458 protein-coding genes, 8 tRNA genes and 3 pseudogenes (1 of these 469 cut by a window edge) are annotated in these 419177 nt (G+C 68.8%); 229 read left to right on the top strand and 240 right to left on the bottom strand.

Going from position 1 to position 419177, the window contains the following annotated elements:
• Positions 1-40: the end of a peptide chain release factor 1 gene (prfA, locus tag TCCBUS3UF1_RS01450; RefSeq protein ID WP_014514721.1), read on the top strand. Its footprint begins 1025 nt before the window's first position; 40 of the gene's 1065 nt are visible here — the last part of the coding sequence; its start codon lies off the left edge, out of view; it ends in the stop codon at positions 38-40.
• Positions 40-507: an NUDIX hydrolase gene (locus TCCBUS3UF1_RS01455; protein ID WP_014514722.1), complete on the top strand. Its 468-nt coding sequence runs from the start codon at positions 40-42 to the stop codon at positions 505-507. The genes prfA and TCCBUS3UF1_RS01455 overlap by 1 nt, the downstream gene beginning before the upstream one ends.
• On the opposite strand, the gene TCCBUS3UF1_RS01460 is transcribed toward TCCBUS3UF1_RS01455, so the two are convergent.
• Together TCCBUS3UF1_RS01460 and TCCBUS3UF1_RS12310 are read right to left on the bottom strand one after the other, a co-directional pair.
• Entirely contained in the window at positions 504-1169 is a 666-nt protein-coding gene (locus TCCBUS3UF1_RS01460; RefSeq protein WP_014514723.1) for a hypothetical protein, read from the bottom strand. The genes TCCBUS3UF1_RS01455 and TCCBUS3UF1_RS01460 overlap by 4 nt on opposite strands.
• A 53-nt stretch (positions 1170-1222) precedes the next feature.
• Positions 1223-4159 (bottom strand): glucodextranase DOMON-like domain-containing protein, encoded by a 2937-nt coding sequence (locus TCCBUS3UF1_RS12310; protein ID WP_014514724.1) that lies wholly within the window; start codon positions 4157-4159, stop codon positions 1223-1225.
• Positions 4160-4245: 86 nt separating this feature from the next.
• Here TCCBUS3UF1_RS12310 and TCCBUS3UF1_RS01470 point away from each other — a divergent pair, with 86 nt between their 5' ends.
• From TCCBUS3UF1_RS01470 to TCCBUS3UF1_RS01490, 5 genes are all read left to right on the top strand, one after another.
• Complete coding sequence (locus tag TCCBUS3UF1_RS01470; protein WP_014514725.1) at positions 4246-5295, top strand: NADH:flavin oxidoreductase/NADH oxidase; 1050 nt, start codon at positions 4246-4248, stop codon at positions 5293-5295.
• Positions 5296-5315: 20 nt separating this feature from the next.
• Positions 5316-6725: an SWIM zinc finger domain-containing protein gene (locus TCCBUS3UF1_RS01475; protein ID WP_014514726.1), complete on the top strand. Its 1410-nt coding sequence runs from the start codon at positions 5316-5318 to the stop codon at positions 6723-6725.
• A 67-nt stretch (positions 6726-6792) separates the two neighbouring features.
• Positions 6793-6883 (top strand) — tRNA-Ser (locus TCCBUS3UF1_RS01480).
• Between the two features lie 9 nt (positions 6884-6892).
• Positions 6893-6985, top strand: a tRNA-Ser gene (locus TCCBUS3UF1_RS01485).
• 31 nt (positions 6986-7016) lie between these two features.
• On the top strand, positions 7017-7691 hold the full coding sequence (locus TCCBUS3UF1_RS01490; RefSeq protein ID WP_014514727.1) for a DNA/RNA nuclease SfsA: 675 nt from the start codon (positions 7017-7019) through the stop codon (positions 7689-7691).
• On the opposite strand, the gene TCCBUS3UF1_RS01495 is transcribed toward TCCBUS3UF1_RS01490, so the two are convergent.
• Entirely contained in the window at positions 7680-8426 is a 747-nt protein-coding gene (locus TCCBUS3UF1_RS01495) for a ZIP family metal transporter (protein WP_041433656.1), read from the bottom strand. The genes TCCBUS3UF1_RS01490 and TCCBUS3UF1_RS01495 overlap by 12 nt on opposite strands.
• 10 nt (positions 8427-8436) lie before the next feature.
• On the bottom strand, positions 8437-9129 hold the full coding sequence (locus TCCBUS3UF1_RS01500) for a carboxylesterase (RefSeq protein ID WP_014514729.1): 693 nt from the start codon (positions 9127-9129) through the stop codon (positions 8437-8439).
• 55 nt (positions 9130-9184) lie between these two features.
• On the opposite strand from TCCBUS3UF1_RS01500, the gene TCCBUS3UF1_RS01505 reads away from it, so the two are divergent.
• Together TCCBUS3UF1_RS01505 and TCCBUS3UF1_RS01510 are read left to right on the top strand one after the other, a co-directional pair.
• Positions 9185-9967, top strand: coding sequence for a DUF4388 domain-containing protein (locus TCCBUS3UF1_RS01505; RefSeq protein WP_014514730.1), 783 nt, complete (start codon positions 9185-9187; stop codon positions 9965-9967).
• A 3-nt stretch (positions 9968-9970) separates the two neighbouring features.
• Positions 9971-11326, top strand: a complete 1356-nt coding sequence (locus tag TCCBUS3UF1_RS01510) for a sodium:alanine symporter family protein (protein ID WP_014514731.1) — start codon at positions 9971-9973, stop codon at positions 11324-11326.
• A 6-nt stretch (positions 11327-11332) separates the two neighbouring features.
• On the opposite strand, the gene TCCBUS3UF1_RS01515 is transcribed toward TCCBUS3UF1_RS01510, so the two are convergent.
• Genes TCCBUS3UF1_RS01515 through TCCBUS3UF1_RS01535 form a run of 5 tightly spaced genes read right to left on the bottom strand, consistent with a single transcriptional unit; the run spans position 11333 to position 13893 of the window.
• The gene (locus TCCBUS3UF1_RS01515) at positions 11333-11731 is read right to left on the bottom strand and encodes a hypothetical protein (protein ID WP_014514732.1); all 399 of its coding nucleotides are present in this window, start codon (positions 11729-11731) and stop codon (positions 11333-11335) included.
• A 2-nt stretch (positions 11732-11733) separates the two neighbouring features.
• Positions 11734-12018, bottom strand: coding sequence for a hypothetical protein (locus TCCBUS3UF1_RS01520; RefSeq protein ID WP_014514733.1), 285 nt, complete (start codon positions 12016-12018; stop codon positions 11734-11736).
• A 9-nt stretch (positions 12019-12027) separates the two neighbouring features.
• A complete protein-coding gene (locus TCCBUS3UF1_RS01525) occupies positions 12028-12303 on the bottom strand; it encodes a hypothetical protein (protein ID WP_014514734.1) in 276 nt (91 codons plus the stop codon).
• A gap of 1 nt (position 12304) precedes the next feature.
• Positions 12305-12781, bottom strand: a complete 477-nt coding sequence (locus TCCBUS3UF1_RS01530) for a YbaK/EbsC family protein (RefSeq protein ID WP_014514735.1) — start codon at positions 12779-12781, stop codon at positions 12305-12307.
• Entirely contained in the window at positions 12778-13893 is a 1116-nt protein-coding gene (locus TCCBUS3UF1_RS01535; protein ID WP_014514736.1) for a M20 family metallopeptidase, read from the bottom strand. The genes TCCBUS3UF1_RS01530 and TCCBUS3UF1_RS01535 overlap by 4 nt, the downstream gene beginning before the upstream one ends.
• A 201-nt stretch (positions 13894-14094) precedes the next feature.
• Here TCCBUS3UF1_RS01535 and TCCBUS3UF1_RS01540 point away from each other — a divergent pair, with 201 nt between their 5' ends.
• Positions 14095-15690, top strand: a complete 1596-nt coding sequence (locus tag TCCBUS3UF1_RS01540) for a 30S ribosomal protein S1 (protein ID WP_041433658.1) — start codon at positions 14095-14097, stop codon at positions 15688-15690.
• Between the two features lie 43 nt (positions 15691-15733).
• Here the strand turns inward: TCCBUS3UF1_RS01540 and TCCBUS3UF1_RS01545 are convergent, their stop codons facing one another.
• The 10 genes from TCCBUS3UF1_RS01545 to TCCBUS3UF1_RS01590 all read right to left on the bottom strand — a co-directional run bounded on the left by TCCBUS3UF1_RS01545 (position 15734) and on the right by TCCBUS3UF1_RS01590 (position 26171).
• Positions 15734-16996 carry a cytochrome bc complex cytochrome b subunit gene (locus TCCBUS3UF1_RS01545; protein ID WP_014514738.1) on the bottom strand — a complete coding sequence of 421 codons (1263 nt, stop codon included), beginning with the start codon at positions 16994-16996 and terminating at the stop codon, positions 15734-15736.
• A 9-nt stretch (positions 16997-17005) separates the two neighbouring features.
• On the bottom strand, positions 17006-17635 hold the full coding sequence (locus tag TCCBUS3UF1_RS01550) for a ubiquinol-cytochrome c reductase iron-sulfur subunit (protein WP_014514739.1): 630 nt from the start codon (positions 17633-17635) through the stop codon (positions 17006-17008).
• Between the two features lie 11 nt (positions 17636-17646).
• Positions 17647-18129 carry a hypothetical protein gene (locus TCCBUS3UF1_RS01555; protein WP_014514740.1) on the bottom strand — a complete coding sequence of 161 codons (483 nt, stop codon included), beginning with the start codon at positions 18127-18129 and terminating at the stop codon, positions 17647-17649.
• A gap of 9 nt (positions 18130-18138) precedes the next feature.
• Entirely contained in the window at positions 18139-18867 is a 729-nt protein-coding gene (locus TCCBUS3UF1_RS01560; RefSeq protein WP_014514741.1) for a c-type cytochrome, read from the bottom strand.
• An 83-nt stretch (positions 18868-18950) separates the two neighbouring features.
• Positions 18951-19718, bottom strand: coding sequence for a sugar phosphate isomerase/epimerase (locus TCCBUS3UF1_RS01565; RefSeq protein WP_014514742.1), 768 nt, complete (start codon positions 19716-19718; stop codon positions 18951-18953).
• A gap of 12 nt (positions 19719-19730) precedes the next feature.
• A complete protein-coding gene (locus tag TCCBUS3UF1_RS01570) occupies positions 19731-20927 on the bottom strand; it encodes an ABC transporter substrate-binding protein (RefSeq protein WP_014514743.1) in 1197 nt (398 codons plus the stop codon).
• Between the two features lie 45 nt (positions 20928-20972).
• Positions 20973-22163 carry an ABC transporter substrate-binding protein gene (locus tag TCCBUS3UF1_RS01575; protein WP_014514744.1) on the bottom strand — a complete coding sequence of 397 codons (1191 nt, stop codon included), beginning with the start codon at positions 22161-22163 and terminating at the stop codon, positions 20973-20975.
• 10 nt (positions 22164-22173) lie between these two features.
• Complete coding sequence (locus tag TCCBUS3UF1_RS01580; protein ID WP_014514745.1) at positions 22174-22950, bottom strand: PaaX family transcriptional regulator C-terminal domain-containing protein; 777 nt, start codon at positions 22948-22950, stop codon at positions 22174-22176.
• A complete protein-coding gene (thrS, locus tag TCCBUS3UF1_RS01585) occupies positions 22950-24929 on the bottom strand; it encodes a threonine--tRNA ligase (RefSeq protein WP_041433660.1) in 1980 nt (659 codons plus the stop codon). The genes TCCBUS3UF1_RS01580 and thrS overlap by 1 nt, the downstream gene beginning before the upstream one ends.
• 18 nt (positions 24930-24947) lie before the next feature.
• Complete coding sequence (locus tag TCCBUS3UF1_RS01590; RefSeq protein ID WP_014514747.1) at positions 24948-26171, bottom strand: MFS transporter; 1224 nt, start codon at positions 26169-26171, stop codon at positions 24948-24950.
• On the opposite strand from TCCBUS3UF1_RS01590, the gene TCCBUS3UF1_RS01595 reads away from it, so the two are divergent.
• Together TCCBUS3UF1_RS01595 and TCCBUS3UF1_RS01600 are read left to right on the top strand one after the other, a co-directional pair.
• Complete coding sequence (locus tag TCCBUS3UF1_RS01595) at positions 26128-27099, top strand: hypothetical protein (protein WP_155983244.1); 972 nt, start codon at positions 26128-26130, stop codon at positions 27097-27099. The two genes, TCCBUS3UF1_RS01590 and TCCBUS3UF1_RS01595, sit on opposite strands and share 44 nt — an antisense overlap.
• A 47-nt stretch (positions 27100-27146) precedes the next feature.
• Entirely contained in the window at positions 27147-27620 is a 474-nt protein-coding gene (locus tag TCCBUS3UF1_RS01600; RefSeq protein ID WP_014514749.1) for a hypothetical protein, read from the top strand.
• Here TCCBUS3UF1_RS01600 and TCCBUS3UF1_RS01605 read toward each other — a convergent pair.
• Together TCCBUS3UF1_RS01605 and TCCBUS3UF1_RS01610 are read right to left on the bottom strand one after the other, a co-directional pair.
• A complete protein-coding gene (locus TCCBUS3UF1_RS01605; protein WP_041433662.1) occupies positions 27552-27752 on the bottom strand; it encodes a hypothetical protein in 201 nt (66 codons plus the stop codon). The two genes, TCCBUS3UF1_RS01600 and TCCBUS3UF1_RS01605, sit on opposite strands and share 69 nt — an antisense overlap.
• Positions 27753-27764: 12 nt before the next feature.
• The gene (locus TCCBUS3UF1_RS01610; RefSeq protein ID WP_014514750.1) at positions 27765-28385 is read right to left on the bottom strand and encodes a hypothetical protein; all 621 of its coding nucleotides are present in this window, start codon (positions 28383-28385) and stop codon (positions 27765-27767) included.
• 23 nt (positions 28386-28408) lie between these two features.
• Here TCCBUS3UF1_RS01610 and TCCBUS3UF1_RS01615 point away from each other — a divergent pair, with 23 nt between their 5' ends.
• From TCCBUS3UF1_RS01615 to TCCBUS3UF1_RS01635, 5 genes are read left to right on the top strand one after another with little or no spacing between them, the layout of a single operon-like run.
• Complete coding sequence (locus TCCBUS3UF1_RS01615) at positions 28409-29131, top strand: metallophosphoesterase (protein WP_014514751.1); 723 nt, start codon at positions 28409-28411, stop codon at positions 29129-29131.
• Complete coding sequence (locus TCCBUS3UF1_RS01620) at positions 29098-29907, top strand: DNA polymerase III subunit delta' (protein WP_041433664.1); 810 nt, start codon at positions 29098-29100, stop codon at positions 29905-29907. The genes TCCBUS3UF1_RS01615 and TCCBUS3UF1_RS01620 overlap by 34 nt, the downstream gene beginning before the upstream one ends.
• Entirely contained in the window at positions 29904-30671 is a 768-nt protein-coding gene (locus TCCBUS3UF1_RS01625; protein WP_014514753.1) for a regulatory iron-sulfur-containing complex subunit RicT, read from the top strand. Before TCCBUS3UF1_RS01620 ends, TCCBUS3UF1_RS01625 begins: the two co-directional genes overlap by 4 nt.
• A complete protein-coding gene (locus TCCBUS3UF1_RS01630) occupies positions 30668-31204 on the top strand; it encodes a flavin reductase family protein (protein ID WP_014514754.1) in 537 nt (178 codons plus the stop codon). Before TCCBUS3UF1_RS01625 ends, TCCBUS3UF1_RS01630 begins: the two co-directional genes overlap by 4 nt.
• The gene (locus TCCBUS3UF1_RS01635; RefSeq protein WP_014514755.1) at positions 31201-31467 is read left to right on the top strand and encodes a hypothetical protein; all 267 of its coding nucleotides are present in this window, start codon (positions 31201-31203) and stop codon (positions 31465-31467) included. Before TCCBUS3UF1_RS01630 ends, TCCBUS3UF1_RS01635 begins: the two co-directional genes overlap by 4 nt.
• On the opposite strand, the gene TCCBUS3UF1_RS01640 is transcribed toward TCCBUS3UF1_RS01635, so the two are convergent.
• Together TCCBUS3UF1_RS01640 and TCCBUS3UF1_RS01645 are read right to left on the bottom strand one after the other, a co-directional pair.
• The gene (locus TCCBUS3UF1_RS01640; protein WP_014514756.1) at positions 31455-32378 is read right to left on the bottom strand and encodes an ABC transporter permease; all 924 of its coding nucleotides are present in this window, start codon (positions 32376-32378) and stop codon (positions 31455-31457) included. The genes TCCBUS3UF1_RS01635 and TCCBUS3UF1_RS01640 overlap by 13 nt on opposite strands.
• Complete coding sequence (locus TCCBUS3UF1_RS01645; protein ID WP_155983245.1) at positions 32375-34186, bottom strand: ABC transporter permease; 1812 nt, start codon at positions 34184-34186, stop codon at positions 32375-32377. The genes TCCBUS3UF1_RS01640 and TCCBUS3UF1_RS01645 overlap by 4 nt, the downstream gene beginning before the upstream one ends.
• 101 nt (positions 34187-34287) lie before the next feature.
• On the opposite strand from TCCBUS3UF1_RS01645, the gene ubiE reads away from it, so the two are divergent.
• Positions 34288-34950 (top strand): bifunctional demethylmenaquinone methyltransferase/2-methoxy-6-polyprenyl-1,4-benzoquinol methylase UbiE, encoded by a 663-nt coding sequence (gene ubiE / locus TCCBUS3UF1_RS01650; protein ID WP_041433666.1) that lies wholly within the window; start codon positions 34288-34290, stop codon positions 34948-34950.
• Here the strand turns inward: ubiE and TCCBUS3UF1_RS01655 are convergent.
• Both TCCBUS3UF1_RS01655 and TCCBUS3UF1_RS01660 read right to left on the bottom strand, forming a co-directional pair.
• Entirely contained in the window at positions 34947-35399 is a 453-nt protein-coding gene (locus TCCBUS3UF1_RS01655) for an arsenate reductase ArsC (RefSeq protein ID WP_014514759.1), read from the bottom strand. The genes ubiE and TCCBUS3UF1_RS01655 overlap by 4 nt on opposite strands.
• A 45-nt stretch (positions 35400-35444) precedes the next feature.
• Positions 35445-37130, bottom strand: a complete 1686-nt coding sequence (locus TCCBUS3UF1_RS01660; RefSeq protein WP_014514760.1) for a M3 family oligoendopeptidase — start codon at positions 37128-37130, stop codon at positions 35445-35447.
• Between the two features lie 50 nt (positions 37131-37180).
• Between TCCBUS3UF1_RS01660 and TCCBUS3UF1_RS01665 the strand changes: the two genes are divergently transcribed.
• The gene (locus TCCBUS3UF1_RS01665; RefSeq protein WP_041433941.1) at positions 37181-37588 is read left to right on the top strand and encodes a thioesterase family protein; all 408 of its coding nucleotides are present in this window, start codon (positions 37181-37183) and stop codon (positions 37586-37588) included.
• Here the strand turns inward: TCCBUS3UF1_RS01665 and TCCBUS3UF1_RS01670 are convergent.
• The 10 genes from TCCBUS3UF1_RS01670 to murI all read right to left on the bottom strand — a co-directional run bounded on the left by TCCBUS3UF1_RS01670 (position 37577) and on the right by murI (position 48981).
• Positions 37577-39808, bottom strand: coding sequence for an endonuclease MutS2 (locus TCCBUS3UF1_RS01670; protein WP_014514762.1), 2232 nt, complete (start codon positions 39806-39808; stop codon positions 37577-37579). The genes TCCBUS3UF1_RS01665 and TCCBUS3UF1_RS01670 overlap by 12 nt on opposite strands.
• Before the next feature lie 25 nt (positions 39809-39833).
• Positions 39834-40169, bottom strand: a complete 336-nt coding sequence (locus TCCBUS3UF1_RS01675; RefSeq protein ID WP_014514763.1) for a hypothetical protein — start codon at positions 40167-40169, stop codon at positions 39834-39836.
• A gap of 7 nt (positions 40170-40176) precedes the next feature.
• Positions 40177-41889 (bottom strand): glycoside hydrolase family 13 protein, encoded by a 1713-nt coding sequence (locus TCCBUS3UF1_RS01680; RefSeq protein ID WP_014514764.1) that lies wholly within the window; start codon positions 41887-41889, stop codon positions 40177-40179.
• On the bottom strand, positions 41886-43205 hold the full coding sequence (locus TCCBUS3UF1_RS01685) for a sugar ABC transporter permease (protein WP_014514765.1): 1320 nt from the start codon (positions 43203-43205) through the stop codon (positions 41886-41888). The genes TCCBUS3UF1_RS01680 and TCCBUS3UF1_RS01685 overlap by 4 nt, the downstream gene beginning before the upstream one ends.
• Positions 43206-44534 carry an ABC transporter permease subunit gene (locus TCCBUS3UF1_RS01690; RefSeq protein WP_014514766.1) on the bottom strand — a complete coding sequence of 443 codons (1329 nt, stop codon included), beginning with the start codon at positions 44532-44534 and terminating at the stop codon, positions 43206-43208.
• Between the two features lie 58 nt (positions 44535-44592).
• On the bottom strand, positions 44593-45789 hold the full coding sequence (locus TCCBUS3UF1_RS01695; RefSeq protein WP_014514767.1) for a maltose ABC transporter substrate-binding protein: 1197 nt from the start codon (positions 45787-45789) through the stop codon (positions 44593-44595).
• 92 nt (positions 45790-45881) lie between these two features.
• Entirely contained in the window at positions 45882-46913 is a 1032-nt protein-coding gene (locus TCCBUS3UF1_RS01700) for a hypothetical protein (RefSeq protein WP_014514768.1), read from the bottom strand.
• Entirely contained in the window at positions 46910-47521 is a 612-nt protein-coding gene (rdgB, locus tag TCCBUS3UF1_RS01705; protein ID WP_014514769.1) for an RdgB/HAM1 family non-canonical purine NTP pyrophosphatase, read from the bottom strand. The genes TCCBUS3UF1_RS01700 and rdgB overlap by 4 nt, the downstream gene beginning before the upstream one ends.
• A 5-nt stretch (positions 47522-47526) precedes the next feature.
• Positions 47527-48171 (bottom strand): TIGR00730 family Rossman fold protein, encoded by a 645-nt coding sequence (locus TCCBUS3UF1_RS01710; RefSeq protein ID WP_014514770.1) that lies wholly within the window; start codon positions 48169-48171, stop codon positions 47527-47529.
• Between the two features lie 36 nt (positions 48172-48207).
• Positions 48208-48981, bottom strand: a complete 774-nt coding sequence (gene murI / locus TCCBUS3UF1_RS01715; protein ID WP_014514771.1) for a glutamate racemase — start codon at positions 48979-48981, stop codon at positions 48208-48210.
• 81 nt (positions 48982-49062) lie between these two features.
• On the opposite strand from murI, the gene metK reads away from it, so the two are divergent.
• The gene (metK, locus tag TCCBUS3UF1_RS01720; RefSeq protein ID WP_155983246.1) at positions 49063-50250 is read left to right on the top strand and encodes a methionine adenosyltransferase; all 1188 of its coding nucleotides are present in this window, start codon (positions 49063-49065) and stop codon (positions 50248-50250) included.
• Between the two features lie 47 nt (positions 50251-50297).
• On the opposite strand, the gene TCCBUS3UF1_RS01725 is transcribed toward metK, so the two are convergent.
• The 6 genes from TCCBUS3UF1_RS01725 to TCCBUS3UF1_RS01750 all read right to left on the bottom strand — a co-directional run bounded on the left by TCCBUS3UF1_RS01725 (position 50298) and on the right by TCCBUS3UF1_RS01750 (position 56677).
• Entirely contained in the window at positions 50298-51338 is a 1041-nt protein-coding gene (locus TCCBUS3UF1_RS01725) for a diguanylate cyclase (protein WP_041433942.1), read from the bottom strand.
• Positions 51339-51411: 73 nt separating this feature from the next.
• A complete protein-coding gene (speA, locus tag TCCBUS3UF1_RS01730) occupies positions 51412-53304 on the bottom strand; it encodes a biosynthetic arginine decarboxylase (protein ID WP_014514774.1) in 1893 nt (630 codons plus the stop codon).
• A complete protein-coding gene (locus tag TCCBUS3UF1_RS01735; protein WP_014514775.1) occupies positions 53301-53867 on the bottom strand; it encodes a DUF72 domain-containing protein in 567 nt (188 codons plus the stop codon). The genes speA and TCCBUS3UF1_RS01735 overlap by 4 nt, the downstream gene beginning before the upstream one ends.
• On the bottom strand, positions 53848-54576 hold the full coding sequence (locus tag TCCBUS3UF1_RS01740) for an alpha/beta hydrolase (RefSeq protein ID WP_014514776.1): 729 nt from the start codon (positions 54574-54576) through the stop codon (positions 53848-53850). Before TCCBUS3UF1_RS01740 ends, TCCBUS3UF1_RS01735 begins: the two co-directional genes overlap by 20 nt.
• A 2-nt stretch (positions 54577-54578) precedes the next feature.
• Entirely contained in the window at positions 54579-55511 is a 933-nt protein-coding gene (locus tag TCCBUS3UF1_RS01745; protein ID WP_014514777.1) for a ribose-phosphate pyrophosphokinase, read from the bottom strand.
• 35 nt (positions 55512-55546) lie between these two features.
• Positions 55547-56677 (bottom strand): Xaa-Pro peptidase family protein, encoded by a 1131-nt coding sequence (locus TCCBUS3UF1_RS01750; RefSeq protein ID WP_014514778.1) that lies wholly within the window; start codon positions 56675-56677, stop codon positions 55547-55549.
• Positions 56678-56758: 81 nt separating this feature from the next.
• On the opposite strand from TCCBUS3UF1_RS01750, the gene erpA reads away from it, so the two are divergent.
• The 4 genes from erpA (at position 56759) to TCCBUS3UF1_RS01770 (ending at position 61414) form a co-directional block, all read left to right on the top strand.
• The gene (erpA, locus tag TCCBUS3UF1_RS01755; RefSeq protein ID WP_014514779.1) at positions 56759-57136 is read left to right on the top strand and encodes an iron-sulfur cluster insertion protein ErpA; all 378 of its coding nucleotides are present in this window, start codon (positions 56759-56761) and stop codon (positions 57134-57136) included.
• A gap of 126 nt (positions 57137-57262) precedes the next feature.
• Positions 57263-59131 carry a peptide ABC transporter substrate-binding protein gene (locus tag TCCBUS3UF1_RS01760; RefSeq protein ID WP_014514781.1) on the top strand — a complete coding sequence of 623 codons (1869 nt, stop codon included), beginning with the start codon at positions 57263-57265 and terminating at the stop codon, positions 59129-59131.
• Positions 59132-59206: 75 nt separating this feature from the next.
• Positions 59207-60217, top strand: a complete 1011-nt coding sequence (locus TCCBUS3UF1_RS01765; protein WP_014514782.1) for an ABC transporter permease — start codon at positions 59207-59209, stop codon at positions 60215-60217.
• 9 nt (positions 60218-60226) lie between these two features.
• Positions 60227-61414: an ABC transporter permease gene (locus TCCBUS3UF1_RS01770; protein WP_014514783.1), complete on the top strand. Its 1188-nt coding sequence runs from the start codon at positions 60227-60229 to the stop codon at positions 61412-61414.
• Positions 61415-61458: 44 nt separating this feature from the next.
• Here TCCBUS3UF1_RS01770 and truA read toward each other — a convergent pair whose 3' ends face one another.
• The 5 genes from truA to TCCBUS3UF1_RS01795 all read right to left on the bottom strand — a co-directional run bounded on the left by truA (position 61459) and on the right by TCCBUS3UF1_RS01795 (position 66666).
• Positions 61459-62220, bottom strand: coding sequence for a tRNA pseudouridine(38-40) synthase TruA (truA, locus tag TCCBUS3UF1_RS01775; protein WP_014514784.1), 762 nt, complete (start codon positions 62218-62220; stop codon positions 61459-61461).
• A 9-nt stretch (positions 62221-62229) separates the two neighbouring features.
• Positions 62230-63288: an ABC transporter ATP-binding protein gene (locus TCCBUS3UF1_RS01780; RefSeq protein ID WP_041433668.1), complete on the bottom strand. Its 1059-nt coding sequence runs from the start codon at positions 63286-63288 to the stop codon at positions 62230-62232.
• A complete protein-coding gene (locus TCCBUS3UF1_RS01785; protein ID WP_014514786.1) occupies positions 63267-64817 on the bottom strand; it encodes an iron ABC transporter permease in 1551 nt (516 codons plus the stop codon). The genes TCCBUS3UF1_RS01780 and TCCBUS3UF1_RS01785 overlap by 22 nt, the downstream gene beginning before the upstream one ends.
• A gap of 1 nt (position 64818) precedes the next feature.
• Positions 64819-65814, bottom strand: a complete 996-nt coding sequence (locus tag TCCBUS3UF1_RS01790; RefSeq protein WP_014514787.1) for an iron ABC transporter substrate-binding protein — start codon at positions 65812-65814, stop codon at positions 64819-64821.
• Between the two features lie 75 nt (positions 65815-65889).
• A complete protein-coding gene (locus tag TCCBUS3UF1_RS01795) occupies positions 65890-66666 on the bottom strand; it encodes a metalloenzyme (protein ID WP_014514788.1) in 777 nt (258 codons plus the stop codon).
• 102 nt (positions 66667-66768) lie between these two features.
• Between TCCBUS3UF1_RS01795 and TCCBUS3UF1_RS01800 the strand changes: the two genes are divergently transcribed.
• Complete coding sequence (locus TCCBUS3UF1_RS01800; protein ID WP_014514789.1) at positions 66769-67197, top strand: OsmC family protein; 429 nt, start codon at positions 66769-66771, stop codon at positions 67195-67197.
• A gap of 4 nt (positions 67198-67201) precedes the next feature.
• On the opposite strand, the gene TCCBUS3UF1_RS01805 is transcribed toward TCCBUS3UF1_RS01800, so the two are convergent.
• The 3 genes from TCCBUS3UF1_RS01805 to TCCBUS3UF1_RS01815 are packed head-to-tail and all read right to left on the bottom strand — an operon-like array spanning position 67202 to position 69245.
• Entirely contained in the window at positions 67202-67936 is a 735-nt protein-coding gene (locus tag TCCBUS3UF1_RS01805) for a zinc ribbon domain-containing protein (RefSeq protein ID WP_014514790.1), read from the bottom strand.
• Positions 67924-68556 carry an MBL fold metallo-hydrolase gene (locus TCCBUS3UF1_RS01810; protein ID WP_014514791.1) on the bottom strand — a complete coding sequence of 211 codons (633 nt, stop codon included), beginning with the start codon at positions 68554-68556 and terminating at the stop codon, positions 67924-67926. Before TCCBUS3UF1_RS01810 ends, TCCBUS3UF1_RS01805 begins: the two co-directional genes overlap by 13 nt.
• Positions 68553-69245, bottom strand: coding sequence for a sulfurtransferase (locus TCCBUS3UF1_RS01815; protein ID WP_014514792.1), 693 nt, complete (start codon positions 69243-69245; stop codon positions 68553-68555). Before TCCBUS3UF1_RS01815 ends, TCCBUS3UF1_RS01810 begins: the two co-directional genes overlap by 4 nt.
• Positions 69246-69343: 98 nt before the next feature.
• Between TCCBUS3UF1_RS01815 and TCCBUS3UF1_RS01820 the strand changes: the two genes are divergently transcribed.
• Positions 69344-69808 carry an Hsp20/alpha crystallin family protein gene (locus TCCBUS3UF1_RS01820; RefSeq protein WP_014514793.1) on the top strand — a complete coding sequence of 155 codons (465 nt, stop codon included), beginning with the start codon at positions 69344-69346 and terminating at the stop codon, positions 69806-69808.
• A gap of 26 nt (positions 69809-69834) precedes the next feature.
• Here the strand turns inward: TCCBUS3UF1_RS01820 and TCCBUS3UF1_RS01825 are convergent, their stop codons facing one another.
• Positions 69835-70905: a MalY/PatB family protein gene (locus TCCBUS3UF1_RS01825; protein ID WP_014514794.1), complete on the bottom strand. Its 1071-nt coding sequence runs from the start codon at positions 70903-70905 to the stop codon at positions 69835-69837.
• Between the two features lie 25 nt (positions 70906-70930).
• The gene (gene trmB / locus TCCBUS3UF1_RS01830; RefSeq protein WP_041433943.1) at positions 70931-71866 is read right to left on the bottom strand and encodes a tRNA (guanosine(46)-N7)-methyltransferase TrmB; all 936 of its coding nucleotides are present in this window, start codon (positions 71864-71866) and stop codon (positions 70931-70933) included.
• 73 nt (positions 71867-71939) lie between these two features.
• Between trmB and TCCBUS3UF1_RS01835 the strand changes: the two genes are divergently transcribed.
• Positions 71940-72533, top strand: coding sequence for a DUF4388 domain-containing protein (locus TCCBUS3UF1_RS01835; protein WP_014514796.1), 594 nt, complete (start codon positions 71940-71942; stop codon positions 72531-72533).
• A 71-nt stretch (positions 72534-72604) separates the two neighbouring features.
• Positions 72605-73492 (top strand): HD domain-containing phosphohydrolase, encoded by an 888-nt coding sequence (locus tag TCCBUS3UF1_RS01840; RefSeq protein WP_050802054.1) that lies wholly within the window; start codon positions 72605-72607, stop codon positions 73490-73492.
• On the opposite strand, the gene TCCBUS3UF1_RS01845 is transcribed toward TCCBUS3UF1_RS01840, so the two are convergent.
• Genes TCCBUS3UF1_RS01845 through TCCBUS3UF1_RS01855 form a run of 3 tightly spaced genes read right to left on the bottom strand, consistent with a single transcriptional unit; the run spans position 73489 to position 76970 of the window.
• Positions 73489-75276: a menaquinone biosynthesis decarboxylase gene (locus TCCBUS3UF1_RS01845; RefSeq protein ID WP_014514798.1), complete on the bottom strand. Its 1788-nt coding sequence runs from the start codon at positions 75274-75276 to the stop codon at positions 73489-73491. The two genes, TCCBUS3UF1_RS01840 and TCCBUS3UF1_RS01845, sit on opposite strands and share 4 nt — an antisense overlap.
• Before the next feature lie 42 nt (positions 75277-75318).
• Complete coding sequence (locus TCCBUS3UF1_RS01850) at positions 75319-75648, bottom strand: YraN family protein (protein ID WP_014514799.1); 330 nt, start codon at positions 75646-75648, stop codon at positions 75319-75321.
• Positions 75645-76970, bottom strand: coding sequence for a PASTA domain-containing protein (locus tag TCCBUS3UF1_RS01855; RefSeq protein ID WP_014514800.1), 1326 nt, complete (start codon positions 76968-76970; stop codon positions 75645-75647). Before TCCBUS3UF1_RS01855 ends, TCCBUS3UF1_RS01850 begins: the two co-directional genes overlap by 4 nt.
• 58 nt (positions 76971-77028) lie before the next feature.
• Between TCCBUS3UF1_RS01855 and TCCBUS3UF1_RS01860 the strand changes: the two genes are divergently transcribed.
• The gene (locus TCCBUS3UF1_RS01860; protein WP_041433670.1) at positions 77029-77571 is read left to right on the top strand and encodes an NAD(P)/FAD-dependent oxidoreductase; all 543 of its coding nucleotides are present in this window, start codon (positions 77029-77031) and stop codon (positions 77569-77571) included.
• Here the strand turns inward: TCCBUS3UF1_RS01860 and TCCBUS3UF1_RS01865 are convergent, their stop codons facing one another.
• Together TCCBUS3UF1_RS01865 and TCCBUS3UF1_RS01870 are read right to left on the bottom strand one after the other, a co-directional pair.
• On the bottom strand, positions 77572-78342 hold the full coding sequence (locus TCCBUS3UF1_RS01865; RefSeq protein WP_014514802.1) for an SDR family NAD(P)-dependent oxidoreductase: 771 nt from the start codon (positions 78340-78342) through the stop codon (positions 77572-77574). It lies immediately after the preceding gene.
• Positions 78343-78346: 4 nt separating this feature from the next.
• Complete coding sequence (locus TCCBUS3UF1_RS01870) at positions 78347-79471, bottom strand: alanyl-tRNA editing protein (protein ID WP_014514803.1); 1125 nt, start codon at positions 79469-79471, stop codon at positions 78347-78349.
• Positions 79472-79490: 19 nt separating this feature from the next.
• On the opposite strand from TCCBUS3UF1_RS01870, the gene TCCBUS3UF1_RS01875 reads away from it, so the two are divergent.
• Together TCCBUS3UF1_RS01875 and TCCBUS3UF1_RS01880 are read left to right on the top strand one after the other, a co-directional pair.
• Entirely contained in the window at positions 79491-79712 is a 222-nt protein-coding gene (locus TCCBUS3UF1_RS01875) for a HEPN domain-containing protein (protein WP_050802022.1), read from the top strand.
• A gap of 36 nt (positions 79713-79748) precedes the next feature.
• Positions 79749-80474: a pseudouridine synthase gene (locus TCCBUS3UF1_RS01880; protein WP_041433672.1), complete on the top strand. Its 726-nt coding sequence runs from the start codon at positions 79749-79751 to the stop codon at positions 80472-80474.
• Here the strand turns inward: TCCBUS3UF1_RS01880 and TCCBUS3UF1_RS01885 are convergent.
• The 10 genes from TCCBUS3UF1_RS01885 to TCCBUS3UF1_RS01935 all read right to left on the bottom strand — a co-directional run bounded on the left by TCCBUS3UF1_RS01885 (position 80448) and on the right by TCCBUS3UF1_RS01935 (position 89381).
• On the bottom strand, positions 80448-80921 hold the full coding sequence (locus TCCBUS3UF1_RS01885; protein ID WP_014514806.1) for a hypothetical protein: 474 nt from the start codon (positions 80919-80921) through the stop codon (positions 80448-80450). The genes TCCBUS3UF1_RS01880 and TCCBUS3UF1_RS01885 overlap by 27 nt on opposite strands.
• Positions 80918-82108, bottom strand: a complete 1191-nt coding sequence (locus TCCBUS3UF1_RS01890; RefSeq protein ID WP_014514807.1) for a type II secretion system F family protein — start codon at positions 82106-82108, stop codon at positions 80918-80920. The genes TCCBUS3UF1_RS01885 and TCCBUS3UF1_RS01890 overlap by 4 nt, the downstream gene beginning before the upstream one ends.
• Before the next feature lie 3 nt (positions 82109-82111).
• Positions 82112-83761, bottom strand: coding sequence for a GspE/PulE family protein (locus tag TCCBUS3UF1_RS01895; protein WP_014514808.1), 1650 nt, complete (start codon positions 83759-83761; stop codon positions 82112-82114).
• A complete protein-coding gene (locus TCCBUS3UF1_RS01900; protein WP_014514809.1) occupies positions 83739-84947 on the bottom strand; it encodes a hypothetical protein in 1209 nt (402 codons plus the stop codon). Before TCCBUS3UF1_RS01900 ends, TCCBUS3UF1_RS01895 begins: the two co-directional genes overlap by 23 nt.
• A 3-nt stretch (positions 84948-84950) precedes the next feature.
• The gene (locus tag TCCBUS3UF1_RS01905; RefSeq protein WP_014514810.1) at positions 84951-85496 is read right to left on the bottom strand and encodes a prepilin-type N-terminal cleavage/methylation domain-containing protein; all 546 of its coding nucleotides are present in this window, start codon (positions 85494-85496) and stop codon (positions 84951-84953) included.
• A complete protein-coding gene (locus tag TCCBUS3UF1_RS11990) occupies positions 85497-85802 on the bottom strand; it encodes a hypothetical protein (RefSeq protein WP_231291408.1) in 306 nt (101 codons plus the stop codon). It lies immediately after the preceding gene.
• Between the two features lie 419 nt (positions 85803-86221).
• Positions 86222-86662: a hypothetical protein gene (locus tag TCCBUS3UF1_RS01915; RefSeq protein ID WP_014514812.1), complete on the bottom strand. Its 441-nt coding sequence runs from the start codon at positions 86660-86662 to the stop codon at positions 86222-86224.
• A gap of 2 nt (positions 86663-86664) precedes the next feature.
• A complete protein-coding gene (locus tag TCCBUS3UF1_RS01920; RefSeq protein WP_014514813.1) occupies positions 86665-87114 on the bottom strand; it encodes a prepilin-type N-terminal cleavage/methylation domain-containing protein in 450 nt (149 codons plus the stop codon).
• Between the two features lie 423 nt (positions 87115-87537).
• The gene (locus TCCBUS3UF1_RS01930; protein ID WP_231291409.1) at positions 87538-88845 is read right to left on the bottom strand and encodes an O-antigen ligase; all 1308 of its coding nucleotides are present in this window, start codon (positions 88843-88845) and stop codon (positions 87538-87540) included.
• Positions 88846-88985: 140 nt separating this feature from the next.
• Entirely contained in the window at positions 88986-89381 is a 396-nt protein-coding gene (locus tag TCCBUS3UF1_RS01935) for a type II secretion system protein (RefSeq protein ID WP_014514816.1), read from the bottom strand.
• A gap of 156 nt (positions 89382-89537) precedes the next feature.
• On the opposite strand from TCCBUS3UF1_RS01935, the gene TCCBUS3UF1_RS01940 reads away from it, so the two are divergent.
• Positions 89538-90671, top strand: a complete 1134-nt coding sequence (locus TCCBUS3UF1_RS01940; RefSeq protein ID WP_041433676.1) for a VanW family protein — start codon at positions 89538-89540, stop codon at positions 90669-90671.
• Here the strand turns inward: TCCBUS3UF1_RS01940 and TCCBUS3UF1_RS01945 are convergent.
• Positions 90607-90870, bottom strand: coding sequence for a hypothetical protein (locus tag TCCBUS3UF1_RS01945; RefSeq protein WP_041433678.1), 264 nt, complete (start codon positions 90868-90870; stop codon positions 90607-90609). The genes TCCBUS3UF1_RS01940 and TCCBUS3UF1_RS01945 overlap by 65 nt on opposite strands.
• Positions 90870-93260, bottom strand: coding sequence for a type I DNA topoisomerase (topA, locus tag TCCBUS3UF1_RS01950; protein WP_231291410.1), 2391 nt, complete (start codon positions 93258-93260; stop codon positions 90870-90872). Before topA ends, TCCBUS3UF1_RS01945 begins: the two co-directional genes overlap by 1 nt.
• Positions 93261-93267: 7 nt before the next feature.
• Between topA and TCCBUS3UF1_RS11995 the strand changes: the two genes are divergently transcribed.
• Positions 93268-93417 (top strand): hypothetical protein, encoded by a 150-nt coding sequence (locus tag TCCBUS3UF1_RS11995; RefSeq protein WP_014514819.1) that lies wholly within the window; start codon positions 93268-93270, stop codon positions 93415-93417.
• A gap of 11 nt (positions 93418-93428) precedes the next feature.
• On the opposite strand, the gene TCCBUS3UF1_RS01955 is transcribed toward TCCBUS3UF1_RS11995, so the two are convergent.
• Both TCCBUS3UF1_RS01955 and TCCBUS3UF1_RS01960 read right to left on the bottom strand, forming a co-directional pair.
• Positions 93429-94757, bottom strand: coding sequence for an acetyl-CoA hydrolase/transferase family protein (locus TCCBUS3UF1_RS01955; RefSeq protein ID WP_014514820.1), 1329 nt, complete (start codon positions 94755-94757; stop codon positions 93429-93431).
• Complete coding sequence (locus TCCBUS3UF1_RS01960; protein ID WP_014514821.1) at positions 94754-95815, bottom strand: alanine dehydrogenase; 1062 nt, start codon at positions 95813-95815, stop codon at positions 94754-94756. The genes TCCBUS3UF1_RS01955 and TCCBUS3UF1_RS01960 overlap by 4 nt, the downstream gene beginning before the upstream one ends.
• Before the next feature lie 88 nt (positions 95816-95903).
• Between TCCBUS3UF1_RS01960 and TCCBUS3UF1_RS01965 the strand changes: the two genes are divergently transcribed.
• Genes TCCBUS3UF1_RS01965 through TCCBUS3UF1_RS02015 form a run of 11 tightly spaced genes read left to right on the top strand, consistent with a single transcriptional unit; the run spans position 95904 to position 104295 of the window.
• Positions 95904-96380, top strand: a complete 477-nt coding sequence (locus TCCBUS3UF1_RS01965) for a DUF456 domain-containing protein (protein WP_014514822.1) — start codon at positions 95904-95906, stop codon at positions 96378-96380.
• 11 nt (positions 96381-96391) lie between these two features.
• Positions 96392-96637: a glutaredoxin family protein gene (locus TCCBUS3UF1_RS01970; RefSeq protein ID WP_014514823.1), complete on the top strand. Its 246-nt coding sequence runs from the start codon at positions 96392-96394 to the stop codon at positions 96635-96637.
• A 15-nt stretch (positions 96638-96652) separates the two neighbouring features.
• Complete coding sequence (lgt, locus tag TCCBUS3UF1_RS01975; RefSeq protein ID WP_155983308.1) at positions 96653-97492, top strand: prolipoprotein diacylglyceryl transferase; 840 nt, start codon at positions 96653-96655, stop codon at positions 97490-97492.
• 9 nt (positions 97493-97501) lie between these two features.
• Positions 97502-98863, top strand: coding sequence for a bifunctional UDP-N-acetylglucosamine diphosphorylase/glucosamine-1-phosphate N-acetyltransferase GlmU (gene glmU / locus TCCBUS3UF1_RS01980; RefSeq protein ID WP_014514825.1), 1362 nt, complete (start codon positions 97502-97504; stop codon positions 98861-98863).
• 41 nt (positions 98864-98904) lie between these two features.
• Positions 98905-99138 carry a TatA/E family twin arginine-targeting protein translocase gene (locus TCCBUS3UF1_RS01985; protein WP_014514826.1) on the top strand — a complete coding sequence of 78 codons (234 nt, stop codon included), beginning with the start codon at positions 98905-98907 and terminating at the stop codon, positions 99136-99138.
• The gene (gene tatC / locus TCCBUS3UF1_RS01990) at positions 99135-99878 is read left to right on the top strand and encodes a twin-arginine translocase subunit TatC (RefSeq protein WP_014514827.1); all 744 of its coding nucleotides are present in this window, start codon (positions 99135-99137) and stop codon (positions 99876-99878) included. The genes TCCBUS3UF1_RS01985 and tatC overlap by 4 nt, the downstream gene beginning before the upstream one ends.
• Positions 99879-99883: 5 nt before the next feature.
• Positions 99884-100951 (top strand): bifunctional 3-deoxy-7-phosphoheptulonate synthase/chorismate mutase, encoded by a 1068-nt coding sequence (locus TCCBUS3UF1_RS01995; RefSeq protein WP_014514828.1) that lies wholly within the window; start codon positions 99884-99886, stop codon positions 100949-100951.
• A complete protein-coding gene (locus TCCBUS3UF1_RS02000; RefSeq protein ID WP_014514829.1) occupies positions 100952-101893 on the top strand; it encodes a 4Fe-4S dicluster domain-containing protein in 942 nt (313 codons plus the stop codon). It begins immediately after the preceding gene.
• A 23-nt stretch (positions 101894-101916) separates the two neighbouring features.
• Entirely contained in the window at positions 101917-103557 is a 1641-nt protein-coding gene (locus tag TCCBUS3UF1_RS02005; RefSeq protein ID WP_014514830.1) for an FAD-binding dehydrogenase, read from the top strand.
• 4 nt (positions 103558-103561) lie between these two features.
• Positions 103562-103957, top strand: coding sequence for a methylmalonyl-CoA epimerase (mce, locus tag TCCBUS3UF1_RS02010; RefSeq protein ID WP_014514831.1), 396 nt, complete (start codon positions 103562-103564; stop codon positions 103955-103957).
• Positions 103954-104295, top strand: a complete 342-nt coding sequence (locus TCCBUS3UF1_RS02015) for a VanZ family protein (protein ID WP_014514832.1) — start codon at positions 103954-103956, stop codon at positions 104293-104295. The genes mce and TCCBUS3UF1_RS02015 overlap by 4 nt, the downstream gene beginning before the upstream one ends.
• On the opposite strand, the gene TCCBUS3UF1_RS02020 is transcribed toward TCCBUS3UF1_RS02015, so the two are convergent.
• The 8 genes and pseudogenes from TCCBUS3UF1_RS02020 to TCCBUS3UF1_RS02055 all read right to left on the bottom strand — a co-directional run bounded on the left by TCCBUS3UF1_RS02020 (position 104249) and on the right by TCCBUS3UF1_RS02055 (position 112538).
• Entirely contained in the window at positions 104249-104932 is a 684-nt protein-coding gene (locus TCCBUS3UF1_RS02020) for an SDR family oxidoreductase (RefSeq protein WP_014514833.1), read from the bottom strand. The genes TCCBUS3UF1_RS02015 and TCCBUS3UF1_RS02020 overlap by 47 nt on opposite strands.
• 4 nt (positions 104933-104936) lie before the next feature.
• On the bottom strand, positions 104937-105923 hold the full coding sequence (locus tag TCCBUS3UF1_RS02025) for a hypothetical protein (protein WP_014514834.1): 987 nt from the start codon (positions 105921-105923) through the stop codon (positions 104937-104939).
• Positions 105920-108400: a hypothetical protein gene (locus tag TCCBUS3UF1_RS02030; protein WP_014514835.1), complete on the bottom strand. Its 2481-nt coding sequence runs from the start codon at positions 108398-108400 to the stop codon at positions 105920-105922. Before TCCBUS3UF1_RS02030 ends, TCCBUS3UF1_RS02025 begins: the two co-directional genes overlap by 4 nt.
• Positions 108397-109440, bottom strand: coding sequence for an LptF/LptG family permease (locus tag TCCBUS3UF1_RS02035; RefSeq protein ID WP_014514836.1), 1044 nt, complete (start codon positions 109438-109440; stop codon positions 108397-108399). Before TCCBUS3UF1_RS02035 ends, TCCBUS3UF1_RS02030 begins: the two co-directional genes overlap by 4 nt.
• Positions 109437-110447 (bottom strand): LptF/LptG family permease, encoded by a 1011-nt coding sequence (locus TCCBUS3UF1_RS02040; protein ID WP_014514837.1) that lies wholly within the window; start codon positions 110445-110447, stop codon positions 109437-109439. Before TCCBUS3UF1_RS02040 ends, TCCBUS3UF1_RS02035 begins: the two co-directional genes overlap by 4 nt.
• 39 nt (positions 110448-110486) lie before the next feature.
• A pseudogene (locus TCCBUS3UF1_RS12415) lies at positions 110487-110899 on the bottom strand (hypothetical protein).
• 215 nt (positions 110900-111114) lie between these two features.
• Positions 111115-112149 (bottom strand): alcohol dehydrogenase family protein, encoded by a 1035-nt coding sequence (locus TCCBUS3UF1_RS02050; RefSeq protein ID WP_014514839.1) that lies wholly within the window; start codon positions 112147-112149, stop codon positions 111115-111117.
• Positions 112146-112538 (bottom strand): SCP2 sterol-binding domain-containing protein, encoded by a 393-nt coding sequence (locus tag TCCBUS3UF1_RS02055; RefSeq protein ID WP_014514840.1) that lies wholly within the window; start codon positions 112536-112538, stop codon positions 112146-112148. Before TCCBUS3UF1_RS02055 ends, TCCBUS3UF1_RS02050 begins: the two co-directional genes overlap by 4 nt.
• A gap of 49 nt (positions 112539-112587) precedes the next feature.
• On the opposite strand from TCCBUS3UF1_RS02055, the gene TCCBUS3UF1_RS02060 reads away from it, so the two are divergent.
• Positions 112588-113013: a hypothetical protein gene (locus tag TCCBUS3UF1_RS02060; RefSeq protein ID WP_014514841.1), complete on the top strand. Its 426-nt coding sequence runs from the start codon at positions 112588-112590 to the stop codon at positions 113011-113013.
• On the opposite strand, the gene hrpB is transcribed toward TCCBUS3UF1_RS02060, so the two are convergent.
• Both hrpB and TCCBUS3UF1_RS02070 read right to left on the bottom strand, forming a co-directional pair.
• Positions 113010-115292 (bottom strand): ATP-dependent helicase HrpB, encoded by a 2283-nt coding sequence (gene hrpB / locus TCCBUS3UF1_RS02065; RefSeq protein ID WP_014514842.1) that lies wholly within the window; start codon positions 115290-115292, stop codon positions 113010-113012. The two genes, TCCBUS3UF1_RS02060 and hrpB, sit on opposite strands and share 4 nt — an antisense overlap.
• A complete protein-coding gene (locus TCCBUS3UF1_RS02070) occupies positions 115292-117199 on the bottom strand; it encodes a DNA topoisomerase subunit B (RefSeq protein WP_041433682.1) in 1908 nt (635 codons plus the stop codon). Before TCCBUS3UF1_RS02070 ends, hrpB begins: the two co-directional genes overlap by 1 nt.
• Positions 117200-117342: 143 nt before the next feature.
• Between TCCBUS3UF1_RS02070 and TCCBUS3UF1_RS02075 the strand changes: the two genes are divergently transcribed.
• The gene (locus tag TCCBUS3UF1_RS02075) at positions 117343-117729 is read left to right on the top strand and encodes a hypothetical protein (protein WP_014514845.1); all 387 of its coding nucleotides are present in this window, start codon (positions 117343-117345) and stop codon (positions 117727-117729) included.
• Here the strand turns inward: TCCBUS3UF1_RS02075 and TCCBUS3UF1_RS02080 are convergent.
• Together TCCBUS3UF1_RS02080 and TCCBUS3UF1_RS02085 are read right to left on the bottom strand one after the other, a co-directional pair.
• Positions 117716-118918, bottom strand: coding sequence for a TaqI-like C-terminal specificity domain-containing protein (locus TCCBUS3UF1_RS02080; RefSeq protein ID WP_014514846.1), 1203 nt, complete (start codon positions 118916-118918; stop codon positions 117716-117718). The two genes, TCCBUS3UF1_RS02075 and TCCBUS3UF1_RS02080, sit on opposite strands and share 14 nt — an antisense overlap.
• 1 nt (position 118919) lies before the next feature.
• Positions 118920-120107: a glycine C-acetyltransferase gene (locus TCCBUS3UF1_RS02085; protein WP_014514847.1), complete on the bottom strand. Its 1188-nt coding sequence runs from the start codon at positions 120105-120107 to the stop codon at positions 118920-118922.
• Positions 120108-120259: 152 nt separating this feature from the next.
• Between TCCBUS3UF1_RS02085 and TCCBUS3UF1_RS02090 the strand changes: the two genes are divergently transcribed.
• The 9 genes from TCCBUS3UF1_RS02090 (at position 120260) to trpD (ending at position 130051) form a co-directional block, all read left to right on the top strand.
• Entirely contained in the window at positions 120260-121804 is a 1545-nt protein-coding gene (locus TCCBUS3UF1_RS02090) for a S8 family peptidase (RefSeq protein WP_014514848.1), read from the top strand.
• A gap of 131 nt (positions 121805-121935) precedes the next feature.
• Positions 121936-122847: a DUF4032 domain-containing protein gene (locus tag TCCBUS3UF1_RS02095; RefSeq protein WP_014514849.1), complete on the top strand. Its 912-nt coding sequence runs from the start codon at positions 121936-121938 to the stop codon at positions 122845-122847.
• A 352-nt stretch (positions 122848-123199) separates the two neighbouring features.
• Positions 123200-123718, top strand: coding sequence for a CsgG/HfaB family protein (locus TCCBUS3UF1_RS11590; protein WP_231291427.1), 519 nt, complete (start codon positions 123200-123202; stop codon positions 123716-123718).
• A 104-nt stretch (positions 123719-123822) separates the two neighbouring features.
• Complete coding sequence (locus tag TCCBUS3UF1_RS02100) at positions 123823-124482, top strand: GntR family transcriptional regulator (protein ID WP_014514850.1); 660 nt, start codon at positions 123823-123825, stop codon at positions 124480-124482.
• Positions 124479-125402, top strand: coding sequence for a proline dehydrogenase (locus tag TCCBUS3UF1_RS02105; RefSeq protein WP_014514851.1), 924 nt, complete (start codon positions 124479-124481; stop codon positions 125400-125402). The genes TCCBUS3UF1_RS02100 and TCCBUS3UF1_RS02105 overlap by 4 nt, the downstream gene beginning before the upstream one ends.
• Positions 125403-125412: 10 nt before the next feature.
• Positions 125413-126963, top strand: a complete 1551-nt coding sequence (gene pruA / locus TCCBUS3UF1_RS02110; protein WP_014514852.1) for an L-glutamate gamma-semialdehyde dehydrogenase — start codon at positions 125413-125415, stop codon at positions 126961-126963.
• Positions 126964-127102: 139 nt separating this feature from the next.
• Positions 127103-128491, top strand: coding sequence for an anthranilate synthase component I (gene trpE / locus TCCBUS3UF1_RS02115; RefSeq protein ID WP_014514853.1), 1389 nt, complete (start codon positions 127103-127105; stop codon positions 128489-128491).
• A 1-nt stretch (position 128492) separates the two neighbouring features.
• Entirely contained in the window at positions 128493-129074 is a 582-nt protein-coding gene (locus TCCBUS3UF1_RS02120) for an aminodeoxychorismate/anthranilate synthase component II (RefSeq protein WP_014514854.1), read from the top strand.
• The gene (trpD, locus tag TCCBUS3UF1_RS02125; protein ID WP_014514855.1) at positions 129062-130051 is read left to right on the top strand and encodes an anthranilate phosphoribosyltransferase; all 990 of its coding nucleotides are present in this window, start codon (positions 129062-129064) and stop codon (positions 130049-130051) included. The genes TCCBUS3UF1_RS02120 and trpD overlap by 13 nt, the downstream gene beginning before the upstream one ends.
• 7 nt (positions 130052-130058) lie before the next feature.
• Here trpD and TCCBUS3UF1_RS02130 read toward each other — a convergent pair whose 3' ends face one another.
• The 6 genes from TCCBUS3UF1_RS02130 to TCCBUS3UF1_RS02155 are packed head-to-tail and all read right to left on the bottom strand — an operon-like array spanning position 130059 to position 134874.
• On the bottom strand, positions 130059-131285 hold the full coding sequence (locus TCCBUS3UF1_RS02130; protein WP_014514856.1) for an adenylosuccinate synthase: 1227 nt from the start codon (positions 131283-131285) through the stop codon (positions 130059-130061).
• Between the two features lie 11 nt (positions 131286-131296).
• Positions 131297-132184 (bottom strand): aldo/keto reductase, encoded by an 888-nt coding sequence (locus TCCBUS3UF1_RS02135; RefSeq protein WP_014514857.1) that lies wholly within the window; start codon positions 132182-132184, stop codon positions 131297-131299.
• On the bottom strand, positions 132181-132849 hold the full coding sequence (locus TCCBUS3UF1_RS02140) for a queuosine precursor transporter (RefSeq protein WP_014514858.1): 669 nt from the start codon (positions 132847-132849) through the stop codon (positions 132181-132183). Before TCCBUS3UF1_RS02140 ends, TCCBUS3UF1_RS02135 begins: the two co-directional genes overlap by 4 nt.
• Complete coding sequence (gene hpt, locus TCCBUS3UF1_RS02145) at positions 132846-133391, bottom strand: hypoxanthine phosphoribosyltransferase (protein WP_014514859.1); 546 nt, start codon at positions 133389-133391, stop codon at positions 132846-132848. Before hpt ends, TCCBUS3UF1_RS02140 begins: the two co-directional genes overlap by 4 nt.
• Positions 133388-134086: a pseudouridine synthase gene (locus TCCBUS3UF1_RS02150; RefSeq protein WP_041433947.1), complete on the bottom strand. Its 699-nt coding sequence runs from the start codon at positions 134084-134086 to the stop codon at positions 133388-133390. Before TCCBUS3UF1_RS02150 ends, hpt begins: the two co-directional genes overlap by 4 nt.
• Positions 134086-134874, bottom strand: coding sequence for an enoyl-CoA hydratase/isomerase family protein (locus tag TCCBUS3UF1_RS02155; RefSeq protein ID WP_014514861.1), 789 nt, complete (start codon positions 134872-134874; stop codon positions 134086-134088). Before TCCBUS3UF1_RS02155 ends, TCCBUS3UF1_RS02150 begins: the two co-directional genes overlap by 1 nt.
• A gap of 45 nt (positions 134875-134919) precedes the next feature.
• Between TCCBUS3UF1_RS02155 and truB the strand changes: the two genes are divergently transcribed.
• From truB to rplQ, 43 genes are all read left to right on the top strand, one after another.
• Entirely contained in the window at positions 134920-135858 is a 939-nt protein-coding gene (gene truB, locus TCCBUS3UF1_RS02160) for a tRNA pseudouridine(55) synthase TruB (RefSeq protein ID WP_014514862.1), read from the top strand.
• Between the two features lie 2 nt (positions 135859-135860).
• Positions 135861-136970, top strand: a complete 1110-nt coding sequence (ald, locus tag TCCBUS3UF1_RS02165) for an alanine dehydrogenase (RefSeq protein ID WP_014514863.1) — start codon at positions 135861-135863, stop codon at positions 136968-136970.
• Between the two features lies 1 nt (position 136971).
• Positions 136972-137313, top strand: coding sequence for an Asp23/Gls24 family envelope stress response protein (locus TCCBUS3UF1_RS02170; protein WP_014514864.1), 342 nt, complete (start codon positions 136972-136974; stop codon positions 137311-137313).
• A complete protein-coding gene (locus TCCBUS3UF1_RS02175) occupies positions 137306-138871 on the top strand; it encodes a DAK2 domain-containing protein (protein ID WP_014514865.1) in 1566 nt (521 codons plus the stop codon). Before TCCBUS3UF1_RS02170 ends, TCCBUS3UF1_RS02175 begins: the two co-directional genes overlap by 8 nt.
• Positions 138872-138935: 64 nt before the next feature.
• Positions 138936-139772 (top strand): hypothetical protein, encoded by an 837-nt coding sequence (locus TCCBUS3UF1_RS02180; protein WP_014514866.1) that lies wholly within the window; start codon positions 138936-138938, stop codon positions 139770-139772.
• Positions 139773-139968: 196 nt separating this feature from the next.
• Positions 139969-140391: a 3D domain-containing protein gene (locus TCCBUS3UF1_RS02185; RefSeq protein ID WP_014514867.1), complete on the top strand. Its 423-nt coding sequence runs from the start codon at positions 139969-139971 to the stop codon at positions 140389-140391.
• Between the two features lie 17 nt (positions 140392-140408).
• The gene (locus tag TCCBUS3UF1_RS02190; RefSeq protein ID WP_014514868.1) at positions 140409-141524 is read left to right on the top strand and encodes an FtsX-like permease family protein; all 1116 of its coding nucleotides are present in this window, start codon (positions 140409-140411) and stop codon (positions 141522-141524) included.
• A gap of 40 nt (positions 141525-141564) precedes the next feature.
• Positions 141565-141639, top strand: a tRNA-Thr gene (locus tag TCCBUS3UF1_RS02195).
• A 204-nt stretch (positions 141640-141843) separates the two neighbouring features.
• Entirely contained in the window at positions 141844-142248 is a 405-nt protein-coding gene (gene rpsL, locus TCCBUS3UF1_RS02200) for a 30S ribosomal protein S12 (RefSeq protein ID WP_038049609.1), read from the top strand.
• Between the two features lie 7 nt (positions 142249-142255).
• Complete coding sequence (gene rpsG / locus TCCBUS3UF1_RS02205; protein ID WP_014514870.1) at positions 142256-142726, top strand: 30S ribosomal protein S7; 471 nt, start codon at positions 142256-142258, stop codon at positions 142724-142726.
• Between the two features lie 3 nt (positions 142727-142729).
• On the top strand, positions 142730-144805 hold the full coding sequence (gene fusA, locus TCCBUS3UF1_RS02210; RefSeq protein WP_014514871.1) for an elongation factor G: 2076 nt from the start codon (positions 142730-142732) through the stop codon (positions 144803-144805).
• Between the two features lie 58 nt (positions 144806-144863).
• Entirely contained in the window at positions 144864-146084 is a 1221-nt protein-coding gene (gene tuf / locus TCCBUS3UF1_RS02215; protein WP_014514872.1) for an elongation factor Tu, read from the top strand.
• Positions 146085-146092: 8 nt separating this feature from the next.
• Positions 146093-146410 (top strand): 30S ribosomal protein S10, encoded by a 318-nt coding sequence (gene rpsJ / locus TCCBUS3UF1_RS02220; protein WP_014514873.1) that lies wholly within the window; start codon positions 146093-146095, stop codon positions 146408-146410.
• Positions 146407-147027, top strand: coding sequence for a 50S ribosomal protein L3 (gene rplC, locus TCCBUS3UF1_RS02225; protein ID WP_014514874.1), 621 nt, complete (start codon positions 146407-146409; stop codon positions 147025-147027). Before rpsJ ends, rplC begins: the two co-directional genes overlap by 4 nt.
• A gap of 8 nt (positions 147028-147035) precedes the next feature.
• Positions 147036-147656: a 50S ribosomal protein L4 gene (gene rplD, locus TCCBUS3UF1_RS02230; RefSeq protein ID WP_041433948.1), complete on the top strand. Its 621-nt coding sequence runs from the start codon at positions 147036-147038 to the stop codon at positions 147654-147656.
• Positions 147653-147943, top strand: coding sequence for a 50S ribosomal protein L23 (locus tag TCCBUS3UF1_RS02235; RefSeq protein ID WP_014514876.1), 291 nt, complete (start codon positions 147653-147655; stop codon positions 147941-147943). Before rplD ends, TCCBUS3UF1_RS02235 begins: the two co-directional genes overlap by 4 nt.
• Positions 147944-147994: 51 nt before the next feature.
• Complete coding sequence (rplB, locus tag TCCBUS3UF1_RS02240) at positions 147995-148825, top strand: 50S ribosomal protein L2 (RefSeq protein ID WP_014514877.1); 831 nt, start codon at positions 147995-147997, stop codon at positions 148823-148825.
• An 8-nt stretch (positions 148826-148833) separates the two neighbouring features.
• On the top strand, positions 148834-149115 hold the full coding sequence (gene rpsS, locus TCCBUS3UF1_RS02245; RefSeq protein WP_011173711.1) for a 30S ribosomal protein S19: 282 nt from the start codon (positions 148834-148836) through the stop codon (positions 149113-149115).
• A 2-nt stretch (positions 149116-149117) separates the two neighbouring features.
• Complete coding sequence (gene rplV, locus TCCBUS3UF1_RS02250) at positions 149118-149459, top strand: 50S ribosomal protein L22 (RefSeq protein WP_014514878.1); 342 nt, start codon at positions 149118-149120, stop codon at positions 149457-149459.
• The gene (gene rpsC / locus TCCBUS3UF1_RS02255; protein WP_014514879.1) at positions 149449-150168 is read left to right on the top strand and encodes a 30S ribosomal protein S3; all 720 of its coding nucleotides are present in this window, start codon (positions 149449-149451) and stop codon (positions 150166-150168) included. Before rplV ends, rpsC begins: the two co-directional genes overlap by 11 nt.
• Before the next feature lie 3 nt (positions 150169-150171).
• On the top strand, positions 150172-150597 hold the full coding sequence (rplP, locus tag TCCBUS3UF1_RS02260; RefSeq protein ID WP_014514880.1) for a 50S ribosomal protein L16: 426 nt from the start codon (positions 150172-150174) through the stop codon (positions 150595-150597).
• Positions 150584-150781 (top strand): 50S ribosomal protein L29, encoded by a 198-nt coding sequence (gene rpmC, locus TCCBUS3UF1_RS02265; RefSeq protein ID WP_014514881.1) that lies wholly within the window; start codon positions 150584-150586, stop codon positions 150779-150781. Before rplP ends, rpmC begins: the two co-directional genes overlap by 14 nt.
• Positions 150774-151091 (top strand): 30S ribosomal protein S17, encoded by a 318-nt coding sequence (gene rpsQ, locus TCCBUS3UF1_RS02270; protein ID WP_014514882.1) that lies wholly within the window; start codon positions 150774-150776, stop codon positions 151089-151091. The genes rpmC and rpsQ overlap by 8 nt, the downstream gene beginning before the upstream one ends.
• Entirely contained in the window at positions 151088-151456 is a 369-nt protein-coding gene (rplN, locus tag TCCBUS3UF1_RS02275) for a 50S ribosomal protein L14 (RefSeq protein WP_003043914.1), read from the top strand. The genes rpsQ and rplN overlap by 4 nt, the downstream gene beginning before the upstream one ends.
• Positions 151456-151788: a 50S ribosomal protein L24 gene (gene rplX, locus TCCBUS3UF1_RS02280; protein WP_014514883.1), complete on the top strand. Its 333-nt coding sequence runs from the start codon at positions 151456-151458 to the stop codon at positions 151786-151788. Before rplN ends, rplX begins: the two co-directional genes overlap by 1 nt.
• A gap of 1 nt (position 151789) precedes the next feature.
• Positions 151790-152338: a 50S ribosomal protein L5 gene (rplE, locus tag TCCBUS3UF1_RS02285; RefSeq protein WP_014514884.1), complete on the top strand. Its 549-nt coding sequence runs from the start codon at positions 151790-151792 to the stop codon at positions 152336-152338.
• A gap of 7 nt (positions 152339-152345) precedes the next feature.
• The gene (locus tag TCCBUS3UF1_RS02290) at positions 152346-152531 is read left to right on the top strand and encodes a type Z 30S ribosomal protein S14 (RefSeq protein WP_014514885.1); all 186 of its coding nucleotides are present in this window, start codon (positions 152346-152348) and stop codon (positions 152529-152531) included.
• 68 nt (positions 152532-152599) lie between these two features.
• Positions 152600-153016, top strand: a complete 417-nt coding sequence (rpsH, locus tag TCCBUS3UF1_RS02295; RefSeq protein WP_014514886.1) for a 30S ribosomal protein S8 — start codon at positions 152600-152602, stop codon at positions 153014-153016.
• Positions 153016-153558, top strand: coding sequence for a 50S ribosomal protein L6 (gene rplF / locus TCCBUS3UF1_RS02300; RefSeq protein ID WP_014514887.1), 543 nt, complete (start codon positions 153016-153018; stop codon positions 153556-153558). The genes rpsH and rplF overlap by 1 nt, the downstream gene beginning before the upstream one ends.
• An 8-nt stretch (positions 153559-153566) precedes the next feature.
• Positions 153567-153905, top strand: coding sequence for a 50S ribosomal protein L18 (gene rplR, locus TCCBUS3UF1_RS02305; RefSeq protein WP_014514888.1), 339 nt, complete (start codon positions 153567-153569; stop codon positions 153903-153905).
• Positions 153906-153917: 12 nt separating this feature from the next.
• Positions 153918-154391: a 30S ribosomal protein S5 gene (gene rpsE, locus TCCBUS3UF1_RS02310; RefSeq protein ID WP_014514889.1), complete on the top strand. Its 474-nt coding sequence runs from the start codon at positions 153918-153920 to the stop codon at positions 154389-154391.
• On the top strand, positions 154391-154573 hold the full coding sequence (gene rpmD, locus TCCBUS3UF1_RS02315) for a 50S ribosomal protein L30 (protein ID WP_014514890.1): 183 nt from the start codon (positions 154391-154393) through the stop codon (positions 154571-154573). Before rpsE ends, rpmD begins: the two co-directional genes overlap by 1 nt.
• Entirely contained in the window at positions 154570-155022 is a 453-nt protein-coding gene (rplO, locus tag TCCBUS3UF1_RS02320; protein ID WP_014514891.1) for a 50S ribosomal protein L15, read from the top strand. The genes rpmD and rplO overlap by 4 nt, the downstream gene beginning before the upstream one ends.
• Position 155023: 1 nt before the next feature.
• A complete protein-coding gene (gene secY, locus TCCBUS3UF1_RS02325; RefSeq protein ID WP_014514892.1) occupies positions 155024-156340 on the top strand; it encodes a preprotein translocase subunit SecY in 1317 nt (438 codons plus the stop codon).
• 9 nt (positions 156341-156349) lie between these two features.
• Positions 156350-156904: an adenylate kinase gene (locus tag TCCBUS3UF1_RS02330; protein ID WP_014514893.1), complete on the top strand. Its 555-nt coding sequence runs from the start codon at positions 156350-156352 to the stop codon at positions 156902-156904.
• Positions 156904-157671, top strand: coding sequence for a type I methionyl aminopeptidase (map, locus tag TCCBUS3UF1_RS02335; protein ID WP_014514894.1), 768 nt, complete (start codon positions 156904-156906; stop codon positions 157669-157671). The genes TCCBUS3UF1_RS02330 and map overlap by 1 nt, the downstream gene beginning before the upstream one ends.
• 7 nt (positions 157672-157678) lie before the next feature.
• Positions 157679-157897 carry a translation initiation factor IF-1 gene (gene infA, locus TCCBUS3UF1_RS02340; protein ID WP_003043942.1) on the top strand — a complete coding sequence of 73 codons (219 nt, stop codon included), beginning with the start codon at positions 157679-157681 and terminating at the stop codon, positions 157895-157897.
• 8 nt (positions 157898-157905) lie between these two features.
• Positions 157906-158019 carry a 50S ribosomal protein L36 gene (rpmJ, locus tag TCCBUS3UF1_RS02345; protein ID WP_014514895.1) on the top strand — a complete coding sequence of 38 codons (114 nt, stop codon included), beginning with the start codon at positions 157906-157908 and terminating at the stop codon, positions 158017-158019.
• Positions 158020-158032: 13 nt separating this feature from the next.
• Positions 158033-158413: a 30S ribosomal protein S13 gene (gene rpsM, locus TCCBUS3UF1_RS02350; protein ID WP_014514896.1), complete on the top strand. Its 381-nt coding sequence runs from the start codon at positions 158033-158035 to the stop codon at positions 158411-158413.
• 58 nt (positions 158414-158471) lie between these two features.
• On the top strand, positions 158472-158861 hold the full coding sequence (rpsK, locus tag TCCBUS3UF1_RS02355; protein ID WP_014514897.1) for a 30S ribosomal protein S11: 390 nt from the start codon (positions 158472-158474) through the stop codon (positions 158859-158861).
• Between the two features lie 13 nt (positions 158862-158874).
• Positions 158875-159504 carry a 30S ribosomal protein S4 gene (gene rpsD, locus TCCBUS3UF1_RS02360; protein ID WP_014514898.1) on the top strand — a complete coding sequence of 210 codons (630 nt, stop codon included), beginning with the start codon at positions 158875-158877 and terminating at the stop codon, positions 159502-159504.
• Between the two features lie 48 nt (positions 159505-159552).
• The gene (locus TCCBUS3UF1_RS02365; protein WP_014514899.1) at positions 159553-160506 is read left to right on the top strand and encodes a DNA-directed RNA polymerase subunit alpha; all 954 of its coding nucleotides are present in this window, start codon (positions 159553-159555) and stop codon (positions 160504-160506) included.
• A gap of 4 nt (positions 160507-160510) precedes the next feature.
• Positions 160511-160867, top strand: a complete 357-nt coding sequence (rplQ, locus tag TCCBUS3UF1_RS02370; protein ID WP_014514900.1) for a 50S ribosomal protein L17 — start codon at positions 160511-160513, stop codon at positions 160865-160867.
• Between the two features lie 43 nt (positions 160868-160910).
• On the opposite strand, the gene TCCBUS3UF1_RS02375 is transcribed toward rplQ, so the two are convergent.
• The gene (locus TCCBUS3UF1_RS02375; RefSeq protein ID WP_014514901.1) at positions 160911-161384 is read right to left on the bottom strand and encodes a hypothetical protein; all 474 of its coding nucleotides are present in this window, start codon (positions 161382-161384) and stop codon (positions 160911-160913) included.
• A gap of 45 nt (positions 161385-161429) precedes the next feature.
• Here TCCBUS3UF1_RS02375 and TCCBUS3UF1_RS02380 point away from each other — a divergent pair, with 45 nt between their 5' ends.
• Positions 161430-162263, top strand: a complete 834-nt coding sequence (locus TCCBUS3UF1_RS02380; RefSeq protein ID WP_014514902.1) for a DMT family transporter — start codon at positions 161430-161432, stop codon at positions 162261-162263.
• Positions 162264-162300: 37 nt separating this feature from the next.
• Here the strand turns inward: TCCBUS3UF1_RS02380 and TCCBUS3UF1_RS02385 are convergent, their stop codons facing one another.
• Complete coding sequence (locus TCCBUS3UF1_RS02385; RefSeq protein ID WP_041433693.1) at positions 162301-162837, bottom strand: HNH endonuclease; 537 nt, start codon at positions 162835-162837, stop codon at positions 162301-162303.
• Between the two features lie 79 nt (positions 162838-162916).
• Between TCCBUS3UF1_RS02385 and TCCBUS3UF1_RS02390 the strand changes: the two genes are divergently transcribed.
• The 17 genes and pseudogenes from TCCBUS3UF1_RS02390 to TCCBUS3UF1_RS02470 all read left to right on the top strand — a co-directional run bounded on the left by TCCBUS3UF1_RS02390 (position 162917) and on the right by TCCBUS3UF1_RS02470 (position 179864).
• Positions 162917-164266, top strand: coding sequence for a tetratricopeptide repeat protein (locus TCCBUS3UF1_RS02390; protein WP_014514904.1), 1350 nt, complete (start codon positions 162917-162919; stop codon positions 164264-164266).
• 1 nt (position 164267) lies between these two features.
• Complete coding sequence (locus tag TCCBUS3UF1_RS02395; RefSeq protein ID WP_014514905.1) at positions 164268-165059, top strand: SPOR domain-containing protein; 792 nt, start codon at positions 164268-164270, stop codon at positions 165057-165059.
• The gene (locus TCCBUS3UF1_RS02400; RefSeq protein ID WP_014514906.1) at positions 165056-165691 is read left to right on the top strand and encodes a redox-sensing transcriptional repressor Rex; all 636 of its coding nucleotides are present in this window, start codon (positions 165056-165058) and stop codon (positions 165689-165691) included. The genes TCCBUS3UF1_RS02395 and TCCBUS3UF1_RS02400 overlap by 4 nt, the downstream gene beginning before the upstream one ends.
• A gap of 2 nt (positions 165692-165693) precedes the next feature.
• Positions 165694-166209, top strand: coding sequence for a hypothetical protein (locus tag TCCBUS3UF1_RS02405; protein WP_014514907.1), 516 nt, complete (start codon positions 165694-165696; stop codon positions 166207-166209).
• A 23-nt stretch (positions 166210-166232) separates the two neighbouring features.
• Positions 166233-167180: a polyprenyl synthetase family protein gene (locus TCCBUS3UF1_RS02410; protein ID WP_014514908.1), complete on the top strand. Its 948-nt coding sequence runs from the start codon at positions 166233-166235 to the stop codon at positions 167178-167180.
• A gap of 47 nt (positions 167181-167227) precedes the next feature.
• Entirely contained in the window at positions 167228-168487 is a 1260-nt protein-coding gene (locus TCCBUS3UF1_RS02415; protein WP_014514909.1) for a Glu/Leu/Phe/Val dehydrogenase, read from the top strand.
• A gap of 10 nt (positions 168488-168497) precedes the next feature.
• On the top strand, positions 168498-169772 hold the full coding sequence (locus tag TCCBUS3UF1_RS02420) for a Glu/Leu/Phe/Val dehydrogenase (RefSeq protein WP_014514910.1): 1275 nt from the start codon (positions 168498-168500) through the stop codon (positions 169770-169772).
• A gap of 37 nt (positions 169773-169809) precedes the next feature.
• Positions 169810-170337, top strand: coding sequence for a GNAT family N-acetyltransferase (locus TCCBUS3UF1_RS02425; protein WP_014514911.1), 528 nt, complete (start codon positions 169810-169812; stop codon positions 170335-170337).
• Positions 170312-171202 (top strand): 2-hydroxyacid dehydrogenase, encoded by an 891-nt coding sequence (locus tag TCCBUS3UF1_RS02430; protein WP_014514912.1) that lies wholly within the window; start codon positions 170312-170314, stop codon positions 171200-171202. Before TCCBUS3UF1_RS02425 ends, TCCBUS3UF1_RS02430 begins: the two co-directional genes overlap by 26 nt.
• Positions 171202-171475, top strand: a pseudogene (locus TCCBUS3UF1_RS02435) (hypothetical protein). Before TCCBUS3UF1_RS02430 ends, TCCBUS3UF1_RS02435 begins: the two are co-directional and overlap by 1 nt.
• Positions 171476-171486: 11 nt before the next feature.
• A complete protein-coding gene (locus TCCBUS3UF1_RS02440; protein ID WP_014514914.1) occupies positions 171487-172509 on the top strand; it encodes a deoxyhypusine synthase in 1023 nt (340 codons plus the stop codon).
• 86 nt (positions 172510-172595) lie between these two features.
• Positions 172596-175367: a tetratricopeptide repeat protein gene (locus TCCBUS3UF1_RS02445; protein ID WP_041433695.1), complete on the top strand. Its 2772-nt coding sequence runs from the start codon at positions 172596-172598 to the stop codon at positions 175365-175367.
• A gap of 19 nt (positions 175368-175386) precedes the next feature.
• Positions 175387-176205, top strand: coding sequence for a menaquinone biosynthesis family protein (locus TCCBUS3UF1_RS02450; RefSeq protein ID WP_014514916.1), 819 nt, complete (start codon positions 175387-175389; stop codon positions 176203-176205).
• 9 nt (positions 176206-176214) lie between these two features.
• On the top strand, positions 176215-176841 hold the full coding sequence (locus TCCBUS3UF1_RS02455) for a Crp/Fnr family transcriptional regulator (protein WP_014514917.1): 627 nt from the start codon (positions 176215-176217) through the stop codon (positions 176839-176841).
• A gap of 10 nt (positions 176842-176851) precedes the next feature.
• Complete coding sequence (bshC, locus tag TCCBUS3UF1_RS02460; RefSeq protein WP_014514918.1) at positions 176852-178306, top strand: bacillithiol biosynthesis cysteine-adding enzyme BshC; 1455 nt, start codon at positions 176852-176854, stop codon at positions 178304-178306.
• A 24-nt stretch (positions 178307-178330) separates the two neighbouring features.
• Positions 178331-179413: a SpoIID/LytB domain-containing protein gene (locus TCCBUS3UF1_RS02465; protein WP_014514919.1), complete on the top strand. Its 1083-nt coding sequence runs from the start codon at positions 178331-178333 to the stop codon at positions 179411-179413.
• A gap of 4 nt (positions 179414-179417) precedes the next feature.
• On the top strand, positions 179418-179864 hold the full coding sequence (locus TCCBUS3UF1_RS02470) for a methylated-DNA--[protein]-cysteine S-methyltransferase (RefSeq protein ID WP_014514920.1): 447 nt from the start codon (positions 179418-179420) through the stop codon (positions 179862-179864).
• Here the strand turns inward: TCCBUS3UF1_RS02470 and TCCBUS3UF1_RS02475 are convergent.
• On the bottom strand, positions 179861-181288 hold the full coding sequence (locus tag TCCBUS3UF1_RS02475; protein ID WP_014514921.1) for a glycoside hydrolase family 13 protein: 1428 nt from the start codon (positions 181286-181288) through the stop codon (positions 179861-179863). The genes TCCBUS3UF1_RS02470 and TCCBUS3UF1_RS02475 overlap by 4 nt on opposite strands.
• 92 nt (positions 181289-181380) lie before the next feature.
• On the opposite strand from TCCBUS3UF1_RS02475, the gene gmk reads away from it, so the two are divergent.
• The 5 genes from gmk to TCCBUS3UF1_RS02500 are packed head-to-tail and all read left to right on the top strand — an operon-like array spanning position 181381 to position 184641.
• Positions 181381-182043 carry a guanylate kinase gene (gene gmk / locus TCCBUS3UF1_RS02480; RefSeq protein ID WP_014514922.1) on the top strand — a complete coding sequence of 221 codons (663 nt, stop codon included), beginning with the start codon at positions 181381-181383 and terminating at the stop codon, positions 182041-182043.
• Positions 182024-182326 carry a DNA-directed RNA polymerase subunit omega gene (rpoZ, locus tag TCCBUS3UF1_RS02485; protein ID WP_014514923.1) on the top strand — a complete coding sequence of 101 codons (303 nt, stop codon included), beginning with the start codon at positions 182024-182026 and terminating at the stop codon, positions 182324-182326. The genes gmk and rpoZ overlap by 20 nt, the downstream gene beginning before the upstream one ends.
• Positions 182327-183517, top strand: coding sequence for a bifunctional phosphopantothenoylcysteine decarboxylase/phosphopantothenate--cysteine ligase CoaBC (gene coaBC, locus TCCBUS3UF1_RS02490; protein WP_014514924.1), 1191 nt, complete (start codon positions 182327-182329; stop codon positions 183515-183517).
• A gap of 10 nt (positions 183518-183527) precedes the next feature.
• Positions 183528-184025: an arginine repressor gene (argR, locus tag TCCBUS3UF1_RS02495; RefSeq protein ID WP_014514925.1), complete on the top strand. Its 498-nt coding sequence runs from the start codon at positions 183528-183530 to the stop codon at positions 184023-184025.
• A 4-nt stretch (positions 184026-184029) separates the two neighbouring features.
• Positions 184030-184641, top strand: a complete 612-nt coding sequence (locus TCCBUS3UF1_RS02500; RefSeq protein ID WP_014514926.1) for a MarC family protein — start codon at positions 184030-184032, stop codon at positions 184639-184641.
• Here TCCBUS3UF1_RS02500 and TCCBUS3UF1_RS02505 read toward each other — a convergent pair.
• Genes TCCBUS3UF1_RS02505 through glyA form a run of 3 tightly spaced genes read right to left on the bottom strand, consistent with a single transcriptional unit; the run spans position 184625 to position 188601 of the window.
• On the bottom strand, positions 184625-185791 hold the full coding sequence (locus tag TCCBUS3UF1_RS02505; RefSeq protein ID WP_014514927.1) for a diguanylate cyclase: 1167 nt from the start codon (positions 185789-185791) through the stop codon (positions 184625-184627). The genes TCCBUS3UF1_RS02500 and TCCBUS3UF1_RS02505 overlap by 17 nt on opposite strands.
• Positions 185788-187344, bottom strand: a complete 1557-nt coding sequence (locus tag TCCBUS3UF1_RS02510) for a DNA repair protein RecN (RefSeq protein ID WP_014514928.1) — start codon at positions 187342-187344, stop codon at positions 185788-185790. The genes TCCBUS3UF1_RS02505 and TCCBUS3UF1_RS02510 overlap by 4 nt, the downstream gene beginning before the upstream one ends.
• 33 nt (positions 187345-187377) lie before the next feature.
• Positions 187378-188601, bottom strand: coding sequence for a serine hydroxymethyltransferase (gene glyA / locus TCCBUS3UF1_RS02515; RefSeq protein ID WP_014514929.1), 1224 nt, complete (start codon positions 188599-188601; stop codon positions 187378-187380).
• A 46-nt stretch (positions 188602-188647) separates the two neighbouring features.
• Here glyA and TCCBUS3UF1_RS02520 point away from each other — a divergent pair, with 46 nt between their 5' ends.
• Positions 188648-188914, top strand: coding sequence for a hypothetical protein (locus TCCBUS3UF1_RS02520; protein ID WP_014514930.1), 267 nt, complete (start codon positions 188648-188650; stop codon positions 188912-188914).
• Here the strand turns inward: TCCBUS3UF1_RS02520 and purF are convergent.
• From purF to TCCBUS3UF1_RS02565, 9 genes are read right to left on the bottom strand one after another with little or no spacing between them, the layout of a single operon-like run.
• Positions 188911-190302 (bottom strand): amidophosphoribosyltransferase, encoded by a 1392-nt coding sequence (gene purF, locus TCCBUS3UF1_RS02525; protein WP_014514931.1) that lies wholly within the window; start codon positions 190300-190302, stop codon positions 188911-188913. The genes TCCBUS3UF1_RS02520 and purF overlap by 4 nt on opposite strands.
• The gene (gene purL, locus TCCBUS3UF1_RS02530) at positions 190295-192472 is read right to left on the bottom strand and encodes a phosphoribosylformylglycinamidine synthase subunit PurL (RefSeq protein ID WP_014514932.1); all 2178 of its coding nucleotides are present in this window, start codon (positions 192470-192472) and stop codon (positions 190295-190297) included. Before purL ends, purF begins: the two co-directional genes overlap by 8 nt.
• Positions 192472-193185 carry an HAD family hydrolase gene (locus tag TCCBUS3UF1_RS02535; protein WP_014514933.1) on the bottom strand — a complete coding sequence of 238 codons (714 nt, stop codon included), beginning with the start codon at positions 193183-193185 and terminating at the stop codon, positions 192472-192474. Before TCCBUS3UF1_RS02535 ends, purL begins: the two co-directional genes overlap by 1 nt.
• On the bottom strand, positions 193182-193862 hold the full coding sequence (gene purQ / locus TCCBUS3UF1_RS02540; protein ID WP_014514934.1) for a phosphoribosylformylglycinamidine synthase subunit PurQ: 681 nt from the start codon (positions 193860-193862) through the stop codon (positions 193182-193184). Before purQ ends, TCCBUS3UF1_RS02535 begins: the two co-directional genes overlap by 4 nt.
• The gene (gene purS / locus TCCBUS3UF1_RS02545; RefSeq protein ID WP_014514935.1) at positions 193859-194113 is read right to left on the bottom strand and encodes a phosphoribosylformylglycinamidine synthase subunit PurS; all 255 of its coding nucleotides are present in this window, start codon (positions 194111-194113) and stop codon (positions 193859-193861) included. The genes purQ and purS overlap by 4 nt, the downstream gene beginning before the upstream one ends.
• A gap of 3 nt (positions 194114-194116) precedes the next feature.
• Positions 194117-194818, bottom strand: coding sequence for a phosphoribosylaminoimidazolesuccinocarboxamide synthase (gene purC, locus TCCBUS3UF1_RS02550; RefSeq protein WP_014514936.1), 702 nt, complete (start codon positions 194816-194818; stop codon positions 194117-194119).
• A 49-nt stretch (positions 194819-194867) separates the two neighbouring features.
• Positions 194868-196178 (bottom strand): adenylosuccinate lyase, encoded by a 1311-nt coding sequence (gene purB, locus TCCBUS3UF1_RS02555; protein ID WP_014514937.1) that lies wholly within the window; start codon positions 196176-196178, stop codon positions 194868-194870.
• A 3-nt stretch (positions 196179-196181) separates the two neighbouring features.
• On the bottom strand, positions 196182-196772 hold the full coding sequence (locus tag TCCBUS3UF1_RS02560; RefSeq protein ID WP_014514938.1) for an intradiol ring-cleavage dioxygenase: 591 nt from the start codon (positions 196770-196772) through the stop codon (positions 196182-196184).
• Complete coding sequence (locus TCCBUS3UF1_RS02565) at positions 196772-197332, bottom strand: YceI family protein (RefSeq protein ID WP_014514939.1); 561 nt, start codon at positions 197330-197332, stop codon at positions 196772-196774. The genes TCCBUS3UF1_RS02560 and TCCBUS3UF1_RS02565 overlap by 1 nt, the downstream gene beginning before the upstream one ends.
• An 85-nt stretch (positions 197333-197417) precedes the next feature.
• Between TCCBUS3UF1_RS02565 and TCCBUS3UF1_RS02570 the strand changes: the two genes are divergently transcribed.
• The 9 genes from TCCBUS3UF1_RS02570 (at position 197418) to TCCBUS3UF1_RS02610 (ending at position 202319) form a co-directional block, all read left to right on the top strand.
• Positions 197418-198077 (top strand): HAD family hydrolase, encoded by a 660-nt coding sequence (locus TCCBUS3UF1_RS02570; RefSeq protein ID WP_014514940.1) that lies wholly within the window; start codon positions 197418-197420, stop codon positions 198075-198077.
• The gene (locus TCCBUS3UF1_RS02575; protein ID WP_014514941.1) at positions 198074-198439 is read left to right on the top strand and encodes a carboxymuconolactone decarboxylase family protein; all 366 of its coding nucleotides are present in this window, start codon (positions 198074-198076) and stop codon (positions 198437-198439) included. The genes TCCBUS3UF1_RS02570 and TCCBUS3UF1_RS02575 overlap by 4 nt, the downstream gene beginning before the upstream one ends.
• Entirely contained in the window at positions 198411-199091 is a 681-nt protein-coding gene (locus TCCBUS3UF1_RS02580) for a uroporphyrinogen-III synthase (RefSeq protein ID WP_041433697.1), read from the top strand. The genes TCCBUS3UF1_RS02575 and TCCBUS3UF1_RS02580 overlap by 29 nt, the downstream gene beginning before the upstream one ends.
• Before the next feature lie 36 nt (positions 199092-199127).
• Positions 199128-200306 carry a glutamyl-tRNA reductase gene (hemA, locus tag TCCBUS3UF1_RS02585; RefSeq protein ID WP_014514943.1) on the top strand — a complete coding sequence of 393 codons (1179 nt, stop codon included), beginning with the start codon at positions 199128-199130 and terminating at the stop codon, positions 200304-200306.
• Positions 200303-201055, top strand: a complete 753-nt coding sequence (ccsA, locus tag TCCBUS3UF1_RS02590; protein ID WP_014514944.1) for a cytochrome c biogenesis protein CcsA — start codon at positions 200303-200305, stop codon at positions 201053-201055. Before hemA ends, ccsA (TCCBUS3UF1_RS02590) begins: the two co-directional genes overlap by 4 nt.
• A gap of 64 nt (positions 201056-201119) precedes the next feature.
• A complete protein-coding gene (locus TCCBUS3UF1_RS02595) occupies positions 201120-201317 on the top strand; it encodes a hypothetical protein (protein ID WP_014514945.1) in 198 nt (65 codons plus the stop codon).
• A 2-nt stretch (positions 201318-201319) separates the two neighbouring features.
• On the top strand, positions 201320-201691 hold the full coding sequence (locus TCCBUS3UF1_RS02600; RefSeq protein ID WP_014514946.1) for a hypothetical protein: 372 nt from the start codon (positions 201320-201322) through the stop codon (positions 201689-201691).
• A complete protein-coding gene (locus TCCBUS3UF1_RS02605) occupies positions 201688-201948 on the top strand; it encodes a hypothetical protein (protein WP_014514947.1) in 261 nt (86 codons plus the stop codon). Before TCCBUS3UF1_RS02600 ends, TCCBUS3UF1_RS02605 begins: the two co-directional genes overlap by 4 nt.
• Complete coding sequence (locus tag TCCBUS3UF1_RS02610) at positions 201942-202319, top strand: DUF2089 domain-containing protein (RefSeq protein WP_041433699.1); 378 nt, start codon at positions 201942-201944, stop codon at positions 202317-202319. Before TCCBUS3UF1_RS02605 ends, TCCBUS3UF1_RS02610 begins: the two co-directional genes overlap by 7 nt.
• Here the strand turns inward: TCCBUS3UF1_RS02610 and TCCBUS3UF1_RS02615 are convergent.
• The 6 genes from TCCBUS3UF1_RS02615 to TCCBUS3UF1_RS02640 are packed head-to-tail and all read right to left on the bottom strand — an operon-like array spanning position 202273 to position 210341.
• Entirely contained in the window at positions 202273-203679 is a 1407-nt protein-coding gene (locus TCCBUS3UF1_RS02615; protein ID WP_014514949.1) for a cell wall metabolism sensor histidine kinase WalK, read from the bottom strand. The genes TCCBUS3UF1_RS02610 and TCCBUS3UF1_RS02615 overlap by 47 nt on opposite strands.
• Positions 203680-203688: 9 nt before the next feature.
• Positions 203689-204363, bottom strand: coding sequence for a response regulator transcription factor (locus tag TCCBUS3UF1_RS02620; protein ID WP_014514950.1), 675 nt, complete (start codon positions 204361-204363; stop codon positions 203689-203691).
• A 32-nt stretch (positions 204364-204395) separates the two neighbouring features.
• Positions 204396-205013 (bottom strand): hemolysin III family protein, encoded by a 618-nt coding sequence (locus TCCBUS3UF1_RS02625; protein WP_014514951.1) that lies wholly within the window; start codon positions 205011-205013, stop codon positions 204396-204398.
• 13 nt (positions 205014-205026) lie between these two features.
• Positions 205027-207417 (bottom strand): phosphoenolpyruvate synthase, encoded by a 2391-nt coding sequence (gene ppsA / locus TCCBUS3UF1_RS02630; RefSeq protein WP_014514952.1) that lies wholly within the window; start codon positions 207415-207417, stop codon positions 205027-205029.
• The gene (locus TCCBUS3UF1_RS02635) at positions 207414-208322 is read right to left on the bottom strand and encodes a MoxR family ATPase (protein WP_014514953.1); all 909 of its coding nucleotides are present in this window, start codon (positions 208320-208322) and stop codon (positions 207414-207416) included. Before TCCBUS3UF1_RS02635 ends, ppsA begins: the two co-directional genes overlap by 4 nt.
• 21 nt (positions 208323-208343) lie before the next feature.
• Complete coding sequence (locus tag TCCBUS3UF1_RS02640) at positions 208344-210341, bottom strand: elongation factor G (protein WP_014514954.1); 1998 nt, start codon at positions 210339-210341, stop codon at positions 208344-208346.
• A gap of 47 nt (positions 210342-210388) precedes the next feature.
• On the opposite strand from TCCBUS3UF1_RS02640, the gene TCCBUS3UF1_RS02645 reads away from it, so the two are divergent.
• Positions 210389-210772 carry a Mov34/MPN/PAD-1 family protein gene (locus TCCBUS3UF1_RS02645; protein WP_014514955.1) on the top strand — a complete coding sequence of 128 codons (384 nt, stop codon included), beginning with the start codon at positions 210389-210391 and terminating at the stop codon, positions 210770-210772.
• A gap of 40 nt (positions 210773-210812) precedes the next feature.
• Here the strand turns inward: TCCBUS3UF1_RS02645 and TCCBUS3UF1_RS02650 are convergent, their stop codons facing one another.
• Genes TCCBUS3UF1_RS02650 through TCCBUS3UF1_RS02660 form a run of 3 tightly spaced genes read right to left on the bottom strand, consistent with a single transcriptional unit; the run spans position 210813 to position 215173 of the window.
• Positions 210813-211607 carry an inositol monophosphatase family protein gene (locus TCCBUS3UF1_RS02650; protein WP_014514956.1) on the bottom strand — a complete coding sequence of 265 codons (795 nt, stop codon included), beginning with the start codon at positions 211605-211607 and terminating at the stop codon, positions 210813-210815.
• Between the two features lie 7 nt (positions 211608-211614).
• Positions 211615-212214 carry a phosphoribosylanthranilate isomerase gene (locus TCCBUS3UF1_RS02655; RefSeq protein ID WP_041433950.1) on the bottom strand — a complete coding sequence of 200 codons (600 nt, stop codon included), beginning with the start codon at positions 212212-212214 and terminating at the stop codon, positions 211615-211617.
• Positions 212215-212242: 28 nt separating this feature from the next.
• A complete protein-coding gene (locus TCCBUS3UF1_RS02660) occupies positions 212243-215173 on the bottom strand; it encodes an adenosylcobalamin-dependent ribonucleoside-diphosphate reductase (protein WP_014514958.1) in 2931 nt (976 codons plus the stop codon).
• Positions 215174-215314: 141 nt separating this feature from the next.
• Between TCCBUS3UF1_RS02660 and TCCBUS3UF1_RS02665 the strand changes: the two genes are divergently transcribed.
• Positions 215315-216622 (top strand): MiaB/RimO family radical SAM methylthiotransferase, encoded by a 1308-nt coding sequence (locus TCCBUS3UF1_RS02665; RefSeq protein WP_041433701.1) that lies wholly within the window; start codon positions 215315-215317, stop codon positions 216620-216622.
• Positions 216623-216631: 9 nt separating this feature from the next.
• Positions 216632-216955: a histidine triad nucleotide-binding protein gene (locus TCCBUS3UF1_RS02670; RefSeq protein WP_014514961.1), complete on the top strand. Its 324-nt coding sequence runs from the start codon at positions 216632-216634 to the stop codon at positions 216953-216955.
• Here the strand turns inward: TCCBUS3UF1_RS02670 and TCCBUS3UF1_RS02675 are convergent.
• Positions 216936-217697, bottom strand: a complete 762-nt coding sequence (locus TCCBUS3UF1_RS02675; protein ID WP_014514962.1) for a metallophosphoesterase — start codon at positions 217695-217697, stop codon at positions 216936-216938. The two genes, TCCBUS3UF1_RS02670 and TCCBUS3UF1_RS02675, sit on opposite strands and share 20 nt — an antisense overlap.
• Positions 217697-218125: a bifunctional nuclease family protein gene (locus TCCBUS3UF1_RS02680; protein WP_014514963.1), complete on the bottom strand. Its 429-nt coding sequence runs from the start codon at positions 218123-218125 to the stop codon at positions 217697-217699. The genes TCCBUS3UF1_RS02675 and TCCBUS3UF1_RS02680 overlap by 1 nt, the downstream gene beginning before the upstream one ends.
• A gap of 23 nt (positions 218126-218148) precedes the next feature.
• On the opposite strand from TCCBUS3UF1_RS02680, the gene TCCBUS3UF1_RS02685 reads away from it, so the two are divergent.
• Complete coding sequence (locus tag TCCBUS3UF1_RS02685) at positions 218149-218685, top strand: phosphoribosyltransferase family protein (protein ID WP_155983249.1); 537 nt, start codon at positions 218149-218151, stop codon at positions 218683-218685.
• Positions 218686-218694: 9 nt separating this feature from the next.
• On the top strand, positions 218695-219222 hold the full coding sequence (locus tag TCCBUS3UF1_RS02690; RefSeq protein ID WP_014514965.1) for an adenine phosphoribosyltransferase: 528 nt from the start codon (positions 218695-218697) through the stop codon (positions 219220-219222).
• Here the strand turns inward: TCCBUS3UF1_RS02690 and TCCBUS3UF1_RS02695 are convergent.
• Together TCCBUS3UF1_RS02695 and TCCBUS3UF1_RS02700 are read right to left on the bottom strand one after the other, a co-directional pair.
• Complete coding sequence (locus TCCBUS3UF1_RS02695) at positions 219194-219805, bottom strand: HAD-IA family hydrolase (protein ID WP_014514966.1); 612 nt, start codon at positions 219803-219805, stop codon at positions 219194-219196. The two genes, TCCBUS3UF1_RS02690 and TCCBUS3UF1_RS02695, sit on opposite strands and share 29 nt — an antisense overlap.
• Positions 219806-219842: 37 nt before the next feature.
• Positions 219843-220364 carry a 5-formyltetrahydrofolate cyclo-ligase gene (locus TCCBUS3UF1_RS02700; RefSeq protein ID WP_014514967.1) on the bottom strand — a complete coding sequence of 174 codons (522 nt, stop codon included), beginning with the start codon at positions 220362-220364 and terminating at the stop codon, positions 219843-219845.
• A gap of 76 nt (positions 220365-220440) precedes the next feature.
• On the opposite strand from TCCBUS3UF1_RS02700, the gene TCCBUS3UF1_RS02705 reads away from it, so the two are divergent.
• Positions 220441-220668, top strand: coding sequence for an FmdB family transcriptional regulator (locus TCCBUS3UF1_RS02705; RefSeq protein WP_014514968.1), 228 nt, complete (start codon positions 220441-220443; stop codon positions 220666-220668).
• 53 nt (positions 220669-220721) lie between these two features.
• Entirely contained in the window at positions 220722-221657 is a 936-nt protein-coding gene (locus TCCBUS3UF1_RS02710; protein ID WP_014514969.1) for a prohibitin family protein, read from the top strand.
• Here the strand turns inward: TCCBUS3UF1_RS02710 and TCCBUS3UF1_RS02715 are convergent.
• The 4 genes from TCCBUS3UF1_RS02715 to TCCBUS3UF1_RS02730 are packed head-to-tail and all read right to left on the bottom strand — an operon-like array spanning position 221654 to position 223904.
• Complete coding sequence (locus TCCBUS3UF1_RS02715; RefSeq protein ID WP_014514970.1) at positions 221654-222103, bottom strand: DUF192 domain-containing protein; 450 nt, start codon at positions 222101-222103, stop codon at positions 221654-221656. The two genes, TCCBUS3UF1_RS02710 and TCCBUS3UF1_RS02715, sit on opposite strands and share 4 nt — an antisense overlap.
• Positions 222103-222558, bottom strand: coding sequence for a DUF192 domain-containing protein (locus TCCBUS3UF1_RS02720; protein ID WP_014514971.1), 456 nt, complete (start codon positions 222556-222558; stop codon positions 222103-222105). The genes TCCBUS3UF1_RS02715 and TCCBUS3UF1_RS02720 overlap by 1 nt, the downstream gene beginning before the upstream one ends.
• Before the next feature lie 7 nt (positions 222559-222565).
• Positions 222566-223171, bottom strand: a complete 606-nt coding sequence (tmk, locus tag TCCBUS3UF1_RS02725) for a dTMP kinase (RefSeq protein ID WP_014514972.1) — start codon at positions 223169-223171, stop codon at positions 222566-222568.
• A 4-nt stretch (positions 223172-223175) separates the two neighbouring features.
• Positions 223176-223904, bottom strand: a complete 729-nt coding sequence (locus TCCBUS3UF1_RS02730; RefSeq protein ID WP_014514973.1) for a Nif3-like dinuclear metal center hexameric protein — start codon at positions 223902-223904, stop codon at positions 223176-223178.
• Between the two features lie 62 nt (positions 223905-223966).
• On the opposite strand from TCCBUS3UF1_RS02730, the gene TCCBUS3UF1_RS02735 reads away from it, so the two are divergent.
• Positions 223967-225775, top strand: a complete 1809-nt coding sequence (locus tag TCCBUS3UF1_RS02735) for a S9 family peptidase (protein ID WP_014514974.1) — start codon at positions 223967-223969, stop codon at positions 225773-225775.
• 42 nt (positions 225776-225817) lie between these two features.
• Here TCCBUS3UF1_RS02735 and TCCBUS3UF1_RS02740 read toward each other — a convergent pair whose 3' ends face one another.
• The 6 genes from TCCBUS3UF1_RS02740 to TCCBUS3UF1_RS02765 are packed head-to-tail and all read right to left on the bottom strand — an operon-like array spanning position 225818 to position 228053.
• Entirely contained in the window at positions 225818-226084 is a 267-nt protein-coding gene (locus TCCBUS3UF1_RS02740) for a DUF3467 domain-containing protein (protein ID WP_014514975.1), read from the bottom strand.
• Positions 226081-226428: a roadblock/LC7 domain-containing protein gene (locus TCCBUS3UF1_RS02745; RefSeq protein ID WP_014514976.1), complete on the bottom strand. Its 348-nt coding sequence runs from the start codon at positions 226426-226428 to the stop codon at positions 226081-226083. The genes TCCBUS3UF1_RS02740 and TCCBUS3UF1_RS02745 overlap by 4 nt, the downstream gene beginning before the upstream one ends.
• Positions 226429-226442: 14 nt before the next feature.
• A complete protein-coding gene (locus TCCBUS3UF1_RS02750) occupies positions 226443-226772 on the bottom strand; it encodes a roadblock/LC7 domain-containing protein (RefSeq protein ID WP_014514977.1) in 330 nt (109 codons plus the stop codon).
• Entirely contained in the window at positions 226760-227146 is a 387-nt protein-coding gene (locus TCCBUS3UF1_RS02755) for a hypothetical protein (protein WP_014514978.1), read from the bottom strand. Before TCCBUS3UF1_RS02755 ends, TCCBUS3UF1_RS02750 begins: the two co-directional genes overlap by 13 nt.
• A gap of 3 nt (positions 227147-227149) precedes the next feature.
• Entirely contained in the window at positions 227150-227734 is a 585-nt protein-coding gene (gene recR, locus TCCBUS3UF1_RS02760; protein WP_014514979.1) for a recombination mediator RecR, read from the bottom strand.
• A gap of 1 nt (position 227735) precedes the next feature.
• Entirely contained in the window at positions 227736-228053 is a 318-nt protein-coding gene (locus TCCBUS3UF1_RS02765) for a YbaB/EbfC family nucleoid-associated protein (RefSeq protein WP_041433704.1), read from the bottom strand.
• A gap of 30 nt (positions 228054-228083) precedes the next feature.
• Between TCCBUS3UF1_RS02765 and hemB the strand changes: the two genes are divergently transcribed.
• Positions 228084-229064: a porphobilinogen synthase gene (gene hemB, locus TCCBUS3UF1_RS02770; protein ID WP_041433706.1), complete on the top strand. Its 981-nt coding sequence runs from the start codon at positions 228084-228086 to the stop codon at positions 229062-229064.
• On the opposite strand, the gene TCCBUS3UF1_RS02775 is transcribed toward hemB, so the two are convergent.
• Together TCCBUS3UF1_RS02775 and TCCBUS3UF1_RS02780 are read right to left on the bottom strand one after the other, a co-directional pair.
• A complete protein-coding gene (locus TCCBUS3UF1_RS02775) occupies positions 229061-230263 on the bottom strand; it encodes an MFS transporter (RefSeq protein ID WP_014514981.1) in 1203 nt (400 codons plus the stop codon). The two genes, hemB and TCCBUS3UF1_RS02775, sit on opposite strands and share 4 nt — an antisense overlap.
• 42 nt (positions 230264-230305) lie before the next feature.
• Positions 230306-232021, bottom strand: coding sequence for a hypothetical protein (locus tag TCCBUS3UF1_RS02780; protein WP_014514982.1), 1716 nt, complete (start codon positions 232019-232021; stop codon positions 230306-230308).
• Between the two features lie 25 nt (positions 232022-232046).
• Between TCCBUS3UF1_RS02780 and TCCBUS3UF1_RS02785 the strand changes: the two genes are divergently transcribed.
• The 8 genes and pseudogenes from TCCBUS3UF1_RS02785 to TCCBUS3UF1_RS02820 all read left to right on the top strand — a co-directional run bounded on the left by TCCBUS3UF1_RS02785 (position 232047) and on the right by TCCBUS3UF1_RS02820 (position 242530).
• Positions 232047-232802 carry a PP2C family serine/threonine-protein phosphatase gene (locus tag TCCBUS3UF1_RS02785; RefSeq protein WP_014514983.1) on the top strand — a complete coding sequence of 252 codons (756 nt, stop codon included), beginning with the start codon at positions 232047-232049 and terminating at the stop codon, positions 232800-232802.
• Positions 232802-234751, top strand: coding sequence for a protein kinase (locus tag TCCBUS3UF1_RS02790; protein ID WP_014514984.1), 1950 nt, complete (start codon positions 232802-232804; stop codon positions 234749-234751). Before TCCBUS3UF1_RS02785 ends, TCCBUS3UF1_RS02790 begins: the two co-directional genes overlap by 1 nt.
• A complete protein-coding gene (locus tag TCCBUS3UF1_RS02795; RefSeq protein WP_014514985.1) occupies positions 234748-235392 on the top strand; it encodes a response regulator transcription factor in 645 nt (214 codons plus the stop codon). Before TCCBUS3UF1_RS02790 ends, TCCBUS3UF1_RS02795 begins: the two co-directional genes overlap by 4 nt.
• Positions 235367-236672, top strand: a pseudogene (locus TCCBUS3UF1_RS02800) (sensor histidine kinase). The gene TCCBUS3UF1_RS02795 and the pseudogene TCCBUS3UF1_RS02800 overlap by 26 nt, the downstream one beginning before the upstream one ends.
• Before the next feature lie 24 nt (positions 236673-236696).
• On the top strand, positions 236697-237245 hold the full coding sequence (locus tag TCCBUS3UF1_RS02805) for a hypothetical protein (protein ID WP_014514987.1): 549 nt from the start codon (positions 236697-236699) through the stop codon (positions 237243-237245).
• A gap of 6 nt (positions 237246-237251) precedes the next feature.
• A complete protein-coding gene (locus TCCBUS3UF1_RS02810; RefSeq protein WP_041433708.1) occupies positions 237252-237677 on the top strand; it encodes a hypothetical protein in 426 nt (141 codons plus the stop codon).
• A 51-nt stretch (positions 237678-237728) separates the two neighbouring features.
• Entirely contained in the window at positions 237729-239930 is a 2202-nt protein-coding gene (locus TCCBUS3UF1_RS12270; RefSeq protein WP_014514989.1) for a hypothetical protein, read from the top strand.
• Positions 239927-242530, top strand: a complete 2604-nt coding sequence (locus TCCBUS3UF1_RS02820) for an exodeoxyribonuclease V subunit beta (protein WP_014514990.1) — start codon at positions 239927-239929, stop codon at positions 242528-242530. Before TCCBUS3UF1_RS12270 ends, TCCBUS3UF1_RS02820 begins: the two co-directional genes overlap by 4 nt.
• Positions 242531-242541: 11 nt before the next feature.
• On the opposite strand, the gene rpsI is transcribed toward TCCBUS3UF1_RS02820, so the two are convergent.
• Positions 242542-242928: a 30S ribosomal protein S9 gene (rpsI, locus tag TCCBUS3UF1_RS02825; protein ID WP_014514991.1), complete on the bottom strand. Its 387-nt coding sequence runs from the start codon at positions 242926-242928 to the stop codon at positions 242542-242544.
• Positions 242928-243353 (bottom strand): 50S ribosomal protein L13, encoded by a 426-nt coding sequence (gene rplM / locus TCCBUS3UF1_RS02830; RefSeq protein WP_014514992.1) that lies wholly within the window; start codon positions 243351-243353, stop codon positions 242928-242930. The genes rpsI and rplM overlap by 1 nt, the downstream gene beginning before the upstream one ends.
• A gap of 135 nt (positions 243354-243488) precedes the next feature.
• On the opposite strand from rplM, the gene TCCBUS3UF1_RS02835 reads away from it, so the two are divergent.
• Positions 243489-245138, top strand: a complete 1650-nt coding sequence (locus tag TCCBUS3UF1_RS02835; RefSeq protein WP_014514993.1) for a CTP synthase — start codon at positions 243489-243491, stop codon at positions 245136-245138.
• A gap of 6 nt (positions 245139-245144) precedes the next feature.
• Here the strand turns inward: TCCBUS3UF1_RS02835 and TCCBUS3UF1_RS02840 are convergent, their stop codons facing one another.
• The 5 genes from TCCBUS3UF1_RS02840 to cycA form a co-directional block, all read right to left on the bottom strand.
• Positions 245145-246170, bottom strand: a complete 1026-nt coding sequence (locus TCCBUS3UF1_RS02840) for a DUF815 domain-containing protein (protein WP_196793722.1) — start codon at positions 246168-246170, stop codon at positions 245145-245147.
• A 44-nt stretch (positions 246171-246214) separates the two neighbouring features.
• Positions 246215-246290 (bottom strand) — tRNA-Lys (locus TCCBUS3UF1_RS02845).
• 39 nt (positions 246291-246329) lie between these two features.
• Positions 246330-246944: a thiamine diphosphokinase gene (locus TCCBUS3UF1_RS02850; RefSeq protein ID WP_014514995.1), complete on the bottom strand. Its 615-nt coding sequence runs from the start codon at positions 246942-246944 to the stop codon at positions 246330-246332.
• Positions 246941-247891 carry an ABC transporter ATP-binding protein gene (locus TCCBUS3UF1_RS02855; RefSeq protein WP_014514996.1) on the bottom strand — a complete coding sequence of 317 codons (951 nt, stop codon included), beginning with the start codon at positions 247889-247891 and terminating at the stop codon, positions 246941-246943. Before TCCBUS3UF1_RS02855 ends, TCCBUS3UF1_RS02850 begins: the two co-directional genes overlap by 4 nt.
• Before the next feature lie 54 nt (positions 247892-247945).
• Positions 247946-248392 carry a cytochrome C-552 gene (gene cycA / locus TCCBUS3UF1_RS02860; protein WP_014514997.1) on the bottom strand — a complete coding sequence of 149 codons (447 nt, stop codon included), beginning with the start codon at positions 248390-248392 and terminating at the stop codon, positions 247946-247948.
• 241 nt (positions 248393-248633) lie between these two features.
• On the opposite strand from cycA, the gene TCCBUS3UF1_RS02865 reads away from it, so the two are divergent.
• The 24 genes from TCCBUS3UF1_RS02865 to TCCBUS3UF1_RS02980 all read left to right on the top strand — a co-directional run bounded on the left by TCCBUS3UF1_RS02865 (position 248634) and on the right by TCCBUS3UF1_RS02980 (position 267693).
• Positions 248634-249065: a thioredoxin fold domain-containing protein gene (locus TCCBUS3UF1_RS02865; RefSeq protein WP_014514998.1), complete on the top strand. Its 432-nt coding sequence runs from the start codon at positions 248634-248636 to the stop codon at positions 249063-249065.
• Entirely contained in the window at positions 249058-249510 is a 453-nt protein-coding gene (gene soxY, locus TCCBUS3UF1_RS02870) for a thiosulfate oxidation carrier protein SoxY (RefSeq protein WP_014514999.1), read from the top strand. The genes TCCBUS3UF1_RS02865 and soxY overlap by 8 nt, the downstream gene beginning before the upstream one ends.
• 18 nt (positions 249511-249528) lie before the next feature.
• A complete protein-coding gene (gene soxZ, locus TCCBUS3UF1_RS02875; RefSeq protein ID WP_014515000.1) occupies positions 249529-249855 on the top strand; it encodes a thiosulfate oxidation carrier complex protein SoxZ in 327 nt (108 codons plus the stop codon).
• A gap of 44 nt (positions 249856-249899) precedes the next feature.
• On the top strand, positions 249900-250679 hold the full coding sequence (gene soxA / locus TCCBUS3UF1_RS02880) for a sulfur oxidation c-type cytochrome SoxA (RefSeq protein ID WP_014515001.1): 780 nt from the start codon (positions 249900-249902) through the stop codon (positions 250677-250679).
• Positions 250680-250688: 9 nt separating this feature from the next.
• Positions 250689-251258 carry a sulfur oxidation c-type cytochrome SoxX gene (gene soxX, locus TCCBUS3UF1_RS02885; RefSeq protein ID WP_014515002.1) on the top strand — a complete coding sequence of 190 codons (570 nt, stop codon included), beginning with the start codon at positions 250689-250691 and terminating at the stop codon, positions 251256-251258.
• The gene (gene soxB / locus TCCBUS3UF1_RS02890) at positions 251255-252976 is read left to right on the top strand and encodes a thiosulfohydrolase SoxB (protein WP_014515003.1); all 1722 of its coding nucleotides are present in this window, start codon (positions 251255-251257) and stop codon (positions 252974-252976) included. The genes soxX (TCCBUS3UF1_RS02885) and soxB overlap by 4 nt, the downstream gene beginning before the upstream one ends.
• On the top strand, positions 252973-253533 hold the full coding sequence (gene soxX, locus TCCBUS3UF1_RS02895) for a sulfur oxidation c-type cytochrome SoxX (RefSeq protein WP_014515004.1): 561 nt from the start codon (positions 252973-252975) through the stop codon (positions 253531-253533). Before soxB ends, soxX (TCCBUS3UF1_RS02895) begins: the two co-directional genes overlap by 4 nt.
• A gap of 3 nt (positions 253534-253536) precedes the next feature.
• Positions 253537-254340 carry a sulfur oxidation c-type cytochrome SoxA gene (gene soxA, locus TCCBUS3UF1_RS02900; protein WP_014515005.1) on the top strand — a complete coding sequence of 268 codons (804 nt, stop codon included), beginning with the start codon at positions 253537-253539 and terminating at the stop codon, positions 254338-254340.
• 2 nt (positions 254341-254342) lie between these two features.
• The gene (locus TCCBUS3UF1_RS02905; RefSeq protein ID WP_014515006.1) at positions 254343-254774 is read left to right on the top strand and encodes a rhodanese-like domain-containing protein; all 432 of its coding nucleotides are present in this window, start codon (positions 254343-254345) and stop codon (positions 254772-254774) included.
• Positions 254771-255625 (top strand): hypothetical protein, encoded by an 855-nt coding sequence (locus TCCBUS3UF1_RS02910; protein ID WP_014515007.1) that lies wholly within the window; start codon positions 254771-254773, stop codon positions 255623-255625. The genes TCCBUS3UF1_RS02905 and TCCBUS3UF1_RS02910 overlap by 4 nt, the downstream gene beginning before the upstream one ends.
• 12 nt (positions 255626-255637) lie before the next feature.
• Positions 255638-256927: an FCSD flavin-binding domain-containing protein gene (locus TCCBUS3UF1_RS02915; protein ID WP_014515008.1), complete on the top strand. Its 1290-nt coding sequence runs from the start codon at positions 255638-255640 to the stop codon at positions 256925-256927.
• 68 nt (positions 256928-256995) lie between these two features.
• On the top strand, positions 256996-258279 hold the full coding sequence (gene soxC, locus TCCBUS3UF1_RS02920) for a sulfite dehydrogenase (protein WP_014515009.1): 1284 nt from the start codon (positions 256996-256998) through the stop codon (positions 258277-258279).
• Complete coding sequence (locus tag TCCBUS3UF1_RS02925) at positions 258272-258820, top strand: c-type cytochrome (protein ID WP_014515010.1); 549 nt, start codon at positions 258272-258274, stop codon at positions 258818-258820. Before soxC ends, TCCBUS3UF1_RS02925 begins: the two co-directional genes overlap by 8 nt.
• A gap of 9 nt (positions 258821-258829) precedes the next feature.
• Positions 258830-259498: a cytochrome c biogenesis protein CcdA gene (gene ccdA, locus TCCBUS3UF1_RS02930; protein WP_014515011.1), complete on the top strand. Its 669-nt coding sequence runs from the start codon at positions 258830-258832 to the stop codon at positions 259496-259498.
• A 46-nt stretch (positions 259499-259544) separates the two neighbouring features.
• Complete coding sequence (locus tag TCCBUS3UF1_RS02935; protein WP_014515012.1) at positions 259545-260123, top strand: ABC transporter ATP-binding protein; 579 nt, start codon at positions 259545-259547, stop codon at positions 260121-260123.
• Positions 260120-260842 carry a heme exporter protein CcmB gene (locus TCCBUS3UF1_RS02940; protein WP_014515013.1) on the top strand — a complete coding sequence of 241 codons (723 nt, stop codon included), beginning with the start codon at positions 260120-260122 and terminating at the stop codon, positions 260840-260842. Before TCCBUS3UF1_RS02935 ends, TCCBUS3UF1_RS02940 begins: the two co-directional genes overlap by 4 nt.
• A 56-nt stretch (positions 260843-260898) precedes the next feature.
• Positions 260899-261585: a cytochrome c biogenesis protein CcsA gene (gene ccsA / locus TCCBUS3UF1_RS02945; RefSeq protein ID WP_014515014.1), complete on the top strand. Its 687-nt coding sequence runs from the start codon at positions 260899-260901 to the stop codon at positions 261583-261585.
• A gap of 91 nt (positions 261586-261676) precedes the next feature.
• Positions 261677-262105, top strand: a complete 429-nt coding sequence (gene ccmE, locus TCCBUS3UF1_RS02950; protein WP_014515016.1) for a cytochrome c maturation protein CcmE — start codon at positions 261677-261679, stop codon at positions 262103-262105.
• Complete coding sequence (locus TCCBUS3UF1_RS02955) at positions 262102-264033, top strand: heme lyase CcmF/NrfE family subunit (protein ID WP_014515017.1); 1932 nt, start codon at positions 262102-262104, stop codon at positions 264031-264033. Before ccmE ends, TCCBUS3UF1_RS02955 begins: the two co-directional genes overlap by 4 nt.
• Positions 264030-264566 (top strand): TlpA disulfide reductase family protein, encoded by a 537-nt coding sequence (locus tag TCCBUS3UF1_RS02960; protein ID WP_014515018.1) that lies wholly within the window; start codon positions 264030-264032, stop codon positions 264564-264566. The genes TCCBUS3UF1_RS02955 and TCCBUS3UF1_RS02960 overlap by 4 nt, the downstream gene beginning before the upstream one ends.
• A complete protein-coding gene (locus TCCBUS3UF1_RS02965) occupies positions 264563-264982 on the top strand; it encodes a cytochrome c-type biogenesis protein CcmH (protein WP_041433712.1) in 420 nt (139 codons plus the stop codon). Before TCCBUS3UF1_RS02960 ends, TCCBUS3UF1_RS02965 begins: the two co-directional genes overlap by 4 nt.
• A complete protein-coding gene (locus tag TCCBUS3UF1_RS02970) occupies positions 264979-265959 on the top strand; it encodes a cytochrome c (RefSeq protein ID WP_014515020.1) in 981 nt (326 codons plus the stop codon). Before TCCBUS3UF1_RS02965 ends, TCCBUS3UF1_RS02970 begins: the two co-directional genes overlap by 4 nt.
• Entirely contained in the window at positions 265956-266510 is a 555-nt protein-coding gene (locus TCCBUS3UF1_RS02975) for a Rieske 2Fe-2S domain-containing protein (RefSeq protein ID WP_014515021.1), read from the top strand. Before TCCBUS3UF1_RS02970 ends, TCCBUS3UF1_RS02975 begins: the two co-directional genes overlap by 4 nt.
• A 7-nt stretch (positions 266511-266517) precedes the next feature.
• Positions 266518-267693, top strand: coding sequence for a PLP-dependent aspartate aminotransferase family protein (locus TCCBUS3UF1_RS02980; protein WP_014515022.1), 1176 nt, complete (start codon positions 266518-266520; stop codon positions 267691-267693).
• On the opposite strand, the gene tyrS is transcribed toward TCCBUS3UF1_RS02980, so the two are convergent.
• Positions 267690-268997: a tyrosine--tRNA ligase gene (gene tyrS, locus TCCBUS3UF1_RS02985; RefSeq protein WP_014515023.1), complete on the bottom strand. Its 1308-nt coding sequence runs from the start codon at positions 268995-268997 to the stop codon at positions 267690-267692. The two genes, TCCBUS3UF1_RS02980 and tyrS, sit on opposite strands and share 4 nt — an antisense overlap.
• A 22-nt stretch (positions 268998-269019) precedes the next feature.
• Between tyrS and TCCBUS3UF1_RS02990 the strand changes: the two genes are divergently transcribed.
• Genes TCCBUS3UF1_RS02990 through TCCBUS3UF1_RS03000 form a run of 3 tightly spaced genes read left to right on the top strand, consistent with a single transcriptional unit; the run spans position 269020 to position 269842 of the window.
• Complete coding sequence (locus tag TCCBUS3UF1_RS02990; protein WP_014515024.1) at positions 269020-269397, top strand: hypothetical protein; 378 nt, start codon at positions 269020-269022, stop codon at positions 269395-269397.
• Positions 269398-269454: 57 nt separating this feature from the next.
• Positions 269455-269748: a 30S ribosomal protein S20 gene (rpsT, locus tag TCCBUS3UF1_RS02995; RefSeq protein ID WP_014515025.1), complete on the top strand. Its 294-nt coding sequence runs from the start codon at positions 269455-269457 to the stop codon at positions 269746-269748.
• 10 nt (positions 269749-269758) lie between these two features.
• Positions 269759-269842, top strand: coding sequence for a 30S ribosomal protein THX (locus TCCBUS3UF1_RS03000; protein WP_008632889.1), 84 nt, complete (start codon positions 269759-269761; stop codon positions 269840-269842).
• Positions 269843-269871: 29 nt separating this feature from the next.
• Here the strand turns inward: TCCBUS3UF1_RS03000 and TCCBUS3UF1_RS03005 are convergent, their stop codons facing one another.
• Positions 269872-270612, bottom strand: coding sequence for a DUF4388 domain-containing protein (locus tag TCCBUS3UF1_RS03005; RefSeq protein ID WP_014515026.1), 741 nt, complete (start codon positions 270610-270612; stop codon positions 269872-269874).
• Complete coding sequence (thrB, locus tag TCCBUS3UF1_RS03010; protein WP_014515027.1) at positions 270597-271475, bottom strand: homoserine kinase; 879 nt, start codon at positions 271473-271475, stop codon at positions 270597-270599. Before thrB ends, TCCBUS3UF1_RS03005 begins: the two co-directional genes overlap by 16 nt.
• Before the next feature lie 483 nt (positions 271476-271958).
• Here thrB and TCCBUS3UF1_RS03015 point away from each other — a divergent pair, with 483 nt between their 5' ends.
• Positions 271959-272327, top strand: a complete 369-nt coding sequence (locus TCCBUS3UF1_RS03015; RefSeq protein ID WP_014515028.1) for a hypothetical protein — start codon at positions 271959-271961, stop codon at positions 272325-272327.
• A 20-nt stretch (positions 272328-272347) separates the two neighbouring features.
• Here the strand turns inward: TCCBUS3UF1_RS03015 and TCCBUS3UF1_RS03020 are convergent, their stop codons facing one another.
• A complete protein-coding gene (locus TCCBUS3UF1_RS03020; RefSeq protein ID WP_014515029.1) occupies positions 272348-273796 on the bottom strand; it encodes a bifunctional ADP-dependent NAD(P)H-hydrate dehydratase/NAD(P)H-hydrate epimerase in 1449 nt (482 codons plus the stop codon).
• 32 nt (positions 273797-273828) lie between these two features.
• Here TCCBUS3UF1_RS03020 and TCCBUS3UF1_RS03025 point away from each other — a divergent pair, with 32 nt between their 5' ends.
• A complete protein-coding gene (locus TCCBUS3UF1_RS03025; RefSeq protein ID WP_155983253.1) occupies positions 273829-274566 on the top strand; it encodes an NAD-dependent deacylase in 738 nt (245 codons plus the stop codon).
• Between the two features lie 16 nt (positions 274567-274582).
• Positions 274583-275092: a hypothetical protein gene (locus TCCBUS3UF1_RS03030; RefSeq protein WP_231291412.1), complete on the top strand. Its 510-nt coding sequence runs from the start codon at positions 274583-274585 to the stop codon at positions 275090-275092.
• Here the strand turns inward: TCCBUS3UF1_RS03030 and der are convergent.
• Complete coding sequence (gene der / locus TCCBUS3UF1_RS03035; RefSeq protein ID WP_041433951.1) at positions 275089-276387, bottom strand: ribosome biogenesis GTPase Der; 1299 nt, start codon at positions 276385-276387, stop codon at positions 275089-275091. The two genes, TCCBUS3UF1_RS03030 and der, sit on opposite strands and share 4 nt — an antisense overlap.
• Before the next feature lie 79 nt (positions 276388-276466).
• Between der and TCCBUS3UF1_RS03040 the strand changes: the two genes are divergently transcribed.
• Entirely contained in the window at positions 276467-277036 is a 570-nt protein-coding gene (locus TCCBUS3UF1_RS03040) for a lysophospholipid acyltransferase family protein (protein ID WP_014515033.1), read from the top strand.
• 36 nt (positions 277037-277072) lie between these two features.
• On the top strand, positions 277073-277438 hold the full coding sequence (locus TCCBUS3UF1_RS03045) for a DUF4870 domain-containing protein (RefSeq protein WP_041433715.1): 366 nt from the start codon (positions 277073-277075) through the stop codon (positions 277436-277438).
• Here the strand turns inward: TCCBUS3UF1_RS03045 and TCCBUS3UF1_RS03050 are convergent.
• On the bottom strand, positions 277416-277793 hold the full coding sequence (locus TCCBUS3UF1_RS03050) for a 4'-phosphopantetheinyl transferase superfamily protein (RefSeq protein ID WP_014515035.1): 378 nt from the start codon (positions 277791-277793) through the stop codon (positions 277416-277418). The two genes, TCCBUS3UF1_RS03045 and TCCBUS3UF1_RS03050, sit on opposite strands and share 23 nt — an antisense overlap.
• Positions 277794-277867: 74 nt before the next feature.
• Between TCCBUS3UF1_RS03050 and rsmF the strand changes: the two genes are divergently transcribed.
• Positions 277868-279235 (top strand): 16S rRNA (cytosine(1407)-C(5))-methyltransferase RsmF, encoded by a 1368-nt coding sequence (gene rsmF / locus TCCBUS3UF1_RS03055; RefSeq protein WP_014515036.1) that lies wholly within the window; start codon positions 277868-277870, stop codon positions 279233-279235.
• On the opposite strand, the gene TCCBUS3UF1_RS03060 is transcribed toward rsmF, so the two are convergent.
• From TCCBUS3UF1_RS03060 to TCCBUS3UF1_RS03120, 13 genes are all read right to left on the bottom strand, one after another.
• Entirely contained in the window at positions 279232-280284 is a 1053-nt protein-coding gene (locus TCCBUS3UF1_RS03060) for a 3-dehydroquinate synthase family protein (RefSeq protein WP_014515037.1), read from the bottom strand. The two genes, rsmF and TCCBUS3UF1_RS03060, sit on opposite strands and share 4 nt — an antisense overlap.
• Positions 280262-280816 (bottom strand): shikimate kinase, encoded by a 555-nt coding sequence (locus TCCBUS3UF1_RS03065; protein WP_014515038.1) that lies wholly within the window; start codon positions 280814-280816, stop codon positions 280262-280264. The genes TCCBUS3UF1_RS03060 and TCCBUS3UF1_RS03065 overlap by 23 nt, the downstream gene beginning before the upstream one ends.
• A gap of 15 nt (positions 280817-280831) precedes the next feature.
• Complete coding sequence (gene aroC, locus TCCBUS3UF1_RS03070) at positions 280832-281983, bottom strand: chorismate synthase (RefSeq protein ID WP_014515039.1); 1152 nt, start codon at positions 281981-281983, stop codon at positions 280832-280834.
• 75 nt (positions 281984-282058) lie between these two features.
• Positions 282059-284317, bottom strand: a complete 2259-nt coding sequence (locus TCCBUS3UF1_RS03075) for a secretin N-terminal domain-containing protein (RefSeq protein ID WP_041433717.1) — start codon at positions 284315-284317, stop codon at positions 282059-282061.
• Positions 284318-284328: 11 nt separating this feature from the next.
• Complete coding sequence (locus TCCBUS3UF1_RS12010) at positions 284329-284910, bottom strand: hypothetical protein (RefSeq protein WP_231291413.1); 582 nt, start codon at positions 284908-284910, stop codon at positions 284329-284331.
• A 379-nt stretch (positions 284911-285289) separates the two neighbouring features.
• On the bottom strand, positions 285290-285889 hold the full coding sequence (locus TCCBUS3UF1_RS03085; protein WP_014515042.1) for a type 4a pilus biogenesis protein PilO: 600 nt from the start codon (positions 285887-285889) through the stop codon (positions 285290-285292).
• Positions 285879-286502 (bottom strand): competence protein, encoded by a 624-nt coding sequence (locus tag TCCBUS3UF1_RS03090; RefSeq protein ID WP_014515043.1) that lies wholly within the window; start codon positions 286500-286502, stop codon positions 285879-285881. The genes TCCBUS3UF1_RS03085 and TCCBUS3UF1_RS03090 overlap by 11 nt, the downstream gene beginning before the upstream one ends.
• A complete protein-coding gene (pilM, locus tag TCCBUS3UF1_RS03095) occupies positions 286495-287628 on the bottom strand; it encodes a type IV pilus assembly protein PilM (RefSeq protein ID WP_014515044.1) in 1134 nt (377 codons plus the stop codon). The genes TCCBUS3UF1_RS03090 and pilM overlap by 8 nt, the downstream gene beginning before the upstream one ends.
• 162 nt (positions 287629-287790) lie before the next feature.
• On the bottom strand, positions 287791-288795 hold the full coding sequence (locus TCCBUS3UF1_RS03100) for a homoisocitrate dehydrogenase (RefSeq protein WP_014515045.1): 1005 nt from the start codon (positions 288793-288795) through the stop codon (positions 287791-287793).
• Between the two features lie 68 nt (positions 288796-288863).
• Complete coding sequence (locus TCCBUS3UF1_RS03105) at positions 288864-289358, bottom strand: DUF5317 domain-containing protein (RefSeq protein WP_014515046.1); 495 nt, start codon at positions 289356-289358, stop codon at positions 288864-288866.
• 50 nt (positions 289359-289408) lie between these two features.
• Complete coding sequence (locus TCCBUS3UF1_RS03110) at positions 289409-290839, bottom strand: HD-GYP domain-containing protein (RefSeq protein WP_014515047.1); 1431 nt, start codon at positions 290837-290839, stop codon at positions 289409-289411.
• 690 nt (positions 290840-291529) lie between these two features.
• Positions 291530-291605: transfer RNA gene (locus TCCBUS3UF1_RS03115), tRNA-Phe, on the bottom strand.
• 1 nt (position 291606) lies between these two features.
• Positions 291607-291683, bottom strand: a tRNA-Asp gene (locus tag TCCBUS3UF1_RS03120).
• Between the two features lie 65 nt (positions 291684-291748).
• On the opposite strand from TCCBUS3UF1_RS03120, the gene TCCBUS3UF1_RS03125 reads away from it, so the two are divergent.
• Positions 291749-292114: a hypothetical protein gene (locus tag TCCBUS3UF1_RS03125; protein ID WP_014515048.1), complete on the top strand. Its 366-nt coding sequence runs from the start codon at positions 291749-291751 to the stop codon at positions 292112-292114.
• On the opposite strand, the gene TCCBUS3UF1_RS03130 is transcribed toward TCCBUS3UF1_RS03125, so the two are convergent.
• Both TCCBUS3UF1_RS03130 and TCCBUS3UF1_RS03135 read right to left on the bottom strand, forming a co-directional pair.
• Positions 292077-292835 carry a type III pantothenate kinase gene (locus TCCBUS3UF1_RS03130; RefSeq protein WP_014515049.1) on the bottom strand — a complete coding sequence of 253 codons (759 nt, stop codon included), beginning with the start codon at positions 292833-292835 and terminating at the stop codon, positions 292077-292079. The two genes, TCCBUS3UF1_RS03125 and TCCBUS3UF1_RS03130, sit on opposite strands and share 38 nt — an antisense overlap.
• The gene (locus TCCBUS3UF1_RS03135) at positions 292836-293261 is read right to left on the bottom strand and encodes an OsmC family protein (protein WP_014515050.1); all 426 of its coding nucleotides are present in this window, start codon (positions 293259-293261) and stop codon (positions 292836-292838) included.
• Positions 293262-293299: 38 nt separating this feature from the next.
• Here TCCBUS3UF1_RS03135 and TCCBUS3UF1_RS03140 point away from each other — a divergent pair, with 38 nt between their 5' ends.
• A complete protein-coding gene (locus TCCBUS3UF1_RS03140) occupies positions 293300-294406 on the top strand; it encodes an N-acetylmuramoyl-L-alanine amidase (RefSeq protein WP_041433721.1) in 1107 nt (368 codons plus the stop codon).
• Here TCCBUS3UF1_RS03140 and TCCBUS3UF1_RS03145 read toward each other — a convergent pair.
• Complete coding sequence (locus tag TCCBUS3UF1_RS03145) at positions 294403-295176, bottom strand: serine/threonine-protein kinase (RefSeq protein ID WP_014515052.1); 774 nt, start codon at positions 295174-295176, stop codon at positions 294403-294405. The genes TCCBUS3UF1_RS03140 and TCCBUS3UF1_RS03145 overlap by 4 nt on opposite strands.
• 48 nt (positions 295177-295224) lie before the next feature.
• On the opposite strand from TCCBUS3UF1_RS03145, the gene TCCBUS3UF1_RS03150 reads away from it, so the two are divergent.
• Together TCCBUS3UF1_RS03150 and lepB are read left to right on the top strand one after the other, a co-directional pair.
• Positions 295225-295980, top strand: coding sequence for a patatin-like phospholipase family protein (locus TCCBUS3UF1_RS03150; protein WP_014515053.1), 756 nt, complete (start codon positions 295225-295227; stop codon positions 295978-295980).
• The gene (gene lepB / locus TCCBUS3UF1_RS03155) at positions 295977-296783 is read left to right on the top strand and encodes a signal peptidase I (protein ID WP_014515054.1); all 807 of its coding nucleotides are present in this window, start codon (positions 295977-295979) and stop codon (positions 296781-296783) included. Before TCCBUS3UF1_RS03150 ends, lepB begins: the two co-directional genes overlap by 4 nt.
• Here lepB and TCCBUS3UF1_RS03160 read toward each other — a convergent pair.
• From TCCBUS3UF1_RS03160 to aroQ, 11 genes are all read right to left on the bottom strand, one after another.
• On the bottom strand, positions 296776-297336 hold the full coding sequence (locus TCCBUS3UF1_RS03160) for a lactate utilization protein (protein WP_014515055.1): 561 nt from the start codon (positions 297334-297336) through the stop codon (positions 296776-296778). The two genes, lepB and TCCBUS3UF1_RS03160, sit on opposite strands and share 8 nt — an antisense overlap.
• A complete protein-coding gene (locus tag TCCBUS3UF1_RS03165; RefSeq protein WP_014515056.1) occupies positions 297326-298723 on the bottom strand; it encodes a LutB/LldF family L-lactate oxidation iron-sulfur protein in 1398 nt (465 codons plus the stop codon). The genes TCCBUS3UF1_RS03160 and TCCBUS3UF1_RS03165 overlap by 11 nt, the downstream gene beginning before the upstream one ends.
• Positions 298707-299423 (bottom strand): (Fe-S)-binding protein, encoded by a 717-nt coding sequence (locus tag TCCBUS3UF1_RS03170; RefSeq protein WP_014515057.1) that lies wholly within the window; start codon positions 299421-299423, stop codon positions 298707-298709. The genes TCCBUS3UF1_RS03165 and TCCBUS3UF1_RS03170 overlap by 17 nt, the downstream gene beginning before the upstream one ends.
• A gap of 43 nt (positions 299424-299466) precedes the next feature.
• Positions 299467-300726 (bottom strand): cell wall metabolism sensor histidine kinase WalK, encoded by a 1260-nt coding sequence (locus tag TCCBUS3UF1_RS03175; RefSeq protein ID WP_014515058.1) that lies wholly within the window; start codon positions 300724-300726, stop codon positions 299467-299469.
• Between the two features lie 10 nt (positions 300727-300736).
• Positions 300737-301420, bottom strand: a complete 684-nt coding sequence (locus TCCBUS3UF1_RS03180) for a response regulator transcription factor (RefSeq protein ID WP_014515059.1) — start codon at positions 301418-301420, stop codon at positions 300737-300739.
• On the bottom strand, positions 301417-301779 hold the full coding sequence (locus TCCBUS3UF1_RS03185) for a hypothetical protein (protein ID WP_196793724.1): 363 nt from the start codon (positions 301777-301779) through the stop codon (positions 301417-301419). Before TCCBUS3UF1_RS03185 ends, TCCBUS3UF1_RS03180 begins: the two co-directional genes overlap by 4 nt.
• Before the next feature lie 8 nt (positions 301780-301787).
• Complete coding sequence (locus TCCBUS3UF1_RS03190; protein WP_014515061.1) at positions 301788-302435, bottom strand: DUF502 domain-containing protein; 648 nt, start codon at positions 302433-302435, stop codon at positions 301788-301790.
• Positions 302436-302495: 60 nt separating this feature from the next.
• Positions 302496-303104, bottom strand: a complete 609-nt coding sequence (locus TCCBUS3UF1_RS03195; RefSeq protein WP_014515062.1) for a helix-turn-helix domain-containing protein — start codon at positions 303102-303104, stop codon at positions 302496-302498.
• 90 nt (positions 303105-303194) lie between these two features.
• Positions 303195-303506: a divalent-cation tolerance protein CutA gene (cutA, locus tag TCCBUS3UF1_RS03200; protein WP_014515063.1), complete on the bottom strand. Its 312-nt coding sequence runs from the start codon at positions 303504-303506 to the stop codon at positions 303195-303197.
• Positions 303507-305924 (bottom strand): DNA gyrase subunit A, encoded by a 2418-nt coding sequence (gene gyrA / locus TCCBUS3UF1_RS03205; RefSeq protein ID WP_014515064.1) that lies wholly within the window; start codon positions 305922-305924, stop codon positions 303507-303509.
• Between the two features lie 104 nt (positions 305925-306028).
• The gene (gene aroQ / locus TCCBUS3UF1_RS03210) at positions 306029-306472 is read right to left on the bottom strand and encodes a type II 3-dehydroquinate dehydratase (protein WP_014515065.1); all 444 of its coding nucleotides are present in this window, start codon (positions 306470-306472) and stop codon (positions 306029-306031) included.
• Positions 306473-306496: 24 nt separating this feature from the next.
• Between aroQ and TCCBUS3UF1_RS03215 the strand changes: the two genes are divergently transcribed.
• Positions 306497-307468 (top strand): peptidoglycan DD-metalloendopeptidase family protein, encoded by a 972-nt coding sequence (locus tag TCCBUS3UF1_RS03215; RefSeq protein WP_014515066.1) that lies wholly within the window; start codon positions 306497-306499, stop codon positions 307466-307468.
• Here the strand turns inward: TCCBUS3UF1_RS03215 and TCCBUS3UF1_RS03220 are convergent.
• On the bottom strand, positions 307460-308683 hold the full coding sequence (locus tag TCCBUS3UF1_RS03220) for a class I SAM-dependent RNA methyltransferase (protein ID WP_014515067.1): 1224 nt from the start codon (positions 308681-308683) through the stop codon (positions 307460-307462). The genes TCCBUS3UF1_RS03215 and TCCBUS3UF1_RS03220 overlap by 9 nt on opposite strands.
• Before the next feature lie 42 nt (positions 308684-308725).
• On the opposite strand from TCCBUS3UF1_RS03220, the gene TCCBUS3UF1_RS03225 reads away from it, so the two are divergent.
• Genes TCCBUS3UF1_RS03225 through TCCBUS3UF1_RS03250 form a run of 6 tightly spaced genes read left to right on the top strand, consistent with a single transcriptional unit; the run spans position 308726 to position 316003 of the window.
• Positions 308726-309379, top strand: coding sequence for a response regulator transcription factor (locus tag TCCBUS3UF1_RS03225; protein WP_014515068.1), 654 nt, complete (start codon positions 308726-308728; stop codon positions 309377-309379).
• Positions 309379-310368: a M20/M25/M40 family metallo-hydrolase gene (locus TCCBUS3UF1_RS03230; RefSeq protein ID WP_014515069.1), complete on the top strand. Its 990-nt coding sequence runs from the start codon at positions 309379-309381 to the stop codon at positions 310366-310368. The genes TCCBUS3UF1_RS03225 and TCCBUS3UF1_RS03230 overlap by 1 nt, the downstream gene beginning before the upstream one ends.
• A gap of 5 nt (positions 310369-310373) precedes the next feature.
• Positions 310374-311210 carry a hypothetical protein gene (locus tag TCCBUS3UF1_RS03235; RefSeq protein ID WP_041433723.1) on the top strand — a complete coding sequence of 279 codons (837 nt, stop codon included), beginning with the start codon at positions 310374-310376 and terminating at the stop codon, positions 311208-311210.
• Positions 311211-311262: 52 nt separating this feature from the next.
• The gene (locus tag TCCBUS3UF1_RS03240; RefSeq protein WP_014515071.1) at positions 311263-312999 is read left to right on the top strand and encodes an ABC transporter ATP-binding protein; all 1737 of its coding nucleotides are present in this window, start codon (positions 311263-311265) and stop codon (positions 312997-312999) included.
• Positions 312996-314801: an ABC transporter ATP-binding protein gene (locus TCCBUS3UF1_RS03245; RefSeq protein WP_014515072.1), complete on the top strand. Its 1806-nt coding sequence runs from the start codon at positions 312996-312998 to the stop codon at positions 314799-314801. The genes TCCBUS3UF1_RS03240 and TCCBUS3UF1_RS03245 overlap by 4 nt, the downstream gene beginning before the upstream one ends.
• 8 nt (positions 314802-314809) lie before the next feature.
• Positions 314810-316003 carry a folylpolyglutamate synthase/dihydrofolate synthase family protein gene (locus tag TCCBUS3UF1_RS03250; RefSeq protein WP_041433725.1) on the top strand — a complete coding sequence of 398 codons (1194 nt, stop codon included), beginning with the start codon at positions 314810-314812 and terminating at the stop codon, positions 316001-316003.
• Here the strand turns inward: TCCBUS3UF1_RS03250 and TCCBUS3UF1_RS03255 are convergent.
• From TCCBUS3UF1_RS03255 to glnA, 10 genes are all read right to left on the bottom strand, one after another.
• A complete protein-coding gene (locus TCCBUS3UF1_RS03255; protein WP_014515074.1) occupies positions 315960-317009 on the bottom strand; it encodes a protease complex subunit PrcB family protein in 1050 nt (349 codons plus the stop codon). The two genes, TCCBUS3UF1_RS03250 and TCCBUS3UF1_RS03255, sit on opposite strands and share 44 nt — an antisense overlap.
• A 46-nt stretch (positions 317010-317055) precedes the next feature.
• Positions 317056-318075, bottom strand: a complete 1020-nt coding sequence (locus TCCBUS3UF1_RS03260; protein WP_014515075.1) for an ABC transporter permease — start codon at positions 318073-318075, stop codon at positions 317056-317058.
• Complete coding sequence (nikB, locus tag TCCBUS3UF1_RS03265) at positions 318068-318988, bottom strand: nickel ABC transporter permease (RefSeq protein WP_014515076.1); 921 nt, start codon at positions 318986-318988, stop codon at positions 318068-318070. The genes TCCBUS3UF1_RS03260 and nikB overlap by 8 nt, the downstream gene beginning before the upstream one ends.
• Positions 318989-319046: 58 nt before the next feature.
• Positions 319047-320555, bottom strand: a complete 1509-nt coding sequence (locus TCCBUS3UF1_RS03270; RefSeq protein ID WP_014515077.1) for a glutathione ABC transporter substrate-binding protein — start codon at positions 320553-320555, stop codon at positions 319047-319049.
• 87 nt (positions 320556-320642) lie between these two features.
• Positions 320643-321356, bottom strand: a complete 714-nt coding sequence (locus TCCBUS3UF1_RS03275; RefSeq protein WP_014515078.1) for an ABC transporter ATP-binding protein — start codon at positions 321354-321356, stop codon at positions 320643-320645.
• Entirely contained in the window at positions 321353-322132 is a 780-nt protein-coding gene (locus TCCBUS3UF1_RS03280) for an ABC transporter ATP-binding protein (protein WP_014515079.1), read from the bottom strand. Before TCCBUS3UF1_RS03280 ends, TCCBUS3UF1_RS03275 begins: the two co-directional genes overlap by 4 nt.
• On the bottom strand, positions 322129-323457 hold the full coding sequence (locus TCCBUS3UF1_RS03285) for a branched-chain amino acid ABC transporter permease (protein ID WP_014515080.1): 1329 nt from the start codon (positions 323455-323457) through the stop codon (positions 322129-322131). Before TCCBUS3UF1_RS03285 ends, TCCBUS3UF1_RS03280 begins: the two co-directional genes overlap by 4 nt.
• Positions 323454-324422: a branched-chain amino acid ABC transporter permease gene (locus TCCBUS3UF1_RS03290; protein WP_014515081.1), complete on the bottom strand. Its 969-nt coding sequence runs from the start codon at positions 324420-324422 to the stop codon at positions 323454-323456. The genes TCCBUS3UF1_RS03285 and TCCBUS3UF1_RS03290 overlap by 4 nt, the downstream gene beginning before the upstream one ends.
• 65 nt (positions 324423-324487) lie before the next feature.
• A complete protein-coding gene (locus TCCBUS3UF1_RS03295) occupies positions 324488-325660 on the bottom strand; it encodes a branched-chain amino acid ABC transporter substrate-binding protein (protein WP_014515082.1) in 1173 nt (390 codons plus the stop codon).
• A gap of 147 nt (positions 325661-325807) precedes the next feature.
• Entirely contained in the window at positions 325808-327148 is a 1341-nt protein-coding gene (glnA, locus tag TCCBUS3UF1_RS03300; RefSeq protein WP_014515083.1) for a type I glutamate--ammonia ligase, read from the bottom strand.
• Positions 327149-327335: 187 nt separating this feature from the next.
• On the opposite strand from glnA, the gene TCCBUS3UF1_RS03305 reads away from it, so the two are divergent.
• Positions 327336-329003, top strand: coding sequence for a bifunctional UDP-sugar hydrolase/5'-nucleotidase (locus TCCBUS3UF1_RS03305; RefSeq protein ID WP_014515084.1), 1668 nt, complete (start codon positions 327336-327338; stop codon positions 329001-329003).
• 33 nt (positions 329004-329036) lie between these two features.
• Here the strand turns inward: TCCBUS3UF1_RS03305 and TCCBUS3UF1_RS03310 are convergent, their stop codons facing one another.
• Genes TCCBUS3UF1_RS03310 through TCCBUS3UF1_RS03320 form a run of 3 tightly spaced genes read right to left on the bottom strand, consistent with a single transcriptional unit; the run spans position 329037 to position 331449 of the window.
• Positions 329037-329480, bottom strand: coding sequence for an MOSC domain-containing protein (locus TCCBUS3UF1_RS03310; protein WP_041433727.1), 444 nt, complete (start codon positions 329478-329480; stop codon positions 329037-329039).
• On the bottom strand, positions 329477-330166 hold the full coding sequence (locus TCCBUS3UF1_RS03315) for a c-type cytochrome (protein WP_041433728.1): 690 nt from the start codon (positions 330164-330166) through the stop codon (positions 329477-329479). Before TCCBUS3UF1_RS03315 ends, TCCBUS3UF1_RS03310 begins: the two co-directional genes overlap by 4 nt.
• A 59-nt stretch (positions 330167-330225) precedes the next feature.
• Positions 330226-331449, bottom strand: a complete 1224-nt coding sequence (locus TCCBUS3UF1_RS03320; protein ID WP_014515087.1) for a sulfite oxidase — start codon at positions 331447-331449, stop codon at positions 330226-330228.
• Positions 331450-331629: 180 nt separating this feature from the next.
• On the opposite strand from TCCBUS3UF1_RS03320, the gene mutS reads away from it, so the two are divergent.
• Positions 331630-334056, top strand: coding sequence for a DNA mismatch repair protein MutS (gene mutS / locus TCCBUS3UF1_RS03325; RefSeq protein WP_014515088.1), 2427 nt, complete (start codon positions 331630-331632; stop codon positions 334054-334056).
• Complete coding sequence (gene mutL, locus TCCBUS3UF1_RS03330) at positions 334053-335672, top strand: DNA mismatch repair endonuclease MutL (RefSeq protein ID WP_014515089.1); 1620 nt, start codon at positions 334053-334055, stop codon at positions 335670-335672. The genes mutS and mutL overlap by 4 nt, the downstream gene beginning before the upstream one ends.
• On the opposite strand, the gene rraA is transcribed toward mutL, so the two are convergent.
• Positions 335581-336075, bottom strand: a complete 495-nt coding sequence (gene rraA / locus TCCBUS3UF1_RS03335) for a ribonuclease E activity regulator RraA (protein WP_041433730.1) — start codon at positions 336073-336075, stop codon at positions 335581-335583. The two genes, mutL and rraA, sit on opposite strands and share 92 nt — an antisense overlap.
• An 18-nt stretch (positions 336076-336093) precedes the next feature.
• Between rraA and purU the strand changes: the two genes are divergently transcribed.
• Together purU and TCCBUS3UF1_RS03345 are read left to right on the top strand one after the other, a co-directional pair.
• Positions 336094-336951: a formyltetrahydrofolate deformylase gene (gene purU / locus TCCBUS3UF1_RS03340; protein WP_041433731.1), complete on the top strand. Its 858-nt coding sequence runs from the start codon at positions 336094-336096 to the stop codon at positions 336949-336951.
• 46 nt (positions 336952-336997) lie between these two features.
• Complete coding sequence (locus tag TCCBUS3UF1_RS03345) at positions 336998-338221, top strand: S1C family serine protease (RefSeq protein ID WP_014515091.1); 1224 nt, start codon at positions 336998-337000, stop codon at positions 338219-338221.
• On the opposite strand, the gene TCCBUS3UF1_RS03350 is transcribed toward TCCBUS3UF1_RS03345, so the two are convergent.
• From TCCBUS3UF1_RS03350 to TCCBUS3UF1_RS03370, 5 genes are all read right to left on the bottom strand, one after another.
• Positions 338218-338610 (bottom strand): hypothetical protein, encoded by a 393-nt coding sequence (locus tag TCCBUS3UF1_RS03350; protein WP_041433733.1) that lies wholly within the window; start codon positions 338608-338610, stop codon positions 338218-338220. The genes TCCBUS3UF1_RS03345 and TCCBUS3UF1_RS03350 overlap by 4 nt on opposite strands.
• A 40-nt stretch (positions 338611-338650) precedes the next feature.
• Entirely contained in the window at positions 338651-339628 is a 978-nt protein-coding gene (locus TCCBUS3UF1_RS03355) for a TAXI family TRAP transporter solute-binding subunit (protein ID WP_014515093.1), read from the bottom strand.
• A gap of 24 nt (positions 339629-339652) precedes the next feature.
• Positions 339653-341773 carry a TRAP transporter fused permease subunit gene (locus TCCBUS3UF1_RS03360; RefSeq protein ID WP_014515094.1) on the bottom strand — a complete coding sequence of 707 codons (2121 nt, stop codon included), beginning with the start codon at positions 341771-341773 and terminating at the stop codon, positions 339653-339655.
• Positions 341774-341834: 61 nt separating this feature from the next.
• A complete protein-coding gene (locus TCCBUS3UF1_RS03365; RefSeq protein ID WP_014515095.1) occupies positions 341835-342818 on the bottom strand; it encodes a TAXI family TRAP transporter solute-binding subunit in 984 nt (327 codons plus the stop codon).
• A gap of 32 nt (positions 342819-342850) precedes the next feature.
• A complete protein-coding gene (locus tag TCCBUS3UF1_RS03370) occupies positions 342851-343954 on the bottom strand; it encodes a site-2 protease family protein (RefSeq protein WP_014515096.1) in 1104 nt (367 codons plus the stop codon).
• A 66-nt stretch (positions 343955-344020) separates the two neighbouring features.
• On the opposite strand from TCCBUS3UF1_RS03370, the gene TCCBUS3UF1_RS03375 reads away from it, so the two are divergent.
• Positions 344021-345214 carry an MFS transporter gene (locus tag TCCBUS3UF1_RS03375; RefSeq protein ID WP_014515097.1) on the top strand — a complete coding sequence of 398 codons (1194 nt, stop codon included), beginning with the start codon at positions 344021-344023 and terminating at the stop codon, positions 345212-345214.
• On the opposite strand, the gene wecB is transcribed toward TCCBUS3UF1_RS03375, so the two are convergent.
• Genes wecB through TCCBUS3UF1_RS03395 form a run of 4 tightly spaced genes read right to left on the bottom strand, consistent with a single transcriptional unit; the run spans position 345189 to position 348874 of the window.
• Entirely contained in the window at positions 345189-346307 is a 1119-nt protein-coding gene (wecB, locus tag TCCBUS3UF1_RS03380; protein ID WP_014515098.1) for a non-hydrolyzing UDP-N-acetylglucosamine 2-epimerase, read from the bottom strand. The two genes, TCCBUS3UF1_RS03375 and wecB, sit on opposite strands and share 26 nt — an antisense overlap.
• Complete coding sequence (locus TCCBUS3UF1_RS03385; RefSeq protein WP_014515099.1) at positions 346304-347398, bottom strand: MraY family glycosyltransferase; 1095 nt, start codon at positions 347396-347398, stop codon at positions 346304-346306. Before TCCBUS3UF1_RS03385 ends, wecB begins: the two co-directional genes overlap by 4 nt.
• Positions 347395-348021, bottom strand: coding sequence for a uracil phosphoribosyltransferase (gene upp / locus TCCBUS3UF1_RS03390; protein WP_041433736.1), 627 nt, complete (start codon positions 348019-348021; stop codon positions 347395-347397). The genes TCCBUS3UF1_RS03385 and upp overlap by 4 nt, the downstream gene beginning before the upstream one ends.
• 10 nt (positions 348022-348031) lie before the next feature.
• On the bottom strand, positions 348032-348874 hold the full coding sequence (locus TCCBUS3UF1_RS03395; RefSeq protein WP_014515101.1) for a phosphotransferase: 843 nt from the start codon (positions 348872-348874) through the stop codon (positions 348032-348034).
• An 18-nt stretch (positions 348875-348892) separates the two neighbouring features.
• Here TCCBUS3UF1_RS03395 and TCCBUS3UF1_RS03400 point away from each other — a divergent pair, with 18 nt between their 5' ends.
• Positions 348893-349966 carry a radical SAM protein gene (locus TCCBUS3UF1_RS03400; protein WP_014515102.1) on the top strand — a complete coding sequence of 358 codons (1074 nt, stop codon included), beginning with the start codon at positions 348893-348895 and terminating at the stop codon, positions 349964-349966.
• Here the strand turns inward: TCCBUS3UF1_RS03400 and TCCBUS3UF1_RS03405 are convergent.
• Both TCCBUS3UF1_RS03405 and TCCBUS3UF1_RS03410 read right to left on the bottom strand, forming a co-directional pair.
• Positions 349960-350388, bottom strand: coding sequence for a hypothetical protein (locus TCCBUS3UF1_RS03405; protein ID WP_014515103.1), 429 nt, complete (start codon positions 350386-350388; stop codon positions 349960-349962). The genes TCCBUS3UF1_RS03400 and TCCBUS3UF1_RS03405 overlap by 7 nt on opposite strands.
• On the bottom strand, positions 350385-350594 hold the full coding sequence (locus TCCBUS3UF1_RS03410; RefSeq protein WP_014515104.1) for a CDGSH iron-sulfur domain-containing protein: 210 nt from the start codon (positions 350592-350594) through the stop codon (positions 350385-350387). The genes TCCBUS3UF1_RS03405 and TCCBUS3UF1_RS03410 overlap by 4 nt, the downstream gene beginning before the upstream one ends.
• Between TCCBUS3UF1_RS03410 and tilS the strand changes: the two genes are divergently transcribed.
• Both tilS and TCCBUS3UF1_RS03425 read left to right on the top strand, forming a co-directional pair.
• On the top strand, positions 350593-352155 hold the full coding sequence (gene tilS / locus TCCBUS3UF1_RS11595) for a tRNA lysidine(34) synthetase TilS (protein ID WP_014515105.1): 1563 nt from the start codon (positions 350593-350595) through the stop codon (positions 352153-352155). The two genes, TCCBUS3UF1_RS03410 and tilS, sit on opposite strands and share 2 nt — an antisense overlap.
• Positions 352134-352225 (top strand) — tRNA-Ser (locus tag TCCBUS3UF1_RS03425). The genes tilS and TCCBUS3UF1_RS03425 overlap by 22 nt, the downstream gene beginning before the upstream one ends.
• A gap of 25 nt (positions 352226-352250) precedes the next feature.
• Here the strand turns inward: TCCBUS3UF1_RS03425 and TCCBUS3UF1_RS03430 are convergent.
• Together TCCBUS3UF1_RS03430 and TCCBUS3UF1_RS03435 are read right to left on the bottom strand one after the other, a co-directional pair.
• Complete coding sequence (locus TCCBUS3UF1_RS03430; protein WP_014515106.1) at positions 352251-352856, bottom strand: YkgJ family cysteine cluster protein; 606 nt, start codon at positions 352854-352856, stop codon at positions 352251-352253.
• A complete protein-coding gene (locus TCCBUS3UF1_RS03435; protein WP_014515107.1) occupies positions 352853-353059 on the bottom strand; it encodes a hypothetical protein in 207 nt (68 codons plus the stop codon). The genes TCCBUS3UF1_RS03430 and TCCBUS3UF1_RS03435 overlap by 4 nt, the downstream gene beginning before the upstream one ends.
• Positions 353060-353089: 30 nt before the next feature.
• Here TCCBUS3UF1_RS03435 and TCCBUS3UF1_RS03440 point away from each other — a divergent pair, with 30 nt between their 5' ends.
• Positions 353090-353578 (top strand): DinB family protein, encoded by a 489-nt coding sequence (locus TCCBUS3UF1_RS03440; protein WP_014515108.1) that lies wholly within the window; start codon positions 353090-353092, stop codon positions 353576-353578.
• A gap of 38 nt (positions 353579-353616) precedes the next feature.
• Complete coding sequence (locus TCCBUS3UF1_RS03445; RefSeq protein ID WP_014515109.1) at positions 353617-354027, top strand: DUF3197 domain-containing protein; 411 nt, start codon at positions 353617-353619, stop codon at positions 354025-354027.
• Here TCCBUS3UF1_RS03445 and TCCBUS3UF1_RS03450 read toward each other — a convergent pair.
• The 6 genes from TCCBUS3UF1_RS03450 to guaA all read right to left on the bottom strand — a co-directional run bounded on the left by TCCBUS3UF1_RS03450 (position 354007) and on the right by guaA (position 359328).
• Entirely contained in the window at positions 354007-354864 is an 858-nt protein-coding gene (locus TCCBUS3UF1_RS03450; RefSeq protein WP_041433741.1) for a hydroxymethylglutaryl-CoA lyase, read from the bottom strand. The genes TCCBUS3UF1_RS03445 and TCCBUS3UF1_RS03450 overlap by 21 nt on opposite strands.
• A 4-nt stretch (positions 354865-354868) precedes the next feature.
• A complete protein-coding gene (locus TCCBUS3UF1_RS03455; RefSeq protein ID WP_014515111.1) occupies positions 354869-356530 on the bottom strand; it encodes an acyl-CoA carboxylase subunit beta in 1662 nt (553 codons plus the stop codon).
• 54 nt (positions 356531-356584) lie between these two features.
• The gene (rnhA, locus tag TCCBUS3UF1_RS03460) at positions 356585-357049 is read right to left on the bottom strand and encodes a ribonuclease HI (protein ID WP_014515112.1); all 465 of its coding nucleotides are present in this window, start codon (positions 357047-357049) and stop codon (positions 356585-356587) included.
• Between the two features lie 7 nt (positions 357050-357056).
• Complete coding sequence (locus TCCBUS3UF1_RS03465) at positions 357057-357437, bottom strand: VOC family protein (RefSeq protein ID WP_014515113.1); 381 nt, start codon at positions 357435-357437, stop codon at positions 357057-357059.
• A 1-nt stretch (position 357438) separates the two neighbouring features.
• Positions 357439-357726: a glutamine synthetase/cystathionine beta-lyase binding protein gene (locus tag TCCBUS3UF1_RS03470; protein ID WP_014515114.1), complete on the bottom strand. Its 288-nt coding sequence runs from the start codon at positions 357724-357726 to the stop codon at positions 357439-357441.
• Positions 357727-357816: 90 nt separating this feature from the next.
• Entirely contained in the window at positions 357817-359328 is a 1512-nt protein-coding gene (gene guaA, locus TCCBUS3UF1_RS03475) for a glutamine-hydrolyzing GMP synthase (RefSeq protein ID WP_041433952.1), read from the bottom strand.
• A 31-nt stretch (positions 359329-359359) separates the two neighbouring features.
• On the opposite strand from guaA, the gene TCCBUS3UF1_RS03480 reads away from it, so the two are divergent.
• The 12 genes from TCCBUS3UF1_RS03480 (at position 359360) to TCCBUS3UF1_RS03535 (ending at position 371997) form a co-directional block, all read left to right on the top strand.
• Positions 359360-359827, top strand: a complete 468-nt coding sequence (locus TCCBUS3UF1_RS03480; RefSeq protein ID WP_014515117.1) for an S-ribosylhomocysteine lyase — start codon at positions 359360-359362, stop codon at positions 359825-359827.
• Positions 359824-360486: a 5'-methylthioadenosine/S-adenosylhomocysteine nucleosidase gene (mtnN, locus tag TCCBUS3UF1_RS03485; RefSeq protein WP_014515118.1), complete on the top strand. Its 663-nt coding sequence runs from the start codon at positions 359824-359826 to the stop codon at positions 360484-360486. The genes TCCBUS3UF1_RS03480 and mtnN overlap by 4 nt, the downstream gene beginning before the upstream one ends.
• Positions 360487-360501: 15 nt before the next feature.
• Positions 360502-361425 (top strand): ribose-phosphate pyrophosphokinase, encoded by a 924-nt coding sequence (locus TCCBUS3UF1_RS03490; RefSeq protein WP_014515119.1) that lies wholly within the window; start codon positions 360502-360504, stop codon positions 361423-361425.
• Between the two features lie 74 nt (positions 361426-361499).
• Positions 361500-362120: a 50S ribosomal protein L25 gene (locus TCCBUS3UF1_RS03495; protein ID WP_014515120.1), complete on the top strand. Its 621-nt coding sequence runs from the start codon at positions 361500-361502 to the stop codon at positions 362118-362120.
• A gap of 51 nt (positions 362121-362171) precedes the next feature.
• On the top strand, positions 362172-362744 hold the full coding sequence (gene pth, locus TCCBUS3UF1_RS03500) for an aminoacyl-tRNA hydrolase (RefSeq protein ID WP_014515121.1): 573 nt from the start codon (positions 362172-362174) through the stop codon (positions 362742-362744).
• A gap of 2 nt (positions 362745-362746) precedes the next feature.
• The gene (gene ddl, locus TCCBUS3UF1_RS03505; RefSeq protein WP_014515122.1) at positions 362747-363715 is read left to right on the top strand and encodes a D-alanine--D-alanine ligase; all 969 of its coding nucleotides are present in this window, start codon (positions 362747-362749) and stop codon (positions 363713-363715) included.
• A gap of 50 nt (positions 363716-363765) precedes the next feature.
• Positions 363766-364557, top strand: coding sequence for a ChbG/HpnK family deacetylase (locus TCCBUS3UF1_RS03510; RefSeq protein WP_014515123.1), 792 nt, complete (start codon positions 363766-363768; stop codon positions 364555-364557).
• Positions 364554-365807, top strand: coding sequence for an MFS transporter (locus tag TCCBUS3UF1_RS03515; RefSeq protein WP_014515124.1), 1254 nt, complete (start codon positions 364554-364556; stop codon positions 365805-365807). Before TCCBUS3UF1_RS03510 ends, TCCBUS3UF1_RS03515 begins: the two co-directional genes overlap by 4 nt.
• Before the next feature lie 13 nt (positions 365808-365820).
• Complete coding sequence (locus TCCBUS3UF1_RS03520; RefSeq protein ID WP_014515125.1) at positions 365821-367869, top strand: glycoside hydrolase family 2 TIM barrel-domain containing protein; 2049 nt, start codon at positions 365821-365823, stop codon at positions 367867-367869.
• A 60-nt stretch (positions 367870-367929) separates the two neighbouring features.
• Positions 367930-368976, top strand: a complete 1047-nt coding sequence (gene galT / locus TCCBUS3UF1_RS03525) for a galactose-1-phosphate uridylyltransferase (RefSeq protein ID WP_014515126.1) — start codon at positions 367930-367932, stop codon at positions 368974-368976.
• Positions 368973-370457 (top strand): glycerol kinase GlpK, encoded by a 1485-nt coding sequence (gene glpK, locus TCCBUS3UF1_RS03530; RefSeq protein WP_014515127.1) that lies wholly within the window; start codon positions 368973-368975, stop codon positions 370455-370457. Before galT ends, glpK begins: the two co-directional genes overlap by 4 nt.
• 1 nt (position 370458) lies before the next feature.
• Positions 370459-371997, top strand: a complete 1539-nt coding sequence (locus tag TCCBUS3UF1_RS03535; protein WP_014515128.1) for an FAD-dependent oxidoreductase — start codon at positions 370459-370461, stop codon at positions 371995-371997.
• Between the two features lies 1 nt (position 371998).
• On the opposite strand, the gene ftsH is transcribed toward TCCBUS3UF1_RS03535, so the two are convergent.
• Positions 371999-373846 (bottom strand): ATP-dependent zinc metalloprotease FtsH, encoded by a 1848-nt coding sequence (gene ftsH / locus TCCBUS3UF1_RS03540; RefSeq protein WP_041433953.1) that lies wholly within the window; start codon positions 373844-373846, stop codon positions 371999-372001.
• Positions 373847-373919: 73 nt separating this feature from the next.
• Here ftsH and TCCBUS3UF1_RS03545 point away from each other — a divergent pair, with 73 nt between their 5' ends.
• Positions 373920-375272: a tetratricopeptide repeat protein gene (locus TCCBUS3UF1_RS03545; RefSeq protein WP_014515130.1), complete on the top strand. Its 1353-nt coding sequence runs from the start codon at positions 373920-373922 to the stop codon at positions 375270-375272.
• On the opposite strand, the gene TCCBUS3UF1_RS03550 is transcribed toward TCCBUS3UF1_RS03545, so the two are convergent.
• Both TCCBUS3UF1_RS03550 and ruvB read right to left on the bottom strand, forming a co-directional pair.
• Positions 375269-376303, bottom strand: a complete 1035-nt coding sequence (locus tag TCCBUS3UF1_RS03550; protein WP_014515131.1) for a DUF4388 domain-containing protein — start codon at positions 376301-376303, stop codon at positions 375269-375271. The two genes, TCCBUS3UF1_RS03545 and TCCBUS3UF1_RS03550, sit on opposite strands and share 4 nt — an antisense overlap.
• 9 nt (positions 376304-376312) lie before the next feature.
• Complete coding sequence (gene ruvB, locus TCCBUS3UF1_RS03555; protein ID WP_014515132.1) at positions 376313-377290, bottom strand: Holliday junction branch migration DNA helicase RuvB; 978 nt, start codon at positions 377288-377290, stop codon at positions 376313-376315.
• Between the two features lie 24 nt (positions 377291-377314).
• Here ruvB and panB point away from each other — a divergent pair, with 24 nt between their 5' ends.
• Complete coding sequence (gene panB / locus TCCBUS3UF1_RS03560; RefSeq protein ID WP_041433742.1) at positions 377315-378100, top strand: 3-methyl-2-oxobutanoate hydroxymethyltransferase; 786 nt, start codon at positions 377315-377317, stop codon at positions 378098-378100.
• A gap of 52 nt (positions 378101-378152) precedes the next feature.
• On the opposite strand, the gene TCCBUS3UF1_RS11480 is transcribed toward panB, so the two are convergent.
• Positions 378153-378662 carry a hypothetical protein gene (locus TCCBUS3UF1_RS11480; RefSeq protein ID WP_014515134.1) on the bottom strand — a complete coding sequence of 170 codons (510 nt, stop codon included), beginning with the start codon at positions 378660-378662 and terminating at the stop codon, positions 378153-378155.
• Positions 378663-378777: 115 nt separating this feature from the next.
• Here TCCBUS3UF1_RS11480 and TCCBUS3UF1_RS03570 point away from each other — a divergent pair, with 115 nt between their 5' ends.
• The 4 genes from TCCBUS3UF1_RS03570 to TCCBUS3UF1_RS03585 are packed head-to-tail and all read left to right on the top strand — an operon-like array spanning position 378778 to position 383213.
• Positions 378778-381252, top strand: coding sequence for an ATP-binding protein (locus TCCBUS3UF1_RS03570; RefSeq protein ID WP_050802029.1), 2475 nt, complete (start codon positions 378778-378780; stop codon positions 381250-381252).
• Positions 381227-381613: a response regulator gene (locus TCCBUS3UF1_RS03575; protein ID WP_014515136.1), complete on the top strand. Its 387-nt coding sequence runs from the start codon at positions 381227-381229 to the stop codon at positions 381611-381613. Before TCCBUS3UF1_RS03570 ends, TCCBUS3UF1_RS03575 begins: the two co-directional genes overlap by 26 nt.
• Positions 381585-382265, top strand: a complete 681-nt coding sequence (locus TCCBUS3UF1_RS03580) for a response regulator transcription factor (RefSeq protein WP_014515137.1) — start codon at positions 381585-381587, stop codon at positions 382263-382265. The genes TCCBUS3UF1_RS03575 and TCCBUS3UF1_RS03580 overlap by 29 nt, the downstream gene beginning before the upstream one ends.
• Before the next feature lie 15 nt (positions 382266-382280).
• Positions 382281-383213, top strand: a complete 933-nt coding sequence (locus tag TCCBUS3UF1_RS03585; RefSeq protein ID WP_014515138.1) for an RluA family pseudouridine synthase — start codon at positions 382281-382283, stop codon at positions 383211-383213.
• Here TCCBUS3UF1_RS03585 and lysN read toward each other — a convergent pair.
• The 9 genes from lysN to TCCBUS3UF1_RS03630 form a co-directional block, all read right to left on the bottom strand.
• Complete coding sequence (gene lysN, locus TCCBUS3UF1_RS03590; protein WP_014515139.1) at positions 383210-384403, bottom strand: 2-aminoadipate transaminase; 1194 nt, start codon at positions 384401-384403, stop codon at positions 383210-383212. The two genes, TCCBUS3UF1_RS03585 and lysN, sit on opposite strands and share 4 nt — an antisense overlap.
• 30 nt (positions 384404-384433) lie before the next feature.
• Positions 384434-385564: a deoxyguanosinetriphosphate triphosphohydrolase gene (locus TCCBUS3UF1_RS03595; RefSeq protein WP_014515140.1), complete on the bottom strand. Its 1131-nt coding sequence runs from the start codon at positions 385562-385564 to the stop codon at positions 384434-384436.
• Entirely contained in the window at positions 385565-386791 is a 1227-nt protein-coding gene (gene fabF / locus TCCBUS3UF1_RS03600) for a beta-ketoacyl-ACP synthase II (RefSeq protein WP_041433744.1), read from the bottom strand.
• 76 nt (positions 386792-386867) lie between these two features.
• Positions 386868-387110 carry an acyl carrier protein gene (gene acpP / locus TCCBUS3UF1_RS03605; RefSeq protein WP_014515142.1) on the bottom strand — a complete coding sequence of 81 codons (243 nt, stop codon included), beginning with the start codon at positions 387108-387110 and terminating at the stop codon, positions 386868-386870.
• 30 nt (positions 387111-387140) lie between these two features.
• Positions 387141-387878 (bottom strand): 3-oxoacyl-[acyl-carrier-protein] reductase, encoded by a 738-nt coding sequence (gene fabG, locus TCCBUS3UF1_RS03610; protein ID WP_014515143.1) that lies wholly within the window; start codon positions 387876-387878, stop codon positions 387141-387143.
• Positions 387871-388788 carry an ACP S-malonyltransferase gene (fabD, locus tag TCCBUS3UF1_RS03615; protein WP_014515144.1) on the bottom strand — a complete coding sequence of 306 codons (918 nt, stop codon included), beginning with the start codon at positions 388786-388788 and terminating at the stop codon, positions 387871-387873. The genes fabG and fabD overlap by 8 nt, the downstream gene beginning before the upstream one ends.
• Positions 388788-389756, bottom strand: a complete 969-nt coding sequence (locus tag TCCBUS3UF1_RS03620; protein ID WP_014515145.1) for a beta-ketoacyl-ACP synthase III — start codon at positions 389754-389756, stop codon at positions 388788-388790. Before TCCBUS3UF1_RS03620 ends, fabD begins: the two co-directional genes overlap by 1 nt.
• Before the next feature lie 90 nt (positions 389757-389846).
• On the bottom strand, positions 389847-390029 hold the full coding sequence (gene rpmF, locus TCCBUS3UF1_RS03625; protein WP_014515146.1) for a 50S ribosomal protein L32: 183 nt from the start codon (positions 390027-390029) through the stop codon (positions 389847-389849).
• A gap of 62 nt (positions 390030-390091) precedes the next feature.
• Complete coding sequence (locus TCCBUS3UF1_RS03630) at positions 390092-390628, bottom strand: DUF177 domain-containing protein (RefSeq protein ID WP_014515147.1); 537 nt, start codon at positions 390626-390628, stop codon at positions 390092-390094.
• An 84-nt stretch (positions 390629-390712) separates the two neighbouring features.
• On the opposite strand from TCCBUS3UF1_RS03630, the gene rocF reads away from it, so the two are divergent.
• Positions 390713-391588 (top strand): arginase, encoded by an 876-nt coding sequence (gene rocF / locus TCCBUS3UF1_RS03635; protein ID WP_196793735.1) that lies wholly within the window; start codon positions 390713-390715, stop codon positions 391586-391588.
• Here rocF and TCCBUS3UF1_RS03640 read toward each other — a convergent pair whose 3' ends face one another.
• The 18 genes from TCCBUS3UF1_RS03640 to TCCBUS3UF1_RS03725 all read right to left on the bottom strand — a co-directional run bounded on the left by TCCBUS3UF1_RS03640 (position 391589) and on the right by TCCBUS3UF1_RS03725 (position 408317).
• Positions 391589-391957, bottom strand: a complete 369-nt coding sequence (locus tag TCCBUS3UF1_RS03640) for a hypothetical protein (RefSeq protein ID WP_014515149.1) — start codon at positions 391955-391957, stop codon at positions 391589-391591.
• 79 nt (positions 391958-392036) lie between these two features.
• On the bottom strand, positions 392037-393320 hold the full coding sequence (locus TCCBUS3UF1_RS03645; protein ID WP_014515150.1) for an NADH-quinone oxidoreductase subunit N: 1284 nt from the start codon (positions 393318-393320) through the stop codon (positions 392037-392039).
• Positions 393317-394726: a NuoM family protein gene (locus TCCBUS3UF1_RS03650; RefSeq protein ID WP_014515151.1), complete on the bottom strand. Its 1410-nt coding sequence runs from the start codon at positions 394724-394726 to the stop codon at positions 393317-393319. The genes TCCBUS3UF1_RS03645 and TCCBUS3UF1_RS03650 overlap by 4 nt, the downstream gene beginning before the upstream one ends.
• Entirely contained in the window at positions 394720-396540 is a 1821-nt protein-coding gene (nuoL, locus tag TCCBUS3UF1_RS03655; protein WP_014515152.1) for an NADH-quinone oxidoreductase subunit L, read from the bottom strand. The genes TCCBUS3UF1_RS03650 and nuoL overlap by 7 nt, the downstream gene beginning before the upstream one ends.
• Positions 396541-396542: 2 nt before the next feature.
• Positions 396543-396830: an NADH-quinone oxidoreductase subunit NuoK gene (gene nuoK / locus TCCBUS3UF1_RS03660; RefSeq protein ID WP_014515153.1), complete on the bottom strand. Its 288-nt coding sequence runs from the start codon at positions 396828-396830 to the stop codon at positions 396543-396545.
• On the bottom strand, positions 396827-397366 hold the full coding sequence (locus TCCBUS3UF1_RS03665) for an NADH-quinone oxidoreductase subunit J (RefSeq protein ID WP_014515154.1): 540 nt from the start codon (positions 397364-397366) through the stop codon (positions 396827-396829). The genes nuoK and TCCBUS3UF1_RS03665 overlap by 4 nt, the downstream gene beginning before the upstream one ends.
• Positions 397363-397911 carry an NADH-quinone oxidoreductase subunit NuoI gene (gene nuoI, locus TCCBUS3UF1_RS03670; RefSeq protein WP_014515155.1) on the bottom strand — a complete coding sequence of 183 codons (549 nt, stop codon included), beginning with the start codon at positions 397909-397911 and terminating at the stop codon, positions 397363-397365. Before nuoI ends, TCCBUS3UF1_RS03665 begins: the two co-directional genes overlap by 4 nt.
• On the bottom strand, positions 397908-398999 hold the full coding sequence (gene nuoH, locus TCCBUS3UF1_RS03675) for an NADH-quinone oxidoreductase subunit NuoH (protein WP_014515156.1): 1092 nt from the start codon (positions 398997-398999) through the stop codon (positions 397908-397910). Before nuoH ends, nuoI begins: the two co-directional genes overlap by 4 nt.
• A complete protein-coding gene (nuoG, locus tag TCCBUS3UF1_RS03680; RefSeq protein WP_014515157.1) occupies positions 398996-401347 on the bottom strand; it encodes an NADH-quinone oxidoreductase subunit NuoG in 2352 nt (783 codons plus the stop codon). Before nuoG ends, nuoH begins: the two co-directional genes overlap by 4 nt.
• 2 nt (positions 401348-401349) lie before the next feature.
• Positions 401350-402663: an NADH-quinone oxidoreductase subunit NuoF gene (nuoF, locus tag TCCBUS3UF1_RS03685; protein WP_014515158.1), complete on the bottom strand. Its 1314-nt coding sequence runs from the start codon at positions 402661-402663 to the stop codon at positions 401350-401352.
• Complete coding sequence (nuoE, locus tag TCCBUS3UF1_RS03690; RefSeq protein ID WP_014515159.1) at positions 402660-403205, bottom strand: NADH-quinone oxidoreductase subunit NuoE; 546 nt, start codon at positions 403203-403205, stop codon at positions 402660-402662. Before nuoE ends, nuoF begins: the two co-directional genes overlap by 4 nt.
• A 10-nt stretch (positions 403206-403215) precedes the next feature.
• On the bottom strand, positions 403216-404439 hold the full coding sequence (gene nuoD / locus TCCBUS3UF1_RS03695) for an NADH dehydrogenase (quinone) subunit D (RefSeq protein WP_014515160.1): 1224 nt from the start codon (positions 404437-404439) through the stop codon (positions 403216-403218).
• Entirely contained in the window at positions 404436-405056 is a 621-nt protein-coding gene (locus TCCBUS3UF1_RS03700; protein WP_014515161.1) for an NADH-quinone oxidoreductase subunit C, read from the bottom strand. The genes nuoD and TCCBUS3UF1_RS03700 overlap by 4 nt, the downstream gene beginning before the upstream one ends.
• Positions 405057-405059: 3 nt before the next feature.
• Positions 405060-405605, bottom strand: coding sequence for an NADH-quinone oxidoreductase subunit B family protein (locus tag TCCBUS3UF1_RS03705; protein WP_014515162.1), 546 nt, complete (start codon positions 405603-405605; stop codon positions 405060-405062).
• Positions 405596-405955, bottom strand: a complete 360-nt coding sequence (locus tag TCCBUS3UF1_RS03710) for an NADH-quinone oxidoreductase subunit A (protein ID WP_014515163.1) — start codon at positions 405953-405955, stop codon at positions 405596-405598. Before TCCBUS3UF1_RS03710 ends, TCCBUS3UF1_RS03705 begins: the two co-directional genes overlap by 10 nt.
• 166 nt (positions 405956-406121) lie before the next feature.
• Positions 406122-406940, bottom strand: coding sequence for a 16S rRNA (adenine(1518)-N(6)/adenine(1519)-N(6))-dimethyltransferase RsmA (gene rsmA / locus TCCBUS3UF1_RS03715; RefSeq protein ID WP_014515165.1), 819 nt, complete (start codon positions 406938-406940; stop codon positions 406122-406124).
• Positions 406933-407679, bottom strand: coding sequence for a metallophosphoesterase (locus TCCBUS3UF1_RS03720; protein ID WP_014515166.1), 747 nt, complete (start codon positions 407677-407679; stop codon positions 406933-406935). The genes rsmA and TCCBUS3UF1_RS03720 overlap by 8 nt, the downstream gene beginning before the upstream one ends.
• The gene (locus TCCBUS3UF1_RS03725) at positions 407676-408317 is read right to left on the bottom strand and encodes a Rad52/Rad22 family DNA repair protein (protein ID WP_014515167.1); all 642 of its coding nucleotides are present in this window, start codon (positions 408315-408317) and stop codon (positions 407676-407678) included. The genes TCCBUS3UF1_RS03720 and TCCBUS3UF1_RS03725 overlap by 4 nt, the downstream gene beginning before the upstream one ends.
• A 62-nt stretch (positions 408318-408379) precedes the next feature.
• Between TCCBUS3UF1_RS03725 and TCCBUS3UF1_RS03730 the strand changes: the two genes are divergently transcribed.
• Complete coding sequence (locus tag TCCBUS3UF1_RS03730; RefSeq protein WP_014515168.1) at positions 408380-408718, top strand: hypothetical protein; 339 nt, start codon at positions 408380-408382, stop codon at positions 408716-408718.
• A gap of 37 nt (positions 408719-408755) precedes the next feature.
• Positions 408756-408831, top strand: a tRNA-Ala gene (locus tag TCCBUS3UF1_RS03735).
• Between the two features lie 61 nt (positions 408832-408892).
• Here TCCBUS3UF1_RS03735 and TCCBUS3UF1_RS03740 read toward each other — a convergent pair.
• From TCCBUS3UF1_RS03740 to TCCBUS3UF1_RS03750, 3 genes are read right to left on the bottom strand one after another with little or no spacing between them, the layout of a single operon-like run.
• Positions 408893-410776, bottom strand: coding sequence for a hypothetical protein (locus TCCBUS3UF1_RS03740; RefSeq protein WP_014515169.1), 1884 nt, complete (start codon positions 410774-410776; stop codon positions 408893-408895).
• A gap of 9 nt (positions 410777-410785) precedes the next feature.
• Positions 410786-411490, bottom strand: a complete 705-nt coding sequence (locus TCCBUS3UF1_RS03745) for a WecB/TagA/CpsF family glycosyltransferase (RefSeq protein WP_014515170.1) — start codon at positions 411488-411490, stop codon at positions 410786-410788.
• The gene (locus TCCBUS3UF1_RS03750) at positions 411478-412191 is read right to left on the bottom strand and encodes a 2-phosphosulfolactate phosphatase (protein ID WP_041433745.1); all 714 of its coding nucleotides are present in this window, start codon (positions 412189-412191) and stop codon (positions 411478-411480) included. Before TCCBUS3UF1_RS03750 ends, TCCBUS3UF1_RS03745 begins: the two co-directional genes overlap by 13 nt.
• Before the next feature lie 27 nt (positions 412192-412218).
• On the opposite strand from TCCBUS3UF1_RS03750, the gene TCCBUS3UF1_RS03755 reads away from it, so the two are divergent.
• Genes TCCBUS3UF1_RS03755 through hisH form a run of 4 tightly spaced genes read left to right on the top strand, consistent with a single transcriptional unit; the run spans position 412219 to position 415401 of the window.
• A complete protein-coding gene (locus TCCBUS3UF1_RS03755) occupies positions 412219-413157 on the top strand; it encodes a thiamine-monophosphate kinase (RefSeq protein WP_014515172.1) in 939 nt (312 codons plus the stop codon).
• 13 nt (positions 413158-413170) lie between these two features.
• Positions 413171-414214 carry a histidinol-phosphate transaminase gene (locus tag TCCBUS3UF1_RS03760; protein ID WP_014515173.1) on the top strand — a complete coding sequence of 348 codons (1044 nt, stop codon included), beginning with the start codon at positions 413171-413173 and terminating at the stop codon, positions 414212-414214.
• Complete coding sequence (gene hisB / locus TCCBUS3UF1_RS03765) at positions 414207-414791, top strand: imidazoleglycerol-phosphate dehydratase HisB (RefSeq protein ID WP_014515174.1); 585 nt, start codon at positions 414207-414209, stop codon at positions 414789-414791. Before TCCBUS3UF1_RS03760 ends, hisB begins: the two co-directional genes overlap by 8 nt.
• Before the next feature lie 13 nt (positions 414792-414804).
• A complete protein-coding gene (hisH, locus tag TCCBUS3UF1_RS03770; RefSeq protein WP_014515175.1) occupies positions 414805-415401 on the top strand; it encodes an imidazole glycerol phosphate synthase subunit HisH in 597 nt (198 codons plus the stop codon).
• On the opposite strand, the gene TCCBUS3UF1_RS03775 is transcribed toward hisH, so the two are convergent.
• From TCCBUS3UF1_RS03775 to purE, 4 genes are all read right to left on the bottom strand, one after another.
• Positions 415372-416292, bottom strand: a complete 921-nt coding sequence (locus TCCBUS3UF1_RS03775; protein WP_014515176.1) for a carbohydrate kinase family protein — start codon at positions 416290-416292, stop codon at positions 415372-415374. The genes hisH and TCCBUS3UF1_RS03775 overlap by 30 nt on opposite strands.
• 109 nt (positions 416293-416401) lie before the next feature.
• Complete coding sequence (locus tag TCCBUS3UF1_RS03780; protein WP_014515177.1) at positions 416402-417538, bottom strand: phenylacetate--CoA ligase family protein; 1137 nt, start codon at positions 417536-417538, stop codon at positions 416402-416404.
• Positions 417539-417559: 21 nt separating this feature from the next.
• Positions 417560-418660 (bottom strand): 5-(carboxyamino)imidazole ribonucleotide synthase, encoded by a 1101-nt coding sequence (locus TCCBUS3UF1_RS03785; protein ID WP_014515178.1) that lies wholly within the window; start codon positions 418658-418660, stop codon positions 417560-417562.
• Positions 418657-419151 carry a 5-(carboxyamino)imidazole ribonucleotide mutase gene (gene purE, locus TCCBUS3UF1_RS03790; RefSeq protein WP_041433746.1) on the bottom strand — a complete coding sequence of 165 codons (495 nt, stop codon included), beginning with the start codon at positions 419149-419151 and terminating at the stop codon, positions 418657-418659. Before purE ends, TCCBUS3UF1_RS03785 begins: the two co-directional genes overlap by 4 nt.
• Positions 419152-419177: the final 26 nt, after the last annotated feature.

Consider the following 419177-nt stretch of genomic DNA (forward strand, 5'->3'; position numbering starts at 1 on the left):
CGACCAGGAGCGCCAGCTGGAGGCCATGACGGAAGCGTGATGCGCCGCGAGATCCTGGTGGTGGCGGCCATCCTTCTGGACCGCCAGGGGCGGGTCCTCCTGGTGGGCAACGACTGGGGGCGGCGGGGCCAGGTGCGCTACACCCTGCCCGGGGGGACGGTGGAGCCGGGGGAGACCGTGCTGGACGCCCTGGTGCGGGAGGTGCGGGAGGAGACGGGCTTGCGGGTGAGGGGCATTGAGCACCTGGCCTACGTGATCCAGGTGGAGGACCGCCGCAAGAACGAGCGCACCCTGGCCATGGCCTTCCGGGCCAGCTACGAGGGGCTTCTCAACCCCCGGGATCCCGACGGCCACATCGTGGAGGCCCGCTTCTTCACCCCCGAGGAGGTGGCGGCCAGGCTCTCCGGCCACCGCCCCCTGCAGGAACCCCTGTTGGACTACCTTTCCGGGGAGCGGGGGCGGTTTTACGCCTACCCGGGCTGGGGCCAGCCGGGGGTGCGGGTCTAAGGGCCGAGCTTGCGCTTTAGGTAGGCGGTAAGCTCTTCCAGGGCCTTCCTCAGGGCCCGCTGTTCCTCGGCCAGGGCCTCTAAGGGGTCCTTGTTCCCTTCCCCCCCGGAGAGGGTTTTGAAGAGGAGGGTGGGGTTGCCGCACCGGGGGCAGGCCACACCGGCTGGGCGCACCGCGGGCGCGTAAAAGACCCGGGCCTTGCACCGGGGGCAGAGCAGGTACTTGGCCCCCAGGGCCTCTCCCTTGCGCACCGCCTCCTCCAGCTCCAAGGCCTCCTCCCGCGGGTACCCCAGGAAGTAGTCTTCCCCCAGCTGCGCCATTCCCAGGGCCTCCTCTGTGCTTTTGAGGTCGCCCCGCTTGCCCTCGGGTACCTCCCAGGTGAAGCCATTCCAGCGGAAGTGGCGCAGGTGCTTTCTCCCCTCCAGGTCCTCCACCTCCACGATGAGCTGGAGGCCTGGGTCCTTGGGGTAGTAGAAGAAGCGCACCCCCTGCACCCCGGAAAGGCTTTTGGTCCGGGGCAGGGTGTAGCTGAGGGGGCCATCCCCCTTGGCGGGGTAGCCCACCAGGCGTTCCAGGTCGTAAAGGGTAAGGCCAGGGCGCTCCATATCCCCGAAGAGGAGGCGCTCCACGTAGCGGAAGGCAGCCTCGAGGCCCGGGTCCATGGGATCAGTCTACCCCCGGGGAGGGTTCTTGGGGTAGACCTGGGGAACACGCCCTAGGGTGCGGGCCAGTTCAGGCAGTAGGGCTTCAGGACCGCCAGCTTCCCGCCCCCGTACGGGGAGAGCATGGCCTCCTGGGTCCCCTTTTCCGGCCAAAGGTAGTCCACCACCAGGGGGGCATCCTCGTTTTGCGCCCCGCCCAGGTTCCAGGGGCCGGCCTCCTTGCCCACGGGCCGGAAGTGGTCAGGGCCGTAACCGTCCTGGCTGCCCACCAGGACGTAGAGGCAGACCCGCTGCCCCGGGGTGGGGTTGAAGTATTTTTTGTCCAGCTGCAGGATCACCTGCTTGTCCGCGGGGTTGCTCCCCACCACCACGCCATCCGCGGTGTCGGTGCCGTCAGGGAAGCCCACCCGCTGGCCGTACTGGGGCCAGCCCGCGGCCTTGAGGAAGAGGTCCCAGGGGTGGGCGGGGTCAAAGGCCACCTTGGCCCCCTTGGCGAAGGTGTCCGTCCTCCCCCCCTCCTTGAAGTCCAGGTAGACGTTGAGGAGCTGGTGGCTGAAGCCCGCCGGGGCTCCCCAGGGGTTGGTCATCTCCCCGAAGGTGAAGACCAAGGTCCAGGTGGCCCCGCTGTCCAGGACCCGCATCTCCAGGAGGTCGAAGAGGCCCTTATAGGGGGCGAAGGCACCCTCCTTGGGGTAGGTGTAGGTGCCGGGGCCGTGCTCGTCCCCCTCGGGGTCCCTCAGGCGGAGCACCTCCTTCCCCGCTAGGCGCTGGGGCAGGCTGAGGGCCAGGGGGCTTCCGTTGGGGGCGGTGTCCAGCACCCTGCCCCCCTTCTCCAGGACCAGGGCCAGGCGCAAGGTATCCCCGGCCTCTGCCCTTAGGGTGGTGTAGGGGATGCGCATCTCCACCACCTGGTCCACCCAGGCCCGCCTGCCCGCCAGGTCCGCGGGGGAGCTGGCCAGGACCCAAGCCCCCTCCCGGTAGGCGAAGCGCACCAGGGTGGCCTGCCCCTCCCGCACCCCGTCCAGGTCCAGGGTGACCCGCTGCTGTAAGGGGAAGCCTAGGGGTACCTCCGCCCCTTCGGGGAAGGCGGCCCCGCCCTCCTCCTTGGGGGTGGTGGCGTAAAGGTGCAGGCGGTACCCCTGGCCCAGGAGGTCCTTGGCCCTCACCCCTTCCTTTAGGTCCACCCGCAGGTAGACGTGCTGCTCGTCAAAGCCCAGGTACACCCCCCGGATGAGGTCGTCCTGGGTCTGCATGGTGGTGCCCTCGAGGTCGGGGAGGTAGGCGGCTCCCCGCCATTCCTCGGGGCCCGCTTGGCCGTCCAGGGTGGGCTTGACCCGGCCAGGGGTCCCCTGGGGTTGGACCGGGGGGCGCACGGCGATGAAGAGGGCTTCCGGGGGCTTCTGCCCTATGGTCCCGTAGACCGCTTGCAGGATGGCCCGGAAGGCCTCGTCAAAGGGGGGGTTGTTGGGGAAGCCGGTGTCCTGGCCATACCACCAGAACCAGTCGGAGGCTTGGGCCTGGTAGATGAGGCCCAAGGCCTTCTCCACCGCCTTGGGGTCCCCGCCCTGGGCCTGGAAGTCCAAGACCGCCTGCCGGGCCCGGGCCAGCCGGTCCCAGGCCTCGTTTTCCTCCGGCTCCCCCGCCCACATGGCGAAATCCCCTGCCCAGCCCCCGGTGCCCAGCCTGGCGATGGGGAGGGAGGGCTCGGAGAGGAGTTCGGAAAAGAGCACGGTCTTGAGCGTCCCCTTCCGCTCTTCCTCGGCAAGGCGCCGGTAGAGGAGGCGGCGGAACTCGTTGCCGTTATTGGGGTAGTTCTCCCAGGCGTTTTCCCCATCCAAGGCGATGGTGAGGACGGCGTTGGGGTTTTGGCCGATCACCTGGCGGCGGATTTCCAGCAAGGTGCCGATGAAGTCTTCCACCGCCCGTTCCGCGGGCATGCCGCTATAGCTAAAGCCGATGCGGTCGGAAAGGTCCCGGTGGCGGAAGAAGAGGCGTACCCGCTTGCCGTCCTTCTCCACGTGGTAGATGCGGGTGAGGGTGGCGGGGTTGACGGGGAAGCCGCTTTTGCCCAGGATGGCCTCGTCGGTGACCAGAAAGCCGATGCCCTCCTGGGCGTAGAGCTCAGCGGCCTTTTGGCTCACCGCCCCTTCGGGGGGCCACATGCCCTTGGGTTCCTGGCCGAAGAGGGCCTTGAAGTACTCCCGGCCAGCCCGCACCTGCCAGGCGGCATCCTCAGGCCAGGCGATGGGCTCCTTGGGTAGGCTCAGGGCGGGGTTGGACTCGCGGATGGCCTCCTTGTCCAGCAGGATGGGCAGGATGGGGTGGTAGTAGGGGGTGGTGATGAGGTCAATCTGCCCCTTGCGCCAAAGCTCCCGGTGTAGGGGCAGGATGGTGGCCATCAGCTCCAGGTGTTTTTTCAGCACATAGTTCACGTCCTCCTGGGTGAAGCCCCGGTCCTTGCGGTACAGGGCCCGGAGGCCGGGATCCCGCTCAATGTAGTCAATATTGATCCAGTATAGGTTCCAAAGAACCCTGAGGTCCTGCAGATCCGCATCGGAGAAGGCTTCGCCCCGTGCCTTCTTGGCCTGGAGCTCGCGGTAGCGGGGGCTTTTTTCCACGAAGCGGGGGTTGAGGTCAAAGAACCGGGCCACGATAAAGGCCCGCTCCTCTTGGCTTAGGGCGGAAAGGGGTTTTTCCGAGACCCGCCAATAGGCGTCCTTGGCCTTGCCGGAGAGGTAGTCCCCGATCTGCTTCAAAAGGGTGGAGGTGTAGTCAAAGGTGACCTTGATCTCGGGAAACTCCTTCAGCACCTCCGCCATCCAGGGGTAGTCGTTTACCCCGTGGGCCCGCACCCAGGGCTCCTCGTACTGCCCGGTGACGGGGTTCTCGTAGGGGGGCTGGTGTTGGTGCCACAGGATGGCCACCCGCAGGGGCTGGGCCAGGGCGAGGGGCGCCATCATCAGGCCGATCAGGATCCCGTGTAGCTTCATTGCCGCTCCTCCTCGGTCTCGTGGAAGGGGTTCCACCCGCGAACGGGGCCATTATACGCCCAAGCCCTTTTGGCCATAATGGGCTCATGTCCCTCCTCTTCTCCCCCCTAACCCTCCGTGGGCTTCGCCTCAAGAACCGCCTGGCCATGTCCCCCATGTGCCAGTACTCGGCCACGGCGGAAGGGCAGGTGACCGACTGGCACCTCCTCCACTACCCCACCCGGGCCCTGGGCGGGGTGGGCCTGGTCCTGGTGGAGGCCACGGCGGTCCTCCCCGAGGGCCGGATCAGTCCCCTGGACCTAGGCATCTGGTCCGAGGACCACCTTCCGGGCCTAAAGGAACTGGCCCGGCGCATCCGGGAGGCGGGGGCGGTGCCCGGCATCCAGCTGGCCCACGCCGGGCGTAAGGCGGGCACCACCCCCCCTTGGGAAGGGGGAAAGCCCTTGGGCTGGCGGGTGGTGGGGCCGAGCCCCCTGCCCTTCGCCGAGGGCTACCCGGTGCCGGAGGCCCTGGACGAGGCGGGGATGGAGCGGGTCCTCGAGGCCTTCGTGCAGGGGGCCAGACGGGCCCTCAGGGCCGGTTTCCAAGTGGTGGAGCTCCACATGGCCCACGGCTACCTCCTCTCCTCCTTCCTTTCCCCCCTCAGCAACGGGCGGACGGATGCCTACGGGGGCAGCCTGGAAAACCGCATGCGCTTTCCCCTACGGGTGGCCCAGGCGGTGCGGGAGGCCCTCCCTCCCGAGCTTCCCCTCCTGGTGCGGGTTTCCGCCACCGACTGGGCCGAGGGGGGCTGGGGCCTCCCCGATACCCTGGCCTTCGCCGAGCGGCTCAAGGCCCTGGGGGTGGACCTTCTGGACTGCTCCTCGGGGGGGGTGGTGCCTGGGGTACGGGTGCCGGCGGCCCCCGGGTTCCAGGTGCCCTTCGCCGATGCGGTGCGGAAGCGGGTGGGCCTGGCCACGGGGGCGGTGGGGCTCATCACCGAAGCCTTCCAGGCGGAAACCCTCCTCCAGGCGGGGAGTGCGGATCTGGTCCTCCTGGGCCGGGTCCTCCTCCGCGACCCCTACTTCCCCTTGCGGGCGGCCAAGGCCCTGGGGGTGCCGGCGGAGGTACCTCCCCAGTACCAGCGCGGGTTCTAGGCCGGGCTAGACTAGGGGCGGTGCGGGCTTTTCCCCCAGAGAGGGAGGAGGACTTCGCCCCCCTGTTGCCGGAGGAGGTGGTGCGCCGGGGCCTGGCCTACTTCCAAGAGGGCCGGGTGCGGCGGGTTTTTCGCCTGGGGGAAAGGCTTTGGGGGGAGGTGCAGGGCTCGGGGCCGGAGGCCTACCGGGTGGAGGTGGGCCCGGGGCTGGTGGGGCGGTGCACCTGCCCCCATCCCCGTTTTCCCTGCAAGCACGCGGTGGCCCTCCTCTACGCCCACCTGGAGCGCAAGGCCCAGGACCTCGCCCCCTTGCTGGCGGCCCTGGCCCCGGAGGAGGCCAAGGCCCTTTTGCTCCGGCTCGCCCACCTGCCCCAGGTGGCCTTCCTCCTGGCCGAGGCCCTGGCCCCGGAACGGGCCTTCCGCGAGGGGGTGCGGCGGATGCGCCAGGCCTTCCGCCTGGGGGGTGGGGAGGAGGAAGCCCGGGGGCTTCTCCTGCGCCTCGAGGGGGCCGGGCGAGAGGAGGTGGAGGCCTTCTTGGAGGCCCTCCTGCAGGCCCCCTTTGACCCCGAGCCCTACCTCGAGGCCGCCCTGGAGCGCTACCGGGCCCTAGGGCCTAGGCTTTCCTTCCTCCTTGGCCTTTACTTGCGCCACCCCTCCGAGGCCCTGAAGGAGGCCTGGTTGCGCCTGGGGGAGGGGCGGCCCGAGGAGGCCCTGGCCCTCCTGGGGGGGAGGGACCCCGAAGGGCGCAGGCGGGGGCTTAGGGCGGAGCTCCTCCTCCGCCTGGGCCGGGAAGAGGAGGCCTTGGCCGCCCTAAAGGAGGGGCTAGAGGGGGTGGAGGACTACCTCCACCTGGTGGGGCGGCTCCTGGCCCTGGGCCGGGTGGCGGAGGCCCTTAGGTACGCGGAGGAGGCCCGGGACTGGTTCGGCAAGGACCCCAGGCTCCTGCCCCTTTTGGACCTCCTGGTGGCCCATAGGGGCCTGCCCGAGGACCACCGGGCCCGCTTCGCCCTGCGGCCCAACCTCGAGGACTACCTGGCCCTCAAGGCCAAGCTGGGCCGGGCCTTCGCCCAGGAGCGCCCCGCCCTGTTGCGCCCGGTCGAGGACCCCGTCCTCCTGGCCCGCATCTACCTCCTGGAGGAGGACTGGAAGGCCTTGGACCGCCTGCTACGGAGGCTTCCCCCCAAGGCCTACCCCCGCCTGGCCGAGGCCTTGGAGGAGAGGCTACCCCAGGAGGCCCTGCGCCTTTACCGGGAGGCGGCCCAGGCCCGGGTGGCGGAGGGGGGCCGCCCGGCCTACCGGGAAGCGGCCCAGATCCTGAAGCGGATGGCCCGCCTGGACCCCGAGGCTACCCGCCGGACCATCCGGGAGATCCTCCAGGCCCATCCGCGAAGGCGGGCCCTAAGGGAGGAGCTGGCTTTCCTGCTGGCCTAAGCCCGGTAGGGGGCGCGCTTGACAGGGCCTAGCCCTTGCCGCATAGTAAGGGTTGCGGCCATACCTTGGAGGGTTGGCCGAGCGGTTGAAGGCGGCGGTCTTGAAAACCGCTGTGGGCCCTGGGCCCACCGGGGGTTCGAATCCCTCACCCTCCGCCAACCATGCCTGGAGAGGTGGCCGAGTGGTCGAAGGCGGCACCCTGCTAAGGTGTTGTACCGGGATAACCGGTACCGCGGGTTCGAATCCCGCCCTCTCCGCCAAAGGGCCCGGCTCAGGCCGGGCTCGCTTCTTATGCTGGCCCTTCCCTTGCCCCCCCTCAAGCCCTGCCGCTTCCTTGGGCGCAAAAACCGCTTCCTGGTGGAGGCGGACGTGGGGCCTTTGCACCTGCCCAACTCCGGGCGCATGGCCGAGCTCCTCCTCCCCCACGCCCCCTGCTTCTACTGGCCCAAGCCCACCCCCAAGACCCGGGGGCGGATGGTCCTGGTGGAGCGGGAAGGGGTTCTGGTGGGGGTGGACGCCACCCAGGCCAACCGCCTCCTGGAGCTTCTCCTTGGCCAGGGGGTGCTGGGGCCCCTCGAGGCCCTGGAAAGGGAGGTCCGGCTTGGGGGTGAGCGCCTGGACTTCCGCGCCCGGCTGGGGGGGCGGGAAGCCCTTCTGGAGGCCAAGAACTGCAACCGGGTGGAGGGCCCCCTGGCCCTTTTCCCCGACGCCCCCACCGCCCGGGGGGCCCGGCACCTCCGCCTCCTGGCGGGCTGGGCCCGGGAAGGGGGCTTGGCCTACGCCCTGTGGTTCGTGCAGCACCCCCAGGCCCAGGCCTTTGCCCTGGACCCTGCGGATGGGGCCCTCCTCGAGGCAGCCCGGGAGGCCTGGGAAGCGGGGGTGCGGCTTCGGGCCTACCGGGTGCGGCCTAGCCTAAAGGCCCTCCACCTGGAAGGGGAACTCCCCTGGGTCTGGCTACCCACCTAAGAGGATTTGGAAGGCCACCATGAGGGCCACGGCCAGGGTGAGGACCGTGGCCACCCCCTCGGCCTCCGCTTCCTTTAGGGCCTCGGGCAGGATCTCCGCCACCGCCATCCAGATCATGGCCCCGGCGGCGAAGCCCAGGCCCACGGGCAGGGCGGGCTTGAAGGCTTCCACGAACAAGAAGGCGGGCACGGCCATGAGGGGCTGGGGCAGGCTGGAGAAGATGCTCCACAAAGAGGCCCCCAGGACGCTCACCCCCCGGGGGATGAGCACCAGGCTGATGGCCAGGCCCTCGGGGATGTTGTGCACGGCGATGGCCAGGGTGATGAAGACCCCCAGGGCCTCCCCACCGCCGAAGGCCACCCCCACCCCTACCCCCTCGGCGAAGGAGTGGAGGGTCATGATGCCCACCATCATCAGGGCCTTGCGGGCGTCCAGGGCGCTCATATGGCCAAAGCTCACCTCCCGCCCCTCCAGGTAGCGGTGGGAGAGGAGGATGAAGAAAAGACCCAGGAGCACCCCCAAAAGGGTGCGGCCCAGGCTGGCCTGCACCCCTTCGTAGATGAGGCCAAAGCTGGCGGAGAGCATCAGTCCGGCGGCGGCGGCGTTGGCCAGGCCCAGGTGCCGCGCCACGATGTTGCGGGTGAAGAGGAAAGGAAGGGCGCCCAACCCGGTGGCGATGGCGGTGAAAAGGGCGTAGAGGAAAACGGCGCCCACGGAAATGGACAGCGGCTCCATGGCTGGTATTTTACTGCGAGTGATTACTAGTTGCAATAATCCAGTCCTGCACCGCCCGGGCCACCGCCTCCCGGTCCCGGTCCAGGAGGAGGTCATGGCCGCTTTCCGGGAAGACCAGGTAGTCCTTCCGGGCGCTTCCCAGAAGCCGGTGGTACCGGCGCACGCCCTTGACCACCTTGTCCTTGCCCGCTTCCACCACCAAGGCCGGGGCCTCTACCCGAGGGAGGACCCTGGGGGTCTGGCCCATGAGGGCCAGGAGCTGCAAAACCGCCCGGGTGGGGAAGTAGGGGTAGTTGGGGTTTTGCCTTTGGCACTCCGGATCGCAGATGGAATCGGGACCGGGGAAGCGGGGGATGAGGGGGGCAAGGACGGGGGCCAGCGGGGCCAGGGGGCTTTTCAGGGCCAGGGCGGGGGCCAGGGCCACCAGGAGGGCGGTGGGGGTTTCCGCGGCCAGGTGGGCGGCCAGGAGGGCTCCCATGGAGAGCCCCACCACGCCCCGGGGCTCGGGGAGGTCCCGGTAGGCGGCCCGGGCGGTTTCCAGCCAGTCCCGCCAGCGCACCTGGAGCAGGTCCTCGGGCCTCGTCCCGTGGCCGGGTAGGGTGGGCTGACGCACGGAAAACCCCGCTTCCCGCAAGGCCTGGGGCAGGGGTCCCAGGGTGAGGAGGGGGTGGGAGGTAAAACCGTGCAGGAGGAGCAGGTTCACGCCTTAGCATACCCTGCCTGGACGAGGGGCATCCGGCGTGGTAAAACGGGGGGGAATGCTGGAGGGTAACCTCGCGGAGTTCCCCTTTCCATCCCTGGTGGGTGCGCTGATGAGCGCGGGGCGCACGGGCCGGCTTCATATCCGGCCTCCTTTCCTCGAGGGCCAGGTCTACCTGCGGGCGGGGCAGGTGGTCCACGCCCAGGTGCAGGCGGGGGATAAGGCCCTGGAGGGGGAGGAGGCCTTGGACCTCCTGGTGGGGCTCAAGCGGGCCCCCTTTGCCTTTGAGCCGGAAACCCTTCCCCCCCACACCACCTTGATGGGCGGGCTGGCGGTGCCGGCCCGTCTGGCCGAGGCCCAGGCGGCCTGGAAGTCCCTGGCCCTGCCCGCGGACTGGGGGTATGTCCTGCGCCTGCCCGCAGGGGGCGGGGAGGTGGAGCTTTCCGCGGAAGCCCTCAAGGTGCTGGCCCAGGTGGAGGGCAAGCGCATCGCCGAGGTGTTGGTGGCCCCTGGGGTCTTGCGCCTGGCCCGGATCCTGCACACCCTCCTGCAGATGGGGGCCTTGGAGGCCGTACCCCTGGTGGCGGTGCCCCCGGCCTCCCTCCTGGTCTTGCCCATCTACGGGCCGGGTTCAGGGGTGGCCTACGTGGACGAGGCCCTGTACGCGGAATGGGCCCGGACCATCCGCCACGGCTTCCGCCTGCGGCTCCATCCCCTGGGGGCGGTGATGGAGGTGCGCCCCAGGCCCAACATCCAAGGGCGGCTGGGCCTTCTGGAAGAGGACCTGAAGCGCCTCCGCCTCCGGCGGGGGGATAAGGTGGAGGTGGTGCCGGAGGTGTAGCCTATGGATGTCTTGGCTTGGAACGATTATCTAAACCGCATCGTATACGGCTTTCCCATGAAGCTGGTCTTCCTCCTGGTGGGGGCCTACCTGGTCATCTTCCAGATCCGCTGGTTCAGCGCCCCCTTGCGGATGATGCGGGTCTCCTTCAGCGAGACCTTCGGGGCCATCCGGGAGAGGACCTACGGCTTCGGCGGGCAGATCACCCCCTTCCAGGCCACCATGGTGGCCCTTTCGGCCACCGTGGGCACCGGGCACCTTTTGGGCATGCTGGCGGCGGTCCTGGTGGGGGGGCCGGGGGCGGTCTTTTGGATGTGGCTGGGCTATTTCTTCGGCACAGGCACCAAGTTCGCCGAGGCCACCCTGGCCGTCCATTTCCGCCGCCGCTACGCGGACGGCTCGGTGTCCGGCGGGCCCATGCACTACCTCCTCCGGGGGCTGCCCCGGCTTCGCTTCCTGGGCTACCTTTTCGCCTTCTTCGCCGCGGTGGCCGCCTTCGGCATCGGCAACCTCTCCCAGGCAGGAGCGGTGGGCGGGGCCTTGGCCCCCTTGGGGGCTCCTCCTGCCCTGGTGGGCCTTTTCCTGGCCCTTTTGGTGGGGGTGATCCTGGGTGGGGGGATCGTGCGGGTGGCCCGTTTCGCCCAGGTGGTGGTGCCCCTGAAGCTCCTCCTCTTCCTGGTGGCCATTCTGCCCCTCTTCATCCTCTACGCCGGCCAGATCCCCCAGGCCCTAGCCCTGGTCTTCCAGGCGGCGTTCAGCCCGGAGGCCGCCCTAGGGGGAGCGGCCGGGTATAGCCTCTTCGCCGCCATCAACGCCGGGCTTGGCCGGGGGATCTTCGCCAACGAGGCCGGCCTGGGTTCGGCCCCCATCGCCCATGCCCAGGCCCAGGTGGACCACCCCGTGCGCCAGGGCTTCTGGGGGGTCACGGAGATGTTCGTGAGCTTCCTGGTGACGAGCCTCACCGCCCTCACCTTCATCGCTTCCGGGCTGTGGCGGCAGGGGGGAAGCGCCGCCGAGGCGGCCACGGCCCTCTTCCAGGCCCATCCCCTCGGGGGGGTGGTCCTAGCCCTCACCGTGGCGGTCTTCGCCCTGGGGACCATGGTTTCCTGGGGTTTTTACGGGGAGGAGGCCGCAGCCTTCCTCTTCGGGGAGGGGGTGCGCTGGCCCTACCGGCTTACCTTTGCCGTCTTGGCCTTCGTGGGGCCCTTGGGGGGCCTCGAGGCCTTCCTGGCCATCTCCGATACCCTCAATGGCCTCATGGCCATCCCCAACCTCCTGGGGCTGATCCTCCTGGGCCCGGTGGTGGCCCGCCTCACCTACGGCTTCTTCCGCGGGGAGCCCTGGGTGCCGCCCCGCTAGGCGCCCTCAGCGGAACATCTCCCGGATGGCCTTTTCCAGCTCCTCCCCCGCCTTTTTGTCCAGGGTGAGCTTCACCTTGAGGGCCACCCGGAGGGCTTCCTCCTCGAGGCTCTCCCGGCTTGCGCACCCCTCCAGCCGGGCCACCAAGGGTTCCGCTTTGGGTCCCAGGCGGCGGCGGAGGAGCTCCACCAGGCGGGCGCAGAGCTCCTTGGGCCCCTCCACGGGCAGGATCAGCCCCTGCTTGAGGAGGTCCGCCAGCACCCGGTAGGCCTCCTCGCCCAAGCCGCTTTCCCGCACCACCTCCTCCTCGCTGCGCCGCCCGTCGCAAAGGGTGTAGACCCGCCATTCCTCGGGGGTGGGTTTCCAGTCGGCCACCGGGGGCGTGGGGTTGCGGCGGAAGACCATGGCTACAGGGAGGCCACGATGGCGTCCAGCAGGCGGAGGACCAGGTGGACGAAGACCGAGCCCAGGAGGAGGATGAGGGAGAGCAAGAGGAGGAGCAGGCTGGAAGGCTCCCCCCAGGTGAGGAGGAGGACCCCCAGGTAGCTGGCGGCGAAGAAGAAGATGAGGAAGAGCATCTGCCCTCCCCGTTCCCCCATGACCCCCCCGGGGATGGCCCGTTTGAGCCTTAGGCCGTAGAGGACGTTGTAGACCATCACCAAAAAGCCCAGGAGCAAAAGGACTTTTTCCATAGCCTTAGCCTACCCATTCCACTCGCGGATGGGGATGAGCTCGCCCCCCTCCACCGCCTTGCGCACCGGGCGGTAGCCCCGGTCAAACCAGATCTCCAGCACCGCCCGGTCCAGGCTCCTGGGGGCCACGATCTCCTTGCGCACGTAGTACCCGCCTTCTATGGGGCTGATCTCCATGCTCTTGGAGAGGCGGAGTTCCACCACCTCGCCGCTTCGGGTGCGCACCCGCACCCGGAAGGCCATGGGGCCCTCGGGCTTTACGTGGGGGTCTTTGCGGAACCACATCCTACCCCTCCTTGAGGTCCGCCACCTTGGCCCCGGTGAGGGCCAGGAGTTCCTCCGGCCTGGTCCGGAAAAGGGCCCTGGGGGTGCCCGCCGCCGCCCAGACCACCCCGTAGCCCAAAAGCTCCTGGTCCAAAAAGGTGGGAAGGGGGGTGGGGTGGCCCAAGGGGGGTACCCCGCCGATGGCGAAGCCGGTGAGGGCCCGTACTTCCTCGGGGCTTGCCCGGCGAAGGGGTTCCCCGGCCAAAGCCGCGGCTTTGCCCGGGTCCAGGCGATTTTTCCCACTTACCAGGAAAAGGTAGCCTCCCTTTTCCCCCACGAAGACCAGGCTCTTCACGATCTGGCCCACCTCGGCCCCCACGGCCTGGGCCGCCTCCGCGGCGGTACGGGTGGAAACCGGCAGTTCCTCTACCCGGAGGTGGCCGAAACCCCCTTCCTCCAGGGCCCGCTGCACCCGGGTGGCGGCAGGGGAGAGGCTCATAGGGCGTAGAGGAGCTCGGCCAAGAGGGCTACCCGCCGGGGGATCTCGGAGACCACCACGTATTCCGTCCGCTGGTGGGCGTCCCCACCCAGAAGGCCCAGGCCGTCCAGGGTGGGCACCCCCAAGGCGGCGGTGAAGTTCCCGTCCGACCCCCCGCCCACCCGCCCCGGGCGCAGGGCAAGCCCCAGGGCCTCCCCGATGGCCTGGGCTTTATGGAAGAGGGACAGGCTTTCCGGGGTGGGCTCCATAGGGGGGCGGTTGAGGCCGCCCGTGAGCTCCAGCCGGGCCCCGGGTAGGGCAGGGCTTAGGGCCCGGAGGGCCTCCTCCACCCGCCGGGCCTCCTCCAGGGTCCAGGCCCGGAGGTCGATCTCCACCCAGGCTTCCTCCGCCACCACGTTGCTCACCGTTCCCCCCCGCAGGACGTTGGGGCCCAGGGTGGTGCCCTTGTCCCGGTCCTCCAGGGCCGCCACCTTGGGGATCTGGTGGGCGAGCTCCAGGATGGCGTTGACCCCTTTTTCCGGCTCCACCCCCTGGTGGGCAGCCTTGCCCAGGGCCTTGAGGCGGTAAAGCCCCACCCCTTTGCGGGCCACCTTTAGGTCCCCCTCGAGGGTGGGGGGCTCGAGGACCAAGGCCGCCCGGGCCTTTTTGGCGGCGGCCTCGATCAGGGGACGGCTTTCCCTAGAGCCCGTCTCCTCGTCGGGGGTGAAGAGGATCTCCAAGGGAGGAAGCCTCCGCCCCGTGGCCTCGGCGTGGCGCAGGGCGTAGAGGAGGGCCAGGATCCCCCCCTTCATGTCGTAGACCCCAGGGCCCACCGCCCTATCCCGCTCCAGGCGGAAGGGCTCGGGGAAGCTCCCCTTGGGGTGGACGGTGTCGTAGTGGCAGAGCACCAGGACCGGCTCCCCCTCCCCTTCCCGCTTGAGGAGAAGGATGGGGCCCGCCGGGGTGTCCTTGCGGGAAAGCCGCCCCTTTAGGGGCGCGAAGGCCTTTTCCAGAAAGGCGGCCGCCTCCTCTAGGCCCTTGAGGTCCCCCGAGGGGGATTCGCGGCGCACGAAGGCCTCGAGGTCCCGCAAAAACTCCGGCAGCCTGGCCTTCATCCATTCCAGGGTTTCCATGGGACCATTATGCCCCCTTGCGCCAAGGCCCTGTGCCTCTTGGCAAGGGGCTAGCCCCATGGTATAAAGGAAGGGTATGCCCTTCGGGGCCGGTTCACACGGAAGCGGGGAGTGAGGGTTCTCCCCCTCCTTTTCGTGTGGACGCGCGCGAAAAGCGCCCGCCTTCCCCAAGGGGAGGCGCGTAAGGAGGAAAGAGGCGGCATGGAAGAAAAGGCGACCCAGACCCCAGAAAAGACCTTCAGCATGGAAGAGGCCCTTCAGGAGACCGAGGCCCGCCTGGAGAAGCGCGTGCGCCCGGGGCAGGTCCTGACGGGCAAAGTGGTCTTGGTGGGTTCCGAAGGCGTGGCGGTGGACATCGGCGCCAAGACGGAAGGCATCATCCCCTTCAACCAGCTCACGGAGAAGGTCCTCCCCGAGGAGGAGCTCAAGGGGCTCCTCAAGCCGGGGGACGAGGTGCGGGTCCAGGTGCTCCGGGTAGACCCGGAAACCGGGCAGATCCTCCTCTCCCGCAAAAAGGTGGAGGCCACCGAGCACTGGGACCACATCCAAGCCCTCTACGAGCGGGGCGAGCCGGTCACCGTCACCGTGAAGGAGAAGGTCAAAGGGGGCGTGGTCGCCGAGTTGGATGGCGTCCAGGCCTTCATCCCCGCCTCGCAGCTGGACCTGAGGCGCACCCCTAACCTGGACGAGTACGTGGGCCAGCAGATCCTGGCCAAGATCATTGAGTTCCACCGCAAGAAGGGGCGGGTCCTCCTCTCCCGCCGGGCGGTGCTGGAGGAGGAGCAAAAGCGGGCCAAGGAGGCCTTCTTCCAGAGCCTAAAGCCCGGCCAGGTGGTGGAGGGCGCCGTGGTGGACGTCACCGACTTCGGGGCCTTCGTGAACCTGGGTCCGGTGGACGGCCTGGTGCACCGCTCCGAGATCACCTGGGGCCGTTTCGGCCACCCCAAGGAGGTCATCCACAAGGGGCAGAGGGTGCGGGCCCAGGTGGTGTCCGTGGACCCCGCCAAGGAGCGGGTCAACCTCTCCATCAAGGCCCTGATCCCCGACCCCTGGACCACGGTGGCGGAGAAGTACCCCGTGGGCACCCGGGTCAAGGGCAAGGTGGTGGGCCTCACCCCCTTCGGGGCTTTCGTGGAGGTGGAGCCTGGGCTGGAAGGGCTCATCCACATCTCCGAGCTTTCTTGGACCAAGCGGCCCAAGCACCCCTCCGAGGTGGTGAAGGAGGGGGACGAGGTGGAGGCTGTGGTCCTGCGCCTGGACCCCGGAGAGCGCCGCCTTTCCCTGGGCCTTAAGCAGACCCAGCCCGATCCCTGGCAGCTCCTGGTGGAGAAGTACCCTCCGGGCACCGTGGTCAAGGGCCGCGTGACGGGGGTTACGGACTTCGGGGTCTTCGTGGAGCTGGAGCCCGGCATGGAGGGCCTGGTCCACGTGTCGGAGCTGGACCACCAGCGGGTGGATAACCCCGCCGCCCACTTCAAGAAGGGCGAGGAGATGGAGGTGGTGGTCCTCAACATTGACCCCGTGGAGCAGCGCATCTCCCTCTCCCGCAAGCGCCTCCTGCCCCCGCCCCCGCCCAAGGCGGAGGAGGAGCGGCCCCGCAGGGCCAAGGGCAAGGAAGCCCGCAGCAAGCGCAAGCCCACCCCGCGCCGCGAGGAGCGCCGGGAGTACGAGTACGGGGCCGTGGCCGAGTACAACCTCTACGATGCCTCCGCGGTGCCCACCGCCAGCACCAGCGTGAAGCTGGGTGACCTCTACGGCGACCTCCTGGCCAGCCTGGGCCTGGAAGAGGAAAAGTAAGGCGCAAAGCTTAAGGCCCCCGCCCTTGGGCGGGGGCCTCCATTTACTCCAGGGCCTTTTCCGCCCTCTTCCCGTAGAAGATGCGCATCAGGGTGTAGGACACCAGGAAGGTGAGAAGGGGCCCCCCTAGGACCAGGGTCCAGAGGACGGCGTTATTCCCCAGCAAGGAACCCTGCTGCTGGAAGTCGATCTTGTAGCCCGCCAGGGTGCTCATGAGGAAGAAGACCAGGAGGGCCAGGATGACGCTGGTGCGCACGGGGTGCTCGGAGGGCAGCTCCAGGTAGCGCATCTTGTCCTTCTGGGTGTCCACGAAGGGCAGGAGAAGGGCGATAAGGGCCAGGATGCCCGGCACCACCACCCCGCCGATGAACTCAGGCCCGATGATGGCGCCGAAGAGGTGGAACTCCCAGCTGGAGGGGATGATCTGCAGGATGCCGTAGATCCAGAGGAAGTACCAGTCGGGCTTGACCGCCGGGGTATTGGGGGTGGGGGGGCCAAAGGCCTCAATGGGGTGGGCCAGGAACGCCCCGGCGATGATGGCCATGATGCCCACGTAGAGGGCGAAGAGGATGCCCATCATCACCAGCTGCTGCGGGTACATGGGCACACCCAGGATCTTCCCCGGGGCTACCTTTTCCGCATAGCGGGGCTGGGTGTGCTTCTGCTTCATCATGATGGCCAGGTGCCCCCCGATGAGGGCCAGGAGGAGGAGGGGCAGCCAGAGGACGTGGAGGCTGTAAAGCCGGGGGATGGACTGGGCCGAGCCCGGGAACTCCCCGCCAAACATCACCTGGGCCAGGGTGGTGCCGATCCAGGGTATGGAGGTGGCGATGCCGTAGCCGATGCGGGTGGCGGTGACGGCGTAGTTGTCGTAGGGCAGGGCGTAGCCGGTGAAGGCGGTCACCACCGCCAGGCCCAAGAGGGCCAGGCCCACCAGGTAGTTGAGCTCCCGCGGCTTCTTGTAGGCCCCGGAGAGGAGGATCCGGAGCATGTGCAAGAAGGCCGCGGCGATCATCACGTGGGCCGACCAGTGGTGGAGGCTGCGGATCACCGCGCCAAAGGGCAGGCTATCGATGTAGAGGACGCTGGCGTAGGCCGCGGGCACGGTGCGCCCGTCGGGGAGCTTCACCTCGCGGATGGAGGGCTCGAAGTTCAGGGTGAGGAAGACCCCCGTGAGCACCAAAACGATGAAGGCGAACAGGGTGATCTCGCCCAAGAAGAAGGAGTGGTGCACGGGGAAGGCCTTGCGCAGCACCTTGTGGTAAAGCCCCGTGAGGTCTAGGCGTTCGTCAAGCCACTTGTACATCCTTCCCTCCTATACCTGGCGGCACTGGCCGGCGCTGGCCTTTACCCCGATCTCGCCCAGGAACTCGCCCGCGGCCACCAGCACCCCGTTTTCCACCTTGAGGGGGAGCTGGGGTACCGGGCGGGGCGGGGGGCCGGCCACCACCTTGGCCCCGTGGGCGAAGTCAAAGGTACCCCCGTGGCAGGGACAGAGGCCGGCTTGCTTGTCCGCCACCCACTGGCTCACGATGCACCCCAGGTGGGTGCAGACGGCGGAGAAGGCCACGATGCCCTCTACCGCGTGCTGGGCCACCTCGGGAGAAAGGGCCTCGGGGGCGTAGCGCACCACCAAGACGGTGTTCTTGGCCTCCCCGCTTTTCACCACCTTGGTCTTGGGGTCCATGGGGTAGGCCAGGACGAAAGGGTCCCCGGGCTTCAGGTCCTCGAGGCGGATGGGCTTGGGCTCCCCTCCCCCTTGGGCGTAGACCAGGAGGTCCCCCGGCTTCAGGGGCTCCTTTTCCGGGGTGACCTCGGCCTTGGGGCGGAGGCTGGCCCCCACATAAAAGGCGGAGACCAGGGAAAGCCCGATGCCCGTGCCGATGGCGGTCTTGAGGAAAAGCCGCCTCCGGGATGTGCGCAAACGGATCTCGCGTTCGTCCATCCTTCACCTCTTTACCAAGGGAACTGGCTTTTCTCCTCCTCGGTGATGGCCTCATCCCGGCCAAAGAACTTCTTGTAGACGCCCAAGAGGGCCGCCACCACCAGGCTGATGGCGCCGAAGATGAGGCCCTGGAGCCAGGTGGGGTTGTGGCCGCTCTGGGCGGAGTAGACCAGCAGGCGCACGAAGAAGCCGGAAAGGGCGGTGAGGAGGAGGACCAGGATCACCCCCGCGGCCACGGGGGCGGTGGAGGGGGTGGGGAAGTGGCGGCCAGGGCGGAGCTCAATCCCCTCCAGCCAGTAGGAGACCAGGCCGATGAGGCCGTAGAGGAGGAGGACGGCCCCAAAGGCCATGAGGCCGATCTGGCCCACGGAAAGCTCCTCAGGGGTGTGGCCCAGGAGGCGGGCGATGTGGAGCCCGTCCAGGTAGGCCGTGTAGAAGAGCCCTAGGGCCAGGATGAGGGCAAAGGTGGGGATGATGGGGTCGTTGCGGTACATGCTTCCCCCTTACTCCACCGGGCCAAAGCTGTTGCCGAAGCTGTTGCGGATGTAGGTGGCCACGGCCTTGACCTCTTCCTCGGAGAAGGCCGCCCCCACCGGGGGCATGGCCCCCCGCCCGTTCTTGACGATGTTGAGGATCATCTGGGCGTCCTTGAGGTTGGCGTTCCCGGCCAGGGCGGGCATGGCCGGGGGCATGCCCTGGCCGTTGGCCTGGTGGCAGGCGGCGCAGTGGGCCTCGTAGACCGCCTTGCCCTTTTCCAGGAGGGCGGGGTCCACGTTGGCGGCGGGTTGGGCCCCCGTGGCCCCGTGGGCCTGGCTTTCCTGGGCAGGGGGGGCCACCTCGGCCACGATCTTCTCCGCTGCCGGGCTCAGGGCGAAGTAGCTCCAGATGCCCCCTAAGACCACCACCGAGGCCACCACGTACCAGAGGGGATTAAAGCGGATGGGCTCCACGGGGAGCTCGGGCTCGCCCACCGCCAGGCGGAGTTCCACCTGGCCGGCCACCTCTCCCCCCTCGTCCAGGCCCAGGACCAGGATGTCGGGGTAGTTGTTGACGGTGAAGGGGATCTCGCGGATCTCCTGGCCTCCCCCCCGGAAGTGGGTGACGACCCTTAGGGTGTGTTCCCCGTCGGGGAGCTTCTTGGTGTCCAGGTTCAGCCGGTAGGGGGGTTCCTTGAGGACGGCCAGGGGCTCGGCTGCCCCATCCAGGTACACCTCAATCCGGTCTACGACCATTCTGCCTCCCTTTTGTGAAGGGGGGTGCAAACCCCCACCCCACCACTATAAGGGCAGGGGGGCAAGGACAGATGTCCCCGGGGCTAAGGGGCGAGGAGGCGGAGGAGGCGCTCCCGGCTCCGGCCCACCCCCTCCATCCCCCCGCCCACCTCCAGGGCGGCGGTGCCGGCAAACCCCTGGAGGTGGGGGGCGAGCTTCTCCCAAGGAAGCGCCCCGGCCCCCACGGGCAGGTGGTCGTCCTTGCGCCCGTGGTTGTCGTGGAGGTGGAGGTGGAGGAGGCGGGGGGAGAGGGCCTCGAGGTAGAGGAAAGGCCCCCGGGGGCCGAGCTCCACCAGGGCGTGGCCCACATCCAGGCAGAAGCCGTACTGGGGGAAGCGATCCAAGAGGGCTTGCAGTTCCTCGGGGCCCCGGATGAGGTCCTCCTCGGCGAGGGCCAGGTTTTCCAGGGCTATGGGAAAAGGGAGGGGGAGGAGGGCGGCCAGGGTTTTCTCCAGGGCTTCCCGGGCCAGGTCCAAGGCCATGGGGTGGCGGACGGGCACCTGGCCGGTGTGGAGCACCCCCACCTTGGCCCCCAGGGCCTCGCCGAACTCCAGGGCCCGCTTGAGCCGGTCCTCGGAAAGCTGGCGCACCGCGGGGATGAGGCTGGCCGGGTTCATCTCCACGAAGGGCAGGTGCAGGGTGAACCCCACCCCCAAGGCCTCCCCTGTGGCCCGCAGGGCGCGGGGATCGGGAAGGGGGAGGGCCTCGTGCAGGTCGTAGGCCACCTCGAGGTCCATCCCCAGCTGGGCGGCCAGGCGGAAGGCCTCCTCGTAGCCCAGCTCGGCGTTGAAGGGGCTGAAACCCAGGCGCATGGGCTTTTCCCCCTAGCGGATGGCCTCCGCCTTGCGCTGGGCCTCCTCCAGGGCCCGCTGCGGGGCCATTCCCCCCTTGAGGCTCTTCTCCAAGGCCTCGGCCAGGAGGCTGGCCCAGGCGGAGAACTGGGGCAGGCGGGGCCTTTCCTGGGCCACGGCGATCTGCTCAAAGGCCACCTTGCGGAAGGGGTTCTCCCGGTAGAAGCCTTCCAGAAGAGGGGCGGCGGATTTGCGCACGGGGACGTAGTAGCTGGCCTCTACCCAGCGGGCCACGTTGCTAGGCTCCATCAGGTACCTCCAGAAGTCCAAGGCCCCCCGCACCTGGGCCTCCGAGGCCCCCCGTAGGACCACCAACTGGGCCCCGCCCAGGGGCACCTTGCCCCCGGTTTCCCGGGGGACGGGGGCCACCCCCAGGGTGAAGGCGAAGGAGAAGTTCTCCGCCGCCGGCCAGTTGGCGATGGAGGCCATGACCATCATCCCCTTGGTGCGCACGAAGTCCAGCTGGGCAAAGGTGGACTCGGCCATGCTGCGCACGGAAAGGAGCCCGGCCCGGTTCATGCGCCAGAGCATCTCCAGGGCCTCCACCACCTCCTTGGAGAGGAAGTTGGGCCGGCCTTCCCGCACCAGGCTGCCTCCCCGGCTGGTCGCCATGGCTTCAAAGAGCCAGGCCTGGGGATCGGTGACGAAGATGAAGCCCTTGGCCTGACGGGAGGTAAGGGCCTTGGCTACCTCCTCAAACTCTTTCCAGTTCCTGGGGGCCTTGAGCCCCTTGGCCCTGAGGGCATCCAGGTTGTAGAAGAGGACCGGGGTGGAGGTGTTGAGGGGAAGGCCGTAGCGCCTTCCCTCCATTAGGCCGTAGTTCCAGGCGGGTTCAAAGAGGTCCTCCAGGAAGGCCCGGTCCAGGTTGAGGTAGGGGTCCAGGGCCAGGGCCCGGCCCTCCCCCACCAACCGGGGGAAGAAGGAGATCTCGGCCTGGAAGAGGACGGGCTGGGCCCCGGTGCGCAGGGCGGCCACCAGCTTGGTCTCCGCGTCCCGGTAGTCCCCCACGTACTGGGGCAGGACGCGGTAGAGCCCCTGGCGGGCGTTGAACTCCTGGGCGAAGGCGGAAAGGAGCCTGCCCGCCGGCCCGTCCATGGAGTGCCAGAAGGACACCTCCGTCTGGGCCAAGACGGGGAGAAGGAGAAGGGCTAGGGCGAGGAGCTTTTTCATGGGGCGGATTTTACCATCCCCCCTGTCAGGAGGGCTTCAAGGGGCTTAGCGCCTTTCCACCGCTAAGGCCTTGCGCTGGGCCTCCTCGAGGGCCACCTGGGGCTTCACCCCCTGTTTCAGGCTCCGCTCCAAAGCCTCCTCCAGGAAGCCGTACCAGACCACCATCTCCGGGTCCTGGCTCCAGGGGCGGCCGATCTCCGCCTGGGCGAAGACCCCCTGCCGCTCGGGGTCCTTGAGGAACTCGCCCAGCTCCCGCTCCGCCTCCCGCCTCAGGGGCAGGTACCAGGTGGTGCGCACCCAGGCCGCTTGGCGCTTGGGATCCAGGAAGTGGAGCCAGAAGGCCACCGCCCCCCGGGCCTGCTCGGGGCTAGCCCCCTTGAGGACCGCCAGGGCCGCTCCCGAGAGGGGCACCGCCCCCCCTTCCCGCCGGGGTACCGGGGCCATGCCCACGGCGAAGGGAAGGGAGGTCTGGGAGAGGACCACGGGCAGGGCGGTGGTGGGCCCCAGGCCCATGAAGGCCTTGGTGCGCAGGAAGTCGGCCACGGCGAACTGGGCCTCGGCCAGGTTCCGCGGCTGGGCATGCCCCCGCTGCACCATGCGGTGGAGCATCTCCAGGGCCTCCACCACCTCCTTGGAGGTGAAGGCGGGAAGCCCGTCCTTGACCAGGCTGCCGCCTAGGCTCATGACCAGGGCGTTGAAACTCCAGATGTCCGTGGAGACCACCAGGCCCTTGCTGGTGCGGCTGGTGAGCTTGGCCGCGGCCTCCTCCACCTCGGCCCAGGTGCTGGGGGGTCTTAGGCCCCTGGCCCGGAAGGCGTCCTTGTTGTAGTAGAGGACGGGCACGGAAAGCCCTAGGGGTAGGCCAAAGGTCTTCCCCTTTACCTGCACCGTCCGGAGCATCTCCGGGTACAGGTCCCGGGGGAGGCCGTTCAGGTAAGGGTCCAAGGAAAGGGCCGCCCCCTCCTGGGCCAGGCGGGGCAGGAAGGAAAGCTCCCCGTGGAAGAGCACCGGCGCCCCCCCGGAGCGCAGGGCGGCCAGGAGCTTGACCCCGGCTTCCCGGTAGTCCCCCACGTAACGGGCTTCGATCCGGTAGGCCCTTTGCCCCTCGTTGAAGGTGCGGATGGCCTCCTCCAGGACGGTGTTGCCCGGAGGGCCGGCGGTGTGCCAGAAGGGGAGGGTCACCTGGGCCTGGGCCAGGAGGAAAAAGGGTAGGGCGGCCAGAAAGGGTCGCCTCATGCCCTCAAGCTTACCGGGCCCCGGGTGAGAGGGCGGCCAAGGGAAGGTGAAACCCCTTAAGGAAGGGCTCAGCCCGGGCGTAGAGGGCTTGGCGCAGGGCGAAGAACCGCTCCCGGGCGGCCAGGCCCGGGTAGCCCGGGGGCAGGAGCTCAGGGGGGAGGAGGGGGTCCAGGAAGAGCACCTTGCGCATCCCGTGCACCAGACGGGTGAGGGCCTGGAAGGCCAGGAGGGGGTTTTCCGGTACCTCCTGGGGGAAGAGGGTCCGGTAATGGGCCTCGGCCTGGGCCAGGGGGAAGGCCTTGCGCACCTCCTCCGGGGACCCTAGGTGTTCGGCGCGGAACAGGGTGGCGGTAAGGCCATAAAACCCCAGGAGTTCCTTCGTGGCCTCCAGGTCCACCCCCGCCCCCAGGTAGATCCCGCTTTGCAGGCTTCCGTAGCCCAAAAGGGCCATCTCCCGCCGGAAGCGCTCCCGTTCCCCCCGCTCCTTGGGGCCCTCGGGCAGCACCAGGAGGAAGCGCCCGTCCCAAGGGGCTACGGGCTCGTAAAGCCGCCTCCGCACCTGGCGCACCTGCCAGTAGACCCGGTCGGAGAGGGCGTAGTAGGCGGTGCGCCCCCGTCGTTCCGCCACCACCCAGCCCCGCTTGGCGCTCCGGGACAAGGCGGCCCGCACCGCGGCCTCGGAGAAGCCCAGGGCCTCCATCATGGCCACCAGGTCCCGCACCGGGGCCCGGCGCTCGGGGTAGGCGTACTCCAGAAAGAGGGTGAAGATGGTGGACCGCGCCCGCATCAGAAGACCGGCTCCAGCTTACGCTCCCGATACTCCCTGAGGGCACCTTCCAGGAAGGTGGCCAGGGGCATGGTTCCCAGGTTCCCCCGGTGCCGCCGGCGCACGCTCACCGTCCCTTCGGCCCTTTCCCTCTCCCCCACCACCAGGATGTAGGGTACTTTTTGCACCTCCGCGTCCCGGATCCGGGCCTGCATCCTTTCTGGGCGCAGGTCCCCTTCCGCCCGGAGGCCAGCCTCCTTGAGCCGCTCCACCACCTCCTTGGCGTAGTCCTCCTGCTTTTCCGACACCGGGACCACCACCGCCTGCACCGGGGAAAGCCACAAGGGGAAGTCCCCGGCAAAGTGCTCAATGAGGATGCCGATGAAGCGCTCCAGGGAGCCGAAGGGGGCGCGGTGGATCATGACGGGGCGGTGCTCCTCCCCGTCCTTGCCCACGTAGGTCAGCTGGAAGCGCTCGGGAAGGTTGTAGTCCACCTGGATGGTTCCAAGCTGCCACTCCCGCCCCAGGGCGTCCTTGACCACGAAGTCCAGCTTGGGGCCGTAGAAGGCGGCGTCCCCTTCCTCCAGGGTGTAGTCCAGGCCGGCTTCCTGGGCTGCCTCCTCAATCTGCCGCTCGGCCAGGGCCCACTTGGCCTCCTCCCCCACGTACTTGCTGCTTTGGGGGTCCCGCACGCCGATCCGGGCCCGGAACCCCTTCAGGCCCAAGGTGGCGAAGACTTTTAGCACCAGGTCCAGTACCCCCAGGAACTCCTCCTTCACCTGCTCGGGGGTGCAGAAGAGGTGGGCGTCGTCCTGGGTGAACCCCCGGACCCGGGTGAGGCCCAAAAGCTCCCCGGCCTTCTCGTAGCGGTAGACGGTGCCGAACTCCGCGATCCTTAAGGGGAGTTCCCGGTAGGAGCGCTTCTTGTGGGCGTAGATGCGGATGTGGTGGGGGCAGTTCATGGGCTTGAGGAGGTACTCCTCCGAGCCCTCCCGGTCCTCGAGGCGCATGGGGGGGAACTGGCTTTCCGCGTAGTAGGGGTAGTGGCCCGAGGTCTTGTAAAGCTCCAGGCCGCCGATATGGGGGGTGGTGACCAGTTGGTAACCCCTCCTAAGCTGCTCCTCCCGCATGAAGGCGATGAGCTCCTCCCGGATGGTGTTCCCCTTGGGCAGCCAAAGCACCAGCCCCTTGCCCACCATGGGGTCAATGAGGAAAAGCTCCAGCTCCCGCCCAAGCCGCCGGTGGTCCCGCCGCTTGGCTTCCTCCAGCTGCCAGAGGTATGCCTTAAGCTCCTCGGCGGTGCGGAAGGCCACCCCGTACACCCTTTGCAGCATGGGGCGCCGCTCGTCGCCCCGCCAGTAGGCCCCGGCCACGTGGGTGAGCCTGAAGTGGGGAGGGATGCGGCCCGTGGAGGGCACGTGGGGCCCACGACACAGGTCGGTGAAGCCGTAGGCCTCGTCCCCTTGCTGGTAGAAGCTGATCTCCTCCCCCTCTGGTAGCTCCTGGATGAGTTCCGCCTTGTAAGGGTCCTTGCCCTGGTAGCGGGCCAGGGCCGCCTCCCGGGAAAGGGTGTAGCGGCGCAGGGGCAGGTCCTTGGCCAGGATGGCCCGCATCCTCGCCTCCAGGGCGGGCAGGTCCTCGTCCGAGAGGGGTTCGGGGGCGTCGATGTCGTAGTAGAACCCCTTTTCGATGACCGGGCCCACGCCCAGCTTCACGCTCTCGGGGTCGTACCCCTTTTCCTGGAAGTGCTCCTTTACCGCTTGGGCCAGCACGTGGGCCAGGGTATGGCGGAAGAGGGTCTGGTACTCGGGGTCCTCCTCGGTGAGGATCCTCACCGAGGCCCCGGGGGGAAGGGGTTTGAGGAGGTCGTAAAGCTCCCCGTTCACGATGGCCCCCACCGCCTTTTGGGCCAGCCTGGGGCCTAGGGCCTGGGCCACGTCCCGGGCGGTGGCGCCCTCTTGCACCTCGAGGGCCTTCCCGTCGGGCAGGTAAACCGTCATGCCCTTCACTATACCGCCCTACCCCTCCCGGGGCAGCTTCCTCCCCGCCCAAAGGGCCAGGGCATAGAGGGCCGCGGCCAGGAGGAAGAGGGCGGAAAAGCCCAGGGCATCGGCCACCCATCCTCCCAGCACCGTGGCGAAGGCGAAGACCCCAGCCACGGTGTTCCCCAGGCCGATAAAGGCGCTTCGCTCCTCGGGAGGGGCCAGGTTGAGGAGGTAGGTGGTGGTGGCCAGGTTGAGGGCGGCTAGATAAGTGCCCTGGAGGAGGAAGACCGCCCCGTAAAGCCCAGGGGGCAGGAGGAGGGCCAGGAGGGGGGCCATGCAGGCCAGGCCGGCTCCCCGCAGGAGGACCCCTTTGGAACCCCGCTCCGCTAGGCGGGCCCAGAGGAGGTTGGAAAGGGTGAAGGCCAGGGCGTAAAGGGAAAGGTAAAGCCCAAGTTCCTCCCCATGCCCCAGGGCGCGCACCGCGTAGACGGCGTAAAAGGGTTCCGCCATCCCCGCCAGGCCCAGGAGAATCCGCACCCTTAGAAAGCGGCGGAAGCCTGGGCTTCGCAGGGGCAGGAGGAGGTCGATACGCTCCTCCTTGGGGGCCTCCGCGGGCTCGGCGGTGAGGCCGAAAAGGTACCACCCCGTGCCGAAGGCCAGGGCCCCTAGGGCGAAGAGGAGGGCGTAGGGCAGGGGGAAGGGGAGGGGCAGGGCCAGGATCCCCCGGACCAGGAAGCCCGCCAGGAAGGCCAGAAGACCTCCCACCAGGTTGCGGGCGGAGAAGAGGGCCGCCCGCCTCTCCTTGGGCGTGGTCTTGGCCACCACCTCCCAGAAGGGAAGGCTGGAAACCCCGGTGAAGAGGGCGTTGAGAAGGAGGCCCGTGAGGAAGCCCATGAGGAGAAGGTGAGGCCAAGCCCCAAGCAGGAAAGCCGAAAGGGCCATGAGGACCACGCCCAAAAGGCGCAGGGCCGCCACCTGGCGGTAAAGGACGATCTTCCGGGGGAAGCGGGCCACATAGGGGGCCAGGAAGGCCTGGGGGATCATGCCCCCGGCCTGCAGGAGGGCGGGCAGGAGGCCGATCAGGGCCCCGGGGGCCCCCAGCTTGGCGGCGAAGCCGCTCAGGACGATGTTGGGGTTCAAAAAGGTGTCCCCCAGCCAGACCAGCCAGCCGTTCACCACCGCCAGCCGGTAGTTCCGCTCCCTCAGGTCTAAGATGGGGAGGATGCTCCTTCTGCCTTCCCTTGGGCCCTTCCACATCCTGCATCCACGCTACAACGCGGCCACGGTCCTGGCCCTTTTGGATGAGGCCCGTCCCCCCGTTCTCTACCTGGCCTCCCTTTCGGAGGAAGCCCTCCGGGAGGGGGTTTGGCGCGAGGAGGACCCCCTCCTCTTCCACCTCCTCCCCTGGGCCGAGGCCCGGGGGGTTCCCGTGGTGGCCCTGGACGCGGAGGCCCACCTGAAAGGGGAGGCCGAGGCCTTCCGCGAGGCCCTGGTCCAGCACCCTTTAGGGGCGCCTTACCTGGAGCGGATGCAGGCCCTGGACCAGGAGCTTCTCGGCCTCCTAAGGACCCCCCTCACCCCGGAGGTCTTGGGGGGAGAGGCGTTTTTGGCCCGCCTGCAGGCCCTCTACCGGGCTTTTGCCGCGGCCTTTGGCGAGGGGCCGGCCACGGGCTTCCGCCAGCGGCGCATGGCCCAGGTGGCCGAGGCCCTCCGGGGGAAGGAGGGGGCGGTGGTGGCGGACCTCCTGGACTACGCCCTGTTGGCCGAGGCTTTCCCCCAGGCCCTGCCCCAGGCCCACACCCCCACGGAGGGGGAGCGGGAGCGGGCCCTCTTGGACCGGGCCTGGCAGCTGCGGGAGGAGGACGACTGGGCTGGGCTTCTGGAGGGGCTTTTCGCCATAGGAAGCCCCGAGGCCCTCTACCTGGCAGCCCAGGTCTACCTGGCGGCTGGGGAGTGGCGGGAGGCCTTGGCCTTGATGGAGGAAGTCCTTCGCATGGACTTCCACCACCCCGGCTACCTGCCAGGCTATGTCCTGGCCCGGTTTGGCCAGCTTCTGGACCTGGCGGGGGAGCGGGAGCGGGCCCTGAGGGCCTACCGGGGGGCTTTGGCCCTTTCCTGGATCCCGGAGGAGGCCCGGGCCATCGCCTTGGCGGGGCTGCGTACCCCCTTCCGCCTGGGGGGGTAGCCCCTTCGGGGTCATTTGTCCTTTGACGGCTCGCCTATCCTGGGGGCATGGAGGTAGAGGTCCGCCGCGCCCGCCACGCCCTCTACCTGCGCCTGGCCGCGGTCCATGCCGGGCCCTTGGGGCCTGCCCTCCTGGGCCACCCTGAGCTTGCCCCCCTTTACCCAAAGGCCTATGCCGCCTGCGGGGGGGCGGAGGGCCTGGCCTGCGCGGGGGTGGGGGGGGAGCCCCGGGTGTGCGTGGTGCGGCGGCTTGCCCACCTGGCCAAAAGCGCCCTCCGGGGGGGAAGGCGCCGCCGCGAGCAGGAAAAGGCCATGGTGGAAGGGCTTTTGCTCTGCATGGCCCACCTGCAAAGGGAGTTCCCCCCGGAGTTTTCTCCGGTTTTGCAGGCCACCCAGGAGGCCTTGCGCAAGGACCTGAGGTACCTCCGGGGGGAACTCTCCCCGGAGGAGGCCCTAAAGCAGATGGTACATCCGCCCCAGGACCAGCATCAGGGCCACGGTTCCCGCGGCCAGAACGATTAGGACCAGCATGAAGAGGATGAAGCGCAGGTCAAAGGTCTCCCCCTCGGTGGTGAGCACCCGGGGGTTTAGGATCAGGTAAAAGAGCAAGGTCACCAAGGCCGCTCCTAGGGCGAATAGGGCAATGTATACCATCTTTTCCTCCCCTCACCAGAGGCGAAGCAGCGCCTCCAGGCTTGCCCTCAAGTTTACCAGGCCCACCCCATAGGTGGGTATCCCCAGGGCCCGGCCCACCCCTCCCAGGTAGGGCCCTTCCCCCTGGGGCAGGTCCAGGGGGAGGGGGGGGCTTTCCCAGGGGCCGTAGGCCCGCACCTCGCGGTAGGTGAGCCCGGTGGGGGCTTCCACGTGGAGGACCAGGGCGGCCCCGGGGGCTTCCAGGGACCCCCAGCCTGCCTGGGTTTCCTTTCCCCCGGGGTAGGTGAGGCCCAGGCCTTCCCCGGGGAAGGCCAGGAGGAGGCGGTCGGGCCGGGTTCGCTCCAGGAGGTGTTCCAGGGGGGCCCGGGTGGGTCCGGAAAGGGGGACCTCTTCCCGGGTAGGGGAGAGGGGGGAGGGGTCCAGGGCCAGGAGGAGGCGGCCGCGGAAGGAGAGGCCATTCAGGGCCTGAAGCACGGGCAGGGCCTCCTCATAGGGGGCGTGGAGCAGGGTGGTGCGCCCACCCCGGCCCCCTTCCAGGTAGCAGAGGAGGGTGCCGAACTCGTCCAGGCCTGCCCGTAGGTGCCCGGAGAGGACCTCCAGATCCTGCGAAAGCCTTTCCAGAAGCGCCGGCATGCCCTCATGGTATCCTAAGCGGCGTGCGCTACCTGGTCCTCTCGGACATCCACGGGAACTGGCCCGCCCTCGAGGCCGTCCTCCAGGCTGCCCCCCCCGTTGACCGGGTGCTTTTCCTGGGGGATGCGGTGGGCTACTACCCCGACGGGGACCGGGTGCTGGACTGGTTGATGGAGGTGGGGGCAGAGTGCGTCCTGGGCAACCACGACGCCTGGCTTTTGGCCCTGGACCGCCTGCCCGTGGAGGGGGCGGTTTTGGAGATCCTGGCCTGGCAGCGGGACCGCCTCTCCCCCGAGCACCTGGCCTTTTTGGGCTCCTGGCCCTGGCAAAAGGAGGTGGAGGGGGCGCTTTTGGTCCACGGTAGCCCCTGCGACCCCTTGGAGTACCTGGACGACCTGGAGCCGGCCCGCCAGGCCTTTGCCTGCACCGAGGCCCGCCTGGCCTTTCACGGCCACACCCACCTGGCGGGGGCCTTCTTGCAGCTTTCCGGGCCCCGGCCCTGGGTCCGCTACCAGGCCTTCCGCCAGGGCGGGGAGCTCCTTCTGCCCCCCAAGGTGCGGGCCCTGATCAATCCGGGCTCGGTGGGCCAGCCCCGGGACGGGGTTCCCGGGGCGGCCTTCGCCCTTTGGGAAGGGGAGCGGGTGGAGTTCTTCCGGGTGGCCTACCCCTTGGAGGAAGTGGAGGCCCGCCTGCGGGAGGAGGGCTTTCCCCCATGGCTTTGGGAGCGGCTCAGGGTTGGGGAATAGTGGGACACGAGGCCATCCTGGAGCTCCTGCCCCGGATAAGGGCCTCCACCCTCCTCTTTTCCGGCCCGGAAGGGGTGGGGCGGCGGCTGGTGGCCCGCTGGTACGCCCTGGGCCTGAACCGCGGCTTCCCCCCACCCCCTTTGCCCGAGCACCCCGACCTTTGGGAAGTTGCCCCCAAGGAAGGAGGCCTGCGGGGCCGGGCGGAGGTGCGTCTGGAGGAGGTGGAGCCCCTCATGGACTGGTTTGCCAGCCACCCCCGGGAGCGGGTGAAGGTGGCCATCCTGGACGCCGCCCACCTCCTCACCGAGCCTGCAGCCAACGCCCTTTTGAAGCTCCTAGAGGAGCCTCCCTCCTACGGGCGCATCGTCCTCATCGCCCCCAGCCGGGACACCCTCCTGCCCACCCTGGCCAGCCGGGCCCTGGAGGTCCCCTTTGGCCCCGTGCCCGAGGCGGCCCTGCGCTCCCTAACCCAGGACCCCGGGCTTCTCGCCTACGCCGCCGGGGCCCCGGGCCGGCTCAAGCGGGCCCTGGCGGAGCCGGAGCGCTTCCGCGAGCGCCTGGACAAGGCGGCGGCCCTGGGGAAGGCCGCGCCCTTGGCCCGCCTTTCCCTCCTCAAGGAGCTTCTGGCCGAGGAGGAGGGGTTTTTTGCCCTCTACGCCGCCTGGCGCCACCGCCCGGAGGCCCTCCTGGCCCTCGAGGCCGCCCGGGAGGCCCTGGAGGCCTACGTGAACCCCGAGCTGGTCCTGGCCCGCCTGGCCTTAGACTTAGAAACATGACCGTGGGCGTCCGCTTCCGCACCCCCGTCCTGCGCTACTTCCGCTTCCAGGGGGAACCCCCGCCCCTGGAGGCCTTTGTGGTGGTGCGCACCAGCCGGGGCCTGGAGGTGGGCAAGGTGCGCACCCCGCCCCGGGCGGAGAAGGAGGTGGGGGAGGTGGTCCGTCTGGCCACCAAGGAGGACCTGGACAAGGCGGCCCGCCTCCGCGTCCGGGCGGAGGAGGCGTTGTTCTACCTGCGGGCGCGGCTACGGGAGGAGGGGGTGGAGGCCAAGATCCTGGGGTGCGACTTCACCCTGGATGGCCGCCACCTCTCCGTGCACTACAGGGCGGAGGAGCGGGTCAACCTGAGGCGCTTCACCCGCGAGCTCTCCCAGCGGTTTGATGCCCGGGTGGAGTTCCTGGCGGAGGGCCCCCGGGAGGAGGCCCAGTACCTGGGCACCCTAGGGGCCTGCGGCATGGAAAGCTGCTGCTCCACCTGGCTGCAGGGCTTCGCCCAGGTGTCCATCAAGCTGGCCCGGGACCAGCAGCTGCCCCTGAACCCGGAGAAGATCTCTGGTCCCTGTGGCCGCCTCCTCTGCTGCCTGGCCTACGAGCACCCCGTCTACCAGGAGCTTTTGGCCGAGCTTCCCCGCAAGAACGCCCGGGTCTGCACCAAGGAGGGGGTGTGCGGCAAGGTGCAGAAGCTAAACCCCCTCAAGGGCACGGTGGAGCTCTTGTTGGAGGAGGGGAAGGTCCTGGAGGTGTCCAAGGAGGAGCTGGCATGAGGCGGTACGCGCCCCAGGGTCCCCTGCCCGCCTTTTACCACTTCTACCCCGGGGTGCCCGCCGTGGTGGGGGTGCGCCTGGGGGAGCGGGTGAACTTCTGCCCCGCGGTGTGGAACACGGGGCTTTCCGCCGACCCGCCCCTCTTCGGGGTGGCCCTGAGCCCCAAGCGCTACACCCACGGCCTCCTCCTCCAGGCCCGCCGCTTTGCCGCAAGCTTCCACCCCCATACCCAGATGGCCCTGGTCCACCGGCTGGGAAGCCTTTCCGGTCGCGAGGTGGACAAGGGCCAGGCCCCCCATTTCCTGGGCGAAACCGGCGTGCCCATCCTGGAAGGGGCCTACGCCGCCTATGAGCTGGAACTGCTAGAGGTCCACACCTTTGGGGACCACGACCTCTTCGTGGGCCGGGTGGTGGGGGTCTGGGAGGAGGAGGCCCTTTTGGACGAGAGGGGGCGGCCCAAACCCGGCCTTTCCCTCCTCTACTATGGCCGGGGCCTCTACGGCCGCCCGGCCGAGGAAGCCTTCGCCCCATGACCCAGGCCGAGGCCTTTGCCCAAAGGGTGCGCCGCCTGGCCCTGAACCGCCAGGGGACGGAGGCCCAGGTCTTCCTGCCCGAGGGCTTCCTCTACCTGCGGGCGGACGGCTTCGCCCGCTTCGCCCAAGGGCCAGGGGCCGAGGTCCTTTCCGGCTTCGCCCTGGCCCGGGGGGAGCTGGTCCTATGCTTTTCGGATGGAAGCGCCCTTACCCTCCGCCACCGCCTTGGCCGGCTGCAGCGGCGGGTGGGCTACTTCTCGTAGGGCTTGCCCACCGCCGAGGGCGGGCGGCTTCTGCCGATGAAGCCCGCCAGGACCAGGACCGTGACCACGTAGGGGAAGGCCTGGACCAAGACCGCGGGCAGGATCTCCGTGCCCTGGAGCTGGATGGCCAGGGCCGAGGCCAGGCCGAAGAGGAGGGTGGAGAAGAGGATGCCCAAGGGGTGCCATTTGCCGAAGATCATGGCCGCCAGGGCGATGAAGCCCATGCCCGCCGACATGCCGCGCACGAACTGGTTCAGGAAGCCGATGGCCAGGTAGGCCCCCGCCAGCCCGGCCAGGACCCCGGAGAGCACCACGCCGATGTAGCGCATGCGGTAGACGTTCACCCCCAGGGTGTCCGCCGCCTCGGGGTGTTCGCCCACGGCCCGGAGGCGCAGGCCGAAGGGGGTCTTGAAGAGCACCCACCAGCTTAGGGGCACCAGGAGGAAGGCCAGGTAGACCAGGGGGGAGAGGGCAAAGCCCTCCGGGCCCCAGAGGGGGAGGCGGTTGGTCACCTCCTTGGAGTTGGTGGCGTTGCCGTAAAAGTAGGTGAGGACCAGGCTGGGGGCCCCCAGGGCCAGGAGGTTGATGGCGGTGGCGCTGATGATCTGGTCCGCCCGGTAGCGGATGGAGACCACCGCGTGCACCCAGGCCACCAGGCCGCCCACGGCCATGGCGGCCAGGACCCCCACCCAGGGGAGCCAGGGGTGGGGCCCGGGCCCCAAAGCGGCCTCGAGGCGCTCCACCACCACCGCCGCCGTCAGGGCCCCGAAGAGGATGATCCCCTCCAGGGCGATGTTCACCACCCCGCTCCGCTCGGAGAACATCCCCCCCAAGGCGGTGAAGAGGAGGGGGGTGGTCTGCCGCAGGGTGGAAAGGAATAGGGCTACCAGGAAGGCCGCATCCAGGTTCACCGTTTCACCTCCTCGGCCTTCAGCTCCACCTCCGCCGCCCGCAAGGGGTCGGTGAAGTAGCGGGGCAAAAAGCCCCCGGCGGCGATGAAGAGCACGATGAGGGCCTGGAGCACCGCCACCAGCTCCCGGCTGATGCCAAGCTGCAGGTTCACCTGCAGCCCCCCGGTGAGGAGGATGCCGAAAAGCCAGGCGGCCAGCCCCACCCCCAAGGGGGTGTTCTGGCCCATGAGGGCCACGGCGATGCCGTCAAAGCCCACGGAGTAGGGGAGGGACTGCTTCAGGCGGTACTCGTCAATCCCCCCGCCCAGGACGTAATGGGTGGCGGCCAGGCCGGCCAGGGCCCCGGCCAGGAACATAACCCAGACCACCTTTCTCCCCGCCAGGACCCCGCCGTACTCCGCCGCCTTGGGGGCCAGGCCCAGGGCCCTGAGCTCATACCCCCCCACGGTGCGGAAGACGTAGAAGTGGAAGAAGAAGAGGGCCAAAAGGGCCAGGAGGAAGGCCCCGTTGAGGCGCACGGAGGTGAGGTCGGGGCCGAAGGCCACGGCGGGACCCGGGAGAAGCCCGCCCACCAGGTACCCCGCCACCCCCAAGAGGAGGGCCGAGAGCACCCGGTGCCCGGGGCTTCGCCGCACCCCAACGTAGCCAAGAAGCCCCAGGAGAAAGGCCAAGGGCAGGGCGAAGGAAAGCTCCCCCCCAGGGGCCACAAGCTCCGTCCAGTGGGGGAGGCGGGCCTCGGGCCGCACCTCGTAGCTGCGGGCCTCGTAGCCGGGGTACTTGAAGGGCAGGTGGAGGGTCTGGCCGAAGAACTTGTACTCGTTGGCGGAGATGAGGAAGAGGAAGAGGCTGGCGGCGATGTAGTTCAGCATGATGGTGTTGATGACCTCATGGGCGCCGAAGCGGGCCTTGAGCCAGCCGGGAAGGGCCCCCCAAAGCCCCCCGGCCAAGGCGGCGGCTAGGAGGGCGAGGGGTAGGACCAGCCACCGGGGCCCTGGCAGGTAGACCCCCACCAGCATGGCGGCGATGGCCCCCAGGATGAGCTGCCCCGGGGCCCCGATGTTGAAGAGGCCGCCGCGGAAGCCCAAGGCCACGGCCAGGCCGGTGAAGACCAGGGGGGTGGCCAGGAGGAGGCTTTGCAGGAAGCCGGAGGGGTTCACCAGGGGGCTGAAGAGGAGCTGGTAGGTGTAGGTGATGAGGTCCAGCCTGAGCATGACGGCCTCCCGCAGGCTCCCCACCTCCCCGGAGGGTTCTTTGAGCACCGCCACGATGACCCCGCCCAAAAGGGCAGCCAGGAGGAGGGAGAAAAGGGGCACCACCACCCCCCGGCGCCGTACCAGGAAGGCAAGCCCCCCGGGGGAGAAAAGGCGGGCCAGGAGGAGGAGGTAGAGGCCGTAGGCCAAGGTGGCGTAGCTTCCCAGGCCCAGGCTGTGCCGCCGCAGGATGGGGCGCTCCCCCAGGGCGTTGGCCTGGGCCACGCTTCCCTGGAAGAGGGCGTAAGTGAGGAGGAAGAGGAGGAGGCCCAGAAGGCCCATCCAGAAGAGGCCTTTGGGCCCAGCCTTGCTCCAGGCCACGGCCAGGGTGAGGAGGAGCCAGGCCAAGGAGGCGTAGAAAAGCGGGTACAGCCAGCCGTCCCGGTAGCCCTGGGGCAGGTTCCCTTGGGGCAGGTGGTGGCCGAAGGGGCTGAGGAGGAGGCCCTCCCCGCCGAAGGAGCGGTGGGGTACCGCCCAGGGGGCCAGGTACCAGAGAAGGAGGAGAACCCCTCCCCCCAAGAGGACCAAGACCCCCAGGCGCCTAGGGTCCGTCAACACGCCCACGATTGTACCCTACCGGGGTGGGCAGGGTGTCCTTGGGGTGCTAGACTCCCCTCGTGGCGGCCTTGCCTGAGGAAAAAGCCCGGCGCGTCCAGAGGATGTTTTCCGAGATCGCCCCCCGGTATGACCTCTTGAACCGCCTCCTTTCCTTCGGGGCGGACCAGCGCTGGCGGGCCCGGGCGGTGGCCTTGGCCCTGGAGGGGCGTCCCCGGCGGGTTCTGGACCTGGCCACGGGCACGGGGGACCTGGCCCTCCTCCTTAAGGCCAAGGCCCCCGAGGCCGAGGTGGTGGGGGCGGACTTCGCCCCCCCTATGCTGGAGATCGCCCGCAGGAAGGCCCAGCAAAGGGGCTTGGGGGTGCGCTTCCTCGAGGCCGACGCCCTGGCCCTCCCCTTCCCCGAAGGGCATTTTGACGCCGTCACCATCGCCTTTGGCTTCCGCAACTTCGCCGACTACCCCAGGGCCCTGGCCGAGCTCCACCGCGTCCTGGCCCCTGGGGGAAGGCTGGTCCTTTTGGAGTTCCCCCCGCCCCCCAAAGGGGTCTTTGGCCTGGTCTACCGGGTCTACTTCCAGCGGGTCCTGCCCTTTGTGGGGGGGCTCATCTCCGGGAGCTTCGGCGCCTACCGCTACCTGCCGGAAAGCGTGGAGGCTTTCCCTTCCCCTGAGGCCCTGAAGGCCCTGATGGAGAAGGCAGGCTTTGCCGTGCGCTACGAGCTCCTCACCTTCGGGGTGGCGGCCATCCACCTGGGGGTGAAGCCCTAGGGCCTGGCCGCCTCCCGTAGCTCCGCCTCCGAGGGCAGGTCCCCCTCCCGGAGGCGCTCCACCAGGAAGCGGGCCAGGCGCCTTAGGCCCTCCCGCACCTCCCGCCAGGCCGCGAGGGGCTTCCCCGTGGGGTCGGGGAAGGGGACGTGGCGCCTTGCGGTCTTGGCGGGGTAGGCGGGGCAGGCCGCCTCGGCCTCGTGGCAGAGGGTGAGGACCAGGTCAAAGTTCCAGGGGTCGGGCACCTCCTCTAGGGTCTTGGAGGTGTGGCCCTCCAGGCTCAGGCCCACCTCGGCCATGACCTGCTGGGCCTCCTCCTTGACGAAGCTCTTCTCCGTGCCCGCGGAGTGGACCTCGAGGGCCACCCCCAGCTCCCTGGCGAAGTGCTTGAGCCAGGCCTCCGCCATCTGGCTGCGGGCGGAGTTGTGGGTGCAGAGGACGAGAAGGCGCATCCTCCCCAGCCTAACCCCCTTCCTTCAGGGGAAGGTCAGGCGGCCCTAGAGCCGGGCCTCCAGGGCCTCCACCTTCTCCCCAAGCACCTTGAGGCCCTTGCGCCAGAAGTCCACGCTTTCCAGGTCAAAGCCAAAGCGGGCGGCCAGCTCCTTGGCGGGGTACAGGCCCGAGGCGGCCAGGAGGTCCTCGTACCGGGTGGCGAAGGCGGGGTCCTCCTTGGCCTGGCCGTAGACCGCCAGGCCGAAGAGGAGGCCGAAGGTGTAGGGGTAGTTGTAAAAGTCCGCCCCGTAGTAGTGGCCCTTCACCGCCCACATGTAGGGGTGGCGGGTGGCCAGGGCCTCGCCGTAGGCCTCCTCTTGGGCCTTCAGCATCAGCGCCTTGAACTCCCGTGGGGAAAGCTCCCTCTCCTTGCGCTTGGCGAAGACCCAGGACTCAAAGAGGAAGCGGCTATGGATGTCCACCACCACCTGGGCCGCCCCCTGGAGGTAGGCGTCCAGGATCTCCAGGCCCTCCTCCGCCGAAGCCTCCTGCAGGGCGGCCTCCACCACCAGGGTCTCGTTCATGATGCTGGCGGTTTCCGCCAGGGTCATGGGCACGTGGCGCAAGGAGGCGGGCACCCGGGCCAGGGCGAAGTTGTGGTAGGCGTGGCCCAGCTCGTGGGCCAGGGTGGAAACCGCCTCAAAGCTCTCCTCGTAGTTGGCCAGGATGAGGCTTTTGCCTCCGCCCCGGGGCATGCAGTAGGCCCCGCCCACCTTGCCCTTGCGGGGTAGGAGGTCCATCCAGCGCTCGGCGAAGGCCGCCTCGGCCACCTTGGCCGCGTTGGGGGCTAAGGCGGCGAGCTTTTCCCTAAGGAAGCCCCGGGCCTCCTCCAGGGTCCACCTGCGCCCCTTTCCCAAAGGGGCGAAGAGGTCCCACCAGTCCAGCCGCTCCTTGCCCAGGGCCCTGGCCTTCAGGAGGTAGTAGCGGCGGAAGAGGGGAAGGCTTTCCCGCACCGCCTCCTGCATGGCCCAAAGGGCCTTGCGGGTGATGCGGTTCTGGGCCAGGGTGGGCTCCAGGTCGTCCCTGTAGCCGCGGCGGCGGTTCAGCACCCCTGCCTCCCCCTTGACCCCGTTCAGGGCGTAGGCCAGGGGCACCTCGTGCCGTTCCCAGGCCCGGAGCTCGGCCTCGTAGGCCTTTTTGCGCACCGCTTCCTCGGGGCGGAAGTAGAGGTTGCGTACCTGGGTGATGGGCAGCTCCTCCCCGTCCACCGTGGCCGTGATCTGGCTGGTGAGGTTCTCGTGGAGCTTGGCCCAGGCCTGGCGCCCGGAGAGGGAAAGCTCCGCGGAAAGCACCTCCTCCCCCTCGGGCATCAGGTGCAGGGCCTCCCAGCGGGCCTCCTCCACCAGGATGCGGTAGGGGCCAGCCTCCTCAGGCTCCTGCAGGGCCAGGTAGCGGGTGAGGCGGGGCCTTAGGCGCTCGTAGTCCAGAAGGAGCATCTCCAGCTCGGAGAGCTTGGCCAGGGCTGCCTCGTCCTCCGTGTTGGCGCTGAAGCGGGCGTAGAGGTAGGCGGAAAGGGGGGTGGTCTTTTCCGCCAGGGCGTCCAGGGCAGCGAGGACCTCGTCCAAGGGGGTTTCTCCTTCCAGAAGCCCCTTGAGGTGGGCGATCTGCCGCCTCAGGTCCTCCCAGGCCCCTTGGAACTCGGGGCTTTCCAGGCTGGGGAAAAGGGGGGTCAGGTCCCAGGTGGTTTCCACGGCCCCACTATACCTGACCCGTGGGTCAGGCCATGGTAAGCTTGGAGGCCATGGAGGGGTTTCCCGTTTCCCTGCCGGTGCAGGTGCGCTTCTGCGACCTGGACGCCTTGGGGCACGTGAACAACGCCGTCTACCTCACCTACTTTGAGCTGGCCCGCACGGCCTACTTTGCCCGGCTGGAGCGGGACTGGATCGCCCGGGGGCATTTCATCCTGGCCCGGGCGGAGGTGGACTTTAAGCGGCCCATCCACCTCGAGGACCCGGTGGAGGTGGGGGTGCGGGTGGTGCGCCTGGGGCGCTCCAGCTTTGAGATGGAATACCAGGTGGTGGCGGGCGGGGAGGTGGCGGCCACGGGGCGGACGGTCCAGGTCTGGCTGGAAGAGGGGCGGCCCGCCCCCCTGCCCGAGGCCATACGGGCCCGGATCCAGGCCCTGGAGGGCCGCCCCTTAGCCCCTTAGGGCCACCACCGTGACCCCGTGCCCCCCCTCGTGGGGGGGAGCGTCGGCGAAGCCCTCCACCCGCTTGTCCCGGCGCAGGAACTCCCGGATGGCCTGCCTGAGGGCCCCCGTGCCCTTGCCGTGGAGGAGGCGGAGGGTGGAAAGGCCCAGGGCCTTGGCCTCCTCCAGGGCGTCGTCCACCTCCAAAAGGGCTTCCTCCACCGTAAGCCCCCGCAGGTCCACCTCCTTGGCCTCCCGCCTGGGTTTGGCCAGGAGGGGCTTGGGGGCCTCCTCCCCTGGCAGGGGCTTAAGCTCCTTGGCCTTGAGGTTGAGCTTGACCGGGCCCACCTGGACCAGGGCCTCTTCCCCCCGGAGCTCCACCACCCGCCCCCGCTTCCCCAGGGAGGGGACCTCCACCAAGGCCCCCGGGGAAAGCCCGGGTGGGGGCGGCGGGGGCGGGGCTTTTTTGGCGTATTTTTCCTTTAGGGCCATCAGTTCCCGCAGGGCATCCCGCTTGCCTTCGCTGCGGGCCTTCTCCTTGAGGGCCTTGAGCTCGGCCTCCACCTGGAGGAGCCGCCCGCGCACCTCCTCCTCCAGGGCCCTAAGCCGCTCGGCCCTTTCCTCCTGGTAGCGGGCCTCCCGGGCCTCGAGGCGGGCCCTTAGGGCCTCGGCCTGGGCCAGCTCGGCGGCCAGCCTCCGCCTTTCCTCCTCCATGGCCAGCCGCTCCCCCTCCAGGCGCTCCAGGAGGTCTTCCAGGCGGTTTCCCCCTTGGAGGGCCTCAGCCCGCCGGAGCACCTCTTCGGGTAGGGAAAGCCTTCTGGCGATGGCCAGGGCGTAGCTCCGCCCCGGCACCCCCAGGACCAGCTCGTAGGTGGGGCGTAGCCTCTCCAGGTCAAAGCGCATGGAGGCGTTCTGGATCCCCTCCCCCCCCTGGGCGAAGGCCTTGAGGGGGGAGAGGTGGGTGGTGACCATCCCCTTGACCCCTCGCTCCAGGAGGGCCTCCAGGATGGCCTGGGAGAGGGCCGCCCCTTCCTCGGGGTCGGTGCCGCTTCCCAGCTCGTCAATGAGGACCAGGCTTTGGGCGGTGGCCTCCAGGAGCATCGCCTTGAGGCGCTGGAGGTGCCCGGCGAAGGTGGAGAGGTTCTCCTGCAGGGACTGCTCGTCCCCGATGTCGGCGAAGACCCGGTCGGGCCAGGCCAAAAGGGCCCTTTCCGCACCCACGAAAAGCCCCGACTGGGCCATGAGAACCGCCAGCCCCAGGGTCTTCAGGAGGGCGGTCTTTCCCCCCATGTTGGGGCCGGAGATGAGGATGAGGCGGGTCTTTTCGTCCAGGGTGAAGGTGTTGCGCACCGGGTGGGGGATCAAGGGGTGGAAGGCCCCCTGGAGCCGGTAGGCCTCGCCGAACCGGGGGCGGGTGAGGGAGAGGTCCTTGGCCAGGGCGGCCTGGGCCTGTACCAGGTCTAAAAGGCCCAGGGCCTCCAGGGTACCCGGCACCCCGGGGTCTTGGGCCAGCCGTTCGGAGAGCTCCCGCAGGATGCGGCCCACCTCCTCCTCTTCCTGCAGCCTCAGGGCCTGGAGGCGGTTGTTGAGCTTGACCACGGAAAGGGGTTCCACGAAGAGGGTGGCCCCGGACTCGGACTCGTCCAGGAGGATCCCCGGCACCTTGTGGGCCATCCCCGCCTTGACGGGAACGCAGTAGCGCTCCCGCTTAAAGGCCACGAAGCGGTCCTGGAAGGCTTCCCGCTGGCGGTCCATGAGGGCGTAGAGGCGGTCCAGGATCTCCTGGCGCAGGGGTTTGAGCTCGCGGCGGATGGCCAGGAGGCGGGGGCTGGCCTCGTCCTTGACCGCCCCTTCCTCGTCCAGGGCCTTTCTCACCCGGCCAAGGAAGGGGGCGTGGTCCCCAATGCCCTCGGCCACCCGGCTCAAGGCGTTTTCCAAGGGCAGGAGCTCGGCCTTGAGGGCCATGGCCCCTTCCAGGGCCTGGGCGGCCCTTAGGAGCTCCGGGCCCGAAAGCCTTCCCCCGGCCAGGGCCTTACGGTAGGCCTCCCGCAGCTCCCCCGCCGGGGGGAGGGCGTAGGGGTAGCTCTGGGCTTCCTGGGTGAGCTGGTGGCGGGTTTCCGCCTCCTCCCGGGAAAGGGGCCCAAGGCCTAAGGCCAGCTCCCGCCCCAGGGGGGTTTGGGCCCGTTCGGCCAGGAGGGCGCGCACCCTGGGGAACTCCAGGACCTCGAGGACATCCCGCACAAAGGAAGAGTATACCCTAGGGGCGCTAGCGTTTTAGGCGGAGGAGGAGGGCAAGGAGGTCTGGGTCCCCAAGGCTTGCCGCCCGCTTCAGCAGGGAGCCCAAGCGGCCAAGCCTCCCTAGGGGCAGGAGGAGGACCAGGCCCTTAAGGAGGTGGAAAAGCCTTTGCCGCTCCTCGGGGGAAAGGTTTTCCCAGCGCTCCTTGGCCAGCTGGGCCAGGGTCAGAAGCCTTTCCCGGAACCGGGGGGCCTTGGGGTCTTCCCCCCGGAGGTCCTCGGCCAGCTGCCAGAGCTTTTCCGTGGCCTGCTGGCCAGTTCCTTTCACCACCCGCCGCACCCGGCCAGAAAAGCGTTTTAGGCGCATCCTTCCCTCAGGATAGGGGCTGGAAGAGGAGATGGGAAGCCTCCACCTCCCCCCCCACCTCCTCCCCGGCAAGGAGGTCTACCCCCCGGGGGAGGCGTAGCCGGGCCCCTTGGGGGGCGAAGAAGGCCCAGACCTCCTCCCCCCCGTAGCGGCGGCGGAAGGCCAGTACCCCCTTGGGGGCCTTTAGGGGCCAAAGCCCCCCCAGGCGCAGGGCGGGGTGGCGCTTCTTCAGGGCCACCAGGCGCTTGACGAAGGAGAGGATCTCCCGCTTCCAGGCCCCCTCGTCCCAGGGGAAGGGGGCGCGGCAGTAGGGGTCCCCCCGCCAGAGGCTATGGGGGTTGGCTTGGGAAAGCCCAACCTCGTCCCCGTAGTAGATGGCGGGGCTTCCCGGGAAGGCGAAGAGCAGGGCGTAGGCCAGCTTGAACCTTGCCTCATCCCCCCGAAGCCGCCAGAGGGCCCGGGGGATGTCGTGGGAGGAAACGAAGGTGTACATGGCCGGGCGGAGCTGGAGGGGAAGGGCCTGGTAGTGGTCCCAAAGGGCCTGCCAGGCCTCTTCCGCCCCCAGGGCCACCGCCCTCCCCTGCACGTCCCGCCCCGAGAGCCACTCCATCACCGGGTGGGCGAAGCCGGCGTAGTGCATGGCCCCGTCCAGGGTGTGGGCCCGCAGGGTGGGGGTGGGGTCGTAGGAAAGCTCCCCCAGGACCAGGGCCTCCTCCCGCGCCTCCTTGGCCGCCCGGGCCAGGGCGCGGAGCCAGTGGGCGTTTTTGCGGTTGGTCCCCCCTTCCCCGAGGGAGTGGGCCACGTCCAGGCGCCAGCCGTGGGCCAGGCGCAGCCAGCGGCGGATGGGGGCCTCCTTCCCGAAGACGAAGCGCTCCTGGACCAGGGGGGAGGCGTAGTCCAGCTTGGGCATGGACTTTACCCCCCAGAAGCTGGCGTAGGTGCCGTCCGGGTAGAAGGTGAACATTCCCCGTTCCGGGCTTTCTGGGTCCTGGAGGGCCTTTTGGAACCAGGGGTGGGTGGCCCCCACGTGGTTGAAGACCCCGTCCAGCACAAGCCGCATCCCCCGGGCCTCCAGGGCGGCGTAGAGGGCCTGGAGGGCCTCCTCCCCCCCCAGGTGGGGGTCCACCCGCAGGTAGTGCTCGGTGTCGTAGCGGTGGCTGGAGGGGCTTTGGAAGATGGGCGTGAGGTAGAGGACCTCCACCCCCAGGGCCTCCAGGTAGGGGAGAGCCTCGAGGATCCCCCAGAGGTCCCCCCCGTAGAACTCATGGGCGCCTTCCGGGCCCGGGGGCTCGTGCCAGGCCTTGGTGCGGATGGGCTTCCCCCCCAGGCGCCAGGCCCCTTCCTTGGGGGCTAGCCCTGGCCGCCCCCGGCGGAAGCGGTCGGGGAAGATCTGGTAGTAGACCGCCCCCAGGGCCCAAGGAGGGGGCAAGGGCCCCGCCAGGAGGTGGAAGAAGCGGTCGTAGCGGGGAAGGGTCTTCTCCAGGCCGTGGCTCCCCAGGTAGCCCTGGGGGAGGCGGAAGGCGTAGCGGAAGGGGCTGGCGTGCACCGCCACCCGCGCCCGTAGGCCCCCCGGGACCCGGGTCAGGGGCTCTTGGTGCAGCTCCCCGTCCTTCTCGTAGAGCAAAACCCCTTCCCGGGCCCGGGTTTCCAGGAATAGCTCCACCACCTCCCCAAGCTCGGGGAAGGGGGGGTGGACGTGTTCCAGGTCGTGGCGGTTCATTCCTTGACCGCCCCTGCGGTGTAGCCGGAGACGAAGTACTGCTGGAAGCCGTAGAAGAGGAAGAGGATGGGCAAGGAACCCAGGACGCTGGCCGCGGCGAAGACCCCCCACTTGGTCTGGAACTGCCCGGTGGTGAAGCTCCTGAGCCCCACCCCCACGTTCCAGCTCTCCACGCCGGTGAGGACCAGGTTGGCCAGGACGAACTCCGAGTAGGTGCCCACGAACTGCAGCAGGAAGATGAAGACGAACATGGGGGCGGAAAGGGGGAGGAGGATCTGGGTGAAGACCTGCCACTTGCTGGCCCCGTCCACCATGGCCGCCTCCTCGAGGCTCGGGCTGATGCTCTCCAGGTAGCCCTTGTACACCCAGGTGCCGAAGCTGATGATCCCCCCAGAGTAGGCCAGGACCAGCCCGGTGAAGGTGTTCAGCAGGTCCAGCCGGGAAAGCAGGTAGTAGATGGCCACCAGGGCCAAAAAGCCCGGGAACATCTGCACGAAGATGAAAAAGAGGAGCATGGGGTAGCGGCCCGGCAGGTGGCGGAAGCGGGCAAAGGCGTAGCCCGCGGTGGCGGTGAGGAGCACGGCCAGAAGCCCCGTGAGCCCGGAGATGAGGAAGGTGTTCCGCACCCAGAGGAGGAACTTGGCCTCCGTCCCCTGGCCGGTGAACTGCCTGGGAGAGAGGAGGAGGGCCAGGGCGAAGACGCTAAGGGTCAGGAGGAGGAGGAAACGCCCCTGCCACAGGTTCACCCATCCCTCCTCGGCCAGGAGGCGGCGCAAGAGGCCCATCACCCCCACCCCCAGGAGGGAAAGCCCCGCGAGGAGGAGGAGGGCCACCTGGTAGGGGTAAAGCACCACCCCCTCCACCAGCTTGGCGTAGTTCTCCAAGGAGGGCTCGGGCAGGTAGGGGATCACCTTGGCGTCCAGGAGGAGGAAACCGGTGTCCGGCCGGCGGAAGCTGAAGAGGTTGTTGGTGGGGTCAAAGCTGGCCGCCACCACCTGGACCACGGGGTAGTAGACCAGGAGGATGAGCACCCAGAGGAAGAGGTGGGTGAGGCCCTGGCCAAAGAGGGGCCAGGGGCTCCGCTTCCGCCCCTGCAGGCGGTTGGCCAGGGCCGTGTACACCAGGCTGTAGAGGAGCACCAGGAGCACGAGGCCCAAGAGGAGGCCCAGGGCATAGGCCCAGCCATAGGGTACGAAGACGCTGCCAAAGGCCACCTGCTTGCGGTAGGAGGCCGCGTCAAAAAGCCGGTGGGCCGCAAACCAGTAGACCCCGTAAAGGAGAAGCCCCAAGAGGAGGAAACCAGCTAGCCGCCGCATCTACCTCACCTCCCGCAGGGCCCCCGTGGCCCGGAAGTTGACCAGGCTGATGGCCACGGTGATGGCGAAGATGATCAGGCTGATGGCCGCCCCCAGGCCGTAGGCCGACTGCCCCTCGGCGCTGAAGGCCGTCTTGTAGGCCCAGGAGATGAGGATGTCCGTGGCCTGGGCCGTGGCCAGGCGGCCCTCCTGGGCCGGCCCCCCGCCGGTGAGCAGGTAGATGATGTAGAAGTTGTTGAAGTTGAAGGCGAAGGAGGAGAGAAGGATGGGCACCATGGGCTTTTCCAAAAGGGGCAGGGTGATCCCCCAAAGGGCCTGCCAGGGGGTGGCCCCGTCCACCCTGGCCGCCTCGTAGAGCTCGTCGGGGATGGTGGAAAGGGCCCCCAAGGTGGCGGTCATCATGTAGGGAAACCCGAGCCAGAGGTTCACCAGGAGGATGGCCACCTTGGCCCAGTCGGGGTCGTTGAGCCAGGGGATGGGGTAGACCCCCAGAACCCCCAAGAGGCGGTTGATGGCCCCGAAGTTGTAGTTGAGGAGGGCTACCCAGACCTGGACGGTGATCACCCCGGGCAGGGCCCAGGAGACGATGAGCACCGTGCGGTAGAAGTTACGCAGCTTCAGGGCCTTGTTGTGGAGGATAAGCCCCAGCACCAGGCCCAACAGGGCGTTGAGGAGGACGGTGCTGCCGGCAAAGACCACGTTCCAAAGGAAGACGGGAAGGAGGGCCTGGCCCGCTTGGGAAAGGATGAAGGCGAAGTTCCTAAGCCCCACAAAGTGGAAGGCGTTCACCTTGGCCACGAAGGCCGCGGGGAAAGGGGGGGTGCGGTCCAGGAGCAGGGTGGGGCCTTCGGCCTCGAGGATCCGCGCCCGCATCCGGTGCCCCTCGGCGTAGACCTCCACCGGTTCTCCCTGGCAGGGCTGGCAGCGGAGAGCTTCCTCCACCGGCGCCTCCAGGACCAGTTCGGCCCCCTCCTGCTTCAGCACCCGGGTTTCCGTGGAACGGTCCGGGAAGCCGTTTCTGGCCCCGGAATAATCGGTGAAGGCCAGGTAGACGGTGAGGCCGATGGGGTAGAGGGTGAAGACCAGAAGGAAGGACAGGGCGGGCAGGAAGTAGTACCAGTCGGACAGCCACGGGAAAAGGCGGGTGAGGAGGATGGCCCCCGGCACCAGGACCAGCAGGGCCAGGCCCAAGATGGTCCAGCCCGGGAGGGCGTAACGGGCTTCCAAGGCCAGATACCCCAGGATCCCCACCCCCGTGGCCAGGACCAGGAGGCCCAGGAGGAGGGCAAGGGCCAGGAGGAAGCCTTTGAGGCCAGGTGGGTGTCTCATGGTCTAACGATACGCCCCCCACGGGGGAGGATGGTCCCGTGGGGGGCCGGCATGGGCCTTAGCGCCCGATGGCCTTGCGGATCTCGGCCACCATGTCCTCCACGATCTTTTTCACGTTGGCGTCGGGCCGCTGGATGGCCAGGTTGATGGCGTTCCCCCAGGGCCCCCAGACCTTGCCCATCTCGGGGATGTTGGGCATGGGGGTGCCCAGGGCGAAGACCCGGGAGAAGCCGGCCACCACGGGGTCCTTCTCCAGGGTCTTGGCCGCGCTCTTGGAAACGGGGATGCGGCCCCCCGCCTGGTTGAAGGAAACCAGGTTCCGGCCCGTGATCAGGGTCTTGGCGAAGTTCACCGCGGCGGTCTTGTTCTTGGAGTAGGCGTTGACCACCACCCCTTGCACCCCGAGGAAGGGCCCCCAGGGGTTCTTGGCCCCGGGCGGGGTGGGGAAGGGGGCGATGCCGAAGTCGATCTTGGCCTTCTTGTAATCCCCCAGGGCCCAGGGGCCGTTGATGATCATGGCCAAGGCCCCGTCCTTGAAGGCCCCGTCGGCCACCCCATAGTCCACGCCCTCGGGCACCAGGTTGTGGCGGAAGCGGAGGTCCTTGATGAAGCTAAGGGCCCTCTCCCCCACCTCCCCGCCCAGGAGGAGCTTGCTCGGGTCCAGGTTCCCCTTGGCGTCCTTGGCGAAGACGTTATCCGCGCCAAAGGCCCGGAAGAAGCCGAAGTTGAAGTAGGGGTCGCCGATGTTGTAGAGGAAGCCGAAGGTGGCGCCCGTGGTGTGCTGCCGGGCCAGGGCCAGGAACTCCTCCCAGGTCTTGGGGGCTTCCTTCACGTATTTTTTGTTGTAGATGAGGGCCACGCTCTCCGCGAAGGCGGGAAGGCCAAAAAGCCGTCCCCCGAAGGTGAAGGCCTCCACCGCCACGCCCTGGAGGTCGGCCAGATAGCCCTGGGTCACGTACTTGCCCATGGGCTCCAGCACCCCAGCCTGGGCCATCTCCCCCAGCCAGTCGTGGGGGATGGTGACCACCAGGTCCGCGGCCTGCCCCTGGGGGGCCCCCAGGATGAACTTCTGCTTGATGTCCCCAAAGGGGACCTCCACCACCTCCACCTTGGTGCCCGCGGCCTTCTCAAAGGCCTGGGCCTGGGCCTTGAGCCATTCCAGCTCGGGGCCCCCGAAGTGGGTCCATACCGTGATCTTTCCCTGGGCCAAGGCCAGGGAAAGCCCAAGAGCCAGTGCCGCCAGCGCTTTCTTCATATCCCACCTCCGGGCGCGTGGTAGCGTTTCCGCCTAAACTTTTTCCGCGCCCTGCGCCCCAAGCATACCACTTCCTAAGGGGACGCAAGTCCCTAGTGCAGGGCCCGCACCACCTCAAAGGCGATCAGGGCCAGGATGGCCATCTCCACCGCCTGGGTGCGCAGGTGGGCCACCTCTTCCGTCACCATCTCGTAGGTGGCCTCCAGGACCCTAAGCTTCTCCTCCACGCTCCTTTCCAGCTCGTGGGCCCCGTAGAGTTCCAGGGCGGCCCGGTAGATCTTGGCGTAGAAGAGGTCCTCGGTGATGCGCAAGGCCCCCTCCATCCGGGCCCGCACGTCGGCGATCTCCGCGTGGCGGGCCATGAGGCGGCGGCGCAGGCGCTGTAGCCTCCCGTACCCCCAAAGCCCCCGGTGGCGGAGCACCTCGGGCACCGCCTCCAGCTCCTCGGTGAGCACCCGGTCGTAGTAGGAGAGCTCCAGGAGCTGGGCGTGGACGAACTCCACCAGGTCGGCCACGTCCCAGATCCCCTCGGAGTCCAGGATGAGCACCCGGTCAAAGCCCAGAAGGGCCAGGTCCTCGGTGGAGTAGCTGTAGCGGTAGCGCTCCATCTCCCGCCGCACCTCGGGGGCGAACTCCTCCTTGGCCCCCATCCACAAGGGGGTGAGGTCCACGGAGGGGGCGTGGGCCTTTTCCCCCTCGAGGCCCAAGGCGTGGTAGACGGTGAACTCCTCGGAAAGCCGCTTCTCCTCGGGGCGCAAGAGGGCCCCTTCCAGGTAGGGCTCGAGGGCCGCCAGCTCTGCCAGGAAGAAGCCCTCCCAAAAGGGCAGCTCCGGCAGGGCCAGGGCCCGTTCCACGAAGGCCTCCCAGGGAAGCCTTTCCCCCAGATGGATGCGAAAGGATAAGGCGGCCACCCCGAACTCGTAAAGCCGGGCGGTGAGGAGGCCGGAGAGGCCTTCCACGCTCCGGGCCCCCAGTTCCAGCTGGGCGGGGGGGCTTTGGAAGCGCACCGCCCCCAGGCGGGGCCGGGAAAGGCGGAGCCTGGGGGTGGAGAGGCGGGAGAGGTCGATCTCGTCCGCCAGGTCGTAGAGGCGGTAGAGGGCGATGTGGGGGGAAAGGAGGTTCATTCCAGCTTGGAGACCTCCCGGGGCGGGGGTCCGTGTTCGTAGGCCTTCAGGAGCGCCTGCAGGGCCTTGCCCCGGTGGGAGTAGCGGGCCTTCTCCTCCAGGCTCATCTCCGCGAAGGTCTTCCCCGCCTCGGGCACCAGGAAGAGGGGGTCGTAGCCGAAGCCGCCCTCCCCCCGAGGGGCTTCCAGGATGTACCCCTCCACGCTCCCCTCGTAGCGCTCCACATGCCCGTCGGGGTAGGCCAGGACCAGAACGGCCACGAAGCGGGCCTTCCGCTCCTCTCCCTTGAGGTGGCGCATCCTTTCCAGGAGGTAGACGTTGCGCTCCCGGTCGGTCTCCCGTCCCCCGTAGCGGGCGGAGTAGACGCCCGGTTCCCCGCCCAGGGCGTAGACCTCGAGGCCCGAGTCATCGGCCAGGGCGGGAAGCCCCGTGGCCTTGGCCACGTGGGCTGCCTTGAGGAGGGCGTTGTCCAGGAAGGTGGCCCCTTCCTCCTTGGGCATGCGCAAGGGGAAGTCGGCCAGGGAAAGGAGGGTCCAGCCCAGGGGGGCCAGGCCCTCCTTGAGCTCCCGCACCTTGCCGGGGTTGGAGGTGGCCAGGACCAGGCGCATCCCCTTCAGGATACTCCTTTCAGGGCCGCCACCACCTCCTCCGGCGTTTCCATGGGGGTAAGGAGGGAGAGGTCCTGGGGGTCTATGGCCCCTTGGGCCTTGAGAAACTCCATCCACCCCAAGAGCCCTTGCCAGTAGGCCCGGTCCAGGACGAAGACGGGAAAGGGGTGAACCTTTTCCGTCTGGATCAGGACCAGCACCTCGGAGAGCTCGTCCAAGGTGCCCAGCCCCCCGGGCAGGAAGACGAAGGCATGGGCGTAGCGCACGAAGAGCACCTTGCGCACGAAGAAGTAGCGAAAGGAGAGGGCGTGGGTCTGGTAGGGGTTGGGCTTCTGCTCGTGAGGGAGCTCAATGTTGAGCCCCACGCTCACCCCTCCGGCCTCAAAAGCCCCCCGGTTGGCCGCCTCCATCACCCCCCCGCCGCCCCCCGTGACCACCCCGTAGCCGGCCTCCGCCAGGGCCCGCCCCAGGCGGTAGCCCAGGGCGTAGGCCGGATGGCCCTCGCCGAAGCGGGCCGAGCCGAAGACCGAGACCAGGGGCACCCCAATCCCCGCCAAGGCTTCGAACCCCTCCACGAACTCCGCCAGGATGCGGAAAAGCCGCCAGGCGTCCTCGTGGTGGAGCTGGTCGATCAGGGGCTTCCTCGCCATGCCCCTTTTTACCCCAGGGCGGGCCTTCCCCGGGGATCAAAGCTCTTCCAGGCTGACCCGCCGCAACCTTTCCACCTTTACCCCCAGGCGTTCGGCCAGGTTGCGGTAGCTCTCCGGGTCCCCGGTGACGAAGTGGGCCACCCTGCCCCGCCCCTCCGGGTTCAGAAGCCCTTCCCGGGCCAGGGTTTCCGCCACCTTCCTGGCTGTGGCCTCGGCGGAGTCGATGAGCTTCACCCCGGGCAGCACCTTCTTCAGGGTGCCCTTGAGGAAGGGGTAGTGGGTGCAGCCCAGGATCAGGGCCTCGAGGTCCTGGGGGGCCTCCTCCAGGTAGTGCCGGGCCACCAGAAGGGCCACGGGGTCGTCCCAAAGGCCTTCCTCCACCAGGGGGACAAAAAGCGGGCAGGCCTTGGCCCAGGCCAGGGGCAGGTGGCGCTCGTAGGCCCGGCTCTCCACCGTGGCCTCGGTGCCGATGAGGCCCACCCGGGCAAAGCCCCGGGCCACCTCGGCTGCCGGCTCCAGCACCCCGAAGACGGGTACCGAGAGGTCCTCCGCCAGGTCGGGCAGGGCGGCAGAGCTGGCGGTGTTGCAGGCCACCACGATGGCCTTGACCCCTTGCCGGAGGAGGAAGCCCGCGATCTCCCAGGCGAACCGCCGCACCATGGGGAGGGGCTTACCCCCGTAGGGCACCCGGGCGGTGTCTCCGAAGTAGAGGAAGTCTTCTTGGGGCAGGGCCTGGCGCAGGGCTTCCAGCACGGTGAGCCCGCCCACCCCCGAGTCAAAGACGCCGATGGGCCTCCTGGGGTCCTTCACGAGCCGCCATCATACCTGGACGGACCAGGGGGGGTGCTATACTATCAGGGTTGCCCCAGAGGGGGCGGGTCCTGTAAGGAGGTGCGCAAGTTGCGGCTGGTCACGTCCGAGTCGGTTACGGAAGGGCACCCGGATAAGCTAGCGGACCGGATTTCCGACGCCATCCTGGACGCCCTCATCGCCCAGGACAAAAAGGCCAGGGTGGCGGCGGAAACCCTGGTCACCACCGGGCTCGTGTTCGTGGCGGGAGAGATCTCCACCGAAGGCTATGTGGACATCCCTGGCCTGGTGCGCAAGACGGTGCGGGAGGTGGGCTACACCCGGGCCAAGTACGGCTTTGATGCCGACACCTGCGCGGTCCTCACCGCCATTGACGAGCAGTCCCCGGACATCGCCGGGGGGGTGAACCTCTCCTACGAGTGGCGGGTGCTCAAGTCCACCGATCCCCTGGACCGCACCGGGGCCGGGGACCAGGGGCTAATGTTCGGCTACGCCACCGACGAAACCCCCGAGTTCATGCCCCTGCCCATCACCCTGGCCCACCGCCTCACCATGCGCCTGGCCGAGGTGCGCAAAACCGGCCTCCTCCCCTACCTGCGCCCCGACGGCAAGGCCCAGGTCACCGTGGTCTACGACGGGGATAAGCCCCTCTACGTCAAGACCGTGGTGGTCTCCGCCCAGCACTCCCCGGAGGTGGACCAAGACCAGCTTCGCGAGGACCTCATCCGCGAGGTGGTGCGCCAGGCCATCCCCGCTGAGTACCTGAAGGAGGGGGAGACGGAGTACCTCATCAACCCCTCGGGCCGCTTCATCCTGGGCGGACCCCATGCGGACACCGGCCTCACGGGGCGCAAGATCATCGTGGACACCTACGGGGGGGCGGTGCCCCACGGCGGGGGGGCCTTCAGCGGCAAGGACCCCACCAAGGTGGACCGCTCCGCCAGCTACTACGCCCGGTACATGGCCAAGAACCTGGTGGCGGCGGGCCTAGCCCGGCGGGCCCTGGTGGAGCTGGCCTACGCCATCGGCAAGGCCAGGCCGGTTTCCCTGCGGGTGGAGACCTTTGGCACCGGGCTTCTTCCCGACGAGAAGTTGACGGAGATCGCCAAGCGGGTCTTTGACCCCAGGCCCCTGGCCATCATTGAGGAGCTGGACCTCCTCCGGCCCATCTACACCCCCACCAGCGCCTACGGCCACTTTGGCCGCCACGGCTTCCCCTGGGAGGAGACGGACCGGGCGGAGGCCCTAAGGCGGGAAGCGGGTCTCTAAAAGCTTCCTATGGGATTTCCCCGCAAGGGCAGGGCCCTTGGCGGGGGTTATCCCACCTCCACCCGGTTTTTGCCCTGGCGCTTGGCCCGGTAGAGGGCCTCGTCGGCCCGCTTGAGGAGGGAGAGGGGGGAGTCGGTGGGGCTGGCCTGGGCCACCCCGAAGCTGGCGGTGAGGGGGCCCGCCGGGGGGACCTTGAGGCGGGCCACCGCCTGGCGGAGCCTTTCCGAAAGGGCCAGGGCGTGGGCCAGGTCCGTTTCCGGCAGGAGCACGGCGAACTCCTCCCCGCCCAGGCGCACCGCCCGGTCGCTCTGGCGGATGTGGCCCTCGAGGCAAGTGGCCAGCGCCTTCAGCACCCGGTCTCCGGCCTCGTGCCCGTGGGTATCGTTCACCGCCTTGAAGCCGTCCAGGTCCAGGACCACCAGGGAAAGGGGGCGGCCATAGCGCTGCACGCGGAAAAGCTCCCTTTCCAGCGCCAGCTCCAGGTAGCGCCGGTTGCGGAGGCCGGTGAGGAAGTCGGTGTAGGCGTCCAGTTGCGCCTCCATGTACCCTTCCTTGATGCGCACCAGCATGTAGAGGAGGCCCACGTAGGCCAGGTTGGCCCCAAAGAACTGGGCCAGGGCGTTGAGGTGGGCGGGCTGGAAATGCCCCCGTAGCCCCCCCAGGAGGGAGAGGAAAAGGAGGAGGCCCAGGTAGAGGAGGGCGAGGCGCACGGCCCGCTGGCTCTGGAAGAACAGGAAGCCGGAAAAGTAGACGAAGGGCACCCAGAAGGCCGCGGGGGAAAGGCCCATGGGGTTGGGGCGGAAGAGGAGCTGGTAGGCCAGGGTGCTCAGGAGGTAAAGGGCCACCAGGGCGTGGGCCGCGGGCAGGACCCAGGAGGCCGCCCGGGGCAGGCGCCAGAGGACCAGGGCCAGCCCAAAAAACCCTACGGCCAAGAGGGGCAGCAACACCCGGTCCACCGGGTCCAGTCCCGTGGCCAGGGAGGTGCCCAAGGCCACCAGGGCCAAGACCCCCCCCAGGGGCAGAAGCCAGAGGGCGGTCCGCCTGCGGAGGGGGTGCAAGGGGTCCAGGAGCTCCAGGGTAGGGCGCAAGCTATCTCCAGGGTACACCAACACCCCCAGGCCCTATCTTGCCCGGGGGGACCTTAACGGGGCCTTAACGGCCTTAGTCCTCCAGGTAGGTGTAGCCCTGCAGCTCCCGCACGTACCGCTCCAGGAAGGCGCCCTTCTCCGCTGGGGAAAGGCGGCTTTGCCGCACCAGGCGCTCCACCCCCTGGAAGAGCTCCCGGGCGGTGAAGCCCATCTTCTCAATGACCTTCTCCGCCGTTTCCCCAGGGACGAAGCGCTCGATGGCGAACCCTTCCTCGTCCACGGCCACGTGGGCCTCCCCCACCTGGCCGAAGAGGTTGTGGCTGGAGCCCAGCACGTCCTGGTAGGCCCCCACCAGGAAGACCCCCAGGTAGTAGGGTTCCCCTGGCCGCACCGCATGGACGGGAAGGCTTTGCCGCACGTCGTGCAGGTCAATGAAGCGGTCGATCTTGCCGTCGGAGTCGCAGGAGATGTCCACCAGGGTGGCCTGGCGGGTGGGGGGTTCGTGGAGGCGGGAAAGGGGGACGATGGGGAAGAGCTGGTGGATGGCCCAGGCGTCGGGGAGGCTCTGAAAAATGGAAAAGTTACAGATAAGTTTGTCGGCCAGGAGCTTTTCCAGGTCCTCAAACTCGTCGGGGGCGTAGGGGAGTTCCCGCACGATGGCGTAGACCCGGCGGGCGATGTGGTAGAAGATCTCCTCCCCCAGGGCCCGGTCCTTGAGGGAAACCAGGCCTAGGTCGTAGAGGGTCTGCAGGGTTTCCTTGTCGGCGAAGGCGTCGTGGTAGACCTCGCGGAAGTTCTTTGGGGAGAGGCCTTGCAGGCCTTCCCAGAGCTCCTTCACCAGGGGGTGGGCTCCCTCCGAAGGGGCCTGGGGCCGTTCCTCCCCGGGCGGGGTGATGACGTCGATCACCTCCAGGACCAGGACCTCGTGGTAGGCGGTCACCGCCCGACCCGACTCCGTGACCAGGGTGGGGTGGGGCTCCCCCTGGGCCTCCACCACCTCCTTGGTCACGTAGACCAGGTCCTCGGCGTACTCGGGGAGGGTGTAGTTGGCGGAGGCGTAGAAGTTGGTCTTGGAGCCGTCGTAGTCCACGGCCAGCCCTCCGCCCAGGTTCAGGTAGGTGAGGGGGGCGCCGAGCTTGCGCAGCTGCACGTAGGTCTGGGCGGCCTCCCGCACCGCGGCCTTGATCTTGCGGATGTCCGTCACCTGGCTGCCGATGTGGGCGTGGACCATGACCAGGGTGTCCAGGAGGCCCTCTTCCTTGAGGATCTCCACCGCCCTCACGATCTCCGGGGTGGTGAGGCCGAACTTGGCGTTCTCCCCCCCGCTGGCCTCCCACTGCCCCGCCCCCTTGGCCTTCAGCTTGTAGCGGATCCCGATCTGGGGCCGCACCCCCAGTTCCCGGGAAAGCCGCACCACCCGGGGGAGCTCGGCGAACTTCTCCAGGGTGATGACCACGTTCCGCCCCAGCTTCCGCCCCATGAGGGCCAGGCGGATGAAGTCGTCGTCCTTGAAGCCGTTGGTGGTGATGAGGGCCTCGGGGGATAGGTTCTGGGCCAGGATCAGGGCCAGTTCCGCCTTGCTGCCGGCCTCGAGGCCGTAGTGGTAGGGCCTTCCCGCCCGGGCCACCGTCTCCAGCACCAGCCGCCGCTGGTTCACCTTGACCGGGTAGACCCCCCGGTAGCCTCCCGTGTAGCCGTACTTCTCCATGGCCCTTTGGAAGGCCTCGTTCAGCTCCCGGACGCGGGCTTCCAGGATCTGGGGAAAGCGGAGCACCAGGGGCAGGGGCCGGCCCTCGTCCCTAAGGGCCTCCACGATCTCCAAGAGGGAGGCCGCGGGCCCCTCGGGGCCCAGGGGGGTTACCTCCAGCTCCCCGTTCCGCCCCACCCGGAAAAACCCCGCACCCCAGTAGGGCACCAGGTAGATCTCCTCGGCTTCTTTGGGGGAAAAGCGCCTGGCCGTCTTCAACCCGGGTCAACCTCCGCCCTTGAGTGTAGGGCGGACGGGGCGGCTTGTGAAGGGTGGCGGCGGTAGAGGTACCCCTCTCCCTCGGGCAAGGGGCCTTCGGGGTCCACCAGGTACAGGAAAGGCCCTCCGGCCTCGTTCACCAGGGCGTACCCGCGCCCCCGGACCAGGGGCTTCAGGGCCTCCGCCACCTGGAAGGCCAGGGCCACCGGCCCCACCTCCTTCAGGACCTCCTCCAGGAGGTCCAGCCAGGAGGCGAAGGCTTCCGGCTCCACCCCCTCGGGTACCTCCAGGCGCACCGCCCCCGCCTTGGGGCCGAAGAGGCGGAAGCGGCGCAGGAAGCGCCTTAGGACCCGCCGTTCCTCCCCGGAGGGGCGGTAGCTGAGGTGCTTGTGCCCGTGGACGCTGAAGCGGAAGCCTGTAGGGGCTAGGGCCTTGAGGCGGCCAATTGTTCTTGGGTCCCCCACCCGGTGCCACCAGGAGAGTTCCACCGTGGGGAAGGCCCGGCGGTAGGCCCGGAAGCCACCCGGGTAGCCCCGGTATCCCCTAAGCCCCTCCAGGAGCAAGGCCTCCCTCCAGCCAGCCTTCCAGGAAGGCCCGCCCCATGCGGGCCATCAGGGGGGTGATGGTATGCCCCGCCCCTTCCTCCACGAAGCGGGCCAGGCGGCCTTCGGGGTAGTGGGGCCTCAAGGCCTTCAGGGTTTCCTCCATGCGGGCTAGGGGCACGATCAGGTCCTCGGTGCCGTGGAGGTGCAGGAGGGGTACGCCGCCGTAGGCCTCGCCCCGGAGGGCCGGGGGGTGTTGGTAAAGGGCCTGGACCCGGGGGTCCCGCACCCTTTGCCCTTGGGGGAGCTTCATGGGGAAGCCGGAGCCGATGAAGGCCAGGGCGGCCCTGGGCCGGAAGCCTTGGGCCAGGAGGAGGTGGACCACGAAGGCCCCCAGGCTCCCCCCGGCCAGGAAGAGGGGGAGGCCGAAGCGCCTTTGGGCCTCCTCTGCCACCCCCAGGGCCTCCTCGGCGAAGCCCAGGGCCACCTGGTAAACGCTTTCCACATAGAAGGGGTCCTTGGCCGAGGGGGGTGGGCCCGGGCGCTCCCCGTGCCGGGGGGCGTCGGAGGCTAAGAGGAGGAAGCCGGCCTCGAGGTAGCCGGGAAGGAGGGAGAGGATGTGCTCTTTGGACCCCTGGAGGCCGTGGAGGGCGAGGAGGAGGGCCTTGGGCCTTGCGGGGATCTCGGCCAAGACGGGAAGGCCGGCGAGTTCCAGGCGCTCCGTCCCCATGGCTAGGTGAAGAGGCTGGAGACCGACTCCCCCCGGTGGATGCGCCAGATGGCCTCGGCGAAGAGGGGGGCCACGGTCAGGGTCTTGAGCTTGGGGCCTTCCTTGGGGAGGCAGGTGTCGGTGGCCGCCACCTCCCGCACCGGGCTCTTGGCGATCCGCTCCAGGGCCGGCCCCACGTAAACCCCGTGGGTAGCGGCGGCGTACACCTCCTTGGCCCCGGCCTGGAGGAGGGCCTCCACCGCCTCCACCAGGCTCCCGGCGGTGGAGATCTCGTCGTCCACGATCAGGGCCGTCTTGCCCTCCACCTCCCCCACCAGCATCCGTACCCGTACCTCGGTGTCGGAAACCCGCTCCTTGTCAATGAAGGCCAGGGGTAGGCCCAGGCGGCGGGCCAGGGAGCTGGCCCGCTTGATGTCCCCGGCATCGGGGGCCACCACCACCGCGTTTTCCAGGTCCACCCGGGTGGCGAAGTGGTTGGCGATCACCGGCTCGGCAGAGAGGTGGTCCACGGGGATCTTGAAGAAGCCGTGCACCTGGGGGGAGTGGAGGGTCATGGTGAGGACCCTGTCCGCCCCGGCGGTTTGCAAGAGGTCGGCGATAAGCCTGGCGGCGATGGAGATGCGGGGGGCGTCCTTCTTGTCGCTGCGGGCGTAGGAGAAGTAGGGGATGACGGCCGTGACCCGGGCGGCGCTGGCCCCCTTGGCGGCGTCGATCATCATGAGGAGCTCCATGAGGTGGTCCTGTACCGGGGGGGTCAGGGACTGGACGAGGAACACGTCGCCTTCCCGAAGGCTCTCCTCAAAGCGCACGAAGAGGTTGTCGTTGGCGAAGCGCACCGTGGTGCTCCTCCCCAAGGGGAGGCCCAGGGCCTCGGCGATGGCCTGGGCCAGGGGGCGGTTGGACTGGCCGGAAAAGATCAGGAGGGGGCGGTCCATGCCGTTCCCCAAGATACCACGCCCCCCGGGTATGCCTAGAGGGGGGTGATTTCCCGCTGCAGGGGGGTGGTGACCTCCGGGCCCTCCCGGTGGAGGTAGACGTCCACCTCGGTGCGCACGCCAAACCCTGGCAGGTAGACCCCAGGCTCCACGGTGAAGGCCAGGCCCGGCACCAGGGGGCGGAAATCGTGGGTTTCCAGGTCGTCCAGGTGGGGGCCAGAGCCGTGCACCTCCTCCCCCAGGTTGTGCCCCGTGCGGTGGCGGACGTAGGCCCCATACCCCTCGGCCTCCAACACCCCCCGGGCCACCCGGTCCACCTCAAAGCCCAAGGGGAAGCGCCCCTCCCGGTACCGTTCCGCCACGAAGCGCAGGGCCTCGTCCCGGGCCTTGGCCACGGCCTGGAAGGCGCGGTGGGCGGCCTCGAGGGGCCCCAGGCCCGCCATCCAGGTGAGGTCGGCGTAGACCCCACCCGGTTCCTTGGCCCAGAGGTCCAGGAGGACCACCTCCCCCTCCTCCAGGCGCTTTTCCCCCGGCTCGTGGTGGGGGTTGGCGGCGTTGGGGCCAAAGGCCACCATGGGGGGGTGGTCAAAGACCAGGCTCGAGGCCCGCAAGGAGCTCACCAGCACCGCCTGCACCTCCCTTTCCGTGGCCCGGGGATGGGCCTTTAGGAAGGCCAGGGCCTCTTCCTTGGCGGCCACCAGGCCCTTGGCTGCCCGGCGGTGGCGCTGCAACTTCTCCTCCCCCCAGGTCTGGAAGAGGAGGAGGAGGGGCCAGGAGGAGACGAGTTCCAAGCCCATCCCCCGGAGCAGGTCCAAGGTGCCCCCGTCCACCCGGGAAAGGTAGGGGATCTGCCCCCCGGGCACGTACTCCAAGGCGATGCGCCGCAGGCCCCTTAGGGCCTGGGAAAGCCCCTCCAAAAGGCCTTGCCAGGAGTGGTAGGTTCGCCGCCTTCCCGGTAGGGGAGGGAAGAGGCTTTCCTCAATGGCGTGGCAAAGGAGGAGGGGCTCTCCCTCCTTGGGGAGGAGGTAGGCGAAGCGGCGGGTGAGGTGGAGGTGGCCCAGGGAGAGGACTTCCAGGGCCAGGGGGTTGCCCCTCCCAAAGGAAAAGAGGAGCCAGCCGTCCACCCCCTCTTCCCGCAGGGCTTCCTGAACGCGGGGTAGGTCCATGCCCCCATCCTATCCCCTGCAACCTGATGCACGTTTGCCTGCCCCTTCCGTGCTAGGGTAGGGGGTAAGGAGGTTTGGGGCATGGTCGAGACCCAGGAAGTCATCCGCATCACCCCCCTGGCGGCGGAAAAGGCCAAGGAGATCCTGGCCCGCTACGGCAAGGAGCACGCGGCCATCCGGGTGTACATCAAATCCGGTGGCTGCTCGGGCTTCCAGTACGGCATGGCCGTGGACGAGCGGGAACTGGAGGGGGACACCTTCGTGGAGATGCACGGGGTGCGGCTGGTGGTGGACCCCATGTCCCTCCCCTACCTGGTGGGCTCGGAGATCGACTGGGTGGAAAGCCTCATGGGGGGCGGTTTCACCGTGCACAACCCCAACGCCGCCAGCACCTGCGGCTGCGGCCATTCCTTCCGCACCAAGGACCAGGAGGGGGAGGCCCGCACCTGCGGCCACTAGCTCCTCCTAAGGGCTTCCCAAGGGGCCTGAAACCAGGCCCCTTAGCCTTTTCCCATTGACCTTCAGAAGGGCAAGCGTATAATAGCCTCGGCCACTAAGGGAGTGCCGCACACGAAAGGAGGCCATATGAGGAAACTAGGCAAGCTGGCTGTACTCGGTTTAACCGCTCTGGGCCTGGCCTTGGCGGGGCCCCAGGACAACAGCCTGGTCATTGGGGCTTCCCAGGAGCCCAGGGTGCTGGCCGGGGACTTCCTCAACGTCATCTCCAACCAGGCCATCAAGAGCGAGATCCAGCAGTACCTCTTCGCCCCCCTGATCGGCTTCAACGCCGACAGCCAGAACTTCCCCGTTCTGGCCACCGAGGTGCCCACCCAGCAGAACGGACGCCTGCGGGTGCGGGACATCGGCGGGGGCAAGAAGCGCCTGGAGATGGACCTCACCATCCGTCCCGATGCCCGCTGGTCCGACGGCCGCCCCATCACCACCGAGGACGTGGCCTTCTACTACGAGGTGGGCAAGGCCAAGGGCATGCCCGTCCTGAACCCGGACTACTGGGACCGGGTGCAGCTCCAGGTAAGGGACGTCCGCAACTTTACCGTGATCTTTGAGCCCGCCTACTACTACGACACCTACGGCTCCCCCATCGGCTACGCCCCCAAGCACGTGATGGGCCCCGAGTGGGAGAAGGTGAAGGCCGCGGCCCGCAACCTGGATCCCGACAAGGACGCCCAGCGCCTCAACGAGCTTTACCGCAACTTCTTCCTCAAGTTCTCCACCCCGGCCGAGCTCAACAAGGGCGCCATGGTCTACTCCGGGGCCTTTACCCTGAAGCGCTGGGTGCCCGGCAACTCCATTGAGATGGAGCGGAACCCCAACTTCCCCATCAAGCCGGAAGGCGGGGAGAGCCGCTACGTGCAGAAGGTGGTCTACCGCTTCATCCAGAACACCAACTCCCTCCTGGTGGCGGTGATCGGCGGCTCCATCGACGCCACCTCCAGCGTGGCCCTCACCTTTGACCAGGGCCGCTCCCGCCAGCTCACCTCCCGCGCCCCTGGCCGCTTTGACATCTGGTTCGTGCCCGGGGCCATCTGGGAGCACATCGACATCAACAAGTTTGAGAACTGCCAGGCCGTGCGCGACCTGGGCCTGAACGACGTGCGCACCCGCCGGGCCCTGCTCCACGCCATGAACCGCGAGGGCCTGGTGAAGGCTTTCTTTGACGGCCTCCAGCCCGTGGCCCACACCTGGATCGCCCCCGTCAACCCCCTCTTCAACCCCAACGTCAGGAAGTACGAGTTTGACCTGCAGAAGGCCGAGGCCCTCCTGGCGGAGATGGGCTGGCGCAAGGGGCCGGACGGCATCCTGCAACGCACCGTGGGCGGCCGTACCGTGCGGTTTGAGATCGAGTTCGTGACCACCGCCGGCAACGCCATCCGCGAGCGCACCCAGCAGTTCTTCGCCGAGGACCTCAAGAAGATCGGCATCGCCGTCAAGATCAACAACGCTCCCTCCGCCGTGGTCTTCGCCGACGACTACATCCAGCGCGCCTCCGAGTGCAAGTGGACGGGGATGTTTGAGTTCGCCTGGGTCTCCAACCTGCAGGAGGACGGTGGCCTCTTCCAGTACAAGAACCTGAACACCGGGGCCATCATGGTCCCCACCAAGGAGAACAACTACCAGGGCCAGAACATCGGCGGCTGGCGGAACGACGAGTTTGACCGCCTGACGAGCCAGGCCGTCCTGGAGTTTGACGAGGCCAAGCGCAAGGCCCTCTTCGCCCGCGCCCAGGAGATCTGGGCCGAGGAGCTTCCCGCGCTTCCCCTCTACTTCCGCGCCAACCCCTACGTGGTGCGGAAGGGCCTCGTGAACTACGTGGCCAGCGCCTACTCCGGCGGCTACGGCTACCCCGGCTGGAACGCCTGGGAGATCGGCTGGGAGAGCCGCGGGGCCGTGAAGAAGTGGGACCAGGCGAAGTACGCCCTTTCCGTCAAGTAGCCTGGGTGGTATAGTGGGGCCCGCTGGGCTAAAGCCCAGCGGGCTTTTTGAGTGCCATAAACGGGAGGTACAAGGGTGTTTGCCTACACGGTGCGCAGGCTTTTGCAGATGGTCCCTTTGCTCCTGGCGGCCAGCGTGGTCATCTACGCGCTTTTGGCCCTGCAGCCTGGGGACCCTTTGGACGAGCTCAGGCGGCAGAACCCCCGCATGACCGCCGAGCAGTTTGAGGCCTTGAAGCGGGCCTACGGCCTGGACCAGCCGATCCACATCCGCTACTTCAAGTGGCTTTCCCGGGCGGTCCAGGGGGATCTGGGTTACAGCCGTACCTACGGCATCCCGGCGGCGGAGTACATCTTCGTGCAGCGCCTGCCCAAGACCCTCCTCCTCTCTGGGCTGGCCTTGACCTTGGCCCTCTTGGTGGCCATCCCCGTGGGGGTGTTCTCGGCGGTGCGCCAGTACTCCTTGGCGGACTACGCCATCACCTTCCTCTCCTTCGTGGGCTTTTCCATGCCGGTCTTCTTCCTGGGCATCCTCCTCCTCTACCTCTTCGCCATCTGGCTTCCCGACCATATCCCCGGTTTCCCCCGCTTCCCCACCGGGGGGGTGCCGGGCATCCTCTGGGAGGACGTGCGCTCGGGGAACATCGGCTTGGGCCAGTTCCTGGGGCAGTGGGCCTGGCACCTGATCCTGCCCGTTTTGGCCCTCTCCTCCTTGCAGATGGCGGAGTGGACCCGGTTCATGCGGGCCTCTTTGCTGGAGGTGCTTTCCCAGGACTACATCCGCACCGCCCGGGCCAAGGGGCTTGCCGAGCGGGTGGTGCTCTACAAGCACGCCCTGCGCAACGCCCTCATCCCCATCGTGACCCTGGTGGGCCTGGCCATCCCTGGGGTTCTGGGCGGGGCCACCATCACCGAGACCATCTTCAGCTACCCGGGGATGGGCCGGGCCATCTTTGACGCCCTGGTGGAGAAGGACTACAACGTGGCCATGGCGGCCCTGGCCTTTTTGGCCCTGATGACCGCCCTCTTCAACCTTTTGGCGGACCTGGCCTACGCGGTGGTGGACCCCCGCATCCGTTACAGCTAGAGGTGAACCGTGGCGACGGCAACCGCTTCCCCTAAGCCCCGTACCTTTTTGGGCCTCTTCTGGCGCCGCCTTAGGCGGCACAAGATGGCCATGGCGGGCCTGGTGGTCATCGTTCTCCTGATCCTGATGGCCCTCCTTGCCCCCTGGATCGCCCCTTACGACCCCACGGCCCAGCCCACGGGGGAGGACGTGGGCCAGTACTACTTCAACCCCCCCTCCCGGGAGCACCTCTTGGGCACGGACGACCTGGGGCGGGACGTGCTCTCCCGCATCATCTACGGTTCCCGCATCTCCTTGCTGGTGGGCTTTGCCGTGGCCCTTTCCAGCGTGATCCTGGGGACCATCATGGGCACCCTGGCCGGGTACTTTTCCGGCCGGCCCCTCCGCTTCTACCTGGGCCCCTTGCGCCGGGAGCGGGAGGGGTTTTACCCTTGGGGCTTCGCCTTGTGGCGGGTGGTTTCCTGGTTCCTCTACTACGGGGTTTTGTACCTGGTGGTCTCCATCGCCTGGGCCTTGGCCCGGGATGGGATCCAGGCGGGGAGCCTGGGGAGCTACCTGGGCTTTGGGCTTACCCTGGCCTTGGCCCTTTGGGCGGCCTGGTACGGGCTTTGGGGCCAGATCCGCCTGGACCTGGACATCCTCATCAGCCGCCTCATTGACTTCATGCTCACCATCCCCACCCTGCCCCTGCTCCTGGTGCTTTCCGCCCTCCTGCGCGACCCCGGGGTGAAGGTGGGGCAGTGGGCCCAAGGGGTCTTCGGCGATGCCGCCAGCGTCTTCATCATCATCACCATCCTGGTCCTCTTCGGCTGGCTGGGCACGGCCCGGCTGGTGCGGGGCAACATCCTTTCCCTGAGGGAGCAGGACTACGCCACCGCCGCCCAGGCCCTGGGGGCCACGGATGGGCGCATCATGTTCCGCCACCTGGTGCCCAACACCATCGCCCCCCTCGTCGTCCAGGCCACCCTGCAGGTGGGTGGGGCCATCCTCACCGAGGCCGCCCTCTCCTTCCTGGGCTTTGGCATCCAGCCCCCGGTGGCCACCTGGGGCAACATGCTCACCAACGCCCAGGAGTACATCTTCACCGCCCCCTGGCTGGCCCTGCCCCCGGGCTTCATGATCTTCATCACCGTCTTGGCCTTCAACTACCTGGGGGACGGCCTGCGGGACGCCCTGGACCCCAGGAGCCGGCTCTAACCCCTTCCTGGAAGAGGCGGCCCCCCCGGGGGGCCGCCCTTGGCCTAGGGGAGGAGTTTTTCCCGGGGGTAGGCGGCCTCGAGGAAGTAAAGCCCCTGGGCCGGGGCCGAGGGGCCGGCCAGGCGACGGTCCGCGGTTTCCAGGATGGCCTTGAGGCTTTCCGGAGGGCGCTTGCCCAGGCCCACCTCCAAAAGGGTGCCCACCATCCCCCGCACCTGGCCGCGGAGGAAGCTCGTTCCCCGGAAGTAGAAGCGAAGCTCTGGCCCCGCTTCCCCTTCCACCCGCTCCAGCCGGGCCTCCAGAAGTTCCCTTGTCCCTTCCCGCACCTCCTCCTTGGCGAAGCCCAGGAAGTTGTGCCGCCCCAGGAGGAGGGGAAGGGCCTCCTCCATGGCCTCAAGGTCCAGGGGGTGGCGCAGCCAGAGGGCCCGGTGGCGCAGGAGGGGGGAGGGGTGGGGCCTGAGGAGGACCCGGTAACGGTAGGCCCGCCAGAGGGCATCCTTGCGGGCGTGGAAGTCCTGGGCCACCTCCTGGGCCCTAAGGACCTTCAGGTCCTCGGGGAGGAGGCGGTTGAGGGCCTCAGGGATCCTTTCCGTGGGGATCCTCCCGGGGAGATCCACGTGGAAGGGCATGGCCAGGGCGTGGACCCCGGCGTCGGTGCGGCCTGCGGCCACCGCCTTGGGGATGGCCCCGATGCGGGCCAGGGCTCCTTCCAGCTCTCCCTGGACGGTGCGCAGCCCTGGTCTTTGCCGCTGTAGGCCAGCGAACCCGGTCCCGTCGTACTCGGCGAGGATGAGGATGCGGCGCACGGGAAAAGCTTAATCCGTGCCCACGGGGGTTCTGGGCGGGGGCCCCTCGAGGGCCACCCCCGTCCCGGCCACCCCCACCCAGACCTGGTCCCCCGGGCGGAAAGGGCTTTCCGGCCCCTCCTGCACCAATAGCTCCCGTTCCGGGGCCAGGAGGCGTACGCGGTAGGTGAGGTCGTGCCCCTTGAACTCCCGGGCCACCACCACCCCCAGGGCCCCCGGCCCGGGCCCGGCCCCAGGAGGAAAGAGCCTTAGGGCCTCGGGGCGGAGGGAGAGGAGAAGGGGCCCAAAGGCGGGTTCCGCCAGGGGCACGGGGCCTAGGCAGGTCTCCGCCTGCCGGCCCTTGCCTTCCCCAGGGAGGAGGTTGGTGCGCCCCAGGAACTGGGCCACAAAGGGGGTCCGGGGCCGCAGGTAGACCGCCTCGGGCGTGCCCACCTGCTCCAGCCGCCCTCCCCGCATCACCCCCAGGCGGTCGGCGAAGGAGAGGGCCTCCTCCTGGTCGTGGGTGACCAGGAGGGCGGTGGTCCCGGTCTCCTTGAGGATCTTGCGCACCTCCTCCCGGGTGGCCGCCCGCAGGCTGGCATCCAGGCTGGAGAAGGGCTCGTCCAGGAGCACCAGCTTGGGCCCGGGAGCCAGGGCCCGGGCCAGGGCGATGCGCTGCTGCTGCCCTCCCGAGAGCTCCCCGGGCCTGCGGTCCTGGAAGAGGGTCATGCCCACCCGCTCCAGGGCCTTCCTGGCCCGCTCCCAGCGGTCCTTGCCCTTAAGGCCAAAGGCCACGTTGCCCAAGGCGGTGAGGTGGGGGAAGAGGGCGTAGTCCTGGAAGACAAAGCCTATCCCCCGCCGCTCGGGGGGCAGGGGGGTGATCTCCCGTCCCTCCAGGACCACCCGGCCCTCCTCCGGGCTTTCCAGCCCAGCCACCACCCGCAACAGGGTGGTCTTGCCGCACCCCGAGGGGCCCAGGAGGGCCAGGATCTCCCCCGGGTAGACCTCGAGGTCAATCCCCTTGAGCACCTCGTGCTCCCCGAAGCGCTTCCGGACCCCCTCCAGTTTTAGAAGCGGCGCTCGCTCCAAAGCAACACCCCCACGAAGGCCGCCGAAAGGAGGGCGATGAGGAGGGCGAAGGGGGCGGCCTCGGCGAACATGGCTTCCTGAGTGTAGCTGAAAACCCGGGTGCTCAGGGTGGCGTAGCCCATGGGGGCCAGGAGGAGGGTGAGGGGGAGCTCCTTCACCGCCCCGATGAAGGCCAGGGCCCCCCCGGCCACCGCCCCCCGCCACAGCAAGGGGAAGGTCACGCGGAAGAAGGCCCCCGTGGGGGTTTCCCCCAGGGTGCGGGCGGCCTCCTCGAGGCGCCGCGGCACCTGGTGCAGGGCTCCCCGGATGGGCCCCAGGCTTTCCGCCAGGAAGTGGAAGCCCAGGACCAGGACCAAAAGGGGTAGGGTGCCGTACAGGAAGGGCAGGCTCCGCAGGCTGAAGAAGATCCAGGCCAGGGCGAAGGCCAAAGGGGGGATGGCATAGCCCAGGTAGGCCAGCCTCTCCAGGGCCCGGGAGGCCGGGGAGGGGTGGCGCACGGCCAGGTAGGCCAGGGGCAGGGCCATCCCCACGGCCAGGAAGGCGGCGGGCCCCGCGGCCAAGGCGGAGTGGAGGAAGGCCTCCCCTAGGCCCAGGAAGCCCTCCCTGGGGAAGCGGCTCGCCAGGTGGAACAGGGCGGAAAAGGGCAGGACCAGGGCCAGAAGGAGCGGCAGGAGGACCAGGAGGTAGGCCAGGGGGGCCCAGGGGCCTAAGGGGATGGCCCGGGCCCGCCGCCCTGCCCCTTTCCCGGTGCGGGCCAGGCTGGGGCGGCGCAGCAGCCAGCCCTCTAGGAGGAGGAGCCCCCCGGTCAGCCCCAGGAGGAAAAGGGCCAGCCAGGCGGCGTACACCCGGTCAAAGGCTGCGTTGTACTGCAGGTAGATGGCATAGGAAAAGGTCTCGTAGCGCAGGAGGCTCACGGTGCCGAAGTCCCCCAGGACGTGGAGCCCCACCACCAGGTAGCCGGAAAGCAGGGCCGGGAGAAGCTGGGGGAAGGTGGCCTGGAAGAAGGCCCGCCATGGGCCCAGGCCCAGGGTGCGCGCCGCCTCCTCCAAGGAGGGATCCAGGCCCAGAAAGGCGGCCCGCAGGGAGAGGAAAAGGTAGGGGTAGGTGAGGAGGGAGAGGACCAGCAAGGCCCCCCAGTACCCTTCAGGCCGGGGGAGGGGCAAAAGCCCCCCAGGTCCCGTGGCCGCCAGAAGGACGTAGGCCCCCACGTAGCCGGGAAGGGCCAGGGGCAGGGTGAGGAGGACGGAAAGGAGGCGCTTGCCCCTCAGGTCGGTGCGGGTGGTGAGGAAGGCCAGGGGCAAGGCCAGGAGGGTAGTGAGGAGGAGGACACCCAGGAGAAGGCCCAGGGTGTTCCCCAGGAGCTCCAGGTTTTTGGGACGGAAGAGGATCTCCCCCAAGGCGGCTCCCTCCGCTTCCAAGGCCCGCAGGAGCAGGTAAAGGAGGGGCAGGGCCACCCCGCCCCCCGTGAGGAGGGCGGGTACCAGGAAGGGCAGAAGCCCGGGGAAGTGGGAAAGCCGCCTTTGGAGCATGCTAGAGGATGCCCAGCTCCCTCAAGAGCTTTAGGGCCTGCTCCAGGGGGAGTTTCTCAAAGTCCAGGCGGGGGCTCTTCTTGAGGGCTTCCTCCAGGGGAAGGAGGTTGGCATCGGCCACCACCCCCTTGACCAGGGGGTACTCCCCCACGTTGCCCACAAAGTACTGTTGCCCCTTGGCCGAAAGGAGGTGGGTGAGGAAGCGGTTGGCGGCCACCAGGTTCTTGGAGGTCTTGAGGATGCCCGCCCCGGTCACCAGGGCCAGGTTGCCCACATCCCCTTCCTTGAAGTGGTGGAGGCCCAGGCTGTACCCCGCCCGGCGGAAGCGCACCACGTAGTAGTGGTTGGTGGAGCCCAGATCGATCTCCCCGGCCCGGATGGCCTCCAGCATGGCGGGGTTGGAGGCGTAGGCCTTGGGGTTCAGGGCCTTCATGGCCAGAAGCCACTCCCGGGCCTTGGCCTCCCCGTGGAGGGCGATGATCCCCGCCACCATGTCCTGGAAGCTGGAATAGGTGGGGGTCCAGCCCACCCGGCCCAGTAGGCCCTTTTCCTGGGCGAAGCGGGGCAGGTCCAGGAGGCTTTGGGGAAGCTCTTCCGGCTTGAACCTCTGCGGGTTGTAGGCCAGCACCCGGAGGCGCACCGTGACCGGGACCCAGGCCTGGGAGGTGGGCACGAAGGCCAAGGGTTGCTTGAGGAGGGTGGCCCCCAGGGGGCGGAGGAGGCCTTTGGCCGCCGCCTGGCCCAAGGCCCCGGCGGTGTTGGCCCAGAAGAGGTCGGCGGGGGAGCGGCTGCCCTCCTCCTGCAGGGTGGCCAGGATCTGGGCATCGGTGCCGTAACGCACCTGGACGCGGATCCCGGTCTCCTCCTGGAACTGCCGCACCAGGGGTTCCACCAGGCTCTGCCCGCGCCCGGAATAGATCACCAAGGTGGGCTGCTGGGCTAGGCTCAGGCCGAGGGCCGCCGTGCCGATCAGGGTGAGAAGCTGCCTGCGTCGCATCGTGCCTCCTTCCTGGCCCCCCTTGGGGGGCCAAGGGTTTCCGCTTGGCTACCCTAACCCAGCCCCGGGATAAAGTCAAGTATTCCGGTCGGATTTTCTAAGTTTAGAAGTGATAATCGTTTGCAACCAGGGCAGGACCCCTGTGAGGTCCTGGGGTCCCTCGGGACCCTGGCCGGTGTAGACCAGGGGCACGGGGTTGCGGGTGTGCTGGGGGTGCCAGGGTTCCTCGGCGTTGCCGTGGTCCGAGGTGAGGAGGAGGGTTCCCCCTTCTGCCAGGAAGCCCTTGAGGAAGAGGGAAAGCTCCTGGAAGCGCTGGGGAAGGGTTTCGGGAAAGCGGTGGGCGGCCAGGTCCAAGGCCCAGTACTCCAGCACCACCAGGGGGAAGGCCCGGGCCAGGGCCGCGGCCCGGGCCCCCATTCCGTAGGGGTCCTCCCAAAAGGCCGGGGGCAGGGCCAGGGGATGGCCCAGGGGGAGGAGGGGAAGGCCGGCCAGGCGGGCGGCCTGGGCGAAGGCGGAGAGGAGGAGCCTCCGCCCCTCCGTGGCCCGCCTCAGGTACTCCGGTCGGTAGGCGTTGGCGTGGAGCACCTTCAGGCCCTGAGCCCGGGCCCAGGCGTATAGGCTTTGCCGCAGGAGGGGCCGTAGCCTGGGGCTGGGGAAGGGGCCTTGGTGGTACCCGAGGAGGCGGGGGGCGTTGGCCCCGGTGAGGAGGGCGGTCTGGCCCGTGCCCGACTGGGGCAGCCCCTCCACCCCCAGGGTGGCGTCCAGGGGTTTGGGGTCCAGTTCCAGGAGGAGGGGAAAGAGGCTTTCTAAGGTTTCCCCGAGGCCTAGGCCGTCCACGAAGAGGAAGAGCACGCCCTCAGTCTGCTCCCAGGGAAGGGGGCCGTCCAGGGCAAAGGTGCCCTTTCCCCCAGATTTTCCCCAGGGCGCAAGTATCCTGAAAGTGGAGGTCAGAATATGCCGGTGAGGAAGGCGCAGGCGGTTTGGGAAGGCGGTTTGCGAAGCGGCAAGGGGGTTATGCGGCTTCAGAGCCAGGCCTTTGAAGGACCCTATTCCTTTCCCTCGCGCTTTGAGGAGGGGCCGGGCACCAACCCCGAGGAGCTGATCGCCGCGGCCCACGCGGGGTGCTTCTCCATGGCCCTTTCCGCGGCCTTGGAGCGGGAGGGCTTTCCGCCCAAGCGGGTGGCCACCGAGGCCCGGGTGCACCTGGAGATGGTGGAGGGAAGGCCCACCCTGGCCCGCATTGAGCTGGTGACCGAGGCGGAGGTTCCCGGGATTTCCCCGGAGAAGTTCCAGGAAATCGCCCAGGCGGCCAAGGAGGGGTGCCCCGTTTCCCGGGCCCTGGCGGGCGTGGGGGAGATCGCCCTCGAGGCCCGCCTCCTTTAGGGCTTCACTCCCCCTTCCAGAGGAGGCGGCCACAGGAGGGGCAGCGCGTGAGCTGCCCCTGCACCACCTTCTGGGCCACGTGGGTGGGCAGGACCACGTTGCACCCCTCGCAGCGGAAGGCCTGGCCCTGGCGGGTCATGCGCACGATCCCCATCCCCTTGCGGGCCCGGCGGATGGCCTCGTACTCCTTGAGGACCGCCGCGGGGACGCCCTGGGCCAGGGCCGCCCGCTCCGCCAGGCGCCGCTCCACCTCGGCCTTCAGGGCTTCCACCCGGTCCCGGTTGGCGGCCAGGAGCTCTTCCAGCCGGGGGCGCAGGGCGGAAAGCTCCTCCTCCACCCGGGCGATCTCCGCCTCCAGGTTCTCCATGGCCTCCATGAGGGGGGTGGAGAGTTCCAAAAGCTCCCGGATGCGGTCCTTGATCTGCTGGATGCGGTTTTCGTACTGGGTCTGCTCCCTGGCGCTTTGCGCCTGGCGTTGCTCCGCCTCCGCCTGCTTCTCCTTGGCGGTGAGGTCCTCAATGTCCAGGCTGTGGCGGTTGTACTCCTTGCGCAGCTCCGCTTGGCGCTCCAGAAGGTCCTCAAGCTCCTCCTCCAGGGCTTCCACCTGGGCCTTGACCGCGAGGAGCTCCTCGGGGAGGCTCTCCACTTCTTTTTGCAATCGGTCTATTTCCAGGTCCTTCTCCTGGAGCCCGTAGAGGGCCTTGAGCGCTTCGTGTCCCGCCCCGTTCACGCCTCCCATTCTAAACCCTTGAGGAAGGGGTTCGCCCGGGCCTCGAGGCCCAGGGTGGTGGGGGGCCCGTGCCCCGGGTAGACCTGGGTTTCCGGGGGCAGGGTGAGAAGGCGTTTCAGGGAGCGGAAAAGGGCCTCCCGGCTGGCCCCGGGAAGGTCATACCGGCCGATGCTTCCCCGGAAGAGGAGGTCCCCCGAGAATACCTGGGGCGGGCCCTCCTCTTTGCGGTACAGGAAGGCCACGTGGCCAGGGCTGTGGCCGGGGAGGTGCCAAACCTCTAGGCCAAAGGCCTGCCCTCCCTCCGCCAGGGGCTCCACGGGAAGGGGGGGCTGGGGGATGGCGAGGCCCCAGCTCCGCGCCGCTTCCGCCGCGTGGCGGTAAAGGGGAAGGTCCAGGGGATGGAGGAAGACGGGGAGGGCGAGCCTCTCCACCAAGGGGGCCACCGCCCCCACGTGGTCAAAATGGGCGTGGGTGAGGAGTATGGCCTTGGGGGTGAGGCCCGTGGCCTCCAGGAGGCCTAAAATCCGCTCGGGCTCGTCCCCCGGGTCAATAAGGAGGGCCCCTTCCGGCCCCTCCACCAGGTAGGCGTTCTCCTCCAGGGGGCCAAGGGTGAGGCGGAAGACCCTCATGGCTCGGTGGGCAGGCCCTCCCCCAGCCACTCGTGCATGGAGCCCAGGTAGTTCCGGGCCCGCACCCCCAGGCTCCGTAGGACGAAGAAGGCCACGGCGCTCCGGGCCCCCGAGTGGCAGTAGACCCCCACCTCCTGGCCCGGGGCGAGCCCCAGCCGTTCCAGCACCCTTCCCGGCTCCAAGAAGACCTCCAAGGGGGCGTTGCGGCTTCCGGGGATCCGCCCGCCCCGGGGGCAGCAGGGGGGGTGGACCTTGCCCTGGAACTCCTCGGGGCTGCGCACGTCCAGGAGGAGGGGGTGGCGGGCGGCCTCGTCGGCGGTGAGAAGCCAGTCCCGGCGGAGGCGGGCCTCCACCTGGGTCCGCTCGGGCTTGGGCTCCTCCTTTTCCGTGGCGTAGGCTTCCCAGCCCTCGGTCCAAAGCTCCACCTCCAGCCCCCCCAGGCCCAGGAAGAAGGCGGTGCGGCAGAGGCGGCTGGTGAGGCCCTCGTCGTAGAGGACCACGGGGCTTTCCAGGCCCAGGGTTTGGAAAAGCTCGGTGAGCCCGGCCTCCAGGGCCTTGAGTTCGCCCTCCTCCCGCAGGCGGAGCCGGGGGGCGGAAAGGTCCAGGTGGCGGGCCCCGGGCAGGTGGCCCGCCTCGTAGGCGGCCCTGGGGCGGGTATCCACCAGAACCGCACCTTGCGGCAGCTCCATGCCCCTGATTATAGGCGGCGCCAGGGTAAGCTTAACCTGATAAGGCTACTTGACAAAACTAGGCGCATATGTTATAAGCGAAACTGGAGGTGATAGCCATGGCCCTGGTGCGTAGGGAAACCCGCCCTGCTGAGATCACGCCCTTCCGGACCTGGGGTCCTTTCTCCCTGCTGGAGGAGGCCAACCGGCTCTTTGAGGAAGTGTTGGGGGAGTTTGCCCGGCCGGGGGTGGCCTATGTGGCCCCTGCTGACCTCTACGAGACCGACGAGGCCTTGGTTCTTGAGATGGCGGTTCCCGGCCTGGCCCCTGAGGACCTGGAGGTGAGCCTCGAGGGGCAAAAGCTCACGGTTCGCGGCCAGGTGAAGCCCGCAGAGGAGGCCAAGGCCCGCCGTTACTACCTGCAGGAGATCCCCCACGGCTCCTTCGTGCGCTCCTTCAGCCTGCCGGTGGAGGTCAAGGCCGAGGAGGCCAAGGCGGAGTTCCGCCACGGCGTCCTGCGCCTTACCCTGCCCAAGGTGGCCGAGGCCCGGGCCAAGCGCATCCCCATTGAGGTGGTGCGCTAGCCCCCTGGCCCCCGGGAAACCGGGGGTCAGGCCTTGTTCAGGGCCCTGGCCATCCGGGCCAGGGCCTCTTCCAGCACCTCGGGGTAGGTGGCGAAGTTGAGGCGCACGAAGCGCTCGTACCCCTCGCCAAAGCTCTCCCCCGGGTTCAGGGCCACCCGGGCCTCCCGGAGGAAGAAGGCCCCGGCCCTGGGGATGGGGGTCTTGAGCCAGGCCAGGTAGGTGCCCTCCGGGGGAAAGTGGCCGAGCCCCACCTCCTGGGCCCAGGCCGCCACCCGGTCCCGGTTGGCCTTAAGCCGCTTCAGGGTTTCCCCAAGCCAAGCCCCGCCCTCCTTCAGGGCGGCCTTCCAGGCGGCCATGGCCAGGACGTTGGGGAAGGTGTGGGGCAGGTGGCGCCTCAAGGCCTCCACCAGGGGTTTAGGACCCACCGCGGCCCCGATGGGCAAGCCCGCCAGGTTGTAGGCCTTCCCCGGGCCCAGGAGGGTCAGGGTGCGCTCGGGGAGGAGGCGGGCCAGGGGAAGGTGGCCCCCCTCGTAGGTCAGGGGGGCGTGGAGCTCGTCGGAGACCACGATGAGGTCGTGCTTGCGGGCGATGGCGGCCAGGGCGGCCAGCTCCTCCTCGGTGAAGACCCGGCCCGTGGGGTTATGGGGGTGGCAGAAGAGGAGGAGGCGGCTGGCGTAGGCCAGGCGCTCCAGGCCCTGGAGGTCCAGGCGGTAGCCGGCCTCCGTTTCCTGCAAGGGGTTGGCCAGGACCGTGCGCTTTTGCTCCCGGATGGCGGCCAGAAAGGGGGGGTAGATGGGCACCTGGGTCAGGACCCCTTGCCCGGGGGCGGTGAAGGCGGCCACCGCGGCGTAGAGCCCCACCACCACCCCGGGCATGAAGGCCACCTCCCCCTCGAGGCCGCTTCCTTCCAGGAGGAGGTCCCTAAGCCCTTCATCCCCTTCCCGGGGCGGGTAGCCCAAAAAGCCTTCCGCCCGCTCCGCGATGGCCTTCCGGATGGGCTCGGCCACGGGGAAGTCCATGTCGGCCACCCAGAGGGGGAGCACATCCTCGGGGTAGGCGCTCCACTTTAGGGAGTCTTTGCGGGGAGGAAGCCCCATGGGGCCATCTTACCCCGCCTGGGCCTCAGGTGTGGTCCTGGACCACCTCGAGCCCCAAGGCGGTCAGGCGGGCCACCAGGGCCCGCACGGCCGCCTTCACTCCCTCGGTGAGGAGGGGGCTGGCGAACCGGCTGGCCCCGGCGTAGATCCCGTGGGCGCTTGGGCGCACCTCCAGGAGAAGGTCCTGGGTGAGCTCCTCCTCCTCCACATGGGTCAGGATGTAAAAGCCCGTCTCCCCCCGGGCCACCTCCAGGAAAACCGCCACCCCTCCGGGGAAGGGGATGGGTTCCTTGCCTAGGGGTAGGGACTCGGGCAGATCGCCGGCCAGAAGGGCATGGGCCATGGGGTACCTCCGCGTGGGGGGCCAGGGGGTGGGGTCCTCGGCCACCTTGGTGAAGACCGCGTGGAAGAAGGGCCGGCCCGCCTCCTTCCACTTTAGGGCGTATTTGGTGCGCAGGTGGGCCTCCGGGGGGGGCTCCACATGGATGCGGTAGAGCCCCGTGCGCTCCGCCTCCTCCAGGGCGAAGCGGAAGTAGGCCTCGTGGTCGGTGGTAAGGCGGAGGGAGCCTCCTTCCTCCAGCCGGGTGGAAAGCCGGCGGAAAAACCCCTCCTGCAGGAGGCGTTTCCGCTGGTGGCGCTTTTTGGGCCAGGGATCGGGGAAGTTGACGATGACCTGATGAAGGCCCCTGGGGGGCACCAGGTTCCTCAGGGCAAAGGGCCCTTCCCCATGGTACAGGCGCACGTTGGCCAGGCCGGCCCGGCGCAGGCGCTTTAGGGCCCTAAGGACACTGGCCGCCGAAACCTCGGCCCCCAGGATGAGCCAGCCGGGGTGGGTTTGGGCCAGCTCGGCGGTGAAGCGGCCGTCGCCAAAGCCCACCTCCAGCACCAAGGGGCCTTCCCGGCCAAAGAGGTCCGAGGGGCTTGGGGGCCAGGAGGGAAGGAGGGCGGGGCGGACCAGCACGGAAGGGGATTCTACCTTTTTCAAAGCCTTTTCACAAGGAGGGGCTAGGGTGAGGGGAGAAGGAGGTGGGTGGATGTCCCTATTCGGCAACCTCCGTTCCCTCCCCTTGGAGGAGCTGCTTCAGTTATTGGCGCAGAAGGAGGGGGCGCTGGAGATTTGGAACGTCCGGGGGGTGCCCGCCACCACCCTGTACCTCAAGCCAGGCCGCCTTCGCTCCCTGGACCAGGGGGGGAAGCCCCTGGACCCCGTGGACGCCAAGGCGGCCCTCCAGGCCCTGCTCCTGGCCCGGGAAGGAAGTTTTGAGTTCTGCCCTGGGGCCAGGCCCCCGCACGCCTTCCGCCTCAACTGGCCCTTGGAGCGGCTTCTCCTAGGCCTCATCACCTTTTCCGACGAGCTCGCCCACCTCCGTCCCCACCTGCCTCCTCCCCGGGCGGTCTTCCGCGTGGAGAGGCCAGCCCCAGGGCCAGGGGGCCTCGAGGGGCAGGCCTTCTGGGAAAAGGCCCTCCCCCACCTGCGGCAGGGGACCACCCCCGAGGCCTTGGCCCGGCTTTTGGGGATGCCTTTGGACCTGGTGCGCTACCGGCTTTACCAGCTGGAGGGGCAGGGCCTGGTGCGGCGCACCGGGCAGGTGAAGGGGCTTGGGCGGTCTGGGGGGGTGGGGTCGTGAGGGGCCCGGCTCTTCCCCGGGTGCTGGTGGCCGAGGACGACCCCGGGCAACGCTTCCTCCTGGCCCGGGCCATGGCCCCCCTGGGGGTGGAGGTGTGGCAGGCCCCCAACGGCCAGGAGGCCCTGGGCCTCCTGCGCCAGGGCCTGCCCCACGTGGTCCTCGCCGACCTGCACATGCCCCTTATGGACGGCTTGGAGCTTACGCGTCGCCTCAAGGCCCTGGACCCCTTGCTGCCCGTGATCCTCCTCACCGCCGATGCGGAGCGGGAGGTGCGCCTCCAGGGAATCCAGGCCGGGGCGGACGATTTCCTGCACAAACCGGTGGACCTGACCGAGCTCCGCCTGCGGGTGGGCGGGCACCTGGAGCGGCGGAGGCTGCAGGAAAAGCTGGAAGACCTGGAACGGGCCCTTTTGGCCCTGGTGCGGGCGGTGGAGGCCAAGGACGCCTACACCGCCGGGCACGGGGAACGGGTGGCCACCTACGCCCTGTACGCGGCGGGAGAACTGGGGGCGGGGGAGGAGGAGCTCGCGGATCTGCGCCTGGGGGCCCTGCTGCACGACGTGGGCAAGATCGCCCTTCCCGACCCCATCCTGCGGGGGGGGTATCCCCTGACGGAGGCCGAGTGGCGCGCCATCCGCGAGCACCCGGTCAAGGGGGACGAGATCCTCAAGCCCCTGCGGGCCCACCCCCGCCTCCGCCCCTACGTGCGCTGGCACCACGAGCGCCTGGACGGCTCCGGCTACCCCGACGGCCTCACCGAGGTTCCCCCCCTGGTGCAGGCGGTGGCCGCCGCCGACATCTACGACGCCCTGACCAGCGGGCGCACCTACCGCCAGGCCTTGCGGCCGGAGGAGGCCCTGGAGGCCCTGGAGGCCGAGGTCCGTCAGGGCAGGCTTTCCCGGGAGGTGGTGCGGGCCTTCCGAAGCGGCATGGCGCGGAACCGCTTCCGGCTCACCTAAAGGCCATACTCCGCCCAACGGGCCTCCACCAGGGCCTGGACGCCGGGGTCCATGCGGATGCGCTCGGGCCATACCCGGGCGAAACCCTCCTCGGGGAGCTTGCGCGTGCCGTCCAGGACCAGGACCGGCCCCTCGGCCCCCGGGAGGACCCGGGCGTCCCGCTCGGGGTCAATGTTGTTGAGCACGGCCCAAAGGAGCTCCTCCGGGGTGAGGGCGGTGTCGTGATCGGCCAGGAGGAGGAGGCGGATGCCGGCGCTTTGGGGGGTGCCGAGGAGCCTTTCCGCCACCTCCCAGGCCTGGTGGGGCCGCCGCTTGGCCAGGGTTGCCCCCCAGAGGCCGGGCCACTGCCTCTGGGCCAGGACCTCGAGGTCCTGGGGGAGGTCGGGGTGGGCCCGGGGGGTAAAGGCCACCTCCCCCCCCTCCTCGGGGAGCTTGCGGGTGCCGTCAATGAGGAGTTTCCCGCCAAAGGCGAAGCCCCGGGAGCTATGGTCCAGGACGTCTATGGGCCCCCGGAGGAGGAGGGTGTCCCGGCCAGGGAGGGCGTGCTCCAGGGCCTTGAGCAGGGCAGCCCAGCCCGGGCGCACCGGCACCCCTGCGTCCACGGCCACGATCACCTTGGCGAACATCATCTGTCCCAGGCCCAGCATGCCGTAGGCCACCTTGTAGGCCTGGCCCGGGTACTCCTTCTTCAGGGCCACGTTCACCCAGTTGTGGGCCACCCCCTCGGGGGGCATGTGGTAGTCGGCCACCTCGGGAAGGATGAGGCGCAAGGGGGGGAGGAAGAGCCTTTCCGAGGCTTCGATCAGGTAAGCGTCCTCCATGGGGGGGACTCCCACGATGGTGGCGGGGTAGATGGCCCCGCGGCGGTGGGTGAGGGCGGTGACGTGGAAGCGGGGGTAGAGGTCGGGGGGGGTGTAGAAGCCGGTGTGGTCCCCGAAGGGGCCTTCCACCACGGGGGGCTCCTCGGGGTCAATGTACCCCTCCAGGACGAACTCGGCCTCCGCGGGCACCGGCAGGTCCACGGTCACCCCCTGGGCCAGCTCCACGGGCGCTCCCCGGAGGAAGCCCGCCAGGTGGAACTCGCTCACCCCCGGCAGGGGGGGCAGGGGGGCGGTGGCCGCATAGGTGAGGACCGGGTCCCCCCCCAGGGCCACGGCCACCTCCAGCCGCTTCCCCAGCTTGCGGGCCTTTTCCAGGTGGCGGCGGCCCACCTTGTGCAGCTGCCAGTGCATGGCCGTGCTCCGCCGGTCCAGGACCTGCATCCGGTACATGCCCAGGTTCAGCTCCCCCGTCTCCGGGTCCTTGGTGATGACCAGGGGCAGGGTGAGGAAAGGCCCCCCGTCCAGGGGCCAGCACCTGAGGACGGGAAGGCGGGAGAGGTCCACCGCCTCCCCCCGGTAGACCACCTCCTGCACCGGGGCCCGGCCCACCCGCCTGGGGAAGAACCCCTTGAGGAGGGGGAGCTTGGGCAGGAGGCCCAGGAGGGCGGAAAGCCCGCCTTTCCCGGGATGGAGCGCCAGGAGGTGCTCCACCTTCCTCGCTAGCTCGTCCAGGTCCTTCACCCCCAGGGCGAAGGCCGTCCGCTCCCGGGTGCCGAAAAGCCCTATGGCCACGGGGAAATCCTTCCCCACCACCTGCTCAAAGAGGAGGGCTGGCCCTCCCCGCTTCACCATGCGGTCGGCGATCTCGGTGATCTCCAGCTCGGCGCTCACGGGTACCCGCACCCGCTTGAGCTCCCCGCGCCGCTCTAGGGCATCCAGGTAAGCCCGGAGGTTCCTAAACACCCCCAAGCTTACCGGAACCCCTTTCCCCAGGGAGGGAGCGGCCTACACTTCCAGGGGGAGGTGTTCCAAGCGGAAGGCTTCCGGGGTGCCGTGGACCAGGACGGCCTCCAGGCGCACGGGCAGGTCGTCCCGCCCCAGGAGGTGGCGGGCGCAGGCCAGGAGGCGGGCCACCTTCCTGGGGGTGATGGCCTCGAGGGGGGTGCCAAACCGCCCCGTGCGCCGCTGCTTCACCTCCACCACCACATAAACCCCGTCTTTTTCCAGGAGAAGGTCCACCTCGCCAAAGGGGGTGCGGCGGTTTCTTCCCAGAAGCCGGTACCCCTGGGCCAGAAGGTGGGCCAGGGCCGCCTCCTCGGCCCAGCCTCCCCTCATGGGCTCCACTCCTGAAAGAGGTCCCCGTCCAGGTAGAGGCGGAAGCGGGCTTCCCCTTGGGCCTGGTAGCTTCCTTCCAGCCTAAGGCCCTCCTGGCCTTCCCCCTCGTAGAGGACGTGCTCCCCCCGGGCATCCAAGAGGACGAGGCGGACCCTGCGGCCCTGGGCCTCCGCGGGCAGGTCCAGGGAGAAGGAAACCGCGCGGGTTTCCGGCTCCGGCGGGGCGGAGGGCAGGGCCACCTCCCCCCGCACCGCCACCCTCAGGCGCACCCCGCTCCCCGGGGGCATGGGGGTCCCGGGGGCCGGGTCCTGGGCCAGGACCAGATCCGGCGGGGCCCCCGAAGGGACCTCCACCACCTCGGCCTGGAGCCCGGCGGCGTTCAGGAGAAAAAGGGCCTCCTGCCGGGAGAGGCCGGTGAGCTTAGGCAGGGGGAGGGTGGGGCCAGGGCCTGCGCCCCGGGAGAGGAGAAGCCGCACCCCGCCCCCCGGGGCCAGGGGGGTGCCCGCAGGAGGGAAGGTGGCCAGTACCCGGCCCAAGGGCTCCTGACTTTCCACCTGGGCGAGGCCCTCCAGGCGGTAGCCCAGTTCCTTCAGCCGGGCCTCGGCCTCCTCCCGCCGCAGGCCCGTCAGGTTGGGGAGGGGGTTGAGCCGGGCCTGGTTCAGGGTGAGGCGGACGGTGCGCCCCGCCCGAAGCCGGGTTCCCGGCGGCGGGTCCTGGGCCAGGACCTCCTCCTTGGGCCGGCTGGGGTCGTTTCCCTCCGCCACCTCCAGGACCAGACCCGTGTCCTTGAGGAGGAGGAAGGCCTCCCGGGCGCTTTTGCCCACCAAGTTGGGCACCGTGTACTCCGGGGGGTTGAAGTAGCGGTAAAGGCCCTGGGAGAGGAGCCAAAGGCCCAAGGCGGCCAGGAGGAGGCCCGGGGCCACCCCCACCAGGAAGCCCGGCCGGGGGCGGGGGGAGCGGGCGGGCTTCCCCAGGGGCCAAGGGGAGAGGTAGGCCACCCCCTCCTCGGCCATGGCCAGGTGTTCCCGGCCAAACCCCAGGGGGGCCAGGGCCTCGAGGGCCGCCCTGGGCGGAGGCTTGGGGGCCAGGGGCTTTTCGGGAAAGAAAGCGTAGTACCGCCCCGGCTTGGCGGAGACCACCGCCTCTAGGAGGCCAAGCTCCTCCAAACGCCTCAGGGCCGTCCGGTAGCGGTAGAAGCGCTCCCGCCCCTCGGGGGTATGCACCTGGAAGAAGAAGACCACCCCCCCCTCCACCCGGTAAAGGGTAATCCCGTCCCGCTCCTCCAGGGTTTCCAGCACCGGGTAGCGGTCGTCCAGGATCATGCGCCGCCGATTATACCCTTCCTCCCCGCCCGGGCCCCGCCCCTATACTTGAGGAGGTATGTGGGACGTTCTCGTGGTGGGCGGCGGTCCTGCGGGCCTTTCCGCGGCCCTTTTCCTGGCCCGCGCGGGGCTTAAGGTCTTGGTCTTGGACGGGGGCCGTTCCCAGGTGGCCCAGGTGAGCCAGGTGCCCAACTACCCGGGGCTTCTGGACGAACCCTCAGGGGAGGAGCTTCTGGCCCGGATGCGGGAGCACGCCCGCCGCTACGGGGCGGAGATCCGGGAGGGGGTGGTGAAGGGGGTGCGGGACCTGGGCGGGGTCTTTGAGGTGGAGACGGGGGAAGGCCTGGTAGAGGCCGAACGCCTCCTCCTTTGCACCCACAAGGACCCCACCCTGCCCTCCCTGTTGGGCCTGGCCCGCAAGGGGAACTTCGTGGACACCGACGAGGGGGGGCGGACCAGCTACCCCCGGGTCTACGCCGCCGGGGTGGCCCGGGGCAAGGTGCCGGGCCACGCCATCGTGAGCGCCGGGGACGGGGCCTACGTGGCCGTGCACCTGGTTTCTGACCTTCGCGGCGAGCCCTACAAGGACCACGCCAAGTGACTAGACCGGGCGGCCCGCCATCATGAAGCTGGCCGTCATCCCGCCGTCCACGGGGAGGATGGCCCCGGTGATGAAGCTGGCCTTTTCCGAGGCCAGGAAGAGCACGGCCTCGGCCACCTCCTCGGGACGCCCCAGCCGCCTCAGGGCGTGGAGGTCCTCCCAGTCCCTTCGGGTCCTCTCCGGATCCTCGGCCAGGGCGATGGCCTCGAGGACCGCCTCCGTGGCGATGGCCCCCGGGGCCACGGCGTTGACCCGGATGCCCAAGGGGGCCAGGTCCAGGGCCAGGGAACGGGTGAGGTTGACCAGCCCCCCCTTGGAGGCGTTGTAGGCGGCGTTTTCCTGCTCGGCAAAAAGCCCCTGGACGCTGGCCACGTTCACGATGGCCCCGCCCCCCACCCGCCTCATCTCCCGGGCCGCCAGGGCGGAGAGGTGCATGGGGGCGGTGAGGTTGACCTCCAGGACCCGCCGCCACTCGGGAAGCCGCACCGTGAGGGCCGAGCCCGGGGCGGCGATGGCGGCGTTGTTCACCAACACGTCCACGCGGCCTAGGGCCTGGGCGGCCTCTTCCACGAAGCGCACCCGGTCCCTTTCCTCCGCCAGGTCCGCTTGGACGAAGAAGCCGCCGATCCCCTGGGCCACCTCCTTCCCCTCTGGCCGCAGGTCACAAAGGGCCACCAGGGCCCCTTCCCGGGCAAAGGCCTCGGCCACCGCCCGCCCGATCCCCCTGGCCCCTCCCGTGACCAGAACCCCCTTGCCGGCAAAAAGCCCCATGCCCCTAGCCTAAGGGTCCCGCCAGGGCCTCGGCCACCCGTTCCCGGGGCAGGGCCCCCTGGACCACCTCCTTTCCCCCGCCCTTGGCCCCCAGGGCCTTGAGCCTCTCCAGCACCGCCTCCCGCCCGGGGCCCAAAAGGGCGAAGCGCCCTTCGGGGGAGAGGAGGAGGAAGGTGCGCTCCTTCCAGGCCAAAAGCCTCTTGGCCAGCTCCCCCAGCGCCGGCCCCGGCACCAAGAGGGTGCCCGCCTCCAAGGCCCGGGGCAGAAGGGCCTCCACCAGGGCCTCCTTGAGGGCCAGGTTTTCCCCCTTTAAGGCCTGAAGCTCCTCCTGGAGCCGCCGCACCGGCTTCTCCAGGTCCAGGGGGTTGGTGGAGAAGCCGAGGGCCAGCCGGGAGAGGAGGGCGTGCTTGGCGTGGTAGTCCTCCAGGGCCTCCCAGCCCGCGGTGAAGTAGACCCGGCTTCCCCCCTTGTACCGCTCCCACTTGAGCACCTTGATGGGCCCGGCCTGGGCGCTGGTCTTCAGGTGGGTGCCGCCGCAGGCGGCCAGGTCAAAGTCCCCGATGCGCACCAGGCGGATCTGGCCCTGCACCTTGGGGGGGCGCCTTAGGGGGTAGTGGCCGAGTTCCTCCTCGGTCACGAAGAAGGCCTCCACCGGGTGGTCGGCGTAGACGGCGAAGTTGGCCAGGGCCTCGGCCTGGCGGATCTTTTCCTCCTCTGCCTCCTCCTCGAGGTCCACGGTGCACACCGCCGAGTCCAGGCTCACGGCCACGGTGTGGTACCCCCCGGCCCGGAGGAGGGCCTGGGAGAGGAGGTGCTGGGCGGTGTGGCGCTGCATGTGGCGGAAGCGCCTGGGCCAGTCAATCTCCCCCTCCACCGCCTCCCCTTCGGGGATGGGCCGCTCCAGGACGTGGACCACGTTCCCGAAGGCCTTTTCCTCCTCGTAGGCGTGGAGGACCCGCACCTCCCCGAACCCTCCCCGCAGGACCCCAGTATCCGCGGGCTGCCCCCCGGACTCGGGGTAGAAAAGGGTTTGGGAGAGCACGGCGTAGTGCCCTCGGGCGTCGCTCCAGGCCCTCTCCACCCGGGCCTGGAAATGGGTGGCGTAGCTGTCCAGCTGGTAGAGCCTCATGCCCCTTAGGATAAGGAGGATGGCGCCGCTAGAGCGGGAAGCCTACGGGCCCTGGCGGGCCCAGGCCCTCCGCACCCTCCGCCCGGCGGCGGGGGACTTCCGGGAGGGGGATGGCGACTGGGCTAGCTTCAAGGCCCATCAGGCGGGGGCCTTGGGCCTGAAGGGGCTACTCCGGAGGCCCGCTTCCCCTATCTGCTTGCGGCGTTGGAGGAAGCCTTTGTTGAGGTTTCCCTGCAGGTGAGGGAGGCCTCTGGTGGCTGGAAGGAGGGCAGGAGGGGTGAGGGGCGAGCGCTTGGATAGGCTTTTGGCCCGCCTGGGCCTGGGAAGCCGCAAGGAGGTGGCCCGCCTGGTGCGAGGGGGTCGGGTGCGGGTGGCGGGGGAGGAGGTGCGGGACCCCGGCTGCCACGTGCCCCCTGGGGCCACGGTGGAGCTGGATGGGAAGCCCCTTCGGGTGCGGCGCCACCACCATGTCCTCCTGCACAAGCCCGCAGGATACGTCACCAGCCGCACCGAGGGGCCCTCGGTCTACGCCCTTCTGGAAGGCTTCCCCACGCGGGACCTCTCCCCGGTGGGCCGCCTGGACAAGGACACCGAGGGCCTCCTCCTCTTCACCACCCACGGCGAACTCCTCCACCGCCTTACCCACCCCCGGCACAAGGTGGCCAAGCGCTACCTGGTCCACCTCCTTCACCCGGCCACCGAGGCCGACCGCCAGGCCTTTGCCGAGGGGCTGGTTCTGGAAGGGGAGAGGCTTTTGCCCGCCCTGCTTGCCTGGGGGGAGGACCCCACCCGGGTGGAGCTTACCCTCCTCGAGGGGCGCTTCCACCAGGTGAAGCGCATGTTCGCGGCCCGGGGGAACCGGGTCTTGTACCTCAAGCGCTTGGCCCTGGGCCCCCTAGGGCTTGAGGGGCTTGCCCGGGGGGAGGCCCGCTACCTGACCCCAGAGGAGGAGGCGGCCCTTTACCGGGCGGTGGGCCTATGGGGCGAGGATGCGCAGGGTTAGGTCCAGGGTGAGCCTCTCCCCCCGGGTTTCCGGGACCGGGGACAGGGCGTACCCTGCCACCCAAAGGGGTTTGTCCGCCTTGGGCAGGGCCTCGAGGTAAGCCAGTACCCCCAGGTAAGGACCCTCCAGGGTCAGGCCCAGGCTCCAGGCGCGCACCTCCCCCACCTGGACCGCTTCCCTTTCCGGTTGCAGGCGTTTTAGGGCTAGGCCTTTCCCTTCGGCCAAGCGGACCAGTTCCTCATAGAGGGCAGGGAGGGCCTCCGCCTTCACCGGGGCTTCGGCTAAGGCGGCGGGCAGGCCCCGGGCCAGGGCTTCACTTTCCCGCTCCAGGGCCCGCACCGCCTCTATGGCCTGCCGGTAGCCGGCGTAGGCGGAGAAAAGCCCTTGGGCGCTCCAAAGGAGCACGCCCAAGGGCAGGAGGAACCAGAGCCAGATAGGGGGCTTCATCGGCGTAAGATGCGGGAAAGGTCAAAGAGGGGCAGGTACAAGGCCAGGGCGACCAGGAGCATTATACCCCCTAGGAGCACGGTCAGGGCCGGTTCTATGCTGGAGGAAAGCCGCTTGACCCCGTAGTCCACCTCCCGCTCCAGGTGGAAGGCCACCTGGTAGAGCATCCGCTCCAGGTTGCCCGCCTCCTCCCCCACCAGGGCCAGGCGGACCAGGATGGGGAGGAAAAGGGGTTCCCGGCTCATGGCCGCGCTCAGGGACTCCCCCCGTACCACCCGTTCCAGCACCCGGTCCAGGGCCTCGGCCAAGGCCGCGTTGCCCAAGACGTTACGGGTGGCCTCGAGGGCCTGGGTGATCAGCACCCCTCCCTCGTAGAGGGTGGCCAGGGTGCGGGCGAAGCGGGCCATGGCCGCCTTGTGCAGGATGGGCCCCACCAGGGGCAGGCGGAGGGAAAGCCCGTCCAGAAGCCGCGCTCCCCCAGGGGTCCGGTGGTAAGCCCGTAGGAAGTAGGCCAGGGCCAGGAGGAAAAGGAGGATCCACAGGGCGTTCTGGCGCACGAAGAGCGAGGTGCCAATCAAGAAGCGCGTGGGCCAGGGAAGCTCCGCCCCCGCCGCCCCGTAGAGCCGGGCAAAGACGGGGATGACGAAGAGGAGGAGGACGGCCACCACCAGCACCAGGACGACGACCACAAAGGAGGGGTAAAGGAGGGCGGTCCGCACCTTTTCCCGCAGATCGTGGCTTTTGTCCAGGTACTCGGCGATCCGCCGCAGGACCACCTCCAAGGCCCCTCCCACCTCAGCCGCTGCCACCAGGGCCCGCACCAGGGGGGGGAAGACCTCAGGGTAGTGGCCCATGGCCTGGGCCAGGCTTTCCCCGCCCTCCACCCGTTCCCGCACCCCTCGGGCGGCTTCCTTCAGGAGGGCATGGCGGCTTTCTAAGGATAGGGTGTGCAGGGCCTGGGCCACGGGTACCCCTGCCCCCACCAGGGTGGCCAGCTCCTCCATGAAGAGGACGAGTTCGGGCAGAGGAACCCGTCCCCGGGGGGGACGGCGCCCCGGTTCCAAGCGCAGAGGGTAGAGGCCCATCTCCCGCAGGCGCTTGCGGGCCTCCTGAGGGTTTTGGGCCTCCAGCACCCCCCTGTAGACCCGCTCTCCCCTTTCGTCGGTGGCCTCGTAGAGGAAGCGCATTCCCTACTCCCAAAGCCCAAGCACCCGCAGAAGCTCCTCCCCGGTGGTGGTCCCCGCCCGCACCTGCAAAAGCCCCACCTGGCGCAGATCCCGGTGCCCTCTTAGGGCGGCCAGCTGGCGGAGATCCCCTTCCCCGGCCCCCTGCCCCAGCTGGTAGAGGGCCTCGCGGTCGGGAGCATAGACCTCGTAAAGCCCTACCCGTCCCCTGTAACCCGTGCCCCGGCAGTAGGGGCAGCCCTCGCCCCGCAGCTCCTCCTCCGGGGCCTCGGTCCCGAAAAAGAGGCGGGCTTCTTCGGAAAGGGGTGCGGGCCGGGCGCACTGGGGGCATACCCGGCGCACCAGGCGCTGGGCCACGGTGCCGATGAGGGTAGAGGCCAGGAGGTGGCGTTCCGCACCCATTTCCAAAAGCCGGGTAACGGCGGCCAGGGCGTCGTTGGCGTGCAGGGTAGCCAGAACCAGGTGCCCGGTGAGGGCCGCCCGCAGGGCGGTGTCCAGGGTTTCCCCGTCCCGCACCTCCCCCACCAGGATGACGTCCGGGTCCAGGCGGAGCACGCTGCGCAGGGCCTCGGCAAAGGTAAGGCCGATTTTGGGCTGGACGGGGATCTGCACCACCCCTTCCAGGGGGAACTCCACGGGGTCTTCAATGGTCACGAAGGTCTTGTCTTTGGTGTAGAGCTGCTCCAGGGCGGCGTAAAGGGTGGTGGTTTTACCGCTTCCCGTGGGCCCGGTGACGAAGAGAATCCCGTGTGGCCTTCGGATGAGCCTTTGGAAAAGGGCCAGTTCCTCCGGAAGCATGCCCAGCTCCAGAAGGCCCAGCCGCACCCCGGTGGGGTAGATGATGCGCAGGGTGAGTTTTTCCCCGTGGAGGCTCCCCACCGAGGCCACCCGTACCTCGTAGCGCTTCCCCTCAAAGGCAAAGGAGAAGTGCCCGTCCTGGGGGCGACGCCTTTCCGCGATGTCCATGCCCGCCAGCACCTTGTAGCGGGCGGAAAGGGGGGCCTCCAGGTCCTTGGGCAAGCGCTCCAGTTCCTGCATGACCCCATCCACCCGGGCCCGCACCACCAGCTGGGTTTCCCCTGGATCCAGGTGGAGGTCGCTGGCCAGGAGGGCAATGGCCCTTTCCAAGAGGGCTTGGGCCAGGCGGACGGCGGGCATGGCCTCGAGGGTCAGGTCCATCTCTGCAGGGGGAGAGGCCTGGGCCTCTTCTGGCTGTCGGGGCCTGGCCTCCTCTGCTAGAAGCCGGTCCAGGGCCTCCAGGATCTCCCGGTCAGGGGCTAGGTAGGGCTGGATTTCCTTACCGGTGAGGAAGCGAAGCTCGTCCAGCAGGGCCAGGTCGGAGGGGTGGGCCATGGCCACGTGGAGGCGGTTGCCCTCCACCCGGAAGGGCAGCACCCGTTTTTCCCGGGCGAAGCGGGGGTCCAGGAGGGCCAGGGCCTTGGGGTCCGGGGAAAGCTCCCCCACCCGCACCAGGGGAGCCTTTTGCTGGTCGGCCAGGGCCCGCACCAGGTCCTCTTCCCGCACGTATCCCCGGCGGAGAAGGATCTGCCCCAGAAGGTCCCCCGTCCGGGCCTGCTCCTCCAGGGCTCCTTGCAGTTGCTCCTCCGTGAGGTAGCCTAGGCGCAGGAGGAGTTCACCGAGCTTCGGCCTTGGCAACTTCCACCTCCCAGGTGTAGACCCTTGGCCCCCGTTCCCCCTCGCTTGAGGCCTGGATGGGGCCGGGTCTTCCCCCCAGGCGGCGGGCTAGAAGCAAGGGGGCATAGGGATCCAGGGCCTTGCCTGCCAGGAAGAGCCGGTTTTCCTCGGCGGTGAGGGTTGTAAGCCAAAGGTTTTCGGGGCGTTCTGCAGCCACCCGGAGGATCTCCTCCAAGCTCAGGCCCCTAGGGCGCGCAGGCTGGAAGGTCTGGGCCCGGAGGAGTTCCACCTGCTGCCTTAGGGCCTCGGCCCGCCGCGCCTCCGCTGCCTTCAGGTTTTCCAAAACCCCCTTGCCCACCAGCCCCATGGCGAAGAAGAGGGCCGCCAGGAAGACCGCCACCTGGGCCTCCCGGGGAAGACCCTCCCCCAAGGCTTTTCGTCTGGGCCTCAGGTCTAGGGAAAGCTCCTTGGCTAGGGCCGCCTCCGCCAGGTTGAGGGGGGCCAGTTGCTCTACCCTTTGCGCGGGCAGACCGGGAGGCAGGGGCGGAGGGGTGGGCAGGCCCAGCACCCAGGCCTCCTCCACCTTTCCCGGATGGCCGAAGAGGGCCAGGGAACGGACCACCTCCTCGGTGAGCCGCTCGCTGCCCTCGTCCGCACCCGAGGTCAGGTAGCGGAAGCCCTTAAGCACCCCGCCCTCAAAGAGGGCCAGGGTGTGGGCCAGGTTTTCCAGCACCAAAACGCTTGTCCCCCGGCTTTGCCCCAGGGCGTAGCGCCAAAGGAGGAGGGGTAAGGGTTCCACCCTAGCAGGGCGGAGCCGATAGAGCCAGGCTGCCCTCCTCCGGGGCATGGCCCCATAGAGCACCCGCACCCGCCGTTCGTCCTCGGGGGCCACCAAGAGGTAGTCGGCAAGGAGCTCCTCTCCGGCGAAGAGGGGGCTCCGTTCCGCCTCCGCCAGGACCGCTTCTTCCAGGGGAAACCCTTGCAGGCTGGGGAAGGGTTGGAGGCGCAGGAGGGCGAACTCCGGGCCCAGGCCCAGGTAGCCGCCCCTGGCCTCGAGGCCCCGCAAGTGGTACCAGAGCCTCTCGTATCGGGGTTTCCCCTCCTCGTCCACAAGGTCCGGGGCTGGGATGACCTCCACCGCACCTTCCTTGAGGCGCAGGATCCGGTCACGGCGGGGAAACAGGAGGTGCATGGCCAGGCTGGGCACAGTCTAACCGCTCCGGAGGGAGATCACCAGGGGCGGGAAGGGGTAATCCCGCCCTGAAAGCCGAAGGGTAAGTCCCTTGCCGTTTAGGTCCGCTAGGGTGCAGGGGGCGTCCATCAGGGCCACGGTGCCCGGGGCGTTGGGGTCGTCGTAGCAAAAAGCCGCGAAGGGAAGGAGGGCGGGGTCTAAGGCCTTGCTAAAGGTACCCGTGGGGCTGGTGCAGCTTCCCGTCCAACTTCGCCGTTCCAACACCGAGGCTTGCAGGCGGTACTGGACGCAGACCTTGCCGGTTCCCACCTGGACCTCGGCGATGAAGCTGGTGGCGGTTGGGCTTTGCCCCAGCAGGGCAATCACCCCGGTGCTGGTGGTGTTGCGCAGGTCCGCTCCCAGGCGGTCCCGCAGGTCCTGGGCCAGGGCCTGGGCCTGCAGGAGCGGGGTTTCCTGCTGGCTTCGCACGCCGGCTAGCAAAAGGGAGGATAGGGCCAGGGCCAAAATCCCGGCCAGGGCCAAAACCACGGCTAGCTCTATGAGGGAAACTCCCCTGGCGGTCATTCACCACCCCACAGAACAGGAAACCGTGTAAGGGGTTTGGTTGTTGCCTTGGCCTACGAAAAGCTGTAGGGTGAAGGTGTAGCTTCCTGTTTTGAAGTTTTTGTCAAAAGTGAAGTCTAAGGTTGCGTTTCCAAAGGTAAGGCTCTGGCTCAAGGAAACCTGGGAGCCCTTTTTGACGCCTTTATTGTCCGACCAAAGGGTGGTGCTTCCCTGGTATATCTCCTTGAGACGCCTTTTACCTTCCCCATTCCAAGAAAGGGAAAGAACCTTGGTAGAGATGGTAGCTCCCGTGTTGCTGATCTCCATGCGTAGCCGATTTGGGGATACCTTTCGGCAAGAGGCGCTGAAGTTGGGGCTGGGAGGGGGAGGGGGAGGAGAGCCTTCCCAAGAAATCTGGGTGAGGAAAAAGCTCTCTCCCTGGGCAACATCCTCAAAGCGATAGGTAAAGGCTTGCAGGGTGGTGTTGCTGGGGGGGGAAAGGGAAACCCCAGCCATCTGGCGGCAGATCCGGTAGGCCTTGCCCGCCAGGGTTACCGAGGCGCTGGTAGGGCAGGTGGGCGCTGCAACCCCGGCTTCCAAAAGGGTTTCTGCCGCTTGTAGGACCTCCTCCTGGGGTCCTGTGGCCGTTCCGGCCCGTAGGGTCTGCGAAAGGGCCAACACCATGTACACCACCGCCCCCACCAGGAGCAGGGCCACGGCGGCTTCCACCAGGGTGAAGCCCTTCCTCACGGCAGCACCTCCCAGGAGAGCACGGTTTGGTTGGCCGTATCGTAGCTCACCCGCACCCAGCGGACGCTTCCTCCCTTGGTCTTTCCGAAGCCCCATAGGGTTACCGTGCCCCCGCTAGGTAGGGAAGGGGCGGTGCAGTCCGTGGGTTGGGTGGTGCTATAGGTGTAACACCCCACGTATTCGGGTGAGGCGGGGGTGCACGAAGCCCCAGCCGTGCGGCAGACCTGAACAGCCTGGCCGGGGCCGTTTTGGCTATCCAGCCGGGCTATGGCCTCCCAGGCCCCGGCCTCGGCCAGATACAGGGCTTGCAAGGCGGATTGGGAAGTCAGGGTGCGCTCGGCGTTGAGGCGGGCGAGAAGGGTGGAGGGCAGGAGGAGGATCCCAAAAAACACCAAGGCCAGGGCTAAGGTGAGGACCAGGTACCCCCTCCTTCCCATGGCTAAAACTCCCCCTGGTAGTAGTCCCCATGCCCGGAGGTGTAGGGCCGGAAGACCACGATTTGCGCCCTGGGCTCGTTGGGGCTTCCTGCTTCCGCCAGCCCGCCCAGGGGGTTGTAGCCGTCCATGCAGTATTCCCTTCCGGGGCGGTAGCGGAGGACGATCTGATAGTTGTAGGAGCCGTATGGATTTCGTTTTAGGAAAGGTTCTTCCCAGACGTCTTTTTTATAGGGTGAATCCAGGGCTTCCCAGACCTCGTCCAGGGTGGGAGGGCGGCCTAGCCGTACCGTGAGGATCCGCACCGTGGAGTTCAAGGCCAAAAGGGTTTTCTGGGCTGCGGCCCGCTCCGCCTGTAAGGAGAGGTCCAGGAACCGGGGCACGGCCACGGCCACCAGGACCCCCACGATGAGGAGGACCAGGGCCAGTTCTATTAGGGTGAATCCCTGTCGCATGCCTCCTCCTTTAGTCTAACGTTTCCGGGTGTCCCCTAAGGCACCGGATGGAGACGGTCACGGTTGTGGAGCTTAGGCCAATGAGGAAAAGAGTGCAGGCTTCATCGGCGTACAGGTAAGCCAAACGTTCTCCGACGTTGCAGGCGGCGTTTTCGTTATGGTCCCAATAGGCTACGGTGGTGCCAGAAGGGCAGCTTGAGGAGAGCCGGAGGTTGGTAGGCTCGCCCATGAGGGTTTTTAGGGCATTCCAGGTGGGGACGGTGCGGTGCTGGGCTACGTAAATGGCATAGGTGGAGCGTAAATTCCGCAAGACCTCCTGCCTCTGGGCTTTTTGGGCCATCCCTTTAAGGTCGGTGTATCTCGGCACGGCCAAAGCGAGGATCATCGCCACAATGCCGATGGCCACTGCCAACTCTACTAGGGTTATTCCTTCTTTAGCCATACGGTTTCGCTGGCGAAAGAGGCGCCCAGGGCCAACAGGGCAATGGGGGTTACGTGAATGCTGTCGTACCAGGTGAACCCAAAAAGCAAGTAGCCTAGCAGGACCAAAAGGAGAGGAAATTTCGGCCAGGTTGCCTGTTTGATGGCCAGCCCCAGCCACAAAAGGTAGGAGATCCCCCCCAGGATGCCCACCGAAAGAAGCAGGTCCAAGAACAGGTTATGAGCCTTGGCATAAGGAGCTGGAGCAAGTATGCGAAGACCGTGGCGGTCTTCCAAATAAATCAGCCGATCTTCCCCGAGCACCACCTGTACCGGGGGTTTAAGTCCCTGGGGAAGCAAAGGGCGGTCTTTACCGTTCCAGTCCACGCCATACGGGTAGGCACGAGCGTAACCGTCAAATCCCCAGCCCAAAAGGGGCCTAATGGGGAAGGCCGTCAGAGCTTTTTGCCATAAATCCAAACGGCCAGAAGTATAAGTGTTTACTTTGTCAAAAGAAGCCCCAAGTTCCCCGAAAGACCGCATCTCTGTTGGCAAAAGCTTGCCGGCTCCCCAGTAAACACCATAGGTGAGAAGGCCTATCCCCAAAAGATGCCAGGCAAGGGGGGCTAAGGCAGAGCGCTTCACGGAGAAAGCTAAGACCAGAAAAAGGAGGATGCCCCAAAGCGCCATCCATCCACCGCGGGTCTGCGTAAACCAGAGGGCAAGGGCTCCCAGGGCGAAGAGAAAAAGAAGTTTGGGGTTTGGTCTTTGGACATAGAGACCGGCAACAAAAAGGCTTAGAAGGGCTAAAGCGCCAGCCGCATGACCCCGATGGGAAGTAAGGCCTATAGGCATGTGGCTTCGGTGGATTCCAGAAGCGGTTGCGTTTGGGTTTTCTTGGCAGAAGCTTCTTTCCAAGTCAAAGCAGCGCACATAGGTTTGTCCAGAAGTTTGTGTATAGTCTAATTTCCAATCGAAAAGTTGGGGGAAAATGGCCAAAGCATGGGTTCCTAGGGCCAGGAGTAAGGCGGCCACCAAAAGCCGGGGTTTGAGAAGGCCTGTTTCCAGGGCCAAGTAAGTGCTCCAAGCAAAGGCTATCCCCAGGGCCCAAAAGCGAAGTCCGTCCCCCACGCTGGGGTAACCTGTCCAGCTCCAGATGGGTTGGGGAGAATAGACGGTGGCGGCTAACCCAAAGGCGAGGAAGCTTACGGATGCCCAAAGGGGTGCGGAAACATTCCTCTTTGGCGGATCGGGCAGGTTGTTTCTGCGGAGAAGAAGCCCCAAAAGGGCCGCAAACACAAAGGTGCCCATGCTCACTTCCCGGGGGGAATTCCATATGGCCGTGAACTCTTTACCCCAGGGGTTAAGGGCTACCAGGGCCGCCCATAGGCCAAGAAGCATCCCCCCCTCGAGGACGGGGTGCACCGAGGGGGGGGTGCTGGGGCGCATCTCTATTTGAAACGCAAGTTGACCTTTAAGGCATTCGTAGCCGAGTTGTAGGTCTTGGCCCCGGTGGCGTAGACGGAAATGTCCGCGTTGCCAGCCGCAGGATTTGCGTTAGCGCAGGAGACCACCACATTGCCCGCCAGGGTTACGCTGGAGGATCCGCTACCTATATTGACCCCTTCCAACCCGTTGAGCACGTCGGAGCAGTAGTCGGGATAGTCCTTGTTCTGGGCTACATAGATGGCGTAGGCCGAGCGCACGGAGCTGGCGGTGGCTTGTACCGCAGCGTCCTTTGCGTCGCCCGACAGGTCTACAAACCTGGGTACAGCGATGGCCACCAGGATGCCGATGATCACGATCACGATGGCCAGCTCGATCAGGGTAAAGCCTTTAGCCTTCATCTTCTGCCTCCTTTCACAGGTCCCAGTGTGGGGCAAGGGTGTGAAAAGGGTGTGAAAACTGGGCCCTAAGCCCGAAGCTACCATGGGGTTCCTGGGGCGGCAAGGGGGGTGGGGGTATGCACAGGGGATTTTCCGCTTCCGTGCTAGCCTTGGGGCATGCGGGTGGGTTTGGCCTGGGCCCTGGCCTTCCTCTTGGGGGGCATGGGGGCGAAGGGTTCCCCAATGGAAGCCCTCCTGGTTTTACAGGAAGAGGCCATAGAGGAGGGCCGCCTCCTGACCTACACCGGGGTCCAGCGCTACCCCGTGGCCTCGGAAGGGGAGCTCTTGGCCCTGCTTAAGCGGCTTGCCCGCCCCCCCCGGCCCCCCCGGTTCATCCTGCAGGATGGAAGGTGGCGGGGGGTGGAGAAGAAGGGCCTGTCCTTTGACGAGGCCGAGGTCCTGGCCGCCTACCGCCAGGCCCTGGCCGCGGGCCAGGGAAGCTTCCGCCTGCCCGTGCGTTACACCCCGCCCCAACCCAGCCTGAAGGCCCTTTACGCCCTGGGGGTGCGGGAACACCTGGCCACGGGGGAGACGGACTTTCGCGGTTCCAGCCGGGCCCGGCTGCACAACCTCCTCCTGGCCTCCAGCAAGCTGGACGGCCTCCTCATCCCCCCGGGGCCTTTTTCCTTCCACCAGGCCCTGGGCCCGGTGAGCGAAGAGGCAGGGTACCGGGAAGCCTTCGTCATCGTGGGGGACCGGACCGAACAGGGGATTGGGGGTGGGGTCTGCCAGGTTTCCACCACCCTGTTTCGCGCCTTCTTCTTCGCGGGCCTCCCCATCCTGGAGCGCCACGCCCACAGCTACCAGGTGGCCTACTACAAGCCCACCGGTTTGGATGCCGCGGTCATCGCCCCCCACAAGGACCTTCGCGTGCTCAACGACACCCCGGGCCACCTCTGGGTCCAGCGCTCGGTGGTGGGCACCCGGCTTCGCTTCCACCTCTTCGGCACCAAGGACCGGGAAGTGCGCTGGGAAGGCCCCTTTGTCTCCGAGCGCAAGCCTCCCCTCCCCCCCAAGGAGGTGCTGGACCCCTCCCTGCCCCCGGGGGTGCGCCAGCAGGTGGACTTCGCCGCCGAGGGGGCCCGGGTGGAGGTGCGCCGCACCGTGCGCTACCGGGATGGCCGGGTGCGGGAGGAGAGGCTGCTGAGCCTTTACCGTCCCTGGGGGGCGGTCTACCGGGTGGGGCCTACCCCACCTGCAAAAGCACCGCCTTCTCCACCGGCAGGAGGCGGTGGGGCTCGCTCACCTTAGCCCCCTCGCCCCGCTTCAGGTGAAGGTAGCGGCCCTCGGGCAGGTCGATGACCAGCTCCCCCTCGAGGACCACGTAAAACACCCCCTGGCCCGAACGCGCCTCCTCCTCCCGCAGGGCGTAGGCCCGCACGGGTAGCCCCGGCACCTCCACCACCCCTTCCCGGGCCAGGCGCAGGAGGTGGAGCTTGAAGCTTTGCATCAGGTGGGGGCTACCTCCTTCCTGGCCCGCCCCTTGCGCATGCGCAGCTTGAAAAGGGCGCGTTTGGCCAGCTTGGCCCCTTCCTCGGATAGGGCCTCCCCCTGGGCCAGGGCCTCCACCGCCTGGCGCTCTTCCGGGGGAAGCTCGGGCAGGAAGGGGATGAGGTCCCCCCAGTCCTGTGGGGGCTTGGGGGAGGAAGCCCTGGCCTTCCCCTTGGGCTTGCCCCCCTTGCCGGAAGCCTTGGTCCTTTCCTCCCGGGGGCTTGGCTGCAGCCTGGGGTCATGGGCGGGGCAACTGGGGTTGAGGCAGGCCCCTTCCCCCTTTCCCGCCAGGGGCCAGCCGCAGGCGGGGCAGGGTTTGTCCAGCAAGGGGTAAAAGGAGAGGAAATCGCAGCTTTCGCACCGGTAGTAGGGTTTACCCCGGCGGCTTCGCTTCTCCAGCACCCTTCCCCCGCACTTGGGACAGGTGTGGCCGGTGGCCTTCCCATCGTCCCGGGTGTAGTCGCATTCCGGATAGCCCGAGCAGGCGATGAAGCTGCCATAACGCCCCTCCTTGCGCAGGAGGGGACGGCCACACCGGGGGCAGACTTCCCCGATGGCCTCGGCCTCCTTTTTCTCCAGGGGCTCGGTGTAGGTGCACCCCGGGTAGCCGGTGCACCCCAGAAACTGCCCGAAGCGGCTCACCTTGAGCTCCAGGGGGCGGCCACACCGGGGGCAGGCCTTCTTGGGCACCTGGGCCAGCTCCCCCAGGAAGGGCTCGTAAAACTCCCACACCACCTGGGGCCAGGGGGCCTTACCCTCCTCTATCTGGTCCAGGCGGTCCTCCATGCGGGCGGTGAACTCGTAGGCCACCACCTGGGGAAAACGTTCCTTGAGGTAACGGGTGACCTGCCGCCCCAAGAGGGTGGGGAGAAGGGTGCGGCCCTTGCGCTCCACATAGCCCCGCTTCTCCAGGGTTTCCAGGGTGGGGGCGTAGGTGGATGGCCGTCCGATGCCCAGCTCCTCCATGGCCTTGACCAGGCTGGCGTCGGTGTAGCGGGGCGGGGGCTCGGTGGTGTGGCCTTCCGGCCTCACCCCTAGGAGCCTGGCCTCAGCCCCCTGGGCCACGGCGGGCACCGGGGCCTCCTCTTCCTCCTCCCCTTCCCGGCCCCAGGCCTTCAGGTACCCCTCAAACCGCAGCACCGAGCCGGCGGCGCGGAAGGTGAAGCGGGGCTTCTCCCCTTGGTCCTGCAGCAGGACCACCGTCTGGTCGTACAGGGCTTCCCGCATCTGGCTGGCCAGGAAGCGGCGCCAGATGAGGTCGTAAAGCCGGTACTCCTCCTCGGAGAGGTAGGGGCGTACCCCCTCCGGGGTGCGCCTGGGGTCGGTGGGCCGGATGGCCTCGTGGGCGTCCTGGACCCCTTCCCGGCGGTTTTTGTAGACCCTGGGAGACTCGGGCAGGTAGGCGGGACCGAAGGCTTGGGCGATGGCCTCCCGGGCCGCCTGGAGGGCTTCCGGGGACACCCGCACGGAGTCCGTGCGCATGTAGGTGATGAGGCCCACGGTGCCCTCGGGGAGGTCCACCCCCTCGTAGAGGCGCTGGGCGATGCGCATGGTGCGGCTGGCCGTGTAGCCCAAGCGGCTGCTGGCGGCCTGCTGCAGGGTGGAGGTGGTGAAGGGGGGTGGGGGGGCCTTGCGGCGCTCCTTGGTCTCCACCTGGGCCACGCGGAAGGGCAGGCCCCGCATGGCCTCGGCCAGGGCCTGGGCCTCGGCCTCGCTTTGCAGGTGGAGCCGGCCCTCCTTATCCCCTTGCCCCGTCCAAAGCCGCCTTCCCTCCACCTCATGGAGGCTTGCGGCCAGCTCCTGCCCCTCCACGGCGAAGCGGCCCTCCAAGGTCCAGTAGGCCTCGGGGCGGAAGGCCTCTATGGCCTCCTCCCGCTCCACCACCAGCCTCAGGGCCACGCTCTGCACCCGGCCCGCGGAGAGGGCCCGCTTGCGGAACTCCAGGGAAAGGAGGGGGGAGAGGTTGTAGCCCAAAAGGCGGTCCAGGACCCGGCGGGCCTGCTGGGCGTCCACCAGGTTCTGGTCAATGGGGCGGGGCCTGGCCACGGCCTCCCGCACCACCTTGGGGGTGATCTCGTGGAACTCCACCCTTAGGGGTTCCTGGGGGTCGCGGCCCAGGAGCCTGGCCAGGTGCCAGCCGATGGCCTCCCCTTCTCGATCGGGGTCGGTGGCGATGAGGAGCCGCCTGCCCTGGGCGGCCCGCTTGAGCTCCTCCACCACCGGCTTCTTGTCCTTTTTCACCTCGTAGGTGGGGGCGAAGCCCCGCTCCACGTCCACCCCCAGCTCCCGCTCGGGCAGGTCGGCCACGTGGCCGCGGCTGGCCCGCACCTCGTATCCCGCCCCCAGCATCTTTTGGATGCTCTTGGCCTTGGCCGGGGATTCCACCACCACCAAGGCGGTGGCCTCCGCCTTCCCGGGGGAGGGGGTCTTGGCCCGGGGGCCTTCCGAGGACCCCCTGGCCGGTCTATTCCTTGGGGTCGGCATCGCCCCCTATTTAGGGGTGTAGGGGAGGCGTTGTCAAGACCGGGGCTCGTCCTTGGCCGGGAGGGAGGCCCCGGGGTAGCTTCGGGGCAGGAGTTTCCGCTCCCAGGCCGCCTTCATCAGCTCTTCCCGGAAGTCGGGGTGGGCTACCCCGATGAGGGCTAAGGCCCGTTCCCGCAAGGAGCGGCCAAAGAGCTCGGCGATCCCCCACTCGGTGACCACGTAGTGCACGTCGGCCCGGGTGGTGACCACCCCGGCCCCGGGCTTCAGGTAGGGGACGATGCGGCTATGCCCCTTGGCGGTGGAGGGGAGGGCGATGATGGGCTTTCCCCCTTCGCTCCGGGCAGCCCCGCGGATGAAGTCCAGCTGGCCGCCGAAGCCCGAGTAGATGCGGGTGCCGATGGAGTCGGCCACCACCTGGCCGGTGAGGTCCACCTCGATGGCGGAGTTGATGGCCACCATCTTGCGGTTCTGGGCCACCACGAAGGGGTCGTTGACGTAGTCCGTGGGGTGGAGCTCAAAAAGGGGGTTGTCGTGGACGAAGCGGTAGAGCCTTTCCGAGCCCAGGACAAAGGTGCCGATGACCTTGCCCGGGTGCAGGGTTTTCCTGGCCCCCGTGATGAGGCCCTTCTCAAAGGCCTCGAGGACCCCGTCGGAGATCATCTCCGTGTGCACCCCGAGGTCCCGCCGGCCCGTGAGGCTGGCCAAGACGGCATCGGGAATGGCCCCGATGCCCATCTGCAAGGTGGCCCCGTCCTCAATGAGGCTAGCCACGTGCTCCCCGATTTTCCGCTCCACCTCGCCAAACCCCTCCCGCTTCAGCTCGGGTAGGGGCCAGTCCAGCTCCACGATGGCGCTGAAGCGGGAGACGTGGACGAAGGTGTCCCCCAGGGTCCTAGGCATCCTGGGGTTCACCATGGCGATCACGATGGGGGCGGCCTCGAGGGCCGCCTTGGTGGCGATGACCTCCACCCCCAGGGAGCAGAAGCCGTGCTCGTCGGGAGGGGAGACCTGGACGATGGCCGCATCCAGGGGCAGGACCCGCCGCTTGAAGAGCCAGGGCACCTGGTGGAGAGTGATGGGCACGTAATCGGCCCGGCCCTGGTTCACCGCTTCCCGGTCCGCAGGGCCCACGAAGAGGGAACGCCGCCGGAAGTGGCCCTCCATCTCCGGGGCGGCGAAGGGATCCTCCCCCATCTGCAGGAGGTGGACCAGTTCCACGTTCTCCAGCTCGTCCTTGCGGGCGGCCAGGGCCTTGAGAAGGGGGGTGGGGGTGGCGGCGTTGCCGGAAACGAAGACCCGCATGCCGGAGCGGATGAGCCCCACGGCGTCCTCGGGGGAGGTGAGCTTTTTGCGGTAACTCATTCGAGGTGGCCTCCTTTCTGGCCCAGGAGGAGGTAGGCCCCCTGGCGCAGCTCGGGCACCCGCAAGGGGTCGTCCTCCAGCTGGAGCAAAAAGGGCAAAAGGGTGGCGGTGAGGGCGTGGCTGGCGGTCCGGGGCACCAGGGCGGGCACGTTGGGCAGGCAGAAGTGGGTGATGCCCAGTTCCTGGTAGACCCCTGGCCGGCTGGTCTCGGCAATCCCTCCCTGGTCAATGGCGAAGTCCAGGAGGACCGCCCCCTTGCGCATGCGGGCCAGGAGCTCCCGGCTCAGGAGCACCGGGGTCTTTTCCCCGGGCACGGCCACCGCCCCCACCAGCACGTCGGCGAAGCCCACATACCGCTCCAGGCGGCTTTGGGTGACCAGGGCGGTCACCGCCCCGGGGGCCTCGCGGGCGGCTTTCTCCAGGGCGGGGAGGTCCTTGTCCAGGAGGTAGACCGAGGCCCCGGCCCCCAAAAAGGCCCGGGCGGCGGCCCGGCCCAGGGTGCCCGCCCCCAGGATGACCACGTCCGCCGGGGGGATGCCGGGCAGGCCGGAGAGCAGCACCCCTGGGCCCGTGGGGGCCTCGAGGAGCCGCCCTGCCAGCTGCGGGGCCAGGCGGCCAGCGATCTCGCTCATGGCCTTGAGGACCGGGCGCTTCCCCTCATTCCCCACCAGCTCGTAGCCGATGGCCGTGAGCCCCTTGGCCGCCATGGCCTCCACCAGGGCCGACTCGGCCACCGCCAGGTGCAAAAAGGCCATGACCGCGGCCCCGGGGCGCAGGAGGGCTACCTCTTCCTGGGTGGGCCGGGCCACCTTCAGCACCACCTCGCCCCGGCGGAAGGCCTCCTCCCGGCTCACCAGCCGGGCCCCCGCCTCCTCGTAAGCGGCATCGGGAAACCCGGCGGCTTCCCCTGCTCCCCGTTCCACGTAGACCCGGTGGCCCCGGGCGGAAAGCTCCCGCACCCCCTGGGGGGTGAGGGCCACCCGGCCTTCCCGCACCTCCTCGCCGAAGGGGGGGAGGGTTTTTAGGCGCGCGCGTTCCTTGGGTAGGCCAAAGTCCATACCCGCCTCCTCGCTCCTGAGCTTACGCCCTCTGGCGGTGGCGGATGTCCCTCCTCCTTCTCATCCTGGGCCCCGTTAGGCTGGCCCCGTGGAGGCCTTAGCCGACTGGCTCTTCGTGGCCTTTTGGGTGGCCGGGGTGGGCCTCACCCTCCTCCCCTTTGTGCCCGCCACCCTCATCATCCTCCTGGGGGCCTTCCTCCACGAGCTTCTCCTGGGCTTCCGGGAGCTTTCCGTGGGCGCTTGGCTGGCCCTGGGGGTCCTGGCCCTTTTGGCCATGACCCTGGACAACGTGGCGGCCCTCCTGGGGGCCAGGCGATACGGGGCGGGCCGGGCGGGGCTCTGGGGGGCCTTCCTGGGAGGGGTGCTGGGCCTTTTCCTGGGGGTGGTGGGGGTCCTGGTCCTCCCCTTCCTCCTGGCCTGGCTTTTGGAATATCTTTCGGGAAGAAGGCCGGATGAGGCCCTTAGGGCGGCCTGGGGCACCCTGGTGGGCCTCCTGGGGGGGGTGGTGGCCAAGACCCTGGTCCACGTGGCCATGGGCCTCTTGGTCCTCCGGGCCATCTTCTAGCGGCATAGGGTATGCTTCCCCCCATGGAGCTGGTCTTCCTCACCCGGGAGGGGTGCGGCCTATGCGAGCGGGCGGAACGGGCCCTCTGGACCTTAGGGGTGCCCTATGTCCGCCGCCTGGTGGACCAGGAGCCCCAACTCCTGGCCCGCTACGCGTGGCGGGTGCCGGTCCTCCTTGTGGGGGAGGAGCCCCTCCTGGAGGGGGCTTTTACGGAAAAGGAGCTTCTCGCCCTTTGGCCAAACCTTGAAGGGAGGTAAAGCGTGGATCCCACCATGATCCAGATCGGTCCCCTGCGCATCCAGTGGTACGGCTTTCTCCTCACCCTGGCCATCTTCCTGGGGTTTGAGCTGGCCAAGCGCCGCCTTAGGGCCTGGGGGCTGGATGCGGAAAAGTTTGAAACCGTGGCCTTCTGGGCGGTGGTCTTTGGGGTGGTGGGGGCCAGGCTGGGCTATGTCCTCACCTCCCCCGGGTACTTCCTGGAAAACCCCCTGGAGATCCTCTACATCTGGCACGGGGGCCTTTCCTTCCACGGGGCCATCCTGGGGGGGGCCCTGGTCTTCCTCTACTACCACCGCCGGCGGGGGTACCCCCTTTGGCCCTACCTGGACGCCGCCACCCCCGGGGTGGCCCTGGGCATCCTTGCCGGGCGCATCGGCAACCTGATGAATGGCTCCGACACCGCAGGCCGCCTCACCACCCTGCCCATCGGCTTTACCTGGCCGGAGTGGGCCAAGGGCTTCCCCGGGATCTGCCCGGGGATTGACGATATCGCCCAGGTGTACAGCTGCCAGGAGCTCCTGCGGGGCCCGGTGCACCTCACCCAGGTCTACGGGGCCCTGGTGGGCCTCATCCTCCTGCCCCTGGCCTTGGCTTGGCTGCGGAAGAGGCCCTTTGACGGCTATGCCTTCTGGCAGTTCCTCCTTTGGTACAGCGTCTTGCGCTCGGTCCTGGAGGAGCCTTTCCGCCTCAACCCCTTGTGGCTTCCCGTCTACCGGAACGACGAGCTGGGCATCGGCCTTTTCACCGCCACCCAGGTGGTGAGCCTCCCCCTCATCCTTCTTGCCCTGTACATGCTCCGGCGCCTGGGCCAAAGAGCCAAGGCCCTGGGGTAGCATAGCCTTATGCACGCCCACGTGATCCTGGCCGCCGGGCAGGGGACTAGGATGCGGTCCCGGCTGCCCAAGGTCCTGCACCCCCTTCTCGGCAAGCCCATGCTGGCCTACGCCGTGGAGACCGCCTTGGCCCTGAACCCGGCCAAGCTGGTGGTGGTGGTGGGCCACGGCAAGGAGAAGGTCCTGGAGGCCCTGGAGGGGTATCCGGTGGAGGTGGCCTTTCAGAAAGAGCAGCTGGGCACCGCCCACGCCCTCTTGCAGGCCGAGCCCTTCCTGAAGGATTTCCCCGGTCCCACCCTGGTGACGCAAGGGGACACCCCCTTGCTTTCCCCCAGCACCCTAGGGGGCCTGCTGGAAAGGGTGGGGGAGGGGGCAGGGATGGCCCTCCTCACCGTGGAGCTCTCCGACCCCACGGGGTATGGCCGCATCCTGCGCCAGGGGGAGGAGGTCTTGGGGAGCGTGGAGGAGAAGGACGCCACCCCCGAGGTGCGGGCCATCCGGGAGGTGAACGCCGGGGCCTATGCCTTTGACCCTTTCCTCTTCCGGGCCCTCAAGGAGGTGAGGAACGAGAACGCCGCCCGGGAGTATTACCTTCCTGACCTCATCGCCATTTACCGGGCCCACGGGAAGCGGGTGGCGGCGGTGCGGGGGGCCGCCGAGGAGGCCCTAGGGGTGAACACCCGGGAGGAGCTGGCCCGGGTGGAGGGGATCCTGCTTGCCCGGCTGCGCGCGGAGTGGATGCGAAGGGGGGTGCGGATGATCCTACCCGAGAGCGTCTACCTCGAGCCCAGCGTGGAGCTGGCCCCCGACGTGACCCTGTGGCCTGGGGTGGTCCTCAAGGGGAAGACCCGGATCGGCGAGGGGGCCGAGGTGGGGCCTTACGCCCTTCTGGAGGACACGGTGCTGGAGCCTGGGGCCAGGGTCTTGGGCCACACCGTGGCCCAAGGGGCGGTGATCGCCGGGGGGGCCGACGCCGGGCCCTTCGCCCGCCTGCGCCCGGGGGCGGTGCTCCGGGAGGGGGTGCACGTGGGCAACTTCGTGGAGGTGAAGAATAGCCTCCTCCACCCAGGGGTGAAGGCCGGCCACCTGGCCTACCTGGGGGATGCCGAGGTGGGGGAAGGGGCCAACATCGGGGCCGGGGTGATCACCGCCAACTACGACGGCAAGCGCAAGCACCGCACCTGGATCGGCAAGGGGGCCTTCATCGGCTCCAACGCCGTCCTGGTGGCCCCGGTGCGGGTGGGGGATGGGGCCATGGTGGGGGCGGGGAGCGTGATCACCCAGGATGTCCCCGAGGAGGCCCTGGCCGTGGCCCGGGGGCGGCAGCGCAACCTCGAGGGCTACGCCCGCCGCAAGCGGGAAGGGGAGTAGGGCTTCATCTCCCTTTCCGTCTGGGTGCTAAACTGGGGTTTATGAACCTGGGCATGCCGGAAATCCTGGTGATCCTGGTGGTGGCCCTTCTCATCTTCGGGCCCAAAAAGCTCCCCGAGCTTGGCCGCTCCTTGGGGCAGAGCATCCGCGAGTTCAAGCGGGGGGCGCAGGAGATCCGCGAGGAGCTGGAGAAGAGCGTGGAGGTGCGGGAGGAGCCCAAGCCCAAGGCCGAAACCCCGGCCAAGGCCCTCGAGGCCGAGGAGCGTAAGGCTTGAAGGAAGCCCCCCTGGTAGAACACCTGGAAGAGCTGAGGGCCCGCCTCCTCTGGTCCCTCCTAGCCTGGGTGGTGGGCACCGGGGTGGCCTGGAGCTTCCGCGTGGGGCTTCTGGACTGGCTCAAGCGGCCCTTGGACCTGGCGGCGGCCCAGAACGGCATCCAGGTCAACCTCATCGTCTTGGACATCACCGAGCCCTTTCTGGTCTCCCTCAAGGTGGCGGCCTTCGGCGGCCTGGTCTTGGCCCTGCCCTTCATCGTCTACCAGGTCTGGGCCTTCATCGCCCCGGGGCTTTACGAGCACGAGAAGCGCCTGGCGGCCCCCTTCCTCCTGGGGGCGGGGTTCAGCTTCGCCCTAGGGGCGCTTTTCGCCTACTACGGCTTCCTGCCCTTCGCCATCCCCTTCCTCCTGGGCTTTTTGGGGGACGTGATCACCCCCCAGATCTCCATTGGCCGCTACATGGGCCAGGTGCTCATGATGATGAGCGTCATGGGCCTGGTCTTTGAGATGCCGGTGGTGAGCTACCTCCTGGCCCGGCTGGGGATCCTCTCCTCGGGCTTTTTGGCCCGCAACTGGCGGGTGGCCGTGGTCCTTCTCCTCACCCTGGCGGCGGTCATCACCCCCACGGTGGACATCGTCTCCCTTTCCATCGTGACCGGCCCCCTTCTCCTTCTGTACTGGGTTTCCGTCCTGGTGGCCCGCCTGGCGGAGCGGGCTAGGCCCAAGGAAGAAACCGCCTGAAGCCTATGGACGAGCGCATCCTGGCCCTAAGGAAAGAGGTGGACCGGGTGAACCGGGAGCTTTTGCGCCTCCTCTCGGAAAGGGGGCGGCTGGTGCAGGAGATAGGCCGCATCCAGACCGAGCTGGGCCTGCCCCACTACGACCCCAAGCGGGAGGAGGAGATGCTGGCCTACCTCACGGCGGAAAACCCCGGCCCCTTCCCCGCGGAGACCATCCGCAAGCTCTTCAAGGAGATCTTCCAGGCCAGCCTGGACCTGGAGGAGCGCCAGGACCAGAAGAAGTTCCTCTACTCCAAGGCCCACAAGCCCGAGCCCACGAGGGTGCGGGTCAAGGACGTGGTCTTTGGGGAAAAGCCCCTCCTCATTGCCGGTCCTTGTTCCATTGAGTCCGAGGCGCAGATGCTGGAGACCGCCCGCTTCCTGGCGGGGAAGGGGGTGAGGGTCCTGCGGGGTGGGGCCTTCAAGCCCAGGACCAGCCCCTACGGCTTCCAGGGCCTGGGGGTGGAGGGCCTGCGCATTGGCCGCAGGGCGGCGGACGCCTTCGGCATGGTCTTCGTCACCGAGGTCATGGACACCCGGGATGTGGAGGTGGTGGCGGAGTACGCGGACATCCTGCAGATCGGGGCCCGCAACATGCAGAACTTTGCCCTCCTCAAGGAGGTGGGCAGGGCGGGCAGGCCCGTCCTCCTCAAGCGGGGGCTTTCCGCCACCATGGAGGAGTGGTTCTATGCCGCCGAGTACATCCTCTCCCAGGGCAACGAGCAGGTGATCCTGGCGGAAAGGGGGATCCGCACCTTTGAGCGCTGGACCCGGAACACCCTGGACCTTTCCGCCGTGGCCCTGGCCAAGCAGGAGACCCACCTGCCCGTGATCGTGGACGTGACCCACGCCGCCGGGCGCACGGATCTCCTGGCCCCCCTGGCCCGGGCGGCCCTGGCGGTGGGGGCGGACGGGGTGCACGTGGAGGTCCACCCCAACCCCAAGGTGGCCCTTTCCGACAACCAGCAGCAACTGGACTTCCCCCAGTTCGCCCGCTTCCTCGAGGCCATACGGGACCTTCTCCCCGGGGGCTAGATGGGCTTCTTGGATAACCTGCTCCAGGCCTTCCTCAAGGCCACGGACCCCCGGCCCCGCTACACCGAGGCCCGCTGCCTCCTCTACAAGAACAGCGTGGGGGGGTGCGACCGCTGCCACCAGGCCTGCCCTAAGGGGGCGGTGCGCCTCGAGGGGTGGCGGGTGGAGCTGGACGAGGTCCTGTGCACCGGTTGCGGCCTGTGCACCGGGGTCTGCCCGGGGGTGGCCCTGGAGTTTCCCCTCGGGGGGGTGCAGGAGGCCCTTATCCGGGGCAAGGGGCAGCTGCGCTGCTCCAAGGCCGAGGGCAAGGGGGAGGAGGTCTTGTGCCTGGGCCGCCTCACCCCGGGGCTTCTGGCCGAGGCGGGAAGCCGCTTTGGCCGGGTGGTCCTGGCCCGGGGGGCGTGTGAGGGTTGCCGGGTAGGGGGGGCTTCTGTGCCCCAGCACCTGGAGCGCATGGCCGCCGAGGCCCGGCGCTACTTCCCGGTGGAGGTGGAGGTGCGCCAGGGGGAGCTTCCCGGAGAGAAGGTGGGGCGGCGGGAGCTTTTCCAGGCCCTTATGGGGAGCGCCAAGCGCACCGCCGCCGACCTGGTCCCCGAGCTGCCCCTGCCCCAGGAGCCTGAGGAGAAGGGCCTCCCCGCCGAGCTCCGGCTGCGCGCCTTGGCCGCAAGCCGCTCCCCGGAGGTCCGCTGGCCCCGGATCCGGGTGGAGGAGGGGTGCACCCTCTGCCCGGTCTGCACCAACGTCTGCCCCACGGAGGCCGTGTCCCGGGTGCGGGAGGGGGAGGAGTACGTCCTACGCCTCCGGGTGGCCGCCTGCACCGGGTGCGGGGCCTGTGTGGAAAGCTGCCCCCCCCAGGTGATCCGCCTCGAGGAGGCCCCCAAGGACCTCCTGGGGGAGGAGGTGGAGCTCTTCCGGGGCAAACCCCCCTGGTACGACCTCTGATCCGGGTACAATCCCCATAACCTATGGACGCCGAGGCCATCGTGGTAGGGGGCGGGTTGGCGGGCCTGGTGGCGGCCACGGAGCTTGCGGCCAAGGGCAAGCGGGTTCTCCTCCTGGAGCAGGAGGCCCATCTTGGGGGGCAGGCCTTCTGGTCCTTCGGTGGGCTTTTCCTGGTGAACTCCCCGGAGCAGCGGCGCCTGGGCATCCGGGACTCGGTGGAGCTGGCCTTCCAGGACTGGATGGGCTCGGCCGCCTACGATCGGGAGGAGGACCACTGGGGGAGGCTCTTCGCCCAGGCCTACCTGGAGTTCGCCGCAGGGGAGAAGCGGGCCTGGCTGGCCTCCATGGGGGTGCGCTTTTTCCCCGTGGTGGGCTGGGCCGAGCGGGGCGGAGGGCTGGCCAGCGGCCATGGCAACTCCGTGCCCCGCTTCCACATCGTCTGGGGCACGGGGCCGGGGCTTCTGGAACCATTTCTGCGGCGGGCGAGACAACTGGAGGAGCGGGGCCTCCTCCAGGTCCGCCTGCGCCACCGCGCGGAGGAGGTCCTGGTGGAGGGGGGAAAGGCGGTGGGGGTGGCGGGCCTGGTCTTGGAGGAGGACCCCAAACCCCGGGGCGTCCCCACAAGCCGGCGGGCCCTGGGGGAGTTTTGCTACCGGGCCCAGGCGGTCCTCCTGGCCACCGGGGGGATCGGGGGCAACCTGGAGTTGGTGCGCCGTTTCTGGCCCGAGCGCCTGGGCAAGCCCCCGCAGAGGATGCTCTCCGGGGTGCCGGACCACGTGGACGGCGCCGGGCTTTTCCTGGCGGAAAGGGCGGGGGCCAGGCTGGTCAACCTGGACCGGATGTGGCACTACCCCGAGGGGGTGGAGAACCACACCCCCATCTGGAGCCACCACGGGATCCGCATCCTCCCCGGGCCTTCCGCACTCTGGGTGGACGCCACGGGAAAGCGCCTTCCCCCGCCCCTTTTCCCCGGGTTTGACGCCCTGGAAACCCTGCGCCACCTGCGCCAGAGGGGGTGGGACTGGAGCTGGTTCATCCTGGACCTCGCCACCCTAAAGAAGGAGTTCGCCCTCTCAGGCTCGGAACAGAACCCCGACCTGACGGGCAGAAGCTGGCTTCGGGTGATGCAAAACCGCCTTCTGGGCCCGGCGGCCCCGGTGCGGGCTTTCTTGGAGCGGGGCCGGGACTTTTTAGTGGCCGAGGACCTTTCCGAGCTCCTGAGCAAGATGGATGCCCTGGCCCCAGGGGTTCTGGACCCGGTGGGGTTGGAGCGGGAGGTCAAGGCCCGGGACCGGGAACTCCTCCACCCCTTCGCCAAGGACGCCCAGGTCCAGGCCCTTTGGGGCTTCCGCCGCTACCGTGGGGACCGCCTTTTCCGCGTGGCCAAGCCCCATCCCTTCCTGGGGGGCCGGGGGGGTCCTTTGGTGGCGGTGCGCCTTTGGACCCTGACCCGCAAGACCTTAGGGGGCATCCAGACCGACCTCAAGGGCCGGGCCCTCACCCCGGGGGGGAAGCCCCTCCCGGGCCTCTTCGCCGCCGGGGAGGCCGCGGGGTTTGGCGGGGGTGGGTTTCACGGGTACAAGGCCCTGGAGGGTACCTTTCTGGGCGGATGCCTCTTCTCCGGCCTACAGGCGGCCCGGGGCATCCTGGAGGGGCTAGAATAGCCCCATGCGGCTCCATCACGTGGGGATTGCCGTGGAGGACCTCGAGGCAGCCAAGGCCCGCTACCTCCTCCTGGGGTACCGGGTCCTGGCGGAGGGGGAGGTGACGGCCCAGGGGGTGCGGGTGGCCATGCTCCAGGGGGAGGGGGAGACCCTTTTGGAACTCCTCGCCCCCCTGGGGCCGGATACCCCTGTGGGCCGCTTTTTGGCCAAGCGGGGCCCCGGGCTTCACCACCTGGCCTTCGCCACGCCCCGGATCCTCGAGGACCTGGCCCGGCTTCGCCAGGAGGGGGCCCAGGCCATTGACGAAACCCCCCGGCCGGGCTTTGGCGGCCACCGGGTGGCCTTTCTGCACCCCTCCTTCGGCCTGGGGGTGCTCTGGGAGCTGGTGGAAGAGGCATGAGGCGCCCCTGGGCCCTGGTCCTGGCCCTTCTCCACATGGGCCTCCTCTTCTGGCTTTCCCACCAGCCCGCCACGGGGGCGGGCCTCCCCCACCCTTGGGACAAGGCCGCCCACTTCCTGGCCTACCTCCTCTTGGGCGGGCTTCTGGGCCTCGGCCTAGGCCGCTGGCGGGCCGCCTTCCTCGGGGCCTTCCTCTACGGGGTGGGGGACGAGTGGCACCAAAGCTTCATCCCTGGCCGGGAGGCCTTCGGCTGGGACCTGGTGGCCGATGCCCTGGGGGCCTGGGTGGGGGCTAGGTGGGGGGGTAGATGGGAAGCTCCAGAAGCCTCCCTCCCCTAGCCGAGGCGGCTAGGACGATGGCCTCGGCCAGGAACTCGGGGGCGATCCAGCGACTGGGGTCGGCCTCGGGCATGGCCCGGCGGTTGGCCTCGGTGTCCAGGGTGCCCATGGGGTAAACCACGAGGAAGCGCACCCCCTCCACCTCCCCCTGCAGGGAGCGGAGGAGGCTGGCCAGGGCGGTCTTGGCCACGGTGTAGAGGACCCGGCCCGGCCCGCTCCCCGTCCAGGCGGGCCCGGCGGCGATGGCGGCAAAGAAGCCCTCCCCTCGCCGTTCCATGTAGGGGAGGACGGCCCGCAGGAGGTTGTAGGTGGTGCGCAGGTTGAGGTCCAGCATCCAGTCGTAAAGCCCGGGGTCCGAGTCCAGGAAGCGCCCGGCGGCGAAGCCGCCCACGGTGTGCACCACCCCGTGGAGGGGGGCCTGGCGTTCCACGAAGCGGGCCAGGGCCTCGGCCTCCTCGAGGCGGGTCAGGTCGGCCACAAAGGTCTCCGCCCCCACCCCTTGGGCCCGTTCCGCCATGCGCTCGGGACGGGGGTCGGAGAGGAACAGCCTGGCCCCCGCCCGGTGCAGGGCAGGGATGACCGCCCGGGCCAAGGCCCCGCCCGCCCCCGTGACCAAAAAGGCTTTGCCCTGGAGCATGGCCTCATTCTACGGGGATGAAGGCCAGGGCGCTGGGGCTAAAGCCCAGGAGGGCGGTGGCCTGGGGCGAGGCCGGGAAGGGGTTGGCCTGGAGGTCGTAGACCTCCAATAGGTTCCCCCGGGCCAGGTACAGGTAGGCGTCCTGGCCCACCAGCCCCGCCCCATAGGTGGAAAAGCCCTGACGGGGCCCGGAGTCCTGGGGCTCCAGGGCGCGGAAGCCCCCGCCGTAGGCCGCCAGGCCTTGGACCGGGTCCAGGGCCAGCCGCACCGCTCCCTGGAGTCCAAGGGACGGGGTGTTAGGGGAGGTTCCCTCCCAGCGGACCAGGTAGGTTTCCGTGGCCCCACGGCCCGCCCCCAGGAGGCGGCCCCGGATTGGGTCCAGCCGGAGGTCGCTGGGGGTGAAGGCAAGGCCCAGGGCCGCTTCCCCTTTGGGGCTTCCCGTGGGGTTGCTGGGAGGGCGGTAGCCCAAGACGGTATCGGTGAGGTAGGCCAAAAGCTCCAGGGTGTTTTGGGGGTAGAGGGCCAGGCGGCTTCCTGGGGGCAGGCCCGTGAGGTCGGCCTCCTCCTGGTTTCCCAGGTCCGCCAGGTTCAGCAGGAAGGCCCGGCCCGCCCCGGGGCAGTGGACCAAAAGCCGGTTCTGCCCCAGGCGCAGGTAGCCCCCGGTGCAGTCCGCGGGCAAGGGGGCAGACAGGGGGGGAGCTTGGGGGGCGGCGTTTTCCGTAAAGCCCTGGGTGGCGTAGGCCTCCACCCGGTCGGGGAAAAGCAGGTAAAGCCGCCCCGAGGCGTTGCTGTAGGCCAGGTCCTGAAGGCCCGGGGTGTTCCAAGTGCCCACGGGGCTCCCCGCGCCCCCCTGCAGGTCCTGGGCGCGGAAGAAGCGCACCTGGCCCTCCCCTCCTGCGGCCACCAGGGCGGGCAGGAGGGGCTCTTGGCTGCCCGTGCAGGCGTAGAGGCCCAGGAGGAGGAAGGGGAAGAGGCGGAAGAGGCTTCTCACCGCGTACCTCCCAGTTGGATGCCCTCCTCGGAAAGGAGGAGGCCCGCCGCCTGCCCCCCGTAGAGGAAGGCCAGGCCCAGGCTGCCCTTTTGCGCGTCCAGGGTGAAGCGCAGGGCCCAGCAGCAACGGTCCAGGACCAGGACGAAGCGGGGCCTCAGGGCTTCCCCCGGCAGGTTCTGGCTGAGGAGGGCGGCCAGGTGGAGCTTGGTCCTTTCCCGGCCCACGAAGGTGAGGGTGGGGCCGAAGTTGCGCAGGGCCAGGGTGTACCCCTCGGGCCTCGAGGGCTGCCTGGTGTAGGTGAAGGCCCCGGAGAGGGCTAGCCCCGGGATGGCCCCTTCCCCTTTCTCGTCCGCGGGGGTGGGGGGCCAGAGCTCCGCTCCCCCGCTGAAGGTGGCGTCCTTCAGGTACACCCCCTCGTCCCCCACCTCCGGCAGGTGCAGGTTGGCCGTGAGGCGGAAGCCCACCTCGGGCAGGGCCTGGACCAGGCTCAGGCGGAGGTTGGTCCCCCTTGGGCCCTCCTGGTAGCGCCCGGAAAGCTGCAGCTCCCCCAGGGGGCCGGGGGCCGTTCCGCTGCGGAACCCCAGGGTGTAGCCCAGGGCCTGGCGGTCCAGGCTGGCCTGCAGGGAGAGGCTTTCCGGGCCCCAGATGGCCTGGCCCTGGAGGCCCAGGGTGTCCTGCCGCCAGTCCCGGCGGGCCTGGAGGGTGTAGGCGCTTGTGCCCTCCCTTAGGCTCAGGGCCAGGTCCGTGGTCAGGGCCCCCTCACCGTTTAGGCCGTGGCGGTGGCTTAGGTTGAGGCTTCCCCCCGGGAGGGCGTAGCCGGCCTGGAGGGCCAGGGGGTCAAAAACCTCCTTGGTGTGGTCATAGCGGAGGCTCATCCGGAGGGAGAAGGGGTAAGGGGTGAGGCTTCCCTCGGCCCGGGTTTCCAGGGGGCCCTCCCCGGAAAGCCCCCGGCGGTGGACCAGGCTGAGGGCGTAGCCTGCATCCTGGAGGCCGGCCTGGGCCTCCAGGGGCAGGTACTTGCCCGCTTCCAGATCCCGGCCCGTGCGCAGGGCTAGGTTGAGGGGCCTTTCCTGGAAAGCCAGGGCCAAGGTGGCCTGGTGGCTTCGCCGCTGGGGTAGGGCGTCAAAGCGGAAGGGGCTTTCCCCCTCCTGAAGGCTCCGGCCATAGCCCAGCTCGGCGCTTACCCCCCCTAGGGCCTGGCGGAAGCTGGCCGTGGTGGTCCAGTCCACCTGGCGCTCGTACTCCCCGTCCGGGTTTTGCGTGGTGTAGTAGAAGCCCCGGAAGCGGTTTTCCAGCCGCAGGCTGGCCCCAGTCCAGGGGGTGAGGAGGAGGCTTTCCCCGTGGGTGAGGAGGGCCCGCCCTGCCTCCCCGTAGGGGCCCAGGGCCCGGGCCGAACGGTTTAGGGGGTTGGTCTCCGCCAGGTAGCGGCCCAGGACCAGGCTGGCCTGCAGACTGAAGGGGCCCTCGCGCAGGGTGGGGGTCTGGGCCTCCAGCTCCGGCAGGCGTTGCAGGCTGCGGGGCGGGGGGGTGGTGGGGTCGTGGTCCAGGAAGCCTTCCAGGCGTAGGGCGTAGCGCCAGTCCCCAGGGGTGGGGGTGCCGGGGAGGAGGGCTTCCAGGCGGAAGCGGGAGAGCTTTTCCCGGGTATCGTCCCGCTCCAGGAGGGCAGAGAGGGCGAACTCGGGCCGCTTCAGGCCGTACTCCCCCCGGTACTGGAAGGTGTCTGGGGGGGTGTGGAGGAAGAAGTAGCGTTCCTTGGCCTCCCCGGTGCCGAAGTGGTCCAGGCCGAAGCCATAGCCCCGCCCGGCGTAGTAGTGGAGGAGGGTGTAGCCCAGGCCCAGGGGGGAAACGTAGGGCAGGGCGGCCTTTAGGTAGGCACCGCCTTCGTCCTGGCCCAGCTCCAGCCGGGGGCGGCGCTCGGAAAGGTAAAGGAGGAGGACGGGGAGTTCCAGCACGGGCTTCTCCCCCATGAGGAGCACCACCCCCCGGGCCACCACCCGGTCCCCGGGGTAGAGGAGGATCTCCCGGGCGCGGAAGGCGTAGTCGGGCACCTCCTGCCCGCACCCGGCGCAAGGGGTGGCGTACCCCCTCTCTAGCAGGATGGCCCCCGCCGCCCGCTGGCATAGGGGCCCGGTGAGGAGGAGGTCTTTGGCCTCTATGCGCACTTCCAGGGCGTCAAAGCTCTCGTCCCCTAGGTCAATTTGCAGCTCCTCGGCCTCGATCCGCCGCCCCTCCCGGTCCAGGTAGCGCACCTCCCCGGAGAGGAAAAGGAGCCTCCGCCCGCGGAAGTAGACCACCCGCAGGGCCTGGATGGCCTCCCCTTCCCGCTCCAGGCGCACGGGGTTACCCGTGAGCACGTACACCTCCTCCCCCCCGTCCTGCCTCAGTTCCAGCCGCTCGGCCTCCAGGACCTTGAGGGCCTTCTCCTGGGCCCAGGCCGGGGCCAGGAGGAAGAGGAGGAGCCAAAGCCACGGCCTCACCGCCGCCCTCCTAGGAAGAGGAGAAGGCCCAGGGCCCCGTAGACCAGGTTGGGCCCCCAGGCGGCCAGGAGGGGGTCCAGGGCGTTCTGCTCCCCCATGATCCGCCCCACGCTCCAGGTGGCGTAGTAGAAGAAGGTGAGGACCGCCACCCCCACCAGGCCCAGGCTGCGCGATCCCCCGAGGAGGTAGAAGGCCAGGCCCACGGCGAAGAGGGCGAAGACCAGGGCCGCGGCGGGCTCGGCGTAGCGGCGGTAGTAGGTGGTGGCCTCGAGGCCCGCCTTCACCCCCTGGGCCCGCAGGCGTTCTACCTCCTGGCGCAGCTGGGCCAGGCCCATGCGGTTGGCGGGGTTCTGCCAGGGCTCAAAGGTCAGGTCCTTGAGCACCAGCTCCCCCCGTTGGAAGCGGGTCAGGGTCCGGGGCCGGTCCCCCTCGTAGGTCACCCGCTGGCCCCCCCCTACCTGGAGCACCCCGCCCGAAAAGCGTCCCGCCTCGGCCAAGACCACCTCTTCCCGGGAGAGCACGCGGAGCTTCCCGATCCGCTCCCCCGCCACCTCCCCCACATAGACCACCCGGCCCTTGGCGTCCTGGAAGGTGGTCCCCGGGGTGAGGAGGGCCCGGGGACGCTCCAAAACCTGCCGCCTCAGGAGGTCCTGACCCTCGGCCAAGGCCCTGGGCACCAGGCTCTCCCCCAGGAGGAGGCCCAGGAGGGAAAGGGCCCCGCCCAGGAAGAGGAAGGGCAGGAGAACCCGCTCCCGCCTGACCCCAAGGGCCAGGAGGGCCTTGAGCTCCGAGTCCTCGGCCATGCGGGAGAGGAGGAGGAGGAGGGCGAAGAGGTAGGCCACCGGGGCTCCCCGCACCAGGGCCTCGGGGGTGCGGTAGAGGAGGTAGAGGAGGAGGGTGGCGGGGTCGGCCCCCTTGGCCACCAGGGGGGCCAGGACCTCGTAGACCGCCCCCGCCAGGAAGAGGAGGACGATGACGCCAAGCCCCAGGGCGAAGAGGCCCAGGGCTTCCCGCAGGAGGTACCGGTCCAGGGTCTTCACCGCAACCTCCAGGTGAGCCCAAGGGCCAAGGCGGCGAAGGCGCCGTTGGGCAGGAAGGCCCACAAGGGGTTCACGTCGTAGCGGGCAAGCTGGGCCGAAAAGGTCCAGAGGACGTAGTAGCCGAAGATGAGGAGGACGATGCTGAGGAAGGCCCAGGCGGCCTCGCGGAAGGAAAGCCCCAAGGCCGCGGCCACCCAGGCCAGGAAAAACCCCCCCAGGGCGTCGGCCAGACGGCGGGCCAGGGCGAAGCGGGCCCCGCTTTCCACCTTGCCCCGTTCCCAAAGCTCCCCTAGGGTGCTGGTGTCGTAGGGGTCGCGGGAGCCCAGGCTTTCCTTGGGGCGGAACTGGGCGGGGAAGGGGAGGGTGCCCTGGAAGGGCTTGAGCCGCCCCCCTTCCAGCACATACCCCCGGAAGTGCCAGCCCTCGGCGTCCCAGACCCCTTCCGCCCCGCTATAGACCCTTCCCTGTGGGTCCACCACCCGCACCCCGAAAAGGCGGTTCTGGCCCACCTCGGGGCGCACCTCCTCGGCGTAGTACACCCCTAGGCCCGGGGGGGCGTAGAGCTGCTGGCGCAAGACCCCGCTCAGGCCCCCTTCCCCGTAAAGGAGGCGGGCCAGGTGGGCGTCGTAGGCCTCGAGGGCCCTGGGGCGGAGCTCGGCCAGGTTGGCCAGGTTGAGGAGGCTTACCCCCAGGGCCAGAAGCCCTAGGGGCTTGAGGAGGGCCCAAGGGGGCACCCCGGCGGCGTAGGCGGCCTTGAGCTCCGAGTGGCGGATGAGGCGGGCAAGCCCCACCAGGATGGCGAAGACCAGGCCCAGGGGCAGGGCCAGGCTCAGGGTCCAGGGGAGGCGGAGGAGGATGAGCCGGCCAATGGCCTCCACCCCTACCCCCCGGCTCAGGAGGACGCCGGAGAGGCTGGAGAGGAGGTCAAAGGTGAGAAGGGCTACGAAAAGGAAGACCCCCACCAGGTAGGGGACCAGGACCTCCTTGAGGGCGTACCGGCCCAACACCAGGCCGAGTATACGGGGGGAAGATGAGAATGGGTTGGGCTAGGGCTGGGCCACCACGTGGATCACCGGCAAGCCGAAGCGCTCCGCTTGGGTGTGCACGTCCAGCCTCAGCCAGCGGGAAAGCCCTGGGGGCAGGGTGGCCAGGACGATGGCCTGGTAGGTCCCGGGGTGGGCCTGGAGCTCCTCCTCCAGGGCCAGTAGGGGAGAGATGTCCCCGGGTTTGGCCTCCTCCACGGGGATGCCCTGGGCCTCGAGGGCCGCCTTGGCCCCCTGGGCCTCCCTTTGGGCTTGGGCCTCCACCTCCCCCTCCTCGTATACCCAGCCTGGGGGGGTACGGCGGGCACCAGGAGGACGAAGCGGGCCTCGGGGTCTTGGGCCTGGATCTCCTGCAGTTTCTCGGCCAACTCCCGGCTTTTGGCTGTGCGGTGAGCCACCACCAGGTACCGGGCCATAGGCCACCTCCTTATCCCTTCCCCTTCAGGCTAGCCCTCCTAGGGGAGGGAAGGGCACATTGCCCAAATGGGATGGATTTTGACCTACTTCGGATAGGCCGGTGAAAGACCCGTGGAGGAGGGGATTTATCGCATACCACTTTACATAACGGCAAGCCGTGGTATACTAAGAAGGTCAGAGCAAAAAGGCCGCCTGCGGGCGGCGCGCTTGTTCTTTAGGGCACCAGGGCCACCTTGGTGGCCCGGCGCTCGTGGAAGAGGCGGTACCCTTCCGCCGCTTCCCCCAGGGGCAGGCGGTGGCTGAAGACGAAGCTCCCCCGCAAGCGCCCCACCCGCTGCAGGGCCAGGACCTCCCCGATCCAGCGGGGGATGTTGGCTAGGGCGCTCCGTAGGGTGATCCCTCGGCTGAAGGCGGGAAGCCAAGGGTAGTCCAGCCGCTCCGCCGTGGGCACCCCCAGGCTGGACACCACCCCCCCGGGCCCCGCCAGGCGCAGGGCCAGCTTCAGGGCTTCCCCGTCCCCCCCCACGGCCTCCACCACCAGCTCCGCCCCCAGGCCCTCGGTTTCCTTGCGCACCCGGGCCACGGGGTCCTCGGCCTTGGGGTTCACGGGGAGGCTTCCCAGGGCCTGGGCCTTTTCCAGCCGGCTTTCCTCCGGGTCAATGGCGAAGACCGGCCCGGCCCCCAGGGCGTGGGCCACGGCCTGGGCCATGAGGCCCACGGGCCCCGAGCCCACCACGGCCACGCTCATCCCCGGGGTGAGGAAGGGCCTCACCCCCCCGTAAGCGGTGGTGAGGATGTCCCCCGCCAGGATGGCCTCCTCCGCGGGCAGGTCCCCGATGGGGAAGAGGCTGTGCCGGGCGAAGGGCACCCGCACCCGTTGCGCCTGGGCCCCCGGCAGGTTGCCCAGGGCCAGGCCAAAGCCGTAGACCCCGCCCTTGAGGCAGGCGAAGTACTGGCCCCGGCGGCAGGCGGGGCATTCCCCGCAGGCCACCTGGAAGCTCCCCACCACCCGCTCCCCCAGGGCCCAGGGCACCAGGGGCCCTTTCTCCACCACCCGCCCCACGAACTCGTGGCCCAGGACGGTCCCGGGCAGGACCCCGGCGATCTTGCCGTGGTAGATGTGGAGGTCTGAGCCGCAGATGGCGCTCAGTTCCACCTCCACGATGGCCTCGCCCTCCCCTTCCAGCCTGGGCTCTGGGACCTCCTCCACCGCCACCTGGAAGGGGCCTTGGTAGACCACGGCCCTCATGCCACCTCCCGCGCCACCCGCACCAGCTCCTGGGCGGCCTGGGCGTAAGGGGCCAGGGCGGCGATGGAGCCCTTCTTGAGCTCCAAAAGCCCCCGCATGAGGGCGGTGAGGGGCTCGAGGCCCCCGGAGAGCACCTCCTGCCAGGTGGCCAGGTCGGCCTCGATGACGAAGTCGGCCTCGGCATCCCCCTCCACCACCTTCACCCCGCGGCAGGTCCCGTGCCAGAGGTCCAGGACCACCGCCACCCCCTGGGGCAGGCCCTGGGCGGGGTCTTGGCGCACCGCCAGGGCCAGGGAGCCTTCCCAGGTGGCGGCGGCCTTCCGGTAGGCCTCGCTTTCCGAGAGCTTTTGGCAGTAGGCCTGGGCCCAGGCTTCGCTGAAAAGCTGCATGGCTTCCTCCTTTGCACCGAGTATAATCCCTTTGCGCTAGCCTGGGGAGGTGGTCTACCTCCTGGACCTTTCCGGGGTGTACTGCGAACCGGTGGAGCCCCACCTCCTGCGCCTCCTTTCCCAGGCCAGCGGCGAGCCCCTCTTTTACCTCTCCCAGGCCTTTTACGACCTCCTTCCCCGCCTCAGGGGGGAAGGCCCTGGGGCCCTGGAAGCCCTTTTCCCCGGGGCCAGCCGGCTTTACCCAAAGGCCTTCCGCCCCCGGGAAAGGGCCTTTCCCGAGCCCTTTTACCTGGTTTCCGACCTCCCCTTCCCCGAAGGGATGACGGGGTTTTTCCACCCCGAGAAGCTCAAGGCCCTCCCCCTGGCCCTGGCCGCTTTGGGCCTCTCCCCCGAGGAGGCCCTTTATCTGGACGACAACCCCCTCCTGGTGGAGCGGGCCCGGGCCCTAGGGTACCGGGCCGAGCTTTTCCTCTAGGGGTTTTCCGGCCAGGGGTGCTTGGGGTAGCGGCGCATGAGCTCCCGCCGCACCCCGGGGTAGTGGGTTTCCCAGAAGCCCTTCAGGTCCTGGGTGATCTGCACCGGGCGGCCAGCGGGGGAGAGGAGGGCCACGGCCACCGGCACCCTTCCCCCCAGGACCCGGGGGGTTTCCTTGAGGCCGAAGGCCTCCTGGATGCGCAAGGAAAGGAGGGGCGGGGCCCCTTCCCGGTAGAGGAGGCGCTTCCGCTTTCCCCCCAGGGGGAGGCTTTCTGGGGCCAGCTCCTCCAGGGTTTTCCGCGCCTCCCCCAGAAGGGCCAGGAGGATTTCCTTCCAGGGGAGGGCCTCGAGGTCCTCAAGGCGCCGCACCCCCTGGGCCCAGGGCAGGAGCCAGGAGAGGTCTTGCAACAGGCTGGCCTCCGTGAGCTCCGGCACCGCTACCCCGTGGGCCCGCAGGAAGCCCAGGCGGAGGAGGACCTGCCTGGTTTCCTCGGGGAGGGGAAGGCCCTGGGAGAGGGCCTCCCGCAGGTGGGCCTCCCCAGGGGGCCCGGGGTCTATCGCCACCCGCTCCAGGACCAGGGCCCCGTAGCGGCGTTCCAAGTAGCCCCTAAACTTTCCCTCCTCCCATCCCGCCCAGGCGGCAACCTCTGCCCCTTCCAGGAGGTCCTCCCGGGCCAGGGGGGCGTAGAGGAGGACCCGCCCCAGCTCCGCCCCCGCGGCCACCAGGTAGGGGGGGCCTCCCCCCGCTTCCAGGCGCAGGAGGGGGCCGGTGGCCAGGCGGTAGCGTCCGGGGGAAAGGGCCTCCGCCGCCCGGTCGGGGTAGGCGGCGAGGAGGAGGCGGCCCACCGCCTCGGGGGCGGGCAGGCTTTCCAGGGGCTGGGCTCCCAGGCGCCGCCGCCACAGGGCCGCGGCCCTTTCCACCCCGAGAAAGGGGCCTTTGCCCAGGCGGCGGGCCTCCAGGAGGCCCTCCAGGTGGGCCAGGAGGTCGGGCTCCCCCTCCCAAGGGCTCCTTTCCTCCAGGAGGGCCATGAGGTCGGCGGCCAAGGGGAGGAGGCCCAGGGCCTCGGCCTCCAGGGCCATCCGCGCCAAGCGGGGGTGGGTGGGGAGGGCCAGCATCCGTTTCCCCAAGGGGGTGAGCCTCCCTCCTGCCACCGCCCCCAGGCGCTCCAGGAGGTGCCAGGCCCCCTCCAGGGCCCCCGCGGGGGGCTTGGTGGGCAGGGGCAGGGCCTCGAGGCCCTCCCCGAAGGCCAGGGCCAGGAGGAGGGCCCGGGAGAGGTCGGCCTCCAGGATCTCGGGCCGCTTAGGGGGGAAGGGGCCTTGGGGGTAAAGGCGGTAGACCCGGCCTGGCCCCACCCGCCCCGCCCTTCCCGCCCGCTGGCGGGCGGAGGCCTCGGGGATGGGGGAGAGGACCAACCGGGTAAGCCCCGTCCGGGGGTCAAAGCGGGGCTTTTTCGCCAGGCCCGAGTCCACCACCCGCCGTACCCCAGGCAGGGTGAGGCTGGTCTCGGCCACGTCCGTGGCCAGGACGATCTTCCGGGGCCCGGGCCGCAGGAGGGCGGCTTGCTCCTCCAGGGGAAGCCCCCCGTGGAGGGGGTAGGCGGGAAGCCCCTGGAGGAGGGCCCGGGTCCGCTCAATCTCCGCCTTGCCCGGGAGGAAGACCAGCACGTCCCCTTCCCCTTCCAGGAAGGCCTCCTTGGCGTAGCGGGCGGCCAGGGGCTCCAGGGGGCCTTCCGGGGCCTTGGTCAGGTGGAGGATCTCCACGGGGTAGCTCTGCCCCTCCACCGCCAGGCTGGCCCCCTGGAAGGCCCTCTCCAGGTCCTCATCGGGGGTGGCGGTGAGGAGGGCCAGCTTCAGGTCGGGCCGCAGGGTTTCCTGGATCCGCAGGAGGAGGGCTAGGGCCAGGTCCCCCTCCAGGTGCCGCTCGTGGGCCTCGTCCAGGAGGACGGCGGAAACCCCTTCCAGGGTGGGGTCTTTCAGGAGGAGGCGGGTGAGGAGGCCCTCGGTCATGACGAGAAGCCGCGTTTCCCGGCTCTCCCTCCCCTCCAGGCGCACCCGGTAGCCCACGGTCTTCCCCAAGGGCTCCCCCAGGTTTTCCGCCAGCCGGGCCGCCACCGCCCGGGCGGCCACCCGCCGGGGCTCAAAGAGGAGGACCCTTCCGGGTAGGGCCTTCAGCACCTGCAGGGGGAAGAGGGTGCTCTTGCCTGCCCCGGGGTAGGCCTGAAGGAGGAGGCGGCCTTCCTTCAGGAGGAGGGCCACCGCCTGGTCCAGCCAGCCCGGCATCAGATGTCCAGCTGGGCGTAGCGGGCGTGCTCCTCAATGAACTCCCGCCTGGGGGCCACCTCCTGGCCCATGAGCTTCTCAAAGAGCTCGCTGGCCTCCAGGGCGTCCTGGAGCTCCACCCGCTTCAACACCCGTTTCTCCGGGTTCATGGTGGTCTCCCAAAGCTGCTCGGGGTTCATCTCCCCCAGGCCCTTGAAGCGCTGCACCTCGTACGCCTTCCCCTCCAGCTCCTTGAGGCGGGCGGCCAGGGCCTCGTCGGAGTAGAGGTATTCCACCCTTTTCCCCACCTGCAGGCGGTAGAGGGGGGGCTGGGCGATGTAGACGTACCCCCCTTCGATCAGGGGGCGCATGTAGCGGTAGAAGAAGGTGAGGAGCAGGGTGCGGATGTGGCTTCCGTCCACGTCGGCGTCGGTCATGATGATGATTTTGTGGTAGCGAAGGCCCTCGAGGTCAAAGTGGGCCTCATCCCCCGTGCCCCCGATCCCGGCCCCGATGGCCGCCACCATGGCCCGCACCTCGGCGTTTTTCAAGGCCTTGGAAAGCCCGGCCTTCTCCACGTTCAGGATCTTCCCCCTGAGGGGCAAGACGGCCTGGAAGCGCCGGTCCCGGCCCTGCTTGGCGCTCCCCCCCGCCGAGTCTCCCTCCACGATGAAAAGCTCCGCCTCCTCGGGGTTTTCCGTCTGGCAGTCGGCCAGCTTCCCGGGAAGGTCGTCCGACTCCAGGGGGTTTTGCCGCCGCACCAGCTCCCGGGCCTTCCGGGCCGCTTCCCGGGCCTGGGCCGCCCGGAGGGCCTTCTCGTAAAGGGTCTTGGCGATGCGGGGGTTTTCCTCCAGGATCTCCAGGAGCTTTTCGTAGACCACTTGGCTCACGGCGCTCCCCGCCTCGGGGTTGAGGAGCTTGCCCTTGGTCTGGCCCTCAAACTGGGGCTGGGGGAGCTTCACGCTCACCACCGCGTAAAGCCCTTCCAGGAGGTCATCCCCCGTGGGCTGGGGGCCTTTTTCCTTGTGGAGGCCCGCCTTCTTGGCGTACTGGTTCAGGGCCCGGCTGTAGGCGCCCTTGAAGGCGGTGAGGTGGGTGCCCCCGTCCCGGGTGGGGATCATGTTGGCGTAGGTGAGGATCTCCGCGGTGTACCCCTTGGTGTGGATGAGGCCCACCTCCACCTCCACCTCCCCTTCCTGCTTCCGGATAAGGAAGGGCTTCTCGTAGAGGAGTTCCTCCCCTTCCGCCAAGGCCTTGGCAAAGGAGGCCACGCCCCCCTTGTCCAGGTAGACCTCCTCCCGCCCGTGCTGCAGGTCCCTGAAGACCAGCCTCAGCCCCGCCACCAGGTAGCTCACTTCCTTCAGGCGGGCCCGGAGTTTGCTGGGGTCAAAGGCCAGGGGGCCAAAGATCTGCGGGTCGGGCTTGAAGGTGACCCGGGTGCCGGTCTTGCCCTCAGGGGCCGGCCCCACCACGCGTAGGGGCTCCGTCACCTCTCCCCGGCTGAAGGCGATGCGGTAGTGCTGGCCCTGGCGGAAGACCTCCACCACCGTCCACTCGGAGAGGGCGTTGACCACGCTGGCCCCCACCCCGTGCAGGCCGCCCGAGACCTTGTAGGCCCCGCTTTCAAACTTGCCCCCGGAGTGCAGGGTGGTGTAGATGACCTCCACCGCGGGTTTCCCTTCCTCGGGCATTACGTCCACGGGGATGCCGCGGCCATTGTCCTCCACGGTGAGGGAGCCATCGGGGTTTAGGGTGGTGATGATCTCGGTGGCGTGGCCCGCCAGGGCCTCGTCCACGGCGTTATCCAGGATTTCCTTGAAGAGGTGGTGGTACCCCTCCACCCCCGTGCCCCCGATGTACATGGCCGGGCGGTGGCGGACCCCCTCCAGCCCCTTGAGCACCTTAATGGCCGATGCGTCGTAGTTCACCCTCCCAGTATACCATAGGCTTCCCGGCGGTTTTTCCCTTGAGGAAGCCCTGAGGTGCCCTCCAGCCTCCCTAGTCTATTGGGTTTAAGTCCAAACTGCATGGGTGGCTTTCCCACCCCCAGCCGCTGCCTTATGATGCCCCCATGCCGGTTCTGGTCTACCTGCACGCCCTCCTGGGGGTTTTCCTCCTCCTGGCGGTGCCCGCCTTGGCCCTGGTGGGGCTTTGGGGCTTCCTGAGGCCCCTTCCTCCCCGCTTTTATGCCGGTTTGCGGGGGGTGGCCTGGGTGGCCATCCTCCAGGTGGTCTTGGGCTTTCTCCTTTTTTTCCTGGGCCTTAGGCCCAAGGAGGGGCTCCACCTCCTTTACGGTCTCCTCTTGGCGGCGGGGCTGCACTACCTGGGGGGCCTCGAGCCCGGGGGCTGGTTCCACCGCGGCCTCAAGGACCCCCCCAAGCGCCCTGAGCTCTTCGTGGCCTTGGGCCTCCTGTTCGCCCTAGGGCTTGTCCTCCGCGTCTACTTCACCGGGCGGTAAGGAGGTCCCGGGGCAGGGGAAGCCTCTCCAGCATGGGCCGGGTCAGGTGGGGGACCACTTCCCGGTAAAGCCCCCGGTAGTAGGCCTGGACCAGGGGACCGTTGAGGTAGGCCACCAGGCCCTCGGGGTCCACCCGCACCCCTTCTTTGGGTAGGAGGTGGAACTCCTCCCGCCAGGGGTAGGCCCTTTCGTCCCAGGCGGCCACCACCCGGTAGTGGCGGGTGTGGCCCACCACCAGGTGGGGCAGGGCGTAGAAGGGCTTCAGGAGGTGCACCGCCCCCTTGGGGAAGTAGAGGCCCGAGTAGGGAGTGGCGTAGTCCACGGTTCCTGGCCCCAGGTTCCGCCCGGTAAGGACGGGCACCAGCCCCGGCCCCGGGGCCGGGCGGGTCAGGGGATGGGCCTTGATCTCGGGGCTGCGGGCGGCGAAGTGGAGGTGGAAGGCTTCCCCCAAGGGCACGCCTTCCCTTTCCAGGGCCAGGCCCTCGGGGTGGGGGAAGCGGATCATGGCTCCCTGCCAGTGGGGGTCTTCCAGGAGGGGGGCCGGGGAGGCTCCCAGGGCCAGGCCCTCGGCTTCCCAAAGCCGAAGCCCCTTTCCCCCCTTGCGGAAAGCCAGGACCGTGGCCCGGACCTTGAGGCCAGGGAAGACCCGGCCCAGGTAGTAGACCTCGAGGGCCCCTTCCCGGGCCAGGAAGGCCCTCAGCTCCCGGAACTCCTCCAGCACCATCCAGCCCGCCGGCACCACGTAGACCAGAAGCCCCCCGGGCCGCAGGAGCTCCACCCCTTTTTCCAGGAAGGCCCCATAGAGGTTGTACCGCCCCCGCCAGGTGCGGAACCTCCCCCGGTAAAGCCGCCGAAGCCCGGGGGGGATCCTGGCCCCCGCCCCCAGGGCCCCGTAGGGGGGGTTTCCCAGGATGAGGTCGAAGGCCTCCTGGGGTTCCCAAAGGAGGAAGTCCGTCACCACCCCGTGGGCCCAAGGGGGGAGGTCCAAGGCCTTTCGGTCCACCTCCACCCCGTAGAAGCGGTAGCCTGCCCCGTGAACCTCGCGGAAGGCCCGCAGAAAAGGGCCGTGGGCGCAGGCGGGCTCCAACACCCGCCCCCCCAGGGGGGCCTCGGCCAGGCCCACCATGAAGGCCACCAGGGCCGCGGGGGTGGGCACCTGGCCCAGGCTGGTTCGGGGTAAGGGGGTCATCCTAGGGGATGAGGCCCAGCCTCCTTCCCACCTTGGCGTAGGCCTCGAGGGCCCGGTCCAGCATCTCCTGAGTGTGGGCGGCGGTGACGATGTTGCGGATGCGGGCCTTCCCCCGGGGGACGGTGGGGAAGCCGATGCCCACGGCGAAGACGCCCTCTTCCAGGAGCATGCGGCTGGCCTCAAAGGCCACGGGGGCTTCCCCGAAGAGGACGGGGGTAATGGGGGTTTGGCTCCCCAGGGTGTCGTAGCCCAGACGGGCCAGCTCGGCCTTGAAGTAGCGGGTGTTCTCCCAAAGCCGCTCCACCCGCTCGGGCTCCCTCTCGATGAGCTCCAAAGCCCCCAGGAGGGCTCCCACCACCGCCGGGGGGTGGCTGGTGGAGAAGAGGAAGGGCCTGGCCTTGTTGATGAGGAGGTCCTTGAGTTCCAGGGCCCCGGCGGCATACCCCCCCACCACGGCCCAGGCCTTGGACAGGGTGGCCACCTGGATCACGTCGGGGTCCCCGTGAAAGCCGAAGTGGTGCACCGTGCCCTTGCCCTTCTCCCCTAAGACCCCGCTCCCGTGGGCATCGTCCACGTAGACCACGGCCCCGTACTTCTTGGCCAAGGGGACGATCCGGTCCAGGGGGGCGATGTCCCCGTCCATGGAGAAGACCCCGTCGGTGACGATGAGCTTCAGGCCGTCCGTATCGTGGGCCTTCAGAAGCTCTTCCAGGTGGTCCACGTCGGCGTGGCGGTAGACCAGCCGGGTGGCCTTGGTGAGGCGGAGGCCGTCGATGATGCTGGCGTGGTTCAGCTCGTCGGAGAAGACCAGGTCCCCTTCCTTGAGGAGGCTGCCCAAAACCCCCTGGTTGGCGGTGAAGCCCGACTGCAGGACCAAGGCGCTTTCCGTCCCCTTGAAGCGGGCCAAGGCCTCCTCCAGCTCCAGGTGGTAGGTGAAGGTGCCGGCGATGGTGCGCACCGCTCCGCTTCCCGCCCCCCAGCGCTCCAGGTAGGCCCGGGCCTTTTCCTTGAGGTAGGGGTGGTTGGCAAAGCCCAGGTAGTTGTTGGAGGCGAGGTTCACCACCTCCCGCCCATCCACCCGGGTCACGGGTTCCTGGGGCGCCTCGAGGACCCTGGGGCGGATGTATAGCCCCTCCCGTTTCAGTCGCTCCAGTTCCTCCTGCACGCGCTCGCGCAAGGAAAGGCTCATGGCCCTATCTTAAGGGGAGATAGGGTAGGGGACGGCGCTAGGGCTTTGAACTTTGAACAGGGAAGCTTTCTAAGCGGGGCTTGACGGAACTTCCTCCTTGGCGTAAGGTGAGGCCGGTTTCACCTTAGCGTTGCCTAACCGTAGGAGGAAGTATGGTCCACACGTATCGGGCGTGGCTTTTGGGCGGGGTGTTGCTGCTTTTGGCTGCGTGCCAAGTGGGGCCCACAGGCCAGGGTCCCGCTAGGGGGCCCGAGGCTACCTTGGCCCCGGTGTACAACGCAGAAAGCCCGGATGCAGTCCCTGGACAATACATCGTAGTCTTCAAGAAGGGTGCAGCTGAGGCGACGCTGGCCGCTCTTCAGGCTGACCGGGAGGGTTTGGCCCCCTTGGGATTGACCCCGCAAGAGGTGCGCATCCAGGCGGTATATACGGAAGCCCTAGAGGGCTTTGCGGCGCAGTTGAGTGTCCGTGCCCTGGATACCTTGCGGAAGGACCCTCGGGTGGAGTTTATAGAGGCGGATACCTACGTACGCCTTCAGGCCACCCAGACCAATCCCCCTTGGGGGCTGGACCGTATTGACCAGCGGGGCCTGCCCCTGGATGCCCGTTACACCTACACCCTTACCGGTGCTGGGGTCAACGTTTACGTGATAGACACCGGTATCCGTACCACCCATGCGGATTTTGGCGGTCGGGCTTTCGTGGCCTACGATGCCCTGGGCGGTAACGGGCAGGATTGCAATGGGCATGGCACCCACGTGGCGGGTACGGTGGGGGGGACCACCTATGGCGTGGCCAAGGGGGTTAGACTCTACGCGGTTCGGGTGCTGGACTGCAATGGTTCCGGTACCAACTCCGGGGTCATTGCCGGCGTCAACTGGGTCCTCCAAAACCACGTCAAGCCGGCGGTGGCCAACATGAGCTTAGGAGGAGTTGCTTCCACCGCTCTGGATACGGCGGTGAAGAACGCCATCGCCGCAGGGGTTACCTTTGCTGTGGCTGCGGGCAACGAGAACCAGGACGCCTGCCTTTCCTCCCCCGCCCGGGTCCCTGAGGCCTTGACCGTGGGGGCTACCACCAACACCGATGCCCGGGCCAGCTTTTCCAACTACGGTAGCTGTTTGGACATCTTTGCCCCTGGCCAAAATATCCTCTCGGCTTGGCACACCTCGGATGCGGCTACCAACACCATCAGCGGTACTTCCATGGCCACTCCCCACGTAGCTGGTGTGGCAGCCTTGTACCTACAGCAAAATCCCACGACTACCCCAAGCCAGGTGGCTGCCGCTATCCTAAACGGGGCTACCCCGGGAGTGGTGAGCGGTGGGGGTACGGGTTCCCCTAACCGCCTTCTTTACAGCCTGGTTTCTGGAGGGGGTTCCGACGAGCCCTGCACGGGCTGCGAGAAGTACACGGGAACCCTTTCCCAAGGGGCTTCCGCCTATCAGCCCAATGGGAGCTACTACTACAGCTCGATTTCCGGCACCCATGAGGGTTACCTCCAGGGGCCGAGCGGAACCGATTTTGACCTTTACCTCCAGAAGTGGAATGGGGCCGCCTGGACTACGGTAGCCAGCGCCACCACCGCTTCTTCCACGGAGAGCATCCGCTATAGCGGTACCGCGGGGTATTACCGTTGGCGCATTTACGCCTATAGCGGTTCGGGGGCCTACACCTTCTGGATGAAGCGGCCCTAGGGGGCCAGGCACTCCGCCGGGCGGACCCTGGTCCGCCCGGTTTTGCTGGTGAGAGGGTATTTCCCAGGAGACCGCCCTCACACTTTTCTGACCGGAAGGCGCTACCCTAGAAAGGGGGTGGTAGCGCTTCCATGAGGGGGCATCTGCAGGCGGAAACCGAAGCCGAGCGCCTGGAGCGCCGCGTGAAACTCCTAGAGCTCCTCCACCGCCTCAGGGGGGAGCCAGACGAGCTCCTTCCCTTTCACCAGGCCCTGGCCCTGAGGCCCAAAGGGGAGCACCACCTGGGCCTCCGCACCATAGAGGTGGACAAGGTGGTAGGTTCGGTGGACCGCTACGAGGACTTTGACCGCCACTTCCTGCCCAAAACCCTCCACACCCTGGAGCGGTGGAAGCGCCTCCGGGCCTTGCAGCTGGAAGGGGTAGAGCTCCCCCCCATTGAGGTCTACCAGGTGGGGGAGGCCTACTTTGTCAAGGATGGCCACCACCGGGTGGCCCTGGCCAAGGCCACGGGACAGAAGTACATGGATGCCTACGTGATCGCTTTGGACGTTCCCGTGCCGGTGGAGCCGGGGGATACGCTCAAGGACCTGATCCTGAAGGCGGAGTACGCGCATTTTCTGGAGCAAACCAGGCTAAAGGAGCTGGTGCCCGACGCGGAGGAAATCCGCTTCACCGCCTTGGGCCGGTACGACCTCCTCCTGGACCACATCGCCACCAGGCGCTACTTCAAGGGCCTCGAGGAGGGGCGCGAGGTGTCCTGGGAGGAAGCGGTGGTGGACTGGTACCAGAACCTCTACCGCCCCACGGTGGAAGCCATCCGCCGTTTGGGGCTGTTGCGGGACTTTCCTGGGCGTACCGAGGCCGACCTGTACCTCTGGGTGATGGACCACCGCTACTTCCTGGCCCAGGAGCTGGGGGTGGACCTAGGCCCCGAAGGGGCGGCCCGCTCCTACGAGGCCCGGTTTGGCCCCCGCTGGAAGCGGCTTGGGGGGTGGCTTAAATGGCTTTTTAAGCACTCGATACAAATCCCATTTGACTTTTGACTTTACTTCATATATTAAGTTAAATGTAACCGCCATAGTTTGGCGGTTTGCTAGACGAAGGTAGGTGATAGCCGTGAAAAGGACAACTTTTCTTCCAACAGTTCTGTTACTCGCACTAGCTGCTTGCGCTCCTCAGGTAACAACCAAGGTGGATTCAGGCTTGGCTCCAGACAACCCTTATGCTGCCTACACAGGTCCCCGGGCCAAAGTGGTCATTGCATCATTCCCTTGTAAAGCGGAAAAGTGTGGGCCTGGAGTAGATCCATCCCAAGTAGGAGCAGCAGTTTTGGGGCGCCTTTTTGGAGTGGAGGTATCTACTAGCCGGGGAGACTTGGGATCGGGAGTTGCTGACATGCTTACCACGGCCCTCATTAATTCAAATCACTTCATTGTCTACGAGCGTTCTATTCTTGATCAGCTTCAGAAAGAGGCTAGTCTAAGCAACCAAGGCCAGCAGCTCCAGGGAGCAGAAATTCTCATTACTGGTACAATTACCTCCTTTGAGCCAGATGCAGGAGGCAGTAGGGGGGGAGGCGGAGGTCTTGTGGGCGGCTTACTAGGGATGCTTGGCGGGGGGCAGAAGAAGGCATATGTAGCCGTAGACTTCCGCGCGGTGGACGTCCGTACAGGGGCTGTAGTGGCTGCTTTCCGTGTGGAAGGTGAGGCTACGGATAGCGATTTTGGTGGATTGTTGGGTAGCCTGGTTCCCGGAGCGGCCTTGGGTGGTGCGTTGAGCCAATACCAAAAGACGCCAATGGGTAAGGCGCTGGCAGTTATGGTGGGAAAGGCAGTAGAAGAGCTAATCCGCCGTATACCCCCTTCTTATTTCCGATATGGTCCAGATGGCAGGCCTTTACCAGGTCGGAGTTAACTTCTAGCCTGGACAGAGAGCTCAAGGGGGGGCGGTTTCAAGGCAGACCGTCCCCGCTGCTTGTTATTGACTTTATCTGCCCTGCCTAATATCCTGTATACAGGATGCAAGCCCTGGGTTTTCGCCGACCCAACCAGGTGCGCGAGGCCGTGTACGGCCACCTGAAGGCCCTCCTCCTCTCGGGCCGCTTTGCTCCTGGGGAAAGGCTTTCCGAACCCCTTTTGGCCCAGGAGCTGGGGGTTTCCCGCACCCCGGTGCGGGAGGCCCTGATGCGCCTGGCAGAGGAGGGCCTGGTGGAGCTGGTGCCGGGGAAGGGGGCTAGGGTCCGGGTCTTCACCCTGGAGGAGGTGGAGGAGGTCTATGGGGTGCGGGCCCTCCTCGAGGGCGAGGCGGCCCGGGAGGCTGCCCTTAGGGCCACCCCTTGGGAACTGGCCGAGCTGGAAGCCCGGCTGAGGGCCATTGACGAGGCCCCCGCGGAGGACTATCCCGAGCAGATGCGCCGGGACCTGGAGTTCCACCGGGGCCTGGTGCGCCTTTCCGGGAACAAGACCTTGGCCCGCCTCTACGAGGACCTCCTCTCCTCCTTGGCCCTCGTCCGGAGCGCCCTCCCCACCCTTTCCCAGGATGAGGCCACCCGGGAGGAGCACCGGGCCATCCTCGAGGCCCTAAGGCGGCGGGACCCGGAAGGGGCCAAGCGGGCGGTGGAGGCCCACGTGGCCCGGTTTCGCGACCTGGTGGTGGAGGCGCTTCGGAGGAGGGTATGAACCTGGACTTGCTCTATCGTCAAGCCGTGCTTTCCGTGGCGGGCAACCCGCGGGTGGAGGGGCTCATCAAGACCCGGGCCAGGAGCCTGGTGCGCCGCTACGTGGCGGGGGAGAGCCTGGAGGAGGCCCTCAGGGCGGCGGAGGGGCTGGAGCGGCAAGGGGTGCACGCCATCCTGGACCTCCTAGGGGAGATGGTGCGAAGCGAGGCCGAGGCCCGGGCCTTCCAGGCGGGGATCCTGGAGCTGGTGCGCCGGGTGGCGGAGCGGCCCTGGCCCAAGTACGTCTCCCTCAAGCCCACCCAGCTGGGGCTGGACCTCTCCGAGGGCCTGGCCCTGGAGCTCCTTAGGGAGATCCTCCGGGAAGCCGAGCCCAGGGGGGTCTTTGTCCGCATGGACATGGAGGACTCCCCCCGGGTGGAGGCCACCTTGCGCCTCTACCGGGCCCTGCGGGAGGAGGGGTTTAGCGGGGTGGGGATTGTTCTGCAAAGCTACCTCTTCCGCACGGAGAAAGACCTTCTGGACCTGCTGCCCTACCGGCCCAACCTCCGCCTGGTGAAAGGGGCCTACCGGGAGCCCAAGGAGGTGGCCTTCCAGGATAAGCGCCTGATCGACGCCCAGTTCCTGCACCTGGGGAAGCTGGCCCTAAGGGAAGGGCTTTACGTGGCTTTCGCCACCCACGACCCCCGGCTCATCGCCGAGGTGAAGCGCTACGCAGAGGCCATGGGCTTTCCCAAGACCGCCTTTGAGTTCCAGCTCCTCTATGGGGTACGTCCGGAGGAGCAGCGGCGCCTTGCCCAGGAGGGGTATACCGTGCGGGCCTACGTGCCCTACGGCCGGGACTGGTACCCCTACCTAAGCCGCCGCATCGCCGAGCGGCCGGAAAACCTCTTTTTGGTGCTCAGGAGCCTCCTAGGAGGCTAGGGAGGAAGCCATGACCGTGGAACCTTTCCGCAACCAGCCCATAGAAACCTTTGCCAGCGAAGAGGCCAGGCGGGAGATGAAGGAGGCCCTAAGGCGGGTGCGGGCCGAGTTTGGCCGCCACTGGGGCCTCTACGTGGACGGGGCCTGGGTGGACACGGGGGAAACGATCCTCTCCCTCAACCCTTCCGCCCCCAGTGAGGTGGTGGGGAGCACCGCTAAGGCGGGGAAGGCCGAGGCGGATGCCGCCCTCGAGGCCGCCTGGCGGGCCTTTAGGACCTGGAAGGACTGGCCCCAGGAGGACCGGAGCCGCCTTCTTCTCAAGGCCGCGGCCATCATGAGGAGGAGGCGGCGGGAGCTCGAGGCTACCCTGGTCTACGAGATCGGCAAGAACTGGGTGGAGGCCAGCGCCGAGGTGGCCGAGGCCATTGACTTCCTGGAGTACTATGCCCGCCAGGCCCTCAGGTACAAGTACCCCTCGGTGGAGGTGGTGCCCTACCCCGGGGAGGACAACGAGAGCTTCTACATCCCCTTGGGGGCTGGGGTGGTGATCGCCCCCTGGAACTTTCCCCTGGCCATCTTCACCGGGATGATCGCCGGACCGGTGGCCGTGGGCAACACCGTGGTGGCCAAGCCCGCCGAGGACACGGTGGTCATCGCCGCCAAGGCCTTTGAGATCTTCCACGAGGCCGGTTTCCCCCCCGGGGTGGTGAACCTCCTGCCCGGGGAGGGGCGGGACGTGGGGGCCTACCTGGTGGAGCACCCCAGGACCCGGTTCATCAACTTCACGGGGAGCCTCGAGGTGGGCCTCTGGATCCACCAGGCCGCGGCCAGGCTGGCCCCAGGGCAGCGCTGGATCAAGCGGGTTTTCCTGGAACTTGGGGGCAAGGACGCCATCCTCGTGGACGAGACCGCGGACCTGGAGGCGGCCACCGAGGGGATCCTGGTCTCCGCCTACGGCTTCCAGGGTCAGAAGTGCTCGGCGGCAAGCCGCCTCATCGTCACGGAAGGGGCCTTTGAGCCCCTGATGGAGCGCCTCCTCCCCCGCGCCCAGCGCCTGGTGGTGGGCCCCGCGGAGGAGAACCCCGACTTAGGCCCGGTGGCCTCCAAGGCCCAGGAGGAGAAGATCCTCTCCTACATTGAGATCGGCAAGGGGGAAGGGCAACTGGTTTTGGGCGGGGTGCGCCTGGAGGGGGAAGGGTACTTCATCGCCCCCACGGTCTTCACCGGGGTGCCCCCCACGGCCAAGATCGCCCAGGAGGAGATCTTCGGCCCGGTGCTTTCCGTGATCCGGGTGGGGGATTTCGCCGAGGCCCTGGAGGTGGCCAACAGCACGGTCTACGGCCTTACCGGCGGGGTGTACTCCCGCAAACGGGAGCACCTGGAGTGGGCCCGGAGGGAGTTCCACGTGGGCAACCTCTACTTCAACCGCAAGATCACCGGGGCCCTGGTGGGGGTCCAGCCCTTTGGCGGCTTCAACCTCTCGGGTACCAACACCAAGGCCGGCGGCCCCGACTACCTCCTCCACTTCCTGGAGATGAAAAGCGTGGCCGAGCGCTTCTAGCCCCCTAGACCCCAAGGGGCCTCCTGGGCTATCCTTGGGGCATGACCCTGGCCTTCGCTCCCTGGTGGCCCGGCTAAGCCCCGGGGCGGAGGCGGTCCATCCCCGGGGTGCACCCCGGGGGTGTTGTTTAGGAGGTGGGATGGAACCCATCAGGCCCTTTCGCAAAACCCTCCTGGCGGACCTGGAAACCCCCGTGACCGCCTACCTGAAGCTTTCCGAGAAGGCCCCCGTGAGCTTTCTCCTGGAGTCCGTAGAAAGGGGGCGGCAAAGCCGCTTTTCCATCGTGGGGGTAGGGAGCCGGCGCACCTTCCGCCTCAAGGACGGGGTCTTCACCGTGAACGGGAAGCCTGTGCCCACCCAGGACCCCTTGCGCACCCTTTACGAGGCGGTGCACGCCCCCCTGGAACGCCACCCCGACCTGCCCCCCTTCTTCGGCGGGGTGGTGGGGTACGCCGCCTACGACCTCATCCGTCACTACGAGCGCCTGCCCAGCCTCAAGCCCGATGACCTGGGCCTGCCCGACCTCCTCTTCGTGGAGCCCGAGGTGGTGTTGGTCTTTGACCACCTGAAAAGCCTCCTCCACCTGGTGGCCCCGGGACGGGACCCCGAGGAGGCGGAGGCCCGGCTCCGCTGGGCCGAGGGGCGGCTCAAGGGGCCCCTTCCCGGGGTGCCAGGGGAGCGGGCGGGGGGGCGGGCCCGCTTCCGGGCGGACCTCGCCCGGGAGGCCTACCTGGAGGCGGTGGAGCGGGCCCTGGCCTACATCCGCGCCGGGGACATCTTCCAGGTGGTCCTTTCCCTGAGGCTTTCCTCCCCCCTCACCGTCCACCCCTTCGCCCTCTACCGCGCCCTCCGCAGCGTGAACCCCAGCCCCTACATGGGCTACCTGGACCTGGGGGAGGTGGTGCTGGTCTCCGCCAGCCCGGAAAGCCTCCTGCGCTCCGACGGGCGCAAGGTGGTCACCCGGCCCATCGCCGGGACCCGTCCCCGGGGGAAGGACGAGGAGGAGGACCAAAGGTTAGCCGAGGAGCTCCTAAGGGACGAGAAGGAGCGAGCCGAGCACGTGATGCTCCTGGACCTTTCCCGCAACGACCTAGGCCGGGTGGCGGCCTTCGGCAGCGTGCGGGTGGTGGAGCCCATGCACGTGGAGATGTACTCCCACGTGATGCACCTGGTCTCCACCGTGGAGGGGGTATTGGCCGAAGGGAAAACCCCCCTGGACGCCCTGGCCAGCGTTCTCCCCATGGGCACGGTCTCCGGGGCCCCCAAGATCCGGGCCATGGAGATCATTGAGGAGCTGGAGCCCCACCGCCGGGGGCCCTACGGGGGGAGCTTCGGCTATCTGGCCTACGACGGGGCCATGGACGTGGCCCTCACCCTGCGCACCTTCGTGATCGCCCAGGGGCAGATGCACGTGCAGGCGGGGGCGGGGATCGTGGCGGACTCCGTGCCCGAAAGGGAGTACGAGGAGTGCGGCAACAAGGCCAGGGCGCTCCTAAGGGCGGTGGAGATGGCGGAGGAGGGGCTTTGAGATGCGGGTGCTGGTGATCGATAACTACGACAGCTTCACCTACAATCTGGTGCAGTACCTGGGGGAACTGGGGGCCAACCCCATCGTGTGGCGGAACGACCAGTTTGCCCTCGAGGAGGTGGAGGCCCTGGACCCGGACCGGATCCTCATCAGCCCCGGGCCCTGCACGCCCCTGGAGGCGGGGCTTTCCCTCCCCCTCATCGCCCGCTACGCCCCCCGCTACCCCATCCTGGGGGTCTGCCTGGGCCACCAGGCCATCGGCATGGCCTTTGGCGGGAAGGTGGTTCCCGCCCCCCTCCTCATGCACGGCAAGGTGAGCGCCATCCACCACGACGGCACCGGGGTATTCCGCGGCCTACCCAACCCCTTCCCCGCCACCCGCTACCACTCCCTGGTGGTGGAGGCCGTGCCGGAGGCCCTGGAGGTGAACGCCTGGGTGGAGGAGGCCGGGGGGCGCACGGTGATGGGGTTCCGCCACCGGGACTTGCCCACCCACGGGGTGCAGTTCCACCCCGAAAGCTACCTGACGGAGGCGGGCAAACGCCTCTTGAAAAACTTCCTGGAGGACCCATGGACGCGGTGAGAAAGGCGCTTTTGGGCCAGGTGCTGAGCGAGGAGGAGGCCTATGGGCTCATGGGGGCCATGATGCGGGGGGAGGTTTCCCCGGTGCAAACCGCCGGGGTCCTCACCGCCATGGCCCTGAGGGGGGAGACCCCGGGGGAGATCGCCGCCATGGCCCGGGCCATGCGGGAGGCGGCGCGCCCCTTACGGGTGGGGCGGAGGCCCCTTTTGGACCTGGTGGGCACCGGGGGGGACCACCAGGGGCTTTTGAACCTCTCCACCCTGGGGGCCCTGGTGGCCGCCGCCGGGGGGGTGGCCGTGGCCAAGCACGGGAACCGGGCGGCGAGCTCCAAAGCGGGGAGCGCCGACCTCCTGGAGGCCTTGGGGGTGGACCTCGAGGCTCCCCCCGAGCGGGTGGGGGAGGCCATTGAGGCCCTGGGCTTCGGCTTCCTCTTCGCCCGGGTCTTTCACCCGGCCATGCGCCACGTGGCCCCGGTCCGGGCTGAGCTGGGCATCCGCACCGTCTTCAACCTCCTAGGCCCCCTCACCAACCCCGCGGGGGCCGACCGCTATGTGCTTGGGGTCTATAGCCCCCGCTGGCTTTCCCCCATGGCCGACGCCTTGGAGCGGCTTGGGGCCAGGGGGCTGGTGGTCCACGGGCAGGGGGCGGACGAGCTGGTCCTTGGGGAAACCCAGGTGGTGGAGGTGGGGAAAGGGGCCTACACCCTGACCCCCGAGGCGGTGGGGCTTTCCCAGCACCCCCTGGCCGCCTTGCGGGGGGGAAGCCCGGCGGAGAACGCCCAGCTGGCCCGCCGCCTCCTCAAGGGGGAGGAAAGGGGCCCCTTGGCCGAGGCCGTGGCCTTGGCGGCGGGGGCGGGGTTGTACGCTGCGGGCAAGGCGGAAAGCCTGGAGAAGGGCGTGCGCCTTGCCCAGGAAGTGCTAGCGAGCGGGGAGGCCTACCTGCTTCTGGAGCGGTACGTGGCCTTTCTCAAGGGCTGACGCGGCCCTATACCCAGCTCACCGCCCCGAAGGTGTCCTCCCGCCGGGGGCTGGTGGAGAACAGGACCACGGGGATGCCGGTATGCTCCTCAATGAGCTCCAGGTAGCGGAGGAGGCTCTTGGGCAGGTCCTCCCGGCCCCTTATCCCGGAAAGCTCCCCCCAGCCCGGAAGCTCCAGGTAGCGCACCGCCTCCGGCCTGGCCTCCCCGGGCCGGGCCCCGTCCAGGTACTCCACGGCCACCTTCACCCGGGGTAGCCCCGAGAGCACGTCCAGCTTGGTGAGGGCCAGGCCGTCAAAGCCGTTCACCTCGCAGGCGTACTTGAGGGCCACCAGGTCCAGCCAGCCCACCCTGCGGGGCCTGCCCGTGGTGGTGCCGTACTCCCCGCCCTTTTCCCGCAGGTGGTGGGCCAAGTCCCCGTGGATCTCCGTGGGGAACGGTCCTTCCCCTACCCGGGTGGCGTAGGCCTTGGCCACCCCGTAGACCTTGGTGAGGGCCTTGTGGGAAAGGCCCGTGCCCACCAGGATCCCCCCCACCGTGGGGTGGGAGCTGGTCACGTAGGGGTAGGTGCCGTAGTTGAGGTCCAGAAGGGTGGCCTGGGCCCCCTCAAAGAGGAGGCGCTTTCCCTTGCGCACCGCTTCCCGCAGAAGGCTTCCGGTGTCCGCCACGTAGGGGGCCAGGATCTCCCGCATGCGCCTTAGGTCCTCCAGGGCCTTGGTTTCCGTGTCCCAGCCCGCCTCCCGGGTGGAGTTGGGCTTTTCCAGGAGGAGGCGGCGCACCCTTTCCTGCAGCACCCCCTCGTCCAGGAGGTCCCCGGCCCGGATCCCCACCCGCCGGGCCCGGTCCGAGTAGGCGGGGCCGATGCCCCGGCCCGTGGTGCCCACGAAGTTGTGGCGGCTTTCCACGTGCTTGTGGTGGGGGAGGACCAGGTGGGCCCTCTCCGAGACCAGGACCTTGGGCCGGAAGCCTTCCCGCTCCAGGGCCAGAAGCTCCTCCTGGAGGCGGAAGGGGTCAATGACCATCCCATCCCCCAGGACGTTCACCGCGTGGGGGTGGATGACCCCCGAGGGCAGGAGGTTCAGCTTGAAGACCCGGCCCTCGGCCACCACGGTGTGCCCGGCGTTGGCCCCGCCCTGGTAGCGGATGACGTAGTCCGCTTCCTTGGCCAGGGCGTCCACCACCTTGCCCTTGCCCTCGTCCCCCCATTGCGCTCCGATGATGGCGATCCCCGGCATCCCCCTAAAGCTTACGATGCCCCCTCGAGGCGGGCCACCTCCTCGGGGCTCAGGGCGATGCGCAGGGCCTCGGCGTTCTGCCGCGCCTGCAGGGCGTTTTTGGCCCCAGGGATGGGGAGAGCCCCCTTCTCCACCAGGTAGCGCAGGGCGATGGCGGAGGGGCTTACCCCCTTGGCCTCGGCCAGCTCCCTTAGGAGGGGAAGGAGGCGCCGCACCCCCGCCAGGAGGGGGCGGTACTTGGCGCCCCGGTACCCCTTGGGGGGGCGGTCGGGGTCCAGCTTTCCCGTGAGCCAGCCCATGGCCAGGGGGCTATAGGCCATGAGGGCGATCCCCTCCCGGCGCAGGGCGGGAAGGTGGGCCTCCCACCCCCTTTGCAGCAGGCTGTACTCCACCTGGTTGGCCAGGAGGGGGACCCGGTGGCGGTCCAGGACCCCCTTGACCGTTTCCAGCTGGGCCATGGAAGCGTTGGCCACCCCCACCCCCCGGGCCAGGCCCCTTTCGTGGGCCTCGGCCAGGGCCTCGGCCCAGACCCTGAGGGGCACCGGGGGCCAGGGCCAATGGAGGAGGTAGAGGTCCACCGCCTCCACCCCAAGCCGTCCCAGGCTTCCCCTTAAGGCCCGGAGGAGGTCCTTGCGGGAAAGCCGCCAGGGGTAGGGGAAGAACTTGGTCACCAGGTAGGGCCGCACCCCCGCTTCCCTCATAAACTGCCCTAAAAGCCTCTCCGAAAGGCCAAAGCCGTAGAACTCCGCCGTGTCCCAGAGGCCTACCCCGGCCAGGAGGCTTTCCCGGAAGGCCTCCCTCAGATCCCCTTCCCCGTAGTCCCGGCCATACCCCCAGAACAGCCGGTCCCCCCAGGCCCAGGTACCTACCCCCATGAAATGGCTGAAAAGCGGGTTCATGCCAGCCGGAAAGGGTTGAAGTCCGTGTCCCGGTCGTAGACATCCAGGCCCTCGGCCCGCTTGAGGAAGCCCACCACCAGGTAGGTGAGGGGGAGCATGAGGGCCTCTACCCCCAGCTTGAAGGCGTAGTTGGAAAGGAAGACGGCGAGGAGGACCTCCGGGGGCAGGACCCCGTAGAAGGCCACCAGGAGGAAGAGGGCCGTGTCCAGCCCCTGCCCCACCAGGGTGGAGGCCAGGGCCCTGAGCCAGAAGAGGCGCCCGGCCGTGCGCACCTTGAGCCGGGCCAGCACGTAGGCGTTGGCGAACTCCCCGGCGAAGTAGGCCAGGAGGCTACCCAGGACGATCCTGGGGGTGAGGCCTAGGAGAAGGGTGAAGGCCTGGCCGTAGCGCTGGCTTTCCCCGTCCGGAGGAGCGGGCAGGGCGGCCACGGCCTGGAAGGTGAGGGTGGCGAGGAGGAGGGCCAAAAACCCCGTCCAGATGACCCGCCGGCTCTTGCGGTAGCCATAGACCTCGGTGAGAACGTCCCCGAAGATGTAGGCCAAGGGGAAGAGGAGGGTGCCCCCGTCAAAGGTGAAAGGCCCCAGGACCACCAGCTTGGTGGAGGCCACGTTGGAAACGAGAAGGACGGTGGCGAAGAGAGCGGTGATGAGGTCCAGGTACCTCATTCTTCCTCCGGGCGGATGGAGGTGATGAAGGGCAGGTTGCGGTCAAACTGGGCCCGGTCCAGGCCGTAGCCGTAGACGTAGGCGTCCTGGATCTCAAAGCCCAGGTAGTGGATGGGCACCTCCACCTGGCGGCGGGAGGGCTTGGAGAGGAGGGCGGCCACGCGCACCGAGGCGGGTTTGCGGGCCTCGAGGTAGTCCAGGAGGTAGGCCAAGGTGAGCCCGCTGTCCACGATGTCCTCCACCACGATCACGTCCCGCCCATGGATGGGCAGCCTCAGGTCCTTGATGAGCTCCACCTCCCCGCTGGTGCGGTAGGCGTTGCCGTAGGAGCTGATGGAGATGAAGTCCAGGGTAAGGGGAAGGGGGATGGCCCGCACCAGGTCGGCCATGAAGATAAAGGCTCCGTTGAGGACGCAGATGAGGTGGGGCGTTTTCCCCTGGTAGTCGCGGGCGATCTCCTGGCCCAGCTCCGCCACCCGCTTGCCGATGGCCTCGGCGCTGATCTGCACGGGTCCGTTCCCCGCGGTAAACATGCCCTTCATTCTACCGGGCTTTCCCCGAGGAGGGCCGCCACCTCGGCTTCCGAAAGCCGGCGCCACTTCCCCGGGGGCAGGTCCCCCAGCCGGATGGGCCCCACCTGCACCCGGAGGAGGCGCTTCACCGGGTAGCCCACCGCCTGGAGCATCCGCCGCACCTCCCGCTTTCGCCCCTCGGCCAGGGTGAGGAAGCCCCCTCCGGGGGCTGGGCGGCAGGCCAGGGCCCGGGCGGGGCCGTCTTCCAGCTCCACCCCCTCCAGGAGCTTCCGGCAGACCCCTGGGGGCAGGGTGCCCCCCTCGGTCCAGACCCGGTAGACCTTCCGCACCCCGTACCGGGGGTGGGTGAGGCGGAGGGCCAGGTGGCCGTCGTTGGTGAAGAGGAGGAGGCCCTCGGAGTCCCGGTCCAGGCGGCCTGCGGCCTGCAGGCCGGGGATGGGGGGGAGGAGCTCGTAGACCGTGCGCCGGGCGTGGGGGTCGGCCCGGGTGGTGGTGTAGCCGCGGGGCTTGTGCAGGGCCAGGACCACCCGCTCCCCTGGGGGGGGGACCCGTTTCCCGTCCACCTCCACCAGGTCCTCCGGCCCCACCTTCTGCCCCAGCACGGCCACGGCCCCGTTCACCCGCACCCGGCCCTGGCGGATGAGGGCCTCGGCCTTCCTGCGGCTTGCCACCCCGGCGCGGGCCAGGTAGGCCTGCAGGCGCATCATGGGAACTCGGGCTCCCGCTTCTCCTTGAGGGCCCTGAGCCCGGCCTGGACCTCCTCTCCGGTGAAGCCTAGGAACTCCAAGGCCAAGGAGACCTCAAACTGGGGAAGGAAGGCCCGCAGCCAGCCGTTCAGGGCGTGCTTGGTGTGGTGAAGGGCCTCCTTGGGCCCCCGGGCCAGGCGCTCGGCCACCTCGAGGGCCTTCCCGTACACCTCCCCATCCTCCACGGCCAAGGCCACCAGGCCCAGGCGCTCCGCCTCCTCCCCGGTGAGGGGTTTCCCCAGGAGGAGGTGGTACTTGGCCTTGGCCATCCCCACCAGGAGGGGCCAGAGGAGGACCGCATGGTCCCCCGCCGCCACCCCCAGGCGGAGGTGGCCGTCCAGGAGCCTGGCCCCTTTCCCCACCACCGCCACGTCCGCGGCCAGGGCCAGGGCCAGCCCCGCCCCCACCGCCACCCCTTCCACGGCGGCCACCACGGGCCTGGGGAAGTTCAGGGGCCCCAAGACCAGCTCCCTGGCCTCCCAGAAGACCCGCATCCGGGCCTGGTGGGAAGCCTGGATTTCCTCAATGAGGGCGAAAGAGCCTCCGGCGGAGAAGACCCCGCCCTCCCCCCGGAGGAGGACGGCCCGGACCTCCCCAAGGCTCTCCAGGTCCCGCCACACCTGGGCCAGCTCCCGGTGGGCCTGCGGGCCCAGGGCGTTCAGCTTCTCCCCCCGGAAACCCACCTCCAGTACCCCGGGCCGGGGCCAGGCGAAGCGCAGGGAAGGGTAACGTGCTTCCAGGTCCATAGGTCCATTCTTCCTCCCGCGCCTGGGTGGTACAATCCCCTAGGCATGGCCCTCTACGCGGTGGATAAGCCCCTCCACCTCACCTCCCACGATGCGGTGGAGGAGGCCAGGCGTCGCCTGGGGACGCGACGGGTGGGGCATACGGGCACCCTGGACCCCTTGGCCACGGGGCTCCTCCTCCTGGTCTCCGAGGAGAGCACCAAGCTGGTGCCCTTCCTCTCCGGGGAGGAGAAGGAATACCTGGCCTGGGTTTCCTTCGGCGCCACCACCCCCACCCTGGACGCCGAGGGTCCGGTGAGCGAGGAGGCTCCGGTGCGTTTTGACCGGAGGGATTTGGAAAGCGTTTTACCTTCCTTCTTGGGGCTCAAGGAGCAGGTACCCCCCCTCTACTCGGCCATCAAGGTGGGGGGCAAGCGGGCCTACGAGGCGGCCCGGGAGGGTAGGCCCTTGGAGCTTGGCCCCAGGCCGGTGCGCTACGTGGAGGTGGAACTCCTGGCCCTGGATCCCGAACCCATCCCCCACCCCATCGCCCCTTCGGCCCGGGGTTGGCGGCTGGCGGAAAAGGGGGGGCGAAGGGTGGAGCTTCCCCGGCCCCTGGGGGCTTACCCCACGGCGGTGATCCGCCTGGTGGTGGGGCCGGGCACCTACGTGCGGGCCTTTGCCCGCGACCTGGGGGAAAAGCTCAAGACCAAGGCCTTCCTCTCGGGGCTGGTACGCACCCGCATCGGCAAGGTGGGCCTGGAGCGGTCGGTGCGCCTTGCCGAGCTTTCCCCGGAGAAGGCCATCCCCGAGCCCGATGTCCTGCCCTTTCCTGTGGTGGAACTCTCCCATACCGAGGCCAGGCGCGTCCTGGAGGGCATTCCCCTGCCCATCCCCGCCCTGGGCTACGTGACCCTGGTAGACTCCCGCAGGCGGCTTTTGGCCATCGCGGAGGGCGATGGCTTCAAGCTGAAGATCCGTCGGGTTTTCGTAAAGGAGGCGTGACCATGGTGATCGGCGTGCCCAAGGAGATCAAAACCCTGGAGAACCGCGTGGCCCTCACCCCGGGTGGGGTGGAAAGCCTGGTGAAGCGGGGCCACACCGTCTTGGTGGAGCGCGGGGCGGGGGTGGGCTCGGGCCTATCCGATGCCGAGTATGAGCGGGCGGGGGCTGAGCTGGTGAGCCGCGAGGAGGCCTGGGGGGCGGGGATGGTGGTCAAGGTGAAAGAGCCCCTGCCCGAGGAGTACTCCTTCCTCAGGGAAGGGCTTATCCTCTTTACCTACCTGCACCTGGCCGCGGACCGCACCCTTACCGAGGCCATGCTGAGGAGTGGGGTCACGGGGGTGGCCTACGAGACCGTGCAGCTTCCCGATGGCTCCTTGCCCCTTTTGGTGCCCATGAGCGAGGTGGCGGGGCGGATGGCCCCCCAGGTGGGGGCCCAGTTCCTGGAGAAGCCCCACGGAGGCCGGGGGGTCCTCCTGGGCGGGGTGCCGGGGGTGGCCCCGGCCAGCGTGGTCATCCTGGGTGGCGGTACCGTGGGCACCAACGCCGCCAAGATCGCCCTGGGCATGGGGGCCCAGGTAACCATCCTGGACGTGAACCACAGGCGCCTCCAGTACCTGGACGACGTCTTTGGCGGGCGGGTGGTCACCCTGACCGCCACCGAGGCCAACATCAAGAAGAGCATCCAGCATGCGGACCTCCTCATCGGGGCGGTCTTGGTCCCCGGGGCCAAGGCCCCCAAGCTGGTTACCCGGGAGATGCTTCCCCTGATGAAGGAGGGCTCGGTGATCGTGGACGTGGCCGTGGACCAGGGCGGGTGCGTGGAGACCATCCGTCCCACCACCCACGCCGAGCCCACCTACGTGGTGGACGGGGTGGTGCACTATGGGGTGGCCAACATGCCGGGGGCGGTGCCCCGTACCAGCACCTTCGCCCTTACCAACCAGACACTGCCCTATGTGCTGAGGCTGGCGGAGCGGGGCCTCGAGGCCCTCCGGGAAGACGAGGCCCTCCTCAAGGGCCTCAACACCCACAAGGGCTTCCTCACCCACCCCGGGGTAGCCGAGGCCTTTGGCCTGCCCTACACGCCCCCCGAGGAGGCCCTAAGGAGGTAGGATGCAAGGCCGCGTGACCATTACGGAAAGCGCCCTGGCCTCCCTGCTGGGCCTGGCGGCCCACGAGGTGCCGGGGGTGGTGGGGATGGCCCCGGCGGGGCTCAAGGACCAGGTGGTGCGCATCCTAGGGCGCCAGGAGGCCAGCGAGGGCGTGGTGGTGCGCCAGGACCCCATGAACCCTGGCCGGTACACCGCGGACTTCTACGTGGTGGTGGCCGTGGGCACCCGTATCCCCACGGTGGTGGAGTCCCTGGCCGAACGGGTGGCCTTTGCCGCCAAAAAGCTTGCCGGGGTGGAGTTCTCCCAGGTGCGGGTCCACGTGGTGGGGGTGGGGCGTGGGTAGCTGGACGCCGGTGGAGCTGGCCGAGGCCTTCCGCTACGCCACGGACTGGTTCCGGGTGTACGTGGAGGAACTCAACGCCCTCAACGTCTACCCGGTTCCCGACGGGGACACGGGCACCAACATGCACCTCACCCTGCAGTCGGCTAGGCGGGAGCTGGACCTGGCCGACACCCGCAAGATGCCCGAGGTGGCCCGGGCCATCGCCTACGGGAGCCTTCTGGGGGCCCGGGGCAACAGCGGGGTGATCCTCTCCCAGATCCTCAAGGGCTTCACGGAGGCCATCCGCAAGCGGGAAGCCCTGGACGCCAAGGCCTTGGCTGAGGCCCTGCGCCAGGGGGCGGAAACCGGTTACAGGGCGGTGATGAAGCCGGTGGAGGGCACCATCCTCACCGTGGCCCGGGCGGCGGCGGAAGGGGCCCACGGGAATACCCTGGAAGAGGTTCTGGAAAGCGCCCTCATCGCGGCCCAGGCGGCCTTGGCCCGCACCCCCGAGCTCCTGCCCGTTCTCAAGCAGGCCGGGGTGGTGGACGCAGGCGGGGCAGGGTATGTGCGCTTTTTGGAGGGAATCCGGGGTTATGCCCTGAAACTCCCCCTCCCCGAGCCCCCCAAGGTGGAGCGTTACGCCCAGACGGCCTTCGCCACCGAGGAGTTCGGCTACTGCACGGAGTTCCTCATGGAGGGGGTGGAGGTCCCCATTGAGCGGATCCGCGAGGCCGTAGCCCCCTTCGGGGACTCCCTGTTGGTGGTGGGGGCGGAAGGCTACGTGAAGGGGCACATCCACACCGACGACCCCGATGGCCTCCTCTCCACCGTGGCCCGCTTTGGCCGCATGGTGCGGACCAAGGTGGAGGACATGACCGAGCAGCACACGGAGATCCTGGCCATGGCCGGCCTCCTGGAGGAGGCCCCGCCCCCCACGGGCCTGGTGGCGGTGGCCTTGGGCCACGGGCTGAGCAAGGCCTTCCGCAGCCTGGGGGCCCGGGTGGTGGCCGGGGGGCAGACGCAAAACCCCAGCGTGGAGGACCTCCTCTCCGCGGTGCGGAGCCTTCCCAACCCCAAGGTGATCCTCCTGCCCAACAACCCCAACGTCTTCCTGGCGGCGGAGGAGGCCGCCCGGTTGGCCAAGGAGGCGGGCAAGGAGGTGTACGTCCTCAAGACCCGCACCCTGGGCCAGGGCCTGGCGGCGGCGGTGCGCTACCTGCCCGAGGCCGAGCCCGAGACCCTCCTCCCCGAGATGGAGGAGGCGGCCCAAGGGGCCAGGACCCTCGAGGTCACCTGGGCCAGCCGGGACGCCGAGGTGGAGGGGCTAAAGGTCCTCAAGGACAAGCCCATCGGCCTCCTGGATGGGAAGCTTGTCCTGGTGGGGGAAAGCCCTGAGGAGGTGTTGGAGGGGCTCATCCGCTTGGCCCAGGAAGGCAAGGAGGTCCTCACCCTTTTCCTGGGGCCCAACACCCCTAGGGAAAAGGCGGAGGCCGTGGCCCAGAATTTTCCCCATTTGGTGGTGGAAATCCTCCCCGGGGGTCCCGACCTTTACGCCTACCTGGGGGTCTTGGAGTAGCTAAAGGAAAGCCCAAGCCTTCCCCCTTTCCCAAGGGCTATGCTGAGGGGAAAGGGGGGTTGTCATGTGGCGTATCCTTTTGGGGGTTCTTGTCCTGGTGCTGGGTGCCTGCGGCCTCGAGGGGCCGCCTCCGGCCAGCGGCGAGCTCGGCGTGGGCGGTAGCGTGGTGGCTAGCCTCCCGGCGGCAAGGGTGGGACCTGGGGATAGGCCGGTTCCCTCAGTGGCGGTCTACCGAATCCTTCTGCAGCAGGGTGGGGCTGTCCAGGTGAGTGCGGTTTCCGCGGGGCTGCAACTTCGGGCCAACCTCCGGTTGGTCCTGCTGGACTCCCGGGGTGTGGTCCAGGCGGTCAGCGTAGCCAGGGATCGCTTCGGGTTGCCCTCTCAGGCCTATGCCTTTCCCCTGGGGCTTTCCCCCCAGGTTTTTCCCGACGTGGGCGTGCGCCTTAACTTCCGGGGGGGAGCGAACCAGGTCTTCTACCTCAGGGTGGAGAACTTCGCCACCGAGCCCGATACGGTGAACGTGCAGGCCGCTTCCTTCCTTCCCGATCCCAACGGGGAACCTGGAGGGCCTTTGCAGACCCTGCCTTCTGGAATCACCCGAGGGGCCATTGAGTTTGTGGGTGAAGCGGATTTCTACCGTCTGCAGTCTGGTAGTGGGCCTTACCTTTGCTTTGATCCAGGAATCTTGGACCTTGTGGCCAAAATCTCCGCAGGGACCACGCCCGCAAACCCTGTCCGCCTGGACCGGGTAGTGCGGGGGGTAAACCTCAACGATCTGGACTTCACACCCACCCTGCTGGTGGTGCAGGAGCGCACCCAGTCCATGGCGGGCTTCAACGACATGGAGGCGCGGTGGAGCGGCCGCTATACCCTGACGCTTTCCCCTATCCCTTGCCCCTAGGGGGCTTTGAGGGATCTTAGAGCTGGCTAAAGGAAGCAAAGACTTTTCTCATACACTCCCGCCGGATAAGCCCCCTATCCGGCGGGCTTTTTAAAATCGGGAAATTTTACAAGACTGACCCCAGGGGCCCTCCATGAGGTCACCCCCTCATCTTTCTCAGGAGGCTCCAGGGTTGGCCCGCATACTTGGGGGCGCTATGCGGGGTTTGTTTTTCGCGCTCTTCCTGGCCCTCGCCGTTGCGGGGGCATGGGCCCAGGAGAAGACCGTCCTGCGGCTTCAGGCCACGGCCTACACCTCCAGCGTCCGGGAAACCGACCGCACCCCTTTCGTCACCGCCACGGGCATGCGCACCCGGCTTGGGGTGTTGGCGGTAAGCCCCGACCTCCTCAAGGTGCTCCCCTACGGCACAAAGGTGCGCCTGCGCGACCTGGGCAGCGTCCAGGGCCGGGGCCGGGGGCAGTTCGCCTACCTTTTCCAAGACCGGGTCTTCGTGGTGGCGGACGTCATGCACTCCCGGATGCGGCGGAAGGTGGATGTCTGGCTGCCTGACCGGGCCACGGCCCTGCGCTTCGGCCTCCGCTGGGTGGAGTTGGAGGTGGTGGCCTACCCCAAGCGCTAAGGCCGTATCTTAGAGGCGTGCGCTTCGCCCTTTTCCTCGCCCTGGCCCACCTACGGCGCCGGCCCCTGCAGACCGCCTTGGCCCTTTTGGGTGTGGGCGTGGGGGTGGCCGTCCTCCTGGCGGCCCTTTCCCTCACCAATGGCTTCGTGAGTGGGTTGGTGCGGGCCACCTTGAAGGCCTACCCTCACCTGGTCCTCTTCAGCCTCGGCCAAGACCTCCCGCCCCTACCCCCCCACCCGGAGGTGGAGGGGGCCGCCCCCTTCGCCGCCACCAAGGCCCTCCTCATCCGTCCCGCCGAGGGGGCCCGGGGGCCTGGGGTGGACTTCGCCACCCTGGTGGGGCTGGGGGAAGGGGGGGAGGCCCTGTACCCCGAGCTGGGCCTTCGCCTCGAGCCCGGGGGCATCTACCTGGGTTCGGCCCTGGTGCAGTCCTTGGGGGTTGTGGTGGGGGAGAGGATCTACGCCATGTCCGCCACCCAAGAACGGCTTACCCTGAGGGTCCTGGGGTCGTTCCGCACCGGCAACTACCTTCTGGATTCGGGGTACGCCTTTGTGGACCTCAAGACCCTGGAGCGGCTTTCCGGCCTGAGGGCCCAGGGGTACCAGGTGCGCCTAAAAGACCCCTGGCGGGCCAGGGAAGTGGGCTTTGAACTGGCCGGCACCCGGTTTTTCCCCCAGGCCTGGCAGGACACCCAGCGGACCCTTCTGGAGCAGCTGGCCCTGCAGAAGCAGGTGCTGGGCATCCTGATCTTCCTCATCGTGGCGGTGGCGGCCTTGGGGGTGGCTAACCTCCTGGTGCTCAAGGTGGTGGAGAAGACCCCGGAGATCGCCCTTCTCCGGTCCATGGGGGCCTCGAGGCTCACCGTGGGCCTGGTCTTTGCCCTGGAAGGGGTTTTCCTGGGGGTGGGGGGGGTAGGGTTGGGCAACCTCCTGGGCTACGCCCTCGGCCTTTACCTCTCCCTCCGCCCCGTGCCCCTGCCCGGGGAGCTTTACTTTCTCACCCACTTGCCCGTGGAGATGCGCCTGGCCGACTTCCTGGCGGTCAGCGGGGCCAGCCTGGTGGCCACCCTGCTTTCCGCCCTCCTTCCCCTTTGGCGCGCCCTCCAGGTCCAGCCGGGGGTGGTGCTGCGGTAGTTGCCAAAGGCGCCCCTCTGTCCTAAACTCTTGGGGGCGGGCCGGTGTAGCTCAGCGGTAGAGCAACCGCCTCGTAAGCGGTAGGCCGCCGGTTCGAATCCGGCCACCGGCTCCAGACCCTTTGGGCCCCGCCACGTGGCGGGGCCTTCCCTTCTTGCCAAAAAGCCCCTAGCCCTGTACACTAGGCAAGTTGAGGGCCCTCAGGGCCAGCCCCTGGCCCTGAGGGTAGTGCCCTGTGCGGGCTAAATCGGGGGAGAGCCCTCCCCCGGGCGGATCTTGAGAACACGGGGGCAAGTCCAAGAAGAAGGGAGTGGTGGCACTGCCGACGATCAATCAGCTAGTCCGAAGGGGCCGCGAGAAGGTCCAGAAGAAGAGCAAGGTTCCGGCCTTGAAAGGCTCGCCTTTCCGCCGGGGGGTATGCACGGTGGTGCGCACCGTAACCCCCAAGAAGCCCAACTCCGCCCTGCGCAAGGTGGCCAAGGTGCGCCTCACCTCTGGCTACGAGGTGACCGCGTACATCCCCGGGGAAGGGCACAACCTGCAGGAGCACTCCGTGGTCCTCATCCGGGGTGGCCGTGTGAAGGACCTGCCGGGCGTGCGCTACCACATCGTCCGTGGGGTCTACGACACCCAGGGGGTGAAGGACCGCAAGAAGAGCCGCTCCAAGTACGGGACCAAGAGGCCCAAGGAGACCAAGGGCGCGGCTCCCGCCAAGAAGAAGTAGGTGCGCTATGGCCCGGAGAAGAAGAGCAGAGGTACGCCAGCTCCAGCCCGACCTGGTCTACGGGGACGTGGTGGTGTCGGCCTTCATCAACAAGATCATGCGGGACGGCAAGAAGAACCTGGCCGCCCGCATCTTCTACGACGCCTGCCGCATCATCCAGGAGAAGACCGGGCAGGAGCCCCTGAAGGTCTTTAAGCAGGCGGTGGAGAACGTCAAGCCCCGCCTCGAGGTCCGCTCCCGTCGGGTGGGTGGGGCCAACTACCAGGTGCCCATGGAGGTTTCTCCCCGCAGGCAGCAGTCCTTGGCCCTGCGCTGGCTGGTGCAGGCGGCCAACGCCCGCTCGGAGCGCGGCGCGGCGGTGCGCATCGCCCACGAGCTCATGGACGCCGCCGAGGGCAAGGGCGGGGCGGTGAAGAAGAAGGAGGACGTGGAGCGGATGGCCGAGGCCAACCGCGCCTACGCCCATTACCGGTGGTAAGCCATGGCGGTCAAGGTAGAGTACGACCTAAAGAGGCTCCGCAACATCGGCATCGCCGCCCACATCGACGCCGGCAAGACCACCACCACCGAGCGCATCCTCTACTACACCGGCAAGATCCACAAGATCGGCGAGGTCCACGAGGGCGCGGCCACCATGGACTTCATGGAGCAGGAGCGGGAGCGGGGCATCACCATCACCGCCGCCGTGACCACCTGCTTCTGGAGGGACCACCGCATCAACATCATCGACACCCCCGGCCACGTGGACTTCACCATTGAGGTGGAGCGCTCCATGCGGGTGCTGGACGGGGCCATCGTGGTCTTTGACTCCAGCCAGGGGGTGGAGCCCCAGTCGGAGACCGTCTGGCGCCAGGCGGAAAAGTACAAGGTCCCCCGCATCGCCTTCGCCAACAAGATGGACAAGACGGGGGCCGACCTCTGGCTCGTCATCCGCACCATGCAGGAGCGCCTGGGGGCCAGGCCGGTGGTCATGCAGCTGCCCATCGGCCGGGAGGACACCTTCTCGGGGATCATCGACGTCCTCAGGATGAAGGCCTACACCTACGGCAACGACCTGGGCACGGATATCCGCGAGATCCCCATCCCCGAGGAGTACCTGGACCAGGCCCGGGAGTACCACGAGAAGCTCATTGAGGCCGCCGCCGACTTTGACGAGAACATCATGCTCAAGTACCTGGAGGGGGAGGAGCCATCCGAGGAGGAGCTGGTGGCGGCCATCCGCAAGGGGACCATTGACATCAAGATCACCCCCGTGTTTCTCGGCTCCGCCCTCAAGAACAAGGGCGTCCAGCTCCTCCTGGATGCGGTGGTGGACTACCTCCCCTCCCCCCTGGACATCCCCCCCATCCGCGGCACCACCCCCGAGGGGGAAACCGTGGAGATCTACCCTGACCCCGAGGGGCCCCTTTCCGCCTTGGCCTTCAAGATCATGGCCGACCCCTACGTGGGCCGCCTCACCTTCATTCGTGTCTACTCCGGCACCATCACCTCGGGCTCCTACGTCTACAACACCACCAAGGGCCGGAAGGAGCGGGTGGCGAGGCTCTTAAGGATGCACGCCAACCACCGGGAGGAGGTGGAGGAGCTGAAGGCCGGGGACCTGGGGGCGGTGGTGGGCCTCAAGGAGACCATCACCGGCGACACCCTGGTGGGCGAGGATGCCCCCCGGGTGATCCTGGAGTCCATCGAGGTGCCCGAGCCGGTCATCGACGTGGCCATTGAGCCCAAGACCAAGGCCGATCAGGACAAGCTTTCCCAGGCCTTGGCCCGCTTGGCGGAGGAGGACCCCACCTTCCGCGTTTCCACCCATCCGGAAACCGGCCAGACCATCATCTCCGGGATGGGGGAGCTCCACCTGGAGATCATCGTGGACCGGCTCAAGCGGGAGTTCAAGGTGGACGCCAACGTGGGCAAGCCCCAGGTGGCCTACCGCGAGACCATCACCCGCCCGGTGGACGTGGAGGGCAAGTTCATCCGTCAGACCGGTGGCCGCGGCCAGTACGGCCACGTGAAGATCAAGGCCGAGCCCCTGCCCCGTGGTTCCGGCTTTGAGTTCGTCAACGCCATCGTGGGCGGGGTGATCCCTAAGGAGTACATCCCCGCGGTGCAGAAGGGCATCGAGGAGGCCATGCAGTCCGGTCCCCTCATCGGCTTCCCCGTGGTGGACGTCAAGGTCACCCTCTACGACGGCTCCTACCACGAGGTGGACTCCTCGGAGATGGCCTTCAAGATCGCCGGTTCCATGGCCATCAAGGAGGCGGTGCAGAAGGGGGATCCGGTGATCCTCGAGCCCATCATGCGGGTGGAGGTCACCACCCCCGAGGAGTACATGGGCGACGTCATCGGCGACCTGAACTCCCGCCGGGGCCAGATCCTGGGCATGGAGCCCCGGGGCAACGCCCAGGTGATCCGGGCCTACGTCCCCCTGGCGGAGATGTTCGGCTACGCCACGGATCTGCGCTCCAAGACCCAGGGCCGGGGCTCCTTCGTCATGTTCTTCGACCACTACCAGGAGGTCCCCAAGCAGGTGCAGGAGAAGCTCATCAAGGGGCAGTAAGGACCTTTAGGGGGTGGGCCTTTGGGCCCACCCATGCTTGCCGAAAGGAGTAGCAAAGATGGCCAAGGGCGAGTTTATCCGCACGAAGCCCCACGTGAACGTGGGGACGATTGGGCACGTGGACCACGGGAAGACGACGCTGACGGCGGCGCTGACGTTTGTAGCGGCGGCGGAGAACCCCAATGTGGAGGTGAAGGACTACGGGGAGATTGACAAGGCGCCGGAGGAGCGTGCGCGGGGGATTACCATCAACACGGCGCACGTGGAGTACGAGACGGCGGCGCGGCACTACTCCCACGTGGATTGTCCTGGGCACGCGGACTACATCAAGAACATGATTACGGGTGCGGCCCAGATGGACGGGGCGATTCTTGTGGTGTCGGCGGCGGACGGGCCGATGCCGCAGACGCGGGAGCACATTTTGTTGGCGCGGCAGGTGGGGGTTCCGTACATCGTGGTGTTCATGAACAAGGTGGACATGGTGGACGACCCCGAGCTTTTGGACCTGGTGGAGATGGAGGTGAGGGACCTTTTGAACCAGTACGAGTTTCCTGGGGATGAGGTTCCGGTGATTCGCGGGAGTGCGCTTTTGGCGCTGGAGCAGATGCACAAGAACCCCCAGACGAAGCGAGGGGAGAACGAGTGGGTGGACCGGATTTGGGAGCTGTTGGACGCCATTGACAGGTACATTCCCACGCCGCAGCGGGACGTGGACAAGCCGTTCTTGATGCCGGTGGAGGACGTGTTTACCATCACGGGTCGTGGGACGGTAGCCACGGGGCGGATTGAGCGGGGCAAGGTGAAGGTTGGGGACGAGGTGGAGATTGTGGGCCTTGCTCCGGAGACGCGGAAGACGGTGGTGACCGGTGTAGAGATGCACCGGAAGACTTTGCAGGAGGGGATAGCTGGGGACAATGTAGGTTTGCTCCTGCGGGGTGTAGGGCGGGACGAGGTGGAGCGGGGGCAGGTTTTAGCGAAGCCTGGGAGCATTACGCCGCACACGAAGTTTGAGGCTTCGGTGTACATCTTGAAGAAGGAGGAGGGTGGGCGGCACACGGGTTTTTTCACGGGGTACCGTCCGCAGTTTTACTTTAGGACGACGGATGTGACGGGGGTGGTGGAGTTGCCCCAGGGGGTGGAGATGGTGATGCCTGGGGACAACGTGACGTTTGTGGTGGAGCTGATCAAGCCGGTGGCGTTGGAGGAGGGTTTGCGGTTTGCCATCCGGGAGGGTGGGCGGACCGTGGGCGCCGGCGTGGTCACCAAGATCCTGGAGTGAGGTGAAGCATGCCCAAGATCCGCATCAAGCTTCGGGGCTTTGACCACAAGACCCTGGACGCCTCCGCCCAGAAGATCGTGGAGGCGGCGCGGCGTTCCGGGGCCCAGGTCTCTGGCCCCGTGCCCTTGCCGACCCGGGTGCGGCGCTTCACCGTGATCCGGGGGCCTTTCAAACACAAGGACTCCCGGGAGCACTTTGAGCTCCGCACCCACAACCGCCTGGTGGACATCCTGAACCCCAACCGCAAGACCATCGAGAGCCTCATGTCCTTGGACCTGCCCACCGGCGTGGAGATCGAGATCAAGACCGTGGGAGGTGGCAAGTGAAGGGCATCCTGGGCACGAAGGTGGGGATGACCCGGATCTACAAGGAGGATCGGGCCATTCCCGTTACCGTGATCCTGGCCGGCCCCTGCCCGGTGGTCCAGCGGCGTACCCCGGAGAAGGACGGCTACGTGGCCGTGCAGCTGGGCTTCCAGCCCCAGAACCCCAAGCGGGTGAACCGGCCCCTGAAGGGGCATTTCGCCCGGGCTGGGGTGGAGCCGGTGCGGATCTTGAAGGAGATCCGCGACTTCAACCCCGAAGGGGATGTGGTGACGGTGGAGATCTTCCAGCCTGGGGAGCGGGTGGACGTCACCGGCACCTCCAAGGGGCGGGGTACCGCGGGCGTGATGAAGCGCTGGAACTTTGCGGGCGGGCCCGATTCCCACGGCGCCCACAAGATCCACCGTCACCCGGGTTCCATCGGTAACCGCAAGACCCCTGGCCGCGTCTACAAGGGCAAGCGCATGGCGGGCCGGTATGGAGCCGAGCGGGTCACGGTGATGAACCTCGAGGTGGTGGACGTGATCCCCGAGGAGAACCTCCTCTTGGTCAAGGGCGCGGTGCCGGGGCCCAGTGGCGGCCTGGTGGTGGTGCGCGAGACCAAGAAGGTGGCCAAGTGAAGGAGGGCATGGTGTACCAGATTCCTGTCCTTTCCCCTACCGGCAAGCGGGAGCTTGCCGCCGACCTTCCCCAGGAGGTCAACCCCCATCTCCTTTGGGAGGTGGTGCGTTGGCAGCTGGCTTCCCGGCGTCGGGGCACCGCCAGCACCAAGACCCGGGGGGAGGTGGCCTACTCCAGCCGCAAGATCTACCCCCAGAAGCACACCGGCCGGGCCCGCCACGGGGACATCGGCGCCCCCATCTTCGTGGGAGGCGGCACCGTGTTTGGCCCCAAGCCCCGGGACTACGCCTACACCTTGCCCAAGAAGGTGCGTAGGGCCGGCCTAGCCATGGCCGTGGCCGACCGGGCCCGGGAGGGGAAGCTCCTCCTGGTGGAGGCCTTCGCCGGGGTGAACGGAAAGACCAAGGAGTTCCTGGCCTGGGCCAAGGCCGCGGGCCTGGACGGCTCCGAGACTGTCCTCCTGGTGGCGGAAAGCGAGGCGGTGCGGCGCGCGGCCCGTAACCTCCCCTGGGTGGTTACCCTGGCCCCCGAGGGCTTGAACGTCTACGATATCCTGCGCACCGAGCGCCTGGTCATGGACCTCAAGGCCTGGGAGGCCTTCCAGGCCCGCGTGGGAGGTGAGGCGTGAAGACGGCGTTTGACGTGATCCTGGCCCCGGTGCTTTCGGAAAAGGCCTACGCGGGCTTCGCCGAGGGCAAGTACACCTTCTGGGTCCACCCCAAGGCCACCAAGACCGAGATCAAGAACGCGGTGGAGGCGGCCTTCAAGGTCAAGGTGGTGGGGGTGAACACCCTGAACGTGCGGGGTAAGAAGAAGCGCCTGGGCCGCTACCTGGGCAAGCGCCCCGACCGCAAGAAGGCCATCGTGCAGGTGGCCGCCGGGCAGAAGATCGAGGCCTTGGAGGGCCTCATCTAAAAGACCTTCCGGGAGGGGAGCCCGGCCCCGATCCGGTAAGGAGGAGAGAGGATGGCAGTCAAGAAGTTCAAACCCTACACCCCAAGCCGCCGCTTCATGACGGTGGCCGACTTCTCCGAGATCACCAAGACCGAGCCGGAGAAGTCCCTGGTCAAGCCCCTGAAGAAAACCGGGGGGCGGAACAACCAGGGCCGCATCACCGTGCGCTTCAGGGGCGGTGGCCACAAGCGGCTCTACCGCATCGTGGACTTCAAGCGCTGGGATAAGGCGGGCATCCCCGCCAAGGTGGCGGCCATTGAGTACGACCCCAACCGCTCTGCCCGCATCGCCCTGCTCCACTACGCCGACGGGGAGAAGCGCTACATCCTCGCCCCCGAGGGGCTTGCCGTGGGGCAGCAGGTGGTGGCGGGGCCCGATGCCCCCATCCAGGTGGGCAATGCCCTCCCCTTGCGCTTCATCCCCGTGGGTACCGTGGTGCACGCGGTGGAGCTTGAGCCCAAGAAAGGGGCCAAGCTGGCCCGCTCCGCCGGTACCAGCACCCAGATCCAGGGCCGGGAGGGGGACTACGTCATCCTCCGCCTGCCCTCGGGGGAGCTCAGGAAGGTCCACGGGGAGTGCTACGCCACGGTGGGCTCCGTGGGCAACGCCGACCACAAGAACGTGGTCCTGGGCAAGGCGGGGCGTACCCGTTGGCTTGGCCGCAAGCCCCACGTGCGCGGTGCGGCCATGAACCCGGTGGACCACCCCCACGGCGGCGGTGAGGGCCGGGCGCCCCGGGGCCGTCCCCCCGCTTCTCCTTGGGGTTGGCAGACCAAGGGGCTCAAGACCCGGAAGCGGCGCAAGCCCTCCAGCCGCTTCATCCTTGCCCGGCGCAAGAAGTGAGGTGAGCCATGCCGCGTAGCTTGAAGAAGGGCGTATTCGTAGATGACCACCTCTTGGAGAAGGTGCTGGAGCTGAACGCCAAGGGGGAGAAGCGGCTCATCAAGACCTGGAGCCGCCGCTCCACCATCGTTCCCGAGATGGTGGGCCATACCATTGCGGTCTACAACGGCAAGCAGCACGTGCCCGTCTACATCACCGAGAACATGGTGGGGCACAAGCTGGGGGAGTTCGCGCCCACCCGCACCTACCGGGGGCACGGCAAAGAGGCTAAGGCCACCAAGAAGAAGTAGCCATGGAAGCGAAAGCCATTGCCCGTTACGTGCGCATCGCCCCCAGGAAGGTCCGGCTGGTGGTGGACCTGATCCGGGGGAAGAGCCTCGAGGAGGCCCGCGCCATCCTGCGCTACACCCACAAGCGGGGGGCCTACCACGTGGCCAAGGTGCTGGAATCCGCCGCGGCCAACGCGGTGAACAACCACGACATGCTGGAGGACCGGCTCTTCGTGAAGGCGGCCTTTGTGGACGAGGGGCCTGCCCTGAAGCGGGTGCTGCCCCGGGCCCGGGGCCGGGCGGACATCATCAAGAAGAAGACCAGCCACATCACGGTGATCTTGGGGGAGAAGCATGGGAAATAAAATCCACCCCATCGGGTTCCGGCTTGGCATCACCCGGGACTGGGAGTCCCGCTGGTACGCGGGCAAGAAGCAGTACCGCCACCTTCTCCAGGAGGACCAGAGGATCCGGGAGGTCCTCACCAAGGAGCTCTACCCCGCCGGCCTGGCGCGGATCGATATTGAGCGGGCCGCGGACAACGTGGCCGTGACCGTGCACGTGGCCAAGCCGGGGGTGGTCATCGGCCGGGGCGGGGAGAAGATCAAGGTCCTGCGGGACACCCTGGCCAAGCTCACGGGGAAGAACGTGGCCCTGAACGTCCAGGAAATCCATAACCCCAACCTCTCCGCTCCCCTGGTGGCCCAGCGGGTGGCGGAGCAGATTGAGCGGCGCTTTGCCGTGCGCCGGGCCATCAAGCAGGCGGTGCAGCGGGTGATGGAGTCCGGGGCCAAGGGGGCTAAGGTGATCGTTTCCGGGCGCATCGGCGGCGCGGAACAGGCCCGCACCGAGTGGGCCGCCGAGGGCCGGGTGCCCTTGCACACCCTGCGTGCTAACATAGACTACGGCTTTGCCTTGGCCCGCACCACCTACGGGGTGCTGGGGGTCAAGGCGTACGTCTTCTTGGGCGAGGTGATCGGCGGCCAGAAGGCCAGGCCCCGCCCCGAAGGGGCTAAGCCGGAGGAGAAACCCCGCCGCCGCCGCCCCGCCGTGCGGGTGAAGAAGGAGGAGTAGGCCATGCTGATGCCCAGGCGCATGAAGTACCGGAAGCAGCACCGGGGCCGGATGAAGGGGGCGGCCAAGGGCGGGGATTACGTGGCCTTCGGCGACTTCGGCTTGGTGGCCATGGAGCCTGCCTGGATCACCGCCCAGCAGATCGAGGCCGCCCGTGTGGCCATGGTGCGCCACTTCCGCCGCGGGGGTAAGATCTTCATCCGCATCTTCCCCGACAAGCCCTACACCAAGAAGCCCCTCGAGGTGCGGATGGGTAAGGGCAAGGGCAACGTGGAGGGGTACGTGGCCGTGGTGAAGCCCGGCCGGGTGATGTTTGAGGTGGCCGGGGTCACGGAGGAGCAGGCCCTCGAGGCCCTGCGCATCGCCGGCCATAAGCTCCCCATCAAGACCAAGGTGGTGAGGAGGGACGCCTACGATGAAGCCCAGTGAGATCCGCAAGCTCTCTCCGGCGGAGATCGAGAAGCTGGTACGGGAGAAGAAGCGAGAACTCATGGAGCTCCGCTTCCAGGCCTCCATCGGCCAGCTTTCCCAGAACCACAGGGTCCGGGAGACCCGGCGCCTCATCGCCCGGCTCCTCACGATCCTGAACGAGAAGAGGAGGGCCAATGCCTAAGAAGGTGCTGACCGGGGTGGTGGTGAGCGACAAGATGCAGAAGACCGTCACGGTCTTGGTGGAGCGCCAGTTCCCCCACCCCCTTTACGGCAAGGTGATCAAGCGCTCCAAGAAGTACCTGGCCCACGACCCCGAGGAGCGGTACAAGGTGGGGGACGTGGTGGAGATCATCGAGTCCCGGCCCATCTCCAAGCGCAAGCGCTTTAGGGTCCTGCGCCTGGTGGAGGGGGGCCGCCTGGACTTGGTGGAAAAGTACCTGGTGCGCCGCCAGAACTACGCGAGCCTGTCCAAGCGGGGAGGTAAGGCATGATCCAGCCCCAGACCTACCTGGAGGTGGCCGACAACACCGGGGCCCGCAAGATCATGTGCATCCGTGTGCTCAAGGGCTCCAACGCCAAGTACGCCACGGTGGGGGACGTGATCGTGGCCAGCGTTAAGGAGGCCATCCCCCGCGGTGCGGTCAAGGAAGGGGACGTGGTCAAGGCGGTGGTGGTGCGCACCAAGAAGGAGGTCAAGCGCCCCGACGGTTCCGCCATCCGCTTTGACGACAACGCCGCCGTCATCATCAACAACCAGCTAGAACCCCGCGGCACCCGCGTCTTCGGCCCCGTGGCCCGCGAGCTGCGGGAGAAGGGCTTCATGAAGATCGTTTCCCTGGCCCCGGAGGTGCTCTGATGCAGGCCAAGGTTCACGTGAAGAAGGGGGACACCGTCTTGGTGGCCTCCGGCAAGTACAAGGGCCGGGTGGGTAAGGTGAAGGCCGTCCTGCCCAAGAAGGGCGCGGTGGTGGTGGAGGGGGTCAACCTGGTCAAGAAGGCGGTGCGGGTCAGCCCCCAGTACCCCCAGGGCGGTTTTGTGGAGCAGGAAGCCCCCCTGCACGCCTCTAAGGTGCGGCCCATCTGCCCCGCCTGCGGCAAGCCCACCCGGGTGCGCAAGAAGTTCCTGGAGGACGGGCGGAAGGTGAGGGCCTGCGCCAAGTGCGGCGGGTCTTTGGACGTGGAGGAGTAAGATGCCCCTGGACGTAGCCCTAAAGAAGAAGTACCTGGAGGAGGTCCGGCCCGAGCTCATCCGCCGCTTCGGCTACCAGAACGTCTGGGAGGTGCCGCGGCTGGTCAAGGTGGTGGTCAACCAGGGCCTGGGGGAGGCCAAGGAAGACGCCCGCATCCTGGAAAAGGCTGCCAAGGAGCTCTCCCTCATCACCGGGCAGAAGCCCGCCGTCACCCGGGCCAAGAAGTCCATCTCCAACTTCAAGCTGAGGAAGGGGATGCCCATCGGCCTCAGGGTTACCCTGCGGGGGGATCGGATGTGGATCTTCCTGGAGAAGCTCCTGAACGTGGCCCTGCCCCGCATCCGCGACTTCCGCGGCGTGAACCCGGGCAGCTTTGATGGCCGGGGCAACTACAACCTGGGGCTCAAGGAGCAGCTCATCTTCCCCGAGATCACCTACGACATGGTGGACGCCCTGCGGGGTATGGACATCGCGGTGGTGACCACCGCCAAGACCGACGAGGAGGCCAAGGCCCTCCTGGAGCTTCTGGGTTTCCCCTTCCGTAAGTGAGGCGAGCATGGCGAGAAAAGCGCTGATCGAAAAGGCCAAGCGTACCCCCAAGTTCAAGGTGCGGGCCTACACCCGTTGCGTGCGTTGCGGGCGGGCCAGGAGCGTCTACCGCTACTTCGGCATCTGCCGCTTGTGCCTCCGGGAACTGGCCCACAAGGGGCAGCTGCCTGGGGTGAAGAAGGCCAGCTGGTAGGCCGTGGCCGGTCGGGGGGGTTCCCTCGAGACCGCATGGTCCAAGCGTGAGGTAAAAGGAGAGAGGAAATGCTGACGGACCCCATTGCCGACATGCTGACCCGGATACGGAACGCCACCCGGGTCTACAAGGAGAGCACCGAGGTGCCCGCCTCCCGCTTTAAGGAGGAGATCCTCAAGATCCTGGCGCGGGAGGGTTTCATCAAGGGGTACGAGCGGGTGGAGGTGGACGGCAAGCCCGTCCTGCGCATCCATCTAAAGTACGGTCCCCGGCGCCAGGGCCCTGACCCGCGCCCGGAGCAGGTCATCAAGCACATCCGCCGCATCAGCCGTCCGGGGCGGCGGGTTTACGTGGGGGTCAAGGAGATCCCTCGGGTGCGCCGGGGCCTGGGGATCGCCATTCTTTCCACCCCCAAGGGCGTCCTCACCGACCGCGAGGCGCGGAAGTTGGGCGTGGGCGGCGAGCTCATCTGCGAGGTGTGGTGATGTCTAGGATTGGTCGGCTTCCCATTCCCCTGCCCAAAGGGGTCACGGTGGAGGTGGCCCCCGGGTTGGTCAAGGTTAAGGGGCCTAAGGGCGAGCTTTCCGTGCCCGTGTCCCCGGAGATGCGGGTGGTGGTGGAAGGGGGCGTGGTCCGGGTAGAACGCCCCTCGGACGAACGCCGCCATAAAAGCCTTCACGGCCTCACCCGCACCCTGATCGCCAACGCCATCAAGGGTGTGGCGGAAGGGTACGTGAAGGAGCTCCTCATCAAGGGGATCGGCTACCGCGCTCGCCTGGCGGGCCGGGCGGTGGAACTCACCGTGGGCTATAGCCACCCCGTGGTGGTGGAACCCCCGGAAGGGATCACCTTTGAGGTGCCCGAGCCCACCAAGATCCGTGTCCTGGGGATCGACAAGCAGAAGGTGGGCCAGGTGGCGGCCAACCTGCGTGCGGTGAAGAAGCCCAGCGCCTACCACGAGAAGGGCATCTACTACGCGGGCGAGCCCGTCCGCCTCAAGCCTGGCAAGGCCGGGACCAAGAAGTAGGGGGAAGTATGGCACGGCTTACCGCATACGAACGCCGTAAGTTCCGGGTGCGCAACCGCGTCAAGCGCGCGGGCCGGCTCCGCCTTTCCGTCTTCCGGAGCCTCAACCACATCTACGCCCAGATCATTGACGACGAGAAGGGCGAGACCCTGGTGGCCGAGTCCAGCCTCGCCCTCAAGCTCAAGGGCAACAAGACCGAGGTGGCCCGGCAGGTGGGCCGGGCCCTGGCGGAGAAGGCCCTGGCCAAGGGCATCCGCCAGGTGGCCTTTGATCGGGGTCCTTACAAGTACCACGGCCGGGTGAAGGCCCTGGCGGAGGGAGCCCGCGAGGGCGGCCTGGAGTTCTAAAGGGGAGGAACCATGCCCGAGACCGATTTCGAGGAGAAGATGATCCTGGTGCGGCGCACCGCCAAGACCTACCAGGGCGGCCGCCGCTTCCGCTTCGGGGCCTTGGTGGTGGTGGGGGACCGCCAGGGCCGGGTGGGCCTGGGCCTGGGCAAGGCCAAGGAGGTGCCCCTGGCGGTGCAGAAGGCCGGCTACTACGCCCGCCGCAACATGGTGGAGGTGCCCCTCCTGAACGGCACCATCCCCCACGAGATCGAGGTGGAGTACGGGGCCTCCAAGATCCTGCTCAAGCCCGCGGCCCCCGGTACGGGGGTGATCGCCGGGGCGGTACCCCGGGCCATCCTGGAGCTGGCGGGCATCACCGACATCCTTACCAAGGAGCTTGGAAGCCGGAACCCCATCAACATCGCCTACGCCACCATGGAGGCCCTGCGGCAACTCCAGACCAAGGAAGACGTGCGGCGCCTGAGGAAGGGCGGGGAGGAGTGATGGCTAGGCTAAAGGTCAAGCTGGTGAAGAGCCCCATCGGCTACCCCAAGGACCAGAAGGCCGCCCTGAAGGCCTTGGGGCTCACCAAGCTGCAAAGGGAGAGGGTCCTTGCCGATACCCCCGCGGTCCGGGGGAACATCCAGAAGGTGAGCCACCTTCTCCAGGTGGAGGTGTTGGAATGAAGCTGACCGACCTAAAGCCCAACCCCGGGGCCAACAAGAAGCGCAAGCGGGTGGGCCGCGGCCCGGGGTCTGGCCACGGCAAGACCGCGACCCGGGGCCACAAGGGCCAGAAGTCCCGTTCCGGTGGCCTCAAGGATCCCCGCCGCTTTGAGGGCGGGCGCTCCACCACCCTCATGCGCCTGCCCAAGCGGGGGATGCAGGGCCAGGTGCCGGGGGCGATCCCGCGCCCCAGGTACCAGGGGGTCAACCTGAAGGACCTGGCCCGCTTTGAGGGGGAGGTGACCCCGGAGCTGTTGGTCCAGGCGGGGATCCTGAAGAAGGGGTACCGCCTGAAGGTGCTGGGGGATGGGGAGGCCAAGGCCCTCAAGGTGGTGGCCCACGCCTTCTCCAAAAGCGCCCTGGAGAAGCTGAAGGCCGCGGGCGGCGAGGCCGTCTTGCTGGAGGCTTGAGATGCTGAAGGCCTTCCGGAGCGCCCTCGCCATCCCCGAGCTTCGCCAGCGCATCCTCTTCACCTTACTGGTGCTGGCCGCTTACCGCCTGGGGGCCTTCATCCCCACCCCCGGGGTGGATCTGGACAAGATCCAGGAGTTTCTGCGCACCACTCAGGGCGGGGTGTTCGGCATCATCAACCTCTTCTCTGGGGGGAACTTTGAGCGCTTCTCCATCTTTGCCCTGGGGATCATGCCCTACATCACCGCGGCCATCATCATGCAGCTCCTGGTGAACGTGGTCCCGGCGTTGGAGAAGCTTTCCAAGGAAGGTGAGGAGGGCCGCCGCATCATCAACCAGTACACCCGCATCGGCGGCATCGCTCTGGGGGCCTTCCAGGGCTTCTTCCTGGCCACGGCTTTCCTGGGGGCGGAGGGCGGGCGCTTCCTCCTTCCCGGCTGGGCCCCTGGGCCCTTCTTCTGGTTGGTGGTGGTGGTCACCCAGGTGGCGGGGATCGCCCTCCTCCTCTGGATGGCGGAGCGCATCACCGAGTACGGCATCGGCAACGGCACCAGCATGATCATCTTTGCCGGGATCGTGGTGGAATGGCTGCCCCAGATCCTGCGCACCGTCGGCCTCATCCGTACCGGGGAGGTGAACCTGGTGGCCTTCCTCTTCTTCCTGGCCTTCATCGTCCTGGCCTTCGCCGGCATGGCGGCGGTGCAGCAGGCGGAAAGGCGCATCCCCGTGCAGTATGCCCGCAAGGTGGTGGGCCGCCGGGTCTATGGGGGGCAGGCCACCTACATCCCCATCAAGCTGAACGCCGCTGGGGTGATCCCCATCGTCTTCGCCGCCGCCATCCTGCAGATCCCCATCTTCCTCACCGCCCCTTTCCAGGACAACCAGGTCCTTCAGGCCATCGCCAACTTTTTCAACCCCACTCGGCTTTCCGGCCTCCTCCTGGAGGTGGCGCTCATCGTCCTCTTCACCTACGTCTATACCGCGGTGCAGTTTGACCCCAAGCGCATCGCTGAAAGCCTCAGGGAGTACGGGGGCTTCATCCCGGGCATCCGTCCAGGGGAGCCCACGGTGAAGTTCCTGGAGCACATCGTTTCCCGCCTCACCCTCTGGGGGGCCCTTTTCCTGGGTCTGGTGGCCGCTTTGCCCCAGATCATCCAGAACCTCACCGGGGTCAAGAGCATCGCCTTTTCCGGGATTGGCCTTTTGATCGTGGTGGGGGTGGCCTTGGACACCCTCAGGCAGATTGAGAGCCAGCTGATGCTGAGGAACTACGAGGGGTTCCTCTCCAAGGGCCGCATCCGCGGCCGTACCCGTTAGGGAGGAGCGATGGGGGAAGCGGTGATCTTCTTGGGGCCGCCCGGGGCGGGCAAGGGTACCCAGGCGGCGAGGCTTTCCGAGGAGTTGGGCTTCAAGAAGCTTTCCACGGGGGACATCCTCCGGGACCATGTGGCCCGGGGGACCCCTCTGGGGCAGCAGGTCAAGCCCATCATGGACCGGGGGGACCTGGTGCCGGATGAGCTCATCCTGGCCCTGATCCGGGAAGAACTGGCCGACCGGTTCATCCTGGACGGTTTCCCCCGCACCCTGCCCCAGGCGGAGGCCTTGGACCGGCTTCTGGCGGAGACGGGCACCCGGCTCCTGGGGGTGGTGCTGGTGGAGGTGCCGGAGGAGGAGCTGGTGCGGCGCATGCTCCGGCGGGCGGAGCTCGAGGGCCGCTCGGACGATAACGAGGCCACCATCCGCCGCCGCCTCGAGGTCTACCAGGAAAAGACCGCTCCCCTCATCCAGTACTATGAGAAGAAGGGCGCCCTGAAGCGGGTGGAGGGCGTGGGTGCCCCTGACGAGGTCTACGCCCGCATCCGGGCTGCCTTGGGAATCTGATGGCCATCAAGCTGAAAAGCCCCTGGGAGATTGAGCGCATGCGGGAGGCTGGGGCCCTCCTCACCGAGGTGGTGGAGGAGGTGGCCCGCCACGTGGAGCCCGGGATCACCACCAAGGAGCTGGACCGGATCGCCCACGAGGCCATCCGGCGCCGCAAGGCCAAGCCGGCCTTCCTAGGGCTCTATGGCTTCCCCGCCACCTTGTGCACCTCGGTGAACGAGGTGGTGGTCCACGGCATCCCCTCGGAGGAACCCCTGAAGGAAGGGGATATCCTCTCCGTGGACGTGGGCCTCATCCACGGGGGCTTTGCCGCGGATATGGCCCGCACCTTCCCCGTGGGCCGGGTTTCGGAGGAGGCGGAAAGGCTCATCCGGGATACGGAGGCCGCCTTCTGGGAAGGCCTCAAGTACCTCCGCCCCGGGTACCGCATCGGGGACGTGGCCCACGCGGTGCAGACCTTCCTGGAGTCCCGGGGGTACGGGGTGGTGCGGGAGTTCGTGGGCCACGGGGTGGGGCGGGAGATCCACGAGGATCCCCAGCTCCCCAACTTCGGCAAGCCGGGCACCGGGCCCAAGATCCGCCCGGGGATGACCCTGGCCCTCGAGCCCATGGTCACCTTACGCCCGGCCCCTGTGGTAATATTGGAAGATGGCTGGACGGCGAGCGCCGGCAAAGGCAACCTCGCCGCCCACTACGAGAACACCGTCTTGGTAACGGAGGAGGGCCCGGAGCTTCTCACCGGGGTTCCCCTGGTGCGGGCGCAGTAGGAGGGGTATGGCGAAGGAGAAGGACACCATTCGGGCGGAGGGCGTGGTCACCGAGGCTTTGCCCAACACCACCTTTCGGGTGAAGCTGGACTCGGGGCCGGAGATCCTGGCCTATATCTCGGGGAAGATGCGCATGCACTACATCCGCATCCTGCCCGGGGACCGGGTGGTGGTGGAGATTACCCCCTACGACCCCACGCGGGGCCGCATCGTTTACCGCAAGTAGGAGGCGCGATGAAGGTACGGGCATCGGTCAAGAAGATGTGCGAGAAGTGCAAGGTGGTGCGCCGGCATGGCCGGGTCTACGTGATCTGCGAGAACCCCAAGCACAAACAGCGTCAGGGCTAGATAAGGAGGAACCGTGGCGAGGATTGCAGGCGTAGAGATTCCCAGGAACAAGCGGGTGGACGTGGCCCTCACCTACATCTACGGGGTGGGCCCCGCCCGGGCCAAGGAGGCGCTGGAGAAGACGGGCATCAACCCGGCCACCCGGGTGAAGGACCTTACCGAGGCCGAGGTGGTGCGCCTCCGCGAGTATGTGGAGAACGCCTGGAAGCTGGAGGGCGAGCTCCGGGCGGAGGTGGCCGCCAACATCAAGCGCCTCATGGACATCGGCTGCTACCGCGGCCTGAGGCACCGCCGGGGCCTTCCCGTGCGCGGCCAGCGCACCCGCACCAACGCCCGTACCCGCAAGGGGCCCCGCAAGACCGTGGCGGGCAAGAAGAAGGCCCCCAGGAAGTAATTCCCCGGGCCAGAAGATACTCCGTGGTACGGCTTAGCCGTGGATTCTGAGGGAGAGTATGGCCAGAAAAGCAACCAAGAAAAAGGTCAAGCGGCAGGTCGCCAGCGGGAAGGCGTACATCCACGCCTCCTACAACAACACCATCGTCACCATTACCGACCCGGACGGCAACCCCATCACCTGGTCCTCGGGCGGGGTGATCGGCTACAAGGGGAGCCGTAAGGGCACCCCTTACGCGGCCCAGCTTGCGGCCATGGACGCGGCCAAGAAGGCCATGGCCTACGGCATGCAGAGCGTGGACGTGGTGGTGCGCGGCACCGGGGCGGGCCGGGAGCAGGCCATCCGGGCCCTCCAGGCTTCCGGCCTCCAGGTGAAGTCCATCGTGGACGATACCCCCGTGCCCCACAACGGCTGCCGGCCCAAGAAGAAGTTCCGCAAGGCTTCGTAAGGAGTAGGAGAAGATGGGTCGTTACATTGGACCAGTTTGCCGCCTTTGCCGCCGGGAAGGAGTTAAGCTCTACCTGAAGGGGGAGCGCTGCTACAGCCCCAAGTGCGCCATGGAGCGCCGCCCGTACCCTCCGGGCCAGCACGGGCAGAAGCGCACCCGCCGTCCTTCGGACTACGCGGTGCGCCTTAGGGAGAAGCAGAAGCTCCGCCGCATCTACGGGATTTCCGAAACCCAGTTCCGCAACCTCTTTGAGGAGGCCAGCCGCAAGAAGGGCGTCACGGGTACGGTCTTCCTGGGCCTTTTGGAGTCCCGCCTGGACAACGTGGTTTACCGCCTGGGCTTTGCCGCAAGCCGCCGCCAGGCCCGGCAGATGGTGCGCCACGGCCACATCACCGTGAACGGCCGCCGGGTGGACCTTCCCGCCTACCGGGTTAAGCCGGGGGACGAGATCGCCATCGCCGAGGGGAGCAAGAACCTGGCCTTTATCCGGGAGAACCTCGAGGCCATGAAGGGCCGCAAGGTGGGCCCCTGGCTCTCCTTGGACGTGGAGGGGATGAAGGGCAAGTTCCTGCGCCTGCCCGACCGCGAGGACCTGGCCCTGCCCGTGAACGAGCAGCTGGTGATTGAGTTCTACTCCAGGTAATCCTCGAGGCCCGGTCCATCCGGGCCCTTTGCGCCTGCAAGGAGGCCTATGTTTGAGAGCAAGCTGAAAGCCCCGGTCTTCACGGTGCGCACCCAGGGGCGGGAATACGGGGAGTTCGTCCTGGAACCCCTGGAGCGGGGGTTCGGCGTCACCTTGGGCAACCCCCTGAGGCGGATCCTCCTCTCCTCCATCCCGGGGACCGCGGTTACCAGCGTCTACATTGAGGATGTTCTCCACGAGTTCTCCACCATTCCTGGGGTTAAGGAGGACGTGGTGGAGATCATCCTGAACCTCAAGGAGTTGGTGGTGCGCTTCCTGGACCCCAAGATGCAGACCACCACCTTGGTCCTGCGGGCCGAGGGCCCCAAGGAGGTGAAGGCCGCCGACTTTACCGTTCCCTCGGACGTGGAGCTCTTGAACCCCGACCTGCACATCGCCACCCTGGAAGCCGGGGGGAGGCTGTACATGGAGGTGCGGGTGGACCGCGGGGTGGGGTATGTGCCCGCGGAGCGCCACGGAACCAAGGACCGGATCAACTCCATTCCCGTGGACGCCGTCTTCTCCCCCGTGCGCCGGGTGGCCTTCCAGGTGGAGGATACCCGCCTGGGCCAGCGCACCGACCTGGACAAGCTCACCCTGCGGATCTGGACCGACGGCTCCGTCACCCCCATGGAGGCCTTGAACCAGGCGGTGGAGATCCTCAAGGAGCACCTTTCCTACTTCGCCAACCCCCAGACCACCGCCCTGCCCACCCCGGAGCCCGCCGTGGGGGAGCGCCCGGAAAGGGGAGGGGAGAAGGAAGAGGACCTGGACCTGCCCCTGGAGGAGCTGGGGCTTTCCACCCGGGTGCTCCACAGCCTCAAGGAAGAGGGCATTGAGTCGGTCCGGGCCCTTCTGGCCTTGAACCTTAAGGACCTCAAGAACATCCCCGGCATCGGGGAGCGGAGCTTGGAGGAGATCCGCGAGGCCCTGGCCAAGCGGGGCTTCGCCTTGAAGGAGTGAGACCATGCGCCACCTAAAGTCTGGAAGGAAGCTCAACCGCCACTCTTCCCACCGCCTGGCCCTGTACCGGAACCAGGCCAAGAGCCTTCTGGCCCATGGCCGCATCACCACCACCCTGCCCAAGGCCAAGGAGATCACCGGCTTCGTGGACCACCTCATCCACCTGGCCAAGCGGGGGGACCTGCACGCCCGCCGCCTGGTCCTTCGGGACCTGCAGGACGTGAAGCTGGTGCGCAAGCTCTTTGACGAGATCGCCCCCAGGTACCAAAACCGCCCCGGGGGGTACACCCGGGTGCTGAAGCTGGCGGAGCGCCGCCGGGGGGACGGGGCCCCTTTGGCCTTGGTGGAGCTGGTGGAGTAACCCGGGCGGACCCGGGTGTTCCCTAGGGGGTGGGGCCCGCCCCCTAGCCTTCTTTTTCCCGGGGGCCTAGGAGCCTGAGGACCTGGTCCTCCAGCTCCCCGATGTAGGCGGCCAGGGTGTTGCCGTGCTTTTCTAGGGTTTCGGCCAGGCGGGCCTCGAGGGCCTGGATCTCCTCCTTCTCCACTTGGGCCAGGCGCTGGAGTTCGGCCTCCAGGTAGCGCTTGAGCTCGGTGTAGCGGCTTTGCTCCGCGTCCTCGGCCAGCTTTTTGTAGTGGAGGAGCTCGCGGGCGTACCGCTTCACCTCCAGCAGGGCGGCGGTTTCCAGGCCGATGGTGAAGAGGAGGTAGAGGAGGGAAACCGTCCCCAGGGCCACCACCAACACCAGGCCCAAGGGGGCCTCTACCCGGGTCAGGCCCAGGGAAAGGGAGGTGGGCCGGGTAATCTCCCCCCAGTTCAGCCAGCTGAAGAGAAAGAGGAGGAGAAGGACCAGGAGGGCGAAAAGGGTACGGGCGCTCATACGGCGGCCTCCATAGGGCACCTTGGGCGATTATACTCTTTGCCCATGGGCTACCTGTACCTGCTCCTGGCGGCCTTTCTTTGGGGGCTTATCGGCCCGGTAAGCCGCATGGCCTTCCAAGAGGGTCTTCCCCCCCTCCTGGTGGCCTTTTTCCGTGCGGTCATCGCCTGGGCCTTCTTTGGCCTCCACGCCCTGTGGGCGCGCCAGGTGCGGGTGGCGGCCAGGGATCTTCCCGCCCTTTTCCTCTTCGGCCTGGTGGGGGTGTCCCTCTTCTACGGTTCCTACCAGCTGGCGGTGGGGTACGGGGGGGCGGCCTTGGCCTCGGTCCTCCTCTACACCGCCCCCGCCTGGGTGGCCCTCCTTTCCTTCCTGGTCCTCCGCGAGCCCTTGGACCGCCAGGGGCTTTTGGCCGTGGCCCTTACCCTCCTGGGGGTGGGGCTCATGGGCCTGGGCGGGGGGAGCGAGGTGCGCGCCGGTCCCTTGGCCCTCCTCTTCGGCCTGCTTTCGGGGTTCACCTACGCCCTTTACTACATTTTTGGGAAGCTCTACCTTCCCCGCTACGCCACGCCCACCCTCTTCCTCTACGCCCTTCCCGTGGGGGCCTTGGGCCTCCTTCCCTTCGTGGACCCCGTCCCCTTGCGCCCCGGGGCCCTTGGGGCCCTCCTCTTCCTGGGGGTCTTTTCCACCTACGGGGCCTATTTGGCCTACTATGCCGGGCTTAAACGCCTTCCCGCCACCCGGGCCAGCGTGGTGGCCACCCTCGAGCCCGTGGTGGCCAATCTCTTCGCCTTCCTCCTCTTCCGGGAGGTGCTTTCCCCCTTGGGCTACCTGGGGGCTGCCTTGGTCCTCCTGGCGGTCCTCCTCAGCGTGCGGCGGTAGGGGTGGGGCAGGCGGGGTTGCCTGGGTTTGGGGTGGGCTACCGCAAAAAGGCCTCCAGGTAAGGCCTCCAGTCCTCCGGAACCTCCTTGAGCTCGGCCAAAAAAAGGGGCGCCCTAGGCGCCCGCGGGGACTTGAGCAGGCGCATCCCCGCCTCCTCCGGGGTGCGGTCCCCCTTTTTGAGGTTGCAGGGGCGGCAGGCGGCCACCAGGTTCTCCCAGGTGCCCTTGCCCCCCCGGCTCCGGGGCAGAACATGGTCCACGGTGAGCTCCCCACCCTGGCGGCCACAGTACTGGCAGGTGTACCGGTCCCGCCGGAGGACGTTGCGGCGGTTGAGGGGGATGCGGCTTGGACCCCGGCGCACCAGGCGCTTCAGGCGGATGACGCTGGGCACGGGGATGCGGGTGGAGGGGGTGTGGAGGAAGCGGCCGCTTTCGGAAACCATCTCCGCGCTCCCAGAAAGGACCAGGAGGACGCTCCGCTTGATGCTGGCCAAGCCCAGCACCTCATAGGCGGCGTTGAGCACCAAGACCCTGGGAGCGTCCAGGTCCGAGGCCTTGGGGTGAGCCGGGCCCACAAGACCAGGATAGCAAAGCCCGAGGAGGTTGCGGGAAAGGTGTGCTATGCTGGGGGCAACGACGGGTTTGGAGGCCCCTATGATGAAACCCATTCCCAAAGCCCTTCCGCTCCTTCTGGGGTTGGGCCTGGCCCTGGCCCAGCCCTCCTTGGAGCAGGCGGAGGCCCTGCTGAAGGCGGGGAACTACGCCCAGGCCGCCTTGGCCTACGAGGAGGTCCTGGCCCGGGACTATGGCCGCCTCGAGGCCCACCTGGGCCTGGGGGTGGCCCTCTTCCGGGCGGGCCGCCTGGAGGAGGCCCGCTTCGCCTTTGACCAGATGGTCCGGGTCTTCCCCGAACGCTACGAGGGCCACTTCAACCTGGGCCAGGTTTACCTGCGCCTGGGGAAGCCCCAGGAGGCGGCGGGGGCCTTTGCCAAGGCCGCGGAGCTTTCCCCCAGCGAGGAGGCCTACTTGGGCTGGGCCAGCGCCCTGGCCCAGGCCGGCCAGGCCAAAGAGGCGGCGGAAGCCCTCAAAAAGGGCCTTACCCCCGAGCGGAGCCCCGCTTACCGCCTGGCCTTGGCCCAGGCCCTTTACGCCGCGGGGGCCCGGGCGGAGGCGGTGCCGGTGCTCTATGGCCTCCTCAACCGGGACCCCAAGGCCGCCGAGGCCTGGGACCTCCTGGCCCGCATCCTGGCGGAGGAGGGGCTGAAGGCCCGGGCCTTGCGGGAACTGGACCGGGGCCTGGCCCTGGTGGAGGGGAAGGCCCGGGCCCGGCTTCTCCTGCGTAAGGCTCTCCTTTCCCCAAGCCCCGAGCCCCTTCTGCGGGAGGCCTACGCCCTGGACCCCTCCCTATGGGAGGCGGCCTACCTCCTGGGCCGCGCCCGCCTCGAGGCGGGGGACCCCCGGGGGGCGCTGGCCTTCCTCCTCCCCGCCTACCGCACCAGCCCCGAGCCCGAGGTGGCCTTGGCCCTGGCCGGGGCTTACCTGGCCCTGAAGGACTACCCCAACGCCTACCGCTACGCGGACGAGGCGGGCCCCTCCGGGCTTTTCCTCAAGGCCCAGGCCGCCCGCGCCCTGGGGCGCCGGGTGGAGGCCCTGGAGCTACTAGAGGGGGTGAACGCCCTCGAGGCCCAGGCCTTCAAAGGGTCCATCCTCTTGGAGATGGGCCGGGCCGAGGAGGCTTTGGGGGTGCTGCGCACCGCCTACACCGCCCAGAAAAGCCCCGAGGTCGGGGTCAACCTGGGGGCTTCCCTGCTGGCCCTGGGGCGGTTTGGCGAGGCCGAACTGGTCCTGAGGGAGATCCTCCAGGCTGCGCCCCGCATGGCCGCGGCCTGGTACAACCTGGGCCTGGCCCTCAAGGCCCTGGGCCGCGAGGCGGAGGCCCAGCGGGCCCTGACCCAGGCGGCCAACCTGGGTTCAGCCGAGGCCAAGGCCCTTCTGCGGAGGTAAGATGCGCTGGCTTCGGGAAAACTGGCTGGACCTCCTGATCTTCTTGCTCATCGCCGTGGTGGCGGCGGGCATCGTCCTTTACCTCACCGGGGTGAACCCCTTTGCCCGGCCTAAGCCACAAGCGGAAAGCCTCCCTGCCCCCTCGGTGCCGGCTTCCCCCTCTCCGTCCCCTGCCCCCACCCCTTCCCCAGAACCGGCCCAGCCGGTGGTAACCGTTCTGCCCCTGCCCCAGGCACCCCCGGCTTCCGAGGAAACCGGACGGTCCCCGGTAGCCCCTGCCCCCCAAAAGGCCAGCCAGGTTCAAGCCCCGTCCCAGGCTTCGCCCCCCCGTTCTTCCGCCCCTCCTTCGCCCACAGGCGCCTACCGGGTGGTGGTGGGGGCCTTCGCCAACCCGGAAAACGCCGCCAGGCTCCGCCAGGAGCTAGCCCAAAAGGGCTATCCCGCCCGTTTGGAGCCCGCGGGAAACCTGACCCGGGTGGTGGTGGGGCCTTACGCCTCCGAGGCCCAGGCCCGCCAGGTGGCCGAGGCCCTAACGGTTTACGGGGCCCAGGTCTACCGGGGCCAGGGGGCTGCCCCGCCTCCGGCGGGGCAGGTCTACCTGCAGGTGGGGGCCTTCCAGAAGGAGGAAAACGCCTTGCTCGTGGCCGGCAGGCTCAAGGAGCTGGGCTTGCCCGTGGTTCTGGTCAAGGACGGGGTCTACCGGGTCCGGGTGGGCCCGGTGGCCGAGGCGGAGAAGGAAGATGTGAAAGCCAAGGTGGCGGCCCTGGGTTTAGAGGCCCTGGAGGTGCGATGAAGGTTCCTAGCGCAGCCATCATCCGCTTGGTCACCTACTTGCGCATCCTGGAGGAGCTGGAGGCCAAGGGGGTCCACCGCACCAGCTCCGAGCAGCTGGCGGAGGAGGCCCAGGTGACGGCCTTCCAGGTGCGCAAGGACCTGTCCTACTTTGGCTCCTACGGCACCCGGGGGGTGGGGTACACCGTCCCTGTGCTCAAGCGGGAACTCCGCCACATCCTGGGCCTGAACCGCAAATGGGGCCTTTGCATCGTGGGCATGGGGCGTTTGGGTAGCGCTTTGGCCGACTACCCGGGCTTTGGGGAAAGCTTTGAGCTGCGGGGCTTTTTTGATGTAGATCCGGAAAAAATCGGCCGCAGGGTGGGAAGCGGCGTCATCGAGCCCCTAGACCTTCTCCCGCAGAGGGTGCCGGGCCGCATTGAGATCGCCTTGCTCACCGTGCCGCGGGAAGCGGCCCAGGAGGCGGCGGACCGTCTGGTGGCCGCGGGCATCAGGGGCATCCTCAACTTTGCGCCGGTGGTCTTGGAAGTGCCCAAGGAGGTGGCGGTGGAGAACGTGGACTTCCTGGCTGGACTGGCGCGGCTTTCCTTCTCTATACTGAACCCTAAGTGGAGAGAGGAGATGATGGGGTGAGTATGAAAGGGCTAAAGATCCTTTTGGGCTTGGGAATGGCGTTGGCCTTTGCCGCCTGCGGCACGGATGTCTTCTTCCAGCAGCCTTACCGCGTACTTCTGGAGCCTACCCAGTTGGGCTACGAGGTGGACGACCAGGGAAGGATTATCGTAGTGGGTAACAACGCCTATGTTCAGGCGGCCCCGGGAGCCCCAGGTGGGTATCTGGAACGTTATGAGTACTTGGTGGTGGACGACTCGGGCAACGAGGTTTTTTCCGGCTCTTCCTTGGGTAGTGGATTCGTGGGCGTGGAAGTTCCTCCGGGGCGGGAGGAAGCGAATGGCCAGGTGACCTATGCATACAAGCAGTCCAGGCCCTTTAGCTTTAGCCTGGACGGGAGGGTAGCTTTGGAGCATCTGAATCAGAATGCGCCCTTGAACTGGCGTTACCAGGTTACCTGGTATCTGACCACTGCCAATGGGCGGACGGTGACCTGGTTGCAAGAGTACCAGGTGAAGTATCCCTTACGGGGTCAATAGCTGAGGAAGCTATACTAGGGGGCGTGACGGTTCAGGAAGCCCTCGAGGCCCCCCTCCTCCGCTTTGAACAGGCCCTTTCGGAACTGGTCCAGTCCGAAGTCCTCTTCATCCGCCTCATCCACCAGGACCTGGTGACCGCCGGGGGCAAGCGCATCCGCCCCCGGCTGGTCTTCTTGGCCTCGAGGGCCCTGGGAGGCGCCCCCTTTGAGCTGGAGCTGGCCCTGGCGGTGGAGCTCCTCCACTCCGCCACCCTCCTCCACGACGACCTGATCGATGAGGCGGAAACCCGCCGGGGGAAGGAGGCGGCCTTCCGCAAATACGGCAACGCGGTCTCCGTCCTCTCGGGGGACTTCCTCCTCTCCCGCCTCCTCCACGTGATCGCCAAGACGGGGCGGATGGAGCTGGTGGAGCGCTTCGCCCAGGTGGCCAAGACCCTCTCGGAAGGGGAGGTGCTCCAGTTCCAGGTGGCGGCCTTGGAGGACTACTCCCTGGAGAACTACGAGCGCATCATCACCGCCAAGACTGCGGTCCTCATGGCCCTGGCCACCGAAGGACCCGCCCTGCTGCGGGAGGAGCCCTTGGAGGTGCGGCAGGCCCTATACCGCTTCGGCCTCCTCTACGGTCAGGCCTTCCAGATGCGGGACGATTACCTGGACCTCATGGGCACCCCTGAGGTCCTGGGCAAGCCCGTGGGGGGGGATGTGCGGGAGGGGAAGGCCACCCTCATCACCCTGCTCCTCATGGAGCGGTTTCCCGAGGTGCGGGAGGTCCTGCGGCGCAAGGGGCGGGAGCCGGGGGACCTGGAGCGCCTCCGGGACCTGGCCCGGAAAAGCGGGGTGGCCCGGGAAGTGGAGGCCCATATCCGCCAGCGGGCCCAGCAGGCGGCGGAGGCCTTGGCCTTCCTGCCCGACTCCCCCTACAAGGAGGCCCTGAAGGCCTTGGCCTTGAAGGAGGCGGAGCGCCTGGCCTAGGGGGCGGCCTTCCCCTAAGGGCGGGGTATAATCCCCTCGGTGAGGCTATGGCCATTCCCGCGTACCGCCCCCCGGAGGACCCGGGCCTCTGGGAGGCCTTTCTAGAACGCTTGGAGCGGACCCTGAAGGTGGCGGCGGTCCACCCCACCACGGTGGAGTACCTGGCCCACCCCAAGCGGCTGGTGACGGTTTCCCTGCCCGTGGTGATGGACGACGGCAAGGTGCGGGTCTTCCAAGGGTACCGGGTGGTGCACGACATCGCCCGCGGCCCGGCCAAGGGGGGGGTGCGCCTCCACCCCGGGGTTACCCTGGGCCAGACCGCAGGCCTGGCCGCCTGGATGACCCTGAAGGCCGCGGTCTACGACCTCCCCTTCGGAGGGGCGGCGGGCGGGGTGGCGGTGGACCCCAAGGCCCTCTCCCCCCGGGAGCTGGAGCGCCTGGTGCGGCGGTACACCGCCGAGCTGGTGAACCTCATCGGCCCGGATATAGACATCCTGGGCCCCGATGTGGGCACGGACCAGCAGGTCATGGCCTGGATCATGGACACCTACTCCATGACCGTGGGCTCCACCGTGCCCGGGGTGGTGACGGGCAAGCCCCACGCCCTGGGGGGTTCGGAGGGCCGGGATGACGCCGCGGGCCTAGGGGTGGCCCTGGTCCTCCGGGAGTTGGCCCAAAGGCGCGGCCTACCCCTCGAGGGGGCCCGGGTGGCGGTGCAGGGCTTCGGCCAGGTGGGGGGGAGCTTCGCCCTCCACGCCGAGGCCATGGGCCTCAAGGTGGTGGCGGTCTCCACGGGGCGGGGGGTCATGTACCGCGAGGCGGGGCTTCCCGTGGGCGAGGTCCTCCGCCACTACGAGGCCACGGGGGAGCTTCCCCACTACCACCTGGCCCCCGAGGAGGTCTTCGCCCTGCCCGTGGACTACCTGGTCCTGGCGGCCCTCGAGGGGGCCCTGGATGGGGAAAGGGCCAAGGGGGTGCAGGCCCGGGCGGTGCTGGAGGCGGCCAACTTCGCCCTTACCCTCGAGGCCGAGGCCTACCTCCTGGGCAAAGGGGTCTTGGTGGTGCCGGACCTCCTCACCGGGGGCGGGGGGCTTCTGGCCAGCTATCTGGAGTGGGTGCAGGACCTCAACATGTTCTTCTGGAGTGCGGACGAGGTGCGGCAAAGCTTTACCAAGAGCGTGGCCAAAGCGGTGGCCGAGGTATGCGCCCGGGCCGAGGGGCTTGGGGCCGACCTGCGCACCGGGGCTTTGGCCCTGGCTCTGGAGCGGCTGAACGAGGCTACCCGGCTTCGCGGCGTTTACCCTTGAACGAGGACGTATGAAGAGCGAACCCCTTTCCTACCTGGGCAAGGACGGCGGCCCTTGGGAGATCTTCGTGGAGCAGGTGGACCGGGTAATCCCCTACCTGGGGCGGTACGCTCCCCTGGCCGAGAGCCTCAAGCGGCCCAAGCGGGTCCTGATCGTGGACGTGCCCATCCACCTGGACGACGGCACGGTGGCCCACTTTGAGGGGTACAGGGTTCACCACAACACCGCCCGCGGTCCCGCCAAGGGCGGGGTGCGTTACCACCCCGAGGTCACCCTCTCCGAGGTCATGGCCCTGGCGGCCTGGATGACCATCAAGAACGCCGCCGTGGGCCTGCCCTACGGGGGGGGCAAGGGCGGCATCCGGGTGGACCCCAGGAAGCTCTCCCCCCACGAGCTGGAACGCCTCACCCGCCGCTACACCTCGGAGATCGGCATCCTGCTTGGGCCCGACCGGGACATCCCCGCCCCCGATGTGAACACCGGGGAGAGGGAGATGGCCTGGATGATGGACACCTTCTCCATGAACGTGGGCCGCACCGTGCCCGGGGTGGTGACGGGCAAGCCCATCGCCCTGGGGGGTTCCCTGGGGCGGCGGGACGCCACGGGGCGGGGGGTGTTCGTGACCGCGGCGGCGGCGGCGGAGAAGATCGGGCTTCCCATCGCCGGCAGCCGGGTGATCCTCCAGGGCTTCGGCAACGTGGGCAACGCCGCGGCCCGCATCTTCCACGACCACGGGGCCCGGATCCTGGCCGTCCAGGACCACACGGGCACGGTCTACCACGAGGGGGGGATTGACCCTTACGACCTCCTCCGCCACGTGCAGGAGTACGGGGGGGTGCGGGGCTACCCCAGGGCCGAGCCCCTGCCCAACGCCGAGTTCTGGTCCATCCCCACCGACTTCCTCATCCCCGCCGCCTTGGAGAAGCAGATCACCGAGCAGAACGCCTGGCGCATCCAGGCCAAGATCGTGGCCGAAGGGGCCAACGGCCCCACCACCCCCGCGGCGGACGACATCCTCCTGGAGAAGGGGGTTTTGGTGGTGCCCGACGTGATCGCCAACGCCGGCGGGGTGACGGTGAGCTACTTTGAGTGGGTTCAGGACTTCAACTCCTACTTCTGGAGCGAGGAGGAGATCAACGCCAGGCTGGAAAGGGTTCTACGGAGCGCCTTTGAGGCCGTGTGGCAGGTGAGCCAGGAGAAGAAGATCCCCTTGCGCACCGCGGCCTACGTGGTGGCCGCCACCCGGGTCCTCGAGGCCCGGGCCCTGCGGGGCCTTTACCCCTAAGGCCATGGCCCGGGGCCTTCGGGGTTAGGCTATACCCGTGGATTGGCCCCGGCATGGCCGCGTCACCCTGAAGCCCTTCGCCGCCGGGCTTACGGAGGCGGAGTGGCGGGGGCTTTACGAAACCTTCCGCGACCCCGAGGTGGCGGAGTGGAATGGTTCCAGCCCCTTGCGCTCCCCCCTTTGGCTTTTCAAGCGGTTCGTCCAGGCGGAGATGCGGCGCAAGGACCGGATGGCCTTCGCCATTCTGGACGAAAAGGGGGAGTACCTGGGCACCCTGGAGCTTTACGACCTCACCCCCGAGGAGGCCACCTTGGGCATCCTCATCGGGCGGAAGGACCGCTGGGGCCAGGGGTACGGCACCGAGGCGGTGCGGGCCGCCCTGGGGTATGCCTTTGGCCAGCTTGGGCTCAAGCGGGTGAGGCTCCGCACCTTCGCCCACAACCTTCGGGCGCGGAGGGCCTTCCAAAAGGCGGGGTTCCGCGAGGTGGGCTTTGGCCCCGGGCCCAAGGGGAAGGAGGATGTGTACATGGAGGTGTGCCGTGAGGATTTTGACCTCGAGGCTTAGGGAGGAGGTCTTCGCCCTCCTGCCCCAGGGGGTGGAGGTGCGCTTTCTGGACGAGCCCTGGCCTAGGAGCGCTGACCTTTTCCTCCCCCCCTTCGGCCAGGAGGAGGTGGTGCGCCGGGTCCTGGCCGAGGTGGAGGTCAGGGTGGTCCAGACCCTTTCCGCCGGGGTGGACTGGATCCTGCCCCTTCTCCCCCCAGGGGTGGTCCTCTGCGACGGTTCGGGCATCCACGACGTGCCCGTGGCCGAGTGGGTGGTCCTGGCCCTTCTTTCCCTCCTTAAGGACCTCCCAGGCTTCCTGGAGGCCCAGAGGGAAGGCCGCTGGGCCCCCAGGCGCCTTCCCGACTTGGAGGGCCAGACGGTGCTGCTCCTGGGCTACGGGGCCATCGGGAAGGCGGTGGAGGCCCGGCTTAGGCCCTTTGGGGTGGAGCTCCTCCCCGTGGCCCGCCACCCCCGGCCTGGGGTCTACACCCCCAAGGACCTCCCCCACCTCCTGCCCCGGGCGGACGCCGTGGTCCTCCTCCTCCCCCTCACCCCCGAGACCCGGGGGATGGTGGACCAGGACTTCCTGGCCCGCCTTAAGCCCGGGGCCCTCCTGGTGAACGCTGGCCGGGGGCCCTTGGTGGACACGGAAGCCCTCCTGAAGGCCCTGGAGGCGGGCCGGGTGCGGGCCTTTTTGGACGTGACCGATCCCGAGCCCCTGCCCGAAGGCCACCCCCTGTGGCGGGCCAAAGGGGTGGTCATCACCCCCCATGTGGCCGGGCTTTCCCAGGGGTTTTCCCGGCGGGCGGCCCGGTTCTTGGCCGAGCAGGTGGGGCGGTACCTGCGGGGGGAGCCCCTCTTGAACGTGGTGCGGGAGGGGTACTGATGGAGGTGATCCTCTACGGGGACCTGCGCCGCTATGGGGAGCGCCTCCGGGTGGAGGCCAGGACCCCCAAGGAAGCCCTGGAGCGCCTGGGCATCCCCCTGGAGGAGGTCTGGCTCCTGGCGGTGGGGGATAGGGTGGTGGGCCTGGAGGAGGCCACCGAGGGCCCCCTGGAGGTCTACCCCCCCATCGCGGGGGGGTGGTATACTTAGGGTCCTGCCCCTGGGGGCAGGGGGCGCAGGAAGGGGGGAGCCGCCCGACGCCCACCCCGCGTAGAAAGGAGCGAGATGGAAAAGAAGGAACTCCTCTCTACGCCCGTGGTTCCCATCGACATCAAGGCCTTTGACGCCGGGCCCATCCTCGAGGCCATGGGCAAGACGGCCTTCCAGGCCAGGAACCTCCACCGGGCGGCGGAGATCTACCTCCGCATGCTGGAGGACGAGGCCGCGGTGATCCTCACCCTGGCCGGGAGCCTGGTCTCTGCCGGGCAGGGCCTCATCGTCCACGACCTCATCCGCAAGGGCCTGGTGGACGCCATCGTGGCCACCGGGGCCAACATCGTGGACCAGGACTTCTTTGAGGCCCTGGGCCACCGCCACTACCAGGGGGACCCCAAGGCGGACGACGAGGCCTTGCGCCGCCTCTGGATTGACCGCATCTACGACACCTACATTGACGAGGAGGAACTCCGCCACACGGACTACACCATCGCCGAGATCGCCAGTAGCCTAGAGCCCCGTCCCTACTCCAGCCGGGAGTTCATCTGGCACATGGGCCGCTACCTGGCGGAGAGGGGCTTGGGGGAGAAGAGCATCGTGCGGGCGGCCTATGAGGAGGGGGTGCCCATCTTTGTCCCCGCCTTCTCCGACTCCTCGGCCGGCTTCGGCCTCGTTTACCACCAGGTGAAGCACCCCAAGGCCCACGTGACCATCGACTCCGTGGCCGACTTCCGCGAGCTCACCCAGATCAAGCTCCAGGCGGGCACCACCGGCCTGGTCATGCTGGGGGGCGGGGTGCCCAAGAACTTCGCCCAGGACATCGTGGTGGCCGCCGAGGTCCTGGGCCACCAGGTGGAGATGCACAAGTACGCCATCCAGATCACCGTGGCCGACGAGCGGGACGGGGGGCTTTCCGGTTCCACCCTGAGCGAGGCCCAGAGCTGGGGCAAGGTGGACGCGGCCCTTTCCCAGATGGTCTTCGCCGAGGCCACCCTGGCCTTCCCCCTCCTGGCCTCCTACGTCTGGCACCGGGCCCCGGTCCGGGCCAAGCGCCGCTACGCCGATCTGTTCCAGGCCGAGGCCGTGGCCTAAGCCTCTCGTCCTCACCCGCCTGGGCCTGGGCCTGGGCGGGTTTCCCTATGGACCAATCGCCCTTTCCCCTGGTACACTTCCGGCAAATGCCGGACGAGCTAAGGCTTTACCTGAAGGAGCGGTTTGGCGTTCAGGGGCCGGTTTCCCCTTCCCGCTTTGAGGCGGAGCTGGCCAGGCGCCTGGGCAGCCCCGGCAAGCGCCAACCCCTGCTCCGGGCCTGGCGGGCCTACCTGGGGGGTGGGGGCCGGGAGGCGGTGCGAAGTTTTTACCGCGAGGTCCTGAAGGTGCCCCGGGGGGAGGCCCTGGTCTACGGCATGCACCTGCCCTTCCTGGAGTTTTACGCCCGGGAGCTACCCCAAAGGGTGGAGGGCCGGGTCCTGGAGGTGGGGGCCTTCACCGGGGCCCTGGTGGGGTACCTGCAAAGGAAGCGGCCCGAGCTCTCCTGGCACGCCCTGGACGGGGTGGAGGAGGCGGTGGCGGTGGGGCGGAGGCGGGTGCCGGAGGTGGCCTGGCACCTGGGCTGGGCGGAGGAGGTGGAGCTCCCTCCCTTTGACACCCTGCTCCTCCTCTCCGTCTTCCCCGAGGGCTGGGTGGAGGAGGGGATGGAAAGCCGCCTGGAGCCCGAGGCCTTTTGGAAGCGCTTTTCTTTCTTTGCCCGCCTCCCCCGTTTCCTCCGCCTCCTCCGCCCCGGGGGGCTTTTGGCCTACGGCCACGGCCCCTTCCTGGGCAAGAGCCTCGAGGGGGTGGAGGAAGGGCTGAGGCGGCTAGGCTTTCAGGAGGTGGAGCGGGTGGGGGAGGGGGAGTACTTCCTGGTCCTGGCCCGGAGGCCCGAGGCCCTGGCGGAGGTTTCCCTAGAGGAGGCCTGGGAGGACCTCCCTGCCCTAGAGGAACCTGTGGCCGTGGCCGTGGCGGAACCCGACCTGGCCGAGGTCCAGGCCCTTCTGGAAGCCGGGCAGTACGCCGAGGTCCTTGCCCGCCTGCCCGAGGGGGTGGAAGGGGAGGCCGCCTACCTGCGGGGCAGGGCCCTCTTTGCCCTTTCCCGCTTTGCCGAGGCTGAGGAGGCCCTGCGGCGGGCCATGCGGGAGGAGGCGGAGGACTTGAGGGCCTTGGTCCTGGTGGAGCTCAAGGACTACGAGCGGGCTAAGGGGCGCCTCGAGGCCCTGGCCGGGCGGGGGGGGCGGTACCGCCTGGCCCTGGGCCGGGTCTACCTGGCCCAGGGGCGGTACGCGGATGCCCTGCGCCAGTTCGTGGAGTCGGGCCTGCCCGAGGCCGAGGTCTACGTGCGGGAGGCCCTGGAGGGGATCGAGGGGCGCATGCGCCGCTTCGCCCGGGAAGGGGAGTGGACCGAGGTGAGCCGCCGGGCGGAGTTCGTGGAGGACCTCTCCCCGGGGCTCCTCACCCGGGAGATGCTCCGGCTTGGCCTAAGGGCCGCCCTCCTCCAGGGCCTCTTCGCCCGGGCGGAGCGCTACGCCCGGAGGCTGGCCGATTTGGATGAGGCGGAGGGCTTTTTGGGCCTGGCCCTGGCCGCCGTGCGCCTGCGCACCCCCTTGGAGCACAAGGGGGAGGACCTGAAGGCGGTGGAGCCCTACCTCACGGAGGCCCTGGCCCGGGCGGAGATCCCCGAGGCCCTCCTCCTTTTGGGCATCCTGCGGGAGCGGGAGGGGCGTTTCCGCGAGGCCCTTTACCTCCTGGAGCGGGCGGCCCGCCACGGGGAGGGGGAGGTGGCGGGGATGGCCTTCCACCACCTGGCGGAGGTGAAGCGGGCCCTGCGCCGGCCCCTGCGGGAGGTGCTGGGGGACCACAAGCGGGCCCACGCCCTGAAGGCCTACCCCGCCCCCTACCTCTTCCACCTGGCCCAGGAGGCCCTGGCCGGGGGGGAGGAGGTCCTGGCCCGGGAACTCCTCTCCCGGGCCCGGGATGCCGGGCTTGCCGAGGTGGCGGAGGAGGACCTCTTGGGCCTGCTTTCCCTTTTGGAGAGGCTGGAGGGGCCTTGGGCGGCCTTTAGCGTCCTCTACCAGGCCCTAGGCCGCACCCCCAGGCCCCCCTTGGAGCTTTTGGCCCTGGCCTACCGCCTCTCCCGCTCCTTCCGGGAAAGCCCCGAGGCGGAAAGCGTGCGGGGGCAGTACCTGGCGGCCCTGTACGGGGCAGGGCGGGCCAAGGAGGCGGAGGCGGTCCTCCTGGAGGAACTTAGGGCCCACCCGCAGGCCCTGGAGGTCCTCTTTGACCTGGCGGAGCACCACGAGACCCAAGGAGAGTGGCGTCAGGCGGCGGAGTACTGGCAGAAGGCCCTGGAGGTGGCCCTCTACGGGGAGAAGGACCTGGGCCTGGCCCGGGAGGTGCTGCGCAACCTCCTCTTCCTGCGCCCCCACGACGAGAGCCTGGCCCTGTACCTGGAGGAGCTCAAGGCGGTGGGCCAGGGCCTGAAGGCCATGGGGGAGGAGCCCCCGGAAGTCCCCCAGGACCCCGAGGGGCTTTTGGAGGAGGCCCTGCCCCGCTTCCACGGGGAGCACCTTTTGGTGGTGGGGGGGCATACCCAGCTCCGGAGCCGTCTGGTGCCCCTTTTGGAGGCTCGGGGCCTCCGGGTGGACTGGTTTGATGCCGACAGCGCCGGGGTGGGGAAGGAGGCCCTGAAGCGCATCCAGAACCGCCTGGAAAAGGCCCATGGCCTGATGATCGTTTCCAGCTACGTGGGCCACGACCTTTCCGAGCCCGTGCGCCTCGAGGCCGAACGCCTGGGAGTACCCGTGCACATCATCCCTGGCCGGGCCCGGGGGGCCACGGGGTTCTTGCGGGCCTTGAAGGCCTTCGCCCCCGAACTCTTCAAGCGGGCCCTCAAGGGGCATGGCCGGGGCCCTTGAGGCGTGGTATAAGGGGGGCATGGAAGCCCTGGCCCTCGGCTACTCCCCCTGCCCCAACGACACCTTCATCTTCTACGCCCTCACCCACGGACGGGTGGAAAGCCCCCTCCCCATACAGCCGGTACTGGAAGACGTGGAGACCCTAAACCGCTGGGCCCTGGAGGGCCGGCTGCCCCTGACCAAGCTCTCCTACGCCGCCTACGGCCGGGTGCGGGACCGGTACGTGGCCCTGCGGAGCGGGGGGGCCCTGGGGCGGGGGGTGGGGCCCTTGGTGGTGGCGCGAAGGCCCTTGGAGAGCCTGGAAGGCGTACGGGTGGCCATCCCCGGACGCAACACCACGGCCTTCCTGCTCCTTTCCCTCTACGCCCAGGGCTTCCAGCCCCTCGAGGTGCGCTACGACCAGGTGATGCCCCTGGTGGCCCAGGGGGAGGTGGAAGCCGGTCTCATCATCCACGAAAGCCGCTTCACTTACCCCCAGTACGGCCTGGTCAAGGTCCTGGACCTGGGGGAGTGGTGGGAGGCCTGGACGGGCCTTCCCCTCCCCTTGGGGGGGATCCTGGCCCGGCGGGACCTGGGGGAGGAGCGGATCCGCGCCCTGGACCAGGCGGTGCGCCGAAGCCTAGAGTATGCCCTGGCCCACCCCGAGGAGACCCTGCCCTACCTGAAGGCCCATGCCCAGGAGATGGCCGAGGAGGTTCTCTGGGCCCATGTGCGTACCTACGTGAACGCCTTCAGCCTGGATCTGGGGGAGGAAGGGGAGGAGGCGGTGCGCCGCCTTTTGGCCGAGGCCGAGGCCCGGGGGCTCCTTCCCCCCTCCGCTGCCCCCCTCTTTTTGTAAACTCGGGGCATGTTCCAGGAGCTGGCCCCAGAGGCCCGGAGGGAGGCCGCCCGGGTCTTCCAACCCCTAAGGGTCCGGCGGGGCGCCCCTCTCTACGCCCTGGGGGACCCTGTGGACGGGCTTTACCTGGTGCGGGAGGGGTTTTTGTGGCTGGAGGGCCCCCGTTCGCCCACCGGGGAGGCCGCCACCTTGGGGGTGGTGGGCCCGGGAGGGCTTCTGGGCGAGGAGGCCTTGGTGGGGGAGGCGAGGCGCACCGCCGGGGCCAGCGCCCTCACCTACGGCGAGCTCCTCTTCGCCCCCAAGGGGGAGCTAAAGGCCCTGCGGGACCGCTTCCCGGAGGTGGAAGCCTGGCTCCTCAAGGGGATCTACGCCCGCCTCAAGGCGGCGGAAGAAAGGCTTTGGGAGGTACGCCACCTCTCCGTGGGCCAGCGCCTGGCCCGCCTCCTCCTAAGGCTTTCCCAGGGGGGCGAGGTAGCCCTTTCCCACCAGGACCTGGCCCACATGGTGGGGGCCACCCGGGAGACGGTGACCAAGCTTCTGGGGGAGTGGGCCCTTCTGGGCTGGGTGGACCTGGGCTACCGCCGGGTGGAGGTGCGGGCCCGGGAAGCCCTTGCCCAGCAGGCGGGGGCCCTTTAGGCTTGGGGGCGTGGAACCTGCCCTTCTGGCCCGCCTCCTGGGCCTACCCCAGGGGATGGAGGCCTTGCGGGAACGGATGGGCCGCGTGGGCCACCCCGGCCTCCTCCCCGCCCTTTCCGCCTACCTAAAGCGCCTGGGAGCCCCCGAGGAGGCCCGGCGTTTCCTGGAGCGCCTGCCGCAGGGGGCGGTGGTGACCGGCCAGCAGGCGGGGCTTTTGGGGGGGCCGGCCCTTACCTTTTACAAGGCCCACTCCGCCCTTTCCTTGGCCGGGGAGGTGGGGGGGGCGGCGGTCTTCTGGGTGGCCTCCCAGGACCACGACGTGGAGGAGGTCCGCCACCTCCACCTCCTTTGGGAGGAGGAGGTGCGCACCCTTTCCCTGCCCCTTCCCCCCCTGCCCGCAGGCCGCCTATCCCTCGAGCCCCACCGGGAGCGCTTGCGGGAATTCCTAGGCCCCTGGGCCCGCGAGGCCCGGGTGGCCTATGCCCTGGAGGGGCGGACCCTGGCCGAGTTCTTCGCCCGCCTCCTCCTGGCCTTCCTGGGGGAGCGGGGTCTTCTGCCCTTTGACCCCATGGCCGAGGAGCTGGCCCCCCTCTTCCAGGAGGCCCTGGAGCGGGAGCTTTCCGACCCCCTGGCCAGCGCCGAGGCCATCAACCAAGAGGCGGAGCGGATCCGCTCCCTGGGGGGTAAGCCGCCCCTGGGGCGGAAGCCGGGGGCCACCAACCTCTTTTTGGAAACCGATGCCCGGCGGCTTCTCCACTACGAAGGGGGGGTTTTCCGCGATGGGGTGCGGACCTACACCCGGAAGGAGCTTCTGGAACTCCTCCGCACCGACCCCACCCGGCTGACCCCGGCGGCGGGCCTGAGGCCCATCTTCCAGGACCTCGTCCTCCCTACCGCGGGCTTTGTGGTGGGGCCCAACGAGTTCCGCTACGTGGCCGAGCTCACCCGGGTCTACGGGCTTTACGGCCTGCCCGTTCCCGCCCTTTTCCTGCGCCTGCAGGGGGTGGTGCTGGAGCCCCCGGTGGTCCGCATCCTGGGGCGTTATGCCCTGGACCCCTGGGCCTTCCTGGCCCGGGGGGAGGAGGCCTTTTTGGATGCCGTGCGGAAGACCCTGGAGGAGTTCCGCCAGCTAGAGGAGGACCTGGCCCGGCTCCTGGCCCAGGCGGAGGCCCTGGCGGAGCGGGCCAAAGCCCTGGAGCCCACCCTGGAACGGCCTTTTCGCCGGTACCGGGCGCGGCTTCAAGGGGAAGGGGAGAGGCTTTGGCGCAAGCTCCTGCGGGCCCGCCTGCACCGGGATGGGGTCTTGCTCCACCACCTGGAGCGCCTCAAGCGCCACCTCCTGCCCCTGGGCCTTCCCCAGGAGCGGGTCTTTCCCTTTGCCATGTACGCCCTCCGCCACCCCGAGGCCCTGCGCCGCCTGGAGGAGGCCCCGGGGTACGGCCGGGCGGTTTTGACCCTGGGTTAGGTGGTAATCTGGGGGCGAGGCCGTATGGCGCGTGGCTGGCTCCTTATCCTCCTTCTGCCCCTCCTCCTTTTCCCGTTCCATTCCCCGGGGTGGGGCCAGGCCAAGGACCTTCTCCTGCGGGTCCTCCTCAAGGAGGTGCCCCTGGGACAGGAGGTGCCCCTTGCCCTCCCCCAGGGCGAGGTGGTGGTCCGGGGGATGGGGGAGGGGGTAGCGGTGGAGGGACGGGTTCAGCCCTTCTGGGACCTGGCGGTGCCCTACTTCCGCCTCGAGGGGCGCCCCTACCGCGGGGGGGTGCGCCTCCTGGTCCAGGGGGAGAGGCTTTTGCTGGTGAACCTGGTCCCCCTGGAGGACTACCTCCTCGGGGTTCTGCCGGGGGAGATGCCCCAAGGGTTTCCCCTCGAGGCCCTCAAGGCCCAGGCGGTGGTGGCCCGCACCTTCGCCGTGAACCGCCTGAACCCCAGGGCCCCCTACGACCTTTGCGCCAGCGAGCTCTGCCAGGTCTACCTGGGCCTGGGGGCGGAGACGGCCAGGCACAGGGAAGCGGTGGCCGCCACCCAGGGCCAGGTCCTAAGCTACGGGGGCAGGGCCATCTCCGCCCTCTACCACGCCGACTCGGGCGGCATGACCGCAGGGAGCGAGGAGGTCTTTGGAAACGCCCTACCCTACCTGCGCCCCCGTCCGGACCCCTATGCCCGGGGACCCAAGAGCGCCTGGCGCCTCCGCCTCACCCCGGAGGCCGCCTCCCGGGCCTTGGTGTCCCTGGGGCGCACCCCCAAGGGCCAGGATCCCCCGCAGGTGCTGGAAAGGAGCCCCTCGGGCCGGGCGTGGCGGGTGCGCCTTTTGGGGGTGGAGGTGCAGGGCCCCGAGGCGGGGCGCCTCCTCCGCCTCATGGGCCTGCCCTCGGCCCTGGCGGAGTTTGAGGGCTGGGAGGTGGCGGGCCGGGGGGCCGGGCACGGGGTAGGCCTTTCCCAGTGGGGGGCCAAGGGCATGGCCGAGGCCGGCTACGCCTACCGGGAGATCCTCGGCCACTACTTCCCCGGCACCTTCCTCTCCGACCTCCTCCTGGCCGAGCCCCCTTTCCCCGGGGCCCTGGCCCGGCTACCTTAAGGGCATGCTCCTTTCCACCCCCATCGGCCCCCTATGGCTGGAGGTTTCCCCCTTAGGGGTGCGCCGCCTGGTGCCCGCCCTCTTCCCCCGGGGCAAGGAGGCGGAAGGGCCCTGGGCCGAGGCGGTGCGGGAAGGGGTCCGGGCCTACTTCGCCGGGGCGAAGCCGGATTTCTTGGACCTTCCCCTGGACTACACCGGCCTTTCCCCGGCCCGGGTAGCCCTGTACGAGCGGGTACGCCGCATCCCCTACGGGCGGAAGGAAAGCTACGGGAGCCTGGCCCGGGAGCTGGGCCTTTCCCCCCGGGCGGTGGGGGCGGGGATGCGGGCCTCCCCCTTCTTCCTCCTGGTTCCCGCCCACCGGGTGGTCCACGCCGACGGGCGGCTTGGGGGGTTCGCCGGACAGGAGGGGCTTAAGGCCTGGCTCCTCCGCTTTGAGGGGGCCTGGCCCTAGACCTCGGCCCAGACCGCCACGGAAAAGGGGGGAAGCTCGGGGCCGCAGAGCCGGCCCCCCATGGGGGTGCAGGAGGCCCCGGAGAGGAGGTCCACCGCCTGGGCCCCCCGGGGCAGGGCCCCGCGCAGGGGGAAGTCCTGGCGGAAGGGTTCAGGGCTGGCGTTGACCACCACCAGGTAAGGCCCACGGGTAAAGGCCAGGTGCCCGTCGGCGGCGTAGACCCGGGCGTAAGGGGCGGTGCGGAGCTCGGGGTGTTCCTGGCGAAGCCGGGCCAGGCGGCGCACGGTTTCCAGGATCTCCCGTTTCCAGCGGGCTTCCTCCCAGACCATGCCCCCGCGGTTCTCCGGGTCCATCCCCCCTTCCATCCCGATCTCCTCCCCGTAGTAGACCGTGGGGTTTCCCGGCAGGAGGAAGAGGAGGGCGAGGGCCAGCCGGGCCCGCGCCACGCTCCCCCGGAGGAGGCTGAGGAGGCGGGGGGTGTCGTGGGAGGTCAGGAGGTTCATCTGGGCCCGCACCACCTCGAGGCGGTAGCGGCCAAAAAGCCCTTCCAGCCGGTGGCTGAAGGCCAGGGCCTGCAGGGGCTCGATCCGCCCCAGGCCCGAGCGGGCCGCGAGCTCCCGGTCCAAGGCCTCCCCGCCCACGAAGCCCAGGATGGCCCGGGCAAGGGGGTAGTTCATGGTGGCGTCAAACATGTCCCCCTGGAGCCAGGCCTCGGCTTCCTCCCAGATCTCCCCCACGATGTAGGCCTCGGGGTTGGCCCCCTTGACCCGGCGGCGGAAGGCCCGCCAGAACTCCGGATCCCGGATCTCGTTGGGCACGTCCAGCCGCCAGCCGTCGGCCCCGAAGCGGATCCAGTGCTCGGCCACCCCCAGGAGGTAGTCCCGCACCGCCGGGGTTTCCACCCGGAGCTTGGGGAGCTCGGGGTTGCCCCACCAGGCCTCGTAGTTGGGCTGGGGGGCGTAGGGGTTCAGGGGGAAGCCCTTCACGTAGTACCAGTCCCGGTAAGGGCTTGCCTCCCCGTTTTCCAGGAGGTGCTGGAAGGCGAAGAAGCCCCGGCCCGTGTGGTTGAAAACCCCGTCCAGGATCACCCGGATCCCGTGGGCGTGGGCCACTTCCAGGAGGTGCCTTAGGGCCTGGTTTCCCCCCAGCAAGGGGTCCACCTGGAGGTAGTCCGTGGTGTGGTAGCGGTGGTTGGCGGTGGAGGCGAAGATGGGGTTCAGGTAGAGGGCCTCCACCCCCAGGCCCTTCAGGTAGGGGATTTTCTCCGCCACCCCCCAGAGGGTACCCCCCTTGAACCCCCGGAGGCTCGGGGGGGCCTCCCAAGGCTCCAAGGGTCCGGCGGGGGCCGGCCTGCCCGGGGGGCCGGCGCGGAAGAAGCGGTCGGGGAAGATCTGGTAGAAAAAAACGCCCTCGTACCAAGCCACGCCCCCAAGTGTACCACGGGCGAAATGTGCCTAGAGCACAAAAATCCTTGCCCGGAGGAAGGGGGTTCTGGTATCCTCCCGGGGTGAAGGGTATGCGGGGCCGCCTCTTCGTCATGACCGGGGCCAGCGGGGTGGGGAAGGGCACGGTGCGGGCCCGCGTGCTGGAGCGTACCCGCCTCTTTTACTCCATCTCCATGACCACCCGGCCCCCTAGGCCGGGGGAGCGGGACGGGGTGGACTACTACTTCGTGGACCGCCCCGCCTTCGAGGCCCTTCTGGCCCAGGATGGGTTCCTGGAGCACGCCGAGTACGTGGGCCACCTCTACGGCACCCCCAAGGCCCCGGTGGAGCGGGCCCTGGCCCGGGGGGAGGATGTGCTCTTGGAAATTGAGGTCCAAGGGGCCCTCCAGGTGCGGGCCAAGGTGCCGGAGGCGGTTCTCATCTTCCTTCTGCCGCCTTCCCTTTCCGAGCTGAAGCGCCGCCTGGTCTACCGGGGCAAGGATAGCCCAGAAAAGATCCAAAAACGTTTGGCGCAGGCGGAGTGGGAGATCCAGAACGCCCACCTCTTTGACTACGTGGTGGTGAACGACGTGCTGGAGGAGGCGGTGGCCGACTTTCTGGCCATCCTGACCGCAGAGCGGCGGCGGACTCCCAGGATGGCCCGGGCCCTGGAACGGGCCCTAAAGCGGGATGGGGATCTGGAAGCGGAGCTGGACGAGATCTTGCGGAGGAACCATGGCGGAACCCGGGATTGACAAGCTGTTTGCCCTGGTGGATTCCAAGTATCGGCTTACGGTGGTGGTGGCCAAGCGGGCGCAGCAGCTTTTGCGCCACCGCTTCAAGAACACCGTGCTGGAGCCGGAGGAAAGGCCCAAGATGCGCACCCTGGAGGGGCTTTACGACGATCCCAACGCCGTCACCTGGGCCATGAAGGAGGCCTTGACGGGCCGGTTGGTCTTCGGGGAGAACCTGATCCCCGAGGACCGGCTGCAGAAGGAGATGGAAAGGCTCTACCCGGTGGAGGAAGAGGAGGCCTAGGTGGCCCGGGTCCTGGTGGCGGCGACGGGGGGGGTGGCGGCCATCAAGGTGCCCCACCTCCTCCGCCTTCTGCGGGCGGCGGGGCACGAGGTGCGGGTGCTGGCCACCCCCAGGGCCCTGGAGTTCGTCACCCCCCTCTCCCTGGCGGTGGCCGCGGGGGGGGAGGTGGCTACGGAGGAGGCCTGGTTCCGCCCCGATGGCCGGGCCCTGCACATTGAGCTGGCCCGCTTTGCCGACGTGGTCCTGGTGGCCCCGGCCACCGCGGACGCCCTGGCCAAGGCCGCCTTGGGCCTGGCCGACGACCTCCTTTCCGCCACCTTGCTGGCCGGGGCCAAGCGGGTGGCCTGGGCCCCGGCCATGAACCAGGCCATGTGGCTCGCCCCCCAGACCCAGGCCCACGTGGAGCGGCTTAAGGCCTTGGGCCATGCCGTCTTCGGCCCCGCCTACGGCCCCCTGGCCGCGGTGGGGGAGGGGGAGGGCTGGGGGCGGATGCTGGAGCCCGAGGAGCTGGTGGAGCGCCTCCACGCCTTCCTCACCCCCAAGGACCTCCAGGGCTTAAGGCTTTTGGTCTCCGCTGGGCCTACCCGGGAGTACCTGGACCCGGTGCGCTTCCTCTCCAACCCTTCCTCAGGGCGCATGGGCTACGCCGTGGCCGAGGCGGCCCGGGACCGGGGGGCGGAGGTGGTGCTGGTGGCCGGGCCCACCTGCCTCCCTGACCCCTGGGGGGTGGAGGTGGTGCGGGTGGAAAGCGCCTTGGAAATGCGCGACCGCCTCCGGGAGCGCTACCCCTGGGCCCAGGGGGTGGTGATGGCCGCGGCGGTGGCCGACTACCGCCCGGCGGAGGTCCTTGCGGAGAAGGAGCCTAAGGTGGAGGCGGAAAGGATCCTGCGCCTGGTGCCCAACCCCGATATCCTCAAGGAGCTGGGGCAGGAGAAGGGGGATAAGGTCCTGGTGGGCTTCGCCATGGAAACCGGGGAGGGCCTGGAGCGGGCCAAGGGGAAGCTTTGGCGCAAGAACCTGGACCTCATCGTCCTCAACTGGGTGAACCGGGAGGGGGTGGGCTTCGGCAGCCCCGAGAACGAGGTGGTCCTGCTCCTCAAGGATGGGCGGATCCTGGAGCTTCCCCGGATGTCCAAGCGCCAGGTGGCCGACCGTATACTGGATTTCGTCAAAGAGTTTTGGCAAGCCTAAAGGGGTGTCTATGCGAAGCAAGGCGGAACGGCACCGCGCCATCCAAGAGATCGTGAGCCGCGAGGAGATCGGTACCCAGAAGGAGCTGGTGGAGCGGCTTAGGCAGTTGGGTTTTGACGTGACCCAGGCCACGGTGAGCCGGGATATCGCCGAGCTCCGCCTGGCCCGGGTGGCCCTGGGCAAGGGTCGGCACAAGTATGCCCTTCCCTCCCTGGAGCTGCCGGAGGATGTGCACGAGGAGCTGAAACGCCAGTTTGGCCTCTTTGTGAAGGACGTGGACCGGGGCGGCAACATCCTGGTGGTGAAGACCGCCGAGGGCCACGCCTCGGGCATCGCCCTCCTCATGGACCGCCTCAGGCGGGACGAGATCGTGGGCACCCTGGCCGGGGAGGACACCATCTTGGTGGTGGCCCGGAGCGAGGAGGGGGCCAAGGCCCTGGAGGAGGAGTTCGGGGAGCTCCTGGTGGCGGGGAAGGCTGGCAAACGGGCCCCTGGGCTGCCCTCCTAAAGCGGTGCTGGAACTTTTCCTCAAGTCTTTCCTTACCCTCTTCGTGGTCGTGGACCCCGTGGGGCTGGTCCCCGTCTTCCTGGCCCTGGCCGGGGACCGCCCCCCGAGGAAGCAGGCCCAGATCGCCAAGAAGGCGGTCCTGGTGGCGGGGGGGCTTCTGGTCTCCTTCTTCTTCTTTGGCCGCGGGCTTTTGGAGCACCTGGGGATCAGCCTCGAGGCCCTGCGCATCGCCGGGGGCATCCTGCTTTTTCGCATCGCCACCGAGATGGTCTTCGCCCATCACGAGCGGGAAACCGAGGAGGAGAAGGACGAGGCCCTCCACAGGGCCGACATCTCCGTCTTCCCCTTGGCCATCCCCCTCATCGCCGGCCCCGGGGCCTTGGCCAGCGTCCTCATCCTGGGGGGGGAGGCCCGGGGGACGCCTTGGGGCTGGGCGGTGGTCCTCCTCACCGCTTTTTTGGTCCTCCTCCTGGCCTACCTCTTCCTGCGGGCTGCCCTGCACGTGCGCCAGGTTCTGGGACGCACCGGGGTTAACGTGGTCACCCGGGTCCTGGGCCTTCTTTTGGCGGCCCTGGCGGTGCAGTACGTGGCCGATGGGGTCAAGGGCCTCCTTTAGCCCGGTACATGCGTCGGTCGGCCTCCTCCAGGGCCTCCTCCAGGCTTTCCTCCCCCACGCAAAGCCCCCCCGCCGCCACCCCGTAGGGTAGGTTGGCCTGAAGCCGGGCGATGAGGAGGGGGATCTCCTCCGGGGAAAGGCCCAGGTGCAGGCTGACGAACTCATCCCCCCCCACGCGGAAGGCCAGGTCCCGGCGGCGGGAAAGGCTTTTCAGGGCCGTGGCCAGGCTTTTCAGGGCCCGGTCCCCGGCGGCATGGCCTTCCCGGTCGTTCAGGGCCTTCAGGCCGTTGAGATCCCAGTAGATGAGGCCCAAGGGCTCCCCCAGGGTGCGGGCCTCGGCCTGGAGCTGGGGGAAGGTCTCCTCCAGGGCCCGGCGGTTGCCCAGCCCCGTCAAGGGATCGGTGCGGGCCTTCTCCTGCAGGGCTTGCCGCTCCCGCATGGCCTTGAGGAGCAAGGCGGCCTCCAGGGCGAAGGCTTGGGCGAGCTCCAGGGAGAGGGGGGTGAAGGCCTCGGGGTGGCTGAAGCTGTCCAGGTTCATGGCCGCCAACACCTCCCCTTCCAGGACGATGGGCAGGCCTAAGGTGGCCTGGATCTCCAGGAGGCGGCCGTGCTCAAAGAAGGCAGGCCGGGCCTCCACGGTGCTCAGGCTGGAGAGGTGGCGGATCTCCGTCCCCTTCAGCACCCGGGGGCGGCCCTTGAGCCAGTTGTCCACCCCCAGGCCATACCAGGCCAGCTCCTCCTCCAAGGAGGTGCGGGCCCCCAGGAGGTCTTCCGAGAACCCTTCCTGGGCCACCAGGTAGAAGAAGCCCCCCTCCCGCAGCAGGATGCTTCCCGCCTCGGCCCCTGGCACCACCGCCACCGCTTCCCGGATGAGGTCCTGAAGAAGTCCCTCGGGCTCTTCGTGCTGCAAAAGCCCTTTCAGCACGGCGAGAAGGCTTTGGTAGGCCCGGGCCCGGATGGCCAGGGGAGTGGTTTCCAGGAGGAGGAGGTAGGTCCCCTCCGGGGTGGGGAGGCGCACCACCTGGTAGCTCCGCTCTTCCACCTCCAGGGTCTCCCCTTGGGGGAGGGGAAGGCCTTGGGCCAGGGCGTTGGCCACCACCTCCTCCCCTCGCAGGAGGAAGACGGGGTAGGGGGCTTCCAGGGGGTTCATGGGCGCTCCAGGAGGAGGCGGGCGTGGGCTAAAGCGGCCTCGGTGTACTGGCCGGAGAGGAGACGGGCCAGCTCCCGCACCCGGGCCTCCCCTTCCAGGACCTCCACCCGCACCTCGCTCCCTTCCTTGACCACCCGGAGGTGGCGGTGGGCCCGGGCGGCCACCTGGGGCAGGTGGGTCACCACCAGGACCTGGCGGCTTTCCGCCAGGCGGGCCAGGCGCTCGGCCAGTTTCCAGGCCGTCTCCCCACCCACCCCGGTGTCCATCTCGTCAAAGACCACCGTGGGGGCCTCGGCCCCGGTAAGGAGGGCCAGGGCCAAGGCGATGCGGGAAAGCTCCCCGCCGCTGGCGGCGCCTAGGGGGGCGGGGGGCAGGTGGGGGCTTGCGGAGAAGCGGAAGGCCACCTCCTCCAGGCCGAAGGGCCCGGGTTCAGGGAGGGGGAGGAGTTCCACCTGGAAGCGCGCCTGGGGGAGGCCCAGGGCCGAGAGTTCCGCCTCCATGCCCCGGGCCAGCCGTTGGGCCGCCTGGGCCCGGGCCTCCGTGAGGGCTTCGCCGGCGGCGAGGAGGGTTTCCCGGCTGGCCCGCACCGCGCGCCTTACCGCCTCGAGGCGCTCCTCACCGCCTTCCAGCGTCCGAAGTTCCTCCTGGGCCCTTTGGGCATGGGCCAGCACCTCCTCCAGGGTGGGGCCGTACTTGCGCTTGAGCCTCTCCAGGAGGGAGAGCCGGGCCTCGAGGGCCGCCAGGCGCTCGGGGTCCCCCTCCAGGCCCTCCAGGTAGTCCTCCAGCTCCCGGGCCACGGCCCTGGCCCCCTGCAGGGCAGCTTCCAGGTCCCCGGCCAGGGCTTCCAGGGCCCGGTCAAACCGGCCGCCCCCGCGGAGCTCCCGCACAGCCCCCTGGAGGAGGTCCAAGGCCCCTTCCTCGGCCAGGAGAGCGTAGGCCCGGCCTGCCCGCTCCCTAAGGGCTTCCAGGTGCCTAAGCCTTTCCGCCTCCTGCCAAAGCTCCTGGTCCTCTCCCGGGCGGGGCTTGGCCTCCTCAATCTCCCGAAGCTGGAAGCGCAGGAGGTCTTCCCGCTCGCTCCGCATCCTCAAGGCCTCCTCTAAGGCCCTCTGCTCGGCGAGGAGGGCCTGGTATTGGCCATAGGCCTCGGCGTAGGCCCCAAGGGTTTCGGGGGGGAGGAGGGCGTCCAGAAGGGCCCGTTGCCGCTTGGGGGAGAGGAGGGCCAAGGCGGCGTGCTGGGCGTGGAGGGAAAGCCAGCGCTCCGCCTCCTCCTGGAGTTCCTTGAGGCTCACCACCTCCCCGTCGATCCGCGGGGTGGAGCGGCTACCCACCCGGCGGGAGAGGACCCGCTCCGGGAAGAAGGCGGTGACCAGGAGGCTTTCCCCGAAGGGTCCCAGAAGCCCTTCCGCCTTTTCCCCCAGGAGGAGGGCTAAGGCGTCCACCAGGAGGCTTTTGCCCGCGCCCGTCTCCCCGGTGAGGACGTTGAGCCCGGGGCCGAGCTCCAGGACGGCCTCCCGGATGGCGGCGAGGTTCTGGACCTCGAGGCGTAAGAGCATCCCCTTCCCATTCTAGGGCACCCCCAGGCGGGGCTAAGGCATGGGGTGGGCCAGGGCCAGGCGGCGCACCTCCTCCCGCAGGGCCTCGGAGGGGCCTTCCGTGAGGGCGCGGTCCATGAGCTCGGCCACGCGGGGCATCTCCTCTGGGGTGAAGCCCCGGGTGGTGATGGCGGGGGTGCCCACGCGGATCCCCGAGGTGACCCGGGGGGGCTTGGGGTCAAAGGGGATGGCGTTCTTGTTCACCGTGATGCCCACCGCGTCCAGCCTTTCCTCCGCCTCCTTGCCCGTGAGGCCCTTGGGGCGCAGGTCCACCAGGAAGAGATGGTTGTCCGTGCCCCCGGTGACGATGCGGTACCCCCTTTCTGCCAGCTCGGCGGCCAGGCGCTGGGCGTTTTGCACCACCAGGCGGCTGTAGGCTTTGAACTCTGGCTGCAAAGCCTCAAAGAAGGCCACCGCCTTGCCGGCGATCACGTGCTCCAGGGGGCCGCCCTGGATGCCGGGGAAGATGAGCTTATCGATCTTCTTGCCCAGCTCGAGGTCGTTGGAAAGGATGAGGCCGCCCCGAGGGCCCCGTAGGGTCTTGTGGGTGGTGCTGGTCACCACATGGGCGTAGGGGATGGGGTTGGGGTGGAGGCCCGCGGCCACCAGCCCGGCGAAGTGGGCCATGTCCACCACCAGGTAGGCCCCCACCTCGTCGGCGATCTCCCGGAAGGCCTGGAAGTCCCAGAACCGGGGGTAGGCGCTGCTCCCGGCCACGATCACCTTGGGCCGGTGCTCCCGGGCCAGGCGGCGCACCTCCTCGAGGTCAATCCGCTCCGTATCGGGCCGGACCCCGTAGGACACCACCCGGTAGAGCTTCCCCGAGAAGTTCACCTTGGCCCCATGGGTGAGATGCCCCCCGGCGGCCAGGTCCATGCCCATCAGGGTGTCCCCGGGCTCCATCAGGGCCATGTAGACGGCCATGTTGGCCTGGGAACCGGAATGGGGCTGGACGTTGGCCCAGGCTGCCCCAAAGAGGGCCTTGGCCCGCTCCATGGCCAGCCGCTCCACCTGGTCAATGACCTCGCACCCCCCGTAGTACCGGGCCCCCGGGTAGCCCTCGGCGTACTTGTTGGTGAGGACGCTCCCCACCGCTTCCCGCACCTGGGCGGAGACGAAGTTCTCGCTGGCGATGAGCTCCAGGCCCTCCCGCTGGCGCTTTTCTTCCAGGGCGATGAGCTCAAAAAGGGCCTCGTCCCGCAAGCTGGTCCTGACCATAGGCCGATTATAGGCCCTGGCCCTGGGGGCCTGCTAAGCTTGAGCCATGAAAGGGAATACCTTCACCATTGCCAAGTGGGCGGCCCTTCTCCTTTTGGCCATCCTTCTCCTGACCATTCTCCTTATCAACTTCACCTCCAGCCGCGACCTGCCCGAGCTGGTGCGGGTCCAGGTGGAGCGGTATGCGGTGTGCAGCTACTGGTTCTTTGGCTGGCACCTGGCCTCCACCGGGGCCTTTGCCTTCGCCTTCTTGGCCCTGGGTTTCCTCCTGGGCCTAGGGGCGGGGCTTTTCCTCCGCTGGGGGCGGCCTTAGAGGAGTTCTAGGGCCAGCTTCTCGCCTTCTAAGGGCACCCCGGCAGGGTAGCGTCCGTTGAAGCAGGCCAGGCAGACGGGCCCCCCGATGGCCCGCCGCACCCCCTCCTCGGAGAGGAAGGCCAGGCTTTCCGCCCCGATGTAGGCCCGGATCTCCTCCACGCTCTTCTCCGCGGCGATCAGCTCCTTGCGGGCGGCGGTATCGATGCCGTAGTAGCAGGGGAAGCGGATGGGGGGGCTGGAGACGCGGAAGTGGACCTCCACCGCCCCGGCCTCCTTCAGCATGCGCACGATCCGCTTGCTGGTGGTGCCGCGGACGATGGAGTCGTCGATGAGCACCACCCGCTTGCCCCGCACCGCCGAGGTGGGGGAGAGCTTCAGGCGGGTCTTCAGGTCCCTCAGCTCCTGGGTGGGCTGGATGAAGGTGCGCCCGGCGTAGGGGTTTTTGTAGAGGCCGTACTCCAGGGGGAGGCCCGAGGCCCGGGCGTAGCCCACCGCCGCCCCGATCCCCGAGTCCGGAACCGGCACCACGATGTCCGCCTCTGCCGGGGCCTCGCGGAAGAGCTCCTCCCCCATCCGCACCCGGGCCTGGTAGGCCTCCACCCCGTCCAGGAGGCTGTCGGGCCGGGCGAAGTAGATCCACTCAAAGGCGCAAGGGGTAGGGCTTGGGGGCAGGACCTGGAGGCTTCGCAGTTCCCCCTCCTCCACCCAGACCAACTCCCCTGGGCGCACGTCCCGCAGGTACTCCGCCCCCATGAGGGCCAGGGCCGGGGGTTCGGAGGCGAAGGCGTAGCCCCGGGGCAGGCGGCCAATGGCCAGGGGCCGGACCCCGTGGGGGTCCCGCAGGGCCAGGAGGGTGGTGCGGTCCATGAGGAGGATGGAATACCCCCCCTCGAGGGCCTTCATGGCCTCGGCGGCCGCCTGGGGTAGGGGAAGGTGGGCCAGGCGGGCGATGAGGTAGAGCATCACCTCGGTGTCGCTGGTGCTCTGGAAGGTGGCCCCCTCCTGCAGGAGGCGGTCCCGTAGGGGCTTGGCGTTGGTGAAGTTGCCGTTGTGGGCGATGGCCAGCACCCCGTGGGCGGTCCTGGCCGTGAGGGGCTGGGCGTTGAAGCGCAGGTTGGACCCCGTGGTGGAGTAGCGGGCGTGGGCCAGGCCCAGCCGGGCCTGGGGCAGGCGGAGCTTGGCCAGGCGCTCCTCGGTGAAGACCTGGTTCACCAGGCCCAGGTCCTTCTCCACCAAAAAGGCTTGCCCGTCGGAAACGGCGATGCCCGCGGCCTCCTGGCCCCGGTGCTGCAGGGCGAGAAGCCCAAGGTGCAAAAGCCCCGCCGCGTCCAAGGGGCTTTGGCTCCAAAGGCCCAGGATCCCGCACTCCTCCTGGGGCTTATCCATCCAGCACCTCCCTGAGGGGCTCCTTCCAGGCGGCCATAAGCTCGCGCACCTCCCACTCTAGCACCCCTTCCGGGGTCAGGACCGTGAGGGTCTCCCCCCCCGTCTCCCCCAGGACGCGGTAGGGGAGGCCTAGGGCCTCCAGGCGCCCCGTGGCCTCGGCCAGCTTTTCCTTGGCCACGGTGAGGAGGATGCGGCTTGGGGCCTCGCCGAAGAGGGCCTCCAGGCCCCGCTCCCGCACCTCCACCGTGGCCCCCAGGCCGTAGGGGAAGGTCATCTCGGCCAGGGCCACCAGGAGGCCGCCCTCGGCCAGGTCGTGGGCGGTGGCGGTGAGGCCCAGGCCGATGAGCTCCCGGATGGCCTCCTGGACCCGGCGCTCTTCCACGAGGTCCAGGGCCGGGGGATGGCCCAGCTCCAGGCCGGTGAGGAGGTAAAGAAGCTCGCTTGCCCCCAGCTCCCCCCGCGCCTCGCCCAGGAGGAGGATGACCTCCCCTGGCCGCCTAAAGCCCATCTCCGCCCGCTTGCGGATGTCCAGCACCCCCACCACCCCCACCATGGCCGTGGGGGGGATGCGCCGGCCCCCGCTTTCGTTGTAGAGGGAAACGTTCCCCGAGACCACGGGCACGCCCAAGGCCTCGCTGGCCTCCTTGAGGCCCTCCAGGGTTTCCTTGAGCTCAAAGTACCCTTCCGGGGTTTCGGGGCTGCCCAGGTTGAGGCCGTCGGTGTAGGCCAGGGGTCTGGCCCCCACCACGCTCACGTTGCGGCAGGCCTCAGCCAGGGCGTGCATGGCCCCCAGGCGGGGGTGGAGGCGGCTATACCGGGGGTTTTGGTCCACCTTGGCCGCCAGGCCCAGCTGGGTCCCCTTGATCCAGAGCACCGCGGCATCCCCCCGGCCCGGCAGCAGGGCGGTGCGGGTCCCCACCTGGTGGTCGTAGCGCTCGTAGACCGCCTCCCGGCTCGCCAGGTTGGGGGAGGAGAGAAGGCGGGGGAGGACCTCCTGGGGATCGGCCTGGAGGGGAGGGAGGGGGGTTTCCCGCAGCCTGCGGATCTCCGGGTCCTCCCGCCCTACCCGCACGTAGGTGGGGGCTTCGGCCAGGGCCTCGGTGGGCACCTCGGCCACCACCTCCCCCCGGAAGCGGACGCGGAAGACCCTTTCCGGGACCGTGCGGGCCACGGCCACGCAGTCCAGGCCCCACCGCCGGAAGACCTCTTCCAGGGCCTCCTCCTTCCCCTCCTTGGGCACCAGGACCATGCGCTCCTGGCTTTCCGAGAGGAGGAGCTCTATGGGCCCCATGCCCGCCTCCCGGGTGGGCACCCGGTCCAGGTCCAGCTCCACCCCCAGGCCCGACTTGTGGACCAGCTCGGAAAGGCTGGAGGTGAGCCCCGCCGCCCCCATGTCCTGGACCCCTTCCACCAGGTCCCTCTCAATGGCCTCGAGGGTGGCCTCCATCAGGAGCTTGCCCAGGAAGGGGTCCCCCACCTGCACCGCGGGCCGGTCCTCCTCCTTATCCTCCCCAAGCTCCTTGCTGGCAAAGGCCGCCCCCCCGATGCCATCCCGGCCGGTCTTGGCCCCGGCGTAGTAGATGGGCCGGCCCAAGGAGGCCCGGCTCCGCTTTAGCTGTTCCTCCCGGAGGAGGCCCAGGCACATGGCGTTCACCAGGGGGTTTTCCCGGTAACCCTCGTGGAAGTAGAGGTCCCCCCCCACGGTGGGCACGCCGATGGCGTTGCCGTAGTGGGCGATGCCCGCCACCACCCCCTTGAAGAGGTAGCGGCTACGGGGGTCCTGGGGGGGGCCGAAGCGGAGGGAGTCCAGGAGGGCGATGGGCCTGGCCCCCATGCTCATGATGTCCCGCAGGATCCCTCCCACCCCCGTGGCCGCCCCCTGGAAGGGCTCCACCGCCGAGGGATGGTTGTGGCTCTCGATCTTGAAGGCCACCGCCCACCCTTCCCCCAGGCGCACCACGCCCGCGTTCTCCCCCGGGCCCTGGAGGACGGCCTCCCCCTCCTTGGGGAGCTCCTTGAGGAGGGGGCGGGAGTTCTTGTAGGCGCAGTGCTCGCTCCACATCACCTTGAAGAGGAAGAGCTCCACCCGGTTGGGCTCCCGCCCAAGCTTCCTAAGGATCGCCCGGTACTCCTCCTCGGGGATGCCGATCTCCTTGGCGAAGGCTTCCATCACTCTAAAAGGGAAAGGAGCTCGCGGTGGTCCTTGACCTTGGCCGTGGGCCGCACCTCCCCGTTCACCTCCCTTAGGCCCACGTACTGCACGGCCCAGGGGTAGCCGGTGGCGAAGGCCCCGCGGATGTCCGTCTGGGGCAGGTCGCCCACGTGGAGGGCCTCCTCCGGGGCCACGCCCAGGGCGGAAAGGGCCGCCTGGAAGGCCTCGGACCGGGGTTTCACGTAGCCCGTCTCGTCGGAGAAGCTGTAGGCCTGGAAGACCTCGAGGCCCTGCCGCTTCAGGTGTTCCCTGAGCAGGCGCCCCGGGGTCATTCCGGTGTCGGAGACCAGGGCCAGGGGGTAGCGCCGGGAAAGCTCCCGGAGCACCCCCACCCCGGGCAAGGGGGTGAGGTCCACCAGGAGGGAGCTTTCCTCCAGCTTCCGGGCGGTGAGGGCGATGAGCCCGGGGTCATGGGGGGCCCCCAGGAGGGCGAAGATGCGGGCCACCCGGTCGTAGACCGGCATGTGTTCCCCGGCCTTCCAGGCCTCCTCAAAGGCCAGGGTCGCCTGGCGGTAGGCCTCCCGCACCTCGTGTTCCTCTGCCGGATGGCCGGCCTCGGAGAGGGCATCCAGCAGGATCTCGTACCGCACGGGCATGACCTTTTCCAAAAACGCCGGCCCCTCGGTGAAAAGGGTTCCCCAGAAATCAAAGGTTATGGCTTTGGGTTTCATCGCGCCACCTCCAAAAGCCCCAGGAACAGGGGCAGCCCGTCCTCACCCCCCAGGATGGGGTCCACGGCCCGCTCGGGATGGGGCATCATCCCGAGCACGTTCCCTCCCTCGTTCACGATGCCGGCGATGTCGTTCAGGCTCCCGTTGGGGTTAGGGTCCGCCTCCCCCCGCAAGGGGGCGTAGCGGAAGACCACCTGCCCCTCCCCCTCCAGCCGCGCCAGGGTTTCCGGGTCGGCGTAGTACCTCCCTTCCGCGTGGGCGATGGGCAGGCGCAGGACCTGGCCCGGGGCGTAGCGGCGGGTGAAGGGGAGGTCGGTGCGCTCCACCCGCACCCCCACCTCCTTGCAGGTGAAGTGGAGGTTCAGGTTGGCCAGCAGGGCCCCCGGCAGCAGGCCGGCCTCGGTGAGCACCTGGAAGCCGTTGCACACCCCGATGACCAGCCGGCCTTCCCGGGCGAAGCGGCGCACCTCGGCCATCACCGGGCTCTTGGCCGCCAGGGCCCCGGGGCGCAGGTAGTCCCCGTAGCTGAACCCCCCGGGCAGGAAGATCCCGTCAAAGCCCCGGAGGTCGGTTTCCGTGTGCCAGACGTAGGTGGCCTCGAGGCCCGCCTTGGCCAGGGCAAAGCGGGCGTCCTCGTCGCAGTTGGAGCCGGGGAAGCGGACGATGGCCCACTTCATGGGAGTTCCTTTAGGGCCTCCAGGGCGAAGACCTCCATCACCGGGTTGGCCAAAAGCCGCCCCATGGTGAGGGCCTTTTCCTCCGCCTGCAGGAGGTTTTCCGCCGGGAAGACGATTTCCAGCACCTTGCCCACCCGCACCGAATCCACCGGGTGGCCGAGGCCCCGCAAGACCCCCTCCACCGCCCGGCCCTGGGGGTCCAGGATCCCGTCCTTAAGCTCAATGAGCAGGGTGGCTTGGTACCTGGGCATGGGCTACACCCCCTCCCCGAGAACCCGCCGCAGGACCTCCTGGTACGCCTCCGCCACCCCTCCCAGGTCCTTGCGGAAGCGGTCCTTGTCCAGGGGTTCCCCGGTCTCCATGTCCCAAAGGCGCATGGTGTCGGGGGAGATCTCGTCGGCCAGGAGGATCTCCCCTTCCCGCCGGCCGAACTCCAGCTTGAAGTCCACCACCTCCAGCCCCCGCTCGGCGAAAAAGGCCTTGAGGAGCTCCCCCACCTTTAGGGTGGTGGCCCGGACCCCCTCCAGCTCCGCCTCCCCCGCCAACCCCAGGGCCAGGATGGCCTCGGGGCAGATCAGGGGGTCCCCCAGGGGGTCGTTTTTCAGGGAGAACTCCACCAGGGGCCCCTTCAGGGGGGTGCCCTCCTCCAGGCCGTAGCGCTTGGCGAAGCTCCCCGCGGCCCGGAAGCGCAGGATCACCTCCAGGGGGAGGATCTCCACCCGCTTCACCCGCATCTCCCGCTCGGAGACCTCCTCCAGGAAGTGGGTGCGGATGCCGTGGGCCTCCAGATAGCGGAAGAGGGCTGCGGAAACCTTGTTGTTCACCACCCCCTTGCCCGGGATCAGGCCCCGCTTCCTCGCGTTGAAGGCGGTGGCCTCGTCCTTGAAGTAGACCCTTAGGGTGTCCTCCCCCTCGGGGTAGAGGACCTTGGCCTTGCCCTCGTATAGCTTCTCCATGTTTCTCCTTGTGGACCCTATGGGCCCTTTTCCCCATTCTACGCGGGGCTCAAAGCCCGAAGCGGGCGTAGATGGCGTCCACATGCCGCAAGAAGGCCTGGGGGGAGAAGAGGGCCCCTAGGGCCTCCCCCTTGAGGGGGTTTTCCGGATCCATTTCCAGAAGCTCCCGGAAGTCCCTCCCTTCCTCAAAACTCTTCAGGGCGTTGCGCTGCACCAGGGCGTAGGCCCGGTCCCGGGGCAGGCCCTGGGCGATGAGGGCGTTCAGGACCTGCTGGGAGTAGACCAGGCCCCGGGTGAGCCCCAGGTTCCGCTCCAGGTTGGCCTCCAGGACCACCAGGCCCTCCAGGATGCCCCTAAGCCGCCTCAGGGCGTAGTGGGCGGCGGTGGTGGCGTCGGGGAGGACCACCCGTTCCACGGAGGAGTGGGAGATGTCCCGCTCGTGCCAGAGGGCGATGTTTTCCAGGGCGGGCTGGAGGTAGCCGCGGAGGAGGCGGGCCATCCCGGTGAGGTTCTCCAGGCCCACGGGGTTCTTCTTGTGGGGCATGGAGGAGCTTCCCGTCTGGCCCTCGCGGAAGGGCTCCTGGGCCTCCAGGACCTCGGTGCGCTGCAGGTGGCGGAGCTCCACCGCCACCCGCTCCAGGTTCCCTCCCAGGAGGGCCAGGGCTGCCAGGACCTCCGCGTGCCGGTCCCGGGGCACCACCTGGGTGGAGATGGGCTCGGGGACCAGGCCGAGCCGCCGGGCCACGTGGGCCTCCACCTCCGGGGGCACGTGGGCGTAGTTGCCCACCGAGCCGGAGAGCATGGCCACCCCGATGGCTTCTTTTGCCCTCCTTAGCCGTTCCTCGTCCCGGCCAAAGGCGGCGTAGAAGCTGAGGAAGCGCAGGCCGAAGCTGGTGGGCTCGGCGTGCACCCCATGGGTGCGGGCGATGGCCGGGGTGTGCTTGTAGCGCAGGGCCAGGCCCTTCAGGGCCTCCCTCACCCCTTGGAGCTCCTCGCCGATGAGGTCCAAGGCCTCCACCAGGAGGGCGTTTTGCGCCGTGTCCACCACGTCGGAGCTGGTGAGGCCCAGGTGGAGGTAGCGCCCCACCTCCTCGTCCCCCGTCCACTCGGCGAGGGCCCGGGTGAAGGCCACGAGGTCGTGCCGGGTCACCTCCTCCAGCTCCGCTACCCGCTGGGCGAAGGCCCTGTCTAAGGGTTTTTCCGCCAGCTTGTCCAAGAGCCTTGCCGAAAGGCCCTTCGGCACCTGGCCTAGGGCCTCCCAGGCCTCGAGGGCGTAGGCCTCCACCAGGGCCCAGGTGCGGTAGCGGTTCTCCTCCGACCAGAGCCGGGCCATCTCCGGGGTCTGGTAGCGCGGGACCATGCCCTAAGGGTACCCGAAGGGGAGGGTGAGGGGGAACTCGGCGGCGTACCCCTCCCCCTCAGGGCGTAGGCTCAGGAGGAGGTCGGCCCGGAAGATCCCGTCCTGGCGGTTCCCCACCCGGGGTAGGCCCCGCGCAGCGTAGGGGGGCCTGGCGTAGACCTGGCGCTGCACCTCCTCGGGGAAGAAGAGCTGGGTGGCGAAGCTTTGGCCTCCCGCCTCCACCCGGAGGTGCAGGTGGGGGGTGCGGCTGGGATACCAGCCGGGAAAGAGGGTGAGGAACTCCACCCGGCCCTGGGGGTCGGAGACCTCCCACCCCCGGCAGAAGGTCCCGGGGGCTTGGACCCCGGCGTAGCGCCCCAGGGCGTCCGTGTGCCACAGGTCCACCCGCGCCCCCCCTAGGGGCCGGCAGGCCCGGTCCCGGAGGGTAAGCCCAAGGCGCAGGGGCACCCCGGGGAGGCCCTCCCTCAGGTCCTTGCGCCGGGGCACCTCCCGCAGCCAGTAGGGGCCCTCGGTGAGGGCAGGGGTGGGAGGGCAGCCCCCCTGGGCCCGGACCCAGGCCAGGAGGGGCAGGGCCAAAAAGGCGCGCCGGTGCACTACCGCCTCCTCAGGGTAAGCTCCACCTCGAGGCGGATCCGGTTTTCCACGCTGAGCACCACGGCCACCCGGGGCTGGACCAGCCGGAACTTCTCAAAGGGGAACTCGGTCTTGAGGAGGACCTGGACCTCGCCCCCCTTGAACTCCGCCTCCCCCTCCCAGACCACCTCCTCGGTGGCCTCGCGCAGGGTCAGGTCCCCCACCACCTGCACGGGGAACCTGCCGCTTTGCGGCAGGGGGCTGGGCAGGCCCCGCACCTCCTTGGGGCGGAAGGTGGCGGTGGGGAAGCGGTCGGTTTGGAGGGTGTTTTGCCGCAGGTAGTTGTCCCGCCGGCTCTGGTCGCTCCTTAGCTCCCTCAGGTCCACCACAAACTCCCCCGAGGCCCGGCCCCCTTGGAGGGTGACCTGCCCCCGCACCGCCTTGGTGGTGCCTACGGCGTCGGTGATGCCCACCTGCACCAGCTGCTCCCGCACCCGGTAGCGGGCCTCCCCCTGGGCCACCTCAAAGCTCTGGGCCAATACGGGCAAGAAAAGCACCCAGACCCATACCCATCCCCGCACGGCCACCACCCCCTTTGCGCTACCAGCAGCCTAGCAGGTGGGGGTGAGCCCTGGGTTAGAAGGGGCATGGGTATAGACTGGGGCCATGCTCCGGGCCGTCCTCTTTGACGTGGGCAACACCCTGATCCTGGCGAGCCCCCGCTTCTGGCTCCTGCCCTTTTTGCAGGAACGCGGGCTTAGGCCCCTGCAGGACCCCAGGCCCGCGGCCCTGGCCGCCTTTCGCTTTTACGAGGAGCACCACTTGGAGGCCCGGGACCTGGAGAGGGCCCTGGGGCTTTGGCGGGAGTTCCACCGGCGGCTTTTCCTGGGCATGGGCCTCGAGGCCCACGCCGAGGCCCTTTCCCAAGAGCTGGTGGAGAACTGGAAAAACCCCCGCTTCTGGCCCGTCACGCCGGGGGCCGAGGCCACCTTAAGGGCCCTAAGGAAGCGAGGGTACCTGCTGGCGGTGGTCTCCAACTGGGACGCCACCCTGCCGGAGATCCTGGAGGTGGTGGGCCTTAGGGCCTATTTCCAGCACCTGGCGGTGAGCGCCCTCTCCGGGGTGGCCAAGCCCGATCCCCGCCTCTTCCAGGAAGCCCTCGCCGCCTTGGGCGTGGCCCCGGAGGAGGCGGTGCACGTGGGGGATGCGGAGGCCGACCTCCTGGGGGCCAGGGCGGCGGGGGTGCGCCCCCTCCTCTTTGACCCCCTGGGGGAGAACCCCAGGGCCCTCCACCGCCTGGAGGGGGTGCTAGACTACCTGGCATGAGCGTGCGGCAGGCCATCTGGGGGGAGAAGAGGGAGGCCATCGAGGCCAGCCTGCGGGAGGTGGACGAAGACCTTTTCCGCTACATCCGCGACTTCGCCTATGAGGAGGTCCTGGCCCGCCCTGGGCTGGACCTGAAGACCCGGGAGCTTCTGGCCATCACCGCCCTGATCGCCCTGGGGAGCCCTAAGGAACTGGCCACCCACCTGGAGGGGGCCCTGCGGGTGGGGGCGCGGGAGGAGGAGGTGCGGGAGGCCATCCTCCAGTCCGCCCTTTTCCTGGGCTTCCCACGGGCCCTGGCCGCCATGAAGCTCTTCCACCAGGTGCTCAAGGGCCGTGGTGCTCCTCACCCGGGGGAAAGATAAGGCGCTTTTGGAAAAGCTTGCCGCCTTGGGGGTGGAGGCGGCGGAGGTGGCCCTTTTGGAACAGGTGGACCTTCCCGGGCTGGCCCGCCTTCCTGGGCTGCTCCGGGAGGGGGTGGACTGGGTGGCGGTGACCTCCAAGGAGGGGGCGGGGCGCCTCCTTTGGGCCTGGGAAGAGGCGGGAAGGCCCCCCTTGAAGGTGGCCGCGGTGGGGGAGGGGACGGCTGGGGTCCTGGCGGCGGGGGGGCTTCCCCCGGCCTTCCTTCCCCCCCGGGCCACGGCCCAGGACCTGGCCTTGGCCTTTCCCCCCGCCCAAAGGGTCCTCTTCGTGGCCGGGGACCTGGCGGGGGGGGACCTGGAGGAGGGGCTTAGGGTCCGGGGGGTGAGGGTGGAGCGCCTTACGGTCTACGCCACCCGGGCGCGGGCCCTAGGGGAAGAGGAGGTGGCCCTCCTGGCGAGGGCCCAGGTGGCGGCCTTTTTCAGCCCCAGTGGGGTCCGGGCCTTCGCCCGCTGGACGGAAAGGAGGCCCAAGGCGGCCTGCATCGGCCCTGTCACCGCACGGGAGGCAGGGGCCTTGGGCTTTCCCGTGGTGGAGGCGGAAAACCCTGGCCTGGAGGGTCTTTTGCGGGCCATTCTCCAGGCCTTGGGGACATAAGTCCCTGCTCCGGGGGTGGTATACTCCCCTGGCGCTATGGCCCTACCCCTCTACCTGGTGGGCCTTTCCCACAAGACCGCCCCCGTGGAGGTGCGGGAGCGGGCGGCTTTGGACCCCGTGGTGGCCCTGCCCGTCCTCCTCCGTACCCTGGGCCATGGGGTGGTGGTTTCCACCTGCAACCGCACCGAGATCTACGGGGTTGGGAACCCGGAGGCCGCCTGGGCCTTCCTGCGGGGGCGCGGGGTGGAGGCCTCCCACCTCTACCTGCGCCAGGGGGTGGAGGCCCTCCGCCACCTCTACCGGGTGGCCGCCGGCCTGGACTCCCTGGTGGTGGGGGAGGCCCAGATCCTGGGCCAGGTGCGGGAGGCCCTTTTCCTGGCCCGGAAACACAGGGCCACGGAAGGCCTCTTGGAAAAGGCCTTCCAGTCGGCCATTGCCCTGGGCAAGCGGGCCCGGAGCGAGACGGCCATCGGGGCGGGGGCGGTGAGCGTGGCCTACGCCGCCTTGGACCTGGCCCTGGCGGTCTATGGGGACCTTACGGGCCTCAAGGTGGCGGTCCTGGGGGCGGGGGAGATGGCCGAGCTCTTCCTCACCCACCTGAAGGCCCACGGGGTGGGCCAGGTCTTGGTGGTGAACCGCACGGAGGCCCGGGCTAGGGAGCTGGCGGAGCGGTTCGGGGGGAGGGCCTATGGCCTTAAGGCCTTGGCCGAGGTTCTGCGCCAGGCCGACCTGGTGGTGGCTTCCGCCGCCGCCCCCCACTACCTGGTCCGCCCGGAAGACCTCCCCCGGCGGGCCAAGCCCCTCTTCCTCATTGACATCGCCCTGCCGCGGAACATCCACCCTGCGGTGGGACGGCTTCCCCACGCTTACCTCTACAACCTGGACGACCTGGAGCGGGTGGTGGAGAAAAACCTCCGGGCCCGCCAGGGGGAGATCCCCAAGGTGGAGGCCCTGGTGGAAGGAGCCCTGGCGGACTACCTGGAGTGGTACGCGGGCCACCGGGTGCGGGAGGCCATCCGGGCCCTCGAGGCCTGGGCCCTGAAGGAAGCGGTCCGCGACCTTCCCCAGGCCGATCCCGCTACCTGGCAGAAGGAGGCGGGCCGCCGCGCCCACCCCTGGATCCTGGCCGTGAAGGCCCGGGCCAAGGACTTCCTCCAGGGGCCTCCTTGCCCGGAAGGGTGCCCCCTCCTCGCCTTCCGCCCCTCCCGGCCATGACCCCGGCCACCCTCCTGGCCCTCGCCGGCGTGCTCTTCCTGGCCTCGGGCCTTTCCTGGCCCCGGGGCCTCCTCTGGGGGGCCCTCCTCTACCTGGGGGCGGCCCTGGCGGACGCCCTGGCCAAGGGCCCCCTCTCCGGGCCGGCCCAGGTGGCCCTGCTGCTTGGGGGGCTTCTCGCCCTGCGCGGGGAAACCCTCTTCCTTAGGCCCCGCCTTTCCCCCTTGCGCCGCTACCTGGTCCTCCTGGCCCTCCTCCTGGGCCTCTTTGCCCTGAAGGCCCTTCCCCATCCTGGTGGGGGCCTGCCCCTGGCCCTTACCCTCCTCCACGGGGGGGCCTTTGTGGTGGCCTACCTGGCCCTGGCCGTGGGGGTGGGGGCGGGGGTGATGTGCGGCCTGCAGGACCGCTGGCTGCGCCTGGCCCCGGAGAGGGCGGTGCGGGCCGCCCCCCTGTGGAGCCTCAGGCGCCTGGAGCGGGGCTACCTCAAGGTGGGGTACCTGGCCACCACCTTGGGCTTGGGAAGCGGCATGGCCTGGGCCTGGGGGTATTTCGGCAGCCCCCTGGCCCTGGACCCCAAGGAGGTTTCCGTCCTCCTGGGCTGGCTCCTCCTCACCCTTTACTTCCTCCTGGAGGAGCGGCTGCGGGGATACGGGCGGGTGGGTTGGCTGCTTCTGGCCTACGCCCTGCTCCTCTTCGCCTTCCTGGGGGCCCCCTTCCTGGGCTCCCGCCACCCCTCGAGGCTGTCCCTTTAGATTTATCAAGTGACTATTGACAATGTGTAAACCAAAGCTTTACAATCCTCCCAGGAGGTGGGGGATGGGGCACCCTCTAGAGGCGGAGGAGGCGGTCAAGGCGCGGGTGGAGGCCCTCAGGGCCGAAGCGGAGCGGGAACGGCTTCTCCGCTTGGTCCAGGTCCCTTGGCGTAGGCGCTTGGCCCTTTACCTGCGCCGCCTGGCCGCGCGGTTGGAAGGGGAGGCCCAGGGGTTCCCCTTGGGGATGGGGTATGGAGGTTAGCCGTGGAGGAGAAACGCCGCATTTTGCAGATGGTGCAGGCGGGTGAGATCGGGGTGGAGGAGGCCCTGGCCCTTTTGGGGGCCCTGGAGGGGGCCAGGCCCCCCGCCCGGGTTCCGGCCCGCCTCCTCAGGGTGCTGGTCCAGGGCTGGGATGAGGGGAAGCCCCTTAAGGTCCAGGTGAACCTGCCCCTGGCCTTGGCCGACCTGGTGGAGGGCTTCTTGCCCGAGGAGGCCAAGCTGGCCATGGGCAAGAGTGGGGTGAATCTCAAGGACCTCCTCTCTCGGGTGCGCGAGGGGCTTCCCGAGGGGAAGCTGGTGGAGGTGGAGGCCGAGGAGGAGGAAGGCCCCATCCGCGTCCTGGTGGAGGTGGTGTGAGGGCCCCCTGGCGCCCCCGGTTCCTTTACCTTTGGGTGCGGGGGCCCTGGGCCTTGCCCCTCCTCCTTTTCCTGCCCCTTTCCGCCCTGGAATGGGGCCTGGCCCTCCTCCTCTTCCTGAAGAAGGGGCAGGCCCTTTTTCGCGGCAGGCCTTTTCCCGTTCCCTGGAGAGCCTTTCTGGCCTTGCGCCTCCTCCCGCCCACGGTCTTGGTGGCGGTGGAGGCCGAAAAGGTGGAGGTGAAGGTGGCCCTATGGTGAGGAAGAACCTTCCCGTGCGCTGTCCGGCCTGCGAGGGCCCCTTGGGGGTCAAGGTCCTCTTTTGCCCCGCCTGCGGCACCGAGGTGGCGGGCCAGTTCCCCCTCCACGAGTTCGCCCTCCTGCCCAAGGAGCACCTGGATTTCCTGCGGCTTTTCGTCAAGGCCCGAGGGAACCTAAAGGAGGTGGAGCGGATCCTGGGGGTTTCCTACCCCACGGTGCGGGCCCGGCTGGATGCCCTTCTTAGGGTCCTGGGCTACGAGGTGGAGGAAGAAGGGGAGCCGGAGGCCCGTTTGGCGGTCCTGGAAGCCCTGCGGCGGGGGGAGATCAGCCTGGAGGAGGCGGTGGCCCGCTTGCGGGAAGGGAGAAGCTGAAGGCCGTGCCCCGCCCCACCTCGCTCTCCACCCAGATCTCGCCCCCGTGGGCCTCGAGGATGGCCTTCACGATGGCCAGGCCCAGGCCGCTTCCTCCCCGCTCCCGATCCCGGGCCTTGTCCACCCGGTAGAAGCGCTCAAACAGATGGGGAAGGTGTTCCTTGGGGATGCCTTCCCCATCGTCCTCCACCCGGACCACCACCTTCTCCCCCAGGTCAAAGGCCCTGAGCCAGACGTGCCTGGCCCCGGCCTTCAGGGCGTTGGTGAGCAGGTTGGCCAGGACCTGGTGCAGCCGGTCTGGGTCTCCCCGCACGAAGAGCTCCGGAGGGGCCTCCACAACGATCTCCCCCTCCAGGCTCTTGGCGAACTCCTCCCGCACCTCCTCCAGGAGGTCCAAAACCCGCACCGGCACGGGTTCCATGCGCCAGCTCCCGCTTTGCGAGAGCTCCAGGAGGTCGGAAACCAGCTTGCCCATGCGCTCCGCCTCCCGCTTCACCACCTCCAGGCTTTCCCGCTGGGCCGCGGTGAGGGGGGTGCGGCGCAGGAGGTAGCCCACGTGGCCCAGGATGGCGGTGAGGGGGGTGCGGAGCTCGTGGGAGGCATCCTGGAGGAAACGGGTCTGGGCCTCAAAGGCCTTCTGCATCCGGGAGAGCATCCCGTTGAGGGCCCGCACCAGGCTGGCCACCTCGTCCCGTCCCTCGGGCTCGGGCAGGGGCTCGGGCCGCTCGGTGATGGCCTCGGCCCGCCGGGCCACCCATTCCAAGGGCTCCAGGGCCCGGGCCACCAGGTTCCGGGCCAGGAGGATGGAAAGCAAGAGGGCCAGGAGGGCGGTGCCCGCGTAGATGCGGGTGAACTGGACAAGGGTCTTCTCCAGGTCCTCCACCGGCCTGCCCACCAGCAGGGCTCCCTTCCACACCGTTCCCGAGAGGCTCACCTCCACCCGGCGGGCGTAGACCAGAAGCCTCAGGGGGGGGCCCTCCCGGGGGAGTTCGGCGTAGGTCCAGGCCTCGCCCCCTTCCAGGAGGGCCTTGTACCCCGCCTCGGGAAGGAGGAGGCGCTGGCTGCCCAGGGCGGGGCTTTTCTGCAGGCTGATCCCCCCTTCCTGGCTGAGCAGGGTGGGGTTTTCCTCGGGCAGGAGCTGGACCTCGGCGTAGAGGCTGGCGGGAAGCCCCGCCTCCAACAGGGCCTGCCCCCCCAGGTTGAGGAGGCGCACCACCTGGTTGCTGGCCTCCTGCAGCTCCTCCCGCAAGGAGCGGTAGAGGAAGCTACGCAGAAGCCCCTCCAGGGCCAGCCCCAGGGCCAGGAGGGTGGCCAGGAGGAGGCCGGCGGTGAGGAAGGTGATGCGGGAGCGCAGGGTCATGGAGGAGGGCTAGTCCTCCCGCAAGACGTACCCCACGCCCCGCACCGTGTGGATGAGGCGGCGCTCCCCACCAGCCTCCAGCTTCTTGCGCAGGTAGCCGATGTACACGTCCACCACGTTGCTCCCCCCTTGGTAGCCCGGCCAGACCTTCTCCTCGATCTCGTAGCGGCTGAAGACCTTGCCCGGGTTCTTGGCCAAAAGCTCCAGGAGCTCAAACTCCTTGTTGGAGAGCTCAATCCGCCGCCCGGAGCGGAAGACCTCCCGCCCCTCGAGGTTGATGATCAGGTCCGCCACCCGGATCTCCCCGGTGATGGCTGGGCTGACCCGGCGCAGGTGGGCCCGCACCCGGGCCAGGAGTTCCTCTATGGAGAAGGGCTTCACCAAGTAGTCGTCGGCCCCGGCGTCCAGCCCCTCCACCTTGTCCTCCACCCGGTCCTTGGCGGTGAGGATCAGGATGGGCACGTTGGAGGTCTTGCGGATGCGCTTGGCCACCTCAATCCCGTCCATGACGGGGAGCATCAGGTCCAGGATCACCAGGTTGGGGTTCACCTCGCGGAAGCGGGAAAGCCCGGTGATCCCGTCGTGGGCCACCTCGGTGCGGTAGCCCTCCGCCTGCAGCTCCAGCTCGATGAAGCGGGCGATGTCCTTCTCGTCCTCTACGATGAGGATGAGGGGGGGTTCCATGCCCCCAGGATACTCGCTTTCTCATGAGAAAGCTAGGTGTAGAGGCTGAGGACAGCCAGGTACATCAAGAAGCTCCCCAGGAGGACCAAAAGGTGCCAAAGCCCGTGGAACCCCACCCGCCCGGGCCAGGGATCGGGGCGCTTTTTCCCGTAGACCAGGGCCCCCAGGGTGTAGAAGACCCCGGAGGCGGCCATCAGGACGAAGGTGGGAAAGGGCAGTTCCAGCCGGGGCAGAAAGAGGACGGAAAGCCACCCCAGGCCCAGGTAGGCCAGGGTGTAGAGCCAGCGGGGGGCCTTGAGGAAAAAGAGGCGGAAACCCACCCCCAGAAGGGCCAGGCCCCAGACCAGGCCCAGGGCGAAGGGCCTTAGCCCCTGGGATAGCCCCTCCGCCAAGAAGGGGGTGTAGCTTCCGGCGATGAAGAGGAAGATGGCCGCGTGGTCCAGCCGCCTGAGCCAGGCCAGGGTCTTTTCCCCCACCCGTAGGGCGTGGTACAGGGCGCTGGCCCCAAAGGTCAGGGCCATGGTGAGGCCAAAGGTCAGGAGGGCTGGCCAGGCTTCCTTGGGGGCCAGGAGGAGGAAAAGGGCAGTGCCCAGTAAGGCCAGGGGCACCCCTAGGGCATGGCTTAGGGCGTTGAAGGGCTCGCGCACCATGCCCCAGGATACCCTAGCGGCCCAGGACGGCCTCCAGCTCCGCCACCTTGGCCACCGTGCGCAGGAGGGCATCGGGGTTCAGGCTTATGGAGTCGATGCCCCGTTCCACCAGGAAGGCGGCGAACTCCGGGTAGTCCGAGGGGGCCTGGCCGCAGATGCCCACCTTTTTCCCTCGGGCGTGGGCCTTCTCAATGAGCAGGGCGCAGAGGGCCTTCACCGTGGGCCGGCGCTCGTCAAAGAGGGAGGCCACCCGTTCGGAGTCCCGGTCCAGGCCCAAGGCCAGCTGGGTCAGGTCGTTGGAGCCGATGGAAAAGCCGTCAAAGAGCTCGCAGAAGGCCTCGGCCTCCAGGATGTTGGAGGGGATCTCGGCCATCACGTAGACCTCGAGGCCCCCTTCCCCCCGCCTTAGCCCCCCCTCGGCCATCACTTCCAGGACCCTTTGCCCCTCCTCGGGGGTGCGGCAGAAGGGCACCATGACCATCAGGTTCTTGAGGCCCATCTCCTCCCGGACCTTTTTGACCGCGGCCACCTCCAGGAGGAAGCCCTCCTTGTACTCGGGGTGGTAGTAGCGGCTGGCCCCCCGCCAGCCCAGCATGGGGTTTTCCTCCTTGGGCTCAAAGAGGTGCCCGCCCAGGAGGCGGGCGTACTCGTTGGTCTTGAAGTCGGAGAAGCGCAGGAGGACGGGCCTGGGGTAGAAGGCGGCGGCGATGAGGCCGATGCCCTGGGCCAGGGTGTCCACGAAGTAGGCCCGCTTGTCGGCGTAGGCCTCGGTGACCTCCTCCACCTGGCGCTGGACCTCCTTGGGGAGGCTGGGGAAGCGGGTGAGGGCCAGGGGGTGGACACGGACGTGGCTGGCGAAGACGAACTCCATGCGCAAAAGCCCTACCCCGTCCGTGGGCAGGAGGCTGGCCCGTAGGGCCTCGTCCGGGGTGCCCACGTTGACCATGATCCGGGTGCGGGTCCGGGGCAGGGCCTCGGGGCGGATCTCCTCCACGGCGAAGGGAAGCTCCCCGCGGTAGACCCGCCCCGTCTCCCCCTCGGCGCAGGAGACGGTGACCTTCTCCCCATCGGGGATGAGCCGGGTGGCCCCCACCGCCCCCACCACCGCCGGCACCCCCAGTTCCCGGGCCACGATGGCCGCGTGGGAGGTACGCCCGCCCCGTTCGGTGACGATGGCCGCCGCCCGCTTCATGATGGGCTCCCAGTCGGGGTTGGTGGTTTCGGTGACCAGGACCTCCCCCTCCTGGAAACGGTCCATCTCCTTGGGGTCGCGCAGGATCCGGGCCCTGCCCGCGGCGATGGCCTCCCCCACGGCCAGCCCTTCCGCCAGCACCTCGCCCCGGGCCAGGAGCCGATGGATGCGCAACACGGGGCGCTTTTGCGAGTGGACGGTTTCCGGACGGGCCTGGAGGATGAAAAGCTCCCCCGTGACCCCGTCCTTGGCCCACTCGATGTCCATGGGGGTCGGGGCCCCCCGCTTTTCCGTGTAGTGGGCCTCGATCTTCAGGGACCAGTCGGCCAGGAGGAGGGCCTCCTCGTCCTGGAGGGCGAACTGGTTCCGCAGGTAGGGGGGGGTGGGGCGGTTTTTCAGCCGTCCCTCCTTGGGGTCAAAGGCCAGGGTGAGCTCCTTGCTGCCCAGCCGCTTGTAGACCAGGGCCTTGTACCCCGCCTTCAGGGTTTCCTTGTGCACGTAGTAGCCGTCGGGCCCCACCCGGCCTTGGACGATGTTCTCCCCCAGGCCCCAGATGGCCGTGAGGTAAACGAAGCCCGGGTGGCCGGTGTCCGGGTCCAGGGTGAAGATGACCCCGCTTGCGGCGGTATCCGCCCGTACCATCCGCTGCACCCCCACGGAGAGGGCCACCTTTAGGTGGTCAAACCCCATGTGGGCCCGGTAGCTGATGGCCCGGGCGGTGAAGAGGCTGGCCATGGCCTGCTTCACGTGGAGGAGAAGGTCCTCCTCCCCTTGGACGTAGAGGTAGCTTTCCTGCTGCCCGGCGAAGCTGGCGGTGGGCAGGTCCTCGGCGGTGGCGCTGGAGCGCACGGCCACGGGGAGGGCCTCCTCCCCGGCCTCCTGGGAGAGGCGGCGGTAGGCGAGGCGGATCTCCTCCTCCAGGTCCGGGGGGTAGGCTCCCCTCAGGATCAGGTTCCGCAGCTGCCGGGAGGCCCGCTGCAGGGTTTTGGGGTCCTCGAGGTCCCCCTCCTTCAGGGTCTGGGCTATGGCCTCCTTGAGGCCGTTGCGCTCCAGGAAGTACCAGTAGGCCTCGCTGGTGGTGGCGAACCCCCCGGGCACCCGCACCCCCAAGGGGGAGAGCTCCCGGATCATCTCCCCCAGGGAAGCGTTCTTCCCCCCCACCAGGGGGACATCCTCCAGGCCCACCTCGTGGAAAAACCGCACCCACCTCATGGCACCCCTCCTTTCCGCAGGACCTCCTTCAGCACCCCCTCGGCGGTCTCCCCCTCATAGAGGGCCTCCTCCGTGAGGAAGAGGCGGTGGGGGAGGGCGAGGAAGGCGGCGTCCTTGAGCTCTTTCCAGTCCACCAGGGGCTTGCCCCGCAGGTAGGCCAGGGCCTTGGCCAGGGCTAGCCAGGCCTTGGCCCCCCGGGGCGAAAGGCCCATGCGCAGGCGCCGGTCCTCCCCGGTCAGGAAGGCCACGTGGGTGATGGCCTCTAGGGCCTCCTTGGCCACCCGTACCTCCCCCGCCTCCCGCTGGGCCTGGAGGAAGTCCACCTCCAGGGGCTCGGGGGGGCGGGGCTCCTCGGTGAGGATCCGCAGCCACACCTCCCGCCTGGGGGGGCGGAAGGGGATCTTGGCGGCGAAGCGGTCCAGCTGGGCCTCGGGCAGGGGGTAGGTGCCCTCCAGCTCCAGGGGGTTTTGCGTGGCCACCACGAAGAAGGGTTCGGGCAGGGGGTGGCGCACCCCCCCGGCGGTCACCGCCCGTTCCTGCATGGCCTCGAGGAGGGCCGACTGCACCTTGGGCGGGGCCCGGTTGATCTCGTCCGCCAGGACCACCTGGGCGAAGATGGGCCCCGGGAGGAAGACGAAGCGGCCTTCCCGGAAGACCTCGCTCCCCGTCAGGTCCTGGGGCAGGAGGTCCGGGGTGAACTGGATGCGCTTGTAGGAAAGGCCGCTTCCCCGGGCGAAGCTTTCCGCCAGGAGGGTTTTGCCCAGGCCCGGCACCCCTTCCAGCAGGGCGTGCCCCCGGGCCAGGAGGGTGGCCAGAAGGGCTTCGATGGCCGCCTCCTGGCCGAAGAGGACCCCATGGAGGGCGGCTTGCAACCGGGATAGGGCCTGGGGGAGGCTTTCCGCCATGGGCCTTCCTTCCCCAGGCTACTACTGCCCCTCCGCGGCCTTGCGCTCCTGCACGATGCGCTGGGCCAGGTGCGGGGGGACCTCGGCGTAGTGGCTGAACTCCAGGGTGTAGGCCCCCGCCCCGCCCGTGAGGCTGGGCAGGGCCTTGTAGTACTCCAGCACCTCCGAGAGGGGCACCTCGGCCCGCACGGCGCTCAGGGCCCCTTCCTGCTCCATGCCCAGGATCCGCCCCCGCCGGGCCTGGAGGTCGGAGAGGATGTCCCCCACCCGCTCCTGGGGGGCCACCACCTTGATCTGGTAGATGGGCTCCAGGAGGACCGGGCCCGCCTGTTCCATCACCTTCTTGAAGGCCATGCTGGCGGCGATCTGGAAGGCCAGGTCCGAGGAGTCCACCTCGTGGTAGGAGCCGTTGTAGACGATGGCCTTGAAGCCCATCACCGGGTAGCCCGCCAGGACCCCCTTCTTGGCCGCCTCCAGGATGCCCTCCTCAATGGCCTCCTGGTACTTGCTGGGGATGACCCCGCCGGTGATCCGCCACTCAAAGCTGTACTCGGGGGCGGGTTCCAGGCGGAGCCAGACGTCCCCGTACTGGCCGTGCCCCCCGGTCTGCTTCTTGTACTTGCCCTGGCCCTCGGCCACCTTGCGGATGGTTTCCCGGTAGGGCACCTTGGGCACGGAGAACTCCACCTCCACCCCGTAGTCGGCCAGCCGCTCCTTGGCGGTGGCCAGGTGGAGCTCCCCGTGCCCCCAGAGCAGGAGCTCCCCCGTCTCCTCCTGCCTTTCCAGCTTGAGGCTGGGGTCTTCCTCCAGCAGCTTCCTCAAGGCCTCCCCCAGCTTGGCCTCGTCCGTGCGGCCCTTGGGGCGGATGGCCACGGGCACGTTGGGCTCGGGAAGGCGGGCGAAGGGCACGGCCTCGCTTTCTGGCCGTTCCCCCTGCCACAGGACCATCCCCCGGTGCAGGGCCTCGGCCTTGGGCAGGCCCAGGATGTACCCCCCTTCCGCCTCCTCCACCTCCAGGAGGTCTTTGCCCATGGGCACGTAAAGGTGGGGGAGGCGCACCGGCCCGGCCTCGCTTAAGAGGGTGTCCCCGGGCCTAAGCCTTCCCCGGTAGAGGCGCACGTAGGCCACCTGGCCCATGAAGGGGTCCACCTGCACCTTGAAGACCTTGCCCAGGGCCGGGCCCTCCCCGAAGCGCTCCCCGGGGGAAGGCAGGGCCTCGAGGATCAGGTCCAGAAGGGGCAGGATGCCGATCCCCTCCGTCCCCGAGGCCAGGGCCACCGGGTAGAGAAGGCCCTGGCGCACCGCCTCGTGGAAGGCCTTCTCCAAGGCCTCCCCCGTGACCTCCTCCCCTTCCAGGTACTTCTCCAAAAGGCCCTCATCGGTCTCCACGATGGCCTCGAGGACCTCCTGCCGGAAGCGCCTCACCCGTTCTCCCTCCGCCTCGGGCACGGGCACCTCCACCTCCTGCCCCCCCTGGTAGCGGTAGGCCTTTTGGTGGAAGACGTCCATGAGCCCCACCCAACGCCCCCCCTCGTAGAGGGGGAGGTCTATGGGCAGGATGGGGCCCAGGGTGGCCCGCAGGTCCTCCAGGAGGGCGTAGTAGTCCCCCCCCTTGTCCAGCTTGGTCACCACCACCATGCGGGGAAGGCCCAGGCGCTCGGCCACGGTCCAGGCCCGCTCCGTCCCCACCTGGACCCCGGCCTCGGCGGAAACCGCCACCATGGCCGCGTCCGCCGCTTCCAAGGCCCCCCGGATCTCCCCCACGAAGTCCCCATACCCGGGGGCGTCCAGGAGGAAGATGCGGTGCCCCTGGTGCCGCAGGGGGGCCACCCCAGTGCGCACCGTGGTGCGGTGGAGCTTGGCCTCGGGGGTGTAGTCGGTGGTGGTGGTGCCGTCCTCCACCCGGCCCATCCGCTCCTTGGCCCCCGTTTTGTAGAGGAGCGCCTCCGTGAGCGTGGTCTTGCCGCTTCCCGCGTGGCCCACCAGGGCCACGGTACGGGTCCGCCCGGTCTGGATCATGGTCCCTCCTTCTTGGTGCCCATAGTATAGGCCCAGGGAGGGGGCGATTGTCCCAGGTCCTCTACGTGCCGCGAAACCTGTTGGCGCAAACCCGGGCCCACCTCCTGCGGGAGGCCCCCCGGGAAGGGGTGGGGCTTTGGGCGGGAAGGCGGGAGGTGGAGCGGGTCCTTCCCCTGCCCAACGCCCACCCCGAGCCCCTCACCGGCTACTTGGCCGAGCCCTTGGCCCTCCTCCGGGCCCTCAAGGAGGTGGAGCGGGAGGGGCTTTCCCTCCTGGCCATCTACCACTCCCACCCCCAGGGCCCGGCCCTCCCCAGCCCCCGGGACATCCGGGAGGCCCGCTGGCGGGTGCCCTACGTCATCTTCGGCACCGACGGGGTGCGGGCCTTCCTCCTGCCCGAGGGGCGGGAGGTGGGGCTGGTCCTGCTCTGATCGGGGGGACCCGGGTCGCACCCCGGCTTCCACCCCCAGGCTAGTCCTGGCCTAGGAGGGTACGGCGCAGGGCCTCGTGGATGCGCCCGTTGCTGGCCAGGATGTAGCGGTGGCCCAGGCGGTAGGGCTGGCCCTCGAGGTCCGTGACCTTCCCTCCGGCCTCCTCCACCAGGAGCCAGCCCGCGGCCACGTCCCAGGGGTTCAGCTTCACCTCCCAAAACCCGTCCAGCCGCCCCGCGGCCACGTAGGCCAGGTCCAGGGCGGCCGCCCCCGGGCGGCGCACCAGGAGGCCCTTCCTCAGGGCCCGGGAGAAGTAGGTGAGGTTCTCCGGGTCCTTGGCCACATCGTAGGGGAAGCCGGTGGCGAGCAGGCTGCCCAAAAGCTCCCCCCGCTCCGTGACCCGGAGGGGCCGGCCCCCCAGGTAGGCCCCTTCGCCCCGCACCGCGTAGAAGGCCTCCCCCCGGGCGGTGTCCATCACCACCCCCACCTGGACCGCCCCCCCCACCTCCAAGGCCAGGGAGACCCCGTAGAAGGGGAAGCCGTGGGCGTAGTTCACCGTGCCGTCCAGGGGGTCCACGATGAAGCGGAGGGCCTTTCCCCCCGCGCTCCCCCCCTCCTCCCCCAGGAAGCCGGCCTCGGGGAAGCGGGAGAGGAGGAGGTCCTTGATGGCCTCCTCCGCCTCCCGGTCGGCCTGGGTGACCAGGTCGGTGGGGCCGGACTTGGTCCCCTGGGTGAAGCCCCTTTCCAGGTAGTAGGCGTGGATGCCCCGGGCCAGGTGGGCCGCCTCCAGCATGGCTTCCAGGTGGGGGAAGAAGGGGTGCTTCCTGCCGATCACGCCCCCATCATACGCCCCGCACCCGGGCGAAAAGGGCCCGGAGCCTGGCCGGGCTCTTCACCCCCGGGGCCTCCTCCACCCCGCTGGCCAGGTCCAGGGCGTAGGGGCTCAGGGAGAGGACCTCCCCCACGTTCTCCGGGGTGATGCCGCCGGCCAGGATCACCCTGCGGCCCGTCCTCAGGAGGGGGAGGGCCCATTCCCTAGGGTAGGCTTTCCCGCTTCCCGGGGCCCGGCTGTCCAGGAGGAGGGCCTGGGCGGGGTAGTCGGCCCACTCCTCCCTGGCGGGGCCTTCCAGGGGGAAGGCCTTGATCACGGGGAAGAAGCGCCCCACCCTCTCGGCCCATTCCGGGGGCTCGGCCCCGTGGAGCTGGGCCACCTGGAGCCTGGCCTCCTCCAGGGTGCGGAGCACCTCCTCGGGCCCCTGGTCGCGGAAGACCCCCACCCGCACCACCATGGGGCCGAGGGCCTTTGAGATGGCCCGGGCGGCCTCCGGCTCCAGGCGCCTGGGGGAGCCCGGGGCGAAGACGAAGCCCAGGGCAAAGGCCCCCAGGGCCTCGGCCAGCAGGGCGTCCTCGAGGCGGGTGAGGCCGCAGACCTTGACCCGCACCACGGCGGAAGTATACCTCCCTAGGGGCCTAGCCGCACTTGGAGTAGCCGCAGGCCTGGCAGTTCCAGCACCCCTCCTCCCGCACCAGGGCCTTCTCCCCGCAGGCGGGGCAGGGGCTTGCCCCGGGCAGGCTTAGGCCCCCCCCGGAAAGGGTGGGCAGGGCCTTTTCCACCTCTTCGCCCCCGGGGGCCCTAGGGGTTCCCTTGAAGGCCTCCGGGACCGTTTCCAGGGCCACGGCGATCAGGTCGGCCTTGCTGGAGACGAGCCGCCCCTGGTAGGTGCCGTAAAGCCCCCCGTTGATGCCCCTCAGGGTGCGGATCAGGGCCTCCGGGGGCACCCCGTACTGCAGGGCGATGGAGACCACCCGGCCCAGGGCCTCGGAGTCGGCGTTGGCCTCGTCCCCGGCCTTGCCCGAGGTGAGGATGACCTCAATGGGCCTGTCCCCCAGCATGTTCACCGTAACCAGGAAGCTGCGCTTGGAGCCGTCGGGGGAGAGGAGCTTCACCATGTCGGTAAAGCCCAGAAGCCTCCCCGGGCGCTCGTAGGTGGGCTGCCCCTGGGGCTTGCCGGGGGCCACCCCTTGGGGCGCAGGGGGATGCTCTTGGGCTTCCGCAACCCCCTTGACCTCCTGGGCCTTGGCCTGGGGGGTATCCTCCCCTTGCCCCTTTGCCTCCTCCTTCTTCACCGTGAGCACCTGGAACTCCCGCGACCCGTCCCGGTACACGGTGATCCCCTTGCACCCGGTGCGGTAGGCCTCCGCGTAAGCCGCCTCCACGTCCAAGACCGTGGCCTCGTGGGGCAGGTTGATGGTCTTGGAAAGGCTGTTGCCGGCAAGGCCCTCGGCGTCAAAGGCCCGCTGCACGGCCCCTTGCATGCGCACGTGGTCCAGGGGGCTGATGTCGTGGGCGCACTGGAAGACCTTCCGGATGGCCTCGGGGACGAAGGGAAGGCCCTGCACCGAGCCGTGTCCGTCCCGCTGGATTTCCTCCACCACCTTGTCCCAGTCCCACTTCCCGTCCCTTTCGAAGCCGAAAGCAGGCGGGTAGGCTTCCAAGAGTTCCACAAAGAGGGGGTGGAGGAGGGGCTTGTACTCCCCGCCGATCCTCCGCCAGACGAAGGGGCTGAAGACGGGCTCAATGCCGCTGGAAACCCCCATGAGCATGCTGGTGGTTCCCGTAGGGGCCACGGTGAGAAGGGCCACGTTCCGCCTGGGGCGCACGCCCAACCGCGCAAAGTGCTCCCGGTGGGCCTCGTAGAGGGGGAAGGGGCCCCTCTCCCGGGCCAGCTCCTCCGAGGCCCTTATGGCCTCCTCCCGCATGGCGGAGATGATCTCATACACCTTTTCCCGGGCCGCTTCGGAGGCGTAGGGGAGGCCCATCTTGATGAGGGCGTCCGCCAGGCCCATGACCCCAAGACCCAGGCGGCGTAGGCGCTTGGCCGCGGCCTCGTTATCGGGCAGGGCGAACTTGTTCACGTCCAGGACATTGTCCAGGAAGCGGACCGCCGTCTTTACGTCCTGCCGGAAGGCCTCCATCTGGAACTCGCCGTCCTCCACGTAAGCGGCCAGGTTCAGGGCCCCCAGGTCGCAGGGCTCCCCCACGGTGAGGGGGATCTCGCCGCAAGGGTTGGTGGAGCGGATCTCGTACTGGGGCCCAAGCCCCTTGAGGGCGGAAAGGGCGTTGACCCGGTCAATGAAGATGAGCCCCGGCTCCCCCGTGGCCCAGGCGTGCCAGGCGATCTCGTGCCAGAGCCACCTGGCAGGGACCTGGCCCCCGAAGAGGGGGATGGGTTTGGCCCCGTCCGCCCGCTCGGGCAGGTCGGGGATGCGGCCACTGTAGGGGCCTTCCAGGGGGTGGGGGTAGTACTTGCCGGGCACCTCCACCGGGGTCACGGGCCAGAGGGCGTCGGCCTCGAGGGCCTCCATGAAGGCATCGGTGACCAGGACCGAGATGTTGAAGGTGGAGATATCCCCCTCGGCCTTTTCCCGGTCCAGGTCCTTGGCGGTGAGAAAGTCCAGGAGGTCCGGGTGGTCGATGGAGAGGGTGGCCATCCCCGCCCCCCGGCGGGTTCCCCCCTGGCGCACCACCCGGAGGACCGGGGCGTAGACGTAGCGCAGGGTGGCCACCGGTCCCGCGGCCTCCGCCCCCAGGGCGGCCCACTCCAGGAAGTGGTCAAAAAGCTCAAAGAGGAAGCTCACCGGGCCCGAGCTGGTCCCCCCCGAGCCCCGGATGGGGGCCCCTTCCGGGCGCAGAAGGGAGAAGTCCACCTGGGGTTCTTTCCCCTTGCGGGCCAGATCCGCGGCCTCCTTGGCTGCTTCCACGATCCCCCCCATGTCGTCGGGGACCAGGATGCGCTCCTCAGGAGGCTCTTTGACCGTGAGGACCCCGTAGCGCTCGGCCAGGGCCTTGAGCTCCGGCGGCAACTCCCCGTAGACCACCCGTACGAAGTTTTTCAGGGTGATCTCCTCCTTGGGGCCGTCGGGGTTGGTGGGGGGGCGCATGAGCCCGCGGATGAAGTCCTCCACGTCGGGGTGGCTGGCCGCCAGGTAGGCCACGCCCCGGACGGGCCGGCGCTGCCGGTCCCCCTTGGAGCGGTAGGGGTCCAGGTTCACCCCGTTGCCCCCGCCCACCTTGGTGACCAGGGCCAGCTTTTTGGCCACCTCCATGATGCCGGCAAAGCTCTCGGGGGGGTTTTCCGTGGCCCCCTGGACGAAGCAGTTGAGGAGGTTGCCGTGGGGCGTACCCGCCCCGGCCAGGATCCTGCCCCCTGGGGAGAAGCGCTTGGAGGCCATAAGCTCAAAGAAGCGCTCTTCCCACAAAGCGCGCTCCTCTGGCCTTTCCACCCGGGCCACCTCCCGGGCCACCCGGCGGAACATGCCCAGGATATCCCCGTCCCCGGGCTGGAGATACTGGCGTTTGGCGATGGCCTGGGCGTGCTCGTCAAAGAAATGGCGTTCCATAAATCCTCCCTTGCCCCTGGTGGGGCCACCCCCCATATCTTGGGGCTAGCGCCTGGCATCGTACAACTTGTGGGGTTTCCTGGCAAGTGGGGGCGGACACACTCGTTGACGAAACCCCCTTAGGTTAGCAGAATGGTAAGGATGCGCGCGGCCTTCCGCACCCTAGGCTGCAAGGTGAACCAGGTGGAAACCGAGGCCCTGCTGGCCTTCCTAAAGGCCCTGGAGCCCGAGGTGGTCCCCCTGGAAGCCGGGGCCGATCTGGTGGTCATCAACACCTGCGCCGTGACCACCACCGCCGAGGCGGATGCCCGCAAGGAGATCCGCCGCGCCCGGCGGGCCAATCCGGGGGCCTTCATCGTGGTCACGGGCTGCTACGCCGAGCTCTCCCCGGAACAGATTAGGGAGCTAGGGGCCGACGCCGTGGTGCCCAATAGCCGCAAGGCCGAGCTTCCCCGGGTGATTCTGGAGCGCTTCGGCCTGCCCTCGGACCCCATCACCACCCCCCCCAACGAGTTCTGGGGGGCAGGGGAGCGGGGGCTTTTGAATAGCCGGGTCCGGGCCTTCTTGAAGGTGCAGGACGGCTGCCAAGCGGGGTGCGCCTACTGCATCATCCCCCGCTTGCGGGGCAAGGAGCGCCATCGGGACTACCGGGACGCCTTGGCCGAGGCCGAGGCCCTTCTGCGCCTGGGCATCCGCGAGATCGTCCTCACGGGGGTCCGCCTGGGGAGCTACCGGGGCCACCCCCGGGGCCTGGCGGGACTGGTGGAGGACCTCCGCGCCCTGGGGGCCAAGGTCCGCCTCTCCTCCATTGAGCCCGAGGACACGGGGGAGGACCTCCTCAGGGTCATCGCCCGCCATGCCCCCGAGGTCCGCCCCCACCTGCACCTTTCCTTACAGACGGGCTCGGACCGGCTTCTCCGCCTCATGGGCCGCCGCTACGACAAGGCCTACTACCGGAACCTGGTGCAAAGGGCCTACGCCCTCATCCCCGGCTTCGCCCTGACCACGGACGTGATCGCCGGCCTGCCCACGGAGACCGAGGAGGAGCACCGGGAGACCCTGGCCTTCCTGGAGGAACTTAGGCCCACCCGGGTCCACGCCTTCACCTACACCCCAAGGCCCAAGACCCGGGCCGCCTCCCTGCCCCAGGTGCCCCTCGAGGTCCGGAAGCGGCGCACCAAGGAGCTCATCGCCCTGGCCCAGGCCTTGGCCGAGGCGCGCCTCAGGCCCAAGCTGGGGGGCCAGGTGGAGGTCTTGGTGGAGCGGATCCAGGAGGGCCTGGCCCTGGGCCACACCCCCGACTACTACGAGGCCCGCTTGGCAGGCCCTGCCCGCCCGGGGGAAACCGTATGGGCCCAGGTGGAGGGGGTGGAGGGGTACACCCTGTTGGGCCGGGTGGTGGGGGTGAAGGAAGAGGCTTCGGCTCCCCTCGAGCTTCCCCTCAGGTAGACTTTCCCCATGGACTGCGTCTTCTGCCGCATCATCCGGGGGGAGCTTCCCTCCCGCAAGGTCTATGAGGACGAGGGCTTCGTGGCCTTCCACGATATCCGCCCCAAGGCCCCGGTTCACGTCCTGGTGGTCCCCAAGGAGCACGTGGCCAAGCTCTCCGACTACCCCGATACCCCAGAGGGGGAGAAAAAGCTAGGAGCCCTTTTCCGCACCGCCAACCGGGTGGCGCGGGAACTCGGCCTGGAGGGGTACAAGCTCCAGGTGCACGTGGGGGAAAAGGGGGGGCAGGAGGTCTTCCACGTCCACGTGCACGTCATGGGTTCTCCTGCCTAAGGGCAAAGCGGTCCAGAAGGCGGCCTTCCGTATCCAGGGCGTAGCCCACCAGGCTCCTTTCATCCACTTCTAAGAAGAAAGCGTGGTGGGCCACGGCCCAGGCTTGGGCCATGGGCTTGGGGAAGACGGGATAGAGCCGGGCCCCGCCGCCGCCCGTGGTCACGTGCTGGATGCCCTTGGCCAGGATGCGGGCGTAGTGGTGGTCGTGCCCTGCCAGGACCAGCCTCACCCCGTGCCCAAGGAGGAGGGGCTCCAGAAGGGCCCGGAGGCTTGGGCTAGGCCAGCCCATGGAGTAAAGGGGGCGGTGCAGCACCAGGACCTTCCAAGGGGCTTGGGAGGAGGCCAGGGCCTGGGCCAGCCACTCCCGCTGTTCCCGCACCCCGGCCTCGGTGTAGAAGAAGAAAAACTCCCCTGCCCCCAGCCGGACCCGGTAGTAGGGCCTCTCCAGGCGGAAGCGGCGGAGCTGGGCCCCTAGGCTTGGGGCATCGTGGTTGCCGAAAGCAGGGTAAAGGGGGACCGGAGGGAGTTGCCTTAGAAAGCCCTCCACCACCTCCCCCTTGGGGTAGAAGTTGTCCCCGGTGGTGAGGAGGGCCATGAGGGGGCGCTGGGCGTGCTCCTGGCGTAGAAGGGCCGCCACCTGGGCCCGCCCCGGGGTGGAGGAGCCCCAGTCCCCGATCACCCCAAGCCGCTGTGCCCAAGCCCCGGGGAGGAGAAGGCTTAGGAGAAGGGCGAGAAGGCGCATCAGGCTTCGGCGGCTCCGTGGGGCTTGAGGCTGGCCTCCTCCACCCCGGCCTTTTCCACCACCTCCTCGGCCACCAGGATGGGGGCCCCCACCCGTAAGGCCAGGGCCATGGCGTCGGAGGGGCGGGCGTCCACCTCCAGCTCAATCCCCCGGTGCTCCAGGATGAGCCGGGCGTAGAAGGTGCCGTCGTGGAGGTCGGTGATCTCCACCCGTTGCAGCTTGCCTTGGAGCATGTCCATAACGGAGAGGAGGAGGTCTGGGGTCAAGGGACGGGGGGGTTTTTCCCCTTGCAGGGCCACCACGATGTGATGGGCCTCCAAGGGGCCGATGACGATGGGGAGGAGCTTGTCGTTCTCCGTCCTGAGCAGGACCACCACGCTGCCGTTTTGCGGGTCCACGCCCAGGGTTTCTATCTTGGCGCTCAGCATACTTTGAGTATAGACTGGGCGGCGTGAGGACTTACCCTGTGGAAATCGCCGGGGTGCGGCGCGACCTGCCCATCGTGCAGGTGGGCCCGGACGTGGCCGTGGCCCTCCTCAACCTCTTGGGGGATACCGAGCTCACCGAGGCCGCTGCCGAGGCCTTAGCCCAGCGCCTGCCCCCAGAGGTGGAAACCCTGGTTACCCCCGAGGTCAAGGCGGTGCCCTTGGCCCATGCCCTGTCCCGCGTGACCGGCCGGCCCTACGTGGTGGCCCGCAAAACGGAGAAGCCTTACATGATCAACCCCGTGAGCCGCCAGGTCCTCTCCATCACCACGGGCAAGCCCCAGCTCCTGGTCCTGGACGGGGCGGACATCCCCCTGATCCGCGGGCGCAAGGTGGCCATCGTGGACGACGTGGTGTCCACCGGCTCCACCCTTTCCGGGCTTAGGGAGCTCATCGAGAGCGTGGGGGGGCAGGTGGTGGCCGTCCTGGCGGTCTTTACCGAGGGTACCCCCCGCCAGGACGTGATCGCCCTGGGGCACCTGCCCCTTTTTAAGCCGGAGTAGGAGGTCCTTATGGAGACCTATCCCATCAGCATCGGCGGGGTTACCCGGCACGTACCCCTGATCGAGCCCCTGCCGGGACGGCGCATCCCCCTGGTGGAGTTTCTGGGGGATCCCGAGCTGGTCCGGGCGGCGGCCCGGGCCCTTAGGCCCCTGGTCCCCCAGGGGACCGAGGTCCTCTTCACCACGGAGACCAGCCCCATCCCCCTCACCCACGTCCTGGCCGAGGAGATGGGCCTTCCCTACGTGGTGGCCCGCAGGCGGCGCCGTCCCTACATGGAAGACCCCATCATCCAGGAGGTCCAGACCCTGACCCTGGGCGTAGGGGAGGTGCTCTGGCTGGACCGCCGCTTTGCTGAGCGGCTTTTGAACCAGAAGGTAACCCTGATCTCCGACGTGGTCTCCAGCGGGGAGACCATGAAGGCCATGGAGCGCATGGTCCTCCGGGCCGGGGGCAGGGTGGTGGGCCGGCTGGCGGCCTTCCGGCAGGGGGGGCCTTCCCTGGACGTGGTCACGGTGGCGGAACTCCCGGTCCTGTAACCGCGTACACCGCCGCCCGGAGGCCGAGCCTCCGGGCGGTTTCCACATTTTCCGGATCGTCGTCCAAATAGAGGGTTTCTCCCGGGGCCAGGCCAAGCCCTTCCAAGGCGAGGAGGAAGGCCTGGGGGTCCGGCTTGGCCACCCCCAGGGCACAGGAGGCGAAGAAGCCGTCCACATGGGCGTCTAGGCCGTGGTAGGCCAGGCTTTCCCGGAGGCTGGGCAGGGTGTTGGAGAGCACGCCGATCCGGAGTCCCCGCGCCCTAAGGGTCCTTAGGAGGGCCTCGGCCCCGGGGGCCTTGCGGAAAAAGTGGTAGTACCGCAAGGGGAGGAGTTTTCCGGGGGGAACCCCGAGCTCCCGGCTGGCCTCGAGGACCAGCTCCTCCCAGAAGCGGGCCTCCTCCTCCAGGGTCCGCACCCTTAGGCCGCGGACGGCCTCCCCCACCTCCCGCACCGCCCGGGCCAGGACGGCCAGGGTCTTTTCCAGCCCCGCCCCGTACAGGGCAAGTTCCAGGGCCTTTTGGTACAGGGCCTCCTCGTCCATGAGGAGCAGGACCCCGTCCCGGTCCAGTAGGGCTCCCCGCATAGGGGGCAGTGTAGCACCTGGTCGCGCCAGGGAGGGGTTATCCCGCACGCCCTACCCCTTCCTCCGTGGCCAGGTGGGCCACGGGCACGTCCCAGGGGTCCCGGGGGAGCCAAGGCAGGAGGAGGGCTTTGGGCACCACGCCCACGGTTTCCGCCGCCACCGAGGCCAGGAAGCGGTCGTAGTACCCTTGGCCGTGGCCCAGCCGGTAGCCCTCCCGGTCAAAGGCCAGCCCCGGCACCACCACCAGGTCCAAGACCCCAGGGTCCACGGCCTCCGTGGTGGGTTCCCGCAGGCGGAAAGGGCCCGGGGCCAGGGGGCCGAAGGGGTGCACGGTGAGGCCCTGGCCCGCCACCTTGGGCAGGTAGTAATGGGCGGGGTAGAGGGTGCGCAAGAGGAGGAGGTCCAGCTCGTGGGGCAAGGGATGGTAGAGAAGGATGTGGCGGAAGCGCCGGGTCCTGAGCCAGGGCAGGAGGGCGGCCACCACCTTTCGGGAAAGGCCTTCCCGGTCCAGGGTGCGCCAGACCTCCAGGAAGCGGCGCCGCAGGGTGGGCTTGTCCACGGGGGGAGGGTACCACCCGGGGGCCTTGACACTCAACATTTAGGAGTGTCAAAATCCCCCTCTAGGAGGGTAGGGTATGCCGGTCTACGTGTACAAAGGGCTCCAGACAGGCAACTACTACGAGTTTGAGCAGGGCTTTCACGACGAGCCCCTGAAGGCCCACCCCGAGACCGGGGAACCCCTTAAGCGGGTCATCACCCCCCCGGCCATTATCTTTAAGGGCTCGGGTTGGCACGTGAAGGACTACGCCAAGAAGGACACGGGCAAGTCCGAGGGCGGGGAGTCCAAGGGGGACAAGGAGTAAGGCGTGGCCCCGGGCCCCCTGGGGGAACCCCCGGGGGGCCTTATACTTGGGCCATGCTGAACCTGGCGGCGCTGGCCCTCCTTCTCCTGGGGGTGGGGGTCCTTTTCACCCCTAGGCGGCGGCTTGGCCTTCCCCTTCTGGGGCTCGGCCTTCTCCTCCTCCTCCTGGCCAACAGCTTCGTGGTGGTGCCCGCGGGGCACGTGGGGGTGGTGTTCAACATCCTGCGCGGGGTGCAGGAGCGGGCCTTAGGGGAGGGGGTGCACTTTGTGCTCCCTGGCCTACAGCAGGTGATCCTCTACGATGCCCGGGTCCAGGAGGTGACCCTTTCCGCCCCCCACGAGGGGGAACGCCGGGCGGACACCTCCATCCGTGCCCGCTCCAAGGAGGGTCTGGAGATCGGCGTGGACGTGACCGTGCAGTACCGGATCCTCAAGGAGGAGGCCCCCAGGCTGCACCAGGAGGTGGGGCCCGGCTTTTTGGAAACCCTCATCGTGCCCCAGGTGCGCTCCAAGGTGCGGGACGCGGTGGGGCAGTACGGGGCCGCCGAGCTCATCAGCACCCAGCGGGCCGCCTTGGAAACCTCGGTGATCCAGGGCCTCGAGGCCACCTTGCGCCAGTACCACATCGCCCTCATCTCCGTCCTCCTGCGGGAGATCCGCATCCCGGAAACCGTGGCCAAGGTGATCGAGGAGAAACAGACCGCCGAGCAACAGGTGCAGATTGAGATCAACCGCCGCAAACAGGCGGAGATCGCCGCCGAACGCCGGGTCATAGAGGCCAAGGGGGAGCGGGACGCCGCCATCCTGCGGGCCGAGGGGGAGGCCAGGGCCATAGAGCTGCGGGGCCGGGCCTTAAAAAACGCCCCCGAGGTGGTCCAGCTTACCTTTGCCGAGAAGCTCGCCCCCGGGGTGCAGACCGTCTTCGTGCCCAGCACGGGGAACTTCCTCCTGGACCTGCGGGGGCTTTCGGGAGGGCAGCCCGCCCGCTAGGGGAGGACCCGGTCCCCGGGGGCGAGGCGGAGTAGGCCCTCCCGCACCTCCAGGACGCCCCGGTAGGCGGTGCCCGGGGCGTGGGTCTCCCCCGGGGCCAGGCGCACCACCTTGAGGACCCGGCCCTCCCCGTCCAGGAAGGCCACCACCACGGGGAAGCGGTAGCCCTCGGCGCTGAAGGGGGCGTCCGTGGCCTGGGGAAAGAGGTAGAGCAAGGCCTCCAGCGCCTCTTGCCGCACCCCCAGGCCCCGGCTCCAGGCCTCCGGGGTGCGGGCTAGGCGGGCCCTTAGGCTATGGGTTCCCTCCCGGGTTTCCACCACCACCCGCTGGGGGGCGGGCGGGGTCTGGAAGCGGCGGGCCGCGAGGAGGTAGCCCAAAAAGGCGAAGACCGAAAGCAGGATCAGGAGGGCAAAGGCCGCCAGGGGGAAGAGGGGGTTCCGTTCCACTACCGGGGCCAGAGCTTAAGGGCCTCCCCCTCCACCTTGGCCCCGGGGGTGAGGCCGCGCCGTTGGAACCAGCCTCGGTTCACCTCCAGGGCCCCTTGGTACACCACCCCAGGGTAGTAGACGGGGCAGGGGTCGGCCCGGCAGGGTTCCATGTCCAGAATGCGCAAAATGGTCCCCTGGCGGTCAAAGAAGGCGATGGAGAGGGGGATGAGGGTGTTTTTCATCCAGAAGCCGCCCGCGGTGGGGCTGGAGAAGAGGAAGACCATCCCCTCCTCCTCCCCCAGGGCCTTGCGGAACATCAGGCCTTGGGCCTGGCGCTCGGGGGTGTCGGCCACCTCCACCCGCAAGGGGTAGCGCTTTTCCCCCTGGACCACCTGGAGGGTGCTCCGGGGGAAGGTCAGGCCCTGGGCCAGGGCCAGGAGGCCGAGGAGGAGGGCAAAGGCCAGGGGACGCATAGGGCCATTATGGCAGAAGGGGGCGGAGGGCTTCCTGGATGGCCGCCTGCACCTCGGCCACGGGCCGGGTGGCGTCCAGGACCACAAAGCGCTCCGGCTCGGCTCTGGCCAGCCCCAGGTAGCCTTCCCGCACCCGCTGGAAGAAGGCAAGGCCCATCCGTTCCATGCGGTCCTTGTCCTTGAGCCTGGCCAAGGCCTCCTCCGGGGGCAGGTCCAGGAGGAAGGTGCGGCGGGGTTTCAGGCCCAAGGTGGCCTCCTTGGCCACCTCCAAGAGCCAAGGGAGGGGAAGCCCCCGGCCAAAGCCCTGGTAGGCCAGGCTGGAGTCCAGGTAGCGGTCGGAAACCACCCACTCCCCCCCTTCCAGGGCGGGGAGGATGACCTTGCGCACGTGCTCGGCCCGGTCGGCGCTGAAGAGGAGGTACTCGGCCTGGGGGGAGAGCTCCCCTTGCCCCGCCCTAAGGAGGAGGGGCCGTACCCCGGGAAGCCCCCCGCCCGGTTCCCGGGTGAGGCGTACCCGGAGGCCCTGGGCTTCCAGGAAGCGGGCCAGAAGGCTGGCCTGGGTGGACTTGCCCGCCCCGTCCAGGCCCTCCAGGGTGAGGAAGAGGCCCGCCATCCCCCTAAAGCCCCGTGGGGTGGTCCAGGAAGACCCAAGGGAGGCCGAAGCGCGCCTCCAGGTGCCGGGCCAGGGCCTTGACCCCGAAGACCTCGGTGTCGTAGTGGCCGGCGTAGATGACGTTGAGCCCCCGCTCAAAGGTTTCGTGGAAGACGCTATGCTTGGGCTCTCCGGTGATGAAGAGGTCGGCCTCCACCCGGCCCACCAGGCCCGCCGCCCCTCCGGAGACGATCACCACCTCCACCACGGTGTCCGCCCCCCCCTGGTGCACCAGGGGCTGCATGCCCGTGAGCTGGCCCAGCCGGTCCGCCACCTGGACCAGGGGGGTGGGGAAGGGGAAGCGGCCCTTTACGCCCACGTCGTAAGGCTCCAGGTCCCCTAGGCCCAGGGCCCGGGCGAGCTCGTGGTTGTTCCCCACCTCGGGGTGGGCGTCCAGGGGTAGGTGGGCGGCGTAGAGGTTGATCCCACCCCGGAAGAGGAGTTCCAGCCGCCTTTTGTGGTGGCCGGTGATGGGAAAGGGGCGGCCCCAGAAGAGGCCGTGGTGGACCAGGAGGAAGTCCACCCCCTCCTCGAGGGCCTTCTGGAAGATGGCTTCTCCAGCGTCCACCGCCGCCCCCACCTTGGTGACTTCCCCCTTGCCTTCCACCTGTAAGCCGTTCAGGGAGGGGTCCTGGGGGAAGTCCTGGAGGCGGAGGTAGGCGTTCAGGTAGCGCACCAGCGCGTCCCGCTCCATGGGCTCCAGCTTACTACCCTGCCGAGGGCCCCTGAAGAATGACCGGTCAGTATCATGGGGTCATGGGACCCGAAGTCCTCCTAAAGGTGCGCTTTCTCTCCGACCTCACGGAAGGCCCCGAGGGCCTGCCCCTTTTCCTCCTCACCGAGATCCAGGAGGGGGAGCCGCCCAAGTACCTTTCCCGCCTGGCCCTCTTTGACGGCGCCTTGCGCTTCCTCACCCAGGAGGAGGCCAGGAAGCCCCGCTACGCCCACCCCTACGTCTACTTCCTGCGCCGGGTGGGGGAGGTCCAGGAGCTTTTCCGTCTGGACCTTCGGGGGGGAGAGGCGGAGCGGCTTACGCAGACCGCCGGGGTGTTGGACTACGCCCTAGGGCCAGAGGGCCAGGTGGCCTTTTTGGCCCTGAAGGAAGCCCCCAAACCGGGGCTTCCCCGGACCTTTTCCGGCTGGCCCTTCAAGCTGGATGGCCGGGGCCTCCTCCCCGAAGGCCAGGTGGCCCTCTACCTCCTGCACGGGGGGGAGGTGCGCCTCCTTTTGGACCGCTACCCTGCCCCCAAGGAGATGGTCTTCGCCCCCGAGGGCCTGTACCTGGTCATGCCCGAGGATCCCCAGGCCCAGGCGGGGTGGCGGGACACCCTGTACCGGCTTAGGGAGGGGGGGTTGGAGAAGGTCTGGGGGGGCGTGGGCCCCATCTTTGCCCTGGAGTGGAGCCCGGAAGGGCTTTTCTTCCTGGGCCACGCCTTTGAGCGGGGCGGGGGGACCGAGGCCAGGCTCTACCACCTGCGGGATGGGGGGGTCCGGGTTCTCCTGGAGGGGAGCCTGCAGAACTCGGTGAACGCCGACCTGCGCTTCGGGGCCCATTTCCAGGGGCCCAAGTGGACGGAGGAAGGGGTGTACCTGGTGCGCACCGAAGGGGGAGAGGGGAGGCTCTACCGGGTGGGCCTGGACGGCCAGGCGGAGGCCCTTTCGGCTTCGGGGAGCGTCCTGGCCTTTGCCCGCACCCCCAAGGGCCTTTTCCTCCTCACCGAGGACTTTACCCGTCCAGCTCGCCTCGAGGGCCCCCTGGGGGTTTACGACCCCAACGAGGGCCTCTCCTTGCCCCTGGCGGAGCCCCAGGCCACGGCCTGGCAGAGCCCTGAGGGGCATAGGGTGCCGGGCTGGGTCCTGCTGCCCGAGGGGGAAGGCCCCCACCCCGTCATCCTCTACATCCATGGGGGGCCCCACACCGCCTTTGGCCGGGCCCCCATGCTGGAGTTCGCCCTCTACCGCCAGGCGGGGTACGCGGTGGCCTTCGCCAACCCTCGAGGCTCCACCGGTTACGGCCAGGACTTTGCCCTTCTGGAAGGGGCCTGGGGGGAGCGGGACGAGCGGGACCTCCTGGGCTTCCTGGACCACGTCCTGGCCCACTTTCCCCTGGACCCCGAGCGGGTGGGGGTGGCCGGGGGGAGCTACGGGGGGTACATGACCAACTGGCTCACCGCCCGCCACCCCGGGCGCTTCAAGGCGGCGGTCACCGACCGGAGCATCTGCAACTGGCTCAGCTTCTTTGGGGCCAGCGACATCGGGCCCCGCTTCACCTACCTGGAGCTCTTCGCCAAACCCTGGGAGCGGCCCGAGGTCCTGTGGGAGAAAAGCCCCCTGCGCTACGTGCACCAGGTGCGCACCCCCACCTTGGTGGTCCACGCCGAAGGGGACCACCGCTGCCCCATGGACCAGGGGGAGACCTGGTACACCGCCCTTTGGCACCTGGGGGTCAAGACCCGCTTCCTGCGGGTTCCCGAGGAGGGGCATGAGCTTTCCCGCTCGGGCCGCCCCGATCGGCGCCTGGCCCGGCTGAGGGCGTACCTGGACTGGTGGCGGGAAAACCTCTAGGGCTTGCCCCCCTGCCCTAGGGCAGGGGGGCTTTTCCTCGGCCTAAGCTTGTCCCTCGGCCACGGGCTCGGGGATGGGGCCGAAGGTCTCCTCGTAGCGGGCCACGTTCTCCGCTAGGCTGCGCAGGAGGGCCTTGGCGTGCTGGGGGCTGGTGATGACCCGGCTCACCACCATGGCCCCTCCCTGGGGCTGGAGGAGGGCAAAATCCAGGATGAACTCGTTCTTGGTGTGGGCGATGAGGGCCAGGTTGGTGTAGCGGCCCAGGGCGGTATCCTTGTCGATCTGGATGTCCAGTTTCATCTCGGTCATGCCAACGCCTCCTCTATCTTGGGCAACGCCTTCTTCAGGGCCAGCCGCACCCGGCCCAGGCTTTTCACCCCGTCCAGAAAGAGGAGGAGGTGGTGGCCGGATAGGGGCACCAAGAGGAGCGCGCCCTCCGGGTACTCTACCATGATCTCCTCCACCGCCTCCTGGTTCAGGCTCTGGGCCAGGGCCTTGGCCGTGCCCAGGACCGTGGCCGCCCGGGCGGAGAGGAGGGTGGCCTCGGGGGCCCCTTCCTCCCGGACCTCCTCCACCACAAACCCTTCCTCGCTGAGGAGGGCCACCGCCCGTACCCCCCGGGTTTCCTTCAGCTCCTTCAGGATCTCGTCCACCGTGCCTCCTCCCGTTACAGGTTCTGGATCTTCAGGGCAATGCGGGAGAGCTCCTGGCCCACGGCCTTGCGGTCCATACCCCGCTCCAGGACCGCTCCCAGAAGGTACTCCCCCACCTTGAGGGCCAGGAGCTCCTGCTGCTCGGTGGCCAAGGTGAAGCGCCGTACCTCCCCGGAGAGGGCCTCCGCCAAGGGGGTAAGGTGCCGCACCACGGAGGCCAGCTCCGCGGCCAGGACCTCGGCCGGGGGGGATCCACGGCCCAACGCCTCGATGACCAGGCCGTCCAAACCGGTAAGCACCGCCCGGCGCACCCCGAGGGCGGCCAGGCTTTCTAGGTAAGCCATCCCGTCACCTCCGCCAAGCGCTCGGCCACCTGGGTCGCCTGCAGGCGGGCCTGGCCCAGGTTGGCCTCAGGCCCCATGAGGACCAGGAGGAAGAGGCTTTCCTGGGGGGTAAGGCCTGGGGTTGCCCGCGCCATCCGGGCATAGCCTACCACGGGGTGGCCCACCACCAGGAGTTCCTGGATCTGGGGGGAACCCAGGGCGCCGGCGTAGGCCCGCCCTGCCTGGCGTAGGAGGGCGGCGTGCTCGGCGATGGCTGCCTCGAGGTCCACCCGCCGCCGCCGCACCCCTTCCACCAGCAACCCGTCCAGGGTACCCAGGGCGGCGGCGAAGCTCCCCTCCACCCGGTCCAGAAGGCTTTGCAGGAGTTCTTCCATGGATTAGATGGGTTTGCGCCCCTCCAGGGCCCGGCCCAGGGTGACCTCGTCCACGTACTCCAGGCTTCCCCCCACGGGAAGGCCGTAGGCCAGCCGGGTGGCCTTCACCCCCCGGCGCTTCAGCTCCTCCGCCAGGTACAAGGCGGTGGCCTCGCCTTCCACGGTCATGGAGGTGGCCAGCACCACCTCCCTCACCCCGGCCAGCCTCGGCCAGAGGCTTTCCAGGTTGAGTTCCCGGGGCCCCACCCCCTCCAGGGGGTTCAGGGCCCCCCCCAGGACATGGTAGACCCCGGGGAACTCCCCGCTCCGCTCCAGGGCGAAGAGGTCGGCCACGCTCTCCACCACCGCCAAGAGGCCGCGGTCCCGGCCCTCGTCCTGGCAGATGGGGCAAAGCTCCCCCTCGGCCAGGTTGCCGCAGACCCGGCAGAGGCCCAAGGCTTCCAGGCCCGCCAAGGCCTCCCTTAGCTCCCCCGCCTCCTCCCGGTGGAAGGCCAGGTGCAAGGAGAGCTTCTGCGCCGTCTTGGGGCCGATCCCTGGCAGGCGGGAGAGGGCCCGGGCCAGCTTGAGGAGGCGCTCAGGGTAGCGCATCCTAGAAGAGCTTGCCCAGCATCTGCCCCACGCCGCCCAGCTCCCGGCTCATCTCCTTCTCCGAGAGCTCGTGGGCCTTCTTCTGGGCATCCTGGATGGCCACCAAAAGGAGGTCTTCCAGGCCCTCCAGGTCGTCCCGGAAGGCCTCGAGGACCTCGGGCTTCAGGCGCACGGCCAGGATCTTCCCGTGGCCGTTGGCCTCCACCTCCACCAGACCCTGGGCGGTGCCCACCACGGTCAGGGTTTCCAGGCGCTCCTGGATCTCCGCCGCCTTCTTCTGTGCTTTCTGGGCCTCCTTCAAGAGCTTCTGCAGGTTCATGCTCCCTCCCCCATGAGTATAGTGGAAGCCATGGAGCGCCCAAGAAGGCTTCGTTCCCCCCTCTTGCGCCGCCTGGTGGCCGAGGTGGACCTCTCCCCCCGCCACCTCATCCTCCCCCTCTTCGTCAAGGAAGGGGGGGAGCCGGAGGAGGTGGCCTCCATGCCGGGGGTCTTCCGCCATCCCCTTTCCCGCCTGCCCCAGGTGGGGGAGGCGGCCTTGGAAGCCGGTCTGGGCGGGGTGATCCTCTTTGGCGTCCTGCCCGAGGAGGCCAAGGACCCCTGGGGCCAGGGGGCCTACGCGGAGGAGGGGGTGGTCCAGCGGGCCATCCGCCTCCTCAAGGAGGCCTTCCCCGAGCTTTTGGTCCTGGCCGACACCTGCCTCTGCGAGTACACGGACCACGGCCACTGCGGGGTGGTGCGCCAGGGGCCCCTGGGGTTTTACGTGGACAACGACGCCACCTTGGACCTCCTGGCCAAGACCGCCCTTTCCCAGGCCCAGGCGGGGGCGGACGTGGTGGCCCCCAGCGCCATGATGGACGGCCAGGTGCAGGCCATCCGCCAGGCCCTGGACCAAGGCGGTTTCCCCCACGTGCCCATCCTGTCCTACGCGGTGAAGTACGCCTCCGCCTTCTACGGCCCCTTCCGCGAGGCGGCGGCCAGCGCCCCCCAGTTCGGGGACCGTTCCGGTTACCAGATGGATCCCCGGGCGGGCCTGTGGGATGCCCTGCGGGAGGCCCGGCTGGATGACCTCGAGGGGGCCGACCTCCTCATGGTCAAGCCCGCCCTTCCCTACCTGGACGTGCTCCACGCCCTGAGGGAGCGCTTCGCCAAGCCCCTTTTCGCCTACCAGGTCTCGGGGGAGTACGCCATGCTCAAGGCGGCGGCCCTAAGGGGCTGGCTGGAGGAAAGGCGGGCGGTGCTGGAAAGCCTTTATGCCCTTAGGCGGGCCGGGGCCCAGGGGATCCTCACCTACTACGCCCTGGAAGCAGCCCGCTGGCTCAAGGAAGGCTAGCCTGCGGTCTGGCGGCCATCCTGGGGTGCGGGGATGCCCCCGGTGAGCAGGGTGTAAAGGGCCGCCAGGCTTACCATGCCCCCGGCCAACAGGAAGACCATGGGGGCTCCCATGGGCCCTTCCAAGGCCCCGCCCAGCATGGTGCCGATGAGGACCGCGGCGTTCATCACCGCGCCGAAGGCGGCGAAGATCCGCCCGCGCATCTCCTGGGGGGTGTTGAGCTGCAGGATGGAGCGGGCGGGGACGATGAAGGTCATGTTGAGGAACCCACCCAGGAAAAAGGCCACCAGGACCCAGGCGAAGGTGGGGAAGAGGCCCACCGAAGCCTCAAAGAGCCCAAAGAGGAGGAGGCCATAGAGGAAAAGCTTTTCCCGGGGCAGGCGGGCCAGGAGCCGGGGCATGGCCAGCCCCCCCAGGATGGCCCCCAGGGCCAAGGCCGCCTCCATGAAGCCAAACCCGGCCGAGCCCACCCCCAGCCACTTGATGGCCAGCACCACCCCCAAGGCGGTTTCCACCGAGCCGAAGGCGGCGGCGGCGAAGAGGGTGCCCACGGTCCGGCGGATGGCCGGGTGGCGGCGGAGGTGGCCCAGGCCTTCCTTCACCCGGGCGAAGAAGCCGGCCTTGGGGATATGGTCGGGCTTCAGGGGAGGAAGCCCCATAAGGATGAGCCCCGAGGCCAGGTACGTGATGGCGTCCAGGTAGAAGGCAAAGGCCGGCCCCACCGCGGCCACCAGTACCCCGGCTGCCCCCACGAAGAGCACCTCGGAGAGCCGGTCGGCCAGGAGGATCAGGCTGTTGGCCTCGTCCACCTCCTCCTTGGGGACCAGGTCGGGTACCACCGCGTTCTGGATGGGGTCGTGCAGGTCACGAAGGAGCTCGATGAGGAAGACCAGGAGGAGGAGGGCCGGCAGGCTCTTGGCCCCCAGGAGGGGGATGAGGGCCACCAGGGGGGCCCGCAGCAGGTCGGACCAGACCAGGAGGGCCTTCCGGTCCTGGGTGTCGGCCCAGGCGGAGAGCAGGGGGGAGAAGACCACCGTTCCCAGGAGCTGCACCCCCAGGACCAAGGACACCCAAAGGGCGTTTTCCGTGAGCAGGTAGACCAGGACCAGGAGGGCCACCCGGTGGATCTTGCTTCCCGCCTGGGAAACCAAGTAGGAAAGGATCAGCCGGGCAAAGGCGGGGTGCCGCAAAGCCTTCATAAAACCCCTTTCCCGGGGATTATACCAAGGAGTGGGGTTTGGTCAAGGGTTTCCAACTACCAAGTAGGCCAGGCGCTGCCCTTCCCGGGCCAGGACCACCGCCCCTCCCGGCAGGCGGTAGACCAATAGGTCCCTAAGCCGCCGGGGCACCTCCCCCGCCTGGCCCACGTACACCGCGTCCTCCCGCAGCCTCACCGACAGGATGGTCTGCCCCACCCTGAGGCCCGCGGGCTCGGGGGTGAGGGGGAGGAAGTGGACCTCGCCCCCCAGGGTCTCCCGGGTGGGGGGGCGGCGGCCCAGATACTCCCTTAGGGTCTCGGCCAGTACCTTGGCCTCTTCCCCGTGCCCCAGGGCCTGGCCCACCTCCTGGAGCAGGGGGGCGGGGTCGGTGGGCCCCAGGCGTTTCAAGGTAAGCTCCAGCCCTTTGCGGGCGAAGTCTTGCAGGGCCTCCTCCGGGGCTTGGCGGTACTTCTCCGCCAGGGCGGGGCCGAAGGCCTCCCGCTGGAATTCCCCCTTGAGCCGGGCGGAAAGGGCGCGGAGGAGGCGCAGGTAGGCGTACGCCCCCTGGGGGGAGAGAAGGAGGGCGAGGACCCGGCCTTCGGCCAGGAGCTCGTAGAGCCTCAGGCCGCTGCGGGCTTCCAGGCGCAGGTGCAAAAGGTCCCCCTCGCGCACCGCCCAGACCTCGAGGTCCTCCCAGGGGATTGCCAGGCTGTCCTCCAGGGCGTGGTCCTCCCCCGCTAGGCCCAGGTGCCAGGTTCCTTCCACCTGGCTTAGGGTCAGGGTCAGGGGCCCCAAGACCACCCGCCCCGGGCTTAGGCGCAGGGTGAGGAGGCCTTCCTCGCCTTGGCCGGGCTCAGGCACCTTGGGCCAGGGGGTTTCCCCTTGGGGGACGGGGAGGAGGTTGAGGAGGGCCAAGAGCTTTTCCGCCGCCACGCGGAAGCGGCCCCGTTCCTCCTCCAAAAGGAGCTCCCGCCGCCTTTCCTCCCGGGCCTCCTGCCGCAGGCGCTCCTCCAGGCGGGCGATCTCCTGGGCGCTGGCCCCAAGCCGCTTGGCCTCCTCCAGGGCCCGCTTCAGGGCCAAAAGGTCTTTCCTTGGTGGCAGGCCGTAGGCTTCTTCCCACTCCAGGAGGCGGTTGAGGAAGCGGCGCACGTAGGCCCGGGTTTCCTCCGGGGGCAGGGGGAGGTCCTGGGGAAGGTGGAGGGCGGTTTCCAGAAACTCCAGGAGGAGGCGGCTGGCCACCTCGGGGTCCTCGAGGTCCAGGAGGCTGTCGGAAAGGGAAGGGATGGGGAAGCGGGGGCTGAAGCGGGAGAGGTTGAAGTCCCGCTTGAAACCTTCCTGTTCCCGGTAGTGCAGGTAGTTTTGCAAAAAGGCGTAAAGGAGCCTCAGCTCCTCCCGCCGCCCCGCGAGGAGCTCCCGGGCCCGCACCTTGGCCTCCCGGCCGGCCATGAGCCGCCAGACCTTCAGGGCTAAGGCCTTGGGGCCTTCCTCCCCGTGGGAGGGGGGGTGGGCCTCGGCTTCCTCCGGTATCCAGGTGGGCAGGTCCAGGGGGGCTGGGGTCCCCTCCTGGGGGCGGCGTAGGGCGCGGAAGCGGGCGTCGGCCTGGCGGAAGCGCTTGGCCAAGGGGCCGGGCAGGCGGGCCTGGGCCAGGAGGGCGCGGAGTTCCAACAGGGCCCGCTTTCCCCCCTTGGGGGTACGGCCGGCCACCAGGTCCTCCACCCGGTACTCGTAGAGGTCCACCAGGTCGGAGAGGCGCTCCACGCCCCCATCCTATACAATGGAGCCGATGCGCCTCGCCCCTCGCTTCAGCGTGGCCGCCGTTTCCCACGTGGGCCGCCGCCAGAACAACGAGGACTTCCACCGGGTGCTCCGCCTGGAGGTGCCCCAGGGCCACCTTTTGCTTTTGGCCGTGGCCGACGGCATGGGGGGGATGGAGGCGGGGGAGTGGGCCAGCAAGGTGGCCATAGAAGCCCTTTCCGAAGCGGCCCGGGCCTACGCCGAGCACCTTAAGGGGGGCCGGCCCGCGGTGGGCCTATCCCGGGTGATGGAGAAGGCCTTCGCCCTGGCCCAACGGCGGGTGGAGAAGGAGGCGGAAAAGCCCGGGCGCAAGGGGATGGGCACCACCCTTACCGCCTTTTTGTACGCCGACTGGCTCAAGGAGGGGGTGGTGGGGCATATCGGCGACTCCCGGGCCTACCACCTGACCCCTAGGGGGCTGGTGCGCCTCACCGAGGACCACTCCTGGGTGGCGGAGCGGGTTAAGGAGGGGGTCCTGACCCCCACCGAGGCCGAGCGCCACCCCTACCGGAACGTCCTGACCCGGGCCCTGGGCTTGCCCGAGGCCCGCTATGACCTCAAGGGGGTGCACCTGGCCCCGGGCGAGGGGGTGCTTCTGGTAACCGATGGGCTTTACGGCCTGGTGCCTGAGGTGGAGTGGCAGCTGGGCAAGGACCTCCAGGCCTCCTTGGAGGCCCTGGTGTCCGAGGCCTTGCGCCGGGGCGGGGACGACAACGTCACCGCCGTGGCCCTGAGGGTGGGGTGATGGCCTTCCTCCTGGCGTTTCTCTTGGTCCTGCTGACCGCGGCCCTGGCCTCGAGGCTTTCCCCCTGGCCCCTTTTCTTCCTCCTCGCCCTCCTCGCCGGGGCGGCCTGGGCCACGGGGGTGCGGGCCGAGGCCCTCCTGCCTTGGCTCCTCCTGGCCCTGGGCAGCATGGCTGCCCCTAGGGTCTACCTGGCCCCCCGGCGCCGGGCCCGCCGGGCCCCCCGTCAAGGGCGGCCCACCCGGGTCAAGACCACGGAGGAGGCCCAGGCCCTGGCCCAGCGCTACGAGGTCCTGGAGAAGGTGGGGGTGGGGGGGATGGCCACGGTCTACAAGGCCAAGGACCGGAAGACGGGCCGGGTGGTGGCCCTCAAGGTGCCCCAGGAGCGCTTCGTGGGCGACCCCCGCTTCGTGCGCCGCTTCCACCGGGAGGCCGAGGTCCTCTCCAAGATGGACCACCCCAACATCGTCAAGGTGTTTGACCACGGCCAGGTGGACGGGGTCCACTTCATCGCCATGGAGTACCTGGACGGGGAGGGGTTGGACAGGCTCATTGAGGAACGCCGCCTCAACCTGAGGCAGGCGGCGGCCATCCTGGCCCGGGTGGCGGACGCCCTCAAGCACATCCACGCCCAGGGCATCGTCCACCGGGACATCAAGCCGGGGAACATCATGGTCCTCAAGGGGGCCCTGAAGGAGGACGGGGTGGACCCCCGGGGGGTGCGCCTCATGGACTTCGGCATCGCCGCCGGCAAGGTCCTGACCCGCCTCACCATCACCGGGGCCCGGATCGGGACCCCGGTCTACATGAGCCCGGAGCAGGCCAAGGGGCAGAAGCTGGACCACCGCTCGGACATCTACTCCCTGGGCATCGTCCTCTACGAGGCCCTTACCGGACAGCCCCCCTTCACCGGGGGGTACGAGACCGTGATCCACCAGCAGATCTTCCAGGTCCCCACCCCTCCCAAGCAGCTCAAGCCCGAGATCCCCCAGGCCCTGTCCGACCTGGTCCTGAGGATGCTGGAAAAGGACCCGGCCAAGCGCCCCACCCTAGACGAGGTCATCCAGGGGCTTTCCGGATCCTGGGAGGAGGAAAAGGGGCTGCCCCAGCCCTACTACCTCCTTCTGGGCGTGGAGGCCAAACGGGGGGTGGTGCGCCTTTTGGACGTCCAGGGGACGGCGGCCAGGCTCCTTTCCGGCATCGGTTCCGCCCCGGGCCACTTCCCCGCCCCTCCCTTGGCCGTGGCCGCCGACCCCGAGGGGGGGATCTGGGTTTCCGTCTTTGAGCACGGGGCCAAGCTGCTCCACCGCTTCTCCCCCGAGGGGGAGCTGCTCCTCTCCGCGGGGCCCTACGGGATGAAGCCTGGGGAGTTCCTCTTCCCCGTGGCCCTGGCGGTGGCGGACGGAAGCCTTTTCGTCCTGGACGGGGAGACCGCCACCATCAGCCGCCTGGACCTGAAGGGGCAGTACCTGGGGCGGTTTGGGGGCCAGGGCCTGGGGCGGGGCAGCTTCCAGGACCCCAAGGCCCTGGTGGTGGCCGGGGAGTACCTTCTGGTCCTGGACTACGGCAACCGTCAGGTGCAGCGCCTTACCTTGGAGGGCCGCTACCTTTCCCGCTATGCCTTCCGCCGCTCCAAGGAGAGCGAGGAGCTGCGGCTCCTCGGGGGGGTGGGGGCGGGGGAAGGGCGGATCTACCTCTACGACGTGGAGGCGGCCAAGGTGCGGGCGGTGGACCCCTCGGGGGCCCTCCTGGCCTCCTACGCCCTCCCCCTTTTGGAGGGGGAGGACCGGATGAGCCTGGTGGAGCTTCTGCCCTGGGACGGGGTGCTCTACGCCGCCCGGCGGGGTAGCAGCCGCGTGCACCGCATCGACCTCAGGACGGGGGAGGCCTTGCCCCCTCTGGAGGTCTACGCCCCGGTGCGCGCCCTGGCCCTGTGGAAGAACCCCCTATGAGGGTCTTGCTGGTGGAGGACGACCCCGGGGTCAGGGAGGCCCTGGAGCTGGGCCTGGCCCTGGAGGGGCACGAGGTGCGGAGCGCCTCCCGCCCCAAGGAAGCCTTGGCCCACCTTCCCTGGGCCGAGGCGGTGGTGCTGGACGTGCTCCTGCCCGAGGGGGATGGGTTTAGCCTCCTCAAGGAGATCCGGGCCCGCTCCGAGGTGCCCGTGCTCATGCTCACCGCCTTGGATGCCGTGGAGTGGCGGGTCAAGGGGCTTAGGGAGGGGGCGGACGACTACCTGGTGAAGCCCTACAGCCTGCAGGAGCTCCTGGCCCGCCTCGAGGCCCTCCGCCGCCGGGTGCGGCGGGGGGAGGAGGTCTTGGCCTACGGGGACCTCCGCCTCTACCCCAGGCGGATGGAGGCCTACCGGGGGGAGAGGCGGCTTGCCCTGGGCCCCAAGGCCTTCCTCCTCCTCAAGGCCTTCCTGGAGGCTCCGGAGGAGGTGCTCTCCAAGGAGGCCCTGATGCTCCGGGTCTGGGGGGAGCCGGTGGAGCCCGCCACCTTGGAGGTCCACCTCTCCGCCCTGCGCAAGGCCCTGGGGGAGCCCAACCCCATCCAGACGGTGCGCGGGTATGGCTACCGCCTTTTCCTCCCTTAGGGGAAGGCTCTTTGCCCTCCTCTTCCTGGCCCTTCTCCTCCTGGCCCTGCCCTTGGCCTTCCTCTCCGCCCGGGAGGCCGGGCGGGCGGCCAGCGAGGACCTGCGCCGGGCCCTTTACACCCGGCTCTACCTCCTGCGGGAAGAGGGGCCCAGGGAGGCGGAGGCCCTTCTTCTGGAACTTTTCCGCCTGGCCCAGGTCTACGGGGGTGGGACGGGGTTTGTGGTCCGGGGGGAGGGGGTGGCCTTCACCGAGGAGCCGCCCCCGCCCCTTCCCCCAGGGTTGCGGGAGGCCCTGGCGGCGGGCCGGGCCTACCAGGGGGTCTGGCAGGGGGCGTTGTACGTGGCCCTGCCGGGGGAGGGGGGAGGGTTTGGCCTGGCGGTCCCCCTGGAGGGGGCGGCGGGGCTGGGGCGGCGCCTCCTCCTCCTCTACGCCACCTGGGGCGGGGGGGTGTTCCTCCTGGTCTTCCTCCTGGCGGCCTTGGGCTTCGCCTGGGCCTTGCGCCCCCTTTCCGCCCTGGCCCGGTCCTTGGCTGCCCGCTCCCCCCAGGACCTGAGCCCCCTGCCCGAGCCAGGGGTGGCGGAGCTAAAGCCCGTGGTGGAAGCCCTCAACGGCCTCCTGGCCCGGGTGGAGGGGCTTTTGGGGGAACTGGGGGAAAAGGAAGCGGCGGCCCGCCGCTTCGCCCGCCACGCCTCCCACGAGCTCCGCACCCCCCTCACCGCCCTGAAGGGCTACCTAGAGGTGCTCCGCCGGGCCCCGGAGCCCAGGGCCCTGGAGGGGGCCTGGCGCCAGGCCGAGCGGATGGAGCGCCTTCTCCAGGGCCTCCTCCGCCTCTCCCGCCTCGAGGCCGCCCACCTTCGCCCAGAGCCCCTGGACCTGCGGGCGTTTTTGGCGGAGCGGGGGGTGGCCGTGGAGGGGGAAGGGGTGGTCCTGGCCGACCCCGAGCTCCTGGCCCTGGCGGTGGAGAACGTGCTGGAGAACGCCCGCCGCCACGGGGGCCCCCCGGTGCGGGCCCAGCTCCTTCCCCAAGGGGAGGGGGTTTGGCTATGGCTGGTGGACTCGGGCCCGGGCTTCCCCCAAGACCTCCTCCCCCGGGCCCTGGAGCCCTTCGTCCACGGGGGGGGAGGGGACGGGGCTGGGTCTGGCCCTGGTGGCGGCGGTGGCCCGGGCCCACGGGGGAAGGGCGGCGGTGGCCAACCGGGCGGGGGCGGCGGTGGGCCTTTACCTGCCTTTGGCTTCCCTTAAGCTTTCCCCCGGTGCGCCCTTTGGCGGGGAGGGCTAGCCTCCCCTTTGGGAGGTGAAGGCGATGAAGCGAACCCTTTTCGGACTCCTCCTTCTGGCGGCGGGCCTTTCCCTGGCCCAGGGGACGGACTACCGGCAGGCGGCCCTGGCGGCCCATGCCCTGGCCCGGTTGCAGGCGGTGGCCCAGGCGGCCCAAGGGGAGGAAAAGCTCCTCAAGTGGGCCCAGGAGGTAAAGGCCCGGGCGGAGCGGGACTACGAGGCCAAGGCCTACTTCAAGGCGGCCCGGGAGGCCCAGGCCGCCCTCCTCCTCTTCCGCGCGGCCCGAGGGCAGGCGGCGCCCACGCCCCCCGCTTCCCACCGGGGGTGGGACCACCGGAGGTGGGACCGGGGCCCGGGCTTCGGCCCTAGGCCTGGCCTCGAGGCCCGCCTGGCCCAGCGGGCCCCCGGGGCGGTGGAGCGGGCGGAAAAGGAGCTGGCCTACTACCGGGGGCAGGATCCCCTGGTCAAGGACCTGATCGCCGAGGCCAAGGGCAGGCTGGCCAAGGAACCGGGCCGGGCCCTCCTCCTGGCCCAGGCGGCCTTGGCCCTGATCTCCGCCGAACGGGGGTTCTAGGTGAGGATGCGGGGAGGGTGGGCCGCTTTGCTCCTGGCCTGGGGCCTGGCCTGGGCAGAGGGGTCCCCCCCTCCATCGGAGGCGGCCTTTCTCCGCTGCCGCGAGGTGGTGGGGGGCCTCGAGGTCCAGGCCCTTTACCAGGGGGAGGGCGCCACCCTGGTCCTCCTGGGCAAGGGGCGCCCCCTGCTCCTGGTGGCCCTGGAGGAGGGCCGCCCCCTGCCCCACGCCGGCCCTCCCCGGGGCAAGCCCATGGCCCGGCGCCCCTTCCCTTTCCTGAGGGAGCTTTCCCTGGCCCGCCGGGTGGTGGTCCTGGCCGGGGAGTACCGCTGCTTCGTCCTCCACCGGGGGCGGGTGGTGGGGGTGTTGCGGCTGGGGCCGGACCTGGAGCCCCTGCCCCTTTTCCCGCCTCCGGAGGGGCCGCCAGCCCCTTAGCCCAGGGGGGCCGGGGACGCCCCCGGCCCTTGGTTTTAGAATGGGCCCCATATGAAGCCCGGCCTCTACCCCGTCCTGGGCCCCCCCGCTTCCGGGAAGACCCGCCTGGCCCTGGAGCTGGCCCGGGGGGCCCTGGCCCGCAGGCAGCGGGTCGTGTGGGTGGGGCTTCCCCACCAGCGGGCCTACCTCTACCGCCTCCTGGGGGAGGAAGGGGCCTTTTTGGGGCTGGAGTTCCTCTCCTTCCAGGCCCTCTACTACCGGGTCCTGGCGGAGGCGGGGCGGCTTGGACCCTTGCTGCCGGGGGCGGGCCGGGTGGCCCTGGTGGCCGAGGCCTTGCGGGCTTTCTCCCCGGAGGTGGCCCCGGGGGAGGCGCGCCTTTTTGCCCGGGCCATCGCCGAGCTGAAGCGGTTTGGCCTATCCCCCTTCGCCCTGCCCAAGGAGGGGGAGGCGGGGCGGCTGCGCCGGGTTTACTTCCGCTACGAACGGCTCAAGGGCAGGGCCCTGGACTACGACGATTTCCGCCACCGCGCCCTAAGGGCCCCCCTCCGCCTTTTCCCCCCGCCGGGCCTGGTGGTGGTGGACGGCTTTCGGGAAATCGGCCCCCTGGACCTCCGCTTCCTCCGCCGCCTGGCGGCCCAGGTGCCGGTCCTCCTCACCCTGGAGCGCCTGCCCGAGGGGCTGGAACCCTGGCGGGAGCTTTCCCCCAGGCCCGTGCGGAAGCGGGTCTGGGCCCTAGCCAACCCGGTGGAGGAGGCCCGCTACCTCCTCCGGGCCCTGAAGCGGGCCCTGGCCCCCAGGGCCTTAGGGGGGGAGGGGCTTTCCCCGGAGGAGATCCTGGTGGTGGCCCCCGAGGGGCGGATCGGGGGGCTTCTCCTCCTCCAAGAGGAGTACGGCCTGCCCCTATCGGACGGGCGGGAGCGGGCCCTGGCCGAGGGGGAGGAAGGGGAAAGGGTCCTGGCCCTCCTCAACCCCGTGCCCACGGGGCGGGACCTTTTGGCCCTGGGCTTCACCGCCTTGGGGCGGAGGGCCTTGCGCCTGGGCCTGGCCGGGGAGGAGGCCCTGGCGGTCTTGGCCGAGCGGGAGGGCCTTCTGGAGGAATGGCGGGCCTTCTTGGCCCTGCGCACCCCTGGCCCCGACCTCCTGGCCTGGGGGGAGGCGGTCCTGGAGCGGCTGGGGGTGGCGGCCAAGGAGCCTTTCCTCGCCCGGCTCCGCCTGGCCCTGGGGGTGGACCGGGCTAACCCCTTGGCCTGGTGGCGGAGCCTCCTCTTGGACGAGACCTTGCCCCCGGAGCCGGTCCGGGGCGTTCCCCTCCTCCCCCCCTTGCGGGCCACGGGGGTGCGGGCCCGGCGGGCCTACGTCCTGGAGTGGGTGGCGGGGCGGTACACCCTGGGGGAAGGGGAGGACTACTTCCTCCTGGAGGAGCTGAGGGAACGGGGGCTTCTGCGGAGCCTGCCGCGGCGGCTTCGCGGCCTGGATCCCCTCTTCCAAGCGGAGATGGCCACCCGGGGGGAGGAGGTCTTCCTCCTCTACCCGGAGGCGGGGCTTTCCGGCCTCTACGAGCCCCTGGAAAGGGGAGAAAGGCCCCCGCCCCTGCCGCCCGCCAGCGCCCTCGAGGTCCTCCCCCAGGAGCCCTTCCCCCTTTCCCCCCTCCGCGCCTCCGGCCCCCCTCCCCACCTGGAGGCCCTGCGCCGCCTGCGGGAGTGCCCCTTCCGGGCCTATGCCGAGCGGTTTGGCCTGCGGGAAGGGGGGGAGGCCCTGGGCTGGCACCTTTTCCCGGAGGGGAAGGAGGCCCTTTCCCGCCACCCCGAGGTGGGGCCCTGGCTCCAGGCCCATGGGGCCCACCTGGAGGGGATGCGCTTTTGGGTGTGGTGGCAGGGAGCCCACTTTCCCCTGCGCCTGGACGGGGTGCGGCGGGAAGGGGGGACGATCCACCTCTACCGCCTCCTGCCCCGGGGGGCCGAGCCCGATCTGGGGCCGCAGCGGCGCTGGACGGAGTGGTACGCCCTGGGGGCCTTGCTGCAGAGGGGGGATGTGGAGGCGGTGCACCTTTGGGTCTGGCCTTTCCTGGGTACACCCCGTCCCTATCGTCCCAGGCCCTTCCGCAAGGGGGAGTCCATCCCCGCCTTGAGGGAGGTCAGGGACCAGGCTGAGAAAGCCCTTGCCCTTTGGCACCAGGGGGTGTTTTCCCCGAGGCCTGGCCCCCACTGCTACGCCTGCGGCCTGGCCGATGTCTGCCGCAAGGAGGACGCATGAGGCTCTACGTGGCCTCGGCGGGTACCGGCAAGACCCATGCCCTGGTGAGGGAGCTCCTGGACCTGGTGGCCCAGGGGGTGCCCCTGCGGCGGGTGGCGGCCCTCACCTTCACCCGCAAGGCCGCCGAGGAGCTGAGGCGAAGGATCGAGGCCCAGGTGCGGGCCTTGGCCCCCCAGGACCCCCTGGCCCAGGAGGCCCAGCGGGAGGTCTACGGGGCGGTCTTCACCACCCTCCACGGCTTCATGGCCGAGGCCCTGCGCCACACCGCCCCTCTCCTCTCCCTGGACCCCGATTTCGCCGTCTTGGACGAGCTGGTGGCCGAGGCCTTCTTTCGGGAAGAGACCAGGAGCCTCCTCTACCTGAGGGGCCTGGATCCCGGCCTGGAGGAGCTCCTCTTTGCCCTTTACAAAAAGCGCTCCCTGGCGGATAGGCTCTACCCTGCCCCAGGGGCGGAAGGGGTCTGGGCCCTCTTCCAGGAGGCCCTGGAGGGCTACCGCCGCCGCACGCGGGAGGCCCTGGGGCCTTCGGACCTCGAGGCCCTGGCCCTCCGCCTTCTGGACCACCCCGTGGCCGTGGGGCGGGTGGTGGAGCGCTTTCCCCACATCCTCCTGGACGAGTACCAGGATATCAACCCCCTTCAGGGCCGCTTCTTCGCCGCCTTGGAGGCGGCGGGGGCCAGGCTGGTGGCCGTGGGGGACCCCAAGCAGTCCATCTACCTCTTCCGCAACGCCCGGGTGGAGGTCTTCCGCCAAGCCCTGGAGAGGGCCGAGGAGCGGCGGGAGCTTCGGGAAACCTGGCGCCACGCCCGGGCGGTGGCTCAGCTCCTCAACCGCTTTGTGGCCCTTTTCCCCGAAGGGGAGAGGGTGGAGGTGGTTCCCCAGCGGGCCGAGGAGGGCCGGGTGGAGGTCCACTGGGTGGTGGGGGAGGGGGAGCTTGCGGACAAGCGCCGCCATGAGGCCCACCTCTTGGCCCGTCGCCTTCGGGAACTCGCCGCCGAGGGGTATGCCTTTTCTGAGATGGCGGTGCTGGTGCGCAGCCGCCAGAGCCTGCCCCCCTTGGAGGGCGCTCTCCGCGCCCTGGGGGTGCCCTACGGCCTAAGGCGGGGGCGGAGCTTCTTCACCCGGCCCGAGGTGCGGGACCTCTACCACGCCCTGAGGCTTTCCCTCCTGGAAGGCCCTCCTTCCCCCGAGGAGCGCCTCTCCCTTCTCGCCTTCCTGCGGGGGCCTTTTTTGGGTTTGGACCTGGGAAGCCTGGAGGAGGCCCTCCGAGCGGAAGACCCCTTGCCCCTCCTGCCCCCCATGGCCCAGGAGCGCCTGGCCTGGCTTAAGGGCCTGGCGGGCCGGCGCCCCCTCGAGGCCCTCAAGCTTTTGGCCCGGGAGGAGACCTTCCTGAGGCGGCTTTCCCCCCGGGCCCGGGCCAACCTGGACACCCTTCTCCTCCTGGCCTCCGCCGAGCGCTTCCCCGACCTCGAGGCCCTTTTGGAGTGGCTGCAGGCCCGCGCCAAGGACCCCGAGGCCTCGGAGCTGCCCGAGGGCGGCGAGGGGGTGAACCTCCTCACGGTCCACGCGGCCAAGGGCCTGGAGTGGAGGGTGGTGGCGGTCTTTGACCTGGCCCGCGGGGAACGGCCTAACCAGGAACCCCTCCGGGTGGGGCTTTCCGGGGAGGTGGCCCTGGAGGGCACCCCGGCCTACCAAGCCCTGGGGCAGGCCTTGGCCCAGGCCGAGGAGGAGGAGGCCCTTCGCCTCCTCTACGTGGCCCTTTCCCGGGCCCGGGATGTCCTCCTGGTCACGGGGAGCGAATCGGCCCGCCCGGGCCCATGGGCCCGGGCCCTGGACCGCCTGGGCCTGGGCCCCAAGGACCAGGACCCCTGGGTGCGCCGCCACCTCTTCCAGGAGCCTCCTCCCCCCTTGCCCCGGGAGGGGCCGGAAGGGGAGGCCAACCCCGCCCCCTACGCCACCTGGAGCCTCCCGCCCAAGCCCTTCCCCCAGGTCTACTCCCCCAGCGCCCACCGCAAGGCCGAGGCGGAGCCCAGACCCCTGGCCGAGGCCCTGGAGGCCGAGGCCCTACCCGAGTTCGCCCGGGCCGTGGGCACGTTGGTCCACTACGCCCTGGCCCGCCACCTGGATCCGGAGGACGAGGGGGCCATGGCCGCCCTCCTCCTGCAGGAGGTGGCCTTCCCCTTGGCCCAGGAGGGGGAGAGGCTTTTGGCGGAGGTGCGGGCCCTTTTGCGGGGGTATAGGGCCCTCCTGGGCCCGGTCCTCCCGCCCCTCGAGGCCCGGGAGGAGGACTACGCCGAGCTCCCCCTGGTCCTGCCCCTCATGGGCACCGTCTGGTACGGGGTCCTGGACCGCCTTTACCGGGTGGGGGGGCGCTGGTACCTGGAGGACTACAAGACCGACCGGGAGGTGGACCCCGAGGCCTACCGCCTCCAGCTTGCCCTCTACTGGGAGGCGGTGCGCCGGGCCTGGGGGGTGGAGGCCGAGGCCCGGCTCGTCTACCTGCGCCACCGCCGGGTCCAACCCTTTACCCCTGAGGAGCTGCGGGAGGCCCTGGCCGGGCTGGAAACGGAACACCCCCCCGAGGGGGCCTCGGGGGGGTAAGGGGAAGGGGGCTAGCGCTTGGAGTACTGGGGTGCCCGCCGGGCCTTGTGCTTGCCGTACTTCTTCCGCTCCACCACCCGCGCGTCCCGGGTGAGGAAGCCCAGGGGCTTGAGCTTGGCCCGGTAGTCGGGGTTGTAGCGGAGGAGGGCCCGGGCCACCCCCAGCTTGATGGCGTCCACCTGGCCGCTCTTCCCGCCCCCGCTCACGGTGATGTAGGCGTCAAAGCGGCCCAGGGCGTCCACCGCCCGCAGGGGCTCCAGGGCCGCCACCGCCCGCACGATCCCCTGGAAATAGTCCTGGAAGTCCTGGCCGTTGACGGTGACCTTGCCGTTTCCGGGCCTGAGGAAGACCCGGGCCACCGCCTCCTTGCGCCTGCCGGTGCCGTAGTACTGCTCCATCACTTGACCTCCAGCTTCTGGGGCTTCTGGGCCTGGTGGGGGTGGGTGGGCCCGGCGTAGACCTTGAGCCGCTTGAAGAGCCTGCGGCCCAAGGGCCCCTTGGGGAGCATCCCCTTCACCGCGTGCTCCAGCACCCTCTCGGGGTGGGTGGCCAGCATCTTCTCCGCGGGGATCTCCTTAAGGCCCCCTTGGTAGCCGCTGTAGCGGGTGTAGATCTTCTGCTTGAGCTTCTTGCCGGTGAGGCGGATCTTGTCCGCGTTCACCACCACCACGAAGTCCCCCATGGCCAGGTTGGGCGTCCAGTCGGGGCGGTGCTTGCCCCGCAAGAGGGTGGCGATCTGCGTGGCGAGCCGCCCCAGGGTCTTGCCCTCGGCGTCTATGAGAACCCAGCGGGGTTCCGTCTCCTTCGGCACGTACGTCTGCATCACCAGGGCCCTCCTTATGGTGCCTCGCTATAGCACCCCGTTCTTGACGGGGGATCGGGGGACCCCGCAAGAACGCCAAAGAAGACTTTACCATAAACCCTAGCCCCTCCGCCAGATGTGGTAGGCTGAGGTCCCGTGGACGGGGTTGCCGAGCGCGCCAGCAGGCCCAGGAAGTACGTCTTCGTCACGGGGGGCGTGGTGTCCAGCCTGGGGAAGGGGATCCTCACCTCTTCCCTGGGGGCGCTTTTCCGGGCCCGGGGATACCAGGTTACGGCCATCAAGATCGATCCCTACGTGAACGTGGACGCGGGGACCATGCGCCCCTACGAGCACGGGGAGGTCTTCGTCACCGGGGATGGGGCGGAGACCGATCTGGATATCGGCCACTACGAGCGCTTTTTGGACATGGACCTCTCCCGGGGGAACAACCTCACCACCGGCCAGGTTTACCTTTCCGTGATCCAGAAGGAGCGCCGGGGGGAGTACCTTTCCCAGACGGTCCAGGTCATCCCCCACATCACCGACGAGATCAAGGAAAGGATCCGCAAGGTGGCCGAGGAGCAAAGGGCGGAGGTGGTGGTGGTGGAGGTGGGGGGCACGGTGGGGGACATTGAGAGCCTCCCCTTCCTGGAGGCCATCCGCCAGTTCCGTTTTGACGAGGGGGAGGGGAACACCTTCTACATCCACCTCACCCTGGTCCCTTACCTGGAGACCAGCGAGGAGTTCAAGACCAAGCCCACGCAGCACTCCGTGGCCACCCTGCGGGGGGTGGGGATCCAGCCCGATGCCGTGGTCCTGCGCTCGGCCAAGCCCGTGCCGGAGGAGGTGCGCAAGAAGGTAGCCCTCTTCACCAACGTCCGTCCGGGGCACGTCTTCTCCAGCCCCAACGTGGACCACCTCTACGAGGTGCCCCTCCTCCTGGAGGAGCAGGGTTTGGGCCGGGCGGTGGAGCGGGCCTTGGGCCTCGAGCCCGTCTTCCCCAACCTGGCCTTCTGGCAGGAAGCGGTGCGGGTCCTGAAGCACCCCGAGCGCACGGTGCGCATTGCTATCGCCGGCAAGTACGTGAAGATGCCCGACGCCTACCTCTCCCTCCTCGAGGCCCTGAAGCACGCCGGCATCAAGAACCGGGCCCGGGTGGAGGTGAAGTGGGTGGACGCCGAGGGCCTGGAGGCCGGGGACCTGGAGGAGGCCTTCCGCGACGTGGCCGGCATCCTGGTCCCGGGCGGCTTCGGGGTGCGGGGCATAGAGGGGAAGGTGCGGGCAGCCCAGTACGCCCGGGAGCGCAAGATCCCCTACCTGGGCATCTGCTTGGGCTTGCAGATCGCGGTCATTGAGTTTGCCCGGAACGTGGCCGGGCTCAAGGGGGCCAACTCCACGGAGTTTGACCCCTACACCCCCCACCCCGTGATCGACCTCATGCCCGAGCAGCTGGAGGTGGAGGGCCTGGGGGGGACGATGCGCCTGGGGGACTGGCCCATGCGCATCAAGGAGGGAACCCTCCTGCACCGCCTTTACGGCAAGGACGAGGTCCTGGAGCGCCACCGCCACCGCTATGAGGTGAACCCCCTTTACGTGGACGGCCTGGAGCGGGCCGGCCTGGTGGTCTCGGCCACCACCCCGGGGATGCGGGGCCGGGGGGCGGGGCTGGTGGAGGCCATTGAGCTCAAGGACCACCCCTTCTTCCTGGCCGTCCAGAGCCATCCGGAGTTCAAAAGCCGCCCCATGCGCCCTTCCCCTCCCTTCGCCGGGTTCGTGGAGGCGGCGTTGCGCCACGCGGGGGCTTAGCCCAGGTTAGGCCAGGAGGCTCGCGCACTGCCGGGCCACCCGGCCCGAGTACCCCTTCTCCAGGGCAAAGCGGAGGGCGGCCCCCTCCTCCTCGGGGGTGAGGGGGCGGCCCAGGTGGTGGGCCACCGCCCTCAGGTAAAGCCCCTTGTCAAAGGGCGGGAAGGTGAGGACCAGGCCGAAGCGCTCCGAGAGGGCCAGGGTGTCCTGGAGGGCGTCCCAGGCCTGGGGGCCTTCCCCGGGGAGGGGGTTTTCCCCCAGGTGGCGCACCAGGTGGCGGCGGTTGGAGGTGGCCAGGAGGAGGACGTTTTCCGGTGGGCCCTCCAGGCTTCCCTCCAGGAGGGCTTTCAGGTGATGGAAGGCCTCGTCCTCGGGGTCCAGGGAGAGGTCGTCCAGGAAGAGGAAGAAGCGGTGGGGCAAGAGGGCCAGGGTTTGCAGAAGGCGCTCCAGGTGGGCCAGGGCCCCGGTTTCCACCTCCACCATCCTGGCCCCTTCCAGGCGCAAAAGACCCTTGGCCGCGGTGCTCTTTCCCGTGCCCCGGGCCCCGTAGAGGAGGGTGTGCAGGGCGGGCCTGCCCTGGAGGAAGCGGCGGGCGTTTTCCTCTAGGGCCTCCCGCTGGGCCTCGTACCCCAGAAGCTCTCCTTCCCGGGGGAGGCGGGGGGAGGGGATGGGCTGGACCTCGCCCCCGAAGCGGAAGGCGCGGTAAAGGGCGAAGGGGTAGGGGCCGTGGGCCTGGAGGACCCGCACCAGGGCCTGGGGGTCGCGGGCCAGGAGGGCGGCCAAGGCCCCTTCCTCGGCGGGGTGGGGGGGGCGTTCCCCCAGGTCGCCCAGGGGGAAGTCCCGGCGCAGCCTGAGGAGCTTGGCGTGGAGGGCCTCGAGGTCCATCCGGATCAGGTCCAGCACCCCAGGGGTGGGCCTCAAGGCCCGCCAGGCCCAGGGGGCCTTAAGGAGGCCCTGGGCCAGGGCGTAGCCCCAGGGTTCCCCCCGGGGCAGGTCCAGGGCCAGGAGGTCTATGGGGGTTTGGGGGTGTTCCATGGGCTCCATGATAGGGCGAAGCCCCGGGTTTCCCCGGGGCCCCTTGGTGGGCCGCACAGGACTCGAACCTGTAACCCACCGATTAAGAGTCGGTTGCTCTACCGGTTGAGCTAGCGGCCCAAGCGCCAAACATGAGTCTAGCCTCCTCCTTTTGCCCTGTCAAGGGAAGAGGTAGAGGAGGGCCCGGCCCTCCTCCACCCGGACCCGGATGGGGCCCAGGGCCCGGTTCTCCAGGGTCAGGGTGGTGGCCTCGAGGGGGGTGGGGTGAAGGGGGTAGCGGGCCCCCTCCACCCCCAGGGTGGCCCTGGGGAAGGGGAGGAGGCTGAAGGGCTCGCCTTCCCCCAAGGGGAAGCGGTGTTCCCCGGGCAGGAGGGGGTAGGCCCAGGCCAGGCCGTCCGTGAGGGCCGCCCCAACCCCCTGTTCCCGCAGGGCAAAGGCCAGCTCCAGGTGGGCCAGGGTATGGTCCAGCCGGCCCCCTATTCCCCCCAGGAGGAGGACCTCCTCGGCCCCCAGCTCCAGGGCCTTCCGTACCAGGGCCTCCCCGTCCGTGAGCTCCTTTTCCCGGGGCAGGACCTCCTTGGGGCTGGGGAGGGCTTCCTGGAGCCAGGGAGGGCTGGAGTCAAAGTCCCCCAGCCAGAGCTCCGGGGCGAGCCCCAGGGCCAGGGCATGCCGCGCCCCCGAGTCCGCGGCCAGGAGGCGGTAGCCCCGAAGCCGCACCTTGAGGCCCTCCGTGGCCAGGAGGGGACCGCCCAAAAGCAGGGCAAAGCGCCTCATCCCCCCAAGGCTACCGCCCGCTTGGGGTCCAGGTGGAGCCCCACCTCCGTCCCCTCCTCCGGTCCTGCTGGGGCTTCCAGGTAAAGCCGCACCCCCTTGGCCCGGACCCAAAGCCCCACCCGGGCCCCGAAGAAGAGCCGCTCCTCCACCTTCCCCCTGAGGGGCCCTCCCAGGCCCAGGGCCTGGGGGGGTAGGAGGTGGGGCTTGGGGGGTAGGCCCAGGGCCTGGCTTTCCTCCGGGGAAAGGAGGTTCTTGTGCCCCAGGAAGCGGGCGGTCCAGGCATCCTGGGGCCGGGTGTAGACCTCCTCGGGCCGGCCCACCTGGACCAGCCGGCCCTCCCGCATCACCGCCACCCGCCCCGCCAGGAGGAAGGCCTCCTCCTGGTCGTGGGTGACCACCAGGGTGGTGATCCCTTCCGCCCGCAGGGTGCGGCGGAGGAAGAGGAGGAGTTCCTCCCGCAGGCGTAGGTCTAAAGCCCCCAGGGGCTCGTCCAGGAGGAGGAGCCTGGGCCTTGGGGCCAGGGCCCGGGCCAGGGCCACCCGCTGTTGCTCCCCTCCAGAAAGCTCCTGGGGGCGTTTCCGGGCGTGGGGGGTGAGCTCCATCCGCCTGAGGAGTTCCTCCACCCGGGCTTCCCGTGCCGCCTTGGGCCAGCGGGCCTCCACCAGGCCAAAGGCCAGGTTCTCCGCCACCGTGAGGTGGGGGAAGAGGGCGTAGTCCTGGAAGAGGAAGCCCACCCCCCGGCGTTCCGGGGGTAGGGGGGTGAGGTCCTGGTCCCGGAAGCGCACGAAGCCCCTGTCGGGGGGAAGGAGGCCGGTGATGAGCCTAAGGAGCGTGCTCTTGCCGCTGCCCGAGGGGCCGAGGAGGGCCAGGACCTCCCCCTCTTGGACCTCGAGGGCCACCGCCAGGCGGAAGCCGGGAAAGGACTTCTCCAGGGAAAGGGCCAGCACCCCTCCATTAAACGAAACCCCGGGGCCCTAGGCCCCGGGGTTCCCCAAGGGGTCCTACTTCAGGCCCAGCTTCTTGCGCTCCTCCAGCACCTGCTGGGGGGTAAGCCGCTTGGCCCGGAGGGCCTTGACCTCGTCGGCGGTGAAGGGCTTGAAGCCCTGGACCTTCTTGTCATCCCCCCAGGCGGTGGCGATGTGGTTGAGGAGGGCGGCGATCTCCTCGTCCTTCAGGCCGTTGTAAGCGGGCATGGCCCCGTTGTACTTCATGCCCTTGACCTCGATCTGCCCCTGCAGGCCCCAAAGGAGGACCTGGATGAGGAATTCCCGCCCGCCCTTCAGGGCCAGGATCTCGGCCACGTGCCCCGCCAGGGGCGGGAAGGCCCCCGGTATGCCTTGGCCCGTGGCCTGGTGGCAGCCCGCGCACTGGGTGTAGAGTTTGGCGCCATCCGCCTGGGCTAGGGCCAGGCCGCCGAGAAGGAGAAAAGCCATAAGGGTCCGCTTCATCTTTACCCTCCGGGGTATAGGGTAGTTTGTCCCTTGTTTCCCGTCAAGGGCCTGGGCTTTAGGCAAGCTTTAGCCGGCTGGGGCATGGGGAAGGGTCCTCTATTAGGTATACAGGCATACCTATGCCGCTCAGGGGTACTTGGTGAGCTTAGGCACAAAAAGAGTGTGCCCGAGGGCTTGATTTTGGGCTGACAGCCTGATAAGGTACAAATGTCCTTGGGTGTACCCAGGCGGTGTAAAGATGTACGTATACCGGGTACTTTGGACGCTCCTCCTCGCGGGCCCCTTGGCCTTGGCGGCCCTGGACGCGAGCCGTTGGTATCCCTTCGCCCAGGCCCAGGATCTAGCCAGGGAGTACAGCCGGGTACTCATGGTGTACTTCCATAGCCCCACCTGCCCTTACTGCGACCAGATGAACACCTTCGTCCTCTCTGACCCCGGGGTGAGCCAGCTTTTGGAAGAGCGCTTCCTGGTGGCCTCTGTGAGCACCGCGACCCCGGAGGGGCAGGAGCTTTCCCGGCGCTTCCGCGTGCCGGGTACCCCTACCTTCGTCTTCCTCGTCCACCGCAAGGGGGCGTGGGAAGAGGTGGGCCGGCTTTTTGGCAGCCGGCCCCGGGCGCAGTTCCTCTCGGAGCTGCGCCAGGTGTGCGCCAAGGGAGGTGTGTGTGAATAGGCGAGCGTTTCTGAAGGCTACCGGTGCGGCCCTGGGGGCGGTGGCCCTGGCCGGGCTTCCCGCCCGGGCCCAGGCCCTGGAGGGTGAGGACTTGGCCAACCTGGAGAAGGCCCTGAAGGAAGCCCTGGGCAAGGGGTTCAAGGACCTCACCCCCTCCAACCTGGTGAAGCTCACCATGCCGGCCATCGCGGAGAGTGGGGCCAACGTGCCCGCGGAGGTGGAGGTCAACCTGCCCCCAAGCCAGGTAAAGGCCATCCATCTCTTCGCCGACAAGAACCCCACCCCCAGGCTGGTGAGCTTCATGCCCATGAAGGCCATGGCCTACTACGCCACCCGGGTGCGCCTGGCGGAAACTAGCGCGGTGAGGGCCGTGGTGGAGACCACCGACGGCAGGCTGCTTCTGGCCTCGGCCAGCACCCGGGTGACCGTGGGCGGCTGCGGCTAAGGAAAGGAGGAACCCGAGATGCCCATCCGTACCATCGTCCGTCTGACCCCGGCCAAGCCCAAGGCCGGCGAGGAAGTCCGGCTCCAGGCAGTGGCCCAGCACCCCAACGAGCCCGGCACCCGCCGGGACGAGAAGGGAAACCTCATCCCCGCCAACTACATCAACCTGGTGGAGGTCTACTTTGAGGGGGAAAAGGTGGCCGAGGCCCGCCCCGGCCCCTCCACCAGCGCCAACCCCCTCTACGGCTTCAAGTTCAAGGCCGAGAAGCCCGGCACCTTCACCGTGAAGCTCAAGGACACCAGCGGGGACACCGGGGAGGGGCAGGTCAAGCTGGAGCTGGCCTAAGGTGGGGCGCCCGGGGGACCGGGCGCCTTTATGGAGGTGGGTATATGGTCTGGAGGGCGTGGTGTACGCTGGCCCTGGTCCTTCTTCTTCCCCTGGCCCTGGCCCAGGATGCCGACCCGCGGGAGGAGGCCAAGCGGCAAAAGGAGCTCCTCCTCAAGACCGCAGGCATCCTTCCCACGGAGCTGGTGGTGGAGCAAGGCCGGGAGCTTTTCGGTCGCAAGGGGCCTTCGGGCAAGACCATGGCCGAGTGCGACTTTGGCCTGGGCAAGGGCGTGCTGGAGGGGGCTGCGGCCCGGCTTCCCCGTTACTTCCTGGACACGAACCGGGTGGAGGACCTGGATAGCCGCATCCTCACCTGCATGACCCGGGTGCAGGGGTTTAAGCCCGAGCAGATCCGGCGCTCCGAGGTGGTGGCCGTGGCCTTTTACATCGCCAGCAAGTCCACGGGCCAGCGGATCCAGGTCCGCCTTCTCTTCCCCCAGGAGCGGGAGCTTTACGCCCTAGGGGAGAAGCTCTTTTACGCCCGCACCGGGGCCAGGGACGTGGGGTGCGCCACCTGCCACGTCACCTACGTGGGCCGGCGGGCAGGGGTCTTGCCCTATGCGGACGTCCTGGGCAAGGACCAGTCCTGGACCCACTGGCCCGCCTACCGCTACTCCAACGACCAAACCTGGACCATGCAGGACCGGATCCGGGCCTGCTACGGCAACATCGCCCACCCGCCCCCGGACCTTTACTCCTTGCCCATCCTGGCCCTCGAGGTTTTCCTGGCCTACCGCAACAACGGGGCCGTGGTGGAGGAGTGGCCCGCCTTTGTGCGCTAAGGAGGGAGCATGAGAAAGGTCGTTTTCGCCCTGATGGTCCTTTCCCTGGTGGCCTTGGCCCAGCGTTACTTCCAGGACCAGGAACTGGAGCGCATCAAGACCGCGGGCAGGGCCTACGCTGAGGTTTTCCTCAACCAGCGTCCGGACCAGGCCCTCTGCTCCCTCCACAAAAACCGCCTCCCCGCTGACCTCCTGCCCCAGTTCCTGGAGGCCCAGCGGGCCCAGATCCGCTACCCGCAAAACGGCAAGCTCATGGGGGATTGGAAGAAGGGCGGGGCCATCTTCAACAACCTGCAGAAGGCCAACTGCTTCTCCTGCCACTTCGGCTCCCCCGTGCACCTGGGGGGGGACGTGGGCCCCAGCCTGGAGAAGTACGGTCTCAAGCGGGGCCAGTCCGAGGCGGTCCAGCGCTACACCTACGAGGTCATCTACAACGCCTGGGCCTTCTTCCCTTGCACGGTCATGTACCGCTTCGGGGCCCAGGGCCTCCTGACCCCGGAGGAGATCGCCGACGTGGTGGCCTACCTCCTGGACCCCGAGTCCGACTTCAACACCAAGCCCGCGGTGGGGTCTAAATGAACCGCAGGGACTTCCTCTTCCTCCTTTCCGTCCTAGGGGGCCTGGGGCCCAGGGCCCTGGCCCAGGTGCGGGAGGACCCTGCCCGCCTTTACGACCTCCCCCCCTACGGGGAGGCCACCCTCCTCTACTTCTCCGACCTCCACGGCCAGGCCTTCCCCCACCACTTCATGGAACCCCCCAACCTCATCGCCCCCAAGCCCCTGATGGGCCGCCCCGGCTACCTCACCGGGGAGGCCATCCTCCGCTACTACGGGGTGGGGCGGGGCACGCCCTTGGCCTACCTCCTCTCCTACCTGGACTTTGTGGAGCTGGCCCGCGCCTTTGGCCCCATCGGGGGGATGGCCGCCCTCACCGCCCTTATCCGCCAGCAAAAGGCCCAGGTGGAAGCCGCAGGCGGGCAGGCCCTGGTCCTGGACGGGGGGGATACCTGGACCAACTCCGGGCTTTCCCTGCTCACCCAGGGAGAGGCCATCGTGGAGTGGCAGAACCTCACCGGGGTGGACCACATGGTCTCCCACTGGGAGTGGACCTTGGGGCGGCAAAGGGTGGAGGAGCTCCTCAAGAAGTTCCGGGGGGAACACCTTTCCTACAACGTGGTGGACGAGCTCTTTGGCGACCCCCTCTTCCCCGCCTACCGCATCCATACCCTGGGGGGGTACGCCGTGGCCGTGGTGGGGGCCACCTACCCCTACGTGAAGGTTTCCCACCCCGAGGGCTTTACCGAAGGGCTTTCCTTCGCCCTGGACGAGAAGCGCCTGCAGGAGACGGTGGACGCGGCCCGGGCCGAGGGGGCGGACGCGGTGGTCCTCCTCTCCCACAACGGCCTGCAGCTGGATGCCGCCCTGGCGGAAAGGGTGCAGGGGATTGACCTGATCCTCTCCGGCCACACCCACGACCTCACCCCCTTGCCCTGGCGGGTAGGGAAGACCTGGATCGTGGCGGGAAGCGCGGCGGGAAAGGCCCTCATGCGGGTGGACCTGAAGCTCCGCCGGGGCGGGGTCGCCAACCTGCGGGTCCGGGTCCTGCCCGTCCTGGCCCAGCACCTGCCCAAGGCGGCGGACGTGGAGGCCTGGCTGGAGGCCCGGATGGCCCCCCACCGCGCCCACCTCTTGGAAGCCTTGGCCGTTGCCGAAACCCTCCTCTACAAGCGGGATACCCTCTACTCCACCTTTGACCAGCTGGTGGGGGAGGCGGTGAAGGCCCTCTACCCCGAGGTGGAGGTGGTCTTCAGCCCCGCGGTGCGCTGGGGGACCACCATCCTTCCCGGGCAGGCCATCACCCGCGACCACCTTTACGCCTTTACCGGGTTCACCTACCCCGAGCTCTACCTCTTCTGGCTGCGGGGGGAACAGATAAGGAACGTCTTGGAGGACATCGCCAGCAACGTCTTCAGCCCCGACCCTTTCTACCAACAAGGGGGGGATGTGAGCCGCACCCACGGGCTCCGCTACGCCTTGGACCCCGATGCCCCCCTGGGGCGCCGGGTCCAGAGGGTGGAGGTGGGGGGAAGGCCCTTGGACCCCGGCCGCCGCTACCTGGTGGCCGCCTACGGGGGGCGGCTCCAGCGGGCGGGGGAGGCCAGGGCCGGCTACGAGCCCAAGCCCATCTACGCCCTCTTGGAGGCCTACCTCAAGGGGGTGGGGAGGGTTAGGGTTCTCCCCGAGCCCAACGTGCGGGTTCTGGGGCGCAACTACCGCATACCGGAGGTGAGAGGATGAAGCGAAAAGCGCTTTTGGCCATGGGGCTTCTGGCTTTTGGGCTGGCCCTTTCCCAGGTGAGCCCCTTCCGGGCCCGCCTCGAGGCCGCCCTAGGGAGCGGGGGGCGGGAGTTCGCCCAGGTGATGCTCTCCCAGGACCGGGGCCAGGCCCTTTGCAGCCAGTACCGGGACAGACTCCCCCCCGACCTCATACCCCAGTTCCTGGCCGAGCAGAAGGCCCTCATCAAGTACCCCAAAAGCGGTAAGCTCCTGGGGGACTGGAGGAACGGGGAGAAGGTCTTCACCGACCCTAAGCGGGGCAACTGCTACGCCTGCCACGCGGGCGACCCCAAGGAGGTGGCCTACGGCACCATGGGCCCCTCCCTCACCGGCTACGGCCAGCGGGGCACCTCGGAACCCGTGGTCCGCTACACCTACGAGAAGATCTACAACGCCTGGGCCTTCGTGCCCTGCTCCCTCATGTACCGGGGCGGGGTCCATGGCCTCTTCACCCCGGAGGAGACCGCCGACCTGGTGGCCTACCTCCTGGACCCCAACTCCCCCATCAACCGGAGGTGAGCGGTGAAGGACAAGCGAACCCGCATCCTTTTCCTTTCCCTGAGCCTGGCCGCCCTGGGGGGGCTCTTGGGCTACACCCAGCAGCCCAAGCCCCTGGACCCCTTTGAGGAGGCCATGCGCCAGCGGCAGATGTACCTGGAGACCTTCGGGGTTCTCCCCGGGGAGCTTTACGTGGAGGAGGGCAAGGAGCTCTTCTTCCGCAAGGGCCCCAGCGGCAAGACCCTGGAGGAGTGCGACTTCGGCCTGGGCAAGGGCAAGCTGGAGGGGGTCTACGCCGTCTTGCCCAAGTACTTCCCCGATAGCCGCAAGGTGGAGGACCTGGAAAGCCGGGTCTACACCTGCATGCAGACCGTCCAGGGCTACAAGCCCCAGGCCATCAAGCGGGAGGAGGTCAAGGCCATCACCACCTACATCGCCAGCTTCTCCTCCAAGGCCAAGATGCAGGTGGTGCCCAAGCACCCCCAGGAGCTGGCCATGTACAACCTGGGGCGGGAGCTATGGTACGCCCGCGCCGGGGCGCGGGACATGAGCTGCGCCGTCTGCCACGACCAGTATGCCGGCCAGCGGGTGCGCCTCTCCCCGGTGCGGAGCCCCAAACAAGGTCTAGGGAGCGAGTGGCCCGCCTACCGCTTTGAGGCGGACAAGCTCTACACCATGGAGGACCGCATCGCCTTCTGCTACGAGTCCATCGCCATCCCTGCTCCCGCCTTCTACTCCGAGCCCTACATCGCCCTGACCCTGTACATGCTGGCCGAGGCCACCAAGGCCGGGCGTTCCTTTGAGGAGTTGCCCTTCTTCACCCGCTAGCCATGCGCCGCCGCCACCTCCTCGCCCTTCTGCCCCTCCTTCCCCTGGCCCGGGCCCAGGGAGGGGAGGGGTGGGTGCAGGCCTTCGGGGCCTTCCTCCAGCGGGTGCCTCCCGCGAGCTACCTGGTCTACCCCACGGAGGCCAAGGACCTCCTCCTCTTTGAGCCCTTCGTTCTGGACGTGCGCACCCTGGAGGAGCGGAAACGGGGCTACATCCCGGGCTCGGTGCACATCTACGCCGGCCAGGTGCCCGACCGCCTTTCGGAACTTCCCAAGGACAAGGAGGCCCTGATCCTGGTCTACTGCAACTCGGGGAGCGTGTCCATGGTGGTGGCGGCCTACCTGCGGGCCCTGGGCTACAAGAACGCCAAGAACATCGCCCACGGTTTCAAGGGCTGGCTGGACGCCGGCCTGGAAGTGGAGGGAGGATCATGAAACGAATTCTGGTTTTGACGGCGGCCCTTCTGGGCTTTTCCCTGGCCCAGTCCCTGGTGGTGGAGGTCCGCGGGTCCTTGGAAGCGGTGGAGGCCAGGACCCTGCGGGCCTTGAGGGAGGCGGGCCTCGAGCCCGACCGGGTCCTGAACCTGGGGGAGCAGGTGCGCCAGGTGACGGGCCCCGGCTTCCCCGATTACCGCCTGGTGGTGCTCAAGCCGGAGGCGGGCAGCGTGGAGGCGGCCTCCAAGAACCCCATGGCCGCCATCGTCCTGCCCCCCACGGTCTTCATCACCGGGGAAGGGGGGCGCTACACGGTGGGCACCCTGGATGGCAGGCTCCTCTTCGGCATGCTGGGGGTGTACGGGGGGGCGGTGGAGCGGTTGGTGTGGCGCCTCGAGGCCGCCCTGGGCCGCCTGGGCCCCGTGCGCCAGGTGGCCCCGGCCATGATGCCCGATCCCCGAAGCGGCATGATGCCCGCCCTGCTCTACCGGGTCCCTGGGGCCAAGCTGGAGGACGTGGTCCTCATGGTGGAGACCGAGCTCACCTCCGCCGGGCTCAACCTCTTGCCCAACGTGCGGGTGGGCCCGGTGACGGTGATCATGCCCTGCAAGAGCGAGTGGGCCCGGGTGATGTTCCTCACCCAGCCCGCGGGCGGGTTCGCCGCCCCCTGCCGCTTCTTCGCCATGCCCATGGGGGAGGATGTCCTGGTGGGGGCCATAGACCCCATGCTGATGACCATCATGCCTGGGGTCATGGGTAGCCCCGCGGTTACAATGCTGCAAGAGGCCAGGCAGGTGATGCTGGGAATCCTGGAAGCCGTGGGCGGGGTTCCCCATCGCCTTGGCCCATGAGGAGGAAAGAGTATGGCGAAGGTGAACCGGCGGGATCTTCTCAAGGCGGGCGCGGCCCTGGCCGCCACAGGGGCCCTTGGGGGCGGGGCCTGGGCCCAGGAGTTCTATAGCCGTCCCCCCACCCTCCTGCCCCGCACCCGCAAGCCGCGGGTGGTGGTCATCGGCGGGGGCTGGGGCGGAACCACAGTGGCCCGGAAGCTGGTGCAGGCGGGGGTGGAGGCCGAGGTGGTCCTGGTGGAACAGCGGCCCATCTTCATGTCCTGCCCCATGTCCAACCTCTACCTGGCCGGGGCTAAGCCCCTGGAGTGGATGGTCTTTGACTACACCAACGTGGTGGAGGACGGGGTGGTCTTCGTCCAGGAGAGGGTTTTGGACATCCAGCGGGACAAGCGCCTCATCCGCACCACCGGGGGCTACCTAGGCTACGACTTCCTGGTCCTGGCCCCGGGGATTGACTACATGTACGAGGCCATCCCCGGCTACACCGAGGCCAAGCACCTCCTGCCCGTGGGCTTCAAGCCCTTTGAGCACATCGCCCTCCGCCGCATGCTGGACCGGTTTGACGAGACGGGCGGGGAGCTGGTCATGTACATCCCCAACCCCCCCTACCGCTGTCCCCCGGGGCCCTACGAGCGGGCGGCCATGCTGGCCTGGCGGATCAAGAGCAAGGGGGTCAAGGGCAAGATCATCGTCCTGGACGCCAACCCCCAGCCCATCTCCAAGGCTGCGGGCTTCCTGGCCGCCTTCAACGACCTCTACAAGGGCGTCTTGGAGTACGTGCCCAACACCCGCATCACCGGCATCGATTACGCCAAGAAGCAGGTCCTCACCGAGCTGGGGGAGGTGCCCTTCACCCTGGCCAACATTATCCCCCCCATGAAGGCGGGGGAGCTGGTGCGCATCGCCGGCCTGGGGGAGCGCTGGGCCAACATTCGCCTGCCCTACTTCCTCTCGGAAAAGGACGACCGGGTCTACCTGCTGGGGGACATCGTGGGCAACACCCCCTACCCCAAGAGCGGGATGGTGGCCTACGTTTCCGGCACCATCGTGGCCCGGCACCTGGCGGAGCGGCTTAAGGGCAAGCCCTTGGCCCAGATCCCCTACGAGCTTCCCACCAACATCTGCTACTCCTTCGTGGACTCGGAGGAGGCCATCTGGGTGGCCCACCAGCACTCCTGGGACGAGGCGGCCAAGCGCATCGTGCAGCAGAGCAGCGTGGACAACCAGCGCTCCAAGGCCAATGGCCAGGCGGCTTATGGCTGGGCCGAGGGCATCTGGAACGATATGTTTGGCCCGGCCTGAACCCCTTGGGCCCCGCCCCCAAAAGGGGCGGGGCTTTTTTGTCCCTGCCAGATACACTAGGAGGGTATATGGACCGAAGGAAGTTTTTCCGGCTGCTTGGTGCGGGAGGGCTTTTGGGCTTCCTCAAGGCCAAGGCCCAGACCCCTCCCTGGGACGAGGAGACCTTCGCCCCCATGCGCACCCTGGGGGCCCCCCTTTCCGAGTACGGCGGGCGGAGCCCCTACGAGGAAGGGGTGGTGCGCTACATCTCCCCCAACCTGCGCACCCGGCACTCGGGGGCCGACTTTGCCCCCCTGGAGAAGCTGGAAGGGGTCATCACCCCCAACGGCCTCCACTTTGAGCGCCACCACGGGGGGGTGCCCCAGGTGGACCCCGCCAAGTACCGCCTGGTGATCCACGGCATGGTGGAGCGGCCCCTGGTCTTCACCCTCGAGGACCTCAAGCGCTTCCCCTCCGTGACCCGCACCTACTTCATTGAGTGCGCGGGCAACGGGCAAAACGGCTACCGCAACCCCCCTGACCCCAACCTCACGGCCACCCGCAGCCGCGGCCTGGCCTCCAACGCCAGCTGGACCGGGGTGCCCCTGGCCCTTCTCCTCAAGGAGGCCGGGGTGAAGCCCGGGGCCAGGTGGCTGATCCCCGAGGGGATGGACGCCGCGGCCTACACCCGTTCCCTGCCCCTGGAGAAGGCCATGGAAGACGTCCTGGTGGCCTATGCGCAAAACGGCGAGGCCCTGCGCCCGGAACAGGGCTACCCCGTGCGCCTGGTGGTGCCGGGCTGGGAGGGGAGCATCCAGGTGAAGTGGCTTCGGCGCATCCTGGTCACCGACCTCCCCGCCATGGCCAAGGACGAGACCAGCGAGTACACCGACGTCATGGCCGACGGCAAGGTCCTGGCCTTCACCTGGGTCATGGACCCTGAGTCCATCATCACCTACCCCTCGGGGTTGCAGCGGATCCGGCCTGGCTTCCACGAGATCCGCGGCCTGGCCTGGAGCGGGTACGGGCGCATCACCAAGGTGGAGATCTCCTTGGACGAGGGCAAGACCTGGCGCCAGGCCACCTTGGAGCCCCCTGTGGAGCGCTACGCCTTCGTGCGCTTCAAGATGCCCTGGTACTGGGACGGGAAGGAGGTGGTCCTCTGGAGCCGGGCCTGGGACGAGAAGGGCAACACCCAGCCCACCCGGGAGGCCTTCTTCAAGAAGTGGGGCAGGAACAACCGCTACCACTACAACGCCATCCAGGCCTGGCGCATCCTTCCCGATGGCCGGGTGGTAAACGGGGACCGCCCCCTGGGCCAGGAGGCCTTCGGGCCCGCGGGGGGCTGTGGCGGGGAGGTGTTCGATGTTTAGGCGCCTTGGGGTCCTGTTGGCCCTTTTGGGCCTGGCCGTGGGGGCCCGCTACCAGCTGGGTACCCCCATCAGCGAGGAACTGGTGGCCCAGTACGATCTGAGGCCCGTGGTCCTGCCCGATGGCCGGGGCCTGCCCCCGGGGGAGGGCAGGGTGGAGGAGGGGGAGCGCATCTACGCGGAGAAGTGCGCCTCCTGCCACGGGGGCCGGGGGGAAGGGTACCCCTTCAACCGCCTGGTGGCCGAGCCTTTCCCCATCACCCCGGACACCGACCCGGTGGAGTTCGCCATCGGCAACTACTGGCAGTACGCCACCACCCTGTACGACTACATCCGTCGGGCCATGCCCTTCGGGGCCCCGGGCACCCTCACGGACCAGGAGGTCTACCACCTGGTGGCCTGGCTCCTCTACATGAACGGCATCATCGAGGCCGACACCCCCATCAACCAGAAGACCCTGCCCCAGGTGCGGATGCCGGCCCGGGAACTCCTGGACCTGGACCCTGAGACCAAGCGCCGCTTCCCCTGGCTCACCCTGCCCTAGGATGAAGGCATGAGCCTTTCCCTTGGTGCGGCCTTTTTGGCGGGGGTGCTCTCCTTCCTCTCCCCTTGCGTGCTCCCCCTGGTCCCCACCTACCTCTTCTACCTGGGGGGGGAGCGGGGGCGCCCCCTTTTCAACGCCCTCTTCTTCGTTCTGGGCTTCGGGGTGGTCTTCTTCCTCCTGGGCCTGCCCTTCACCCTTCTTGGGGGGCTTCTCTTTGAGCACCGGCAGACCTTGGCCCGGGTGGGTGGGGGGGTGCTCCTCCTCCTCGGCCTCTACATGCTGGGCCTCCGCCCCCGCTGGGGGGTGAACCTGCGCTACGAGGGGGAGACGGGGCGCCCCTGGGGGGCCTTCCTCCTGGGGGCCACCCTGGGCCTGGGCTGGACCCCTTGCATCGGCCCCATCCTGGGGGCCATCCTCACCCTGACCGCGGTGGGGGGCGGGGTGGGGTTTCTCCTGGCCTATATCCTGGGCCTGGCCCTGCCCTTCCTCCTGGTGGCCCTCTTCGCCGAGCGGCTCAAGGGCTGGCTCAGGCGGGCGGGGCGGCTTTCCCACCATGTGGAGCGCCTGGCGGGGGTGGTCCTCCTCCTGGTGGGGGCCCTGCTCCTCACCGGCACCTACTCCTCCCTGAACGCCTTCTTCCTGCGCATCACCCCCGAGTGGCTGCAGAAGTACCTCTAGCCCCGGGACCCTTGTCCTTGGGGGATACCCCTAAACTGGTAGAAGCATGCTCTTGCGCCTTCAGGCCCTCTCCAAGCGCTTTGGCCGGGACTGGGTGATCCGGGACCTCTCCTTCACCCTGGAGCGGGGGGAGGTGGTGGCCCTCCTGGGCCCCAACGGTTCCGGCAAGACCACCCTCCTCAGGCTCATGGCCGGCCTCCTCAAGCCCACCCGAGGCCGGGTGGAACGGGGGGGGAGGCCCCTTTTCCTGGCCAACCCTCCGGCCTTCCACCGGCACCTCACCGCTGGGGAGCACCTCCGCTATGACCTCCTCTTCCACGGCTTCCACGGCCAGGAAGGGGACTGGCGGGGGGCCTTGGCCCGGTTTGGCCTGCCCGAGGACCTGCCCCTTGCGGCCTTCTCCAGCGGGATGCGCAAGCGGCTTGCTCTGGCCCGCCTTTCCCTCCTAAAGCCCGACATCTGGCTCCTGGACGAACCGGAAACCGCCTTGGACGGGGAGGGGCGGGGGCTACTTCTGGAGGTGCTGGCCGAGGCCAGGGGACAAGGGGGGGTGGTCCTGGCCACCCACGACCGGGCCCTGGCGGAGGGGGTGGCGGACCGCACCCTGGAGCTGGGGGCGGCATGAGGCCTTCCCTGCGCGCCGCTCAGGCCCCGGGGAAGGGGGTGGCCTTGACGGGGCTCCGGCGGGTCCTGGTGTTGGCCCTGCGCGACCTGCGCCTCGAGGTCCGGGACCGGGCGGGCCTCCTCTCCGTTCTGGCCTTCTTCACGGTGATGCTTTTCATCATGGCCCTGGCCTTGGGGCCGGAGGAGGGGCCCTTGCGCCGGGCGGCCCCGGGGGTCTTGTGGGTGGCCCTGGCCTTTGCCAGCACCCTCCTTTCCACCCGGGCCTTCGCCCTGGAGGTGGAGGACGCCACCCTGGATGACCTCCTCCTCACCCCTGGGAGCAAGGAGTGGATCTACCTGGGCAAGCTCCTTTTCCAGATGCTCCTCCTCCTCCCCTTGGGCCTCTTGGCCCTCTTCATGGCCGGGGGGCTTTTCTACCTTCCCCTGGAGCGGGGGTTGCCCCTTGGCCTAACCCTGGCCCTGGGGATGCTGGGCTACGCCAGCGTGGCCACCTTCTACGCCGGGCTTCTCGCCCGCCTGCGGGGGCGGGAGGTCCTCCTGCCCCTCCTCCTCTTCTCCCTGGTGGTCCCCGTGGTCCTGGCGGCGGTCCGGGCCACCACGGGGTTGGTGGAAGGCCTGCCCCTGGAGGAGGTGGCCTCCTGGTGGCAGCTCCTTTTGGTCTTTGACGTGGTCTACCTGACGGCCAGCGCCCTGCTCTTCCCCGTGGTCATGGAGGGGTAGGGGGCGCACAAACTTTTCACCCTGGACGGCTATGCTGAAGCTTGTGGAGGCAAACCATGCTGAAGGCAGCTAACCCAGATCGGCCAGATCTCCTCACCTGGGCCTTTTTAGGTCTGGGCCTTCTCCTCCTCCCCGCGGGGCTTTACGTGGCCCTCGCGGCCCCGCCCGATGTGAACCAGGGGTACCTGGTCCGCATCATGTACCTGCATGTCCCCACGGCTTGGCTTGGGTATCTGGCCTTCTTCGTCACCTTCCTCTACTCCGTCCTCTACCTTTTCCGCCAGGATCCCCGCCACGACCGGATGGCCCTGGCCAGCGCCGAGATCGGCCTGGTCTTCATGGGCTTGGCCCTGGTCACCGGGATGCTTTGGGCCCGGCCCACCTGGGGGGTGTACTGGACCTGGGAGCCCAGGCTCACCACCACCGCCATCCTCTTCGCCGTCTACGTGGGCTACTTCCTCCTGCGGGGGGCCATTGAGGACCCGGAGCTAAGGGCCAAGGCGGCGGCCGCCGTGGGCATCCTGGGGTTCCTCAACGTGCCCATCAGCTATATGTCGGTGAAGTGGTGGCGGAGCCTGCACCAGACCCAGTCCATCGACCTCACCACGGGCCGGATTGAGATGGAGCCCGCCATGCTCCAGGCCCTGCTCTTCAACCTCCTCGTCTTCACCCTCCTCTACGTGGGCTTCGTCCGCTTCCGGGGCTTTTTGGCCGCTTGGGAGGCCAGGAAGGAGGAAGCGTGAGCGAGGTCTTCGTCACCTGGGTCTACGCCCTCACCTACCTCACGGTCTTCGGCTACCTGGCCTACCTCTTCTGGCGTTACCGGAGGGTGCGGTGAGAACCAAGTACGTCCTGGGGGTGCTCCTCATCCTGGGGGCCTTGGCCTACATGGTCTTCGGGGGGCTGGGCCGGAACCTGGTTTACTTCCTCACCCCTTCCGAGTACCTGCAGGACCAAAGCCGGTACCAGAACCGTCCCGTGCGCCTGGGGGGCCTGGTGAAGGAGGGGACGGTGCGCTACGACAAGGACCGCCTCGAGCTCCGCTTCACCCTCACGGACGGCGTGGCCGAGGTACCCGTGGTGCACAGGGGCACCCCCCCGGGCATGTTCAAGGAGGGCCAGGGGGTGGTGGTGGAGGGCCGGTTCCGCGAGGGGGTCTTCCAGGGCAGCAACCTCCTGGTGAAGCACTCGGAGAGCTACCAGGCCCCCAAGGCGGGCTGGACCCCGGAAGAGGTGCGCAAGCTCATTGAGGAGGCCAAGTGACCCCGGCCCTTTTGGGCAACCTGGGCGTGAGCCTGGCCCTGGCCTTCAGCCTCCTGGGCTTGAGCCTGGCCCTGCTGGCCTACCTGCAGGGGGATGGCCGCTTCCTCCGCGGGGCCAGGGCCTTGGTCCTGCCCGCCTTCCTGGCGGCCCTCGCCGCCTTCTTGGCCCTGGAGTGGGGCCTTCTCACCCACGACTTCAGCCTGGCCTACGTGGCCCGGAACCACGCCACCCAGGATCCCTTGTGGGTCACCCTGGTCACCCCCTGGGCGGCCCTGGAGGGGAGCATCCTCCTCTGGGGGCTTTTGCAGACCCTCTACACCCTTCTGGCCAGCCGCAAGGCCCTGGACCCCTGGCGGGCCTCCTTGGTGCTGGCGGTCCTCTTCGGCATCCAGGTTTTCTTCTTTGGCGTGATGGCCACCATCGCCAGCCCCTTCCAAACCCTTCCCAACCCGCCCGCCGACGGCACCGGTCCCAACCCCCTCCTGCAGAACCACTGGATGATGGCCGTCCACCCGGTCCTCATGTACCTGGGCTTCGTGGGCCTGAGCGTACCCTTCGCCTACGCGGTGGCGGCCATGGTCACCCGGCGCTACCAGACCTGGGTGGAGGAGACCCGGTGGTGGGCCCTCATTGCCTGGGGCTTCCTCACCGCGGGGAAGGTGGCGGGGATGTGGTGGAGCTACGAGGTTCTGGGCTGGGGCGGCTACTGGGCCTGGGACCCGGTGGAGAACGCCAGCTTCATCCCCTGGCTCCTGGCCACGGCCTTCCTCCACACCGCCATCGTCCAGCAGGCCCGGGGGGCGTTTAAGGTTTGGAACTTCGCCTTCGTCACCCTGGCCTTTGCCGCCACCGTCCTCGGCACCTTCCTCACCCGCAGCGGGGTGATCATGTCCGTGCACGCCTTTGCCGAGGGGCCGGTGGGCCCGGCCTTTCTGGGCTTCTTCCTCCTTGCCACCGGCCTTGGCTTGGGCCTCCTTTCCCGGGTTTCCCGGGAGGTGCGGGACACCGCCGTCTTCCGCCCCCTTTCCCGGGAAGGGGCCTTGCTCCTGGGGGCTTTCTTCTTTGCCGGCTGGGCCCTGGTGGTCCTCCTGGGCACCTTCTACCCCCTCCTGGCCGAGGCCTTCGGCGGGGCCAAGGTGAGCGTGGGGGCCCCCTTCTTCAACCAGCTTTCCGCCCCCATCGGGGCGGGGATCCTCCTCCTCATGGGGGTGGGGCCCCTCCTGCCCTGGCGCCGCCCGCGGGCCGAGGTTTTCCGCAACCTCTACGCCCTCTTGGCCGCCCTGGTCCTGGGCACCCTCCTGGGCCTCCTCCGGGGCTACACCTTTGGGGCTTCCCTGGCCGTGGGGCTTTTCCTCTATAACCTCCTGGCCATCTTCCTCCTGGTGCGGGAGGGGGTGGTGGGGCGGGTGCGGGCGGGGCTTTCCCCTTGGGGCTATTTGGGGAACCGCCGCCGGGTGGGGAGTCTGGTGGTCCACTTCGCCGTGGCCCTCATGGGCCTAGGGATCGCCTTCAGCCAGACCTACCGCCTCGAGGCGGAAAAAACCCTGTACCGCGGCCAGGCCTGGGCGGTGGGGGGGGTGCGGATGGAGTTCCAGGGGGTGCGGGCCCTCAATGAGGGGCGGCGCTTTGCCGTGGAGGCCCTCCTCCGCACGGACCGCTTCGGTGAGGTGCGCCCCCGGCTCCACTTCTACCCCCAGATGAACGCCCCCTTGCCCTCCCCCAAGGTGATCTACACCCCGGGCAACGACTACTACTTCCTCCTCATGGACTTTGACCGGGAGAAGGGGGAGTGGGCCTCAGTGCGCCTCATCGTCACCCCCCTGGTCTTCTGGATGTGGGTGGCGGGGGGGCTGATGGCCTTGGGCACCCTGTACATCCTCTGGCCCCAAGGCCTTGGGGCGGAGGCCAGGGAGGTGAGCCCGGCGTGAGGACCTGGCTCTGGGTCCTCCTCCTCCTCTTCCTGGGGGGGCTTTTCCTCTGGGGGATGCAGCGCAACCCCCGGGAACTCCCCTCGGTCCTGGCCCGGGAGCGCCGTCCTGCCCCCGACTTCACCCTGCCCGTCCTGCCCCCCTACCGGGAGGCCTGGGGGGAAACCTTCCGCCTTTCCCAGCACCTGGGAAAGCGGCCCGTCGTCCTCAACTTCTGGGCCAGCTGGTGCTACCCCGCCTGCTACGAGGAAGCCCCGGTGCTGGAGGCCCTGTGGCGGCGCTACCGGGACCGGGTCCTCTTCCTGGGGGTGAACACCCAGGACCAGGAGCCAGGGGCCTTGCGGTTTGTGGCCCAGTTCGGCCTCACCTTTCCCCAGGTCTTTGACCCTCGAGGCCGGGTGGGGGTGGACTACGGCATGTACGGGGTGCCGGAAACCTTTGTCATCGACGCCCAGGGCCGGGTCATGGTCCGCCACGCGGGGGCCATTGACCAGGCCACCCTGGAAAAGTACCTGGCGGAGGCCCTGCCATGAGGTGGCTGGCGTTGCTCTTCCTGTTCCTTTCGGCCTGGGCCCAAAGCGGCCCGCCCCCCGACCTTTCCCCCGAGGTCTTCGCCATCGCCCGGGAGCTCCGCTGCCCCGTCTGCCAGGGGGAGTCGGCGGCGGAGTCCAACGCCGGGGTGGCGGTGGAGATGCGCCGCATCATCGCCGAGATGCTGCAGCAGGGAAAGACGGAGGCAGAGATCAAGGCCTTTTTCGTGGACCGCTACGGCGACTGGATCCTCTACGAGCCCCCCAGGCGCGGGGCAACCCTTTGGGTCTGGGTCCTGCCCCTCGTGGGCCTTTTCCTCCTGGGGCTTGGCCTTTTCGCCTACTTCCGCCCCAAGCGGCCCCTGCCCCCTGAGCTTTTAGAGGAGGCGGAGCGCCGCCTGAAGGAGCCCCCTGCATGATGGCCACCCTGATCTTCCTGGTCTTGCTCCTCCTGGGCCTCCTTTTGGCCCTAAGGCCCCTCTTGGGCCCTAAGGAACCCTTCCCCGAGCCCCCGAGGCGGGAGGAGCTCTTGAGGGAGCTCTCTGTCCTCCAGGAGGAGGTGGCGGCCCTGGAGGGGGAAGAGCGGAAGCTGGCCCTGGCCCGTATGGTGGAGCTGGAGCGGGCCCTGGAGGGCTGGCGCCCCCCGGAACCCCGTCCCTTCAACCCCCTGCCCGTGGCCCTGGCCTTGGGGGTGGTCCTCCTCCTGGGGGTGGGGCTTTGGCGCTACAGCCTGCCCCGCCTGCCGGGGGAGACCACGGTGACGCAAAGGGCCGAGGCCCGGGAACTCAAGGCCCTGCAGGACAAGGCCAGGCGCACCGGGGCTGTGGAGGACCTCCTGGCCTGGGGCCGGCGGGCCTATGAGGTGCAGGCCTGGGACCAGGCCGCCGAGGCCTACCTGGAGGTGCTGAAGAAAGACCCCCGGAATGTGGAGGCGGTGCGCCGGGTGGGGATCCTCCTCTTCATGGGAGGCCGGCTGGAGGAGGCGGAGATGTTCTTGCAGATCGCCCAGCACGCCGACCCCAAGGCGGCGGAGGGCTGGCTTTTCCTGGGGAACCTCTACTTCCAAAAGGGGGAGAACGGGGCGGCCATCGCCGCCTGGGAGCGGTACCTGGAGGTGGGAGGGGAGGCCAGGGAAAGGGTGGAGGGCCTCATCGCCATGGCCAAGGCCCAGGCCCAAGGGGCCAAGGACGGCCTAAGCGTCTACCAGGCCCGCTGCGCCCTCTGCCACGGGGCCCAAGGGGAAGGGGGGGTGGGGCCCAGGCTCAAGGGGAACCCCATCCTGAAATCCCCGGAGGCGGTGCGGGAGATCGTCCTCAAGGGACGGGGCCAGATGCCCCCGGTGCCCCTGGGGGAGGAGGAGCTTAAGACCCTTCTGGACTACCTTGCGGGGTTATGAAGCGGAGGGACCTTTTCTTCTATGTGCCCCTGGCCGTGGCGGGGGGGTTTTTTGCCTGGTTTGGCGTGCGCACCTACAACCTGCGCTTCCGCCCCCGTCCCGAGGCGGGGGAACCCGTCTGGCGGGAAGGGGCCAGGGTGGCCGTGGCCCGGCGGGGGGAGCTTGGGGTGTGGCAGGCCAAGCCCTTCGCCTATCCCTTGCCCCAAGGGGATCTCAAGGCCTTTCTCCTGCGCCTGCCCGCCCCGGCCCCGGGGGGGCTTTCCCTGGGCCAGGAGCACTACATCGCCTTCAGCCGCATCTGCACCCACCAGGCCTGCACCCTGAACTTCGTCCCCGACCCCGAGGTGGCCTCCCTCCTCTACAACTTCCGCTACGAGCGGCCCTTTCTGGGCTGCCCGTGCCACTTTGGGGCCTTTGACCCCCTCCTGGGGGGGAAGGCCATCTATGGCCCGCCCCGTTACCCCCTGCCCCGGCTACGGCTGGAGGCCCAAGGGGAGACCCTTTACGCCACCGGGCACGAGGTGCCCCTAAGGCCCATGGAGGGCCTATAGTGGACCCATGGAAGAGCCCCTAGGCCTCTCCACCCTGGCGGTGCACGCCGCCTGGGCCCAGACCCCGGCCAACCCCCCCGCCACCATGCCCTTTTACCCCTCGGCGGCCTGGGCCTTCCGCGACCTGGACGAGGTGGACGCCGTGTACGAGGGCCGGGTAAAGGGGGCGGTCTACGCCCGGAACGGCACCCCCAACCGCTGGGCCCTGGAGCGCCTCTTGGCGGGGTTGCACGGGGGGGAGGCGGCCTTGGCCACGGCCAGCGGCATGGCTGCCCTGGCCGCCCTCTTCCTGGCCCACCTGCGGCCCGGGGGGCGGGTGGTGGCCTCGAGGGACCTCTACGGCACCACCTGGGGGCTTCTTGGGGACCTGGCCCGCTTCGGCGTGGAGGCGGTGGGGGTGGACGCCACGGACCTGGAGGCGGTGGCGGCCCATCTGAGGCCGGGAAGCCTCCTCCTGGTGGAAACCCTCTCCAACCCCCGCCTGCGGGTGGCCGACCTCCCCGCCCTGGCCGCCTTGGCCCGGGAGCGGGGAGCCCTTCTGGTGGTGGACAACACCTTCGCCACCCCCTACCACGCCCGTCCCCTGGCCCAGGGGGCGGATCTGGTGGTGGAAAGCCTCACCAAGTTTCTCTCCGGGCACCACCTGGTCCTCCTGGGGGGGCTGGTGGGGCGAAAGGACCTGGTGGAGGGGCCCTTAGGGGTGGCGGTGCGGGCCGGACTGGTCCCCGACCCCTGGGCGTGCTGGCTGGGGGCGGAGGGGGCCAAGACCCTGGCCGTGCGCCTGGAGCGGGCCTCGGCCACCGCCTTGCGCCTGGCCCGCTTCCTGGAGACCCACCCCAAGGTGGGGGCGGTCCACTACCCCGGCCTCCCCAGCCACCCCGACCACGCCACCGCCCGGCGGGTTCTCGCCCGGGGGTTTGGCGCCATGCTGGCTTTTGAGCTTCCCCCAGAACGGGAGGCGGTGAACCGCTTCCTGCGGGCTCTGCGCCACATCCGCCTGGTCCTCTCCCTGGGGGGGACGGAGACCACCCTCTCCCACCCCGCCACCTCCTCCCACCGCTCCCTCCCCCCCAGCGAGCGGGAGGCCTTGGGCCTTCACCCCGGCTTCCTCCGGCTTTCCGTGGGCCTCGAGGACCCCGAGGACCTCCTCGAGGAACTGGAGGAGGCCCTGAAAGCCGTTTAGCCCTCCTGGAGGCGCACCCGCACGAACCGGTCCCGGCCCCGCTGCAGCACCCGGGGACGGGAAAGGTCCACCTCCAGCCCCGGGTCTTCCACCACTTCCCCGTCGATGCGCAAGCCCCGATTGCCGATGAGCCTGCGGGCCTCCGCGTGGGAAGGGGTAAGGCCCGCCAAGGTGAAAAGCCGGGCCACCCAGATCCGCCCCTCCTTCAGCTCCGAGGGGGGGATCAGGGCCTCGGGCAGCTCCTCGGGGATGCCCCCCCTGGCCACTTCGTCGTAGCGGGCCTCGGCCCGGCGCACCGCCTCGGGGCCGGCCTCCCTGTCCCGGCCCTGGGCTTCCCAGGCGTAGCCCAGGCTCTCGTAGAAGGCCCGGTCCAGGCGGGCGGGAATGGTTTCCTGGGCGTAGGCGGCGGTGAGGAGCCGGGCCAGCACCCGGTGGGCGGGGACGGGGCCGGCTTTAAGGAGGGCCTCTACCTCTTCTTCCTCCAGGTCGGTGAGGAGGCGGAAGTAGTCCTTTAGCAGGGGGTCGGGTACCCGCATGAGCTTCTTGAACATGCTTTCCGGGGGCTCGGCCACCCCGATGTAGTTGTCCAGGCTCTTGCTCATCTTCTCCCGCCCGTCCAGGCCCACCAGGAGGGGCATGAGGAAGGCCACCTGGGGGGGGTGGCCGTAGGCCCGCTGCACCTCCCGGCCCACCAGGAGGTTGAAGCGCTGGTCCGTCCCCCCCATCTCCACGTCGGCCCGGATGGCCACGGAATCGTAGGCCTGGGCGAAGGGGTAGAGGAACTCGTGCAGGGAGATGGGGATGCCCTCCTCGTAGCGCTTCTTGAAGTCCTCCCGCTCCAGCATCTGGGCCACGGTCATGAGGGAGGTGAGGCGCACCACCTCCTTGAAGCTCAGGCCCTCCAGCCACTCGGAGTTGTAGCGCAGCTCAAAGAGGTGGGGCTCCTGCCGCAGGATCTTCCCCGCCTGTTCCACGTAGGTCTTGGCGTTTTCCCGGGTTTCCTCCAGGGTCAGGGGGGGACGGGTCTTGCTCCGGCCCGAGGGATCCCCGATCATCCCGGTGAAGTCCCCGATGATGAGCACCACCTTGTGCCCCAGCTCCTGGAACTGGCGCATCTTGCGCAGGACCACCGCGTGCCCCAGGTGGAGGTCGGGCCGGGTGGGGTCGGCCCCCAGCTTGACCGTGAGGGGGCGCCCTTCCTGGAGCTTTAGGAGGAGTTCCTCCTCGGGAAGGATCTCCTCGGCGCCCCGCTTCAGGAGGAGAAGGGCCTCTTCGGGGGAAAGCCTGGTCCACGCCTCCGCCATGTGCCCAAGTATACTGAAGGCAATGCGGAGCCTGCTCCTTCTTTTGCTCCTGGCCCTGGGCCTTTACTGGTACGCGGACCGGTATGGCCTGGCCGTGGGCTACCCGCCCTTTTTGCCGGTCTTCTACTGGAAGTACACGGGGGAGGCCCGCTACCCCTTGCGGGTCACGGGGCTATACGATGCGGTGAAGGTGAAGGTGGCGGGAAACCTGGAGGAGGGAAGGCTTTCCCTGGCCCTCCTGCGCGAGGGGCGCCAGGTGGGGGAGAGGCACTTTGCGGGCCGCTTCCAGGAAGAGGTGCGCTTCGCCGTGACCCCGGGGGAATACCTTCTCCGCTTCCGCTTGGAAGGGGCCAAGGGCCAGGTGCGCTACGACTGGGTGGCCACCAAGTTTGCCCCCTAGGGCGGGGTGTGCTACACTTAGGCCTGGTCTGCCCCTAGAGGGCACGAGGGGAGAACAATGGCGCAGAAAAAGCCCAAGAGGAACCTTTCCGCTCTCAAGCGGCACCGGCAGTCCCTGAAGCGCCGGCTTCGCAATAAGGCCAAGAAGTCGGCCATCAAGACCCTGAGCAAGAAGGCCGTCCAGCTGGCCCAGGAGGGCCAGGCAGAGGAGGCCATCAAGATCCTGCGCAAGGCCGAGAGCCTCATCGACAAGGCGGCCAAGGGTTCCACCCTGCACAAGAACGCCGCCGCCCGCAGGAAGTCGCGGCTCATGCGCAAGGTGCACAAGCTTCTTTCCGCGGTAAGCGCCTAAGGAGGGCAGCATGGGCAAGGGCGACCGTCGCACCCGCAGGGGCAAGATCTGGCGGGGCACCTACGGCAAGTACCGCCCCCGCAAGAAGAAGTAAGCCCAAAGGGGCCGGAAGCCTAGGCCGGCCTAGGCTTCGCCTTCCTTTTCCATCTCCCAGGTGAGGTCCCTCAGGAGCCACCCCCGCCCCTGGGGGGTGAGTTCCCCGCTGCCGATGGCCTGCACCAGGTAACGGCGCACCAGGCCCACGGGCACCCCGGAGGCGATCACCTCCCCCAGGTTGCGGGTGCCGTCCAGAAGGGCCTGGAGCCCACCGAACTCCTCCAGGGTCTTGCCCTTTTTCCCCTGGTAGCGGATGCGCAGGGCGTACCAGGCGTAGCGGCGCAAGGGGTACAGGTCCCCCTCCCGGACCCCCATGTAGGCCCGCTCCATGGCGATGAGGAGGGGAACCTCCCAGGCCTTGGCCGCGGCCCGGACGCTTTTTCCTCCCTGGAAGACCTCGTAGGGGGAGGTGGGGCGGATGGCCTCCAGGACCCGGCTGGGGGAGTCCACCAGGGTGCGGAAGCGGTCCCACTCGTCGTTCACCCGGGCCCATTCCCCCAGGAGGGTGGAGAAGGGCAGGAGGGGTTTTTCCGCGGCCGGGGCTCCCGGTTGGAAGCGGAAGGGGCCTTCCTTGGGGTGCAAGGGGAAGGTGAAGAGGGCCTCGAGGCCCTCCCAGTCCAGGATGGCCGCCCCCACCACCTCCCCAGCGGAAAAGCGCAAGGAGAGGGGCAAAAACCCCACCCTCAGCTCCAAGACCCCTGAACGCCGGTGGGCGTGGATGAGCTCCAGAAGCTCGGTGAGGGGGATGGTGTTCAGGTTTCCTTCCAAAAGTATCCCTCCCCTAGGCCTAGGACCAGGGTACGCCCTTCCCCCCGGTAGGCTTCAAGGGCCCGGGCCACGGGGGCCTCCTCCCCGGCCCGCACCAGGGCCGCCACCGTGGGGCCGGCCCCGCCCACGAAGGCGGCCAGGGCCCCGGCCTCCAAGGCCCCCTGGATGGCCTCCAGCACCCCGGGCATCAGGTGGGCCCGGCGCGGCTGGTGGAGCCGGTCCCGGCTGGCCTCCCGCAGGGCTTCCAGCCTACCCGTGCACAGGGCGGCGGGCCAGAGGGCGCTCCGGGCCAGGTTGAAGACCGCCTCCTCCAGGGGGACGCTGGGGGGAAGGGCGGCCCGGGCCAAGGGCGTGGGCACCTCGTAAGGGGGCACGGCCAGGACGAAGCGCACCCCTTCAGGCCTGGGCAGGGGGATGGCCAAGGGGGGCTCGCTCAGGGCGGCCACAAACCCCCCGTAGACCGCGGGGGCCACGTTGTCGGGATGGCCCTCCAGGCGGGCGGCCACCTGGAACACCCCTTCCCGCCCAAGCCGCCCCCCGGAAACCCGGTCCGCCAAGGCCACCCCCGCCACCAAGGCGGCGGAGGAGCTCCCCATGCCGCGGGCCAGGGGGATGGGGTTGAAGGCGCGGATGGCCAGGGGCTCCGCCTTCAGGCCCAAGGCGGCCATCCCCGCCCGGTAGCCTTGGTGGATCAGGTTGTCCGTTCCCGCCACCTGGCCTTCCCCTTCGTAGAAGAAGGCGTCTTCCCGGGCCGGCTCCGCCTCCACCTCCAGGTAGAGGTCCAGGGCCACCCCCAAGGCGTCAAACCCCGAGCCCAGGTTGGCCAGGGTGGCGGGGACATAGAGGCGGGCTAGGTGTCCCATAAGTCCTACACCGCCCCCAGAATACCAGGAGCTTTCTGGGGTCTTGACAAGAAGAAGAAGAAGCCCTATCCTTGGAATGGAGGTGATATAATGAGGCTGGCCATTCTAGGAGGGCTTGTGTTTATGGTCTTGGGTTTGCCGGTGGCCATGGCTCAGGCCATGCCCTTCCCTCAAGAAGGGCCTTCTTGCCCATTGCCGGGCGATGAGATGGTGAAACCTTTTGAGAAAGCGGGGGTGGAGGAGCAGGTTTTGCCCCTCAGCTGTGGCGCCCAGCCTTGTCTGGATCCGGGGGATGGCGGGGGTGGCGGAGGTGGATCAAGCCTCAATCCTGTCTGCTTCCTTGTCTCTTGTCTGTCGACAGGTTTGCCGACCGGTTGTTGAGTATGCTTGTAGGCGCGTTGGGGGTGCGTGGTCTTGCGAGGCCGTTTCGCGAATTGTTTGTACCGAGGTTTGCCAAAATGTTTGTAGGTAGGAGGTGCTGCTATGGATAGATTTCAAAGGCTTTGGGGTTTTGCAAAGAGAACGCTAGCCTTGGGCATTTCTGTTGGGCTAGGGCTCTTAGCCCTCCGGTTTGAGGGTGTCCTCGGACCCGCTACCTTTGCCCTTGGGGTTATCTCCGGGGCCCTGTTGGACTATGTCTCCCTTGGGCAGGTGCGCTTAACGAACAGGAAAGAAGTGGTGGCTCTCCTAGCAGCCACTTTGGCGGTTGGTTATTTCGTTGAGCTGGTTAGCCCGGGGTACTGGACCCGTTTCCTTCAAGGACCCGCCGGTACCCCGTATTTTTTGGGGCTTTTCCTGGGCGAGCTCCTTTTCTACTCATATAGCAAGGCCGAGGGTAAGGTTATCCGCTGAATGAGGGCAGGAGGAGGCGCTCATACCCGGGAAAAGGGCCAGGGCGCCTGCCCTCCTTCCAAAAGCCTCCGCGCCCGGGGAAGAGCCTCCGCCACCTCCCGGGCGAGGAGCCCCACCCCCTTTTCCCCGGCCCGGAGGTCCCCGGCCAGGCCGTGGAGGTAAACCCCAAGCCGGGCGGCGTCAAAGGGGGCAAGCCCCGCCGCCATAAGGGCGGCGATGGCCCCCGAGAGGACATCCCCCGTGCCGCCGGTGGCCAGGGCGGGGTTGCCCGTGGGGTTGACGGAAAGCCGCCCCCCCTCGGCCACCACCGTGGGGTTACCCTTGAGGACCACCACCTGGCCCGTGGCCTCGGCCAGGGCCCTGGCGGCCCCCAAGGGGTCCTTGGCCACCCCCTCCGGGGGCAGGCCGAGAAGCCGTCCCGCCTCCCCGGCGTGGGGGGTGAGGACGGCCCGCACCCCGGCCCGGCGGTAGAGCTCCACCACCTCCGGGTGCAAGGCGTCGGCGTCCAGCACCGTGGGCAGGTGGGCTTGCAGGGCCTCCAGGGCCCAGGCCCGCCCCCAGGCCCCCCCGCCCATGCCCACCGCCAGGGCCTCCACCCTCATGGGGGGAAGGCTGGGGGCGTTCACGGGGTGGAAGACGGCCTCGAGGGGCTCCAGGGGCGTGCCCTCCGGGGCCACCAGGTGCACCAGGCCCGCCCCCATGCGGTAGGCCCCCAGGGCGGCCAAAAGGGGCGCCCCGGCGTAGCGGAGCCCCTCCCCCCGGTACCCGCCCAGGACCCCCACCCGGCCCACGCTGCCCTTGTGGGCCGTGAGGGGCCGGGGGGGGAGGAGGGGGCGCAGGGCCTCGGGGGTGGCCACCTCGGGCAGGTCCTCCCTTTGCAGGAGGTGGCGGGGCAGGCCGATCTCCGCCAGGTAAAGTTGGCCGCAGGCCTCCCGGTTGAGGAGGTGGGGGGTTTTGAGGGCGGCGAAGGCCAGGGTGGCCGTGGCCCGCACGTGGGGGGCGTAGGGGAGGCCGGAGGGCAGGTCCAGGGCGAGGATGGGGAGGCCGCTGGTGTTCATCCTCTCCACAAGCCCTGCGTAGAGGCCCTCCAGGGGTCGCTTGAGCCCGGTGCCGAAGAGGGCGTCCACCAGCACCTCCCCCCCCTTCCAGCTGGCCTCCTCCAGGGGGCGGATCTCCAGGCCGTGGGCGGCCAGGGCCTGCCGGGCCAGAAGGGCATCCCCTTCCTGCCCTTCCGCCGCGTAGACCCGCACCGCCACCCCTTCCAGGTGGAGGTGGCGGGCCAGGACCAGCCCGTCCCCGCCGTTGTTGCCCTTGCCCGCCAGGACCACCGCGGGGGCCTGGCCAAAGAGCTTTCGGTAAAGCCGGGCCGCCTTCATCCCCGCCCACTCCATGAGGAGAAGGGTAGGGTAACCCAGGGCCGCCGCCTTCTGGTCGGCTTCCCGCATGGCCTCGGGGGTGAAAAGCCTCATCCCCTTCAGCCTACCGCGTTACCATGGGGATGGTGGAGCGCCTGGAAGAAGCGCGGCGGAGGCTTAGAGAGGCCCAGCGGGTGGCGGTCCTCACCGGGGCCGGCATCTCCAAGCCCTCGGGCATCCCCACCTTTCGCGACGCCGAGGGGCTTTGGCGGAACTTCAACCCCCTGGACTACGCCACCCCCGAGGCCTACGCCCGGAACCCGGAGAAGGTCTGGGCATGGTACGCCTGGCGCATCGCCAAGGTACGGGAGGCTAGGCCCAACCCCGCCCACCTGGCCCTGGTGCGCCTCGAGGAGGCCCTGGCCGCCCGAGGGGGGAGCTTCCTCCTGGTAACCCAGAACGTGGACGGCTTGCACGCCCGCGCGGGGAGCCGGAGCTTGGTGGAGTTCCACGGCAACCTCCTGCGGGCCCGCTGCGAGGCCTGCGGGGAGCGGTTTCCCCTGCCCGACCCCTTTACCCCCCCACCCTTCTGCCCCCGGTGCGGCCACAGGGCCCGGCCCGATGTGGTCTGGTTTGGGGAGTTTCTGCCGGAAGGGGCTTGGGCGCAGGCGGAGAGGGCCTTCGCCGAGGCTGACTTCGCCTTGGTGGTGGGCACCAGCGCCGAGGTGGAGCCCGCCGCCTCCCTGGGGCGCATCGCCTACGCCGGGGGGGCCTACCTGGTGGAGGTGAACCCCGAGCCCACCCCCCTCACCCCCCTGGCCCACCTTTCCCTGCGCACGGGGGCGGTGGAGGGGCTGGAGGCGCTCTTGAACGATGGGGGTTAGGGGCTTTCTTCGGGTTTTGGCCGATCTTTGCACCCTGGCCCGGGCGGCGGTGGTGCTCCTGGTCCTCCTCCGGGTGGGCCAGGGGCCGGAGGCCTTGGCCCAGGTGATCCGCCTCCTCCTCTTGGGCTGGACCCTGGACGTGCTGGACGGGGTTTTGGCCCGGGCCTCGAGGCGGCCCTCCCCCTTGGCCCTCTGGGACTACCCCTTGGATGCCGGCCTGGCCTGGGCCGGTTGGGCCTACCTGGCGGGAGCGGGCCTGGTCCCCTTGCCCCTGGCCTGGGCCCATGGGGTCCTCACCCTGGTCCTCCTCCTTCGCTACCCCAGGAAGAGCCTTGCCATGCTCCTCCAGGTCCTTCCTACCTTTGCCCCCTTTCTCCTGGCCCACCGCTTGGCCCCGGAGGCCTTCCGGGAAGCCCTCCTTTGGGCCTTGCTTGCCCTCCTTCTGGACGGAAGGCGGTTTTTGGGGGTGGTGCGGGAGTTTATGGAGGACGTGGGGCTTGGGGTGCCTTCTCCGAGGCGGCCTTAGCCTTCCTCCCGCCTGCCGCGGAAGACCAGGCGGAAGGGGATCTCCTTCAGGCCCAGGTCCTCCCCGATGCGGTTTCTCAGGTAGTTCTCAAAGGCCCGGGTGACGAACTCGGGGTGGTTGACGAAGAAGACGAAGGTGGGCGGGGCCACCTCCGGCTGGGTGGCGTAGAGGAGCTTGAGGGGCCTTCCCTTGAAGTTGGGGAGCTGGACCTTGGCCGTCCACACGGAAAGCCAGCGGTTCAGCTCCGAGGTGGGGACGCGGGTGTGGCTTAGCTCGTGGAGGCGTACCGCCTCGGCGAAGATCCGGTCCAGGTTCTGCCGGGTGAAGGCCGAGGTGTAGACCCGGGGCAGGTGGTCCAGGTGGATAAGCTTCTCCCGCAGGCCCCGCCGCACCTTGGAGGCCTCCTCCTTCCCCACCAGGTCCCACTTGGTGATGACCAGGAGGACGGGTTTCCCCTCCTCCATGGCCTGGTTGGCCAGCTTGAGCTCCCGGTCCCCCACCTGGAAGGGGTCCACCACCAGAAGGACCACGTCGGCCTCGGCCATGGCCCTTAGGCTCCGTCCGATGGCCAGCTCCTCCACCAGGCTCTCGGGGCGCTTGCGGATGCCCGCGGTGTCCACCAGGACGAAGCGGTGGCCCCCGAAGAAGAACTCCACGTCAATGGCGTCCCGGGTGGTGCCGGGCTCCTCGGATACGATGACCCGCTCCTCCCCCAGGATGGCGTTGAGGAGGCTGCTCTTCCCGGCATTGGGTCGGCCCACGATGGCCAGCCGGATGGCCGCCACCTCGGGCTCGGACTCGATCTGCCGCACGGGCAGCTTGGCCCAGATGGCTTCCAGGAGCGCCTCGAGGCCCCGGGCGTGGGCGCTGGAGGTGGGAATGGGGTCCCCGAAGCCCAAGGCGTAGAGGGGGCCTAGGTAGGCCTCGTGCTTGGGGTCGTCCACCTTGGTGGCCACCAGCACCACCGGCTTGCCCTTCTTGCGCAGGTACTCCGCCACCTCGTAGTCCGCCTGGGTGAGCTCGGCACGGCCATCCACGGCAAAGAGGACCAGCTCCGCACTTTCCAGGGCCTGGTCTACCTTTTCCTGGATTTTTTTCTCCCAGTGGTCCCCCGACCATAGCCCTCCCGTGTCCACCAGGAGGAAGCGGCCCCGGTCGGTTTCCACCACGCCTTCCTTCAGGTCGCGGGTGACCCCGGGTACGTCGGCCACCACCGCGCTCCTCTTCCCCAGGAGGCGGTTGAAGAGGCTGGATTTGCCCACGTTGGGCCTACCCACGATCACGACCTTGTGCATCTTCACCCCAAGCAAGAGGGGTGGGAAGCTTCCCACCCCGCCTTCCCCCAGTCTACCACAGGGGGTATGCTGACAGGGTATGCGCGCCTTGGCCGGTTGGCTTCTCCGGCTTGGGGGCTGGCGGTACCACATGCCGCCCCCGCCCTGCAAGCGGTACGTCCTGATCGGGGCCCCGCACACCTCCAACTGGGACTTCTTCGTGGGGATCCTGGCCCTTTGGGCCCTGGGGATCCGGGCGCGGTGGCTGGGGAAGAAGGAGCTTTTCCGTCCCCCCTTGGGCTGGCTCCTTACCCTTATGGGAGGCATTCCCGTGGACCGCTCCCGCCGGAAGGGCCTGGTGGACCAGGTGGCGGCCATCCTGAGGGAAAGGGAGGTGGCCATCCTCATCACCCCCGAGGGCACCCGGGGCAAGGCCCCCTACTGGCGCACGGGCTTCTACTACATGGCCCTTAAGGCCGGGGTTCCCATCGCCTTGGGTTACGCCGATTTCCACCGGAAGGAGGTGGGCGTCGGGGGGTACCTCTGGCCCACGGGGGACCTGAAGCGGGACTTTGCCGCCATCCGCGCCTTCTACCAGGACAAGGTCGGTTTGCGGCCAGAAAAACAGGGCCCCATCCGCATCCGGGAGGAAGAGGAAGAGGTGGCCTAACGGGGTCGGTGGGGCGTTTTCCGCTAGACTGCTCCCATGGGACCACCTAGCCCCTTTTCCGATGCCGCACGGACCTGGGCCGCGGTGGCCCACCTGGCCCCCCTCCTGGGGTACTTCGTCCTCATCGGCCAGATCCTCCTTCCCCTGGCCGTCCTCCTCTGGGGGCCCAAGGATCCCTTGGTCCAGGCCCACGCCAAGGAGTCCCTAAACGGCCAGATCAGCTACACCCTGTACGGCCTGGCCCTATGGCTTCTGGCCCTCACCGTGGTGGGCCTGGTCCTGGCGGTGCCCCTGGCCCTGGGCCTGGTGCTGCTGGTCCTTTGGAACATGGTCCAAGGGGCCTTGGCCGCAGGCCGGGGGGAGGCCTACGCCTACCGCCTCATCCTGCGCCTGGTGCCCTGACCTCCAGGACCACCACCGCCAGGGCGTGGCCCCGCTCGTGGCTTAAGGAGAGGTGGGCCAGGAAGCCCTCCCCCTCGAGGCGGGCGGAAAGCCCAGGGGCGAAGCGCAGGACGGGCCTTCGCCCCTCCATGCCCACCCAGACCTCCTTCCAGGCAAGACCCTCGGGCCAGCATTTCTGGAAGGCCTCCTTGGCCGCCAGCCGGGCGGCCAGGCTGGGAGCGGGGTCCTGGTGGCGGAGGGCGTAGGCCAGCTCCTCCTCGGTGAAAAGCCGCCTCAGGGCCCTTTCCCCGTGGCGCTCCAGGAGCCTGCGCACCCGGGCGATCTCCACCAGGTCGGCACCCACGGCCCGGATCACGGACCCACCTCCCCCTCCATCGGGTTCCAGTCTACGCCTTGAGCCCTCCGGGGCCCTTGTGCTAGGGTGCTGGGGTGCTGCCCAAGGCCTTTCTCTCCCGCATGGCCGAGCTTTTGGGGGAGGAGTTCCCCCCCTTCCTAAAGGCCCTGACCCAGGGGGAGAGGGCGTATGGCCTCCGGGTCAACACCCTCAAGCTGGCGCCCGAGGCCCTGAAGGGGATCGCCCCCTGGCCCTTGGAGCCCATCCCCTGGTGTCCGGAAGGGTTTTACTACCCCGCCGAGGCCCGGCCCGGACCCCACCCCTTCTTCTACGCCGGGCTTTACTACATCCAGGAGCCCAGCGCCCAGGCGGTGGGGGTTTTGCTGGACCCCAGGTCCGGGGAGAGGGTCTTGGACCTGGCGGCAGCCCCTGGGGGCAAGACCACCCACCTGGCCGCCCGCATGGGGGGGAAAGGCCTCCTTCTGGCGGGGGAGGTGGACGGGAAGAGGGTGCGGGGGCTTCTGGAGAACCTGGAGCGCTGGGGTGCGGGCGTGGCGGTGCTCCAGGCCCCGCCCCGGGCCCTGGCCGAGGCCTTTGGGGCCTACTTCCACCGGGTTCTCCTGGACGCCCCCTGCTCGGGGGAGGGGATGTTCCGCAAGGACAAGGAGGCCATCCGCCACTGGGGGCCCTCGGCCCCCAAGCGGGCCAGCGAGGTGCAGAAGGCCCTTCTGGCCCAGGCGGCCCGCCTGCTGGGGCCTTATGGGGTCCTGGTCTACTCCACCTGCACCTTTGCCCCCGAGGAGAACGAGGGGGTGGTGGCGGCCTTCCTGAAGGCCCATCCGGAGTTCCGCCTCGAGGAGGCCCGGTTCCACCCCCTCTTCGCCCCCGGGGTCCCGGACTGGGGGGACGGGAACCCCGATCTGGCCAAGACCGCCCGCCTCTGGCCCCACCGCTTACGGGGGGAGGGGCACTTCCTGGCCCGCTTCCGCCGGGAAGGGGGCGCGTTCAGCACCCCCCGCCTGGAACGCCCTCCCCCCCTTTCCCCCGAGGCCAAGAGGGCCTGGGGGGCCTTCCTGGCTGAGGCCGGTCTGGAGCTGGAAGGGCTCCTTCTGGAGCGGGGAGGGCACCTCTACCTCCTCCCCGAGGGGCTCCCCTCCCTGGCCGGCCTCAAGGCCCCCGCCCCCGGCCTCTACCTGGGCCTGGTGCAGAAGGGCCGTTTCCGCCCGGCCAAGGCCCTGGCCTTGGCCTTCGGGGCCACCCTGCCCTGGCCTAAGCTTCCCCAGGTGGCCCTGGGGCCGGAAGACCCCCGGGCCCTGGCCTTGGCCACCGGGGAGGGCGTGGCCTGGGAGGGGGAGGATATGCCCTTGGCCCTGGCGGTCCTGAAGACCCCGGTGGGGGATTTTCCCCTGGACTTCGCCAAGGCCAAGGGCGGGGTCCTGCGGCCCGTGGGGATGGCCCTCTAGGGGGATTGGGCCAGGCCCTCCCTGAGGAGAAGCCCCTGCCACAGGGCATAGGCCTCCCGCAGGAGGCCCTCCGGGAGGGGCTGGACCGAAAGCCTCCCTGGGGCCAGGGGGACCACCCAGTGGAGGCTTTCCGATACCTTTTTCTTGTCCCTGGCCAGGTAGGGGAGGAGGTCCTCCCAGGGTGCCAGGGCAAGGGGCGGGGGTTGGAGCCAGCGGAGGAGGCGGAGGACCGGGGGGGTGAGGTCCTCCCCCCCCAGGGCCTTCCCCAGGAGGGCGGCGTAGAGGAGGCCGTAGGCCACGGCGGCCCCGTGGGGGAGGGCGTGGCGGGTCTGGGCCTCGAGGGCGTGCCCCAGGGTATGCCCCAGGTTGAGGAGGCGCCTTTCCCCCGCCTCCAAGGGGTCCTTCTCCGTGATGGCCACCTTCACCGCCACGGCCTCGGCCAGGTAGGCCTCCAGGCGGGGGCTTTCCGGCCCCAGGCCCTCCACCTCTAGGAGATCCTCCCGCCCCGCGATGAGGCCGTGCTTGAAGGCCTCCACCAGACCCTCCTTGAAGGTGAAGGGGGGGAGGGTGCGCAAGGCCCTGAGCTCGGCATAGACCCCCAAGGGGAAGTGGAAGGCCCCCACCAGGTTCTTCCCCTCGGGCAGGTTGATCCCGGTCTTTCCCCCCACGCTGGCGTCTACCACGGCCAGGGTGGTGGTGGGGAAGGAGAGGTACCTGATCCCCCGCAGGTAGGTGGCGGCCACAAACCCCCCCAGGTCGGTAAGGGTCCCCCCGCCCACCACCAGGAGGGTGGCGTTGCGGGGAAGGCCTTTGGCCGCCAGGAAGGAAAGCACCCTTCCGTAGGCCTCTAGGCTTTTGGCCCCTTCCCCCCCTTCCAGGCCCAGGCGGTGTTCCGCCCCCAGGGCCTCGGCCACCTCGAGGGCGAAGCCTTCCACCTTCCGGTCGTAAAGGAGGGCCTTGGGGCCTTGGGGCACCCCCACCTCTCCCAGAAGGCCCTCCCCCAGGAGGATGGGGTAGGGGACGGGGTTACGCACCTCTAGCCTCTGCATACGCCCAAAGCTTCTCCACGATCTCCGCCACCACCTCCTCCACCCGCCGGTGATCCGTGGATACGTGCACGTGGGCTTCCCGGTAGATGGGGGTGCGCGCTTGCAGGAGGGTGCGGATGCGCTCCAGGGGGTTTTCCACCTGGAGCAGGGGCCTTTCCCCAGGCTTGCGGGTGGCCCGTTCCAGGATGGTTTCTGGGCTGGCCCATAGGGCCACCACCGGGCCCCTATGCAAGAGGGCCTGGCGGTTTTCCGGGTCCACGAAGGTACCCCCCCCCAGGGCCAGGACCAGGTAGTCCTTGCCCACCAGCTCCCGCACCGCCTCCTTTTCCATGCGCCGGAAGGCCTCCTCCCCCAGGTGGCGGAAGATGTCGGGGATGGGGAGGCCGGTGCGCCGCTCGATGTAGCGGTCCAGGTCGATGAAGTGGAGCATGAGGGCCCGGGCCAGCTCGCGGCCGATGCGGCTTTTCCCCACCCCCATGAAGCCGGTGAGGCTCACGAAGGTGGCGGGGCGGGGGACCTCGAGGCGGGCCATGGGCCTATCCTACGCCTAGTAGGCCAAGGCCCGCGCCTTGTACCGCTCCACGCGCTCCTGGATTTCTTCTAGAGTATCCCCCCCAAACTTCTCCAGGTAAGCCTGGGCCAGAACGATGGCGCAGAGGGCGTAGAGGATCACGCTGGCCGCGGGGACGGCGGTGGTGTCCGAGCGTTCCCGGGCGGCGTCCGCGGGCTCGTGGGTGACCACGTCCACCGTGGGCAGGGGCCGCATCAGGGTGGCGATGGGCTTGAGGGCGGCCCGGACCACCAGCTCCTCCCCCGTGGTCATCCCCCCTTCCAGCCCCCCTGCCCGGTTGGTTCTGCGGTGGAAGCCCCGTTCCGGGGTCCAGTAGATGGGGTCGTGCACCTCCGAGCCCCGGCGCATGGCGTTTTCAAAGGCGGGCCCGATCTCCACCCCCTTGACCGCAGGGATGGAAAGGGCCATCTGGGCCAGGCGGCCATCCAGCTTCCGGTCCCAGTGCACATGGCTGCCCAGGCCCGGTACCAGGCCGCGGAAGCGGGCCTCAATGACCCCGCCCAGGGTGTCCCCTTCCGCCTTGGCCTGGTCGATGCGGCGGATCACCTCGGCCTCGGCCTCGGGGTCGGTCATGCGCAAGGGGCTTTCCTCAATGCGGGGGAGAAGGTCCCAGGAAAAGGGCACCCCGCTCCAAACCCCGGCCATCCCCGGCACGTACCCCACCCCCTCCACCCCCAGGAGGCTGAGGAGCTTCAGGGCCACCGCCCCCACGGCCACCCGCATGGCGGTCTCCCGGGCGCTGGCCCGCTCCAGCACGTCCCGTAGGTCCTTGTGGCCGTACTTGATCCCCCCGGCCAGGTCGGCGTGGCCGGGGCGGGGGGCGGTGAGGGCCCGTTTCCGCGGTTCGTTCCCCGGGGCCGGGTCCATGACCTCCAGCCAGTTGCGGTGGTCGGCGTTGCGTAGGGCCAGGGCCACCGGGGCCCCGGTGGTGCGGCCGGCCCGCACCCCCGCCCGGAACTCCACCCGGTCGGTTTCGATGACCATACGCCGCCCCCGTCCGTACCCCTTTTGGCGCTTTTCCAGCCAGGGGTTGATGTCCGCCTCGCTTAGGGGGAGGCCCGCGGGAAGCCCCTCGATGATGGCCAGAAGCTCGGGGCCGTGGGACTCGCCTGCGGTCAGGAACCTCATGGGGACATTGTAGGGAGGAAAGGCGTCCAGGGGAAGGCGGGGGCTAGAGCTCCCCCGCCTTCCAACCCCTTCGCCTTAGCGGGAAGCGGTTTCCTTCAGGATATCGGCGGTGATGACCACCAGAAGCTCCCGGTCGGTGTTTTCCTGGGTGCGCTGCTTGAAGAGTTCCCCGATCAAGGGGATATCCATGAGGAGGGGCACCCCTTGCTGGACCTGGTTGCTCTCCTGGGAGGTGAGGCCGCCAAGGACCACGGTCTGGCCGTCCCGCACCCGCATGGTGGTGGTCACCACCTGCTTGGTGAAGCGGTCCACGTCCCCGTCCACGGGGTTGCGCTGGACGTTGCCGGAAACCTCGGCCTTGATGTTGAGGAGGATCTGCCCGTCGGCGGTGATCTGGGGCGTGACCTCCACGATGATGCCGATGTCAAAGGGTACCCGCTCCACCCGGTCCCCCACGATGCGGCGGATGAGGAAGGTTTCCCCGGACTGGAGGCGGGCGGTCTGGTTGTTGAGGACGGTCTGGTTCACGTCCCTAAGGGCCCGGGAAAGCCCCTGGCGCTGGAGGGCCTCGAGGGTGGCCAGGATGTTCAGGGCCGCCAGGCTGCGGGTGCTGTCAAAGATCAGGGAAAGCCCGGAGTCCAGGATGCTGGCCACCACGTTGCCCCCGGCCACCGTGTTCCACTTCAGGCCCAGGTTCTGGGTCAGGTTGGCCTGGACCTCTTGGATGCGTACCCGGAGGTTTACCTGGGGCACTGCCTGGTCCAGCTTGGGGATCAGCCCCTCCACCAGGGCCAGGTCCTCCTGCGTACCCGTGACGATCAGGGTGTTGGTGCGCTCATCCGCCACCACCGTGGCTTGGCGCTGGGGCTGGGCCTGGGCTTGGCCTTGGGCCTGGCCTTGACGGGCCTGGAGGGCCTCCTGGAGCACCTTGGCCAGGTCGGCGGCCTTGGCGTTGGAGAGCTGGTAGGCCCGCTGGAAGACCGGGGGGCCTTGTTCCGGGGCCCGGTCGATCTGGGCCAGGAGGTTTTCCACCTCGGCCAGCTGCCTTTCTGTGCCCCGCACGGAAAGGACGGACTGGCCGGGCACGGTCTGCACCACGATCCCCGGTACCTCCCGGGCCAGGAAGGGGGCCACCTTCTCCGCGTCGGCGAAGCGCAGGGGGTAAAGCCTGCGGGTGGTGGCCTCCTGGGGCGGGGGAGCCGCTTGAGGGGCCACGTCGGCCGCCTTCAGGATCTCGGCGAAGAGGGCCTGTTCGGCCTCAGTGGCCTCCAGGAGGAGGGCTTTGGGGTTGCCGGGGACGCTTTCCAGGCGGGCCTTGGGCAGTTCCCGGCTCAGGAGGGGCCGAAGGCGGGCCTCCACCTCGGCGTAGGTGAGGTTCTGCAAGGCGTAGACCCGGCGCACGGTGGCCACGGGCTTGGGCAGGTCGGCGGCCTCGAGGAGCCCCTTTAGGCGGGCATGGTCCTCCTCGGTGGCCAGGACGATGGCCCGTTTGGGGTCGGTGGGGAGGACGCTCACCTGGGCCCCGGGCACCTGGGCCTGGAGGAAGGAGAGGAGCTCGGGGAAGGTGGCGTGGCTGAGGGTGTAGGCGCGCTCCACCCGCGGCCTGGGCAGGCTTAGGGCGGGAAGGGGGCGGAAATCGATCCCCGCCCGCTGCAGGATGTCGGAGAAGCGGGCGTGCTGTTCCGGGGTGGCCAGAACGGAAAGGATGGCCTTGAGCCGGCCCCCTTCCTCCACCACGATCCAGTTCACGCTAAGCCCGGCGGCTTCCCGGGAGAGGAAGGGCAGGAGGTCGTTTTGCACCCAACCCTTGGCGGCCTCCACGCTGGAGGTGACCTGGACCTGCCCCCCTTGGCCCTGCACCGCCTGGCGGTAGGCCGCCTCGGGGATGCCCACCACGTAGGGCCTGCGCTCCGCCGCCCCGGCCCGGCTTGGGGCGTCCACCAAGGCGGTGATCACCTGGGTGGGGGCCACCACCACCACGTCCGGGGGCAGGAAGAGGTAGTCCAGGTTGAACTGGGTGCCGTAGGTGGCGAAGAGGAGGTCCCAGGCTTCCCGGAAGGCCTTCCCTTGGAAGTCCACCTTCACGTTGGGCAGGGGGGGCAGGGCCTTGGCCGGGTCCCCGGAGGCGTCGTAGGCCCGGTAGATGAAGGGCTGCAGGCCCACGCTCCGCGCCAGGGCCTCCAACACCACGTCCAGGGGCAGGGTGAGGCCAGCCCGCACCTGGCTTTCGGAAACCTTCAGGTTCACCTTGGCTTCAAACCGGGGGTCCTGGGGGAGGCTTCCCGCCAGGGCGGAAAGGCCCAGGGCCACCAGGGCCCAGGTTAGGGGTTTCATAAGGATTCCTTTCACTGACCACCTCCACCTTGTGCGTCCAGTAGGGGGATCTCCAGGGTTTCGTCCTTGAGGGCCAGGACCACGCGGTCGCCCTCGATGCGGCGGACCACCGCCTCGCTTCCGGGCAAGGGGCTGCCCACGGGCAGGACCAGATACCCGTCCTTGGTTTCCAGGATGGCCACGCTTACGGGTCCCAGCAGGGTACCCGAAAGCCTCAAGCCCCGCTCCTCCACCAGGGCCTGCAAGGGCCCCTTGCTGGGAGTCTCGGGCGCAGGGGGTTCGGAGGGTTTCCCCGGGGCTTGGACGGCCTCCTGGGGCAAGGGGGTTTCCACCAGGCCCTCGGGCGCGGCGGGCGCCACCGGGGATTCCACCCGGGCCGGGGGCACATCGGCCCTGGGGGTGGGGGCGAGGACCTTGGGGGCCGGCAGGGCCCCGGAGGTGCCCGGCAGGGGCCTGGGGGCGGGGCTCACCCTGGGGGTGGGTAGGGGCGTACCTTGGCTCACCCGCACCGGCTGGCCTGTGGGCACCGGCTGGGGTACAGGGGCGGGGCTTACCCCGGGGGTGGGTAGGGGAGCGGGCGCGGGGACCTCCACCACCAAGGGGACGAAGGGGTTGGGGGGTGGGGTTTCCCGGGAGGCCCGGGGCAGGGGCAGGGGGGCGGGCTCCGGGGTTGGGGCCGGTGCCGTAACCGTGGTCGTGGACGCCCCCCCTTTGGGGGCTGCCTGGGGCGCTGGGCTTTCGGGGTGGTTTCCGCCAGGGGGGGGATGGGAGGGGCTTCGATGGCCTTGGGGGCCTCCTGGGGCGTCGGGGTAGGGGTGGGGGGGAGGGCGGCCTCCCCGGGGGTCTGGGCGGGCAGGTAGAACCCCACGTACCAAAGGGTGACGGCGCCCACCAGGAGGAGGCCAGCCAAGGGGATTTTTGTGGACTGGGGCAGGTTGCGCCAAGCCTCGGCGAGGCGGGCTAGGGTTTCCTTCACCGTTCACCTCCTTGGCCTTGCTGGCCTCCCTCGGTTTGGGCCTCGAGGTCCTTGGCCAACATGTAGAGGGTCAGGGTCAGGCTGGTGGAGAGGAGGGGGTTGAGGTCCTGGCCCTGGACGCTCAGGTTCAAGCCCGAAAGGGAGCTGAAGCGGGAAAGCCCCTCCAGCCGCCTCAGGTAGGCGTAGGTTTCGGGGAAGGGGGCCTCGAGGGAAAGGGCCAGGTTGACGGCCCGCACCTCGGGCACCGGGGCCGAGGTGGGGGAGCGGGTAAAGGAGCGCACGCTGACCCCGCTCCGGGCGGCCTCGCCCAGGATTTCCGAGAGGACCTGGGCCAGGCGCTCCTCCCGGGGCAGGGCCCGGAGGAAGGCCTGGCGCTCGGCCTGGAGCGCTGCGATGGCGGCGCGGAGTTCGGGCAGGGCCCGCTGGGCCTGGCGGCCCCGGTCCCTTTCGGGGATCAAGGTGGCGATCTCCTGCCGCACCAGCTCGGTTTCCTGCCGTAAGGGCACGATGAGGAGGAAGTACCACAGGAGGGCCACCGCCAGGGTGAGGGCAATGGAGATCAGGGCCCATTCCCGCTGTCCCAGCTTAGCGAGCACCTTCCTCACCTCCCACCGCGCCTACCCGGGCGCTGAAGGTGTAAAGCCCCCGGTTCTGGTCCAGGGAGGCCCCCTGGAACTCTATGCCGAAGCGGGGGGAGGCCTCAAAGGCCTGGATGAAGCCCACCAGGGCCGCTTGGTTTAGGGCCTCGCCCTGGAGGTTGAACTCCACCCGGATCTTCTTGCCGTCGAAGGCGCCGCTTTGCGCTTGCTGGTTGGCCTCTTCCTCCGTAAGGGCCCGGGTGCCCACCGAGCGCAGGGCCACGGGGAACCGCCCCCCTTCCCGAGGGATCTGGCCGATGAAGGCCGCCAGGTACTCCGACCAGGGAACGAAGTTCTTGCGCAGCCCCTCCCGGATGGCCAGGAGGGCCTCGAGGGTTCGCCTTTCCTGCTGCAGGCGGTTTTGCTCCTGGATGAAGGGCCTTAGGGCCTCCACCTCGGCCCGCAGGGTGTCCCGTTCCTGCTGGGCTAAGGAGAGCTCGGTCTGGGCGGTGTAGTGGAGGAAGCCCAGGGTCAGAAGGACCACCAGGGCGAAGAGGGCGGCCACCAGCCGCCACCAGCCGGGTTCCACCCGGCGGCGCAGGTTTTTGGGCAGGAGGTTGAGCCTAATCAAGGGGACTCACCCCCCTTAGGGCCAGGCCTATGGGCACCATCAGCTCGGGGCCCAGCTCCTTTAGCTTTTCCAGGTCAAAGCGCTTGGGGTCCACCTGGATGCCCTGCCAGGGGTCTGGGGTGGTGAAGCTGACCCCCAGGGTATCGGTGAGCAGGGTGGCCAGGCCCCGCAGGCGGCTACCTCCCCCGTAGAGGTAGCCCACCTCAGGGTGGATATCCCCCAGCTGCACCCGGAAAAACTCCAGGCTTCTTCGGATCTCCTGGGTGAGGTCCACCAAGATGGGGCGGATGGCGTCGTAGATGCGGGCGGGGCTATAGCGCTCCCGTTCGGCGTCAAAGTCCAAAAGGAGCTCCTCGTCCTCGGTGGGGATGGTGGCCAGGCCATAGGTGCGCTTGACCTCCTCGGCGGTGAGGAAGTCCAGGCCGAAGGCCTTGCCGATGGCCTCGGTGAAATCCTTGCCCGAAAGGGTGAGCACCCGCACCGCCAGGGGCCGGTCCCCCCGGGTCAGGACCAGGCTGGTGCTCTCGGCCCCGATCTCCACCGCCACCGCCACCCGCTCGGGCTCGGCGCCGAGCTCGGCTTCCAAGGGGTAGAGGCCGGCGAAGGGCTTTACGTCTAGGACCACCGGCATCAGGCCGGCCCCCCGCAAGGCCTCCAGGAGCCCGGCCACCGCTTCCTGCCGCGCCACCCCAACCATCACCTCGGTCTGCTCCCCCTCGGAAACCTCGGAGAGGGGCTCGAGGGGGGCGAAGTCCAAGACCACCTCATCTATGGGGAAGGGGATGTAGCGTTCGGCTTCCCAGCGGACCGCCTCCTCCATCTCCTTGGGCGGCATCTTGGGCACCTGGATGGTACGCAGGATCACGCTGGGGTTGGGGACGGCGCTCACCACGTAGCGCTTGCGGGTGCGGGCTTCGGCCAGGAGTTCCCGAATCTCCTGGGCCAAGGCAGCGGGCTCAGCCACCACCCCTTCCGCCAGCATCCCCGGTGGGGTGGGGCGGGTGGCGAAGGCTCGCAGGGCGGGAGGATGGCCGGAAAGCTCCACCAGCTTGAGGCTCGACGCCCCGATCTCCAGCCCCAGGGCCTCCACGCGAGGCTTGAATAGCTTGCTGAAACCCGAAACCACGGCACCTCCTCTTACCTTGGGGAGAAAACGCTTCCTAGGGTCATAGGCGAACCTGCTTGTAGTGTATACCTTTTGCCGCCAGATGGGAAAGGGGTCATCCCCAAACCGCAGCCTAAAGTGAGCAACCCCCCGCCCAAGCGGGGGGTCTTGGGGGGTGCTGGGCTAGAGGGCCTGCAGGGCCTCCACCACCGCTTGGGTGAAGGTTTCCGTGGTGGCGGTTCCCCCCAGATCCGGGGTCCTAGGCCCCTTTTCCAAAACCAGGTCCACGGCCTTCTCCACCCTCTGGGCAGCCTCCTTTTCCCCCAGGTAGTCCAGCATCATGGCGGCGGAGAGGATGGTGGCCGTGGGGTTGGCGATCCCCTTGCCGGCGATGTCCGGGGCCGAGCCGTGTACGGGTTCGAATACCGCGGTGGTGTCCCCGATATTGGCGGAAGGGGCCAGCCCCAGGCCGCCCACCAGCCCTGCGGTGAGGTCCGAGAGGATATCCCCCAGGAGGTTGGTGGTCACCACCACGTCAAAGCGCTCCGGGCGCATGACGAGCTGCATGGCGCAGTTGTCCACGATGATGTCCTGCACGTTGACCAGGGGATACTCCTTGGCCACTTCCCGTACGGTATCCAGGAAAAGCCCCTGGGTTACCGGGAGGACGTTGGCCTTGTGGGCGATGTGGAGGGTTTTGCGGGGGCGGCTTTCCGCCAGCTTCAGGGCCACCCGCCCGATGCGCTCGCTGGCCTTTTTGGAGATCACCGCATCGGCGATGGCCACGTCCAGGTAGCGCCGCTCCTGCTCCACGTACAGCCCTTCGGTGTTTTCCCGGACGATGATCAGGTCCACCCCCGGGCGGCTTCCGGGGATGGGGCGGCTTTTGGCGGGCCGGACGTTGGCGTAGAGGTCCAGGCGGCGGCGCAGGTAGCGGATGGCCCCAAAGAAGCCGGGGACCTTCCTGGTAGGGCTGGTGGCGGCGCCGAAAAGGGTGGCGTGGGAGGAGAGGATTTTCTCTACGGTTTCCTCAGGAACGGAGGTGCCTCTTCGCTCAAAGGTTTCCCAACCGGCCTCGGCCTCCACAAACTCCAAGGGGAGTCCTGTGGCCTCGAGGACCTTGCGGGCAGCCGGTACCACCTCGTGGCCGATGCCATCCCCCTCGATCAAGCAGATGCGGTACGCCATGTTGCCTCCCGGTTAGGGGTATGCCCCCTAGGCAGAATATACACTACACGGAAGGCGGGCCGCCGCCCCTAGCCGCGCAGGGCTAAGAGGAGAAGGACCAGGACCAGGTAAACCAACACCCTAAGGGCGGCCTGGCGGCGGGGAAGGCGCTTGGGGCTCGCCCTCATGGCGCCCTCCGCCACCACCCCGGCGATGCCCGCCAGGATGAAGAGATCCCCCGGGCTCACCGCCTTGCGCAAGGGGGGCAAGGGGATCACGTCCCCGAGAAAGGGGAGCCGGCTGCCCTCTTCCAGCAGGGTATGCACCGCATCGGCCCGGGTTTTGAGGGCTTCCTCCCATCCCTCCACCCCGGCGCGTTCCAAGGCGGCCAGGCTCACGGGCATGTGCCCCCCGTTGGCGAAGATGGCCAGGGTGTTCAGGGAAAGCCCCAGAAGGACAAGGTAAAGGCTTCTCAGGTGGCGGTTTTGGTAGAGGCCATACCCCACCAAGAGGAGGACCAGGCCTTTGGCCAAGGGCCCGGCCCACTCGGGGGCAAACCAGCCCCGGTAGGTGCCGTAGGCCAATCCCCCTTCGGCCAGGGCAGCCAGGAGGAAGGCCCAGGCAGCCCTAAGCTCTATCCCTCCGAGGTCCTTTGGCCGGGCTCCGAGGGCGAGGGCAAGTCCGATGCCGAAGAGTGCGGCGGCAAGGTAGAGCGTGATACCGATCCCTCCTTTGCGGCCAGGTAGGCTTCGCGGTCGCGCCAGATGGGGTTCTGGTGCCAGAGCTCGGTGAAGAGCTGGACCAGCTTGGGGTCGAACTGGTGGCCGGAGGCCTCCTGGACTTCCTTCAGGGCTTCTTCCGAGGTCTTGGCCTTGCGGTAAGGCCGGCCTGCGGTCATGGCCTCATACGCATCGGCCAGGCCCACGATGCGCGCTTCCTCCGGGATATCCTGCCCGGCCAGGCGTTCCGGATAACCCCGGCCGTCCCAGCGCTCGTGGTGGTAGAGGATCACGTTGTAGACCAGGGCATCGAAGGCCACCTTTTTCGCCGGGGAGAGGAGTTTGACGCCCTTGGTGGTGTGGCTTTGGATGAGGGCGTATTCCTCGGGGGTGAGGCTTCCGGGTTTGAGGAGAAGGGCTTCGGGGATGGCGATCTTGCCAATGTCGTGCAACCTTGCGGCCCGGTAGATTTCCTGCGCCTTGGCCTCGTTCTTGTAATGAGCCCGGGCCAGGTCGCGGGCGATATCCGCCACCCGTTCGGAGTGGAAACGGGTTTCCTGCTCCTTGGCCTCGAGGGCGTTCATCAAGACTTCCAGGGTGGTGTCAAAGGCCTGTTCCAGGCGTACTTTCTCGTCCCAGTAGTAGCGGCTGTAGTAGAGGGGAATGAGAAAGAAGAGCACCGTCCACCCCCCCCAGTTGCCGATGAGGGGGGTTTCGTAGGCGCGGGCTAATAAGAGGGCTAGAGGAGACAATACAAGGTAGCTAAGAGCTACCCATCCAAAGTTTTTGCGCCAAATCTCACGTAAAGGAGTTTGCGTGGAAAAATATATAACTGTTGTGACCAAAAATGTGTTAACTACAAAGAAAACTAAGGCAGATAAAGCTATACCAACCCCAGCGGAAAGATTTAAATGACCCAGATAAAGGGGATTTTTTTGAAAGAAAAGCCAGGTTAAAGTAGCTAGAGCTGTAGCTAAAGCATCTTGAGAACGATTAAACAGTTGCTTATACCATATATCGCCTCTAGGTTGAAAAAGAAAAGACCATAGGGGCACAAGCCAGGGAGGTGCCAAAACCATAAAGGCCAAGGCAAAGATAAAGAGTTGACTCACGCTGGCACTGAGTGGAAGGCGAACCTCCAAGCGCACACTCCAGAAGATGAGCAGGGCCCAAAAAATTAGATCCCAAAGACTTAATCTAGAGGACTGTTGAAAAGCATGAAGAAGGTATAATTCTAACCCAACAAAAAATAGAAACGTAGTCAAAATTAGGGCAAAGACTTTAAAAGGAGGCAGTTCCAGTACAAATTTCTTAGTTCCAAGAGAAAAACTGAGGGTTGCAAGCATTTCGTGTCCAAGTATAACATGCCCTACTGAAATTCGGTTGGAGAGATAAATAGCCAGAAACAATAAGCTAAAGTTGGCCAGTTAACTGGCCAACTTTAGCTTACTTCCAGTGGAAGCTGGCCCCAGCCGCAAGCCCAAGAGCCACCAGAGAACCGAGCAGAGCCAAAACCTTAGCAACGAGCTTCTTCATCTTCATCCCTCCTTTTCTCCAGCTTCCGGGGGTTCGGCCCCGTTTGCTTGCCTTTCACTTTAGGGGGGTGTGTCAATGCTGTCAAGAGGGGAAGAATAGGCATCAACACGATTAAAAATGTCAATACTGTTACTAGTTTTTGGAAGTGGTCAGATTACCACTACCCAGCCTAGCACACTTCTGGCCAGCTGGGTAGTGCTTCCGGCCCAGGGGGGAACCTTCCGGGTTGGGGGGGAATACCCTAACCAATAAAAGGAGCCGCGGGGCGAAGACGCCCAGCGCGGCTTCCCGAACACGCCCGCTTGAAATGCACCCCGAAATTCACCGGCAATATCCTGCAGAATGTTCAGCGCCCGAATGCAATGCCCCAAATACTACCCCGGAATCCGAAGGTTTCTTTCAGGTTCCCACCCCCTTCTAGGGGTAGTTTAGCAAAAAGGGCCGTTTGGCAATAGGCACAAAAGAAAACCGCCCCACTGGGGGGCGGGGGCGTTTCCCTTTGGTGCCGAGGGGCGGAATCGAACCGCCGACACTGCGATTTTCAGTCGCATGCTCTACCAACTGAGCTACCTCGGCGTGGCGGCCCCGACGGGACTCGAACCCGCGATCTCCCACGTGACAGGCGGGTGTGTTAACCAACTACACCACGGGGCCTTGGGTTGTTGCCGGGTCGGGGGCGTCCGACCGGGCACTTAGGATGATAGCCGGGGGAAGGGGAAGTGTCAAGCTTGAGCTGGAGCGAGGTCTTTGCCTACCACCGCACCCGGCGGGGCATAGGGGAAAGGAGCCTCTTGGTGGACCGGGGGGAGTCAGGGTACACCAACTTTTTCCTGCCCGATGGGCGGATCCTGTACATGGGGGAGGGGAAGCGGGGCCACCAGGAGCCCCTGGGGGGCAACCTGCGCCTTCTCATGGCCTATCGGGAGGGGAGGCCCCTGCGGGTCTTCTTGCGGGAGCGGCCTGGGCTTTGGCGGGACCTGGGGCTTTACCGGGTGGGGGGGTGGCGGTATGCCCTGTGGCCAGAGGAGGGAAGGTATGTGTACTGGTTCACCCTCGAGCCCGGTGGATGCGAAGGAGTCCCTTGAGGGTCAGGTCCTCGTCCACCACGTCAAAGGAGGGGCAAAGGTCCTTGAGGGTTTGGGCAAACCCTCCCGTGGCGATGACCAAAGCCTCCCCCGCTTCCTCCTTCATGCGGCGCACCATGCCCTCCACCAGGGCGGCGTAGCCCAGGACCAGGCCCGAGCGCAGGGCCTCCAGGGTGTTCTTGCCCACCACCCCCTTGGGGGGGACCAGGTCGATGCGGGGGAGCTTGGCGGTGCGGGCAGCCAGGGCGTCGGCGGCGGTCTGGGGGCCGATGGTGATGGCCCCGCCCAGGTAGCGGTTGGGGGCCTCCACCAGGTCAAAGGTGGTGGCGGTGCCGAAGTCCACCACGATGTAGCGGCCCGTGGGGCTGGGGTAGGCCAGGGCTCCTACAGCGTTCACCAGGCGGTCGGCCCCCGCTTCCTTGGGGTTGTCGATCAGGACCTCTAGGCCCGTGGCCTCCGCGTCCACCACCCGGGCCTGGATGCCGAAGAGCTTTTCTATGGCTTCCTTCATCTCCCGCTCCACCGGGGGCACCACGCTGGAGAGGAGGGCGGCCTTGGGGGTGGGGAGGCCATCCAGGGCGAAGAGGTTTTTTAGAAGGACCCGGTACTCGCTTTCCATCCGCATCCGGTCGGTGTGGATGCGGAAGTGGGCCACCAGTTCCTCCCCGGCGAAGACCCCGAGGGCGGTGGAAGTGTTGCCGATGTCTACCGCGAGGAGCATTTAGCCCTGGGCCTCCTCCCCTTCCCACGGCTCCAGGACCACCCGGGTGGTGATCTCGGCGTTGAGGTTGGCGGAAACGGAGCAGTATTTGGTATGGGAGAGGTGGACGGCCCGCTCCAGGGCCTCGAGGGTCACCCCCGGCCCGGAGGCGATGTGGGTGATGGTGATGTGGGTGTAGCGCTTGGGGTGGGTTTCCGCCCGCACCCCCTCCACCTCCACCCGGTAGCGGGCCAGGGGTTGCTTCTTCTTGCGCATGATGTCCACCACGTCGTAAGCGGTGCAGGCCCCCAGGGCCATGAGGAGGAGTTCCATGGGCCTGGGGCCGGCGGCGGGCTGGTCCCCGTCGATCATCACCTTGTCCCCTTGCTCGTTTACGCCCAGGAAGCGGTGTCCCACCAGGTTGTAGAGGACCACCTTCTTCGTCATGAGCCGGATTTTACCAAGCCCATGGCCCCTCGGCTAGAATGCGGTGGATGCGGCTATGGCTTTGGCCCTTAGCCCTCCTATGGAGCCTGGCGCTGGCCTTTCCCCGGGTGGGGGTGCACGAGGGCTTTACCCGTTTGGCCTTTGACCTGCCTTCCAAGGAGGTGCGCCACACCCTGGCCCAGGAGGTGGGGGCCCTCACCCTGGTCTTGGAAGGGGTAAGCGCCCCGGCCCAGGACCAGGTGGTGAACTCCCGCGAGGTGGCCTCGGTGCAAATCCTGCCCGAGATGGGGCGGGTGCGGGTGGTGGTGCGGCTAAAGGGCCCGGTGGAGGCCACGGTGCGCCGCTTTTCCGACCCCGAGCGGCTGGTGGTGGACCTGGCCCTAAAGGCCCAAACCGCCCCTTCCCCCCCGGCGGCCCCCGCCGCCCTGCCCCACCGCGCCCCCAAGCCCCCGCGGCCCGTGGTCCTCCTGGACCCGGGGCACGGGGGCGTGGACCCGGGGATGGTGGGGTACGTGGTGGAGAAGGAGGTGGTGCTGGACGTGGCCCTGCGCCTCAAGCGTCTCCTGGAGGGGGAGGGGGTGGAGGTGCGCCTTACCCGGGAAAGGGACGCGCACCTTTCCCCCGACAAGCGGGAGGACCTCTCCCGCCGGGCCGCCCTGGCGGATAGCTCCCAGGTTAACCTCTTCATCTCCATCCACGTGAACGCCACCCCCACCCATACCGGAAGGGGGGTGGAGGTCTTCTACTTTGGCCGGGCCCAGGACCCCCGGGTCCTCAGCCAGGTGATCCGGGAAAACGGCGGGGGGGAGCTGGGCAAGCGCCTGACCCAGGAGGCCCAGAGCGTGGCCGAGCGCATCCTTTCCGACATCGTGGCCCAGGCCAACCAGCGCTACAGCCAGCGCCTGGCGGAGACCCTGGGGCGCAAGCTTTCCCAGGCCACGGGTAGCCCCTACCGGGGAAGCTTCCCGGGCGATTTCTTCGTCCTCCGCTACGCCAAGGTGCCGGCGGTCCTGGTGGAGATCGGCTTCGGCGACCACCCCGTGGAGGGACGGAGGCTGGCGGAGCCTGCCTACCGGGAGAAGGTGGCCCAGGGGCTTCTTCTGGGGGTGCTCACCTTCCTGGCCAACGGGGCCTATGCCCGTTAGAAGGGAAAGGCCTCGAGGGCCTCCCCCGCCGTGGGGAAACGTTCCTCCGGACGCTTGGCCAAAAGGCGCTCCAGGAAGCCTTGCGCCTCGGCCTCGAGGCCGGGGATGGAGGGGATGGGCTCCTGGAGGTGGCCCAGGAGGACCTCCTCCGGCTCCCCCACGAAGGGGTGTTCCCCGGAGAGGATCCAGTAGAGGATGACCCCCGCGGCGTAGACGTCGGCCTCTGGGCCGGGGCTTTTCCCCAAGACCTGTTCGGGGGCCAGGTAGGGGAGGGTGCCCACCCGCAGGGGTTTTTTGAACGCCTCCAGGGCGGGTCCGGAAAGGTCAAAGTCCACCAGCCTGGCCTCGTCGGTGCCGGCCACGATGATGTTCTCCGGCTTCACGTCCCGGTGGACCAGGCCCTTTTGGTGCATGTGGGCCAGGGCCTGGAGGAGCTGGCGGAAGACGAAAAGGGCCCGGGGCCGCTCGGGGCGGCGGAGCATCCAGCGGCCCAGCTCCTCCCCGGGGGCGTAGTCCAGGAGGAGGGAGGGGCCTTCCTCGAGGTCCAGGCGCTCCAGGACCGGGTTCAGGTTGGGGTGGGCCAGCTGCTTCCCCACCCAAAACTCCCGGTCCCGCCGGGCCTCGGCCCCGGGGGGGAAGACCTTGAGGGCGTAGGGGGTGCCGAAACGGTCAAAGGCCAGGTAGACCGTGGCCAAGGCGCCGCGCCCTAGGGCGCGCACCACCCGGTACCGGTTCAGGAGGGTCTTCCCGGCCAGGCTCACCGCCCTCACTATACCCCTCCCTCACCTCTTTCACCTGGGAGCCGGTAGGATTTTGCCGTGCGCGGGCTGGCGCTTTCCGGGGGCGGGGCCAGGGGCTTGGCCCACATCGGGGCCCTGGAGGTGTTCCTCGAGGCGGGCCTGGACTTCCAGGTGGTGGCGGGGACCAGCATGGGCGCCATCGTGGGGGCCCTCTTCGCCGCGGGCAAGACCCCGGAGGAGATCCTGGCCATCGCCCGCAAAACCCCCTGGCTTGGCCTTCTCGGCCTTTCCCCCCGGGAGGGGATCTTCTCCCGGCGCAAGCTCCTGGACTTCCTGGCCGAGCACCTGCCCCCCACCTTCGCCGGGCTTTCCAGGCCCCTGGCGGTCACCGCCGTGGACGTGGTTTCGGGCAGGCTCCTGTTCCTTACCCAAGGGGACCTGCCCAGCGCCGTCCTGGCCTCCGCCGCCTACCCGGGGCTTCTGGCCCCGGTGGAGCGGGAGGGGAGGCTCCTTTTTGACGGCGGGGTCCTGGACAACCTGCCCGTGGACGCCGCCCGGCTTCTCGGGGCCACGGAGGTCTACGCCGTGGACGTGACCCCCGAGCGGGCCGCCGACGAAGCCCCCCGGGGGCTTTTGGCCCTGGCCCGGCGGGCCGTGGACCTGATGCAGGCCCACCTCACCTCGGTGCGCCTTTCCCTTTACGCCCCCGAGGTCTACGTCCGGCCCAGCCTGCCCGGGGTGGGGATTGAGGACTTCCGCCGCCTGGAGGAGATCGTGGAGGCGGGGCGCGAGGCCGCCCGGCGCCTTTGGACGGGTAGAGTAGGAGGGGTATGAAGGGGTTTTGGGATTACCTTTTCAAGGAATGGTTTCGCCAGGTGGGGGAGGCCTTGCTGGTGGCCTTCCTGGTCACCACCTTTGTCTTCACCACCGTGGGGGTGGTGGGGCAGAGCATGTTCCCCACCTTGAGGAACGGGGAACGGGTCCTGGTGCCCAAGTGGGAAACCTGGCTGGTGCGCTTCGGCCTCACGGAGTGGCGGCGGGGGGAGATCGCCATCCTGAAGCCCCCGGAGGGCACCCCTTACGCCACCGCCCGCTTCCCCGTGCTGGGCTTTTCCTTCCGCGCCTTCTTCATCAAGCGCATCGTGGCGGTGCCGGGGGATGAGGTCTACGTGGAGCGGGGGGTGGTCTACGTGAACGGGAAGGCCCTGGAGGAGCGGCACATCACCGACCACCTCTCCCCCTGGCCCGACTCCTTCCCCGGGGTGTGCTACAAGGAGGGGCGCATGACCCGGATCATCACCCAGCAGGGGGATTTCCCCGTGGACCTCCTGCCCGCCTACCTGAGGCCCCTGAAGGAGATGCTCCTTCCCCCTTCCCCGGAGGTCCTGGCCCGGAGCCAGACCGCCGAGGCTTGCGAGGTGGGGCGGATCAAGTTGAAGCCGGGCTACTACTTCGTCATGGGGGATAACCGCACCTTAGGGGGCTCGGAGGATTCCCGCACCTTTGGCCCCGTGCCGGTGGAGGCCATCGCCGGGCGGGCCAATTTCGTCTGGTGGCCCATCCTGGTGCGGGAGGAGGGGGGGTGGCGCCTGAACCTGAGGCGGCTTGCCCCGCCCGAGGCCTACGGCCTCAGGTGAGGACGGCCACCACCAGCCGCCCGGGCCCGTGTACCCCTTTGACCATCACCTGGCCGATGTCCGCGCTCTTGGAGGGGCCGGAGTGGAGGCCCAGGGCCCTGGGGAGCGCCTTGAGGTCCAGGAAGGCCTCCAGAAGGCTGGGGTAGACCTTTTCCCCCTCCACCAGGACCAGGTGGGTGGGGGGCAGGAGCTGGGCCCGGCGCCCATCCTTCGAGGCCAGGGCCACGGTGCCGGTCTCGGCCACGGCGAAGAGGGCCCAGGAAACCCCTAGGGGGGCTTCTTCCGGGGGAAGCTCGGGGAGGAGGCGGAGCGCCGGCGGCACCCCCCGGCCAAAGGCCGCCCCGGGAAGCCCTTGGGAAAGCGCCTTCAGCAGTTCCTTGGCCCCCTCGAGGTCCACCAGGTGCCCTTCGGCCCCGTTTTCCCCAAGCCGCTTCAGGAAGAGGTCCAGGGCCTCGGGGGAGGAAGGGGGATGGGGGTGCCCGGGAAGGAGGGCCTTGGGCCGGCCCTGAAGGGCCCTCCTCACCCGGGCCAGGATGCGGTTCCTAGCCTCCATGGCGCTCCTCCTTGAGCTCCGGCCAGATCTGGTGGAAGGGCCGGGGGCTAGGGGTGAGGGGCCCCCGGCCCTCGCTCCAGGCCCGCAAGAGGGGGAGGAGGTCCTGGGGCAGGGGGAGGCCCCTGAGGCCCCGGGAGAAGAGGCGGTAAAGGGCGGGGCTGGCCATCACCTTGGCGAAGGCCGTCATGGCCCCCCTTTCCCAGGCGGGGCTTAGCCCCTCGGCCACCGCCCGCTGCCGCCAGGTGAGGAGGAGCTTGGGGATGGGGATCCTCACCGGGCAGGCCTCCTGGCAGGCCCCGCACAGGGTGGAGGCGTAGGGGAGGGGGTAGGCTTCCTCGAGGCCCAGGAGCCCAGGGTCCAGAACCGCCCCGATGGGCCCAGAATAGACGTAGCCGTAGGGGTGGCCCCCGGTCTGCCGGTAGACGGGGCAGGCGTTGAGGCAGGCCCCACAGCGCAGGCAGCGCAGGACCTCCCAGGCCTCGGGGTCCTGCAGGAGGGCGGTGCGGCCGTTGTCCACCAGGACCACGTGCACCTCCTCGGGGCCTTCCTCCCCGGGGGCGGCAGGCCCTTGGATGAGGGAGACAAAGGTGGCCAGGCGTTGCCCCGTGGCCGCCCGGGCCGTGAGGGGAAGGAAAAGGGCCAGGTCCTGGAAGCGGGGGAGGAGTTTTTCCAGGCCCACCAAGGCCACGTGCACCCGGGGCAGGGAGGTGGAAAGCCGGATGTTGCCCTCGTTCTCCATCAGGGCCAGGGTGCCGGTTTCCGCCACCAGGAAGTTGGCCCCGCTGATGCCCAGTTCCGCGGTGAGGAAGGCCTCCCGCAGCACCTTGCGGGCCACCTGGGCCAGGGCCTCGGGGGGGGCATCCAGGGGGGTGCCGAAGCGGGCGTGGAAAAGCCGTTGGATCTCCGCCAGGGAGAGGTGGATGGCCGGGCCCACGATGTGGCTCGGGGGCTCACCCAGAAGCTGGATCAGGTACTCCCCCAGGTCGGTTTCCAGGACCTCCACCCCCAGGGACTCCAGCAGGGGGTTGATGCCGAGCTCCTCGGTGAGCATGCTCTTGGCCTTCACCGCCCGCCTTACCCCGTGCCGGGCCACCACCTCCCGCAGAACCCGGTGGGCCTCCTCGGGGGTCTCGGCCCAGTGCACCTTGACCCCGTTTTCCCGCAGGCGCCTTTCCGCCAGTTCCAGGTAGTGGTCCAGGTGGCTTAGGAGGTGGTCCTTGACCGCCTTGGCCCTGTCCCGCCAGGCCTCGGCGTCGATCTCCCCGTAGGCCCTCAGGCGGTTCCGCTCAAAGTGCAGGGTGGCCCCGGTAACCGCCTCCCGCACCCCGGGCCTCTCCCTCAGCAGCCTGGCCGCTTCCTTGGGGTAGAGCCTAGCCTTGGCCCGCATACGCCTCCCAGAGCAGGGTGGCCAGGGGGGCCACCCGCAGGGTCTTCCCTTGCTTCCTCAGCCTACCCGAAAGGTGGAGGAGGCAGCCGGCGTCCGTGGAGGTCAGAACCTCCGCCTGGGGCAGGGTGGCCAGCTTGCGGTCCGCCATCCCCAAGGAAACCTCGGGCAGCTTCACGGAAAAAAGCCCCCCGAAGCCGCAGCACTCCTCCGCCGCCTCCCAAGGGAGGAGCTCGGCCCCGGCGTTCTTGAGGAGGAGGAGGGGCTCCTCCTTGACCCCAAGCTCCCTTAGGGCGTGGCAGCCGTGGTGGTAGGCCACCCGGCGTCCCCGGAGGCCCTCCCCCAGGCGCTCCACCCCCAGGACCCGCACCAGGAAGGCGGAAAGCTCATAGGTCTTTTCCGCCATCCCCAGGGCCTCCCCCTTTGCGGGAAGGAGCTCGGGGTAGTGGTTTCGCACCATGCTGGCGCAGCTTCCCGAGGGCAGGACCACGTACTCCGCCTCCTGGAAAACCTCCAGGGTCCTCTTGGCCAGAAGGCGGGCCTCTTGCCAGTATCCGGCGTTGAAGGCGGGCTGGCCGCAGCAGGTCTGCCCCTCGGGGAAGTCCACCTCCACGCCCAAAGCCCTCAGGAGCCGGACCGCCGCCACCCCGGCCTCGGCGTAGAACTGGTCGGCCAGGCAGGTGATGAAGAGGGCCACGCGCATTTGCCGAATAGCATACCTTGGCCCCGGAGGGGATGGGGCTGGCCTAGGCCTCCTCCTCCAGAAGGGGCAGGCGTACACGGAAGATGGTTCTGCCGGGGCGGCTTTCCACCGCGATCTCTCCCCCGTGGGCCCTGGCGATGGCCTGGGCGATGGCCAGTCCCAGGCCGGCCCCGCCCCCTGGCCCCCGGGCGAAGCGCTGGAAGAGGTGGGGGAGAAGGTCCTGGGGGATGCCAGGACCGGTATCGGCCACCTCCAGCAGGGCCACCTCCCCCTCCCGCCGGAGGGCCACCCATACCCCCTCCTTGCCCGCCGCCCGCACCCCGTTGGCGATGAGGTTGCGCAGCATCTGCAGGAGGCGGTCGGGGTCCCCCAGGACCTCTACCGCTTCCCCGCTGAAGGCCACCCCGTACTCCCGGGCGGCCTCCGCGGCCAGGGCCCTGAGGTCCACGATGTGGGGGTTGAGGGTGCGTTCCGCCTCCCCCCGGGCCAGGGCCAGGAGGTCTTCCACCAGGCGGCGCATGCGCTCCGCGGTGGCCTGGGCGGTCTGGAGGGCCTCGAGGTCCAAGGGGTTCCGCTTCAGGCGGTCCAGGTGGCCGAGGAGGACGGTGAGGGGGGTGCGGAGCTCGTGGCTGGCCTCGGCCAGGAAGGTCCGCTCCTTTTCCTTGGCCTCCTTCAGGGCCAAAAGGAGCCGGTTCACCGCCTCCACCATCCCCCCAAAGGCGTCCTTGGGGAGAGTTATGGGGACGGGGTCCAGGCGCTCGGGGCTGCGGGCGGCGATCTCCCGGGCCGCCCTTTCCAAGGGCCGGGTGGCCAGGCGGGCGGTGAGGTAGACCAGGAGCATCCCCAAGGGGAAAAGGAGAAAGAAGGCCTCGAGGAGGGCCCGCCGCAGGGCAAGGAGGGAAAGGTCAATGGGGGCGGTGTCCTGGGTGAGGACAAGAAGGCCCAAGGGGGTGCGCACCAAGGCGGCGGCGAAGTCCGCCTGCCAGACCACCTGGGGACGCTCCCCCACCCCTCGCAGGGCCTCCTTGGGCAGGCGGTGCTCCCCTCGGGTGAGGACCAGGGCCTCCCCGTCCTCGGCGTAGAGGTGAAGGTAGACCCCCCCGGTGGGCAGGAGGGTGCCCGCCTGGCCCTTGCGGTAGGCCTCCGCCGCCCGGGCGGCGTCCTCCAGGAGCGTGGCCTCCAGGTGGCCCCGCAGGGCCCGCTCCACCCCCCGCCCCGCCAGGTACAAGGCCCCCACCAGGAAAAGAAGCCAAAGGAGGCTGAAGGAGAGGAAAAGCCGGAGGCGGAAGGAAAGGGGGGGCATGGGCCCGGCCCTAGCCTTCCTCCTCGCCCCGGCCCGGGCGCACCGCGTACCCCAGGCCCCGCACCGTGCGCAGGTAGCCGTAGGCCCCGGCCTCCCGCAGCTTGGCCCGCAGGTTGGCCACGTGCACGTCCAGCACGTTGGACTCCCGGCCTAAGGGGCGGCCCCAGATCCGCTCCTCAATCTCCTGCCGGGGAAAGACCCGGCCCGGGCGGCTCATGAGGAGCTGGAGGAGCTCAAACTCCTTGGGGGAGAGGCGCACCTCCTCCTCGCCGAAGAAGACCTGGCGCCTTTTGGGGTAAAGCTCCAGCTTCCCCACTGCCAGGACCTCGCTTCCCCCCTTGTGGCGGAGCTGCACCTGGATGCGGGCCAAAAGCTCGGCGGGGTGGAAGGGCTTCACCAGGTAATCGTCGGCGCCCTCGGCAAGAAGGCCCACTTTCCGCTCCACCGCGTCCTGGGCGGTGAGGACCAGGATGGGGGTGTCGTCCGTGGCCCGGATGCGCCGGGCCACCTCGGCCCCGTCCAGGTCGGGCAGGCCCAGGTCCAGGACCACCAGGTCGGGCTTCCGCTCCCGGTGCCGCACCAGGCCCTCCATCCCGCTTTTGGCCCACTCCACGGCAAAGCCGGCCTCCTTAAGCTCCAGCTCCACCAGGCGGGCCACCTCGGGGTCGTCCTCAATGACCAGGATGCGCTTCATGGCCAAAGCCTTTCCGGAGGGGTGAGGCCGTAAGCCTCCTTGAGGATCCGGAGGAGGCTCACCCGCTCCTTTTCCAGGAGGAGGAGCACATCCCCCCGGTCCGCCACCCCGGGGAAGGGGCGGGGCTTCTCCCCCGGGAGGACCAAAAGGAGCTGCACCTCCTGCCCCACCCGGGGCGGCACGGGGGAGGACAGGGCCAAAAGCCTCCTCCCCTCCACCCGCCAGGCCCCGTGGAGGGTCCGCAGGTCCTGGGAGAGGAGCCTGAGCTCCGTTCCCGGGGGCAGGGCCGGGCCCAGGAGGGCCGGGGGGCTGGCCAAGGCGACCCCCAGGAGAAGGAGGAGGGCCAAGGGCCGCATCATGCCCTATTCTAGGAGGGCCCTCGGGCCTTGAGTGGGAGGGAGGTTAAGGGGCCTGAAGGTTTTTCCGGCAGGAGGAAGCCGGCGGAGACCACGTACTTCAGGGCTTCCTCCACGCTGATCTCCAGGGGGATCACCTCCTCCGAGGGGACCAGGACCACCATGCCGCTCGCGGGCACGGGGCTGGTGGGGACCAGGACCACGGTATACCCCTCGGGCAGGGGGGGGAGGCGCACCCCCACGGGCTGGACCACGAAGCAGAGGGTGTAAAGCCCCCGCCTGGGGTACTCGATGACCGCGGCCCGGCTGAACTTCACCTCCTTCTGGCCGAAGAGGGTGTGGGCGATCTGTTGTACGGCCTTGTAGATGTCCCGGACGATGGGCAGGAGAAGGAGGGATCGTTCCAGGGAGAGGAGGAGGCTACGGCCCAAGTAGTTTTCCGTTAGGGTGCCCACCAAATAGACGAGGACCGCAGCGAGAAAGAGCCCCACAAAGGGCAAAAAGGGCAGGTAGGAAGGGGGTACCTCCAGGTTCAAAAGGCGCAGAAAGCCCTCCAGGTAGCCTCCGGAGTAGGTGTAGACCCAGCCCAGAAAGTAGAGGGTGACCAGAAGGGGCAGAAGGGTCACGAGCCCGGCGAGGAAGCGCTGGCGCAGGCGCATGCCTTTCAGTCTACGTAAAAAGGAGCCCGCTTAGGGCCCCTTTCCTCACCCAAGGGGTTTTTAGCGCCCGTCCCCCCGGGCTTGGGCCAGCTCCTTGAGGCCCTTCAGGTCCCGGAGGACGATCTTGCCGTAGCCCGAGCGGATGTACCCCTCGCGGGAGAGCTCCCCGATGACCTTGGTGACGGTTTCCCGCACGCTCCCCACCGCGGCGGCCAGCTCGTCGTGGGTGGCGCGGAGGACCAGCTGCCCCTCTTCCTCCCGGGCCAAAGGGGTTTCCGCCAGCTCCAGCAAGGCAGCGGCCATGCGGTTTTTCAGGCGCTGGGTGGCCAGCCGCTCAATGCGGCGGTAGGACTCGGAGAGGGCCTGGGAGAGCTGGGCCAGGACCTCCTGGAGTTCCTCGGGGCGGGGCTCCTTGGGCAGGGCTTCCGCCACCACCTCGGTCACCGCCTCAGCGAAGTAGGTGCGCTCCAGTCCCGCCCAGGCCTCCTCGCCGAAGTAGCCCCCGGGGCGCACCAGGCGCAGGGTGAGGGCGTTCCCCTCCTCGTCCACGGCCTCGAGGCGCACCAACCCCTCCAGGACCCGGAACACCCGGTCCCTGGGCCCGGGTACCCCCGGGTAGAGGATGACCTCGCCGGGCTTGAAGCTTACGGTTTCGCGGGCCTGGGTCATGGCTACCTCCTTGCCCTTAAGGTAGCACGCCCCGGGGGATTTTGTAAACCTTTGGGTTGCAAAAATGGCCAGGGGCCCTGAAGCCCGGGCTTACCCCACGTTCTCCCGCAGCCAGGCCAGGTAGGGCCCGTGGCCTTCGGCCACGGGCAGGGCCAGGATCTCGGGCACCTGGTAGGGGTGGAGGGCCAGCACCCGCTCCTTGAGCCTGGGAAAGGCGAAGGTGGTGGTCTTGGCCACCAGGAGCACCTCCCCTTCCTCCACCACCTCCCCCTGCCAGCGGTAGACCGAGGTGACGCCGGGAACCAGGTTCACGCAGGCCGCCAGCCCCTCCTCCACCAGGGCCCGGGCCAGGGTGCGGGCCACCTCCAGGCTAGGTGCGGTGATGAGGACCACCTCTTCCATCTACTTCTCCTCGTCCACGGCGAAGGCGCTGGCCACCTCGTCCTCCTCGGGAAGGTGCATCACCTTGACCCCGGCGGTGGCCCGGGAGTACTGGCGGATCTCGGAAACGGGGGTGCGGATGGCCAGGCCCCGCCTGGAGAGGACCAGGAGGTCCTCCGTGCCCCGCACCTTGAGGAGGGCGGCCAGGCGGCCTACCTTCAGGGAAACCGCGTAGGTGATGACCCCCATCCCGCCCCGCCCCTGCAAGGGGTACTCGGCAAGGGGGGTGCGTTTGCCGTAGCCCCGGGTGCTCACGGAGAGGAGGTCCACCTCCTCCCCCGGCTTGACCACCACCAAGGAGACCACGCGATCCCCGGGTTTCTTGAAGCGGATCCCCGTCACCCCCTGGCTGTCCCGGCCCGTGGCCCGCACCTCCTCCAGGGGGAAGCGGATGGCCTGCCCCTCCGCCGTGGCCAGGATGGCCTCGTCCTCGGGGTCGGATAGCCCCACCCCGATGAGCCGGTCCCCCTCCTGCAGCTTGATGGCGATGAGGCCGGCTGCGCCCAGGTTGGCGTACTCCCGCAGGGCGGTGCGCTTGACCAGGCCCCGCTCGGTGGCGAAGACCAGGTAGCCTTCCCCTTCCAGGCCCCGCACGGAGAGGAGGGCGGCCACCTCTTCCTCCTCCGTGAGGGGCAGGAGGCCCTTCACGTGCACCCCCCGGGCCTGGCGGCCCATCTCGGGGAGGTCGTAGACCTTGATGCGGTAGACCCGGCCCCGGCTGGTGAAGAGGAGGAGGTCGTCGTGGGCCCCGGCCACGAAGACCTGGGTGGCCTCGTCCTCCTCCTTGGGCTTGCCGGCGATGAGGCCCTTGCCCCCCCGGCCCTGGGCTCGGTAGCTCTCCAGGGGCAGGCGCTTCAGGAAGCCCTGGGCGGTGAGGGTGATGACCATGGGCTCGTCCTCAATGAGGTCCTCCGGGTTGAAGTTCTCCTCAAACTCCGTGAGGAGGGTGCGCCGGGGGTCCCCGTACTTCTCCTTGACCCGGAGGAGGTCGGCCTTGACCTCGGCCCAGAGGCGGCCTTCGTCCTCGAGGATGGCCCGCAGCCGGGCGATCTCCTCCATGAGCCCCCGGTACTCCTCCAAAAGCTTTTCCCGTTCCAGGGCCACCAGGCGCTGCAGGCGCATGTCCAGGATGGCCTGGGCCTGCACCTCGCTGAGGGCGAAGCGGGCCACAAGCCTCCCCCGGGCTGCCGCCGCGTCCTCGGAGGCGCGGATGAGGGCGATGACCTCGTCGATGTGGTTCAAGGCGATGAGGAGGCCCTCCAGCACGTGGGCCCGCTCCTCGGCCTTCTTGAGGTCAAAGAGGCTCCGGCGCCGCACCACCTCCTTGCGGTGGTCCAGGTAGTGGCGCATGAGCTCGAGGAGGGGGAGGACCTTGGGCTCCCCGTCCACGATGGCCAAGAGGTTCACGGTGAAGGAGGTCTGGAGGGCGGTGTGCTTGTAGAGCTGGTTCAGGACCACCTGGGGGTTGGCCCCCCGCTTGAGCTCAATGGCGATGCGCAGGCCCTGGCGGTCCGACTCGTCCCGCAGGGCCACGATCTCCTCCAGCTTCTTGGCCTTGACCAGGGCGGCGATCTGGGCGATGAGGCTTGCCTTGTTCACCTGGTAGGGGATCTCGGTGACCACCAACACGGGCCGCTGCCCCTTTTCCTCAATGCGCACCTTGGCCCGCACCTTGAGGCTCCCGCGGCCCGTGGCGTAGGCCTCCCGGATGCCCCTGCGGGAGAGCTTCCCCCCGGTGGGGAAGTCGGGGCCGGGGAGGAGGCGCATCACCTCCTCCAGGGTGATCCCCGGGTGGTCGATCATGGCCACCAGGGCGTCCACCACCTCGGAGAGGTTGTGGGGGGGGAGGCTGGTGGCCATGCCCACGGCGATGCCGCTGGCCCCGTTCACCAGGAGGTTGGGGATGGCCGAGGGCAGGACCTCGGGCTCCTTGAGGGAGCCGTCGTAGTTGGGGCGGAAGTCCACCGTTTCCTTGTCGATGTCCAGGAGCATCTCCGCCCCTAGGGGGGAGAGCCGGGCCTCGGTGTAGCGCTGGGCCGCCGGGGGGTCCCCGTCAATGGAGCCGAAGTTCCCCTGGCCGTCCATCAGGGGGTAGCGCAGGTTCCAGGGCTGGGCCATGCGCACCAGGGCCTCGTAGATAGCCGCGTCCCCGTGGGGATGGTACTTGCCCATGACCTCGCCCGTGATCTTGGCGCTTTTCACGTGCTTGCGGTTGGGGAGCACCCCCTCCTGGTAGGCGCCGAAGAGGATGCGCCGCTGGACCGGCTTAAGCCCATCCCGCACGTCCGGGAGGGCCCGGTCCACGATGACGGACATGGCGTAGTTGATGAAGCTCTGCTTTAGTTCCTCGGTGATCTCTACCGGCAGTACCTGGGACATAGGGCTCCTAAAGGGCGTTTAGACGCCACCTTTCACTATACCAGAAGCGAGGGGTTGGCAGGAAAGCAAAAATTTGCCCAAGAAGGGCGGGGGATGGCCCGGGGTTAGGCGGGGCCCACCTCCAGGGTTTCGGCCAGGTAGGTGAGGGCCAGCTTGTAGGAGAGGGGGCCGAAGCCGGAGACGATCCCCCGGCAGGCCCCTGCGGTTACGGAGTGCTGGCGGAAGGGTTCCCGGGCGTGGAGGTTGCTGAGGTGGACCTCCACCACGGGAAGGGGCTGGGCCTTGATGGCGTCCAGGAGGGCGTAGGAGTAGTGGGTGAGGGCCCCGGGGTTGAGGACGATGGCCATAAACCCCTCCCTGTGGGCCTGCTGCACCCACTCGATGAGCTGGCCCTCGTAGTTGGTCTGCCGGAAGGCCACCCCCAGGCCCAGCTCCGCCCCCCAGGCCTCGCACAGGGCCTCCAGTTCCTCCAGGGTGGTCCGGCCGTAGACCTCGGGCTCCCGCTGGCCCAAGAGGTTGAGGTTGGGACCATTCAGGATCAGCACCATAGGGTCTCCCTATAGGATAAGCCCATGGGCCGGCTTGGGGCGCTTTTCCTCCTTTTCCTTTCCGCCTGGGCCCAGACCCATACCGTGGCCCCCGGGGAGACCCTTTTTTCCATCGCCCGGCGTTACGGGACCACGGTGGAGGCCCTGGCCCACCTCAACGGTCTGGAGGACCCCAACCGCCTCCGGGCGGGGCAGGTCCTGCGGATCAGGGCGGGCCTCGAGCTTCCCCTCCCCCAAGGCCGCCTCCGCCTCCTCCCTCCCGTCCAGGGCCAGGCCCTGGGGCTCCGGGTGGAGGGGTACCGGGCAGGGTGGGCGGAGTTTCTGGGGGTGCGCTACCCCCTGGCCCTGGGGGAGGGGGGGCTTTGGGGCTTCCTGGCCGTGGGGGCCCTGGTGGCGCCGGGGGAGTACCCCTTGGTCTTGGTCCTCGAGGGGGAGGAGGTTTCCCTCCCCCTCCGGGTGGCCCCCGGGGGGTACGCCAAGGAGACCCTGGCCCTCACCCCTTCCCTGGAGCAGCTCCTCCGGGACCCCGGGCTCAAGGCGGAGCGAAGGAAGGTGGTGGAGGCCTGCCCCAAGGCCGGGTCCCTCCGCCTCCAGGGTCCCTTGCGCCCTCCCCTGGAGGGGGGAAGGGTGACGAGCCCCTTCGGCACCCGGCGGCGCTACGGCACCCTCTTCACCTCCTACCACGAGGGCCTGGACTTCGCCGCTTCCCTTGGGACCCCGGTGCGGGCGGCAGCCCCGGGGGTGGTGGTCCTCTCCGAGCGGCTGAAGGCGCGGGGGGAGGCGGTGGTCCTGACCCACGGCATGGGGCTTTGCACCGGGTACTGGCACCTTTCCCAGCGGTGGGTGCGGGTGGGGGAGGAGGTAAGGGCGGGGCAGGTCCTGGGCCTCTTAGGGAATACAGGGCTTTCCACCGGGCCCCACCTGCACCTGGAGGTCCGCCTCCAGGGGGTGCCCGTGGACCCCGCCCCCTGGTTCCAAGCCCTTCCCCTACCCTAGGCGGAGGAGGGAGAGAACCTCCACGTGGTGGGTGAAGGGGAAGAAGTCGTAAGGGCGGGCGAAGGCCAGGCGGTACCCGCCCCGCACCAGCTCCCCCACGTCCCGGGCCCAGGTGGCGGGGTTGCAGGCCATGTAGAGCACCTCCTCGGGGCGGGCCTCCAGGAGGTAGGCCCGCACCTCGGGGGAGAGGCCGGAGCGGGGTGGGTCCAGGACCACCAGGTCAAAGGCCCCAAGCCGCGCCGCCTCCCGGGCATCCCCCCGGTGGAAGCGGACGTTGGCCACCCCCAGGCGCTTCCGGTCCTCCTCCCCCCGGCGCACCGCCTCCTTGCTGATCTCCACCGCCACCACCTTCCTGAAGCGGGGGGCGAGGAGGAGGGAGAGGAGGCCGCTGCCGGCGTAGAGCTCCAGGGCCCTTCGCCCCCCCGAGACCAGGCCCTGGGCCTCCTCCAGAAGCTCCCCCGCGGCCAGGGGGTTCACCTGGCTGAAGCTTTCCACGCTCACCGTGGCCGTGAGGGGGCCGAAGCGCTCCAGGAGGGTTCTCTCCCCGTGAAGGGGCATGGTCCTCCCGCGGAAGCGCCCTTTGGGGGAAGCCTCTCCCCAGACCACCCCGGCGAAGCCTTCCTTCACCAGGGCCTTGGCGGGGCGCTTCAGGGCCTCGGGGTGGCCCCCGATGAGGCCGAGGAGCACCCTTCCCTCCAGAAGGCTTCCCCTAAGGGCCACCTCCTCCACGGGGAGGGGCCAGGTCTGGAGGAGGGCGAAGGCCCAGGCCAGGGGCTCGGCCAGGAGGGGGTCTTCCTCCAGCCGGAGGAGGGACCAGCCCTCCGGCTGGCGGTAGGCCAGCCCCCCTAGGGGATGGCGGGCGTACTGGGCGGCGGTGCGGTAGCCCAGGGCCCTGGGGGAAGGGCGGATGGGGGCAAGGGGAAAGGAGAGCTTGGCGATGCGCTCCAGGGCGTCCCGCACCAGCCCTTCCTTGAGGGGAAGCTGGCTTTCGTAGCGGAGGGGCAGGTCGGCGGAGGGGGGCAGGGGGTGGGGGTAGCGGTCGGGCCGCCCCTCCAGCACCTCCACCTCCTCCAGGAAAAGGGCCCCCTTGCGGCGCACGGGCCTGCCCCGCACCACCTCTCCCGGCAGGGCTCCCCGGACCAGGACCGCCCCTTCCTCCGTCCGGGCCAGGCCGTAGCCCCCGGGGACCAGCTTCTCCACGGTGAGAACCTTCATCCCTCCACCATACCCGAGACCCCTGGGCGGTAAGATGGAAGGGTGATTCGCGTAGTCTTAGCGGACGACCACGCCCTCTTCCGCCAGGGCTTGAAAAGCCTTTTGGAGGCGGAGGGGGATTTTCGGGTGGTGGGGGAGGCCAAGGACGGCTGGGAGGCCCTGCGGCATGCCCTCGAGGCCAAGCCCGACGTGATCCTCATGGACATCCAGATGCCGGGCCTGGACGGGGTACAGGCCACCCAGGCCATCCTCAAGGAATGGCCCCAGGCCAAGGTCATCATCCTCACCATGTACCGCCAGGACGCCTACGTCTTTGAGGCCGTGAAGGCTGGGGCCCGGGGCTACCTCTTGAAGGATACGGACGCCAGCGACCTCATCGGGGCCATCCGCCGGGTGCATGCGGGGGAGGTGCTTTTGGACGCGGAGCTTGCCGGGCGCATCATCCAGGACTTCCGGGCCAAGAAGGAGGCCAGCACCCCCCTGCACGCCGAGCTTTCCGAGCGGGAGATCCAGATCCTCAAGCTGGTGGCCCAGGGCTACACCAACCTGGAGATCGCCGCGGAGCTCCAGCTTTCCGAGAAGACGGTGCGCAACCGCCTATCGGAGATATTCCAGAAACTTCACCTAAACAACCGCACCCAGGCCGCCCTATACGCCATTCGCGAGGGGTTGGCCCAACCTGAGCCGGAAGAGTAGTGGACCCGGTCCGCTTCCTCCTGGAACTGGCTCCCCTTGCGGGGGAGGAGGCCCGGGGGGCCTACGTGGCCGCCCATCTCCCGGGGGCCCGGCGGGATGGGCTCGGCAACGTGTGGGCCGGGGAGGGGAAGGTGCTCCTCCTGGCCCATCTGGACACCGTCCTCCCCCCCGAGCCCCCCAGGCGGGCGGGGGAGCGGCTTTACGCCCCCGGGGTGGGGGATAACTCCTCGGGGGTGGCCGTGCTCCTCTCCCTGCCCGAAAGGCCCGGGGTGGTGCGGGGCTTCACCGTGGGGGAGGAGGGCCTAGGGAACCTCAAGGGGGCCCGGGCCCTGGTGGAGGCCCTTGCCCCCCAGGTGGTGGTGGCGGTGGACGGCTACCTCCCCGGGGTCGTGGACCGGGCCTTGGGCTCGGTGCGCTTCCGCGTGCGCTTCCTGGGCCGCGGCGGGCACGCCTGGGGGGACAGGGGGACCCCCAACCCCGTCTTTGCCCTGGCCGAGGGCCTTTGGGGGCTTTGGGCCCTTTTCCGGGAGGAGGGGGAGGCGAGCCTGAACGCCTCGGGCCTCGAGGGCGGGGAGGCGGTGAACGCCATCCCCCGGGAGGCCAGTGCCCTTTTGGAGCTGAGGGCCCTCCTTCCCGAGGACCTGGCCCGCCTCTACCGCGCCGCCCAGGAGGTGCTTGAGGGTGCGGCCCGGAGGCACGGGGTGGAGCTGGAGGTAGAGCTTCTGGGGGAGCGCCCTGCGGGCGCCACCGCCACCCCCAGGCTTCGCCAGGCGGCGGAAAGGGCCCTGGCCGCCATCGGGGAGAGGCCCCAGTTCCAGCCGGGCTCCACCGACGCCAGCGCCGCCATTGAGCGGGGTATCCCTGCCCTGGGCCTCGGGGTCTACCGGGGAGGCGGGGCCCATACCCCCGAGGAGTGGGTGCTCCCGCAAAGCCTTTGGCAAGGGCGGCAGGCCCTTCTGGCCTTATTGGAGGCCCTTGGCGTAGGATAGGGCGTATGCGCGTGGGTGTCCTGAAGGGCTTTCTTTCCCGCCGGTACCTGGGCTTCTGGGAGGCCTACCTGGGGGCCTTGGGGGTGGAGGTGGTGCGGGCCGAGGTGCCCCCCGACCGGCGCCAGCCCTACTGCCTGCCCGTACAGGGGCTTTTAGCCCAGGTGGAGGCCCTGAAGGCCCAGGGGGTGGACTACCTCCTCCTCCCCGACCTGCAAGGGGGGGTGGAGTCCGAGCGGGGCGGGGGGGCTTGCCCTTGGCTGTTGGACCTCGAGGCCGCCCTCCTCCGCTACTACCCGGGCCTCCCCCCGGTCCTCAAGGTGCCCGCCGAGCTTTCGGAAAGGACCCTGGGCCGGGCAGGGGAGGTGGGCCAGATCCTCACGCAAAACCCCATGCTGGTGGGCCGGGCCCTGGACCGGGCCAAGGGGCTCCTCAAGCCCCCTCCCCCCCCCAAGACCCCTTTGGGGAGCGTGGGCGTGGTGGCCCAGCCCTACCTCCTGGAGGACGAGGCCTTCCGCCAGGAGGTGGGGGAGGCCTTGGCCCGGGTGGACCTCCTCCCCTACTTCCCCGACCTACCCCCTGAGCGCCTCAGGGAGGAGGGGCAGAAGCTCTTGCCCATGGACCTGCCCACGGACCGGGAGCTTCTCGGCATGCTCCACTACCTGGGGCGCCTGGGCCGGGTGAAGGGGCTTCTCCTGGTGGTCTCCTACGCCTGCCCCCCCATCCCCAGCCTGCTGCGCAGGGCCGCGCGGCGGCTATCCAAGCCCTACCGCCTCCTCACCCTGGGGGAGGACTGGCAGGAGCCCTTGCGGTCCTTGAAGGGGGAGATGACGGGGGAGGCCTAGGGGTGTGCCCCGGCTTCCACAGGCCCAGGGGGGTGGCGGTAGACTGGAGGATATGACCGGTCAGTCACCTTCCCCCCTCCGCCGCCTCCTGCCCTACCTGGCCCCCTACGGGTGGCGCTACGCCCTGGGGGTGGCCCTGGGCCTCCTTTCCATCCTCTTCTTCGTCCTCACCCCCTATTTCCTGCGCCTGGCGGTGGACGCCGTGGGCCACGGGGGGCCTTATGGCCGCTACGCCCTTCTCCTCCTCCTCTCCGCGGGGGTAAGCGCCCTCCTTTCCTACTTCATGCGCCGCCTGGCGGTGGTGGCCAGCCGCCAGGTGGAGTATGACCTGAGGCGGGACCTCTTCCACCACCTCCTCCGCCTGGACCGGGGCTTTTACCACGCCACCCGGGTGGGGGACCTGATGAACCGCCTGAATACCGACCTCTCCGCTGTCCGGGAAATGGTGGGCCCGGGGATCATGATGGGAAGCCGCCTCTCCTTCCTGGTCCTTCTGGCCTTCCTTTCCATGTACGCGGTGGACGCCCGGCTGGCCTTCTACCTCACCCTGATCCTGCCCGCCATCGCCCTGGCCATCTTCTACCTCCTGCGGCTCATTGACCGCCGCTACCGGGAGGCCCAGGAGGCCTTCGACGCCATCAGCACCCTGGCCCAGGAGGCCTTCAGCGGGATAAGGGTGGTCAAGGGGTACGCCCTGGAGGGGCGGATGCTCTCCCGCTTTCAGGAGCTGAACCGGGCCTACATGGCCAAGAGCCTGGCCCTGGCCAAGGTGGAGGGGCCCATGCAGGCCCTTCTGGGCTTTCTCATGGGCTTTGCCTTCCTCACCGTCCTCTGGGTTGGCGGGGGGATGGTGGTCCAGGGGGCGATGAGCGTGGGGGAGCTGGTCCAGTTCAACGCCTACCTGGCCCAGCTCACCTGGCCCATCCTGGGCCTGGGCTGGGTGATGGCCATGTACCAGCGGGGCCTCACCAGCCTCAGGCGCCTCCTGGAGCTTTTGGACCAGAAGCCCGCCATCCAGGACCAAGACCCCTTGCCCTTAAGGCCTAAGGACCTGAGCGGGGAGGTGCGCTTCCAGGGGGTGGGGCTGAGGCTTGGGGGGCGCTGGCTCCTCAAGGACATCACCCTCACCCTCCCCGAGGGCATGACCCTAGGGATCACCGGGCGCACGGGTGCGGGGAAAAGCCTTCTCGCGGCCCTTATCCCCCGCCTTCTGGACCCCACCGAGGGCACGGTCTACGTGGGGGGGTACGAGGCCCGGCGCATCCCCTTGGCCGTCCTGCGCCGGGTGGTGGGGGTGGCGCCCCAGGAGCCCTTCCTCTTTAGCGAAACCCTTTGGGCCAACATCGCCTTCGGCCTGGAAACCCCTGACCGGACGCGGGTGGAATGGGCGGCCAAGCTGGCCGGGATCCACGAGGAGATCCTGGCCTTCCCCAAAGGGTACGAGACCGTGCTGGGGGAGCGGGGGGTAACCCTTTCGGGAGGGCAGAGGCAGCGGGTGGCCCTGGCCCGGGCCCTGGCCAAGACCCCCAGGATCCTTATCCTGGACGATGCCCTAAGCGCCGTGGACACGGAGACCGAGGCCCGGATCCTCCAGGGGCTCAAGACCGTTTTGGGCCGTCAGACCACCCTCCTCATCTCCCACCGCACCGCCACCTTGCGCCATGCTGACTGGATCATCGTCCTGGACGGGGGCAGGATCGTGGAAGAGGGCACCCATGAGAGCCTTCTGGAGGCGGGGGGGCTTTATGCGGAACTGGACCGCATCCAGCGCATGGAGGTGGAGGAATGACCCAGGAGGACGCCTACAGCAAGGCCTTTGACCGGGTGCTCTTTGCCCGCATCCTCCAGTACGTCAAGCCCTACCGCTTCCAGGTGGGCCTGGCCCTTTTCTTCCTCCTCCTCACCACCTTGGCCGCCGCGGCCACGCCGCTTTTTTTCAAATGGGCCATCGACGGGGTCTTGGTTCCTAAGGAGCCCAAGCCCTTGGCCGAGCGCTACGCCCTTCTCCTTTGGATCAGCCTGGGCTTCCTCCTGGTGCGCGGGGTGCATTTCGCCGCCACCTACGGCCAGACCTACCTCATCGGGTGGGTGGGCCAGCGGGTGCTCTTTGACCTAAGGAGCGGCCTCTTCGCCAAGCTCATGCTCCTCCACCCGGGGTTCTACGACAAAAACCCCGTGGGCCGCCTCATGACCCGGGTCACCTCCGATGTGGACGCCATCAACCAGTTCATCACCGGGGGCTTGGTGGGGGTGATCGCCGATTTCTTCACCCTCTTTGGCCTTCTCGCCTTCATGTTGGCCCTAAGCCCCAAGCTCACCCTGGTGGTCCTCCTGGTGGTGCCTGTTCTCCTTTGGGTAACCGCCTGGGTGCGCAACGGCATGCGCGCCGCCTACCGTGAGATGCGCCTCAGGTTGGCCCGGGTGAACGCCGCCTTGCAGGAGAACCTTTCCGGGGTGGAGACCATCCAGCTTTTTGTGCGGGAAAGGGAGCGCGGGGAGGGGTTTGACCGTCTGGCCCAAGACCTCCTGCGTGCCTGGGTGGAGATCGTGCGCTGGTTCGCCCTCTTTTTCCCCGTGGTGGGCTTTCTGGGGGACCTGGCGGTGGCGGGCCTCCTCTACTACGGCGGGGGGGAGGTGGTGCGGGGGGTGGTTTCCTTGGGGCTTCTGGTGGCCTTTGTGGACTACACCCGCCAGCTCTTCCAGCCCCTGCAGGACCTGTCGGATAAGTTCAACCTCTTCCAGGGGGCCATGGCCAGCGCCGAGCGCATCTTCGGGGTCTTGGATGCCGAGGAGGAGCTGAAAGACCCGGAGGACCCCAAGCCCATCGCCCGCTTCCGCGGGGAGGTGGAGTTTAGGGATGTCTGGCTGGCCTACACCCCCAAAGGGGTGGAGCCCACGGAGAAGGACTGGGTGCTCAAGGGGGTTTCCTTCCGCATCCGCCCGGGGGAGAAGGTGGCCCTGGTGGGGGCCACGGGGGCGGGGAAGACCAGCGTGGTGAGCCTCATCGCCCGCTTCTACGACCCGAAGCGGGGCCAGGTGTGCCTTGACGGGGAGGACGTGCGCCGCTACCGCCAGGAGGAGCTGAGGCGGCACGTGGGCATCGTGCTTCAGGACCCCTTCCTCTTTTCTGGGACCATACTGGATAACCTGCGCATCTTTGACGAGGGCATCCCGGAGGAAAGGGTGGAGGAGGTGGCCCGGTTCTTGGGGGTGCACGAGGCCATCCTGCGCCTGCCCCAGGGCTACCATACCCGGGTGGGGGAACGGGGAGCGGGGCTTTCCACGGGGGAGAAGCAGCTTTTGGCCCTGGTGCGGGCCCTCATCTATAGCCCCGACATCCTCCTCATCCTGGACGAGGCCACGGCCAACGTGGATTCGGAAACGGAACGGCGCCTGCAGGAGGCCCTTTACAAGGCCATGGAAGGGCGGACCTCCATCGTCATCGCCCACCGCCTCTCCACCATCCGCCGGGTGGACCGCATCCTGGTCTTCCGCAAGGGGCGGCTGGTGGAGGAGGGCACCCACGAGGAGCTTTTGCAGCGGGGCGGGTACTACGCCACCCTTTACCGCCTCCAGTACGCTGAGGGGTAGGGGTGGGCATGACCTACCGCGAGGCCTTGGAATGGCTCTTCGCCCGCCGCCGCCAGGGGGAGCGGGGCACCGGGCGGGTGCGGGAGGTTCTCCGCCGCTTGGGCCACCCTGAGGACGCTTTCCCGGCGGTGCACGTCCTGGGGACCAACGGCAAGGGCAGCGTGGTGGCCTACCTCGAGGCCGCCTTCCGCGCCGCCGGCCTCCCCTTTGGGGCCTACACCAGCCCCCACCTCCTGGACTTCCGCGAAAGGATCCGCACCCACCTGGGCCTGATTCCCGAGGAAAGGGTGGTGGCCTTTGCGGCCTGGGCCATGGGGGAAGCCTGGCCGGAGCCCCCCGGCTTCTTCGACCTGGCCACGGCCTTGGCCTTCCTGCACTTCCGGGAGCGGGGGGTGGCCCTGGCGGCGGTGGAGGCGGGGGTGGGGGGGGAGAAGGACGCCACCAACGCCCTTTCCCGGGTAGCCCTCACCGTCCTCACCCACGTGGGAGAGGACCACCTGGAGGCCCTGGGGGGGAGCCTCGAGGCCGTAGCCCGGGACAAGGCGGGGGCCTTCCGCCCCGGGGTTCCCGTGGTCACGGGGGCCAGGGGGGTGGGGCTGGAGGTGGCGGCCAGGCTGGCCCGGGAGCGGGGCGCGCCCCTCTACCTCCTGGACCCGGAGGACCCCCTTTTCGCCCTCCCCGCTCCCCCCGGCCTGCGCGGGGCCTTCCAAGAGGAAAACGCCCGCCTGGCCGCCGCGGCCTTGCGGCTTTTGGGCTTCCCCGAAGGGGTGATCGCCCAGGGCCTACGGGAGGCCAGAAACCCGGGAAGGCTGGAGCGCTTCCTCCTGGGGAGGGTAGAGGTGTACCTGGACGGGGCCCATAACCCCCCTGCGGCCCAGGCCCTGGCCCGGGAGTTTGCCGGCTACCACCTCGTCTTTGGCGCCTTCCCCCGGAAGGACGTGGCCGGCATGTTGGCCCACCTCCTGCCCAAGGCGGCCAGCGTCCGCTTTGCCCAGGCAGGGCAAGGGGCCCTGGGACGGGAACTGGGGGAGCCCTTTTTCCCCGACCCCTGGGAAGCCCTCCTGGACGCGGCGGGGAAGGCCCTAGAGGACGGCTTGCCCGTTTTGGCCACGGGTTCCCTTTACCTGGTGGGGGCCTTGCGGGGGCGCTTGGCTCCCTTCACTCCCGGGCTTCCGCCAGGGTCCTCCCCCCAGGATCGGTGAAGACCACCCGGCTCACCCGCTCCAGCTCCAGGAGCACATAGGGGCTGGTGAGGGCCTGGGTGACGATGGCCCCGGGCTGGGGGGAGGCGAGGCTGAGGACCACCCGGGCGGTGCCGGCGCTATAGGTTACGCCGGCCACCTCCAGCCTGTACCCCCCCGTGGGCTTTAGGCCCCAGAAGAAGGCGGCCACGCTGCGGGTGCGGAAGTCCACGCTGGGGGCAGGGGGCCGGGGAAGGCGGTTGCCCACCGCCAGGTTCCAGACCTCGGCGAAGCGGGTGGGGTTGTTGGCCAGGTAGGCCCGGGCCTCGGTTTCGGCGTAGGCGGCGTTGGCACCCTGGTCCAACACCCGGTAGAGGGGGGCGGGAGGGCTCACCAACTCCACTCTAAGCCCGTACTGCACCAAAAGCCCTCCCACCCGGTAGGCGTCGGGGGCCGGGTCCAGGGCCAGGGGTCGGAGGACGGGCTCGTAAAGCTCAAAAAGGACCACCTGCCGCCCTCCTCGCCGGGCCAGGATCTCCCGCAGGAGCACGCCCGTTTCCCCCGCGGTAAAGGCGTAAAGGTCGGGGCTTTGGTAAGCGGTGGGTTGGACCAGGGTGCGCCTTTCCCCCTCCCTTAGGCTTCCTGTAAGCCGCACCCAGCCCACCCCGTCGTAGAGCCAGGTGGTCCGCAAGGGGGCCTGGGCCCGGACCTCCACCAGGCTTCCAGAAACCCCCCGCACCGCCTCCGCCAGAGGTTTTAGGGCCGGACCCACCTCCCGCAGCACCGGGTTCCCCTCCACCCAAAGGGCCCCGGGAACCGCCCATAGGCTTTCCCCCAAGGCCTTTTCCAGGCGCAGGGGCTTCCCGGCCAGCCTCACCTCCCGGGGCTCCCCGTAGAAGTAGGTCCAGCGCTCCGTGGCCTCGGGAAAAAGGAGCTGGGCCTCGGCCACCCGGTAGCCCGAGCCCTCCAGCACCTGGCAGGCGGCCAGGAGGGGCAGGAGGAGGGGGAAGAGCAGGCCTTTTCTCATGGTTCCATGATACCCCTGCCGGCGGGGAGGGGCTTTGAGCCTTCCTTTAGTGGCTTCGAGGGTCTAGGGCGTCGCGGAGGGCATCCCCTAGAAGGTTGAAGGCCAGGACCAGGCCCACGATGGCCAACCCCGGAAAGGTGGCCACATGGGGGGCCACGGCCAGGTACTCCCGCCCCCGGGCCAGCATCAGCCCCCACTCGGGCTCCGGGGGCCTGGCCCCCAGGCCCAGGAAACCCAGGCCCGCGGCGAAGAGGATGGCGATGGCCATCTGCAGGCTGGTCTGGATCAGGATGGGGCCCAGGGCGTTGGGCAGGAGGTGGCGCAGGAGGATGCGGCCGTGGGAAGCCCCCAGGGCCCGGGCGGCCTCCACGTAGTCCAGGGCCTTCAGGGAGAGGACCCCCCCCCGGACCAGGCGGGCGTAGATGGGGATGGCGGCGATGCCCACCGCGATCATGGCGTTGCCCAGGCCCGTGCCCAGGATGGCCACCAGGACGATGGCCAAAAGGATCCCGGGAAAGGCCAGCATCACGTCCACCAGGCGCTGCACCAGGAGGTCCATCCTGCCCCCGAAGTAGGCGGAGAGGGCCCCCAGGGGCGCCCCCAGGAAGAGGCCGATGCTGACCGCCACCAGGCCGATGCTCAGGGAAACGGGGATGCCGTAGAGGATGCGGGAGAAAAGGTCCCGCCCCTGCTCGTCGGTGCCCAGGAGGTAGAGGCGGACCGGACCCTCCACGCCGAAGAGGTGGAGGTTACCCCGAAGCCCAAGCCACTGCCACTCGTCTCCCCGGACCAGGAGCCGTACGGGGTATTTTTGGCTCCAGTCCACCTGGACGCCTTCCAGGGGGTGCCGGTAGGCGGGGCTCACGTAAAGGCCCACCTCTCCTTGGGGGCCCCTTAGGCTGACCCCTGCCAGGGGGGGGACGTAGGCGCTGCGCAGGTCCTGGGCGTAGGGGGAGTAGGGGGCCAGGAAGGGGGCGAAAAGGGCGCCCAGGAGGTAAAGGAGGAGGAGGAGGCTTCCCGCCTGGGCCAGGCGGTTGCGGCGGAAGCGGCGCCAGGGTCTAGTCATAGCGTACCCTCGGGTCAATCCAGGCGTAGAGGAGGTCCACGAGGAGGTTCACCAGGATGAAGCTAAAGGCCACCAGGAGCACGGCCCCTTGCACCACCGGGTAGTCCCGGGCCAGGATGGAGCCCACCAGGAGCTGCCCCAGACCCGGCCAGGCGAAGATGGTCTCGGTGATCACCGCCCCCGCCAGGAGGGAGCCAAACTCCAGCCCGGCCACGGTGACCACGGGGATGAGGGCGTTGCGCAGGGCGTGCTTGAGGATCACCACCCGCTCGGAAACCCCCTTGGCCCGGGCGGTGCGGATGTAGTCCTGGGAGAGGACCTCCAGGAGGGTTCCCCGGGTCATGCGGGCCAGGAGGGCGGTGGCGTTCACCCCTAGGGTGATGGCGGGGAGGACCAGGTGGGCCAGGGTGCCCTTGCCGGCCACGGGAAACCAACCCAGCTCCACGGAGAAGATGAGGATGGCCAGAAGCCCGAACCAGAAGACGGGCATGGAAACCCCCACGAGGGCCAGGACCATGACCGCAAGGTCCAGGCCGCTTCCCGGGCGGAGGGCGGCCAGGATGCCCAGGGGGATGCCCGTGAGGAGGGCCACCAGGATGGCGGCGCTGGCCAGCTGCACCGTGTTGGGGAAGTAGGTCTTGAGCTCCTCCAGGACGGGCCGACGGCTTTTGGCCGACTCCCCCAGGTCCCCTTGGGCCAAAGCCTTCAGGTAGAGGAGGAACTGCTCCGGCAAGGGGCGGTCCAGGCCGTAGCGGGCGCGGATGGCCTCGAGGGTCTCCGGGGTGGCGAACTCCCCCGCCAGGAGCACCGCCGGGTCCCCTGGGGCCAGGCGCACCATGAGGAAGACCAGGAGCACCACCCCAAAGAGGGTGGGGAGGGCGATGAGAAGACGCCTAAGGGCGTAGGTCAGCATTCTGCCTCAGGAAGGCCCCGTGGGGCGGGCCCCACGGGGGCGGTAGGGGGCTTGGGGTTTAGCGGAAGCGGGCCTTGTAGGCCAGGTAGCGCTCCGTGGGGTGAACGATGAAGCCCTGGACCTCCTGGCGGACGGCGGTCACCTGCACCTCGGAGTGCAGGAAGAGCCAGGGGGCGTTCTGCCAGATCCGGGTCATGGCCTCCCGGTAGAGCTGCTGACGGCCCTGGGGCAGGGTGGAGATGCGGGCCTGGGCCAGGAGCTTGTCCACCTCGGCGTTCTTGAAGAAGGAACGGTTGAAGCCAGGAGCCCACTGGCTGGAGTGGAAGAGGGGGTAAAGCCCGTAGTCCGCATCCCCCGTCACCGTACCCCAGCCCAGCATGGCCATCTGGATCCGGTTGTCCTTGAGGGGACGCTGGGTTTCCTGCAGGTAGGCCCCCCACTCCAGGGTCTGGATGGTGGCCTCCACCCCTACCCGGCGGAGCTGGCCCTGGATGGCCTCGCACACCTGGATGTCCTGGAAGTAGCGGCCCGTGGGGCAGTGGAGGGTGACCCTAAAGGGGGTGCTCACCCCCGCCTGGCGCAGGAGCTCCTGGGCCCGCTGGGGGTTGTACTCGTACTTGCCCACGGGGGTGTAGCCGAAGATCCCCGGGGCGATGGGGGCATCGGAAACCCGGCCAATGCCGCCCAGGACAAACTGCAGGATCTCTTCCTTGTTCACCGCGTGGTTCAGGGCCTGGCGCACCCGCACGTCGTTGAAGGGGGGGCGTTGGGTGTTGAAGTAGATGTAGATGGTGCGCAGGCTGGGGGTGCGCACCACCTCAATGGCTCGGTTGGCCTGGAGGCGGGCGATGTCCTGGGGCGGGATCCGTACCGCCACGTGGGCCTGGCCCGTCTCCACCAGGGCCACCCGGGTGGTGCCTTCGGGCACGGGGATGAAGCGCACCTGGGGGATGGGCGGCTTCTCGCCCCAGTAGTTTTCGTTGCGCACCAGGTCCACGAACTGGCCCTTTTGCCAGGCCTGGAAGCGGTAGGGGCCGGTGCCCACGGGGTTGTCCCGGTACTGGGCCCCGAAGCGCTGGATGGCCGCCGGGCTTTGCATGGCCGTGGAGCTATGGGTCAGGTGGGCCAGCACGGGGGCGAAGGGGTTTTTGAGGCGCAGGCGCACGGTGTAGGGGTCCACCACCTCCACCCGCTCCAGCTCGGAGAGGAGGAAGGCGAATGGGCTCGCCAGCTCGCGGGAAACGAAGCGCTCCAGGTTGAACTTCACCGCCTCGGCGTTGAAGGGGGTCCCGTCGTGGAAGGTGATCCCCCGCTTGAGGCGGATGGTAAGGGTTTTGCCTCCGTCGCTGAAGCTATGCCCCTCGGCCAGGAGGGGGACGATCCGCCCCTCAGGGGTAAGCTCAAAGAGGGTTTCGCTGATGTGGGTGACCACCGTGGCCGAGGGGGAGTCTTGGGCCAAGGGGGCGTCCAGGGTGATGGGGTCCGTGCCTTGGGCCACCACCAGGCGCTGCTGGGCCCAGGCCAGGCCCAAAAGGGCTATACCAAAGGCCAGGAGAACGTTTCTCATAGGCACTCCTTTCCAGGGACAAGCCCTAAAGGTTCAGGGAAAGTATATGCGCCCCCGCCAGGAGGGCGCAAGCCCAGGTATGGCCCCTTAGCCTTCCCCCAGGTAGGCCTTCTGCACCTCGGGGTTTTCCGCCAGCTCCCGGGCCGCTCCGGAAAGGGTGATCTGCCCCGTGGCCAGCACGTACCCGCGGTGGGCGATCTGCAGGGCCAGGCGGGCGTTTTGCTCCACCAGGAGGATGGTCTTGCCCTCTTGGTTCAGCCTCTGGATGGTTTCAAAGATGAAGTCCACCAGCACCGGGGCCAGGCCCATGGAAGGCTCGTCCATGAGGAGGATGCGGGGGTTTTGCATCAGGGCCCGGCCGATGGCCAACATCTGCTGCTCCCCACCCGAGAGCGTCCCCCCCTTCTGGCCCCGGCGCTCGTAGAGGCGGGGGAAGAGGGCGAAGACCTGCTCCTTCCTCTCCTGGACCACCTTGCGGTCCCTTTCCAAAAAGGCCCCGATCTCCAGGTTCTCCTCCACGCTGAGCCGGGGGAAGATCTTCCGCCCCTCAGGCACGTGCCCCACGCCCAGGGCCACGATCTGGTGGGCGGGGAGGCGGTGGATGGGCCTTCCCTGGAAGAGGACCTCCCCCTGGCGGGGCCTCACCAGGCCGCTGATGGTGCGCAGGGTGGTGCTCTTTCCCGCCCCGTTGGAGCCGATGAGGGTCACGATCTCCCCCTCTTCCACGCGCAGGGAAACCCCCTTGAGGGCGTGGATGTGGCCATAGTAGGTGTGGACCTCCTTCAGCTCTAGGAGGCTCATGCCGCACCTCCTGCGGCCCCCTTGCCCAGGTAGGCCTCGATGACCCGGGGGTTCTGCCGGACCTCCTCGGGGGTCCCCTCGGCGATCTTGGAGCCGTACTCCAGCACGGCGATGCGGTCGGAGATGCGCATCACGAGGCGCATGTCGTGCTCAATGAGGACGATGGTGATGCCGAGCTCGTCCCGGAGCTTCTGGATGAAGGCCTGAAGCTCCTCGGTCTCCTTGGGGTTCATGCCGGCGGCGGGCTCGTCCAGGAGGAGGAGCCGGGGCCTTAGGGCCAGGGCCCGGGCGATCTCCAGTTTCCGCTGCTCCCCATAAGGGAGGTTCTTGGCCAGCTCGTCCTTGCGGTGCAGCAGGCCCACGTACTCCAGGAGCCGTTTGGCCTCCTCCTCGGCCCGGCGCTCCTCCCGCCGGGCCAGGGGCGTGCGGAAGACCGCGTGGAAGTAGGGCACCCGGATGTGGATGTGCATGCCCACCAGGAGGTTTTCCAGCACGGTCATGGCCCCGAAGAGGCGGATGTTCTGGAAGGTGCGCCCCACCCCCTCCTGGGCGATGCGGTCCGGGGAGAGGCCGGTCACGTCCTTGCCGAAGAGGAGGATCTTCCCCTCATCGGGGGTGTAGATCCCGGTGAGGAGGTTGAAGAAGGTGGTCTTGCCCGCGCCGTTGGGGCCGATGACGGAGAAGATCTCCCCCTGTTCCACGCTGAGGCTCACGTCGTTCACCGCCACCAGGCCGCCAAAGCGCTTGGTGGCGTGGGTGACCTCGAGGGCCTTCATGCTTCCTCCATCTCCGCCTTGTGGCGCTTTTCCGGGATGAGGCCTTCCGGGCGGAAGATCATCATCAGCACTAGGATGAGGCCGAAGACCAGGCGCTCGTACTTGGCAGGGTCCACCTGGCTCGGGATCTGGGGCAGGCTGGTGCGCACGAACTCGCTGAAGCTCTTGAGGATGTCCAGGTTGAGGATGGTGAGGGCCGCGGCCCCCAGGATGGCCCCAGGGATGGAGCCCATGCCCCCCAGGATCACCATGCCCAGGATGGTGATGGAGGCCAACAGGGTAAAGGACTCTGGGGAGACGAAGGTGCGCTGGGCAGCGAAGATCACCCCCATGACCCCGGAGAAGGCCGCCCCGGTCATGAAGGCCAGGAGCTTGGTGGGCAGGAGGGGGATGCCCATGGAGCGGGCGGCGATCTCGTCCTCGCGGATGGCCACCCAGGCCCGGCCGAAGCGGGAGTTGGCCAGGTTCACGTTCACCAGGACCACCAGCCCGATCATGAGGAGGACGAGGAGGTAGAAGAAAAGCTGGTAGTCGGTGGTCTGGTCCAGGCGCACCCCCAGGGCCGCCATGGCCTCCCGGAACCAGTCTATGGGCGGGCGGGCGATGGGGGTGATCCCCTGGGGCCCGTTGGTGAAGTTGATGGGGTGGTCCAGGTTGTTGGCCAGGATCCGCACCACCTCCCCCAGGCCCAGGGTGACGATGGCCAAATAGTCCCCCCTGAGGCGCAGGGCCGGAAGGCCGATGAGGAGGCCGGTGAGGGCGGTGGTGAGGATGGCGATGAGCATGAAGAGGTACACGTACTCCCCGGGGAGGGGGAACTCCCCCTGGAGGAAGTTCTTGGCCTGCTCCGAGCCGAAGATGGCCCAGGTGTAGGCCCCTACGGCGAAGAAGGCCGCGTAGCCCAGGTCCAAAAGCCCCGCCATCCCCACCACCACGTTGAGGCCCAGGGCCATGGCCGCGTAGATGCCGATCTGGATCCCCAGCTCAAAGATGAAGGTGTTGGCGAAGCCGGCCAGGGGAACGGAGAGGAGGAGGATGGCCAGGCCCAAAAGGGCCCGGATCCAGGTGGGGATCCGGGGCAGGGTGGTGAGGGCCACCAGGATGCCTACCAGGCCGATGAGGCCCAGGGTGTTTCCCGAGCCCATGAGGCCCACGGTGAAGGCCAGGGTGAGGAGGGCCAGGTTGAGGGTACGGGCCCCCGGGGAGAGGCGGGCGAAGGCCGAAACCCCTAGGGCCAGGAGGCCCAGGAGGTGGCTCAGGGCCCCCGGGGCCAGGAAGGCCAGGCCCAGGTAGGCCAGGCTGAGGAGGAAGGATAGGGCGCTCATACCTTCTCCTTGACCACCTGTCCGAGGAGGCCTTGGGGCCTTAGGAGCAGGATGAGGATGAGGATGAGGAAGGCCACCACGTCCTTGTACTCCGTGCCGAAGTTCCCGTTCGTCAGGATGGGCAGGTAGGTGCCGAAGAAGTTTTCCAGCTGGCCCAGCACCAGCCCGCCCAGCATGGCCCCGGGGATGTTGCCGATGCCGCCCAGCACCGCGGCGGTGAAGGCCTTGAGGCCGGGGAGGAAGCCCACGTAGGGGGTGATGGTGGTGTACTGCAGGGCGAAGAGCACCCCCGCCACCCCGCCCAGGGACCCGCCGATGAGGAAGGTGCGGGAGATGATGCGGTCGGGGTCAATGCCCATGAGGCTGGCGGTGGAGAGGTCCTGGGCCACGGCGCGGATGGCCACCCCCAGCTTGGTGCGGTTCACCAGGTAGGTGAGGCCCAGGAGCATGAGGATGGAGACCCCCATGAGGATGAAGGATTTGTTCTGGGCGAAGATGGCCCCGCCGAAGAGCTCCACCGAACCCTCGAGGTCCTCCACCGTGCGCATGCGCAGGAAGAACTCGTTGTGCCAGAGGCCTTCGATGAGGCGCACCAGGTCCTGGAGGATGAAGGACACCCCGATGGCGGTGATGAGGGGGACCAGGCGGTTGGTGGTGCCCCGCTTGCGCAAGGGGCGGTAGGCGAAGCGCTCCACCAGGATGGCGGTGAGGCCGGAGATGGCCCCGCCCAGGACCAAGGCCAAGAGGAGGAGCAGGAAGCCGTTTTCCACGTGGGGGGCGAGGTAGCGGAAGACCTCCACCCCCACCACCGCCCCGATCATGAAGATCTCCGAGTGGGCGAAGTTGATGAGCTCCAAGACGCCGTAGACCATGGTGTACCCCAGGGCCACCATGGCGTAGACAAAGCCCAGGATAAAGCCGTCAAAGATGACCTGGGGCAAAAGGACTAGGATTTGCTCCAGCAAGACGCCTCCTTTCTCCGGGCCAAGGGGGTGGCCGCGAGGCCACCCCCTCGAGGCGTTACCTCAGTTTACCTGGCGCCTGGGGCCGCGAGCTCGATGGTGCGGATCAGCTTGTTGTCGGCCCAGTTGCCGCTGGCGGCCACCTGCATGACGAAGTACTTGGCCCTCTTGTTGTCGCCCTTGTCGTCAAACTCAATGGAGCCGGTGAGGCCCTCCAGCTTGACCTTGCGCACCTCCTGGGCCACCTGCTCCCGGGTGGGCTTCTTGCCGCCCGCGGCCTTGATGGCGGCCTCCAGGGCGGCCAGGATCACGTTGGCGGAGTCGTAGGCGTAGATGCCGAAGCCCTCGATCTCCTTGCCGTACTTCTGCTTGAAGCGCTGGGCCAGCTCCTTGGCCTTGGGGAAGGCGGAAACCGGGCCGGCCACCGTGGTGTAGTAGGTGCCGGCGGCGTTCTCCTTGCCCGCCAGGCGGACGAACTCGCTGGAGTCCAGGCCGTCGCCGCCCATAACCCGGGTCTTGAGGCCCCGCTCGCGCAGCTGCTTCACGAAGGGCCCGATCTGGCTGTAGATGCCGCCGAAGTAGATGAGTTCAGGGGTGGGCCGGGCGCCCCGGATCTGGTTGATGATGGGCACGAAGTTGGCCGTCTCCTCGGTGCCCACGAAGGCCACGGCCTTGCCCCCCAGGGCCTCGAGGCGCTTTCTAAACTCCTCGGCCAGGCCCTGACCGTAGGCGGTCTTGTCGTGGATGACGAAGACGTTCTTCACCTTCAGGTTGTTGAAGGCGTACTCCGCCCCCACGGGGCCCTGGACGTCATCCCGCCCGCAGATGCGGTTCACGTTGGGCAGGCGGCGGTCGGTGACCCGGGGGTTGGTGTTGGCCGGGGAGACCATGACGAGCCCCACCCGGGCGTAGACCTCGCTGGAGGGGATGGCCACGCCGGAGTTCAGGTGGCCCACCACCCCCAGGATGTCGGGGTCGTTGATGATGCGGTTGGCGTTGGCCACGCCCACGTCGGGGTTGGCCTGGTCATCGTAGGGCACCAGGACCAGGTCAAAGCCCAGCTGGCGGAACTTGGCCTTGGCCTCCTCCACCGCCAGCTCCGCCCCCAGCTTGATCTGCTCCCCCAAGGCGGCCTGGGGGCCGGAAAGGGGGGACTGGGTGGCGATCTTGATCACGTTGGCCTGGCCCAGGGCCATGCCCAGGGCGGCTACACCTGCTACCAGAAGCCCGATTTTCCTCATAGGCACCTCCTCAGGCACGCGTTCGCGTTGCGGCCCCATTCTACGGGGGGGGTACCGGGCCTTGTCAATGCCTTCCGGTGAATGTTTATGCCTGACCCATGGGTCAGCCCCCCTCCCCCAAGGAGGGAGGGAAGGCCATACCCCTCTTTAGTAGGTGGCCAGGTACTGGTCCAGCTCCCACTGGTGGACCGTCACCCGGTAGTCGTCCCACTCCATCTGCTTGGCCTGGAGGAAGTGGGTGTAGACGTGCTCCCCCAGGGCCTCGCGGATCACGGGGTCCTTCTTCAAGGCCTCGAGGGCCTCCCGGAGGGTGCCGGGAAGCTCGCGGATCTTGTGCTTGCGCCGCTCGCGCACGCTCATCTGGTAGATGTTGCGCTGGATGGGCGGAGGCGGGAGGAGCTTGCGTTCGATGCCATCCATGGCGGCGGCGGCCATGACCGCCAGGGCCAGGTAGGGGTTGGACGAAGGGTCGGGCATGCGCAGCTCGGCCCGGGTGCCCACCCCCCGGCGGGCGGGGATGCGGATCATGGCCGAGCGGTTGGAGGCCGACCAGGCGATGTTGGTGGGGGCCTCGTACCCGGGGGTCAGGCGCTTGTAGGAGTTCACCAGGGGGTTGGTGATGGCCACCATCCCCTCGGCGTGCTCCAGAAGGCCGGCGATGAAGTGGAGGGCGGTCTGGGAAAGCTGGTACTCGGCGTTCGGGTCAAAGAAGGCGTTCTGGCCTTCCTTGAAGAGGGAGAGGTGGGTGTGCATGCCGCTGCCGTTGATGCCCCGGATGGGCTTGGGCAGGAAGGTGGCGTGCAGGCCGTGGTTCAGGGCGATGCGCTTCACCACCCACTTGAAGGTGGCGATGTTGTCCGCGGTGGTGAGGGCGTCGGCGTACTTGAAATCGATTTCGTGCTGGCCCGGGGCCACCTCGTGGTGGGAGGCCTCGATCTCAAAGCCCATGGCCACCAGGGCGTTCACCATGTCCCGCCGGGCCTCCTCCCCCTTGTCGATGGGGGCCAGGTCAAAGTAGCCCGCCTTATCGTGGGTCTCCACGGTGGGCAGGCCCTCGGGGGTGCGGAGGAAGAGGAAAAACTCGGGCTCGGGGCCAGCGTACATGTTGTCAAAGCCTAGCTTCTGCAGCCGCTCCACCTGGCGCTTGAGCACGTAGCGGGGGTCTCCCTCAAAGGGGCGGCCGTCCGGGTAGGTGACGTCGCAGATCAGCCGGGCCACCCGGCCCCGGGCAGGGTCTTCCACCAGGTCGGGCAGGATCACAAAGGTGTTGTAGTCGGGCTTGAGGAGCATGTCCGACTCCTCAATCCGGGTGAACCCCTCGATGGAGGAGCCATCAAACATGATCTCCCCGTCCAGGGCCTTTTCAAACTGGGAGGCCGGCACCTCCACGTTCTTCACCAAGCCCAGGATGTCGGTGATCTGCAGGCGCAGGAACTGGACCTTCTCCTCCTTGAGGGCCTTCAGGATTTCTGCCTTGGTGTACCCCATATTTTGCCTCCTCTGCCCGCCGAAGCCGGTTTTTACCCCTGTAATCCCCGGCGGATTGCGCAAAGTGTACGGCATAAATGTGCAAGATGTCAAGCCTTTATGTGTCAGGTGTTCTCAGAGCCCCTTGCGGAAACCCCCTGACCCCCTTCTGACCTTCCCTTGGGTAGACTGGGGGCTGGAGGCGTGTATGACGAAAGCGTTCCGACGTCGCGATCTGCTCAAAGCCGGTGGGGCCTTGGGCCTGGCGGGCCTGGGCCTGGGGCGGGCCCAGGGGGCCTTTACCCTCACCTTGGTGCACACCAACGACACCCACGCCCGTCTGGAGCCTACGGAGCTCACCCTATCTGGACAGAGGGTGAAGGTGGGAGGCGTGGCCCAGCGCATCGCCTTCTTTGACCGCCTGCGGGGGCAGCGGCGGAACCTGCTCTTCCTGGACGCGGGGGACGTCTTCCAGGGCACCCTGTACTTCAACCAGTACCGGGGCCTGGCGGACCGCTACTTCATGCACCGGGCCCTTTACCGGGTCATGGCCCTGGGGAACCACGAGTTTGACCTGGGGCCCGGGCCGCTGGCGGAGTTCCTCAAGGGGGCCAAGTTCAAGGTGGTGTCCGCCAACCTGGGCCTGGAGCGGGAACCCCGGCTCCAGGGCCTCGTCGCCCCCTATGCCGTGCTCAGCGTGGGCGGGGAGAGGGTGGGGGTGATCGGCCTCACCACCCCGGATACCCGGGAGATCGCCAACCCCGGGCCCACCGTGGACTTCCTGGACCCCTACGAGAGCGCCCAGAAGGCGGTGTTTGCCCTCCTGAAGCAGGGGGTGAACAAAATCGTGGTCCTCTCCCACCTGGGCTACGGGGAGGACCTGAAGCTGGCCAGGCGGCTGGTGGGGGCCCAGGTGATCGTGGGCGGGCACTCCCACACCCTCTTGGGGAGCTTCCCCCACCGGGAACTCTCCCCGGCCGGCCCCTACCCCACGGTGGTGAAGAACCCCGAGGGGAAGGACGTGCTGGTGGTCCAGGCCTGGGAGTGGGGCAAGGTGGTGGGCCTCCTCGAGGTCACCTTTGACGCCAAGGGGGAGGTGGTGGCCTACAAGGGCCAGCCCTTCCTCATGACCCCCGAGGTGGCCCCCGAGGACTTCTTCGCCAAGGAGGCCCTCATGGCCTACGCCCAGCCGGTGATGGCCCTCATGGCCCAGGTGATCGCCGAGGCCCGGGTGGACCTGGTGGGGGAGCGGGCCATCGTAAGGCGGCGGGAGAGCAACCTGGGCAACCTCATCGCCGATGGCATGCTCTGGAAGACCCGAAACGCCGGGACGCAAATCGCCCTGCAAAACGGCGGGGGGATCCGGGCCTCCATCCCCAAGGGGCCCATCACCGTGGGCAAGGTCTACGAGGTCTTACCCTTCGGCAACACCCTGGTGGTCATGGACCTGAAGGGCCGGGAGATCAAGGCCGCCCTGGAAAACGGGGTGTCCCAATGGGAGGCCCAGGCCGGGCGCTTCCTCCAGGTGGCCGGCCTGCGCTACGCCTTTGACCTCTCCCGGCCCGCCGGGGACCGGGTGGTGCGGGTGGAGGTGAGGACCCCGGGAGGCTTTGTGCCCCTGAACCTCGAGGCCACCTACCGGGTGGTGGTGAACAACTTCATCGCCGCTGGGGGGGATGGGTTTACCGTGCTCAAGGAGGCCCAGGGCTACCGGGTGGACACGGGCTTCTCCGACGCGGAGAGCTTCATGGACTACCTGCGCGAGCTCAAGGCGGTGGAGCCCAGGCTGGAGGGCCGGATTGAGGTCCTGAACGAGCCCAAGGGGGAAAAACCGGCCTACTGGGCCTTCCAGATGCCAGAAGGGGTGGGGGTTTAGACCCCAATGGGGCCCCGGGGGGTCCCCCGGGGCCTACTCCGCCAGGGTCAGAACCTTTACCCCATCTCCCACCCGTACCCACCCCCCTTGGAGGACCCGGGCGTAAACCCCCCGGCCCCCATAGAGGAGCTTGGGCAGGCGCAGGTCAAACTGGGAAAGGCTTCGGCAGACGGTGCAGAGGGAGGTGAGCTCCAAAACCGCCTCCCCCACCTGGAGCCTGGCCCCGGGGGGGAGGGTGTGGGGGTCCAGGTCCAGGAGGAGGTTTTCCCCCAGGGCCCCGTAGGGGAGGTTTATCCCCGCCTCCTGGGCCTTCCCGTAGGCGGGAAGCCCTGCCACCAGGACCGCCCGGTCGGGGTCCTTCCCCGCGTGCCGGTCCCCCTTGGCCCCAAGGCCGGCCACCAGCTCCAAGGCCGCCACGGGGTCCTTGGGTAGGCCAGGCCCCACCCCCAGGTGCAGGGAAACCACCCGCCCCCTCATGGCAGCTTCAGCCCTTGCCGGGCCTTGAGCACCTCCTCCGGGCCCAGGGGCTTTTCCCGGGCGGCCTTCACCTCGGCTGGGGTGTAGGGCCTAACCCCCTGAGGGGCCCCCCAGGTGAGGAGGTGGTTCAGGACCAAGGCCAGCTCCTCGTCGGAAAGCCAGGTGAAGCCGGGCATGATGCCGCTATACTCCTGCCCCTCCACCTTGATGGGGCCCTGCACCCCGTAAAGCACCGCCAGGAGGAGGTAGTTCCGCCCTCCCTCCACCCGGAGGAGCTTTTCCACGTGCCCCTTGAGGGGAGGGAAGGTGGGCGGGTTCCCCTCCCCCTGGGGCCCGTGGCAGCCCGCGCAGCTGGCGTAGACCTGGGCCCCGGTCTTGGCCTGGGCCTGGACCGGGGGCGGGGCGGGCGGGGGCTGCAGGCCCAAGTAAAGGGCCAGGTAGTCCAGGATGGCGGCCCGCTCCTCGGGGGTGATCTGCAGGCCCCGGCTCACCATCTCGGTGAGGATGGCGTCCCAACGCTCTCGGGAAAGGCGTTCCCGGGCTACGAAGCCGATGTCGTGGCAGGCCTGGCACTTGGCCAGGACCAGGTCCTTTCCTGGCCCCTCGGGCAGGGTGTACTGGCCGAGGGCCAGGTACCCGGCAAGGCCGAGGGCCAGAAGGCCCATGGGCGCAAGGAATCTCTTCATGGTTCAAGTCTAAGGCCAAGCCCCGGAGGGCTTGGTGGGGCCCGCTACGCCCCTGGGGTTTAGGACACGGTGAACCTCACCCGCATCACGCCGCTGTACTCGTAGCCCCGCTCGTTCCAGGCCACGTTGCCGTCCAGGGGCTGGCTGCGCCCGGCGGCGTCCCAGGCCCGGGCCATGACCTCGTGCTCCCCGGGTCGGAGGTAGACCGTCCCCCGCCAGCGCACCCAGCCGAAGGTCTTTTCCGTGCGCTCCAGCTCTGCCCTGTGCCAGCTCCGTCCGCCGTTGGTGGAAAGCTCCACGCTCACGATGGGCGCGATGCCGTCGTTGAAGGCCACCCCCTCCACCCGCACGTAGGGGCCCCGGACGGTCTGCCCCTCCAGGGGGGCGAAGATGAAGCTGTTGAGGGTGACCAGCCAGTTGGGGCGGGAGTTTTGGAAGCTATACGGGTAAGTTTTGCCCGGCTCTTGCGGAAGGAAAGGCAGTTGGGTGTTGGGGATGGCGGGCACCCGGTAGCGGGGCATCTGCTCGGTGGTGGTGTTTTCGCCCTCTGTGAACTCTATCTTTTCCACCCATTTCACATGGTTTACCCCGAAGTAGCCCGGGAAGACCAGGCGCACGGGCCCCCCGTGGACCGCGGGCAAGGGCTCACCGTTCATGGAGAGGGCCAGGAGGGCGTTTTCCAGGGCGTGGATGGGCACGGAGCGCACGAACTCGGGGGCGTTCCCCTGGCGGCTGGCGTGGGCGGTGATGTGGAAGGCCTTGTCCAGGAGCTTGGCCCCCTTGGCGGCCAGGAGGTCCCTAAGGCGCACCCCGCGGAAGGTCACGTTCCCCACCCCGCCCCGCTTCCAGGGGTTGCCGGAGGGGCGGGGTTGGTAGAGGGTGCGTCCGTTCCCCGAGCACTGGAGGACCATGGTCACCTCCTGCTGGGGCAGGGAGAGGAGTTCCTTGGCCTCAAAGGTAAAGGGCTTGTCCACCAGGCCCCCCACCTGGACCTTCCAGCCCTCGAGGTTCGCCCCCTCCACGGTGTTGTAGCCGGGGAGGTCCACGTTGTTGCGGATGTAGAGGATCTCCTTGGGGGTGCGCTCGGCGTTGGCCGCCAGGAGCTCGTAAGGGGTTTCCAGGACGATGGGCCTTTGGGAGAGGACAAGGAGCCTCCGGTCCTTTCCCCTCACCAGCTGGTCTGCGGTGGGGGCCTGCTGGGCCAGGCCCCGGCCCCCTACGGCCAGAAAGGCCGCCCCCAGACCCATGAGCTTCAACGTGGTGCGGCGGTTCACCTTTCCCATAAAGCCTCCACGAAGCCGGGGGGACATTTGTCCCCGCTTTCCGGTTGCCCCCAATCTAGAGAGCACACCCTACCCCTGTCAAGTGAGGGTTTGCAAGGATGAAGCCCATTTGTAAGGGGTATTGGCCTCGCCTTGCTAGGGGGGTATAAGGGGGCCTGCCGCGGGGTTAAGATAAGGGGCATGCTGAAGGGCGAAGGCCCTGGTCCCTTACCCCCCCTTTTGCAGCAGTACGTGGAGCTGCGGGACCGCTACCCGGACTACCTCCTCCTTTTCCAGGTGGGGGATTTCTACGAGTGCTTCGGCGAGGATGCCGAGCGCCTGGCCCGCGCCCTGGGCCTGGCCCTCACCCACAAGTCCAGCAAGGACTTCACCACCCCCATGGCGGGGATACCCATCCGGGCCTTTGACGCCTACGCCGAGCGCCTCCTCAAGCTGGGCTTCCGCCTGGCGGTGGCCGACCAGGTGGAGCCGGCGGAGGAGGCCGAAGGCCTGGTGCGCCGCGAGGTCACCCAGCTCCTCACCCCCGGGACCCTGGTCCAGGAGAGCCTCCTGCCCAAGGAGGCCAACTACCTGGCGGCCCTGGCCACGGGGGACGGCTGGGGGGTGGCCTTTTTGGACGTGTCCACCGGGGAGTTCAAGGGGACGGTGTTGCACGGCAAAAGCGCCCTTTACGACGAGCTTTTCCGCCACCGGCCCGCGGAGGTCCTCCTGGCCCCCGAGCTCCGGGAAAACCCAGAGTTTGTGGAGGAGTTTCAGAAGCGCTTCCCGGTCATGCTTTCCGAGGCCCCCTTTGACCCCGTGGGGGAAGGCCCCCTAGCCCTGCGGCGGGCCCAGGGGGCCCTTTTGGCCTATGCCCGGGCCACCCAGGGGGGCACCCTAAGCGTCCGGCCCTTCCGTTTCTATGACCCCGGGGCCTTCATGCGCCTGCCCGAGGCCACCCTTAGGGCCCTGGAGGTTTTTGAGCCCCTACGGGGCCAGGACACCCTGTTTGGGGTTCTGGACGAGACCCGGACCGCCCCCGGGCGCAGGCTCCTCCAGGGCTGGCTCCGCCATCCCCTCCTGGACCCGGGCCCCCTGGAGGCCCGGCTTTCCCGGGTGGAGCGGTTCGTGAGGGAGGGGGCCTTGCGGGAGGGGGTCCGGCGCCTCCTCTTTCGCTTGGCCGATCTGGAGCGGCTCGCCACCCGCCTGGAGCTGGGCCGGGCGGGGCCCCGGGACCTTGCGGCCCTGCGGCGGAGCCTGGCCCTCCTTCCCGAGCTGAAGGCCCTCCTGGGGGAAGAGGTGGGCCTTCCCGACCTTTCCGCCCTTTTGGGGGAACTGCAGGCGGCCTTGGTGGAGGACCCTCCCCTGAAGCTTTCCGAGGGGGGGCTGATCCGCGAGGGGTACGACCCCCACCTGGACCTTCTGCGGCGGGCCCACCGGGAGGGGGTGGCCTATTTCCTGGAACTGGAGGAGGGGGAGAAGGCCCGGACCGGCATCCCCACCCTGAAGGTGGGCTACAACGCCGTCTTCGGGTACTACCTGGAGGTGACCCGGCCCTACTATGACCGCGTGCCCCCGGAGTACAAGCCCATCCAGACCCTCAAGGACCGCCAGCGCTACACCCTGCCGGAGCTGAAGGAAAGGGAGCGGGAGCTTTACCGCCTCGAGGCCCAGATCCGCCGCCGGGAGGAGGAGGTTTTCCTGGAGGTGCGGGAAAGGGCCAAGGGGGAGGTGGAGGCCTTAAGGGAGGCGGCCCGGGTCCTGGCCGAGCTGGATGTCTACGCCGCCTTGGCCGAGGTGGCGGTGCGCTATGGCTACACCCGGCCCCGCTTCGGCGGGCGGCTGCGCATCGTGGCCGGGCGGCACCCGGTGGTGGAGCGGCGCACGGCCTTCGTGCCCAACGACCTGGAGATGGCGGGGGAGCTGGTCCTGGTCACGGGGCCCAACATGGCGGGGAAGAGCACCTTCCTGCGCCAGACCGCCCTCATCGCCCTCCTGGCCCAAGTGGGGAGCTTCGTCCCCGCGGAGGAGGCCGAGCTTCCCCTTTTTGACCGCATCCTCACCCGCATCGGGGCCTCCGACGACCTGGCGGGAGGGCGGAGCACCTTCATGGTGGAGATGGAGGAGGTGGCCCTGATCCTCAAGGAGGCCACGGAAAGGAGCCTGGTCCTTCTGGACGAGGTGGGCCGGGGCACCAGCAGCCTGGACGGGGTGGCCATCGCCACCGCCGTGGCCGAGGCCCTGCACGAGCGGCGGTGCTACGCTCTCTTCGCCACCCACTACTTTGAGCTCACCGCCTTGCCCTTGCCCCGGCTGAAAAACCTGCACGTGGCCGCCAAGGAGGAGGAGGGGGGGCTTACCTTCTACCACCAGGTCCTGCCCGGGCCGGCCTCCAAGAGCTACGGGGTGGAGGTGGCCCGCCTGGCGGGCCTGCCCCCGGCGGTGGTGGAGCGGGCCCAGGCCCTCCTCCAGGCCATGGCCGCCCGGCGGGAGGGCCTGGCGGCGGAGGTTTTGGAGCGGCTCCTCGCCCTGGACCCCGACCGCCTCACCCCCCTGGAGGCCCTCCGCCTCCTCCACGAGCTCAGGGCCTTGGCCCTGGGAACCCCCTTGGGTACCATGAAGGGGTGATCCGCCCCCTGCCCGAGGCGCTCCGGGGCCTCCTGGCCCGGGGCGAGGTCCTCCTTTCTGTGAGGGATGCGGTGCGGGAGCTTTTGGAAAACGCCCTGGACGCGGGGGCCAGGCGGGTGGTGGTGGAGCTCCATGGGGGAGGGCTGGAGCGGCTCGTGGTGGAGGATGACGGGGCGGGGATCCCCTTGGAGGAGCTTCCCTTGGCCGTGGAGCCCTTCGCCACCAGCAAGCTGGAGGATCCTTCCCGCATCGCCACCTTGGGCTTCCGGGGCCAGGCCCTCTACGCCCTGCGCCAGGCGGCTTCCTTGCGCATCCGCTCCCGGCCCCGGGGGCAGCTGGGTGGGGGGCTCCTTGTGGTGCAGGGGGAGCGGGTGGAGCTCAAGGAGGTGCCCGCCCCGCCCGGCACCCGGGTGGAGGTGGTGGGCCTCTTCCGAGGGGAAGGGCGGGAGGCGGGGCGGGAGCTCAAGGGGGTTTTGGACCTCCTCCGCCGCTACCTCCTCCACCACCCTAGCCTTTCCCTGGCCCTTTTCGCCGAGGGGGAGGCCCGGCTTCTCTTCCCCGGGGCTGGGCTTCTGCAGGCGGCCCAGCTGGCCTTTGGCCGGGTGTTGGCCGACCGGCTCCTTCCCCTCGAGGCAAGGGAAGGCGGCCTCCACCTCGGGGGCCTCCTCTCCGGCCCCCAGGCCTCCCGCACCCGGCCTGACCTCCTCTTCCTTGCGGTGAACGGCCGGCCCGTGGCCTGGCCCGAGGGCCTCCTCAAGGCCCTGCGGCGGGCCTACCAGGGACTCCTCCCCGAGGGGCACTTTCCCGTGGGGGTGGTGAACCTTTACCTGCCCCCTGACCTCTACCGCCTGCGCCTGGATGCCCGCAAGGAGGAGGTGGCCCTGGCCAAGGAGGTGGAGGACTTCCTGGAAGGGGCCCTAAGGGGTCTTTTCCGCCGCCTGGACCTGGCCCGGGCCCTGCCCGAGCCCAAGCCCCTTTTTCCCCTTGCCCCCCCCACCCCTTCGGGCCTGCCCCGCCTGCGCTACCTGGGCCAGTTCCGGGATAGCTACCTCTTGGCCGAGGGGGGGGATACCCTCTACGTGGTGGACCAGCACGCCGCCCACGAGCGCCTCCTCTATGAGGCCTTTTGGGCCCAGCTCCAGGCCGAGGGGCCCAAGCCCCTGGCCTACCCGGTGCTGGTGGACCTCGCCCCTGAGGAGGAAGGCCTGCTGGGGGGGGAGGCCCTGGATGCCCTGTTCGCCTACGAGCCCTTTGGCCCGGGCAGGGTGCGCCTCCTGGCCGCCCCGGCCTTCCTGCACCCTTACCCTTTGCTCCTGCCCGAGGTCTTCCGGGAGGCCCTGAAGGGGGAGGAGAGAAGCCTGAAAGACCTCCTGGCCCGCCTGGCCTGCCTGCCCGCGGTGAAGGCCGGCCACCCCCTGGGCCAGGCCGAGGGGCAGGCCCTGCTGGATGCCCTGGTGGCCTGCCAGACCCCGTGGGTCTGCCCCCATGGGCGGCCTGTCCTCCTGGCCCTCAAGGAGGAGGAGCTCATCCGCCGCTTTGGCCGCCGCTCGGGGGCGCGGGCAGGAGGAGAAGCCCGTCCTCGTCCGCTACCAGAAAGCTTCCCGGGAGGATCCTGACCCCCCAAAGCTCCAGGGGCACGTCCACCTCCCCTTGCCCCTCCTTGGCGCTCTTTTTGGGGGTGGCGGCCAGGGCCAGGATGCCCAGGGAAAGGGATTGGAGCTCCGCGGTGTCCCGCACCGCCCCATGGACCACCACCCCGGTCCAGCCCCGTTCCCAGGCCAGCCGGGCCAGGTTGCCGCCCAGGAGGGCGGTGCGCAGGGAACCCCCGCAGTCGACCACCAGCACCTGGCCCTTCCCCTCCTCCTCCAGCACCTGGCGCACCAGGGCGTTGTCCTCCCGCACCCTAAGGGTGCGTACCCTCCCGGCAAAGCGCTTCCTGCCGCCAAAGCTCTTGTACACCATGGGCAGGGTGTCCGCCTCGGGGTGGGCATCGGAAAGGTCCGTGGTGATGAGCTCCATGGGGATATAGTAGCGGGCATGGAGGAGGCGCGGCTCCTCATCACCTGCCCCGACCGGCCCGGCATCGTGGCCGCGGTTTCCGGCTTTCTCTACGCCCACGGGGCCAACATCACCGACCTGCAGCAGCATTCCACCGACCCCGAGGGGGGTACCTTCTTCATGCGCCTGGCCTTCACCACCCCCCACCTGGACCTCTCCCGCCCGGCCTTGGAGCGGGCCTTTCAGGAGGTGGTGGCGGCGCGCTTCGCCATGGAGTGGCGCCTGGCCTACGCCGCCGAGAAAAAGCGGGCCGCCATCCTGGTCTCCAAGCCCGCCCACGCCCTTTTGGAGCTCCTTTGGCGCTACCGGGTGGGGGAGCTTCCCATGGACCTCCGCCTGGTGGTGTCCAACCACCCCGACCATCGGGAGGAGGTGGAGCGCTTCGGCATCCCCTACCACCACGTGCCGGTGGAGAAGGGGCGCAAGGAGGAGGCGGAGGAGGCCATCCTCGCCCGGCTGGAAGCGGAAGGGGTGGAGCTGGTGATCCTGGCCCGCTACATGCAGGTCCTCTCCCCGGCCTTCGTGGCCCGCTACCCCATGCGCATCATCAACATCCACCACTCCTTCCTGCCCGCCTTCGCCGGGGCCAACCCCTACCGCCAGGCCTACGAGCGGGGGGTGAAGCTCATCGGGGCCACGGCCCACTACGTGACCGCGGAGCTGGACGCGGGGCCCATCATTGAGCAGGACGTGGTGCGGGTCTCCCACCGCCACTCGGTGGCGGAGATGCGGCGGCTTGGGCAGGAGCTGGAGCGCACGGTCCTGGCCCGGGCGGTGAGGTGGCACCTGGAGGACCGGATCATCGTCCACGGCAACAAAACCGTGGTTTTCGTCTAATCCCCCCCTAACCAGGGGGGCGTAGGGTGGGGTGGGGAGGTGGCGCATGAACCTAGGCCGTTCCTTCGTGGGGTTTTTGGTGCTTTCCCTCATGGCGGGGGCTGTGCTCTGGTGGGGGCTTTCCAACGGCCAGACCGGCCGGCCCCAGACCCCCCAGGCCGCGCCCACGGCCGAGGCCGGGCTTTTGGAGTACGAGCGCAACACCGTGGAGATCGTGGAGAAGTATGGGGACGGGGTGGTCTACGTGGGGGTGGTGACCCGTCCCCAGAGCGTGCAGCTCCCCCCCGGCTTTGAGTTCTTTGCCCCCTTCCTGCAGACCCCGCCCCAGGAGGGCACGGGCTCGGGCTTCGTCATTGACAAGGAGGGCTACATCCTCACCAACTACCACGTGGTGGAGGGGGCGAGCCGCATCACGGTGAAGTTCCACAACGATCCCCAGGAGTACCAGGCCCGCCTGGTGGGGGCGGCCCCACCCCTGGACCTGGCCCTCCTCAAGGTGAACGCCCCCAAAGAGAGACTATCCCCCTTGGTCCTGGGGGACTCGGACCGGATCCGGGTGGGGCAGAAGGCCATCGCCATGGGCAACCCCTTTGGCCTCGAGTTCACCGTGACCCAGGGCATCGTTTCCGCCATCCGGGAGAACCCGGGGGCCATCGGGGACGATTCCGGCCTGGTACCCCAGGTGATCCAGACCGATGCCGCCATCAACCCCGGTAACTCCGGCGGCCCCCTCCTGAACTCCCGGGGGGAGGTGATCGGCATCAACACCGCCATCTTCACCCCCACGGGCCAGTTCGGGGCCGCCCAGTTCGCCGGGGTGGGGTTTGCCCTGCCCATCAACCTGGTGAAGCAGTACCTGCCCGACCTCAGGGCGGGGAAGACCCTCACCGCGGAGGAGATCGTCCGTAGCCGCCCCCGGCTTGGGGTTTCCCTCATCCCCCTTTCCCTTTACCCCGAGCGGCTGCGGCAGCAGTATGGGCTTCCGGCGGTGGGCCTCATGGTGCAGGAGGTGGAGCGGAATAGCCCCGCCGCCCGGGCCGGGCTGCGGCCCCCAAGCCGCTTGGCCTACATCCAGCTGCCCAGTGGGGAGGCCCTGCAGGTGGGGGTGGACGGGGATGTCCTCCTCAAGGCGGACGGCGTACCCCTCACCGCCATCGCCCAGCTGCGCCAGGTGCTCTACGCCAAGAAGCCCGGGGAGGCGGTGAGCCTCGAGGTCTGGCGCCAAGGCCGCACCCTCACCCTCAAGGTGGTGCCCCAGGTCCTCCGCTAGGGGGGCCAGAGGAGGCGGAGCCGGAGGCATGCCCCCTCGGCCCGGAACCAGGTCCCCCCAAGCCGCACCGCCAGGCCCACCTCGGAGCAGAACCTAAGTTCCCGGCGCCGCTCCTGGGCCAGGGCCTGGTTCCAGGGGTACTCCCCCCCGGTGTAGTAGGCCTCCGTCTCCGGGTCGGTGAAGGCCCTGAAGCCCCGGAAGTCCCAGGCCAGGCCAAACTCCAGGAGGACGGGCCTCCCCGTTACCGAGTTCACGAACTCCACCCGCCCCTCCTCCCAAGGGAGAAGGAGGAGGTAGCGGCGCCCTTCCCCCTCCACCTCCACCACCCGCACCAGGGCCAAAAGGGCCAGGAAAACCCAGAAGGCCCAGCTCCTGAGGAGCCGGGCCATGGGGGCTTTTAGGGAACGGGTCCCGATCACGCCCGAAGGCTTACCGGAGAGCCCCGGCCTCGCGGAAGTAGCGCAGGGCCCCCTCGTGGTAGGGGATGGTTCCCCCCACGAAGCGCACCGCGTTCTCCAGGGTGGTGTCCCGGGCGGCGGCCACCGCCTGGCGCAGGGTGGCCAGGTTTTCAAAGGTGGCCTTGGTGAGGGCGTAGGCGGCCTCGGCGGGAAGGCTTTCTGGGCAGACGAAGAGGTTCCAGAAGGCCAGGCTAGGGGTATCCGTCCGGGCCCCGTAGGTGGCCTTGGGGATCACCCCGGGCCCAGCCAGGCCGGGAAAGCGGCGCTGGAAGGTCTGGGCCACGGTGCTCTTGGGGTCAATGGGCACCAGGTAGATCCGTTGCCCCTTGCGGGCCAAGGCGGCGGAAAGCTCGGTGATGGCCCCGGTGGGCAGGCCTCCCGACCAGAAGAAGGCATCGATGTTCCCCTCGGCCAGGGCGTTGGCGCTCTCCTGGGCCCCGAGGCGCTCCTGCTTGGCGAAATCCTTGGGGGAAAGCCCCGCCGCCTGCAGGACCAAGAGGGCCTCCACCTCTGTGCCCGAGCCGGGAGCCCCGGTGGAGACCCGCTTGCCCTTCAGGTCCTGCACCACCCGGATGCCCGCCCCTTCCCGGGTGACGATGTGGAGGAAGTTGGGGTACATGGCGAAAAGGATGCGGGCGCTTTTAGCGGGCCTTTCCTTGAAGCGGTCGTGCTGGCCGGTGTAGGCCAGGTAGGCGGAGTCGGGCAGGACGGTGCCGCAGTAATAGGTGCCGCCCCCAGTGCGGTTTTCCAGGAGGAGGAGGTTGTCGATGGAGGCCGCGGTTTGGATGGCCTGGGCCTCGGCCACCCCGGCCTTGTTCCAGATCTCCGCCAGGGTGGTGCCGTAGTAGAAGTACACCCCCCCCACCCCTCCGGTGGCGATGACGACCCTGGGCTTTTGCGCCACGGCTAGACCCCAAAGGGCCAGAAGGGCCAACAGGACTTTTTTCATGGCCTGCCTCCTTTCCGCCTTACCCTAAGCCCCCCTTCCTGCCCTCGTCAAGCCCTTGCCCCTGGAGAAAAAGGGAAGCCCCAGGAGGAAGGCCGCCAGGTTCAGGGGCCCATGGGGGACGAAGAGCAAAACGGCCAGGGTTCCCAGGGCCCAGGCCTCCCAGCGCTTTAGGGGCCTGCGGGTGTACCCGGCCCCCGAGGCGGAGAGGTAGATGATGCCCGCGGCCACGGAGAAAAAGCGCTCCAGGATCATGGGCCAAGCCTCCCCTGGGGGGGAGTTCTCCAGCACGGGCACGATGAGGAGGGCCGTGCCCGAGTAGGAGAGGAGGAAGAAGAAGCCCACCAGGTACTTGGAGAGGGCCACCCGGGCGGCGTAGACCCCGGTTTGCAGGGGGTTGGTGCCGAAGACGCTGCTGGCGGCGTAGGCGGAGAGGGCCACGGGCGGGGTCACGTCGGCCAGGACCGCGTAGTAGAAGAGGAACATGTGGGTGGCGAGGAGGGCGGCGGAGTCGGGGATGCCGTTCTGCTTGGCCAGGGCGATGATGGCCGGGGCGGTGAGGGCGGAGGTGAGGACGTAGGTGGCCGTGGGGGGGACGCCCATGCCCAGGACCAGGCTGAAGACCGCGGTGATGAGGGTGGCGAGGAAGAGGCTTTCCCCCGAGACCTGCTGCAAGAGCTGGCTGAACTTGGAAGGAAGCCCGGAGATGACCATCATGGCGAAGATGAGGTTGGCGGCGGTGACGGCGGTGCCGATGGGCAGCAGGGTGCGGAAGCCCTCGGCCAGGCCCTGGAGGATGGGGGCTACCCCCTTGGGCCTTAGGGTGGGGTCCAGGTAGGCGATGAGGACGAAGAGGACCAGGGCCAGGCTGGCGGCGGTGCGTACCTCGTAGCCCAGGTAGAGCATGACGATGATGAGGAGGATGGGGAGGAAGAGGGTGGAGTAGCGCAGGGCGTAGGCCCTGCGGCCCATGCCCAGCTCCGCCCCCACGGGGGGCAGGCCGGCCTTGCGGGAGTAAAACTCGTTGAAGGCCAAGACGGCGGTGAGGTAGAGGAGGGCGGGCCCCAGGGCCATGATGATCACCTTCAGATAGGGGATCTGCAGGATCTCCACCATGATGAAGGCGATGGAGCCCATCACCGGCGGGGTGATGAGGGCGATGGTACCGGCGGTGGCCACCAGGCCGGCGGCGGTGAGCTGGTGGTAGCGGGCCTTCTCAAAGAGGGGCTTGGTCAGGGCGGCCACGAACTGGGTGTCTGCGGCCCCGGAGCCGGAGAACATGCCCATGAAGACGCTGGCCAGCCCCGTGACCCGCCCGGGGGTGGCGGGGTGCTTGCCCACCAGGGCCAGGGCCAGGTTGGCCACCACCTTGCCCAAGCCCAGGGCCCCGATCATGCCGGAAAGGAGGGTGAAGTAGACCAGGTACTTGGCGGACACCCCGGTGATGAGGCCGTAGATGCCGGCCTCGGTCTCGTTGAAGGTCTTGCCCAGGAGGAGGTCGATCCCCTGGCGGCTGCCGCGGAAGGCCCCGGGGAAGAGGTCGGCGTAGAGGTTATAGCTGAAGAAGAAGAGGACCAGCACCGGCATCACCGGGCCCAAGAGGCGGTAGACCAGGCCCAGGACCAGCATGATGAGGCCGAAGGACATGGCCATGTCCCAGGGCTGGGGGAGGACGGCCCGGTAGACCAGTTCCTCAAAGTAGCGGAGCTGGTAGAGGGTGGGGAAGAGGGCCAGAAGGACGGCCAGGAGGTCCGCGGGGCGCTTCAGGCCGGGGAGGAGGGCGGGCAGGGCGGCCACCGCCCAGTAGAGGAGGCCCACGGCCTTGGCCTCCCAGGGCAGGCTTACCCCGGGGACGCCGGGGAAGAGGAAGTTGTAGAGGGGGACGAGGGTGAAGAGGAAGTAGACCCAGGCCCCCAGGGTGCGCTTCCTGGGGAGGTAGAAGGAGACCAGGTATCCCCCGAGGAGGAGGAAGAGGACGTGGGTGCTCCGCTGGAGCTGGACGATGTCCAGGATGGGGATCTCCGCCCTGGCCAGGGGGGTGAAGGGGTGGAGGACCAAGTAGAGGCTGTAAAGGGCCCCCAGGATCAGGATCCCCTGGGCCAGGCGGGCCAGGGGGGTCTGCGGGGTGGAAGGGTGTTCTAGCTCCATCCGTTGCCTCCAAAAGGGCCCGGGGCCTGGGGGAGCCCAGGACACCCGGGCACGGGTGGGCTTACTTGATGAGGCCCTTCTCCTTCAGGTAGCGTTCGGCCCCAGGGTGGAAGGGGATGGGGAGCTTGCCGTAGAGCTTGGCGGTGGCCTCGAGGCTGGTGTCCTTAGCCGCCGCCACCGCGGTGCGCAGGGTGTCCAGGTTCTCAAAGACCGCCTTGATGACGCCGTAGGCGGCCTCCGCGGGCAGGGACTCGGGGCAGACCACGATGTTGCCCGTGGCCAGGCCGGGCACGTCGGTGCGGGTGTTGTAGACGCTCTTGGGCACGGTGTAGGAGTCCACCAGGCCGGGGAAGCGCTTGGTGACCACCTGGGCGGTGGTGCTCTTGGGGTCCACGGGGATGAGGTAGACCCGGTCCCCCTTGCGGGCCAGGGTCTGGGAGAGCTCCACGATGGAGCTGGTGGGCACGCCCCCCACCCAGAAGAAGGCGTCCAGGGTGCCCTCGGCCAGGGCCTTGGCCCCCTCGGCCACGGGCAGCCGCTCCCGCTTGGCGAAGCTCTCCGGCTTCACCCCCGCCCCCTGGAGGACCAAAAGGGCCAGGTTCTCCGTGCTGGAGCCGGGCTGGCCGGTGGAGACCCGCTTGCCCTTGAGGTCTTGCACCACCTTGATCCCCGATTTCTCCGTGGTCACGATGTGAATGAACGAGGGGTACATGTAAAAGAGGATCCGTTGCCCCTTGGCCGGCCGGTCCTTGAAGCGGGGCTCCTCCCCGGTGTAGGCCACGTAGGCGGAGTCCGTGGTGGAAAGGGCGCAGTAGTAGGTCCCGCCCCCGGTGCGGTCCCGGAGGAGCTGGAGGTTGTCGTAAGACCCCCCCGTCTGCACCGGCTGGGCCTCGGCCACCCCGGCCTTGTTGAGGATATCTGCCAAGGCGGTGCCGTAGTAGAAGAAGACGCCCCCGGTGCTTCCGGTGCCGATCACTACCTTGGGCTTCTGGGCCAGGGCTAGGCCCAGGGCCACCAGACTGATCAGCAAAAGCGCTCTTTTCATGGCCACCTCCCGTATACTTTTGCGCCCCTAACCTACCCCACCCCCGTAGGTCTGTCAAGGCCGAGAAGCCGCACCTGGAAGGCCCTGAGGAGGTCGGTCTTGCTGAGGATCCCCACCAGCCGCCCCCCCTTTAGCACCAGGCCCCGGGCGTAGCCCCGCTCGGCCATGCGCTCCAGGGCGCTTAGGGCCTCGTCCTCCGGGGAGAGGATGAGGGGCACCTGCAGGTAGCGGGCCACGGGGGCTTGGAGGTCGGCCCCCTCCAGCCCCTCCAGCCCCACCACCCCCAGCACCTGGCCCCCCTCCACCACGGGGAAGCCCGATACCCGGTAGGCCAGGGCCAGGGACAGGGCTTCGGCCACGGGGAGGTGGGGGGGGATGGCGATGGGGTCTTGGGTCATGAGGTCCCGCACCTTTAGCCCCTCCAGGGCCTGGGCCAGGAGGGTGGCCTCGGCCTCGGCCCTCGAGGCCATGTAGACAAAGAAGGCCACCAGGATCAGGAAGGGGTTCAGGACCAGAAGCCCCAAAAGCCCCAGGGCCACCGCCACCCCCTGGCTCAGGGCCACCGCCTGCCGGGTGGCCCGGAGGTAGGGCCTGCGCAGGGCCAGGAGGGCCCGGTACACCCGGCCCCCGTCCAAGGGCAGGGCGGGGAGGAGGTTGAAAAGCCCCAGCATCAGGTTGACCCAGGCCAGGTAGTGGCTCAAAAACCCCCAGGCCCCCCCCTCCCCCCAGACCAGGCGGAAGAGGAGGGCCAGGGCGAAGCTCACCCCCGGGCCCGCCAGGGCGATCTTGAGCTCCTTTGGGGGTTCCCGGGGGATGCGCTCCATCTGGGCCACCCCGCCCAGGAGCCACAAGGTGATGCGGCGGGTGGCCACGCCCAGGCTCCGGGCGGCCAGGGCGTGGCCCAGCTCGTGGAGGAGGACGGAAAGGAATAGGCCCAAGGCGGCCAAAAGCCCGAGGAGGAAGGGCCAGGGGCCCTGGAGGAGGCTGGGGTCAGTTCCAAGGCCAAAAAGCTGCAGGTAAAGGGGCAGGTTGCTCCCGATGAGGAAGGCCCATAGGGGCAGGACCACCAGGAAGGAGAGGTCCAGGTAGATGGGGATGCCCAGGACGGGGAAGAGGAGAAGGCCGCGCTGGAGCATGCCCCAGTATACCCCCCGGGGAGGAGGGATTGATAATGACCGGTCAGTCAGTCGTAGGATAGGGAGGTGCTGGCCCTGGCCCTCCTCAAGGATCCCCTCTACCGCCCCTACTGGCTGGCCCTCTTCACCTCCCAGATGGGCACCTGGATGCAGTCCGCCGCCCAGGGGTGGCTGGTCCTCCTCCTCACGGGGAGCGCCGAGCGGTTGGGGCTGGTGGTGGCCCTGCAGTTCCTGCCCTCCCTGCTCTTCTCCCTGCCCGCCGGGGTCCTGGCCGACCGCTACCCCAAGCGCAACCTCCTCCTCTTGACCCAGGGGGGGATGATGCTCCTGGCCCTCCTCATGGGCCTCCTTATCCTCACGGGCTGGGTGCGCTACGGCCACGTCCTCCTCTTCGCCTTCCTCTACGGGGCCCTGAACGCCATGGACCTGCCCGTGCGCCAGAGCTTCACCGTGGAGCTGGCGGGGCGGGAGCGCTACCCCGGGGCCATCGCCCTCAACTCCTTCGGCTTCAACACCAGCCGCCTCCTGGGCCCGGCCCTATCCGGCTTTCTCATCGCCCTTTTTGGGGTAGGGGTGGCCTATCTGGCCAACGCCCTTTCCTTCCTCCCCCTGCTCCTGGTCCTCCGCCGCGTCCCCCCAGGGCCTCGAGGGGAAGGGGATGGCCGCTGGTGGCGGGAGGCCCAGGAGGGGGTGCGCTTCGTCCTGGAACACCCCCTGGTGCGGCGGGTGGTGGGGCTGGTCCTTTTCGCCAGCCTTCTCGGCATGAACTTCCAGACCCTGGTCCCCGCCTACGCCCGGCTGGTCCTGGGGCTTTCCGCCACCGGGTACGGTTTCCTGGTCTCCTCCGTGGGCCTGGGCGCCCTGGGGGCGGCCCTGGTCATGGCCTTCACCGGGCGGCCCAAGCCCGTGCGGCTCCTTCTGGGGGTGTTTCTCCTGGCCTTGGCCCACCTGGGCCTCTTCCTGCCCAAGCCCGCCCTGGCTCCCCTCTTCCTCGCCCTGGGGGGGTTTGGCATGATCTCCGTCCTCATCAACGCCAACACCCTGGTGCAGCTCTCCGTGCCCGACCGGCTACGGGGCCGGGTCATGGCCGTCTACAGCCTGGTCATGCTGGGCACGGGGCCCCTGGGGGCCTACCTCACCGGCCTTCTCTTTGAGGCCCTAGGGGGGCGGTGGGCGGCCCTGGCCCTGGGGGGGGTGGTCCTCCTGGTGGGGCTTTACCAGCTCCGCCCCTGGCCTAAGGGTCCCAGTCCGCCGGCCTAGGCCCGAGGCCAAGCCGCCAGGCCACCCCCCGGGCCACCCGCTCCCCGGCCTTACCGTCCCCGTAGGGGTTTTTGGCCTGGCGCATGCGGGAAAGCTCCTCCGGGCTTTCCAAAAGCCCCTTCACCGTCCGGTAGACCCCCTCGGGGTCGGTGCCGGCCAGCTTCAGGATGCCGGCCTCGAGGCCTTCCGGCCGCTCGGTCACGTTGCGCAGCACCACCACCGGCACCCCCAAAGCCGCCCCCTCCTCCTGAAGCCCCCCGGAGTCCGTAACCAAAAGCAGGCTCTCCCGGATCAGGGCCGCCATGGGGCCGTACTCCAAGGGGTCCAGCAGGACGAAGTTCCTCACCCCCTTGAGCACCGGGTAGACCGCCTCCCGCACCACGGGGTTCAGGTGCACCGGGTAGACGAAGGTAAGGTGAGGGAAGGCCTCGGCCACCCGCCTTAGGGCCCGGGCCAGCTCCCCCAGGATGGGCCAGTTCTCCCGCCGGTGCATGGTCACGGTGACGTAGGGCCCGGGGGGCAGGCCCTCGGGAAGCCTCCCCAGCCTCGCGGCCAGGAGGACGGCGTCCACCCCGGTCTGCCCCGTCACCAGGATCCCCGCCTCCCCCTTCCCCTCCCGCAGGAGGTTGGCCTTGGCCAGGGGGGTGGGGGCGAAGTCCAGGTCGGTGAGGACGTCGGTGAGGCGGCGGTTGGCCTCCTCGGGGAAAGGCTCTTTCAGGTTCCCGCTCCTGAGCCCGGCCTCCACATGCCCCATGGGGATCCCTTCCAGGAAGGCCGCCCAAGCCACGGCGAAGGTGGTGAGGGTGTCCCCGTGCACCAGGACGTAGTCCGCCCGCATCTCCCGCAAGGCCCGGGCCGCCTGGGGAAGGATCCGGGCCGCCAGGTCGGGGAGGGTCTGGCGCTCCTGCATCACGTCCAGGTTCCGGTCCTCCCGCAGGCCAAAAAGGCTTAGGGCCTGGCGGAGCTGTTCCCGGTGCTGGCCGGTGAGGAGGATGAGGGGCTCCAGGTGGGGCAGGCCCCGGAGGGCCAGGTAGACCGGGGCCATCTTGGTGGCCTCGGGCCGGGTGCCGAAGGCCAGGACCACCCGCTTCATCCCCCCACCTCCCCCCGCCAAAGGGCCTTGAGCCGGCGGTAGGTGACCCAGGCCAGGCCCAGCACGCTGGCCAGGAGGCTGGCCCCCACCGCCTCCAGGGGCATGCCCAGGTAGGCCATGGCCAGAAGGTTGAAGGCCAGGGCCACCCCCCAGAGGGCGAAGGCCACCCGTCTTTGCGAGAGCCCCCGGGCCAGGAGGCGGTGGTGGATGTGGTCCTTGCCCGGGGTGGAGAGGGGGTTCTGCCCCTTAAGGAGCCTGCGCACCACCACCTGGGTGGTGTCCAGGATGGGCAGGAGAAGGAAGAGGATGGGGGGGAGGAGGCCCAGGAAGGTGGTGAGCTTGAGGTTGCCCAGCAGGGCCGTGGCCGCCAGGGTGTAGCCCAGGAAGTAGGCCCCGGCATCCCCCAGGATGATGCGGCTCGGGTGGAGGTTGTGCCTTAGGAAGCCCAAGGCCGCCCCGGCCAGGGCGGCCAGGACCAGGGTGCCCGCGGCCCAGAAGGGGAACTGGGCGGAAACGAAAAGGAGGCTTACGGCGCTGATGTAGGCGATCCCCCCTGCCAGGCCGTCCAGGCCGTCCATGAGGTTCAGGGCGTTGGTGATGCCCACCACCCAAAGCCAGGTGAGGAGCAGGCCCAAGGCGGGGTCCAACGGGGTGCCGAAGGCCGCCTCAAAGCGGATCCCTACGGCCATGAGGAGGAGGGCGGCCAGGGTCTGCACGAAGAGGCGGAAAAGGGGGGGGAGGCCGAACTGGTCGTCCATGAAGCCCACCAGGACCAGCCAGGCCCCCCCGAGGAGGATGGCCAGGACCTGGATGAGGACCTGTTCCACCAGGATGGGCCGGAGGAAGGCCGCCACCACCAGGGCCAGCACCACCCCCGCGTAGACCGCAAGGCCCCCGGCGTTGGGGAGGGGCTCCCGGTTCAGCCGCCGCTCGTTGGGCTGGTCGGCCCAGCCCACCTTGAGGGCGAAGCGGCGCACGTGGGGAAGGAAGCGCCAGGTGAAGAAAAGGGCCAGGAGGAAGGCGAAGGCCACGGTGACCCACCCCGTGCCCGTGGGCTCGGCGACGCCGATGCGCTTGAGGAGCTCGCTCATTTGGTGCCGTAGATCCGGTCCCCGGCATCCCCTAGGCCGGGGACGATGTAGCCGTGCTCGTTGAGGCGCTCGTCAATGGCGGCCACCACCACCTCGGTGTCGGGGTGGTCCTGCCGGATGCGCTCCAGGCCCTCAGGGGCGGCGATGAGGCACATGAGCTTGACGCCCTTGGCTCCCCGCGCCTTGAGAAGGCCTAGGGCGTGGCTGGCGCTTCCCCCCGTGGCCAGCATGGGGTCCAGGAGGAAGACCCGGCGCTCGGCGATGTCCGGGGGGAGCTTGGCGTAGTACTGCACCGGCTTCAAGGACTCGGGGTCCCGGTAGAGGCCGATGTGCCCCACCCGGGCGTGGGGCACCAGCTTCAAGATGCCCTCCACCATGACCAGGCCCGCCCGGAGGATGGCCACCAGGGCCAGCTTCTTCCCCGAGAGCACCTTGACCCGGGCTGGGGCCACGGGGGTTTCCACCAGGGTTTCCCTGAGCTCCAGGTCCCGCATGGCCTCGTAGGCCATGAGGAGGGAGAGCTCCTCGGCCAACTCCCGGAAGTCCTTGGCGCCCGTGCGTTTGTCCCGCAGGTGGGCCAGCTTGTGCTGGACCAGGGGGTGGTCCACCAGGGTGATCCTCATCCCCAAGAGCCTAACACGCCCCGCCCCTGCGGGGAAGGCAGTCCCGGAGGAAGCTTGCCGCCCGGGGAAGCTTCTCCTTTAGGGCCTCGGCGAACCCCTCAGGGTGCTTGGTGCGGAACCAGTGCAGGTCGTGGAGGTAGGTGAGGGGCACGTAGAAGGCCAGGCGCTCCCGCACCTCCTTAGGGTACAGGCGGGCCAGGCGGAAAAGGGCCTCCCGGGCGGCCCCTTCCCCCAAGAGGTCCAGGCTTCCCGTCTTGAGGAGGGCCAGGTCCCGCGCCGGATCGTCCCCCCCCGCGCGCACCCAGTCCACCAGCATCACCTCGGGGCCTTCCTGGCCAGCTTCCTTCAACAGGAGGTTGCCGGCCCAGGCGTCCCGGTGGCAGAAGCGGTGCTCGGCTCCCGCGGCCAGGTCCACCTCCCGCTCCAGGGCCTCGAGGAGGGCCAGGGCCTCGGGGAAGGGGTGGAGGCTTTCCCGGAAGCGTTCTAGGCGTTCCAAAAGGGCCTCCCGCCTTACCCCCCCGGGCTCGGGGAGGCGGTGCAGGGAGAGGAAAAGGTGGGAGAGGGCGGCCAGGGTCTTCTGGGTGAAGGCTTCGGGGGAGAAGGGTTTTCCGGGGAAGCGGCGGGTGATGAGCACCCCCTGGCCCTCCACCACCTCCACCCCCAGGACAAAGCTCCCCAGGCCGGCCCGGGCCATCCTCCGGGCCTCGAGGGCCGCCAGGTGGGCCTCCTCGGGCCTGTACACCTTGTACACCCTTTCCCCGTCGGTGTAGACCCGGGCCTCAAACCCCCCCAAGGGGGTGAGGTGGGCCAGGACCTGGGGGGAGAGGAGGCCTTGCAGGGCCGAAAGCGCCACGGGCCTTATTCTAAGGCCGTGGAGCTCCTGCGGCCCGAGGCCACCCTCCTCTCCCTGGGGGAGAGGGTCCTTTCCTTTGACCGGGAGGGAAGGCCCTACCACTACTTCCGCCAGGGGCGCACCTACAAGCGGTCCCTGGACGGGAGCCTCCACCTCCGCCACCGGGAAGGGGAGAGGCGGAGGCGGCGCCTGGGGGAGGAGGAGGCCCTCCAGGTCTACCAGGAGATCCTGGCCCTGGCCGAGGCCCACCTGCAAGACCCCACCCGGCGGGCCGAGGTCCTCCGCTGGACCCCGGAGGCCCTCCTGGACCCCACCCCTTACCGCCGGGCCTACCCCTGGCCCGTGAGCATCCTCCCCCCTGAGGCCTACCTTTCCGTGGTCCTCCAGGCCACCACGGGCTGCACCTGGAACCGCTGCGCCTTCTGCGCCTTCTACCAGGACCGCCCCTTTCAGAAGCGCACCCCAGAGGTCTTCGCGGAGCACCTGGAGCGGGTTCTGGCCCTGCTGGGCCGGGGGCGGCTTTTGCGGCGGGGGGTGTTTCTGGCAGACGGGAACGCCCTCAGCCTGGGCGAGCCCCTCCTGCCCCTCCTGGAGGCGGTGGGCCGGGCCTTTCCCGGGGAGGCGGTGCAGGGCTTTTTGGACCTCTTCACCGGGCTTAGGAAGGAGGCCTCCTGGTGGGAGCGGCTTCGGGCCCTGGGCCTGAGGCGGGTCCACCTGGGCCTGGAGACGGGGCATGCCCCCCTTCTCCGGCTCCTGAACAAGCCTGGCCACCCCCAAGAGGCCATCCCCCTGGTGCGGGCCCTCAAAGGGGCGGGCCTTTCCCTGGGGGTCATCTTCCTGGTGGGGGCAGGAGGGAAGGCCTTCGCCGAGGCCCACCGCCGGGAAAGCCTGGCCCTTTTGGCCCAGCTATCCCTGGACCGGGGGGATGTGGTCTACCTTTCGCCCTTTCAAGAAGCCCCTGGTACCCCCTACGCCCTCTGGGGCTTGGAACCCCTGGAGGACCTGGAGGGGGAGGTCCGGGCCTGGGCCCAGGGGGTGCGCCGGCTGGGCCTGCGGGCGGCCCGGTACGACGTCCGGGAGTTCCTCTACTGAGAGCGCAGGAGGATGAAGCCCAGAAGGGCCAGGAGGAGGCCAAGGAGCTGGCCTGGGGATAGGCTTTCCCGGAAGAAAAGGAAGCCCAGGGGCACCAGGAGGAGCAGGGTGCCCACGTTGGCCACCACGGGGGCTAGGGCCAAGGGCCAGCCCGTGCGGTAGACCAGAAGGTAGCCCAGCTCTATCCCCACCACGGCCAGCCCCAGGGCCCAGGGGGCCCAGGAGGGCTCGCGGAGGAGGTCCGCAAGCCCCCCCTTCGCCGGGTAGAGGAGGAGGCCCAGGGCGCTCAGGGCCAGGGCCACCCCGTAGACCAGGACCAGGAGGGCAAAGGGGTTGGCCGTGGGGGGCATGGCGCGCTGGGCCACCTGGTACAGGGTGAGGCTGGCCACCACCAAGGCCATGGAGAGAAGGTAAGGGCTCATCCTTCCCCTGGCACCTCGCCGCCTTCCCCCTGGAACCCCGCCTCCTTGTGGCTTCCGTCGCAGAAGGGCTTTTCCCGGGAGTAGCCTAAAGCGGCAAAGGGCCAGCTTGGTCCCTCCCGTTTCCTCTCCTCTCCCTGCCAGCGGAAGGGGGTTCCCTGGGGTAGGTCCAGGACATAGGGGCCATTTTCCCGGAAGCGGAGGCGCATGTCCCTCAGGGTAGCGGGCTATAGTGGGGGCGTGCAAGGGCTGGAGGCGGCCTTCGCCGAGCGCTTAGCCCGCCTGGCCCCTCAGGACCCCTTGGTCTTGGCGGTGTCCGGGGGCGGGGATTCCGTGGCCCTGGCCCACCTGGTGCGCCGGGCCGGGCGGCAGGGGGTGGTGGCCCACTTGGACCACGCCCTCCGCCCGGAAAGCGGGGAGGACCTGGCCTTCGTCCGCGCCCTGGCCCAGCGTCTGGGCTTTGCCTTCCGCGCCGAGCGGGTGGAGGTGGGGAGGATCGCCCGGGAGCGGGGGGAGAACCTCGAGGCCCTGGCCCGGCAGATCCGCTACGCCTTCCTCCACCGGGTGGCCCGGGAGGTGGGGGCCAAGGCCATCCTCACCGCCCATACCCTGGACGACCAGGCGGAAACCGTCCTGCTCAAGCTCCTCCAGGGCACCGCCCGGGCCCTGGGGATCCGGGAGAAGGAGGGCCTCTTGGTCCGGCCCCTCCTCCCTTTTGCCCGGGAGGAGCTCCGGGCCTACCTGGAGGGTTTGGGGGAGGCTTGGCGGGAGGACCCCTCCAACCAGGACCCCACTTGGGACCGCAACTACCTGCGCCTCATGGTCTTTCCCTCTCTCCTTGCCCGCTTCCCCCGGGCCCGGGAGGCCCTTGCCCGCTTCGCCGAGGTCCGGGAGGGGGAGGAGGCCTACCTGGAGGGGATGGCCCGGGCCCGCCTCCTCCCCGACCCCCGCTTCTTTGTCCCCGCCTACCGGGCAATCCCCCTCCTCCAGGCCCCGGAGGCCCTGCGGCGGCGGGCCCTTAGGCAGGTGCTGGAGGCCTTGGGCCTGCGGCCTGAGGCCCGCCTGGTGGAGCTACTGGAAGGGGCCTTGCGGGGGAGGGCAGCCACCCTGCCCGGGGGGTACCTGGCCCGGCGGAAGGGGGGTACCCTTTTCCTCCTCCCTCCAGAGCCCAGGCTGCCCTTGCCCCCTGGCTTCCGCCGCCCGGAGCCGGGGGATTATTTGGAAAGGCCCTTTGGCCGCAAGCGGATTTGGGACTTCTTGGCGGAAAAGGGAGTACCCAGGGAGCTCAAGGGGCTGTGGCCGGTGCGGGCCGAGGGGAAGCGGGTGGAGGCGGTGCTGGGCCTCTATCCCCCCGGGGAGGAGGAGCGCGGCATGGCCCTGGCCCTGGAGGAGGCCAAGGCTGCCCTAGGGGAGGGGGAGGTGCCGGTGGGGGCGGTTTTGGTGGTGGGGGGAAGGGTCTTCCGGGCCCACAACCGGGTGGAGGCCCTCAAGGACCCCACGGCCCATGCGGAACTCCTTCTCCTGCGCCAAGCGGGCAAGGAGGCCCGGGGGGGGAGGCTTTACGTGACCCTCGAGCCCTGCCGCATGTGCCACCACGCCCTGAAGGAGGCCGGGGTGGAGGTGGTCTACGGGGCGGAAAACCTCAAGGAAGGGGCCCTCACCCGCTTCGGCCAGGGGGGTGGGATGCGGGGTGGCGTCTTGGAGGGCGCCTGTGCTAAGCTTTTGAGGGATTTCTTCTCCCGGCTCAGGGAGGGGTGCCGGAGCGGTTGAACGGGCCGGTCTCGAAAACCGGTAGGCCCCGCAAGGGGCCTCGCGGGTTCGAATCCCGCCCCCTCCGCCAAAGGGGCGGCCCCAGGGCCGCCCCTTTAGACCACCTGGAACCCCCAGGACCCGCCCAGAACCCCCAGGGTTTGCAAAAGGGCCTCCACCCCTTCCCTCTCTGGGGGAAGCCCCCTTAGGAGGAGGTACAGGAGGCTTCCCAGCTCCCCAATGACGGCAAAACCATAGCGCCTTTGCTCTTCTTCCCAAAGCCTTTCCATGCGCAGGTGGGCCATCCGCCAGGGTACCTTTAGGAAGTGGTCGGGCGGGGTTTGGGCCTCGGGGTGGCAGAGGCTGGGGTCGTGGGCGGTGAGGAGGCCCCGGCAGGCCAGGGGCCTATGGGGGTAGACGCCGCAAAGCCCCCCCTCCAGGAAGGGGCAGGGGGTGCGGCTTCGGAAGAAGCGGCTGGGGAAGTCCGCCTGGTCCTTCCCCTCCGCTAAGAGGGCGAGGCGCCTTGGGCCTTCCTCCAGGAGGCGGGCCCTCTGGCCCTCCGTGAGCTGGGGGAGGAGGGCCTCTCCCTCCAGGCGGGAAAGGGTCACGAGGCCAAAACAACAGGCAAAGCACCCCGCCTGGCAGGAGGGCTTGACCCCCTTGTGGGCCAAGTAGTCGGCGAGGTCCAACTCCAGGGCGCGCCAGGCTTCCTGAGGGCTCATCGCCGTAAGCGGTAAACCCCTTTCCGGGGGTCAAAGGGGCAGGCCCGGAAGGCCAGGTGGGGGCAGAAGCGCCTGTGGCGGCGCACTTCCTCCGCCAGGGCCCTGGGGAGGCCACAACGGGGGCAGCGGGCAGGCGGCTTGGGCCGTAGGAGGTAAAGGAGGTAGAGGAGGAGGGCAAGCCCGAAGAGGGCGAGAGGCTCCACGCCCCCAGTCTAGCGGCGTAGACTAAGGCCATGCCCGCGCCCTTTTTGGAGCCCTTGGTGCCGGGGGTGCCCCCGGCGGTTTCCGCCTGGATCCGGGGCCTGGAGGAGGTGGCCCTCCACCTGGAAGGCTGGGCCTTTGACCTTCCCGAGGAGGCCTTCTGGTGGCGGCCCAAGGAGGAGGCGAACCCCATCGGCGGCCTGGTGCGCCACATTGCCGGAAGCTCCTTGCGCCTTGGGGCCTATGCCTTGGGCCTGGGGCTTCCCGGGTGGGCCACGCGGGGCAGGGAGTGGGAGCTAAGGGGGGAGGCCGAGCCCAAGGCCGTGGTGGTGGCCCGCTTCCGCGAGGCCTGGGATGGGCTCCTTGCCGCCTTCCGGGAGGTGAGGGAAGAGGCCCTTTCGGAGGAGGTGGCCGTGGGCCACCTGGGGGTGAGGGCCCCCAGGGCCCATGTCCTCCACCACCTGGTGGAGCACGCCCAGCACCATGCGGGCCAGGTGATCTACGCCCGCAAGCTCCTCTAGGGGACCTTTGCCCCCGGGGAAGGGGGTAAGATGGGGCCATGGAACGCATCGGCCTGCGCGCTGCGCCCAGGCTTACCCTCGAGGCCCTAAAGGAAGCCCTCAAGGGCTTCCGCCTGCCCGAGGCCAAGGTCTACCTCGTCACCGACTGGCAGGACCGCCGCGAGAAGGCCCGCTACGCCCTTCTCCTCCACGGGGGCAAAAAGGACCTCCTTACCCCGGATGCCTTCGGCCCCGCCTTCCCCGGGGGGGAGGAGGCCCTGGCCGAGCTGGTGGCCTACCTCCTCCAGGGAGGGGCGCGGCGGTTTTATGAAGCCGTGGTCTCCCCCGGGGAGATGACGGCCCTCCTGGACCTGCCCCCGGAGGTCCTCCTCAAGCGGGTGGGCGCCATCGCCAACCCCACCGACCCCGGCATCTACCTCCGGGGCGGCCTACCCGTAAAGGGCCCGTAGCCGGGCGGCCTCCCCCGCAAGCCCCGGCAGGGTCTCGAGGTCCACCCCGGTGCGGAGGCCCCTGGCCTCCAGGAAGGGGAGGACCCTTTCCGTGGGCAGGTTGCCCACCAGCTCGTCCCCGGCGAAGGGGCACCCCCCCACCCCGGCCAGGGCCCCTTCCAGCCACAAGACCCCGGCCTCCAGCACGGCCTCCACCTTGGCCAAGACCCCCTCGGGCCGGGCGTGCAGGTGGGCCCCAAGCCCTTCGGGGCCAAACCGCTCCACGGCCTTTTGCAGCACGGCGAAAATCCTTTCCGGCTCCGCCAGGCCGTAGGTGTCCGCCAGGGCGATCTCCCCCACCCCCACTTCCCTTAGGCGGGCGATGGCCTCCAAGACTCTTTCCGCGTCCCACGGGTCCCCGTAGGGGTTGCCGAAGGCCATGGAGAGGTAGACCACGAGGCCAAGCCGCCCTCGGGTGGCCCGGACCATCTCCGCCACCAGGGGCCAGGACTCCTCCAGGGAGCGGTTGGTGTTTCTGCGCTGGAAGGTTTCCGAAAGGGAGAAGGGATAGCCCACGTGGGTGAGGTTTTGGGTAGCTAGGGCCCGCTCCAGCCCCTTCTCGTTGGCCACGATGGCCAGATAGGTGCGGCCTTGGGGTGGGGGCAGGGCGGCGAGGACCTCTTCCGCGTCGGCCATCTGGGGCACCCACCTGGGGGAGACGAAGCTGGTCAGGTCCAGGTGGCGGAAGCCAGCCGCAAGGAGCTTCTCCAGGAAGGCCACCTTCTCCTCGGTGGGAATGAAGCGGCTAAACCCCTGCCAGGCGTCCCGGGGGCATTCCACCCACTTCACGGCGCCCATGGCCTCACACCTGGAAGACCCCTACCCGGAAAGGCTCCATTTCCGGGTTCAGGGCGCAGGCCTCGAGGGCCTTGATAAGCCACTTCCGGGTTTCGTGGGGGAAGATCACCCCGTCCACCCAGAGCCTGGCCGCGGCGTACCGGGGGTCCAGGGTTTCCTCGTAGCGGCCCTTGATGCGCTCGTAAAGCTCCTTTAGGTCCTCGTCCGAGGGCTCCTTGCCCTCCCGCTTGAGCTTCTCCACCTCCAGTTCCAAAAGGGTTTTGGCCGCCTGGGCCCCGCCCATGACCGCGTACTTGGCGCTGGGCCAGGCGAAAAGGAAGCGGGGGCCATAGGCCTTGCCCGCCAGGGCGTAGTTGCCCGCGCCGAAGGAGCCCCCCAGGATCAGGGTGATCTTGGGCACCCGGGAGTTGGACACCGCGTTCACCAGCTTGGCTCCCCGCCGGATGATCCCCGCCTGTTCCGCCTCCTTGCCCACCATGAAGCCGGAAACGTCCTGGAGGAAGAGGAGGGGGATGCCCACCTGGTTCACCTCCAGGATGAAGCGGGCGGCCTTGTCCGCCGCCTCGGGGTAGATGACCCCGCCCACCTCAATCCGCCCCTTCTTCTTCAGGACCAGGCGCTGGTTGCCCACGATGCCCACCGGGAAGCCGCCAATCCGGGCGAAGCCCGTGACCAGGGTCTCCCCGTACCCCCCCTTGTACTCCAAGAACTCCGAGCCGTCCACCAGGCGGGCGATCACCTCCCGTAGATCGTAGGGCCGGGAGCCATCGGGGGCCACCAGGCCGTAGAGGTCCTCGGGCGGATACCGGGGTTCTTGGGGCTCCTTCCGCCCCTCGGCCCAAGGGGCCAGGCGGGGGGGCGGGTAGAGGGCGGCGAGCTTCCGGATGCGCTCCAGGGCGGCCTCGTCCGTGGGCTCGTAGAAGTCCACGGTGCCAGAGACCTCCGCGTGCATCCGGGCCCCCCCCAGCTCCTCCGAGGAGACCTCCTGCCCGATGGCCGCCTTCACCAGGGCGGGCCCGGCCAGGTAGAGGCCGCTCCCCTCGGTCATGAGGAGGATATCGGTCATCACCGGCAGGTAGGCCCCCCCGGCCACGCAGTTGCCCATGATGGCCGAGATCTGGGGGATGCCCAGGGCGGACATGCGGGCGTTGAGGTAGAAGATGCGGCCAAAGTCGTCCTGGTCGGGGAAGACCTCGTCCTGAAGGGGCAGGAAGACCCCGGCGGAGTCCACCAGGTAAACGGTGGGGATGCGGTTTTCCAGGGCGATGGTCTGGGCCCGGATGACCTTTTTGGCGGTGATGGGGAAGAAGGCCCCGGCCTTCACCGTGGCGTCGTTGGCGATGATCATCCAGTCCCGGCCCGCGATCCGTCCCAGGCCCGTCACCACCCCGCCCGCGGGGGCCCCGCCCCACTCCCCGTACATCCCGTACCCGGCAAAGGCCATGAGCTCGTAGAACTCCGTTCCCGGGTCAATGAGGCGGGCGATGCGTTCCCGGGCCGTGAGGCGTCCCTTTTGGTGTTGCCGCTCCACCGCCTTAGGGCCCCCGCCTTGGCGCACCCTTTCCAGGCTTTCCTTGAAATCCCGTACCAGGGCCACCCAGGCATCCTTGTTGGCCTTCTGCCCCGGGTCCTCGAGGGGGAGCTTGTGGGCGCGTTCGCCTGGCATGCCCCAAGTATAACGCTTTTATGCTCCATCGGAGAAAAGCGTGGGAGGAGGGGCCTAGGGCGGGCAGGGGGCCTGGACCTTGGCCTTTTGCTCCTGGGCCTGGCGCCGGGCCTCCCGGTCCACCCGCCCGTTCTCCGGGTGGCCGGCATGCCCCCGCACCCAGTGGAAGCGTACCCGGTGGCCCGCCATGGCCTGCAGGAGGGCCTGCCACAGGTCCTGGTTCTTGACCGGCTTCCCCTCCCGGGTGCGCCAGCCGTTCTTTGCCCAGCGCTCCAGCCAGCCCTCGTCCAGGGCCTTCTGCAGGTACTGGCTGTCCGTGTAGAGGTCCACCTCGCAGGGCTCCTTGAGGGCCCTGAGCCCCTCCAGGGCCGCGGTGAGCTCCATGCGGTTGTTGGTGGTGCAGGCCTCCCCCCCAAAGAGGAGTTTCTCCCGCCCGGCGTAGCGCAAAAGGGCCGCCCACCCTCCGGGCCCGGGGTTGCCCAGGGAGGCCCCGTCGGTGAAAAGCTCCACCCGCTTCACCGCCCGGCTATTCTAAGCCCCAGATGCTGGCCGGGGCCAGCTCCACCAGGTTCCCCTCGGGGTCGCGGGTGTAGAGGCTTTTCCCTTTGGGCCACTGGGCCCACCACACGGGGAAGCCCGCCGCCAGGAGGCGCCTTTCCCAAAGGGGAAGCTCCTCTTCCGCCACGCGGAAGGCCACGTGAACGCTGCCCCGGGCCCCGTGGGGCGGGAGGGTTTCGTCCCCTTCCGTGAGCTCGGGGTTGAAGACCAGGAACACCCCCCGCCCGGCGCGGAAGAAGGCGTGCCGGGGAGGCTTGAACTGGAAGCAGGGGAGACCCAGAACCCCCTCGTAAAAGGCCCGCGCCCCCTCCAGGTCCCGGGCGTAGACCGAGGTTTCCAGGACCTCCACCTTACTTGAGCTTGGCGATGAGGTCGGCCACGGGGATGGCCTCCAGGGTGGTGGTCTTGACGCTGCCCCTGGAGGCCAGGTGGAGCATGGCCCGGGCCACGCTGGTGGCGTCCGCCGCCTCCACGATGTTCACGAAGTCGTAAGGGCCCAAGACGGCGTACTGGGCCACCACCTTGACCCCAAAGTCCCTTTCCAGCTCCTGGTTGACCTCCTTGATCCGCTCGGGGTTCTTCACCAGGGTCTCGGCGCCGTCGTCCGTCAGGGTGCTGAGGACGATGAAGGTGGGCATCCTTGGCCTCCTTTCCCTTCCAGTCTACCCCTGGGGGGACCTCGAGGTCCACCCTGGCCCTGAGCCCCCTGGGGCTTGGCCCTTTTCCCCTCACTCCCACTCTATGGTGGCCGGGGGCTTGGAGGTGATGTCGTAGACCACCCGGCCTATCTCGGGCACCCTGCGGGTGATGCGCCGGGCCACCTCGTCCAGGAACTCCAGGGGCAGCCTGGCCCAGTCGGCGGTCATGAAGTCCTCGGTGGTCACCGCCCGCAGGGCCAGGACATAGCCGTACTTGCGCTCATCCCCCGCCACCCCCACGCTGCGCAAGGGGGTGAGGACGGCCAGGGCCTGGGCCACCTGGCCGTAAAGGCCCCACTCCCGGAGAAGGCTCGTGAAGAGGTCGTCCGCCTGGCGCAGGATGGAGAGGCGCTCCTCCGTCACCTCCCCCAGGATGCGCACCGCCAGCCCCGGCCCGGGGAAGGGGTGGCGGAGGCGGATGGGGTCGGGAAGGCCCAGGAGGAGGGCCAGTTCCCGCACCTCGTCCTTGAAGAGAAGGCGGAAGGGTTCTAGGAGCTCAAACCCCAGGTCCTCGGGCAGGCCCCCCACGTTGTGGTGGCTTTTGATCTTGGCCGCCCCGTGTCCGCCCGCGGACTCAATCACGTCGGGGTAAAGGGTGCCCTGGGCCAGGAAGCGGAAGGGGCCTTCCTCCCGGGCCACCCCGGAGAAGACCTCCACGAAGGCCCGCCCGATGATCTTGCGCTTCTCCTCGGGGTCTTCCACCCCCTTGAGGGCCTTTAGGAAGCGCCCCTTGGCCTCCACCACCCGGAGGTTTACCCCCAAGGCCCTTAGGGCCCCTTCCACCTCCTCCCGCTCCCCCAGGCGCAGGAGGCCGTGGTCCACGAAGACGGCCAGGTGGTCCACCCCGGCCTTGGCCAGGAGGAGGGCCAGGGTGCTGGAGTCCACCCCCCCGGAAAGGGCCAGGAGCACCCGCTCCCCTCCCACCCGTTCCCGCACCTCCCGCACCCTTTCCTCCAGGATGTGCTCCGGGGTCCAGTCCCGCCGGACCCCGGCCAACTCCAGGAAGTTTTCCAGCATCTGCATCCCCTTGGGGGTGTGGGCCACCTCGGGGTGGAACTGCACGGCGAAGGTTTTGCCGTCTGGGGCCTCCATGGCCGCCACGGGGTTCTCCTCGGTTTCCCCGGAAACGCGCCAGCCCGGGGGGAGCTCGGTGACGGCGTCCTGGTGGCTCATCCAGACCTGCACCTCCCCCTCCAGGCCGCGGAAGAGGGGGCCGGTGTGGCGGGTCAGGAGGGCCTTGCCGTACTCGGCCCGGCCCGCCCGCTCCACCTTTCCCCCGAGCTCCTGGGCCAGGAGCTGCATCCCGTAGCAGATGCCCAGGGTGGGCAGGCCCAGGCGGAGCACCCGGGGGTCGGGCCTGGGGGCGTGGGGGTCAAAGACGCTGTTGGGTCCCCCGGACAGGATGAGGGCCTGGGGGTTATGCCTCAGGACCTCCTCCAGGGGGGCCGTGCCCGGGAGAATGAGGGAGAAGGCCCGGAGTTCCCGGAGCCTGCGGGCGATGAGCCGGGTGTACTGGGAGCCGAAGTCCAGCACCAGGACCATGGAGGCCAGTCTACCAGGGTAGGATGGGGCCATGGCCGAGGTGGAAAGCTTTGCCCTGGACCACACCAAGGTGCGGGCCCCCTATGTGCGCCTGGCGGGCCGGAAGCCCCTCGGGGGAGGGGTGGTGGAGAAGTACGATCTGAGGCTGGCCCAACCCAACCGGGAGGCCATCCCCACCGCCAGCCTCCACACCCTGGAGCACCTCCTGGCGGGGTACCTGAGGGACCACCTGGAAGGGGTCATAGACCTTTCCCCCATGGGGTGCCGCACCGGCTTCTACCTGGTGGCGGAAGGCCCCCTGGGGGAGGAGGCGGTTCTGGTGGCCCTGGAGCGGGCCCTGCGCGACGTTTTGGTCCACCAGGGGCCCATCCCCGGGGCGGGCTTCCGGGCGTGCGGCAACTACCGGGACCACGACCTCCAAGGGGCCAAGGCCTGGGCGGAAAAGGTCCTCCGGGAGGGCCTAAAGGTCCAGCCCACGGTTCCCCTGGAGGGGGCATGACCGCCTTCTTCGCCGCCGAGCCCGAGGAGGCCCGGGCCCTGCGCCAGGCCCTGGGGGCGGAGGAAACCCTGGAAGCCCCCTTTCCCCTCCACCTGGGACCAGGGGTTCTGGTGGCGGAAACGGGGGTGGGGAAGGTGGCGGCGGCCATGGCCGTGGCCCACGTCCTCACCCGTTTTGCCCCAGAGGCAGGCTTTTTCCTGGGGGTGGCGGGGGCCCTGGACCCCGGGCTTAGGGCCTTGGACCTCCTCCTGGCCGAGCGGGCGGTGCAGTGGGATGTGGACCTCACCCCCTTTGGCCGGGCGCCGGGGGAGACCGCTTTGGGCCTGCGGTTTTTCCCCTCGGACCCCCTCCTCCTGGGGCGGGCTGAGGCCGCGGCCCGGGCCCTGGGCTTTTCCGCCCGCCGGGGGGTGGTGGCCACGGGGGACCGGTTTCTGGCCTCCCGGGAAGAGGCGGAAAGGCTGAGAGCGCTCCACGGGGCCAGCGCCGTGGAGATGGAGGGGGCGGCGGCCCTCATGGTGGCCTGGCGCTTCCGCCGCCCCATGGCCCTGGTGCGGGCCGTGACCGACGGGGCAGGGGAGGGGGCAGCGGCAGACTTCCAGGCCTTTTTGGAGGAGGCCTCGAGGCGCCTCGGCCTCCTGGCCCGGGCCCTCGTATACTGAGTGGGGGACCCCGCCATGGGAATCCGGCTCTTCACCGGGAGCGCCCACCCGGACCTGGCCCGGCGGGTGGCCGAGGCCCTGGGGGTGCCTTTGGGACAGGCCCTGGTGGACCGCTTCCCCGACGGGGAGGTGCGGGTAAGGCTCTTGGAGAGCGTACGGGGGGATGATGTCTACCTCATCCAGCCCACCTCGCCCCCGGTGAACGACCACCTCATGGAGCTCCTCCTCCTGGCCGATGCCGCCCGCAGGAGCTCGGCGGGGCGCATCAACGCCGTCATCCCCTACTTCGGCTACGCCCGCCAGGACAAGCAGACCGAGGGGCGGGAGCCGGTGAGCGCCAAGCTGGTGGCCAACCTCCTGGAGGCCGTGGGGATCCACCGGGTGGTTGCCATTGACCTCCACGCCCCCCAGATCCAGGGCTTCTTTGACATCCCCGTGGACCACCTTTCCGCCGTGCGCCTCTTCGCCCGCTACCTGCGGGAGCGGGGGTATGGGGAAAACGCCGTGGTGGTCTCCCCGGACGCGGGCCGGGCCGAGGAGGCCCGCAGGCTTTCCGAGCGCCTGGGCCTCCCCTTCGCCATGCTGGCCAAGCGCCGCCACGGGCCGCGGGAGACCGAGGTCACCTACGTGATCGGGGACGTGGCGGGCAAGCGGCCCTTGGTGGTGGACGATATCGTCTCCACCGGGGGGACGATACGCCGGGGGGTGGAGGCCCTCCTCCAGGCGGGGGCCTTGCCCGAGGTGGTGGTCCTGGCCACCCACCCCGTCCTAGTGGGGGGGGCCAAGGAGAACCTGGCCCACCCCGCCATCCGCGAGGTGGTCTTCACCGATACCATCCCCTTGAGGGATGGCGGGTACACCGTCCTTTCCACCGCCGAGCTTCTGGCCCAGGCCATCCGCCACGTGCATACCAACCAGTCGGTAAGCGCCCTCATCTGACCTAAGGTCTGGGGTTGTGGTAAGCTTTTTTTTGTGCGCCCCTTGGGGGGGCTTGGTTCATTTTGGGAGGAGCCATGGAGTATCGCCTGAAGGCTTACTACCGGGAAGGGGAGCGGCCTAGCGCCTTGCGCCGGGCGGGCAAGCTCCCTGGGGTCATGTACAACAAGAGCCTGAACCGCAAGGTCTACGTGGAGCTGGGGGAGTTTGACAAGGTCTTCCGCCAGGCGGCCATCCACCACGTGATCGTGCTGGAGCTTCCCGACGGCCAGGAGCTCCCCACCCTGGTGCGCCAGGTGAACCTGGACAAGCGGAAGCGCCGCCCCGAGCACGTGGACTTCTACGTCCTCTCCGACGAGCCGGTGGAGATGTACATCCCCTTGCGCTTCGTGGGCACGCCCCAGGGGGTGCGGGAGGGGGGTGTGTTGCAGGAGGTCCACCGGGACATCCTGGTGCGGGTCTCCCCCCGGAACATCCCCGAGTTCATTGAGGTGGACGTTTCCGGCCTGGGCATTGGGGATAGCCTGCACGCCGCCGACCTGAAGCTCCCCGAGGGGGTGCGGCTTGCGGTTTCCCCGGAGGAGACCATCGCCGCGGTGGTGCCCCCTGAGGACGTGGAGAAGCTGGCCGCCGAGGCCCTCGAGGCCCCCGCCGAGCCCGAGGTCATCAAGAAGGGCAAGAAGGAGGAGGAGGCCTAGCCTCCCCCCTTGGGGGCGGGGGGCCAGGGCTCCCCGCCCCCTTTTGCGGCCATGTTCCTGGTGGTGGGGCAAGGCAATCCCGGGGAGGCCTACGCCAAGACCCGGCACAACGTGGGCTTCATGGTCTTGGACCGCTTGGGCCTGGCCTTCCGCCGCAAGGGGGAGGCCCTTTGGGCCGAGGCGGAACTGGGGGGAAAGCGGGGGATCTTCTTGAAGCCCCTCACCTACTACAACCTCACCGGGCGGGCGGTGGCCTCCCTGGTCCGCTTTTACCGCATCCCCCCGGAGCGGATCCTGGTGGTCCACGACGAGATGGACCTCCCCTTAGGCCGCCTGCGGCTTAGGGCGGGGGGAAGCCCGGCGGGCAACCGGGGGGTGGCCTCCATCGCCGAGGCCCTGGGGACCGAGGCTTTCCACCGCCTGCGCATCGGCATCGGCAAGCCCCCTTCCCGGGGGGAGGGGGCGGCCTACGTCCTCTCCCCCTTCTCCCCTGAGGAAGAGCCCCTGGTGGAGCGGGTCCTGGCGGTGGCGGCGGAGGCCGTGGCGTGCTGGGTGAGGGAGGGGCTCCTCCCCTGCGCCGGGCGGTACAACGGCCTGGACCTGCGCCAGGGGGATAAGCTTTAGGCATGGCGCTTCCTAGGGTGCTCCTCATCGCCGGGGGACGAAGCCCGGAGCACGAGGTTTCCCTCCTTTCCGCCCGGGGCGTTTTGGAACACATGCCCTTTCCCACGGAGCTTGCGGTCATCGCCAAGGACGGGGGCTGGCTCTTGGGGGAAAGGGCCCTTGGGGCCCTAGGGGCAGGCCAGGCCCTTCAGGGGGAACACCCCTTTCCTCCCGACCTGGACTGGAACCGCTACGATGTGGTCTTTCCCCTCCTGCACGGCCGCTGGGGCGAGGACGGGACCCTGCAGGGCTTTCTGGAGCTCCTGGGCCGGCCCTACGTGGGGGCGGGGGTGGCGGCCAGCGCCCTTTGCATGGACAAGGACCTCTCCAAGCGGGTCCTGGCCCAGGCCGGGGTGCCCGTGGTGCCCTGGGTGGCCCTATACCCTGGGGAGAGGCCCTTTCTCCCCTTTGAACCTCCCTACTTCGTCAAGCCCGCCAACACCGGTTCCAGCGTGGGCATCCGGCGCGTGGAGAGCCATGCCGGGCTGGAGGAGGCCCTGGAGGAGGCTTTCCGCCACGACGGCAAAGCGGTGGTGGAGAAGGCCCTCCTTGGGGTGCGGGAGCTGGAGGTGGGGGTTTTGGGCAACGTCTTCGCCGAGGCCAGCCCCGTGGGGGAGGTGCGCTACCAGGCCCCCTTCTACGATTACGAGACCAAGTACACCCCCGGGAGGGCCGAGCTCCTGATCCCCGCCCCCCTGGACCCGGGTACCCAGGAGACCATCCAGGAGATGGCCCTGAAGGCCTACCGCCTCCTGGGCATCCGCGGGATGGCCCGGGTGGACTTCTTCCTGGTGGAAGGGGAAGTTTACCTCAACGAGATCAACACCATTCCCGGCTTCACCCCCACCAGCATGTACCCCAAGCTCTTCCAGGCTGCCGGGGTTTCCTACCCCGAGCTCCTCAAGCGGCTGGTGGAGTTGGCCCTGGCCTAGAGCCCTGCCCCCTTTTCCTGTAGAATGGACAGCAAAGGAAAGGGGGGCGTATGGAAGTTTTGGCGCGGCTAGGCCTCGAGGGCAGGCGGGTTCTCATCCTGCACCACGACGACCTGGGCCTGACCCATGCCCAAAACGCCGCTTACCAGGCCCTGGGCTTCCCCACGGGGAGCGTCATGGTGCCGGGGGCCTGGGCGGGTGGGGTGCGGGGGCGGGATCTGGGGGTGCACCTCACCCTCACCAGCGAGTGGTCTGCCCCCCGGATGCGCCCCCTGACCCAGGGGGAGAGCCTGAGGGACGGGGCGGGGTTTTTCCCGGGCAGCCTCGAGGCCCTCTGGACCCAGGCCTGCCCGGAGGAGGTGGAGAGGGAGCTAAGGGCGCAGATCGAGGCGGCCTTTAGGCTTTTTGCCCCCACCCACCTGGACGTCCATCAGGGGGCGGCCCTGCGGCCGGACCTGGCGGAGATTTACTTACGCCTGGCCATCGCCTACCGCCTCCCCCCCTTGCTGCCGGAGAGCCTGGAGGGCCTGGGGGTACCCCCGGCCTTCCTGCCCCATCTGGAAAGGCTTTTGGCCCAGGCCCCCTTCCCCAAGGTGCGCTTTCTGGACCCCTACGGCCTCCCCCCGGAGGAGCGCCTGGGGTTCTACCTGGGCTTGGCGGGGCTTCCCCCGGGGCTTTACCAGCTGGTTCACCACAGCGCCCTCCCCACCCCCGAGGGCCGGGCCCTACCCGACTGGCCCACCCGGGAGGCGGACTACTTCGCCCTGGCCCACCCCGAGGTGCGGCGGGTCCTGGCCGAGTTCCACCCCCTCACCTGGGCGGAGATCCGGGAGGCGCTATGAAACCCTGGCGCTACGCCTCGGGCCAGCTGGGCCTTACCCTGGTTTCGGAAAGCTTTGGCACCTACCTGGCCTTCTTCTACCTGGAGCGCCTAGGGCTTTCCGCGGCCTTCTACGCCCTGGCCCGCACCGCCTATGCCTTTTGGGATGCGGTCAATGACCCCCTTCTGGGCCACCTCTCCGACCGCACCAAGACCCCTTGGGGCCGGAGGCGGCCCTGGCTTCTCCTCGGCATCCCTCTTTTCCTCCTCTTCTACCTCTTGGTCTTCTGGGTGCCCGACTGGGCGCGAAACCCCGGGGTCCTGCCCTATTATTTCGCCCTGGCCATCGTCCTTTACGAGACGGCGGCCACCGTGGTCTGGACCAACCATGGGGCCCTTTTCCCGGAGATGTTCCGGAACCTGCCGGAACGGGCCCGGGCCGCTGCCCTGAAGCGGGGTACCGAGCTTTTCGGCCTCATCCTGGGGATTGCCCTGGCCCCGGTGGTCTACGCCCAGGTGGGGTTTTTCGGCATGGCCCTCCTCTTCGCTGGCCTTTCCCTCTTCGCCTTCCTCTTCTTCCTGGGGGGCGTGGCGGAGGACCCCAGGGCGGGGAGCGGGCTCGGCCTTCTCCCCTCCTTCCGGCTTGTCCTGGGCAACCGAGCCTTCTGGGTGGCGGCCCTGGTGGGGCTTCTCTTTGAGTTCGGGCGCACGGTGATCCAGACGGGCATGGCCTTTTACGCCAAGTACAGCCTGGGCCTGCCCGAGGCCGCCACCACCTTCCTCTTCGCCGCCGTCTTCCTGGTGGCCTTGCCCTCGGTCTTCCTCTGGGGGCGCTTGGCCCAGGCCCTGGGGGGGAAGCGGGCCTGGCGGCTGGCCCATCTCCTCATGGGCCTGGCCGCCCTCCTCCTTTTCCTGCCGCAAAGCCTTCCCGCGGCTCTCCTGGTGGGGGCTTTGGTGGGGGCAGGCTTCGCCGGGGTCCGGGTCACGGGGGAGGTGGTCATGGCCAAGGTGATCGACCTGGATGCGGAGCGGACGGGAACCCGGCGGGAAGGGGCCTATTACAGCCTGGTGGGCCTCCTGGGCCGGGCCTCCGGGGCCTTGGTGGGGCTTTCCTTCGCCCTTCTGGGCCCCCTTTTCGGTTACGTGAGCGGGGAGAACCCGGGGCCGAACCCAGGGCTGGCCTTCCGTTTCCTCCTCTCCGTGGTCCCCGGGGCGGCCATCCTCCTGGCCTACGGGCTTACCGCCCTCTTCCCCCACGAGGTGCGGGAGTAGCGGAGGTGGTGGGATGCGGCTAGAGCGGGCGTTGTTCCTGGCGCATGGGGCCTTGGACCCCGGGGGGCTTCCCCCGGAGGGCTGGCGGGAGGTGGCCCTGCCCCACCAGTGGGCCCTCGAGGGCCTGGAGGCCGAGGTGGGCTGGTACCGCCTCTCCCTGCCCCCAGGGGGGCCGAGGCGTTTCCTCCGCGCCTGGGGGGATTACTTTCAGGAGGCCTGGCTGGAGGGGCGGTACCTGGGGCGGCATGAGGGGTACTTCCTCCCCTGGACCCTGGAGCTTCCCCCGGGGGAGGTGCTTTACCTGAGGGTTTCCGCTCCCAAGGAGCCCCCGGGCCAGTGGCCCCGCTTCAAGCGGCAGATCAAGGGGGTCTTGGGCCAGCACGACTGCCGCCCCGGGGGCAGCGGCCCCCGGGGCCAGGAGCGGGGGACAGGGGGGCTTTGGGGCGGGGTGGAGGTCCTCTTCCGGGAGGGGGTGGCCCTCCTGGGCCTCACCCACCGCCTCCACCCCCGGCCCGGGGGGTGGCGCCTCCTCCTGCGGTTCCTGGTGGATGCGCCCGGCCCCTTCCGCGAGGCGGTCCGCCTCCGCCTGCGCCCGGAGAACTTCCCTGGGGAGGCCCTGGAGAAGACCCTGACCCTGGAGGGGGAGGGGGGGCGGGCCTGGCGGGAGGGGGTCTGGGACCTGCCGGAGATGCCCCTCTGGGAGGTCTGGGAGCGGGGCTTCCCCCACCTCTTCCGCCTCGAGGCCGAGCTCCTGGGGGCTAACGCCACCGCCCCCTTGGGCTTCCGCACCGTGGCCCTGGACGGGGAGGGCTGGCTCCTTCTCAACGGTCGGCGGCTTTTCCTTAGGGGGACGAACCACATCCCCACCCAGTGGCTGGCCGGCTACACCGAGGCCCAGGCGCAAAGGGACGTGGCCCTCCTCAAGGAGGCCCATCTGAACGCCGTCCGGATCCACGCCCACGTCACCCACCCCGCCTTCTACCAGGCCTGCGACCGGGAAGGGGTGCTCATTTGGCAGGACTTCCCCCTGCAGTGGGGCTACGCCCCCGACGAGGCCTTCGCCCAGGAGGCCCTGCGCCAGGCCCGGGGCATGGTGGACCTCCTGGGGGCCCACCCTTCCCTCTACCTCTGGTGCGCCCAGAACGAGCCCACCCACAACCGCCACGCCCTGGGTCCCCTCCTTGGGGCCGCCCTCCGCGCCCAGGACCCCACCCGGCCAGTCAAGGAGGCCTCGGACTTCCGCGAGCACCCCTACCCGGGCTGGTACTGGGGGCATTACCGGGACTTCCTGGCCCTCCCCGGGAGCCCCCTCCCCTCGGAGTTCGGGGCCCAGGCCCTGCCCCGGGCCGAGCTCCTCCGGCGGGTCCTGGGGGAGGCGGCCTGGCCGCCCCAGTGGGAAGTCTGGGCCTACCACAACTTCCAGCCCCACGAAACCTTCCGGGTGGCGGGGGTGCGGATGGGGGAGTCCCTGGAAGCCTTTGTGGAAAACTCCCAGGCCTACCAGGCCCGGCTTCTGGAGTTCGCCATCCACGCCTACCGCCGGGCCAAGGGGCGGGTGGTGGGCTACTTCCAGTTCCTCTTCGCCGAGCCCTGGGAGGGGATCACCTGGGCGGTGCTGGACGTGGAACGGGTGCCCAAGAAGGGCTTTTTCGCCCTCAAGGAGGCCAGCAGCCCCGTCCTCCTCTCCCTGATCCCCTACCGGGAGGCGGTGGAGGTAGGGAGCGCGCCCCTTCAGGAAGCCTGGCTGGTGAGCGACCTGGAGAGGCCCCTCACCCTCTGGGTGTACCTCCGCCTCGAGGGGCCGGAAAACTTAGATTTGTTCCATGATGAAGTGGGCCTGGCCCCGGGGGAGGTCCGGCGCTTCTTCAGCCTGGGCGAGCTTTGGGAAAGCCCTCTGGAGGTCCAGGCCCGCTGGCAACCCTTGCAGGAGGCCCTGCGCCGCCTGCCCCCCGGGGCCTACCGCCTGGTGGGGGAGGCCTGGGAGGAGGAGCGGCTTTGGTCGCGGCATGTCCTGGAGCTTACCTACCTGGAGCCCCTTCTCCCCTTGGAGGCCGCCTGGTGACCCTGGCCTGGGGCAAGATAAGGGAGGCTGACCCCTGGGGTCAGGGAAGCGAGGAGGCCTATGCGCGAGGTGTACCGGCTTCACCACCGCAAGCGGGATGGGCGGGAGCTCATCCTCTATGGCTTTTCCCCTGTGGCGGAGGCGCCCCTTCCCGAGCTGGAGGAGGCCTTCCACCCTACCCCTCACCTCCGCTACCATCCCCTGCGTGGGGAGTGGGTGGTCTACGCCGCCCACCGCCAGGAGCGCACCTTCCTTCCCCCCAAGGAACACTGTCCCCTCTGCCCCAGCCGTCCTGGAGGCTTCCCCACCGAGATCCCCTTCCCCCGCTTCCAGGTGGCGGTCTTTGAAAACCGCTTCCCCGCCCTGGTCCAGAACCCGCCCCCGGCCCCCGAGGGGCTTCCCATCCCCACGGGGCAGGCCGGGGGCCGCTCTGAGGTGGTGGTCTACACCCCGGGCCACGAGGGGAGCCTGGCCACCCTCTCCGAGGAGGAGCGCCTCCTCCTGGCCTGGGTGTGGCGGGAACGGTACCAGGCCCTTTACGCCCAGGAGGGCGTCCGTTTCGTCATGCCCTTTGAGAACCGGGGGGAGGCCGTGGGGGTGACCCTGCACCACCCCCACGGCCAGATCTACGCCTACCCCTTCGTCCCCCCCGTGGTGCAGCGGGAGGCCCAGGCTTTCCGCGAGGGCCCGGTGCTCTTGGAGCTCCTTCCCGCCCTCGAGGCCTACGCGGTGGACCAGGAGGAAGGCTTCTTGGCCTTCGTCCCCCCCTTCGCCCGCTACCCCTACGAGGTGTGGGTGGTCCCCCGGGCGCGCCACCCCGGGCCCTGGACCTTTTCCGAGGCCGAGATGGCTGCCTTCGCCCGGCTCCTGGGCCGGGTGGTGGCCCGCTACGATGCCCTTTTCGCCGAACCCTTTCCCTACGTGATGGTCTTCCACGCCGCCCCCCTGGGGGAGGAGCGCACCTTCCACTTCCACGTGGAGTTCTACCCCCCCAGGCGCACCCGGGACAGGCTCAAGTTCCTGGCGGGGACGGAGCTGGGGGCGGGGACCTTCGTGGTGGACGCCCTGCCCGAGGATACCGCCAGGAAGCTCAAGGAGGCCCTATGACCTACCTGTTGGCCCTGGACCAAGGCACCACTTCCAGCCGGGCCATCCTCTTTACCCCGGAGGGGCGGCCCGTGGCCCTGGCCCAGCGGGGCTTCACCCAGCACTACCCCAGGCCGGGCTGGGTGGAGCACGACCCCTTGGAGCTCTGGGAGAGCCAGCTTTGGGCGGCCCAGGAGGCCCTGCGGCGGGCGGGGGTGGGGGCGGGGGAGGTGGCGGCCCTGGGGATTGCCAACCAGCGGGAGACCACCCTGGTCTGGGAGCGGGGGACGGGAAGGCCCCTCCACCCGGCCATCGTCTGGCAGGACCGCCGCACCGCCCCCCTGTGCCAGGCTCTGAGGGAGCGGGGCCTGGAGGGGGTTTTCCGGGAGCGCACGGGCCTTCTCCTGGACCCCTACTTCTCCGCCACCAAGCTCCTTTGGCTTCTGGAAAACGTGCCGGGCCTCAAGGAGAAGGGGGAGAGGGGGGAGGCCCTTTTCGGCACCGTGGACACCTGGCTCCTCTATCGCCTCACCGGGGGCCAGGTCCACGCCACCGACCCCACCAACGCCAGCCGCACCCTGCTTTTCAACCTCCATACCGGGTCCTGGGACGAGGAGCTTTTGGGGCTCCTGGGCATCCCCCGGGCCATGCTCCCCGAGGTCCGCCCCTCGGATGGGGCCTTTGGGGAGACCCTGCCCGAACTCCTGGGGGCCCCCATCCCCATCCGGGGGGTGTTGGGGGACCAGCAGGCGGCCCTCCTGGGCCAGGGGGGCCTGGAGGCGGGGGCGGCCAAGTGCACCTACGGCACGGGGGCCTTCCTCCTCCTGCACACGGGGGAGCGGCCCGTGCTTCCCCCCCAGGGCCTCCTGGCCACCCCCGCCTACGCCCCCCGGGGCGGACGGGCCTACGCCCTGGAGGGGAGCGTCTTCGTGGCCGGGGCGGCGGTGGGCTGGCTGGAGGAGGTGGGCCTCCTGGGGAAAGGGGAGGCGGAGGCCCTGGCGGGGCAGGTGGAGGATGCGGGCGGGGTGTACTTCGTCCCCGCCTTTACCGGGCTTGGGGCCCCCTACTGGGACCCCTACGCCCGGGGGGGCATCCTGGGCCTTACCCGGGGGACCACCAGGGCCCACCTGGTGCGGGCGGCCCTGGAGGGGGTGGCCTTTTCCGTGGGGGAGGTGGTGCGGGCCATGGCGGAGGCGGCGGGCCTGGCCCTTGGGGCCCTGAAGGCGGATGGGGGGATGGCGGGGAACGACCTTTTCCTGCAGATCCAGGCCGACCTCCTGGGGGTGCCGGTCCTGAGGCCGGGGGTGACGGAGACCACCGCCTTGGGGGCGGCCTGGGCCGCGGGGGTGGGGGTGGGCCTCCTGGCCCCGGAGGACCTGAAGGGACTGTGGCGGGAGGCGGCCCGCTTCTCCCCCCGGATGCCCGAGGCCAAGCGGGAGGCCCGCTACCGGGGCTGGCGGCGGGCCGTGGACCGGGTGCGGGGCTGGGCCGAGGAGGGGTAGGGTGGAGGTTTCCCGGGAGGCCTTCTGGCAGCGCCTCGAGGGGCCCTTAGACCTCCTGGTCATCGGGGGCGGGGCCACGGGGGCGGGGGTGCTGTGGGAGGCGACCCTAAGGGGGCTGAGGGCCGCCTTGGTGGAGGCCAGGGACTTCGCCTCGGGCACCAGCTCCCGCTCCACCAAGCTCCTCCACGGCGGGGTGCGCTACCTGGAGCTGGCCCTAAGGCGCCTGGACCGCCGCCAGCTCCGCCTGGTGGTGGAGGCCCTGCGGGAGCGCCGGGTGGTGATGGATCTGGCCCCCCACCTGGCCCGGCCCCTTCCCCTCCTTACCCCCCTCTTCCGTCCCCTGGACCTGCCCTACTACGGGGCGGGGCTGGCCCTTTACGACCTCCTGGCGGGGCGGAGGCGGCTCGGGCCAAGCCGCTACCTCCCCCCCCGGGCGGTGGCCCGCCTCTTCCCCCACCTGCCCCCCACCCTCGGGGGGGTCCTCTACCTGGACGGCCAGTTCCTGGACCACCGCCTAAACCTCCTCTTGATCCTCTCGGCCCTGGCGCGGGGGGGCATGGCCCTGAACTACGCCGAGGTCCGGGGTTTCCTCCTCAAAGGGGGGAGGGTGGCGGGGGCGGTGGTGCGGGATGGGCTCACGGGGAAGGAGGTGGAGGTCCGGGCCAAGGCGGTGGTGAACGCCGCCGGGCCCCAGGCCGACGGGGTGCGCCGCCTCCTGGACCCGGGGCTTCCCCCCCTGCTTTCCCCCTCCAGCGGGGCCCACCTGGTCCTGGACTACCCCCTCGAGGTGGGCCTCCTCCTCCCCCGGACCCGGGATGGCCGGGTCCTCTTCCTCCTGCCCTACCGGGGGAAGGCCCTCCTGGGCACCACCGACCTCCCCGCCCCGCCCACGGCCTGCCCCCGGCCCCAGGAGGCGGAGGTGGCCTACCTCCTGGAGGAGGTGCGGCCTTACCTGGGGGACCTCTCGGGGCGGGTGCGGGCGGCCTGGGCTGGGCTTAGGCCCCTGGTGGGCCAGGGGGAGACCCGGCTTCTGGTGCGGGACCACCTGATCCGGGAGGAACGGGGGCTTTACACCCTCACCGGGGGGAAGTGGACCACCTTCCGCCTCATGGCCCAGGACCTCCTGGACCGCCTGGACCAGGACCTCGCCTGGGGGCTTCCCCCTTCCCCCTCCCACGCCACCCCCCTCCTGGGGACGGGGCCCAGGCCTTCCCTGGGCCTTCCGCAAGGGGTCCAGGAGCACCTCTACGCCGCCTATGGCGCCCTGGCGGGGGAGGTGGCGGCCTTGGGGGATAGGCCCCTCCTGCCCGGCCTGCCCTACCTGGAAGGGGAGGTGGTCTGGGCGGTGCGGCGGGAGATGGCGCAAAAGCCCCTGGACGTCCTGGCCCGCCGGCTCGGCCTGGCCCTCTTGGACCAGGGGCTGGCGGAACGGGCCCTGCCCCGGGTGGTGGCCCTCATGGCCCCCCTTTTGGGCTGGGGACAAGGGCAAAGGGAAGCCCTCCTGGAGGAGGCCAGGAGGGCCTTGCCCGGGCTCTGCTAGGCTAGTCCTCGCCCGCCCGCTGCACCGGCTGGACCTCCCGCAGGATGGCCCGCACCCTTTCCCCAGGGATGGTTTCCTCCCGCAAAAGCTCCTCGGCGATGCGGTGCATGGCCTCGGCGTGCTCCAGGAGCACCTGGCGCGCCTTGGCGTAGGCCTCGTCCAGGATTTTGCGGATGTCCTCGTCGATGAGGCGGGCGGTCTCCTCGGAGTGGTCCTTCTTCTTGGCGATCTCCTCCCCCAGGAAGATGGGCCCCGAGTCCGAGCCCCAGGCGATGTTCTTGAAATGCTCCCCCATGCCCCAGTCCAGGACCATGCGCTTGGCCAGCTGGGTGGCCCGCTTGAAGTCGTCCTGGGCCCCGGTGGTCACGGTGCCGGTGAAGAGCTCCTCCGCCACCCGGCCCGCCATGAGGACGGAGAGCTCGTCCATGAGGTGTTCCCGGGATACCAAGACCCGTTCCTCCGGCTTGCTCCACCTGGCCCCCAGGGCCATCCCCCGGGGGACGATGGAGACCTTTTCCGTTTTGTCGGCGTGGGGCAGGACCTCCCCCACCACCGCGTGTCCGGCCTCGTGGTAGGCCACGGCCCGCCGCTCCTCCTCGGAAAGCTTTAGGGCGGGCCGCTCCAGGCCCAAGACGATCTTGTCCAGGGCCTTGAGGAAGTGGTCCTTGCGGATGGCCTTCACCCCTTCCCGGGCGGCTAGGAGGGCGGCCTCGTTCACCAAGTTTTTGAGGTCTGCCCCGGAAAACCCGGGGGTGAGGTGGGCGAGTTCCAGGGCGTCCACGTCCTCGGCCACGGGCTTGCCCCGCATGTGGACCAGGAGGATGTCCTTGCGTTCCTCCAGGGCGGGGAGGCCCACCACCACCTGGCGGTCAAAGCGCCCGGGGCGCAACAGGGCCGGGTCCAGGATGTCGGGGCGGTTGGTGGCGGCCAGGACGATCACCGAGGTGTCCTTCTCAAACCCGTCCATCTCCGAGAGGATCTGGTTCAGGGTCTGCTCCCGCTCGTCGTGCCCCCCGCCGATGCCCGCCCCCCGCTTGCGCCCGATGGAGTCCAGCTCATCGATGAAGATGATGCTGGGGGCGTTGCGGCGGGCGTCCTCAAAAAGGCTCCGTACCCGGCTGGCCCCCACCCCCACGAACATCTCCATGAACTCGCTGGCGGAAACGGAGAAGAAGGGAACCCCGGCCTCCCCCGCTACGGCCCGGGCCAAAAGGGTCTTCCCCGTGCCTGGAGGGCCCACCAGGAGGACGCCTTTGGGGATCTCCGCCCCCAGCTCCAGGTACTTCTTGGGGTTTTTGAGGAAATCCACCACCTCCATCAGCTCCCGCTTGGCCTCCTCGTGTCCGGCCACGTCCTTGAAGGTGGTGGAGACCTGCTTCTCCTTGCCGTAGAGCTTGGCCCGGCTCTGGCCGAACTGCATCACCTGGCCCGCGCCCCCCTGGGCCCGCAGGAAGAAGAACCAGAAGAAGACGATGAGGAGCAGGGTAGGGCCCACGTAGAGGAGGAGCTGGGGCCAGAGGGAAGGGGCTTTGGTGACGATCTTGACCCCGCTTGCCTCCAGGAAGCGCAGGAGCTCGGGGTCGGCCACCTGGGCCGGGGGCAGGGGCACGGCGAAGCGCCGGGCCACCTGGCTGCCCCCTTGCGGGGTAGGGAAGCGCTGGGGCTCCTTCAGGAGGCCCAGGATGCGGGTTTCCTCCAGCGTGACCTCCGCCACCTTCCCCTCGCGCACCAGGGTGCGGAACTCGGTGTAGGAAAGGGTGGGGGCCGGGGGCCCGGTGAAGGCGGTGTAGGCCAGGTAGCCCAAAAGGAGCAGGAAGACCAGGGTGAAGGGGTTGATCCGCTGCGGCAACATCTACCTCCCTTGCCCTATGGTAGCGCCTTCTCGGTGAGAGGACTGAAGGGTGTGGTATCCTCTAGCGGCGATGAGGGGGGTCCTCGAGGCCCTGCACCAAGGGGATTACGACACCGCCATAGAGCGCCTCACCCGCACGGCCCTCTTTGGCCGCCCGGAGGAGGCCCGGGAGGCCCTGCTCCTCCTGGCCGAGGTGCATAGCCTGTACGGGGAGGAAGGCCTGGACAAGGCCCACCGGGCCCTGGAGGAGGCCTATGAGCTCGGGGAACTGGAGTATAGCCCCCTCTACCGGGCCCTCTTGGGGGAGCTTCTGGCCCTGGAGGGGCGTCCGGAGCGGGAGGTCCTTCCCCTTTTCCTGCCCACGGAAGAACCCCGGGCCCGCTACCACCAGGCCCAGGCCCTCTTCTACCTGGGCCGCTTTGAGGAAGCCCTGGCCACCCTCAAGGAGGGGCTTCCCGCCTTCCTGGCCTGGCGGGCGGAGGGGCTAAGGGGGCGGGCCCTGGAGCGCTTAGGCCGCCACGCGGAGGCCGCCCAGGCCTACGAGCGGGGGGCGGAGCTGGCCTTGGGCCTGGAGCGGTACTGGCTCCTTCTGGACGCCGCCGCCATGTGGATTGAGGCCGGGGAGGGGGAGCGGGCCTTGAGGTCCTTGGAAGGGGCGGCCATGGCCGTGGGGGAGGAGGGCGCCGAGGACGCCGCCACCCGCCACTACCTCCTGGCCCGGGCCCACCTTCTTCTGGACAACCCCAACCAGGCCCTGGAAGAGGTGCGGAAGGCCCTGGGGTGGGAGGAGGAGAGCGGGCACAAGGCCTACGGGACCCCCCTCCTGGAAGGCCAGATCCTCCTGCGCCTGGGGCGTTATGCCGAGGCCATGGAGCGTTTCCAGGAGGCCTTGCGGCGGGCGGAAGCCGGGGAGAGGGCCTATGTCCTCCACGAGATGGGGGTGGCGGCCCTGGACCAGGGGGCCTACCTGGAGGCGGAGGAGCACCTGCGGGCCCTGTTGCGGGAGGAGGGGTACCCCTACCGGGCCCAGGCCCTGGCCGACCTGGCGGAGGCCCTGTACCGCCAGGGGCGGTACGCCGAGGCCGAGGAGGCGGCCCGGGAGGCCATGGCCGAGGGGGCCTTGGCTGCGGGGGAGCTGATCCTGGGGCACGTGGCCTACGACCTCATGCACCTGGAGGAGGCCTTGCAGCATTACCGCAAGGCGGCGGAGGCCGCGGAGGAGGGGAGCCGGGAGTGGGTGGGGGCCCAGGAGATGGTGGTGGATACCCTGGCCCAGCTGGGCTACCGCTCCCCGGAGGAGATGCTGGCCCGGGCCGAGGCGGTTTTGCCCCACGTCCACCCCGCGGACGAGTGGCACGAGGCCCTCCTGGCTTACCGGGAGCGGGCGGAGGCCATCCTGCGCCAGGGGCGGCGGCCCAACTAACCCCCCCGGCGCAGAGGGGAGAGGGCTCGGAGCACCTCCTGGGCCCGCAGGGGCTTGGGCAGGTGCAGGACCCTCAAGGGGCGGAAGAGGAGGCCTGGGGGGGTGTCGCTCACCAGGTACAAGGAGGCCAGCTTCCCCTCCGGATGGGCGCGGATGCGGCGGGCGGCCTCCAGGGCCTTTTCCCCTTGGAGGATGACGGCCTTGGGCCGCTCCTGGAGGAGGCGGAGGGCCATCTCCAGGTCCCGGGGGAGTTGGACGCGGAAGCGGTGGGCCTCGAGGAGGTAAAGGAGAAGCCGCCGCACCACCCCGCTTTCCGCCAGGACCATGACCAAGGGGTCTTCCAGGAGGAGGGTGGAAGGGCGGACCAGGCCCCGGCTTTTCAGCTCGTGGAGGAGGTGGTAGACCTCCTCCTCGGGCAGGCCCGAGAGGAGGGCCACGCTCCGGGCCCGGCGCACCCCGTCCAGGAGTTCCAGTACCGTCCAGGCCTCCGGGGTCAGGGGGTGGCGGGTGGGGTCTTCCACCAGGTGGAGGACCTCGTCCGGCCCCACCTGGCCCCGGCGCCACTCGTCCAGGCGGCGGGCGGCCTCCATGAGGGCCGCCCCGGTGTCCAGGGTGTGGGGAAGGGCCACCTGGCTTCCCTCCCCCAGGGGCTCGGCCAGGATCTCCCCCTCCTTCTCCCCCAAAAGGGTGGCCAGGGCCTCCAGCACCTGGGCCTCGAGGGCCTCCTTGAGCTCCTCTTCCGCGATGAGCCCAAGCTCCAAGGCCAGGGCCCCCAAGGGGGTGCCGGGGTTCTCCCGGCCCTGGCGCTCCACCAGCTCCTGTACCTCTTCCAGGGTCAGGTGCCCGAGGCGCACCAGGTACTCCCCCAGGTGGGGACCCGGTTCGGTGCGGGCGTAGACGATGCGCCCGCTGAGGAGGTGCACCCGGCCGTAGATGCGGCCCTGGAAGCTCACCACCGCGCTCCGGCGGTTGGCCTCCAGGGCCTTGAGGAGTTCGCCTAGGTCCAGCTCCTCCAGGGTGGCCCGGATCACGGGTCCATTTTAGAGGAGGGGCTCCAGGGGCAGGGGCAGGCCCAGGTGGCGGTAGGCCCGTTCCGTGGCCACCCGGCCCCGGGGGGTGCGCTTGAGAAGGCCCTGCTGGATGAGGTAGGGCTCGTGCACCTCCTCCAGGGTGCCGGGGTCCTCGGAAAGGGCCGTGGCCAGGGTCTGCAGGCCCACGGGGCCGCCGCCAAAGCGCAGGATGAGGACCTCCAGGATCTCCCGGTCCCGGCGCTCCAGCCCCAGCTCGTCCAGGCCCAAGGCGGCCAGGGCTTCCTTGGCCCTTTCCCCCGAGATGGCCTCTTCTCCCGCCACCTGGGCGAAGTCCCGCACCCTTCGGAAAAGCCGCTTGGCGATGCGCATGGTGCCGCGGCTGCGCCGGGCGATCTCCAGGGCGGCCTCCTCGCTGATCCCCACCCCCAAAAGCCGGGCATCCCGCCGTACCCCCTCGGCCAGCTCCTCCAGGGTGTAGTACTCCAGGTGCTCCACGATGCCGAAGCGGCTGCGCAAGGGGGCGGTGATGAGGCCAGGCCGGGTGGTGGCCCCCACCAGGGTAAACCGGGGGAGTTCCAGGCGGATGGTCCTGGCCGCCGGCCCCTGGCCGATAACGATGTCCATCTTGAAGTCCTCCATGGCCGGGTAGAGGTGTTCCTCCGCCTGGCGGCTTAGGCGGTGGATCTCGTCAATGAAAAGCACGTCTCCCTCCTCCAGGGAGTTGGCCAGGATGGCGGCCAGGTCCCCCGGCTTCTCAATGGCCGGCCCGGAGGTGACCCGCAGGTTCACCCCCAGCTCGTGGGCGATCACGTGGGCCAGGGTGGTCTTGCCCAGGCCCGGCGGCCCGAAGAGGAGGAGGTGCTCCAAGGGCTCCCCCCGGGCCTTGGCGGCCTCGAGGTAGACCTTTAGCTTCCGCTTGAGCTTCTCCTGGCCGATGTACTCGTCCAGGGTTTTGGGCCTTAGGGCAAGGTCGGGGAGGGCCTCCACGCCCTTTCATGATAGCCTTTTCCCGTGCGACGCACGGTGAAGGAGTTTCGCGAGGCCAAGGGCAAGCGGCTGGTCTACCTCACCGCCTACGACTACCCCACGGCCCGCCTGGCGGAGGCGGCGGGGGTGGATGCCCTCTTGGTGGGGGACTCCTTGGGCATGGTGGTTCTGGGGTACCCTTCCACTGTTCCCGTCACCCTGGAGGAGATCCTCCACCACACCAAGGCGGTCCGGCGCGGGGCCCCGGACACCTTTGTGGTGGCGGATCTGCCCTACCTCTCCTACGCCACCTTGGACCGGGCCCTGCGGGCGGCGGAACGGCTCCTAAAAGAAGGGGGAGCGGATGCGGTGAAGCTGGAGGGGGGGGAGGAGGTGGCCGAGGTGGTGGCGGGCCTCACCCGGGCTGGGGTCCCGGTCCTGGGGCACGTGGGCCTCACCCCCCAGACGGCGAGCCAGCTGGGGGGGTATAGGCTCCAGGGCAGGCGCCCCGAGGAGGCGGAGCGCATCCTCCGCGGGGCCCTGGCCTTGGAGGCGGCGGGGGCCTACGGGGTGGTGCTGGAGATGGTGCCGGCCCTTTTGGCCAAGGAGATCACCGAGCGGCTTTCCGTCCCCACCATCGGCATCGGCGCCGGGCCCCATACGGATGCCCAGATCCTGGTCTTCCACGACGTGGTGGGCCTCTATGAGGCCTTCAAGCCCCGCTTCGCCAAGCGTTACCTGGAGGGGGGGAGGCTCATCCAGGAAGCCTTGGCCCGGTACGCCCAGGAGGTGCGGGAGGGCCTTTTCCCCGGCGAGGAGCATAGCTTCTAGCCCCGATAACCCAAGGGGGGCCGGTACCCCGGCCCCCCTTGGGTTTAGGTATTCAGTACCCCATGAGGGTGTAGGTGATGGAGACCTGATAGGTGCCGGCGAGGATGGGGGCATCGGGGATGGAGACGCGGACTTTGAAGGAGGCTTCTTTGCTGGCCACGTTTTTGATGCCGGTGATGAGGTCTACGGGGTTTTGGCCGAGAGTGACGTCTTGGGAGATGGGGTTGCCGGCCTGGGTGGAGAAGCCGTTGGCGAGGATTTTTGCCAGGAGGGTAGCGCCGGAGGGGGCGGAGAAGGAGGCCTGGGCGGTGATTTTGCGGAGGGCGTTGGCGTTGGTGGAGAAGCGGAGGGTGGTGTCGAAATCTTTGTTGTAGTTGCCGGCGCGGATGGTGTTGGGGTCGGTGAGGGAGTCGGTGAGGTTTTGACCGGAGACGACGGTAATTTCTTCGAGGTTGGAGACCTGGATGGAGATGGACTGGGTGTCGGTGGTTTGGGCGAGGGCGAGGGTACCGAGGGCCAGGAAGCCGAGGAGGGCCAGGTTCTTGAGGGCGTGCTTCATCATGTGCATCACCTCTTTCTGCTGAGGGGTCGTTGTTCCGACCCTTCGCCTTTCAAGGTAGGGGGAAGTTGTGTCAGAGTTGTGGCGCCTGCGCAAGGGGGGTAGAGTATCCTCAAGGATGTTCTTCCGCCTGCCCCGATCCATCTTTTCGGCCCTCGAGCGCGTGCACGCGGCCCTTTTGGAGGAGCCCCGCGTGGCCACGGCTACCCGCCGTCTCCTGGAGGTCTTGGTGGAGGAGCTTGGGGTGGAGCGGGCTGCCCTGTTTCTCTACAATCCTGAGGAGCGGGAACTCCAAGGGGAGGTGGCCTTTGGCAGGGGGCCGCACTACACGGTGAGCACCCTGAGTTTTCCCCTCGAGGGGGACGGGCAGGTGCCCCAAGCCTTCTTCGCCCCGCCGGAAGGCATCCGCCAAGGAGGGGATTGGTTCTTGCCGGTGGTGGCCTCTCCAGAAGCCCCCTGCTGGGTGGAACCTGAGCGCCTCTGCCGCCTTGCTCCCCGCACCTCCCTCCAGGAGAGGAGCCGCGTCTGCCCTTTCTGTGCCCACTTCAAGGCCTTGGGGGTCCTGCTTTTGGAGAAGGTCCCCAAGGAGATGGAGGCCCTGGCCCCCTTGTTGGCCCGGCTCACCGCCTTGGCCGTGCGCAGCGCCCACCTGTACGAGGAGGTCTTCCGGAGTAGGGAGCGGCTTTCCCAGGAGGTACGGGTTCTGGACCAGGTAGCCCAGTTTAGCCGGGAAATTATCCGTCACAAGAGCCCGGAACCCCTGGTCCTAGCCTTGGCCCAGACCTTGAAGGCTATCTTCGGTTTTTACCGGATCACCGTGGCCCTGGTGCGAGGAAAGGAACTCCGGGGAGTGCTGACCCTGAAGGAAGAAGAGGTCTTCTGGACCGAAGACCGCACCCGTATCCGTTTTCCCCTGGAGGCCCCTGACCCCCTGGCGCAGGCCGCCAGGCTGATGAAGCCCCTTTTGATACCCCGGGAAGAGCTGCCCTCCTTTTTGCGCGGTAAGCACCAAAGCCTGGGGGTGGTACCCCTGGTGGGGTATGTGCCCATCGCCGACCGGGAGCAGGTGCTGGGGGTGGTGGCGGTCGACCACGGCCCGAAGGGGCCCTCTGTAACCTGGCACGAGCTGCGCTACGTGGACGCCTTAGCCCGGGTGGCAGGGGTGGCCTTGAAAAACGCCTATGCCCACCAGGAGCTCTTTGAGCTCTCGGAGGCCTTAGCCCGAGAGCGAGAGCGGTTGGCGAGGGCCCTTGAGGACCTTCCGGTAGCGGTGGTGGTGCTGGAGGAAGAGAGGTACACGGGGTTTGCCAACCGCCTGGCCCGGGAGGCCTTGGGGTTGGGGCGGGAGGTGCTCCTGGACCGCTTGCCCCCCGAGGTCTACCCGGCCTTGGAGGGCAAGCGCTTTCACGTGGAGCTGGGCGGGCGCACCTACCTGGCTAGCGCCCAGCGGGATTCGGGCCTTTGGATTCTTTCCCTCACCGACATCAGCGAAACCCAGCTGCTGCTCAAGGAGCTCGAGACCCGGGAAACCCGATTTCGCACCCTTTTGGAGCATAACCAAGATGTGGTCTACCTCTTGGATGAGCAGGGCACCATCCGGTACGTCACCCCCAACGTCCGTCCGGTTTTAGGCTACGATCCCCTAGGGTACCAGCGGGAACCGGTGAGCGGGCTTGAGTTCGTCTTTCCCGAGGATCGCTCTTTGGCTGCAAACCTTTTCCGCCAGGTTCTCGCCGCTCCTGGCCAGGAGGTGGTGGGAGAGGTGCGGGTGGTAAACGCCCAAGGGGAGCCCCGCTGGTTTGAGGTCTGGGCTCGCAACCTGCTTCACGAACCCGGGGTGGGAGGCATTGTGGTGACCCTGCACGACCTTTCTGCCCGCAAGGAGGCGGAGCGGGTGAAGGAGGAATTCATCGCCGCTGTGAGCCATGAGCTCCGTACGCCTTTGGGGGTGATCATCGGGCTGGCCGAGGTGCTTCAGCTTTCCCCCCTTCCTGAGCGGGAACGGAGCCATGTGGACCTCATCCTGGACAGCGCCCTGCGCCTAAAGACTATGGTGGATAACCTTTTGGATGCTAGCCGCCTCGAGGCCGGGCGCTTTGAGGTCTACCGCCGCCCCACCAACCTGGCCTCGGTTCTGGAGGAGATGGCGCGAAGCTTCCAGGCAGTGGCCCAGATGGCCCGGGTACGCTTCACGGTGGAGATTTCCCCGAGCCTCCCAGCCGAAGCCGACCCTGATCGCGTGGCCCAGGTCTTGGGGAACCTCCTTTCCAACGCCTTCAAGTTCACCCCTCGGGGGGGAGAGGTGCGGCTTTGGGCCAAAGCCGAGGCGGGCTGGGTGGAGTTCGCCGTTTCCGATACAGGGCCTGGTATCCCGGAGGAGGAGGTACCCAACCTCTTTCAGCGCTACTACCGTGCCCGTTCCCAGGCCTCGAGGGGAGCCCCGGGCTCGGGACTAGGGCTTTATATCTCCAAGGCCATTGTGGAGGCCCATGGGGGTGAGATCCGGGTGGACTCCCGGCCAGGCCAGGGAGCCACCTTTACCGTGCGGATTCCCCAAGGAGGAGAGGGTGGCGCGCATTTTGGTGGTGGATGACGAACCCTTTATGCAACACCTAGTGGCCCTTCTCCTTGAGCCTTTGGGCCACCAGGTGGAAGTAGCTTCCAGCGGAGAAGAGGCCCTTGGGCTTCTTGACCAGAACTCCTACGACCTGGCGGTATGCGACCTGGTGATGCCGGGCATGGGAGGGCTTGCCCTCCTGCGGGAGCTCCATCGCCGAGGAGGCCCCCCGGCCATTGCCCTTTCTGCCAGCGTCTCCCCCTCGATGGAGGCGGAGGCCAGGCAGGCGGGGGCGGTGGCCTTCTTGGGCAAGCCCTTTCCCCGCCAAGAACTCATCCGCACCGTGGAAGCCGTTTTGGGAGGAGACCATGCCCACGATCCTGGTGGTGGACGATGAGCCGGCTTTCCGCGAGATGGTGAGCCGCCTCCTGGAACAGGAAGGGTACAGGATCCTCCAGGCGGAAAACGGGGAGGAGGCTTTGGGGCTTTTGGGCCGGGCAGACCTGGTGGTCTTGGACATCAACATGCCCAAGCTGAACGGTTTGGAGCTTCTGGAGATCATCCGCGAGTACGATCGGGAACTGCCCGTGCTCATGCTCACCGCTTACGACAAGGAAGAGGACCGGGTGACGGGCCTCACCCTGGGTGCCGACGATTACATGGGCAAGCCTCTGCGGGCCCGGGAGTTCTTGGCCCGGGTGAAGGCCCTTTTGCGGCGCTCGAAGCGCTTTGAGGTCCTGCGGGTAGGATCGTTGGAGCTAGATCCCTTCACGGAGGAAGCCCGCCTGGAAGGCAGGCTTTTGGACCTTTCCTCCACCGAGTTCCGCCTTCTTTTGGCTTTGGCCCGTCACCCTGGGGCTACCCTTCCCCGCGCCCACCTCTTCGCCCAGGTCTGGGGTTTGGAGGAGGAAGTAGACGAGAGGGTAGTAGACACCACCGTGGCGCGCCTGCGGAAAAAACTTGGAGATAACCCTAAAAATCCCCGTTACATCGCCACGGTCTTTGGCCGGGGTTACCGCCTTCTGGTGGACCAGGGGGCATCGCCTTGACCTATCATGGGGAGCGTGGTGCGCTTCCGTGCCGAGGGCGTCCGGCTGGACCAGGCGGTGGCCGAGGCCTGCGGCGTGAGCCGGGCCCGGGCCCAGGACTGGATCCAGGGGGGCCGGGTGCGGGTGGGGGAGAAGGTGGTGGCCAAGCCCGCGTACCGCCTCAAAGGGGAGGAGGTCCTGGTGGACCCCCCGGAGGAGGCGGCCCTGGTGGTGCCCGAAGACCTTCCCCTTCCCGTCCTGTACGAGGACGAAGACCTCCTGGTCCTGAACAAGCCCCCGGGCCTCCTCACCCACCCGGCCCCCGGCGTCTACACGGGCACGGTGGTGAACGCCCTCCTGGGCCGTTACTTTCCCCCCGTGGAGGCGGAGCGCCCCGAGCTGGTCCGCCCGGGGATCGTCCACCGCCTGGACAAGGACACCAGCGGCGTCCTGGTGGTGGCCAAGCACCCGGGGGCCCTCGAGGCCCTGGCCCGTGCCTTCCGCGACCGCCTGGTGATGAAGCGCTACCTGGCCCTCACCGAGGGGTACCCCAAGGAAGGCACCCTGGTGGCCCCCATCGGGCGGCATCCCGTGGAACGGCACAAGATGCACGTGGGCGGGGTGGCCCCCCGGTACGCGGAAACCCATTTCCAGGTCCTGGCCACCGCGGGCCCCTACGCCCTGGTGGAGGCCAGGCCCCATACGGGCCGCACCCACCAGATCCGCGTCCACCTCAAGCACCTGAAGGCCCCCATCCTGGGGGACGAGGTCTATGGCCGCAAGAGCCCCCATATCGGGCGGCAGGCCCTGCACGCTTACGAGCTGCGCATCCCCCACCCCCGCACGGGCCGCCTCCTGGAGTTTCTGGCCCCGGTGCCCGCCGACATGGTGCGGGCTTGGGAGGCCTTGGGGGGAAGCTGGCCGGAGGGGATTGGGCGGGAGGCAACAGAGCCCCAAGGGGTTCCCTAGACCATCGCCAAAAGCCCTTTGAGGGCCTTCCCCAGCCGGCGCACCCCCTCTTCCATGCGCGCCCGGTCCATGGTGGCGTAGGAAAGCCGCAAGGTGTTCTCCCCGCCCCCGGCGGCGAAGAAGGGCCCCCCGGGCACGAAGGCCACGTTCTCCTCTATGGCCTTTTGGAAAAGCCTCTCGGCGGAGAGGCCTTTAGGAAGCTCCATCCAGACGAACATCCCTCCCTTGGGCCGGGTGTAACGCACCTCCTCGGGCATCTCCCGCCCTAGGGCCTCCAGCATGGCCTCGGCCTTGGCCCGGTAGACGGCGCGGATCCTTTCCAGGCGCTCTGGGAAGCCCTCCCTCACCAGCTCGTGCACCAGGATCTGGTTGAGGACCGGGGTGTGCAGGTCCACCCCCTGCTTGGCCTGGGTGAGCTTGAGGATGACCTCCGGGTGGGCGACCACGAAGGCCACCCGGAGCCCGGGGGCCAGGACCTTGGAGAAGCTGCTGAGGTAGACCACCCCCGGGTAGCCTGCTTCCCGCGAGAGCTCAAAGAGGCTGGGCAGGCGGGCCTGGCCGAAGTAGAGCTCGCGGTAGGCGTCGTCCTCCACCACCACCAGGCCCTGGGCCATGGCCAGCTCCAGAAGCCTTTGCCGAGCGGCCAAGGGCATGAGCCCCCCCGAAGGGTTCTGGAAGGAGGGGATGAGGTAGAGGAAGCGGGGCCTTTCCCCCTTGAGGACGGCCTCCAGCAGGGTGAGGTCCGGCCCCTCCTCCCCCGCGGGCACGGTGAGGAAGCGGGGGCCATAGGCCCGGAAGGCCTGGATGGCCCCCATGTAGCTGGGCGCCTCGAGGAGCACCGGGCTACCCTCGTCCAGGAAGACCTTGCCCAACAGGTCCAGGGCCTGCTGGCTTCCCGTGGTGATGAGGACCTCCTCCGGGCTCACCCCAAGCCACTCCGCCACCCAGGCCCGCAAGGGGAGGTAGCCCTCCGTGGGCCCGTACTGCAGGGCTACCTCCCCCTTTTCCCGCAGGATGGCCGCCGCCTTCTCCGCGGCCTCCTCCTTGGGGAAGAGCTCGGGGGCGGGAAGCCCCCCGGCGAAGCTGATGACCCCGGGGCGGGCGGTGAGCTTGAGGAGTTCCCGGATGGTGGAGGCTTGGATCCGGCCCGCCCGCTGGCCAAAAAGGGTACTCCAGTCCAGGGTTTTCACCCACCCATTCTACTCCTCGCCCGGGGAGCCTTAGGGAAAAAGCTTGCGGTAGGCCTCCAGGGCGAAGCGGTCCGTCATGCCCGCCAGGTAGTCGCAGACCGCCCGCTCCAAGCCCTCCTCGGGGATCCGGGCCTGGACCTCCTTGGGCAGGGTTTCCGGGTAGCGGGTGTAGGCCTGGAAAAGCCCTTCCAGCACGGCTTCGGCCTTGCGGCGCTCCCGCAGGACCTCCGGGTGGCGGTAAAGCCTCTCCCTCAAGAAGGCCTTGAGCTCCCCGTGGGCCCTCTCCGCCTCGGGGGTGAGGGCGGCCAGGCGCTCGGGGTGCTCTCGCACCCCATCGGCGCTCTTCACCCCGGCCCGTTCCACCCGCTCGTGGGTGGCCAGGATGGCGTGGGTGATGAGGTAGCCCAGAACCTCCCGCACCAGGATCCGGCGGGCGAGCTCGGAAAGCCGGGCCAGGTCCAGGCCCTCCTCCTGGGCCAGGGCCTGCAGGAGGGGGACCTCCAGAAGCTCTTCTGGCCGCAGGAGGCCGCTGCGCAGGCCGTCGTCCAGGTCGTGGGCGGCGTAGGCGATGGCGTCGGAGAGGTCCACCACCTGGGCCTCGAGGGTGCCCTGCCCGGGGTAGTCCCCCTTGGAGCCCAGGGCGTAAGCGGCCTCATGGGTGGCCACCCCTTCCCGCACCTCGTAGGTGAGGTTCAGGCCGGGGAAGCCGGGGTAGCGCACCTCGAGACGGGTGAGGAGGCGCAGGGCCTGGGCGTTGTGCTCAAACCCCCCATGCTCCCGCATGAGCTCGTGCAGGACCCGCTCCCCGGCGTGGCCGAAGGGGGGGTGGCCCAGGTCGTGGGAGAGGGCGATGGCCTCGGTGAGGTCCTCGTTGAGGCCCAGGGCCCGGGCGATGGACCGGGAAACCTGGGCCACCTCCAGGGTGTGGGTGAGGCGGGTGCGGTAGTAGTCCCCCGCCCAGTTGGGGAAGACCTGGGTCTTGTACTCCAGGCGCCGGAAGGCGGTGGTGTGCAGGATCCGGTCCCGGTCCTTCTGGTAGGGGGTGCGGTAGGGGGACTCGGGCTCGGGGTATTCCCGCCCCCGGGTGTGGGCGGAGCGCTGCGCGTAGGGGGCAAGCCTTTCCGCCTCCCACTCCAAAAGCCTTTCCCGGGGGAAGAGCATCTAGACCCTGCGGAAAAGCAGCACGGCGTTCTGCCCGCCAAAGGCGAAGGAGTTGGAAAGGGCGTAGTCCACCCGGGCCTCCCGGGGCTCGGGCACGAAGTCCAGGTCCAGCTCGGGGTCGGGGTCCTCCATGTTGATGGTGGGGGGGATGACCCCGTGGAAGAGGGCCTGGACCGTGGCGATGGCCTCAATCCCCCCCGCTGCCCCCAGGAGGTGGCCGGTCATGCTCTTGGTGCTGGAAACCATAAGCTTTTTGGCGTGCTCCCCGAAAACCGCCTTGATGGCCAGGACCTCCGCCCGGTCCCCCACGGGGGTGGAGGTGCCGTGGGCGTTGATGTAGCCCACCTGCTCCGGGCTCACCCCGGCGTCCTCGAGGGCGCGCCGCATGGCCAAGGCGGCCCCTTGGCCCTCGGGGTGGGGCTCGGTGATGTGGTGGGCGTCGGCGCTACGGCCAAAGCCGATGACCTCGGCGTAGATCCGGGCCCCCCGGCGCCTGGCGTGCTCGTACTCCTCCAGGACCAAGACCCCGGCCCCTTCCCCCATCACGAACCCATCCCGGGAGCGGGTGAAGGGGCGGCTGGCCTTCTCCGGCTCCTCGTTGCGGGTGGAAAGGGCCCGCATCACGGCGAAGGCCCCTATGGCCATGGGGGTGATGGCCGCTTCCGCCCCCCCGGCCAGGACGATGTCCGCCTCCCCCAGTTGGATCATGCGTAGGGCGCTGCCGATGGCGTCCGAGCCCGTGGCGCAGGCGGTGACCACGGTGGAGGAAGGCCCCCTGAAGCCGTAGCGCATGGCGATGTGGGCCGAGGCCATGTTGGCGATCATCATGGGGATGAAGAAGGGGCTGATGCGGTTGGGACCCCGTTCCAGGAAGACCTTGCTCTGGGCCTCCCAGGTCTCCATCCCCCCGATCCCGGTGCCCACCAGGGTACCCACCCGCTCGGGGGGGAGTTTCTCCGGTTCCAGCCCCGCGTCTTGGAGGGCCAGCTCCGCGGCGATGAGGGCGTACTGGACAAAGCGGTCCAGGCGCCTTAGCTCCTTCTTGTCCAGGTAGTCCTCAGGGTTCACCCGCACCTCGGCGGCGATGCGCACCGGGAGGACCGAGGCGTCAAAGCGGGTGATGGGGCCCACCCCGCTCCTGCCTTCCAGCTGGGCCTTGTGGTAGGCCTCGGCCCCCACGCCGATGGGGGTTAGGGGGCCTAGGCCGGTGACCACCACGCGTCGCATGGGGGTAGTATACCCTGGAGGCCTCCCCTAGACCCGGGGGGCGGGGAAGCCCCCGCCCCCCCAGCCCAGGCAGGTTCTAGCCCAGCTTGGCCTGGATGTAGGCCACCGCGTCCTTGACGGTGCGGATCTTCTCCGCTTCCTCGTCGGAGATCTCCAGCCCGAACTCGTCCTCGAGGCCCATGATGAGCTCCACCGTGTCCAGGGAGTCCGCCCCCAGGTCCTCCACGAAGCGGGCCTCAAGGGTGATCTTCTCCGGCTCCACGGAGAGCTTGTCTGCGATAACGGCCTTGACCTTTTCAAAGATCTCCTGCTCCGTCATGGAAAACCTCCCGCCGGGATTTTACCAGACCTAGTGGGGCGTAAGCCCCCCGTCCACGCACAGGGTCTGCCCGGTGATATACCCCGCGGCCTCGGAAACCAGGAAGGCCACGGCCTCCGCCACCTCCTCCGGCCTGCCGAAGCGCCCCGCGGGGATCCCCTTGAGGTAGGCCTCCTGCACCTCCTTAGGGAGCTTGGCCGTCATCTCCGTCTGGATGAAGCCTGGGGCCACGGCGTTCACCGTGATGCCCCGGGCGGCGTACTCCTTGGCCACGGCCCGGGTGAAGCCGATGAGCCCGGCCTTGGCGGCCACGTAGTTGGCCTGCCCCGGGTTGCCCAGGATCCCCACCACGCTGGTGATGTGGACGATGCGGCCAAAGCGGGCCTTCATCATGAGCTTGACCGCCTCCCGGGTGGTGCGGAAGGCCGCGGAAAGGTTGGCCTCGAGGACCGCTTCCCAGTCCTCGTCCTTCATGCGCACCAGGAGGGTGTCCCGGGTGATGCCGGCGTTGTTCACCAGGGTGTCCAGCCCCCCCAGGATCTCCGCCGCCCCGTGCACCAGGGCCATCGCGGCCTCGGCCTCCAGGAGGTTGGCCCCCAGAACCCCCACCAGGGGGCTCCCCAGGCGCCGGGCTTCCTCCGCCACCTCCTCGGCCTTTTCCCGGTTCTGTCCGTAGTGGATCACCAGGGCGTAGCCCTCCCGGGCAAGCCTCAGGGCGATGGCCCGCCCGATGCCCCGGCTGGCTCCGGTGATGAGCGCCTTACGCATCCGCCACCTCCAAGGCCCTGTTTAGGCTTTCCCGATCCGTTACGCTGTGGGCCTCGGCCCCGGGAAGGGTGCGGGCCAAGAGGCCTTTAAGCACCTCCCCGCTGCCAAACTCCAGGAAGCGCCTGAGGCCCCGCCTTTCCATGTCCTTCAGGATCTCCACCCAGCGCACGGGGGCGGTGATCTGCTCCAAAAGGAGGGCCCGGATCCGCTCGGGGTCCTCCTGGGGCTCGGCGGTGGCGTTGGCGTAGACGGGGAAGCGGGGGCGCCTCAGGGGGACCCGGGCCAACTCCGCCGCCAGCCGTTCCCGCGCTGGGGCCATGAGGGAGGAGTGGAAGGGGGCGGAGACGGGCAGGAAGACCACCCGGGCTCTAAGCCCCCTTAGCTTTTCCGCCGCCTTTTCCACCGCCTCCTTCCGCCCGGAGATCACCGTCTGCTCGGGGGCGTTGAGGTTGGCGATCTCCACCCCCTCGAGGTCCGAAAGGGCCTCCCGTATGGCCTCCAGGGGGAGTTTCAGGATGGCGGCCATGGCCCCTTGCCCGGGGGGAACCGCCTCCTGCATGTACCGCCCCCTAAGGCGCACCAGGCGGAGGGCGTCCTCTAGCTCCAGGGTGCCCGCGGCCACGTGGGCCGTCCACTCCCCCAGGGAGTGGCCGGCGGCCAGGAGGGGTTCCTTACCCCCCTGTTCCAGGAAGGCCCGGTAGGCGGCGTACCCCACCGCCAGGAGGGCGGGCTGCTGGTTTTCCGTGAGGGTGAGGGCCTCCTCAGGGCCCTCCCAAAGGAGCTTCAGAAGGCCGGGAAGGGCGGCTTCGGCCCGGTCCAGGACCTCCCGGGCCGCGGGGAAGGCCCGGTAGAGGTCCTGGCCCATCCCTACCCGCTGGGAGCCCTGGCCGGGGAAAAGGGCGGCGTACATCAGGCCCCTCCCCAGGTGAGGACCGCCGCGGCCCAGGTGAGGCCGGCCCCGAAGGAGACCAGGAGGACGTGGTCCCCCTCCCGGATGCGCCCCCCGTCCACCGCCTCCTTGAGGGCCAGGGGGATGGAGGCGGTGGAGGTGTTGCCGTAGCGGTCCACGTTCACCACCACCCGTTCCCAGGGTAGGCCCAGCCGCTCCCGGGCGGCGTCAATGATGCGCAGGTTGGCCTGGTGGGGGATGAAGGCCTTGATGGCCTCGGGGGTGAGGCCGGCCTTCTCTATGGCCTCGAGGGTGGCGGTGTTCATCACCCGCACGGCAAACTTGAAGACCTCCCGTCCGTTCATGTAGAGGCGGTTGCGCATGGAGGTGCCGTCGGGAAGGCGGGGGGCCACGCAGGCGTGGTAGAGCTCCTTGCCCCCGGTGCCGTCCGCCCCCAGGACGAAGGAGCGGAAGCCGAAGCCCTCCCGCACCTTCCCCACCACCGCTGCCCCCCCGCCGTCCCCAAAGAGGACGGCCGTGGCCCGGTCATTCCAGTCCAGGATCTTGGAAAGGGCCTCGGCCCCCACCACCAGGACCTTCCGGGCCAGGCCCGCCTCCACCAGGGCGTGGGCCTGGGCCAGGCCGTAGAGCCAGCCAGGGCAGCCCGCCAGGAGGTCGTAGGCAAAGGCGGAAAGGCCGAAGCGGGCCTGGACCAAGGCGGCGGTGTCGGGGAAGAGGGCGTCCGGGGTGTTGGTGGCCACGATCACCCCGTCCACCCCCTCCAAAGCCCCCGGGTGGCGGGCGAGGAGGTCTTCCACGGCCCTAAAGGCCAGGTCCGAGGTGTACTCGTCCTCCGCGGCGATGCGTCTTTCCCGGATCCCGGTGCGGGTCACGATCCATTCGTCCGAGGTGTCCAGGTAGGCCTCGAACTCCTCGTTTTTCATGACCCTCGAGGGTGCGTAAGCCCCCAGGGCCAGGATGCCGCTCATGCCTGACCTCCCGTCATGGGCCTCACTATACCCGCCTGGAGGGAAAAAGATGAGGCCCCCTCAAGGGGCCCCCGGGTGTCTTGACCGGGTCTAGACTTCCAGGACCTTGCGCCCGTCGTAGTAGCCGCACTCGGGGCAGACGGTGTGGGGAGGGCGCATCGCCTTGCACTCGGGGCAGGGGACCAGGGTCGGGGGGGTTAGGGCGTGGTGGCTCCTGCGGGCGTCGCGCCGCGCCTTAGAGGTCTTCTTCTTGGGTACCGGGTGCTTGGCCATTTCCAATCCTCCCTGGGGGGGCCCTTGCCCCCCGCTAAACCCCTGGTAGTATAGCAGACCCGCTAAAGTTCGGAAAGGAGGTCCTTAAGGCCCAGCAAGGGATGGTGGACCTCCACCTGGTGGCCGCAGTCCTCCAGGTTGCGGTCCGCCCCGCACACCGGGCAAAGCCCCTGGCACCCTTCCTGGCACAAGACGGTGTAGGGCATCTCGGAAACGAAGGCCTCGGTGAGGAAAGGGAGGAGGTCCAGATCCGGCTCCCCGAAGGCGTAGTACTCCTCTTCCGCCTCCTCGTGGAAGACCACCTCCCCTAGGCCCTGCTGGTAGCGGAGCAGGTGCTGGAAGTGGGCGTGCACGTGGGTGGGGGTGGGTTTCAGGCAGCGGCGGCACTCCATGAGGGCCCACCCCTCCACCTCCCCGGAGAGCCAGTACTCCTCCCCCCCCACCGAGGACACGGCCACCTGCCACCTGGCCTCCCCCTCCAGGGGGAAGCGTTCCTCCCCTACCTGGAAGGCCTCCCGCACCACCCCCGTGGCCCGGGCCGTTCCCCCTTCCTTCAAGAGGCGGGCTAGATTGATGCTGGCCACCTCGTGGTGTTCCATCCTTACAAGTATAGCCCGCAAAGGGCCTTTTTCCTAGGGGTAAGGCATAAACTTCCCGGGCGGTGCATGGGCCTTTCTGCTACCATGCCCCCCATGGACCGGGTAGCGGTGATCGGCGTGCCCATGGACCTGGGGTCTGGGCGGCGCGGGGTGGACATGGGGCCCTCGGCCTTGCGCTACGCCCGGCTTCTGGAGGAGCTGGAGGCCCTGGGGTATGGGGTGGAGGACCTGGGGGATGTGCGCGTCCCCCTGGCGGAAACCCTAAGGGCCCGCAAGGGGCCCTACCTGGAGGAGATCCGCCAGGCGGCCTTAGAGCTCCAGGAGCGGCTTAGGGCCCTTCCCCGAGGGGTCTTCCCCATCGTCTTAGGGGGAGACCATTCCCTCAGCATGGGCTCGGTCTCCGGGGTGGCCCGGGGGCGGCTGGGGGTGGTCTGGGTGGATGCCCACGCCGACTTCAACACCCCGGAAACCAGCCCCTCCGGCAACATCCACGGCATGCCCCTGGCGGTGCTTTCCGGCCTGGGCCACCCGAGGCTGGTGGAGGCCTTCCGGTCGGTGGACCCCAAGGACGTGGCCCTCATCGGGGTGCGGAGCATAGATCCCGGGGAAAGGCGGCTTCTAGGGGAGGCCGGGGTTTTGGTCTACACCATGCACGAGGTGGACCGCCTGGGGATAGCCCGGATCGCCGAGGAGGTGCTGGAAAGGCTTTCTGGCCTGCCCCTGCACGTTTCCCTGGATGCCGATGTCCTGGACCCCACCCTGGCCCCGGGGGTGGGGACCCCGGTGCCGGGGGGGCTTACCTACCGGGAGGCCCATCTCCTCATGGAGATCCTGGCCCAGTCGGGACGGGTGCAAAGCCTGGACCTGGTGGAGGTGAACCCCATCCTGGACGAGAGGAACCGCACGGCGGAGATGATGGTGGGCCTGGCCTTAAGCCTCCTGGGGAAGCGGATCCTGTAGCTAGGGCTGCCGTTCCCGCAGGGCCTGGCCCAAGGCCCTTCCCAGGAGGAAGGCCTGGCGCAAGCGAGGGTAGCCCGGGCGCCTTTTGCGGTGGAGGAGGGGTTCTAGGGCCTTCCTGGCCCACTCGCTGACCAGGACGGGGAAGTCCAGGCCCGTTTCCAAAAAGAAGGCCTCGGCTTCCCGCCAGGCCCCCTCGAGGCGCCGGAAGAAGGCGGGGAGGTCCTTGGGGGGCGGGGCCTCGGGCCAGAGGAAGCCGCTGGTTACCCCTAGGAGCCACGCCCCGCGCAGTTCCTTGGGCAAGGCCTCCGCCCCCCGGGCCACGTAGGCCAAGGGGTCCTTGCGCAAGAGCTCAGGGGACAGGCGGTCCACGGTTTGCCCCTACTCTAGCCCGGTGCCCGGGCAAAGGCAAGGGGGCCTCTTGGGCCCCCTTGACCAGTGGATGCCGAGCCTAGCCTCCCAGGGCGAAGGCGGGGAGGAGGGCCCCCGGGAAAAGGCCCAGGAGGAGGAGGAAGAGGGCTACCAGGAAGGCCACGCCCCGGGCCAGGGGCCGAGGTGCGGTGGCCGCCTCCCCCTTTTGGAAGACGGCCAGGCCCAGGCCCAGGTAGTAGTAAGCGCTCACCGCGCTGGTGAGGAGGGCCAGGACCAGAAGCCCCCACTGCCCGGCCTTGGCCGCCTCGGTGAAGACCAGATACTTCCCCCAGAAGCCGGCCAAAGGCGGCAGGCCCAGGAGGGAGAGGGCGGCCACCAGGAGGGCCAGGCCCAGGAGGGGGTCGCGGTGGAAGAGGCCTCGGAGGCCCTCCAGGGGTATCCGGTCGGGGGAGAGCTCGGAGAGGACGGCGAAGGCGAGCCCGGTGGCCAGGACATAGGTGAGGAGGTAGAAGCCCAAGGCCTGGGCGTTCCCCGTGTAGAGGGCCAGGGCCATGTACCCTGCATGGGCGATGGAGGAGTAGGCCAGAAGCCGCTTGGCCTCCTTCTGGGCCAAAGCCGCCAGGTTGCCCACCAAGACCGAGAGGGCGATGAGAAGGCCCAAGGCCTCAGGGGCCCCTGGGGCGGCCACCCTTAGGAGGGCGGCGAAGGCCGCGGCCTTCACCCCCGTGGCCATGAAGAGGACCACCGGGGTGGGGCTACCCTGGTAGACGTCGGGGGTCCAGAAGTGGAAGGGGGCCAGGGCCACCTTGAAGCCCAGGCCCACCAGGAGGAGGCCTAAGGCCAGGGCGTAGAGGGGGCCCTCCCCAGGGGTGCCGGCCAGGAGGCTGCCCGTGGCCCCGTAGTGGAGGGCGGTGCCATAGAGGAAGAAGGCCGCGGCCAACGCCCCTAGGAGGAAGTACTTGAGGGCGGCCTCCAAGCCTTCCCCCCGCCGCCAGGTGGCTAGGGCATAAAGGGGTAGGGAGAGGGCCTCGAGGGCCACCAGCATCAGGATCAGGTTCTTGGTGGAGGCCAAAAGGTGCATCCCGGTGACGGCGTAGAGCACCAGGAGGTAGAACTCAAACCGCCGGGTGCGCACCAAGCCCACCGTCCAGAGCCCCCCCAGGAGGGCCAGCAGGGTAAAGGCCCGGCTCACCCCGTCCACCTGGTAGGGCCCGAAGGCCTCGGCCCGTCCCCAGGTGGCGAGGAGGGCCAGGACCCCCAGGGAAAGCCCCAGGAGGGTGAGCCGTTTGAAAATCCCAACGGATACAAAGAAACCCAGAAGGGTCAGGACCACGGAAAAGAGGGCCAGGACCAGGAGGGTCATGCGCCACCTCCAAGGAGCTGGGCGAAGGCCTCCGCCAAGGGCCTAAGGCCTTCTAAGAAGAAGCCGGGGAAGACCCCCATGAGGACCAAGGCGGCCACCGCCAGGAAGGCGAAGGGCCATTCCTCCTGGGCCAGGTCCTTTACCCCCTTGTCCCCCCTTTCCCAGAAGACCCTTTGGAAGGCGGTGAGGGCGTAGGCGGCCCCGGCGATCACCGAGAGGAAGGCCAAGGCGGTAAGCCAGGGGCTGGCCTGGTAGGCCCCAAGCAGGGTGAGGAACTCCCCAGGGAAGCCGGAAAGCCCCGGCAGGCCCACCATGGCCAGAAAGAGGAAGAGGGCCAGGGCGGCGAGGCCCGGGGCGCTTTGGGCCAGGCCCCGGTAGCGGCCTATCTCCAGGGTGTGCACCCGCTCGTATAGCCTCCCCGCCAGGAGGAAAAGCCCCCCGGTGTAGATCCCGCTGGCGGCCAGAAGGTAAAGCCCGCCCAAGGCCCCTTCCTCGGTGCCGGAGAAGACCCCCAAGGCCGCCACCCCCATGTGGGAGATCCCCGCATAGGCCAGGAGGGTCTTGAAGTCCTGGGCAGAGAAGGCCACCCAGGCCCCATACAAGGCGCCCAGGGCGGCCAGGAGGAGAAGAAGGCCCTGGAGCTCGGCGAACCCCTCGGGGGCCAGGGGGATGGCGAAGCGGAAGAAGGCGAAAACCCCCACCTTGTACAGGGTGCCCAGGGCGTCCGCCAGGCCGGAGGGGTGGTTCTCCTGGTGGAAGAGGGGCAGCCAGGCGTGGAGGGGGAAGAGGGGGGTCTTGATGGCAAAGGCCAAGGCGAAGCCCAGGAAGACCCAGAAGGCCGCACTCCCCTTCACCGGGTGGGCCAGGAGGTCGGAGAGGAGGAAGGTGGGGCTTCCCCCCAGGACCTTCACCGCCAGGATGGCGGCCAGCATGGGCAAGGAACCGGCCAGGGTGAAGAGGAGGAAGGTGTAAAGGGCCCGCACCCGTCCCGCCCCCCCGTAGAGGAGGAGCATGAGGAGGGCGGGGATCAGGGCCGCCTCAAAGAAGAGGTAGAAGACCACCAGATCCCTGGCGGCGAAAAGCCCCAGGAGGAGGCCCTCCATCAAGAGGGCCAGGCCCAGGAACCGCCCCTCCACCCGGGCCACCAGGGCCCCCAGGAAGACCGTAAGCCCGAGGGTGAGGAAGAAGAGGGCGGAAAGCCCGTCCAGGCCGAAGGCCCAGTAGACCCCTGCCCCGGGCAGAAGGGGGAGTTCCACCCCGTGGGCCACCCCTCCCGGGTGGGTCAGGAAGAGGTAGAGGTTGAGGAGGAAGCCGAGCCCCGCCCCCAGGAGGCCTAAGACCCGGGGCAGGCCCAAAAGGAGCAGGATGCCGAACAGGATGGGTAGGAGGATGGCCAAGACTACCACCGCATCACCCCCAAGAGGACCAGGACGCCTACCACGAAGAGGAGGGCGTAGACCCTAAGGTAGCCGGCTTGCAGCCGGGCCGCTCCTTGTCCTAAGGAGCGCACCCCACCCCCCAGGCCAAAGTAGCCGCGAAGAAGGCCGGCATCCCCATAGAAGAGGGCCTCGGCCAGGGCCTTGAGGGGGTTGACCAGGAGGGCGTTGTAGAGGCGGTCCACATAGAAGCTCTCCCGGCTCCAGGCCTCAAAGGCCTGGTACCAGGCGGGAAGGGCCTTGCGCTGGAAGAAGGTGTAGCCAAGCCAGAGGCCCAGAAGGGCCACGGCCCCCGAGAGGGCGATGAGCCCCCACTCCGCCCCCAAGGAGAGGTGGTGGTGCTCCAGCTCCGCCAGAGCCGGCTTCAGGTAGGGCATGAGGAGGTTGGGCAAGGGATGGGGCAGGGCCAGATACCCCGCCAGCACCGAGCCCAGGGCCAGAAGGTGGTTGGGCCAGAGCATGACGGGCGGGGCCTCGTGGGGGTGGTGGTGGCCCCTTTCCTCACCCAGGAAGACCAGGACGAACCAGCGCATGGCGTACATGGCCGTAAGCACCGCCACCAGAAGGGCCCCCACGTAGAACCCTACCCCCCCAAAGGGGTAGGTGAGGGTGGCGGTGAGGATGGCGTCCTTGGACCAGAAGCCCGAGAGGAGGGGAAGCCCTCCCAGGGCCAAGGCTCCGATGAGGCCGTGCCAGCGGGTCAGGGGCAGGTGCTTCCAAAGCCCGCCCATCTTGCGCACGTCCTGTTCCCCGCCCAGGGCGTGGATCACGCTGCCCGAGGCCAGGAAAAGGAGGGCCTTAAAGAAGGCGTGGGTGAAGACGTGGAAGAGGGCCACCCAGTAGGCCCCCACCCCGGCGGCCAGGAACATGTACCCCAGCTGGCTGATGGTGGAGTAGGCGACAATCTTCTTGATATCGTTCTGCCCAAAGGCGGAAAGGGCCCCGTAAAAGGCGGTGAGGAGGCCGATGACGGCGATGGTATAGGAAACGTCGGGAAGGACGCTGTAGAGGAAGGAGCTTCGGGCCACCAGGTAGACCCCGGCGGTCACCATGGTGGCGGCATGGATGAGGGCGGAAACCGGGGTGGGGCCGGCCATGGCGTCGGGGAGCCAGACCATGAGGGGCACCTGGGCGCTTTTCCCCACCGCCCCCAGGAAGAGGAAGAGGCCGGCCAGGGCCAGGAGGCTGGGGTTCTTCAAGGGCCCTTCCAGGGCCTCCTTGAGCTCGGAGATGGAGAGGGTGCCGTAGAGGGCCCAGAGGATGGCCATGCCCAGCATGAAGCCCAGGTCGCCGATGCGGTTCACGATGAAGGCCTTGCGGGCGCTATCGGCGTACTGGGTGTTCTGGTACCAGAAGCCGATGAGGAGGAAGCTGGCCAGGCCCACCCCTTCCCAGCCGATGAACATCACCGGGTAGCTATCGGCCAGGACCAGGGTGAGCATCATGGCGATGAAGAGGTTGAAGTAGGCGAAGAAGCGGCTGTAGCCGGGATCCCCGTGCATGTAGCCGATGGCGTAGACGTGGATGAGGAAGCCCACCCCGGCCACGATCATGAGCATGAAGCCGGAAAGGTTGTCTAGGAGGAGGCTGAAGGGGATCCCAGGAAGCCATTCCACCTGGAAGCGGGCCCCGCCCTGGAGGAGGAGGCCCACCCCCAGGAGGAAGGAGGCCAGGACCAATCCCGAGGCCAGCACCCCGGGCCAAGGCTCCCGCATCCGCTTGCCGAAAAGGCCCAAGAGGGCGAACCCCAGAAGGGGAAGGAGGATGGTGAGAAGCAAGGCCATGCTTACCCCCTAAGCTCGGAAAGGTCGTCCACCGCGGTGCTTTCCCGGTGGCGGAAGATGGCCACGATGAGGCCGAGCCCCACCGCCACCTCCGCGGCGGCGATGGCGATGACCATGAGGGCGGCCACCTGGCCCTCGAGGCCGTACGCCCGGGCGAAGCCCACCAAGGAGAGGTTGGCCGCGTTCAGCATCAGCTCAATGGAGAGGAAGACCAAAATGGCGGTCCTCCGGGTGAGCACCCCATACACCCCCAGGGCGAAGAGGAGGGCCGAGGCGAAGAGGTAGCTCATCCCACCACCTCCTTCTCCTCCTTGCGCTCCTCGGGGCGCAGGGCGTCCAGGGGCCGGCTGGGCTGGACCAGGGCCACGGCCACCACCGTGGCCGCCATGAGGAGGAAGCCCACCGCCAGGAGGACGAGGAGCCAGTCCCCGTAGAGGAGGGGCCCCAGGGCCTGGGGCAGCCCTCCTCCCAGATCCTTCTGGAAGCTAAGCCCCAGGCCCACCATCCCCGAAAGCAGGAAAAGGCCTACCCCCAGGGCCAGAAGGGCAGCCAGGGGCTTGGAGCGCACCAGGGGATCAAACCCCACCTCCCCCTGGGCGGCGAAGAGGAGCATGATGACAAAGAGGAAGAGGACCACGATGGCCCCGGCGTACACGATGATCTGGATAAAGCCTAAGAAGCGTGCGTCCAGGGCCACGTAGGCCCCGGCCAGGACCAGAAAGTTGGCGATGAGGGCCAAGGCGGCGTGGATGGCGTTGCGCAGAGTCACCACCAGGACCCCGGTGCCGAGGAGGAGGAAGAGGGCCAAGGCTTCCCAAGGGCTCACCGCTTCCCTCCTTCCGTGGGGGCTTGGAAGCCCTCCAGCTCCGGGCGAACGTAGGGCACCACGTAGCCGGGCTTGACCGGCTTTCCGGTCATCTTGGCCTCCCGCCGCTGGGGTTTGGTGCCCTGGATGTCCACCAGCATGTCCTCTTTGCCGTAGATGAGGTCGGAGTACTGGTAATCCGCCATCTCAAAGTCGTACCCCAGGACGATGGCCCCCGTGGGGCAGGCCTCCTCGCAGAGCCCGCAGAAGATGCAGCGGAGCATGTTGATCTCGTAGACCTTGGCGTACCGCTCCCCTGCGGAGACCGGGTTTTCCGGGTCGTTCTCCGCGGGCTCCACGTAGATGGCGTAGGCGGGGCAGGCGGCGGCGCACAAGGAGCAGCCGATGCACTTCTCCAGGCCGTTGGGGTGCCGGGTGAGGACGTGGCGGCCATGGAAGCGGGGCTTGAGGGCCACGGGGGCGTCGGGGTAGGGGACGGTGACGGGCTTGGAGAAAAGGTACTTGAGGGTGATTCCCAGGCTCTGGGCCAGGGCTTTCAGGGTCATGCGCCACCTCCTTTGCGTACGGGCTTGGGGCTATACAAGAGGCCGCCCAGGAGGACCAGGAAGCTCAGGCCGGAGAGGTAGAGGAGGTAGGTCTTGGGCAGGCCCAGGGCCACCACCAAGGCGGTGACCAGGAACCACAGGAGGGCCACCGGGAAGAGGAAGCCCCAGCCAAAGCGCAGGAGCTGATCGTAGCGCAGGCGGAACCAGGTGGCCCGGATCCAGATGAAGAAGAAGAGGAAGAAGGCGATCTTGAGGAACATCCAGAGGTAAGGGACGTTGGCGAAGGGCATGGTCCAGCCGCCCAGGAAGAGGGTGGGGATGAGGGCGCTGGCGGTGATGAAGTGGATGTACTCCGTCATCTGGAAGAGGGCCCACTTGATGGAGCTGTACTCCGTGTGGTACCCCCCCACCAGCTCCTGCTCGGCCTCGGGTAGGTCAAAGGGGGTGCGGGCGGCCTCAGCCAGGGCGGCGATGGTGTAGACCACGAAGGCGGGGAAGGCGTAGAGGAAGAGCCAGCCGTGCTCCGCCTGCCAGTTGACGATATCGTTCAGGTTCAGGCTGCCCACCAGGAGGACCGGGGCGAGGAGGGCGATGCCCAGGCCCAGCTCGTAGGAGATGAGGCTGGCCGAGGAGCGCAAGGAGCCCAGGAGGCTGTACTTGCTCCCCGAGGCCCAGCCCGCCAGGAAGATGCCGTAGATGGCCATCTCGCTCACGGCGAAGAGGTAGAGGAGGCCCAGGTCCAGGTTGACCACCCAGGGCTGGTAGCCGAAGAAGCTTCCCGGGGGGCCGAAGGGGATGGCCCCGAAGGCCAGGAGGGCGAAGACCACGCCCAGGAGGGGGGCCAGGACGAAGAGAACCTTGTCGGCCCGCTCCACCACCAGGTCTTCCTTGAAAATGCTCTTGATGGCGTCGGCGATGGGCTGGAAGAGGCCCCAGGGGCCTACCCGGTTGGGGCCCTGACGGATCTGGAAGCGGGCCAGGAGCCTGCGCTCAATCAGGGTCATGAAGGCGAAGGCGGTGAGGAGGCCCACCACCACCAAAAAGGCCTTCAAGGCCACCATCCAGTAGGGGTCCAGGGGGTAGCTCATGCGTCACCTCCTGTGGGTACCAAGAGGCTGGCCTCCTGGCGCCAGCCTGCCAGGGGGCCCAGGGCCGTGAGGTAGAGGAAGCCCCCAGGCAGGTCCTCCCGCAGGACGACCCGGGCCTCCACGGGGCCCATGGGGGTTTCCACCGCCACCTTGGCCCCTTCCAGGAGGGCCTCCTTCTTGGCGGTCTCCGGATGGGCCCAAAGCTCGGGCGCCACGGCCTGGGCCACCCGGCCCTGGAGCTGCTGCCCCCTCCACATGCTGGGCCTGAGATAGAGACGGCCTTCCTGGGGCTTGGGCCTGAGGGCCTTGCTCCGGTAGGCCAAAAGGCCCATGGGCGGGGGGACCTTTCTCGCCTTCAGTTCCCGCTCCACCTCCAGGGCCAGGCGGAAGGGGGGCTTTACCCCCAAGGCCTGGGCCAGGAGGGCCAGGGCCTGGATGGCCCCTTCCGCCTCTCCGTTCTCCACGGGGGCGGGGTGGAGGGCCAGCACCCGCCCCTCCAGGTTCACCAGGTGGCCCCGGCGCTCGTAGAAGGTGGGGGCGGGAAGGACCACGTGGGCGTAGCGCTCCGCCAGGGGATGGAGGTGGCTGAGGTGCAGGACCACGAAGCGCTTTCCCCTAAGGGCCCCTTCCGGGGGTACGTAGCCGTAGTAGGCGTAGGGGGCTCCGGCCTCGTCCCAGGCGGCCCCCTTCTCCCCGGGCCAGACCCCCATGGCCTCGAGGCCCCGGGCGTTGGCCGCCGGGGTCATGGCCAGGACCTTGGCCCCCTTGCGCTCGGCGAGGAGACGGGCCCTTTCCGCGGCCACCGCGTCCTGCAACACGCCGGCCCCCAGGATGAGGACGGGCCGCTCCGCCCGCTCCCAGGCCTCCTTGGCCCGCCGGATGGCCTCGCTCCCCTCCTTCTCCCCCAAAAGGGCCAGGAGGATCTCCCGCTCCTCCCCGGGGGCGTGGACCCCGTGAAGGGCAGCCCAGCGCATCAGGGGGGCGCGGTAGGGGGCAAAGAGGGCCATCTTGTCGGTGCGCCGGGGCATCCTCTCCTTGATGGAAAGGTCGGCGAAGGGCGTGCCGTGGGCGTAGCGGTGGGGGGGCTTCAGGTCGCGCACGAACTCGGAAAGGCGCAGGTGGAGGAGGGGGGCTTCCTCCGTGGGGTCCCCCAGGACCAGGGCGAAGTCGGCCCGCAGGAGGTCCTCCAGGGTGGCGGGAGGGAAGAGGCTTGCCGGGGCGGCGGTGCGGCCCTCAAAGTCCAGGTGGGGGGTGGAGAGCGCCTTGGCCAGCTCCGCGGCCATCAGGCCCTCCTCCAGGGTGGCGTCGTGGGCCAGGTAGATCCCCACCTCCTCCTTGCGGGCCCCCCGCAGGCCCGCCTGCAAGGCGGCGAAGGCCTCCTCCCAGGTGGCCTCCACCAGCCGCTCCCCCCGCCGCACCAGGGGGGTCTTGAGCCGCCCTTGGTCCGCCCACTCGTGGCCGAAGCGGCCCGCATCGCAAAGCCAGATCTCGTTGACCTCGGGCACCTCGCGGGCCCGGACCCGGAGGAGCTCCCCGCTCCTGGTGTCCGCGGTGATCCCGCACCCCACGGGGCAGAGGGCGCAGTGGGTGGGGGTTTCCTCCATCTCCCAGTTGCGGGCGCGGAAGCGGGCGGTGAGGTCCAGAAGGGCCCCCACGGGGCAGATATCCGTGATGTTCCCCGAGAAGCCCGAGGGGAGGCCAAAGTCCATGGTGCCGATGAAGGTATGCACCCCCCGTTCAATGAAGTCCAGGACCTCATCCCCTGGAACTTCTTCAAAGTAGCGCACGCACCGCTTGCAGTGGATGCATCGCTCCCGGTCCAGCACCACGAAGGGGGAGAGGGGGTGGTGCTTGTCCACGTGGCGGCGGGTGAACTCAAAGCGGGTGTAGACGGGAAGCTCCAGGGGCTCCTTCTGGTAGTACTTCTCGTAAAGCCCGTACTCCACCGTACGGTCCTGGAGCTCGCAAGCCCCACCCTTATCGCAGGTGGGGCAGTCCAGGGGGTGGTTGAGGAGGGTGAACTCCACCATCCCCGCCTGGGCCTCCCGCACCACCTCCGAAAGGGTGTCCACCACCATCCCCTCGGCCACGGCGGTGACGCAGCTCGCCGCCAGCTTGGGCTGCCAGGCGATCTCCGGCTCCCCCTCTGGGGTCAGGAGGGGTTTCCCGTCCGGCCCCCGCTTGGGGAGGCCGATGCGCACCAGGCACATGCGGCAGGCCCCGATGGGGGAGAGGTGCTTTTCCGAGCAGAAGAGGGGCACGTCGTACCCCGCGTGGAAGACGGCGTCCATCACGCTGGTCCCCGGGGGTACCTCCACGATGCGGTCGTTGACCTTGACCCTGACCACCTTCACCTCCAGAGGCTCGGCCTGGGCACGGGCCGCTTCTCCCGTGCCAGGGCCAGGTACTGGTCCTTGAAGTGCTTCAGCGAGCCCTTCACCGGCCACACCGCCGCGTCCGCCAAGGGGCAGAAACTCCGGCCCTCGATGAGGGGGAGGAGGGCTTCCAGGTTCTCCACGTCCTTTTCCTCCCCTTGGCCGGTGCCGATCTTGGCGAAGAGGTTCACCATGAACCCGGCCACCCCCTCGCGGCAGGGCGTGCACTTGCCGCAGGACTCGTGGGCGTAGAAGCGGGTTACGTTCCACATGGCGTCCACCATGCTCACCCGCTCGGGGATCAGGATTACCCCTCCCGTGCCCAGCATGGAGCCCTTGGCCTGCAGGTGCTCGTAGCTCATGGGGGTGTCCAGCACCTCGTCCGTGAAGGGCAAGGGCGGGGTGGAGGACCCCCCGGGGATGAGGGCCTGGATGGGCTCCAGGGGCCCGCCTGCCCATTCATAGATCAGCTCCCGCAGGGTGGTGCCCATGGGGAGCTCGTAGACCCCAGGGCGCCGCACCGGCCCAGAGATCTGGTAGAGCTTCATGCCCTTGGACTGCTCCGTGCCCATGCTGGCGAACCAGTCGGCCCCCCGTTCCAGGATGGGCACCACCGCGGCCAGGGTCTCCACGTTGTTGATGGTGGTGGGTTTGCCCCAGAGGCCCGACTGGGCGGGGAAGGGGGGTTTCAGGCGGGGGTTGGCCCGGAGGCCCTCCAGGGAGTTCATGAGGGCGGTTTCCTCCCCGCAGATGTAGGCCCCGGCCCCGCGGTGCACGTGGAGCTCAAAGGAGAACCCGGTGCCGAAGAGGTTCTTCCCCAGGTACCCCCTCTCCCGCGCCTCGCGGATGGCGGCCTCCAGGCGGTCCGCCGCCCTCCGGTACTCCCCGCGGATGTAGACGTAGCCCACGGTGGCCCGGATGGCGTACCCCGCCAGGATCATCCCCTCGATGAGGAGGTGGGGCACGTCCTCCAGGATGTAGCGGTCCTTGAAGCTCCCGGGCTCGGACTCGTCGGCGTTGCAGATGAGGTAGTGCTGCTGCCCATCCTTGGGCATGAAGCCCCACTTCACCCCCGTGGGGAAGCCCGCCCCGCCCCGGCCCCGTAGCCCTGAGCGCTTCACCTCCTCAATGACCTCTTCCGGGGTCTTCTCCTTTAGGACCCGTTTGGCGGTCTCGTACCCCCCGTGCCGCAGGTAGTAGTCCAGGGTCCAGCTTCCCTCCTGGCCCACGTGGGCGTAGAGGGTTCGCGTGAAGCGAGGGTCTTTTCCGGAAACGATGGGCCCCGTCATACCTCCACCTCGTGCACGTGGTGGCCGCACCGACCCGGGAGGGGGATCTCCTCGGGCCGCTTGCCGGCCTTGAGGCCTTCCAGGAGGGCTTCCAGCCTGGCCCGGGTCACGCACTCCACGTAGGGCTCGTCGTTCACCTGGACCACGGGGGCGGTATGGCAAGACCCCAGGCACTCCACCTTCTGCACGCTGAAAAGCCCGTCCGGGGTGACCTCCCCCGGGCCGATGCCCAGGCGTTCGGTGAGGTAGTCCCAAAGCTCGTCCGCCCCGGCCAGCTTGCAGCTCAAGGTGGCGCAGACCTGTAGGTGGTACTTGCCCGTGGGCACGAACTGGTAGTAGGAGTAGAAGCTCGCCACCCCCATGACCTCCGTGGGGGTGGTGCCCACCAGGGCCGCAATCTCCTCTATCCGGTCGGGGCGGATCCAGCCCTCTTCCTGCTGTACCCGCCGGAGAAGGGGCATGATGGCGGCCCGCCGGCCCTCAGGCGGGTACTTGGCGAAGGTTTCCTCCAGGAAGTCCTGCTTGTCGTCAAAAAACCCCATCTCTCCTCCCTTAGCGGTCCACGTCCCCCATGACGGGGTCCAGGCTGGCGATGATGGCCACCATGTCCGGCACCTGTTCCCCCTTGCAGGCGTAGGGCAGGCTTTGCAGGTTGACGAAGCTGGGGGCGCGCACCTTCACCCGGTAGGGCATGCTCCCACCGTCGGAAACGATGTAGTAGCCCAGCTCTCCCCGGGCCGACTCCGTGGGCACGTACACCTCTCCCTTGGGGGGGTGGAAGCCTTCCGTGTAGTGCTTGAAGTGGTAGATGACCGCCTCCATGGAGGTTTCCAGGAGGTGGCGGGGGGGCGGGGTGATCTGGGGGTTGGGATCGCGGATGGGCCCGGGCTCCAAGCGCTCCAGGGCCTGCCGGATGATCTTTACCGATTCCCGCATCTCCCGGATGCGGACCATCATCCGGTCAAACACGTCCCCGTGTTCCCCCAGGGGCACGTCAAAGGTGTAGGTCTCGTACCCCGCGTAGGGGTACGCCTTGCGCACGTCGTAGTTCACCCCGCTGGCCCGCAAGGAGCCCCCGGTGAGGCCTAGACCGATGGCCACCTCCGGGGGGATCACCCCCACGCCCCGGGCCCTTTCGTAGAAGATGGGGCTTTCGGCGAAGAGGGCCTCGTACTCGTCGATGCGGTGGGGCATGACCTCCAGGAACTTTTTCAGCTCGGGAACGAACTCCTCGGGCAGGTCCTCCTTGACCCCGCCGATGCGGATGTAGTTGTGGTGGAAGCGCTGCCCCGTCACCCACTCAAAGAGGTCCAGGATGGCCTCCCGTTCGCGGAAGGCGTAGAAGAAGGGGGTAAGGGCCCCCAGGTCCAAAAGCCCCGTCCCCAGGAAGACCAGGTGGCTGGCCAGGCGGGAGAGCTCGTTGAGGAGGATGCGGATGGTCTGGGCCCTTTCCGGCACCACGGCCCCCACCAGCTTTTCCACCGCCAAGGCGTAGGCCAGGTCGTGGGCGAAGGAATGGAGGTAGTCCATCCGGGGCGTATACGTGATCACCTGCGTATACGTCCGGTTCTCCATGTTCTTCTCAAAGCCGGTGTGGAGGTAGCCGATGTGGGGGACCAGGTCCAGCACTTCCTCCCCCGACAGGGTTACCACCACCCGCAAGACCCCGTGGGTGGAAGGGTGCTGGGGGCCCACGTTCAGGGTCATGACCTCGGTGCGGAGTTCTTTGGGCTCCTCCAGGGTTTCCACCGGGTCCAGGTCCAGGTAGTCCTTCATCTCCCCTCCTTGGCCTTGGTGAGGTCGGCCCAAAGGGCCCTATACCCTTTGCGGCTCCCGCCCCTGTACAGGGTGAGGCCGGGGCTTTTCCCGGTGATGGCGGCGCGGAACTCGCTGGGGACGATGAAGCGCCCTTCGCGGAAAAGGGTGGGGGTTTCCCCCAGGGGGAAGTCCTTGCGCAAGGGGTGGCCCTCGAGGTCCTCCGGGGTCAGGATCTTCCGCAGGTCCGGGTGTCCCTCAAAGAGGATGCCGAACATGTCGTAAACCTCCCGTTCCAGGAAGTTGGCGCTACCCCAGAGGTCCGTGACCGTGGGGAGCCTGGGATCCCCTTCGGGCACGTAGACCCGGACGAAGAAGCGGCTTCCATCCCCATCCTTCCACCCCGGAAGGGAGACCAGCTCGTAGACCACGGCGAAACGCTCGGGGCGGGGATCGGGGTACTCCAGGTAGTCCAGGCCCACGATGTCCGCCAGATAGTTAAAGCCCGCCTCCTTGTAGCGGGCCATCTCCTCCTTGAAGCGCTCCCGGGGCAGGACCACCCAGAGGTTGCCGAGGCCGTTGTCCTCCAGGGCGTAGCCCTTGGCCCGGGCTTCCTGCAAAACGCGTTCCAGCCGCACGCCTCACCCCCTTGCCCGCTGCCAGGCGGCCACGGGCGGAAGCTTCCGCCCCCCTTCGTCGTAGGCCTGGCCCCGCACCTTCTTTTGCAGCTGCATCACCGCGTAGATCAGGGCCTCGGGGCGGGGCGGGCAGCCTGGGACGTAGACGTCCACCGGCACCACCGAGTCCACGTTCTGCACGATGGCGTAGTTGTTGAACATCCCCCCGGAGCTGGCGCAGGCCCCCATGGAGATCACCCACTTGGGGTCGGGCATCTGTTCCCAGACCCGGCGCATCACCGGGGCCATTTTCTTGGAAAGCCGGCCCGCCACGATCATCACGTCGGCCTGGCGCGGGCTTGCCCGGAAGACCTCCGAGCCAAAGCGGGATAGGTCGTTGCGGGCATCGGTGGAGGCCATCATCTCAATGGCGCAGCAGGCCAGGCCGAAAGTGGCGGGCCAGAGGGAGTTGGACCGCCCCCAGGCCACCAGCTTTTCCAGGGTGGTGAAGAGAATCCCCTCCCGCTCCAGCTCCTGTACGTCCCGCTCAAAGAGGTCCTTCAGTGCCACCGCATCACCCCCTTCCACCACTCGTAGAGGAAGCCCACAAAGAGGAGGAGGGTGAAGGCCAAGACCCCTAGGAAGCCATAGAGCCCAAGCCCCCCGGCGCTCACTGCGTAGGGCCAGAGGAAGGCCACCTCCACGTCAAAGAGGATGAAGAGCATGGCCACCACGTAGAAGTGGACGGGAAAGCGCTTCACCTCTCCGGCGGGGTCGTTGCCCGACTCGTAGGGCATCAGCTTGGCCTTGCCGGGCTTTTTGGGGCCCAAAAGGGCCCCCACCACCAAGGCGGCCACCCCGATGAAGAGGGCCACCCCCAGATAGATCAGGACGTTTACATACTCCGCGATCGGCGCCAAGGTCCCCTCCTTTCGTGCATCCCTTCACGAGGTGGGGGCCCAGCACCCCTGGAACCCCACCCCATTTCCCGCCCATCTTACCACCCCCTTTCCGGGACAAATGGGTTGGGCTACACCGGGAGAGGGGCTTTTTGGTGTAGTGACCTTCCTTATCGCCCAGGAAAAGCTACACTTTGGTGTATAAAATGTCCCGCAGGCGGCGGAAGCCCTCGAGGCTCACCTCCTCCGCGCGCACCTTTTCCGAAAGCCCCAAGAGGGCCAGGCCCTCCTCCACCTTCCCCTTGGGGTAGCCGCCCGCCAGGAGGGCGTTTTTCAGGGTCTTGCGCCGCTGGCGGAAGGCGGCGGCGATCAGCCCGAAGAGTTGGGGATCGTCGGGGACCCCTTGGGGGGTGAGGCGCACCAAGCTGCTATAGACCTTGGGCGGAGGGAAGAAAGCTCCAGGGGGGAGGTCCAAGAGCTTTTCCGCCCGGGCGTGGTGGGCCACCCGCAGGGTGAGGAGGCCGTACTGGGGGGTGCCGGGCCGGGCCACCATGCGCTCGGCCACCTCCTTCTGCACCAGGAAGACCAGGCGGGCGAAGCGCCCCGTGAGGAGAAGACGGGTGATGAGGGCGGTGGCGATGTGGTAAGGGAGGTTGGCCACCAGAAGGCTCCCCGGGGGCACCTCCTCCCAGGGGAAGCGGAGGGCATCCCCGAAGACCAGGCGGACGGGAAGGCCTTCTAGGGTTTCTTCCAATACGGGTTTGAGGCGCAGGTCCTTCTCTATGGCCGTGACCTCGGCCCCCGCCTGGGCCAGGGCCCGGGTGAGGACCCCTAGGCCCGGACCCACCTCGTAGACGGGGCCGCTAAGGGGTTGGGCGGCCTCCACGATGCGCCGGAGGTAGGCCTCGGAGACCAAGAAGTTTTGCCCAAAGCGCTTGTCGGCGAAGAGGCCGTGGCGCAGGAGGAGTTCCCGCACCGCTTGGGGAGAGGTGAGGCGTTCAGGCATGGGGCAGGCGTTTCACCCGGAGGAGGAGGGGTTCTTCCTCGGGGAAGAGTTCCAGGTACTCCCCCAGGTCCAGGGCGTCGATGAGGGCGAAGCGTTCCTTGAGGAGGATGCCCTCCCGCATGGGCACGTGGCCGTAGACCCCGAAGCGGTAGCCCATCCGCTCCACGTAGTCTGGGGTGCGGAACCACCAGGTCTTGGGCTCGGACTGGGCGTAGAAGAGGGCATCGTACTCCTGGAGCCAGGGCACAGGGCCCACGTGGGCAAAGTGGACCCCGTTTAGGAGAAGTTCCCGGGGGAAGCCCTCCATCCAGGCCTTGAGGCCGTGGGGGAGGGCTTTGCCCCCGTATTCGGGGTGGAACTCCAGGTGCTTGAGGTGCCGGTTGCCAAGAAGGGGTTCCCCCTTCAGGGCCGCCTCGTCGTGGTTGCCCAGGAGGATGGTGAGGTGGCCTTCCGATGCCTCTTGGAGGGCTTTCAGGCGAAAGAGCTCCCGGATCTGCGCCCCCGCGGCCAGGCGCAGGTGGTTGGGGTCCTGGGGGTCAAAGGGGGTGAGGCCCGTGAGGCGCTCGTAATCCCTTTGCGTCTTGGGGTGGACCAGGTCTCCCAAGAGGACGAGGCGGGTGCGGCCCGAGCGCAGTTCTTCCGTGGGCTGCAACAGGGGGTCCGCCAGGCCCTCGAGGCGGAGAAGGCGCCAAAGGGCAGGAAAGTTCCCGTGCAGGTCCCCAACGGCAACGACCCTCATCCCTTCAGAAGGGACCGGAGCTCCCCGTAGAGGCGCTTGGTTTCCTCAGGGGTCTTGCCATACCCCCCGTACTTGGTCACGATCCTGGCGGCCTCCCGGCCCAGCCCTTTTTCCTTCAGGCGCTCTAGGAGCTGGTCAATGAGCCGGTAGGCTTCGGGCTTTTCCTCTTCCTCCGCCTCCTCGGGGGTGGCGGCCTCGGGGAGCCTCGGGGGGGTGAAGCGGCCCTTTTCCGGATCGTAGTCCACCCACTGCTTCTCCAGGCGGTAGAGGTAGCGCCCCACCCCGAACTTGACCGCGGCCCGCTTGAGGGCGTCGGAGAAGGCGGCCTTGAGGGAGTCCCCCTCGCCCACGTCCTCCTTGGTGACCCCCAAGACGGTGAGGCGGCACTTCACCTCGCAAAGGCGCTCCCGCCTTTCCCCCCGCTCATCCCTTAGGGTGCGTTCCTCGTCGGCCAGCACCTCGTAGCTGTCCTGCCACCCTTCTGGGCCCACCGCCCGGTCCAGGCGGTCCAAAACGGTGCGGGCATCCACGTAAGGTACCACCAGGGCCCGCTTTCTATCCTTGGAAAGGGCCTCAATGCGCCACTGCACCTCCCCGGGAGGGAAGGGCTCGGCCAGCTTCCGCCAGGCTTCGTCCACGCCCTAAGTGTACTTGAGGGGACTCTCACCGCCCAGGGCTTTCCCGGCCTTAGGCTTAGGGTATGCGGAGCCTCATCCTGGTTTTGCCCCTTCTGGTTTCGGCCTGGGCCCTGGAGGTACGCCTTTCCGCCACCTTGGCCTTTGACCTCTTTCCCCAGGGGGTGGTGGTGGAGCGGGTGGCGGAGCCCCGGGGGATGGTGGTGGTCTACAACTTCTCCCGGGCCGAGGCCGTCTTTCGCCACCACGACGAGGACCTGCGCCGCCGCGGTTGGGTGCGGGTGAAGTATGAGGTGAAGAAAGGGGAGTGGAAGGCGGAGTACCGCAAGGGCAAGGCCAAGGCCACCCTTTCCGTAAAGGACAAGAAGGGGCGGGTGGAGGTGCGCCTTAAGGAAGGGGACTAGACAAGGGCCAGCCCCCTTGCTACCCTATAGGGCGCATGGGGCCGTGGCGCAGCTGGGAGCGCGCCTGAATCGCACTCAGGAGGTCACGGGTTCGAGTCCCGTCGGCTCCACCAAAAGGAGGCTGCCCCCGGAGTATGGGCTCCGGGGGCTACGCCTTTTGCCCCCGCCCAAGACCTACTGGGAAAGGAGCCAGTCCACCAGGGCATTCACCACGTCGCTTTCCGCCAAGAGTTCGGGGGAGTCCAGGACCGCCCGGAAAAAGGCCCGCACCATCTCGGGGCTGGGGTTCTGGAGAAGCTCTTGCACGCTTTTGCCCGCATAAGGCCCCCGGGGTAGGGGGGTGGTGAAGCGGGTAGCGCTGGCCAAGGGGGCCGCCTCCCGCAGGGCGGCCAAGGTGCGCTCCAGAAGGATCTGGTCCCCCTCATCCCCCAGGGCCTCCTTGGGGGAGAGGAGGAGCTGGCCGGAGAGGTCGCGCACCTCGAGGCCCAAGGCATAGAGCCGGCGGGCCAGGCTTTCTGGGCCCACCTCCAGGGAAACCTGCAGGCGGGCCTTGCCGTAGTCCACCTCGAGGGTGTACCGCCCGGGCTCGGGAAGGATCACGGCGGGGGCGGTTTCCCGGAGGGCGGCGGTGAGGGGCGGAAAGCCCAGGGGCTTTTCTTCCTCCTTGAGGACCTGGCCTTCCCGGAGGAGGAGGGTCCGCAAACGGCCCCGCTCCAGGTAAGGGCTTCCCTCCAGGAACACCTCGGGGAAGACCGCCTCCCCGGCGCGGAAGGGCCGGGCTTCCAGGTCCCCGGGGATGAGGGTGAGCCTTTCCAGGCGGAGGCGCACCTCTCCCCCGAGGCGCTTCAAGGCCCTGGCGGCGGCGGGGGCGGCGGGGTGGGTGGGGTGGCTTTCTAGGAAAGCCCGGTAGAGCTCCTGGGCGGCCAGCCCAGCCCGCTCGGCCAGGTAGGCGCGGAAGAAGAGGGTGAGGGGTTCTTTCCTCTCCTCCAGGTCCTTCAGGGCCTCTGGGAAATCCTCCCCCTCGTCCAGGCGCAAGGCCCGGTCGTAGGCGGCCTTGGCCCCCAGGTAGTCCCCGTAAATGGCCCGGAAAAGCCCCAGGTTGTAGTAGGCGGTGGCGTTGGGGTTCAGGGCCACCGCCCGCTCGGAGGCCAGGAGGGCCCGCGGCAGGTCCCCGGTGAGGTAGTAGGCCCAGCCCAGGTTGGTCCAGTAGAGCCAGTAGTCCGGGCGGAGGGCCAGGGCCTTGAGGAGGGCCTCCCGGGCCTCCTGGCCCTGGCCCTCGGCAAAGGCGGCGAAGCTCACCTCCTCCCAGGCCAGGGGCAGCTCGGGGAAGGCTTGGGCCAGCTTCCGGGCCGAGGCCTTCCAGCCCTCGTCCTCTAGGGCCCGCAGCAGGAGGTGCCCGGCGGTGCGCTCCAAGACATCCCCCTGGAGGAGGGCCTTGGCCCGCCCCAGGGCCTCCTCCCGCTTCCCCTCGGAAAGGAGGCGGAAGGCCTCGTAGGCGGGGGGAAGCTGGCCCTGCCACAGGCGGAGAAGCCGCTTGGGCAAGAGGCCTTCCAGGAGCCCGGCCCCCCGCCCTTCCCGCAGGTCCAGGGCCGATCGGTGCAGGGGGTCGGGGTCTTGGCCTTCCGCCAGGGCCCTAAGCCGGGCCTCAGGCAGGGTGGGGGAGGGGAGAGGGGTAAAGCGCGGGGCCAGCCCTTGCCCTTGCAGCCAGAGCCAGCCCAGCTCCGGGGTGGGGAAAAGCCCCCCCCTTACGCCCTTCCCGTCGGCCAGGAAGAGCCTAAGCCCCCGGGGTTCCTGCTGCCCCAAAAGGACCCAGTCCGCCCCCGTGGCCGCCTGGGCCAGCCGGGCCCCCGCCGCGGTGTAGAGCCCCCCTGTGAAGTCGTAGCTGTTCCGCCAGGGCAGGTCGGGGAGGAGGAGGGAAAGCAGGGTGGGGGGAGGGGCCTTGAGCCCCTGGGCGAAGGCCTGGGCCAGGCGGAAGCCCTCGGGTCCCGCAAAGGGGAGGACCAGGCCCTGGGCCAGGCTGGACCCCAGGAGGAGGAGAAGGGCCAGGGTGCGCCTCATGGGCGCATTCTAGCGCTTTTCCCTAAGGACCATGTAAGCGAAGCGGAAAAGCCGGGGGGCCCGCCGCCAGCGCTTGGGGTCCAGGCCCACCCGCAACAGCCATTCCACGCCCAGCCGCTGGGCCCAAAGGGGGGGGCGCTGGACCTCCCCGGCCAGCACGTCCAGGGTACCCCCCACCCCCATGGCCACCTTGGCCCCTAGGTGGGCCTTGTGCCGGTGGATGAAGGCTTCCTGCCTTTCCCCCATGCCCACCAGGAGGAGGTCGGGAGCTAGGCGGCGTACCGCCTCCACCACCGGCTCCTCCTCGCTAAAGTAGCCGTGGTGGAAGCCTACCACCTCGGCTCCCAGGCGCCTGGCCTCCGCCGCGGCCCGTTCCGCCACCCCGGGCCTGCCCCCCAGGAGGTAGACCCTAAGGCCCGGAAAGCGGTGGAAAAGGGCCAGGGTGAGGTCCACCCCCGTGACCCGTTCCCGCAGCTCCACTCCCAGAAGCCTGCGCGCCGCCCACAGGATCCCCACCCCGTCGGGGGTGACCAGCTCGGCCTCCCCTATGGCCCGCCTCAGGGCCTGGTCCTCCTGGGCGCGGACGGCGATCTCGGGGTTCAGGGTCACCACCTGGTGGGTGCCCTGCCCCTCTAGAAAGCCCCCGATGCGCCGGAGGGCTTCCTCCATGTCCACGGGGTCCAGGGGAAGCCCTAAGAGGGTTAAGCGTTCCATGGGATGAACCTCTGGGCGTAGCGGTCCTGGCTCAGGCCGAAGGCCTCCTTGGGGAAGAAGCGCACCCCCGCCAGCCTGGGCACCACGGGGTCCACCCCGATGAGGCTGGCCCAGGCCAGCTCCTCGGTCCGCCCCTGCCGGTGTAGGGCCTGGCCCTCGAGGCTCTGGAAGAGGGCCTCCTGGGGATCAGGGAAGGCCCGGAGGAGGGCGGTGGCCAAGGAGGTGGGGGCCTTGGGGCAGAGCTTTTTCTGCAGGAATCCTGCCGCCACCACCGCCGAGAGGAGGGGTTCTGGGGCCCCGGCGGGGCGGAGGGTGGGCTGGCTTCCCTGGAATAAATCCATAACTGCCTTGGCGTTGCGGAAGCCGGCCAGGTAGACCTCCTCCTCGCCGGGAAGGAGGCTTTGGTTGAGGAGGGGGGCTACCAGCACGGCCCTTTTCCCCGCCACTTGCGTCCCTTCCAGGTCCAGAAGGGAGGGGCGTCCGTGAAAACCCTCCAGGGGAAACCCCTCAGCTTCCCCCAGGAGGAGGGTGTCCGGGCCCAGCTCCCCCGCCAGGAGCCGGGCCACCTTGGGCCCGGGAACGGTCCAGACCTCCGTTGCCCCTCGGGCCAGGAGGAAGCTGAGAACGCTTCCCGCGGGCAGGACCTCCACCAGGATCAGGGGGCCTTGGGCCGGTGTCAGGCACAGGTCAACCCGGCACACCCTGCCATGATACCCTAGCCTAGGCGTATGCGGCTGAAAGACCTGGGGGAGCGCGGGCTTTTGGCTAGGCTGGCCCCCCTGGGCTACCCCGAGGATGCCCCCTTGCCCCCTGGGGACGACGCCGGCGGGGTGTGGGTGGGGGAGGAGGCCTGGCTCCTCAAGACCGATGGCTTCCTCTACCGGGAGGTGGCCCTGGACGGCATGGGGCCCTTCGCCGTGGGCTGGCGGGGGGTGGCGGCCACGGCCTCGGACCTCCTGGCCAAGATGGCCCGGCCCTTGGGCTTCACCCTAGGGCTTTTCCTGCCTCCGGATCTGGAGGAGGCCTTCGCCCTGGAGTTGGTGCAGGGGGCGGCGGAGGCCGCCCGGCGCCTGGGGGCTCCCCTCCTCGGGGGGGACACCAACGCCGCCTCCGAGGTGGCCCTGACCGTTTCCGGCTTTGCCCGGACCAGGACCCCCTTGCCGCGGAGGGCCCTGCCTGGGGACCTCCTCTACCTGGCGGGGGACCGCTGGGGGCGGGTGGGGGCGGCCATCCGGGCCCACTACCAGGGGCGGAGCCTCGAGGCCTTCCCCGCCATCCGCCAGGCGGCCTTTTACCCCCTGCCCCGGCTGGAGCTTTTGGCCCTGGCGGGCTCCTTGCGGGGGAGCCTGGACTCCTCCGATGGCTTGGCGGAAACCCTCTGGCAGCTTTCCGAACTCGGGGTGCGGGTGGACCTGGAGGCCCTGCCCCTCCTTCCCGATGTCCTGGCCTTTGCCGGGAGCGAGGCGGCGGCCTTGGAGCTGGTGCTTTACGGGGGGGAGGAGTTTGAGGCGGTCCTGGTGGTGCCGCCCGAAGGGGAGGCCCAGCTCCTGGCCCAGGCGAAGGCGGTGGGCCTGCCCCTTTTCCGCGCCGGCCGGGTGGGGGAGGGGAGGGGGGTCTACCTCCGGGGGGAGCCCGTGCCCCGGCGGGGGTACGAGCGCTTCCGTTAGGTATACTCCTCCCATGCGGGCCTTTAAGGCGCACCTCCGGGGCCTTTCCCCCTACCCCTACCGCAAGGTGGAGGCCCCGGTGAAGCTGGACCAGAACGAAAGCCCCCTGGACCTGCCCGCGGCCCTCAAGGAGGAGGCCCTTAGCCGCCTGGCCCGCCTCCCCTGGAACCGTTACCCGGAGATCCACGCCGAGTCCCTGCGCCGGCGGTTGGCCGCCCAGGTGGGGTGGCCAGAGGAGGGCGTGGTGCTGGCCCCGGGGTCCAACCTCCTCATCCTGGCCCTCAGCCTGGCCGCGGAGGAGGTCTTGGACCTTTCCCCCTCCTTCCCCCACTACGCCCACGCGGCCCAGGTGGCGGGGACCCCCTACCGGGCGGTGCCCCTTGGGGAGGGGTTCGCTTTGGACCTGGAGGCCCTCCTCCAGGCCTTCTCCGGCGGGGTTCTTTTCCTTCCCAACCCCCACGCCCCCACGGGGGCCCTCTTCCCCCAGGCGGCCCTGGAGGCCTTGGCGGCCCGGGCCCGGGAGGTGGGGGGGCTTCTGGTGGTGGACGAGGCCTACCGGGAGTTCGCTGGGACCGACTTTAGCCCTTTGGGGCGGGAAAACCCCCATGTGGCCTTCCTGCGCACCTTTTCCAAGGCCTTTTCCTTGGGGGGGATCCGCGCCGGGTACCTCCTCGCCGCCCCTGAGGTGGCCCGCGTGGTGCGGGAGGTCCTGCCGCCCTTTGTCCTTCCCGCCCACACCGGGGTTATCCTGGAGGTGGTCTTGGAAAACCCCGCCTACGTCCAGGAGGTGGTGGAGGGGGTGCGGCGGGAACGGGAGCGGGCCTACCAAAGCCTCCTTTCCCACCCCACCTGGCGCCCCTATCCGAGCCACACCAACTTCCTCCTGGTGCGCACCCCGGATGCGGCCGAGGCCCACCGCCACCTCTTAGCCCAGGGCATCCTGGTGCGGCGGCAGGACCACCTCCCGGGGCTTCGGGGCTGCCTCCGGGTTACCGTGGGGGGCAAGGAGGAGATGGACGCCTTCCTGCGGGCGGCCTTTGAGGTAGCCTATGCGTGAGGCTTCCGTGGAGCGGGCCACGGCGGAGACCTGGGTGCGGGTGCGCCTGGGCCTGGACGGGCCCGTGGGGGGGAAGGTGGGCACGGGCCTGGCCTTCCTGGACCACATGCTCCTCCAGCTCCAGCGCCACGGCCGCTTCCTCCTGGAGGTGGAGGCCAAGGGGGACCTGGAGGTGGACGTGCACCACCTGGTGGAGGACGTGGGCATCGCCCTGGGCATGGCCCTCAAGGAGGCCCTGGGGGAGGGGGTGGGCCTCGAGCGCTACGCCGAGGCCTACGCCCCCATGGACGAAACCCTGGTCCTCTGCGTCTTGGACCTTTCGGGAAGGCCCCACCTGGCCTACCACCCCGAGGACTGGCCCGTGGTGGGGGCGGCAGGGGGGGTGAACCACTACCACCTGCGGGAGTTCCTCCGCGGCCTGGTGAACCATGGCCGCCTTACCCTGCACCTCCGCCTCCTGGCGGGCCGGGAGGCCCACCACGTGCTGGAGGCCAGCTTCAAGGCCCTGGCCCGGGCCCTCCACCGGGCCACCCGCCTCACCGGGGAGGGGGTGCCCAGCACCAAGGGCCTCCTTTAGGCAAAATGGGGGCATGAGGGCCCTCCTCATGGACTACGGCTCGGGGAACCTGCGCAGCGCGGCCAAGGCCCTCGAGGCCGCGGGCTTCGCCGTGGCGGTCTCCCGGGACCCCAAGGCCCACCCCGAGGCCGACCTCCTGGTCCTGCCCGGGCAGGGGCATTTCGGCCAGGTGATGGCGGCTTTCCGGGAAAGCGGCTTCGTGGAGCGGGTGCTTTTCCACCTGGAGCGGGGGCGGCCCTTTTTGGGCATCTGCGTGGGCATGCAGGTCCTGTACCAGGAAAGCGAGGAGGCCCCTGGGGTGGGGGGTCTTGGCCTGGTGGAGGGCCGGGTGCGCCGCTTTCCCCGGGGCCGCGTGCCCCAGATGGGTTGGAACCGGGTGGCCTTCGGGGGCCTTTTTGCCGAGCTTTCTGGCCGCCACTTCTACTTCGCCAACTCCTACTACGCCCCTCCCACCCCCCAGGCCCTGGGCACCGGGACGTACGAGGGTACCCCCTTCACCGCCCTCCTGGCCCGGGAGAACCTGCTTGCGCCCCAGTTCCACCCGGAAAAAAGCGGACAGGCGGGCCTGGCCTTCCTGGGGCTAGCGCGCCGCTACTTCCAGGTCCTCTAGCCTCAGGAGCCGCCCTTGGGCCCCGATGGCGGTGGCCGCCAAAGCCCCGGCCAGGTTGGCGAGCCGCCCCGCCTCCAAGGGGCTTTTCCCCGAGAGGATGGCGTGGGCGAAGGCGGCGGTGTAGGCGTCCCCCGCCCCGGTGGAGTCCACGATGTCCTCAATGGGGAAGGGCTCCAGGAGCTCCTCCCCTTGGGGGGTGACCACGATGGACCCCATGGCCCCCACCTTGATGGCCAGGTGGGAGAAGCCCTCCTGCCGCAGGCGGGCCACCCCCTCGGAGAGGGAGGCGGCCCCGGTGAGGGCCAGGAGCTCCGTCTGGTTCATGAGGAGCCAGGCCACCCCCCGCAGGTACTTGAGGAGTTCCTGCCCCGCCGCCCGTACAGCCCCGGTGCCCAGGTCGGCGAAGATGGGCATCTCCCGCTTCCTGGCCGCTTCCAGGACCTCCACGGCGTAGCTGCGGCTTGGCCCTCCCACCAGGGCATAGGCGGAGAGGACCACGGCGTCTGCCTGGTCCAGGTAGCGGGGTTTGAAAAGGGCCGGGTCCAGGTAGCGGCTGGCCCCTTCGGCGCTCACCATGGCCCGCTCCCCCCCGGGCACCACCAGGATGAGCACCGAGCTGGTGGTGTGGTCGGGGTCCTCCTGCAGGTGGCGGAGGTCCACCCCCGCCTCCTGGACCCGGGAAAGGGCCAGTTCGGCCAAGGGGTCCTGCCCCACCCGGCCCGCCAGGTAGACCCGGTGGCCCAGGCTGGCCAGCTGGGCCGCCAGGGTCCCCCCGGCCCCCCCGGGCTTCATCAGGGCCCGCCTCGAGGGGATCTCCTCCCCGGGTTCGGGAATGCGCTCCACAAAGAAAAGCAGGTCCACGGAAACATCGCCCAGCACAAAAAACCGCATCTTGCCTCCTTCCGCCAAGGCGTCAGGGTTTGCCCTCACTATAGCGCAAGGGCCCCGTTGCTTTGGCGGGAGTATACCCCGGGGTTATGAGAAGAGAATAACAAGCTGGCTAGAAGCGGCGGTCCAGCACCATCCCTCCCTCCAGCTCCCCCACCAGTTCCACCTCGTCCACCCGCAGGCCCGTGGCCCGCTGGATGGCCTCGAGGAGCCCAGGGGGCACCTTCTCCGCCTTGAGGCGAAGGACCAGCTTGTCCGTGCCCTCCAGCTTCCGCTCCACCACCACCTGGAACCCCTTGGGGTCCAGGCCGAACCCCCCCAGGATGGGGGCCAGCTCCGTGGGGTAAAGCTTCACCCCCTTGACCTTCACCATGAGGTCGGTGCGGCCAAAGACCCCCCGGGGGAGGAGGGTGAGCCCTTCCCGCCTCTCGGCGATGGCCAGGTCCCCGGTGCGGAAGCGGACCATGGGCATCAGGGTGCGGCTTAGGGCGGTCACCACCAGCTCTCCCTTTTCCCCATCCGGCACGGGCTTGAGGGTTTCCGGGTCCAGCACCTCCAGCACCGCCATCTCCGGAATCTCCCAAAGCCCGTCCTTGGCCAGGCTCTCCCCGGCCACGATGCCCAGCTCGCTGGTCCCGTAAGCGTCCAGGGCCACACCCCCCAGGGCCGCCTCCACCCTCTCCCGGAAGCCGGGCACGGAGGTGAAGGGCTCCCCCCCGGCCAGGAGGAGGGGGAAGCGCCCCCCGGCCTGCCCCACCTTGAGGGCGAAGGAAGGGTTGGTGACCAGGACCTCAAAGCCGTAGGCCTGGCCGATCTCGGCGATGCGGGCCGCCTCTCCCGGCCCGTGGGGGAAGACCAGGTTCCCCGCCCGCCACAGGGCCTGGTGGAAGAGCCAGCCCCCGGCGAAGACGTGGTAGCTGAAGGCCACCAGGACCCTTTTCCCCACCAGGCCGAGCCTGCGGTAGTGCTGGGCCAGGGCCTCCGTCTGGTGGCGGAGGTCCTCCTGGGAGAGGTACTCCGGCATCCAGCCCATGAGGGGGCTAGGGGTGAGGTGCATGAGGCTGGCCCCTTCCGGGGGCTGGGGGTGGGCCTTGAGGTAGGCCACCCACTCCTCCCGGGTGGTGAGGGGGAGGGTGTGCAGGTTGTCCAGGTCCACCCCCTCGGGGTCCACGTCCTTGAGCTTTTCCCGGTAGACGGGGTGGGCCTTGGCCGAACGGATAACCTCCCTGAGCCTGGCGATGCGTTCCATCCTGGCCTCCTTTGCCGGGGATTATACCCGGGAGGGCTCGGCCAGGGCCAGCAGGCGGGGCAGGTCCTTGGCCAGGGCCTCCGGGCCTTCCCGGCGCAGGGTGATGTGCCCCACCTTGCGTCCGGGGCGCACCGCCTTGCCGTACCAGTGGAGGTGGGCTCCCTCCACGGCCAGCACCTTGGCGAAGGAGGGCTTGAGGCCGATGAGGTTCACCATGGCGCTATACCCCCTAGGGGCTGTGCTCCCCAGGGGGAGGCCCAAGATGGCCCTAAGGTGGTTGGCGAACTGGCTGGTCTCCGCCCCCTCCAGGGTCCAGTGCCCGGAGTTGTGCACCCGGGGGGCCATCTCGTTGAAGAGGAGTTCCTCGCCTACCTGGAAGAACTCCAGGGCCAAGACCCCCACGTACCCCAGGGCCTCTAGGGCCTTCCTGGCGTACGCCTCGGCCCGGGCCTGGAGGGTGGGGGTGAGGCCCGGGGCCGGGGCCAGGGAGAGGCGGAGGATGCCCTCCCGGTGGTGGTTTTCCACCAGGGGGTAGAAGGCCACCTCCCCGGTGCGCCCCCGCACCGCCAGGAGGGAGACCTCCCGGGTAAAGGGGACGAAGGCCTCGAGGATAAGCCCCTCCCCTCCCAGGGCCCAGAAAGCGGCTTCCGCCTCCTCCTGGGTGCGCACCAGGGCCTGGCCCTTACCGTCGTACCCTCCCCGGCGGGTCTTGAGGAGGGCGGGGAGGCCCACCTGGGCCAGGGCTTCCTCTAGCCCGGAAGGGGTGTCCACCTCCCGGAAGGCCGGGGTGGGCACCCCTAAGCCTCGCATGAAGGCCTTCTCCCGAAGCCGGTCCTGGGCCACCTCCAGGGCCTCGGGCGGCGGGAAGACGGGGAGGTTCTGGGCAAGGAAGCGGGCTGCCCCCACGGGCACGTTTTCAAACTCGTAGGTCACCAGGTCCAGGCCCTCGGCGAAGCCCTTGAGGGCCTCCTCATCCCCGTAGGCCCCCACCCGAAGCTCCCCCACCTGCCCGGCGCAGGCCTCGGGGGAAGGGTCCAGGAAGCGGAAGGTGAGGCCCAAGGGATAGCCGGCCAGGGCCAGCATCCGCCCCAGCTGCCCGCCCCCCAGGATGCCCACCCTCACGCTTCCTCCCGGGGGTCGGGGTGGCGGAGCACGGCCTCCGTCTGGGCCTTGCGGTAGGCCTGGAGGCGCTCCATCACCTCTGGGTGGGAGAGGCCCACGATGCTGGCTGCCAGGAGGGCGGCGTTCACCGCCCCCGCCTTGCCGATGGCCAGGGTGCCCACGGGGATGCCCGCGGGCATCTGCACGATGGAGAGAAGGGAGTCCAGGCCCTTCAGGGCCTGGCTTTCCACGGGCACCCCCAGGACGGGCAAGGGGGTGTGGGCCGCGGTCATCCCCGGGAGGTGGGCCGCCCCCCCGGCCCCGGCGATGATGACCATAAGCCCCCGCGCCTGGGCGCTTTTGGCGTACTCGGCCATCAGGTCCGGGGTGCGGTGGGCGGAAACCACCCGCACCTCGTAGGGGACGCCCAGGGCCTCGAGGGTCTCCGCCGCATGGCGGAGGGTGGCCCAGTCGGACTTGGAGCCCATGATTACGCCCACCAAAGGCCGCATCGTACCGGATTGTACCAGCCCCTCCC

It is taken from the genome of Thermus sp. CCB_US3_UF1 (assembly GCF_000236585.1).
Lineage (GTDB): Bacteria > Deinococcota > Deinococci > Deinococcales > Thermaceae > Thermus.

What these genes read in the sequence shown, in the direction of transcription:
- TCCBUS3UF1_RS01580 (WP_014514745.1), bottom strand. Translation starts at nt 22,950, where the DNA reads ATGCGGGCGCGGTCCACCATCTTCACCCTCTTTCTGGAGTACGCCTAC.
- argR (WP_014514925.1), top strand. Translation starts at nt 183,528, where the DNA reads ATGCGAAGCAAGGCGGAACGGCACCGCGCCATCCAAGAGATCGTGAGC.
- TCCBUS3UF1_RS02390 (WP_014514904.1), top strand. Translation starts at nt 162,917, where the DNA reads ATGATGAAACCCATTCCCAAAGCCCTTCCGCTCCTTCTGGGGTTGGGC.
- soxZ (WP_014515000.1), top strand. Translation starts at nt 249,529, where the DNA reads ATGCCCATCCGTACCATCGTCCGTCTGACCCCGGCCAAGCCCAAGGCC.
- TCCBUS3UF1_RS01470 (WP_014514725.1), top strand. Translation starts at nt 4,246, where the DNA reads ATGTCCCTCCTCTTCTCCCCCCTAACCCTCCGTGGGCTTCGCCTCAAG.
- TCCBUS3UF1_RS01535 (WP_014514736.1), bottom strand. Translation starts at nt 13,893, where the DNA reads ATGGAAACCCTGGAATGGATGAAGGCCAGGCTGCCGGAGTTTTTGCGG.
- TCCBUS3UF1_RS02755 (WP_014514978.1), bottom strand. Translation starts at nt 227,146, where the DNA reads ATGGAAGAACTCCTGCAAAGCCTTCTGGACCGGGTGGAGGGGAGCTTC.
- tuf (WP_014514872.1), top strand. Translation starts at nt 144,864, where the DNA reads ATGGCCAAGGGCGAGTTTATCCGCACGAAGCCCCACGTGAACGTGGGG.
- TCCBUS3UF1_RS01960 (WP_014514821.1), bottom strand. Translation starts at nt 95,815, where the DNA reads ATGGACTTTGGCCTACCCAAGGAACGCGCGCGCCTAAAAACCCTCCCC.
- fabF (WP_041433744.1), bottom strand. Translation starts at nt 386,791, where the DNA reads ATGCGACGCGTGGTGGTCACCGGCCTAGGCCCCCTAACCCCCATCGGC.
- TCCBUS3UF1_RS03160 (WP_014515055.1), bottom strand. Translation starts at nt 297,336, where the DNA reads ATGGAGGCTAGGAACCGCATCCTGGCCCGGGTGAGGAGGGCCCTTCAG.
- TCCBUS3UF1_RS01525 (WP_014514734.1), bottom strand. Translation starts at nt 12,303, where the DNA reads ATGTGGTTCCGCAAAGACCCCCACGTAAAGCCCGAGGGCCCCATGGCC.
- TCCBUS3UF1_RS03015 (WP_014515028.1), top strand. Translation starts at nt 271,959, where the DNA reads ATGGATAGATTTCAAAGGCTTTGGGGTTTTGCAAAGAGAACGCTAGCC.
- TCCBUS3UF1_RS02170 (WP_014514864.1), top strand. Translation starts at nt 136,972, where the DNA reads ATGCAAGGCCGCGTGACCATTACGGAAAGCGCCCTGGCCTCCCTGCTG.
- rplX (WP_014514883.1), top strand. Translation starts at nt 151,456, where the DNA reads ATGCAGGCCAAGGTTCACGTGAAGAAGGGGGACACCGTCTTGGTGGCC.
- rplR (WP_014514888.1), top strand. Translation starts at nt 153,567, where the DNA reads ATGGCACGGCTTACCGCATACGAACGCCGTAAGTTCCGGGTGCGCAAC.
- infA (WP_003043942.1), top strand. Translation starts at nt 157,679, where the DNA reads ATGGCGAAGGAGAAGGACACCATTCGGGCGGAGGGCGTGGTCACCGAG.
- TCCBUS3UF1_RS02105 (WP_014514851.1), top strand. Translation starts at nt 124,479, where the DNA reads ATGAACCTGGACTTGCTCTATCGTCAAGCCGTGCTTTCCGTGGCGGGC.
- map (WP_014514894.1), top strand. Translation starts at nt 156,904, where the DNA reads ATGGCCATCAAGCTGAAAAGCCCCTGGGAGATTGAGCGCATGCGGGAG.
- TCCBUS3UF1_RS03620 (WP_014515145.1), bottom strand. Translation starts at nt 389,756, where the DNA reads ATGAGCGGCATCCTGGCCCTGGGGGCTTACGCACCCTCGAGGGTCATG.
- mce (WP_014514831.1), top strand. Translation starts at nt 103,562, where the DNA reads ATGCGGCTCCATCACGTGGGGATTGCCGTGGAGGACCTCGAGGCAGCC.
- purF (WP_014514931.1), bottom strand. Translation starts at nt 190,302, where the DNA reads ATGGATAAGCCCCAGGAGGAGTGCGGGATCCTGGGCCTTTGGAGCCAA.
- TCCBUS3UF1_RS03175 (WP_014515058.1), bottom strand. Translation starts at nt 300,726, where the DNA reads ATGCCCCCCCTTTCCTTCCGCCTCCGGCTTTTCCTCTCCTTCAGCCTC.
- TCCBUS3UF1_RS02440 (WP_014514914.1), top strand. Translation starts at nt 171,487, where the DNA reads ATGGAAAAGAAGGAACTCCTCTCTACGCCCGTGGTTCCCATCGACATC.
- TCCBUS3UF1_RS03510 (WP_014515123.1), top strand. Translation starts at nt 363,766, where the DNA reads ATGGAAGTTTTGGCGCGGCTAGGCCTCGAGGGCAGGCGGGTTCTCATC.
- TCCBUS3UF1_RS02690 (WP_014514965.1), top strand. Translation starts at nt 218,695, where the DNA reads ATGGAGACCTATCCCATCAGCATCGGCGGGGTTACCCGGCACGTACCC.
- TCCBUS3UF1_RS02575 (WP_014514941.1), top strand. Translation starts at nt 198,074, where the DNA reads ATGAGCGTGCGGCAGGCCATCTGGGGGGAGAAGAGGGAGGCCATCGAG.
- TCCBUS3UF1_RS03515 (WP_014515124.1), top strand. Translation starts at nt 364,554, where the DNA reads ATGAAACCCTGGCGCTACGCCTCGGGCCAGCTGGGCCTTACCCTGGTT.
- rdgB (WP_014514769.1), bottom strand. Translation starts at nt 47,521, where the DNA reads ATGCGCCTGGTCCTGGCCACCTCCAACCCCGGCAAGGTGCGGGAGCTC.
- TCCBUS3UF1_RS02720 (WP_014514971.1), bottom strand. Translation starts at nt 222,558, where the DNA reads ATGCGTCCCCTGGCCTTTGCCCTCCTCCTCGGCCTCCTGGCCCTGGCC.
- soxA (WP_014515001.1), top strand. Translation starts at nt 249,900, where the DNA reads ATGGTCTGGAGGGCGTGGTGTACGCTGGCCCTGGTCCTTCTTCTTCCC.
- TCCBUS3UF1_RS02155 (WP_014514861.1), bottom strand. Translation starts at nt 134,874, where the DNA reads ATGGACCTGGAAGCACGTTACCCTTCCCTGCGCTTCGCCTGGCCCCGG.
- rpsS (WP_011173711.1), top strand. Translation starts at nt 148,834, where the DNA reads ATGCCGCGTAGCTTGAAGAAGGGCGTATTCGTAGATGACCACCTCTTG.
- nuoD (WP_014515160.1), bottom strand. Translation starts at nt 404,439, where the DNA reads ATGAAGGACTACCTGGACCTGGACCCGGTGGAAACCCTGGAGGAGCCC.
- TCCBUS3UF1_RS03110 (WP_014515047.1), bottom strand. Translation starts at nt 290,839, where the DNA reads ATGCTTGCAACCCTCAGTTTTTCTCTTGGAACTAAGAAATTTGTACTG.
- TCCBUS3UF1_RS03195 (WP_014515062.1), bottom strand. Translation starts at nt 303,104, where the DNA reads ATGACCCAGGCCCGCGAAACCGTAAGCTTCAAGCCCGGCGAGGTCATC.
- TCCBUS3UF1_RS02465 (WP_014514919.1), top strand. Translation starts at nt 178,331, where the DNA reads ATGGCGCGTGGCTGGCTCCTTATCCTCCTTCTGCCCCTCCTCCTTTTC.
- TCCBUS3UF1_RS01870 (WP_014514803.1), bottom strand. Translation starts at nt 79,471, where the DNA reads ATGAGGCTCTACCAGCTGGACAGCTACGCCACCCATTTCCAGGCCCGG.
- TCCBUS3UF1_RS03060 (WP_014515037.1), bottom strand. Translation starts at nt 280,284, where the DNA reads ATGCAGAGGCTAGAGGTGCGTAACCCCGTCCCCTACCCCATCCTCCTG.
- TCCBUS3UF1_RS02000 (WP_014514829.1), top strand. Translation starts at nt 100,952, where the DNA reads ATGGGCTTCTTGGATAACCTGCTCCAGGCCTTCCTCAAGGCCACGGAC.
- TCCBUS3UF1_RS02520 (WP_014514930.1), top strand. Translation starts at nt 188,648, where the DNA reads ATGAAAGGGAATACCTTCACCATTGCCAAGTGGGCGGCCCTTCTCCTT.
- TCCBUS3UF1_RS01810 (WP_014514791.1), bottom strand. Translation starts at nt 68,556, where the DNA reads ATGAGGGTCTTCCGCCTCACCCTTGGCCCCCTGGAGGAGAACGCCTAC.
- TCCBUS3UF1_RS02015 (WP_014514832.1), top strand. Translation starts at nt 103,954, where the DNA reads ATGAGGCGCCCCTGGGCCCTGGTCCTGGCCCTTCTCCACATGGGCCTC.
- TCCBUS3UF1_RS03285 (WP_014515080.1), bottom strand. Translation starts at nt 323,457, where the DNA reads ATGAGCGCCCTATCCTTCCTCCTCAGCCTGGCCTACCTGGGCCTGGCC.
- TCCBUS3UF1_RS01750 (WP_014514778.1), bottom strand. Translation starts at nt 56,677, where the DNA reads ATGGACCTACCCCGCGTTCAGGAAGCCCTGCGGGAAGAGGGGGTGGAC.
- TCCBUS3UF1_RS02795 (WP_014514985.1), top strand. Translation starts at nt 234,748, where the DNA reads ATGAGGGTCTTGCTGGTGGAGGACGACCCCGGGGTCAGGGAGGCCCTG.
- TCCBUS3UF1_RS02820 (WP_014514990.1), top strand. Translation starts at nt 239,927, where the DNA reads ATGAGGCTCTACGTGGCCTCGGCGGGTACCGGCAAGACCCATGCCCTG.
- rpsE (WP_014514889.1), top strand. Translation starts at nt 153,918, where the DNA reads ATGCCCGAGACCGATTTCGAGGAGAAGATGATCCTGGTGCGGCGCACC.
- tilS (WP_014515105.1), top strand. Translation starts at nt 350,593, where the DNA reads ATGTCCCTCAGGGTAGCGGGCTATAGTGGGGGCGTGCAAGGGCTGGAG.
- rplO (WP_014514891.1), top strand. Translation starts at nt 154,570, where the DNA reads ATGAAGCTGACCGACCTAAAGCCCAACCCCGGGGCCAACAAGAAGCGC.
- aroC (WP_014515039.1), bottom strand. Translation starts at nt 281,983, where the DNA reads ATGAGGTTCCTGACCGCAGGCGAGTCCCACGGCCCCGAGCTTCTGGCC.
- TCCBUS3UF1_RS02415 (WP_014514909.1), top strand. Translation starts at nt 167,228, where the DNA reads ATGGCCATTCCCGCGTACCGCCCCCCGGAGGACCCGGGCCTCTGGGAG.
- TCCBUS3UF1_RS01745 (WP_014514777.1), bottom strand. Translation starts at nt 55,511, where the DNA reads ATGGACCGCCCCCTCCTGATCTTTTCCGGCCAGTCCAACCGCCCCCTG.
- TCCBUS3UF1_RS01935 (WP_014514816.1), bottom strand. Translation starts at nt 89,381, where the DNA reads ATGAAGGCTAAAGGCTTTACCCTGATCGAGCTGGCCATCGTGATCGTG.
- TCCBUS3UF1_RS03315 (WP_041433728.1), bottom strand. Translation starts at nt 330,166, where the DNA reads ATGAAGAGATTCCTTGCGCCCATGGGCCTTCTGGCCCTCGGCCTTGCC.
- TCCBUS3UF1_RS01790 (WP_014514787.1), bottom strand. Translation starts at nt 65,814, where the DNA reads ATGCGACGCAGGCAGCTTCTCACCCTGATCGGCACGGCGGCCCTCGGC.
- TCCBUS3UF1_RS03645 (WP_014515150.1), bottom strand. Translation starts at nt 393,320, where the DNA reads ATGACCCTCCTGGTCCTGGCCCTCTTTTCCGTGGTCCTGACCCTTCTG.
- rraA (WP_041433730.1), bottom strand. Translation starts at nt 336,075, where the DNA reads ATGGAGCTCATCACCACGGACCTTTCCGATGCCCACCCCGAGGCGGAC.
- TCCBUS3UF1_RS03520 (WP_014515125.1), top strand. Translation starts at nt 365,821, where the DNA reads ATGCGGCTAGAGCGGGCGTTGTTCCTGGCGCATGGGGCCTTGGACCCC.
- TCCBUS3UF1_RS02740 (WP_014514975.1), bottom strand. Translation starts at nt 226,084, where the DNA reads ATGACCGAGATGAAACTGGACATCCAGATCGACAAGGATACCGCCCTG.
- TCCBUS3UF1_RS01970 (WP_014514823.1), top strand. Translation starts at nt 96,392, where the DNA reads ATGCTTCCCCCCATGGAGCTGGTCTTCCTCACCCGGGAGGGGTGCGGC.
- TCCBUS3UF1_RS01930 (WP_231291409.1), bottom strand. Translation starts at nt 88,845, where the DNA reads ATGGGCACCTTTGTGTTTGCGGCCCTTTTGGGGCTTCTTCTCCGCAGA.
- rpsQ (WP_014514882.1), top strand. Translation starts at nt 150,774, where the DNA reads ATGCCTAAGAAGGTGCTGACCGGGGTGGTGGTGAGCGACAAGATGCAG.
- TCCBUS3UF1_RS01610 (WP_014514750.1), bottom strand. Translation starts at nt 28,385, where the DNA reads ATGCCGGCGCTTCTGGAAAGGCTTTCGCAGGATCTGGAGGTCCTCTCC.
- TCCBUS3UF1_RS03240 (WP_014515071.1), top strand. Translation starts at nt 311,263, where the DNA reads ATGACCGGTCAGTCACCTTCCCCCCTCCGCCGCCTCCTGCCCTACCTG.
- TCCBUS3UF1_RS02100 (WP_014514850.1), top strand. Translation starts at nt 123,823, where the DNA reads ATGCAAGCCCTGGGTTTTCGCCGACCCAACCAGGTGCGCGAGGCCGTG.
- TCCBUS3UF1_RS01600 (WP_014514749.1), top strand. Translation starts at nt 27,147, where the DNA reads ATGGAGGTAGAGGTCCGCCGCGCCCGCCACGCCCTCTACCTGCGCCTG.
- TCCBUS3UF1_RS02665 (WP_041433701.1), top strand. Translation starts at nt 215,315, where the DNA reads ATGCGCGCGGCCTTCCGCACCCTAGGCTGCAAGGTGAACCAGGTGGAA.
- rpmJ (WP_014514895.1), top strand. Translation starts at nt 157,906, where the DNA reads ATGAAGGTACGGGCATCGGTCAAGAAGATGTGCGAGAAGTGCAAGGTG.
- TCCBUS3UF1_RS03320 (WP_014515087.1), bottom strand. Translation starts at nt 331,449, where the DNA reads ATGGGAAAGGTGAACCGCCGCACCACGTTGAAGCTCATGGGTCTGGGG.
- TCCBUS3UF1_RS01710 (WP_014514770.1), bottom strand. Translation starts at nt 48,171, where the DNA reads ATGGCGAGGAAGCCCCTGATCGACCAGCTCCACCACGAGGACGCCTGG.
- glyA (WP_014514929.1), bottom strand. Translation starts at nt 188,601, where the DNA reads ATGGTCAGGACCAGCTTGCGGGACGAGGCCCTTTTTGAGCTCATCGCC.
- TCCBUS3UF1_RS02615 (WP_014514949.1), bottom strand. Translation starts at nt 203,679, where the DNA reads ATGACCCTGCGCTCCCGCATCACCTTCCTCACCGCCGGCCTCCTCCTG.
- hemA (WP_014514943.1), top strand. Translation starts at nt 199,128, where the DNA reads ATGGCCCTACCCCTCTACCTGGTGGGCCTTTCCCACAAGACCGCCCCC.
- TCCBUS3UF1_RS02695 (WP_014514966.1), bottom strand. Translation starts at nt 219,805, where the DNA reads ATGCGGGGAGCCCTACTGGACCGGGACGGGGTCCTGCTCCTCATGGAC.
- TCCBUS3UF1_RS03255 (WP_014515074.1), bottom strand. Translation starts at nt 317,009, where the DNA reads ATGAGAAAAGGCCTGCTCTTCCCCCTCCTCCTGCCCCTCCTGGCCGCC.
- rpmF (WP_014515146.1), bottom strand. Translation starts at nt 390,029, where the DNA reads ATGGCCAAGCACCCGGTACCCAAGAAGAAGACCTCTAAGGCGCGGCGC.
- TCCBUS3UF1_RS02330 (WP_014514893.1), top strand. Translation starts at nt 156,350, where the DNA reads ATGGGGGAAGCGGTGATCTTCTTGGGGCCGCCCGGGGCGGGCAAGGGT.
- TCCBUS3UF1_RS03295 (WP_014515082.1), bottom strand. Translation starts at nt 325,660, where the DNA reads ATGAGGAAAATCGGGCTTCTGGTAGCAGGTGTAGCCGCCCTGGGCATG.
- TCCBUS3UF1_RS03235 (WP_041433723.1), top strand. Translation starts at nt 310,374, where the DNA reads ATGCGCGTGGGTGTCCTGAAGGGCTTTCTTTCCCGCCGGTACCTGGGC.
- glnA (WP_014515083.1), bottom strand. Translation starts at nt 327,148, where the DNA reads ATGGGGTACACCAAGGCAGAAATCCTGAAGGCCCTCAAGGAGGAGAAG.
- TCCBUS3UF1_RS03065 (WP_014515038.1), bottom strand. Translation starts at nt 280,816, where the DNA reads ATGGCCCGCCTCGAGGTCCCCCGCCCCGCCACCTTCGTGAGCCTCACC.
- hpt (WP_014514859.1), bottom strand. Translation starts at nt 133,391, where the DNA reads ATGAAGGGCATGTTTACCGCGGGGAACGGACCCGTGCAGATCAGCGCC.
- TCCBUS3UF1_RS01630 (WP_014514754.1), top strand. Translation starts at nt 30,668, where the DNA reads ATGAGGCGGTACGCGCCCCAGGGTCCCCTGCCCGCCTTTTACCACTTC.
- purB (WP_014514937.1), bottom strand. Translation starts at nt 196,178, where the DNA reads ATGGTCCCGCGCTACCAGACCCCGGAGATGGCCCGGCTCTGGTCGGAG.
- TCCBUS3UF1_RS12270 (WP_014514989.1), top strand. Translation starts at nt 237,729, where the DNA reads ATGAAGCCCGGCCTCTACCCCGTCCTGGGCCCCCCCGCTTCCGGGAAG.
- TCCBUS3UF1_RS02075 (WP_014514845.1), top strand. Translation starts at nt 117,343, where the DNA reads ATGCCGGTTCTGGTCTACCTGCACGCCCTCCTGGGGGTTTTCCTCCTC.
- TCCBUS3UF1_RS02965 (WP_041433712.1), top strand. Translation starts at nt 264,563, where the DNA reads ATGAGGTGGCTGGCGTTGCTCTTCCTGTTCCTTTCGGCCTGGGCCCAA.
- rpsC (WP_014514879.1), top strand. Translation starts at nt 149,449, where the DNA reads ATGGGAAATAAAATCCACCCCATCGGGTTCCGGCTTGGCATCACCCGG.
- nuoH (WP_014515156.1), bottom strand. Translation starts at nt 398,999, where the DNA reads ATGAGCTACCCCCTGGACCCCTACTGGATGGTGGCCTTGAAGGCCTTT.
- aroQ (WP_014515065.1), bottom strand. Translation starts at nt 306,472, where the DNA reads ATGGTGCTGATCCTGAATGGTCCCAACCTCAACCTCTTGGGCCAGCGG.
- TCCBUS3UF1_RS03355 (WP_014515093.1), bottom strand. Translation starts at nt 339,628, where the DNA reads ATGAAAAAAGTCCTGTTGGCCCTTCTGGCCCTTTGGGGTCTAGCCGTG.
- TCCBUS3UF1_RS02670 (WP_014514961.1), top strand. Translation starts at nt 216,632, where the DNA reads ATGGACTGCGTCTTCTGCCGCATCATCCGGGGGGAGCTTCCCTCCCGC.
- thrS (WP_041433660.1), bottom strand. Translation starts at nt 24,929, where the DNA reads ATGACGGTTTACCTGCCCGACGGGAAGGCCCTCGAGGTGCAAGAGGGC.
- glpK (WP_014515127.1), top strand. Translation starts at nt 368,973, where the DNA reads ATGACCTACCTGTTGGCCCTGGACCAAGGCACCACTTCCAGCCGGGCC.
- TCCBUS3UF1_RS03135 (WP_014515050.1), bottom strand. Translation starts at nt 293,261, where the DNA reads ATGACGAAGAAGGTGGTCCTCTACAACCTGGTGGGACACCGCTTCCTG.
- TCCBUS3UF1_RS02935 (WP_014515012.1), top strand. Translation starts at nt 259,545, where the DNA reads ATGCTCTTGCGCCTTCAGGCCCTCTCCAAGCGCTTTGGCCGGGACTGG.
- topA (WP_231291410.1), bottom strand. Translation starts at nt 93,260, where the DNA reads ATGCTGGGGGCGGGATACGAGGTGCGGGCCAGCCGCGGCCACGTGGCC.
- rpsH (WP_014514886.1), top strand. Translation starts at nt 152,600, where the DNA reads ATGCTGACGGACCCCATTGCCGACATGCTGACCCGGATACGGAACGCC.
- TCCBUS3UF1_RS02660 (WP_014514958.1), bottom strand. Translation starts at nt 215,173, where the DNA reads ATGGAACGCCATTTCTTTGACGAGCACGCCCAGGCCATCGCCAAACGC.
- cutA (WP_014515063.1), bottom strand. Translation starts at nt 303,506, where the DNA reads ATGGAAGAGGTGGTCCTCATCACCGCACCTAGCCTGGAGGTGGCCCGC.
- TCCBUS3UF1_RS02785 (WP_014514983.1), top strand. Translation starts at nt 232,047, where the DNA reads ATGCGCCTCGCCCCTCGCTTCAGCGTGGCCGCCGTTTCCCACGTGGGC.
- TCCBUS3UF1_RS03430 (WP_014515106.1), bottom strand. Translation starts at nt 352,856, where the DNA reads ATGAGCCCTCAGGAAGCCTGGCGCGCCCTGGAGTTGGACCTCGCCGAC.
- TCCBUS3UF1_RS02625 (WP_014514951.1), bottom strand. Translation starts at nt 205,013, where the DNA reads ATGGTGCGCGAGCCCTTCAACGCCCTAAGCCATGCCCTAGGGGTGCCC.
- TCCBUS3UF1_RS01690 (WP_014514766.1), bottom strand. Translation starts at nt 44,534, where the DNA reads ATGAGACACCCACCTGGCCTCAAAGGCTTCCTCCTGGCCCTTGCCCTC.
- TCCBUS3UF1_RS02570 (WP_014514940.1), top strand. Translation starts at nt 197,418, where the DNA reads ATGCTCCGGGCCGTCCTCTTTGACGTGGGCAACACCCTGATCCTGGCG.
- TCCBUS3UF1_RS01905 (WP_014514810.1), bottom strand. Translation starts at nt 85,496, where the DNA reads ATGACCGCCAGGGGAGTTTCCCTCATAGAGCTAGCCGTGGTTTTGGCC.
- TCCBUS3UF1_RS02135 (WP_014514857.1), bottom strand. Translation starts at nt 132,184, where the DNA reads ATGAACCCGCTTTTCAGCCATTTCATGGGGGTAGGTACCTGGGCCTGG.
- hrpB (WP_014514842.1), bottom strand. Translation starts at nt 115,292, where the DNA reads ATGCCGGGCTGGCTGGACCAGGCGGTGGCCCTCCTCCTGAAGGAAGGC.
- TCCBUS3UF1_RS01855 (WP_014514800.1), bottom strand. Translation starts at nt 76,970, where the DNA reads ATGATCCTGGACGACCGCTACCCGGTGCTGGAAACCCTGGAGGAGCGG.
- nuoF (WP_014515158.1), bottom strand. Translation starts at nt 402,663, where the DNA reads ATGACGGGGCCCATCGTTTCCGGAAAAGACCCTCGCTTCACGCGAACC.
- TCCBUS3UF1_RS01520 (WP_014514733.1), bottom strand. Translation starts at nt 12,018, where the DNA reads ATGGAAAAAGTCCTTTTGCTCCTGGGCTTTTTGGTGATGGTCTACAAC.
- TCCBUS3UF1_RS02610 (WP_041433699.1), top strand. Translation starts at nt 201,942, where the DNA reads ATGGTGAGGAAGAACCTTCCCGTGCGCTGTCCGGCCTGCGAGGGCCCC.
- rpsD (WP_014514898.1), top strand. Translation starts at nt 158,875, where the DNA reads ATGGGTCGTTACATTGGACCAGTTTGCCGCCTTTGCCGCCGGGAAGGA.
- ccsA (WP_014514944.1), top strand. Translation starts at nt 200,303, where the DNA reads ATGACCCCGGCCACCCTCCTGGCCCTCGCCGGCGTGCTCTTCCTGGCC.
- rplQ (WP_014514900.1), top strand. Translation starts at nt 160,511, where the DNA reads ATGCGCCACCTAAAGTCTGGAAGGAAGCTCAACCGCCACTCTTCCCAC.
- TCCBUS3UF1_RS03495 (WP_014515120.1), top strand. Translation starts at nt 361,500, where the DNA reads ATGGAGTATCGCCTGAAGGCTTACTACCGGGAAGGGGAGCGGCCTAGC.
- TCCBUS3UF1_RS03190 (WP_014515061.1), bottom strand. Translation starts at nt 302,435, where the DNA reads ATGCGCCTGCGCCAGCGCTTCCTCGCCGGGCTCGTGACCCTTCTGCCC.
- TCCBUS3UF1_RS03165 (WP_014515056.1), bottom strand. Translation starts at nt 298,723, where the DNA reads ATGCGGGCCAAGGCTAGGCTCTACCCCAAGGAAGCGGCCAGGCTGCTG.
- TCCBUS3UF1_RS03580 (WP_014515137.1), top strand. Translation starts at nt 381,585, where the DNA reads ATGCCCACGATCCTGGTGGTGGACGATGAGCCGGCTTTCCGCGAGATG.
- gmk (WP_014514922.1), top strand. Translation starts at nt 181,381, where the DNA reads ATGCGGGGCCGCCTCTTCGTCATGACCGGGGCCAGCGGGGTGGGGAAG.
- TCCBUS3UF1_RS01955 (WP_014514820.1), bottom strand. Translation starts at nt 94,757, where the DNA reads ATGAGTTACCGCAAAAAGCTCACCTCCCCCGAGGACGCCGTGGGGCTC.
- TCCBUS3UF1_RS02805 (WP_014514987.1), top strand. Translation starts at nt 236,697, where the DNA reads ATGAAGCGAACCCTTTTCGGACTCCTCCTTCTGGCGGCGGGCCTTTCC.
- TCCBUS3UF1_RS02710 (WP_014514969.1), top strand. Translation starts at nt 220,722, where the DNA reads ATGCTGAACCTGGCGGCGCTGGCCCTCCTTCTCCTGGGGGTGGGGGTC.
- TCCBUS3UF1_RS02750 (WP_014514977.1), bottom strand. Translation starts at nt 226,772, where the DNA reads ATGGCTTACCTAGAAAGCCTGGCCGCCCTCGGGGTGCGCCGGGCGGTG.
- TCCBUS3UF1_RS01840 (WP_050802054.1), top strand. Translation starts at nt 72,605, where the DNA reads ATGGCCCCCCTGGGGGTGGAGGTGTGGCAGGCCCCCAACGGCCAGGAG.
- TCCBUS3UF1_RS02915 (WP_014515008.1), top strand. Translation starts at nt 255,638, where the DNA reads ATGGCGAAGGTGAACCGGCGGGATCTTCTCAAGGCGGGCGCGGCCCTG.
- TCCBUS3UF1_RS01850 (WP_014514799.1), bottom strand. Translation starts at nt 75,648, where the DNA reads ATGAGGGGAGGCTGGGCCGAGGAGGCGGCCCTGGCCCACCTTCTGGCC.
- erpA (WP_014514779.1), top strand. Translation starts at nt 56,759, where the DNA reads ATGGTCGAGACCCAGGAAGTCATCCGCATCACCCCCCTGGCGGCGGAA.
- rplV (WP_014514878.1), top strand. Translation starts at nt 149,118, where the DNA reads ATGGAAGCGAAAGCCATTGCCCGTTACGTGCGCATCGCCCCCAGGAAG.
- tmk (WP_014514972.1), bottom strand. Translation starts at nt 223,171, where the DNA reads ATGGCGGGCCTCTTCCTCACCCTGGAGGGCCTGGACGGGGCGGGCAAG.
- nuoL (WP_014515152.1), bottom strand. Translation starts at nt 396,540, where the DNA reads ATGGCCTTGCTTCTCACCATCCTCCTTCCCCTTCTGGGGTTCGCCCTC.
- fabG (WP_014515143.1), bottom strand. Translation starts at nt 387,878, where the DNA reads ATGCGTAAGGCGCTCATCACCGGAGCCAGCCGGGGCATCGGGCGGGCC.
- TCCBUS3UF1_RS02675 (WP_014514962.1), bottom strand. Translation starts at nt 217,697, where the DNA reads ATGCGCCTTCTCGCCCTTCTCCTAAGCCTTCTCCTCCCCGGGGCTTGG.
- rpmC (WP_014514881.1), top strand. Translation starts at nt 150,584, where the DNA reads ATGAAGCCCAGTGAGATCCGCAAGCTCTCTCCGGCGGAGATCGAGAAG.
- TCCBUS3UF1_RS02055 (WP_014514840.1), bottom strand. Translation starts at nt 112,538, where the DNA reads ATGCAGCTTTTCAGCGAAGCCTGGGCCCAGGCCTACTGCCAAAAGCTC.
- TCCBUS3UF1_RS01515 (WP_014514732.1), bottom strand. Translation starts at nt 11,731, where the DNA reads ATGGTCTTCCGCCGCAACCCCACGCCCCCGGTGGCCGACTGGAAACCC.
- TCCBUS3UF1_RS03275 (WP_014515078.1), bottom strand. Translation starts at nt 321,356, where the DNA reads ATGAGCCTCCTAGAGCTGAAGGAGGTCCACACCTACTATGGCCACATC.
- rpsK (WP_014514897.1), top strand. Translation starts at nt 158,472, where the DNA reads ATGGCCAGAAAAGCAACCAAGAAAAAGGTCAAGCGGCAGGTCGCCAGC.
- TCCBUS3UF1_RS01800 (WP_014514789.1), top strand. Translation starts at nt 66,769, where the DNA reads ATGCCGGTGAGGAAGGCGCAGGCGGTTTGGGAAGGCGGTTTGCGAAGC.
- nuoI (WP_014515155.1), bottom strand. Translation starts at nt 397,911, where the DNA reads ATGACCCTGAAAGCCCTGGCCCAGAGCCTGGGAATCACCCTCAAGTAC.
- TCCBUS3UF1_RS02290 (WP_014514885.1), top strand. Translation starts at nt 152,346, where the DNA reads ATGGCGAGAAAAGCGCTGATCGAAAAGGCCAAGCGTACCCCCAAGTTC.
- TCCBUS3UF1_RS03370 (WP_014515096.1), bottom strand. Translation starts at nt 343,954, where the DNA reads ATGCTCCAGCGCGGCCTTCTCCTCTTCCCCGTCCTGGGCATCCCCATC.
- purE (WP_041433746.1), bottom strand. Translation starts at nt 419,151, where the DNA reads ATGCGGCCTTTGGTGGGCGTAATCATGGGCTCCAAGTCCGACTGGGCC.
- TCCBUS3UF1_RS01665 (WP_041433941.1), top strand. Translation starts at nt 37,181, where the DNA reads ATGGAGGGGTTTCCCGTTTCCCTGCCGGTGCAGGTGCGCTTCTGCGAC.
- purS (WP_014514935.1), bottom strand. Translation starts at nt 194,113, where the DNA reads ATGCCCAGGTACCAAGCCACCCTGCTCATTGAGCTTAAGGACGGGATC.
- TCCBUS3UF1_RS02405 (WP_014514907.1), top strand. Translation starts at nt 165,694, where the DNA reads ATGAAAGGGCTAAAGATCCTTTTGGGCTTGGGAATGGCGTTGGCCTTT.
- soxX (WP_014515004.1), top strand. Translation starts at nt 252,973, where the DNA reads ATGAAGCGAAAAGCGCTTTTGGCCATGGGGCTTCTGGCTTTTGGGCTG.
- TCCBUS3UF1_RS01605 (WP_041433662.1), bottom strand. Translation starts at nt 27,752, where the DNA reads ATGGTATACATTGCCCTATTCGCCCTAGGAGCGGCCTTGGTGACCTTG.
- TCCBUS3UF1_RS02850 (WP_014514995.1), bottom strand. Translation starts at nt 246,944, where the DNA reads ATGAGGCGCTTTGCCCTGCTTTTGGGCGGTCCCCTCCTGGCCACGGAG.
- TCCBUS3UF1_RS01595 (WP_155983244.1), top strand. Translation starts at nt 26,128, where the DNA reads ATGGGGAGGATGCTCCTTCTGCCTTCCCTTGGGCCCTTCCACATCCTG.
- soxX (WP_014515002.1), top strand. Translation starts at nt 250,689, where the DNA reads ATGAGAAAGGTCGTTTTCGCCCTGATGGTCCTTTCCCTGGTGGCCTTG.
- TCCBUS3UF1_RS01510 (WP_014514731.1), top strand. Translation starts at nt 9,971, where the DNA reads ATGGATGTCTTGGCTTGGAACGATTATCTAAACCGCATCGTATACGGC.
- TCCBUS3UF1_RS01940 (WP_041433676.1), top strand. Translation starts at nt 89,538, where the DNA reads ATGCGGGTGGGTTTGGCCTGGGCCCTGGCCTTCCTCTTGGGGGGCATG.
- TCCBUS3UF1_RS02180 (WP_014514866.1), top strand. Translation starts at nt 138,936, where the DNA reads ATGTGGCGTATCCTTTTGGGGGTTCTTGTCCTGGTGCTGGGTGCCTGC.
- TCCBUS3UF1_RS01680 (WP_014514764.1), bottom strand. Translation starts at nt 41,889, where the DNA reads ATGAACCGCCACGACCTGGAACACGTCCACCCCCCCTTCCCCGAGCTT.
- TCCBUS3UF1_RS02620 (WP_014514950.1), bottom strand. Translation starts at nt 204,363, where the DNA reads ATGGAACCCCCCCTCATCCTCATCGTAGAGGACGAGAAGGACATCGCC.
- glmU (WP_014514825.1), top strand. Translation starts at nt 97,502, where the DNA reads ATGCACGCCCACGTGATCCTGGCCGCCGGGCAGGGGACTAGGATGCGG.
- TCCBUS3UF1_RS01655 (WP_014514759.1), bottom strand. Translation starts at nt 35,399, where the DNA reads ATGCGCCTTCTCGTCCTCTGCACCCACAACTCCGCCCGCAGCCAGATG.
- TCCBUS3UF1_RS02470 (WP_014514920.1), top strand. Translation starts at nt 179,418, where the DNA reads ATGCTCCTTTCCACCCCCATCGGCCCCCTATGGCTGGAGGTTTCCCCC.
- TCCBUS3UF1_RS02020 (WP_014514833.1), bottom strand. Translation starts at nt 104,932, where the DNA reads ATGCTCCAGGGCAAAGCCTTTTTGGTCACGGGGGCGGGCGGGGCCTTG.
- rplB (WP_014514877.1), top strand. Translation starts at nt 147,995, where the DNA reads ATGGCAGTCAAGAAGTTCAAACCCTACACCCCAAGCCGCCGCTTCATG.
- rplN (WP_003043914.1), top strand. Translation starts at nt 151,088, where the DNA reads ATGATCCAGCCCCAGACCTACCTGGAGGTGGCCGACAACACCGGGGCC.
- TCCBUS3UF1_RS02420 (WP_014514910.1), top strand. Translation starts at nt 168,498, where the DNA reads ATGAAGAGCGAACCCCTTTCCTACCTGGGCAAGGACGGCGGCCCTTGG.
- TCCBUS3UF1_RS02095 (WP_014514849.1), top strand. Translation starts at nt 121,936, where the DNA reads ATGAGGGGGCATCTGCAGGCGGAAACCGAAGCCGAGCGCCTGGAGCGC.
- TCCBUS3UF1_RS11480 (WP_014515134.1), bottom strand. Translation starts at nt 378,662, where the DNA reads ATGATGAAGCACGCCCTCAAGAACCTGGCCCTCCTCGGCTTCCTGGCC.
- TCCBUS3UF1_RS02085 (WP_014514847.1), bottom strand. Translation starts at nt 120,107, where the DNA reads ATGAGCCTTTCCTTGCGCGAGCGCGTGCAGGAGGAACTGGAGCGACTG.
- hemB (WP_041433706.1), top strand. Translation starts at nt 228,084, where the DNA reads ATGGAGCGCCCAAGAAGGCTTCGTTCCCCCCTCTTGCGCCGCCTGGTG.
- TCCBUS3UF1_RS03100 (WP_014515045.1), bottom strand. Translation starts at nt 288,795, where the DNA reads ATGGCGTACCGCATCTGCTTGATCGAGGGGGATGGCATCGGCCACGAG.
- trpD (WP_014514855.1), top strand. Translation starts at nt 129,062, where the DNA reads ATGGACGCGGTGAGAAAGGCGCTTTTGGGCCAGGTGCTGAGCGAGGAG.
- TCCBUS3UF1_RS02050 (WP_014514839.1), bottom strand. Translation starts at nt 112,149, where the DNA reads ATGAGGGCCGTGGTCTACCAAGGCCCCTTCCAGGTGGCGGTGGAGGAG.
- soxC (WP_014515009.1), top strand. Translation starts at nt 256,996, where the DNA reads ATGGACCGAAGGAAGTTTTTCCGGCTGCTTGGTGCGGGAGGGCTTTTG.
- hisH (WP_014515175.1), top strand. Translation starts at nt 414,805, where the DNA reads ATGAGGGCCCTCCTCATGGACTACGGCTCGGGGAACCTGCGCAGCGCG.
- TCCBUS3UF1_RS03245 (WP_014515072.1), top strand. Translation starts at nt 312,996, where the DNA reads ATGACCCAGGAGGACGCCTACAGCAAGGCCTTTGACCGGGTGCTCTTT.
- ald (WP_014514863.1), top strand. Translation starts at nt 135,861, where the DNA reads ATGGTGATCGGCGTGCCCAAGGAGATCAAAACCCTGGAGAACCGCGTG.
- rpmD (WP_014514890.1), top strand. Translation starts at nt 154,391, where the DNA reads ATGGCTAGGCTAAAGGTCAAGCTGGTGAAGAGCCCCATCGGCTACCCC.
- nuoE (WP_014515159.1), bottom strand. Translation starts at nt 403,205, where the DNA reads ATGGGGTTTTTTGACGACAAGCAGGACTTCCTGGAGGAAACCTTCGCC.
- TCCBUS3UF1_RS03020 (WP_014515029.1), bottom strand. Translation starts at nt 273,796, where the DNA reads ATGAGGCTTTTCACCCCCGAGGCCATGCGGGAAGCCGACCAGAAGGCG.
- TCCBUS3UF1_RS03040 (WP_014515033.1), top strand. Translation starts at nt 276,467, where the DNA reads ATGCGCGCCTTGGCCGGTTGGCTTCTCCGGCTTGGGGGCTGGCGGTAC.
- TCCBUS3UF1_RS03365 (WP_014515095.1), bottom strand. Translation starts at nt 342,818, where the DNA reads ATGAAAAGAGCGCTTTTGCTGATCAGTCTGGTGGCCCTGGGCCTAGCC.
- TCCBUS3UF1_RS03630 (WP_014515147.1), bottom strand. Translation starts at nt 390,628, where the DNA reads ATGGAACACCACGAGGTGGCCAGCATCAATCTAGCCCGCCTCTTGAAG.
- TCCBUS3UF1_RS01675 (WP_014514763.1), bottom strand. Translation starts at nt 40,169, where the DNA reads ATGCGCCTAAAACGCTTTTCTGGCCGGGTGCGGCGGGTGGTGAAAGGA.
- TCCBUS3UF1_RS03455 (WP_014515111.1), bottom strand. Translation starts at nt 356,530, where the DNA reads ATGCCAGGCGAACGCGCCCACAAGCTCCCCCTCGAGGACCCGGGGCAG.
- TCCBUS3UF1_RS02120 (WP_014514854.1), top strand. Translation starts at nt 128,493, where the DNA reads ATGCGGGTGCTGGTGATCGATAACTACGACAGCTTCACCTACAATCTG.
- TCCBUS3UF1_RS01865 (WP_014514802.1), bottom strand. Translation starts at nt 78,342, where the DNA reads ATGGGGCTTTTTGCCGGCAAGGGGGTTCTGGTCACGGGAGGGGCCAGG.
- nikB (WP_014515076.1), bottom strand. Translation starts at nt 318,988, where the DNA reads ATGCTGACCTACGCCCTTAGGCGTCTTCTCATCGCCCTCCCCACCCTC.
- TCCBUS3UF1_RS02640 (WP_014514954.1), bottom strand. Translation starts at nt 210,341, where the DNA reads ATGATCCAGACCGGGCGGACCCGTACCGTGGCCCTGGTGGGCCACGCG.
- TCCBUS3UF1_RS03490 (WP_014515119.1), top strand. Translation starts at nt 360,502, where the DNA reads ATGGGAATCCGGCTCTTCACCGGGAGCGCCCACCCGGACCTGGCCCGG.
- TCCBUS3UF1_RS03250 (WP_041433725.1), top strand. Translation starts at nt 314,810, where the DNA reads ATGACCTACCGCGAGGCCTTGGAATGGCTCTTCGCCCGCCGCCGCCAG.
- TCCBUS3UF1_RS03385 (WP_014515099.1), bottom strand. Translation starts at nt 347,398, where the DNA reads ATGAGCGAGCTCCTCAAGCGCATCGGCGTCGCCGAGCCCACGGGCACG.
- TCCBUS3UF1_RS01625 (WP_014514753.1), top strand. Translation starts at nt 29,904, where the DNA reads ATGACCGTGGGCGTCCGCTTCCGCACCCCCGTCCTGCGCTACTTCCGC.
- TCCBUS3UF1_RS03045 (WP_041433715.1), top strand. Translation starts at nt 277,073, where the DNA reads ATGGGACCACCTAGCCCCTTTTCCGATGCCGCACGGACCTGGGCCGCG.
- TCCBUS3UF1_RS02940 (WP_014515013.1), top strand. Translation starts at nt 260,120, where the DNA reads ATGAGGCCTTCCCTGCGCGCCGCTCAGGCCCCGGGGAAGGGGGTGGCC.
- TCCBUS3UF1_RS01985 (WP_014514826.1), top strand. Translation starts at nt 98,905, where the DNA reads ATGAACCTGGGCATGCCGGAAATCCTGGTGATCCTGGTGGTGGCCCTT.
- TCCBUS3UF1_RS01805 (WP_014514790.1), bottom strand. Translation starts at nt 67,936, where the DNA reads ATGGGAGGCGTGAACGGGGCGGGACACGAAGCGCTCAAGGCCCTCTAC.
- TCCBUS3UF1_RS01945 (WP_041433678.1), bottom strand. Translation starts at nt 90,870, where the DNA reads ATGCAAAGCTTCAAGCTCCACCTCCTGCGCCTGGCCCGGGAAGGGGTG.
- TCCBUS3UF1_RS02865 (WP_014514998.1), top strand. Translation starts at nt 248,634, where the DNA reads ATGTACGTATACCGGGTACTTTGGACGCTCCTCCTCGCGGGCCCCTTG.
- TCCBUS3UF1_RS01920 (WP_014514813.1), bottom strand. Translation starts at nt 87,114, where the DNA reads ATGCGACAGGGATTCACCCTAATAGAACTGGCCCTGGTCCTCCTCATC.
- TCCBUS3UF1_RS01760 (WP_014514781.1), top strand. Translation starts at nt 57,263, where the DNA reads ATGAGGAAACTAGGCAAGCTGGCTGTACTCGGTTTAACCGCTCTGGGC.
- TCCBUS3UF1_RS03450 (WP_041433741.1), bottom strand. Translation starts at nt 354,864, where the DNA reads ATGGGCGCCGTGAAGTGGGTGGAATGCCCCCGGGACGCCTGGCAGGGG.
- TCCBUS3UF1_RS01915 (WP_014514812.1), bottom strand. Translation starts at nt 86,662, where the DNA reads ATGGGAAGGAGGGGGTACCTGGTCCTCACCTTAGCCCTGGCCTTGGTG.
- TCCBUS3UF1_RS02905 (WP_014515006.1), top strand. Translation starts at nt 254,343, where the DNA reads ATGCGCCGCCGCCACCTCCTCGCCCTTCTGCCCCTCCTTCCCCTGGCC.
- purL (WP_014514932.1), bottom strand. Translation starts at nt 192,472, where the DNA reads ATGGAAGCCTTCGCCAAGGAGATCGGCATCCCCGAGGAGGAGTACCGG.
- TCCBUS3UF1_RS03075 (WP_041433717.1), bottom strand. Translation starts at nt 284,317, where the DNA reads ATGAAACCCCTAACCTGGGCCCTGGTGGCCCTGGGCCTTTCCGCCCTG.
- TCCBUS3UF1_RS03345 (WP_014515091.1), top strand. Translation starts at nt 336,998, where the DNA reads ATGAACCTAGGCCGTTCCTTCGTGGGGTTTTTGGTGCTTTCCCTCATG.
- TCCBUS3UF1_RS01635 (WP_014514755.1), top strand. Translation starts at nt 31,201, where the DNA reads ATGACCCAGGCCGAGGCCTTTGCCCAAAGGGTGCGCCGCCTGGCCCTG.
- TCCBUS3UF1_RS11590 (WP_231291427.1), top strand. Translation starts at nt 123,200, where the DNA reads ATGCTTACCACGGCCCTCATTAATTCAAATCACTTCATTGTCTACGAG.
- TCCBUS3UF1_RS01570 (WP_014514743.1), bottom strand. Translation starts at nt 20,927, where the DNA reads ATGAAAAAGCTCCTCGCCCTAGCCCTTCTCCTTCTCCCCGTCTTGGCC.
- secY (WP_014514892.1), top strand. Translation starts at nt 155,024, where the DNA reads ATGCTGAAGGCCTTCCGGAGCGCCCTCGCCATCCCCGAGCTTCGCCAG.
- TCCBUS3UF1_RS01545 (WP_014514738.1), bottom strand. Translation starts at nt 16,996, where the DNA reads ATGTACAAGTGGCTTGACGAACGCCTAGACCTCACGGGGCTTTACCAC.
- TCCBUS3UF1_RS01860 (WP_041433670.1), top strand. Translation starts at nt 77,029, where the DNA reads ATGTGGGACGTTCTCGTGGTGGGCGGCGGTCCTGCGGGCCTTTCCGCG.
- rpsI (WP_014514991.1), bottom strand. Translation starts at nt 242,928, where the DNA reads ATGGAGCAGTACTACGGCACCGGCAGGCGCAAGGAGGCGGTGGCCCGG.
- TCCBUS3UF1_RS03755 (WP_014515172.1), top strand. Translation starts at nt 412,219, where the DNA reads ATGCGGCTGAAAGACCTGGGGGAGCGCGGGCTTTTGGCTAGGCTGGCC.
- TCCBUS3UF1_RS03280 (WP_014515079.1), bottom strand. Translation starts at nt 322,132, where the DNA reads ATGAAGGCCCTCGAGGTCACCCACGCCACCAAGCGCTTTGGCGGCCTG.
- purQ (WP_014514934.1), bottom strand. Translation starts at nt 193,862, where the DNA reads ATGAAGTGGGCCATCGTCCGCTTCCCCGGCTCCAACTGCGACGAGGAC.
- TCCBUS3UF1_RS01560 (WP_014514741.1), bottom strand. Translation starts at nt 18,867, where the DNA reads ATGGTCGTAGACCGGATTGAGGTGTACCTGGATGGGGCAGCCGAGCCC.
- guaA (WP_041433952.1), bottom strand. Translation starts at nt 359,328, where the DNA reads ATGGTCCTGGTGCTGGACTTCGGCTCCCAGTACACCCGGCTCATCGCC.
- TCCBUS3UF1_RS03310 (WP_041433727.1), bottom strand. Translation starts at nt 329,480, where the DNA reads ATGAGGGGGCGGGTGGTTTCCCTGCACCTGGGGGTGGGGCCTGGCCTA.
- TCCBUS3UF1_RS03360 (WP_014515094.1), bottom strand. Translation starts at nt 341,773, where the DNA reads ATGGAGCTAGAACACCCTTCCACCCCGCAGACCCCCCTGGCCCGCCTG.
- lgt (WP_155983308.1), top strand. Translation starts at nt 96,653, where the DNA reads ATGATCCAGATCGGTCCCCTGCGCATCCAGTGGTACGGCTTTCTCCTC.
- TCCBUS3UF1_RS02925 (WP_014515010.1), top strand. Translation starts at nt 258,272, where the DNA reads ATGTTTAGGCGCCTTGGGGTCCTGTTGGCCCTTTTGGGCCTGGCCGTG.
- TCCBUS3UF1_RS03775 (WP_014515176.1), bottom strand. Translation starts at nt 416,292, where the DNA reads ATGCGGTTTTTTGTGCTGGGCGATGTTTCCGTGGACCTGCTTTTCTTT.
- TCCBUS3UF1_RS01700 (WP_014514768.1), bottom strand. Translation starts at nt 46,913, where the DNA reads ATGAACCTCCTTTCCCCCCACATCGCCCTCTACCGCCTCTACGACCTG.
- TCCBUS3UF1_RS01490 (WP_014514727.1), top strand. Translation starts at nt 7,017, where the DNA reads ATGCTGGCCCTTCCCTTGCCCCCCCTCAAGCCCTGCCGCTTCCTTGGG.
- TCCBUS3UF1_RS01685 (WP_014514765.1), bottom strand. Translation starts at nt 43,205, where the DNA reads ATGCGGCGGCTAGCTGGTTTCCTCCTCTTGGGGCTTCTCCTTTACGGG.
- trpE (WP_014514853.1), top strand. Translation starts at nt 127,103, where the DNA reads ATGGAACCCATCAGGCCCTTTCGCAAAACCCTCCTGGCGGACCTGGAA.
- TCCBUS3UF1_RS01590 (WP_014514747.1), bottom strand. Translation starts at nt 26,171, where the DNA reads ATGTGGAAGGGCCCAAGGGAAGGCAGAAGGAGCATCCTCCCCATCTTA.
- TCCBUS3UF1_RS01530 (WP_014514735.1), bottom strand. Translation starts at nt 12,781, where the DNA reads ATGAGCCTCTCCCCTGCCGCCACCCGGGTGCAGCGGGCCCTGGAGGAA.
- TCCBUS3UF1_RS03595 (WP_014515140.1), bottom strand. Translation starts at nt 385,564, where the DNA reads ATGCTCTTCCCCCGGGAAAGGCTTTTGGAGTGGGAGGCGGAAAGGCTT.
- TCCBUS3UF1_RS03740 (WP_014515169.1), bottom strand. Translation starts at nt 410,776, where the DNA reads ATGAGGCGCACCCTGGCCCTTCTCCTCCTCCTGGGGTCCAGCCTGGCC.
- TCCBUS3UF1_RS03000 (WP_008632889.1), top strand. Translation starts at nt 269,759, where the DNA reads ATGGGCAAGGGCGACCGTCGCACCCGCAGGGGCAAGATCTGGCGGGGC.
- rpsG (WP_014514870.1), top strand. Translation starts at nt 142,256, where the DNA reads ATGGCCCGGAGAAGAAGAGCAGAGGTACGCCAGCTCCAGCCCGACCTG.
- acpP (WP_014515142.1), bottom strand. Translation starts at nt 387,110, where the DNA reads ATGACGGAGCAGGAGATCTTTGAAAAGGTCAAGGCCGTTATCGCAGAC.
- upp (WP_041433736.1), bottom strand. Translation starts at nt 348,021, where the DNA reads ATGAGGATCACCCTGGTGGACCACCCCCTGGTCCAGCACAAGCTGGCC.
- ppsA (WP_014514952.1), bottom strand. Translation starts at nt 207,417, where the DNA reads ATGAGGTGGGTGCGGTTTTTCCACGAGGTGGGCCTGGAGGATGTCCCC.
- TCCBUS3UF1_RS02705 (WP_014514968.1), top strand. Translation starts at nt 220,441, where the DNA reads ATGCCGGTCTACGTGTACAAAGGGCTCCAGACAGGCAACTACTACGAG.
- fabD (WP_014515144.1), bottom strand. Translation starts at nt 388,788, where the DNA reads ATGTACGCCGCCCTTTTCCCCGGCCAGGGCTCCCAGCGGGTAGGGATG.
- TCCBUS3UF1_RS03760 (WP_014515173.1), top strand. Translation starts at nt 413,171, where the DNA reads ATGCGGGCCTTTAAGGCGCACCTCCGGGGCCTTTCCCCCTACCCCTAC.
- TCCBUS3UF1_RS03445 (WP_014515109.1), top strand. Translation starts at nt 353,617, where the DNA reads ATGGAACGCATCGGCCTGCGCGCTGCGCCCAGGCTTACCCTCGAGGCC.
- TCCBUS3UF1_RS01550 (WP_014514739.1), bottom strand. Translation starts at nt 17,635, where the DNA reads ATGGACGAACGCGAGATCCGTTTGCGCACATCCCGGAGGCGGCTTTTC.
- TCCBUS3UF1_RS02980 (WP_014515022.1), top strand. Translation starts at nt 266,518, where the DNA reads ATGGAAGAGCCCCTAGGCCTCTCCACCCTGGCGGTGCACGCCGCCTGG.
- TCCBUS3UF1_RS02735 (WP_014514974.1), top strand. Translation starts at nt 223,967, where the DNA reads ATGGGACCCGAAGTCCTCCTAAAGGTGCGCTTTCTCTCCGACCTCACG.
- hisB (WP_014515174.1), top strand. Translation starts at nt 414,207, where the DNA reads ATGCGTGAGGCTTCCGTGGAGCGGGCCACGGCGGAGACCTGGGTGCGG.
- TCCBUS3UF1_RS03780 (WP_014515177.1), bottom strand. Translation starts at nt 417,538, where the DNA reads ATGGAACGCATCGCCAGGCTCAGGGAGGTTATCCGTTCGGCCAAGGCC.
- TCCBUS3UF1_RS01565 (WP_014514742.1), bottom strand. Translation starts at nt 19,718, where the DNA reads ATGCGCCTGGGTTTCAGCCCCTTCAACGCCGAGCTGGGCTACGAGGAG.
- thrB (WP_014515027.1), bottom strand. Translation starts at nt 271,475, where the DNA reads ATGGGACACCTAGCCCGCCTCTATGTCCCCGCCACCCTGGCCAACCTG.
- rplM (WP_014514992.1), bottom strand. Translation starts at nt 243,353, where the DNA reads ATGCAGACGTACGTGCCGAAGGAGACGGAACCCCGCTGGGTTCTCATA.
- lepB (WP_014515054.1), top strand. Translation starts at nt 295,977, where the DNA reads ATGAAGGGGTTTTGGGATTACCTTTTCAAGGAATGGTTTCGCCAGGTG.
- TCCBUS3UF1_RS02400 (WP_014514906.1), top strand. Translation starts at nt 165,056, where the DNA reads ATGAAGGTTCCTAGCGCAGCCATCATCCGCTTGGTCACCTACTTGCGC.
- TCCBUS3UF1_RS01495 (WP_041433656.1), bottom strand. Translation starts at nt 8,426, where the DNA reads ATGGAGCCGCTGTCCATTTCCGTGGGCGCCGTTTTCCTCTACGCCCTT.
- TCCBUS3UF1_RS03440 (WP_014515108.1), top strand. Translation starts at nt 353,090, where the DNA reads ATGCCCGCGCCCTTTTTGGAGCCCTTGGTGCCGGGGGTGCCCCCGGCG.
- TCCBUS3UF1_RS11990 (WP_231291408.1), bottom strand. Translation starts at nt 85,802, where the DNA reads ATGGAGATCAGCAACACGGGAGCTACCATCTCTACCAAGGTTCTTTCC.
- TCCBUS3UF1_RS01555 (WP_014514740.1), bottom strand. Translation starts at nt 18,129, where the DNA reads ATGTACCGCAACGACCCCATCATCCCCACCTTTGCCCTCATCCTGGCC.
- TCCBUS3UF1_RS03745 (WP_014515170.1), bottom strand. Translation starts at nt 411,490, where the DNA reads ATGGAACGCTTAACCCTCTTAGGGCTTCCCCTGGACCCCGTGGACATG.
- TCCBUS3UF1_RS03215 (WP_014515066.1), top strand. Translation starts at nt 306,497, where the DNA reads ATGGGCCGGCTTGGGGCGCTTTTCCTCCTTTTCCTTTCCGCCTGGGCC.
- TCCBUS3UF1_RS02140 (WP_014514858.1), bottom strand. Translation starts at nt 132,849, where the DNA reads ATGAGGTACCTGGACCTCATCACCGCTCTCTTCGCCACCGTCCTTCTC.
- TCCBUS3UF1_RS02730 (WP_014514973.1), bottom strand. Translation starts at nt 223,904, where the DNA reads ATGGAGCGGGACGCGCTGGTGCGCTACCTGAACGCCTACCTCCGCCTC.
- TCCBUS3UF1_RS01575 (WP_014514744.1), bottom strand. Translation starts at nt 22,163, where the DNA reads ATGAGGCGACCCTTTCTGGCCGCCCTACCCTTTTTCCTCCTGGCCCAG.
- TCCBUS3UF1_RS02970 (WP_014515020.1), top strand. Translation starts at nt 264,979, where the DNA reads ATGATGGCCACCCTGATCTTCCTGGTCTTGCTCCTCCTGGGCCTCCTT.
- TCCBUS3UF1_RS03140 (WP_041433721.1), top strand. Translation starts at nt 293,300, where the DNA reads ATGCGGTGGATGCGGCTATGGCTTTGGCCCTTAGCCCTCCTATGGAGC.
- TCCBUS3UF1_RS02130 (WP_014514856.1), bottom strand. Translation starts at nt 131,285, where the DNA reads ATGCCGGGGATCGCCATCATCGGAGCGCAATGGGGGGACGAGGGCAAG.
- TCCBUS3UF1_RS03730 (WP_014515168.1), top strand. Translation starts at nt 408,380, where the DNA reads ATGCGGAGCCTCATCCTGGTTTTGCCCCTTCTGGTTTCGGCCTGGGCC.
- TCCBUS3UF1_RS01825 (WP_014514794.1), bottom strand. Translation starts at nt 70,905, where the DNA reads ATGGGGCTTCCTCCCCGCAAAGACTCCCTAAAGTGGAGCGCCTACCCC.
- TCCBUS3UF1_RS02535 (WP_014514933.1), bottom strand. Translation starts at nt 193,185, where the DNA reads ATGAAACCCAAAGCCATAACCTTTGATTTCTGGGGAACCCTTTTCACC.
- TCCBUS3UF1_RS01455 (WP_014514722.1), top strand. Translation starts at nt 40, where the DNA reads ATGCGCCGCGAGATCCTGGTGGTGGCGGCCATCCTTCTGGACCGCCAG.
- rpsJ (WP_014514873.1), top strand. Translation starts at nt 146,093, where the DNA reads ATGCCCAAGATCCGCATCAAGCTTCGGGGCTTTGACCACAAGACCCTG.
- cycA (WP_014514997.1), bottom strand. Translation starts at nt 248,392, where the DNA reads ATGAAGCGGACCCTTATGGCTTTTCTCCTTCTCGGCGGCCTGGCCCTA.
- TCCBUS3UF1_RS02910 (WP_014515007.1), top strand. Translation starts at nt 254,771, where the DNA reads ATGAAACGAATTCTGGTTTTGACGGCGGCCCTTCTGGGCTTTTCCCTG.
- TCCBUS3UF1_RS02455 (WP_014514917.1), top strand. Translation starts at nt 176,215, where the DNA reads ATGTTCCAGGAGCTGGCCCCAGAGGCCCGGAGGGAGGCCGCCCGGGTC.
- TCCBUS3UF1_RS02990 (WP_014515024.1), top strand. Translation starts at nt 269,020, where the DNA reads ATGCGGAGCCTGCTCCTTCTTTTGCTCCTGGCCCTGGGCCTTTACTGG.
- TCCBUS3UF1_RS03260 (WP_014515075.1), bottom strand. Translation starts at nt 318,075, where the DNA reads ATGACTAGACCCTGGCGCCGCTTCCGCCGCAACCGCCTGGCCCAGGCG.
- rplE (WP_014514884.1), top strand. Translation starts at nt 151,790, where the DNA reads ATGCCCCTGGACGTAGCCCTAAAGAAGAAGTACCTGGAGGAGGTCCGG.
- TCCBUS3UF1_RS02635 (WP_014514953.1), bottom strand. Translation starts at nt 208,322, where the DNA reads ATGGCGGAAAGCCTCCCCCAGGCCCTATCCCGGTTGCAAGCCGCCCTC.
- TCCBUS3UF1_RS03305 (WP_014515084.1), top strand. Translation starts at nt 327,336, where the DNA reads ATGACGAAAGCGTTCCGACGTCGCGATCTGCTCAAAGCCGGTGGGGCC.
- TCCBUS3UF1_RS01890 (WP_014514807.1), bottom strand. Translation starts at nt 82,108, where the DNA reads ATGCGCTTCCTCTACGAGGCCACCGACGAAAGGGGAGAGCGGGTCTAC.
- TCCBUS3UF1_RS02840 (WP_196793722.1), bottom strand. Translation starts at nt 246,170, where the DNA reads ATGGAACACCCCCAAACCCCCATAGACCTCCTGGCCCTGGACCTGCCC.
- TCCBUS3UF1_RS02395 (WP_014514905.1), top strand. Translation starts at nt 164,268, where the DNA reads ATGCGCTGGCTTCGGGAAAACTGGCTGGACCTCCTGATCTTCTTGCTC.
- TCCBUS3UF1_RS03720 (WP_014515166.1), bottom strand. Translation starts at nt 407,679, where the DNA reads ATGAGGGTCGTTGCCGTTGGGGACCTGCACGGGAACTTTCCTGCCCTT.
- TCCBUS3UF1_RS01995 (WP_014514828.1), top strand. Translation starts at nt 99,884, where the DNA reads ATGGACGAGCGCATCCTGGCCCTAAGGAAAGAGGTGGACCGGGTGAAC.
- TCCBUS3UF1_RS02185 (WP_014514867.1), top strand. Translation starts at nt 139,969, where the DNA reads ATGCGGGGTTTGTTTTTCGCGCTCTTCCTGGCCCTCGCCGTTGCGGGG.
- TCCBUS3UF1_RS12310 (WP_014514724.1), bottom strand. Translation starts at nt 4,159, where the DNA reads ATGAAGCTACACGGGATCCTGATCGGCCTGATGATGGCGCCCCTCGCC.
- TCCBUS3UF1_RS02775 (WP_014514981.1), bottom strand. Translation starts at nt 230,263, where the DNA reads ATGAAGGCTTTGCGGCACCCCGCCTTTGCCCGGCTGATCCTTTCCTAC.
- TCCBUS3UF1_RS03480 (WP_014515117.1), top strand. Translation starts at nt 359,360, where the DNA reads ATGGCCGAGGTGGAAAGCTTTGCCCTGGACCACACCAAGGTGCGGGCC.
- TCCBUS3UF1_RS02680 (WP_014514963.1), bottom strand. Translation starts at nt 218,125, where the DNA reads ATGCTGAGCGCCAAGATAGAAACCCTGGGCGTGGACCCGCAAAACGGC.
- TCCBUS3UF1_RS01815 (WP_014514792.1), bottom strand. Translation starts at nt 69,245, where the DNA reads ATGGAGCTGCCGCAAGGTGCGGTTCTGGTGGATACCCGCCCCAGGGCC.
- TCCBUS3UF1_RS02080 (WP_014514846.1), bottom strand. Translation starts at nt 118,918, where the DNA reads ATGACCCCCTTACCCCGAACCAGCCTGGGCCAGGTGCCCACCCCCGCG.
- TCCBUS3UF1_RS01835 (WP_014514796.1), top strand. Translation starts at nt 71,940, where the DNA reads ATGTCCCTATTCGGCAACCTCCGTTCCCTCCCCTTGGAGGAGCTGCTT.
- TCCBUS3UF1_RS01505 (WP_014514730.1), top strand. Translation starts at nt 9,185, where the DNA reads ATGCTGGAGGGTAACCTCGCGGAGTTCCCCTTTCCATCCCTGGTGGGT.
- TCCBUS3UF1_RS01740 (WP_014514776.1), bottom strand. Translation starts at nt 54,576, where the DNA reads ATGGGGACGGAGCGCCTGGAACTCGCCGGCCTTCCCGTCTTGGCCGAG.
- TCCBUS3UF1_RS03180 (WP_014515059.1), bottom strand. Translation starts at nt 301,420, where the DNA reads ATGAAGCGCATCCTGGTCATTGAGGACGACCCCGAGGTGGCCCGCCTG.
- TCCBUS3UF1_RS02090 (WP_014514848.1), top strand. Translation starts at nt 120,260, where the DNA reads ATGGTCCACACGTATCGGGCGTGGCTTTTGGGCGGGGTGTTGCTGCTT.
- truB (WP_014514862.1), top strand. Translation starts at nt 134,920, where the DNA reads ATGGCCCTCTACGCGGTGGATAAGCCCCTCCACCTCACCTCCCACGAT.
- TCCBUS3UF1_RS01695 (WP_014514767.1), bottom strand. Translation starts at nt 45,789, where the DNA reads ATGAAGAAAGCGCTGGCGGCACTGGCTCTTGGGCTTTCCCTGGCCTTG.
- TCCBUS3UF1_RS02380 (WP_014514902.1), top strand. Translation starts at nt 161,430, where the DNA reads ATGGGCTACCTGTACCTGCTCCTGGCGGCCTTTCTTTGGGGGCTTATC.
- TCCBUS3UF1_RS03405 (WP_014515103.1), bottom strand. Translation starts at nt 350,388, where the DNA reads ATGAGCCCTTACCTTCTCTCCATGGCCTTGGTGGTGGCCAGCCTCACC.
- mutS (WP_014515088.1), top strand. Translation starts at nt 331,630, where the DNA reads ATGCTGAAGGGCGAAGGCCCTGGTCCCTTACCCCCCCTTTTGCAGCAG.
- gyrA (WP_014515064.1), bottom strand. Translation starts at nt 305,924, where the DNA reads ATGTCCCAGGTACTGCCGGTAGAGATCACCGAGGAACTAAAGCAGAGC.
- tyrS (WP_014515023.1), bottom strand. Translation starts at nt 268,997, where the DNA reads ATGGCGGAGGCGTGGACCAGGCTTTCCCCCGAAGAGGCCCTTCTCCTC.
- TCCBUS3UF1_RS02765 (WP_041433704.1), bottom strand. Translation starts at nt 228,053, where the DNA reads ATGAACCTGCAGAAGCTCTTGAAGGAGGCCCAGAAAGCACAGAAGAAG.
- ccdA (WP_014515011.1), top strand. Translation starts at nt 258,830, where the DNA reads ATGAGCCTTTCCCTTGGTGCGGCCTTTTTGGCGGGGGTGCTCTCCTTC.
- soxB (WP_014515003.1), top strand. Translation starts at nt 251,255, where the DNA reads ATGAACCGCAGGGACTTCCTCTTCCTCCTTTCCGTCCTAGGGGGCCTG.
- mtnN (WP_014515118.1), top strand. Translation starts at nt 359,824, where the DNA reads ATGACCGCCTTCTTCGCCGCCGAGCCCGAGGAGGCCCGGGCCCTGCGC.
- TCCBUS3UF1_RS03410 (WP_014515104.1), bottom strand. Translation starts at nt 350,594, where the DNA reads ATGCGCCTCCGCTTCCGGGAAAATGGCCCCTATGTCCTGGACCTACCC.
- fusA (WP_014514871.1), top strand. Translation starts at nt 142,730, where the DNA reads ATGGCGGTCAAGGTAGAGTACGACCTAAAGAGGCTCCGCAACATCGGC.
- nuoK (WP_014515153.1), bottom strand. Translation starts at nt 396,830, where the DNA reads ATGAGCTACCTCTTCGCCTCGGCCCTCCTCTTCGCCCTGGGGGTGTAT.
- TCCBUS3UF1_RS03185 (WP_196793724.1), bottom strand. Translation starts at nt 301,779, where the DNA reads ATGATGCGGCCCTTGGCCCTCCTCCTTCTCCTGGGGGTCGCCTTGGCC.
- purU (WP_041433731.1), top strand. Translation starts at nt 336,094, where the DNA reads ATGGAGGAGGCGCGGCTCCTCATCACCTGCCCCGACCGGCCCGGCATC.
- purC (WP_014514936.1), bottom strand. Translation starts at nt 194,818, where the DNA reads ATGGAGAAGCTATACGAGGGCAAGGCCAAGGTCCTCTACCCCGAGGGG.
- rplD (WP_041433948.1), top strand. Translation starts at nt 147,036, where the DNA reads ATGGTGTACCAGATTCCTGTCCTTTCCCCTACCGGCAAGCGGGAGCTT.
- TCCBUS3UF1_RS02975 (WP_014515021.1), top strand. Translation starts at nt 265,956, where the DNA reads ATGAAGCGGAGGGACCTTTTCTTCTATGTGCCCCTGGCCGTGGCGGGG.
- ccsA (WP_014515014.1), top strand. Translation starts at nt 260,899, where the DNA reads ATGCTGAAGGCAGCTAACCCAGATCGGCCAGATCTCCTCACCTGGGCC.
- TCCBUS3UF1_RS02450 (WP_014514916.1), top strand. Translation starts at nt 175,387, where the DNA reads ATGGAAGCCCTGGCCCTCGGCTACTCCCCCTGCCCCAACGACACCTTC.
- rplP (WP_014514880.1), top strand. Translation starts at nt 150,172, where the DNA reads ATGCTGATGCCCAGGCGCATGAAGTACCGGAAGCAGCACCGGGGCCGG.
- TCCBUS3UF1_RS01885 (WP_014514806.1), bottom strand. Translation starts at nt 80,921, where the DNA reads ATGAAGCCCCCTATCTGGCTCTGGTTCCTCCTGCCCTTGGGCGTGCTC.
- TCCBUS3UF1_RS03350 (WP_041433733.1), bottom strand. Translation starts at nt 338,610, where the DNA reads ATGGCCCGGCTCCTCAGGAGCTGGGCCTTCTGGGTTTTCCTGGCCCTT.
- TCCBUS3UF1_RS01540 (WP_041433658.1), top strand. Translation starts at nt 14,095, where the DNA reads ATGGAAGAAAAGGCGACCCAGACCCCAGAAAAGACCTTCAGCATGGAA.
- ddl (WP_014515122.1), top strand. Translation starts at nt 362,747, where the DNA reads ATGGCGCTTCCTAGGGTGCTCCTCATCGCCGGGGGACGAAGCCCGGAG.
- rplF (WP_014514887.1), top strand. Translation starts at nt 153,016, where the DNA reads ATGTCTAGGATTGGTCGGCTTCCCATTCCCCTGCCCAAAGGGGTCACG.
- TCCBUS3UF1_RS02445 (WP_041433695.1), top strand. Translation starts at nt 172,596, where the DNA reads ATGCCGGACGAGCTAAGGCTTTACCTGAAGGAGCGGTTTGGCGTTCAG.
- pruA (WP_014514852.1), top strand. Translation starts at nt 125,413, where the DNA reads ATGACCGTGGAACCTTTCCGCAACCAGCCCATAGAAACCTTTGCCAGC.
- TCCBUS3UF1_RS03570 (WP_050802029.1), top strand. Translation starts at nt 378,778, where the DNA reads ATGTTCTTCCGCCTGCCCCGATCCATCTTTTCGGCCCTCGAGCGCGTG.
- recR (WP_014514979.1), bottom strand. Translation starts at nt 227,734, where the DNA reads ATGCGCTACCCTGAGCGCCTCCTCAAGCTGGCCCGGGCCCTCTCCCGC.
- galT (WP_014515126.1), top strand. Translation starts at nt 367,930, where the DNA reads ATGCGCGAGGTGTACCGGCTTCACCACCGCAAGCGGGATGGGCGGGAG.
- ubiE (WP_041433666.1), top strand. Translation starts at nt 34,288, where the DNA reads ATGTTTTCCGAGATCGCCCCCCGGTATGACCTCTTGAACCGCCTCCTT.
- TCCBUS3UF1_RS03545 (WP_014515130.1), top strand. Translation starts at nt 373,920, where the DNA reads ATGAGGGGGGTCCTCGAGGCCCTGCACCAAGGGGATTACGACACCGCC.
- TCCBUS3UF1_RS11995 (WP_014514819.1), top strand. Translation starts at nt 93,268, where the DNA reads ATGCTCTTGGCCTTGGCCGGGGATTCCACCACCACCAAGGCGGTGGCC.
- TCCBUS3UF1_RS03270 (WP_014515077.1), bottom strand. Translation starts at nt 320,555, where the DNA reads ATGAGAAACGTTCTCCTGGCCTTTGGTATAGCCCTTTTGGGCCTGGCC.
- TCCBUS3UF1_RS02595 (WP_014514945.1), top strand. Translation starts at nt 201,120, where the DNA reads ATGGGGCACCCTCTAGAGGCGGAGGAGGCGGTCAAGGCGCGGGTGGAG.
- TCCBUS3UF1_RS02005 (WP_014514830.1), top strand. Translation starts at nt 101,917, where the DNA reads ATGGACGCCGAGGCCATCGTGGTAGGGGGCGGGTTGGCGGGCCTGGTG.
- TCCBUS3UF1_RS02365 (WP_014514899.1), top strand. Translation starts at nt 159,553, where the DNA reads ATGTTTGAGAGCAAGCTGAAAGCCCCGGTCTTCACGGTGCGCACCCAG.
- rocF (WP_196793735.1), top strand. Translation starts at nt 390,713, where the DNA reads ATGCCCCCCATGGACCGGGTAGCGGTGATCGGCGTGCCCATGGACCTG.
- wecB (WP_014515098.1), bottom strand. Translation starts at nt 346,307, where the DNA reads ATGAAGCGGGTGGTCCTGGCCTTCGGCACCCGGCCCGAGGCCACCAAG.
- pth (WP_014515121.1), top strand. Translation starts at nt 362,172, where the DNA reads ATGTTCCTGGTGGTGGGGCAAGGCAATCCCGGGGAGGCCTACGCCAAG.
- TCCBUS3UF1_RS01820 (WP_014514793.1), top strand. Translation starts at nt 69,344, where the DNA reads ATGGCCCTGGTGCGTAGGGAAACCCGCCCTGCTGAGATCACGCCCTTC.
- der (WP_041433951.1), bottom strand. Translation starts at nt 276,387, where the DNA reads ATGCACAAGGTCGTGATCGTGGGTAGGCCCAACGTGGGCAAATCCAGC.
- rpsT (WP_014515025.1), top strand. Translation starts at nt 269,455, where the DNA reads ATGGCGCAGAAAAAGCCCAAGAGGAACCTTTCCGCTCTCAAGCGGCAC.
- TCCBUS3UF1_RS01620 (WP_041433664.1), top strand. Translation starts at nt 29,098, where the DNA reads ATGGCTTTGGGAGCGGCTCAGGGTTGGGGAATAGTGGGACACGAGGCC.
- TCCBUS3UF1_RS03170 (WP_014515057.1), bottom strand. Translation starts at nt 299,423, where the DNA reads ATGCGCGTGGCCCTCTTCATCACCTGCCTGGCCGACCAGTTCTACGCC.
- TCCBUS3UF1_RS01460 (WP_014514723.1), bottom strand. Translation starts at nt 1,169, where the DNA reads ATGGACCCGGGCCTCGAGGCTGCCTTCCGCTACGTGGAGCGCCTCCTC.
- TCCBUS3UF1_RS02150 (WP_041433947.1), bottom strand. Translation starts at nt 134,086, where the DNA reads ATGCGCCTGCAGGCCTACCTGGCCCGCGCCGGGGTGGCAAGCCGCAGG.
- TCCBUS3UF1_RS02375 (WP_014514901.1), bottom strand. Translation starts at nt 161,384, where the DNA reads ATGAGCGCCCGTACCCTTTTCGCCCTCCTGGTCCTTCTCCTCCTCTTT.
- rsmA (WP_014515165.1), bottom strand. Translation starts at nt 406,940, where the DNA reads ATGCCTGAACGCCTCACCTCTCCCCAAGCGGTGCGGGAACTCCTCCTG.
- TCCBUS3UF1_RS03220 (WP_014515067.1), bottom strand. Translation starts at nt 308,683, where the DNA reads ATGAAGGTTCTCACCGTGGAGAAGCTGGTCCCCGGGGGCTACGGCCTG.
- TCCBUS3UF1_RS03470 (WP_014515114.1), bottom strand. Translation starts at nt 357,726, where the DNA reads ATGCCCACCTTCATCGTCCTCAGCACCCTGACGGACGACGGCGCCGAG.
- TCCBUS3UF1_RS03130 (WP_014515049.1), bottom strand. Translation starts at nt 292,835, where the DNA reads ATGCTCCTCGCGGTAGACATCGGCAACACTTCCACCGCCCTCGGGGTC.
- TCCBUS3UF1_RS02810 (WP_041433708.1), top strand. Translation starts at nt 237,252, where the DNA reads ATGCGGGGAGGGTGGGCCGCTTTGCTCCTGGCCTGGGGCCTGGCCTGG.
- rpoZ (WP_014514923.1), top strand. Translation starts at nt 182,024, where the DNA reads ATGGCGGAACCCGGGATTGACAAGCTGTTTGCCCTGGTGGATTCCAAG.
- TCCBUS3UF1_RS01785 (WP_014514786.1), bottom strand. Translation starts at nt 64,817, where the DNA reads ATGCTCCAAAGGCGGCTTTCCCACTTCCCCGGGCTTCTGCCCTTCCTG.
- TCCBUS3UF1_RS01875 (WP_050802022.1), top strand. Translation starts at nt 79,491, where the DNA reads ATGGCGCCGCTAGAGCGGGAAGCCTACGGGCCCTGGCGGGCCCAGGCC.
- TCCBUS3UF1_RS02790 (WP_014514984.1), top strand. Translation starts at nt 232,802, where the DNA reads ATGGCCTTCCTCCTGGCGTTTCTCTTGGTCCTGCTGACCGCGGCCCTG.
- TCCBUS3UF1_RS02510 (WP_014514928.1), bottom strand. Translation starts at nt 187,344, where the DNA reads ATGCTCTTACGCCTCGAGGTCCAGAACCTCGCCGCCATCCGGGAGGCC.
- TCCBUS3UF1_RS02505 (WP_014514927.1), bottom strand. Translation starts at nt 185,791, where the DNA reads ATGAACCCCCTGGAAGCCCCCTACCCCGTCTTCCTCCTGCGAGGGGAG.